Below are 449432 nucleotides of genomic sequence, written 5' to 3' on the forward strand. Positions count from 1 at the left end.
TCGCTGAGCCCGAACAGCGCGGCGGCGTGGGTGGTGTCGCGGAAGGTGTAGGAGGTGGTCTGATAGATCGGCAACGCGCGCGCGTTGGTGGTGCCGTCGGGAATCTGCCCGGCGTGAATCTGTTTGGTGTCGAAGCTCCAATCGGCGGCGGGATCGGTGGGCAGGGCGGAGTCGGTCATCGGTGCGAAGGCTCCTCGGCGAGACCCGAGCGTCCGGGTCGGTGAGTAGTGCGTGGCTTCGAACGGTAGAAACCCCGGCGCCCAACCACGAGAGTTGCGCTCGTCCTGAGCGAATTACGGTCCGGAGACGCTGGTTTCGTCGGTGGAGACCGCCAGGATGCCGTCGATGTCGGCGAGGGAGGCGGTCAGCTCGCTCAGCGAGCCTGCGCCGTGGACCGACAGCCGCACCCGGACCGTGCGGGCGGGGTGGTCGGGGTCGGGGCCCTCGACCGCGAGTTCATCGACTGCGAAGTTGCGTTCGGTGCAGGTGGCGAGCGCTCGGCGCAGCACGCCGCGGCCGTCGAGGTAGCACAGCCGCAGCCGCGACGGTGCGTATTTGGAGCGGGGCAGGCGCGCGGCCAGCGGGGTGAAGGCGAACACGACCAGGAAATGCGCCGCGGTCACCAGCACCGCCAGCAGCCACAGTCCCGCTCCGGCGGCCATACCGACCGCGGCGGTCAGCCAGATGGTGGCGGCGGTGGTGAGCCCGCGTACGGCGTCGCGCCGCACGAAGATCAAGCCGCCGCCGATGAATCCGATCCCGGACACGATCTGGGCCGCGACGCGCGACGGGTCGAGCACCACGTGGCCGCCGAGGGTGTCGGTGAACCCGTATTTGGACACGAGCATGATCAATGCGGAGGCGACACCGACCAGGGTGTGGGTGCGCAGGCCCGCGCTCTTCTGCCGGATCTCGCGTTCCAGCCCGATGGCCGAGGACAGGACCACGGCCAGGGCCAGTTCGGTGATCTGGGTCGGGCCCTGGCCGGTCGGTTCGCCGAAATATGCCAGTACCACTCCGGCGAGGCTAGTCGATTCCGTTCGGTACCAACCAGATTCGGACAAAAACGACGCGGCGCCCCCGGGCGGGAGCGCCGCGACGATCAATCCTGGTGTCACACAAGCGGTATGGGCTGGTTCACAGCGCCCACTTGGCCGCCAGGGTGATCAGCCCGGCGATCACCGCCAGCGCGATGGCCGCACCGGCCCAGGTCAGGCCGTGGCGCTGCCAGGGGCGATTGTGGTCGAGGGAGTAGCGGCCGGGCCCGGTGAAGGCAAGAGCCGCCGCGGGGAGGGCGAACAGCACCGACATCTCCCACTGGGCGAAGCCGCCCGACCAGGTCGCGGTGAACGCGTTGAGCATCGTGCCCAGCGCGATGGCCGCACCCAGCGGGGTGAGCAGGCCCGCGGCCAGCAGCAGCCCGCCGCCGATCTCGGAGAGTCCGGCGAGGGTGCCGAAGAACTTGCCCGGGTTGTAACCCATGCCGTCGAAGGCCTGGGCGGTGGCGCTCCAGCCGAAGCCGCCGAACCAGCCGAACAGCTTCTGGGTGCCGTGCACCGCGAGCAGCAGGCCGAACCCGAGTCGCAGAACGAGCAGTCCGGCGTCGGTGGCGCGGGTGTCGAGGGTGGTGGGCGCAGTCGTGGTCGCCGTCGTGGCGGTGGTGGGTGCGGTGGTCATACTGTCCTCATCTGTCGGTCGATCGTGCACGGCCGGTCCAGCGACGCTGGCAAACGGACCGCGGTCCGATCGTGCCGCACGCGAACCTCAACCTCCAGTCGACGTGAGCTATTCCGCACTCGGCCCCAGCCGGATTCAGCGGCGCGGACCGACCCCGGTGCCGGGGACATTGATGCCGGGGATGTCCGCACCCAGGGCGATGACCTCGGCGAGCAGGTTGGGGTACTGGCGAATCCGGTCGATCTTGCCGCGCCGGAAACCGATCTCGCCGACGCTGGCCGAGTGCAGCACCCGCTGACTGTCGCGGGCGACGAGCTCACCTTCGACCTCGGTCAGCCACGTGTGCGGGGCGGCCAGGCGGCGCGCGGTGACCGTGTGCAGCAGGCCGGGCAGCCACAGCTCCGACCAGATGCCCAACCGCCGGCACACCTCCGCACGCCCGACGGTGTGCCCGGGCAGGCCGGGAATGTGCCAGGGCACATCGACGGTCACGTCCTCGGCGAGCATGTCCAGCGCCGATCCGAAGTCCTGGGCGAACAACAGGCCCAGCCAGCGTTCGATGGCGGCGCGTTCCCACGCCGCGTCGCCGGAGTCGTCGGCCAGTGCCATCTCGTAGGCCGCCCGCTGGACCAGCGGGTCGTGGTAGGCGGTGAGCTGGCTGATGAGGCCGTGCCCGAATTTGACGGTGACGGTGTAGCGATTGCGGTAGGGCCGCCCGGTGGCCCGCACGACCAGATGGCCCTCGACCTGCACCATCCATTCGCCGCGGTCGTCGCGGTGGCCGGCGCCGGTCACCCGCATCGTGAAGGGCGCGGATTCGTAGATGTCGAGCATCGCCAGCGCGTCGCGGATCTGGTCGCGGCCGAGCATGATCGTCGGGAACCCCGGCGGTTGAAACGGCATCGCCACCACGGCCTCGGTGGTGAACAGGGCGAGCACGCCGTCGCGGTCGCGGGCCGAGAGCCGGGCGAACAGGTCCTCGATCGCGGCTCGCTGCGCGCGCAGCGGCGCCGCGGCGCCGCGATCGCCGTTGGGCGCGGACATGGCCAGAGTCATCTCGCGCTCCTTCCTCGCGTACCGGTACAAGGACGGCCGTCGTCGATCACCCCATGATCTGTCAGCGACCTACCGGATCGACAGCGTCAGGAACGTCGGGATTCGGCCGGATCGCGACAGCGGCGCCGCGGCGTTCACGACGCCAGGTCGATGCCGTGGCCCGGGGCGTTGATGCCGGGAATGTCCGCGCCCAGGGCGATGATCTGGTCCAGCGGATTGTAGAACTGGGTGATCTGCGCGATTTTGCCTTGGTGGAAACGGATTTCGCCGCGCAGATAGGCGCGGTAGGTGCGCAGGCTGTGCTGGGCGGTGAAATCGCCCTGGGCATCGACGATCCAGGTGTGCGGGGTGTTGAGCGGGCGGATCCTGAGGTCGGCCAGGCCGCCCGGGCTCCACAGCGCGGCGATGCGGCTGAGCACCAGATCGTGCAGCTGGTCGCGGCCGCGGACGTGTTCGGGCAGGCCCGGCAGCTGCCAGGGGGTGTAGACCTCCACATCTTCGGCGACCATCTCCAGCAGCGAGTCGTGGTCCTGACAGAACAGCAGGCCGTAGTAGCGTTCGACGGCCGCGCGTTCCCAGGCGGTGTCGTCGACGGCCTGGGTGTGTGCCAGGTCGTAGGCCGCGAGCTGGACCAGCGGGTTGTGGTAGACGGTGAGCTGGCTGATCTTGCCGTTCTCGAACCGGAAATTGGCCATGTACCGGTTGCGGTAGGGGCGGCCGGTGGCGCGCACGACGAGGTGGCCCTCGATGTGGACCAGCCATTCGCCGGGAAATCGCAGCCGCTGCAGGCCCACCACCCGCATATCGAACGGGGCGGATTCGTAGATCTCGAGAACGGCCAGCCCGTCGCGGATCTGGTCGCGCCCGATCATGGCCGCGGGGAAGCCGGGCGGCTGGAACGGCATGGCCACGGCGGCGTTGTGGGTGAACAGGGCGACCAGGCCCTCGATGTCGCGGGTCGACAGTCGTGCGAACAGTTCCTCGATGGCTGCCGCATCGGGTGGGGTCGTGGCGGTCGCGTCGGTCATCACGGTCTCCTCGGGTCGTGCGTCCGACGATACGGACAGTGCAGAAATCCTGCGACAGCAAATCTCTGGCAAACAGTGGTATTTAGGCCGAATTCCGTGCAGAACGCGACAGTAGTGTGGGGGACTTCACTTTGATCAGGGCAAATGCGACGGCAGGGTGGGGAGGGCGTCGACCGGATGGCGGGCGGGCACCGAGGCAGCAATCGGATGGAACTGCCATCCGTCCGCGGTGCGGATCAGGGCGGCCACCACCATTCCGGTGTGCGGACACGCGCTCAGCGCGAGGCGGTGCAGTTCCGCGCCGGAACTGCCGTCGACCAGGCGGCAGGCAGCGGGAACCCGGTTCAGTGGCCGGCCGGTGTAGCTGGTGACGAGGAAGACCACCGTGGTGATCGAGTCCGACAGGCGGGTCAGGTCGACCGTGATCGCCTCGTCGTCACCGCCGCCCTCGCCGGTGAGATTGTCCCCGTGCAGGCGCACCGCGCCGTCGGCGGAGCCGAGTTGCTCGTGGTAGACCACCTCGACCGGCTCCCGCCCGCGACACAGCACCGCGGCCGCATTCAGATCGACCTCGGTGGTGCGGCGACCGAACCGGCGCCGCCGCTCGATTGGACTCCATCCCAGCCCGAACATCACATGGTCGAGCGCGCGACCGCTGGTGTCCCGCAACGGGATCGACACCGTATCCCCTTCCACCGGCTACCGCCGTTCCGACGCCGCCCCCACTGTATGCCCGAACGGGCCGGGTGGTGATCAGGCAGGGACGGTGACCGGGTCGGCGCAGCTGTCGGGGGCGTCGACCAGCGAGCAGGCCGCGGGGGCGCGGGTGGGGCGGTAGTCGGCGGGGACGCCGCCTGCGCGCGTGATGGCGGTGTAGGCGGCGACGGCGTCGGTGGGGCGGCGGGTCGAGGCGGGGTCGGTCGTCACGTCGACGGTGTAGAGGCCGAAACGGGGTGTGTAGCTTCCCCATTCGTAGTTGTCGGTGATGCTCCAATAGTTGTAGCCCATCACCGGCAGGCCGTCGGCGGCCGCGCGCTGGATCCAATAGATGCTGTCGCGCAGATCGTCGGCGCGGGTGTAGCCGTCGGCGCGGGGCTCTCCGTTGCGGGTGGGCATGCCGTTCTCCACGACGTACAGCGGCTTACCCGGCAGGCGGCGCGAATAGTGTTGCAGCGCATAGTAGAGGCCTTCGGGCTGCAGCGGCATCTTCCACAGCGCGCGCAGATCTGCGGGGGAGACCTGCAGCAGCGTCTGCGGGGTGAAACCGTAGTAGTAGTCGATGCCCACATAGTCCAGCCGGTCGGCGATCGCGGTGACCATGGGGCCGTTGACCACCGGTTCGGCGGTGCCCGCGACATAGGCGAGGTTGCTGGTGACCAGCGCGCGCGGCTGCACCCGGTGGATGTGGTCGTAGATCGCGTTGTGCGCGCGAATCAACCGGTCCTGCATGACCGGTACGGCCGCGGGGGACAGCCCGCCGTTGGCGGTCTCGTTCACCATGTAGAAGACGGGCTCGTTGAAGGTGACCCACAGCGGGTTGCCGGCGGCGTAGCGGTCGACCACCGTGCGGGCGTTGGCCAGCCAGTCGCCGAGCATGTCCGGATGCGCCCAGCCGCCGCGTTCGGCCGCCCATCCGGGATAGACCCAGTGGTCCAAGGTCAGCATCGGGCGCAGGCCGGCGGCGGCCATGGCATCGAGAACCGCGTCGTAGAAGGCGAATCCGGCCTCGTCCCACACTCCCGGCCGCGGCTGTACGCGCGCCCATTCGACGCTGATGCGGTAGACGCTCACCCCCAGGTTCGCGGCCAGGGCGATATCGTCGCCGTAGCGGCGGTAGAAATCGACCGCGTCGCCGTAGCGGTCGTAGGAGGAGTTCGCCGCCACGTAGCGGCTCCAATTGCTGTCGGGCGCATGGCCTTCGCACTGGAATCCGGCGCTGGCCACACCCCACAGGAACTGCGGGCCCAGCGGCGGCACGGTCGCCGGGGCCGGTGGCCGTGCCCCGGCGAGCGGGGGCAGCGCGAGCGTGGCCGCGGCACCGGCGGCGAGAGCGAGGGCCTGACGGCGGCTGAGCGGGCGCATCGAACTCCTCGGCATCGAGTGTGCGGTCATCGAGTGTGCGGTGTGGGACAACGATATCGGCGACGCGGGCGCCTGCGGGTCACCGTACCCGGGCAGTGGCCCGCTGCGTCGGATCTTGGTCACAGGTCCTTCGGGGCCGCCGATCTTGTCGGTGGGCGGGGCTAGGGTGAGATCATGACGACGCATCTGACGCACTGGGGAGCGTTCGAGGCTGTCAGCGACGGCCACCGGCTCACCGAGGTGCGGCCCTGGCGCGGCGATCCCGAGCCGATGCCGCTGATCGACAATGTCGCCTCCGCGCAACATCATTCGTCGCGCATCGGGCTGCCGCATGTGCGCAAGGGCTGGCTCGACCACGGTCCGGGTGCGCCGGGTCGCGGCGAGGATGCGTTCGCGCCGGTGTCGTGGGAGACGGCGCTGGATCTGCTGTCGGGGGAGTTGCGCCGCGTCTACGACGAGCACGGTGCCGAATCGGTGTACGGCGGCTCCTACGGCTGGGCCAGCGCCGGGCGTTTCCATCACGCCCAGAGTCAGGTGCATCGGTTCCTCAACTGCCTGGGCGGCTATGTCCGCCACGTCAACAGCTACAGTCTCGGCACCTCGACGGTGTTGCTGCCCTACATCCTCGGCGATGTGTATTGGATGCTGGGCAATTTCACCGCCAAGTCGGTACTGGCCGAGCACACCGAGCTGCTGGTGGCCTTCGGCGGGCTCTCACCGAAGAATGCGGCCGTCACCCCGGGCGGGGTGTCGCGCCACCACGTGCGCGGCTGGCTGGCCGCGGCGCGGGCGCGGGGCTGCCGGTTCGTGTCGGTGAGTCCGCTGCGCGACGACACCCCGCCCGAGGCGCAGGCCGAATGGCTCGCGCCGCGCCCGGGCAGCGATGCGGCGCTGATGCTGGCACTGGCCCAGGTGCTCGACGCCGAGGGCCTGGCCGACACCGCATTCCTGGACCGCTACACCGTCGGTTTCGACCGTTTCGCCCGTTACCTGCGCGGCGAGACCGACGGGGTGGTGAAGGATCCGGCGTGGGCCGAGGCCCGCACCGGGATCGCGGCCGAGCGCATTCGCGCGCTGGCGCGCGAGATGGCGGCCTCGCGGACCTTCCTCACCGTCAGCTGGTCGTTGCAGCGCGCCGAGCACGGTGAGCAGCCGCTGTGGCTGGGGGTGGTGCTGGCGGCGATGCTCGGCCAGATCGGTCTGCCCGGAGGCGGTTTCGGCCACGGCTACGGGTCCACCGTGAGCGTGGGCGAACCGACCCGGCAGCTGCGGGTGCCGTATTTCCCGCAGGGCCGCAACGGTGTGGACACCTTCATCCCGGTCGCCCGCATCGCCGATATGCTGCTGCACCCGGGCACCGAATACGACTACAACGGGCAGCGGCTGACCTACCCCGACATCCGGCTGATCTACTGGGCCGGAGGCAACCCGTTTCATCACCATCAGGATCTGGCCCGGCTGCGGCGCGCGTTCGACCGCCCCGACACCATCGTCGTGCACGACGCGTTCTGGACCGCGACGGCCCGCCACGCCGATATCGTGCTGCCCTCGACGATGACCATCGAGCGCGACGATTTCGGTGCGGGGGAGAACGACCGCATGTTCTTCCCGATGCCCGCGCTCACCCGCCCGCACGGCCAGGCCCGCGACGACTACGCCATCTTCGCCGAACTGTCCGAACGACTCGGTGTGGGAAAGGAATTCACCGAGGGCCGCACCGCCGAGCAGTGGCTGCGCCACCTGTACGAGCAGTGGCGCGACAAGCTGGGCGAGCAGGGCCCCGACGTGCCCGGCTTCGACGAATTCTGGGCCGGTGACGGGGTCGAGCTGCCGGTGGTCGACACCCCGCAGGTGATGTTCGCCGACTTCCGCGCCGACCCGGAGGCGCACCCGCTGAGCACCCCCACCGGGCGGATCGAGATCTTCTCGGCCACCATCGACACTTACGGCTACGCCGACTGCCCGGGCCATCCGGTGTGGCTGGAACCGCAGGAATGGCTGGGCAGTCCCGCCGCGGCCCGGTTCCCGCTGCAGCTGGTCGCCAACCAGCCGCGCACCAAACTGCACAGCCAGCTCGATGTCGGCGACCACAGCAGGTCGGTGAAAATCGGTGGCCGCGAACCGGTCCGGCTGCATCCGCAGGAGGCGTCGGCGCGCGGGCTGCGCGACGGCGACATCGTGCGCCTGTTCAACGACCGCGGCAGCTGCCTGGCCGGATTGGCCGTCGACGAGGCCGTGCGGCCCGGCGTCGCCCAGCTGTCCACCGGCGCCTGGTACGACCCCGACCCCGCCGACCCCACGTTCTGCCGTCACGGCAACCCGAATGTGCTCACCGCCGACCGGCCGTCGTCGACGCTGAGCCAGGGCAGCACCGGTCAGCTGGCGCTGGTGCAGATCGAGCGCTACACCGGAGACGTGCCCGAGCTGACCGTCCTGCACCCGCCGGCAACCGTAGAGCGGGGCTGATCGGGCGGGTCCGATCAGGCGGCGGGCACCGCCATCAGGGTCGCCTGCATCACCGCGATGGGGCGCGAGTCGTCGTCGCAGTGGACCTCCGCGGCGCAGACGGTCAGGGTGCGCCCCGCCCGCACGACCGTGGCCGTGGCTCGAAAGCGCTGCCCCACAGCGGGACTCATGAGGTTGACCTTGAACTCGACGGTGAGGATGTCGCGTTCGGGTGGCTGCAGCGACATGGCGGCGTACCCGCAGGCGGAGTCGGCGAGGGTGGTGAGGGCCCCGGCGTGGACGAAACCGTTCTGCTGGCACAGGTCCGCGCGGAACGGCAGCTCGAGCACGACGCGGCCCGGCCGCAGGCTCGCGACGCTGATCCCCAGCGTGGTCAGCCGATGCTCTCGCGCAGGCGGGCATCCTGCGCGGGGCTCAACGTCGTGTCCACCGTGACGTTCCTACCATGGACGCCAGAGATGACCTTGGAGATCGGAGAGGACAGCATGCCGGAACGGGGCACCGCCACCCATTTGACCGCGGTCGAGGCGCTGAACGAACTGGATAGCCGCTACGAGCAGGCTGTCGCGGCGCTGCGGGCGGCGGTGGCCGATTTCGTGGAGCGCGGGGTGGTGCCCGACCGGTTCACCCGGGAGTCGGGGGCGTTCGTCTATCCGGAGCTGCGGATCAGCTGGGACGGCAATGCGCAGCCGAAGAACCGCTCGCGCGCGTGGGGGCGGCTGACCAGGCCGGGCACCTACCGCACCACCATCACCCGCCCGTCGTTGTTCCGGGACTATCTCGCCGAACAGCTGGCGGTGATCGAGCACGACTACGACATCCGCATCGAGGTCGGGCCGTCGCAGCAGGAGATTCCGTTCCCGTATGTGATCGACGGCGCGGAACTGGGGCTGGACCGGTCGATGAGCGCGGATTTGGCGAAGTTCTTCCCGACCACCGAGCTGGCCGATATCGGTGACGAGATCGCCGACGGGCTGATCGACACGGCCGGTCCGCTGCCGCTGAGCCACTTCGACGGGCTGCGCACCGATTTCTCCCTGGCGCGGCTGCGTCACTACACCGGCACCCCGGTCGAGCATTTCCAGCCGTTCGTGATGTTCACCAACTACACCCGCTACGTGGACGAATTCGTGCGCTGGGCGGTGGAGCGCATCGCCGATCCCGACAGCGGTTACGACGGGCTGTCGTGTGCGGGCGGGGCGCTGATCACCGCCGAGACCCGTGACCGTGAGCAGATGGTGTCGGATCTGGCGTGGAAGAAGCATCAGATGCCCGCCTGGCATTTGATGTCGTCGACCGGGCCCGGCATCACCCTGGTCAATATCGGGGTGGGTCCGGCGAATGCGAAGAACATCTGCGATCACCTGGCGGTGCTGCGCCCGCACGCGTGGCTGATGATCGGCCACTGCGGCGGGCTGCGGGAGAGCCAGGCCATCGGCGACTATGTGCTCGCCCACGCCTACCTGCGCGATGATCACGTCCTCGACGATGTGCTGCCGCCCGATATCCCGATCCCCAGCATCGCCGAGGTGCAGCGCACCCTCTACGACGCCACCAAACTGGTCAGCGGCATGCCCGGCGAGGACGTCAAGCAGCGGTTGCGCACCGGCACCGTCGTCACCACCGACGACCGCAACTGGGAGCTGCGGTATTCGGCGTCGGCGCTGCGGTTCAACCTCAGCCGCGCGGTTGCCGTCGACATGGAAAGCGCCACCATCGCCGCGCAGGGCTACCGCTTCCGCGTCCCCTACGGCACCCTGCTGTGCGTGTCGGACAAGCCGCTGCACGGCGAGATCAAACTGCCCGGCCAGGCCAACCGCTTCTACGAAGGCACCGTGTCCGAACATCTGCAGATCGGGATCCGTGCCGTGGAACTGCTGCGCGCCGAAGGTGACAGCCTGCATTCCCGCAAGCTGCGCACGTTCAACGAGCCCCCGTTCCGCTGACCGGACCTAGTCCGACGCGTCGGCGAGCGGGGCGGCGCGGCCGCCCTCGACGAACAGCAGACGAACGTCGATGGCGCCCTCGCGTGCCTGTTTGGCCGCCTGGTATTCGGGGGAGTGGTACCACTGCTGGGCTTGTGCCATGTCCGGGAACTCGATCACGGTCATGACCCGGCCCTCGGGCCACTGTCCTTCCGCCGGTTGCGGTGTCGCGCCCTGGATGTGATAGCGGCCGCCGTATTGGTCGATGGTGGATTCGGCTAGACGGCGGTACTCCAGGACGCGCTCCTGGTCGAGGGCGAGCGCATCGACGACGACGTAGACAGACATTCGGTTTCCTTCTTTCTGCCCGGTCCGCAACCCGGCACCTTATGCAACCGTGCATCGGGTGCATTACAGTCCCAGTTTGGTGACGGCGTTGTCCTCCAAGGGATTTGCGGTGCGGATGTAGCCGTGCACGGTGCGGGGGTTCGACCAGCGGCCCTGGCGCATGATCTCGCGGTCGCTGGCGCCGCCGAGGGCGGCCTGGGTGGCGAAACCGGCGCGCAGGGAATGGCCGGAGAACAGGTCGGGGTCCAGGCCCGCCCGCGCGGCATAGCGTTTGACCAGTTCGGCGACCGCGCGACCGGACATGGCGGTCGCCGCGACGCTGCCGTGGCGGGAAATGGTCGGGAACAGCGGCAGATCCGGGTCGAGGCCGGAGGTGCCGGTGAACCCGTGGCAGCGGTGGATGTGCGGGTCGGTGGGGCCGGTGTCGTCCAGCCAGGCGCGCAGGCCCGCGGTGGCGTGCCGAATGTGTGCCTGGCGCAACCGGATCCAGTCGGCGTATGCGCACACCGGGCAGGTGGGCGGGCGGCTGCCGCGCGGCAGTGCCACCCGCTGAGCCGCCGCGCCGGTCGGGTCGGTTTTGGTGGCGGGCAGCTGCACCAGCAGCACCGGTTCCCCGCTGGCGTGGTCTATGTCCACGCGGGCATCGCCCAGGCGCAGGCCCGCGATCTCGCTGCGGCGCAATGCCCCCGCGAATCCGACCAACAGCACCAGCGCGTCGCGGCGGCGCGCCGGTTCGCTGGGCCAGCCGGGTTCCGGCAGGCCCGCCAGCAGCTGTTCGAGCGTGTGCAGCAGCACCGGGCGTTTGCGCTGCGGCTGGGTGCGGCGGGTGCGGCGGATACCGCGCAACGTCAGGCGCACCACATCGGTGCGCGTCGGCGAGGGCAGGCCGTTGGCCGCGTGCACCGCGGCGATTGCCGCGCTCTTGCGTTCCAGTGTGGCCGCCCCGAATGCCCATCCACCCGCGGGTTTACGGGCGTCGGCCGCCGCGGCCAGATACACCGCCACATCCAGCGGGTCGGCGGGCAACGCCTGGCGGCCCTCGGCCGCGCACCACGCCGACCATCCCACCCAATCGGAGCGGTAGGCGCGCACCGTATTCGGCGACTGCGACGCCTCCAGATACCGCCGCAGCGCACCGGCCTGATCGTCGTCGAAGCGCTCCCGCACCAGCCGCAACGCCGCCGCATCCACCAGCACACTGCGCACCCCGCGCCGCAACTGCGTCTGCACCACCTCCGGCACGGCGACCTCGCCCGGCACTTCGTCGGCTGCTGTGCTCATCGCCGGTCAGATTACCGCGACCGTCCCGCCGCCCCCGTCGACGCGGCCGTGCTCCACGAAAACGTTCCTCCCCAACCGGTTTCGCACCCGAGGGCCCTGCCCGTGCCGCCCGCGACGAGCGCCCTGGCACGTTGGTCCCCGTTTCCTGTCATCCTGGTCCGGCTCTCCCTCCTCGTGATCGCGGTTCGGTTCACCGTTCCCCGTCACCGTGGTCCGGTTCACCGCTCCTCGTGATCGCGGTTCGGTTCACCGTCCCTGTTATCCCTGGTTCCGGCACGCTTTTGGCCGGGACCAGGGATAACAGGGAGCCTCCCCGCAGGCAGCCGCCCGAACCCTCAGGCGGGGGAGGTCTCGGGCAGGGCGGTGTCGGTGCGGTCGGGGATCAGCAGGCCCGCGAGGCGTTGCGGGGACAGCAGTTCCTCGACGCGGTCGCGGGTGAGCAGGCCCTCCGCGACGGCGATGTCGCCGACCGATTCCCCGGTCGCCAGCGCGTGTTTGGCGATGCGGGCGCTGGCGGCGTAACCGATATAGGGCGACAGGGCGGTGACGATGCCGACCGAGCCGCGCACGCCCTGTTCGAGGCGTTCGCGGTTGGCGGTGATGCCGTCGACGCAGCGGGTAGCCAGGGTGTCGCAGGCGACGGTGAGATGGGTCGTGGTGCGCAGCAGGCTGTAGGCGATGATCGGTTCGAAGGCGTTGAGCTGCAGCTGGCCCGCCTCGGCGGCCATCGTCACGGTCAGATCGTTGCCGATCACCTCGAACGCGATCTGGTTCACCAGCTCCGGGATCACCGGGTTGACCTTGCCGGGCATGATCGACGAACCCGCCTGCACCGGCGGCAGATTGATCTCGCCCAGGCCGGTGCTCGGGCCCGAGGAGATCAGCCGCAGATCGTTGCAGGTCTTGGACAATTTGACCGCCACCCGCTTGAGCACCCCCGACACCTGCACGAACACCCCGCAGTCCTGGGTCGCCTCGATGAGGTTGCTGGCCGGGGTGACCGCCTCGCCGGTGATGCGGCGCAGGTATCCGCACGCCAGCGCCGAATAGCGGGGGTGGCCGTTGATGCCGGTGCCGATGGCGGTGCCGCCGAGATTGCATTCCAGCAGCAGCCCGGTGGTCTCGGTGAGCCGATCGCAGTCCTCGCGCAGCATCACCGCATAGGTGGAGAACTCCTGGCCGAGGGTCATCGGCACCGCGTCCTGCAGCTGGGTGCGGCCCATCTTCACCACATCGGCGAATTCGATGGCCTTGCGGTCGAAGGCGTCGGCGAGGCGCCGCATGCCCGCGATCAACGCCCGCAGGTGGGTCACCAGAGCCAATTTGACCGCGGTCGGGTACACGTCGTTGGTGGACTGGCCGAGGTTGACGTGCGCCAGCGGATCCAGTTCCCGGTAGCAGCCGCGGTCGAAGCCGAGGATTTCCAGCGCCCGGTTGGCGATGACCTCGTTGGCGTTCATATTCGTCGACGTGCCCGCCCCGCCCTGGACCGGATCGACCGGGAAGTGCGCGTCGAGGGTGCCGTGGCGGATATCGGTGCAGGCGGCGATGATGGCGTCGGCGCGGCGCTCGTCGAGGCGCCCCAGCTCCCGGTTGGCGCGGCAGGCGGCCTCCTTGACCGCCGCCAGCGCGGCGATCAGCGCCGGGAATTCGCCGATCGTGGAGCCGGTGACGGCGAAATTCATGACCGCGCGCGCGGTATGGATGCCGTAATAGGCGTCGGCGGGCACCTCCAACTCGCCCAGGGAGTCGCGTTCGATCCGAACACTGCTGTGCATCGAGCTACTTTCTGCATCGGTATGGACAAACAGTGACGCCACTCACCGCCCGGTAGTGTACGGGTGGGCGGCTCGGATCGGTTCGCTGGGTGGGGTGCGGTGAATGTCGCTGCGACGCAACGGGTCAGGCGTCGCGGCGTGCTCAACCGCCGCTGGGGTCCGGATATTCGGGCACGCCGTCGTCGCGCGGCGGCGGCGCGGCGGTGTTGTCGCAGAACATGATGCAGCCCGGCGGAAGCCCGCTACCAGGGCTGGGATAGTCCGGACCGCCCCCGACGCGCGCGGGCGGAGCAGCGGGCGATTCGCACAACAGCACACACCCCGGCGGCAACCCGCTCCCGGGATTCGGGTAGGCCGGGCCGTAGGTGCGCGGCACCGGGGCCACGGCGGCAGGCGCGGACTCACACAGCATGACGCATCCCGGCGGCAATCCTCCCCCGGGGCTCGGGTAATCCGGTCCCGGACGCACCGGCGAAGCAGGCGCCGCAGGCGCGAACTCCGGACCACACAACACCACGCACCCCGGCGGCAAACCGCTTCCGGGACTTGGATAGTCGGGGCCCGGACGCACCGGTGAAACAGGCGCGGCAGGTGCGAACTCCGGACCACACAACACGACACACCCCGGCGGCAAACCGCTTCCGGGACTTGGATAGTCGGGGCCCGGACGCACCGGTGAAACAGGCGCGGCAGGTGCGAACTCCGGACCACACAACACGACACATCCCGGCGGAAGACCACTGCCCGGGCTCGGGTAATCCGGGCCGTAGTCGGCGGTCAGGGTCGCGGCAGGAACCATGACCGTCGCCGCTACCCCGAATCCGATCGCGGCGAGCACAGCCATCGCGTCATCGTCCTTTCAGTGCCGGTCGCCTGCGCGCCCTCGGTGCTCGGCACGCCTGCACAGCGCAGGGGCTCTCCCACAGCAATCGCAGTAGCACCGGCAGAACCCGCTAAACCCCCGATCGTCTCTCACCTGCCACCCGCACGGCCACCGACCGCGCAGACCCGTTGACACGAGCGGACTCTCGCAAGGATGGCGACCATGCCGTAAGCGCATGTTCGGACCACCAGTGTCGCGACGCGATGCTGCCCGCGGGACCTCCTGTCAGTGCGGCGGTCCCGCGGGCAGCGCACGATCATCCGTGCAATTCCGCGGCGGAAACGTCCACGCCCACGCCGCTCTGTCCGGGCGGTGAGCCCGGTAGCGGTGAGTTGTCGAGGTATCGGATCTCGTAGACCCGTTCGGTGAACTTCCAGCCTTCGGCCGTTCGCCGGTAGCGGTCGTGGTAGATCGCGTAGTTCGAATGCGAGCTGCCGCTGCGCAATCGGCCGAATTCGCAGATGTGGGCGCGGCCGGAGGCGGTGTCGCCGTCGATGTCGATCGCGCCGGGATGGGTGTGCTGGACGAAGTAGTCCCAGGCGTCTTGCATGCGCCGCATGCCGGGCTCGAATTGGGCGCGCCCGGCCAGTTCGATACCGGCGTCGGGGATGCGCAGCACCCCGTCGTCGGTGAACAGTGCTGCCAGGCGGTCGAAGTCGTGCATCATCACCGCGTCGGTGAATTGGGCGCACAGCGTTTGGATCTCGATACGGTCGGCCAGTGAGCGAAAGTCGTTCGGTGTCACCATGATCGGCTCCTCAGGAATTGACGAGAGTGGTGTCGGCGCCGGCCTGCCTCAGCGGCGCGAGCGCGGCGCTCCACGAGACGACCTGATCCAGCAGCGTGTTCAGGGCTGTGGTGTGGTGCTCGCGCGGTGTGAAGGTGGTGTAGTTCGCGAAGTCGGTCAGCACCGAGATCGCGACCTGGTGGCTCACCACGGCCATGCGCAGGGCGCTGCAGATCACCCGCAGATGCTCCACCGCGCGGACCCCGCCGTGCGCGCCGTAGGAGACGAATCCCACCGCCTTGTCGGTCCACGGCGCGAACAGGTGGTCGATGGCGTTCTTCAGCACTCCCGGTGCCGAGTGGTTGTATTCGGGGGTCACCATCACGAATCCGTCGAACGGGGCGATCCGTTCGGCCCAGGCGCGGGTGTGCGCATGGACGGAGGGACCGAGCATCGGCGCCATCGGCTCGTCGAAATGCGGCAGCGGGTGCTCGCGCAGGTCGATCAGTGCGAACTCGGCGTCGCCGCGCCGCGCTGCCGTGTCCAGAACCCACTGCGCGACCTGCGGTCCGTTGCGGTTGGGCCGGGTACTGCCGAGGATGATGCCGATTCTGGTCATGGCCGGAACTCCTGGGTCGGGTGAATGTGTCACGACCTTCCGACGACGCAGCCGGCCGGAATGTCAGGCCGTCTCACAATTCGGGTCGCTGTGTCGTCGATGTCGGTGAGGGCCGCATCGACCGAAGGAACCGACACCATGACCGATCCGCACCTGCACCCGGTGATCGGCGAACGCCGGCAGCTGATCAATCTCGCCTACCGGCTGCTCGGCTCGCTGGCCGAAGCCGAGGATGTGGTGCAGGAGACCTACACCCGCTGGTATGCGCTGTCCGAGCGGCAGCGGCAGGAGGTAGTGGCACCGGGTGCGTGGCTGACGACGGTCGCCGGGCGCATCTGCCTGGATCTGCTCGGCTCGGCGCGCGCCAGGCGGGAACGCTATGTGGGCGAATGGATTCCGGAGCCGGTGCCCGACCGTGCCGAATGGCTCGCCGGTCCCGCCCCCGCCGATCCCGCCGACCGGGTCACCCTCGACGAGTCGATCAGTATGGCGTTTCTGGTCGTGCTGGATTCGCTGACCCCGGCCGAGCGGGTGGCGTTCGTCCTGCACGACGTCTTCCGCTACCCCTTCGCCGAGGTCGCCGACATCGTCGGGCGCACCCCCGCGGCCTGCCGCCAGCTCGCCTCCTCGGCCCGCCGCCGCATCCGCACCGCGCAGGGCCCGTCGAGCACCCGGCGCGCCGAGGTGGTCAGGGACTTCAAACGGGCCTGGGAGACACGAGATATCGCTGCGCTGATCGGCCTGCTCGATCCGGAAGCGACCGCGACCGCCGACAGCGGCGGCCTGGCTCCTGCCTTCCGCCGCCCGATCACCGGCGGCGAGCAGATCGCCCGCGCCTGGCTCGACATCGCCGCCCGAGCGCCCGAGGTGACCCTGCTCGAGCGCACTGTGAACGGGCAGCCCGGCCTGGTGGCCCAGATCGCGGGCACCATCGTGTCGGTCTATGCCTTCGACATCGCCGACGCCCGGATCACCCACATCTGGGCAATCCGAAACCCGGACAAACTGCGCCCCTGGACAGCGAACTGAACCCCGCGGCGGCTGTTGTGCGGTCGTCGACCGCGTGCTTGAATATAAGTAACAACTTATTCAAGGAGGATCGATGGCCATACTCATCGACCCGGTCGAGGTGGCCGGGCTCGTGACTCGGGAAGTTCGCAGTGGATCGCGCGATGGGGTGCCGACGGCGGTCGCGGTCGCTCGACGCACCTATCCCACCGACCGGGCCGATCTGTGGGATGCGTTGACCGATATCGAGCGGATCCCGCGCTGGTTCCTGCCCATCAGCGGCGACCTGCAGGTCGGGGGCCGCTACCAGCTGGAGGGCAATGCCGGTGGTGTTGTCGAGCGGTGCGAGGCGCCCGAACGGTTCACCGTCACCTGGGAGATGGGGCCGCAAGTGTCGTGGCTGGAGGTCGTCCTGACACCCGACGGGGACGGCACCCAACTGGAGCTGGTGCACGAGGCAAAGCTCGACCCCGAGGTGCCGTGGCCGTATGGACCCGGTGGCGTCGGCGTCGGGTGGGACCTGGCTCTGATGGCTCTGGGACTGCACGTGGCGAGCGGGCAAGCGGTGGACCCGGCCGAAGGGCTGGCGTTTCCGACCACCCCCGAGGGGAAGGCTTTCGTCCGGGCGGCCGCCCTCGGCTGGGCCGACGCGGCGATCGGCAACGGCGACGACCCGGCGGCCGCTCGCGAGGCGGCCGAACTGACGATCGGTTTCTACACGACCGAACCCGAAAACGGCCCGGCCTCTTGACAATCCCGGCACCGGACAGGATCTTCGAGGCGCTCGGTGACCCGGTCCGCCGCTACATCCTCCAACTGATTGCGACCGGGGAACAACCGGCCAGCACGATCGTCACCGCCGTGCAACGCCATACCCGGATCTCCCAGCCCGGCGTCTCCCAACATCTCAAGGTGCTGCGCGACGCCGGGCTGGTGACCGTGCGCGCCGAGGGCACACGCCGGATCTACAGCCTCGACCCCGAGGGCTTGCACGCGGCCCGAACGTGGCTGACCCGCCTGACCGACCCGCTGCAGCAGTTCGCCCAGCCGATGGACGCGCTGGCCACCGAGATCGCCCGCGGCAAGCGATCCCGCCGGGCCACCGGCCCCGACCTCGCGGCCGACCGGACACCGGACAGGGATGCCCGGCACGCTTGACCGGCCACCCCCGACGCCGAATCGACCGGATCGCCGGCGGCTTGCATGGCACAGTTTCACCATGTCGAGGGGCGAGCTGCCGGACTGGTTACCGGCCTGGTGCGTGGACCAATTGGGGGACGAGCCGGTCGGCGTGCTGTTCGAGCGGCGGTCGATTTCGGCGGTGTTCGGGCTGCGGTTGGCCGGTGGGCAGGACGTCGTGGTGAAGGCGCGGGAGGACGACGGCCGGGTCGCGTCGTGTCTCACCGCGCAGGCGGTGTTGGCCGAGCGCGGGTTTCCGTGTGCCCGGCCGCTCACGGCTGCGGTCGGTGTCGGTGCGCTGGCGGTGCATGCCGAGCGGTACCTGCCCGGCGGTGAGTTGTTACGCGGCGACTCGCCGGATGTCGCCGTGCGGTACGCGGCGGTTTTCGCGCGGCTGATGGCCGCATTGGTCGGCGTGACCGTCGCGCCGCCGTTGCCGAATCCGCGCTGGGTGCGTTGGGACCACACCGATGCCGGAGTGTGGCCGGCGATCGGGTTTCTCGACGAACGAGACCAGAGCGGTGTGCCCGCCGACATCGTCGAGACGGCCGAGCGGGCCCGCAGGCGGCTGCTGGCCGCCGACCTGCCGTGCGTGCTGGGCCACGCCGACTTCGAGGCGCAGAACCTGCGCTGGCTCGACGGGCACGTGTGGGCCGTGCACGACTGGGACAGCCTGGCGTGGCAGCCGGAGGCGGCACTGGCGGGCGCGGCGTGCGGGACGTTCGCCAGCGCCTCCCCGCCGACCCTGGCCCCGATCGACAGCTCCGCAGCGTTCCTGGCGGCTTATCAGGATCTGCGGGGCCGCCGATTCACCGCGGAGGAGCAGGAGATCGCGTGGGCGGCCAGCCTGTGGCCGGCCGCCCACAACGCCCGTTGGGAGGCCCTGCACGGCGACCCCCCGGTGTGCTGCGACGCCGTGCGTGCGCAGGCAGCCGAACGCCTCCGCCGAGCCAACGCTTGGCACGATCGCCGATAGCCGCCTGTTGTGCAGTCAAAAGCGCACAGGCAGAATCACTTTCGGCTCGGCCACCGCCTCCGACAGCCATATCCAGCTTTACCGAAACTGAACGAGCGCACACGCTGTCGGCACCGGGAGTGAACGAGGAGGGCCGGGCGACCGAGTAGCGTCGGCTCGTGTCCGGTATGCACGCTGCTCTGCTCACCGCCTTCGCCGACGGCACCTGGAAGCCCGTGACCACCGGCGAGTCCGGCGCCCTGGTCCTGCTCGCCGAGGACGGGTCGCGCTACGCGAAACTCGTTGCGGTCGAGCGGATCACCGAGCTCGAGCAGGAACGCGACAGGCTCGCGTGGGTGGGCGCGCACGGCATCGCGGTCCCGCAGGTGCTGGACTGGTCGGTGAACGATGCCGGTGCCCGCCTGATCACCAGCGCCGTGAGCGGAGTGCCCGCCGATACGGTACCCGCGGACGTGCTCGAACGGGCCTGGCCCGCGGTCGCCGACGCCCTGCGCCGAGTGCACGACCTGCCCGCCGACACCTGCCCGTTCACCCGCCACCTGACCGGCATGATCGCCCTCGCCCGCGACGTCGTCGCCCGCGGCGCGGTCAACCCGGACTTCCTGCCCGACGAATACCGCAACACCCCGCCGGACACCCTGCTGGCCCGCCTCCTCCCGCAACTACCGGCCAGACTCGCCCAGGAGGCCACCGAAACCGTTGTCTGCCACGGTGATCCGTGCCTGCCCAACATCATCCTCGACCCCGACACCGCAACCGTCGCAGGATTCATCGACCTCGGACGGCTCGGCACCGCAGACCCGTACGCCGACATCGCGCTACTGCTGGCCAACGCCCGCGAAACCTGGTCCGACGACGAGCGTGCCCGCGCGGCCGACGACCTCTTCGCGCGGATCTACGGCATCGACCTCGACGACGAGCGGCGCCGGTTCTACCTGGACCTCGACCCACTGACCTGGGGGTAGACACCGAATCTCGAATACTGAACATCGCCTTAATATCAGTCAGGCATGAACGTGGCGTTGACGGGTAATATGCCAAGCTTTAGCTTGGAGTCATGGATGATGGGGACGCATACACGACAGACGATCTGCTGTTGGCCGAATCGCTGCGGTGGGGAGTGTCGCGGCTGTCGTCGCGACTGCGCGCCGAACAACCCGGCAGCGGCCGCACACTCACCCGCCTGGCCGCCTCGGTGCTGGCGAACCTCGCACACAGCGGCCCGCTGACGGCCTCGGAACTGGCCGCCATCGAGGGATTGCAGGTGCAGTCGCTCACCCGCGTGCTCAACGAACTCGACGAGCACGGCCGCATCCGCCGCTCCCGCAGCGACACCGACGCCCGCCGCCAAGACATCACCATCACCGAGCCGGGCCGAGAAGCGTTGCGCCGGCACGTGCACGACGGCAATACCTGGCTGGCCGCCGCGCTGCGCCACACACTCACCGACGCCGAACGCGGCGTGCTCGGCATCGCCGCCGGACTGCTGCGCGAACTGGCCCACGCCGATACCACCGCCGCCGGAACGCACAGACCCCCACCGGCGCCGCCCCGCACCGACGGCGCGGCTCCCGCGCTATGACGGGGCAGCCCACCCTCACCACACCAATACCGGTAGGCACACGGATTCGGCTGCTGGTGATCCTCGCCGGGCTCAGCGGCGCGGCGCCGCTGGCCACCGACATGTATGTGCCGGGACTGCCGGATATGGCCACCTCACTGGGCACCGACGCCGCCGGTGCGCAACTGTCACTGACCGGCTTCCTGGCGGGAATCATTGTCGGCCAACTGGTTCTGGGCCCGCTCAGCGACGTGGCCGGTCGGCGTCCGGTCCTGTTGGCGGGCACCGTCGCGTTCGCCGCGCTGTCCGCGGTGTGCGCGCTGGCGCCCACGGTCGAGGTCCTCGATGCCGCCCGCGTGGGGCAGGGCGTCAGCGGCGCGGCGGGAATCGTCGTGGCCCGCGCCGTGGTCACCGACCTGTTCGACGACCACGACCTCGCCGCAATGTATTCCCGCCTCGGCGCGATCACCGCCGCCGCCCCGATCCTCGCGCCGATGGCGGGTGGCGCGCTGCTGCTGGTGTTCTCGTGGCGTGCGGTCTTCGCCGTGCTCGCCGCCCTCGGGCTGTTGCTGGTGCTGGGGGTGTGGCGCTGGATCCCGGAATCCCATCCCGCACAGGCACGTCCGGCCGGAGGCGTCACCGCCGGACTGTACGCCATCGCCCGGCTGGCGACCCGGCCCGAGGTGCTGAGCCCCGCGCTGGCGCTGTCGTTCGGCGGCGCAGCGGTTTTCGCCTACATCGCGGGCACCACCTTCGTCTTCCAGGACATCCACCACCTCACCCCCGCGGCCGCGAGCCTCGTCTACGGCGTCAACGCCATCGGCAATATGTCGGGCAGCCTCGTCTACGGGCGCCTGGCGAAACAGTGGTCGGCGCCAACGCTTCTCGTCGCTTCGTCGGCGCTGGCGCTGACGGGTCCGGCCGTGCTGCTGCTCGTCTCGGTCACCTTCGGCAGCCCCATGCCCGTCACCTGGTTGTGCCTGCTGCTGTCGATCACCGCCTTCGGCCTGTTCTTCCCCGCCGTGGTCACCATTGCCCAGCAACGCGGCCGCGCCGCGCCCGGCGCCACCTCCGCACTGCTCGGCGGCGGCCAATTCCTGTTCGGCGCAACAGCGTCACCCTTGGTCGGCCTGTTCGGAACCCACAGCCCCGCCCCCATGGCGGCCATCATGACCTGCTGCCTCGCCCTGGCCACCGTTGCCGCTGTGGTGACGAGTCGGCGCACCGGCTGAGGGCACGGGACCGCGTGCCGAGATCGGTGGCCTCCGCTCAGCACGGGAGGAGCGCTCGGGCCCGGCCGACTTCGGGGATGCCGATCGCCTTGGCGGCGAGGACGAAAACGACGGCGCCGACCGCTGTCCCGGCCGCGAGCGTGAGCATCTGCGCGATCGCCGATCCGGCCAGCGCGTGGTAGGTCAGTGTCATGACCGCCACGCACGACCAGCCGGCGACAGCGCTGGCCCACACCGCGCGGGTGAATGTCACGGCGACCGCGGAGAATCCGAGCAGCCCGTGACGGCGGCGCAGCAGCAGATGGCCCGCTATCGCCCCGACCACATAGCAGGCCGAACTCGCCACGCTGAGCATCACCACGACCGCATGGTCGGGAAGCAGCCCGGCCGAGACCGCGACGACGGTCACCTTCGTCGCGACCATGGCCAGGTTGATCAGCGTCGGTGTGCGGGTGTCGTTGTGGGCGTAGAACACCCGCAGCTGCAACATCACCAGCCCGAACGGTGCCAGCCCGAAGGCCGACGCCGCGACGGCCGCGCCGATCAGATGCGCCGCCTCCGCGTCCACGCGCCCGGTGAACACGACCGCCGCCAGGACCGGCCCGAGCAGCGCCATCGCCATACTCACCGGAATCAACGCCACCGTGAGATAGCGGGCGCCGCGCCCGAGATCGGCGATCACGGCGGCCCGGTCGCCGAGCGCGGCCGAGCGGGAGATCCGTGGCATCAGCACCGTCAGCATCGACACCGCCAAGATCCCGTAGGGGACCTGGAACAATAGATCCGCGCAGTTGGCGATGAGCACACCGCCGTGATCGAATGCCACCCGCATCGTCACCGCCACACCGACCTGGCTGATCGCGGCGTAGCCGAGTATCCAGCCGAGCACGGGCAGTCCGGCACGCACCGGGCGCCACGTGTAGGGGACCGGACGCGCCCGCCAACTCCACCGGAAACCGGTGCGGCGCAACGCCAGCAACACCCACGTCGCCTGCCCGACGATGCCCGCGGTGGTGCCCACCGCGAGGGTGAGGATCTGCGCGGGCGTCATCGAGGCGGGCGTGAGCGTGACAGGGCCGGGCACCAGCACGAAAACGGCGCACGTCAGCAACACGATCACGTTGTTGACCACCGGAGCCCACGCCGCCGCGGCGAAACTGTCGCGGACATTGAGCACGGCCGTCGCCACGACCGCCACCCCGTAGAAGAAGATCTGCGGCAGCAGCAGATACGCGAACACGGTGGTCAGCTGCCGCTGGTCCGGGCCGGCGACGAAAAGCCGCGCGATCAGTGGCGCACACAGCACGGCGGCCGCGGTGACCGCACCCAGGCCGAGCACCGCCGCCACCAGCACCCGCTGGGTGAACTCGCGCGAGCGGGTGCGCCCGTACCGGCGGGCCCGCGTCAGCAACGGCACTGCGACACTGGCGAACACGCTGCCCAGTACCAGTTCGTAGACCATGGTCGGCAGCGCGTTCGCACCGGTATAGGCATCGCCGACCGCGGCGGTGCCGAGCACCGCGGCGATGACGATCGTGCGCGCGAACCCGGTCGCACGGCTCACCATGCTGGCGATCGCGACGTGCCCGCCGGCCCGCGCGAGGCTGCTTTCGGGTGCGGGCGGATCGTCCGCGAGCCTGCTCGTCGGCCGGGGCCGATCCGACAGGACCGGAAGCGGCTGCGTCGGAAGACTGCCGTAATCGATCATGGACCCATTCTGGCCCCGCCCGGCACGGTCATCCGCCGAGCCGGGCGAGAAAGGCGTTGATGTTGGTGAGTACTCTGTCGGCCTTCTGTTCGCTGGTGAGGTCCTCGCGGTAGCGGGCTCCGAGGGCGGGCCGTTTCTTGTTGCGCGCGTAGAGTGAACAGGCCAGATCGGTGCACATGTAGGTGCCGATCGAGTTGCCCAGACGGCCCGATTCGCCGGCCTTGTGAGCGGTCATGAGCGATACGCCGTGACCGGTGTGGGTGGTCAGGCAGATGGTGCACATCTGCGCGCGGCCGGTCCCGCCGTTCTGATAGCGCAGGGCCACTCCGACGAGCCGATCATGCCGGGGGACAACGAGATAGCAGCGTCCCGGCAGTGATGGGTCGGCCCAGCCCAGGAAATCCAGATAGTCCCAGGGCTGGTCGCCCAGGTTCTGCGGGAGGTGTAGTCGTTTGGCGTCTCCTTTGGAGCAGTTGACGAACGATGACCTGATCTCACGCTCGGTAACGGGCTTCATGGCTGGGTTGTCGTTCCTTCCGTGAACGTGCGGCAGAGACGACTCGCCCGTCGACAGCCCGACGCGGGGCGACCCGCCGCCTCCTTTCCTACCGCTGTTAAGGTAAAACCTAATAGCAATAGGATCAACCCGTTTATCGGAGCGCCGGTCAGTCGAGGCAGAACTCGTTGCCCTCGGGATCGGTCATCACGATGTGTCCGGCGCCCAGCGGGGGAGCGGGCTCTTCTCGGTGCACGCGTGTCGCTCCCAGGGCGACGAGGCGGGCGCACTCGGCCTCCAGCGCCGCCATTCGTTGCTCGCCCTGCAGCCCGGGCGCCGCACGGACGTCGAGGTGGACGCGGTTCTTGGCGACCTTGTCCTCCGGTACCTGCTGGAAGAACAGCCGCGGGCCGCGCCCGTCCGGATCCTCGATGGCCGATCGCGTAGTGCGCTCGTGCTCGGGCACCCCGATCCGCGCGAGGAATTCGTCCCATGCGGCGAGCGGGTCGGCGCCCTCGGGCAGGTCCACCCCGGGCGGGCCGGGGTGGACGTAGCCGAGGGCCTCGCGCCAGAAGGTCGACAGCGCCCGCGGGTCGTGCGCGTCGAAGGTGATCTGGACGTGGCGGCTCATGGGGTTACTCCGTTCGTGGTGTGCAGGTAGAGGTCTCGCAACAGGCAGACCTCCGACAGGTGGTGGATCAGCTCCCGGTGGATGTGTAGCACCAGATCGGCCATCGCCAACTCGGGATAGGGCTCCTTGTCCCCGACCGGCACCCGCAACCCCGCCTCGCCCAGGCCGCGCACCCCGGCCAGCCAGACATCGAGCTGGGTCTCGAGCTGATCGAGGGCAGCGTCCGCGGTTCCGGCGTAGTCCCAGCTCTCGTACGATGCCGCCGGTGTGCCGAAGTGTGCCGCGCTGCGCGCGGCGAGCACGCCGACGATGACATGACCCAGGCGCCAGGCGATCGTGGTGAACGGCGCGGGATCCGGCACGGGGAACGCGTAATCGATCGTGAACTCCCCGGCACCGGCCTGCACCGGCGCCGTCGAACTGCCGCGTGGCCGCACGCTCCACGCGTCGGGCACCGGCGACCAGAAGTACTCGTCGTCGGTGAGGCCCTCGAGCCGGGCCCCGAGCTGATTCTTCCAATGGAACTCCCACTGCTGGCGCAGCGTGTTGTTCCAGTCGAATTCGTCCGCATCCATGCGATCAGACTGACATCCTTAGCGGACAGTACCGGTCCGCTATTGTCGGGCGGGGACGGTGATGCGGACGTGGACGAGCGGGATACGACCGAGCGGGTGCTCACCCTGCTCGGACTGTTACAGCAGCGCCGGGTGTGGACCGGCCCCGAACTCGCCGACCGGCTCGGGGTCACGCCACGCACGGTCCGCCGCGATGTCGAGCGGCTGCGCACGCTCGGCTACCAGGTGCACGCCTCCCAGGGTGTCGGCGGCGGCTACCAGCTCGGCCCGGGACCGGATCTGCCGCCGCTGCTGCTCGACGACGAGGAGGCGATCGCCACCGCGGTCTCGCTGCTCGTCGGTGCCGGTGGCGCGGTCGCCGGTGACGCCGCACTGCGCGCATTGGCCAAGCTGGACCGGGTGCTGCCCACCCGGTTGCGGCACGAGGTGCGCGCGCTGTCGGGCTCGGTGGAGTCCTTCGCCGGGAGCCGCGAACCGGTCGATCCGGAGGCGCTCATGACGCTGGCGCGCGCCTGCCGCGACGAGGTCGAGGCCGGCTTCGACTACCCGTCCGCAGACCGGCGGCGACGGCGGCGGGTCGAGCCCTATCGCCTGGTCGCTTCCGAACGGCGCTGGTATCTGCTCGCCTACGACCTCGATCGCGACGACTGGCGCAGCTTCCGCGTGGACCGGATGACCGAGGTGTTCGCGCGGACCTGGCGCTTCCGCCCGCGCCCGGCACCCGATGCGGCGAGCTATGTGCAGGAGGGCGTGGCGAGCCGGGTCTACCCGTATCAGGCCCGCTTCCTCGTGCACGCGGCGGCCGATACGGTGCGCACGCAGGTCCCGGCGTCGGCGGCCGTCGTACGAGCGCGGGGCAGCGAACAGTGCGAAATACTCAGCGGCGCCGACAATCTCGATGCGGTGATCGTGCACGTGCTCCTGCTGGGGCACCGGTTCGAGGTACTCGACCCGCCGGAACTGGCGGCACGCTGCCACGCCTTGGCGGAGAAGCTGCTCGATAGCTGCCGCGGGAGTCGAAATTGATTGGCGCACAGGTGCATAGGCCCGTTACAGTCGATCGGGTCAGGCAAACGGTGGTGTGGGCGGGCCGGATTCGGTCGGTTACCACTTCGGATGGAGGGGTTGCGGGTTCGAGTCCCGCCGGGAGCACGCTTCCGTAGCTCAATCGGCAGAGCACTTTGATTCGGTCGAAGCGACACGACCGCCCACCCCCGGTTGCCGACGGGAAAGGACGGGCCGGAGCCGATCGGTTACCGGTCCTTCGGGGTTCCACCTCGCGGGGGTCCGGTGCGATGCGTCGCGCCGGAATCCGGTCGGCACGCCACGCCCGTCCGTTCTCGTCGAATGTTTCGGGCAGGGGATGACGATATGGACGCACTGGCGGGAATCAATCTTCGCGCGACCGCGCAGTCGGCGCAGGCCGATCCGCGGCAGGTCCGCAACACCGCCGGCGGCTTCACCTTCGAGGTGACGCCGCAGCAGCGCCTGCGCCGATTCCTCGTGCTCGGCACCGACGGCGGAACGTATTACGTTGGGGCGCGCGATCTTACGAAGGACAACGCTCAGGTCGTCCTGGATTTCGCGCGCAACCACACCGCCGAACTCGTCGACGAGGTGGTCGCGATCTCCACCGCGGGCCGGGCGCCGCGGCAGAACCCGGCACTGTTCGCACTCGCCGCCGCCGCGTCCGTCGGTGACCAGGACGGGCGCCGCAGCGCGTTGGACGCGCTGCCCCTCGTCGCGCGCACGGGCACGCAGCTGTTTCTGTTCGCCCGCTACATCGAGCAGTTCCGTGGCTGGGGTCGTGGCCTGCGGCGCGCGGTCGGCCGGTGGTACACCGACAAGTCGATCGAGGACCTGTCCTACCAGCTGGTCAAGTACCGCCAGCGCGAGGGCTGGTCGCACCGCGACCTGCTGCGGCTGTCGCACACCCCGGGCTACACCGCCGACGACACCCGCCGTCGCCTGTACGACTGGGTATGTGGTCGCGGCGGCTCGCTGGACGGCCTGCGCCTGGTGGAGGGCTTCCAGCGTGCCCAGGCCGCCGCGGCCGGTGAGATCCCGCAGCTGGTGCGCGAGTACCGGCTGTCGTGGGAAATGCTGCCCGACGCCGCGCTCGACCAGGCCGCGACGTGGGAGGCGTTGCTGGACAACGGTATTCCCCAGACGGCGCTGCTGCGACAGTTGCCGCGCCTGACCCGGCTGGGGTTGCTGTCGCCGCTGGCCGCGCGCACCGCGGCCGTCGCCGCACAGCTGGCCGACGCCGACCGGCTGCGCACCGCGCGCGTGCACCCGGTGAACCTGCTCGTCGCGCTGCGCACCTATGCGGCCGGGCGGGCGGCCCGCGGGGACAGCGCGTGGGAGCCGTCGCGCCCGATCGTCGACGCCCTCGACGCGGCGTTCTACGCGGCGTTCGGGGCGGTCGAGCCGACCGGCAAGCGGTATCTGCTGGCGCTGGATGTGTCCGGGTCGATGACCGTGCCCATTTCGGGGCTGCCGTTGACGGCGCGGGAGGCCAGTGCCGCCCTGGCGTTGGTCACCGCCTCGACCGAATCCTCGTGCGAGATCGTCGGATTCACCTCGGGCGGCGGCGGCTGCCACCGGCACCCGGCCGCCGCGCTGACCCCGCTGTCGATCGGCCCGCGCCAGCGCCTCGCGGATGCCATCGGTGCGGTGAGCAACCTGCCCTTCGGCGGCACCGACTGCGCCCTGCCGATGCTGTACGCGCTGCAGCGCAAGCTGGACGTCGACGTCTTCGCCGTCTACACCGACAACGAGACGTGGGCGGGCTCGGTGCACCCGCATCAGGCGCTGCAGCAGTACCGCCGCGAGATCAACCCGGAGGCGAAGCTGAGCGTGGTCGCCATGACCGCCACCGACTTCACCATCGCCGACCCGGCCGACGCCGGGATGCTCGACGTCGCGGGCTTCGACTCCGCGGTACCGGCCCTGCTGGCCGACTTCGCCCGCGGTCTCTGACGACTTCGCCCGCCGCCGATCAGCGGCGGGCGATCGCGCCCGGTGTCATCCCCGCGAACGTCGACACGTCGCGGTGCTGGTGGGCGCGCGGGTTCCCACTCGCTGCTCAATACCTCGTCGGACACGATCGGCCGCACGCACCGAGGCTGAGTGCGTCGCATCGCACTCCGCAACTGCCGTGCGGCACCGAAGAATTCAGAATGCATCAAATCGGTTTGATGTATTGTGGGGAGGGTGAGGATGGATCGAGTGCCGGTTCCGCTGCTGATGCGCATGGCGGGCCACCCGCTGCGCTGGGCGCTGATGACCGAACTCGCCGCCGGCGATCGCCGAGTGCGGGAGCTGGTCGACGCCGTCGACGAGCCGCAGAACCTGGTGTCCTACCATCTGCGGCTGTTACGCACCGCCGGTCTGGTCGCGGCGCGGCGCAGCAGCTTCGACGGCCGCGACACCTACTACCGCCTCGACTTGGCCCGGTGCGCAACCGCATTCGGTGAGGCCGCCGCCGCCCTGCATCCCGCGCTGGCGCCGACCGGCCGCCGGTGGCCGAAAGGCAGCTCGGTGCTGTTTCTGTGCACCGGCAACAGCGCGCGTTCCCCGATGGCCGAGGCGATGCTGCGCCGCCGCATCGACGACGTCCGCGTCGCGAGCGCGGGCAGCCACCCCGCGCCGCGGATGCATCCGAATACGGTGCGGGTGCTGCGTGAGGACTACGGCATCGACCTCGAGCCCCGGCAACCGCGGTCGCTCGATGCCATTGCAGGGCAGCGCTTCGATTACGTGATCACGTTGTGCGACAAGATCCGCGAGGTCCCCCGCGACCACGGCTCGGCCGTCCGCACGCACTGGAGCCTGCCCAATCCGTCCGCCGCCGCGGACACCGATCGTGCGACCTATCCGGAATTCCGGCGTGTCGCCAAGGAAATCGATACCCGTCTCGGATTCCTGCCTCCATAACAACACTCAGAAAGATCCGCCATGACGACGACCGCACCCACCGAACTCGCCCGCGTCCGCTACCTCATCGACGATGTGCGCGCGGCGGTCGACTTCTACACCACCCATCTCGGATTCACCGTCGACTTCGATGCCGCGCCCGCCTTCGCCGCGGTCGTCCGTGGCCCGCTGCAACTGCTGCTGGCCGGGCCCGCCAGTTCCGCGGCACGACCGATGCCCGACGGCGCCACCCCGGTACCCGGCGGCTGGAATCGCATCCAGCTCATCGTCGACGACATCGCCGCCGAGGTGGCGCGGTTGCGCGATGCCGGTGTCGGCTTCCGCAACGACATCGTCAGCGGCCCTGGGGGACAACAGGTCCTGCTGCACGATCCCTCGGGCAACGTCGTCGAATTGTTCCAACCCGCACCCCGTCCTGTGACGCGCTGAAGGCACCCGTCATGCCGACTTCTCGCCCCGCCGGTGCGGGCGTGATCGGCCGCCGGATTGCGCGTCTGCGGGATCCGAGGCTCATCGCCGCGCCGGCGCTGCTCGCGGCCTTCGTGGTGATCGCGTTGTTCGCCCCGCACCCGGACCCCACACAGATTCGTGACTGGGCGCAGGCGGCCGGTCCGTGGTTGCCGCTGATGTTCTTCGCGACCCACGCGCTGGCGACCATCGCGCTGCCGCGGGTTCCGTTCACCCTCGGCGCCGGACTGCTGTTCGGGCCCGTCACCGGCATCGCGGTCGCGATCGGCGCCACCACGGTCAGCGCGGCACTGGCGTTCCTGCTCGTGCGTGCGATCGGCCGCGACGCCATCGCCGCGCGGCTGACCCACCCGGCGGCCTCGGCAGTCGATCGCCGCCTGGCCCGCCGCGGCTGGCTCGCCATCGGATCGCTGCGGCTGATCGGCCCGGTCCCGTTCGCGCTGATCAACTACTGCGCCGCCCTCTCCTCGATCCGCCTCGCCCCCTACCTGATCGCCACGGCCATCGGCATGCTGCCCACCACGATCGCTTTCGTTACACTCGGCGACGCGCTCACCGGCCGAACCGACCCCGCACTGGTCACCGTCACCGCAGCCTGTATCGCAGTGGGAGCGCTCGGTCTGCTGATCGATACCCGCTGGCGCCTCGACAAACCGGCCGCGGACGCTCCGCTCGCCTCGCGCACCCAGCCGTGACCGCCGTGGCCGCGGTCGATCACCCCTGCCGGTGACCGTTCGCGGCTTCGAAGGAGGCCGCGCGCGGACGGTGGGCGGTGGGCGGGACGTCCGGGCGGGTTTGCCAGGGGCGGGGGCCGTCGAGCGGGCGGTACTCGACACCGAGGGCGTCGAGACGGGGGAGATGGTGATCGCGCAGGCGGGGGAGGAATTCGCCGAAATCGTGCGGCGCGGGGCTCCAGGCGATCTCGGCGATCGCGCACAGCCGGGGGAATGTGGCGTAGTCGACCCGTCGCACTGAATCCAGGTGCTCGCTCCACACCTGGGCCTGGATGCCGAGGACCCGCGGGCCGTCGCAGGCGGGCTCGTAGCGGTAGACGTCCTCGAGGGTGCGCAGGTAACCCACCGGAATCGGCTCGTCGGGGTGATCGGACTGCCGATGATCCAGATACACATGGGATTCCGGGCACAGCACGACCTCGTGGCCGGCGGCGACGGCGCGTGCGGCGGCGGCCTCGTCGCGCCAGGCGCCGATGACCATCGCCGGCAGCGCGCCGATATCGAGCACCTCGTCCCAGCCCAGGGCGCGGCGACCGCGGGTGGTGAGATAGGCGGCCAGCTCTGCCACGAACCGGCCGTGGGCGGCGGTCACACCGGGAACCTCGTCACCACCGATCCCGATGACCGGCGACGGGAACACGCTCAGCACATGGTCGAAGACCCGGCGGAAAAACTCCATTGCATAGGCGGTCGGATTCACCAGCGCGGTGCTCACACCCCACGACGTCCACACCTCCCACGGCTCCTCGGAAACCGGTCCCAATTCGGGATAGGCGGCGATCGCGGCGCGCACATGGCCCGGCACATCGATCTCGGGCACCACCGTGATCGACCGCTCACCCGCATAGGCGACGATCTCGCGCAGATCGTCGGTGGTGTAGAAACCGCCGTGCGGGCGTCCGTCGCGTTCGGGACCGTCGTGGCGGCCGACCATCGACGCCCTTCGCCACGAACCGATCTCGGTCAGCCGCGGGAATTCCGGCACCTCGATGCGCCAGCCCTGATCGTCGGTCAGATGCAGGTGCAGCACATTGAGCTTGTGCACCGCCAGCAGATCCACGAACCGCAGCACCTCGGCCTTGGTGCGGAAATTGCGTGCCGTATCGAGCAGACATCCCCGCCAGCGGTAGCGCGGATAGTCCTCGACCACCCCGCACGGCACGGTGGGCGGACGGCGGTCGACGCTCGCGGCCCGAAAAGCAGTGGGCCCGGCCAGTTGTCGCAATGTCTGGTAGCCGTGGGCGCGACCGGCCTCGTCGGCGACGGACAGTGTGACACCGCTCGGACGGATCTCCAACCGGTATCCCTCGGGCGGCAGGTCCGGGTCCACCCGCACCTGCGGGTGGACGGGCCAGGGGCACACACCGGGGCGCGCCGTCGCAGCGACCGGCCGGGGCAGCAATGTGTCGAAACCCGGCATGTCAGCCCTTCATCGCCCCGTCCAACCCGGACACCAGCTTCCGCTGCACCAGCACGAACAGCACCAGCGCCGGAATCGTCATCAAGGTCGACGACGCCATGACCGCACCCCAGTCGGTGTCCTCCGGTTTGAAATACACCAGAATCGCCTGCGGCAGCGTCTGATTCTCGGTGTGGGAGATGATGAACGTCTTGGCGAACAGGAAGTCGTTCCAGGCGTGGATGAACGCGAGCACGCTCACCGACACCAGCCCCGGCAGCACGAGCGGGAACAGGATCTGCCAGGTGAACCGCAGCCGACTCGCCCCGTCCATGCGGGCGGCCTCCTCGAGTTCGACCGGCACCGCGGCCACGAACCCGCGCAGCAGCCAGATCGCCAGCGGCAGGCTGAACGCCAGATCCACCAGCATGATCGAACCCAATTCGTTGAGCCCGAACACCGGGACGGTGCCGCCGATCTCGCGCATCAAGAAAAACAGCGGAATCGTCAACGCCTCGACGGGGATCATCTGCGCCACCAGGATCATCACCAGCAGCACCGTGCGCCCGCGAAACCGGAACCGCGACAGCGCCACCGCCGACAGAAACGACAGCAGCAGCGAAAACGCCACCACCACAACCGCAACCAGCAAGCTGTTGAGGAAAAACCGGCCGAACCCGTTCATCGACAACACCCGGCCGAAGCTGTCCCAACTGGGCGACAGCGTCCACGGTTTCGGATCCGCGGACTGGATCTCACCCGCGGGTTTGACCGCCGAGAGCACCATCCAGTACAGCGGGAAGGCGACCAGCCCCGCGATCGCGATCGCGGCCGCATCGGTGGCCAGCCGCACCGTCCTGCGGCGCGCGAGTGTCATGCCCATGGTGTGCTCCGGCGCTGCGACCGGACGTAGAGCCCGGTGATCGACAACAACAGCAACGTCATGAGGACCCCGATCGCCGAGCCCAGGCCGTATTCCTGTCCGGCGAAAGCCTTCTGGTAGGCGTAGACGTTGAGCACCAGATTGTTTCCGGCCACACCACCCCCGTTGGTCATGACATAGATCTGGGTGAACACCTTGAAATCCCAGATGATCGACTGGACCGTCGCGATCAGCAGCAGCGGCCGCAGCATCGGCAGGATCACCGAGCCGGCCGTGCGCACGGTCGAGGCGCCGTCCAATGCGGCGGCCTCGAGCACCTCCCGCGGGATGGCCCGGATGCCCGCGTACATCGTCACCATCACGAACGGGAACGAGCACCAGATCACCTCGCCCGCCACCAGCCCGAAGGCGCTGAGGGTGCCGAAGGTCCACGAATGGCCCTGCATCGAGGTGAATCCGAGACCCGACAGCGCCTCGTTGACCACCCCGAAATCGGTGTCGAACAGAAACAGCCACACATAGGAACCCGCCACCGCGGGGGTCGCCCACGCGCCGAGCGCCGCGAGGAACAACAGCATCCGCGGCACCGCGCGGACCCGGGTCGCCAGCACGGCCAGTGCGGTGCCGACCGCCAGCGAACCGGCCACACAGGCCGCGCCGAAGCCGAACGTGTTGGCGAGCACCCGCCAGAACTGGCTGTCCGACAGCAGTTCTCGATAGTTGCCGAACCCGACGAATTGCAGCGGAGCCGTGCCCGCGGCCTGTGCCTGGCCGTAGTCGAAGAATGAGATCAGCACGATCTGGTAGATCGGATACGCCAGGACGGCGGCCAGCAGAATCCCGGCCGGGGCCAGGTAACACCAGGCGGCGAGCGTGTCGCGGCGCGGTCGGCGTGGCCGGGGCGGTGCCGGCGGTACCTGGGTGCGGACCGGAAGTTCTCGTAATGCCATGTGCCCCTACCTGAATGCCTTGTTCATCGCCGCGGCCGCGGCCGTCAGCGCGGCTGCGGGGTCCTTGGCTCCGGTGGCGATCTGCTGCACCGCGGTCGGCAGGATGTTCTGGCTGTCGATCTTCGACCACGCCGGGGTGATGGGAACGAATTTGGTTCCCGTCCCGATGGTGTCGACGAACGGCGCGAGGAACGGGTCATCTGCGGCCAGCTTCTGCTGCACACCCGCCAGGGTCGGCAGGTTGCCCATCGCCCGGTACATCTTCTCCTGATACTTTGCGCCGCCGAGCAATTCGATGAAATCGCGGCCGAGCCCGCGCTTGTTGCTGGCGCGGAACACTCCGAGCAGGTTGCCTCCGGCGAAAGCCGGTGCGACGGAACCGGATTGGGTGCCGGGTAGCGGCACGACCGCGTATTTGCCCTGCACCGCACCTTGGTCGACGGCCTTGCGGTTGAAGTCGCCACCGATGGTCATGGCCGCCTTCCCTCCGGCAAAGGCCTGCACACTCTGGGTGCCGGTGAGTCCGGCGCATTGCGCGGGCGGGCAGATGTCGTCGCGGATCAGGTCGGTGTATCGGGTGATCCCCTCGGTCGCCGCGGGCGAGTTCACCGTGGCGTTCCACATGGTTCCGTCGTATTCGGCCAGCTCACCGCCGTAGGCCCACAGGAACGGCAGCATGGCGTAGGTGTATTTGCCGCCGACGGAGATCCCGTACAGATCGGGTCGGGCCGCGCGGATGCGGCGGGCGGTGTCGGCCAGTTCGGCGAGAGTGGCCGGTGGCCGCAGACCCAGCTCGGCGAAGATGTCGGTGCGGTAGTAGAGCGCGCGCACGCCGGTGAACCAGGGCAGCCCGTAGATCTTGCCGCCGGATTTCGCGGTGTCGAGCACCGACGGGATGAGATCGGCGCCCTCGGGCCACGCCGCGAGGTCGGCACCGAGATCGGCGAACGCACCGGTGACGGCGTACCCGGCGAGATCGGTATTCCCGAACTCGGCCACATCGGGCGCACTGGCCGGATCGTTGAAGGCCCCGGCGAATCTGTCCGCCCGCCCGGCCACCGGAATCCACTGCACATCCACCTCGGTGCCCGGGTGCGCCGCGGTGAACTCCGCGATCGCCTCACCCACCACCGCCTCTTTGGGCCCGCGATTCGCCTCGTCGAACAACCAGACCCGCACGGTCCCGGTCCGCTCATCGCCACCGGGCCCCGCCGGATCCGACTGCACCGGAGCACATCCCACGAGCATGAACAGCACGGCCGCGACCGCGAGCGCACCTCGCGTGCCCCCGCCGAGCCGGGATCCACTGCGCGGCATGAAAACTCCCGAACTTGCATTGCATAATACGCAACGGATGTTGCGCTTTGTGCCACAAGTTTTAGCACCCCGGCCGATAGCAATCAATAGCCGGATGTGAGGCGCATCGCATCATCGTGCATCCGCATGCGGGAGTGTCTGTGGTGCACAAGGCATCTCGGCATGGAGTGAATACCCGAGACGCCTGCCGGGTCGAATCACCAGGTGGCGCAGGGGAGTTCTCAGGCGAGCCGCCAGCGGGTGGCGCCATGGGGTTCGGCAGTGGCAACACCCACGGCGGCGTGCGGCGTGATGAAGTAGAGATGCCACGGCGGCGGACCCGCACTCGGCGCACTGTAGGGGGCGGTGAAGGCGTCACCGTGAACCTCGGCGGGCCAACCGAGCTCGCGGTAGCGGGCCGCAATGCGTTCCAAGATCTCCGCGTCGGTCACGATCGCGGCCGTCCCCTCGAGGACGAGATCCAGGCCCTCCAAGGCGAAGGCAACCGTGCAGGACGGATTGGCGGCGAGATTGCGCGACTTGCGAGTGGACGGTCCACTGACCATATAGACGCCCTCGTCCAGCCACACCGCGCCGACCCCGGCCGTGTGGGGGCGGCCGTCGGGCCGACAGGTACTGAGGAAAACCGAGACCCCGGGCCCGGCGGCGAAATTCTCGAGGGCCTGTCGGGCCCGTGCCCACGGCAGCGGTTCGTTCCCGTAAATATCCAGGTTGATCGTCTCGATCGTCATGATGCTCCTCCAAGTCTCGGGATACATCTATAGACCGGCGAGGTCCTGGGAACTCATCGCACGCAGCCGCCCTGGTGGCCGGTTCATCCGAGGCAGGCGCGGACGGCCTTGGCCAGGTTGGACGCCCGCGGGTCGTCGGGCCGGAAGTTCCACAGATTCGTGACGTAGCCGAAGCCGACACCGGCCTCGGGGTCGGCGAAGGCGATCGATCCGCCGGAACCCGGGTGGCCGAACGACGCGGGTCCCGCCATCGGCACCGGTGGGCAGGCTCGCCAGAACCCGAGCGACATGTAGAAGGAGCGGTCGGCCGGGATGTTCAGCTCCGGTGGCAGCCCGTGCATCCGCGTCCTGTCGGTCTGGACGGCCGTCGCCCGTTCGACCGTCGCCGGACTCAGCAGCCGCACGCCGTCGACATCGCTGACCGTGGCGGCATACATCCGGGCCAGCGATCGGGCGTCGGCGTGCATGTTCCCGGACGGGAACTCTGCCGCGCGCCAGGCACGCGACGTGTGGTATTCGGTCGTGTGGTCCAAGGCGCCACCGAGCTCACCGGCGCGGGCTTGGACCGAGTCCGGACCCCACACGGCGGTGATCCATGCGGTGACCGTAGCCGCATCGAGCCCGGTGGACTCGATCATCCCGGCGGTCAGCTCCTCGAGGGTGAACGGAGCGGCGTACTCGAGCCGGGCCACCCGTCGCTCGTGTTCCTCGGGCAGCCCGATCCAGGCGCTCAGTCCGAGAGGGGCGGCCACCTCGTCGGCGAAGAACGTGCCGAGTGATTTGCCGGAGATCCGCCGCACGAGTTCCCCGACCAGAAACCCGAACGTCACGCTGTGGTAGACGTGCTCGGTGCCGGGCTCCCACAGCGGCTTCTGCGCCTCGAGGGCACCGATGACCGGATCCCAGGCGCACACCTGCTCGAAGGTCAGCGGTCCGTCGACGACCGGCAGACCGGCCTGGTGGGACAGCAACCAGCGCACCGGGATTCGGTCCTTGCCGTGGGCGCCGAACTCCGGCCAGTACTGGACCACCGGGGCGTCCAAATCCAGCTCGCCGCGCTGCGCCAGCAGGTGGGCGCAAATCGCGGTGGCGCCTTTCGTCGTCGAGGCAACCTGGACGATGGTGTCATCGCCCCACGGCCGGTTCGCCTCGCGATCGGCGAGGCCGTCCCACAGGTCGACCACACGACGGCCGCCCACGTAGACGCAGCACGCCGCGCCCACCTCGCCGGGGTTTGCCTCGAAGTTCGCGCGGAACGCGTCGGCGACCTTTCCCCAGCCGTCTTCGACACCGCCACCACCGCTCCGGGAGTCGTGTCCCTGCCCGGCTGTTCCGCTCGTCGTGCCCACCATGCTGCAATCCTTTTCTGGAGATCCGAACCTTCTGGAGAAGCCCTCGTTCGTGTTGTCCCCGAACGCATTCCGCGTCCCGGAAACCGCAATCACAGTGCTGCTCACCCGAATACCGTCGCCGGCCGGGCTGATACCGACCTGACACCGGCCTGACGCGCCCCCTGATATGTGCGCGAGGTGGCTGTCGGAGGCTGAGATAGGCTGGCACGACTCCAGTCCTGACGCGGTGCGGGCGACAGGAAATCGCTTGTGGGCGAAGATCGGATTGCGCAACGCTGCGGCTGTGACGATGCATGCCGGACAGCTGACCGTATCGCCGGAGACCGTGCGGGAATTGGTGGATGAGCAGTTCCCCGAATGGCGAGATCTGCCGATCCGAAGCGTCACCGGTGCGGGGACGGTCAACGCCATCTTTCGGATCGGGGACCGGTTCGTGGCTCGATTCCCGCTGCAAGCCGGGGATGTCGAGGCAGTGCGGCGAAGTCTGCGGGCCGAGGCGGCAGCGGCGCGAGAGCTGGCCGGCCGCACCCGCTTCCGCACACCTGAGCCGATCGCACTGGGAGAGCCGGGGGCAGGCTACCCGCTCCCGTGGTCGGTGCAGACGTGGCTGCCCGGGACGGTGGCCACAGACGAGGACCCCGGCAGATCCCTCGCGTTCGCGCATGACCTGGCCGAGTTCATCGGCGCCGTCCGGGCGATCGACACCCATGGCCGAACCTTCAGCGGCGATGGCCGAGGCGGCGAGCTGCGGTCCCACGACGCCTGGATGCAGACGTGCTTTCAGCGCAGCGAGGGACTGCTGGACGTCGCACCGCTGCGCCGGATGTGGAATGCCATGCGGGAACTGCCGCGCGGTGAGACCCGTGACCTGATGAACCACGGCGACCTGATCCCCGCCAACGTGTTGGTGTCGGATGGGCATCTCACCGGCGTGATCGATGTGGGTGGACTGGGCCCGGCCGATCCCGCCTTGGACCTGGTGAGCGCGTGGCATCTGCTCGACACCGCCCCGCGACGGGTGTTACGCGACCACCTCGAATGCGACGACCTGGAATGGGCCCGCGGCCGAGCATGGGCCTTCCAACAGGCAATGGGCATGGCCTGGTACTACACCACCACCAACCCGCCCATGAGCCGGACGGGAATACGCACCCTCGCCCGCATCACCACAGAGGAGATCCAGCAACGAGAATAGAAACGACCTTCTGCGCCCGCACTTCCCCAAGACACCCAACCTGTCCGTGCACGCTCCCAACGATCTTCGCGATGTCGAACCGTCTCACCGCGCTGTTACGCCGAACCAACGCACATGGATCCAGGCCCCCGTCCCACCAGCCCGCAGGGTGGCGCTCGGGTGAGCCAATATCCATACCGCCATTGACGGCAGCCCAGCAACGGATTCATCGAGGCTTGGCATGCCCACGGTGAGGCGCTCGAAAACCAGTGGAGCAGCACCGCTTTGCGCTATTGCGGGCCCGGCTCCGGTGGTCAGTGGGGCAGGGCAGGAACGGACTGTGGCTGTCGTGAGGCAGAATACGGGTGTGAGCGACGTGCCGGGGCCCGGTGGAGACAGGTTCGATGCGGTGGAACGGTTGCGCAGGACGCCGGACGGTGTGCGGGCGGACGAGACCGGTCGTTCCGAGGCGGGTGACGGCGCGTCGAAGCTGATCCGGTTGCCGCATCGCCCGCGGCGTATGACCGAGGATGCCGGTGAGCGTCGCCGTAAAACGTGGCGCTCGGAGGGGGGCTCGGTTTTCGATCCTGCGCCGACCAGGCCCGTGCTGCGATCAGAGCTGCAGTGTGAGACGGGGGCATGGCCGGTCGACCTCGGTCCGGCGTGGCAACACGTTCCCGACGAGGAGCCGGGCGGCGCCGAGCATGGCGGCAGTGTCATCGATCTCGGCGCATGGCGCAAACGAGCGGGTGACGCTGCCCCGGCCGTCGGCATTCGGCGCATGGCCAAGCCCCGCAGAATCGGACCCGACACCCCCTAAGTAGCCGCCTTCCGGACATATGTCCGTCGGTGCCGCGCGGCAGCTCACGGATCGGGAGCCATCGTCACGCTTCGGCACCGTCTGCTGGTGTGAAGGGCTCGCCGTCGAACCGCTCACGGGTGGCGATCTCGGCGACGCTGTTGCGCTTCAATTTCGTGAGTTGGCGGACCGGCTTGCCCAGCGGCAGCACCGCGGCGATCGCGAACGACTCCGGCACCCCCAGAAGTTGTTTGACCCGCGGCTCCTCGGCCACCACCAGCGTCGTGATGGTGCCTCCGTAGCCTTCGTTGCGCGCGCTCAGCAGGATATTCCAGACGAAGGGGTACACCGAGGCGCCGCTGATCACGCCGACCCGGTCGAGATCCTGGTCGGTGGCCGCAACGGCGTTGAGGTCCAGGCACACCACCAACACCAGCGGCGCTCGAAGATACAATGCCACGTCCTCGGGTGGCACCTGGATCTCCTGCATCTGTTCGCGCGGCACACCGCAGGGGCGCAATGGGTTCCATGGACTCTCGCCGTTGCACAATTGCGCGATGGCACGCTGTGCGCCCGGAATCGTGAGCTCGGCCAGCCTTTCCCGGGTCGCCCGGTCGCGAACCACCACGACTCTGACACCCTGCCTGTTGCCGCCGGTCGGCGCGAACCGCGCGGCGTCGAGAATCCGCTCCACCACGCCATCGGGTAATGGGTCGGCGGTGAATTCACGTACCGCCGCCGTCGTGCGCATGACTTCGAAGAGCTCCATAACACACCTCCGAGGCGAAGGCCCGGTTTCGAGTATCGGTGGGGCTCAACGTCGTGGTTCGACCGTCATGCCGCGGAAGTCGGCACTGCGGTTGCGAGCCAGGAACTCATGAGGGAAGCCGAGATCGATCGCGCTGGCCTCGCCCAGGCGGGCCAGATGAGCGGCATCGAATTCGACGTCCAAAGCGCCGAGGTTGTCCTCCAACTGCGCCGGAGTCCGGGCACCCATGATCGGCGCCGTCACACCGGGATTCTGCAGCGTCCAGGCGAGAGCGACCTGCGAGGGCGTCTTACCCAGCTCTGCCGCAACCCCTTTCACCACATCCGCGATCGCCAGGCCACGTTCGGAGAGCACACCGCCGGCGCGGGCGAGTTCCTTGCGGGTGCCCACAGGCGAGGCGGTTGCCTCCTCCTGTGCGGTCAGGTCGGCGCGGCTGTATTTGCCGGTGAGCACCCCGCCGGCCAGCGGTGACCAGGGCACGACGCCCAGCCCCATCTCCCGCGCCATCGGAATCAGATCGCGCTCGGCGGTGCGTTCGATCAGGTTGTATTCGATCTGCAACGCCACCAGCGGTGACCACCCACGCAGGTCGGCGATCGACTGCATGCGCGAGACCTGCCAAGCCGGAGTGTCGGAGATACCCAGATACAGCACCTTGCCTTGACGAACCAGATCGTCCATACCGCGCAGAACCTCCTCGACCGGCGTCAGAAAGTCCCACGCATGCAGATACAGCAGATCGATGTAATCGGTATTCAGCCGCCGCAGACTCGATTCCACCGAGGCGACCATGCTCTTGCGGTGGTTGCCACCGGAATTCGGGTCGCCCGGCCGCCGCACGCTGGTGTATTTCGTGGCCAGCACCAGGCTCTCTCGATTGTCGCGGGTGAATTCGCCCAGCAGCTGCTCGGAGTGGCCGTTGGTGTACATGCTGGCGGTGTCTATGAGGTTGCCGCCTCGCTCGACGTAGATGTCGAACAGTTTGCGGGCGTCGCCGGAGTCGGCGCCCCAGCCCCAGTCCGCGCCGAAGGTCATCGCGCCCAGCGCCAGCGGCGAGACCCGCAGCCCGGAGCGACCCAGCAGCCGGTAGGTGTCCAGTGTGAGAGGCATCGTATATCCTCCTGCGTTCGTGTTCCGCGGTGTCGGACACCAGTCTGCTGCGGCGCGCGACCGCCGGTAAGGGAGGGTTCTTCCTGGTAACGGCGGTACCACCCTCCCTGGCCGAAAAAGAACCTCCTTCGATAAAAATAGATCTACTATCCAAAAGATAGTAGTAGGCCCAACTGCAGCAACTCCGGAGTGAATGTTGTCCGAACCGTCTCGGAATCCGAACCGCCTCAACCCGGGCGCACTGTGGTTGGGCGCGGCCCTGCTGCTCGGCCGCAGGGAATGAAAGCGTGGTGGAACACGGCTAGCTGAGCGGTTGCGTGCACATCGTCGCGAATCATGGTTCGAGTGCGGTTATCTGATCGCTGTCGGTTGTTTCTCGTCGGGGGGTGACCTCGCCTCGGATCAGTTCGACGGTCTGGTCGGCGGTGGTCGCGGGGGAGTCGCCTACCGGCTCCGTGACGAGCTCGAAATCGCAGTCGTGTCGCTCCTCGCCCTGCACTACCGCGTCGTGGACGAGTTCTGCGCCGCGTTCTTCACGCAGGATGATCGGGTCCGAACGCACGTCCCTGTACAGCGACACGCACAGTAAACCCATCACCAGCACGAAAGGCAGCGACACCACCGTCGTCAGGGCCTGCAACCCGGTCAACGCACCGCCGAGATCACCCGGGTCGGCGATGACGAGCATGATGGCGGCGACGGCGCCGGTCGCCGCGCCCCAGAAGATGACGATCGCCTTCGACGGTTCGAGACTGCCCCGCTCCGACAGGGTCCCCATCACGATGGAGGCGGCGTCGGCACCGGAGACGAAGAAGATGCCGACGAGGATCATCACCAGGACGGCGGTCACCGAGGCGATCGGATAGTGATCGAGCAGGTGGAACAGCGCGAAGTTCGAGTTGACGGACCCGTTCGCCTCGGTCAGGTCACCGGTCCGGCCCTGCTGGAAGATTCCGGCTCCACCGAAGATCACGAACCACACCAGGCTGACGATGCTCGGAACCAGCAGGACACCGGTGACGAACTGACGGATCGTGCGCCCGCGACTGATCCGGGCGATGAACATTCCGACAAACGGCGTCCACGAGATCCACCAGGCCCAGTAGAAGACCGTCCAACTCGACAGCCATGCCTGCATCTCGTCGCCGCCTCTCGCACCCGTGCGCGAGGCCATCTCGGGCAACATGGCGACGTAATCCCCCAGCGAGGCCGGCAGGAGGTTGAGCATCAACAGGGTTGGCCCGGCGACGAAGACGAAAGCCGCCACGAGCAGGGCGAGGACCATGTTGATGTTCGACAGCCACTGGATACCGCGGTCGATTCCGGAGACGGCCGACACGATGAACGCGATGGTCAGGCCGGTGATAATGGCGACGAGGCCGACCTTGCCGATCGAGTCGACCCACCCGTTGAACTCCATGCCCGCGCCGATCTGCAGGGCGCCCAAGCCGAGCGACGCCGCCGACCCGAACAGCGTGGCGAAGATCGCCATCATGTCGATCGCACGTCCGCCGATGCCCTCGGAATGCCGTCCGAGTATCGGCCGGAACATCGACGAGATCAGCTGGGAACGTCCCTTGCGGAACGTGCCGTACGCGATGGCCAAGCCGACCACGGCATAGATCGCCCACGGGTGCAGAGTCCAATGAAACAACGTCGTCGCCATGGCGACTTCGGCGGCCTCGGAACTCTGGGGCGCGGCGGACCCGGGCGGCGGGCTCATGTAGTGCGACAACGGTTCCGCGACGCCCCAGAACATCAGGCCGATCCCCATTCCGGCACTGAACATCATCGCGATCCACGACGCGGTGCGGAATTCCGGCTTCTCGTCATCGGCGCCGAGCGGGATCTTGCCGTATCGGCTTGCCGCCAACCAGATCACATACACGACGAAAGCCGAAGCGATCAGCACGAACAGCCAGCCGGTATTGGTGATCACCCACGACTGTGCCTGGGCGGAGGCAGAGCCGAGGCCGGCGTGGTCGACGATGCCCCACGCCACGAAAGCCAAAGAGCCGATCGCTGTGACGCCGAAGACGAGCCGATCGAGCCCACGCCTGTTCGGCGACGTCCCGGCAGAATCCTCGGCGCTCTCGCCCGGTTCATCGGAGTAACGGTCGGTGTCGGTCGACATCAGATCCGAGTCCTTTCAGGCTCGCGGAAGCACACTTCCGAGAAGTCCCCTGTCACATCCGACGAACCGTACAGCGTATTACCCCGCGGCGCAGTGCAAATCACCCATCGCCCAGGCAGCCGAGGTCGGCCGGCGCACAATAGCGGACCACCAATTACCCACGGCAAATGGCGATTCCGGCGCGATCCGCAGCAGGATAGCCTGCGGCATCCGGGGGATCAGTGATACTCGACCAGACAGAATTCGTGCCCTTCGGGATCGGCCATCACGACGACCGTGCCTCCGTCGTGATCGTGCCGTTCGCCGGTGTACCGGCCGCCGAGGGCGATGACCTGGGCGACGCCCTGGTCGATATCGTCCACCGCGACGTCGAGGTGCAGGCGGACCTTGCCCTGCTTGGGGTCGGTTACGGGTTGAAAGACGAGACGAGGCTGCCGATCTCCGGGACAACCGAGATAGACCCAGCCAGGTTCGGAAGGTCCCTCCGGTCGGTCCAGCAGCGCACTCCAGAACTTCGCCATCCGTTTCACGTCGACGCAGTCGATCGTCACTCCGACCCAACGGTTCGTCATCTCGCCAGTATTCATGTCCCAGATACCGTCGACTCTCCCCGCCGTCACTGCAGCCGCCGCCGAGGCCGCCCGCTCGGTGTCGGAGGACGTCGAAAAATGAGTTGAACCCATAACCAGGCTTCGGCAGGGTGACCTGCGGACACCGCGCAGAAAAAGGGAGGTCGGACGTGCGGCTCGCGCGATATTGCTGTGCTCGACCGCTCGACCGCTCGACCGATCGCGCTGAACTGCGTTGCGCCGTCGAGCATTCGGGGCGGCGTCGACGCAGGAGAGTCGGGCTCGGCTGTAAACCGAGTGCCTCGTGCTGAGCGGGTTCGAATCCCGCCCGCCCCACTCCTGGCTATTGCATGGGGAACTCTCGTCCTTCGCGTCCTCGGCTATCCATGCGGTTCTCCTCGAACCCGGTTGTGAGGCGCTCCGGATCAGCGGAATACGCCGCTGGGTTCGTTGGTGGTGCGGACCTGGATCAGGTGCGGGCCGGGTGTGCCGAAGGCCTGTTTCAGCGCGTCGGCGAGCTCGCTGGGGGTGGTGACGGTGCGGGCCGGGATGCCGTAGCCGGTGGCGATGTCGACGAAGTCGATGCCGGGCAGGTCGAGTCCCGGGAGTTTGTCGGCGCCGAGCCAGGTTCCGTAGTCCTCGAGGACTCGGTAGGCGCCGTTGTGCAGGATCAGGTAGGTGATGTCGAGGTGGTGTCGGGCAGCGCTCCACAGGCCGGTGATGCTGTAGTTGGCCGAGCCGTCGCCGATCATGGCGATGACGGGCCGGTCCGGTTGGGCGAGCGCGACTCCCACCGCGGCGGGCAATCCGTAGCCCAGGGCGCTGGCCGCGGCGCAGAAGAAGCTGTTGGGCCGGGTGATGGGCAGGATGTCCCACCACGCGCCCAGTGACGGGCATTCGAAGACCCAGGCGGTGTCGTCGGGGTGGTGCTCGGCGAGGACCCGCAGGAACTGGGCTTCGGTGACCGTGCCGGTGCCCGCTGCCGAAAGGTCGACTGGCGCAGGCTGTTTCCTCGGCTCCGGCAGCGGCCTGGTGACGGTCACCAGACCGGTGAGCCGGGCCAGCGCCTCGGCGGGATCGCCGACGATGGCCGCGCCGAGCGGTGATCGTGCGGCCTGGTCGGGATCGGCGGTCACCAGGACCAGTTCGGTTCCCTCGCGCAGGTATCGGCCTGGTTGCCAGGCGTGGTAGGGCAGGACCGCGCCGCCGATCCAGGCGACGAAGTCGTAGGGCGCCAGCTGTTCTCGGACCTGGCCCACCATTGCGCCGAGAGTGCCTCGGTAGCAGGGGTGCTGGGTGGGAAACGAGATCCGCGGGTATTCGTAGGTGCCGAATTGGACGGGTAGACCGGCCTTTTCGGCGAGGGCGACCGCGGCGTTCCAGCCGCCGTAGGCGTCCACGTCGGGCCCGAGCACCAGCACCGGATTCTCGGCCGCATCCAGTCGCCGCGCCAGCTCCTGCAGTGCTTCGGGCTCAGCGACGGGCCGACCGGCCACCCGGCGGCCCAGCAGGTAGGGCAGGTTGTCGGTGTCGGCGGGTTCGTCCCAATCCGACAGCGGCACCGACAGATACACCGGTCCGGTCGGCGTGGTCGTCGCGCAGGCGATCGCTCGCGTCAGCGCGGCCGGCACCGCTTGCGGGGACGGTGCTTCGAAGCTCCATTTGACCAACGGTCGCGGCAGGGTCGTCGCGTCGTGGTTGGTGAGCATGCCCTGCAAGGTGATCAGCGGGCGGTACTGCTGACCGCTGAGCAGCACCAGTGGCGTTCCCGCTTGCCAGGAGTTCACTAGATTGCCCATCGCCTGCCCGACACCCGCCGCCGCGTGCAGGCTGACCAGCACCGGCTTCCGGGCGGCTTGGGCGTAGCCGTCGGCCATGGCCAGACCGGCACCCTCCTGCAGGGCGAGGATATAGCGGAAGTCGTCGGGAAATCCCTGCAGGAACGGCAATTCGTTGGATCCCGGATTGCCGAAGAACGTGGTGACCCCCTGCGACCGCAGAACCTCGTAGGAGGCGTCTCGTACCGTGGTCATCCGCACTCCCGTGTCCGTCGAGCCAGCGGGTCGACCCTGCTCCGGAGATGGAGTTACTCAATGATAGCCTCCCATGCCGCCGATCGATGCCGGAGCGCCGGTAACACCGAGAGAGGTAAACAATGCGTGTCCGCGCGGTCCCGGGGATCGGTTCGGGAGTTCGTATTCCTCTGCCCGGGCCGGCAAATTGCGATATGCCGACAGAAAGAATGTTGCTCACCGCGGTGGACATACCGTAGCTGCGAAAAACGGATTCGGTTTCTCCGGCGAGCCCGACCCAGACCATCTTCTTGCCCGCGATCTGCATCCTTCCATAGAGCGTGCATATATAACCCGTCGTTTCTGCGCGACGTCGGTGGTCATCCCCGCGCGATAATGGCCGACATGGAGTAGGTCGAGGTCGTCGTCGCCCATCACGACTGCGCGACCCTGCGCGTCGGCGACGTGTTCCTGAAGATCGACGCGGATCAGACGCGCACCGACGTCGAGGTCGAGGCGATGGCCATGGCGCCGATCCCGACTCCGGAGGTCCTGTGGCGGGAGCCGCCCGTGCTCGCGCTCGCCGCCCTCCCCGGGACGGCACTCGGCCGCCTCGGCGAGCCGTCGATCGCGTCGCCGGCGGCGTGGGCCGCGGCGGGTGCCGCCCGGATGCTGCACGACGCGCCGCCGCCACCATGGCCCGGTCGCAGCCCCGACGAGGTCGCCTCGCACCTCGACGGCGAATGCGAGTGGCTCGTCACCAATGGCGTCCTTCCTGCCGACGTGGTCACGCGCAACCGCCGGATTGCCGAAGCTGCGCTCCGGCCCTGGACGCCGGTGTTCACGCACGGTGACCTGCAGGTCACCCACGTGTTCGTCGACGGTGACGAGATCACCGGCGTGATCGACTGGTCCGAGGCGGCCCCGGGCGATGCCCTGTTCGACCTCGCCACCTTGACGCTCGGACACGCGGAGCACCTCCGCGACGTAGTCGCCGGCTACGGCACCGACGTCGACCTGGACGTGATCCGCGCGTGGTGGTCGTTGCGAAGCCTGCGGGCGATCCGCTGGCTGATCGAGCACGGCTTCGACCCGTGGCCCGAGATCGCCGTGCTGCGATCGCGGCTATGAGGCGGCACGAGCCCGACGGCTACGCGTGCCGTTCTGCCGAGCAAGCCCGCGCGGTCCGGGGCCGCTGGGGCTATACCGCTGATTACCACCGCCACTCGGGCCCGCCTCTTGTGAGCGCGCGGGGTAGTTGCACCGTGACGCAGAGCCCGCCGGCGGGGCGGGGGATGAGGGTGAGGATTCCCTCGTGTGCCTGGGCGATGCTCTTGACGATGGCCAGGCCGAGGCCGACACCTGCATGATCACTGCGGATGCGTTCGGTGCCACGCTGAAACGGCTCGACAAGCGTGGAAACCACATGGGGGGTGAGCTTTTCGCCGGTGTTCTCGACACAGAGCACCACAGTCTCGGGGTGAACGCTGGTCGTCACCCACACGGTCCCCTGTTCCGGAAGATTGTGGACGATGGCGTTGTGCACGAGGTTGGTCGTCATCTGCTGCAGGAGCGCGTGTGAGCCGAAGGTGGGCGCCATGTCGCCGGAGGTCTCGATGGTGAGGCAGCGTTTTTCCGCGAGGGGGAGGAGCGTTTCGGTGGCTTCTTCCGCTGTGAGGGACAGGTCGACGGGTTCTCGGGTGAAGGACCGTCGGTCGGCGCGGCTGAGCAGGAGCAATGCTTCGGTGAGGTTGATCGCTCGGGTATTGACGGTGTGGAGGAGGGCGATCAATTCGCCGGTGTCGCGGTTCGGATCATTGCGGGCCACGTCGAGAAGTGTCTGCGTGATCGCCAGTGGGGTGCGCAGTTCGTGGGAGGCGTTGGCTGCGAATCTCTGCTGTTCGGCGTTGTGTGCTTCGAGTCGCGCGAGCATGGTGTCGAAGGCGTCGGCGAGTTCGCGGAACTCGTCTTTGCGGCCTTCCAACTGGATTCGGTGGGACAGCGACCCGTTCGCGGCCATGCGTGTGGCGTTCGTGATGCGGATCAGCGGGGCGAGCATGCGCCCGGCGAGAATCCATCCTCCCACGAGACCGAACACCAGCAGGAAACCCAGCGCCCAGGCTGCCTTCGGGCCGAAGGCGCTCAGAAGTTCCGAGCGGTTGGGTCCGCTACCGGGGGCCCTGGGCCTGATCCCACGGTCGGGCACCTGGCGCAGCAGGAACACCCACACGACCGCGAGCAGCAAGGCACCTGCGAGCATGAGAAAGCCGGCGTAGCTGAGGGTGAGTTTGAGGCGAACGCTCAACCCGGGCGGCCTATCCACGAGACGCTCCCTCACGCCCGGCGCCGGGTGCAGTGTCGATGCGGTACCCGACGCCGGCCACGGTCGCGATGATCCAGGGTTCGCCGAGGCGTTTGCGTAGGGCCGAGACCGTGATGCGCACGGCGTTGGTGAACGGGTCGGCGTTCTCATCCCACGCCCGTTCCAGTAGTTCCTCGGCGCTGACGACACCGCCTTCGGCGGCGACGAGGACTTCGAGCACCGCGAATTGCTTCCGAGTCAGCGCGACGTAGCGGCCGTCGCGGTAGACCTCGCGGCGGAACGGATCCAGACGCAGGCCCGCGATCTCGCGCACGGGTGGCCTGCTGTGGGCGCGCCTGCGGTCGAGTGCTCTGAGCCTGAGTACGAGTTCTCGCAGTGCGAAGGGTTTGGTGAGGTAGTCGTCGGCGCCGAGCCCGAACCCGGTCGCCTTGTCGTCGAGATGGTCGGCGGCGGTGAGCATCAGGATCGGCATGCCGCTGCCGGAGGCGACGATGCGTTGGGCGATCTCGTCGCCGGAGGGACCCGGGATGTCGCGGTCGAGAACGGCGATGTCGTAGGCGTTGACGCTCAGCAGTTCCAGAGCGGTGTCGCCGTCACCGGCGATGTCGGCGGCGATCGCCTCCAGGCGCAGGCCATCGCGGATCGCTTCTGCCAGATAGGGTTCGTCCTCGACGATCAACACACGCATCGACTCTCGATTCTCCCAGCCGGGGGATATCGTGGGCATATCGAAAACCGGATACGTGCTGGCAACACCCCGCTGCCTTCACTGAGGGCATGAACCACAGCGAACCAGCACGAACAACGGCTCGCCGTATCCGATCGACCATCCTCGCAGCCCTTGCGGTCGTCAGCGTGCCGCTTATCGGTGTCCTCGTCTACCACTCGCTGGCGTCCCTATCCTCCTCGGCCGCATGGCCCTTCGACGCTCCGCACGGCGACCGCCATGGCCCACCTGGTGCGCCCGACCGCGAGACACGGTCCAGGGTCACCGTCGCCGACGGCGCCGTCCCTGACGGCGTGACGGTCTTCGATGACGAAATTCCGGCCGTGGCCAACCTCGACCCCGATCTGCTCGGCGCCCTGCGCCGAGCTGCCACGGACGCTGCCGACTATGGGGTCGAGTTCGTCGTCAACAGTGGCTGGCGTTCCCCCGAGTACCAGGAACAACTACTGCGTGAGGCGGTCTCGAAGTACGGCTCGAAAACCGAGGCTGCCCGATGGGTTGCCACTCCCGACACGTCTGTTCACGTGTCGGGAGCCGCGGTCGACATCGGGCCCTCCAGGGCCGCGGCGTGGCTGTCCAAGCACGGCGCCGAGTACGGGCTGTGCCAGATCTACAACAACGAACCCTGGCACTACGAACTGCGGCCCGAAGCCAGCGATTACGGCTGCCCGCCCCGGTATGCCGACCCCACCCAGGACCCGAGGATGCAGCAGTGACCGGCACGCTCGCCGCCGGAACCGTCACCACACGGGCCGGGTGGCATCCGCTGACGCGGATCGCGTTCCGATGCTGCGTCATCTATTTCGGCCTGTTCTGCCTGCTCCTCCCTTTCATCCCGTTCCCGCTGCTGGGCGTGCTCGGCCGCTGGATTCGCAGATACGGCAGCGGGCCGTGGATCGTGTCCCTGACGGACCCCGTCACCGGTTGGGTGGGGAGAACGTTCTTCGGGGTCGACGCGGTGCTGCACCAGGACTCCGGATCCGGAGACCAGACGGCCGTCTGGGTGCTGGTGTTCTGCATCCTGGTAGTCGCCGTGGTGGCCACCGCGGTGTGGACGGCCATCGACCGTCGTAGCTCCTACCCCCGCCTGCTGGCTTGGTTCACGCTGTTGCTGCGGCTGTGTCTGGGCGGGCAGATGCTGTCGTTCGGGTTCGCCAAGCTGATCCCCACCCAGATGCCCGGACCCACGCTGGCACAGCTGTTGCAGCCGTATGGCGATCTGAGCCCGGCCTCGGTGCTGTGGCTGCAGGTCGGCAGCTCCTATCCGTATGAGATGGCTCTGGGCGCGGTGGAAGTCGTGGCCGGGCTGCTGCTGTTCGTGCCCCGGACCGCGGTGCTGGGCGCCGCAGTGAGTCTGGCGAGCATGGCTCAAGTCCTCCTGATGAACATGACTTTCGATATACCGGTGAAGCTGCACGCCTTGCACCTGCTGCTGATCAGCCTGGTCCTGCTGGCCCCGTACCTGCGGCGACTGGCCAATGTGTTCGTGCTGCAACGCGCGTGCGAGCCACTGACGCAACCCTCGCTGTTCACCGACGACCGGAAGAACCGCATCGCGCTGTGGATTACGGTGGCCATCGGCATCTGGGTCGCGTTCGGTAGCGGCTATGACCGCTGGGTGGTCTGGCAAGATCAGTACGGCCCCGGCAGCCCCAAGTCCGAACTGTACGGAATCTGGGAGGTGCGGGACTTCACCCTCGACGGGCAACCGGTGCCGCCGCTGACGACCGACGAGAATCGTTGGCAGCGGCTTGTTTTCGACGACCCAGAGCAAGCAACCTACCAACGCATGAACGGTGAACTGGTCCCGGCGCGCGCCGACTTCCTCCCCAACGGACAGCTGGAACTCACCACGATGACGGACACGACCGGCGAAAAGGCCGGGCACCAGCCACCATTCGCGACGCTGTCTCCCGAGCGCCCCACCCCGGACCGGCTGTTATTACGCGGGAAACTGCATGACCGCCCGGTTGCGATCACCCTGGAACGGATGGATCCGAACAGCTTCACCTTGCGCAGCCGCGGATTCCACTGGGTGCAGGACTATCCGTACTTCCGCTAGCCCAGTGTGACCACCGGCAGCCAACCAGAACCGTGAACTGCATCCTGTCCTCCTCATAGGCATGTGCGTCACGCGCACACATCCATGAGCCCCGACACCGGACCGATGTGACCAATCGCGACAGGCGATTCGAACTGCCCGTAGAAGTTGGTGAGGGTTGGCGAGCACAGCCGTTGGCTGCCAGTCGATCTCGCGAATGTCCGCAGCCATGCGAAACAAGCTTGCCCGTCGAGGGGATGGGGATTACCGTTCTCAGCGTCCTCGCCCAAGGCGCACTGGCTCCGGATGAATGCGCCCACGCGGAGAGGGTGGCAGCCCGTTCAAGCCGGGCCGAGTCCGAGGGAGTCCACGCAGATGTGGACTCCCTGAGCCACTCCTGCTTCATTTCATGGTCTTGGACACAACTCGTCTTGCGACTGCTTACGCACGTGCGCCAGTGGCACCATGGTCATGTCCGAATCGGGCAGGGCATTCGGGGCAGTGAGGGTGTGGTGGCCGGGCGTGAGTGGTCGGGGACTGCGGTGTTGCGGCCGGGGTTGCTGGTGCTGACTGGAGTTCTCGGTGTTGCGGGGCTGCATGCGCATCACAGCTTCCAGGTCATCGCTGCGGACGAGGGGATCGAATTGGCCGACCGAGCCGGGGAACGGGTGGTCTGTCGGGTCGCGGTGATTCCGCCGAATGTCCCGCACGCGGTGGTCCGCGGTGCACATGAGGGGGTGCTGGCTCATTTCGAACCTGAATCGCTGGTCGGGGCCGAGCTCGGTGAAATGGTCGACCCGCCCGGCACGGTCAGCGGTTGGGCTCGGGCGGGTGCGGCGTTGGGGGGCCACGGGGTTGCGGGACTTCTACGGCGGGTGAACGATTCCCGCGCGTGCCCGGCTCGCCACCCGGCGGTGGTGGAGGTGTTGAATCTGCTTCCGGGGCGGTTGGACGAAGGCCGTGTGCGGCTGCGGGACCTGGCGCGGGAGGTGAATCTGTCGGAAAGCCGGCTGGGGCACCTGTTCACCGACGAGGTGGGGATACCGCTGCGTCCGTATGTGCGATGGCTGCGCATGCAGCGCGCCATCGAGCGACTGGCTTCGGGCGGGTCGCTCACCGACGCCGCCCACGATGCCGGTTTTGCCGATTCGGCGCATCTGAGTCGGGCGTGCCGCGGCATGTTCGGCCGTGCGCCTTCGGATTTCGCAGGCATTCGATGGATCGGAACCCTCCCGGATCCGTAGCCGGTTCGTTCAAGCCGGACCACCGACGGCCGGGGTGAGATCGAAGGGCAATCAGTTCGATCGATCCCGGGAGGACCCATGACACCGATGCCACCCACCGTCCGCGCCGCATTCGAGGCCGAGCTCGACCACGCCCGCACCGCCACCGATCTCGACGACCGATGGCGCGCGCTGGAACGCGCCCACATCCTGTCCCAGGCCTGGGCGTGGCCGCACACCCGCGCCCACTGGCACATGTTCCGTCTCGCGATCCGCTGCCACGACCGTCGTGAAGCCATCGGACAGGTCGTCCGTCTCGTGGTCGCGGGTCCGGGGTCCGCGCTGGGCCGCTCACCCGTCGGCAACACCGGTCGCAGCTCGGTCGGACTCATGACCCGCATGCCGGTACCCGACGACCTGGCGCGGCTCCTGGCCGACGGCCGAGACGAGATCACCACACGTTGACCGCCACTGCCGATTATCGGTCCCGCCCGGCCACCTTGTCGGTCAGGACGCGGTCGCGGCAATAGTCACCGGACAGGTCGCAATGCGTCGGGGGTGAGATCGGCCAGCGTGGGATATCCGTTGACCGCCATGATCAGGTCCGCCTCGGCGAGCAGGCAGCGCAGCACGTGGACGATGCCGTCGGTGCCGGCCAGTGCCGCGCCGTAGGCGTAGGGGCGGCCGATACCGACCGCGGTCGCGCCGAGAGCGAGGGCTTTGATGATGTCGGAGCCGCTGCGGATGCCGGAATCGAACAGCACCGGAAGACCATCCGCGGCGGCGACCACGTCGGGCAGAGCATCGAGGGCGGGGAATCCGCCGTCGGCTTGGCGGCCGCCGTGATTGGAGCAGTAGATGCCGTCGACGCCATGGTCTTTGGCGCGGCGGACGTCCTCGGGATGACAGATACCCTTCACGATCAGCGGCAGTTTGGTGAGCGACCGCAGCCAGGGCAGATCACTCCACGTGAGTGGGTTACCGAAGATCTGGGCCCAGCGCAGCACGGCGGCGCGGGGATCTTGTTCGGGCCCGCGGTCCAGGCTCGCGCGGAACACCGGGTCGCTGGTGTAGTTGGCCAGGCAGTGCCCGCGCAGCTGAGGAAAGTTGCTGGCGCTCAGGTCGCGGGGCCGCCATCCGGTGATCCAAGTATCGAGAGTGACGACGATGCCTTTGAAGCCGGCTTGTTCGGCGCGCTGCACCAAGCTGGCGGCCAAGTCCCGGTCGGTCGGAGTGTAGAGCTGGAAAAACCCTGGGGTGTCGCCGAATTCGGCAGCGACCTGCTCCATGGGGTCCACGGTCAAGGTGGAGGCGATCATCGGGACGTCGGTACGGGCGGCGGCACGCGCGGTGGCCAGATCGCCGTGACCGTCCTGCGTGCACAGCCCGATAACACCGATCGGTGCCAGAAAAACCGGCGAGGGCAGCCTCATACCGAACAATTCGATCGACATGTCGCGCTCGGTCGCGCCGACGAACATCCGCGGCACCAGTCCCCATCGCTCGAACGCGGTGACGTTGGCGCGCTGGGTACGCTCGCTGCCCGCACCGCCGGCGACATAGGACAGCAGCGACGGAGACAGCGCCTGCTGCGCCCGCGCCTTCCACCCGGCGTAGTTCATCGGCAACGCGGGCTGTTCCCCGATCAGACCTGCGAAGTAGATCTCGTTCTGATAATCGCCGAATGCCATCGGTCTCCTTCGCTCGGCGTGGGTCGATCGCTGCGTAACCTCCCGAGTTAGAGTGCATGCGGAAAGACATTCGTCGGCGAATGTGCAGTATTCGATGGCGAGGACGGTGTCGAATGCAGGATTCCGCCACACCGTTGACCGAGGCCGAACTCCAGCTCATCCACGCCCTGCAGCTGCGGCCGCGTGCCTCATGGACCGAACTGAGTCACGTTCTCGGCATCGACCCGGTCACCGCAGCCCGGCGCTGGGACCGACTCCGTACGAGCGGACGAGCCTGGGTCACCATCTCGCCCGGCCCGCGGGCCTACCACCAGGTCTGTTACTCATTCATCGAAATCGGCTGCGCCGCGGGAACCACGGGTGGGGTGGCCGACCGGTTGAGCGCCCATCCGCACATGGTGTCGATCGAACGCACCACCGACGCGCACCTGCTGCTGGGTACCGTGGCGACCGCCGACCTGGACATGATGGCGCGCTACACCCTCGATGTCCTGCCCGCCGTCCCGCACGTGACCGCCGTGCGCGCCCGCATCGTCACCCACATGTTCACCGAGGGCGGCCGCTGGCGCATCGACGTCCTCGACCCCGATCAGCGCACCCGGCTCGCCCGGTCGTCAACCTCGGTCTCCGCACCCCGCTCACATCCCGTCACTCCGCTCGACCAGGCCGTCCTCGCACACCTGGCGCGGGACGGCCGCGCCTCGCACCAAACAATCGCCGACGCCGTCGGAGTCAGCGCCCAAACCATCAAACGACGCATCGACACCGCCACCCGGACCGGAATGCTCCGGTTCCGCTGCGAGTTCGCACGGCCTCTGGGCGGCTGGCCGGTCGCGGTCACCTTCTGGGCCACCGCACCCACCAGCGACCTGCTCGACATCGGCCGCGCACTGGCCCAGCACCGTCAAACCCGCAACTGCGCTGCGCTCAGCGCCGACCACAACCTCATCCTGCAGGCCAACACGACCAACCTCCACGACGTCCTCGACTTCGAAACCCACCTCACCCGAGCACATCCCGGCCTGCGAATCACCGAGCGCGTCCTCACCCTGCGCCACCACAAACTCCACGGCCACCTCCTCGACGCCGACGGCCGCAGCATCGGCGCCGTCCCACCCGACATCTGGACCGAACCCGCCGTCTAGTGGCTGCGCAGGTCGATCGCCCTCCCGGGCGCAGTCATGCCGGGGGGGGAGAGATAGCCCTAGCCCGCCCTAGGTGCTATTCTGCAGATAGCAACTATTGCGAAGATAGCTGTATTGGGTCCACGCCCGAGAACGGGAGGTTGACGGCGATGTACGACCTGCAGACCATAAGAGTTCGAGTGTCCGACGGTGTCGCGTGGGCGACATTCGACAATCCGCCGATCAACCTGGTGACCCCGCAGCTCTACATCGACCTGGGCCACCTGCTGGACCAGGTCGACTCGGACGACAGGGTGCGGGTGATCGTGTTCGAGTCCGCCGCCTCGGATTTCTTTCTCGCGCACTGGGATATGACGGCCGTCGGCGCGGCCATGCCCTCCGATATGCCCCCGGCTGTCGAGCTGATGCCGCGCTTGGCGGCGTTGCCGAAGGTGACGATCGCCAAGATCGCCGGGCGGGCCCGCGGCGCGGGCAGCGAACTGGCCCTGGCCTGCGACATGCGGTTCGCCTCGACCGAACGGGCCATCCTGGGCCAACCGGAGATCACGGTCGGTCTGCTGCCCGGCGGAAACGGCACTCAGCGGCTGCCGGGTCTGCTCGGTCGCGGACGCGCCCTGGAGGCGATCCTGAGCGGCGACGACTTTCCCGCTCCGCTGGCCGAACGCTACGGCTGGATCAACCGCGCAGTGCCGGACGCCGAACTCGACGAGTTCGTCGATCGACTCGCCCGCAGAATCGCCTCGTTCCCGCCGCACGCGATCACGGCTGCCAAGGCCATGGTCGACCGAATCACCTTGCCCGACAGTGCCGGACTGGCCGAGGAGAGCAGGATCTTCCAGGAGTGGACTGCGCACCCAGAGGTCGCCGAGCGGGTCACTCGACTCATGAAACACGGCCTGCAGACCCACGGCCCGGTCGAACTCGACCTGGGCCGAATCGCGGTCGACATCGCCACGGGAAAGTGGCGACCATGACGGTGTAGGCCTGCTGGATCTCCTGGACGTGGCGTCCGGATCGAATGCCGTTTACTCGACCAGCTTTTCGCTCTTCAGCCAGTCGTAGGCGACATCGGCGGGATCCTCGCCATCGATGTCGACGCGACCGTTGAGCTCCTGCATCAGGTCGTTGGTGAGGTGTTCGGAGATCGTCCCGATCAGGGGGCGCAGCTGCGGGTAGCGGTCGATGATCGCGCCGCGCACCACGGCCGTGCCGCTATAGGGCAGGAAGAACTTCTTGTCATCGTCGAGCACGACGAGCTTCAGGTTCTTGACCCGGCCGTCGGTGGTGTAGATCATGCCGAAGTTACACGGCGCGCTTCGTGCCGTCGCGGTGTAGACGACCCCGGCGTCCATCCGTGTGACGTTGCCGGCCGGAACACCGTTGGGATCGTTGTAGGCGATCCCGTACTTCTGCAGCATGGGGATGAAACCGTCGGAGCGGCTGAAGAATTCGTCGTCGACGCAGAACGTCCGATCGGCGACGGGGAGCGCGGCCACGTCGGACAACGACTTCACCTGCAGGCGTTCGGCGGTCGGCGCCGCGGCGCCGAATGCGTAGGTGTCGTTGAAATTTGCCGGTGGAAGCCACTCCAGGTTGTGGTCGCGCTTCTCGATGTCATGCACACGCTGCCAGAGTTCGTGCGGGTCCGCGATCGTCTCGGTCTCGTTGTGGTAGTTGACCCACCCGGTGCCCGTGTACTCCCAGAGCACATCGGCGTCGCCGTTGAGCTGCGCCTGCCGAGACGAGGCCGAACCCGGCGCCCCGGTCAGGTCGGTGACCTTCGCGCCCGCCGCGGCCAGGTAGGTCGCGGTGATCTTGCCCAGCAGCACGCCCTCGGTGAAGCTCTTCGATGTGACGACCAGCTTCGCGCCGTCGAGCGGCCGCTCACCGTCGGGCAGATGCGCGTCGTGGAACGTTCCCGACGAACTCACCAGCCCGCACCCGGCGAGCATCGACATCGTCGCGACGAGTGCGCACAGCAGCCGGGCTCGTGGCGATCTCATGAGACACCTCGCGGGGTCGCGGCCAGTTCGACGAGTCTGCCGAGCCAGTCGATCGTCAACGCCAGCAGCCCGACGAGGATGGCGCCGGAGATGAGCAGCTTGGGCAGGAACAGGGTGACACCGGTCGTGATCAGCGTGCCGAGGCTGGTCGCGCCGATGAACGTGCTCAGCGTCGCGGTACCGACCAGAATGACCAGTGCGGTGCGCACACCGTTGAGGATCACCGGCACCGCGAGCGGCAACTCGACCTGGAACAGCGTGCGCGCACCCGAGAAGCCGATGCCGCGCGACGCCTCGATCGTGCGCTGATCCACCTGCCGCAGCCCGATGATCGTGTTCTGCAGGATCGGCAGGATCGCGTAGACGACCAGACCGACGACCGCCGTGCGGAATCCGGTGCCCAGCCAGAAGGTGAACAGGACGAGCAGACCGACCGCGGGCGCGGCCTGGCCGATATTGGCGATGTTGACGGCCACCGGCTCGAGCCGCTTCAACGCGGGGCGGGTCAGCGCGATACCCAGCGGAATCGCGACGACGACCACGATCAGCGTGGCCACCACGGTCAGCTTGATGTGGGCGAGGATCGTGCTCTGCAGGTTGGCCCAGCCGAGGGACGCCTGCTCGGTCGCGGTGAACGTCGTGGACCGATACCACAGGGCGTATCCGATTCCGATGACGAGAATGATGATCGGTTCGAACCACACGTCGATCGGAATGCGGCGCAGGCGGCTCATGAGTGCCCGGCCGATCCGGGTTCGTCGTCGGCGGCGACCACCGGGGTCGGCGCCGGATCGGTGCCGTCGACGTAGGTTTCGTAGGAGAGGTCCCGCTCCTCGGCGCGCACGTCGGCGAGTTTGGTGCGGATCGTGTCGGTCACCGAGTCGATGCTGAGCGAGCCGACCACCGCGCCGCGGCCGTCGGTGACGAGTGCGGCGCCCTGGCTGGCGGCGAGCATCGCGTCGAGCGCGTCGTTGAGGGTCGAGGACCGCGCGACGACGGGCAGGCGCCGATCGAGATAGTCGGAGATCTCCGGTTTGGTTGCCACCTCCTCGAGCGTGGGCCACGACCGCGGCCGCCCGGCCGCATCCACGACGACGATCCAGCTGTGCCCGGCGGCCTTCGCGCGGTCGATCACCGCCTGCGCCGGTTCGCCGATGCGGGCGGTGACCACCTCGTCGCAGTCGATGTCGCGCACCCGCTGCACGGTCAGATACGCCAGCTTCGCGCCGGATCCGACGAACTCCTCCACGAACGGCGTGGCCGGGTCGGTGAGGATTTCCTCCGGGCGCGCGTACTGCTCGACGTGACCGCCCTCGGACAGGATGAGCACCTTGTCGCCGAGCTTGGTGGCCTCCTCGAAATCATGGGTGACGATCACGATCGTCTTGCCGAGTTCGTGCTGGATCCCGATCAGGCTGTCCTGCAGCCGAACCCGGGTGATCGGATCGACCGCGCCGAACGGCTCGTCCATGAGCAGAACCGGCGGGTCCGCCGCAAGCGCACGCGCGACGCCGACGCGCTGCTGTTGACCGCCGGACATATCCTTGGGCAGCCGGTCGGCGAAGGTGCCCGGGTCCAGACCGACCAGATCGAGCAGGTAATCGGTGCGCTCGGCGATGCGCTTGCGGTCCCAGCCGAGCACCCGCGGGATGGCGCCGACATTCTTGGCCACCGTCCAGTGCGGGAACAGGCCGCCGGACTGGATGACGTATCCGATCGACTGCCGCAGCTTGTCGGGATCTTCCCTGGTGACGTCGCGACCGCCGATGAAGATTCGGCCCTCGCTCGGTTCGATCAGCCGGTTGATCATCTTGAGGGTGGTCGTCTTGCCGCAACCGGACGGGCCGACGAACGCCACGATATCGCCGGCCTCGATCTCGAGGTCGAGGCGTTCGACCGCCGGTTTCTCCTGGCCCTTGTAGCGTTTGACGACCGAGTCCAAGTGGATGGACGCGCCGGTCACGGTCCGTTCGCCGGTCATGAGAGTCCTTTTGCGATCGTGAGGCGTCCGAGGAGCACGAGCAGCGCGTCGAACACCAACGCGACGATGACGATGAGGATGGTGCCGGTCAAGGCCATCTCGAGGGAGTTCGCGCCACCGAGACGGGACAGGCCGTTGAAGATGAGCGAACCGAGGCCCGGTCCGAGGACATAGGCGACGATGGCGGCGACGCCGACGATCATCTGGGTCGAGACTCGGATGCCGGTGAGTATCACCGGCCAGGCGATCGGCAATTCGACGGTCAGCAGAATGCGCCATCGCGAAAAGCCGATGCCGCGTGCGGATTCGACGACCGAGGCCGGCACCGACCGCAGACCCACGATCGCGTTGCCGATCACCGGCAGCGCCGCGAAGAACGCCAGCATGAGGAACGACGGCACCACGCCCAGTCCGAACGGCACCAGCAGCAGTGCCAGCAGCGCCAACGAGGGTATCGTCAGCGCGACCCGGCTCGAGGTCAGCGACAGTGCCGACAACAGCGGCAGCCGATAGACCGCCACGGCGATGAGGACGGCGACGACGGTCCCGACCAGGACCGTCTGAAACGCCAGCGAGGCATGCTGATAGGTGAGGAACGCCAGGACTTCTCCCCGTCCTCGGAGGTAACTCCACAAATCCACGGGATTCCCATCGTCGGCGGGCACGTGTCTGCGCGCAGTCACCGGACGCGCAGCCGTCAAAGAGTAATCGATACCGCGCGTTCGGTTCCGGACGGCGCGCGGCGGGCGGTTCGCCGCAATCCCGTTCAACGCCTATGAAGTAGGTCCAGGGTGTCGAAATGGTGGGTGGACCAGATGCGGCGCGAGAGTTCCTCGGGGTAGGGCTGGGTGGTCGGCTCGGCGGTGTAGACACGGGTGGGTCGGGTGTCCGGATCGTAGGGCGCCCAGCCGGGGTCGCCGGTGGTCGCGAAGTTCAGCCAGTCGGTGCGCATATGGTGGGCGACGCGGATGAGTTCGTCTGCGGCGTGCGGGCGGGCCGCGGGATGGCTGCGTACCTCCTCGGCGCCGAGGGTGCCGAACACGAGCAGGAAGTCGAGGCAATGCGAGGAGCCTTCCTCCCGGTTGTAGCTCCAGCAGAGTTCGTAGGTCCAGGCCCGCCCGCCTCCGGCGCGCTGGGCGTGGGCGAGATGCAGGCTGGGCATTCGGAACAGCCAGTCGGAGTTGACGAGTTCATACAACTGTCCCGGCGTGGCCTCGGGGTAGACGGCGCGGTAACCACCGCTGCTGTCGGCCGCAGGCGCGAGATGATCGAGCGTGGCGGTCAGCTCCTCATCGGTCACCTCGCTGCCGAGCCGGTCGTTGAACATCCGGTATTCGTCACGGGTGTGCCCCACGAGCAGGTCGATGTCCCGCGCGGCGCCGTCGGCGAGTGCGCGCCACGGCGCGTGGGGGAGGACGTCACCGTCGACGATGGGGGAGAACGGTGTCGGGGTCAGCGCCATGGGTCCCCATGAGTCCACGAATCCCGGCATCTTCTGCACGATTGCGTCCATTGCGTCGATCAGCGCGCCGGGCGGGATATCGGCCAGCTCATGGGCGGTGGATTGCACACCGAGTTCCGCGGCGATCGTTGCCGAGACCGCCGCGGCGAGCCCGGGCGAGAAGTAGGTGCCCGGCACGCTCTGGGCGATCGCACGACGAAACAGACCCGCGGCCATCGGCATAGTCAGCAGCGCCGCAACGCAACCCGCACCGGCGGACTGGCCGAATACGGTGACAGCGCCCGGATCGCCGCCGAACGCGGCGACATTGTCCTGTACCCAGCGCAACGCGGCGATCTGGTCGAGAATGCCACGGTTGTCCGGAGCCCCGGCGACATGGGCGAAGCCTTCCACACCGACGCGATAGTTGATGCTGACCATCACGACACCGCACGCGGCGAGTGTCGCGCCGTCGTAGTGCGGGTTACGGGAGGTGCCCTCGAGGTACGCGCCGCCGTGGATCCACACCATCACCGGCAGCCCGGCGCCGCCGAGGTCGGGTGACCAGACGTTGAGGGTCAGGCAGTCACCGGGAATCGCGCAGTCCGCCTGGGGAACGGGCGGACCGAACTCCTGCGCGGCGCGGACGCCGTCCCACGGCTGTGCCGGGGCGGGGGCCGCGAAGCGTCGTGCGCCGAACGGCGGCTGGGCGTAGGGGATGCCTCGGAACACCGCGACGCCGCTCTCCCAGCTGCCGCGCACGACTCCGGCGGCCGTGTGGATCTCGGGCTCGATAGTCACGCTGATGAGAATGCGCCATCTCTCGCGAGATCGAAACTGGTACTGGCGTACCAGCGAGCCCAGTTTTCACCAGCTTTCGTCGCAGATTCGTTTCGTATGTCTCAACGAAACGAAACGAAAGAAAATCAGAGAATTGAGCGAGGGGAACCTCGCGCTGACCTCCGATAAGGTTCACTTATCGGAGGTCAGAAGGTTTGCGCCGCCTGGCATTTCGTTTCGTGTCGTTCCGTTTGATTTGACGAAACAAACGCTACGATTTTGGTCGTGTCGAACGTCTGCAACTATCCCGGCTGCTCGCGACTCATCACGCGCGGCGGCGGACCGGGCCGCCCCTCGGAGTACTGCGACCACCCCGACCACACCCGATGGCGGGCCTGGCGGGAGCGTCAACGACGGCAACAGGAGGAGGAGACCCCGGCCGCCAACGTCACTGTGACGCAACAGGGTCCGGTGACGACGGCACGGTTGCGGGCCGATGAGCTGCTCGGACAGTTCCGCACCCTGGCCGAACAGCTGGGCACCACCCTCACCGCGGCGGTGAGCGAACTGTCCACCCTGGCCGATCCGTCCGTCGCCGAGGCGCAGGTTCAAGCGGTGCAGGCGGATGCGGCGCGACGCATCGCCGAGGCCGAGATGGCCACGGTCGCCGCCGAACAGGCCCGCCGCGAGGCCGAGGAGGCGCGGGCGGCCGCCGAATCCGCGGCCGAGGACGCCGCCGCTGCCGCCGAAGCCGCCGAGGCCCGCATCGCCGAGGCGCTGGCCGCCCGCGACGACGCCCTCGCCGAGGTCGAACGGGTCACCAAACAGGCCGCCGACGACGTATTCGCCGCCCGCTCCGAGGCCGAGGCCGAAATCCGCACGATCCGCCGCGAGACCGCCGAGGACATCGAGCGCGCCCGCGAACAGGCCGGCGAGGAGATCGCCCTGGCCCGCCAGAAGGCCGCCGCCGACATCGAGCGCGCCAAACGCGAAGCCGCCCAGCAGATCACCGCTGCCGCCGCCGAACGCGACCTGGCCGTGCAGCGCGCCGCCGATGCCGAACGCGCCATCGACCGCGCCGAGGCCGCCGTCGCCGAACGCGCGCAGGCGCTGGCCGACACCCGAGCCGAACTCGACCGAATGCGCACCGACCTGACCGCCGCCCGCGCCGACGTCACCGAGGCCCGCCGCACCGCCGCCGCCGACCTCACCGCCCTGCGCGCCGAATTCACCGCAACGCTGGAAAAATCGCGCCAGGAAGCCGCCGAACGCCTAGCTGCCGTCGACGACGCCCGCGCTCAAACCCTGGCCCGCGCCGAACGCGCCGAACGCCTGCTCGACGAGCTACTGGCCGAATCCCGGCGGGGGAGTGAGGGCGATCAGCCCAGGTATTCCGACTCGAGGACCAAGTCCTTCACCAGGGACTGATATTCGAGATGGGTCGAATGTTCGATGGTGCGCCAGGTCTTGCCTTCACTGTCGCGCATGTAGCGGAGGTAGTCCGGGGCGCCCGGCACTTTGACATTGTCGGCGACGACGACCGAGCCGGGGTGTAGCCAGCCGGCATCGAGGATCGTGCGCAAGTCGGTGAGGTAGGCGGACTTGAGGTGGTCGATGAAGAGGAAATCGACAGAGCCCGGGGTGAAGCCGTGCTCGTCGGTGAGGGTGCGGACGGTTCGGCCGCCGTCGCCGATCTTGCCGACCACGACGGCGACCCGGTCGGCCAGGCCCGCGTGGGCGATGACGGCGCGGGCGATATCCGCATTGGCGGGATTGGCTTCCACCGAGACCAACCGCGCTCCCGGCGGCATCACACGGCCGGTGCGGACCGCGCTGTATCCGCAGTAGGCGCCGAGCTCGAGCAGCAGTTTCGGCTGGGTCCGGCCGATCGCGGCGTCGAGGATCTCACCCTTCTCGTCGCCGACATTCATCAGGATGCTGTGGTTGCGGGCAAAATCGTCGATGGCGGCGAGGACGCTGCCGGGATCACCGGCGGTCGCGTGGGCGAGCACGTGGTCGCGCAATGCGGCCTCGCGGCCGTCGCCCACCTGACCGGTCCGCTCGACCGTGCGCATACCGGCGGCCATGCGGAGGACCGACCAACGCAGAAACGGCAACCGGTCGCGCACTCGCGCCGCAATTCCACCGCCCGACACAGGCTCTCCTCCCGTAGGCAGACCCTCATAGTAGGAGCGAACGCCCGGCTACGCATCCCGCGCCGACCGCTCGCCTGGCCGGGCTGTATCCGGGGGCGGCTGGGTCCGTGCCCACCGGTGGGAGGCCACCGGTGGGCATCGAACGAGCTCAGTGACGGCCGGTGACTTCCTGGGCGATCGCCGCGAGCCGGGCCTGGGCGGCCGAGACGACACCGTGGCGGTTCTTGTTCGCTTCCTCGTAGGCGAGGATCGCGCGGACGTCGTCGGGCTTGTTCAGGTCCTTGATCGCGGCGACGGCCTGGCTGACGTTCAGGTCGTCGTAGTCACGGATGGGCAGCTCATGGCGCTCGAGGACGCCGGTGGCCGTGCGCACCGAATGTAAGGCGTCGGCGGCCGCCTCGGCGCCTTCGCGGCGGGTGACCCGCTCGGCGGTCTCGAGGGCGGCGTCGCGGGAGGCGGTGAGAGTCTTGACCGCGACATCGCCCACGTGCGCGCCCCGCTCGAGCAGTTCGCCGAGCGCGGGCCGGGTGGAGCGGAAGGTGTCCAGCGCCCGGTCGAGCCCGCGGGCGGACCAGGTGACCGGGACGTTGATCGCCCTCACCGCGGTCCCCGTGGCCGCCTGAAGTGGCGTGCGGCGCAGGGCGGCCGGTCCGCCGAGGGCCTCCTCGACCAGGACGGTGGTCAGCCAGTCCACGGTCGCCTCGTGCGCGGTGATCAACCGCTCCGCCAGGGCCACGACGTCGGGTCGCTGGGCGGTGGTCGCGAGGGCCTTGATGTAGCGGGCGCGGTCGAGCAGCTGGTGTTCGAGCGCGAGGTCGCCGAGCAGCGCTTCGTCGAACGGCTGGGCCTGTTCGACCATCGCCTTGACCACGGCGGTGACCCGCCCGAGGAAGGGGCCGATCAGCGCCGGGACGCCGCCGAGTTCACGGATGGCGGCCTCGATGGCCTCGGCGCGGGCGCGGGCGTTGTCGGCGTTCTCGGACAGTTCGCGGCGCACCGCCTCCGTCCGGGCCTGTGCGATACGGGTTTCCGCGATCTGGATTTCGGTATTGGTCAGATCGCGGACGGCACGCAGCTGCCCCAGCAGGGTAGTGATCTCGCGTGTGCTCATGGGAATCTCGTCCTTTGACGTTGACGCATCGGGTCGGCGCAACGCTGCACCGCTACTCGGACTACCCCGCACCGCCCTCCGATAACGGCCCCGCGAGTAATGACGGAAAGAAGTGGCTTGCGGTGGAGAACTTTTCGCGCCCGATCCGCACCGCACGTTTCTGAAAGCGCGACACCCTGCCCGCTTGCCAGGCTGATCGCAGTGCCGCGACCCGGTCGGGCGGTCGCGAGGCGCGAGCGAAGGAGGGTGGCCGGTGGCCGATCATCGAAAGACCATCGCGATCTACGGCGCGACCGGCTATTCCGGACGTTCGATCGCGAAAGAGCTCATCGCAATGGGACACGACGTACTGCTCACGGGCCGTTCGCCGTCGGCGCTGCGGCAGCTGTCGGCCGAACTCGGCGGCGTCGACCATCATGTGGTGGAACTGGACGACAGCCACGGCTTGGCGGCCTTGGCATCGCGGGTGGGCACCCTGGTCAACGCCGCGGGACCGTTCGCCCGTACCTGTGCCCCGGTGGCCGCCGCGGCGATCGCGGGAGGATGCCACTACGTCGACATCAGCGGCGAGCAGCAGGCCATCCGAGCATTGTTCGACACCTACGGATCCGCCGCCGCGGCAGCCGATGTGGCCTTGGTGCCGTCTGCCGCCTTCTACGCGGCACTGGCGGATCTGCTGGTGTCGTTGGCGGCCACGGGATTCGAGCGGGTCGACGATCTCGACCTCGCCTATCACATCACCGATTGGGTGCCCAGCGGCGCGGCCCTCGAGGCGCGGCTGCGCGGACTCGCGCTGCCGGTGATGGCGTTCGACGACGGCCTGGTCGAACTGCGCGGGCAGCCACCGACCCGATCGATGGACTTCCCGGCACCGATCGGCCGCCGCCGCGTCGTCGCCTATCCGCTGCCGGAGGTGCTCACGATTCCCCGGCACGTGCCGGTCCGGCGCATCCGGCCCGCGATGACGGCCTCGACGGTCGTTCCGGCCTTCGCCGAACGGTTCGCACCGCAACTGTCGCGAGTGTTCGCCTGGGGCCTGCGGTCGCCGCTGTCCGGGGCCTTCGAACGGGTCGCGGTGGCCGCCGGTGGAGGAGTGCGCACCCGAATCGCCAACGATCCCACGCACTTTCATATCGTCGCCCGGCTGTCGGGCGGCGGTATGCACCGCACCGCCGCGTTGTCGGGTCCGGGCATCTTCGACAGCACCGGCCCGATCGCGGCACGCATCGCGGGCCGCACGGTCGAGGACGACTTCACCGCGTCCGGCCCGCTCGCCGCGGCGGAGGTGGTGGACCCGGCGGAATTCCTGGATGCGTTGCGGGAGCGGGGGATTCGCTATCGGATCGACGACGCCGTCGTGGAACGGCACGACCCGGCGACCGTCAACGGCGAGTGGCGGTGATGAACAGATAGCCGATCTCTCGCGTCGCTGCCGAGCGGCGCATGAAACCGGTGAACGCGTCGATCTCCTGCTCGGTGGCATGCCTGAGGAATTCGGCACGCTTCTTTTCCACGACGGTGGCCATCACTAGTCCCGTGCGACTGACCTTGTCGGTGATGTCGGTGATCTCGACGTCGACGAAATCGTTCGCCGCCAACTGCTCACGATATTCGTCGGCGGTGCCGAGCGAGTGGATCTTGTAGGTGGCGCGCATGTGGTCGAGCACGGCTTTTCCCTCGGGGCTGACGGGCCCGCGCTCGACGACATCGGCGATCGCCAGCGGTGCGCCGGGGCGTAGCACTCGCGCGGCCTCGGCCAGCACCTGTCCGCGGTCGGGCATGTGCAGCATCGACTCCAGCGCCCAGGCGGCATCGAACGAGGAGTCGGGGAACGGCATCTTCATCGCGTCGGCCAACCGGAATTCGGCGCGCTCGGCCAGACCGAGCTCGGCGACCCGAGCCTGTGCCAGCTCGACCTGCACCCGGCTGACGGTGATACCGACGACGGACACATCCCTCGCGCGTGCCAGGCGCAGCGTCGGATTGCCGTTGCCGCAACCGATGTCGAGAATGCGCTGACCGGGCTGCGGGTCCAGGCCCGAGATCATGAGGTCGGTGAGCCGATCCGTGGCGGCCTCGCTGGGGCCGTCCTCGTCGGTGTCGTTGTCCCAGTAGCCGTAGTGCAGATTGGCACCCCACAGGTCCTCGATCCTGCCTGCCAGGCTGAACTTGTCGGTTCCGTCGTAGAATCCTGCGACATCATTCGTGCCGACTGTCATCAGTCTCTTCCGTCCCGTTGCGGATTTCTCTCGGGTCGTCTCGAAGTGTATTGCGGCAGCGGGCGGTCGCGGAGGAATCCGGAAGTCGCCTGTGGCCAAAGATCGAAATACGCCGACCGCACCCACCGCGGTGATCATGGTGGACGGCGACCACCTCGACTGGCCGACGATGCTGCGTGTCCTGCACGACGACTCGATCGACGTGCGACTGTCCGACCAGGCGCGGCAGACGATGACGGTCACCAGGCAGGGCGCGCTGGACACCGTGGCCGCGGGCCAACGAGTGTACGGCTGGAATCAGGCCCTCGGCCCGCTCAAGGATCGACCGCTCACCGTCGAGGAGCAGCAGGAGTTCCAGCGGCGAGTGCTGCGCTCTCATGCCGCAGGCGTCGGACCGGCCATGCCGCCGCGGGTGGCGCGGCTGGCGCTGGTCCTGCGCGCCAACGCGATGGCCCGCGGTGCGATGGGAGTACGCCCGGACGTGGTGGACCGCATGCTGTCGATGGTCGACGCCGGGGTGCTGCCGGTGATGCCGGAGATCGGCTCGCTCGGCACCGGCGACCTGCAGCCGATGGCCGCGGCCGGATCGAGCATGATCGGGGAGGGCAATCCGGTGTTCTTCCGCGGCAAACAGGTCGCGGCGGCGACGGGGTTGCGGGCCTGCCCGAGCAGTTCGTCCTCGAATCGGGGGAGGCGTTACCTCTCATCAGCGGCGGCAGCGCGCTGACGGCCCGCTTCGTCGACGCGCTCGACCGGGCCGAGCGCGATCTGGACGCCTTCACCGCCGGTTTCACCCTGTTTCTCGAGGCGACGCGGGCCGAGCAGGGCGCGTTCGACGAACGGACCCATCAGGAGCGCGGTATCGCAGAACAGGTAGACACGGCCGAGCAGATCCGAGCCCTCCATTGCGGCACCCAGTGGATGACCGAGGACGGTCGCACCCGGCTCGGCTATCACGGTCCGCGTGTGCAGGACGCCACCTCGGTGCGGTCCACACCGCATGTGCTGAGCGGACTGTGGAAGACGCTTGCCGACGCCCGGGACGCGGCGGTCAGCGAAGCGAACGCCTCCACCTCCAATCCCCTGATCTTCCCCCGCGATTCCGGCGGCTACGAGTTCGTCATCGGCGGCAACTGGGCCGCAACGCATCTCGGCGAACATATGGACAAGCTCAACGCCCAACTCACCAACCTCGCCGTGCTGTCGGAGGGGTTGTCCGGCAGACTGATGGACCCGGAGTGGAGTTACGGCCTGCCCGCGAATCTCGCCGGGGGATCGAGCCGCTCACCGACGACCGGTACCTGACCCCCGACGTCGAAGCGGCCACGGCCCTCGTCCGCGACGGAGCCTTCTCCCCGGTTGTCGACTCCGCTGATGAAGACCGTTGCGCCGCATGATCCGGCGGTCCGGGGCGCCCGGCGAACAGGCGGTATGCGCAACCGGCGTGTCGACGGTCTCTGGCCGGGTATCGAGAAGTCGTGACGTTCGACTTGACTCCCACGGCAGCGCAGCACGATCTGGCCCAGCGTGCGCACGAATTCGCGCAGGACTGCATGAGGCCCGTGGCCTCCCATTACGACCAGGCCCAGGAGTTTCCGTGGCCGGTGCTCGAAGAGGCCGCCGCGCGGGGGTTCTACAGCCCGCTGTTCTATCGCGACCTCATCGGCGACCCGACCGGGTTATCGCTTCCGATATTCATGGAAGAGCTGTTCTGGGGCTGTGCCGGTATCGGGTTGGCGATCGTGATGCCCGCCCTGGCCCTGTCGGCGATCGGCCGAGCCGCGACACCCGAGCAGATGCTGCGGTGGGCGCCCGAATGTTTCGGCACCCCCGGGGATTTGAAGCTCGCGGCGCTCGCGATATCCGAACCCGAAGGTGGCAGCGACGTGCGCCACCTGCGCACGCGCGCCGTGCGCGACGGCGACGACTGGATTATCGACGGCCACAAGATGTGGATCGGTAACGGCGGCATCGCCCACGTACACGTCGTGAACGCGGTGGTGGATGAGCAACTCGGACACCGCGGCCAGGCGCTGTTCGTGGTGCCGGGCGGCACCCCGGGATTGGAATTGGTGCGAAAGCTCGACAAGCTGGGGTGCCGGGCATCGCACACCGCCGAGTTGAAGTTCGACGGTGTGCGCGTGCCTGCGGACAATCTGCTCGGGGGAGTCGACCGGCTCGAGCACAAGCTGGCCAAGGCGCGCGAGGCAGCCCAGGACGGTGAACGCTCCGGTTCGGCCACGCTGGGTACTTTCGAGCAGACTCGCCCGCTGGTCGCCGCGCAGGCGCTCGGAATAGCCAGGGCGGCATTGGAATATATGACCGCCTACGCCAACCGGCGCGAGGCCTTCGGCGCGCCGATCATCGACCATCAGGGCATCGCCTTCCCGATCGCCGACCTGGCCACGCAGATCGACGCCGCGCGGCTGCTGACGTGGCGGGCGTCCTGGATGGCGGCCAACGGCGTGCCCTTCGAGCGCGGCGAGGGGTCGATGGCGAAGCTGGCGGCCAGCGAGGTGGCGGTGCGGGCCACCGAACGCGCGATACAGACGATGGGTGGATGGGGCTACATCACCGACCATCCGGTGGAGAAGTGGTACCGAGATGCCAAGTTGTACACCATCTTCGAAGGCACCAGCGAAATCCAGCGCATCGTGATCTCCAGTGCGCTGGGAGCGGCCGAAGGCAAGCCGCCGCTGCACATCGATCTCGAACCGTCGGGCGGCCCGCTGAACAAGATGTTCGGCCGCGGCACCGAGGTGCGAACCAGGGCCGCGGCCGCGGCATTGCTGTTGAAAGACCGTGTGCCGGAACCGATCGTGAAAGCCGCGATGAGGGTGCTCCGACCGCCCCGCTGATCCGTCAGGCCGGTGCGCCGACAGCCCGGCGGAGATGGCGGGCGAAGAGTCCGCCCGAGCTGTCGCCCATGTATGCCGGGACCTCGTGATGCCCGCCCGGGAAGGCGTGCAGCACCTTTTCTTTCGAGGCGAAGGCGTCGAACAACGCGAGGCCGGTGCGGCGGTCGATTTCCTCGTCGTCCCACGGGAGCAGGAATTCGATCGGAATGGTGATCCGTTTCGCCGCCTCGGTCAGGGCGTCGTAGACGAAGACGCCACCGAAGATCGCGGTGGTGATCCGGGGTTCGATCGCGGTCAGCGGCAGCCCGATCGCGCTGGCCAACGTCATGCCGCTGTAGCCGATCGGTGCTTCGGTGCCGATTTCGGGCAACGCCTGCAAGGCGTCGATGGTCGCCCGCCATTCCGGCACGGCACGCTCGGCCAGCGAGGTGTTGTAGTCGGTAATGATCGGGCCGAGCGGCTGGCGTGCTGCCCGAGCCTGTAAGAGGTCGGCGACCCAGTGTTGGTCCTGTGAGTTCCGCGGCCGGTCGCCGTGTCCGGGCGCGTCGATGGCGGCGACGGTGAAGCCATCGGTGGTCACGCAGCGGTGGGCGCGAGCCACGAGTCCGCGTGCCTTCTTGTGTAGGCCGCCACCGTGACCCATCAGGACCAGGGGAGCACCGTCGGAGCCGGATGCCGGTGACCACAGCACGCCGGTGACGTCGTCCAGGGTGAAGGTGCGTTCGACGACACCGTTCGACGATGTCTGCGAGGTGAAATGCATAGGTTGTTGCCTTCCGGGATTGCCTTCTCGCTCAGGCGCTCCCGGCGACCCCTATGTCGATCGCCCGACCGTGAACACGAGTGGGAGCACCCACTTGGTTACAACGTTCATGGGTCTCACCTCCTCGCGTGATGTCACGGTCTTCCGCACGCTATCAGCCCGATGCGCGGTCGGGCGATCGGGGGTGTCAATACGGCGGAGGTCGCGTTGTGGGGTGAGGCGTTCGTGCGGAAGAGGTAGGTGAGTGGAGTCGGGATGGGCCGAGTGGTGGACGCGGCGGGGGCGGAATGGGGCCTAATGTGCTGATATGTCCGGGTCTGTGTCCTCGGCCGCCGTGACCGGGCGGCGCATCACCGAGGTCGATATTCTGCGCGGGTTCGCGCTGTTCGGGATTCTCGTGACCAACGTGATCGTGATGACGACGTTGGTGACTCTCGGTGCGCCGGACCACGGTTCGGGGCCGTACTTCGACGGGCCGCTGGACCAGGTCACCACTGCCCTGGTGGATGGGCTGTTCCTCGGTCGGTTCTATCTGTTGTTCGCGTTCTTGTTCGGCTATTCGTTCACCCTGCAGATCGCGGCGGCCGAGCGGGCCGGGGTGTCGCCGCGGGCTCGGTTGCTGCGGCGCTGTGGTGCGCTGTTTCTGATCGGGCTGGCGCATGTGATGCTGCTGTGGTTCGGTGACATCCTCACCCTGTACGCGGGGATGTGCCTGATCCTGATCCTGCTGCGCAAGCTGCGACCGCGCACCGCACTGATCGTCGGCGCCGTGCTGTACGGCGTGTTCGCGCTGCTGAGTTTTCTGCCGCCGGGTAACGACGGGGTGGAAAGTCTCGGGCAGATCTTCGATCTGCGTCGCCTGTACGACGGATATACCGGCGGCTTCGCCGACACCTTCCACACGCAGGTGAGCGGGGCCCCGATGTGGATGCTGTTCATCTGGATCGGGCAGGGCGTGCCGAGCCTGGCGATGTTCCTCGTCGGCATGGCCGCGGGTAAGCGCCGCGTGCTGGCCGACGGCGCCTGGCTGCGCCGCTGGGCGCCGCGGCTGATGTGGGTGGGATTCGGTGTGGGAGTGCCGGTTTCGGCGGTCACCTTCGCCGACAGTGCCGGATATCTCGACATGCCGGGATTCTGGTTCGGGATGCAGGAGCTGGCCAACCCATGGATGACCTTCGCCTATATGGCGGTCATCGTGCGGCTCACCTGGTCGCGATGGGCGGGCGCGGTCGGGCGGCTCGCCCCGGCCGGTCGCATGGCGGCCAGCAACTACATCGGCCAATCGGTGGTGTTCATGCTCGTCTACACCGGGTACGGGCTCGGGCTCGCCGATGACCTCGCACCGCCCCTCATCGTCGTGATCGCACTGGTGACCTTCGCGGCGCAACTGTGGGTCAGCGACCGCTGGCTGCGCACCCACGCCTACGGCCCGGTGGAGTGGGTGTTGCGGGCGGCGACGTATCGGGCCAGGCCGCGGTGGCGGCGCGATCCGGCCCGATCGACCTAGCGGCCCAGACCGTCGATCACTTCGGCACCGGGCAGTCCCGCCAGCACCGAGCCGGAGATCAACAGTTTGCTACCGCGAATCCCGCTGCCGATCACCAGTTCCGGCGCGGCGGCCACCGCCGCATCGATCAGCAACGGCCAGTCGCCGGGCAGACCCACCGGCGTGATGCCCCCGTAGGCCATGCCGGTGAGCTCGACGGCCTGGTCCATCGGCGCGAACGACGCCTTGCGCACATCGAGACGGCGGCGCACGGTCCCGTTCACATCGGCCCGCGTCGTGGCCAGCACCAGACATGCCGCCAGCCGAGCCTCACCGCCGCGCTTGCCCGTCACCACGACACAGTTCGCCGACGCGGCGGTCGGCACTCCGTATGCCGCACAGAACGCGGCGGTATCGGCCAGTTCGGGATCGATCGCCGCCACGCCGATCCGTTCCCGATCCGGAATCTCCTGCAGTGCCTTCGCCACCGGCTCGGCCACCAGCTCCGGCCGGTCCACGGCTCGCTCGACCGACAAGGTCCCCGCAATGGTCCAGTTCACCCGACCCACGGTAGCGCCGGGGCCCAGCGTTCCCGCGAAGGGGCCGGTGGTGTCGATCGAGGCAACCATATGGACTGGGGAACAGGCGCCCCGATGCCCGGCCGTAGGCTGCAGTGCATGGTGATCGAGATATGAGTCGGGGTGTGTTGGTGACGGGTGCGTCGCGGGGGATCGGGCGGGCGATCGCAAGTGCGTTCGCCGAGAACGGGGATCGGGTTGCGGTGCACTACTCCTCGCGGCGAGAGGAGGCGGAGAAGACGCTGGCGGGGCTGGCGGGGGCCGGGCATGTGCTGGTCGGCGGGGATGTCGCGACCCCGGACGGGGCGGCCGCGGTCGTGGCGCAGGCCGTGGAGGCGTTGGACACCGTGCATGTGCTGGTCAACAATGCCGCGGTCAATCTGCCGCATCCGCTGCCGTCGACCGATTACGAACAGTGGCAGCAGGTTTGGCGCCAAACCGTCGATGTCAATCTGCTCGGTACCGCACACGTCTCCTACTGCGCGGCGCGGCACATGATCGAGCGCGGCGTGCCGGGGCGCATCGTGAACGTCGGCTCGCGCGGCGCCTTCCGCGGCGAGCCCGACCATCCCGCCTACGGCGCGACCAAGGCCGCGGCGCAGGCGATGGGCCAGTCGCTGGCGGTGTCATTGGCGCCCTACGGTATTGCGGTCGCCTCGGTCGCCCCCGGCTTCGTCGCCACCGAACGTGTCGCCGACCGTCTCACCGACGAAGTCCGCTCGCAGAGCCCCTTCGGCCGCGTCGCCGAGCCGGCCGAAATCGCCGCCGCCGTCCGCTATCTCGCCTCGGCCGAGGCCGTCTGGAGCTCCGGCGCCGTCCTCGACGTCAACGGCGCCTCGTATCTGCACTGACCCCTGGTCAGGGCCGAATCTCGTTGGCGGCGACCACCACTCGCGCGTCGTCGGCGGGAACGTGGGTGATGTTGCGCATGCGGCCATGGGTATCGCGCACCCCCGGCGGCAGGGACATCGTGTAGCGGGACAGGGCCTCGCGCAGCACGACGGTGCCCTCCATGAGGGCCAGGCTCGCGCCGATGCAGCGGCGCACCCCGCCGCCGAACGGGAACCAGGTGTTGGTGGCGACGCTGCCGTCGAGGAAGCGCTCCGGGCGGAAACGATCCGGATCCGGGTGGCGATCCGGATTGCGATGGGCCAGCACGATCGAGGTGGACACCACCGTGCCCGCCGGCAGATCCCAGCCGCACAGGGTCAGATCGCGGGTCAGCCGCCGCATGGTGCCGCCGATGACGGTGCGGCGGCGCATCGCCTCCTTGAGCACCGCCTCCACATATTTGTCGTCGCCCTCGCATGCGGCACGGCGAGCCCGCTCCTGCACCTCGGGTGCCGCCGCCAGTTCGCGGAACGCCCACGCCAGCGCCGAGGCGGTGGTTTCGTGCCCGGCCAGCAGCAGGGTGACCAGCTGATCGCGCAACTCCTCATCCGACAGCGGGGCGTCGTTCGGATTCTCCCCGGACCCGACCGCCAGCAGCCGCGACAGCACATCGGCGCGCTGATCCAGATCCGGATGCGCGCGGCGGCGGGCGATCTCGGCGAACAGCAGCTCGTCGAGCCGGGACTTGTCGTCGTAGAAGCGTTTCCACGGACCCATCCCGTGCAGCCACGACCAGGACAGACCGATGAAGACGATCGGGTCCAGCTGGATGGTGCGGCGCAGTAGCGGGGCCAGCTCGGCGCGGCGGTGCTCCTCGGTCACCCCGAAGACGACCTGCATGATCACGTCCAGGGTGAGATCGTTCATCCGGGCCAGTGCGGGCACGGTCGAACCGGGCGACCACTGGTCGATGTGCGCCTTGGCGATCGCCGCCACCAGTTCGCGGTACCCGTGTAGCGCCGAGCCGGTGAACGCCGGCATGAGCAGTCGCCGCGCGCGGGCGTGTTCGGCTTCGTCGGTCAGCAGCACCGAATGTTCGCCCATGAGCGCACCCAGCGCCCGATTGCCTTCTCCCGCGTGCAGATCCGCCGGATCGGCGGCGAAGATCTCGCGAATGTGCTCGGGCCGGGAGAACACCACCATCTGCTCGGAGAACGGCGGAGTGAATCGCAGGGTGAACACATCGCCGTAGCGGCGGCCCATGGCGGTCATGAATTGGTGACGCCGCTGCGAAAACGCGATCGTCTGGATCAGCCTCGGCAATCGAGGGCCGGGTGGATAGGTGGCTTTACCCATGGTGGTCCTCCCGAGACCGCGTCGGTGCGGCACTACGAATCGCGCGCGTGCCGTTTACGTTAGGCCGAATTCGGGGCAGGCCCAAGAGCCGAGCCGGATCAGCGCCGGGAACCATTGGGGACCACCAGGACTCGGGCACCGTCCGCGGGGACGGTGGTGATGTTGCGCAGGCGGCCGCGCTCGGGTGCGGCGCCGGGCGGCAGGGACAGGGTGTAGCGCGACAGGGCCTCGCGCAGCACGGCGGTGCCCTCCATGAGGGCGAATCCGGCGCCGATGCAGCGGCGCACCCCGCCGCCGAACGGCAGCCAGGTGTTGGCGGCGACGCTCCCGTCGAGGAAACGCTCCGGGCGGAAGGTGTCGGAATCGGGGTGGTGTGCCGGATCCTGGTGCGCCAGCACGATCGACGTGATGACGTAGGTGCCCTCCGGAAGTTCCCACCCGCCCAGGGTCATATCGCGGTTCACCCGGCGTATGGCCGCGCTGATCACGGTGCGGCGGCGCATCGCCTCCTTCAGCACCGCCTCCAGATATTTGTCGTCGCCCTCGCAGGCGGCGTGGCGGGCCCGCCGCTGCACCTCGGGGGCGGCGGCCAGTTCGTGGAACGCCCAGGCCAGCGCGGAGGAAGTGGTTTCGTGACCGGCCAGCAGCAGGGTGACCAGCTGATCGCGCAACTCCTCGTCCGACAGCGGCGCATCGGCCGGATTCTCGCCGCTGCCGACCGCCAGCAGCCGCGAGAGCACATCGGCGCGCGGATCCCGGTGCGCCTGGGCACGCCGGTGCGCGATCTCGGCATACAGCATCCGGTCCAGCTCGGCGACGGCGGCATAGAAGCGCTTCCACGGCCCGATACGGCGCAGCTGCGGTATCGCCAAGCCGTAGAACACGATCGGGTCGAGTTGAATGACGCGGCGCAACCGCGGCGCCAGCTCGGCGCGGCGGCGCTCCTCGGTCACCCCCAACACGACCTGCATGATCACGTCCAACGTGAGATCGTTCATCCGCGCCAGAGCCGGCAGCGTCGACTGCGACACCCACTCGTCGATGTGGTCCTTGGCGATCGCCGCCACCAGTTCGCGATAGCCGTGCAGCGCCGAGCCGGTGAACGCCGGCATCAGCAGCCGCCGCGCGCGGGCGTGTTCGGCCTCGTCGGTCACCAGCACCGAACGGTCACCCACGATCGGGCCGAACAGCCCATTGCCCTCCCCGGCGTGCAGATCCGCCGGATCGGCGGCGAAGATCTCGCGAATGTGCTCGGGCCGGGAGAACACCACCAGATGGCCGGCGAACGGTGGCACCAGCCGCAGCGTGAACGTATCGCCGTAGCGGCGGCGGACTCTCGCCTCGAACTGCTGTCGTCGTCGCGCGAACAACAGCGTCTGAACGAGCCTGGGCAGCCGGGGACCTGGTGGATAGCTGGCGGTCGCCATGTCGAACCTCCCACGGGCCGCGCCGCTGCGGCCAGCGATAGTGAGCGTACGTTCTAATACGATAGGCGAACCTCCGGCCGCGCGCCAGCCCCGCGCCGTTACTGGCACAAGGCGTGCGCGAGCATTGCCATCGAGTCGATTCCGCCGGAGGTGGCCGCACTTTCGGGCAGTCCGGTCACCGAGACGGTCACCGCGCGCCCCTCGGCCGTGGCGCCGGAAAACGTGAGATATCCGTAGATGCCGCCGTTGTGGCCGACATAGCGGGCACCGCAGGGCAATTGGGCGTAGCCGACACCCAGCCCGTAGGACAGCGTTGCGGCGTCATCGATGGGCACGCCGGTGAGCATCTGCCGAAGCTGTTCGGGTGCTACGACTTTCCCGTCCACCAGCGCCGCATAGAAGCGGTTCAGATCCGCGCCGGTCGACACCAGCGCCCCGGCGGCCCACGGAACCGACGGCTCGACGCGCGAGACGTCGGTACGCACGCCGTCGATGGCGGCGTACCCGTGCAGGTACGGCTCGCGTATCCCGAGCTCGCCCGGCCCCGGCATTATCGTGTCCGGCAGTCCCAAGGGCGCGAGTATGCGCTCGCGCAACTGTTCGGCATACGGGCGACCGGTGACCCGTTCGACCAGCATTCCCGCGACGATGTAATTGGTGTTGGTGTATTCGAACCGCGTTCCGGGTGCGAATTTCGCGGGAAGGCGCAATGCTGCAGCAATCTCTTCCTCGGGCGTGAATGTCCGCCCTGTCTGCGCGGCCCGGTACTCATCGATCTCCGGAACCTCGGTCAGCTCCGGCAGTCCGCTGCGATGCTGCAGGACCTGACGCACGGTGATCGCGCGGCCGTCCACCCCGTCTCCGGCGAGCACGCCGGGCAGGTAGGTCTCGACCGGCTCGTCCAGAGCGATCTTTCCCTCCGCGACGAGTTGCAGCACCATCGCGGCGGTGAATGTCTTGGTGATGCTGCCGACCCGCACGTGCTGTGGCACATCGGTGGGGATCGGGGCGCCGGCGGTATCGGCGGTGCCCGCACTCAGGGTCACCGTGCGGCCGTGATCGGTAAGCGTGGCGACCGCGCCCACACCACCGGCGCGGATCAGCCCGTCGAGGTCACCGCGGACGGCCTGGACCCGATCGGTAGGTGGCGGCGTGGAAGGGGGTGCCGTGGTGCTGCCGGAACATCCGGCCAGCACCAGGACCGCCGAGCCGAGCAGCAACGGTGTCAGGCGCATTCGTCGACACTAGAAAGGCCAACGCGCACAGCACATCCGGCACAACCCTGAGAACAACCCCTATTCGGGCATCGATCGGAGTCAGTACCCGCTGCGGCGCCCGATTTGGCATCATTTGTCCGCAAATGCTCAGCAATCGACCGTTTGGGTCATATCATTGTGCTATGCCCACACTTCGTGTTGCCGGGCGCACCGACATGTTCGCCGGTGACGCGTGGCAGGCGGCGTTCGCGATCGGCTGCGCCTCGGTGGTGCTCGGCGTGGTCATCACGGCCTGGCCGGATAAATCGGTGCGGGTCAGCGGGTTGTTGTTCGGCCTGTGCCTGTTGCTGACGGCGCTGTGGCAGCTGCTGGTCGCCTTCCGCGCCCCGATCCGGCGCGGGCTGCGAATCCTCGAAGTCGTCACCGCGATGCTGACCGTGCTGCTGGCACTGTGGTGCATGCAGAGCGGGGACTGGGTGCCGCTGCTGGCGCTGTGGGTCGGGATGGGCTGGGCGATCCACGGCATCGTGCAGGCCATCGTCGCGGTGTGGTCGGACGATCTCCCCGGCACCAGCCGTCTCGAGGTCGTCGGTCTGCTCACGCTGATCATCGGACTGGTGGTCATCGTGTGGCCGATCGAAACCATCGCCGCACTGTCGGTGCTGGTGGGTGTGTGCCTGATTCTGTTGGGCCTGCTCGACATTCGCACCGCGGCCCACATCGGCCGTCCCACCGTGGGGGAGCAGGTGGGCGTGCACGGGCTGCTGCGGTCGCAACCGGGGCGCAGCACCTGAGATCGCCCTAGGGTCGAGGCATGGCTGTCGTACACCACACCACCCTGCGCCGACCAAACTGGAACTGCTGAGCGAGTGGCTGCCCACCCGGCCCTGGTATCGCGGGCGAGAGGAAGCTCACCAGGCGCCACCGCGCCCGTTCGCGATCGAACAGGCGCATCGTGTCATGCAACTGCATGTCGCCTGCCGGGCAGCGAGATGCCCGTGCAAGGCCGCAGCGCTCCAAGCGCTGGTCGAGGCCGGCTGCGTCGTTCCCTCCACGACCAAGCCGCGGTGAGGATGGATTCGCATGCTCGATGAACGGCTGCTGTTTCCGAATGCCGAGCAGTTGCAGCGCGCTTTTCGGGGAGATACCGCGGTGTCGGCGTCTGCGGACCTGACGGGCGCTTCGTCCGCGATGATTCCGCTGCATCGCAAACGGAGTGCGGCAATCCAGCTGATGCGCCAGCCGGATCTGGTGTCCGGCAACCAATTTCGGGCTGCGGTCCGAGATTTGGTGGCCACCGAGGGCGAGCTTACGGCTCTTGCGGCGACGATCGATCGAACAGTGGCACGAATCCTCCAGGGACGTCGACGCGTCTCGGGTGTATGGCACGCCGAAACCGTCGGGATGGTCATCTCCAGGATGGCCGAGCTGTGGCTGAACTACCTCGACAGCAACCGGCATCAGGACGCGTTCTGGATCGCGCGTATCAGCGATGCCTACAACTGTCTGATCGCGGACCTGGCAACCGGCCCTAGATTACCGCCGGATATGTGAGCGGGCTTTGTCCGCACGATGGGCGCTTCCAAATCGGCTGCGCGCACGCGTTATTGGTGTGGTTCCTAACCAGAACGACCCTGCTGTTGCGGCCGGACGGCTACGTGGCGTGGGTCGGTGAAGATCAGCAGGAGCTGCTCGGCCGATTGCCCGAGTGGTTCGGCGCTGCCGTCGGCTGAGTCCGCGCGCGGGCGACGGTGGCGAACAATTCGGCGGCGCGGCGGGCGGCGGGGTTCTGCGCCATGGAATTTCGGATGGCGATGCCGATATGCCGGACGGGGGTCGGGTCGGTCAGTGCGACCGCGACCAGACCGGCGGGCAGGTGCGCGGCGGCGATCCGGGGTAAAACCGTGATTCCGATGCCCGTGGCGACGAGCGAGAGTGCGGTGTGATAGTCCGGTGCCTGGACCTGGAAGCGCGGGACGATGCCTGCCCGGGTGCAGGCATCGAGGGTGATCTGCCGGCACGACCCGTCGTGGTGCTCGTTGTCGATCCAGGCCCGGTCGCCGAGGGCGGCGAGGGGGATCTCGGTGCGCCGGGCGATCGGATCGTCGGCGCGGACCGCGACGACATAAGGGTCGGCGGCGAGCCGGTGCACCGATACGGTCGGCGATCGGCTCGCGGCGGGTTCCTCGGTGAAGATCTCGATATCGTGGCGTCCCTCGCCGACTTCGATGGTCCGCAATTCCAGTCGCAGATCGGGAAATTCGGTGCGCAGCGCGTCGACGATCGGCGGCAGCCACAGCGCGCCCACCGATGAGATATAGCCGAGGGACAGGCTGCCGACCCGGCCCGCGCGCAGGTCGTCGACGACCCCGTCGAGGCGGGCGAGCTCCTCGAACAGCGCCTCGGATGCGGCGGCGAGGGCGTGTCCGGCGGCGGTGGGGGCGATGCCTCGGCCGACCCGCTCGACCAGCTGCAGGCCGGTCTCGCGCTGCAGGGCCGCCAGCTGTTGGCTTGCCGCCGAAGGGGTGTAGCCGAGTGCCGAGGCGCTCGCTCGGATCGATCCGGTCGCGATGACTGTCCGAAGCAGTCGGAGCCGGGTGACATCGAGCATGCCGAAACTGTACAGCAGTGCTTAACGAATGTGCTTGATCGTTCGCTTGTTCTGTTCCTTCCGGATGCTCAGGATGGTCGGGTGGTCACCGAATCTCGTCCTGCAGAACTCGCCCGTTCGACGACACCGAGCGTCGACCTTCCTTCTGTCGCAGCGGTTGTGGTCGCGGTCGTGCTGTGGGCCTCGGCGTTCGTTGCGATTCGCGATATAGGACCGGCACTGTCGGCGGCGCCGATGGCACTGTTGCGGCTCGCGGTGGCAGCCGTGACGCTGACGATCCTGGTCGGTCTCAGACATCGCGGAGGGAGCCGAGTACCGCGGTCTCGCGTGCCGTGGCTGTTGATCATCGGCTATGCCGTGCTGTGGCTGGCCGGCTACACCGTCGCGCTGAACGCTGCCGAGCGGCACGTGGACGCCGGCACGGCCGCGCTGCTGGTCAATCTTGCTCCGCTGCTGGTCGCCATCGGGGCCGCGGCCCTGCTGCGCGAGGCACTGCCACCCGCATTGCTCGTCGGGGTGCTGGTGTCGCTGGCCGGTGTCGCCGCAATTGCGTTGGGCGCCACCGGACATCGTGACGGCATCGGAGTGGCCCTGTGCCTGCTGGCCGCCGTGCTGTACGCCGCCGGTGTGCTTATCCAGAAGGCCGCGCTGCGCCACGTCGATGCCCTCACCGCCATTTGGCTCGGCTGCGTCATTGCCACAGTCGTCCTGCTGCCGTGGACGCCCCAGCTGATCAGCGAACTCTCGGCCGCTCCGGCGCGCATCATCGCCGAGGGGGTCTATCTCGGAGTGTTCCCCACCGCAATAGGTTTCACCGCCTGGTCCTATGCGCTACGCCGCACCGACGCAGGCCGCCTCACCACCTCGAGCTACGCCGTGCCCGCGGTCTCGGTCCTACTGTCCTGGCTGCTGCTCGGCGAGATACCGACAGCCTGGGCACTCATCGGCGGCACAATTTGCCTTGTGGGAGTAGCAATCTCGCGCCGCCGCCCCTAGATCCTCCACCGTCACTGACGCACCCGTTCGATGGGCGGTGGCGCGCTGGATAGATGGGTGGCGGCCCAGGTTGCGATGTGGTCGATCAATTCGGCATCCACCGGGCGGCTGTATTGCGCACGGTAGGTACGCAGGGTCGCGGGGCCTGGCTCCCGGCGTAGAAGGTGGGTGAGATCGGGCATCCGGCAGATTTCGGTCGGGCCCGGGACGATCCGTGCGATGGTGTCGAGGTCGGCCGGATCGATCTGGCGGTCCTTGTCGCCGGTGATGGCGAGAACGGGCGAACGAATCGCGGCGAGGTCGGGTTTCGGGTCGTAGGCCAGGTACTCGCGCAGCCAGCCCGAGGGCCGTATCCCGTAGATCCGCCGGTTCGGGTGAGCCTTGTGCTGGGCGAACAGGCGCTCGATCTGCTCGCGGGGGGGTTCGATGGAACAGCCGGAGCGCAATGCGCACCGGCCAAGGGATTTCGTCGGGAGTCAGACCGGCTGCCCAATACGAGAAGGCACCCTCGCCCGTCTGCGCCGCACAACCGAGCAGGACTGCGACCGCGGCACCGGCGTGAGCCGCGAGCCAGGCCGCGTGCAGGGCGCCTTCGCTGTAGCCGACGACGCCGACAGGGCCGAATTCGGGCCGCCCGGAGAGCGTTTGCAGTACCACGGCCGCATCGTGGCGATGCTGGAAGAAACCGGCGTGCCAGGTGCCCGGGGTCTGCCCGGCGCCGCGGCGATCGTACCGGTAGCTGGCGATCCCTCGCGCCGCGAGAGCCGAGGCAAGCGCCTGGCCGAGCGCGATCCGGGCCGCACCGCGGTTGCCGTCGCGGTCGGTCCGGCCGGGGCAGAGCAGCATGACGGCCGGATGTGGCCCTTCGCCTTCTGGCAGCACGAGCGTTCCGGCGATGGGGATCCCATCGTCGGTCGTAATGGTGAGCGCTTGTGCGCGCGCTGGCGTCGCCATTTCGCCCCCCTAACTCCCCACTGAAGATCAAGGCGCACACAAGTATACGTATACACACTCAAGTCGACCAGGGGTACCAGTGACCGAACAGGCTGCTATCGGTAACCCCGTTTGAGCAGGTACTTGGCTCCTGCCTCGAAGCTCTCCGGGCTCAGCAGCTCGAAGCCGAATACGTCGGCGAGACGGTCGGTCGTGTTGAACGCGGTGCACACGGCCAGTGCGTCCTCGATCTGCTGGCGTGAGACGCCTGCCGACAGCACGTCCCGCATGTCCTCGGCGCCCACCTTTCCCTCGCGGGTCAGCTTGCCGAGCAGCCGTAGCGTTGCTCGCAGCCCGTCCTCGATGGGTGCCGATTCCAGGTCGGCCAGCACCGCTTGTACTTTCGTGCTGTCCTGGTAAGCCTGGCCCGCGGCGGCAGTGTGTGCACCGATGCAGAACGCGCACTCGTTCACCTTCGACACGAAGGCCGCCATCAGTTCTCGGTCGGCCACCGACCAGGCGGAAGGACCGCGCATCGCCTCGTGGGTGAACCTCTTCGCCCGAGTGCCGTAGAAGCCGGGGCGGTAGAAGACCAGCTTGGCGGCGTCCGGGACCGGCTGCCCGGAGAACATCCGAATGAGCGCGAACAGCAACTTGGTCCCGGGGCTGTAGCCGCGGTTGAGGATCTCGAGTCGCATTACACGTCCTCCGTGCCGGCGGTTGCCTCGGCCAGGGCCGCCAGTCCCGCGTCGTACAGCCGGGCGGACTCGCCGACCGCTGCGCATACCACCAGCTCGAAGATCTGGTCCTCGCTGAAGCCCGATGCCTTGGCCGCCGCGAAGTCCGCGTCGGTGACCTGCGTCGGCCGGGTGGCAACCTTGTCGATCAGCGTATCCAGGGGAGGGGGCAGACCGGCGTTGTCGAAGGCATGCGCTCGCTGCTCCCGAGATGTCTTGCCCCCACCGCTCAAAACGCGATCCACCAACGCTCGAAACGCTGCACGCTTGCTGTCCTCATCCGGCACGGCACCCTCCGCCCTCGCCAGCCCGGCTGTCTGCTCGGTCACGTACACAATAGGCGCGCGACCGAGCAGACCGTGCCGAACTCGGCGATACGGTGAAAACGCTTGCGCAATAGCCGATTACTCCGGACGAGCGAAGGTACCGGGACCGCCGGTGCGGTAGGGGTTTCCGGCTTGTTCGCAGGACGTTACCGTACGTCCATCTGGTTTTCGTTGTCGGCGTTTAACTTTGGCGTCCGACTGCTCGAGCCGATGGAGCGTGTATGCAACGGTTCCGGACCGCTGGCCGTGCTGTGGTGGTGTCTGCCTCTGTCGTGGCAGCCCTGATGTTGCCCGGGGCGGCGCGAGGCGAGCCGCCGGGGATTCCGACCGCCGAGGCCGCACGCGGCATGTTGCAGGCCCTCACGGTCTCCGGAGAAGGCACGATGAGCGGCTACTCGAGGGAGAAATTCCCTCACTGGAGCACGACATCCGGTGACTGCGACACCCGCGAAACCGTGCTGCAACGCGACGGCACCGGCGTGAAGGTCGATGCGCAATGCCGCCCCACCACCGGCACCTGGCACTCTCCCTACGACAACAAGACGGTGACCGATCCCTCCGGCGTCGACATCGATCATGTTGTCCCGCTTGCCGAGGCATGGCGGTCGGGTGCGCGCGAATGGGGCACCGCCCAGCGTGAGAAGTTCGCCAACGATCTGGCCGGTCCGCAGCTGATCGCGGTTACCGCGTCGTCCAATCGGCAGAAGGGCGATCAGGACCCGTCGCAATGGCTTCCGCCCAACCTCGCCTATCGGTGTACCTATGCGCAGATGTGGGTCGCGGTGAAGTCGGCGTGGCATCTCACCCTCCAGCGAACCGAGAAGGATGCCCTCTCGACGGTGCTGCGGAACTGCTGAGGGCTCAGCCGATGCCTTTGCCGGATCCGGCAACTAGCAATTTGCCAGTTATTTGAATTGAGAGCCCTATATCTTCGAAATGGGATCTCATGGCCGTAACATATCGCCGCCAATCCCCTCCATTTTGTTTGCTACAAGTTAGCCTGAGGTATGGCGAAGATTCTGGCATTCACCTCTCCCGCCGAAGGGCACCTTTATCCGATTACCCCCGTCCTGGCCGAGTTGGCGGCGCGTGGGCACCAGATCACGGCGGTGACCCTGCCGGGTGCCGAGGGCAGCCTGCCGCCCGGTATCGCCGTGCGACCCCTCCCGCCCGCGCTGGCGGAGGCCGAGCTCGACGATTGGGATGCGAGGGGTCGGGTCACACGTCTGCGGGCGGCCGTGCGGACACTCGTCGGACGGATGACCGACGAGGTCGAGGCCCTGCAGGCGGCAATTGCGGCGGAGGACCCGGACGCCCTGCTCATCGACGTGTCCGCCCCGGGCGCGCAGATCTATGCCGCCGCCAGCGGCCTGCCGTGGGCGTCGTGGGCGCCGATGTTGTTGCCGCTCCCGTCGCGCGGCGTGCCGCCCTACGGTCCCGGACTCGTTCCCATCCGGGGTCCGCTCGGCCGGCTCCGCGACAGCGCACTGCAGTGCGTGATCGACCACTACTGGGATGAGGTCCTGCCGGAGTTGAATCGGATGCGGGTCTGGTACGGGCTCTCTCCGCTCCGCCACACCGTCGACTACTTCCGGCAGCCGCCACTCCAGCTCAATTTCACCGCGCCGCCGTTCGATGACGTGCGCCGGGACTGGCCGGACTCGATACGGCAGATCGGCCCGGGCCTCTGGGCGCCGACGGCACCGCGACCGGACTGGCTGGACGCGATCGATCGGCCGCTCGCGCTCGTCACATGCTCGAACGAATTCCACAACGACGGCATGCTGGCCCAGGTCGCCATGGATGCGCTCGTCCGCAGCAAGCTCTACACGGTCGTCACCTCGGGGGCGATCGATCCGTCGACCTTCCGGGTGCCACCGAATGCACGCGTCGAACGGTTCCTCCCGCACCATCTGCTGCTGGACCGGGCCGCGGTCGTGGTCTCGCACGGCGGGATGGGCATTACGCAGAAGGCCTTGGCGGCCGGTGTTCCGGTGTGCGTGGTCCCGTTCGGGCGCGACCAGTACGAGGTGGCGCGCCGCGTGGTCGGCAACGAGGCCGGTGTATGGGTGTCGAAGAACAAACTGACACCGCAGCGGCTGCACGCCGGTGTGGAGGCGGCCATGGCCTGCCGTCCCGGCGCGGCTCGTGTGGCGGCCGGATTCGCCGCGGCCGGTGGGGTCACCCGCGGTGCGGATCTGCTGGAACAGCACCTGGTCCGGGTGCCGGTCGCCCGCCCGGCGCATGCGGGTTCGGGCACCGTGGGATTTCGGCCGCCCCGCAGCGCGCCGGTCATCACCGCGTCCGATAGCGAGGAATTCACGATGCCCGACGCGACCCGAGCGTCCGGCGGGGAGCTTCGGTAATCGGACGATGGTGCGTCACCATCTCCATCGGTGGTCGGATCGGCCCGGCGCGAAGCCACGCCCGGCGTGACCGATGCCACGGGGTGGGATGAATTGCGGTTACTGTCCCTGTGTCGATCTTCAACGCAGCCGCCGTTTCAGAGGGATGTCGATGTCGCTGACACGTCGAGGGTTCATCGCCGCAGCGGCGCTGGGTGCTGCGGCGGCGTCGGGGGGAAGTCCGGTCGCGCAGGCCGATGCACGGGTGGTGAATCCGGGGGAGTCGGACTATTCGATGCTGACGTTGCGCGGGTACAACCGGCGGTTCGTGGCGCAGCCGCGACGGGTGCACGTGCCCGGCGGTGCCGAGGAGGTGGGGGAGGCGGTCGCGCGGTCGGTGCGTGACAGGCTGCGGATCGCGGTGCGGTCGGGCGGGCACTGCTTCGATGATTTCGTCGACAGCGCACAGGTGATCGTGGATCTGGGGCGGATGAACGACGTCCGCTGGGACGAGCAGTATCGCGCGTTCTCCGTCGGCGCCGGAGCCGAACTCGGTGCCGTCTACACAGCGCTGGGGCGCTGGGGCGTGACCGTGCCCGCCGGAATCTGTAAAGGCGTCGGCGCGGGCGGGCACATCAGCGGCGGGGGATACGGCCCGCTGTCGCGGCGGCACGGTCTGGTGGCCGACCATCTGTACGGGGTCGAGATGGTCACCGTGGACGCCCGCGGCGACACGTCGGTGGTTGTCGCCACCGCAGACGGGCCGCATCGGGATCTGTGGTGGGCGCACACCGGCGGCGGTGGCGGGAACTTCGGTGTGGTGACCCGATTCCTGTTGCGCTCACCGGATTCCGATGGCGCCGATCCGGCCCGAGCCCTGCCCCGACCGCCCGCCACCATGCTCACCGCGCGGCTGTTCCTGCCCGTCACCACCGAGGAGTCGTTCGTCCGCTTCCTCGGCAACTACCTCGACTTCTTCTCCCGCCACCGCGATCCCGGCAACCCGTACGCGGGACTGTATGCGCCGCTGAACATCCGGCCCACCGGTACCGGGTTCGCGGAGATGCTGATCCTGCTCGACGCCGACCCGCCGGATGCACAAGCGCGCCTGGACTCCTTCATCGCCGCCGTGACCGACGGCGTGGTGCCCGGAGCGCTGATCGAGCCACCCACCCGGGCGTCCTACGCCGACACCGTCGACCAGGCCTACTACGCGAAGGCGCCGACACCGCCGCGCGTCAAGATCAAGGCGGCCTATCTGCGCCGGCCGTACACGCGCGAGCAACTGCGAATCTGCTACCGGCACATGGTCGATCCGAGCGTCATCGGCGAATCCCAGCTGGAGTTCCTGCCGTTCGGCGGTGCCATCAACGCGATCGCCCCCGGGGCCACCGCCATGCCCGCACGGGATTCGTTCATGAAGATGCTCATCCACGCCGCATGGCGGCTGCCCACCGACGACGACCACTTCATCGGCTGGGCGCGACGGATGTACCGCGAGATCTACGCCGACACCGGCGGGGTGCCGGTGCCCGACGATCGCAACAGCGGCAGCTACATCAATTACCCCGACCCCGACCTCGCCGACCCGTCATGGAACGCCTCCGCCGTGCCGTGGCATGCTTTCTATTACGGCTCCGGATATCCCCGCCTGCAGCAGGTGAAGGCGGCTTGGGACCCGAATGATGTATTCCGTCACCGGTTGTCGATCGAACTACCGTGAGGCGCCGGACTCAGGTCAGCGCCAGCACTCGGCAGGGGCCGCCGGTGCCACCGGAGTGTTTGGGTGCGCCGACCACGACGGTGGCTCCGGTCGCAGGCACCGCCGCGAGGTTGGCCAGCATCTCCACGCCGTAGCGGCCCGCGCCGAGAAATGCTGTGTGCGCACCGAAGTCGCGGCTCGACGAATGGTCCAGGCTCAGGGTGTCCACTCCGGCACCGACGATATTGCGCTGTGTCACAAGGAATTTCGCGGCATCCGCGGCGAACCCGGGAGCGTGCGGAGTGCCACCCGCGTCGAGGTTGAGGAATGCGGCCGGGGCGGCCAGCCGCCGCTCCCATCCCGAATACATCGCCACGAAGGCCCGTTCGGGGATGCGGCCGTGCCGGGCCTCGAAGGCGTCGATATCGGCCACGGTCACCATCGTGTCGGCGTCGGAGGCGGCGCGGGCGCTGATATCGAGCACGATCAGCGGGGCGACCAGATCCTGCGCGGGCAGCTTGTCCACGCTGATGCCGCCGGGATCACGGTGGATCGGCGCGTCCACATGGGTGCCGGTGTGCTCCCAGAGCGCCAGCGCCTGACGATTGAATCCGCCGACCGCGTGCCAGCCCACCGGAATCGTCGCGAACGGCGGATTGCCCGGCCACACCGGCAACTCCGGGCTCAGGGTATGGGTCAGATCCACCACCGATCCGCTGCGCGCGGACGCCGGTGCCGCCACCGGAACCGCCGCGGCGACCACACCGAGCGCACCGAACAGGCCACGCCGCGACAGCCGTGCCGCGTGGACGGCACTGTCGTGGGCCATACGGACGATGCGGGGTGCGCACATATCCGCTGCAGCATACGTCGTGATCACACCGAATCGGCCCGGCGACGCGCGAATCCGGCTAGCCTGCCCGCATGGGGAGTTCCGAGGCGGCACGGCTGTGCGAGGTCACCGGGGTGCGGCGAGAAGCCGTGGACGCGCTCGGCGCGCTCGACGACCGCCACTATGCGTTCCTGTGCGAAGCCTTCGAGAATGCGCGCGACACCCGCGAACGCGAACTGAGCCGAGCGATAGACAAGGGGCTGACCATGGTCCCGGGCCTGGTGCGCCCGATGGTGCGGCGCATCCTGTTCTCGTAGGGGGGATCCGACGATGACGAATCTCGAGGCGCGCGCCGAAGTGATCAAATTGGCGCGGGAACTGCTGGTGGAGCCCGGCGAGTTGAGGTTTCTGGAAGATGCTGCGCCCGAGGCGATCCGCACCTTCCGCAAGGACGTCCACCGCCGACTCGACGCACCGCACCGGCCGATGTTCCAGCGGCTGGCCCGGGTGAGCGCGCTGGTGCCCGGTCCCTTGGCGGTGCGCATCGCGATGCGCTTCTACGGGCCGATGTTCGTGGGCATGGTCGCCACCGAGGTGCCCCCCGAGCGGGCTGTCGGGCTCATCGGCCACGTGCCGACGCAGTTCCTCGCCGACGCGACACCGTATGTCGACCCCGATGCGGCCGGACCCATCCTGCACGGGCTCCCGACCGAGACCATGATCCCGACCATGCTGGAGCTGTTGCGCCGCAAGGACTATGTGACGCTGGCCCGGTTCGTCGCCGCCGCGTCCGACGAGCTGATCTTCGAGGTCCTGCCGCATATCGAATCGGGCGAGGATCTGCTGCTGATCGGCTTCAACGCCGAGGTCGCCGACGTCGCCGGACGATTCGACACCATCCTGGGTGCGTTGCCGCCCGACCGGCTGCGCAGCCTCGTCCAAGCCGCCGTGGACACCGACCGCTTCGTGGAGACCCTCACCATCCTGCAGTTCCTGCGCGCCCCGACCCTCACCCGCATCGCCGACACCACCGCCGACATGGGCCCGCAGGTGATGACCGCGCTCGTCGAAGCCGCGCATCGCGAGAACGCCTGGGCCGAACTGATTCCGGTCGCCGCGGCGATGTCGGGGGACCGGCTGGAGAAATTCGCGGCACTCGATGTCTGGACCGAGGAAGCGCTCACCGGCGTGGTCCGTGCGGCCGCGAGTCACGACCTGTGGGCCGAATTCGTTCCCCTGGCCGCGGCCACACCCGACGAGCGGTTGCGTATTCTCGCCGAACTCCCGGTCTGGCACGAGATCGATAGCGCACCATTGTTGTCGGCCATCGAGGCCGCCGACGCCCAGGCCGATCTCGCGGTCCTGGTGTCGGCGTTGCCTCGGTAGCCCGGGTTCTACCTATTTCAGCGAATGCCTCCATCAGTGTCGGAAGCGCATTGTTCGACTGTCAATGGGATGTGGCCGACGATAGCCGTACCGATCGGATCGCGTCGTCAAACGTGAAGAATCCGACAAGAGATCGAGTGTGGCGGCGCACTAGTGTGATCGGGGAAGCTCGACCGGAAGGAGCGCCGCCATGGGTAAGGTCCACCCGCACATCGACGATACGCTGCGCAGATTCATCGGGGAGCAGCCGATGTTCTTCGTGGCGACCGCACCCTCACACGGCGGGCGTGTCAACGTGTCGCCGAAGGGTTATCGGGATACCTTCGCCGTCCTCGACGATCACACGGTCGCCTATCTCGACCTGTTCGGCAGCGGTGTCGAGACGATTTCGCACCTGCGGGAGAATGGTCGCATCACCATTATGTTCTGCTCGTTCACCCGTAATTCGAAAATTCTGCGCCTGCAGGGCACCGGTCGCGTGGTGCGCCCCGACGATGCGGAATTCGCCGGACTGCGAAACCATTTCGGGACCGAACACCCGGGTGTGCGGGCGGTGATCGTCGTGGATGTCGAGCGGATCGCCGACTCCTGCGGTTACAGCGTCCCGTATATGGAACTCGTCGACGAGCGCCCGGTGTTGGACAAGTCGCACGCCCGGAAATCCGACGACGACTTCGCTCGCCGCATCGCCGGAGACAATGCGGCGAGCATCGACGCCCTGCCCGGCCTGGAACAGGATCATCCGCTGCCGTCCTCGGTAGTCCAGGCGCCGGAATCAGAAACCGTGTGAGCGCATCCAGTCGAGCAGCCGATCCAGCCACGTGCGGCAGGGCAGGTCCGGCTCGGCCTCCGCGAATCCGTGGCGGCCACGCTCGTAGACGTGCATTTCCACCGGCCGCCCCGCGGCCAGCCAACTGCGGTGCAGCGCAAGGTTGTCGGCGACGAGATTCTCACCCTCGTCGTCGGCGGCGAAGCACAAGAACAGCGGGGGAGCGTCGGCGGGAACCCGATAGTCCAACCACACGGGCGGGTAGACGGGAGCGGCGAAGTCGGGCCGGGAGGCGCTGTCGTAACCGGTGGCGGCGGCGAGGGCGAGTTGCCCACCGCCGGAGAAGCCCAGGATCCCGATGCGATGCGGGTCGATCCCGAACTCGTCGGCACGTTCTCGGACCACCCGCACGGCCCGCCGCGCGTCCGGGGCGGCGACAGGGGCGTGGGCCTTGATCTCGTCCATGGTGTGCAGTGCCGCCCACTTCCCCACGAAGTCCTCGTCGAGCACGGGGGTGGGCAGCAGCCGGTAGCGCAGTACGAAGACCGTGATGCCTCGGTCGACAAGCCGATCGGTGAGCTCGGTGGCGTCGACGAGGGTCATATAACTGCCGCCCGGGCACACGATCATCGCGGTGCCCGTCGCCCGGAACGGGTCGGGGCGGTGGACGCTGAGTGCGGGTTGGGTCACGTTGCGCAGCACCCGCAGATCGCGGTGCTGCCCGATCTCCGGGATCACCGTGACCTGACCGTAGGGTGCGGGATCGCGCAGCGGCGAGGGTGCATCGGCCGACAGCGGAATGAGGTCGTCGACAAGGGGTTTCATCGGAGGCTCCCGGAATGATCAAGCACGGTGACGGCCCCGGTGTCGCCGTCGACGGTGACGTGCTGGCCGGTCTGGATCCGCGCCGTCGCGTCGCCGGTGCCGAGGACCGCGGGAATGTGGTACTCGCGGGCAACGATCGAGCTGTGGCTGAGCGCGCCGCCGACATCGGTGACCACGGCCGAGGCGAGCGCGAACAACGGTGTCCACGCCGGGGTGGTCATCTTCGCGATCAGGACGTCACCCGGCCGCATGGTGTCGAATTCGCTGGGGTCGTGAATGATTCGCGCAGAGCCGGTGGCCTTACCGGGGCTTCCCGGAGTGCCGGTGATCGCCTCGTCCGCGTCACGCTCGGCGCTGCGGGCGAATTCGATGCCCAGAATCTTGTTGCCGCCCTTCACCGGGAGCACGTGGGGCACCGGCATGGCCCGCTGTGCCTGCCAGAGAGCGCGCCGCTCGGCGACGACGCTGTGCGAATCACCCGGTGTCGCACCGGTATCCAGCGCCTGGGCCGCCGACTCGAGTTCGGGCAGCCGCAACCAATACACGTCATCGGAGGACTCGATCGCCCCGGCACTCACCAGTCGCCGCCCGATCTCGCCCAGCATCCGCCGCACCGCGGGCCAGCCCGCACCCACATCGGCGAGGGCATCCTCGCGCCGCGGTGCCGCGGCCTGCGCCCAGGACAGCAGCCGTAGCGCCGCCGCCCGTCGCACACCCGGCCGTTTCCGCTCGAGGACCCGCACCGCCTTCTCCCGCGCCTTGGCCGCATTCTGTTGGCGCACACGTGGATCGGGGGCGTCGTCGGTGAGGAAGAAATTCAGGGTCTGCAGCAGCGCCGCCGGGTTTTCCCCGGGGAGAGGTTTGGCGAAGTCGAGGTCGTAAACCATATCCCCGAAGGCGGCCAGATGCTCGCGCAGCCGCCGCTGGAACTCCGTCCATCCGGTGTTGCTGTCGCGGACATCCAGCAGGTGCTCTCGCTCCTCGCCCGACAGGGCGGTGAGGCGTTCGGCCAAGCCCGGCTGGGTGCGCACCCAGCGCGCGAGATCGTAGAGCGACTGTTCGGCGCGGATCGGTTTGCTGTCGAAACCCAGCAGGAACACCGTCGCGGGCGGATCGTCGCCGTGGCGAAGGGTGTTGTAGGCCTTGGTGAACAGGGACTCGCTGGTGTAGGCGGCGGGCAGCACACCGCTCTGGATGGTCAGGTAGTACTCGGCGGCCTCGTCGACGAGGTGCCGCACGCCGCCCAGCAGCCGCTGGGCCGGTGTGTCGGTGACGTCGACGGCCTGCCAGTGCGAGGCCGTCCTGCGGTAGCTTTCCCGGGCCGCGCGCCAGCGCACGGGCGCGGTGCGGAACGACTGCGGCAGCGTCCGCACGACGAACGGTGGTGATGCGACCAGCATCCGGGCCAGCAGCGCAGGCGTGTAGTTCACGTTGTAATAGCCGTACCCGTTGATGACCGCCAGCGGATCGTCGAAGTAGGGCAGCCCGATCTCGCGATAGTGCTCGAGGGTGGCGCGCTCCCACGCCGGGATGCCGAGCGTGGCGAACAGCGGCGACAGCGGATCGGGCAGCAACTCCATGACGCTGCCGCGCACGTACTTGCCATGCGGGTCGGGCAGCTCCCACGACAGCTCGGGCACCGGGGGAGCGGCATCGGGCAGCGCGGTGACCGGGCGGGCCTGCACGATGAACACCTGCCCGTCGTGCAGCGCCCACTCGATATCCATCGGCCGCTCGTAGAGCTGCTCGATACGCAGTGCGAGACGGGCGAGTTCGAGGGCAGCGCCGGCGCTCAGGGCGGGCTCGCGCCGCCGATCGTCGGGCACGTCCTGTTCGCGAGTGCCGTCGGGGGTGCGCACGGTCATGGTTCGCTTGTCGGCGATGTCCTGGCGCACGATCGCGCCCTCGTCCTTGGCCACCACGATGGTGTCGGGGGTGACCTGGCCGCCCACGACCGCCTCGCCCAGCCCCCAGGCCGCATTGATCAGCACCCGGTCGCGGGCGCCGGTCACCGGGTCGGCGGTGAAGGCGATACCGGCCGCCTCGGCGGGCACGAGCTGCTGCACCACCACCGCCAGCGCGATCTCGTCGGCGGCGATGCGGTGGCGGGCGCGGTAGCCGATGGCGCGCGCGGTCCACAGCGACGCCCAGCAGCGCTTCACCGCCTGCAGAACCGCCTCGGCCCCACGAATATTGAGGTAGCTCTCCTGCTGGCCGGCGAACGAATTGTCCGGTAGATCCTCGGCGGTGGCCGAAGAGCGCACGGCGACGGCCACATCCCCCAGCTGTTGATAGGACTCCTCGACCGCCTCCGCGACATCCTGCGGAATCGGTTGTGCCGCAATCAGGTCCGCGATGGCCTCGGCGACCGAGTCCCAGGTCTCGGGACGGTCGGGCTCGGCCTGCCGGGCAGCGGCGAGGATCCGCTCGTGCAGGCCGTCATCGGCGACGAAGCGTCGATAGGCGGACGTCGTCACGTGAAATCCGGGAGGTACGGGCAGATCGGCGGCGGCCAGGCGGGCGAGCGAACTGCCCTTGCCGCCCGCGACCGCCAGCGTGGCCGCCGCATCGGCCAACGGTAGCGCATACGAATCATGCCGGGATGCAGTGCGTTTCATCAGGTTCTCGTTTCTGTCGCCGGTCGGATCAGGCGGAGAAGGCGGCGCGGACCTCGGCCAGTCCGGCCAGCAGCAAAGCCTTTCCGGCCGCGAGGTCGGCACCGTCGACCGGGCTCAGGCCCAGCTCGAGCAGTTCGGCCAGGGCGTCGACCACAGCCTCGGTGGTGGGCAGATCCGCCTCATCGGACCGATCGCGCTGAGTGGGGAAGGTGCGCCGTAGCGCGGGAGTGAGAGCGTCGAGGATGAAGGCGACCGCGCGGGCGTCGATCTCGGGGCGGACCGCACCCGCCTCCTGCATCGTTTGCAGGAACTGTTCGGTGCCAACGTGTTTGATGCGGGTCAGGTAGGTGCCCGGCTTGTGCAGGTATTTGCCGAGGATCGCTTCGTCGCGGGCGACGATGGCCGCCGCCAGGGGCAGCCGCTGCAAGGCCCGCGCCATCGCCCGGTAGATGCTGGCCACGCTGCCGCCGCGCGGATCCGCCTGCAGCTGTTCGGTCCACAGCTCGGCGTAGCGGTCCAGTTCCCGCCGCACCACGGCCTCGATCAGTTCGTCCTTGGACTTGAACTGCAGATACACCAGACCCCGGTGCAGGGCGACGGCATCGGCGACGTCGCCCATCGTCAGCTTGTTGTAGCCCAGCCGCAGCACCAGCTCTGCGGCCGCATCCAGGATCGCCTCGGCGCGTTCCCGTTCATCGACAACCATCGGCTCTTGACCTTTTGACGAAATTGGACAACGTGTCAAATCCGAAGCTACGCCGCCCTCGGAGGAGGTGTCAAGGGTGCGGGCGGATACTACGATTTCGGGATGCTGCAGGTCTGTCCGAACGGTCCCCGAAGTCGCGCCGACTGTGCGGGGTTACCGATATCGGCGAACGAACTCGCGACGTCGGCGCGGGCGGCGATCGAGGCCGGAGCGCAGGATATTCACCTGCACCCCAAGAGCTCGGGCGGGCGCGACACTCTCGAACCCGCGGTCGTGGCGGAGGTCGTGACCCGGGTGCGCGCGGCGGTGCCCGGCATCCCGGTCGGAGTGACCACGGGGGCATGGACCGAGCCGGACCCACGTCGCCGCGCGGAGCTGGTGTACTCCTGGACGGCGCTGCCCGATCACGCATCGGTGAACTGGCACGAGCCCGGCGCCGAACTGGTGGCAGCCGCGCTGTTGGAGAGGGGCGTCGACATCGAGGCCGGTATCTTCTCCGGAACGGATGCGGCCCAACGCTTCCGGAGTTCGCCGCTGGCCTCGAGGGTGCTGCGCGTCCTGGCCGAGGTGATGGACACCGACCCCACCACGGCCCCGGCCACGGCCGCCGCGCTACTCACCGAACTCGGGCCCGATGTCCCCGCACCGATCCTGCTGCACGGCGAGAACGGCGGCGCGTGGCCGGTCCTGCGCGTAGCCGTAGCCGCCGGACTCGACACGCGCATCGGGTTGGAGGATGTCCTACACGATCCTGACGGAAACCCGGTCGGCGACAACGCCGTTCTCGTCCGCGCCGCCGGCGAGATCATCAGAGAACGATGAATCGTGCGGCCGCAGGCCGCCGGGGCACCTTCACGCGAGCTGTGTTGTCAGGAGTCCGAGGAGTTGCTGGGCGAATTCCTCGGCGTGGGTGCGGGAGCCGTTGTGGCCGCCGGGGAATTCGGTGACCGGCAGGTCCAGGCGGGCGGCGATCTCGGCGGCGGGGCGGTAGGGGAGATGACCGCGGGAGTTGCGCCCGGCCGCGATGATCAACCGGTCCGATACCCGCTTCAAGACGTCGAAGTCGGGGGTGTACGAGGTGAATTCGCGCAGCTCGTACTCCATCATGATCGGTGCGTTGGCGGCCAGGCGGGTCCACATCTCGGCGGCGCGCGGGGATAACTCCGAGGCCGCCGGTGTCGCGCCCATGGCTCCGCCGATGGCACGCATGAATCGGGCCCCGGCCGCCTCCACACCCTGCGTGCGGACCAGCGTGGCGACCTCCTCGGTCATGGCTCGATGCTCGGCTGCGTCGGGCAGGAGACCGAAACACGGGGGCTCGTGGGCGATCAGCAGCCGCACCCGATCGGAGTGGCGGGCCAGGAGATCCAGTCCCACGATGGCGCCGTTGCTACCGCCGACCACGAAAGCCGGTTCGTCGGACAGATGGTCGATGAGCCGCAGCGCGTCCTCGCTCTGCACCGCGACGTGCTGGGGTTCGGGACGACCACCGTCGAGGCGGCTGCGGGAATATCCGCGGACGTCGTAGGCGACCACGGTGAAATGCTGCCGCAGCACCTCGGCCAGGCCGTCGGCGTTGGCGGCATCGCTGCCGCCGCCGGGAATCATCAGCACCAGCGGGCCCGTGCCTCGAACCTCGTAGTACAAGTTCGCGCCCGGCACGCGCAGGGTATCGGATCTCATCGCTGCCTCCTTTTCCTAATGCTATTAGGTTACACCTAATAGCATTAGGAGCAAATCGGCAGCGCGTGCCGCGACGTGGATCAGTCCAAGTCGTAGGCGGTTCGGTGGCGCGGCTGATACAGCCCGATCTCACCGGCACCCGGCACGACCAGGGTCGTGAGCAGACCCCACCCCGCCTCGGTGATGTCGCCGGTGACCTGCACGCCCTTGGCCTTCAACTCGTCGATCGTGGCGTGCAGGTCGTCGCACATCAGATACAGCTCGATCCGGCCGCTGTCGGGTCCGCCCGCGGGATGCACGGCCAGTTCGGACGGTGGCGATCTGAAAATGAGCCAGCCGTCTCCGGCATCGACGCTACGGTTTGCGGGCCAAAGCGCAGCAGATCAGCTGCTCCCAGACGGTCAGGTCGCGCTTGTCCACGCCGATCTTCTTGACGTCGTGGGGTTCGGGCGCCGGACGCCACAGTGAGCACAATTCGAGGCCCGGCTCGAGGATTTCCAGGTCACCGAACAGCGCCAGGATCTCCTCCTCGGTGCGCCAGCGCCCGCGCCCGAAGCTGGCCTGCAGCTTCTGCTCGGCGGCCCGGGTCTCCTCGTTGTGTCCGGACCGGAAGTGCGAGATGTAGACCTCGCTGCCCGGCGGCACCCGGTCCACCCACCAGCGCACCAGATCCCGCGGGCGCTCGTCCTCGTTGAGGTGGTGCAGGATCGCACTGAACACCAGTCCGATCGGTTCGTCGAAATCGATGAGGCGCTGCAACTCGGGGTTGTCGTAGATCCCCTCCGGGCTGCGCAGATCCGCCTGGATCACGGTGGTGTTGTCATCGGTTGCCAGCAGGGCCCGGCCGTGGGCCAGCACGATCGGATCGTTGTCGACATACACGACGTGCGCGTCCGGGACGAGCCGCTGCGCGACCTGATGCACATTGTCGGCGGTCGGCAGGCCACTGCCCATATCGATGAATTGGCGGATCCCGTCGCGGGCGATATCGCCGACGGCGCGGATCAGGGCCTGGCGGTTGGCGAATGCGATAGCCACCGAACCGGGTAGGTCCTTGATGAAGAAGTCGCCGATTTCCCGATCGACGGCGTAATTGTCCTTGCCGCCGAGCAGATAGTCGTAGACGCGGGCGATGCTCGGTTTCGACTGGTCCACCTGCGTGGTGCTGTCGGTCATTGGAACCATCCCCTGTCCGCTGGATGCGTTGACGGATCAATCGTAAGAGCCGAACCCCACTCGGATGAGCGCTTCGGTTATACCAGCAACCGGCGAGTGAGCGCAGTCGAAAGCGGCCATCGGAATGCGTTCGACCGCAATGCAATTGCTTATGAAGCAACTGCGGCGGCACAGCGCGTCCCGAGCGTGCGCACGGCTTCGACCAGTTCGGGCGGCTCGGTGACGGTGAAATCGGTGTCGATGGAGGTGATCATCCACACCAGCGCCCACGGCGAATCCGCGCCCAGGTGCAGCAGGCAACTGGCGTCGTCGACGGCCTCCAGCACACCCATCCCGGGCCAGATCCGCTCCGCCAGTTCGGCGGCGGACCGGTGTAGTACCACGGTCGCGCGCCACGACCATGCCTCGCTGGACAACCGGTTCGACAGATAGGCGACGACATCGCCGCCGGGCAGTTCGCGCGGTGTGAACCGCGGACCGGTCGGTCTGCGCGGGCGCAGGCGATCGACGCGGAAGGATCGCCAGTCGCCGCGATCGACGTCCCAGGCGACCAGATACCAGTGCCGGCTGAAATTGACCGCCGCGAACGGTTCGGTGTCGCGAATCGAGACGTGCCCACGGTGATCGGTGTAGTCGAAGCGCAGCCTCTCACGGCGGTGGCAGGAGTCGGCGATGGCAATGAGGACATCGGGGTCCACGCGCGGCGCGGTACCGCCCACTCGCACCATCGCGCGCTGCAACGCGGTGAGGCGATGCCGCAATCGCGACGGCAGCACCTGTTCGAGCTTGGCCAGCGCCCGCAGCGACGCCTCCTCGATACCGCTGACCGTGCCTCCGGTCACCGTGCGCAGGCCGACGGCGACCGCGAGCGCCTCCTCGTCGTCGAGCAGCAGCGGCGGCAGCGTCGCCCCGGCGGCCAGCCGATATCCGGCAGTGCCCTGCATCGCGTGCACCGGATAGCCCAGCTCCCGCAGCCTTTCGATATCGCGGCGCACGGTGCGGGCACTGACGCCGAGCCGGTCGGCCAGTTCGGCGCCGGACCACTCGCGCGGGGTCTGCAGCAGCGACAGCAGGCGCAACAGCCGGGCGGAGGATTCCAACATGGTATCCAGAATGCCAGCCGCTTAGGACACAATCTGGCCTAAGGGGGTCCTACCGTCGAGGCATGAGCAATTTCGAGCCCTTCCGCATCGACATCCCGCAGCACGACCTCGACGATCTGGCGGCACGGCTGGCCGCCACCCGCTGGCCCGCCGAATTGCCGGACGTGGGCTGGAGTTACGGCATCCCGACCGGTTATCTGCGCGGTCTGGCCGACTACTGGCGCACCGGCTACGACTGGCGCCGCCACGAACGTGCATTGAATGCATACCCGCAGTTCATGACCGAAGTGGACGGGCAGCGACTGCATTTCGCGCACATCCGGTCCGCCGAACCGCAGGCGCGGCCGCTGGTGCTGGTACACGGCTGGCCGTTCGCGGACTTCAGCGCCATGATCGGCCCGCTCACCGATCCGGTCGCCCACGGCGGCGACGCCGATGACGCCTTCCATCTGGTGATCCCGACCCTGCCCGGCTTCGGTTTCTCCGGACCCACCACCGCACCCGGCGAGGCCGCGACCGAACGGTCCGCCGCGCGACTCGCACAGCTGATGGCCCGGCTCGGTTACGACCGCTACGGCGCGGCGGGCGGTGACGCGGGCTCGTTCGTCGCCCCGGAAATGGGCCGCATCGACACCGAGCACGTGATCGGCGTGCATCTCAACGACCCGATCACCATCCCGTCCTGGGACGACGACGGCACCGGCTACAGCGAGAGCGACCGGGAAAAGCTGGCGGCGCTGCAGGATTGGAGCAGCAGCGACACCTCCGGCTATGCGGGCATCCACTCCACCCGCCCGCAGACCCTCGCACCGGCGGTCACCGATTCGCCCGCCGGGCTGCTGGCCTGGGTGGTGGATGTCGTGCACACCTATATGAATCCGGCCAAGGAACTGCCCGAGGACGCGATGGACAAGGACGCGTTGCTGACCGCGATCAGCATCCTCTGGTTCACCGGCACCGTCGGCTCCTCCATGCTGCTGTACAAGGAGTCCCAGTCCTGGGGTGCCGATCTGGCCAATTCCGGCGTGCCGACCGGGGTGGCGGTATTTCCCGGTAGCGGGACGGTGCGAGGGATCGCCGAGAAGCAGAACACCGTCGTGCACTGGTCGGAATTCGATCGCGGCGGGCACTTCGCCTCGATGGAGGCACCGGATCTGCTGATCGAGGATCTGCGCGCGTTCTTCGCGAAACTGCGCTGAGGCGGGACGGTGGTGGGTGAGCTGCGCTGAGGCGAGACGGTGGTGGCCGATGATTTTTTCGGGCTCGGGTGGTCTGATCAAATGACCGATTCGAGTTGACCCCTGGAGGATTCATGACCGTCACCACCGGCACGCTCGCGGCACCGGGTGTGCGCCTGTTCTACGAGGTCCGTGGCAGTGGCCCGCTGGTGGCCCTGGTCGGCTCACCGATGCACAGCGAACCGTTCGCACCGCTGGCCGATCTGCTGGCGGCCGACCACACCGTGCTCACCACCGATCCGCGCGGCCACTTCGGCAGTGTGCTCGACGATCCGGACACCGATTCGACGCCGGAGCTGCGTGCCGACGATCTGGCCCGGCTGATCCGCCACCTGGATGCCGGGCCCGCGACGGTATTCGGTTCCTCCGGGGGCGCGATCACGACGCTGGCGTTGCTGCAGGCGGATCCGGAGCTGGTGCGGACCGCGATCGCGCACGAGCCGCCGCTGGCCGAACTGCTCGACGAACGCGAACAGCAGCGTGCCCTGCGTGCCGACCTGAGCGCGACCTATCGGGCCGGTGACCGGCTGGGCGCGATTCGCAAGTTCATTGCCATGACCGAGATGGCCATGCCGGAGGAGCTGTTCGAGCAGATGTTCACCGGTGAGCGCAGCGCCGCGGAGGCCGACAGCGAGCGCTATTTCTATCTGCACGAATTGGAGGGCACCGCGGGCTGGGTGCCCGATCTCGCGGCGCTGCGGCGCGTCTCGGACCGGCTGGTCATCGGCATCGGCGACGAATCGGCGGGCCAGTTCTGCGACCGCACGTCGCGGGCACTGGGAGGTGCGCTGGGAATCGAGCCCACCCTGTTCCCCGGCGACCATGTCGGATTCATCGCCGAACCGGCGAAATTCGCCGCCCGCCTGCGCGAGGTCACCGCCTGACGCCGCTCACTCGGCGTTGCGGTAGGCGTTCCAGGCGGCCTCGACATGGCTACGCACGTCACGACCCGGTGGCGCTCGTCGCACCGGTCGTGAGTTCGCACCCTATTAACCTGGCGGCATGCTCCCTGCGCTGCCGTTACGGGATCGCGCCGTGGCCCTGTCGGGCGTGTTCTTCGGTGCGCCGGTGTGCGCGGAGTATCTCCAGTCGTATCTCGGGATCAACATCCTCGAAATGCTTGCGGCGCTGCTGTTTTTCGGTCCGCTCTACGGTGGCGCGGCGCTGCTGGTGCGCGAACTGGCGGTGCGGACCGGACGCGGGTGGCGGGGGATACTGCTGCTGTCGGCAGCCTTCGGCGTCGCGATGCCAGGATTGGTGGATCTGTCGCTGTTCGAAGCCAACCGCGACGATGTGGACTACTGGAACGAGCTGCGGCTGCCGACGCTTGTCGAGCCTCTGGGCATCAGCGTCTTTCCGTCCATCGCATGGGTCAGCGGGCATGTGCTGATGAGCGTCGGCGCCCCCTTGGCACTGCTGAACGGCCTGGCGCCCCGGCACCGGAATCGCCCGTTGCTGGGTCGGGTCGGCATCGTCGTGGTGGCGGCATTGTGCTTGTCGACGATGATCCTGGTGCACTCCCAAGCTCGTGGCACGGCCGCACCGACCACCACGCAGACGGCAGTCGTCCTTGCGATCATCGCGATAGTGATCGTGCTCGCCGCAACTCCTTTCGGGCGCCCCGTCGCGAATCCAGGCATGACACAGCCGGTCCCGAAATGGCTGGTGCTGTCGCTCGGGATCACCGGGATGCTGATCTACGACTTCACCCCGCCCACGTGGTTCGGGGTTGGCGCCGCGGTGGCCGTTCTCGCCGCAGCGGCAGGCGCCCTCCACCGGCTCCCACGCCACCGCGACTGGAACGACCACGACATCGCGACGCTCGCGTGCGGCGCCCTGGTCGGACGAACCCTCACAGGGTTTTTCGCACCGAACCCCGCGGGCGTGTCGGCGTTGACGAAGTACAGCTCGAACGCGCTCCTGCTCCTGCTGGTACTCGGACTGAGCTGGGCCGTGCTGGTCCGGAGCGACTCCTGATCCACGGGTTCGATCTGGGCCCGCCGGTCGGGTGCCCATCCACTAGAGGCTGGGGTGTGGGGACGTGATCGGCGGGTAGAGGTCGGGGTCGCGGTATGGAACGTTCTCGGCCGGTGGCAGTCCTTCTTTGAACCGTTCGAAAGCGGCCTGGGAAGCCTCTTCTGCCGCCGCATAGGTGTTGCAGGCATCGACCAGCGCCTGCCCGGCGAAGCGGAGATGTTCCTCGGCTCGCCGCAGCGCGGTGATCATCATGTCTGCCAGATAGCCGTATTCTCTGCGAGATCCCGGCAGCACCTGGGTCTGCACAGGGATGTAGCAGTCTTCTACGGTCCTGGTAGCCCATTGACAGTGATTGGCGGCGCTGACCATGTGCACCTGCCCCCAGCCGTAGATGGTTTCCAGGTGCGCGATCAACCTGGTCGGGGTCGCCGGGCGGGCACCGTCCTCGGGTCGAAACTTGGCGTCTTGGAACAACTGCTCGTCCTCGAGGAGCCGCTCACCGAGATCGCGGTCCAGGTCTTCCAGGTCCGATTCCACGGTATCGAGATGGTCGCAGCTCGCCCGAAGGATCACGTCGGTCCAGCTGCTCGACGATATGTGGAAACGCGGCTCACGCTCGGGGGTTTCATGGCTACGCGCCCACAAGTCGAGCGCGGTGGATATCCCGCCGATCCACTTGTCGACCGGCGGCGGCAGAGCAAAACTGAAAAGGTTCCCGGCCAACGCCACGTCGGAGATACTGGCCCGATCCCACTCCTCATCGTCCAGTGCGGCCGAGGTGGCGTTGGCAATGTCGAGCAACTTCCGCTGGGTGTCCTTCACGACATTGACGAAGATCTGCACAACATTCGCCAAGTACACGCCGCAGTATGCCAACAGCCCGACAGATCTCACGAGTGGATACAGGTAGCCGTCGTTGAATGCTTCGGCGGCTTCGCCCTCCCACACGGGTTCGACCACGGCTTCGGGAGGATTGCTGATACCCGCCAACCACGGATCCAGTGCTCGGCCGAGCGCTCCGACCACTGTGCCGTCCGCCGACGCGCTGCCAGGGACCGGGCCGAGACTTGCCGGCCACCGGTTGTCGGCGTCCAGACCGGTGGTTTCCTGCTGGCACAGGTCCAGTTCGATGTGCAGCAACTCTTGAACGTCGACATTGTAGTAGCGGCTGAAATTCGACTCCAGCCTGTCCAACAACACCCAGAGCTCATCGAGAAAGTCCTGCCTCTGCAACACATCCTGCTCGGTGATCGTGTGGCCTGTGCCGAGCCTCGGCACCACCCGAGTGCCGTCCTGGTCGAGGTCGAACAACTTGTCATTATCGATGCGACTGGTCAGCACCCATTTCTCGAAGTGCTCCAGCGCCTTTACCTGGATCTCGGCCACCTTGTGCGCGAGAACGTCACCGAACGACATCGAGCCCTCCCTCTGCACAAAGCGGGCCGCGTCCGTGTCCATCGTAGGGTCGAGGTCGATGGCTGTCGCGACCTCAAAAACGCTGGCTCATCACGAATGACAGCATGGTGCCCGGATGCGCGGGTTTCGTCTCGAGTGGTGCGGGTAGCTTCCGGATGAAACTCACCCGGCGGGTCGGCCGTGCCGGGTGTTCCGGGGTAAGGAGGGACGATGTCGTTGACGAAGCCTCCGGGGCCGCTGTCGGGGGATTCCGGTGGGCGGGTGAATTATCGGATCGAGGGTCCGCCGCATCGGTTGTACATGCACGAGTTCACTCGGCGGGTGCGCGCTCGGTTGGCGGACGAGGTCGTGCTGGACACCGTGCGGGGCACGCTGTTACACGAGACGGGCCTGAATCCGGTGTTGTATGCCCCGGTCGAGGATGTGCGCTCGGATCTGCTGGAACGAACCAACCACAGCACGCACTGCCCGTTCAAGGGCGATGCGTCGTACTGGTCGATCCGGGTGGGAGATCGGGTCGCGGACAACGCTGTCTGGGCGTATGAGAATCCACTGGCCGAGGCCGCCTGGTTGCGCGGTCTGGTGGCGTTGCAGTGGGAGGCGATGGATGCCTGGTACGACGAGGACGAGCAGGTGCACAAGCATCTGCGCGACCCGTTCCACCGAGTGGACGTCCGCGCCTCGTCCCGTCACATCAGGGTGCTGCTGGACGGACAGCTCGTGGCCGAGAGCAAGTCTCCGATGCTCCTGTCGGAGTTGGGCCGCCCCGACCGGCTCTATCTGCCGCCCGAGGACGTCCGTCGCGAGCTACTCAGTCTCAGCGCCACCGAATATGTCTGCCCCTACAAGGGCCACGGCTCGTACTGGTCGCTACGCCTCGACGCCCGCCTCATCGAGGACGTGGCCTGGTCCTTCCCGGAGCCGCTGCAAGACTCGGTCAGAATCAAGGACCATTTCTGCTTCGACCACCCGGAGCTGACCATCGAAACCGAAACCCCCAGCAACCGTTGACCCTGGGACGAATTCGACCGATGAGAGGCTCTCGAGCTCGATTCCGCCCGACGATCACCCAGGGCTCGGGAGCCATCTCTGTTCATGTGTCCGGTTCGGGCTCCAGGAGTTTGGTGAACGATGTCGGCTCGATCGAGCCGAGAGAATTCTCGGTACGTTGCGGCCACTGAGCCAGAACATTCTCACAAGCTCGTCACGGTGGGACGGTGATCGGTAGCCGAGAAATTCGGTGACCGTGTTGTGCAGCTGCCACAGTGCCTGCATCGAGTCGTCCCGCTCGTCCTTGTCTCCCAGCCCACCACGCATGAAACGTTCCAACGCCTGCAGGGTTTCACCCTCGACCAGAGCGCTGAGCCTGAATGCCGCGGTGTAGAACTGCGCCGCGCTGGTACGGAGCAACTCCTGATCCACGGGTTCTATCTGGGCACGCCGGTTGAGTGCCCATCCGCCGAGCAGGTCGAAGAACGCCGAGGCGACCAGTTCGGCCCGGTGCGTGTCCCGCGCCTGCTTGCGATTGCTTCGCACCTGGTACGCAACGGTGATGAGCGAGACCACGATCGCAGCAGCTGCGAGTATCACGGACACACATCCAGTTTGGCATCGGACGATGGGGCCGAGGCGCTCAATCGCGCCTGCAACCGAAAGCACTGTGCCCGGATGCATTCGATGCATCCGGGCACGAGCTGTAACCAAGTAATCAGCGCACGAAGGTCGTGGCCTTGTCTGCCGCGTCCAGCAGCGGTTGCGGGACGATGCCGAGGACCACGGTGGCGGCGGCGGTCATGGCGATCACCGTGGTGGTGACCATAGGGGTGACGACCTGGGGAGCGTCCTGGGGCGGGTCGGTGAAGAACATCAGCACGATGACTCGGATGTAGAAGAATGCGGCGATGGCGCTGGAGATTACGCCGACGATGACCAAGGAGCTGGCGCCGCCGGAGCTCGCTGCGGTGAAGACCGCGAACTTGCTGATGAAGCCGCTGGTGAGGGGGATGCCGGCCAACGACAGCAGGAACAGCGCGAATACCGTCGCCAGCCAGGGGGCGCGGCGGCCCAGGCCTGCCCAGGACGACAGGGTGGTGGCCTCGTCGCCGAGTTGATCGCGAACCAGAGTTACCACGGCAAAGGCGCCGATCGTGCCGATGCCGTAGGCGGCCAGATAGAACAGCACCGACGAGACGCCGTCGTCGTTGGCGGCCACGAGCGCGGTGAGGATGAAACCGGCATGCGCCACCGAGGAATAGGCCAGCATGCGCTTCACATCGGTCTGGGTGACCGCCATGACCGCACCCACCACCATGGTGGCGATCGCGATGGCGCCCAGGATCGGTCGCCAGTCGTCGCGCAGGCCCGGCACGCCGACCTGCAGGATGCGCAACAATGCACCGACTGCCGCGATCTTGGTACCCGCGGCCATGAATGCGGTCACCGGCGTCGGCGCGCCCTGGTACACATCGGGAACCCAGGACTGGAACGGCACCGCACCGATCTTGAACAGCATTCCCACCGCGAGCATCGCCAGTCCCAGCACGGCCAGCGTCTTGGAACCGGTGTCGCGGCTCAACGCCTCGGCGATGCCCGAAAAGCGCACGGTCCCGGCGTAGCCGTACAGCAGCGCCATCCCGTAGAGGAAGAACGCCGAGGAAAACGCGCCCAGCAGAAAGTATTTCAGCGCCGACTCCTGCGACAGCAGCCTTCGCCGCCGCGCCAGCCCGCACATCAGATACAGCGGCAGCGACAACACCTCCAGCGCCACGAACATGACCAGCAGGTCGTTGGAGGCGGGGAACAGCAGCAGCCCGCCGACGACGAACATGGCCAGCGGGAACACCTCGGTGGTGGTGACTCCCGCTCGGGTGGCGGCGATTTCGTCGGTACTGCCAGGCACCGCCGCGGCCTGCGGGGTGAAGGCGTCCACGGCGACGGCACCGGCGGCGGCCGCCCGGCTCCACGTGCCCGGTCCCTCGCGCCGCGGCAGGCTCAGCTGCGGTTCGAGCCCGCGTTCGGCCATCAGCAGCAGCGCGAGGGTCGAGACCACCAGAATGGTGCCCTGCAGGAACAGGGTCACATTGTCCACGGCGACCGCGTCGACCACGGCCGTGGTGTGGGTTCCGGCCAGGCCGATCACCGCGCCCAGGGCCACGCCCAGTCCGGCGAAGCCGAGCACCAGCTGCAGGTAGAACCGCCACGGACGCGGCGCGAAGGCCTCCACCAGAACACCCGCTACCGCGGCGCCGAACACGATGAGCATCGGGGACAGCTCCTGATACTCGATCGACGGAGCCGGAATCGTTGCGGCGAGAAGCTGACTCACTTGTGCGTACCTCCGCTCGTGCCGGTGGCCGCCTCCGGCTGCACCGTGGGTGCGGGATCGTGTTTACCGATGGTGCTCAGGGTGCTCGCCACCGCCGGATTGATGCGGTCGAGCACCGGCTTCGGGTAGGCGCCGAGGAACAGCAGCGCCGCCAGCAGCGGCGCCACCACGACCAGCTCCCGCGGCAGCAGGTCGTAGAGCCGCTCGTTGCCCTTCTTGACGGGACCGGTCATCATCCGCTGATACAGCCACAGCACATACACAGCGGCCAGCACCAGCGCGCCGCTCGCGGCGATCGCCGCCACCGGATAGCGGGTGAAGGTGCCCGCCAGCACCAGGAATTCGCTGACGAACGGCGCCAGCCCCGGCAGCGACAGCGTGGCCAGGCCCGCGATGAGGAAGGTGCCCGCCAGCACCGGCGCCACCTTCTGCACCCCGCCGAATTCGGCGATGACCCGAGTTCCCCTGCGCGACACCAGGAATCCGGCGATGAGGAACAGCGCCGCGGTGGAGATGCCGTGGTTGATCATGTAGAGGGTGGCACCCGCCCCGCCCTGGTTGGTCATGGCGAAGATGCCCAGAATGATGAACCCGAAATGCGAGATCGAGGTGTAGGCGATCAGCCGCATCACATCGGTCTGCCCGATGGCCAGCAGTGCGCCGTACAGAATTCCGATCACCGCCAGCACACTGATCAGCGGCGCATAGGTATCCGAGGCCGACGGGAACAGCAGCAGGCAGTAGCGCAGCATGCCGAAGGTGCCGACCTTGTCGACCACCGCCATCATCAGCACCGCGCTCGCGGGGGTCGCCGAGACCGCGGCCCCGGGCAGCCAGGTGTGCAGCGGCCACAGCGGTGCCTTCACGGCGAAGGCGAACATGAAGCCGAGGAACAACGCATTCAACACCGCCGGACCGGCGCCCAACTGTCCGGAGTTGGCCGCGGCCATCACCGCGCGGAAGTCGAAGGTCCCGCCTCCGGATTCACCCAGATTCTCGCGTGCGGTGAGCACATACAGCCCGATGACGGCCGCCAACATGATCAGCCCGCCGAACAGGTTGTACAGCAGGAACTTCACCGCGGCCCGCGACCGCTGCTGTCGATGCGCCGCATCGTCGGTGCGCGGCCCGAATCCGCCGATGAGGAAGTACATCGGGATCAGCATCACCTCGAAGAACACGTAGAACAGCAGAATGTCCAGCGAGGTGAACGAGATCAGGACCATCGATTCCACGATCAGCGTCAGCGCCACATAGATGTGCGCGACCCGCCGCCCGGTGCCGACCTCGCGTTCGTCGCGCCATCCGGCGACGATCAGCAGTGGCACCAGCGCCGCGGTGAGTAGCACCAGCACCAAGGCGATGCCGTCCACGCCGAGGGTGTATCCGGCCCCGAAAGCCGGTATCCACCGGTGCGATTCGACGAACTGGAACTGGGCGCCGCCCGGCTCGAACCGCACCGCGACGACGATCCCGACCGCCAGGGTGGCCACCGCCACCGCCAGGCCGAGCGAACGCGCCAGGACGCGCTGGGCCGCCGGTAGCACCAGCACCAGCGCGGCACCGGCCAGGGGCAGCACCCACAGCGTTGTCAGCCAAGGAAACTGGTTCACATCAGCCTCACCGCGAGCAGGGCGGCGACCACCAGGGCCGCGCCGGTGAACATGGACAGGGCGTACGAGCGGACGAATCCGGTTTGTACCCGCCGGATTCGGGCCGACAGACCGCCGATGAACGCGGCCGTGGTGTTGACGATGCCGTCGATGCCGCGGTTGTCGACGAAGACCAGCGACCGGGTCAGATGCGCACCGGGCCGCATGAACACCGCCTCGTTGAGCGCGTCCCCGTACAGGTCCCGGCGCGCGGCCACGGTCAGCGGGGTCACCGCGACGGGAGCGACCTCGGACACGTGCTGCATCTGGTACTGGCGGTAGGCGATCGCGACACCGATCGCGACGACCGCCAGCGTGGCCAGCGAGACCACCAGCGCCGACGGGGCTCCCTCGGCGTGGTGCCCGGTGCCGACCACCGGCTCGAGCCAGTTCTGCAGCGAGGAGCCGAAGACGAACATTCCGCCGGAGAACACCGAACCGACCGCCAGCAGGATCATCGGCCCGGTCATGATCGCGGGCGCTTCGTGCGGGTGGGCATCGGCATGCCAGCGGCGTTCACCGAAGAACGTCAGCAGCATGACCCGGGTCATGTAGAACGCGGTGATCCCGGCACCCAGCAGCGCGGCCATACCGAGGGTGAATCCCATTGCCCCGCCGTGCCCGAACGCCGTCTCGATGATGCGGTCCTTGGAGAAGAAGCCCGCGAACGGCGGCACCCCGATTATGGCGAGATAGCCGAGACCGAAGGTGGCGAAGGTGATCGGCATCAGGACGCGCAGTCCGCCGTAGCGGCGCATATCGGTTTCGTCGTTCATCGCGTGCATCACCGAGCCCGCGCCGAGGAACAGCCCGGCCTTGAAGAAGCCGTGGGTGAGCAGATGCATGATCGCCACCGCATATCCGGCCGGGCCCAGCCCCGCCGCCAACACCATGTATCCGATCTGGCTCATGGTCGAGGCGGCCAGTGCCTTCTTGATGTCGTCCTTGGCGCAGCCGACGATCGCACCGAACAGCAGCGTCACCGCGCCGACGATCACCACCCCGGTCCGCGCAGCCGGTGCGAGATCGAAGATCGGGCCGGAGCGGGCGATCAGGTACACGCCCGCGGTCACCATGGTGGCGGCGTGGATGAGCGCCGACACCGGGGTCGGGCCCTCCATCGCGTCCCCGAGCCAGGACTGCAGCGGCACCTGCGCGGATTTACCGCAGGCGCCCAGCAACAGCAGCAGGCCGAGCACGGTGAGAGTGGCCTCGCTGGTGTCCGGGGCCCCCGCGAACACCTGCCCGAAGTCGACCGAGCCGAAGGTGGCGAACATGACGAACAGCGCGATCGCCAACCCCATGTCGCCGACCCGGTTCACCACGAACGCCTTCTTCGCCGCCGTTGCGGCGGAGGGCTTCTCGTGCCAGAACCCGATCAGCAGATAGGAGGCGAGACCGACACCCTCCCAGCCCAGATACAGCACCAGGTAGTTGTCGGCCAGCACCAGCACCAGCATGGCGGCCAGGAACAGGTTGAGGTAGGCGAAGAAGCGCCGCCGCCCCGGATCGTGGCTCATATAGCCGACCGAATAGATGTGGATCAGCGAGCCGACACCGGTGATCAACAGGGCGAAACACATCGACAGCTGATCGAGCTGCAACGCGAAGTCGGCCTGCAGACCGGCCACCGGCACCCAGCTGAAGAAGCTGTGGTGCACGGCCCGATCGGCCTCCGCGCGGCCCAGCATGTCGGTGAACGCCCACACCGCCACACCGAACGACGCGACCGCCATCAGGCAGCCCAGCCAGTGCCCCCACCGGTCGCTCACCCGGCCCAGCAGCAACAACACCACCGCACCGGCCAACGGCAGGACCGGCAGCAACCAGAGCATGTCCGCGGTACCCACGTCAGTACTTCAGCAGGTTGGCGTCGTCGACCGAGGTCGAGCGGCGGGCACGGAAGATGGTCATGATGATGGCCAGGCCAACCACGACTTCGGCGGCGGCGACGACCATCGTGAAGAACGCGAAGACCTGTCCGTCGAGGTTGGCGTGCACGCGGGCGAAGGTGACGAATGCCAGATTCACCGCGTTGAGCATCAGCTCGATGCACATGAACACCACGATCGCGTTGCGCCGCACCAGCACACCGGCCGCGCCGATGGTGAACAGCAGCGCGGACAGATACAGGTAGTTGTCCGGATTCACCGCAGAGCCTTTCTCTCAGCCTTGCGTGGGGTTCCGGCCTTCGCCGGAAGGTTCGGTGGGATGGCCGTTGCCGTTCGTGCCGACTCCGATCGCCGCGGCCTCGGTGTGGGCCCGGTTGCGCCGGTGCCGCAGGATCGTGGACACCGACAGTTCGGCGAACGAGCCGTCGGGCAGCCGCGCCGGAACGTCCACGGCGTTGTGCCGCGCGTAGACGCCGGGCGTGGGCAGCGGTGTGGCCCGCCCTTCCCGAATCCGGCGCTTGGACATCTCCTTCTGATCGGAGTGCGGCCCGAAGCGTTCGCGGTGGGCCAGCACCATCGCGCCGATCGTGGCGACGATCAGCAGTGCGCCGGTCAGCTCGAAGGCCCACACGTAGCGGATGAAGAGCAACTCGGCCAGCGCATCGATCGTGTAGCCCCCGAACCCCGATCCCGTCAGGGCCGGCGCATCGCGCATGCCGCGGGCGATCGCCGCGATGAGCAGCAGCCCGAATCCGATACCGACGACGAGCACTGCCACCCGATGGCCGCGGATGGTCTCCCGCAGCGATTCCGCGGAGTCGACGCCGACGAGCATGAGCACGAACAGGAACAGCATCATGACCGCACCGGTGTAGACGACGATCTGCACCACGCCCAGGAACAGCGCGTCCTCGGCGATGTAGAACACCGACAGCACGATCATGGTGGCGGCCAGGCACAGCGCGGAATGCACGGCCTTGCGGGCACACACCATGCCCAGCGCCCCGGCGACCGAGACCACAGCCAGCACCCAGAACAGCACGGACTCTCCCGTGGAGGTGCGCATCATCGTCTCGGCGAGAAGAGGATTCATTTCGGCTCTCCTTCCGCACCGACCGCCGCCGGTTTCAGCCCGGCCGCGTCCGCCGCCGCTTGTCCGGCCTCGCTGTCACGGCGCAAACCGGTGTCCTGCTCGGTCCCGGGCGCCGCGGGCACGGTGCCGAGGTAGTAGTCCTCGTCGCTGGCACCGGGATACATCGCATGCGGTGGCGCGACCATCCCTGGCTGCATCGGCGCGAGCAGGTTGCCCTTGTCGTAGATCAGGTCGGCGCGGTTGTCGTCGGCCATCTCGTAGTCGTTGGTCATCGTCAGCGCCCGGGTCGGGCAGGCCTCCACGCACAGGCCGCAGCCGATGCAGCGCAGGTAGTTGATCTGATAGATCTGCCCGTACCGTTCGCCGGGGGAGTAGCGCTCGGTCTCGGTGTTGTCGGCGCCTTCGACGTAGATGGCGTCGGCGGGACAGGCCCACGCGCACAGTTCGCAGCCGATACATTTCTCCAGCCCGTCGGGATGCCGATTGAGCTGGTGGCGGCCGTGATAGCGGGGCGCGGTCGGCACCTTCTGCTCCGGATAGAACTCGGTGTTCTTCTCCTTGAACATGGTGAGGAAGGTGACGGCGAATCCGGCCAGCGGCGCCAACAGGCCCGGCTTGGCCGTCGGTTTCACTGGCTGCTCGGGCAGGGGCGGCACCGGGAATCCGGAGAAGTCCTGGGCCGCAACGGGTTCGGCGGCGCGGTCATTGACGCGCAGTCCGGCGCGCAACACCGCGCCGATCAGCAGCAGCGACACCACGATTCCGCCGATCACCAGCCCGGCGGTCTGCACCTCATAGCCGTTGTCCTGCAGCACCTTCAGCGTCGCCACCACCATCACCCACAGCAGCGACACCGGGATCAGCAGCTTCCAGCCGAGATTCATGAACTGGTCGTAGCGCAGGCGGGGCAGGGTGCCGCGCAGCCAGATGAAGACGAACAGGAAGATCCACACCTTCGCGGTGAACCACAGCACCGGCCACCACCCGGAGTTGGCGCCGTCCCACAGATTCAGCGGGAACGGCGCATGCCAGCCACCGAAGAACAGCGTGGTGGCCAGCGCCGACACGGTGCCCATATTGATGTACTCGGCCATCATGAACATGGCGAACTTCAGCGAGGAGTACTCGGTGTGGAAGCCGCCCACCAGCTCGCCCTCGGCCTCGGGCAGATCGAACGGCGCCCGGTTGGTCTCGCCGACCATCGACACCGCGTAGATCAGGAACGACGGCAGCAGCAGCCACACATTCCAGGTGCCCCACTGCGCGTCGACGATGCCGGAGGTGGACATGGTGCCGGTGAGCAGGAATACCGCGGCGAAGCAGGCGGCCATGGCGATCTCGTAGGAGATCACCTGCGCCGTCGAGCGCAGGCCGCCCAGCAGCGGATAGGTCGACCCGGACGCCCATCCGGCGAGCACGATGCCGTACACCCCGACCGAGGCCATGGCCAGGATGTAGAGCACCCCGACCGGCATATCGGTCAGCTGCAGCGGGGTGTGGACACCGAAGATCGACACCTCCGGCCCGAACGGGATCACCGCGAACGCCATGACCGCCGGGATCAGCGAAATCACCGGCGCCAGAATGTAAATCGGCTTGTCCACGATGGTCGGGACAATGTCCTCCTTGAGGAGCATCTTCACCCCGTCCGCGATGGACTGCAGGGTTCCGCGCGGCCCGACCCGGTTCGGCCCGACCCGCATCTGCATCCACGCCACGACCTTGCGCTCGATGAGCACACCCAGCATCGGGATGAGCAGCAGGAAGATGAAGATCAGCACCGATTTCAGGACGACCAGCCACCACGGGTCGTGGCCGAACAGGCTCAAATCACTCACGGTGGTCCTCCCGTCGGATACGCACGAGGTGGCCGGGGGTGGTGGCGAGCTGGTCGTACACCACCGACCCGGCGGAATTCAGCGGCAGCCACACGACGCGGGCGGGCATCTCGGTGACCACCAGGGGCAGGGTGACCGAGCCGTGGTCGGTGCTCACCCGCACCGGATCTCCGGTTGTGGCGCCGATTTCGGCGGCGGTGTCGCGGGACATCCGCACCACGGGGGGCCGCGCGGTGGCGGCCAGATTCGGTTCGCCGTCCTGCAGCCGCCCGCGATCGAGCAGCATCCGCCACCCGGCCAGGATCGCGGTCCCGGGAGCTGGCTGCGGGATCGGCTGGGCCGGATGGGCGGGTGCGGTGCCGGGTGGGCCGTCCCAGGCGCCGAGCTCGGCGAGTTCGGTTCGGGCCCTGGCGATATCGGGCAGGCCGAGCCGGATGCCCATCTCGTCGGCGATGGCATGCAGCACCCGGTGGTCGGCCAGCGGCGCCGCCTCACGGCGCACAGTGGCATCGCGCAGCGCGGCTTCGAAGGGGCGACTACGGCCTTCCCAGGTGAGGAAGGTTCCGGCCTTTTCCATGGCCGAGGCGACCGGCAGCACCACGTCGGCGCGGTCGGTGATCTCGCTGGCGCGCAATTCCAGGCTCACCACGAACCGTGCGGCGTCGATGGCGGCCAGCGCGGCTCGGGAATCGGGCAGATCGGCGACCTCGACACCGCCGACGACCAATGCGCCCAGCGTCGAAGCGGCCGCCAGGATGCCTGCGGTGTCCCGGCCCGCGGACGCGGGTAGATCGTCGACGTCCCACACGGTCCGAACCTGTTGGCGCGCACGTGGGTCCGCGACGGGGCGGCCACCGGGCAGCAGGCCGGGCAGCGCACCGGCTTCGAGCGCACCGCGCTCTCCGGCGCGCCGCGGCACCCAGGCCAGGGCAGCCCCCGTCGTATCGGCCAACCGCACCGCCGCCGACAGGGCGCCGGGAACTCCGGCCAGCCGCTCGCCGACCATGATGACGGCGCCGGGTTCGCGCAGCCGCCGGGCCAGTTCGGCGATCTGCGGCGCGCCGTCGCTCAGCAGGCCGTCGAGCACGTGGGCCTCCTCGCCGGGAACCGTCGGCAGCAGGCGGCCCGACATCCGTTCCAGGCCGCGGCTGGCGTAGGCGGCCAGCGAGTACACCGCCATGCCGTTTTTCCGGGCCGCTTTGCGCAGCCGCAGATAGACGATCGGGGATTCCTCTTCGGGCTCGAATCCGGCCAGCAGCACCACCGGCGCCGCCTCGAGCGCGGCGTAGTCGACCGTGATGCCCTGTCCGGCCACCCGGGCGGCGAGGAATTCGGCCTCCTCGGCCGAATGCGGGCGGGCCCGGAAGTCGACGTCGTTGGTGCCCAGGGCCATTCGGGCGAACTTGGCGTAGGCGTAGGCATCTTCGAGGGTGACGCGACCGCCCACCAGGACCCCGGCATTGCCGCGGGCGGCGGCGAGCCCCTCGGCGGCGCGGGCGAGCGCCTCCGACCAGGACGCCGGTGCCAGTGTGCCGTCCCAGCCGCGGACCAGCGGAGTAGTGAGCCGGTCGCGTTCGGTGGCGTAGGTGAACGCCCACCGGCCCTTGTCGCAGTTCCATTCCTCGTTGACCTGCGGATCGTCACCGGCCAGGCGGCGCATGACCTTTCCGCGCCGATGATCGGTGCGCTGCGCGCAGCCCGAGGCGCAGTGTTCGCACACCGCCGGACTCGAGACCAGGTCGAACGGGCGGGCCCGGAATCGGTAGGTGGTGCCGGTGAGCGCGCCGACCGGGCAGATCTGCACGGTGTTGCCGGAGAAGTAGGACTCCAGCGGCTCGCCCTCGGCGATGCCGACCTGCTCGAGCGCACCGCGTTCCATCAGCTCGATGAACGGGTCACCGGCGACCTGATAGGAGAAGCGGGTGCAGCGCGCGCACAGCACGCAGCGTTCCCGGTCGAGCAGCACCGCCGAGGACAGCGGAATCGGTTTGGGGTAGGTGCGTTTGACACCCTCGAACCGCGATTCGGCGCGCCCGCTGGACATGGCCTGGTTCTGCAGGGGGCATTCGCCGCCCTTGTCGCACACCGGGCAGTCCAGCGGGTGGTTGATCAGCAGCAGCTCCATCACGCCCTCCTGCGCCTTGGCGGCGGCCGGGGAGGTCAGCTGCGTGTGCACGACCATGCCGTCGGTGACGGCCATGGTGCAGGAGGCGACGGGTTTGCGCTGACCCTCCACCTCGACCAGGCACTGGCGGCAGGCGCCGACCGGGTCGAGCAGCGGGTGGTCGCAGAAGCGGGGGATCTGGATGCCGATCAGTTCCGCGGCCCGGATCAGCAGCGTGCCCGCGGGCACGCTGACGGTGGTGCCGTCGATGGTGACGCTCACCAGATCCTGGGGGACCACGTCGCTGCTGTTGGTGCTGACGGTCCTCGTCATCGCACGCTCCCTTGCACGGAGTCGGATGCGCCGGCCCACGCGGTGGACCGGGCGGGATCGAACGGGCAGCCGCCCAGGCGCAGATGCTCCTCGTATTCGTCGCGGAAATACTTCAGCGAGGAGAAGATCGGGCTGGCCGCGCCGTCGCCCAGGGCGCAGAACGATTTGCCGTTGATGTTGTCGGCGATATCGAGCAACTTGTCCATATCGTCCGCGCTGCCCTGCCCGGTCTCCAGCCGCTCCAGCAGCTGCACCATCCAGTAGGTGCCTTCGCGGCAGGGCGTGCACTTACCGCAGGATTCGTGGGCGTAGAACTCGGTCCAGCGCAGCACGGCCCGCACGACGCAGGTGGTGTCGTCGAAGATCTGTAATGCCTTGGTGCCCAACATGGAGCCGGCCGCGGCCACATTCTCGTAGTCCAGCGGCACATCGAGATGTTCGTCGGACAGAATCGGCGTGGACGAACCGCCCGGGGTCCAGAACTTCAGCGCGTGGCCCTTGCGCACACCGCCCGCATAGCCGAGCAGTTCGCGCAGGGTGATGCCCAGCGGCGCCTCGTACTGGCCGGGCCGGGTGACGTGACCCGACAGCGAATACAGCGTGAAGCCGGGCGATTTCTCCGAACCCATCGACCGGAACCAGTCGATGCCGTTGGCGATGATCGCGGGCACGCTGGCAATGGATTCCACGTTGTTGACCACGGTCGGACAGGCGTAGAGGCCCGCGACGGCCGGGAACGGCGGCCGCAGCCGGGGCTGACCGCGGCGGCCCTCCAGCGAATCCAGCAGGGCGGTCTCCTCACCGCAGATGTAGGCGCCCGCCCCGGCGTGCACGATCAGCTCGAGGTCGTAGCCGGAGCCGAGAATGTTGCGGCCCAGATAGCCCGCGGCATACGCCTCGGCGACCGCGGTCTGCAGCCGCCGCAGCACCGGCAGCACCTCGCCGCGCACGTAGATGAACGCGTGCGAGGCGCGGATGGCGTAGGCCGCGATGATGCTGCCCTCGATGAGCACGTGCGGGGTGGCCAGCATGAGCGGAATGTCCTTGCAGGTGCCCGGCTCCGACTCGTCGGCATTGACCACCAGGTAATGCGGCTTACCATCGCCCTGCGGGATGAACCCCCACTTCATACCGGTCGGGAATCCCGCCCCGCCGCGACCGCGCAGCCCCGCGTCCTTGACGGTGGCGATCACCTCGTCCGGATCGGTGCGCAGCGCCTGGGGCAGCGCCCGGTAACCGTCGTGGCGCAAATAGGTTTCCAACGTCCAGGACTGCGGCTCGTCCCAGTACCGCGTGAGAACGGGTGCGAGAGTCACTGCGCACCTCCCTCGCCACGCCCCTTGGACTCGCCAGGTCCCACGTCTCGAGGCTCGCCGCGTCCCACATCCCTGGACTCGCCACGCTTTTCGGCGAGTCCAGGGCGCAAAGGCTGTTCGGGCACCGCAGTACTGCGCGCGATGCGCAGCCCCGCCAAGGTTGCCTCGCCCGGCTCACCGTCGTTCGCGCCGGGACGTTCGTCGGGGAATCCCGCCAGGATGCGCGCGGTCTCGCGGAACGTGCACAGCGGTACTCCGCTGCGGCTGCCGGTGACCTGCTCGCCGCGACGCAGCGAATCCACCAGGGCGCGAGCCGATTCCGGCGTCTGGTTGTCGAAGAACTCCCAGTTCACCGTCAGCACCGGCGCATAGTCGCAGGCGGCATTGCATTCGATGTGTTCGAGCGTGATGGCGCCGTCGCCGGTGGTCTCGCCGTGCCCGATACCCAGATGCTCCTTCAGGGTGGCGAGGATCTGATCGCCACCCATCACCGCGCACAGCGTGTTCGTGCACACCCCGACGTGGTAGTCGCCGGTCGGGGTGCGGCGATACATCGAGTAGAAGGTCGCCACCGCGGCGACCTCCGCGTCGGTGAGCCCCAATTGTTCGGCGCAGAAGCCGATTCCGGTGCGGGACACGTAACCCTCCACCGCCTGCACCAAATGCAGCAGCGGCAGCAGCGCCGAGCGCGGATGCGGATAGCGCTCGATGATCTCCTTCGCTTCCAGCTGGAGCTTGTCGCGTACCTGCTGCGGATAGGGGATCGGGCGCTCGGACAGCTTCACCAGGATTTCCGTCATCGGTCGACACCACCCATCACCGGGTCGATGCTGGCGACCGCGGCGATCACGTCGGCGACCATGCCGCCCTCGCAGATCGCCGCCACCGCCTGCAGATTCGTGAACGAGGGGTCGCGATAGTGCACCCGATAGGGGCGGGTGCCGCCGTCGCTGACCATATGTACCCCCAACTCGCCGCGCGGCGACTCCACCGCCGAGTACACCTGCCCGGCCGGCACCCGCATCCCCTCGGTGACCAGCTTGAAGTGATGGATCAGCGCCTCCATGGACGTGCCCATGATCTTGCCGATGTGCTTGGGGGAGTTGCCCAATCCGTCCGGACCGACCTGCAGGTCGGCGGGCCAGGCGATCTTCTTGTCGTCGATCATCACCGGGCCGGGCCGCAGTCGGTCCAGGCACTGCTCGACGATCTTCAGCGATTCGTGCATCTCCTTGATGCGGATCAGATAGCGGCCGTAGGCATCACAGCCGATATCGGTCATCACGTCGAATTCGTAGCTCTCGTAGCCGCAGTACGGTTGCGCCTTGCGCAGATCGTGCGGCAGGCCGGTGGCGCGCAGGGTCGGGCCGGTGATACCGAGGGCCATGCACCCGGCCAGGTCGAGATAGCCGATGCCGCGGGTGCGGGCCTTGAAGATCGGGTTCTCGTTGAGCAGGTTCTCCATATCGCGCAGCCGCTTGGGCATGAGCTCGAGCAGCTCGCGCACCTTGGCGACGCCGTCGTCGGGCAGATCCTGCGAGACCCCGCCGGGCCGGATATAGGCGTGGTTCATGCGCAGGCCGGTGATGTGCTCGAAGACGTCCAGCACGAGTTCGCGCTCGCGGAAACCGAACAGCATCGGCGTGATCGCGCCCAGCTCCATGCCGCCGGTGGCCAGGCACACCATATGCGAGGAGATCCGGTTGAGCTCCATGAGCATCACCCGAATCACGTTGGCGCGCTCGGGAATATCGTCGGTGATGTCGAGCAGCTTCTCCACACCCAGGCAGTAGGCCGCCTCGTTGTAGAACGGCGACAGGTAGTCCATCCGGGTGACGAAGGTGACGCCCTGCACCCAGTTGCGGAATTCGAGATTCTTCTCGATCCCGGTGTGCAGGTAGCCGATTCCGCAGCGGGCCTCGGTGACGGTCTCGCCCTCGATCTCGAGGATCAGGCGCAGCACGCCGTGGGTGGACGGATGCTGCGGGCCCATATTGACGACGATGCGTTCCTCGGCCGCGCCGCTGAGCGCCTCCCGCACGTCCTCCCAGTCCTGCCCGACGACGGTAACCGCCGTTTCTGTCTCTTGCGTCATCAGCTGTATGCCCTCCGCTGGTCGGGCGGCGGGATGCGCGCGCCCTTGTATTCGACCGGGATTCCGCCGAGCGGGTAGTCCTTGCGCTGCGGATGCCCGCGCCAGTCGTCGGGCATCAGGATGCGGGTGAGCGCGGGATGACCGTCGAACCGAATGCCGAAGAAGTCGTAGGTTTCCCGCTCGTGCCAATCCGTGGTCGGATACACCGAATACAGCGAGGGGATATGCGGGTCGGCATCGGGCGCCGCCGCCTCCAGCCGCAGCCGCCGGCCGTGGGTGATGGAGCAGAGGTGGTAGACCGCATGTAGTTCCCGGCCGGAATCGTCGGGATAGTGCACCCCGCTCACGCCCAGGCAGAGTTCGAACCGCAGGGCCTCGTCGTCGCGCAGGGCGCGGGCGACCATCGGCAGCCGCTCGCGCGCCACGTGCAGGGTGAGTTCACCGCGGAACACCACGATCTTCTCGATCGCCTCGCCGAACGCATTGTCCAGCAGCACCTCTCGGAGCCGGGCGACGATGTCGTCGAAGTAACCACCGTAGGGTGGGGGCGTACTGCCGGGCAGGCTGACCGTGCGGACCAGACCGCCGTAGCCGGAGGTGTCGCCGGTTCCGGTCACGCCGAACATACCTCGGCGCACCCCGATGACCTCGTCGCCGGGCTGCGCCCGCTGGTCCTCTTCGGCCAATTGCGCCTCGTCGTGGCCGGTGTCGACGCGGGTCTCGTCCGCGGCCTCCGGCGGGCCCTCGGTGCTGTGCGGGGAGTCGAATGTCATCGCAGCAGTCCCGTCATCCGAATCGTCGGCGTGGCGGCGAGGGCGGCCTGCTCGGCAGCACGGACGGCCTCTTCCCGGTTCACGCCGAGCGGCATTTCCTGGATCTTCTCGTGCAGTTTCAGGATCGCGTGCAGCAGCATCTCCGGCCGCGGCGGACAGCCGGGCAGGTAGATGTCCACGGGCACCACATGATCCACGCCCTGCACGATGGCGTAGTTGTTGAACATGCCGCCGGAGGAGGCGCACACGCCCATGGCGAGCACCCATTTCGGCTCGGGCATCTGGTCGTAGACCTGGCGTAGCACCGGTGCCATCTTCTGGCTCACCCGCCCGGCGACGATCATCAGATCCGCCTGCCGCGGCGAGGCGCGGAACGTCTCCATCCCGAAGCGGGCCAGATCGAACCGTCCGGCCCCGGTGGCCATCATTTCGATTGCGCAGCAGGCCAATCCGAAGGTGGCCGGCCACAGTGAACCCTTACGCATATACCCGGCGAGCTGTTCGACCGTGGTCAGCAGGAACCCGCTGGGCAACTTCTCCTCGAGACCCATTTCTCACTTCCGTATGCGTTCCCGGCCTGCGGCCGGGAAGACGATGGCGGTGCGCCGGACGACGATGGCGGTGCGCCCGATGGCGGTGGCGTGTTCTCAGTCCCAGCTCAGTCCGCCGCGCCTCCACTCGTAGGCATAGGCCACCGAGACGTTGAAAATGAACAGCGCCATCGCGACGAGTCCGAACACGCCGAGCGCGTCGAAGTGAACCGCCCACGGGTAGAGGAACACGATCTCGATGTCGAAGATGATGAACAGCATCGCGGTGAGGTAATACTTCACCGGAAAGCGTTGTCCGGCAGCATTTCCCGGACCACCGGCCACGGCATGCGGGGTCGGTTCGATACCACATTCGTAGGCCTCGAGTTTGGCCCGGTTGTAGCGTTTCGGGCCGATGAGCGCCGTCAACGCGAGCGACATCAGCGCGAACGCCGCAGCGACCGCGCCGAGAACAAGAGTCGGCACCTCGGTATTCACAACTGCACTACCCCTCCTCGAGCCTGGACGTGGACGGCAGCTGCCGAGGCGGGGCTGACATCGTCGTCTGCCGGGCCAGTCTCGCCCCAGGCCCGCTCGCCGAGAGTGCGGGCGATGGGGAGGGACCTGACGGGGGCGCACTCATATCATCGCCCGCACTCGTGTGAGCTACGGCACAGCCTACAACTGTTCGTTCTGAATGCCAGGCGATTGGTAGCGGCTTTTGATCGAATTCAGTACTGCGATTTATGACCGAATCGGCGTAATCGCGATCTTCCGTCACATGACGGTTGCCGGGACCACCTTCGATGTCTCGGCGAGGATCCGGGCGAAATCGTGGACCCGCATGCTCTCGTGATCTCGCGCCCAGACCAGCGCGAGCCGGGAATCGGGCACGCCGTGGACCGGAACGAAGGTGACGTCCGGTCGGCGGTGGTACTCGGCGGTGGTGCAGCACAGCAGCAGACACCCGCGCCCGGCGGCCACCGCGGCGATCGCCTCCTGCATGGTCCGCACGGGCGGCCCCGCCGGAATGGCGCGCCCGTCGGGCGTCTGCCGCGGAATCTGCGCGTGGCGCCAGTAATCCGGTGCGGTGCAGGCGATTGCGATCAGCGGGCACTCGGCGAGCTCGGTGGCGGCGATGGCGTCACGGCGGGTGAAGCGGTGACCGGAGGGCACCGCCAGCACCTGCGGGCGCGGCGGCAGCAGCTGACCGACCACCAGATCGTCCTCGTGCACCGGCAACAGCACCAGGGCCGCATCGGTCTCCTGCCGGCGCACCGGGCCGAACGGGTCGGCATAGGGGATCTCGACCAGCTCGACGGTCACGTCGGGGTGCTCATCGTGAAAGGTGGTGACGGCGTTGAGGATCCCTTCATCGGCACTGCCCTGGAACCCGATGCGCAGCACCCCGCGCCGACCGCGGGCGGTGGCGCAGGCGGTGTCCACCGCCGCGCGCAGCTGTTGATAGGCCGCCTTCAGCTCCGGGTAGAGCTCCTGACCGAGCGGTGTCAGTCGCACCTTGCGACTGGTGCGCTCGACCAACCGGGCGCCGATGCGATGCTCGAGGGTGCGCAGCAGTTGCGAGATCCGGCTCTGCGAGACATACAGCCGGGCGCCCGCGCGGCCGAAATGCAACTCTTCGGCAACGGCGAGGAACGCCTCCAGTTCGCGCAGCTCCATCGCGCCCACGATCCCTTCCTCGGTCGATAAGTCCCACTCATAGAAGGATGAACACTTCGCCGTTGTTCCCGCGGGTGGCCACCGGTTGGCTGAAGGCATGACGAAAGTTGACGCAATCGCCGTCGAAACCCCTGTGCGGCCGGGGCTTTCGGGCGGTGGGTGGCCCGCGGTGGCGGTGGTGGCCCTGGGCACGTTCACGGTAGTGACCTCGGAGATGCTGCCGGTGGGCCTGCTCACGCCGATCGGGTCGGCGCTGCGGGTGTCCGAGGGTCTGGCCGGACTCGCGCTGACCATCACCGGACTGGTGGCGATGACCGCGCCGCTGCTGATGTCGGTGCTGGGCCGCCTGGACCGCCGGATGTTGCTGTGCGGGCTGCTGACCGTGCTCGCGGTCGGCAATGTGCTCTCGGCCGTGGCGCCCGCGTTCGCCGTGCTGGTGGTCGGTCGCGTACTGATCGGTCTCGGTATGGGTGGTGTCTGGGCGATTTCGGGGAGTCTCGGGGTGCGGCTGGTTGCGCCGCACGCGGTCGGCAAGGCGACCGCGGTGATCTTCAGCGGTGTCGCGGTCGCGTCGGTGCTGGGTGTTCCGGCGGGGACCTACCTGGGCTCGGCCCTGGGATGGCGGGCCGCCTTCGGTGCGGCGGCCGGTCTCGCGGTCCTGGTCGCCATTCTGCTCGCGGTCTTGCTTCCGCCGCTGCCCGCCGAGCGGGCGGTGTCGATCCGGGAACTGCCCGCGCTGCTGAGCAAACCCGCCCTGCGCACCGGCATGATCGTGGTGGCATTGCTGGTCAGTGGGCATTTCGCCGCATACACCTACATTCGGCCGTTCCTCGAACAGGTTTCCGGGGCCGGGGCCGCCACCGTCGGCACCTTCCTGCTCTGCTACGGAGTTGCCGGTGTGGCAGGCACTTTCGGATTCGGCGGCGTCGCCGCCCGCGCGCCCCGACGCGCGGTGGTGCTCATCGGCATCGGGCTCGCAGCCTCCGTGGCGCTGCTCGCGGGTCTCGGCGGGGCGCTGGTTGCGGCCGTGATACTGCTGCTGACCTGGGGTGTGTCCTATGGCGGCGTCTCGGTGAGCACGCAGAACTGGACGCTGGCCGCGGCGCCGGACGACCGGGAGGCCGCCTCTGCGATCCTGGTCGGGGTGTTCAACGGTGCGATCGCGCTGGGTGCGCTCGTCGGCGGCCGCGCCGTGGACGCGGTGGGGGTGCGGGCACCGCTCTGGCTGGGTGTCGTCCTGGCGGTGGCGGCGACGATCGTGGCAGCCGTCGGCCGCGCCCCGGCCGCCGCCGGACCGAAAGGCTAAGCGGCGCTGCGGCTGCGCAGCGCGGTGGTGACCGCCTCGGTCAGCTCGAACGGATCGATGGGATGCGAGACCGACGCCTCGGCGCGCGACCAGTTCGCCAGCCAGGCGTCGTCCGCGCGTCCGGTGAGCACGACGATCGGCGGGGGAGCGGCTACCTCGTCCTTCACCTGTTTGGCCAACCCCAGGCCGCCGGTGGGCGCGGCCTCGCCGTCGAGGATGGCCAGGTCGATACCGCCCGCGTCGAGCTGTTCGACGACGACCGGGGCGGTGGCCACCTCGAGATATTCGAACGGCGGCAGCTCCGGGTGCGGGTGTTTGCCCAGGGCCAGCATCACCTGGCGGCGGGTGTCGGAATCGCTGCTGTACACGAGAACCCGCACCACGGCGGGACGGTTCGCATCGGCCACGTTGCGCATGCTACGTCCGCGACGGCCGCCGCCGTGGCAGGTTCGCATACTCCGCTGTCCGCGTCGGCGGGTGACTTCACCGCCGCTTTGATCGTCCCCGCAGGAATCATTGCTGGTCACAATGGCAAAAACGCGAGATCCTGGTAACCATCGACGGGCTACGACGGGTAGGCGGCACAATGCGAATCTCGGAGATTTTGCGCAAGAAAGGGTCCGACGTGGTCACGATCGGGCCGGAGGCGAGCGTGCGTGAGCTGTTGGCGGTGCTGGCCGAGCACAATGTCGGCGCGGTGGTGGTCTCGGCCGACGGTGTCGGCATCGACGGCATCGTGTCCGAACGCGACATCGTGCGGCGGCTGCACAAGTTCGGGGCGGATCTGCTGGAGCGGCCGGTCTCGGACATCATGACCGCGGTGGTGCACACCTGCACACCCGATGCTCGGGTGGCGAGCCTGCGTGCCACGATGACCGAACACCGCATCCGCCATCTGCCGGTGGTGTCCGACGGCCGGATGGTGGGCATCGTCAGCATCGGTGACGTGGTCAAGAGCGCGATATCGGAACTGCAGACCGAACGCGAACACCTGGTGCAGTACTTGCACGGATGAGCCGGGTCGGACCGGTCATCTGACGACTCCTGCCGCACGGTCGCGCACGGCGCCGGGATGTGGCAAGGTTGGAGTCGCTGATACGTACTCCCGCAAAGGGTTTCGTAGATCGTTTTTCCGAGAGCGAGCATTCGGGCGATCGACGGTGCGGGCAGTTCGTAGGGACACAGGGGTGACACGGTTCGAGACATTGACCGAACAGTTCCTGGCGGCCTTGCAGGCCGGCGGGGGAGGTGTCGCGGGCGCGTGCCGGGCATGCGTGCGGGTACTGCCGGTGCATCGGGCCGCGATCGTCATCGATGAGTACGAGGCCGGGGTGCAGCCGTGGTGCACCAGCGACGAGGTCGCGGCGGGCGTGGAGGCCGTGCAGGCCACCGTCGGGGAGGGGCCCGCAGTGGATGCGGTCGCCACCGGGTTACCGGTGCCGGTGCCCGATCTGACGCACAACCGCGAGCGGTGGCCGGGCTTCACCGAAGCGCTGGCCGCGGCAAGGATCTCCGGCTCGATGATCGCAATGCCGTTGCAACTGGGCGCGATCCGGTACGGGGCGTTGGACCTGTACCGCGAGCGGCCCGGGCCGCTGGACCCCGCCACCACCTCGGCCGCTCTGCACATCGCCGACCTGATCACCGCACAGCTGGTCCTGGCCCGCTCCGGCAACCCCGGCCCGGCCCAGACGGTCCCGGCCGACCTCTGGCTGGAACAGCCGCTGTCCAGCCGCGCCATCCACCAGGCCGCCGGGATGGTCGTCGCCCAGCTGAACATCCCCGTCCCCGACGCCTACGCCGCCCTGCGCGCCTACGCCTTCGGCCACGGCACCTCCCTCGCCGAAACCGCCGAATCCGTAGTCACCCGCCGCATCCGCTTCGACACCGACTGAGGTCACGCGAGGATCTGGTCGGTGTCCGCGGTGCCGTCGACCACGGCGGCGGCCAGTTCGGCGAGGTGGCGGCCGGTCTTCTGGGCGTGCATGCGGAGGCGGCGGAAGGCCTCGGCCATGTCGAGGCCGCCGCGTTCGGCCAGGACGCCCTTGGCTTGTTCGATGACGATGCGGGCGTGCAGGGCGACCGGGAGGCGCGCGGGGAGGGCTTCCAGATGCGGGAGCATGATCTGCTGAATGATGCCGATACCGGCCAGGTCGGCGAGCAGTTGGCCCGCGCGCAGATCGGCGCCGTCGAGGGCGTCCGGGGCGGCGGCCAGGATGGTGAGGGCACCGATGCTGCGGTCGCGGCAGCGCAATGGCAGCGCCATGGCCGAGCGGTAGCCGAAATCCAGTGCGCGTTGGCAGAATTCGGGCCAGCGGTGGTTGGTGGCGCGCAGATCCGGGACGGTCGTCGGTAGGCCGGTGCGGTAGGTGTGGCGGCCGGGGCCGTCCAGGGCCTCGACCTGTAACAGTTCCAACAGGTCGGGTTCTTCGCTGGTGGAGGCCAACAGCTGCAGATCGCGCCGATGGTCGGCGAGGAACAGCCCGGCGTCGGCCCCGCCGGTCACTCCGGGGCAGGCGTCGACCAGTTGCTGGGACAGCTCGACGACATCCACATCGCGGGTGAGCAATTCGACGGCGGCGGCCAGCGCCGCCAGCAGCGGATGCTCGTCGTCGGGCGCAGGCCCCATAGCGCCTCCCGGGCTGGACTCGAAAGGGAGTCACGCGAACGCGAGGCCCACCGGCCACGTCGCCGGGCGCGGTGCTGCGGGACCTCGATATTCCATAGTGGCACCCCGCCCGCCGCTCTGTCGACCACCGTTGACACCGCAACTGTTCTGAAACTTCCTCGGAACCGGGGTGTTTCATGAACCGGAGCGCCGGTCATACCATCGATTGGTTCGGCTGATTGCGGTACCCGATCGACGCGGCGGACCTCGAGCCCGCCCGGACGGGGGTGAATTCGACGGATGGCTGACAGCGAGCAGTTGGTGTCGGCGGTGGCGCGACTGGTCCTTCTCCCCGACGCGTACGGCACGGCCGGAGTGCTGCTACAGCTGATGGGCACCGCCACCGAGGTGCTGGAGCTGACCGGGGCCGCGGTGACGCTGGTCGAGGACGGACAGTGCGAGGTGGCGGGCGCAACCCCCGACGTACTACGGGAAGTCGAAGCGGCACAGCGGGACTGCGCCCGCGGCCCGGGCATGGAGGCGCTGCGGAGCGGGGAATCGGTCGCCGTGGCCGACGTGCGCCGGCACTGGAACGAGTGGCCCGAATACACCGACGCCGCGGTGCGCCACGGCGTCTCGGCGGTGGCCGAGATTCCGATGCAACTGGGCCAGACACAGGTGGGTGCCCTGGGATTGTTCGCCCCCGCCCCGCGGGAATGGACCGCCGTGGAGTTGTCCGTCGGCGCGCTGCTGGCCGGTATGGCCGCGGGCCATCTGCTCACCGCCGACAAGTTGCGCCGCCAACAGCGCCTGACCGATCAGCTGCAACACGCGCTGACCTCGCGAATCGTGGTCGAACAGGCCAAAGGTGTGATCGCCGGGGCGCGGCGGATCACCCCCGAGGCGGCCTTCGAACTGATTCGCGGACATGCCCGCCGCCGGCGAGTCAACGTGCACGAGGTGGCCCGCGCGATCGTGGAACTGGGCCTGCGCCTGTGAGTCCGGGTCGTTTGTGAAGATGCACGAACAACGGCTGCGGCAGTGGGCAGCCCGGTAAACTTGCATCGGATCCTGAAACCCTTGCCCCCGGACAGGATCTCGTACCGGCATACGTCCCTGAACTCGACAGCTGGTTCCCCGACGTCGTCTCATGCCTGGGGGCAATCGTGGCCGTACTCGTTCCCGTTCGTGCCGCCCGGCGCCGATGCACCACCACCGGGCCCGGCACCGGAATTGCCGATCCTGATGCGGAGTTGGTGCGCCGCGTCGGACGCGGTGACCGCGAGGCGTTCGCGCAGCTGTACCGCCGCACCCGCGGCCTGGTGTTCCGCCGCGTGCTGGCGGTCGTGCGCGATCCCGGATATGCGGAGGAGACCTGCCAGGACGTGTATCTGCAGGTATGGCGCAGCGCCGCCGGATTCGACGAACGCCGCGGCTCGGCGGCGACCTGGTTGCGTACCTTGGCGCATCGGCAGGCGGTGGACCGGGTGCGCCACGAGCGCGCCAGTTCCGAGCACAACCATGCCTGGGGCGTCAGAGACTACCGCCCGCCGGTGGATTCGGTGGTGGAGGAGACGCTGCGGCGCTACGACCTACGCTGCGTGCGCAGCGGCCTGACGCTGTTGACCCCGCTGCAGCGCGAATCGGTGGTGCTGGCCTACTATCGCGGGCTCACCTATCCCCAGGTGGCGGCCCACCTGGGCGTGCAGGTCTCGACGGTGAAGTCCCGCATTCGCTCGGCCCTGGCCCGCCTGGAAACCGCCCTTGCCGAACTGGATTCGAACTGATCTATACCGGATTTTCATCAGCTTGTAACACCGAAAACTGCTCCCGGCCGGAATATTCTGGCGCACAATTTCGTCGGGCGATCGTTCGATTCCACTGGCTTGCGGTCGATGGCACCGCTGATCGGGTGGGGTCCGGGATGTGCTCGGGTTCCCCGGACCTCACCGCCCGTTATCAGCCGTCATGCCGATGCGGACGACCGCCGACCACGGAGTGCGCAACCGGGCCCGGCGGGTCCGGTTGCGTAGCAGAGGCGACCGGCCCCAAAGTCCGGAACCGAACGGAATTTCCGGGCAGTGGGCAAAATGTATTGCACATCTACCGGATTCCCACCCAATTCTTCGAAAAATGTCGGGCCCCGGCTGTACCGGAATCCTGGGGTGGGGTGGTGCCGGTGTCCGCTGTGAGATTCCTCCACCCGCATCCGCGTCCGGCTCGGTCGGATGGGAATATTCGATCATGCGCTCGCCGACCATGACCGCCGTCGTCGTCCTTGCCGTGTCGCTCGCCGCCTCCGCGTGCGGGAGCTCCGGCGGGACGCACGAGGCGGCGGCAACCTCGACGCCGGTGCCGCACAGTACGGTTGCCGCCCCGAAGAGTTCACCGACGACCGCGGCACCGTCGCCGTCCGACGCACCGGGTTCCACCACCGCCGAGCCCACGAGTTCGGTTGCGGCCGCGACCACTTCGGTTCAGATGGCCTCGCGCAAGTGCGCCACGCAGCAGTGGCCGCAAGCCCTGCCGGATCTGCGCGGCCAGCGACTGGCTCAGGTGGTGGTGGGCTCGGCCCTGTGCTTCGACATCGTGGCCGTGACCGCCACCGACGGCCACGATGTCATGCACGACCCGAAGAGCTTCCTGATCCCGTGGAAGGTGACCGACCAGTCGCCCGAACCCGGCACCTCGGTCACGGCGAGCACGCCGGTCTCCCTGACGGTGGCGCCGGGATAGGGCGGCTCCGGCGTCTCACTTGTTGACGCGACCGGCCAGTTCCTCCGGGTACCGCTCACCGGCAATCGCGTCGGCGGGGGCGGCGGCCTCGATGCGGGCCAGATCCTCTGAGGTCAGGGTGATCTCGGCGGCGGCCACGTTCTGCTCGAGGTAGGTGCGGCGCTTGGTGCCCGGGATCGGTACCACGTCCTCGCCGCGGCTGTGCACCCACGCCAGCGCCAATTGCCCTGCGGTGACGCCCTTTTCCTCGGCCAGCTTGCGCAGTTCGTCGACGATAGCCAGGTTGCGGTCGAAGTTGCCGTCGGCGAAGCGCGGCAGGCGCCGGCGCATATCATCGGCGGGCAGGTCGGCGGTGGAGGTGATCGCGCCGGTCAGGAAGCCCCGGCCGAGCGGCGAGAACGGCACGATCCCGATGCCCAATTCGCGGCAGGTGGGGGCCACCTCGGCCTCGATATCGCGGGTCCACAGCGACCATTCGCTCTGCAGCGCGGTCACCGGGTGCACCGCGTGGGCCCGGCGGATGGTCGCGGCGGCCGCCTCGGAGATGCCGAGGTAGCGCACCTTACCCGCGGTAACCAGCTCCGACAGCGCACCCCAGGTCTCCTCGATGGGGACCTCGGGATCCACCCGGTGCTGGTAGTAGAGGTCGATGTGGTCCACACCGAGCCGGGCCAGCGACTCGTCGCAGCACTGTTTCACGTAGGCGGCGTCGCCGCGGGTGCCCATCGTGCCGTTCTCGCCCCACACGATGCCGAACTTGGTGGCCAGCACCACCTCGTCGCGACGATCGCGAATGGCGCGGCCGACCAGTTCCTCGTTGGCGCCCGCACCGTAGACGTTGGCTGTGTCCAGCAGGGTGACGCCCAGATCCAACGCCCGGCGGATGGTGGCGATCGGCTCCTCGTCGTTGTCGCGCACGCCGTAGGCATCGCTCATGCCCATACAGCCCAGTCCCTGTGCGCCGACGGTCAGCTCGCCGAGTTTTCTGGTCGCGATCATGGAAAGGGTCCTCCTTGGTGGCGCTGATAGTGAGTGGTGAGCCGTGCTCACGAATCAGACGCTACGACCTGGAGCGCACTCCAAGTCAAATCACCGGGGGGACCGGGCGCTCGGCCGGGGTCTGCATGATCTGCTGCCACCACGACGACAGGGGGCTGGGGTCGGGCCAGACGACGGCATCGTCGGCGAGTTCGTCATCCTCGCGCGGCGGTACCGGGACGGCTTGCGAGTGGACAGTCATCATCACGAATCTCCTCCGGAACAGTGCCGAGCCCGAAAGCCGCACTGGGACCAGCGATTCGGTACTCGAGCCTCCGACTCACGACGCTGTGAGCAACCCAGATGTGTTCAGCGGTAGTAGATTCCGTATATCAGACTCGGCGGCTCGGCTCAAGGGGCACCCTAACACGCAGCGGCACTTCCCATGACGGTTCTGGAATATGACGCGCGTCTAGTGGATCATGCTGCGGCGGTTCCACATTCGTTGACTGCCTCGGATGCGCTGAGGCATCGATATCGTTGTCGTTCAGTCGCCGGACACCGAAACCGCTGTCAGTGTGTTGGCCCACTGCCTCAAGACCGAAACGAAAGTGGGTATGAGCGGTGAGGCGTTGGAGCGCCGCCACGCCAGCACGCTCCGGCAGGGAGGGCTGTCGGTGATCGTCCGATACGTGACACCCTCGATGCGGTTCCGGTCGGCCAGGGTGGCCGGGACCAGGGAGATCGCTTCGCCCCACCGCACCGCATAGAGCAGTTCTCCCATCGATCGCACTTCTGGTCCGTCTTTTCCGACATGCCAAAAGTTCTGCCAGTACGGGTCGGCGCACGCATAGACTCGGACACCGATCTTCTGCGACAGGTCGGCCATGGTGACTTGCGGGGCGGTCGCGAGTGGGTCGTCGGCAGGCACGACAACGTAGCACTGGTCCTCGAACACGATGGTGGCGTCCAGTCCAGCCATGCTGAATGGCGCCCAGCAGAGGGCCACGTCGACTCGATCGTGCAACAAACCCGCTGTGGGATCGGTAAAGTCACCTGGAACCAGTCGCACCTCGGTACCCGGGTGGTCCCGGCTGAACGTTTCGAGGGCCAGACCCATGAGCTCTGCCGTACATGGGCCCAGAGTGCCGACGCGGAACTGCCTCTCGGTCGCGGTTCCGTTGTTGCGGTCGACGTCCGGGATGATCATCTTCCGAGCCATCGTGGCCGCGCCCCGATGGTTTGCACTGGAACGCCGTGGATCTGCCAACCGCCATACACGCTGCCACTCCTGCAGATCGACCAGCTCAGGCGCTACTGGTGCGCCGGATCTCTTGGTCAATTGGATCAGCGTCATCAGGACGGGTAGCAGCGTGTCGAATCGCGCGGGCACGCTATATCCCCTCCGCCAATCGCTGATCCGCTGCACCGTCGCGCGGTACCGGGGCCTGTGTCCGCGTGCGGCCTTCATCCGGTCTTCAGCGGCCCGTGAAACCACGGTCATGGTCGGATTTCCCGCCACCTCGAACAGTGCCGTGAGCCTCTGCGCGAAAACCGACCTAGGGGTTGTGACTTCCGGATAGATATTCGAGAACTCCGCCCGAGGCTCCATAGCCACCATGATGGCGCGAAAACTCCATGCATCCAAGGGAGTAGGGGTTGACCCGACCGGCTACAGGGGTGCCTGCCGGAGAAGGGGAACCACCTCCTGGAGGTAACCGGCCACTTACTCGTCGAGCAGGTCGACCAGCCGGGTGAGGGCGCGGGAGAGGGCGCGCCGCTCGTCCGGGTCGATGTGATCCAGGGCGGCGGCGAAGCGTTGGATGCGCTCGGAGGTGAGACCGTTGACCAGGTCGCGGGCGGATTCGCTGGCGACCAGCAATTGCGCGCGCCCGTCGACCGGGTCGGCGGTGCGTTCGAGATAGCCGCTCTTCTCCAACCCGGTGACGATGCGCGACATGGTGGGCGCGGTGACCCGCTCGACGGCGGCCAGGTCGCCCAGTCGCATGGGACCGGAGCGGACCACGGTGGCCAGGGCCGACGCCGAGCCGGGGCTGAGCGACCCGAGATCGCCGGAGCGGCGCAGCAACCGGATGATTCGGCCGAGCGCCAGGTACAGGTCGGCGGCCTCGGCGAGTTCGTCGGCGCTGCGCGTGCGCTCCTGCGGGATCATGTGGTGGTGGCTCCTACGCGAGTCGAATCGGTTTCAGCCAGTATGCCTTCACGGTCGGCCTCGGCCAGTTCCTCGGCCTCGTCGACCACGTATTTTCCGCCCGCGTACCAGGAGGCGACGGCACCGATCAGCATCATGGCCGCCGCGGCGAGGAACACCACCACCAGACCGGAGTGGAACGGCCCGGAGATCAGGTGCGGGAAGAACTCCTGCCCGGTGAGCACGTCGGCGTGCACGCCCGGCTCGTCGAGGGTGCCGCGGGGTCCGAGCAACTCCTGGAACGGGTTGTAGCCGAGGAAGGTGGCGAACAGGCTGCCCACCGGCGGCATATCGGCGATCTGCCCGGCCACCTCGGCCGACACCCCCTGTTCGCGCAGTCCGGAGTTCATCGCGCCCGGCAGGGTGCCCGACAGCCCGACGATCATCAGCGAGAAGAACAGGCCGATCGACAGCGCCATCCCGCCGTTCATCAGGGTGGCGCGCATACCCGAGGCGACACCGCGCTGCGAGGCCGGCACCGCGGACATGATCTCGGCGGTGTTGGGCGAGGTGAAGATGCCGGTGCCCAGGCCGTTGAGCAGAATGATCAGCGCGAACAGCCAGTAGTTGAAATCGACGGGCAGCACGACCAGCAGGACGAAGGTGACCGCGGCCAGCGCCAGGCCACCGGTGGCGAACGGGCGGGGGCCGTAGCGGTCGCTCAACCATCCCGAAATGGGTCCGGCCACAAGGAATCCCACGGTCAGCGGCAGCATGTAGATACCGGCCCACAGCGGGGTCGATTCGAAGTCGTAGCCGTGCAGCGGCAGCCAGATGCCCTGCAGCCAGATGATCAGCATGAACTGCATGCCGCCCCGACCGACCGAGGCCATCAGACCGGCGAGGTTGCCCAGCCCGAACGCCCGATTGCGCAGCAGCGACATGTGGAACATCGGCTGGCGCACCTTGGTCTCGAGGTAGCAGAAGGCCGCCAGCAGCACGATGCCGCCGATGACGGCGGCCAGCACCCACGGATTGGTCCAGCCGGTCTTCGAATCCCCGTGCGGCTGAATGCCGTAGGTGATCCCGGTGAGCAGCGCGGTCAGGCCGAGGGCGAAGGTGATGGTGCCGGGCAGGTCGAGCGAACCGGGGCTGCGGGTGCCGAAGTCGCGCAGCGACCGGTAGGACCACACGGTGCCGAGGATGCCGAACGGCACGCTCACCCAGAAGACGGCCTTCCAGTCCCATTCGGCGAGCAGACCGCCGACGAGCAGGCCGAGGAACGAACCGGCCACGGCCGCAACCTGATTGATGCCCAGCGCCACACCGCGCTGATTGGCGGGGAAGGCGTCGGTGAGGATGGCCGCGGAGTTGGCCATGAGCATCGCGCCGCCGACACCCTGGACCACGCGCCAGACGATCAGCCACAGCGCGCCGCCGCCGTGTGAGAGCGGGTCCAGCGACAGCGCGATCGCCGACAGCGTGAAGACCACGAAGCCGAGGTTGTAGATGCGCACCCGCCCGTACATGTCACCGAGGCGGCCGAACAGCACCACCAGCACCGCGGAGGTGAGCAGGAATCCCATCAGCAGCCACAGCAGGTAGCTGACATTGCCGGGGGAGAGCGGGTTCAGGTCGATGCCGCGAAAGATCGCCGGCAGCGAGATGATCACGATCGAGGAGTTGATGGTGACCATCAACATGCCGAGCGTGGTGTTCGACAGGGCCACCCACTTGTAGCGGGGGTGGTCGCGGTCGACGCGCAGTCGGCGGCGAATCGTCTGGACATCGCCGACGTCGAGGTCGCCGGGGGAAGGTTCCGAAGGCAAGAGCGTCTCCCTGAGCAAAGCAAGCGGACAGGCCTCTACCCAATATAGTTGCCTGACGCTAACTAAAGGAATGGAGGTTTGCGTCACAGCTGCCGCACCTCCCGGAACCCCTATCGCCGGGCCCGTTGTGCGGACAGCTCCCGACCAATCGGACACCCCCACCTGGAAATTTCGGACATGCTGGACGCCATGCAGCGCGGGGAGGAGAGCGGTCCGGTCGCCTCGTCGGCGGACGGGCCTCAGCCGGATCGGGCCGATTCTCCCGCGGAGTACATCGCGGCGCTGCGCGCGTTGCGGACGTGGTCCGGGCTGACGTACCGGCAGCTGGCGGGGAAGGCCGAGGCGAGCGGAAATACGCTGCCGCCGAGCACGATTGCGACCACACTGGGGCGTGTCACGCTACCCCGGGAGCCGTTCGTCACCGTGTTCACCCGTGCCTGCGGACTCGACGACGACCAGGTGGCGCTGTGGCTTGCTGCCCGGCGGCGTATCGCCCTGGGCGGTGGATCGCAGAGCGCTACGCACGAGGCGGAAGAACCAACCCTCGAGACGCCGGAAGTTCGTCGAGAACGGCGCTCACCGCAGTGGTGCCACCCCGTCAGCCTGATCGCGGCCGTGGCCCTCGGCGTCGCCGGAACGTTGGGTGTGCAGGCCCTGCCGCCCCATGCCCACCGCCCGGCCGTCGCCGGCGCGGAACCGGTGGCGGGACTGCCGATTCTCGCCGTGGGCAGTTGGGCTCGAATTCGCCCCGCCCGCACCCCGGAGCTGTGCCTCACCGAAGGCCGGGACCGCACGCAGCGCTACCCGACCGCCATCGCGGTGCAGCGCCCCTGTACGCAGGCAGTGCTGCCACGCGTGTATCTCGAGCCCCTCGGCGAGCAGACAGTGCAGATCCAGTGGCATCACCCGGAATACGGCATCGGCTGTCTCACAGTCCTGCTCGACGGGCCCGGTCGAGACCTTCTCGAACCCCGCGATGACTGCGCCGACGACAATCCCACCCAGCGATTCCGGATCGATCCCGTCGGCCCACCGGCAGCGGCACACTTCCGCATCCGCCCGACCGCCACTGCCCAGTGCCTGGCACTGCGGGACCACGACACCGCCGACGGCACGGAGATCGTGCAAGGCCGCTGTTCGGGCGACCGGGACCAGGAATTCTTGATCAACCTGGTCCCGCCCCCATAGCTCTATCGGACCGATTCGGCCCTTTCGACGACGGCGTCGCGGTAATGGGCCAGGTCGTGCAGCGTCTTGCGGTCGGCCTCGGGCATGGTCGTGACCAGTTCTCGCCGTGCGGCCAGCGCGGCGGAGGGGAGGCGTGCGTGGGACGCGCACTCGCCATCGGCAATCGCTGTCGCAATTTCTCGCTGCCGGAACTCTTCTGTCGCTGTGGTGATTTCGGACTTCAGGGCTTGCCAGGCTTGCTCCGGTGTCTGATATCGGTAGCCCCGGGTCGCCATACATATCTGCCAGGTGGTGAGCGCGGCGCCGTAGCCGGGTGTGGTGCGGAGTTGGGTGGCCATTCGGTTGTAGAAATATTCGGGGATGTAGGTGAGGTGTGCCCAGCGCGTGATGTCGCCGGCGAGTTGGGTTCGGCTGTCGGCCTGACATCCTTGCTCCGGGATCGTGACCTGGCTGCCATCGGGGAGGTCGATCGTGCGTTCACTGTCGGGCGGTCCGAAAAGGGCGGTGCGGAATCGGTTTTGCTGCTCGGGCGACAGGGTGTCCACGTAGGCGTCCGCGGCCGGCGGCGGCTGATCGTCGCCGGAAATCGGGGCCTCGGCGAGGCCGTAGCCGTGGGATCTGCGGCCGGGAAGGTCGATGATAGCGTCGTCATCGGCCGGTGGCGGTGGTGGCGTCGGCCCGATCGGGTAATCGAATCCCTGTGCGGCAAGGCAGCGTTGGTTCAAGCGTTCGATGGCGGAATCCAGAATTCGCTGTGTGGTCGACCAGGTTCCGGAGAAGGTGACCAGATCGACCGCTGAGGAACCGAGGGTGCCCGAGAACGGTGGTGGCGGGGGCAACGGGTCCGGCGGCGGGGTGACACCGCACGCAGACAGCCCCGCGACCAAGAAAATGAGTGGTAAGAACCGCGCAAATTTCGAACGCGTCGATGGCATCAGTATCACCTCCGATAGCCGGGTAGCCGGCGGGAAAACCGACCCGCCGACTACCCGGACCGCGAATCCGACTACGGATTGCACCACTTGTTGGAGCTGATGTTGTTCGCGAAGCCGTCGCTCACCCACCTGCTGATGTTGGGCACACCGTCGCCTCTGCCCAAACTGTGCCTGATGCCCGTGTACCTGTACCCGCTGTACATGTACACCGTGCATTGACGACCGCTGTTCTTGATCGACTGAATGCAGTTGTCCCAGGTTCCGGAACTACATGCCGACTGACGGAATGCCCTGAAGTCCGGGTTGTCGCCTGCCACCTTTCCGCGAGGTCCTTGGTAGTTGTTGTAGGGCCAGAAACAGAAATAGGTCGAGGGGCACGACGAGTCGGGTGCGCTTGCTCCTGCGTCTACGTCCTGGCCGGGGGTCACCTCCGCGCTGGGGGCCGGCTCCCCGGGGGCTGGTTCGGGGGCCGCCTGCGCGGCGGGGGCCAGTACCGCGAATAGCGATAACACTCCGGCTGCCACAGCGATTCTCATCTTCATTTCTCTCTCCTTCGTCGGCCGGTTTTCCTGCCCAGCGTGTTTTCGAGATTCGTGCAAGCCTGTGGATCAGGGCAATGCCCGGTGACGTTCGGATGTGTTCGGAACAATTCGGGAACGTTCGCGAACACCCTCGATCGCTGGTCACGAAGTCTCAGTCCCTGTGCCGGCCTTCGGCCTGCCCCGATCGGGAATGCGGAGCGCGAGGCGCATGTTGTCTGCGGCATGCGCTTCGCGATCTCGATTCCGCAGTTCTATGCCGACGGCGAGTTCGACCCGGAGGGGTTCCGCGCCCATGTGCGCCGCATCGAGGAGCTGGGCTTCGATAGCGGCTGGACGCAGGAGCAGGTGCTGGCCGTGAAGGAGTTCTCACATCTGGGTGCGATCGAGACGATGACCTATGCCGCCGCGGTGACCGAGCGATTGCGGCTGGGCTGTTCGGTGTTCGTGACGCCGCTGCACAATCCGGTGCACCTGGCGCACTCGCTGGCCTCCCTCGACCAGCTCTCCCGCGGGCGCCTGGAGGTGGGTGTCGGCAGCGGGGGCCGCGATCGCCCGTTCGCCGCCTTCGGCGTGGATCCCGAGGGCCTGATCTCGCGGTTCACCGAGGGGCTGGAGATCATGCGGGCGCTGTGGTCGCAGCCGAGCGTGACGTTCGAGGGCCGCTTCTGGCAGCTGAAGGACGCCAAGTTGAAGCCCGGCGCATTCCAGAAGCCCGGCCCCCCGATCTGGTTCGGCGGGGCCCACCCCAAGGCCCTGCGCCGCGCGGCCCGCCTGGCCGACGGCTTCTTCGGCGCCGGTGCGAGCACCACCGCCGCCTTCGCCGACCAGGTCCGCACCCTGCGCACCGAACTGGCATCCGCTCACCGCGACCCCACCACATTCGCCATCGCCAAACGCGTCTACATCGCCATCGACGACGGAAACCCCGACCGCGCCCGCGAACGCATATCCACCGCCCTCGAAAATCTCTACGGCACCCCAACTTTGGCCTCCGTCGCCGTCGCAGGCACCACCACCGACTGCATCCGCGGCATCCAGGACGTCGCCGACGCGGGTGCGGAATTGATCCTGTTCACCCCGCTCCACGACGAGGCCGACCACATGGAACACATTGCCGCCGAGGTCATTCCGCAGCTGCGGTAAGGTCGCGCCGCTGCGACACCGGGGACTCGGGTTACGTTTGTCCGCTTTGTGCGCAAAATGGTTCTCTCGCATCCGGTTCGGATAGGGTTCATCCCCGATCTTGGTGCGAGGAGACGGGAGTACGGAGTGACGCACGTGGGGGAGTCCCAGCAGGGTTCGCCGACCTCGGCCGCCATCGGGGCCGCGGCGGCACAGGCCGGTCTCGGCCGACACCAGGCGTGCTATCCGGGGGCCGTTCCGCGGTGGGGGACTACGCAAAACTTCTTCCTCGTCCTCTGGTTCGCATTGGCCTGCTGGGGGTTCGCGGCTGGCAACCTCGACTACGCGGCATTTCCCGCTCTGTTCTTCGTCTTCATGGTCGGCGGTTTCGTTCGAGCGCGCATCATGGCCGTACGGCGTCGTGATATGCGGCTGGACTTGTACGAGGCCGGGTTGACCGTCACGCTGCAGGGGCAGGTGCGCGTGGTCCGTTTCGACTCGACTGAGGTACTCCAGAACCTGATTCGCCACTACCGCAACGGTATCGCCACCGGCACCTCATACGAGTACACGGTTACCGACCTGAGCGGGCAGCCGATGAAACTGACCCACAAGCTGTTCGTGAACGCTCCGGCATGGGGTGAGGCCATCCAGACGGCGGTCACCCGAGCCCAGCTCCCGCGTGCGCATGCCGCTCTCACGGCGGGCTCCCGTCTCCAATTCGGCGACATCTGGATGACCGCGCACGAAATCGGATCAGGCAACGATGCGGTCCCCTGGCGGGATGTGAGCAAGGCGGATGCCGCTCGGGGAAGGTTTGGGGTCGAGGTCGCCGGCCGGTTTCTTCCGGTGATAGCGAGAAAGGTCAGCGACATCCCCAACTACTTCGTCTTCATCTCCTTGGCCGACCACCTTCGGGCATCGCACCGGCCGCCTCAGCACTGACGCGAGAGGTCACTTCGGGCAGTCGGGGAAGGGGTCGCCCGGGCGGATGGTCATGGCGGTGACATCGTCGGCGCGGTCGGTGGGGTTGGGGCGCAGTGGGCACAGGCGGACGACGGCGGGGTCCGGCCCGGTACGGTTGCCGCTGTTGTCGAAGGTGATCGGGCCGCCTGCGCCGACCACCGCCTGGTCGGGTGAGGTGAAGCCGCTGATCACGGTGTTGATGTCGGCGCGGGCCACCGATTTGCCCTGCGGCATGCTGTGCAGGGCCGTGGTGATCGTGGTGACCGAATCGAAGGCATTGATCGCCCAGCCGTCGTACGCGTGCCGGGGGTCGAAGCCCGCGGCGGCGAAAGCCTGTCGGTAGGTGTCGAATTGGGACGCACCGGCGCCGCTGCGTTCGGCGCCGGAGACCAGGCTCGTGAGCAGCCGCACCCGACCGGACGTGAAGCTGGGGGAGCTGAGCGCCTTGACGCGCAGGTCCTCGAGCAGGGGATCGGATTCGGCGATCCGCAGCCGGTCACCGTCGGAGGTGCTGACCACCGTAATCGTCGTCGCCGCGCACTGGCCGTTACCGATCGCCTCGTCCAGGCTGTAGAGGAAACGACCGAGGTCGCGACCGCGGGCCAGGTAGGCGACGGTGACATCCTCGGCCGCGGCACACACCCGACGGGCGGTCTGGATGACCGTACTAGCCTCTGCCGCATCGAATTTCACCTCGGGCAGGTTCTCCCCGTACTGGCGTTGCATCAGTGGCAGCGCGGTACACGTGTAGGGGTCCGAACCGCCGGTCGGCACCATCACGAAATCCGGCCGCGCGGTCACCACCTGACCGATCCGGCGGATCTGGCTGAAGACCCGGAACCCGACGCGGTAGTAGTAATCTCGCCCCACCCCGGCGCTGTATGTGTTGTCCGGATCGCAGCTGCGGAAATCCGGGTGGTCGTCGCGGGAACCGGTCCGATCGAATCCTTCCGCCGTCACGATGTCCGACACCATCGGAACCTTGTGTGCGTCAAGGGTATTGATGACCGCAACGGTGTCCTCGGCGCTGAGTCCGACCCCGGCCACCGCCACCACGTCGTCGCGTTCGGCCATGGAACGGGCCACCGCCACGGGATCGCCGTTGCCGCCGTAATCGCCCAGCTGGCCCACCACCAGCCGCACCGGATGCAGGCATCCGGTGCCGTTGGCCAGGCGCTGCCCGACGGCCATCCCCTCGAGTTCGGGAACGGCGCGAGAACCGGCGAACCGGTCGGTCATCGTCAGCAGCACTCCGACCGTGACCGGCGTGCCCTGACAGGATTCACTCGCGGAGCGATTCTGCTGATCGATGACCCGCATCACCGGGGTGAACTCGTCGATCCCGAAGGCGTAGGGCCCCTCGCTCAATCCCACGCACCGCGCGCCCGCCTGCCACGCGGCGGTGCTCGGACGCCAGCCGTCGTTGCAGGTCACCCAGTGGTGAATGGTCTTCCGTTCGGCGACACCCACGGCGAGCACCGCCACCAGCACCACGACCAGCCCCAGCGGCACCCAGTCGGTCCACGGGTGCGGAAACGGCCGGTTCGGGTCGGGCACGATGCGGCGCACCCATCGTCGCAGGCTCATCGGCGCGGTCCTTTCTACCGGTATCGTTGTGCGAGGGCGAAATAGTGATTGGCGCGCACCAGGAACAGATCCCGGGTGAGGGCGTGTCCGGCCAGGAACAGGTAGCTGTGCCCGATGAGCAGGCACAGGTGCTTACGCGGATCCTGCTCGGGTTCGTCCGGATCACGCCGGTTCGGATCGGTGACACAGGGGTCGAGTTCGAAGACCGGAACCGCCGCGATCAGCACCGCGATATGGTTTTCGACGGAGTCGGGCGCGTACCCGCGGCAGATCTGCCTGACGCTGGGCTGCACGGGGTCCAGGGTGGAGACGATCTCGTCGTAGAGCCGCAGCCAGCTTTCCGACGGCATCTCCGGCAGTTTCCTGGTCAAACTGTCCACGACCGCGGCATACTCTCGGCGCAGTCGGCGGTAGTGCAGCTGTGTCGCCTCGTCCTTGGCGTCGGCGGCGGCGCGCAGCCTGCCGCACACCTCCATCCACCCGGCCTTCGCGTCGGTTCGCGCGGCCAGCGCCCGCAGCCCCAGATAGCGCGCCAGCGGGTGCATGCGACGAGTCTCCGCGCTCGTCCCGGTCCACAGCGATTCGGAGGTCAACACGGGTGCGTCCGGACTGAAGACATCCGGCAGCATCGGCGCCAAAAGCCGTGCCTCCGACAGACTCCGGGCCGCCGACACGGTGACCAGGGCCTCGACCAGTTCGGGATGCAGCCGCCGCTGTGGGGTGAGGCTGCGGGCGAACACCCGCAGCAGGAATTCCTCGACCGAGTAGGTGGATTCGGGCTCCGGGCTGCGCAGCAGGGCATTGATGTTCTTGCGTAGCTCCGGATAACGCCCTATGGCGCGCAGACAGTGTTCGGTGCCTGCCGGGTGGCCGCGCGTGAGCCGGGTTACCGCAATGGCGGTGGCCTCGGCCGGAAAGGCTTCGGTGTGTTCGGCCAGCAGTTTGACCTCGCTGCCGGTCAATCCCGGCAGCACGGCCCTGATCCACGGCTCGGCGATCCGTTCGGGATGCTCGTGCACCGCGGGATCCGACCATTCGGCGCGGGGCGTCCGGTCGAGAGTGGTGGTGAGGAATCCGGACGTGGTCGTCACCAGGGTGACCGGATCGGCGGTAGGGCCATTGTCGTCCCGGATCAGTTGGCGTACCCGCAGAAACGAGGTAGTGAAGGCCGTCGCCGCCGGCACGTCGCCGTCGTCGAGCAGGATCAGGATGTTCGGTGTGCGTTCGGATCTGCGCGCCACGCTCTCGCGCAGATCCGCCAGCAGCGCCCCGGTGAGCACATCGTCCACACCCCGCTCGATCTCCGGGTCGCGGCGGCGGGCACGGATGCTGAGGTTGATCAGCTCCCGCTCCGGATCCCGGGCGAAGCGGAGATCACGGTGCCCGAACCAGGCCACCGCCTGCCGGAACCGCCGCCGCAGCCGGGCGCGCACCACGACGGCCAGCAGCGCACCCAGCCAATTCAGCGCCCGCGTCGCGAAGATCCAGCCGAACGGCAGTTGCAGCCCGGCAGCCAGTTCGCCCAACCGCTGGCCCAGATCGTCGACCAAGGCGCGCAGGCGCCGAGGGTCGCAATACTTGTCGAGTTCGGTGTGCAGCAGCTCGATCTGGTCGTCGGGGGCGAGCTTGCGGAACTCGGACTTCAGGGCGATGTGGGCGACCAGGGTGCGGGCGAGGATGAGGCGATATCCCGGAATCCGTTGCCCCAACCGCAGACTCACGGCCGCGACCAGCGGCCGCACCGGATCGCGGTCCGCCTCGTCATCGGGTTCCTCGGGCTCGTAGTCCAGGGGCGACACCAGTGCCGAGTGGGTGCGTCCATCCCAGCGCCGCCCGTACTCCTGCAGCATCGCGGTGCGGCCGGAACCGCCGCAGCCCTCCAGCACCAGGACCGGCCGAGGACGCGGTGTGCCGTCCCGACGGGGTGCCTCGGTCAGCAGATCCCCCAGCGCGATGAGATCGGTGCGCCCCACGAACACGCCATTGCCTCCCTTACGTGTGGGCGGGACTCTAACAGGATTGCCGTTGTCGCGCAGCGTAATTCGCGACGAATGGCTATTTGCTGTAAGTTTACCGACTGCTGAGTTTACCTGTTTTCCGCCGTACCCGGACAGACGTGAAAAGCGTGGGCCCCGACTTGTCCGCAATCCACGATATGGGCGAGGAACAGCCGCGCCGCGGGCGTGGGAGTGCGGGTGGTCACCGCATGCCACGGCCGGTCCAGAGGGGTGCCCTCGACGGGCAGCACCTCCAACTGCCCTTCGGCCACGTCGGTTTCGATGGCATCGCTGTGAATCAGGGTGACGCCCAACCCTTCCCGGGCCGCGGCCAGCACCGCCCCGTGGGTGCCCAGCGTCAGTGTCGGCGGACGGATCTGCAGCCGATCCAGCAGCGCCAGCGTGGTTTCCAAGGTGCCGGAGCCCTGTCCGCGTAGCAACCAGGTCGCCGTGCGCGGGTCCTGGCAGCGCCCGGGCGAGCCGACCACCACCAACCGGCTGGGGCGGCGGGCTCGCACCACCAGGCCGGTGTCGCGGGGCGGGCGTCCGGCGATAACGAGATCTGTTTCGTGATGCTGCAATTCGATGAACAACAGATCGCGCGGATGGATCGACAACCCCACTTCGATCTCGGGATAACGATCCCGAAACGACGCCAGCAGCCGCAGCAGTACGTACTCCCCGGCGGTAGCCACCACCCCTATACGAAGCCGACCGGTCTCGGCGCGACGCACCGCGGCCTGTGCCTCCTTCATCAGACCCAGGATGCTGCGGCAGTATTCGGCATAGACGCGTCCCGCCTCGGTGAGGGTGATGCCCCGGCCGGATTTTGCGATCAGCTTTGCGCCCAACTGCTTTTCGATGTGCGCGACGGCGGCGGAGGCGGCGGCCTCGGTGATGTGCAACTGGGCGGCGGCGCGGCGGATGCTGCCGTGGCGGGCGACCGCGAGGAATGTTTCCATTCGTACCGCACTCACCGTGCCCATCTTCAGACGGTAGCAAACCCAACGTTTCGGTTGAGCGAGACGAGAAACAATCGAATTGTTTGTCGGCACACCCGCCCGCATTCTGGATGCCCACCCCAACCGCGAACGGGAGGAATGATGGCCGACGATACCCGGAACCGGTGGGATCCCGGTGTGCAGTCCTATGCGTCGATGGGATACTACGACGCCGATTACGAACCCAAGGACTCCGACGTCCTCGCGGTGTTCCGGGTGACACCGCAGCCGGGTGTGGATCCCATCGAGGCGGCCGCGGCCGTCGCGGGCGAATCCTCCACCGCCACTTGGACAGTGGTGTGGACCGACCGGCTCACCGCGCACGACCGGTACCGCGGCAAGTGCTATCGCGTGGACGAGGTACCGGCCCGGCCGGGGGAGTACTTCGCCTATGTCGCCTACGATCTCGATCTCTTCGAGGAGGGCTCGATCACGAATCTGACTTCCTCGGTGATCGGCAATGTGTTCGGTTTCAAACCGCTACAGGCATTGCGGCTCGAGGACATGCGCATTCCGGTGGCCTACGTGAAGACCTTTCAGGGGCCGCCGCACGGAACCGTGATGGAGCGGGAATATCTCAACAAGTACGGGCGGCCGCTGCTGGGCGCGACGGTGAAGCCCAAACTCGGGCTGTCCGCGCGCAACTACGGGCGGGTGGTGTACGAGGCCTGCAAGGGCGGCCTCGATTTCACCAAGGACGACGAGAACATCAACTCTCAGCCATTCATGCGCTGGCGCGATCGCTACCTGTTTGCCATGGAGGGCGTGAACAAGGCGATCGCCGAAACCGGCGAGCTGAAGGGACATTATCTCAATGTCACCGCGGCGACGATGGAGGATATGTACGAACGCGCGGAGTTCGCCAAGTCGCTCGGCAGCGTGATCATCATGATGGACCTCACCGTCGGCTACACCGCCATGCAGTCGATGTCGAAGTGGGCGCGGCGCAACGGCATGCTCCTGCATCTGCACCGGGCCGGGCACTCCACCTTCACCCGGCAGAAGACCCACGGGGTGAGCTTCCGGGTGCTGGCCAAGTGGTGCAGGCTCATCGGCGTCGATCACCTGCACGCCGGGACGGTCATCGGCAAGCTCGAGGGCGACCCACACACGGTGAAGGGCTTCTACGACACGTTGCGCGACAACCACATTCCCGCCAATCCGCGCAACGGGATCTTCTTCGATCAGGACTGGACGAGCCTGCCGGGAGTGATGCCGGTGGCCTCGGGCGGCATCCACGCCGGGCAGATGCACCAGCTGCTGGACCTGTTCGGCGACGATGTGGTGCTGCAGTTCGGCGGCGGGACCATCGGGCACCCGATGGGGATCGCCGCGGGCGCGCAGGCCAATCGGGTGGCGCTCGAGGCGGTGGTCAAGGCCCGCAACGAGGGCCGCGACCTGCTGAAGGAAGGGCCGGACGTGCTGCGCAAGGCGGCCGGGTACTGCCAGCCCCTGGAGGTGGCGCTGGCCACCTGGGGCGATGTCACCTTCGAATACACCTCCACCGACGCCCCCGACGCCGTGCCCACGGTGACACCCTGAAACCCGAGGAGCCGCAATGTATCTGCGCCAGGGCACCTTCTCACATCTGCCCGAGCTCACCGACACCGAGATCGCCGCACAGGTCCGCTACGCCCTGCTCAACAACTGGCCGGTGTCCGTCGAGTACACCGACGATCCGCATCCGCGCAATGTGTATTGGGACATGTGGGGACTGCCGCTGTTCGATCTCGACGAACCCGAGGGCGTGCTCGCCGAGATCAACGCCTGCCGGGCGACGTTCCCGCACCATTACATTCGCGTCAACGCCTACGACTCGAGTTACGGGCGGCAGACGACCGCACTGAGTTTTCTCGTGCAGCGTCCGGCCGACGAGCCGGGATTCCGGCTGACGCGCACCGAATCCGACGATCGGCGCCAGCGGTACGGCTTCCACGCCTACGCCACCGATGCCTGTGCCGGCGAACGCTACGGCGGCTGAACGGCTTTCGGGCGGGAGTGATCGTGGGACATCCAACCGCACCGAGTGATCCTGGGCGGCCTTCCGGATTCCGGATGTATCGCCCAGGGACACAAGAGGTACGGCCGCCTGGCACACAGGAGCCGCCGGACCGGGACGAGGCCGATCCGGGCGAGCGGATCCTCGCCGACGACACGCTGTTGGATCTGTCGACGGATGTGGCCGGTAAGGATGTCGAGGACACGCTGGCCCGGCTCGACGCCGAGCTGGTGGGCCTGGCCAATGTGAAGAGGCGGGTGCGGGAGATCGCGGCCCTGCTGCTGATCGAACGGGCCCGCCAGCGCTTCGGGCTGGAGTCGCCGCGCCCGACCATGCACATGAGCTTCACCGGTGGGCCCGGCACCGGCAAGACCACCGTGGCGTTGCGGATGGCGGAGATGCTGCACGCGCTCGGCTATATCCGTAAACCCAAGGTGCACACGGTCACCCGGGACGATCTGGTGGGCCAGTTCATCGGGCACACCGCGCCCAAGACCAAGGAGGCCCTGGCCAAGGCCGCCGGGGGAGTGCTGTTCATCGACGAGGCCTACTACCTGTTCCGGCCGGAGAACGAACGCGACTACGGGCAGGAGGTCATCGAAATCCTGTTGCAGGAGATGGAGACCGAGCGGACCAGCCTGGTGGTGATCTTCGCCGGATACCCGGATCGGATGGAGAGCTTCTTCTCCGCCAATCCCGGATTGTCGTCGCGGGTGGCCCATCACATCGAGTTCCCCGACTACACCCACGAGGAACTGATGGCGATCGCCCGGCTGATGATCGACAGGCAGGACTTCCGCTTCGATGCCGACGCCACCGCCGCATTCGCGCGGTACCTGGAACTGCGCATGGCCCGTCCGCGCTTCGCCAACGCACGCAGCGTCCGCAACGCCCTCGACCGGTGCCGCCTGCGGCAGGCCAAGCGGCTGGTGGAACTGCACCGCCCCTTGAGCAAGAGCGACCTGATGACGTTGACGGCCGAAGATATCTACGGCAGTAGCGTTTTCACCCCGGAGGGACCATGCCCGAGGGACTGAAGACGCTCACCCGGTACACCATCGAGCAGGAGCACCGCCATCCCGGCTCCTCCGGTGAATTCTCCGCGCTGCTGAATGTGCTCGCCACCGCGACGAAGATCATTTCCAACCAGGTCACCCGGGGCCGGATCGTCGGGTCCCTGGGTGCGCAGCCTGCCGAAAGCCTGCCGCCGACCGTGCACCGCCGGATGGACGCCATCGCCAACGACATCATGGTCGCCGAAACCCAGTGGACCGGTCTACTGGCGGCGTTGCTGTCCGAGCAGATGGACGGCTTCCATCCCGTGCCCGCCGACTACCGGCGCGGGAAGTATCTGCTGGCGTTCGATCCGCTGGACGGATCGTCGAATATCGACGTGAATCTGCCCGTCGGAACGATTTTCAGCGTGCTGCGCGCTCCGGAGGACGATCGCGAACCCGGCGCCGAGGACTTCCTGCAGCCGGGAATACGGCAGGTGTGCGCCGGATTCACCCTCTACGGCCCGGCCACCATGCTGGTGCTCACCACCGGCAGCGGCGTCGACGGATTCACCCTCGACCGCGAGACCGGCGCGTTCGTCCTGACCCACCCGCGCATGCGGATACCCGAGGACACGTCGGGCTTCGCCATCAACGCCGCCAACGAGCGGTTCTGGGAGCGGCCCGTGCGCCGGTATGTGCACGAGTGCCTGGAGGGCGTGGACGGCCCGCGCGGCCGCGACTTCAACATGCGCTGGGTGGCGTCGCTGGTCGCCGATGTCTTCCACATCCTGACCCGCGGCGGAGTGTATCTGTACCCCTACGACACCCGCTATCCCGCGCGGCCGGGGCGGGTGTCGCTGCTGTACGGAGCCAACCCGATCGCCTTCGTCGTCGAGCAGGCCGGGGGAGCCGCGACGACCGGGCACGAGCGCGTCCTCGAGGGACAGCCGAGCGAACTGCATCAGCGCGTGCCGCTGATCTTCGGTTCCCGCAACGAGGTCGAGCGGATCGAGCGGTATCACCGCGAACCCGATGAAGGACCGAGCTTCGACGCCTCGCTGTTCGGCACGCGGTCGCTGTTCCGCCCTGCGCGCCACTGAGTTTCACCCACAGCCGAGTGGAGGTGCCATGTCGCTCAGACATCCCGTGGTCGCGATCACCGGATCCTCCGGTGCCGGAACGACGAGTGTCACCCGGACCTTTCAGGAGATCTTCCGCCGCGAGGGGATCAATGCAGTCATCGTGGAAGGGGATTCGTTCCATCGATACGACCGCGAGCAGATGAAGCTGGCGATGGCCGAGGCCGAGCAGACCCGCAATCTGCACTTCTCCCACTTCGGGCCGGAGGCGAATCTGCTCGACGAGCTCGAGACGCTGTTCCGCGACTACGGCGAGACCGGTGTAGGAATGGTGCGCCGGTATCTGCACGACGAGATCGAGGCCAAACCCTATGGGCAGCAGCCGGGTACCTTCACCCCCTGGGAGGAGTTGCCGCCGGGCAGCGATCTGCTGTTCTACGAGGGGCTGCACGGGGCAGCGGTCACCGAGGCGGTCGATGTCGGGTGCTATGCCGACCTGCTGGTGGGCGTGGTGCCGATCATCAATCTCGAGTGGATCCAGAAGGTCATCCGGGACAAGACCGAACGCGGCTACTCCAGTGAGGCCGTCATCGACACGATTCTGCGGCGCATGCCCGACTACGTGAAGTACATCTGCCCGCAGTTCTCCCGCACCTATGTGAATTTCCAACGGGTTCCGACGGTGGACACCTCGAATCCGTTCATAGCGCGCACGATTCCGACCGCGGACGAGAGCTTCGTGGTGATCCGGTTCGCCGATCCGAAGGTGATCGACTTCCCGTATCTGCTGTCGATGCTGCACGATTCGTTCATGTCGCGGCCCAACAGCATCGTGGTGCCGGGCGGGAAGATGGAGCTGGCGATGCAGCTGATCTTCACCCCGCTCATCCTGCGGTTGATGGACAAGCGGCCGCAGCGGCGCAGATAGTTCAGATTCGCTCGGACTGGCGCTCGGGCCGGCGATCGGACCCGCGCACCCAGCGGGGGTCGGCGCGCCAGGTGTAGGCGGCGACGATGGTGGACACGGCCACGGCCGCGAAGAGCATGTCGCGGCCGTCGACGATCAGGCTGACCAGGCCGCCGAGGACGGCGCCGAGCACGAACGAGCTCCACTGCACGGCATAACCGATCCACTCGCGGTGGGTGCCGCCGGCCACGTGGCGTTCGATGCCCTGGGCGAGTTTGACCAGAGTTCCGGTGACGTAGGTGACCGGGATGGACACCTCGCCGTTCTTGACGAACGAGGTGTTCAGCGCGCCCATGCCGAAGGCGACGAACAGGATCGGGGTGAGGCCCAGGTTCCGGTCGTGCCAGTGCAGCACGACATCGGCCACCGCGGCGGCGATGAGTGCGCCGGTGGTGATCAAGGTGGCGCCGTGGGGATGGTTGCGCCAGCAGTGCCGTCGGCAGATCGAGGCGATGATCACACCTGCGAGGAACGAGACGATCAGTCCGGCGGCGCCGGCGGCGAGGGTGTAGTCACCGAGGAAGTTGCCGAGCACAGCGCGTTCGGTATTGCCGGTCATGAAGGTCACGAAATATCCGGCCGAATGCGTGTAGGCGGCGGCCCCGATGAATCCGGCCAGCATCAGCAGCACCGACGACAGCCGGGTCTCCAGATCCCAGAACGGCTCGGGGGAGTCGAGAGGCTTCGGAGTCACAGCGACAGGCTAGCAACATATGCACGATCGTGCATCTTTTATTAACTGAGGTGATCCTGAGGGTTTACTGAACGCAACGAGGTCGTTACAAGATCAATAGCTGAATGCTACTCGATTGCCATCGACAATGCCATATGGAAGTTACGACCGTGCGGTCTCACTGCGGTTGAGGTTGGGGCAGGTAGGCCGCCAGGGCGGTGATGGTCGCGGCGCGGCCGAGGTCGAGGGCGCGGAGGAGGATGGTGGAGTCGCGCGCTACGCGGCCGATGGCGGGGGCGCCTGCGGGTGGGCGGATTTGGAGAACGGTGGGGTGGTCGGCTCGGGACAGTGATTGGCACGCCCGCACAACAACCAGGCGCCGTTGAGCGCCCCCGCCGACGAACCATAGACCGCGTCGAAACAGGCCAGCAGCCCCAACTCCTCGAGGGCCATCACCATGCCGTGCGAGTACGCCCCCCCGGGATGAGCCGCCCTCGATCACCAAAGCCAGCCGCGCCCCGTCGGTCCGCCGCCCGGGCAGACTACCCTCGGCGCCGCGTCGCGCAATGAGCTCACCGACCGCCGAACGCTGCGAACTTTCCGGCACGGCACACCCTTCCACCACGAGACAACGAAACCTGTGTAGCACAAGGTGTGCTTGTCCAGCCGATCCTGCCGTTCTACTATTCATTGTAGTAATCATGGGAGCGGTTGGAGTGCAATGGAATACGCACGGTGCTGTGTGGTCGGTGGGGGACCGGCGGGCATGATGGCCGGGCTGTTGTTGGCCCGGGCCGGGGTCCGGGTGACCGTTCTCGAGAAGCACAAGGACTTCCTGCGCGACTTCCGTGGCGACACGGTGCACCCCTCCACGCTGCGCCTGCTCGATGAGCTGGGGTTGGGGCGCCGGTTCGCCGCGCTACCGCAGCGAAAGCTCGAGCGTATGCACATGCAGATCGGCGAGAAGACCGTGCTGGCAGCAGATTTCACCCGGTTGCGCGGTCCGCATCGCCATATCGCCATGGTGCCGCAGTGGGACTTCCTGGACCTGCTGGCCGACGCGGCCGCCGCCGAACCGGCCTTCACCCTACGGCTGGGCGCCGAATTCACCGGGCTCATCAGCGAATCCGGCCGCGTCACCGGTGTCGAGTACCGAACCGTGGACGGCACTACCGAGACCGTCTCCGCCGATCTCGTACTCGCCTGCGACGGACGTGATTCGGCTGCCCGTGCGGCGGCCGGACTGCGGCAGCGACCGTTCGCCGTGCCGATGGATGTGTGGTGGATCCGCATCCCGTCACGTGCCGACGACCGGCACGACCGCACCGTATTCGCCCGTTTCGAGGCGGGCCGCGCGGCGGTGACCATGGACCGCGGCGACTACTATCAGACCTCTTTCCTGATCCCGAAAGGATCCGACGCCCGCCTGCGTGCCAAGGGGATCGACTGGCTGCGAACGCAATTGGCCGAACTGTTCGGCTGGGATGCCGATCTGCTCGCCGCCATCCGCGGCTGGGACGACGTCAAACTGCTCGAGGTCACCATGGGGCGACTGCCGCGCTGGTTCGTCCCCGGGCTGCTGTGTCTGGGCGATGCCGCCCACACCATGTCGCCGGTGGGCGGCGTCGGCGTGAACCTGGCCGTGCAGGACGCCGTCGCCGCCGCCCGTCTCCTGGTCGACCCACTGCGGCGCGGCGGGCTCACGACCGCCGATCTCGCTCGGGTGCAACGCCGCCGATGGCTGCCGACGGCCCTCGTCCAGCGTGGCCAGCGCGGCGAGCACGCCGCCGTTGTGCGACCCGCGCTCGACGGAACACTGAGGCGTGCGCCCGCACCGCTGCGCCTGCTCGATCGGTTCCCGATCCTGGCCGGACTGTCCGCATACGTCGGCGGTGTCGGTATCAGGCCGGAGCATGCTCCTGGTTTCGCTCGTCGGTGAAATGCTGTCGGCAGGGTGTGAAGGTGGGGCGTCGATTCGGGGCGGTAGGCTGCCGCGGATGCGGATCGAACCTACTCAGCGGCTCGTCGATACCGTGGCCTGGGTGCTGATCGAGGATGGTCGGATTTTGTGTGCGCGGCCGCGTGGGAAGGACGTTTTCTACATTCCCGGGGGCAAGCGGGAAGGTGGGGAGAGCGATCTGCAGACGTTGGTGCGGGAGATCGATGAGGAGCTGGCCGTCGCGCTGGTTACGAATACGGTGGCGCACGTGGGGACGTACGAGGCCGAATTGCCTGGGGCGGACGGCATTGTCCGGATGAGCTGCTATACCGCCGACTACATCGGCACCATTACTGCGAGTAGCGAGATCGACGATATCGCCTGGTTCGGCTACGCAGATCGTGATCGGGTGCCGCCGGTCGACCAGTATCTGTTCGACGATCTGGTGGCCCGCGGCATGCTTCCGCGAGAGTGAACCTGTTTAGTCGGGTAGGAGCGGAACCGACAGTCCTTCACCGCGGCCCAGCAGCGCCGCCCGCGTGACGGTGCCCGCGCCGAAGCGGTCGCGGAGTTCGTCGAGGGTCGCATCGAGCGTGGAATTCGGGCGCGGCTCGAAGGGGAGGGTCAGCTGCCGGGGGTCGGCATCCTCGAGGTTGGTCAGGGACAGGCCGATGAGGGTGAGGCCGCGGGCGTGGATCGTCGGCATGGCCGAGGCCAGCAGGGTGCGGGCGATGCGCAGGATGACCGGGCCGTGGTCGGTGGCCTCGGGCAGGGTGTGGGAGCGGGTGGCGCGGGCGAAGTCGTCGAAACGCAAGCGCAGCACCACCGTTCGGCACATACGGTGGGCGGCGCGCAGCCGGTGGCCCAGCCGGTCGGCCAGACCGTGCAGATAGGCCTCGATCTCGTCCGCGGACCGCGGCCGTCGACCGAGCGCACGCTGTGCGCCGATCGAGCGTCGTCGACGACCGGTGTCGACGCGGCGCGGATCCCGCGCCCACGACAAGGCGTACAGATGGCGGGCCGCGGCCCGGCCGACTATCGGCGACAAGTTCTGCTCGCCGAGCTCGGCCAGCTGCCCGATCCGCATGATGCCGTGGTCGTGCAGCGTCCGGGCGGTCACCTCGCCCACGCCCCACAGCCTCTCGACCGGCAGCGGATGCAGGAAATCCAGCTCCTGATCCGGCGAAACCACCAGCAGACCATCGGGTTTGGCGACCGCGCTGGCCACCTTCGCCAGGAATTTGGTCCGCGCCACCCCGACCGAGATCGGCAACCCCACCCGCGTGCGCACCTCGGCCCGCAGCCCGGCAGCGATATGGGCCGGTTCACCCGAGATACGCCGCAGCCCACCGACATCGAGGAACGCCTCATCGATCGAGATCCCCTCCACCTCCGGAGTGGTGTGGCGAAAGATCTCGAAGACCGCCCTACTGGCCTGCGCATACGCATTCATCCGGGGCGGCACCACGATCGCATGCGGGCACAGCCGCAGCGCCTGACGCGCATTCATCGGCGTGCGCACCCCATACGCCTTGGCCTCGTAACTGGCGGCCAGCACCACACCCCCGCCCACGATCACCGGCTTCCCCCGCAAGGCGGGATCATCGCGCTGCTCGACGGAGGCATAGAACGAATCCAGATCCGCATGCAGGATCGATGCCTCGGCCCGCCCGGCCGGGAGCAGACCCCGCGGTGCAGCAGAAACGAGTCGAGACACGAACATATGTTCGCATACGGTCGCTCGGTCCGCGACAGCGATGACCACGCCACAAGGGGATTACTGCGGAAAGGTTGCCATCTCCTGGATATTAACTATCCTTCAGATAGGCGCCGGGCCGTGAATCTCAGAGCGAACATCGCATCTCGCCATAAGGAGTAGCCATGTCCTACCGCACCGGCGACCAGCCCTGGCTCCGCCCGACCCTCTTCGCGACACTCATCGCCGCATTCATCACGCAGAGATCGATTGCCCTGCCCTACGTGTGGCGCAACGGACCGAAGTCGGCGCTCGACTTCTTCGTCGGCGACATTTGGAAGACAGCGCCCGGCCGTTTCGCCATGGTCGACCTCGCCTTTGTGTGTATCGGCTTCCACGCGTGGGCCTTCGCCGAGGCCCGGCGGCTCGGCATCCTGCGCTGGTGGGCGGTCTCGTTCGCGCTCACCGCGGTAGGTATCGCATCGGCCATGCCGTTCTTCCTCCTGGTCCGTGACTTCACGGTGAGCAACCTTGCGAGCAAGGAATGAGTCTCGCCGGCCCGCGAATCAGACGAGTAGTTTTCAGTCCGCGGCAGGTGTCGCGGTCGAGGGTGGCGGGGAATGGCTCAGGTAAGCGTCCACGACCGGGCTCGTTCGGGTGTCCGAGGTGCGGCGGATCAGGTAGGTGCTCATGGTCATGTCGATATCGGTGACAGGCAGGATCGCAAACGCGTTGGGATCTACATTGCGGAGGAAATCCGAGGCCGGGGCCAGGGCGGCGAATCGTTTTTCGTTGGCCAGCAGCAAGAGCATGCCGCCACTGTCGGAGAAGCGGAGGTCGGGGTCGGTGAGGATGCCCCGGTCGGCGACGCTCTGGCGCGTGCGCGCGGACAGTTCCCAATGCTTCGGGCCGAGGAGATAGGTGAAACCCTGCAAATCCTTGACCTGCAGCGACTCCCGGCCGGGAAAATGCGTCGCGTCGAGTACAACCACCAGCGCCTCGGTGTAAAGCAGCGTGGTACCGAGCGTGACGTCGGCGGCAGGAACACGCGAGAACGCGATATCGATCCGTTTGTCGAGCAGTTCGGCTTCCATGGCCAGCGACGGCTTCTGCCGCACCGCGATGCGGTATTCACCGGCGAGATCGCGGTTGGTCGCGGCGATCTGCGTGCGGTGATATGGGTTCAACGAATCGGGAATGGCGACCCGAACCTCCATGGACACCGCGCGCCGCCGAACCAACGCCGGGAGCTCGTCGAATTCCGCCACCAACCGGGCCGCGACCGGCAACAGCGCCTCGCCGGCCGAGGTCAGCCGGGTGTGATGGGTCGAGCGGTCGAACAACGGTGCCCCGAGTTCCCGTTCGAGCGCCTTGATGCGCTGGCTCAGCGGCGGCAGCGACATCCGCAACACGTCCGCCGCCTTGGTGAAATTCAATTCCCGCGCGACCGCGAGGAAGTACCGCAGATGACGGATCTCCATATCCAGGATGGTAATCGACGCCCGGACCGGGTTGTCTTATCGCGCCGATGAACACCGATCAGAGATCGAACGGTCATTCCGTTGTTCACCCCCGACGCTTACCTTGATTACCGAGGGAACAACACGACAACCCCAGGACCGGGATGGCGCTTACTCCGTGCCGACAACTCAATTTTCCGGAACACGTCCGACGGGCATCGCGTCCGTTTCTATCTTCGGAGATCGTCCGCCGCATTAAGATCAACGACGGCTTCACTCCGCCTTCGGTGGAATCATTCCCGCGCGGTGCAGGCCGAATTCCAGGCACCGGGTTCCGGTAAACGGCAGACACGATCGACCGTCCGAAGAGGTCCGGGTTCCGACGAGAAGGGAAGTCCGATGGACATTCTGCACATCGACGATCAGCTCACCGACGAGGAGCGCACTATTCGTGACACCGTGCGCGACTACGTCGACAAGAACATCCAGCCCCGAGTGTCCGGCTGGTTCGAAGAAGACACCCTTCCGATTCGGGAGCTAGCGCCGGAGCTGGGCAAACTGGGCCTGTTCGGGATGCAACTGAAGGGCTACGGCCTGCCGGGCTCGAGCGCGGTGGCCTACGGTGTGGCCTGCCGCGAGCTGGAGGCCGCCGATTCCGGTCTGCGCACGCTGCTGTCGGTGCAGGGATCGCTGGCGATGAGCTCCATCTACAAGTTCGGCACCGAGGACCAGAAAACCGAATGGCTGGCACGCATGGCCGCCGGTGAGGCCCTCGGGTGCTTCGGCAGTACCGAACCGCGCGGCGGCTCGGAGGTCGCTGCCATGCAGACCTACGCGCGCCGCGACGGCTCGGACTGGATCCTCAACGGTCACAAGAAATGGATCGGCAACGCCGCCCTCGCCGATGTCGCCGTGATCTGGGCCCAGACCGACAACGGCGTCCGCGGCTTTTTGGTGCCGGGAGGCACGCCCGGGTTCAACACCAGCGTCATCAAGCACAAGTGGGGGCTGCGCGCCGCGGTCACCTGCGAGATCGTCCTGGACAACGTGCGCCTGCCGGCCGAGGCGATCCTGCCCGGGACGACCGGCATCGAGAGCCTGCTGGCCTGCACGCTGGAAGCCCAGTACGGGATCCTGTTCGGAGTGACCGGCGCCGCGCGGACCTGCTACGAGACCGCGGTGGACTACGCGAAGTCCCGCCGGCAGTTCGGCCTCCCGATCGGCGGATTCCAGATGACCCAGCAGAAATTGGCGCGGATGGAGATCGCCCTCGGGCAGGCCGCGCTGGTGGCCATGCAGATCGGGCGACTCAAGGACCAGGGCAAGGTCACGCAGCCGATGGTGTCGTTCGGCAAGCTCGCCAACGTCCGCACCGCGCTCGAGGTAGCCCGCCAAGCCCGCACGATCCTGGCCGCCAACGGAATCACTCTCGACTACCCGGTGATCCGGCATATGAACAACCTCGAAGCCGTGTTCACCTACGAGGGCACCGAGGAGATCCACACACTGGTGCTCGGTGAAACCATCACCGGCCTGCCCGCCTGGTCACCTGCCGTACCGTCCCCCCTGACCGGAGCCACGAGTTCCTGAAAGTCGCCGCGAGAACTCGAATCCCGACAGGTGGCCATGTCGATACACAGAATACGAGCGGCTGAGGACCCCTTGGGGGGACCTCAGCCGCTCCGACTTGTCGAATGACGAATGCAGTCGCGGATGTCCTGTGGCCTGTCGAACGCACAATATGCGGTGAGCGTAGATGCTGATCTAGGGTGCCGGAGGGTGCAGAGGGCAGTACTTCATCAGGTCTGGCACCCCCGCCAGCTACCGACTCGGCCCTGCGGCGTGGGACGCGACCGTGACAGCGGCTGTCGTTGCCCTGCATATGAGTTACGAGTCCTGGGTGGGGCAGCGGTGGGATCTCGGCGAAGCGCCGCCCTCTCTCTCCTAGGGGTCGTCGGGGCGGCACCACAAGCAAGCCTCGGGGTGAGTTCTCGATGACGGGCGATCAGGCCGTGCTGCCGGGAACGTTCACCGTGATCTCCCCGCCGAGGTGGTAGCCCTCCGCCAGTCGCAGGTTGTCTCCGCTCCAGAAGCGGCCTGGGTCATACCAATTCGGGCGTTTGGCGGGGAGTAGCCCCATGCCCTGATACGTCAGGGCGACGACTTCTGCGCAGTATGCGTTCTCCAGACCGGCGTTGTCGGAGTCGCGCTTGTTCGACCGCTTCGGTCGTGGCATCCGGCCCAGCAGCCATCGGCCCGCCAGGGCGCTGGTGGACGGGAAGGGCATGCCGTCCAGACGTGCCACTACACGCAGCGCCGCATCCTCCATCTCGTGGGTCACCGGTCGGTCCAACTGACGCATCCACGCCTGCTGGCCGTACTCCTGGGTCCATCGGAGGACCGCAGCCCGCAAATCGTGGAGCTGGGCTCCCCGATGATGGTTGCCCGACCAGATATCGGGCAGCGTCCGGCCGAGTTCGGCATGCCACATCAGTGGCGGCAGGTCATCGATGACCAATGCCATGCCGACGTGGTTGACCGGACTGTTGGTCAATCCTCTGATCGCGCGGTCGGCGGGGGAGTGGCCGCGGAACAACCACAGATCTCCCGTTCGCGTGAGCTCCACCGCTTCGTCGAAGCCGATACTCGAAGGCGATTCGCGTGGCACGGCGACTAGCCTAGGCGCATGCGCTGGTCGAAGATATTGGGTCTGGCGGGGGTCGCGGGTGTCGCGGCGACCGGTGTGATCATCGTGCGGGCCGAACGCAAACGCCGCGCCTACACTCCGGACCAGGTTCGGGAACGGCTGCACGCACGCCTCGGCGATCAACCCGACCGCCGAGGATCTTGATCATCTCGGCTTGGTGGCCCACAGGATGACGTTCGTGCCGAAGAATTTCTTGCTCCACCCGATGTTCCGAAAACCGATTCCGCGCAGCACATCGGCGACATGCCGGGGTGACGCGAAGGCGAGGGTGCTGGATTCGAGATAGGTGTAGGAGGACCGGTCCGGGCTCGAGAACCCGGTGCTGGTCGCGAAGCACCGCGGTCAGGTCTTCGACGTTCCGGAGCAGATAGCCCGCCGTGATCCCGAAGTCGACACCCGTCACAGTGACCGTCTTCGACGGCCTGGTCGCCCTCAGCACCGATCAGTGGACCCGCTTCGACGAGGCGGGCCTGCTCCGCACCGACATCGACCGCACCTGGCCCCGTCTGCTGCCTCTGACCCTCGTAATCGGGCACGGTCATCCTGCGAGACATGCTCCTGCGCACCGGCCTGTTTCGGCATTGGCAGGAACGTTGTTGCCTCGGCTCTACCTAGGCGATGTCGATATCGGCGTAGATCGCGGCGTGATCGGACGCGGCGTGCACCTTGCTCGTCATGGTGTCGAAGTGGGGGAACAGGGTGCCGTTGACACCGCCCCAGACACCCTTGCGGAAGATTCCGGCGCGGGTGGTCCGGGCGAACAGGGCGGGAGAGAGCAGCAGGTAGTCGATCTTGTTGCTCTTGGTGCCGTTGCCGAAGGTGCCGGGCCGTTCCTCGTCCGGATCGCCGTCGTCGAAGTCGGCGACGTGGGCGATATCGGTGAGATCGGTTCCGTCGAGCAACGGCTCGAGGGGATCGCTGTCGGGGGTGTCGTTGAAATCGCCCAGCACGATCACGTGCTCGGTGCCGCTGTCGCGGAGCCGCCGATAGATCTTGGCGACCTCCTCGGCCTGACGGCGCCGGCGCCTGTTGCTGGCGGATTGGTTACCGCCGAACTTGCTTTTCAGGTGGTTGACCATCACCACGAACGACTGGCCCGCCAACCCGCTGCCGGAGGGAAACAGGAACCGGTATTCGGGGCAGTCGCGGCTGAAGATCCGATTACCCAACGGGCCGTCGTCGATGTGGGAGCGGATGTCCTGGATCGGGTACTCGTCGGTGGCCAGGATGCCGACGTCGATGCCGCGGGTGTCGTTGCCGTCGATCAGCATGACGTGCGGATACCGCGGCTCGTCTCCGCCGTCGCGGAGGAAACTGTCGCTGAAGCGGCTCAGGGTGAGCCGATCTTCGGCTTCGACGACACCGACGATGTCGGCGCCGACTTCGGCGAGGACGCGGGCCGTGTGGGTGACCGCGAGCGCGGGAATGGGATCTTTGATCAGGTCGACGAAGCCGACGAAGTCGTCGCGGCCCTCGGCGACGACGACGATGTCGTCCTCCCCACCGCCGCGCGGGCGTTTCAGAAGTTGGCCGCGGATCTTCCGCATGACGGCGAAGGTGTTCTTGCGCGCCGGGTCGCCGTCGTCGCGCAGCAGACGCAAGGTCTTCAACAGTCGAAGGATCTCGGTTTTGTCTGCGGCACTGTAGGTTTCGCGCTCGATCAGCTCGTTGATCCGGGCATGTGCGTCGAGAACGGCGGCGGCGACATCGGCAGGGGCGTTCATCGCGCGGGGTCGGGAGAAGAGGTTCTCGACGTTGTAGGAGGCGATTCGGAAGCTGGCGGCGGGCATGGCAGTACTCCGGTCGAGAGGGTGTGCAGCCGACGCGGCGACGGGCCGGTACGGCTGCACTGTGACCATGTATCGCCGCTCGAGCGCGAGTAGTTATCCCCGCGGGTTAATTAGAACGCGTTGTCATGACGATTCGCCGCCCCCGATCAGTGAACCCCTGGCTCTGATGTGAAACGTGTTCTAGTGTTGGTGAGCGAAGCTTTCCAGCGCCGGAAGATATGAGGAGATCACCACGCCATGCGTACCGAGATCTGCGAACGACTGGGTATCGACGTTCCCATCTTCGCCTTCACCCACTGCCGCGACGTTGCTGCCGCGGTGAGCAATGCCGGCGGACTCGGGGTGCTCGGCGCTGTCGGATTCACCGCCGAGCAGCTGGAGGTCGAGCTGGCCTGGCTGGACGAGCACGTGCACGGGGTCTACGGCGTGGATCTGGTCATTCCGTCCAAGTACGAGGGCAAGGGGCTGGACGGCCTGAGCCCGCAGGAGCTGGAAGCCGAACTGGCCAAACTGGTTCCGCAGGGCCACCGGGAATTCGCCGAGAAGATCCTGGCCGACCACGGTGTGCCGCACCTGCCCGAGGGTGAACACCACAATCAGCTGCTGGGCTGGACCGCCACCACCGCCGCCCCACAGGTGGAGGTGATTCTGCGGCATCCCAAGGCGAAGCTGGTCGCCAATGCGCTGGGCACCCCGCCCGACGACGTGATCAAACAGGTGCAGGACTCCGGGCGGTTGATCGGGGCGCTGTGCGGATCGGTCAAGCATGCCCTCAACCACAAGCGCGCCGGGCTGGATTTCGTTGTCTGCCAAGGGACAGAGGGCGGCGGGCACTGCGGTGAGATCTCCTCGCTCGTGTTGTGGCCGCAGGTGATCGACGCCGTCGGCGATCTGCCGGTGCTGGCCGCCGGAGGTATCGGCAGCGGCCGCCAGATCGCCGCGGCCATGGCGATGGGGGCGGCGGGGGCCTGGACCGGGTCGATCTGGCTCACCGTCGAGGAGGCGAATGTGCCTCCGGCCCAGATGCAGACCTATATCGACGCCTCCAGCCACGACACCGTGCGCTCGCGCTCGTGGACGGGTAAGCCCTGCCGCATGCTGCGCAACGACTGGACCGACGCCTGGGAGCGCGGCGACACCCCCGACCCGCTGCCCATGCCGCTGCAGATGATGGTCGCCCTCGACGGCGTCAAACGCGGCCACCGCTACCCCGAGGCCGCCAAGGAGGTCAACTTCAACCCCGTCGGCCAGGTCGTCGGCATGATGAAGAAGGTCGACCGCACCGCCGACGTCATGCAGAGGTTGATCGAGGAGTATCTGGAAGCCTGCGAACGGTTGAACAAGCTGAACAATGGGTGATGACCCTGTGCCCGCGCCCTGGGGGCGCGGGCACAGGGAATGAAGATCGGCGTCGGCGCGGGCACAGGGTGATGATGTTGGCGGGGGCGAGCATCTGGGACGGTGGTCGGACGGTCCTTGTGCCGCAGCCGAGGACGTGACCGGGCGGATGCGCAGGAGGCAGTGCGGGAGTCGGGTGATCGGTCCCCGGATGTCTTGGCGCACCGTAGGATCTGGCGGTGGGTATTGCTCAGTTGGGGTTGATCACGCTCGATTGTGCCGATGAATCGGGGCTTGCTGCGTTCTGGGCTGAGCTGCTCGGGGGTGAAATCGTCTATCGGGCAGAGACTGTCGCGGTGGTGCACAGTGCGAGGGGTGTGCTGGCCGCGGTTCGGGTGGCCGATTACCGGCCGCCGACGTGGCCTGGTGGGGCGACTCCGAACCACATGCATCTCGATCTGGTGGTGGCCGACCTCGATCTCGGTGAGCAGGAGGCCCTTCGGCTGGGGGCGCGCCGGGCCGAGGTACAACCGGACCCGGACCGCTGGCGGGTGCTGCTCGATCCGGCGGGGCATCCGTTCTGCCTGACGACCCATCTTCCGTTGCTACCGCTGGGTGATCGAGACACCGCATCGGAGTGAACACAACCCCGACACACCGGATTTACCGGTGATATTGGATACAGTGTCAGATACCCGTCAGTCCACGGTGTGACTCCGGCAACTGAACGCCTTGTGTCGCTTGCCGTTTGCCAGCACCGGTTGCCAGTGTGGTTGCCCGAGATGAGAAGTGCATATGGCGAGTGGTCGCAGCGCGGCCGCAGAGTAATCCTGCCCGTGGCCGTCACGACCCTCCTGCTGGCGGTCGTCGTCGGCGTCGCGGTGTCCGTCCTGCGATCCGAACACAGCGGGACCGGCGGGGGACCGGCGGCGACATCGGTCCCGGCGGCATCGGGGCGAGAGGTGGCCGACGATCTGGCGAAACTGGTTGTCGCGCCGGAGGCCCCGATGACCGGCTACAGCCGGGAGCAATTCCCGCACTGGGACCACAACAAGCCCGAACACGGCTTCGGCCCGGATTTCGCGCAATACGGCCGGTGCACCACCCGCGAGGTCATGCTGCTGCGCGATGCCGTGGGCCCGGTGCGTCTGGACCCCAAGACCTGTGAGCTGACGGTCGGCAAGGACGGCGGCTGGCGCGATCAGTACGGCGTACTCGACCGCAAGACAGGCAAACTCGCGCCCTACAAGTTCATCACCGATCCGAAGAGCGTGGACGCCGAGCATATCGTCCCGCTGGCGGAGGCCTGGCGCTCGGGCGCGGGCTCCCTCGACGAGAACACCCGCCGCGATATCGCCAACGACGCCGCCAACCTCGTCGCCTCCGATCCGTCGGCCAACCGGTCCAAGGGCGATCAGGATCCGTCGGGCTATCTTCCGCCGGGGAATTTCCGGTGTGCCTACGTCGCCCACTACATCAAGGTCAAGATAAAATACGGGTTGACCGTGGATCCCGCCGAGCAGTCCGCGCTGCGCACCGCAGTCGACGACTGCACCCGCCGAGGAGGGTTCGCATAATCGACATCGTCGCGATCGACACCAAGGCCGCCGTCATGACCCAGGAGGAAGGGACGGTGTCCGGCGACCTCGATGTCGCCGTCGACGAGTCGGGCACCGGCCTGGTGCGCTACCGCGGCACCGATATCTGGTACACCATCGGCAATCTCGACGGCAACCCGCCGCTGCGCTGGTCGTCGGTCACCGAACTCGCCTCCGCCATCGAGGCCGAAGCCGGAACCCGCGACGCCGCCGGGAACATCATTCCCTTCGAGGCCTGAGGTCGTCAGGACAGTTGTTCTGCGCGTTCCTTGACCGCAGCGGTCATGGACGTGAAGCCGGTGCGCAAGGCGGAGCCGAGAGTGGTGGTCACCAGCGGGCGCAGCCACCCGTCGAGCTCGAAGTGCGAGGTGTAGCGGCACCGGTCGGCGTCGAGCGGGGTGAGGGTGTGCGAGCGCAAGCTGCGGAGGGCGCCCAGCGGAACGGGCTTCATGCCGTAGCTGAATCCGACGCCGGGGGTGTGCGAGAGGATCCACTCGCGCTGTGCCCGTTCACCCGAGCCCAGGCGCACCTTCATATCGATCGGCGATCCCACCTCGAGGGTGCTCTTGCACCCGACGCAGAACGGATTCCACTCTCCGTACCGCTCGAAGTCGGTGAGCACCTTCCACACTGCGTCGGCGGACGCGCCGATCTCCACGCTCTGGTCGATCACGAAACCCATGCGAGAACCATACTGAAACGAGTTCTCGTACCGCGACTGTGTGACCGGGCAGTCATAAAAAACGAACGGTCATTCTTGACAGCGGTGAACGCCCGGGTGAACACTGTAAAACGGTAAGCGGAGCGAAGACCTCCTCTTAGCCCGCCCGTCCGGACGAAACAACGACGTTTCCACCCGAAGGCAGTACGCGATGACCGTCACCACCACACAGCAGCCCGAGATCGTCTCCCTCCGCGATCCGCGAGCCCAGCATCCCCGACTCACCGGCGCCAAGGCCGCGGCACTCGCCCGCGCGGCCGCCCGTGGCCTGCCGGTCCTCGACGGATTCGTCCTGACCACCGCCTGGCGCGAACAGGGCCCGCCCGACCTCGAATGGCGACGACTGTCCGTCGGCGGACGGCGGCCGCTGGTGGTGCGATCGTCCTCGGTCATCGAGGACGGCTCCGCGAAATCCATGGCGGGCATGTTCACTTCCGTTCTCGGAGTTCGGGATCGGGCCGCGTTCGCCGCCGCCATCGATCAGGTGCGGGCCTCCGCCGCCGTGGTCGCCGCCGACGACGGCACTCCGGCGCCGATGGCGGTCCTGGTCCAGCCGTTCCTGGCGGCCCGCTGGGGCGGCGTGCTGTTCACCGGCGACCCGCTGAGCGGGCGACGCGACCGCATGGTGCTGACCGCCGTGCGCGGCGGCCCCAGCGAGGTGGTCGACGGCAGCGACGCCGGGTGGACCGTTTCGCTCAGCCGCCGCGGACGGGTACGCGAGGTGCTCACCTCCGACGGCCCGGAACTCCCGGCCTCGTATCGGCGCATGCTGATTCGGCTTGCGGCCCGGGCCGAATCGGTCTTCGGGGGACCCCTGGACATCGAATGGGCCATCGACGCGGGCGGACGCCCGGTGCTGCTGCAGGCCCGGCCCATCACCGCATTCCCGGGCACCGGCGCGGGACCGATTCTGGGTCCCGGCCCGCTGGCCGAGACCTTCCCCGATCCGCTGCGTCCGCTCGAGCAGGATCTCTGGCTCACGCCGCTGGCCGAGGGATTGCGGGTGGCCCTGGATCTGACCGGCACCGCTGCCTCGCGGCGGCTACGGAGCTCCCCGGTGGCGACCGCGGTCAACGGCGTCGCGGTCGCCGACCTCGAACTGCTCGGCGTGATCCGCCCCCGCACCGGGCTGCTGCACTGGCTCGATCCGCGCCCCGGCGCCCGCCGGCTCGGCGCCGCGGTGCGCGTCGGCAGGCTGGCTGCGGCGCTGCCGGATCTCGCCCAGCGCACCTGCGAGCAGATCGACCACGACCTGGCCGAGGTACCCCACCCGAGCGACCTCGACAACGCCACACTGCTGGATCTGTTGCGGCACACCCGAACCGCGCTGACCGCGGTGCACGGCTACGAGGCCCTGGCCGGAATGCTCGAACGCGACACCCGTCCGGCCCCGACCGGTGCTGCCATGGCCTTGGCGGCCGTGGCCGAGGCCCGCGCCACGGGGATGGCGGACGAGCACATCACCGAGCAGTATCCGGTCGTCCTGGCCCTGACTCCGCCGCGCATCGGCGCGACACCGCAGCTGCCGCATCTGCCTGTCGAATCCGGTGTTCCCCGTGGCGAATTCGGTGCGCTCGCGGTGGCGCGGGAGGCGCTGCGGCTGCGCGCCCGCTGGATCCAGGAACTGTCCGCCCGCGCGGCGGCCGAACTGGGGAACCGCATGGCCTGCACCGGACCGCTCGACACCGCCGAGGACATCGCACTGCTGCGTTTCGACGAGCTGGCCGACCTCGTCACCCGACGCACGGCACCCCGCGACCTCGCCGACCGCCGAGCCGTCACCCCTGTGGCCGTGCCCACCGAATTCCGGCTCGCCGGGGGAGTGCCGGTTCCGGTTGTCCGGGAAGCGAAGTCGGCCACCCACGGTGTCGGCGCGGGCGGTGGTGCCGGACGGGGTGTGGTGCACATGGGCGACCGGCCACCCGCCGGATCCGTGCTCGTGGTCCGGCATCTCGACCCACGGTTGGCCGCCGTGGTGCCCCACCTGGCCGGGCTGATCGCCGAAACCGGAAGCCCGCTCAGCCATCTGGCGATCCTCGCCCGCGAACACGGCATTCCGGTGGTCGTCGGATATCCGGATGCCACCAGGCGCCTGCCCGATGGCGCGCAGGTCGAACTCGACGGCCGTTCCGGCGCGGTGCGGATCGTCACGGAATCGGTGGAGGTGCGGTGATGCGCAAGCTCGGCCTGATCGTGGCGATCGGTACCGTCATCGCCACCGGCGCTTATGTTTTCGTCTACCTGTACCGGTGGGAATGGAACCGCGCCATCATGTCGGCGACGCTGTTCCTGGCCGCCGAGGTCGCGCTCGTGGCGATCCTGCTGACCAATCGCCTGCGCGCCCTCGAGGCACGCACCGCCCGTCCCGCGGTCGCGGAGCGCCGAGGCACCGCCCGCATCGTGCGCGAGGCCGCACCGCCGCCGCGGGTCGGCTTCGCCTGGCTGGCACGGCCCGACCGGATGAACGTTTTCGTCCCGGTCCTGCTCGCGGGCGGGGTGCTGCTCACCGGTATCGCCTGGGTGATCGAACGGCTGGCCCGGTTGACGGGCAAATCCGCCACCACGCGCAGCATCGTGCGCCGTTTGGACCGGTTGACATTGCCGCCCAACGGATTTCTCGAACCCGTCGACGACGGTACCCGGCTGCTGCGCGGCCCGCTGGTGAGGTAGACGACGATGAAATGGCAGACCGTGCCGGTGCTGGCCGCCCTCGCCGTCGGCGGCGCCGTCGGGGTCACCGCCCTGGCGGGTGCGATGCAGTTCCACACCGACCGCGGCGACGCCGGGACCCGATCAATCATCACCTTCGACGCCCAGGCCCGGCACGGATCCCCCGCCGAGGACCCCGCCGTGACCGTCTGGAAGCAGTGCCGCAGCATCGTGAACCACGTGCGTGTGGTCGACGGGCCCGCCGAACACGACGGCGCCTGGACCGTCACCCTGGAACCGGCGCTCGGTGAGCACACCGAACGACGTTTCGTCGGCTGCCTGCAGGATCTGGGCGTGGACGGCGTGACCGGTCGGCTGCTGGCCGTCCGCCGAGTCACCGACGGCAGCTAGCGAATCGACGGCGCGAGAACGCTGTTGATCAGCAGGCGGGCCGCCTTGGACACGCGGGTGTTGTCACCGGTGACGAGGCGGTCCTGCAGCAGCCCCCGAATGCCGGAGATCAGCAACGTCGCCGTCGATTCGGGATCCGGCAGCTGCGGGTCGAGCCGTCGCAACACCTGGGTCAGGGCGTCGACGAGCCCGTGCACCGCATCGTTGGCGTAGGCGGCGAACGGGCTGTCCGGCACGGAGGCCACGCCCAGCACCTGCAGCAGCACGCGGGTGCTGGCCACCCAATCGGTGGTGGTGTTCACGCAGAACGATTCGATCAAGCGCCGTCGCAGCGTGTCGATGTCGGGCACGTCGGCGAACAGGGACGCGATATCGGGGCGCTGGGTCTCGAGCGCGGCGATCAACATCTGCTCCTTGGTGCCGAAGTAGTGGATCAGCATGCGCGAACTGGTGCCCAGGTAGGCGGCGAGCGGGCGTAGCGACAGTTCGGTGAGTCCGTATTCGCCGATATAGGCGATGACTCCGGCGAGCAGTTCGGCGCGGCGGGCCTGGTCGAGAGGTCGGGGCACGAGTTGACTGTAGCGGTCGCTACAGGTATCCATGTCGCCATGGGTGTAACAACTGCTTCACTTTCGCCTGCCGCCTCGACGCGCGGTGTCGTCGTCACCGGAATGACCGCGACCACATCCCTCGCCGCGGACCTCGACGCCACCTGGGCCGGGCTGCTCGACGGCGAGAGTGGGATCGGCGCGCTGGACGACGATTTCGTGACCGAATACGACTTGCCGGTCCGCATCGGTGGCAAGTTGAAGGAGCATCCGGGCGCCCAGCTGACCCGTATCGAACAGCGCCGTCACTCCTATGTGCAGCAGATGGCGCTGGTGTTGGGCCGCCAGGTGTGGGAGGCGGCGGGCGCACCCGAGGTCGACGGCGAACGGCTCGGTGTCGCGGTCGGTACCGGCCTGGGCGGCGGCGATGCGTTCGTCACCGCGGTGGACGCCATGCGCGCGGGCGGCTACCGCAAGGTGCCGCCGCTGACCGTGCCGATGGTGATGCCGAACGGTTCGGCCGCCCGAGTGGGTCTCGAATTCGGGGCGAAGGCGGGGGTTTACGCACCCACCTCCGCATGTTCGTCGGGCGCGGAGGCCATTGCGCATGCGTGGCGATTGATAGCCACCGGTGAGGCGGATGTCGTGATCGCCGGTGGCGTGGAGGGCTATATCGAGGCGGTGCCGATCGCCAGCTTCGCGATGATGCGGGCGATGAGCACCCGCAACGACGAGCCGGCTCGCGCCTCGAGGCCCTTCGATCGCGACCGGGACGGGTTCGTCTTCGGCGAGGCCGGTGCCATGCTGGTCCTCGAATCGGAGGAATTCGCCCGCGCACGCGGCGCGAAGATCCACGGCCGCGTGCTGGGCGCGGGCATCACCTCCGACGGCTACCACATCACCGGCACCGAACCGGAGGGTGCGGGCGCGGCGCGGGCCATGCGCAAGGCGATCGAATCCGCGGGGCTCACCGGGGCCGACATCGATCACGTCAATGCCCATGCCACCTCGACGCCGGTCGGCGACGCCTCGGAGGCGAATGCCATTGCGGCGGTGGCGAGCCATGCCTCGGTGTACGCACCCAAGGGCGCGCTGGGGCATTCGATCGGCGCGGTCGGCGCGCTGGAGGCGATCCTCACCCTCTGCACGATCCGCGCCGGGATCGTTCCCCCCACATTGAATTTCGAGAATCCCGATCCGCAGGTCGACCTGGACATCGTGCACAACAAGCCGCGGCCCCAGTCGATCTCGTACGCCCTCAGCAATTCCTTCGGATTCGGCGGGCACAACGTCACCCTCGCCCTCGGCCGGGCCTGATTCTCGTAGTCCCCACCTTTGTCCCAAGTATGTGGAATTGAGGCTGTTCACGCTTACCCCTGTGGATGAAGCGATAACTGTGGATAAGCCACTACGTTTTTCGCCCGGCACAGAACGCATTTCAGCAGTGAGTGCAGGAAGTTCTAGACGTTAGCTAGGCTACCCACATCGTTGTAGCAGCTGCGGGCACATGAGATGTGCAGGCGCACAAGGGAATTGAGCTCGATGTGCGCAACATCGATTTCGCGCGACGGTCCCGCGTAGAAGGTCGGACCGGTCGGTCCGGACCGGTCGGTCGCGATCCTGCGCGATACCGATCCTGGCGAGGAGAAACCTGGTGAGGGGCGGTGGCCCGGAGTTGGGTAGTTTGGGACGGTAGGTGGTCGAGGTGAAGGTTGTACTGATGAGTGAGAGTTCGATCGCGTGGGTGGATGGGGCGTTGGTCACCATCGATCAGCGCGCGCTACCGCGTGACGTGCGGGAGCTGCGGATCACGACGGTCGATGAGGTCATCGAGGCGATCAAGACCCTGGCCATTCGCGGGGCGCCCGCGATCGGCGTCTCCGGGGCATTCGGGGTCGTGCTGGCCGCATTCGCCCATCCCGGCGACACGGCGAAGGTCGAAAGCGAGGCGGCCCGGATCGCCTCGGCGCGCCCGACCGCGGTGAATCTGGCCTGGGGTGTGCAGCGGGCGCTGGCCCAGCTGCCCGGCGGCCCGCAGGCCGTGCTGGACGAGGCCCTGGCGATGCTGGCCGAGGACGGCCGCGTCAATCGCGCGGCGGCCACCCATGCGGCGGATCTGATCCAGCGGCTGTGCCCGGACCGGCCGCTGCGCATTCTGACCCACTGCAATACCGGGCGGCTGGCCACCACCGCCTTCGGCACCGCGCTCGGCGCGCTGCGGGTGCTGCACGGACGCGGTGCCGTCGAGAATGTCCTGGTGGACGAGACCCGCCCGCTGCTGCAGGGCGCCCGCCTGACCGCGTGGGAACTGGCCGAGACCGAGATACCGCACCGGTTGACGATCGACTCGGCGGCCGCGTGGGCGATGTCGACCGGGCAGGTCGACTGCGTGATCGTCGGCGCGGACCGCATCACCGCCGACGGTTCGGTCGCCAACAAGATCGGCACCTACGGCCTGGCGCTCGCGGCCCATCACCACGGCATCCCGTTCATCGTCGTGGCGCCGGAATCCACCCGCGATCCGAACACCGCGACCGGCGGCGAAATCGTCGTCGAGGAGCGGGCGGCCGCGGAGATCACCCACGTCGGCGGAGTCGCTACCGCACCGGAGGGGACCGCGGTGTTCAACCCGGCCTTCGACGTCACCCCGCCGGAACTGGTCACCGCGGTCGTCACCGAAAACGGCGTCGTCGCGCCGCCGCATGCGGTGTCCGGCGGCCCCGACGGCGATACGCATACGGGCGAGGACATCGTGCGCACGTTTGCGGAGCGTGCCGATCGGTACCTGGAGACCGCGGCGGAGAAGACGCGAAAGTTCCTCGCCGATCAGCTCTTCGCCCCGCGCGAGGACGAGCACACCGCGCAGAAACAGCAGATCGCCGAGATCGCGCGGGGGCTGTATGCGCGCGGGTGGATGCCCGGGACGGCGGGCAACATCTCGGTGCGGGCGGGGAAGAACGCAGTCGTCACCGGCAGTGGGCTGTCCAAGGGCGAACTCACCGCGGACGACATGGTGACGGTGAATATCGCCGATTCGCAGCCCCTCTCGGGCGCGCGGCGGCCGTCGGCGGAGACCACCATTCACACCGCCGTCTACCGGGCGACGGGCGCCGAGGCCGTGGTGCACATCCACCCCCCGCACGCGACCGCGCAGTCCATCGGTGCGCCCGAGACGCTGCGGTTCACCGGCTACGAGCTCATCAAGGGGCTCGGGGCGACGGAAACCATTGACATCCCGGTCTTTTCGAATCACGCTGACGTTCCACGCATCGGTGCCGACATCGAGCGCTACCTGATCGAGCATCCGGATGCGCCGCCGGTGTTGTTCATCGCCGGACACGGGGTCACCGCCTGGGGGAGCAGCCTCGCACAGGCTCGCGACCGGGCGGAGTGCCTGGAGGCGATGTGCGAGCTGGTGACGCTCACCGGCCGCCGTGAGATCGGAACCGACCACCGCAGTTCCGAGGAGGAACCGAAATGACCCTGCTGCAAATCATGGCCGACACCGACGCCGGTGAGGTGCGGCTGCGTACCTCCGATCCCGCCGTGATCGGCGCCGAACTGAATCGGCGGGGCATCGTCTTCGACCGCTGGCAGACCCCGTCGGATCCGGGCGCGGCCACCGACGACATCCTCGCCGAATACGCCGACCGCATCGGCGAATTGAACGCCGACGGCCGTTACCGGCACATCGACGTCGCGCGCATCCACCCCGACGACGACGATCCGGAATGGCCCGCCAAGGCCAAGGGCGCGCGGGAGAAGTTCCTGAGCGAGCATCGCCACGCCGAGGACGAGGTCCGGTTCTTCGCCGGTGGCCGGGGCTGCTTCTACCTGCACCTGAACGGTGAGGTGCTGGCGGTGGTCTGCGAGGGCGGCGATCTGGTGTCGGTGCCCGCGGGCACCCTGCACTGGTTCGATATGGGTTCGCGGCCCGATTTCATCGCGATCCGCTTCTTCGAGGAAGAGGACGGGTGGATCGGCGACTTCACCGGCAACACCATCGGCGAACGCTTCCCGACCCTCGATGAGCTGCTGACGGCCGCATGAGTATCAGCGCGATCGTCGTCGATATCGAGGGCACCACCAGCCCGACCAGTTCGGTGCGGGAGGATTTGTACGGCTACACCCGGGAGCGGCTGCCGCAGTGGCTGGCCGACAATCGCGGGGGTGCGGCCGATGCGGTGATCACTGGCACCCGCGAACTGGCCGGTCGGCCCGATGCCGACGAGGCGGAGGTGGTCGAGATCCTGCGCGGATGGCTGAATTCGGATGTGAAGGCTCAGCCGCTGAAGACCGCCCAGGGCCTCATCTGCGCCGAGGGATTCCGCAGCGGTGCCCTGCACGGGCAGTTCTTCCCGGATGCGCCGCCCGCGCTGCGGGCCTGGCACGGCGCCGGTCTTGCGCTGTATGTGTACTCGTCGGGTTCAGTGCGCAATCAGCAGGATTGGTTCGCCCACGCCCGCGACGGCGAGCTGGCGTCGCTCATCGGCGACTGGTTCGATCTCAACAACGCGGGCAGCAAACGCGAACGCGCCTCCTACGAGAAGATCGCCGGTGCCATCGGCGTGCCCGCCGAGCAGATCCTGTTCCTGTCCGACCATCCCGACGAGCTCGACGCCGCCGTCGCGGCGGGCTGGTCGGCCATCGGCGTCACCCGCCCGGGCGAGCCTAATTCCCCTCGCCCCCCGCATCGTTGGGTCGGGTCGTTCGCGGAGATCGACCTGGAGAACCTGTAACCCTGAAGGTCCCGGCGAAAAGCATGCCGGGACCTTCAGGGAAACAAGGGCGGCATGCCGGGACCTTCAGGGCCGTAGGGGGGCGGGCCCGGTAAGACGACGGCGCGCAGTGCAATCTTGCACTGCGCGCCGAATTGCGTTGTGTGGCGCTGCCTCTCAGGCCACCGACGACGTCGCTCGCATGATCAGGTGCTCCACCAAAGTCATCAGCACCGTCTTGCAGGACGAGCGGTCGCGGGCATCGCACAGCACCACCGGGGCGTGCGGGTCGAGATCCAAGGCCTCGCGGACCTCGTCGGTGGTGTAGACCGGTGCGCCGTCGAAACAGTTCACCGCCACCGCGAACGACAGTCCGCGGCGCTCGAAGAAGTCGATGGCGGCGAAGGAGTTCTCCAGTCGCCGCGTATCGGCGATGACCACCGCACCCAGGGCACCGCGCGCGAGCTCGTCCCACAGGAACCAGAACCGGTCCTGTCCGGGCGTGCCGAACAGGTACAGCACCAGGTTCTCATCGATGGTGATCCGGCCGAAATCCAACGCCACCGTGGTGGTCGTCTTCCCCTCCACACCCGACAGATCATCGATCCCGGTGGACAGTTCGGTGATCAGCTCCTCGGTGCGCAGCGGCGCGATCTCACTGATCGAGGACACCATCGTGGTCTTGCCGACGCCGAAGCCGCCGGCAATGAGAATCTTGACCGAGGCGGCCAGTGCGGCCGCTGACGTCGTATCGCTCACGGGTGTTCTACAGCTTTCGGATTCCGTCGAGCACTGCTCGCAACAGGGTCAGGTCGCCGGGGCCGGCATCGGTTCGGATGGGCGCCCGGAAGATCAGGTGCCCCTCACTGATCAAATCACCCACGAGGATCTTCGTCACAGCGAGGGGCAGTTTCAGGGTGGCCGACACCTCGGCCACCGATTGCGGAACCCGGCACAGGTGAACGATTTCCGCGTACTCCGGCTCCACGCGCCGCAGCACCGGAGCCGGGTGGGAGGTCACCACAAGGGTGAGCATGTCCAGGTCGTGTCCCGCACCCATCGTGCGGCCCCCCGTCACGGCGTACGGGCGGACCAGCGGACCCGCCTGATCGTCGAACCACGGTTGACCGAAACGCGTCATGACAATCGGTGCTCCACGTGCGCTGCTAGACCGTGCCGCGGATCGGTCGACAGATAGCTGCCCACCCGCTGCACCGTCAGATTCATTTCGTAGGCAACCATACCGAGGTTTGCGTTCTCGTTGGCCTGCAATGCGATACACGCATTGTCACCGGCGGCTGTGACGAACAGCACGGCGCGATCCAGTTCGATCACGGCCTGCCGCACGCCGCCGCCGTCGAAGCGGCTGCCGGCGCTGCGCGCCAGTCCGTACAGCGTGGCCGACATGGCGCCGAAGTGTTCGGCGTCCTCACGGGTCATGGTGGTGGACCTGCCCAGCAGCAGCCCGTCGGTCGAGTGCACCACCGCGTAGCGCACGCCCGCCAAGCGGTCGACGAGATCGTCGAGCAGCCAGTTGAGATCACCTGCGTTGGAAGAGGTCACCTTCGCCTTCCTGTTCATCCGGAGTAGTGGCGTTGCGGGGCTCGGGAGTGGCCCGGCGCCCTTGCCGGGTGCCATTCTCTATGGCGGACATCAGATCTCGCGCTTGTTCGGCCGAACGTGGCCGCTGCGGCGCAGCTTCGGTATTCGGCTGCTCCGCCAGTTCCGGGGCCAGACTGGCCTGCCGGCGCCGCTTCGGCAGCGGCGGGCGGGAGTCCTGCCCGGTATAGAACGACCGGGCCTGCGAATCGGGGTGAGCCGACCGGGCCTGCGAATCGGGATGAGCCGACCGGGCCTGCGAATCGGAGTGCGACGGCCGAGCCTGCGAATCGGGATGAGCCGACCGGGCCTGCGAATCGGAGTGCGACGGCCGAGCCTGCGGATCGAGGTGGGACGGCTGGGCCTGCGGGTCCGCATAGGACGGGCGGGACAGCGGGTCCGGGTATGCCGTGCGCTCCGGGGCGCGGTGGCGCGGCTGCGGCTCCTCGCGTTCCGGTTCCGGCGGCGGCAGCGTGGCCAGAGCCGTTGGGGCGGGCGATGTTTCGACGGCCGGGACCACCGGAATCTGACCGCTGCTCGGCGGTTCGGGGCGCCGCGCGGACACCCGCTCCGGCAGATGGTCGGCCATCGACACATCGGTGGTGATGAGCGCGGTCGGAATCAGCACGATGGCGCGCACGCCGCCGTAATCGGATTCGGCCAGCCGCACCGAGATGCCGTGCCGCACGCCCAGCTGGGCGACCACGAACAGGCCCATGCGCGAATCCTCCGACAGCGTGGCGACGCCGAAATCCGGTGGATTGCGCAGCATTTCGTTGGCGCGTTCGAGTTCGGCGGTGGGCATGCCCATGCCCTGGTCGCTGATCTCCACCACGACGCCCTTGCCGACGATGGTGCCGGTGACCTCCACCCGCGATTGCGGCGGGGAGAAGGTGGTGGCGTTGTCGACCAGTTCGGCGAGCAGGTGGATGAGGTCGGCCACGACGGCGCCGACGACGAACACCTGCGGCATCCGCGCGGTACGGACCCGGGCGTAGTCGAGGGTCTCACCGATGGCGCTGCGCACCAGCTCCACCAGCGGCACCGGCCGCCGCCACTGCCGGCCCGGCTGACCGCCGCCGAGAATGATCAGGTTCTCGGCGTTGCGGCGCTCGCGGGTGGCCAGGTGATCGAGCTTGAAGAAGATCTCCAGCAGCGCCGGATCTTCCTGCTTCTGTTCGGCGTCGTCGAGGACCTCGAGCTGGCGGTGCACCACCATCTGGCTGCGGTGGGCGATATTGAGGAATACCGCGCGCACACCCTCGCGGGTGCGGGACTCGGTGACCGCGGCCGCCACGGCGGCGGTATGGGCCTGGTTGAACGCCTTGGCCACCGAGCCGATCTCGTCGTGGCCGAAATCCAGATGTGCCGCTTCGGTTTCGGGGTCGACATCCTCGCCCTCGGACAGCTTGCGCATCGTCTCCGGCAGCCGGACCTCGGCCAGCGCCAGGGTTTCGGTGCGCAGCCGCTTGAGGCGGCCGATGAGCCGGTTGGCCAGCCACAGCGAGCCGAGGAACGCCACCACGGCCAGGGCCAGGATGCCGATACCGGCCCACAGGGCGCGAGTGGCGGTGCGGTCACCGTCGACAACGGCGACGTGGTTGGCGTGGTCGTTCTGGACCTGCCACACCTCGAGCATCTGCCGGTTCACCTGGTCGGCGGCGGCCCGCCATTCCGGAATGCTGATCGGCAGCGAGGGTTCGGCGCCGGCCTTGCTCGGGCCGGGCGGATGGATGATGTAGTCCTCCATGGTCGCCAGCTGCTGCCAGGCCGGGGAGTCGACCACCGTCTTGACGCGCTCGCCCTGGTCGCCGCCGAGATCGGTGGCCAGCAGCGGCAATTCGGTGCGGTAGTAGCCGACCAGGTTGCGATATTCGGCCTGCATCGGCGCGGGCAGGCCCGAGCCGTTGACCGCGGCCGCGGTGAGCGCGGCGACGCGGGAGTTGGCGTCCATGGCGCGCAGCACGCGCAGCGAGTGCGCCAGTTCGGTGGCGACGGCCGCGTCGGGGGCGTCCTTGGCGGTGATCTCGGTGCCCAGTTCGACGCCGGTGAGGATCTTGGTGTAGGCGCCGTAGGTGTCCGGGACCGGAATCAGCCCGGCGTCGACGGCACCGCGCAACTGGGGCAGCTGCTTCCTCAGCGTGTCGAAACCGCCGAGGTCGGGCCCCATCTTGTCGGCGTCGGTCTCGAGGATCTGGCCCTCGATACTGGCCATATCGCGAAGCGCGTTGTCGAGCCGCTGCCGCGCCGCGCCCAGTCCCACGGGATCGGGTGCGCCGGACAGCTGCCACAGCGAGAGCAGGCGTTCCTGCTCCACCGACGCGATCAGTTCGCGGGTGTGTTTGTTGGCGCCTTCCAGGATGGCCGCCCAGTCCCTGGCATGCTGTCCTTCCCGTACCAAGTAACCCGCCGCGCCCACACCGATCACGAGCAGGGCCAAGCTCGGGACGAGTGCGATCGCGAGAATTCGGGCCCTAATACCTAGCCTCGCTCTCAGCATCGGCACAAAATATCTGCTGACGGTACGGTTTGCCACTCGGTCTCGTTGAGCGAGACCGGATTTGACACCTGTCCTGCAGTTATGCATCAACCACGTTCCGGGTCACGTTGTTTCGTAACCCTATGTCGCCGCTGGCCGCTTCCAGGCCGATCGACTACCGACCTTGTCGGCCACCGCCTTTCCCTGTGGTGAAGTTGGCAGGCGCGGCACACCGGCTATTTCTCGGATTTCCGGCATTACCGACGCCCTGTATCCCGGCGCTGGGGCGCCGGGATACAGGGAACCAAAGCAAGCACGCACCCGGCGGGAGGTAGCCCGAAGGAAGCGGCCCCCAACCTCCATCCCCGTCCCCCTGTGGATCGGCCCCTCATTCCCTACACCTCGATGGGTCGGCCCTTCATTCCCTGCGTACCGGCGGGTCGCTCCTTCATTCCCTGCGTCCCGGTGGGTCGCTCCTTCATTCCCTGCATCCACGGCGCCCTGGCGCCGTGGATGCAGGGTCTAGTCGGCACGGCATTGCCCCAACCGGTGATAGGCGTAGATTATGTGTATCGCACGGTTACTCACAAGTAGGAGGCGACGATGCCGGTGCCGGAAGCCGCAGTGTTCGAGCGTCTGCGGGGGTTCGCGGCGGTCGACACCGCCCAGGAGCATGCGAGCCGGACGATCAGCGAGGTGTTCACCGGGCGTCCGCTGGGGGAGGTCCCGGTCGGCACGGTCGCCGATGTGAGCGCAGCCTTCGCGAAAGCCCGTGTCGCTCAGCAGGAATGGGCGGCGCGTTCGCCCAAGGAGCGGGCCGAGGTCTTCGAGCGCTACCGGGCCTTGGTGGTGGACAATCGCGAATTCCTGATGGATGTCATCCAGGCGGAGACCGGCAAGGCGCGCTGGGCGGCCCAGGAAGAGATCATGGGCCTGATCTTCGCCGCCCGCTATTTCGCCCGCGTCACGCCCGAGTTGCTGGCCTCGCACAAGGTGGCGGGCGCGTTTCCGATTTTGAACCGGGCCGCCGTGCGCGCTCAGCCCAAGGGCGTGGTCGGGGTGATCGCGCCGTGGAACTATCCGATGCTGCTGTCGGTCGGCGATTCCATTCCGGCGCTGCTGGCCGGTAATGCGGTGATCGTGAAGCCCGACAGCCAGACGCCGTACTCGTCGCTGGCGAATGTGGAACTGTTCCGGCGGGCGGGACTGCCGCGGGACCTGCTGCAGGTGGTACCCGGTCCCGGCGGAGTGGTCGGCACGGCCATCGTGGATGCCTGCGACTATCTGATGTTCACCGGCTCCTCGGCCACCGGGCGGACGCTGGCCCAGCAGTGCGGCCGGCGGCTGATCGGTTTTTCCGCCGAACTGGGCGGCAAGAATCCGATGATCGTGACCCGTGGCGCCGATCTGGACAAGGCCGCGAAGGCCGCCGTGCGTGCCTGTTTCTCGAATGCCGGGCAGCTGTGCATCTCGATCGAGCGGCTCTATGTCGAACGGGCGGTCGCCGCGGCGTTCACCGAGAAATTCGTGGCGGCGGTCAAGGGCGCGAAACTCGGTGCCGCCTACGACTATTCGGCCGACATCGGCAGCCTGATCTCCGAGGCGCAGCTCGAGACCGTCACCAAACATGTTGCCGACGCGACCTCCAAGGGTGCCAAGGTGCTGGTCGGCGGCAACGCCCGCCCCGATATCGGGCCGCTGTTCTTCGAACCGACCGTCCTGGCCGAGGTCACCGACGAGATGGAGTGCGGTCGCAACGAAACCTTCGGCCCGCTCGTGTCGATCTATCCCGTGGCCGACGTGGAGGAGGCCATCGTCCGCGCCAACGACACCGAATACGGTCTCAATGCCAGCGTCTGGGCGGCCACCAAGGCCGAGGGCGAGCGCATCGCCGAACGCCTGCACGCCGGCACGGTCTGCGTCGACGAGGGCTACGCACCCGCGTGGGGCACCACGGGCGCCCCGATGGGCGGTATGGGCATTTCCGGAGTGGGCCGCCGCCACGGCCCCGACGGCCTGCTGAAGTTCACCGAACCGCAGACGGTCGTCGTCACCCGCTTCCTGAATCTCGATGCGCCCTGGGGCATTCCGCAGGACAAGTGGCAGCCGTTCCTGATGACGATCGCCCGCGTGATCCGCTTCCTACCCGGCCGCTGACCACAGAGCGGGTCAGCGGCAAGCGGGCGGGAACCGGGTCAGCGGTAGTGCAGGCCGGGCCGGGTCAACGGCGATGCAGGCGGGGAGCGGGGTAGCAGGAATGCGGGCGGAGAGCGGTCAGCGGGCGAAGCGAGCGTCGACCCAGGTGAGGGCGTCGTTGTAGGAATCCTCCAGGACTTCGCGGTGGTCGGCGCCCCGGTAGGTGCGGTACTCGACAGGCTGGCCGGTGAGGCGCTGCTGGGCGACCATGGCGTCGGTCGCGAGCGGGGACACGATCGTGTCGCTGCGGCCCTGCAGGACCAGCAGCGGCGCGGTGAAGGTCAGGCCGCTGGGCTCGTTTTCATCGAGAACCCTGGTCAGGGCCTTGGCGTCGGCGTCACGGGCGAAAACCTCGTCGGGCCGCAACCCACCCCAGGAATCGCGGGCGCGCAGCTGGCCGATGCAGCGATCGTCGGCCTGGGGGAGCAGGCCCAGGGCTTTCGGCGTCAAGAACGCGCCGGGGTCGATGTCGGCGGCGGTCTGGGCGCCGCGGATCAACAGCGGGAGGAAGGACGCGCCGCCGGTGGCGATCGAGCCGAGCCGCTCGCTGGTGCCGGTGGCGGTGGCGATGGAATCGAGCGCCTCGGCAGCGCCGAGGCGGGTGGCCACCGCCGCGGCATGGACGGTGAGACCGATATGGGAGGCGGGCGCCAAGGCCACCGAACCCAGCAACTGCAGCTGCGGCGCCCACTGCTGGGCTCGCGCGTCGGTGAAGATCGCCGCCTGCCCACCCTGCGAGTGCCCCATCGCGACCCAGCGCGTGCCGATCTGGGGGTCGACCTCGCGCGCGGCGAGGGCCATATCGGCGACCGCGCGCTGCTCGGCCTCGCCGATGAGATAGCCGTGCCCGCCCGCGGTGCCCAGCCCCTGATAATCGGTCTGCGCCACCGCATATCCGGCGGCCACCCACCGGGCCTGCACGCTGCGCACCAGCGCGGTGTAGTCGTGGGCGGGGTAGTCGGGGCCGCTGTCGCGCGAGGGTGCGCAGATATCGGCGACGCCGGTGGTGCCGTGCGCCCAGGAGATCAGCGGCCAACCGCCCTCCGGAGCCTGTCCAGGCGGCACCGCGAGAGTGCCCGAGACCGCGACCGAGTGCCCCTGCGCATCCACCGATCGGTACAGCACCAGATAGTTCCGTGCCCCGGGGACTCCCGGTTCGCCGGTCAGCGGACGCATCCAGATCACCGACCCGTGTGCTCCCGCGACGAGTTCGGCTGGGGGCGAATAGAATTCGAGTCCAGCCGGAGCAGCGGGCACCCCGTCGGCTGCCGCCGGACCCGCGGCCACCGCGACGGCCAGCGCCACCGCTACCCCCGCCACCGTCCCTCGGACGCGCCGCCCGAAAGTCCCCTTATCGCCCACTGCCGCACCTCCACATTGCTCCGGCACGGCAACCAGGGCCGGGCCCACTCCGACGGTACAAGAGCATCAGCGGGAGTAGGTACCGACCAGTCGGCCCTCGGCGATGGCGGCCTGTTCGATCGCGGCCCGCGCGCGGTCGGGCGGGGTGTCCGGGGACAGTGAGAGCCTGTTCGGCAGGGCGTACATGGTGAAGCGGTAGTGGTGTACGCCCGTTCCGGGCGGCGGGCAGGGGGCCACGTAGTCGGTTCGACCGGCGCTGTTGCGCAGGACGGTGCCGGGCGCGGGTGTCTGCCCTTGCTCGACCGAGGTGGTGGTGGCGGGAATGTCGATGACGACCCAGTGGGTGAACGGACCGTTCGGCGCGTCCGGGTCATCGACGATCAAGGCCATCCGAGCCGTTTCCGGCGGTGTCGTCCAGAGCAGCGGCGGCGGCTCGTTCGTTCCGGTGCAGGTGTATTCGGTCGGAATGGTCGATCCGTCGCTGAAAGCGCTACTGGTGACCCGAATCTCGTGCGTCGGGGGAGTGCTGGTCTGCGAAGGTGCGGTCGTGGCCGTTTCCGTCGCAGACGTGCCGCGCTCGGCGCAGGCCGCCAGTGCCAGCGCCGAGGCGGCAACGGATGCCAGGCGAATCCGTTTGGCGGTCATGGTCCGACACTAGACCCGCCCATATCGGCTCCGGTGCGAATCGGCTGTGCCGCCAACGCTTTCACCTCCTCATCGGTGAACAACCGAGAGCGAATGAGGAAACGCACCCCCTCCGGCGCTTCCAAGGAGAAACCGCTGCCGCGGCCGGGCACCACATCCACGGTCAGGTGGGTGTGGCGCCAGTACTCGAACTGGTCGGCACTCATCCAGAACGGGATATCGCCCTTCAGATGTCCGAGCAGGACATCGGCCGCCCCGACCCGGAATTCACCCTGCGGATAGCACATGGGCGAACTCCCGTCACAGCATCCGCCGGACTGATGGAACATCACCGGCCCGTGCCGCTCGACCAATTGGCCGAGCAGCCGGGCCGCGGCCTCGGTGATGTCGATGCGCGAGACCGCCATCAGAAGAATCCGAGTTTCTGTGCCGAATAGCTGACCAGCAGATTCTTGGTCTGCTGGTAGTGATCGAGCATCATGGCGTGGTTCTCGCGCCCGATGCCGGACTTCTTGTAGCCGCCGAACGCCGCATGCGCAGGGTAGGCGTGGTAGCAGTTGGTCCACACCCGTCCCGCCTTGATGGCGCGGCCCATCCGATAGGCGGTATTCATATCGCGGGTCCACACACCCGCGCCGAGTCCGTAGAGGGTGTCGTTGGCAATGGTCAGCGCCTCGTCCACGGTCTCGAAGCGGGTCACCGACACCACCGGCCCGAAGATCTCCTCCTGGAAGATCCGCATATCGTTGCGTCCCTCGAAGATCGTCGGCTCGATGTAGAAGCCGTTGGGGAATTCCTCGACCTTGCGCATACCGCCGCCGGTGAGAATCTTCGCCCCTTCTTTACGGCCGATATCGATATAGGACATGATCTTCTCGTATTGATCGTTGCTGGCCTGCGCGCCGATCATGGTGGCCTCGTCGAGCGGGTTACCGCCGGTGATATTGCGGGTGCGCTCGATACAGCGGGCGAGGAAATCGTCGTAGATCGCGGAGTGCACCAATGCCCGCGACGGGCACGTGCACACCTCGCCCTGGTTCAGAGCGAACATCACGAAGCCCTCCACCGCCTTGTCGAGGAATTCGTCGTCGGCGGCCGTGACATCGGGCAGGAAGATATTGGGGCTCTTACCACCCAGCTCCAGCGTGACCGGAATGATGTTCTCGCTGGCGTACTGCATGATCAGTCGCCCGGTGGTGGTCTCTCCGGTGAACGCCACCTTGGCCACCCGCGAGCTCGAGGCGAGGGGTTTACCCGCCTCGACGCCGAATCCGTTGACCACGTTCACAACACCGGGCGGCAGCAGATCCGCGATCAACTCCATCACCAGCAGCAGCGACGCCGGGGTCTGCTCGGCCGGTTTGATGACCGCGCAGTTCCCCGCCGCCAGCGCGGGTGCCAACTTCCAGGCGGCCATCAGAATCGGGAAGTTCCACGGGATGATCTGTCCGACCACACCCAGCGGCTCGTGGAAGTGATAGGCGATGGTATCGGCGTCGATCTCGGAGATCCGGCCCTCCTGTGCGCGAATCGCGCCCGCGAAGTAGCGGAAATGGTCGATGGCCAGTGGAATATCGGCGGCCAGGGTCTCGCGGACGGGTTTACCGTTCTCCCAGGTCTCGGCGACGGCCAGGCGTTCCAGATTGGCCTCGATCCGATCGGCGATCTTGTTGAGGAGATTGGCTCGCTCGGTGACCGAGGTGACGCCCCATGCCTCGGCGGCGGCGTGCGCGGCGTCGAGTGCCAGGTCGATGTCGGCGGCGGTGGAACGGGCTACCTCGCAAAAGGTTTCGCCATCGACGGGGGATGGGTTCTCGAAATACCGGCCCTCGACGGGAGCCCGCCACTCGCCGCCGATGAAATTGTCGTAGCGCCGGGCGAATTCGACGATACTGCCGTCGGTGCCGGGTTTGGCGTAGATCATGGTGCTCGCTCCATGTTCGATCCTTCGTGACGGCCGTCACTATGGACCGGGCAGGTTGGCGAGAGGTTGGTGCGGTTCCGAGCCCGTGCGTCCCTATTCGCGCAATGCGGTGTGCAGCCGCGCGGCAACCAGCGCGCGCCGCGGATCACCCGGTGGTAGCAGGCGCAGGGCACGCTCGTGGATGGCGGCATCGTCCGGGCAGCGCGCACCGAATTCGACCAGGTGACTGGGGGATCGGCTGTTCAACACCAGGGTGCGCAGTCCCACGGCCAGGTATTCGCGCCACTCCACGATGCCCGGCGTGTCCGACTCCGGCAGCAGCGGCCCCCGATACAGCCGCAGTGCGGTCGCAACATCTCCGGCGGCGATGGCGGACAGCAGATCAACCGCATCGCAGGATACGGGCCGGGTCAGCAGATAACGTCGGCTGGCGATCTCTCCGCCGGTGGCGCTGCGCAGATGCGAGACGTCGGCCTTGAGGGTGGCCGCCGACACCGGACGGTCACCGTAGACCGCGGCCTGCAGCCGTTGGGGGGAGTAGCCGTCGGGTTCGAGCGCGAGCAGGGTGAGAATCTCCAGTTGCCGGGGCCGCAATCGAATCGGGCACCCGCTCCGGGTGAGAGACGCACCGCCCAGACATTCCAGCCGCAACTCCGGTCCGGCGGCCGGAAGGCCTGCGGGCAGCCGCGATTCGATCGCCGACACCAGCGCCCGCACCGTGGACATGGCCAGTGGATGCGAGCGATCCCAGGTGGTCGACAGATCCAGCACGCCCAGTCGCCGTCCGTCGGGGGCATGGATGGGTGCGCAGTAGCAGACCCAGCTGTGCAGCGCGGCGACGAGATGTTCGGCCGAGAACACCGTGCTGGGTTCGCCGGTCCGCAATGCCAGCGACAATGCGTTGGTGCCCATATGGGTTTCGTCCCAGCGCCCGCCCGGGGCGAAGTTGACCGCCTCGGCGCGGCGGCGCATCACTCGGCCGCCGCACGACCAGAGGATGGTGCCCTGTTCGTCGGTGACCGCGGCGACGAATCCGGAATCGTCGGTGATGCTGCGCAATTCGTCGGCGAGCTCGATCACCGGCCCCCGCAGCGGGGAATGCGCCCAGCGGGCCGGAATTTCGGCGTCGTCGGCCGGGGCTGCGACACAGGCCGGATCGACGGTGGGCAGCGACCGCTGCCAGGACTGCACCACCTCGCTGCGCAGCAGGGTATCTCCCGGCACGGCGGCACGCGTGGCCGCCCAGCGGGCCCATTCCTGTTCCAGCGCAGCCCGTCGCTGGGACAGGGTGCGGATCTGTGGCATCGCAAACAACCTCGTCGTCCGGGAAGTCCCTGCGCCCTCCCATCATTGCCCAACGGCCGCGACCGCGGGGCCGATTGCCGCCACCACCGTTGTTCGCGCCCGGCGAACGGGCATATCCCCTGCGCGTGCGGGCTGATAGACAGGAGCCATGAGTGCTCCCTTCCGGTTCGGTGTGAATATGGCGACGTGCGATTCCCGGGCCGCGTGGATCGAAAAGTGCCGCAGGGCAGAGGGTCTCGGCTACGATGTGATCGGCGTCCCCGACCATCTCGGAGTCCCGTCGCCGCTGCCCGCGATGCTGCTGGCCGCCGAGGCGACCGAGCGGGTGCGGCTGAATTCCTTCGTGCTGAACGTGCCGTTCTACAACCCAGTACTACTGGCACGCGACGTGGCCACCGTCGACCAGTTGAGCGACGGCCGGGTGGAACTGGGCCTGGGAGCCGGGTACGTGCAGTCCGAATTCGAGACCGCGGGCATCCCGTTCCCGAGCGCCGGGCGCCGCGTGGAGCATGTCGCTGAGGCGGCCGCGACGCTGCGGCGACTGTTCGCCGATCCGGAGTATCGGCCGCGTCCGGCGCAGCCCGATGGTCCGCCGCTGCTTATCGCGGGATGGGGTGAACGGCTACTGCGGGTGGCGGCCGAACACGCGCAGGTGATCGGGTTCACCGGCGCAGTGACCGGAACCAGCGGCCATCTCACACTCGTCGGGCCGCATGCGTTCGCCGGGCGCATCGATTACGTGCGCGGGCTGCTCGGAAACCGCGCCGGGGAGGTGGAATTCAATATTCTCGTGCAGGCGCTGACCACGCCGGACGAAGTCCCCGAACTCGAGCAACGGTTTGCGAAACATCTGCCCGAGGGTGACCGCGAGCCGCTGGCGGAATTTCCGACGGTGCTCGTCGGCAGCCCCGAACAGATGGCCGCACAGCTGCGTGAGCGGCGCGAGAAGTACGGAATCACCTACATCACCGTGCACGAACCCGAGCTCGACAAGTTCGCGCCGGTCATCGAGCTGCTGCGCTGATCGACCCGCGCGCCGGGTCCCGACGACACGCCGGGGAAATTCGTCGCGGCCCCGAGCGGGGCGATCGAGTAACCTACTGCGCAGTCCCCCTGAATGAAATCCCGCGCACGCCCCGCGGTTTTCGAGGCACGTCCTCGTCAGTTCTGTCGATAAACGTGGACTTTTGACGCGAAAACGCGAAAAGAAATCGTTTCGATCGGAAGAACCAACGACCGAAGGAGATTGCCTTGACTCTCGCACGCCGAAATCTGGCGGGACTACTACTCGCGGCCGCGGTGGTGGGCGCAGGTAGTACGGTGCTCGCGCTCGGCCCGATCGTCGAGCCCGCCGCGGTGCGCGCAGGGGAGTCGACGGACGAACCGGACTGTCCCGGCAACGCCGAGCGGTCCGACGCGGAACCGCAGCACCGGCAAACCATCGATCACAGCACCGAAGTCACCCCGGAAGCCTCCGACCCGGATCTCGCGGAGCCGAAGCCGCAGGAGTGAACCGCGGCCGGGCAATGAAGAAGCGCGCCGCGGTTACTTGTTGAAGAAGATTCCCGCCACGTCGGCATTCTTGATCGGGGTATCGGCGTTGCGCTGATTGCCACACAGGAAGTCCACCGACACCATGGTCGCGTCGACGGCCGTGCCCGCGGGTTCGTGTTCGTCGTTCGTCTGCTGCTTGACGAATTTGGTGATCGTCATGCGCTTGGTGTCCTGGTCCTGCTTGACGTATTCGCTGCACGGCGTGTCCCCGCCCTTGTTCAGGGCGCGTTGGACATCGGTGCAGCCACCGAGAAGCGTTGCGGCGACAGCCAATCCGGCGGTGGTTGCGGCGGGCCATCGCAGGGACCTCATCGGAGCTACTCCTCGTCGATCGCGGCCGGGCCGGTCCCGGCGGTCGTGCAGACCAGCCTAGAGGGTCGAGAGGGTAGGGGAGCACAGACAGCACAGGGCGATAGCCATCATGCATTGCTGTGATCTGCATCACTCGCGTACGGACATTTCGTCGGTGTGCTCTGGCATGGTGATCGGTATGCCTGACTCCTTGGCCGATACCATTCGGGTGCGCGGTGCCCGCGAGCACAATCTGCGCAACATCTCCGTCGACATCCCCAAGAACAAAATCACGGTGTTCACCGGGGTGTCCGGATCCGGCAAGTCCTCGATCGTGTTCGACACCATCGCCGTGGAGTCGCAGCGCCAGCTGTACGCGACCCTGCCGGCGTTCGTGGTCAACTTCCTGCCCCGCTACGAGCGCCCGCATGCCGAGGCCATCGACAATCTCGCCGCCCCGGTGATCATCGACCAGCATCCAGTGGGCGGCGGCCCGCGCTCGACGGTCGGCACGATGACCGATATCTACTCCATGATCCGGGCCCTGTTCGCCCGCTTCGGGTCCCCGTCGACGGGCCTGGTGTACGACTATTCGTTCAACACGCCGCAGGGGATGTGTCCGGAATGCGACGGCCTGGGCGTGACGGTGCTGGTGGACCCGGACAAGCTCGTCGACCGCTCGAAATCGCTGAACGAAGGCGCGATCCTGCTGCCCGGTTACAACATCGGCAGCGGGGATTGGCAGATGTATGCCAACTCGGGGCGATTCGATCCGGACAAGAAGCTGGCCGACTACACCGATGCCGAATGGCACGATCTGCTGCACGGCACCGGCGGCAAAGTGGAACTCAGTTTCGCCAAGGGCACCTGGAAGGCCAATTACGAAGGCCTGGTGGACAAGTTCACCCGTTCCCGCGTCAAACGCGATACCAGTGGGCTGTCGGAGAAGACCCGCGAGCAGATTCAGCGCTTCCTCACCGAGGGGGTGTGCCCGGCCTGCGACGGTGCACGGCTCAAGCAGGAATCGCTGGCCACGCGCATCAACGGGCGCAATATCGCCGACTGGACGCGGATCGAGGTCACCGATCTGATCCCGGTGGTCGAAGAGATCGACGATCCGGCGGCCCGGGGACTGGCCGAGGCCACCCGGGTGGCATTGCAGCGGGTCGCCGATATCGGACTGGGGTATCTCAGCCTGGACCGGGCCACCTCGACGCTGTCCGGCGGTGAGGGCCAGCGGTTGAAGATGATCACGCATCTGGCCTCGACGCTGGTGGGGATGACCTATATCTTCGACGAGCCGAGCGTGGGGCTGCACCCGCGGGATGTGGGGCGGCTCAATCGGATGCTGATCGCCCTGCGGGACAAGGGCAATACGGTACTGGTCGTCGAGCACGATCCCGATGTCATTCAGATCGCCGATTACGTGGTCGATGTCGGGCCGCGGGCGGGTGTGCACGGGGGCGAGATCGTGTTCACCGGCAGCTTCGACGATTTGCGGCGGGCCGACACACCCACCGGTCAGGGGCTGCGCAGGCCGTTCGGGGTGAAGGACCGTTTCCGGGAGGCCACGGGCGAGATCGTGCTCGACAACGCCACCGCGCACAACCTGAAGAACGTCACCGTGTCGATTCCGGTCGGAGTTCTGACGGCCGTCACCGGTGTCGCCGGATCCGGTAAGTCGAGCTTGATCCGCGATGAATTCGTGCCGCGGCATCCCGAGGCCATCTTCGTCGATCAATCCGCGATCGCCGCCTCGTCCCGGTCGACGCCCGCCACCTATCTGGGGCTGATGGATACGATTCGCAAGCTGTTCGCGAAGGCCACCGGACAACCGGCGGGATTGTTCAGTTTCAATTCCGCGGGCGCCTGTCCGGTCTGCGAGGGCCGCGGGGTGATCATCACCGAGGTCGCCTACATGGATCCGGTGACGACGCACTGCGCGGCGTGTGACGGCCGCCGATTCTCCGACCAGGTGCTCTCGCACCGGTTGCGCGGCAAGTCGATTGCCGACGTGCTCGAAATGCCCGCCGAACAGGCGGTCGAGTTCTTCCCCGAAAAGGCATTGAATGCCAAGTTGCAGACGATGATCGAGGTCGGCCTGCCGTATCTGACGCTGGGCCAGGCGATGAGCACCCTGTCCGGCGGTGAGCGCCAGCGCATCAAGCTGGCCACACAATTGCAGCGCACCGGATCGGTGTATGTGCTCGACGAACCCACCACCGGCCTGCACATGTCCGATGTGGATACGCTGCTGGCGCTGCTGGATTCGCTGGTCGACCGCGGCAATACGGTGGTGGTGATCGAACACAACCTCGACGTGGTCGGCCACGCCGACTGGGTGATCGACCTGGGTCCGGACGGCGGCAAGAACGGCGGCGAGATCGTCTTCACCGGCACTCCCGGCCAACTGATGGACCATCCGACCTCGCTGACGGGGCAGTACCTGCGTAAGTACAAGGCGGCCTGAGGAATTCGGACTCCCCGCCCGGCTAGAGTTGCGCCATGCAGTACACGACACTCGGCGGCACGGGCCTGATCGTCTCCCGGCTCGCGTTCGGCGCCATGACCTTCACCGCGGGAAATCGGGACATCGGGGCGGTGTACAAAGTCGGCGCCGAGCTGGCGCGGTCGCTCGTCGGGCGGGCGCTCGAGGCGGGGGTGAACTTCTTCGACACCGCCGACGGGTACGCCGACGGCGAGTCCGAAACGCTGCTCGGGCAGGCCCTGCGGCCCCATCGCGACGATGTGGTGATCGCGACGAAGGTCGGCTTCCGCACCGGCACGCCGCTCACCCGGTCGGGGCTCTCGCGCCGCCACATCCTCTGGTCGATCGATCAGAGTCTGCGGCGGCTCGGCACCGACTGGGTGGACGTGTACATCGCGCATCGAGAAGACCCGTTCACGCCGTTGGAGGAGACCCTCGCCGCGCTCGACGAAGTGGTGCGCTCCGGCCGGGCCCGCTACCTCGGGTTCTCGAATTGGTCGGCCTGGAAAGTGGCCGCGGCCATGGAGATCCAGCGTGCCAACGGCTGGGCGCAGTTCACCCACGGCCAGATGAACTATTCGCTCGTCGGTCGGGATGTGGAACGCGACCTGATCCCCATGATGAGCCGATACGATCTCGGCCTGACGGTGTGGAGCCCGCTCGCGAGCGGCTTCCTGACCGGTAAATACACCCGCGAAACGCTGTCGGATCCGGACAACCGCCTGGCCGGTTTCGACATCCTGCCGTTCGACAAGGAACTGGCCTTCGGCCTGGTCGACCGCATGCGGGTCATCGCGGACAAGCACGATGCCTCCGTGGCGCAGGTGGGGTTGGCGTGGCTGCTGGCGAAACCGTCCGTCACCAGTGTCCTGCTCGGCGCGACCAAACTCGGCCAGCTCGACGACAATCTGGGCGCCGCCGATGTCCGCCTGACCCCGGAGGACGTCGCCGACCTCGACGCCGCCATGCCCCCGTCCCCTGCCTACCCGAATTGGTACATCGAGAACTTCCGCGACCAGCCCACCGCCGAGGCTCTCGCCCGCTGACTACCGAGATCGACGAGCACAGCCGCGGCGCACCCGGATAACCTACGGCCGTGGATGTGTCGCAGTGGGCGGAGTCGATGTCGTCGGTGGCGGACAAGTTGCGGCTGGTGTCGCCGCAGCCGCCGGCCTGGGTGGTGATCGCGACCGCGGCGGTGGCTGCGGTGCTGGTGATGTATCCGCCGGTGTGGCGGTGGTTGCGGACCGTGGTGACGATCGCGCACGAGATCGGCCATGCGGTGGTGGCGGTGCTGACCGGGCGCAGCCTCAGTGGCATCCGATTGCATTCGGACACCTCGGGAGTGACGCTGTCGCGCGGGAAGCCCCACGGGTTCGGCATGATTCTGACGACCATGGCCGGATATCCGGCGCCGTCGGCGTTGGGGCTCGGCTGCGCGGCGCTGCTGGGGGCGGGGCGGTTGACGCTGATGCTCTGGCTGGTGGTGGCCGGGCTGGTGGTGTTGTTGCTGGTGGTGCGCAATCTGTTCGGCTGGCTGGCGGTGATCTGCACCGGCGCGGTGGTGTTCGGGGTGTCCTGGTTCGGCACCGTCGTGCAGCAGGGTGTCTTCGGCTACGCGGTGGCGTGGTTTCTGCTGTTCGGCGGCTTGCGCGCGGTGGCAGAGTTGCAGCGCGTGCATATGCGCGGTGACGGCTCCGATGCCGATCAGCTGGCCTATCTCACCCGGTTGCCGGGACTGCTGTGGGTGTTGCTGTTCGGCGCGGCGTCGCTGGCGGCGCTCATCGTGGGCGGCCGGTTGCTGCTGGGTGCCTGGCCGTCGCTGGGCAGTTCCTGATCACGAGTGAGCCGTGCCATTGGCGCAGGCCCGCCACACCCGCGCCTCGCTCGGATTGCCCTGCCGGTCGAGCACCTCGGCCAATCCGGCCATCGCGCGCACATCACCGTGGTCGGCCGCGGCGCGCCACCACCGTTCGGCCTCGCGGAGTTCGCCGCAGCGGAAACGGACGACACCCAGGTCGTAGGCGGCGCCGGCATGCCCGAAATCGGCGGCCTGGCGCCACAGGGCGCACGCCTGCTCCAGATCGCCGCGGCCGTGCATCGCCACGCCCAGCTCGTAGAGCGCACCGCGATAACGACTTTGATCGGTGGGGGCGGCGGTGACGGTCATCTCCACCACCAGTTCACCGAAATCCGGCGGCCCGACCCCGGTGCTGCAGCGCAGCAGCGGCTTACCCTCGGGCGTGCGCTCGATGACCACCCCGTAGTTGCCCGTCCACGATTCGGTCGTGCCCCGCATATCCATCCAGACCGGAGTGAGGGTGAACGAGGCGTCCGGACCGGCCGCGCACACTTCGAGCTCGATGCCGTCGGCCATGGCATCGGTCCAGACGTCCACGCCGCGGAGCCTGCGGCCCTGCAGGGCGACATGCCCGCCCAGCACCGACAGCCCGACACCCAGTCCCAGCAAACCCTCCGGCGGCGCGGCCGCTCGCAACCACAGGGCGACCACGGTCGGATCCGGTCCCAGGGGCTCGCAGTACATCGGGTACACCGCGGTGCCGCACCAATCGACCGGGTCGGCGCTGACATACCGCTCGGCCAGCGGCCGTTGCGACTCGTCCTGCTCGACGTACGGGTACGGCCCGGTCATCGTGTCCGCCTTTCGCCGGAGCTGTCGAGGTGGATTCGGCCATACGCTAGTACTCGCGGCGCTGAAAAATCGCTGAACCATCGGGTGTTTGCCAGGAATTTCGAGCAGCAAACTCCCACCGGATAATTCGAACGACCGGTTTGCGTGCAATGCGCCTTTGCGGCCGCTGCCTTCGCGCCTGCCGTGCCATGGCGATGCAAGGCGGCTGCAAGGGCGGTGCAATCGGACGGGCCGACAGTCGAATTCATGACCGAGACATTCGATGTGGTGGTGGCCGGGGCCGGGCCAGTGGGCCTGATGTTGGCGTGCGAGCTGCGGCTGGCAGGGGTGGATGTGCTGGTGGTGGAGCGGCTGAGCGAGCCCGATCCGACGATGAAGGCCGGTGCGATCAATGTGCCGACGGCGATGGCATTCTATCGGCGCGGCCTGCTGCCGGAACTCGAGAAATTCCACCTGGCCCGGCTGTCCCAGTTCGCCGCCTATCGACCGGGCGCCCAGAACGCGCCGGCGCTGGGCAGCGGACGTGTCGTGGGCGGACATTTCGCCGGTATCTGGTTGAACGCCGAGTTGATCGACTACACCGATCCCGCCTTCGCCGAGGTCGGCCCGATCGAGAACGCCACCTTCGTGATCCAGCAGGAAATCGAGGCGATCCTGGCCGCGCGGGCGGCGGAGCTGGGGGTGCGCGTGCGCCGCGGTGTCGAACTCACCGGATTCACCGACGACGCCGACTGCGTCACGATCTGGTTGGGCGACACCATCGTTCGCGCCGGTTGGCTGGTCGGGTGCGACGGCGGCCGCAGCACGGTGCGCAAACTGGCAGGTTTCGACTTCCCGGGGGTGGACCCGCTGATCACCGGGCGTCAGGCGCTGGTGGAGATGTCGGGCGCGGAACAGCTGCGTATGGGCTGGAACACCACCGATACCGGCATCTATGCCTACGGCCCGATGCCCGGCCGCATCCTCACCGTGGAGGTCGACGGCCCACCCGCCGACCGGACGGCCCCGATCACCGCGGCCGAACTGCAGACCAGTCTGCGCAAGGTGTCCGGTGTCCCGGTGGAGATCACCGCCGTGCATTCGGCCACCCGGTTCACCGACAACACCCGGCAGGTCACCGACTATCGCAAGGGCCGGGTGCTGCTGGCGGGCGACTCCGCCCACGTGCACTCGCCGTTCGGCGGGCAGGGGTTGAACCTGGGCATGGGCGATGCGGTGAACCTGGGCTGGAAACTGGCCGCGGTCGTCGCGGGCTGGGCACCGCCCGGCTTGCTGGATACCTATACCGCCGAACGGCATCCGATCGGCGCCTGGGTCTTGGAATGGACCCGTGCCCAGGTGGCGATCATGCGACCGGACGCCCGCAGCCGGGCCATGCGCCGCGTCACCGCGGAACTGCTGGCCACCCGCGAGGGCGCCACCGCGGTGTTCAAGAAGATCTCCGGCGTGCTGCACCGCTACGACCTCGGCGGCGATCACCCGCTGGCCGGTGCGGCCGCGCCGGATATCGAACTGTCCGACGGCACCCGGCTGGGGGAGCACTGCCTCGACGGCCGGGCCCTGCTCCTGGACCTCGCCGACTCCGCCGCCCTGCGCGAGTCGGCCGCGCCCTGGTCCGATCGGGTCCGCGTGCTGACCGCCAAACCCGCCCAGACCCGCGATTTGTCGGCACTACTGATTCGGCCCGACGGCATGGTTGCGTGGGCGGCGGATACGGGGAACACCGCGGGTCTCGTAACGGCCCTGACGCACTGGTTCGGTCGGGGCCACTCGGAAGAATTCGGGCAAATCACCCTTGAATAAAATTGTCATTCCCCCCGCCACCCCTGAAACTGGCTCGAATCTCGGGTAGTTTCGACAGGGTGCACACTTCCTACCAGCGCGGTTGAGGCTACAACACAAATGTGAGTTGTAGCCTCAACCCTGCGGCTCGGGGATTATTATTCGCTCGAGCGATATCCTTGACCCGCGAGTGTCGGAAAAGTGGCGTTCACATTCCCTTTACATTTACGACAGACAGCTCTGTATGTACTTCTGTATGGAATTAGTGTGACGCGGCACACGCTTTTCACCCTGTGATGCGCTGTCGTACAGTGAAGCCACACGCACACCGGTGTAGAGGTTGACCCGACCAGCCCGTCGTCCGGATGCGTAACGCCGGTCAGCGCCGACTCGCAAACCCCCGACACATATTTCAAGCGCACAATTCTTGCGTGTTCGCGTCACCGCGCTGCGCAGGCATGTGGAAGTTTGATGAGGGAAAATGGAATACACAATCCTTTCGCATTTCGACATCCGGCCTGGAATCCTGACGCTGTGGAGCGCGACCCGCGCCCCCGGCACGGAATGGAAACCCGACCATCGCCCCCTCACCAGCGTCCACGCGAAATACCATCGCGATTTCGACGCCACCGATCCGCTACCCGGCCGCGGCCGCTGGATCGGGACGATCTTCGAAATGGACGCCCCCTACGACGCCCGCGCCGTCCGTGACCTGGTCTGGGTGTGGCACGCCCGCCACGAGGGACTGCGCACCACGGTCGCCCCCGCCGCGACCGCCGACACCGACCCGGCCCGCCTCACCCTCGACGCGCTGAACGTGGACATCGTCCACGAGCGCATCTCCGGTGTCACCGAACCCGCCGAGCTCAACGACTTTCTGCGCGAGACCATGGAGTCGCAGCTGTCGCCGCTGGTGTGGCCGCACTGCCTGATCGCCACGGTCGAGCATCGCGACACCGGCAATTTCACCGTGCTGGTCGGCGCCGACCACTCGGTGATGGACGCCTACAGCCAGGTGCTGATCGTCACCGAGCTGCGCGCCCTGTACCGCGCACTGCTGGACGGCACCAGCCTGCCCCCGTCCGACACCTTCGCCAGCCCCGCCGAGTTCGCCGTCGTGGAGCGGCAGGCGGCGGCCGCGCTGACCCCCGAATGCGCGGCCACCGAGGTGTGGCGGGAATTCCTGACCGCCTCCGACGGGATGTTCCCGCGTTTCCAGCCGCCGGTCGCCGCCGTCGACGACAACCCGGCGCAGCCGCAGACCAGCCTGTCGCGCTGGCTGCTCACCGACGAGGAAGCCCGGGCCGCCGAGGCCGCCGCCGCGGCCCTCGGCCACCGGTCCACCACAGCGGTTTTCGCCGCCCTGGCACTGGCGTCGGGCCGGTTGTCGGGCGGGCCGGAATTCCGCACGATCATGCCGGTGGCGACCCGCCCGGACAAGCGCTGGGCCGAGTCGATGGGCTGGTTCGTCAACATCGTGCCGCTGGCGATCCCGGTGACCGCCGACGCCGCCTTCCCGGACGTGCTGGCCTCGACCGATGGCGCGCTGCGTCGCTCGAAGGCGGCGACCATGGCCCCGGCCGAGCGCATCTTCGATCTGCTGCAGGTGCGCGACCGGCCGCGGTTCGCGGTGTCGTACGTGGATATCCGCCGCCTCCCCGAGAACGAGATCATCACCGGGCTGCGCGGGCGGGCGCTGCGGGCGGATTCCTATTCCGCCGACGAGGTGTATTTCTGGGTGGTCCGCGCCGCGGAGGGCCTCAATATCTCCGCCCGCTTCCCGGCCGCGTATTCCACGGCGGTCGTGCAGCGTTTCATCGATGAGTTCACCGCGATTCTGCGGGAGTGCGGCGAGGCCCTGGCGGCCGCCCCGGAGCTGACGGTGGCAGGTCAAGGAGCGGCGTGATGCGCACCGGAGGACTGGACGAGACGCTGCGGGCAACCGTCCGGCCGATCGTGATCCGGCCCACGGCCGCGGCGCGGGCTTCGGCCCGCACCGCGGCCGCCTCCCCGGTCCCGCCGGCGCTGCTGCAGCTGGATCATCTGCGCGCGGCCGTCGACAAGCCCGCCGACGCTCCGTATCTCGGTGTGACGACCCGAATTTCGGGGAGTCTGGACCGCACCGCCCTGGTATCGGCGGTCACCGAGTTCGTGGGCGCCCACGACGGTCTGCGCACGTGGTTCGAACCCACCGACGACGGCTTCGTCCGGCATGTGGTCGATCCCGACGCGATCGCCTTCGAGGCTGTCGAGTTGCCCGGCGACGCCCAGGGCGAGCAGTGGACCGACGTGCTGGCGCAGTATCTCCACACCGCCATCTCGCCGTTCGAATGGCCCGCGGCGGCGTTCGCCGCCGTCCCCGGCGAGGACGGCTTCCAGGTGGTTTTCGCGGCCGATCACGCCTTCAGCGACGGTATGTCGCAGGCGCTGGCGGCGCTCGAACTCACCGAGCGCTACCAGGCCGCGGTCGTCGACCGCGACGCACAAGTGCCCACGTGCAGCGGATCGAGCGCCGACTACGCCGCCGACGAACACGCCCGCTCCACCGACGCCCTCGCCGAGACGCTGTATCCGCACTGGGAACGGGCGCTGGCCGAGACCGACTTCCGGCTGCCGGTGTCGGTCCTGGATCTGGGCATCGAACCGGGGGAGCGGCACCGTCGCCGCATCCGCAGCCGGACCCTGCTCGACGGCGATCTGGCCCGGGCGTTCGATGCGGTGCTGAAGGATGCCGGGACAAGCCTGTCGGCGGCGCTGTTCAGCGTTCTGGCCCTCACCGATTACGAGCTGACCGGCCGTGACGGCTACTGGACGCTGAATGTGCTCTCGACGCGGTTCGGCGCCCGGTTCGCCACCGCCCAGGGCTGGTTCTGCAACTTCGTGCCGGTGTCGTTCGCACTGCCGTCCGCACCGGATTTCGGCCGCACGGTGCCGCAGGCCCGTGCCGCCCTGGACCGGGCCCGGCTGATGTCGCGGTTGCCCGCTCACGCCGCGATCGCGCGGCTGCTGCAATCCGGTCGCGGCGGCGAATTGATCACGCGGGAGCCGAGTTTCGTGACGCTGCTGGATCTGCGCGGGGCGGCCGGTCGCGCACCCGGGGCCGATACCCGCATCTTCACCGCGGACGGCACCACCTCCACGCTGTCGATCTGGTTGGGACGCAACGACTCCGAGTATTTCGTGAGCATCGGCGCCCCCGACGTCCCGGTCGCCTGGGACCGGTTGTCGGACTACGCGGACCGGCTGCGCGACACCCTCACCGAGATCGCCACCACCGGAAACTATCGCCCCGGCCGCGTTCTGGCCCGCGGGGTGGGCGTATGAAGGCCTTGCTGGCCTTCGGCGGTAGCCGCGGTGACGCCCAACCCGGCGTGCTGCTGGCCCGCGAACTGAACCGGCGCGGACACGACGTGACCCTGGCCGTGTCGCCGAACCTGGTCGGCTTCGCCGCCGACTGCGGCGTCACCGCCGCACCGTTCGGCCTCGACACCGACGCGCTGCTGCGTGCACAGCTGGACCGGCGCGGTCGCGGTGGGCCGGTGGCCCGGATGCGGGAGCTGCGGCGGGTCAATCGGCAGGGCTTCGGCGAGGCCGCCGAGGATCTGGCGCCGCTCGCCGCCGGAACCGATGTGGTGGTCGGCGCGATGGCCAACGAGGAGGTGGCCCGCGGCGTGGCCGCCCTCGCCGGGGCACCGTTCGCCGCGGTGCACTATTTCCCCATCCGGCCCAGCCGGTCGGTGCCGATCGTGCCCGCACCGCGCCTGCCCGGCGCGGTGAACCGGCTCGGCTGGCGCGCGCTCGGCCGCGCCCGGGCCTGGGCGGTTTCGCCGGATGTGGACCAGTTGCGCAGGCGGGCAGGCGGTTTCGGCCCGCCGGGGCAGATCGCGATCCAGGCCTACGACGAGCGCCTGTTCGACGGGCTGCGCGGCGAATGGGGGCCGGATCGGCCGTTCGTCGGATTCCTCGTCCCGCCGCCGATCACCACGCAGATCGACGCGCGGCTCTCGGATTGGCTGGCCGCGGGTACGGCCCCGGTCTACGCCGGATTCGGGTCGATGCCGGTCGGGGATGTCGGCGCCACCATCGAACTGCTGAGCGCGGCCTGCCGCCGGCTCGGCCGCCGCCTGCTGTTCGTCACCGGCTCGAATGCGATCGATCCGAGTTTCACCGACGAGCTGGCCGTCGTGCGCACCGTCGATCATGCGACGGTGCTGCCGCGCTGCGCGGTCGCGATCCATCACGGCGGCGCGGGCACCACCGCCGCGGCGCTGCGGGCCGGTGTGCCGTCGGTGGTGTGTTCGTTCGTGGCCGACCAGCCGTACTGGGGACAGCGGCTGCACAGCCTGGGATTCGGTGCGAGCGTGGCGTTTTCGCGGTTGACCGCGGCGCGCTTGGAACGGCTGCTCGATCTGGCCGTGAGCGAAGCGGTCGCCGAGCGCACCGCCGCCTTCGCCGGTGAATTCCGCCACGACGGGGTGCAGCGTGCCGCCGACGCCGTCGAGGCCCTCGCGAACGCGGTGCGTCCCGTGGTGCGCATCCCCGCCGAGAGGAGGTTCTCGTGACCACCGAGATGGCCATCGAGGCAAGCGGATTGGGTAAATCGTTCGGCGCCTTCACCGCCGTCGACGGCATCGATCTGCAGGTGCCGAGCGGGTCGGTGTTCGCCCTGCTGGGTCCCAACGGGGCGGGCAAGACCACCACCGTGCGCATGCTGGCCACACTGCTGCGGCCCTCTCGCGGCAGCGCCCGCATCTTCGGCTGGGATGTGGTGCGCGACGCCACGGCGGTGCGCTCGATGATCGGGCTGACCGGGCAGTACGCGTCGGTCGACGAAAACCTTTCCGCCGAGGAGAATTTGCGGATCTTCGGGCGTCTCCTGGGCCTGTCACGGCGCGCGGCCGTCCGCCGCGCCGAGGAATTGCTGGAACAGTTCGAACTGACCGCCGCCGCGCAGCGCCCGGCGGGTGCGCTGTCCGGTGGCATGCGCCGCCGCCTGGATCTGGCCGCGACCCTGATCACGTTGCCGCCGTTGATCTTTCTCGACGAACCCACCACGGGCCTGGACCCGCACACCCGCATGCAGATGTGGCAGACGGTCCGCTCGCTGGTCGCCGGTGGCGTGACGATCCTGCTCACCACCCAGTACCTCGAGGAGGCCGACGTGCTGGCCGACCGCATCGCGGTCGTCGACCACGGCACCATCGTCGCCGAGGGCAGCGCCGACGAATTGAAGGCCTCGGTCGGCGAGGAGGTGCTGCGGCTGGAACTGGCCGATCCGGCCCGACTGCCGACGGCGGTGTCGATCGCCGAACGCCTCTCCGGCGGAACGGCCCGCGTGGCACCCGAGGGCGGCTCGCTGTCGGTGCCGCTGCACGACGTCGACCGGGCCACCAAGATTCTCGTCGAATTGCGGCGGGCCGGGGTGGCGCTGCGCGGGTTCGGGGTGGACCGGCCCGATCTGAACGAGGTGTTTCTGGCCCTCACCGGCCGTATCGATCAGCAGGGGGTGGCGTGATGGCGACGCTGACCGTCGATTCGACCCTCGAACCGCCGCGCGCGCAGCGCATCGATCGGCGCCCCCGCGTCACCCGCATCGGGGTGCGCGCGGCAGTGCATCAGTCGCTGGTCATGGCGCTGCGGGGGCTGTTGACCTTCCGGCGCAGCCCGCAGCTGCTCTACGATGCGGCGCTGCTGCCGATCGTCGGGCCGGTGTTGTTCGGCAATATCTTCGGCACCGCCATCGCCGGGAGCGTGCACGCCTATCTGCCCACCCTCATTCCCGGGGTGCTGGTGCAGATCGTGCTGACCGCCTCGGTGGCCACCGGTGTGCAGTTGTGCGAGGACATCCGCTCCGGTGTGCAGGATCGGTTCGCGTCGATGCCGGTGGCCAGGGTGGCCCCGATCGTCGGCGCGCTGACCGCCGGGGTCACCCGGTATGCGATCGCGGCGACGACCGTGGTGATCGTCGGCTTCGTGATGGGGTATCGACCCGCGCATCCGCTGGGGCTGATCGCGAGCGCGGTGCTGGTGGTCTTCGTGACCGCGGCGCTGAGCTGGATCTTCGCCGCCGTCGGCGTGACCATGTCCAAACCCACTGCGGTGCAGGGGATGTCGGCGTTGATCCTGATGCTGTTCACCTTCGCCTCCAATGCGCTGGTGCCGACCGCCGCCATGCCGAACTGGCTGCGGCATGTCTCCGACGTCAATCCGGTGTCGCATCTGGTGTCGGCGGTGCGCACCCTGGCCGACGACGGCCGCTTCGGTTCCGATGCGGTCTGGTCGGTGGTGGGTGCGCTGGTGGTGCTGCTGGTGTTCGCACCGGTGACCGTGCGGGCCCTGCGGCCACGCTGAAGTCTTTGGAAAGGTAAGTAGGGCAATGGCTTTCAATCGGCTCACCGCCGACGATGATCTGTTCTGGAAGGTGCATCGGCTGTTCGGGTCGGTGCTGGTCAACCAGCTGGCCTGGCGGTTCGACCAACCCCTGGACCGGGCCGCGGTCGAGGCGTTCCACGCCCAGTTGACCCAGGGCTTCCTCGCCCGCCGCGTCGTGACCACCCGGGTGCCGCTGGCGCGGCCGTGGTGGGCGCCCGCGACCGCGGCGAATCCGCTGGACTGGCAGGACGACCCGGTGCCGCCGGAGGAGTTGCTGACGTGGTTCCAGGACAAGACCGAGGTGGCCCTCGATCCGGCCAGCGGACGGCTGTGGCAGCTGGCTGCGGCGCCGTGTCAGGGAGGAACGCTGCTGTCACTGGTCACCTCCCATGTCGGTGCCGACGGCGGTGCGGTGATCTTCGCGGTCCAGGACGCGCTCTCCCGGATTGCACAGGGACTGCCGGCCAGCCTCGCCGACAGTTCCGGGCGGCTCGTGGGTGACACACCGGTCAGCGGACGGTGGCGCGGGCATCTTGCCGACGCCGCCGGTCAGCTGCGCGCGATCGTCTCCGGGATCGGCAAGGCGTATCGGGCACGGCACGTGACCGAACCCGCCCGGCTGCCGCGGCCGACCGAACCGCGACTAGCGCTGCCCGAGACCTACGATCCCGCCAAGTTGGTCGTGACGGTTCCACTGGCGCAATGGAATTCGGTGGCCGCCGCCCATGCGGGCACGGCGAACGGGCTGATGCTCGGCACCGCCGTCGGCATCCTCGGCCGATGTGGGCGGGTCGAGGACGGCCAGCAGGTGCGCGTGGACATCCCGCGGTCGCTTCGGCAGCCGGACGATCCGCGCGGTAACGCGACCACCGGTGTTCCGATCAGCGTGCCTTACCGCAAGGGCGAGCTGGCCGACCTGGCGCACATCCGGGCGGCGACCAAGCAGGCCATTTCCTCCTATGGCGATCCGGCGACCACTCCGGCGCTGCAGCATCTGCAACCGCTGCAGATGGTGATCCCGGACGTTCTGGCGCGCCGATTCGTCCGGACCTCCAAGGCTCCGATCTGCCTGTGCACCAATCTCGGTGAGACCGCGCAGTCGGTGGCGGAACTGGCCGGTACGCGGGCGAGCGGGGTGCTGATGCGGCCGGTGATCCGGTCCGCGGATACCGAATTCTTCCGCACCACCGAGGTGGGGCTGAACATGTCGTGGTCCAGCGATGGGGAGACCGTCACCCTCGCGGTGACCGCCGGGGATCCGGACCGCTTCCCGACCCGGCAGGCGTTGCGCGGCTATGTCGAGGAAGAGTTCGAGGCGTGGGGGCTCACGCCGACGTTCTGGTGATCAGCCGCAGGTTGCCGGTGGGGGTGGGTTGCCCGCGAAGCGGTCGGCGATCCACGGCTTCCACCGGTCACCGCCCTCGGTAAATCCGCCGTGGTCGCCCGGAAGGATGTTGTCCTGCACCGGAATTCCCAGTCTGCACATATCGGCTACGGCGGCGGTGGACCAGGCGGTGTTCACGAGCACGTCTCGGTCGGCGCGCAGGACAAGGGTCGGGATGCGGGTCGGTGACTGCGGCAGGTTGGTTCGGGTCACGTAGTCGGTGAAGGTGCGCCGGGCCGCGTCGTCGACGAAGCGAACCTCATCGGGTTTCGCCGAGGCGCCGAGGGCGGTATCGGCCCGGGTCATCTGGCCCGTGCAGGTCGACGCCAGGCGCGGCGCCGCGGCGAGCAGATCGCCGTGCAGAATGCGGTCGTCGGTGTAGTCCGGGTGGTGGTAGCGGAGCCCGGCGAGCACGTAGGGCAGGATCAGATACTGATCGCGGCTGAGGGTGCCCGCCTGAATGTCGGAGGCCACCTCGACCCGCAGGGCGGGATTGACGAGGACGTTGCCGACGATATTCAGCTCGGGCGCGTAGGAGGCGGCGGTCTCCGCGGCCGATTGCGCGGCCCGACCGCCCTGCGAGACGCCGTAGAGCACGGTCCGATCCGACAGCGGCAGGCCCAGGCCGCGCGCTGCGCGGACCGAGTCGAGCACATCGAACCCCAACGCCGGGCCGTCCAGATACGGTGACGCACCCGGTCCGTCCAGTCCCTGATAATTGGTCATCACCACGGCGGTGCGCTGATCGAGTAACTCGGCGACGGTGTCGGCGCTGCCGAACAGATCGGGCGAGTTCGTCGGCGCACACTGCTGCGCCACCCCGGACGTCCCGTGCGCGAAAGCCACCACCGGCCAACCCTTTTCCGGCGCCTGCCCTCTAGGCAGATACACCGCCCCGGACACCTCGACGGTCGATTTGTCCGGGGCGGTGGAGATGTAGCGCATGTAGGTCGCCGAGGCGGCGGAAGCCGACAGCCCCGCATCCCGAATATCGAGCGGCTTCTGCGCGACCAGCTCCCCGGGTTTCTTCGGCGGCACCGCCCGCTCGGCAGAATCGGCGGACCGACCGCACCCGACCGCAACCAACGCCGCGACCACGACCCAGATCAGCTTCCTACGCATCCGCATCAGCCTCCTCGCACCAATCCCCGCCGATTCTTCCACCCGACAACGGCCCCGCGCCTTCGGCGCGGGGAACAAGATGGCGCCCACGCCGGGGATGAGGACGCGCCCGCACAGGTGTCAGGAAGCGCCAGCGAGGGAACCCGGCCGGGGCCACGGTTTGTCCCCGTGCGGGGCCCCGTCTTCCTGCGCGGGCCCTCTTTCGTTCCCCGGGCGGGCCCCTTTCGTTCCCGGGCAGGCCCCTTTCGTTCCCGGGCGGGCCCCTTTCGTTCCCGGGCGGGGCCCCCTTTGTTCCCGGGCGGGGCCCCCTTTCGTTCCCCGCGCCGGAGGCGCGGGGTCAGCGGAGGGCGGGGAGGATCTCGCGTTCGAACAGCTCCACTCCCGAGAGGTCGTAGGCGGATTCGGGGAAGTTGAAGATGGCGTAGGCCAGGCCGAGGGTGCGGACGCGGCTGAGGTTTTCGACGATCTGTTCGGGGGTGCCGACGGCCAGGCTGGTACGGAACATGTCGTCGACCCAGGTCTTGGCCTTGTCGGCGCCGATGACGGGAGTCAGGCGGGCCTCGAGGGCGGCCAGGCGGTCTTCGACCTCGGCCTCGGTGGGTGCGGTCAGCGCGTTGTAGTTGGCCGAGCGGACGATGGCGTCGAAATCGGTGCCGACGTCGGCGCAGTGGCCGCGCAGGATCTCCGATTTGCGGGCGAATCCCTCGGGGTCGCCGCTGAAGTTGGTGTAGTCGGCGTACCGGGCCGCGATGCGCAGCGTCTTCTGTTCGCCGCCACCCGCGATCCACAGCGGAATTCCGCCCTCCTGCAACGGAAGTGGCCGCACGATGGCTCCGTCGACCTGATAGCGCTTGCCGTCGAGGGTGGCCGAGCCGGTGGACCAGGCCTGTTTGAAGATCTGCACGCCCTCGTCGAGCCGCCCCAGCCGTTCGCCCGCCGACGGGAAACCGTACCCGTAGGCGCGCCACTCGTGCTCGTACCAGCCGCCGCCGATGCCCATCTCGACCCGGCCGCCGGAGATGTGATCGGTGGTCGCGGCCACCTTCGCCAGATAGGCGGGATTGCGGTAGCCCATGGCGGTACACATCTGGCCGAGCCGGACGCGCGAGGTGACGGCCGCGAATCCCGCCATCAGGGTCCACGCCTCGTGGGTGGCCTCCTCGGTCGGCACCGGCACGGTGTGGAAATGGTCGTACACCCACAGCGATTCCCACGCGTCGTTCGCATCGGCGCGCTGCGCCAGATCCCGCATCACCCCCCACTGCTGCGCGGGGTCGATTCCGACCAGATCCAGCCGCCAACCCTGCGGAATGAAAATGCCGAAGCGCACGAACCTCTCCTTCACCATGTCATCGGACCGGTCCCGCACAGCGGCACGGCACCGGCACCCACTGTCGCGACTTCGCCGCCGGTGGGCAACCGGTCGGACCGGCAAGATCATCATGCTCCGCCGGCGGCCGCGGGTCGGCAACTCGGGCAAATCGCCCGCATACCTGTCGCCTCACGCCCCTCCTGCGGTCGCGACCTCGATTTTCTTCGCGGTGTGTCGGACCACGCGCACGGCTTCGGTGATGTTCAATCGTGCCGTTGAGGTTCCAGCGAACGAGTGAAAGGTTGTAGACATGGCACTTCCCACCATGACCGCCGAGCAACGCTCAGCAGCGCTGGCCAAGGCGGCCGCGGTCCGCAAGGCCCGGTCGGAACTGATCGAGCAGGTCCGCAAGGGCAAGGTCAGCATGGCCGAGGTGCTCAAGCGCGCCGACAAGGAGGACCTGGTCAAGAAGACGAAGGTCGCCGCCGTCATCAAGGCGCTGCCGGGTATCGGCCCGGTGAAGGCGGCCAAGCTGATGGACGAGGCCGACATCCCTGCCGACCGCCGCATCGGCGGCCTGGGTTCCCGGCAGCGGGCCGCGCTGCTCGAGGCCCTGAAGAACTGAGCTCACCTGGCGGCGCTCAGCAACGAACACGCCCGTAGAGCAGCACGGAGACCCGTGATTTGGACCTCGCGGACGGATCCGATAACCTTGCTGAGCACCACCGGTCCGGGTGGCGGAATGGCAGACGCGCTAGCTTGAGGTGCTAGTGCCCGATTAAGGGCGTGGGGGTTCAAGTCCCCCTCCGGACACTGTATGTATCCGCGAGTTACAGTAACCCTCCGATTCGAATCGGAGGGTTTTTCTATTCCCGAGCATGCGATCACACCTAGTTCGAAGTGAAACTTCCGGTCACATGCCGCAAGCGGTGAGCGCGTATCGCCACCTGAAATCGGGGGTCCCAAATCCATTGCGGTTCTGTACGATTGAACAATCTTATTGCTGGGGCGAGCTCGTCCCCGCCCGGGGGGTTTGCTTCGTCCTCCGATCTGGCAGGTGTGCGGTGAAATCCAAAGCTTCGATCCCCGTGGCCCGGGGGCGGCTGCCGCTGGTGGGGCATCTACTGCCGCTGGTGCGCGATCCGCTCGGGTTTCTGTCCTCGCTCCCCGCGCAGGGTGAGCTGGTCCGTATCGAGCTGGGACCGCTCGATACGATCCTGGTCTGCGACAGGGAGCTGGTGCAGCATGTCCTGCGCCACGACCGAATCTTCGACAAGGCCGGCGGAACGCTGTTCGAACAAGGTGTGCGTGCGCTCGGCGACGGGCTTGTCACGTGCCCACACAGCCGGCACAGACGGCAGCGCCGCATGCTGCAACCGGCCTTCCACAAGAGCCGGCTGCCCGCCTATGCGGAGTCGATCTCGGCGCAGATCGATGCCATCACCAGCGCCTGGCAACCGGGGCAGGATCTCGACATCCTCATGGAGACGAGAAAGTTCGCCGCGAACGCGACCGCGACGGTCGTATTCTCCGGAGCGGTGCCCGAATCCACGGCGGCACAGACGATCCAGGATATCGACGCCATATTCGCCGGGGTCCTCCGCCGCAGCATGGTCCCGCAGCTACTGACCCGGTTGCCCACCCCGGGCAACCGCGCCTATCAGCGGTCCATCGCGCGGATGCGCAGCACCCTGGGCGATATCGTCGCCGCCCGCCGCGCCGAGGACGTGGACCACGGAGATCTGCTCTCCGCCCTGCTCGATGCCCGCGACACCGACGGAAAAGGTCTGTCCGACACCGAGGTCTGCGATCAAATGGTCACGTTCCTCAATGCGGGCACCCACACCACCGCCGATGCGCTCACCTGGGCGCTGTACGAGCTGGACCGGCACCCCGACATCACCCGGCGCCTGCACGCCGAGGTCGACGGTGTGCTGGCCGGGCGCGCGGCCACCTACGACGATCTGCCCCACCTGCCGCTGACCGGCCACTTCATCACCGAGACACTGCGACTACGCGGACCCGCGTGGCTGCTCACCCGGCACGTCACCGAGGACACCGAGCTGGGCGGCTACCGCTTACCGAAGGGCACCGTCGTCGCCTACAGCAGCTACCTCGTCGGCCACGCTCCCGACGTCTATGCCGAACCCGACCGATTCGACCCCGACCGCTGGGACACCACCACGCCGCCACCGCAGAGCGCACTGATCCCCTTCGGGGGCGGCCCCCGCAAGTGCATCGGTGACCTGCTGGCCCTCGACGAGGCCGCGATCGCGCTGGCCACCATCGCCGCACGCTGGCGCCTGCGTGCGCTCCCCGGCAACGATATGAGACCCGCCCTTGCCGTGACACTGCACCCACGACGCCTGCACATGCGCGCCGAGATCCGCACTCCCGCACCATCACCGACCTACGCGACGAAAGGTCCTGCCTCACACGCCTGATGCGAAACGACTATGCGGCAGTAGGTGTTTCCGCCGCGAGGTCGGCCGAGAGGAGCAGCCGCTTCGCGGGCTGCCACAAACGAAGCAGTATCTGTTGATCGGGTACGTCCGCCCTGCATACGGTCGGCTCGTCCGCCGGTTCGCCACCGTTGCCGGCGAGCCGCTCGGCCGCCATGACCAGCTCGGCGACCATTCGCATGTCTTCTTGGTCGATGTCGGGGACGGCGGTCTCGATCAATTCGTCGACGACGGCCGGAAGGGGAAGCACATATCGGGCGACGATCTGTGCCGCATCATGGATTTCGATCCGTCGGCGGTACAGGCGCTCCTGCGATGAAGCGTTCCAATCGTCGGCCCACTTCGGCCGGAATACGACCTGCGGTGCGGCGGCGGTCAGATCCCGCCACAGCGGATACAGCCGGCGTGCAGTGCGCGAGTCGCGATCCAATCGCAGCAGCTGCGCGACGGCCTGGGCGGCGGACCGGGCCAACACCACAACCAGCGCGGTGAAGACGAACAGTCCGGGCTCGCCCGAGGCGAGCCCATCGGAGACGAAGTCGTAGATGCGGTGGGTCAATTCGCTGCCGACCCCCGCCGCGGCCAAGGCGGCGGACACAACGAGCAAGCACACGGGTAGGAAGTGGGCAACGCCGAAACACACCACGGCGGCCACCATGATCCGCTCCCACAGCGTGGTCGTCCGCCAACCCGTAGCCCGATGTTTCAGTACGACCAAGTAGCACGAAACCACTACCGGCAGAGTCGAATACAACCCGATGTAGACGCCGTACCGCCAACCCCCGTAGTCCGCGATGGACGCCATCCCGTGCGCCCGCGCCGGACTGCTCAGCGCCAAGAACACGACGCCCACGGCCACCGACAGTGCGATCACGATCTTGAACCGGATCCGGAAATGCACCCGGCCGTACTCGTGGAATATCACCATCCCGAGTCCGCACGCCCAGGCCGTCACGGTCAGCCAGTGCCAGGTATCGAACACCGTGGGTAGGCCGCCGGGTACGACTCGGGCCACCTGGAGGGCGATGACCGGCTCACGCAGGATGGCTGCTACTGCATCCAATCCCAGCGCGGTGTTGATCAGGCTGCCGAAAATGGAGGTGCGCGGCGTCAGGGCGGGCCGAATGATCGCAATGCCAATGATGAACACCGTCGCCGGCATCGTGGCCCAGGTCGGCAGGTGGTCGTACGGCCACATGCACTACAGCTCTTTCAATATCGGGTCGCGACGGGGTCCGACGCTTCGGGCGCGGAATCCGATCAGCGTTGCCAACAGCTCGGCTTCGTACTCTTCGCTCGAGGCGTAGCTCGACAGCCCACGGGCGGCGCGGACGGCGGAGGGGTCGATCTCGTGGTCCAGCGCCAACCCACTGGTCAGTCCCGTCCATGCCACAGCGGGGATGGACGTGTCCCGCCCGTGGCCGAGCAGCATATGACTGACCTCGTGCAGAGCCACGTGCAGTTCTATTGCGGGATCGGACGACTGCCGAAGAAGGACCACGTCGCAGTCCCTGCACGCCAGCCACAGCCCGCACAACCCCACCGGGGCGCTCGGCGGGAGCAGCAATCTCACGATGGGGCGCCCGCGTGTCTGCTCGACCGACGAGATGAACTCCTCGACCGTCCAGTCCACCGGGAGCTCGAGACGGTCGACAAGTGAATGCAGCCGGGAACGCGTAGAAATCTGACCTCGGATGAGTTTCCGCCCGAGCGCGGAGACGCGGGTGGATGCAAATCGGGGTTCAATCACTATTCCCCCCTCACACCTTGCAAATCGGATCCCAATAGTCCTCGAGGCTAGCAGGTCGACCGGGCTCGGTCGTGCCCCCAGTAGTCACGGCCGACCGACCTAGCGGCCGCTCGAGCCCGAGCTATACGTTCACTGAATCCCTTGCCGCGCAGGGACTCTCGTCATCGAACGGGTGCGCTCATTCGGTGCGCCTCTCGTCGGGGCCGGTATTTTCCGGTCCGGATTCGCGCCTCGTGTGTGTAGGTTCAGCGACATGTTGCAGTGCCTGCAGCAACTGGTCGATCGCCGTCTTGGGAAAGATCAGCTGATAGCCCTCCGTGTGGCTGCGTGCCCGCTTCAATTCGATGCCGAGCCGGTCGAACTCGGTCACGAGATCCACCACAGACCTGTGCTTGCGAGCCAGGTTCTGCAACGCGCTCACTCCGCTCTCGACGTCGTCGTGCCCTGCCGCCGCGGTGGAGTGCTCGACGGCGGGCGATCCGAGCGTGCCGCCGTGATACAGCGCGGCGGTCGCGCTCCCGGGCGGCAGTCCCAGCGCCTCGAGTGCCCGGTTGTATTTGGCCTCGGTGGTAGCGCTGATGGTGTCGACCTGTCCGCTCTCGATCCGGGACTGGACATTCCGGGTAGGACCACCCAGGTCGTGGATGCGCTGGTGGGTTATCAGCTCATCGGGAAGATTGCGCTGCCGGAACGCCTTCAGCTGTCGGCCGAACCGCTGTCCGTCCGATTCCCCGCTATGAGGCTTCACGGTCTCTTCGACGCCCATGGCGAGCACGATACCACTTGGCTGTGCAGAGCTACCCGCCGTGCACTATTCCGTCGTCACACCGTGTTTCACGGTGGCGCAACGACCCCGGAACTGTGGGCATGAGTCGAGTGCCGACGCACAGTGGTGCACATCGATGCGTTGACATGAGCATCCCTGGCTCGTTACGCTCGTCCGCGAGCACAGGTCCTGGCACCAGACATGAAGTGGACATCACTATGTGGCCACAGACGGCTTCCCTCCCGGGATGGATGGACGCTTCTCGCGGGTGCACCGATTTCTACGACTTCTACGACGTGTTGCGGTCGACTCCGTGCGCCGGTGGCGACAAATTGGCCGCATTTTTGGCGCATTGATGTGTGGATAACAAACGAAGGTCATGCGATGAGTTCTATTCAAAGGTCCACGATCGAGGACGTGCCGACCGCGCACGAGGGCATTGCCGTAGTGGGGATCGGTTGCCGGTTCCCGGGACAAATCGACAATGTCGACGACTTTTGGCAGCTCCTGCTCGAGGAGCGGGATGCCATTCGAGACGTCCCGGCGGAACGGTGGACGGCCGAGGCCTTTTACGATCGCGACGCGAATCGGCCCGGGCATCTGCGCACGCGATCGGGCGGATACCTCGACGACGTCGCGTCATTCGATGCACACTTCTTCGGCATCACGCCGACCGAGGCCGCCAGGATAGATCCGCAGCAGCGCCTCTTTCTCGAGACGACCTGGGAAGCGCTGCAGGACGCCGGAATTGTTCCCGAACGCCTCGCCGGTACCAGGACCGCCGTCTACGCCGGAGTCTCCGGCCACGACTACGGGATCATTCAGCTCAATCCCGAGAACCGTTATCTACTCGGTGGCCACACGATGGCCGGTATCACGAACTGTATTGTGGCCAACCGCGTCTCGTATTTGCTCGACCTTCGCGGTCCCAGCATGATCGTGGACACGGCATGCTCGTCCTCCCTGGTCGCAATTCACCTGGCGTGCCGCAGTATTCGCTCCGGCGAGGCGACGATGGCGATCGCGGGTGGCGTGGGTGCGAATATCTTGCCCGAGACCACGATTGCGTTCAGCCAGGGGACATTTCTGTCGCCCGACGGCCGATCCAAGTCGTTCAGCCGATCGGCCGATGGTTACGTCCGCAGCGAGGGCTCGGGCACGGTCATCCTGAAGTCGCTGTCGGCGGCCATCGCCGACGGTGACCGCATCTACGCGGTGATCCGCGGTAGCGCGACGAATTCGGATGGTCGCACGAATGGCATCTCCGTGCCGGGCGAGGAATCTCAGGCGCAGATGATTGTGGATGCCTGTCGCGACGCGGGAATTGCTCCGGCCGACATCGGTTATGTCGAAGCGCATGGAACGGGAACGCCGGTCGGTGACCCGATCGAGGCGCGGGCGCTCGGAAAGGCGCTGTCGGCCGGACGGAACGGGCACGGACCGTGCATCGTCGGCGCGGTGAAGTCGAATTTGGGCCACCTCGAGCCGGCGGCCGGAATCGCCGGAATGATCAAGGCGTGCCTGGTCGTCAACAAGGGTGAGATCCCCGCGAACATTCACGCGGAGGAGCCGAACCCGGCGATCCCGTTCGACGAGTTGGGACTGCGGCTGGCTACGGCCCGTCAACCGTGGCCCGAGGGTCGGCCTCGCCTGGCGGGTGTGAATTCGTTCGGATTCGGCGGATCCAATGCCCACGTGATCCTGGAGGCCCCTCCGGAGGACGCGCCGAAAGCGAACCGGGACAGGGTAACCGAATCCACGGCGCACGAACCGGTGCTGTTCGGTCTCAGCGCGAAGTCGAAGGACGCGCTACGCGCGTACGCCGACGTATACGCCGACTTCCTCGACGAGCCCACCGCAGCGGCGGCGCTGCCCGCCATCGCCTCCACGCAGGCACGGACGCGATCCCATTACGACCATCGCCTTGCCATGGTCTGCTCGTCCGCCGATGAACTGTGCACCGCCCTGCGCGACGTGGCGGGTGGCTCGTCGCCCGAGGCGGTGCGCAGTGGTGTGAAAACACCCGCTGCCGCCCGCGTGGCCTTCGTTTTCTCGGGTCAAGGCCCGCAGTGGTGGGGCATGGCGCGTGAGCTGCTCGATCGGAGTCCGGTGTTCCGGCAGACCGTCGAGCGTGTCGATGCCGAGCTTCGCAAGCATGCCGACTGGAGCGTGATCGAGGAGCTGCGCCGCGACGAGGCCGACAGCCGGATCGGCGAGACCTTCATCGCCCAGCCCGCGGTGTTCGCCCTGCAGCTCGGATTGGCGGCGTTGTGGCAGAGCTGGGGCATAGTCCCCGCGGCCGTCGTCGGCCACAGCATCGGTGAGGTTGCCGCCGCCTGTGTATCGGGAGCGCTGTCGTTCGAGGATGCGGTGCGGGTCATCTTCCATCGGAGCCGGGTGCAGCAGAAGGCTTCCGGCAAGGGGAAGATGCTCGCGGTCGGCCTGCCGCTGGATGAGGTGGAACCCCGGATCGCCGAATACCGCGGGCGGGTGGCGGTCGCGGCGCTCAACGGTCCGGAATCGGTTGCCCTCGCGGGGGATCCCGATGCACTCGAGGAGATCGAGAGCGCACTGAGCGAGGACAAGATCTTCTGCCGCATGCTGCAGGTCAGTGTGGCCTTCCACAGCCACCATATGGATCCGCTGCACGACGAGCTGCTGTCCTCGCTGTCCGGACTCACCTCGGGTGAGGCTGCGGTGCCGATGTATTCGACCGTCACCGCGGACGTCGTGCCCACCGGCGGGCTCGACGCCGAATACTGGTGGCGAAACGTGCGCGAGCCGGTGCGCTTCGCGCCCACCATCGATCGCCTCATCGAGGACCAGCATCTGGCGTTCGTCGAGTTGGGGCCCCACCCGATCCACGCGACCGCCATCGGGGAACTGCTCGGAAAACGGCAGGCCAAGGGGGTTGTCGTCGGATCACTGCATCGTAAGCAAGGCGACTGCATCACCCTGTTGAACTCGCTGGCTTCGCTGTATGTGGCAGGGTTCGACCCGGATTGGGACACCGTGTTCGACGGGATCTCCGAACGCGTGCCGGTGCCCTTCTATCCGTGGCAGCGCGAAACCTACTGGCTGGAATCGGCACGGTCACGCGGCCACCGGTTCCCGTCGCTGCGGCATCCGCTCGTCGGGGACGAGAGCCGCATCGCAGTCGCCGACGAGCCGGGTAAACACGTGTGGGAACTGCGACTCGACCCGGTCCGGTACCCGTGGCTCGACGATCACCGTGTCCAAGGGCCCATTGTCTTTCCGGCGGCGGGACACCTGGACATGGTGATCGGCTGTGCGGAAGACGCGTTCGGTGCGGGCGCGTACTCGCTCGAGGATGTCGAGTTCCGTCGAGCCCTTTTCGTTTTCGACGACCGCCCGGCTCCGGTGGTGCAGGTGGTGCTGACCGAGGCGCTGCACTTCTCTGTGTACAGCCGTCAGGACGGCGACAAGGACTGGAGTCTGCACTCGTTCGGGACGCTGCGCCGCGGTGCTCCCACCGTCGAACTCCCCACATCGCTCGCGGAACTCCAGGCCGCGTGCACCTCCGAGGTCGATCCTGCGGAGTTCTACGCCGAACTCCGACACAACGGCCTGTCCTTGGGCCCGACATTCAAGGCGGCCGTCGAGTTTACGCACGCCCCTGGCCGATCTCTGGCTCGGCTCGAGACGCCCGCGCCCTCCGCGGACGATGCGCCGCGCCATGCCATCCATCCCGGACTGCTCGACTCGTGCATCACCTCGCTCGCCATGGTGTACGACGACGTCCTGGTGAGTGATGATCCGAGCGGCGCGGCCAAAACGCTCTTCCTTCCGGTCGAGGTCACACGGTTCAGCTTTTACCGGAGGCCGAGCAGTACCGTGTACTGCTACGGGCGCGCACGCCTGCACGGGGACCCGAATTATCGCGAGGGCGATTTCTTCATCCTCGCCGACGACGGAACGGTCGTGGCCAAGTTCGAAGGCCTGAGGCTCAAGTCCATCACCCGAAACACCGATTCGGACGACGACCTCCTGCAGTCGTTCTACGACTTCCATTGGCACCCGGCACCCCTACACACGAAGACGCGCATCCCGGCCGATTTCCTGCCGTCGGAACAGGACTTGCACACAGCCGTCGATCCCTTGGTCGACGAGCTGCGGGAATGGTCGGTCAACAGCCACTACCACGCGGTAACCGAAGTGGAGATGAATCGGCTGTGCCTCGAGTACGTGACCGAGGGCTTCCACCAGCTGGGCATGGACCTGTCGAAGGGCCGGCGCTTCACGCTCGACGAGGCCGCGGCCGAGATGGGAGTTCACGACAAGCACCGGCGCTACCTCGGCCGCCTGCTGGAACTGCTTGCGCTGCACGGGATCGTCGACGACGACGCCGGCACCTGGGAGGTGCTGACCGCGCCCGAGCGTGTCGATACCGCCTCGGATCTCGCCCGGCTGCGCAGGCAGTTCGCCGAATGCGAGAGCGAGTTCGCGGTGCTGGAGCGCTGCGGAAAGGAACTGGCCGCGGTTCTTCGCGACGATGTCAATCCGGTCGAGCTCATCTTCCCGGAGGACGAGTTCGAATCGGTCGCCGATCTCTACGGGACCTCGTTCTCGTTCGAGAAGACCAATCGCATCGTCCGCCGAATCGTCGCGGAGGCGCTGCGGGCTCTACCGAGCGACCGCCCGGTGCGCGTGCTCGAGATCGGTGCGGGCACGGGCGGCACGACTCGCCATGTTCTCACCGAGCTGCCTGCCGACCGTTCGGAATACGTGTACTCGGATCTCTCCGAGCTGTTCCTGGCCAAGGCGCGCGAGCGGTTCGCCGAGCACGATTTCATGGACTATCGAATCCTCGACATCGAGTCCGACATCGAGGCGCAGGGCTTCGATCCGCACTACTTCGACATCGTCGTGGCGTCGAATGTCCTGCACGCCACCGCGAGTCTGCGGGACACCCTCGACAACGTCAAACGTCTGATGACGTCGCAGGGGCTGCTCCTGATCGTCGAGGGGGCGGTGTCGCCGCACTGGGTCGACCTGACCTTCGGTATGACCGAAGGGTGGTGGAAGTTCGCCGACCACGACCTGCGGCCGAGCTATCCGCTGTTGTCCGACGCGGCATGGCGCGAGTTCCTGCCCACCGCGGGCTTCGAGCACGTCCAGGTCTTCTCCGAGAGAGCCACTTCGGAACAGTCCGGCAACTCGGTGGTTCTGGCGCGCGGCCAGGCGTTGGACCTCGAGCCCTATCAGCCGCGCGTCGAGCAGGGGGCCTGGGTCGTCCTGGCGGATGCGGACGGCGTCGCCGAAAGCTACCTGGAGCTGCTCGGGGAGGCTGCCGCCGGCAGTGCCCTGGTCACACGTGGCGAGGCCTTCGAGCAGGTCGACGCGCGGACGTTCCGGGTGCACCCGACGAGCAGCACGGACCTCGAGCGCGTCTTGGAGCACGTACGCGAACAGGCCGGAGCCGTGGCGGGCGTGCTGCATCTGTGGAATCTGGATTTCGCCGGGCGCGATCTCACCACCGAGCTGTTGCCCGCGGTGGAACTCCATGGCGCCTACAGCGTGATCGCGCTGGCGCAGGCGGTTCAGCGGTTGGAATGGTCCAAGGCTCCGCGGTTCTGGGTGGCGACATCCGGGGCGCAGATCATCGATCGGACCGAGCGCGCCGCGCCCGCACAGCTTCCGAGCTGGGGGATTCTCCGGGTGCTGTTGAACGAGCAGATCAGTCTGCCGGCGAAGATCATCGACCTCGACCCCGCGACGCCGGATGCCGGGCAGCGGGCGTCTCAGCTCTTCGATGAACTGCTGCATGTGCAGACCGCAGACGAGGAAGTTGCGTTCCGGGGCGACACGCGGTTCATCGACCGTCTCGAGCACGTCTCGCTCGCCGAGTTCGAGGCGTCTGTCGCGACACCTGTCCGGGTGTCGGACGACACCCCGTTCGCGCTGACCGTCCCCACCGAGCCCGGTATCGACGAGCTTCGGTACGAGGAGCAGGCCCTGCCCGCCCTCGGCCCGAGCGATGTCGCCATCCGGCCGTCGGCGACCGGTCTGAACTTCCGCGACATCATGCTGACGCTCGGGGTGCTGTCGGAGGGTGCGACCTTCGGCGGGTTCTACGAGAAGAACCTCGGCGTGGAGTGCGCCGGCGTCGTCACCGAGGTCGGGCCCGAGGTCGACGGGCTTGCCCCGGGTGATCACGTGATCGCCTTCGCCCGTGGATGTTTCGGCTCCCGGGTGATCACCGACGCCCGGCACGTCCACAAGATGCCGTCGAACCTGTCGGCAGTCGAGGCGGCGACGCTGCCGATGGCGTATTTGACCGCCTGGTATGGGCTGGTCGAGGTGGGCCGGTTGCGTACGGGCGAGCGGGTGCTGGTGCACGCGGCCGCCGGTGGTGTCGGACTTGCCGCGGTCCACATCGCGCACCGGCTCGGCGCGACAGTCCTCGCCACCGCAGGCAGCCAGGAGAAGCGGGACTACCTGCGCTCCCTGGGTGTGGAAGCGGTCTTCGATTCCCGGTCGCTGGCGTTCGCCGACGAGATCCGGCAGCGCTACGACGGTATCGATATCGTGCTGAATTCCCTTCAGGGCGAGACGATTCCGAAGAGCCTCGAGCTGCTTCGCCCGCGCGGACGGTTCGTGGAGATCGGCAAGAAGGACATCTACGAGGACTACAAGCTGGGCCTGAAGCCGTTCGGCAACAATCTGATCTACGCCGCGGTCGATATCGACCGCATGCTGCTCGAAGATCCGGCGCTGTGCCGCGAGGCCATGACGGAAGTTCTCGAACACGTGGCGAAGGGCACGCTGCCGCCGTTGCCGCACACCGATTTCGGTGCCGCGGACGTGGCCTCGGCGTTCCGGTATATGGCGGGTGCCAAACAGATCGGCAAGGTCGTCGTCGAGTTCGATTCGGACACAGAGGTTTTGGTCTATCCGACCGCGACCGGTGACGCGTCGTTCGAAGCCGAGGGCACCTACCTGGTCACGGGCGGGTACACGGGCTTCGGTCTGCGGACCGCGCAGTGGCTGGCCGACAAGGGCGCCGGCACCGTGGTGCTGGCCGGGCGTCGGGCGCAGGTCGATGCCGAGAACGAGTCGATGATCGCGGCGATGCGGGAGGCCGGCGCCACTGTGGTGCTCGAACGTGCCGATGTGTCGAGCGAGGCCGAGGTCGTGGGGCTGCTCGAGCGGATGGCGGAGCTGCCGCCGCTGCGGGGCGTCTTCCATTGCGCGATGGTGCTCGACGACGTGGCGCTGACACAGATGACGGAGGAGCAGTTCCTGCGCGCCGTGCGGCCGAAGGTCGACGGCGCATGGCACCTGCACAACCACACGCGTGAGCTCGACCTGGACGCCTTCGTCATGTACTCGTCGATGAGCTGGTACATCGGCACGCCCGGTCAGGCCAACTACACGGCGGCGAACGGATTCCTGGAAGCGCTGGCCGTGCATCGCCGCGAGCTCGGACTGCCTGCCCTGACGATCAACTGGGGTGCCATCGGGGAGGTCGGGTTCATTGTGCGCAACAAACTCGACACGCTCGCTCGGATGGGCTGGAAGGCGATCGCACCGGACAAAGCGCTCGGTTTCGTCGGGCGGTGTCTGGCCCAAGGCGTCGACCGCGCCAGCGTATTCGGAGTGGACTTCGTGACGATGAGCCAGGTGATGCCGTCGTTCCGCAGCTCGCTACGGCTGGCGCATCTCGCCGTGGACGGCACCTCGGGCTCCGCTGCCACGTTCGGTACCGAGAGCCTGCGTGCCGAGCTCCTCGAGCTTCCGGAGGACGAGCGAGAATCGCGACTGGTCGCGGCACTGTCCGAGCAGATCGCGCGGATCTTCGACATGCCGGTCGATCGCCTGGCCCATGACGTTGCACTGACCGACCTCGGCATGGACTCGCTCATGGCCGGCCAGATCCGCAACGTGCTGGCCAAGCAGCTCGATATCGACTTCCCGACAATGGGTCTCATGCGCGGACCCACCCTGGTCGAGCTCGCCACCGAGGTCCTCGCCCACGTCTTCGACACCGCGTCCGGCGCGATGCCCGCGGCCGGGGTGGACGCGGGCGGCCCGGAACGCTGGATCCGCTCGATCACGGGCCGATCCGATACGGCGACGCTGCGCGTGTTCGCGCTGCCCTTCCTCGGCGGCGGCGCATCGGTCTTCACCCCGTGGCCCAACCACCTGCCCGACAACGTCGACGTGGTGGGAATTCAATACCCGGGCCGCGAGAACCGCATCGATGAGGTTCCGATCGACTCGATGCCGGAGTTCGTCGCGGAGCTGGCCGATGCCATGCTGCCCTATCTCGACAGGTCGTTCGTGGTCTACGGGCACAGCATGGGCGGACTGCTCGCCTACGAGCTCACCAAATACCTCGAGCAGCAGTTCGCCGAGGTGCCGATGAAACTCGTCATCGGGGGATGGCCTGCACCCCCGCTGGTCGAACGTTACGTGCGGAGCCTGAAGAACATCGACAACCTCCTCGACATGGACCGCGAACCGGATAGCAGGGTGCTCGAAGTGTTGCGGGACAACGGTCTGTTCTCCCAGCACTTCGATGACGAATCGGCGGTGAAGTCGCTGATGCCGGCGGTCCGGGCGGATCTGAAGATGCTCGGGATGTATCGCTTCGACGATGGTGTCGCGTTGCGTGCCCCCATCACGGTCCTGCACGGTTCGGAGGATCCGTTGTTCACGGTGGATCAGCTCCAAGGCTGGGAGCAGCTGACGGTCGGCCGGTTCTCGCTCACGACCGTTCCCGGCGGTCACCTGTTCATCCAGAACGCAAGCGCGCAGGTGATGCGGACCATCGCCCAGGAGCTGTCCGCCGAGAACGCCTACCCGATGTTCACCAAGCTGTGACGCGCGCCGAGTAACTCGAACGGAGAGGAACAATGAAACCGATCGACCGTTACGAAGTCGTCGTGTGCGGCGGCGGCCTGGCCGGACTGACGTTGGCGCGGCAGCTCCGGCGTGCCATGCCCGACCTCACGGTGCTGGTACTGGAACGGACCGCGAGCGATATCGCCGACGGCGCCCACAAGGTCGGCGAGGCGACGGTCGAAGGCGGTGCGCATTACCTCACCGAGCAGCTCGGTCTCACCGGCTACTTCAACAAGCGGCACCTGCACAAGCTCGGGCTGCGCCTGTTCTTCGGCGACCCGCAGGGACCGTTCGAGGCGCGGCCCGAACTCGGTGCGCGGCGGTTCCCGCGGGTGCCGTCGTATCAGATCGACCGCGGCATCCTCGAACGGGATCTGCGCCTGGGCGCCCGCGAGCTCGGCGTCGATCTCGTCGAGCGAGCCAGGGTGCTCGATATCGAGCTGTCCTCGGACGGGGATGATCACGTCGTCCACTTCGAGGTGGGGGAGGAGGGTTCCGAACGCTCGGTCCGGGCGCGCTTCGTCGTCGACGCGTCCGGCCGGCAGCGGCTGATACAGCGCAAGCTCGGCCTGGGGGCCCCGAGTCCGCACAAGATCAATGCGGCGTGGTGGCGCTTCCGCGGTGAATACGACGTCGAGAAGATGGCGGGGGCCACCAGCCCGACGTGGACGCCGAAAACGCAAGAGCGCCGGTGGTTTTCCACCAATCACCTGATGGGCCCCGGGTATTGGGTGTGGATGATCCCGCTGTCGTCGGGGAATACGAGCATCGGCATCGTCACCGACGAGAATGTCCACCGTTTCACCACGTACTCGACGGAAACGAAGGCGCGCAATTGGCTCGCCGAGCACGAGCCGACACTCGCGTCGTTCATCGAGAAGGCCGAACCGCTCGACTTCTTGACGGTGCGCAACGCCAGTTACGCGTCCAAGCAAGCCTTTTCGCACCATCGATGGGCCTGCGTCGGTGAGGCGGCGGTCTTCCTGGACGCCTTCTACAGTCCGGGGACCGATTACATCGCCTACACCAACACCATCACCACGCGCCTGGTCGAACTCGACCGCAAGGGCAAGCTGACCGCCGAGGTCGCCGACACCTACAACCGGCTGCTGCTCGAGGATCTCTGGCCGAACTGGCTGCCGGTCTACCTCGACAACTATCCCATCTTCGGTAGTGCGCCGGCCATGTTCACCAAGGTCCTGTGGGATACGTCGTTCTACTGGGCGCTGCCTTCGCAGCTGCTGTTTCGCCGCCTACTCGCCAACGAGGACGCGGCCGCGGAGTTCCATCCCATTGCGACGAGGTTCCGTGGCATTCAGTTGCGTATGCAGGAGAGTCTGCGGACGTGCGCCGCGCAGGCCGCTCAGCCGGAGAAGTACCTGTTCCTCGAGTACAGCAAGGCACCGTTACTCGCCGAGCTGCACCTGGATCTGCTCACCGACAAGACCGCCGATCAGTGCTTTCGCGATATGCGGCGCAATGTCGACCGCTTGGAATCGTGGGCGGGGGCGTTCGAGCAGGAACTCGCCAAGGGGTATGACCTTCCCCAGCCGGAGCCGGGCGCGGTCACCGTCCGGTAACGGCACCGAATACGGTCGCACGGAAGCCTCGCTCGGGTACGCTCCTCACTGGAAACGACAGCGACACTGAGACTTTCGAAGTCGACGTGCCCCGGATTCGACACGATGCTGGAAAACATTTCTGACAGCGGCGCAACGCAGCCGCGGTGATGGAGGAAGCCACTCATGAGCGATGACGCAATTCACGGGCACGAACAGGTCCTGGAGCACACATTCGGGCTGCTGCGCAGCTTTCCGATCCCACCCGGAGCCAACCTCCAGCTTCCTCCGCCGTCGACGAAGACTTTGGACATGCAGTTCGAAGAGTATGTCCCTGCCAAATCGTTGACAGCGACGGTGACGGTGCCGCAGCAGTACGCGAACGCCGTGGGCCTGCTGCAGGGCGGATTCCTCTCGGCGATGGTCGATGACCTCTTCGGGGCGCTCAGTTACCTGACCGCGCGCGGTCCGACGACGAGTTTGGAGATGACGACCCAGTACATGCGCCCGGTATTTCCCGGAGAACGGCTGAGGTTGCACGCCGTGGTTCGCAAAGCCGGACGCGCGGCCATTTTCCTCGCCGCGGAAGCACGCAACGAGTCCGACAAGCTGGTGGCGACGGCGACGTGCACGCTGCAAGTGCTGCCGGTGCCGACTCCGTAGCCGCCGGTCCACCGACGAGGCAGAGGAACCCGATGACCATGAGTCAGCCGTTCGACTACTCGGATCGCAGTGTTTTCGTCGCGGGCGGTACGAGCGGTATCAATCTCGGCATCGCACACGCCTACGCGAAGGCGGGAGCCGACGTCGCCGTGCTGTCCCGTAGTCAGGAGAAGGTCGATGCGGCCGTCGCCGCCCTGCGCGAGCACGGTGGCTCGGTGCTGGGATTCGCCGCCGACGTGCGTGAATACGACGCCGTTGCCGGGGCGTTGACGTCGGCGCGGAACGAATTCGGTGAACTGGACGTGCTCGTGTCCGGTGCGGCGGGCAATTTCCCCGCGCCGGTCACCGCCATCTCGTCGAACGCGTTCAACGCCGTCATCGGCATCGATCTCGTCGGCACGTTCAACGTGCTGCGCGCGGGGTACGAGCACCTCCGCAAACCCGGCGCGTCGGTGATCACCATCTCCGCACCGCAATCCTCCATTCCCATGCCGATGCAGGTGCACGCATGCTCGGCGAAGGCCGGGGTCGACATGCTGACCCGAGCGTGCGCGGTCGAGTGGGGCGCGGCCGGTGTCCGGGTGAATGCGATCATTCCCGGTCCGATCACCGGCACGGAGGGGATGGCGCGGCTGGCTCCGACTCCGGAGATCGAGCAGCTCGTCACCGAGTCGGTGCCGCTGGCCCGGTACGGGACCAGCCAGGAGATCGCCGATTGCTGCCTCTGGTTGAGTTCGCCGATGGCGAGTTACGTCACCGGAGCACTCATACCCGTCGACGGTGGCTGGTCTCTCGGCGGCGCGGCACAGATGTTCATCGAGATGCGCAGACTCCTCGGCAACCCTGACCTCGCGGGCACCGGTTCGCGAGGTTAGGTCCTCGGACGGATTCCGGCGGCGACGGTCCTGCTACCGTCGACGCCGGAATTTGCCCATTGAGACAAACCGCAGCTAACGTGCCGCGTTGGCCCTCACCTGGCAGTGACGAGGGCTCGGCATGCGGTAATCCCGCATGCCGACAGTCGTGAGTGCCTGGAGGCCGGAATGCTGAGCATCCTCGCGCCCGCACCCCACCGGGAGCGGTTGCCCGAGAACCAGATCGATCCGCTGTACAAGCGGTTGCGGTGGCAGATCTTCATCGGCATCTTCTTCGGCTACGCGGCCTACTATCTCGTCCGCAAGAACTTCGCCCTCGCGATCCCGTACCTCACCGACGGGGAGCACGGCGACTTCTCCAAAGGCCAGATGGGCCTTGTGCTTTCGGCGATCTCGCTCGCGTACGGCGTCTCCAAGTTCGTCATGGGCCTGGTCTCGGACCGCGCCAACCCGCGCGTGTTCCTGCCGCTGGGCCTGGTGCTGTCGGCATCGGTCATGATCCTCATGGGCTTCATGGAGTGGACGACCTCCAGCGTGCTCGTCATGTTCGTGCTGCTGTTCGTCTGTGGCTGGTTCCAGGGCATGGGCTGGCCGCCCGCCGGGCGCACCATGGTGCACTGGTGGTCGCAGAGCGAGCGCGGCCGCATCGTGTCGGTGTGGAATACCGCCCACAATGTCGGCGGTGGCCTGCCGCCGCTGCTGTTCCTGCTGGGGATGGCCTGGTTCCACGACTGGCGGTCGGCGTTCTACATGCCCGCGTTCATGGCGATCATCGTCGCGGCCATCGCCTACATCCTCATGCGCGACACCCCACAGTCGGTGGGCCTGCCGCCGATCGAGGAGTACAAGAACGACTACCCGAAGGACTACTCGGCCTCCGACGAGGTGGAGCTCACCACCAAGGAGATCTTCACCCGCTACATCCTGCCGAACAAGCTGCTCTGGTACATCGCCTTCGCGAACGTGTTCATCTACCTGCTGCGCTACGGCGTCCTGGACTGGTCTCCGACCTACCTCAAAGAGGTCAAACACTTCACCCTCGACAAGTCGTCGTGGGCCTACTTCCTCTACGAATACGCGGGCATTCCCGGAACCCTGCTCGCAGGATGGATGTCGGACAAGGTGTTTCGCGGCAACCGCGGCGCCACCGGCGTATTGTTCATGGGCCTGGTCACCGCGGCGACCATGATGTTCTGGATCGCCCCGGCCGATATGCCCGGGGTCAGCATGGCCTGCATGATCGTCATCGGCTTCCTCATCTACGGCCCGGTCATGCTCATCGGCCTGCACGCCCTGGAGCTGGTGTCGAAGAAGGCTGCCGGTTCGGCGGCGGGTTTCACCGGCCTGTTCGGCTACCTCGGCGGCTCGGTCGCAGCCAGCGCCGTCATCGGCTACACGGTGGACCATCTCGGCTGGAACGGTGGCTTCACCATCCTCATCGGCGGCGGCGTCGCCGCGGTCCTGCTGCTGATCCTCACCATGATCAGCGAGAAGAAGCAGCAGGAGGATGCGGGGCCGGTCGACACCGCTGCGACCCGGTCGTAGCGCGGAAACCCCTATTGCAGGCAAACATCCGGCTTGCATAAACACCCCCTGGGGGTATGCTACGGAGTCGAGGAGTACGTCGAACCGCACGAAACCACGGGGATCGGAGGGTCGGGCCAGCGATGACGGTCATCGGTCGGTTGTGGCGCGGCGGCTCACTGCTGGCCCTGTCGGCAGCGGCGACGATGATCCTGGCCGTCCTCCACTGTGGCTTCGTCGGGCACGACGACACGCATCCGGCCGCCGCCCAGGCCCCCTCGGCGGCCGCCGTCGCTGGGCACGGTGCCGCACATGCCGAGGTCGACCATGTCATCGGGCACTGCCCCTCGCATGCCGCGCACTGCCTGCAGGCCGTCCTGCCCGGAGGCGGCAAACTCGGTGTGCTGCAACTGATCTCTTTCCTGCTGGCCGTGGCACTCGGTGGCGCAGCGATGGTGATCGCCGCGGCCGGTGGGGTGCGGGGGCCGCCGGCCGGAGCCGTTCCCGCGGTGGGGGGCCGCGACATTCTCACGCGAATCTGTATCGCTCGGCGCTGACAGGTCAGCGGCAGGCCGATGGTGTTGTTCGTCCCATCGGCCGGTGTGCGCTGCCCTGCTCACGTCCGCTCCGCCGCACGGCGGATTCGATACAGGAAGCGACAGTCATGAACAAGCTTGTGCTAGACGGCCCGGCCGAGATCCCGGCCGCACTGGTCGCCGCGCCCGTCGCCGCGCGACGGCCGCACGCACTGGTCGGCAATACCCCGGTCCTGTGGATCGGCGCCCCGATCGCCCCGCGGGGGCGAGGGTTCTGGGCGAAGCTGGAAGGATTCAATCCCGGCGGGATGAAGGATCGCCCGGCCCTGCACATGGTGCGCTGCGCCGAGCAGCGCGGAGATCTCGCACCCGGTGCGCGGATCATCGAATCATCCAGTGGCACACTCGGTCTGGGCCTCGCCCTGGCCGGGCTGGTCACCGGTCACCCGGTCACGGTGGTCACCGATCCGGGCCTGGAACCGATCGTCGCGCGGATGCTCGCGGCCTACGGCGTCGAGGTGGATCTGGTCGGCGAACCACATCCGACGGGCGGCTGGCAGCAGGCCCGCCGCGACCGCGTCGCCGAGCTGCTGGACCGGGAACCCGGCGCGTGGTGCCCCGATCAGTACAACAACCCCGACAACGTCGCCGGATACGAATCGCTGGCACTCGAGTTGGCCGGGCAGCTCGGCCGAGTGGATGTGCTGGTGTGCGCGGTGGGCACCGGCGGTCATTCCGCCGGGGTGGCGCGGGTGCTGCGGCAGTTCAGTCCCGAGATGAAGCTGATCGGCGTCGACACCGTGGCCTCTACGATCTTCGGCCAGCCCGCGGGCCCGCGTTTGATGCGCGGTCTGGGATCCAGCATCCACCCCCGCAACGTCGACTACGGCGCCTTCGACGAAATCCATTGGGTCGCACCGTCGGAGGCGGTGTGGGCGTGCCGCACCCTGGCCGCCACCCACTATGCCTCCGGCGGCTGGAGTGTCGGCGCGGCCGCGCTCGTCGCGGGCTGGGCCGCGCGGGTGCACGAGCCGGATGTCCGGATCGCGACGATCTTTCCCGATGGGCCGCACCGCTACTTCGACACGATCTACAACGACGCCTACTGCCGCGAACACGGCCTGCTGGATGCCGACCCGCCCGTCGAACCCGACCTCCTCACCCATCCCGGTGAGCGCGAGGTGACCTCGTGGACCCGCTGCACCACGGTTGTCGATCCCCACCGGCGGGACCTGGCCGCGGAGCTGCTGTCGTGACCGCGCTGACGAAGTTCCGCAGCTTCGACCCGGCCGCCCGGCTGCTGATGATCAATCAGTTCGGCATCAACCTCGGCTTCTACATGCTGATGCCGTACCTGGCCGGATACCTCTCCGGCCCCCTGGGACTGGCGGCGTGGGCGGTCGGACTGGTGCTGGGGGTGCGCAACTTCTCCCAGCAGGGCATGTTCCTGGTCGGCGGCACCCTGGCCGACCGCCTCGGGTACAAGCCGCTGATCGTGGCCGGATGTCTGCTGCGCACAGCGGGTTTCGGGTTGCTGATCTTCGCGACATCGCTGCCAGGATTGCTGTTCGCCTCGGCGGCAACCGGTTTCGCGGGCGCCCTGTTCAACCCTGCGGTGCGGGCGTACCTGGCCGCCGACGCGGGGGAGCGCCGGGTGGAGGCGTTCGCGGTGTTCAACATCTTCTATCAGGCGGGGATCCTGGCCGGACCGCTGGTCGGATTGGCCCTGACGGCGTTCGACTTTCGCGTGAGCGCCGCCGTGGCGGCGGTGGTTTTCGCCGCTCTGACGGTGGCGCAACTGTTCGCGTTGCCGCCGCGGCGATCGGTGGCGGCGACCGAGCAGACCTCGGTGCTGCAGGACTGGCGCACGGTGGTGTCCAACCGCCGATTCGTCGCCTTCGCGGCGGCGATGATCGGCTCGTATGTGCTGTCGTTCCAGGTGTATCTGGCACTGCCGCTGCAGGCCGAGTACGTCGCGGGTGCGCGGGCGCAGGCGGTGACCTCCGCCGTATTCGTAATCTCGGGCGTGGTCGCCGTCGCGGGTCAGTTGCGGATCACGGCATGGTTGCGCGGCCGGTGGGGGAGCGGACGCAGTCTCGTCGTCGGCATGGGGCTGCTCGCGGTGTCGTTCCTGCCGGTGGCGCTGGTCCCGGAACCGCAGCGGTTCGGGTCGGCCATCGCCGTTGCGGCGCTGCTGATTTCCGCGGCCGTGCTCGCGGTCGGGACCGCGGCGGTGTTTCCGTTCGAGATGGACACCGTCGTGGCCCTGGCCGGAGGCAGGCTGGTCGCCACCCATTACGGGTTCTACAACACCGTGGTCGGAGTGGGAATTCTGGTCGGAAATCTCGCCACCGGCGCGGTGGTCGGGGCGGCGCGTGCGGCCGATGCCGACTGGGCGGTCTGGGTCGGGCTGATGGTCATCGGCGCGGTCTCGGCCGTCGCGCTGTCTCGCCTGGATAGAGCCGATCGACCGGAAACCGTTCCGGCACAGTCCGGTTGACCGTAACGGCGCAAACGCGGTGAACGGCGAGGTGTAGTGGCCGGCGAGCCGGGTATGACCGGGGGCAGGATTCGCCGAACGTGGAAGTTGTCCGATGAAGTTGTTCCCCCTACCCACCGCACCGGTCGACGCGGTGGTCGACTGGGTCAGACGACAGGTGGCGCAGCACGTGCCCGAGGCGGATATGAGCGAACGCGATCCCGCGTTCATCTCCCGCATGCTCGAACCCACGTGGCAGCTGGCGCGCCTGTACTTCCGCCCGGAGGTGCGCGGCCTGGACCGGATCCCGCGGCACGGCCCGGTGCTGGTGGTGGGCAACCATTCCGGCGGCAACACCTCTCCCGAGGTCGTCGTGACCACCCTCGCCTTCACCCGCCATTTCGGCGTCGACCGCCCGTTCTATCAGCTCGCCCACAACCTGGTGATGCTGTTCCCGCTGCTCGGCCCGGTCCTGGGCAAGTGGGGCACGATGGCGGCGAACCCGGACAACGCCCGCGCCGCCCTGCGCAGCGGGGCCGTGGTGCTGGTCTATCCCGGCGGTGACTGGGAGGTCCATCGCCCCGCCTGGGAGGGCGACCGCATCGATATGGCCCACCGCACCGGCTTTCTCCGGCTCGCATGGCAGGAGAACGTGCCCATCGTGCCGATGGTCAATTACGGTGCGCACCAGAATCATCTGATCCTCACCCGCGGCGACCGGCTGGCCCGGATGCTGCGGCTGGACCGGATGCTGCGCTTGAAGGTGTTCCCGATCTCGCTGGCCGTGCCGTGGGGCGTCAACATCAGCGACCTCGCGGGCCACATCCCGCTACCCACCAAGGTCACCATCGAATTCCTCGAGCCGATCGATCTCCACGAAACCTTCGGCCCCGACCTCGATGTCGACCGAGCCTACGACCACGTCACCGGCCTCATGCAGCAGGCCCTGTCCCGCCTGGCCGACGAGAGCGCCCTGCCGATCGTCGGGTGAGACCGTCGACAACGATCCCGGCCGGGGGCTGGATGCAATGATGGATTTCGCCGAACTGTTCGATCCAGGCCACGACATCCGGGAGCTGGGCGACGGGATCTTCTCGGCGCTCGAGCCGGATTCCGGCCCGGCCTCCCGCACGGACCGGTTCGCCGGGCTCTACGACGCGATCATCGGCAACCCGATCTACAACCGAGCCGTGTGGGGCGCGTCGTCGCGGGAGTACACCGACTTCGCCACGGCCGCAGTTGGTTCGGGCGATGGCCCGCTGCTCGACGCCGGCTGCGGCACGGCCGTGTTCACCGCCGCCGCCTACCGTCGTACCGGCCGTCCGCTCGTCCTCGTCGACCGGTCGCTGGCCATGCTGCGGCGGGCCGCGGCACGAATCGGGACCCGGCACGCCGTGTTCCTCCAGGCCGACCTGTTCGCCCTGGACCGAGCCGGACTCCGGCCGCATGTCTTCGAAACCATCGCCTGCTACGGGGTGCTACACCTGCTGAGCGATCCGGCCGACGCGCTGCGGCGGCTGTCCGGGCAACTCGCTCCCCGCGGCAGCCTGTACGCGACCTCGTTGGTCGCCGAAACGGCCCGCGCCCGACGCATGCTCGCCGCCCTGCACCGCAGCGGCGAGGCTGCCACCGCGCCACGCACCACCACGGAACTGATCGAACAGATCCGACCGGCGGTGCGTGATCTCCAGGTGGCGACCAGGGGAGCGATGGCCTTCCTGACGGCGCGGGCGGCGACCTGAGCTTTCTTCCGCTTACCGTCCGTACGGTTGGTGTTCAACCCCTGTTTACGATGTCCGGGTGCTTGTGGACGACGTACACGGGGGCTCGGCCTCGACGACCGGATCGGTGGGTGTCGAGGAGGATCGAGGGCGTCGGCATCCATGGGTCGTGTGGAGCGGTGTCGCGGCGGCGGTGTCGGTGTTGGTGGGCGGGGAGCTCATGGCCGCGCACATCTCGGCGCTAGGGCCGCTGACCAGTTTGTTTCGCGATTATGCCGGGACTCCCAAGTCGGCGACGACGCCGTGGGCCGGATTCTTGCTGGCATTGGTCGGGATCACCACGCGCGCCCGGGTCGGCGCGCTGGCCGCGGCCGTCGCCCTCGACCTGATCTTCGTGGCCGCCCGGGCGATGGAGGGGCGGCCGTTCACCGTCGGTAACGGCCCGACCATTGTGCTCACCGCCCTGGTGGTGATCGCGGTCGTGCGATGGGACGGGCAGCGCCGTCGAACGGCCTTGCGCACCATCGCCTTCGGGGCGCTGCTGATCTTCGCCACGAAGGTGGGGGAGATCTGGCTGGATATCACCGCGTGGGCGTGCCCGACGGTTCTCGATCCGTATGTGCAGTTGGCCGATCATGCGCTCGGCAACCCCTCGTGGCTGGCCGGGCAGGCGCTCGACGCGGCGGGGCCGGTGGCGCTGGGCGTGGTGCGCTGGGTGTACTTCGAGCTCCCGGTCGCGGCCATCGTCGTCGCGTGCTGGCAGCTGCGCGGCGTGACCACCGGGGCATGGCCGCGGCATTCGCTGGTGCGAACGTTCTTGACGCTGGGTCTGGTCGGACCTATCTGGTATGTGGTCTTTCCCGTGGTCGGGCCGGTGCTCGCGTACGGTTCGCAGGGACAGGGTTTCGAGATCGCCGACGTGTGGCCCAGCATCGTTCCGGCGGCGCCGTCGGTGCTCGAACCGCTGCCCTTCGATGCGATCACCCCGCGCAACTGCATGCCGTCCCTGCACACCGCCTGGGCGTTGTCGCTGTTCATCCATTCCCGTCGCGGACCGCTGTGGCTGCGGTGGGGCGGCGCGTTCTGGCTGGTCTGCACCCTCATCGCCACCCTCGGGCTCGGCGCCCACTACGGCATCGACCTGGTCGTCGGCGCCATCCTGTGCCTGACCGTCGAATCCGCACTACGCGACCCGGACCGCGGCTGGGACCGCGCCCGGATCCGACTCGTGGCCACCGGCATCGCCCTGTTCATCGCGATCCTGCTGAGCATCCGCTTCCTCGCCCCCACCATGGCAGCCCACCCGATCCCGTTCGGGTTCACGATCCTGGCCGCGCTCGCGACGATGGGCCTGATGTTCTACAACACCTGGTTCGCGGCGAAGGACCACAGCCCCGTACCCGTCGCCGGTTGATCCGGTGGGCATGCGCCCCCGACATGATAGGCGGCAACCGGCCGGTGTGGCCGAAACCACCCCTTGGGCAACCGATTTCACTTCCGGCCCCATCATCGGCTAACCTTTTCGAGCACATCCGGTCCGGGTGGCGGAATGGCAGACGCGCTAGCTTGAGGTGCTAGTGCCCGACTAAGGGCGTGGGGGTTCAAGTCCCCCTCCGGACACAATCTTTCTTCACTGCGCCGTGGGTTCACAAGATCACGAAGCCAGGGTGGGGAAGTGTCGGTGGAAATCGGGGCGTGTGAATCCGCGGGGCGCGGTGCATAGTGGGGGTTGGGGTTCACTCCGGTAGCCGGGGCTGGAGTGGGCGGGAGACTGTGGTTGTCCCGCTTGGGTGGCTCGAGAATCACCTATCACACGGATGGAAACGTGATGACTCGTACTGTGTGCGGTTACAGCGGCCTTCGGCGGGTCGGCTCCGGACGGGCGGCCGATCGGGGGAACCCGTGCAGGCAAGTGATCTGATCGGGTGCTGGCGCCTGCTGTCGTACGTCGAGCTCGATGACGGCGACGTCGAACGGGTGGGTCCGCTCGGACCCGCGCCGACGGGACTTCTGATCTACGAACCGTCGGGATTCATGTCCGTGTCCATGGCGCGCACGCCGCTCGCCGGACACGTCGACGGCGGTGTCGGCCAGGAGACCTTCATGGGTTACGCCGGCACGTGGCGGTTGGACGGTAGTCGGGTCTTTCACCAGGTCTGGGTCAGCGCTCACCCGTTCCAGGTCGGCAGGGAACTCGTGCGGGACGCATCTCGCGACGACTCGGGCGAGATGCTGACGCTCCACGGCGAAGCAGTCATCGAGGGAAACCTTCAGCGCCGACGACTCGTCTGGACCCGCCAACATCGACCGACCTCGAATCGGCCGCCGAATCGACCAGAGAGGCACAACGTGCGATGAAAGCACTGATGGCACTGTCGTACGGACCGGTGGATGCGTTGACCATCGGTGACATCGAGACTCCGGTGCCGGGCCCTGGGGAGGTTCTCGTGAAGGTCGAGGCAGCGGCGATCAATCCGTTGGATATCGTCCTGATCACCGGCCTGGTCCGCGATGCGATGCCGGTCGCGCACCCGTTCGTTCCGGGACTCGATGCGGCCGGCACCGTCGAGTCCGTCGGAGAGGGCGTCACCGAATTCCGCCCCGGTGACCCGATCGTTGCATTCACCTTCGGATCCGGCGGTTCGCTCGCACAGTACGTACCCGCGACCGTGGGTCCGGGCCTCGTCCATCGGCCCGCCGACCTGGACCCGGCATCCGGCGCGGCGATCCCGGTGGCCGGAATGACTGCGGCAGCGGCGGTTTCGGCGAGCCGTCTCGGGCCGACGTCCACGGTCCTGATCGTCGGAGCGACCGGTGGCGTCGGCTCGTTCGCTGTCCAACTCGCGAAATCCGCAGGCGCTCACGTGATTGCGACCGGAACGCCGCACAGGGCCGCCGGCCTTCGACGTCTCGGCGCCGACGAGGTCATCGATCACACGAGCGCGGATGTCCTGGAGCGGACACGCGAACTCGTTCCCGCCGGTGTCGACGTAGTCATCGATCTCGTATCCCGCGGCGACGCGGTCGCCGCGAGCGCGGCGGCAGTGAAGGACGGCGGCAGGCTGGTGTCGACGAATGCGCATCCGGGCGAGCTCGCTCGCGGCGTTGCCGCCGAACATGTCGGGGTCGAGCACGGCGCAGACCAACTCGACGACCTGGTCCGACGGGCGGCCTCGGGCGAACTCGTGGCCACGATCGACTCCACCTACGGGTTCGTTGACGCCGTTCGAGCGGTCACGGACTTCGTCGGGAACTCGCACTTCGGCAAAGTCGTAGTCACGTTCTGAGAATCGAATCGACAGGGAACAGGGGGCGGCCGTGACATATGCGTTCGATGCCGAGCTGGCGCCGTGGGTCCCGACGATCCCCGCCTTGGACTACCACGACCTGCCGACCACCAGGGCGATACTCGCCCACATCTCGGCAAGTCAGCCGGCGGACACGTCCGGCGTACACGTCGGGACACATCGGGTGGCCGGGACAGTCGGCCAACCCGACACTGTCGTCCGCGTATACCGGCCGGTCACCACCCAGGGGAATCGCGCTGCCGCGCTGCTCTATCTGCACTGGGGTGGATATGTCACCGGAAACCTCGACACAGTGCACGCCACCGCGCTCCGGCTCAGTTGTGAGCTCGATGCCGTGGTGGTCAACGTCGACTACCGGTTGGCGCCCGAGCACCGATTTCCGGCAGCTCTGCTGGACTGCTACGCCGCGCTGCTGTGGGTCCGCGAATACGCACCCGACTTGGGCGTCGATCCGAATCGGATAGGAGTAGCCGGCGAAAGCGCCGGCGGCGGTCTGGCGGCGGCGCTGACTCTGCTCGCTCGCGATCGGGGCGGTCCGCCGATCGGCTTCCAGTCCCTCGTCTATCCGCAGCTCGACGACGGACTCGACACTGTCTCGGCTCGACAATTCGTCGACACACCCAAATGGGACAGGTCGACTGCGCAGCTGAGCTGGCACTACTATCTCGGCCCCTCGCTCGACGGCGACGTTTCGCCCTACGCCGCGCCCGCACGAGCCGACGACCTCTCGAATCTGCCTCCCGCCTTCGTGAGCGTCTGCGAATTCGACCCGCTCCGAGACGAAGGCCTCATCTACGCACACCGGCTCATCCAAGCGGGTGTGCCTACCGAGCTACACCACTATCCGGGGACATTCCACGGATCACTGTCGATCACCGATGCCGCCATCACCCGACGAATGCTGAACGACCAGACGGAATCGCTACGCAGGGCAATGCGGACCACGATTGGAGAGCTTCGATGATGAAAGACACTCTCCGCGTCGCGATCCTCGCGATCGCGAGCACCATGGTCTTTGCGCTGCAGATGTCGGCACGGGCCAGCGGTTCACCACCACACGTGTGGGACGACTTCAGGAACGGGTTCACCACAACCGGGCCCGACGCGAAGTGGGCCGTTCCGAGCGCCGGCTCCTGGTCGGCCTCCGACGGCGTGGCAACAACGCGGCCGAACCATCTGCAGGTCGCGCCGAGCGCGAAGAATCCACGGACCGGCGAGCCCGCCTTCAGCCTCACCGTCCCGCAGGAACCGCCGAACGGACAAGGGCTACCCGGCAGCCTCGACCATGTCAAATGGCTTGCCTTCATGAACCACACCGCGACCAGTGGTTACCAGGGCTTCGACGCGGTCGACGGCGAGGAGCTGGCCTGCGAGACCAAGAAGTTGTCCGGCCGGACCTTCGGTACCGCCGCCCATCCGTTCGGGGCGCACGTTGCCGACCCCGACGACGATCTGCGGTTGGCCTCGGTGGGGATGCCCGTCCTCGATCCGGAAACGTCGATGATCTTCGACTTCTTCGTCACCAACAAGCGGGTGTACGCCTTCTACGAGCGGGTGCCCGACTCGCGCCCCAGACTGGGAAACTACGCGGCCTTCACCTACGCGATACCGGTCGGCGACACGAAACCCGGTGCCCCCCATGACTTCCGGATCGCCTACACACCCGCTCAGCACACGGTGCGATGGATTCTCGACGGGCGGGAGGTCTTTCGCGTCGATAGGATCGGCGAACTCCTGCCGACCCGGGACAACCTCATGCTCGACAACGGAGGCGAACCGACCATCGTCAAGCCACGCCAATTGAGCTGCGGCATAGGGCTTTTCACGATTCTGGACGGTGCGCAACCGGGCGCTCGCATGGACTCCGGTCTGGTGCGGCTGTCCAGCGCACCCAACCACTACTTCAGGCCGAGTACCGGCGCGCCGAACCCGCAGTCATTTTTCGACGATTACAGTGCGGCCTCGAATCGGCTCTTCGGTCAAGGCGCCTCCCTGTCACTCCAGTGGTACAGCGTTTCGAGCCGAACGGTCGGATAAAGGTTTCGCCAACCTGCCTTGCTCGCGGGTTGCGAGGAAAATATTCCGCAATAGACGCCCCGAATTATCGGGGCAGCCCGCTTTTTTATAATTGTACCAAGTTTATTATTGTACCAAGTTCTCGACAATTAAGTAAACTCACAGGTTGAGTGCTCGACTTACGGAACCTGCCATTGTAAACTATGAATTGACGATGTAGAAGTCGTCTGTACCAAATCAATTCTAGCGTAGTTTCGTTCGAAATGTAGCGTTTCGGACGATGTGAACACTGAATTATCTGAGACCTGCGGGGGGCACGTGAAATACAAACTTCTTGGGTCGGTCGAGATTCTCGACGGCAGCGGGGTGCCATTCCGTCCGACCGCCGCGAAGATATGCCAGGTGCTCGGACTGTTGCTCATTCGTGATGAGGTGACAAGCGTCGACCTGATCATCCGAGAACTGTGGGGTGATGATCCACCCCGCAGCGCGATGACGACGCTGCAGACCTACATCTACCATGCCCGTAAGATGTTCGAGCAGAAGGGAATGGCCGACTCCGAAAACGAGCTACTGGTAACTCAACCACCCGGCTACGCGCTCCGCGTGAAGACTGAGGATATCGATGCGAAAGTCTTCGAAGGACTCGTCGCCGACGCTCGCTCGCTGTTGCTGAAGAATCGTCCCGAGGAAGCATCCAGGAGACTGACGCAGGCGCTCGATCTTTGGCGCGGTCCAGCGTTGGCCAACATTACACCGGGCGATGTCCTGCGCGGGCATATCACCTATCTCGACGAGCTCAAGATAATGGCTTTGGAACTCAGGATCGAAGCCGAGAAGGCCCGGGGCCGCGCGCGTGAACTCATTCCTGAATTACGGAGTCTGGTCGCCGCCTACCCTTTGAACGAGTGGTTTCATCGCGAGCTCATCCAGGGATTGTTCGCGGCCGGGCGACGCGCGGAATCGCTGGCGGCCTATCAGAATTTGACGGCCGTCCTGCGGGAGGAACTCGGTGTCGAGCCTGCGCCCGAATTGCAGCGTCTGCGTCACCAGATCATCACGAGCAACCAGGTCGTTGCGAGCACGATGCCGGCCGGCCTCGATTGCCGGTCGGCATAGGAACGCGGTGTCAGGGCAGCGTTGCCCTGACACCGCCTGTCCATGCCTCCTCGACGACCGGGCTGCGGGTGAGCAGCGGCTGCCACCACGACCTGTTGTCGGCATACCACCGGACGGTGTCGCGGATGCCGTCGCGGAAGCCGATCTCGGGTTGCCACCCCAACTGCTGACGAATCTTGGTGGAGTCCAGCAGGTATCGGCGGTCGTGTCCGGGCCGGTCGGGAACGGTCGTCTTCAACGACGACGGTCGGCCGAGTTCGTCGAGGATCAAATCGGCGATCTGCTCGACGCTGGCCTCCTCTCCCGTCCCGACGTGATAAGTCTGTCCGACGGTGCCCTCGGCCAGCACCATGGCGATCGCCGTGCAATGGTCGTGGACGTGGATCCACTCACGGCGGTTGTGCCGGGAGGCGTAGATCGGCAGCGGCCCGTTGTCGATCGCTCGCGTGGTGAACAGCGGAATCAGTTTCTCCGGGAACTGATGCGATCCATAGTTGTTGGCGCAGTTGGTGATGGTGACGGGCAGCTGAAACGTCTCGTGGTAGGCGCGGACGGCATGATCGGCGCCGGCTTTGGACGCGTTGTACGGTGTCCGCGGCAGATAGGGGCTCGTCTCGGTGAACGCCTCTGTTGCATCCAGGGCGAGATCGCCGTAGACCTCGCACGTGGACACGTGGTGGAACCGGCCGACACCGACGACTCGGCACGCCTCCAATAACTGCTGGGTACCGAGGACGTTGGTGCGGAAGAATCGGCCGGGGTCGAGGATCGCGAGACTGTTGTGCGACTCGGCGGCGAAATTGACCACCGTGCCGATGGCGTACTGCTCCAACAGCCGCATGACGAGAGTGGCGTCACCGATGTCACCCGCGACGAATGTGATTCGGTCCCGAACCGATTCGAGGTTCGTCTCGGTCCCGGCGTAGGTCAGCGCGTCGAGTGCGACGACCGTGTCGTCCGGATGCGCGGCAACCCAGTGGCGGACGAAGTGTGATCCGATGAATCCCGCTGCGCCCGTGATCAGAACGGCGTTCATGGGCGGACGGTGACCTTTCTCGCGTACTCGACGGCATGGGTCATGGTGATGCTGCTGTTGCGACGCAGCTGCTCCCGGACATACTTCTTCGCGTCACCGACGCCACCCGATCCGAACGTCATCACCGCTGCATGGGGATCGAGGACCACCGTGTGCCTGGCCGTGATCCGCCCGGGACCGTGCTCCGCGTGGCGGAACGTCCATACTCCGCTGTGGCCTCGCAGCAGAGCGGGTGTGCGCAGTTGCTTGTATGCGATCCATTCGCCCGGTCGGCAGATTCGGAGGGATTCCGTCGTGTGGACGGTGCCGTCGTCCGTGCGACTGTCCATCGTCAGCCGTTGGACACCGGGCGACATCTCGGCACAGTCGGCAGACGCCACATGGGGCAGATGGGACGGCCACAGCTCTGCGCGGTCGATGAATTCGTACGCCGCGCCAACCTGCGAACCGTCGATATCGACGGAGTCGGAGAAGCTGAACACGACATCGGAGACGTGGTAGCCGTGGTCGGCGGCGGCCGCGAGTGCCGCAAGTTCGCGGCTACTGTTCGAATTCAGTGCGCGACGGATCGATTCCACGGTGCTCTGCCTGTCGTCGGCTGCCGTGAAGGTGTGCCCGAGCGTCACCTCCGTACGACCGGGTGCCAGTTCACGGCAGATCCATTCCCCCCGCATGGCTTCGACCGGGTGCTGGCTGCGCACCTGTGCGAACTCGATTCGCAAACGCGACGGATCCAACGAACGTCGAGACTCCCAGTGGGCTATGTCGCCGTTGACGATCGCCCATATCTCGAAATGCTGTGAACGCTCGGTGAGTTCGATCTGGCGCACGTACACGGCCGGTCCGAACAACGCAGGCCAGCGGGACACGTCTGCCACCAGCCCGTACACGACGGCAGGCGGGGCAGCGATGGTCAGGGTGTGGGCGGTCGAATGCTCGCGGGAAGTGGCCATCACAGCGTCCTCGCGGCGGCGGCTGCCTCGACCAGTTCCAGCAGTGCTTTCGGGGTCTCCACGTCGACGAGGTCCTCGTCGGGGATGGTGATCCCGTACTCCTGTTTGATGACGGCCGCACTTTCCATCAGCGCCAACGAGTCGTATCCCATTTCCTCGAACGAACGTTCGGCGAAGCCGACGCTCGTATCGATGTCTTCCTCGGAGCCCGCGCAGGCAACCAGAATGCGCTCGATGTCGGCCATGGTTATTTTCGTCATTGCAGTGTCCCTAGGTCTTTGATCTGATTACTGTTCTCGGTTCTCGGCTTCGGTGTGCGAGGCCCTGTGTCAGGGAGCGATCGCCGTGACGACGATCGCCGAGTTGAATCCCCAACGGCCGCGCGCAAGCACGAGGGCAGTTCGCACCCGCACGTCGCGGGGTTGCCCGACGACCAGGTCGAGTTGGTAGGAGTCGGGGACGGTCGTGGTGTTGCCGCTGTGCGGCACTACGCCGTCGCGGATCGCGAGCAGCGCGGTGACGACGTCGACCGGCCCGCCGCCGGCGTAGAGCCTGCCGAACATCGCTTTCGGAGCGGTCACCGGTACACCCCACGGCCCGAACACTGCGCTGATCGCGTCGGCTTCGATGCGGTCCAGCTCGGGAACGCCTGCGGCGTCGGCGAAGACCACGTCGACCTGCGCGGGCGTCACACCGGCGTCGGCTAGTGCCGTCTCGATCGCCCGGCGCAGGCCCGGTTCCCGCTGCGATCCCGGAGGTGGATCGAAAGTGGCTGCGTACCCGGCGATTTCGCCGAGCACCTGGCGGACGCCGCGTTCCCGGGCGGCACCGAGCTCCTCCATGATCAGGATCGCGCCGCCCTCGCCCGGTATATATCCGGACGCGGCCTCGTCGAACGGCAGGTAGGCGCGCTGCGGATCGGACGTGGTGCTCAAACGCCCGCCGGAGTGTTGTGCCGACCAACCCCACGGATCGAGAGCGGAATCGACGCCACCGGCCGTCATCAGGGTGGTGCCCGATCGTATCGTGCGTCGCGCGTGCCCGATGGCATCCAGCCCACCGGCTTGTTCGCCGACCAGTGCCATGCTGGGACCGCGCATTCCGTTGCGGATCGAGATCTGGCCGGTGTTCACCGCGTAGAACCACGCGAAGGACTCGTAGACACTGACGTACTCGGGCCCCCTGCTCCACAACTTCTGGAACTCGCGGTGGGTGAACTCGAAGCCGCCCAACGCATTCGCCGTGGCAACGCCCATGCTGTAGTCGTCGAATCCGGCCACGTCGATCCCCGCATCGGCCAACGCCCAGTCCGTGGTGATCAGGGCCAGTTGCGTGGAGACATCGGTCTGCGGCAACAGCCTGCTGTGCAGATGTTCGGCCGGATCGAGCTCGCGGACCTGTCCTGCCAACTTCGCCGGATACCGCGACACGTCGAAGCGAGTCAGTTCGGTGAAGCCTATTTCGCCGGCCAGGAGCGACTTCCAGTGCTCCGCCAGGCCCAGACCGCTCGCCGCCACGATCGAGGCGCCGGTCACTACGGTAGGCGAGCTCATGCCGCCACCCCTTCCATCCGCTGCAGCACCATTGCGCTTTGGAAGCCACCGAACCCGCTCCCCACCGTGAGCACGGTGTCAAGATGCCGCTCTCGCGCAACGAGTGGCACATAGTCCAGATCGCATTCCGGGTCCCGCTCGTGCAGATTGGCGGTCGGCGGGACGACGCCGTGTTCGATCGCCAACGCGCATGCGGCGATCTCGATCGACCCGATGGCCCCCAGTGAATGCCCGACCATCGATTTGATGGAGCTGATCGGGACCGAGTGCGCATGCGCGCCGAGGCTTCGCTTGAACGCCGCGGTCTCGTGGCGGTCGTTCTGCTTGGTTCCCGATCCGTGTGCGTTGACGTAGTCGACGTCGGTCCCGTCGACGCGAGCCTCGGAGAGGGCGACGCGGATCGCCTCCGCCAGCTCGCGACCGTCCTTCTTCAGACCGGTCATGTGGTACGCGTTGCTGCGCGCGGCGTAACCGCCGACTTCTGCGTAGATGTGCGCGCCACGGCGGCGGGCGTGTTCGTATTCCTCCACCACGAACATCGCCGCCCCCTCGGCCAGCACGAAGCCGCTGCGGGACGCGTCGAACGGCCGAGATGCACACTCCGGAGTGTCATTTCGTGGCGTCGTCGCCTTGATCGCATCGAAGCAGGCCACGACGATCGGGGTGATCGGAGTGTCCGCAGCGCCGGTGACGACGACGTCGACGGTGTTCTCCCGGATGAGCTGGACTGCGTATCCGACGGCATCGAGACCGGACGTGCATCCGTCGGAGACCATGGTCACCGGTCCCTCCGCACCGACGGCCCACGCGACCTCCGCCGGCATCACACCCGGGCTGAGATAGTCGAACATGTGCGGTGAGAGATAGTCCTGGTCGACCAGCCACTGATTGCCGGAGTCCGACATCACCAGATACTCCGTCTCGAGGCTCGTCGCCGCCGCGACGGCACTGCCCAGCGTGATGCCGAGCCGGTGTGGATCGGTGGCGGCTATCTCGAGGCCGCTGTCTGCTACCGCGTCACGCGCGCACACGACCGCGAACTGAGTGGCTCGGTCCATTCGCCGGATTTCGCGCGGCGACAGTCCTTCCGCAGCCGCATCGAATTCCACCTCACCGGCGACCTGGGAGCGGAACGGTGACGGATCGAACAGCGAAATCCGCCGTGTCGCAGTGCGTCCCGTGGTCAGTAGGTCCCAGAACCGGTCCGTGCCGGAACCGCCTGGGGCGCGCACCCCGATTCCGGTGATGACCGCGCGCCGGCTCATCGAGCGACCCCGCTGATGGGCCGCGTGACGGACCGGCCGCCTTCGGGTCGGCTGTGCAGAATGTTCTGGATCACGACGTGCTTCCTCCTATGGACAAGGTGTGACCGAGTGTGCGAGCCGCGGCTTGTGCGTAACTCGAGACGGAGTCGGAGGATGAACGACTTCCGCCTGGACGCAGTGATCGGGAATTCTTCGGCGCAACCGACAATGGCCAACTGAAACATCAGTTGGCCATTGATATGAGCACGCGCGTGGGCGGTTGTCAGTCCCTCACCCGAGCAATTCCCGGTCCTGCACGACCCGCCGCGAGCGAAGCAGCAACTCGCCGGTCTCCCCGCGGACCAGGGTGTCGTAGACGACGCAGCTCGGTGAGATGTCCGGCTTGCCGGTAGCGCGGGTCGTCACCACCAACGCGTAGAACGTCGCCTCGATCGTGCCGTCCTCGGCAGGGTCGAGAGTCAGCATGCTGAACCAGTGCCGACGCACCACCGGGTCGTCGTCGAACTTGCGGTGGAAATCACGCAGTTCGGTGGTGATGCCCGCTCTCGTGCGGGCCGGCGGACGACCGGGAGAATGCTCGAACTCTCCGTCCACGGTGAATGTCGCGGCATATCCCTCGAAATCACGCCCGTCGAGCAGGCGCACCTGCCGACCGTAGAACTGCTGCACCTCGCTGTAGAGCTCGGTGGAGACGAGAGAGATGTTGGTTGTCATCGCGGTTGACCTCCCGGCCGTAGGCATGGTCTCCGGACACGGAGCGCCGATGAGAGTTCTCCGAGGTAGTTGCGCACCGCTCGAACAACGCTCGACTCCGGGCGGCGCACCCCGGCGGTCCGACCTGGCCTCGAGCGCGCCGCGAGGAGCGTCGGCGACGGTGGACCGACAACCCCTGTGGAAAGGAAACACGGATGCCGACCGACGAGAACCGAGTCGCTGTCGTAACCGGAGCGACCAGCGGGATGGGCTTGTCCATCGCGACCAGACTCGCCCGCAAGGGACTGCGCGTCTACCTCTGCGCACGCAGCGGCGATGCCGTGGCGGCGACGGTGAAAGCATTGCAAGAAAAAGGATTCGAGGCCGACGGCGCCGTGTGCGACGTCGGGATCCCCGAACAGATCACCGCGTTCGTCGAATCGGCGGTGGACCGGTACGGGCCCGTCGACGTTCTGGTGAACAACGCCGGCCGAAGCGGCGGCGGCGTGACCGCCCAGATCAGCGACGAACTCTGGTTCGACGTCATCAACACGAACCTCAACGGCGTGTTCCTCATGACCAAGGCCGTGTTGACGGTGGGCGGCATGCTCGACAAGGAGACCGGGCGCATCGTGAATATCGCTTCGACCGGCGGCAAGCAGGGCGTCGTGCACGCGGCGCCCTACTCGGCCTCCAAGCACGGGGTCGTGGGATTCTCCAAGACCCTCGGTCTCGAGCTCGCCAAATCCGGCATCACCGTCAACGCGGTGTGCCCGGGGTTCGTCGAGACTCCGATGGCCGGGCGTGTCCGCGAGCATTACGCGGGCATCTGGGGTGTCAGCGAACAGGAGGCCTTCGAGCGGATCACCGCGAGGGTTCCGATCGGTCGCTACGTTGCGTCGGATGAGGTGGCGGCGATGGTCGAGTACCTCATCGGACCCGAGGCCGGTGCCGTCACCGCGCAAGCGTTGAACGTTTGTGGCGGTCTCGGCAATTACTGAGCGGTGACCCGGACCCCGACCGGCGGCAGCGAATCGAGAGATGACATGCGGCTCAACCCCCCGATAAAACCCCTCACTGCCGATGACGAAACCATTCGCGACCATGTCGCTGCCGCCGACCTGCCGTCACTGCTGATGACCTGCGCCCACCTGAACGGCGACACCTCGATACTGCGGGACAGCTACGTCGCGAACGGGTGGCTGACCAACCCGCACGGCGGATTGCCTGCCGCACAGCTGGAACAAGCACGACGAGATTGCCTGACTGCCCTCACCGTGTTCCGCGACAACGGATCTCATCCACCCCACCCCCCGGACGCAGAGCTACTGAAGTCGATCACCACCTGGGCGATGGGAACCGACACGACCCCACTGCTGGGAATGATCGCGGACCAGATCGGTCTGCCCGGCGCAGATCCGGCGCAACCCGAGTGGACGCTCGACGACCTCGCACCGGATGCCGATATCACCGTGGCCATCATCGGGGCAGGCTTCAGCGGGCTTGTCGCTGCGCATCGACTCGCCCAGGCACGGATACCGTTCACAATCTACGAGAAGAACCTCGAGGTGGGCGGAACCTGGTGGGAGAATACCTACCCCGGGTGCCGGGTCGACGTACCCAGCCACCTCTACGCCTACTCGTTCGCGGCCCGCAACGACTGGCCGCACCACTTCTCGACGCAGCCCGAGGTGCTCGACTACCTCCGCCGGTTCAGCATCGAGTTCGGTCTGCGGCAACACATCCGGTTCGGCACCGAGGTCGTCGCGGCCCGCTGGCACGACCGGGACAGCACATGGCAGATCCGCACCCGCTCGGCAGCGGGCGAGGATACGGTGCGGGCAACCATCCTCGTCAGTGCCGTAGGCCAGCTGAACAGGCCGTCCCTGCCGGCCATCCCCGGACGGGACAGCTTCGCAGGCAACGCATTTCACTCGGCACGCTGGGACCGCGGCGTCGACCTGTCCGGCAAGCGAGTCGGAATCATCGGGACGGGGGCGAGCGCATTTCAGATCGTTCCCGAAATCGCCGGGACGGCACAGGAACTCACGGTGTTCCAACGCACCCCACCGTGGTTGCGGCCCACGCCGCACTACCGTGACCCCGTCCCGCAGGCCATGCCCTGGCTGTTCGAACACGTGCCGTACTACTCGGCGTGGTATCGGTTCAGCCTGTTCGTACCAGGCCTGCAGGGAGCGCCATGGAGCGTCGACCCGGACTACCCGCCGAACGAGACCGCCATATCCGCGCTCAACGACGAATTTCGTGCGGCCCTGACCGCGGCGATGCGCGAACAACTCGTCGATGCGCCGGAGCTCTTGGACGTCGTCATTCCCCGGTATCCGGTCGGCGCCAAACGGGTGTTCCGCGATGACGGCTCCTGGTTCGCGGCGTTGAAGCGCCGCAATGTCCACCTGATCACCTCGGGCATCACCGAGATCACGCCGCGCGGAGTGTCGACCAGCGACGGCGCGGAGCACCCACTCGACGTCCTGGTCTACGCAACGGGTTTCCAGGCCTCGAGTTTCCTCGCCCCGATGACCGTGACCGGGCGTCGAGGTGTCGACCTGCACGACCGCTGGGACGGCGACGCCCGTGCCTACCTGGGGATGACCGTGCCCGACTTTCCCAATATGTTCTGCCTGTACGGACCGAACACGAACCTGGTCGGCCAGGGCGGCAGCATCGTCTACTTCTCCGAGTGCGCGGTCACCTACATGATGGACGCGATCCGCACGCTCCTCTCGGCGGGAAAGCACGCCATCGAGGTCAGGCGAGACGTTCACGACGGTTACAACCAGTGGGTCGACGCGGCGAGCGAGCAGCGCGCATGGATGTATGCGAAAGTTCCGAGCTGGTTCGTCAATGCGAAGGGGAGAAGCAGCCAGAATTGGCCCTTCTCCGCCCTGGAGTACTGGCAACGGACCCGACATCTCGTCAGGTCGGATTATGACTTCATTTGATTTCGAACCCACCCTCACCGAGGTCGCCGACGGCGTATTCGCCTACGTCCAACCCGATGGAGGGTGGTGCCTCAACAATGCCGGCATCCTCGTCTCCGAGGGCGAAGTCGCCCTCATCGACACTGCCGCAACACAAGCACGCGCCGCCCGGCTCCGGCAGGCCGCCGCCCGACTCGCACCGACGAGTCCCCGAATCGTGCTGAACACTCACTTCCATGGCGATCACACCTTCGGCAATCAGCTGTTTCCCGAAGCGGTGATCATCGGCCACGAGCAGACCCGCCTCGAAATGCTGACGGCGGGACTGCATCTCACCCAGCTGTGGCCCGATGTGTCGTGGGGAGCACTGACTTTGACACCACCGCAGCTCACCTACCGCGATCGGATGACACTGCACCTCGGCGAACTCACCGCGGAGATCATTCATGTCGGACCGGCACACACCACCGACGACACCGTCGTCTGGCTCGCCGACCAGCGCGTCCTGTTCACCGGCGATGTCGTCCTCTCCGGGGTGACGCCGTTCTGCCTCATGGGCTCGGTGTCGGGAACGCTCGACACTGTCGCCATGCTCCGCACGTTGGGCGCGGAAACGGTCGTCACCGGCCACGGCGCGGTCCGCGGGCCCGAAGTGTTCGATGAAACCGAACGCTACATGCGGTGGCTGCAGCACATAGCAAGCGACGCCATCGAATCGGGAATCACCCCGTTGGAGGCAGCGCGAACGATCGACCTCGGCGAGTTCTCGGACTTGATCGATCCGGAGCGGCTGGTGCCCAATCTCCACCGCGCCTACGCCGAGCACGCCGGTGCGGCCCCCGGTGACTATCTCGACATCGGAAAGCTGTTCGCCGAAATGATCGAACACCACGGCGGGCTACCCCTGTGCCATGCGTGAGCGCCGCCGTGACGCTAACTGTGCGAGGGTAATTCGGCTAGTTGGTCCCACACGGAGTAGACGCGGCGATGATGCAACAGGGGCCGGCGCCGATGAACGTGCGCGGCCTCCAGCCGACCGATGAACACGTGGTGATCACCGGAACGAATCTGGCGAACGACGACGCACTCCGCCGTACCGAGCACGTAATCTTCGAGCACCGGTGCTCCGAAGGCAACGCCGGACGGTGACCACTTCAGGCCGTCGAACTTGCGATCGCCTCGTCCGGCGAAGCGGTCCGAGATCTGCTCACCTCCCTCGGCGAGGAAATTGACCGCGAATCCGCCCGAGCGCTCCAACGCACACCGAGTCGACGACAGTTCGTCGATGCATACCAACAGGTGAGGCGGATCGGCGGAAACCGCCGCAATGGCAGTGCACGTCAAACCCTTCGGCGCTCCGTTCTCCCCGGCCGCCGTGACGACGGCGACCGCGGTAGGGAATGAACCGAACAATGCTCGAAAGCTCGCTGGTGTGATAGTCATTCGCGCCGACCGCCCATTCTGGTGCTCCTTTCCACCGGGTGGACGTTAACCGGAATCGGTCGAACACCGCTCGTAGCGGCCTTGATTGCCGTCGCGGAAGCCTGTCACGACCACGCGTCAAGAGACCTTCGAGCCCAGCGAGAGCGGATGCGACGAAGCTACCGAATCGAACCGGCGAAACTTCATGAGCGGAGGACTCTATCGATGAGCATTGCAGAGTGGGAGGTGAACGGGCACGTCACCGCGCTGCCCATCGATCCGTGCGATCTTCACCTGCGGGAGCGAACACGGCAACTGCGGGAGCTTCGGCGGCAGGTCGCCGACGGTCCCAGCCCGAAAGCGACGGCGGCGCAACGAGCACGGGGGAAACTCACCGCGCGGGAGCGACTCGATCTGCTGTTCGACGACGGCACCTTCACCGAGGTCGAGGCATTGCGCAGGCATCGCGCCACCGGCTTCGGCCTCGAATCCCGCCGCCCACATACCGACGGTGTCATCATCGGATGGGGGACGGTACACGGCCGGACCGTGTTCGCCTACGCGCACGACTTCCGCATCTTCGGCGGTGCGCTCGGTGAAGCTCACGCCGAGAAGATCCACAAGCTGATGGACCTCGCCGAAGCCGCGGGCGCCCCGATCGTCGGTTTGTGCGACGGCGCCGGAGCTCGGATCCAAGAAGGCGTGACCGCACTCGCCGGGTACGGCGGCATCTTCACCCGCAATGTGCGCAACTCCGGCGTGATCCCGCAAATCAGCGTCATTCTGGGGCCATGCGCCGGAGGCGCGGCCTACTCGCCGGCACTCACGGACTTCGTCTTCATGGTTCGAGACATATCCCAGATGTTCATCACCGGCCCCGACGTCGTCCAAGCCGTGACCGGCGAAGCCGTCACCCACGACGAACTCGGCGGAGCAGACGCCCACGGCGCACTCACCGGCGTGGCCGCGTTCACCTACGACGACGAACAAAGCTGCCTCGCCGACGTCCGCCACCTCTTGTCGCTACTGCCCGCCAACAATCGCGAGCTGCCGCCCTACGAACCCACCGACGACCCCGTCTCCAGGCGGTCCGAGGAGCTGCTGGATCTCGTTCCCGTCAACGGCAACCGCCCGTACGACATGCGGGACGTCATCGGCGAAATCGTCGATGACGCAGACTATTTCGAGGTGCACGACCGGTGGGCCGGAAACGTCGTCTGCGTCTTCGCCCGAATCGGCGGCCACGTCGTCGGTATCGTCGCCAACCAACCCTCGGTGCTCGCCGGTGCGCTCGATATCGCCGCCTCCGAGAAGGCGGCGCACTTCGTCACCACCTGTGATGCCTTCAACATCCCGATCGTCACACTCGTCGACGTGCCCGGATTTCTGCCCGGCGTCACCCAGGAACACGGCGGCATCATTAGACACGGCGCGAAGCTGTTGTACGCGTACTGCAACGCAACGGTGCCCCGCATCCAGGTGATCCTGCGCAAGGCCTACGGTGGCGCATACATCGTGATGGACTCCAGGTCGATCGGGGCAGATCTGTCCTTGGCGTGGCCCTCGAACGAGATCGCCGTGATGGGCGCGGAAGGTGCGGTGAACGTCGTGTTCCGCCGCGAGATCGCCGCCGCACTCAACCCGGTCCAAGCCAGGCACGCGCACATGGAAAACTATCGCCGCGAGTTGATGCACCCGTACTACGCCGCAGAGCGCGGCCTCGTCGACGACGTCATCGATCCCGCCGACACACGCAGCCGGCTTGCGGCCGCACTGGCCATGTTGCGCGCCAAGCATGCGGCTCTGCCCAATCGCAAACACGGAAATCCGCCGCAGTGAGATCCGACCAGCCGCCCGATATCCGCGTTCTTCGAGGCAATCCGGACGATGAGACCTTGGCTGTGCTCGTCGCCGTGCTCGCCGCGTTCGCGCGCACACAGAATCTCGCCGCGGCAAGATCCGCGGCGAGATCCGCCGAGCCGCCTGTGCGCCCGAGCTGGTGCCGCCCCGCTGGTTCGGCACCGGCCGCCGATTGGACGACCCGTCACGCCCCCGGCTGGGCGGACGGGTGAGCGCCGGCGCGGTCAGGCGCCGGCGCCGAGGACCACCTCGAACCTGCGCAGCCCGATCCGGACCCCCTGCCCCCATGTCGGGGGGTACGGTTCGGCGCCGGTGACCAAGGGCCCGGCAGGGCCGCTCGCATCGAGCAGCGTGTACGAACACACGCCGACGAGCAGCTGCGCGGGGTCTGCCGGGGTCTCGATGCCGCCACGGTCGATCACGATGTCCAAGGCGGGATTTCGATAGCCGAGGCGATCGACGCGGAGTGCGACCGCCCCGTCGACCAGCCAATCGACCGTCCCCGACGCGCGGTCGTAGCTGATGCCCAGCCGGTGAACCCGCTCGGGTGTTCGTTCGCCGATCTTGGTGGACGAACTGAAGGAGTATCTGCCCGAGGCGGGCCCGGTTCCCGGTAGCCGCTCGTAGAGCGCGAACAGGCCTCGATTCGTCAGAGACAGGTTGAAGATCATGCCGGTGACCAGGTCTGCGGCAATCAACGCGGCCGCTGCGAGTCTCAGATCGTTGTCCGGATCGGCGACTGCCCGACCGAACGGATGCCGGTCGACTCCGAAGATGCGAGCAGTCATGTCCGCGGTCACGGACAGCGCGTCGCGGCGGCCGACATCGAATCCGGGAACTCCCGCCGAACTCGTCGCTGCCGGGATTGCCCGCCACTTGATGTGCTCGTCGCGAGCGTCGGGTTGAACGCTGAAACATGGTTCGCCCGTAACGGGTTCGACCCCGATCGAGTCGATGACGACGCCGTCTTCCGTGCGGTGGACAACTCCGTCGCCCTCCGGTAGCGAACCGACCGCCTGCAGCTGCCAACGCGCGCCGGGCCCCGCCACCGACAATCCGTCACTGAAGGTGTCGCTGAAAAGGACCCTGCGTGTCCGGGTGTCCGTCCCGGAATTCGTGGCGGTCATCGCTGCACCAATTTCTCGATGACGCCGACGACGTCGTGCGGGGCAGGCAGCGAGGCGATCTCCCGCGCAATATCTTTGGAACGCTCGGTGTAACTCGGCTTCTCCAACAACTCGCGACACGAATCCACGATGTTCTCGGGGGTGTCGTTTTTTCCATCGATGAGCATTTTCGCGGCGCCGTATTCCACCAGCGTGATCGTCATGTCCACCTGCTTCGGCATCGCGGGAACAACGAGCTGCGGAATACCGACCGTCATGGCCGTCAACATGGTGTTGCCGCCGGCACGATGCACGAGAAGATCGCTCGACCGCATCAAGACGTCGACAGGCACCCAACCGGCCCGGACGCCCGGCGGCAGCGGCTCCAGTGCCGAAGCAACCTCGTCGGGCACCGCGATGATCATTTCCAGATCCAGCGGAGCCACTTTCTGCACCAGGTCCGAGAGCGCACCCAGTTCGTAGTCGGGCGTGACACGACTGCCGGCCGACACCATCACCCGTGGTTTCTCGCCGTGCGCATACATCCACGGTTCGAGAGCTTTGTGCGTGTTGTAAGGGATGTATCGCATCGATTGCGACGGCAACGCGTCCTTGGGGCGGACACTGGGCGGGCAGATGTCGATGAACAGGTCCTCGCCGGGAATCGCGGACAGTCCCCGCTCGGCAAGCTCGTGTTCGAGTTCGTCGGCAGCGCCGATGTCGATGTTCGCCGGTTCACCCATGTTGAGTGCGTGCCGGACGAACGGAATGCCGAACTGGGCAGCGATGATCGGGGCGGCATAGGACAACGAACCGCCGACGATGAGGTCCGGCTTCCATTGGTTCACAACCTCTTCCAGAGCAGGCAGGCTCGCCGCGGCCAACCGGCCCATTCCCCGGCCATTGAACAGGTTCCATTCGTCCGGATCGGCGGGTTCGATCAGCGGTTCTCCGTCACGGTCGGAATACATGAACTGCGGCATCGTTCCGGCAGTCACGCCTATACCCGGCAGGCCCGCACTCGCGACTGTCGGCACTGTGTTGTCGGTGACACAGACGAACACCTCATGGCCCACGTTCCGCGCCGCTGTCGCCAATGGAATCAACGGGAAAACCGCACCTCGGCTACCGCCGGAAATAAACAGGATCTTCATGGCGAAGACGCTAGAAGCGAGAGGTCGACCCGCTCTCGAACGCGACTTGAATCAGCCGCACGGATTTGTCGCCCCTCATGGGTGAATCGCGAGATTCAGGCAGGCGAGCAGTGTGCGTCCCTGGACGTTGATGTAGTTGCTGTGCTGAAGCAGCGTCTGAGCCTGATGCACAGCGATCCAGCAGTATTCGGCCGGCACCTCGACCGGGAAGTCGGCGTCGGCCTCGACGATGATGTTTCGCGTGACCGAGTGAAAGAACCGACCGCCTTCCTCGGAGAGCAGAGCGTCGAAGCGAACACGGTCCGGATCGGCATCGACGACCGCGTCGTAGTACAGCGGCAACTGCTCGGCAGGCGCGTCACGGTAGTGCTCCGGCGTGCACTGCACGGTGGGCGCGAACTCGGCGACGTTCAGTTCGCCTGCCTCGATCCGGATGTGCATCAGGGCGTGCAGCACTCCGTCGATCCGCCTGACGATCAGGCCCGCGAGTCCACGCAGCGGCGCCAGCAGCGGTTGCGACCACTGCGAGACTTCCCGTTGATCGGCTCGCACATCGACACCGATGATCTCGAAGTGCTTTCCGTCGGGACGGCGGATCGCCCCGTCGTATCGTTGCCATTCGTCCCCGAGCACGTCCTTCAGGGGCAGACGCTGCTGCACCAGCTCATATCGGGCGCGCACGGAGGTCAGGCGGCTGAGGACCACGTTCATCGGATGTAGTGCACCGTGGGCCGGCGAGTGCGAAGGCAAGGGCACCGTCGACAGGACCGTGCGCGCATCCATGTTGACCAGGTTGTCGATGCGCAGGAGCCGGCCGAGCTGGCCGAGTGTCAACCAGCAGAAGCCGTCGAGCAGCGGCACATCATCGGTGGTCTCGACGATCATGTTCCTGTTGCGTTTGTGGAGGAACCACGCCGCCTGCTCCGAGTGCAGGACGTCCGCCACGACTCGGCCGGGGCGCTCGCCGGAGAAGTACTCCAGGTACGGCACCCGGCGCCCCCGGTGTACGCCCGAATAGTTGCTCCGTGTCGCCTGCACTGTCGGTGACAGTTGCAGGGTGTTGATGTTGCCGGGCTCCATCTTGGCCTGCATCAGACAGTGCAGCACCCCGTCGAACTGCTTGACCAGGATCCCGAGAACCCCGATCTCCGGCTGAATGATCACCGGCTGTCGCCACGACCCGACCCGGCCGAAATCGGTGGACACCCGCAGACCCGCAATACTGAAGAACCGGCCCGAGTCGTGCACGAGATCACCTGTGTCGTCGGCGAAATGCCAGCCTGCGAGCGTCTCCAACGGCACCCGCTCGACCGAGTAGGAATGCATCCGGTAGCGCTGTCCGAACCAGTCGTGGAAGCGCTCGAGGTCGTCGATGCCTGCTGTCGTCGTGGCCGAGACCCACATGCGCAACGCGGTGTCATCATGATGAATGCCGGTACCGGCTTGCCACAGGGCTGTCCTGCTCGCGATCGTCACCCGATACACCGTGCGGACCATCGCTCGACCCTCACTAGATGCGCGGTAGGGTGGTCGTGCATGGCAGTCGCGCTCTAGTCGGTGCCGACCACGCCTCGAGAACAGCGCCCCACGCTCCATCGCATGAAGGCGCTGATCCTCTCAGGGGGAACGGGCACACGGTTACGACCGTTCACCCATTCCAATCCCAAACAACTCTTGCCAGTCGCGAACAAGCCGGTCCTCGAACACTGCATCGAGGCCGTCAGCCGAATCGGTGTGTCGGAGATCGGCATCATCGTCGGTGATCGCCTCGATCAGATCGCACCGGTCATCGAGGCACGCGATCACCCGAACGCGCACATCACCTACATCGAGCAGAGCAAACCCCTCGGCCTTGCGCACTGTGTGTCGATCGCGCGCGACTTTCTCGGCGACGACGACTTCGTGATGTACCTCGGCGACAACATCCTCGGTGACGGCATCGCCGACGCCGCGGCAGCGTTCCGAGCGCGAAAACCGGATGCGCACATCATGGTTGCCGCAGTCGATGACCCCCGCTCCTACGGTGTGGCGGAGGTCGAACCCGACGGCCGGGTGCTGCGGCTGGTCGAGAAACCGGCCGATCCGAGGAGCAACCTCGCCATCATCGGCGTCTACTTCTTCAGCGCGGCCGTTCACGATGCGGTGCGCGAGATAACACCCAGCGCTCGTGGCGAACTCGAGATCACCGACGCAATCCAGCACATGTCCTCGGCGGGCCGGTTGGTCGTCGCCCAGGAATACGCCGGCTACTGGAAAGACACCGGCAAACCGGAAGATCTGCTCGAATGCAATCGGGTCATGCTCGAACGCCTCGACACCTCGATTGCAGGCGAAATCGACGCCGACACGGTCGTGCACGGCTCGGTGGTCATCGAGGCCGGCGCCAAGGTCACCCGATCCGTCCTCGCCGGCCCCCTCGCCATCGCGGCCGGAAGCGTCATCTCCGACAGCACGATCGGCCCCGGATCAGCCATCGGCCGAGACTGCCTCATCGAAGGATCCAGCATCCGCAACACGATCGTCCTCGATGCCGCCAGCATCAACCAGGTGTCCGGTCTGCACAACTCGATCATCGGCCGGCACGCCGACATCAGCGGCGTCTCCGGACCCGCGCCGTTTCGACTGTTCGTCGGCGACCACTCCTACGCAGCGGTCGGTCGATGACCGACCCCGTCCGGCTCGGAATTCTCGGCTGCGCCGACATCGCGCTGCGCAAGATCATCCCCGCGGCAACGACCTTGCCGCACATCGACATCGCCGCGGTCGCCAGCCGGCGGCCTCGAGTCGCACGAGAGGTAGCCGAACGATACGGCTGCCGTCCGATGCCCGACTACGACAAGTTGATCGCCGACGAGAGCATCGACGCGGTCTACATACCACTGCCCTCGGGCCTGCACGCACCATGGATCATGCGCGCTCTGGACGCCGGCAAACATGTTCTCGCCGAGAAGCCGCTGACCACCTCGCTCGACTCCAGCATCGCCGCCGTCGACGCCGCCGTGCGGGCCGACCTGGTGCTGCGGGAAAATTTCATGTTTCTGCACCACTCACAGCACCAGAGAGTGCGATCCTTCATCGTCGCCGGCGAGATCGGGGACCTGCGGGCCATGACGGCGGCCTTCACCATCCCGCGCCGACCGACCACCGACTTTCGCTACGACGCCACGCTGGGAGGCGGCGCACGCTTCGACACCGGCGTCTATCCGATGCGGGCGGCATCGTTCTTCCTGGGCGACCTGTCCGTCATCGCCGCCGCCGAAGTGATCGACGAAACTGTCGGCGTCGATATCGAAGGTGAAGCTCTGCTGCGCGCCGACGACGGCGTCGACGTCCACCTCACCTACGGTCTCGACCACACATACGCGTCCCGGTACGAGCTGTTCGGCACCACGGGCCGCATCACTGTCGACCGCGCCTTCACACCCCCCGCCGACTATCCGCCGACTGTCGTGATCAACGATCGGCACGGCTCGCGCACCGTCGCCCTCGAGCCCGACGACCAGTGCGCAAACAGCCTGTCCGCCTTCGCGACCGACATCCGCACCGGCAACATCGTGGACCCTGGAATCATCCGCCAGGCCCGCCTACTCGACGCAGTCGGCCGCTCCAGCGGTAGTCGAGGCACACCCGATCGGTGCGGGGCACGGTGACCGACATGATCCTCCGAATTCCGTGTGAGGCATATCCGGCAGGGAGCTCGTATCGATGACGAAAATGGTGTTGGCTCAACATGCTTCGCGCAGCCTCGACTTGGTCGGCGCGTCCCATGAGGTAGGGGCGTTGGCCTTCGAGCACTCGGCGGCGGCCGAACGGAACAGGCGACTCGACGCGGACGTCGTCTCCGCGATCGTCGACGCCGGATTCGCTCGCCACTTCGTTCCTCGGGCGTGCGGCGGCACGGGCGGCACCTTCGTCGAGTTGACGGAGGCCGTCTCGATCGTCGGGCGGGGCTGTGCCTCCAGCGCGTGGTGTGCCTCCCTGTTCGCCAACCTCTCGCGTATGGCCGGTTTTCTGCCCGTAGAGGGCTATCAGCGGATTTGGGCCGACGGACCCGACGCGATCGTCGTCGGCTCGCTGATCCCGGCGGGGAAGGCCGAATGGGTCGGTGACGGTTGGCGGTTGTCCGGTACTTGGCCGTACATCTCGGGGGTCGATTTCTCGGATTGGGCTCTGCTGTGCGGAAACACGGTCTCGAGTTCGGGTCCCGAGCCGCTCGTGTTCGCTGTGCCGCGCGCTTGTCTCCAGGTCGAGGACTCCTGGTTCAGCGTCGGCATGGCGGCAACCGGAAGCAACACCGTCACCGTCGACGATGTCGCCGTGCCGGTGAGCATGGCGTTCAAACGGTCGGACCTGTTCGCGGGCAGGGCCCTCGGCTCGAGCGAACCGTGCCACAACGTTCCACTGCTGGCCGCCAATGGGCTTTCGTTCGTGACACCGATGCTCGGCTCGGCGCAGGGAGCGCTGAGCCACTGGTCCGCATACGTCGGCGCGAAAATCCGCAACTACGCCGAGAAGCCGGTCGGACCGGCCCCGAATCGGTCCCGCTACGAATTGACGCTCGCGCGGTGCAGTGGGGAGATCGACGCCGCGGAGCTGCTGCTGCATCGTGCCTCGCAGCTCGCGGATCGAGGGAGTGCGACGACGACCGCCGACACGGCACAGAATTGTCGCGACACGGCGCTGGCGGTCGAGTTCCTCACCGCGGCGGTGAACCGGCTGTTCATCTCTGCCGGCACGAACGCGCAGACGACGGCCAACCCGCTGCAACGATCGTGGCGCGATGTCAACTCCGCGTCGACCCACATCGCGCTGTCGTTCGACACGGCCGCCGCCACCTACGCCGAGACCGCGCTGGATCCGGCCGCCGCTCCCGCCGGTCGTTGACGGCGGGTGTTCGCCGACCTCGTGCGAGTGCCGGTCGACCGAGACCCGAGTGATGCTCGAGTCGGTGGGTGTTGTCTGGTCGGGATCCGGTCTGTTCGCGCCGGAAAACCGGCGGAAGCCACGAGAAACAGGGAGAGCCCGACAGCATGTCCATCCGACCCGAGGCACCGACAGGAAGCGCCGCCGAAGAACCCGCGGTCGTCACGGTCGTCGAACCGACCGCTGATGACGTGCCGGTGACTCCGCCCCCGTTCCAGGTGGAGATGCCGATCCCGAATGTGCTCACACCGGTCCGGTCCACGGAGACGACCGACTACTACTGCATGGAGGTCAGCCACTCCGACGTCGAGATCCTGCCCGGCAAGAAGACCTCGGTCATGGCCTTCAACGGCGAGTTCCCCGGACCGACCATCCGCACCCGATCGAACCGCGAGACGGTGGTCACCCAGACCAACAGCGTGCATCATCCGATCTCGATCCATCTGCATGGCGCGGTCGTCGACCCTGCCAGCGACGGCACCCCCATGGACACCATCGATCCGGGCGACTCGCGCGACTACATCTACGGCAACAAGCAGGTCGCGGCGTCCCTCTGGTATCACGACCACGCACACCATATGGAGGCCGAGCACGTCTACCGCGGGATGGCGGGCATGTACCTCATCAGCGATGACCATGAGCGCTCACTCGGCTTGCCCGACAACGAGTTCGACGTTCCTCTCGTCATCCGTGATGTCGGGATCAACAAGGACGGCGTCCTCATCTACAAGAACGACTTCACCACACGCCCGACCATCTTGGTGAACGGTAAGCCACAGCCCTACTTCCGAGTGGCGGCCCGCAAGTACAGATTCCGCATTCTCAATGGCTCGAACCTGCGGCCCATGTCTTTTCGGCTGTCCAACGGCGCCCAGTTCACTCAGATCGCCACCGACCGCGGCCTGCTGCCCGCCCCGTTCCGGACGACCGATCTTCCGCTGTCGCCGGGCGAGCGCGCCGAGGTCGTCGTGGACTTCTCGCAGGAGCCCATCGGCTCGTCGGTGATCTTGGAGAACACGTTCCTCCCGACCGAAACCACCCGGCAGATCATGCGATTCGACGTCGTATGCACTGCGCCCGACCCGAGCAAGGTGCCCGACACTCTCGCCACACTCCCGCCGATGGGCACCTCGACGGTAACCCGCGACTTCCAGCTGTTCATGAACCATGATGAAGGTCTCCACCTGATCAACGGCCGCTCGTACGATCCCGAACGGGTTGACGCCGCCATTGTGTGGGGCTCCTCGGAGATCTGGCGCATCACGGCCGCCGGCGATCCCGTTCCGCACAACTTCCACCTCCATCTGGTCGATTTCCGCGTGCTCGACGTCAACGGTGTCCCACCCAACCCGGGACAGGCCGGGCTCAAGGACACGGTCCCCGTCATGCTCGGCGATACCGTCCGGATCCTGGTGAGGTTCGATTTCCCCTACTCGGGCATCTACCCCTACCACTGCCACCTGATCGAACACTCCGCCCTCGGCATGATGGCGCAGCTGGAGATCCTCTACCAAGACCAGGACCAGGGGAATCACGACCATCCGGCGGGAGCCTGAGGTTCGGATCGTCCGAATGATCGTTCGGGAATTCCCGCTGGTCCGCGGGCCGCGACCGCTCGGATACTCGTCGGGTGCTCACATCGACATACTCCGAATCATCGGATGGGCCGCTCGTTCTCGATCTGCATCGACCACCGGACGGCGCCGCCGCGGCATCGTGTCCAGTAGTGGTCTGGGTGCACGGGGGCGGTTGGTTCACCGGGGATCGCTTTCTCCGTCCCGACCCGACGGTTCTGCTGGAACGCGGTATTGCCGTGGCCGCCATCGAGTACCGGCTCAGCGGTACCGCCCTATTTCCGGCCCAGTTGCACGATGTGCGGGCCGCGATCCGGTTTCTGCGCCGTGAGGCGGGTGCGTGCGGCCTGGATCCGCGGCGCATCGGCGTCTGGGGCGCGTCGGCCGGCGGGCACCTCGCCGCACTCGCGGGACTGACGGGAGGCATCGACCGACTGCCCGGGGAGCGGGCGGCGGGTGATGCCTGCGTGCGTGCGGTGGCCGATGCATACGGTCCCGCCTCGCTGATCCCCGGGGTGGTCCCGCAGGCCGCCGCAGGGGAGGGGTGGCCGCCGGAATGGCGGTTGCTCGGCGGCGATCCGGCCCGCCACCCGGATCGTGCCCGTGCCGCCAGTCCGCTGTCGATATTGGCCGAAACCGCCGTGCGCGCAACGCAATTGCCGGATTTTCAGATCGTGCACGGCCGGGCCGACGCGATGGTTCCCGTCGAACACAGTCTTCGACTGCACGAGGCGCTCGTCTCGGCCGGAGCGCGTTCGGAGCTGTACGTCATCGACGACTATGGCCACGGATTCTTGAATCCGCCCGGCAGGCACGACGTTCCGGCCGGAATGGACGACGGTCGCCTGGCCCGGGACGGCTCCGCACCGGCCACGCGGTTCGGTGACGGTGAGCCGGTGACCACCATGTTCGGTCCGAGCACCGTCGCCGAGTTCTTTTCTCGCAGTTTCGCGCTCACGGGGGATCGCGCGTGACCATCCCCGATCTGGAGCCCATTCATCGGCTCGCGCCCGTCGTCGACGCCCTGCCCGGCGAGTCCGTCCCGTACTACCTGGCCGGTGGGGAGGGTCTGCGAATCGAGACCTTCGGGCAGTTGTGGACGGTCATCGCCCGTTCCTGCGATACCGGAGACCTGTTCGACGCCGCGACGATCCGGGGACCGCGGGGCGCCTCGGCGCCGTTTCATACGCTGGACAGGCAGCGGTCGTATCACGTCACCGATGGTGCGGTGCGGTTCTGGTTACCCGGCCGGAGCAGGTTGTTGGTGTCCGGCGATTCGGTGCACGTCCCGCCGGGTGTGGCGGTGGCGTACCGGTTCGAGGCGCACGGGGCGGCGATGCTGTTGTGGTCGGCACCGGGCGGGGCCCTCGACGAGTTGGTGGCCACGCAGCGACCGGTGGCGCGCCACATCTATCGCGCCGGAAGGGTCGCGGCGGGTGGCACCCCGATCGGTGTCGCGGTCACCGAGGATTTCACCGAGATCGACGACCGATGGGACGAGACGCTGCCGCCCGAGCAGTCCGGATATTTTCTGCGGGGCGGCACGGGCGAGCGGCTCGCATGGCCGGATGCGCTGAACGTCTTCACCGCACGCGGTTGCACCACCGGCGGTCACTACTTCGCCGTCGCGACCACCGGCGGGCGGCGGCCCTACATACCCCGGCACTTCCACCGGCTGCACACCGAGAACTTCTTCTGCACGGCGGGACGGGTGTGGTTGTGGGTGAACGGCCACGAGATGCTCTTGACCCCAGGCGATTTCGTGCACGCCCCGGCCGGGACCGTGCACAGCTTCGCTTTCGGCGCACACAACACCGGAATGCTCGGCATACTGTCCTCCGATGTGTTCGAGCCGTTCTTCGAGGTGACAGGCGAACCGACCGATGATCACGTCTACACCGAGGGCCTGATCGATCCCTCGGCCATGGAGGCCAGGCTGGCTCATGCCCTCGACGAGTTGGATCTGATGATGGTCGGCCCGCCACCGCGGCGCACGGTCGCCCCGGGCCTGTGAGTATTCAGCGGTGGACGCCGGGTAGATTGCTCCGGCGATGGACATCACGGTGCAGCAGGCGCGAAGCTTTCTCGCCGTGGCCGAGGAGCTGAACTTCACCCGCGCCGCACATCGTCTGCACGTGAGCCCCTCGTCGCTGAGCGAACTCGTCGCCACGCTGGAGCGGCGGGTGGATCGCCGGTTGTTCCACCGCACCTCACGACTGGTCGAGCTCACCGAGGCGGGTCGAGCACTGCGGCCGTTGGCGTTGCGTCTGGTCGCGGCGGCGGATGCGGTGAACGAGTGGGCGTCCGCGCTGCCGCCGGTCACGGTCCGGCTGGGACTCACCGTGTCCTCGCCGCAGTTTCGTGACCTGTTCACGGCCTTGACGCTGCAACGGCCGCAGGTGCGGTGGCGGGTGCGTTATCTGCCGTTCGGACAGGGCTATCCGGCGCTGTCGGAGGGAACGGTGGACTGCCTGTTCATCGCCGAGCCTCGGCGGCCACCGGCCTGGGCGGAGGCGATCCCGCTGTGGAGCGAGGACGTCGTGGTGGTGATGAGCGAGGCCCATCCGCTGGCGTCGCGACCGGAGCTGTCGCTCGACGATCTGGCCGGGGAAACGTTCGTCACCGCCGAGGACGTGCAGGATTCCGAGCACTGGCTGGCCGGGATCCGGCCCGGCGGTGACGAACCCAGGGTGCTGCCCGCGGCCGCCACTCTCGATGAGGTCCTCGACCTGTGCGGGGCCGGGCTCGGCGTCAACATCGCCGGGTCGGCCGCGCCGTACACCTATGCCCGCCAAGGAATTCGGTACGTTCCGCTGCGGGGCCTGGCGCCGCGCACCACCTACCTGTGCCTGCGGCGTGAACCGCGCAGCCCGGAACTGGCGCACCTGACCCGGATCTCGCGCCGAGCCGCGGCAGAGCTGCCATAGCGTCGGCTGTCCCGTCGACGGGACAGCCGACTTCGACTCCTACTGCTGTGCAGGAATGCCAGACCGCGGAAGCGGGGGCTTTCGGAACGGGCGTCCCACACTCCACTCTTTTCTCGACTGGAGGTGTCTTGTCGGAAAGGATCTCGAGTGACCAGCGCGCGTGCACGGCCCGAATCATCCGAAGGAAAGAGCGCTCCGAGGCCTGTTCCGCGGCTCAGCCTGGGGGAGAATCTCACCGGGCTCAGAAAAATGCGGCACGACCAGATCAGTTTTCTCGTCCGTTCCGTGAACGATCACGGCGACATTTTCCGCATGCGCCTCGGCGGGCTGCCCGCGGTGATGGTGAATCACCCGGACTATCTCCAGCGCGTCCTGGTCGACAATCATCAGAACTACGACAAGGGCAACTTCCTCTACGACGCGGCCCGTACGGTGATGCGGGACGGACTCCTCGCGAACACGGGAGGGGAGTCGTGGCGAGTGCACCGCAAGATCATGTCGCCGTCCTTCACCCGCTCGAGCGTTTCCAGATTCACCCACAACATCAGTGATCTGACGAGCGTCTTGCTGCGGCAGTGGGAGACGAACGCCCGCGAGGGCACGCTCGTCGAAGTCACCACCGACGTCGCCAATCTCGCCCTGCGCATCGTCCTGCGCACCCTGTTCGGCGTCGATGCGGACGACCGGGGGCGGCAGTTCGAGCGGGATTTCCTCGAGGTGAACGCCATCGTCGGGAAATTCTTCCGCTTTCCGTTCCCGCCGCTGTCGTGGAAGTCGCCCATGCGGAACCGGCTGCGCGTGCTGCTCGCGGACATGGATGCCTATATCGAGTACCTGATCGACGAGCGCATGGCGAAGCAGAGCGACGATCCGGATCTGTTCACACTGCTGCTGAACGCGGTGGACGAGGAGACCGGAACCGGTCTCACCCACCGCCAGCTGGCCAACGAGGTCCTCTCCACGATCATCGGCGGGTACGAGACGACCAGCAACACCATCGCCTGGATCTTCCACCAGCTCGCCGTGAATCCGGATATGCAGGCGCGCGTGCACGACGAGGTCGACGGCGTCCTCGGCGGACGGGTGCCCACCTTCGAGGATTTGCCGAAGCTCCCGTACACGCGCATGGTGATCGACGAGACGCTGCGGCTTTTCACGCCCGGCTGGCAGACCATGCGGCGCGCCGTCGAGGAAGATGTCATCGGCGATTACCGAATTCCCAAGGGCACCAACATCTATCTGAATCTATTCACCTTCCACCGGCATCCCGAATTCTGGCCCGATCCCTACCGATTCGATCCGGAACGGTTCACACCCGAGGAGATCGCCAAGCGCCCCCGCAATGTGTACCTGCCGTTCAGCAGCGGGCCGCGCCACTGCATCGGCAAACACTTCGCGCTGGCCGAACTCCACATCATCACGACCATGCTCGCCCAGACCTTTCACGTCACGCGGCCCGCGGAACTTCCGCCCGTCGGATTCGAGCCCCTGCTGACGCTGCATCCCAAGGGCGGAATCCAGCTGCTGCTGCAGCGCCGCTGACGCATTCCGAAAGAGGTCTCGAATGTCGCTGACATTGCACAACCGTTTTTCCGGGCCGAAAGAGATCCCCACCGTCACCTGGCGCGACGGCATCGGCGGAACCCTCGCCTTCAAACGCGACCAGATCACCTTCCTCGGCAAGGGACTCGAGCGGCACGGGGACATCTTCCGGTTCCGGCCGCTCGGCATTCCAATGGTTCTGGTCAACCATCCGGACTACATCCGGCACATCCTGGTCGACAAGGGCGAGCAGTACGACAAGGACGCGGTCCTGTTCAAGGTGGTGCGGCCCGTGCTGCGCCAGGGCCTGATCGCCAATGCCGACATGGAGCTGTGGCGGCGCCAACGGCGCATGATGGCACCGCATTTCACGCCGCGCACGGTCAGCGCGTTCGCCCGCAACATGACCGACGAGACCGTGCAGATGCTCGACCGCTGGGAGCGGCGCACCGACACCGACAGCCCGCTCGACATCACCGACGAAATAGGGCAGCTGGCGCTGCGTATCGTCAACAGATCGCTGTTCAGCGCGGACGTCGGCGCGTCCGCGCAGGCCTTCGAGCGGGCCTTCCAGGTGGCCAACGGCATCCTCGGTGCGTTCTTCCGTTTTCCGTTCCCGCCGCTGAGTGTGCCGACGCCGAGCCATCGGCGGCTGCGGCGCGCCATCGAGGACATGGACGCCTTCGTCTCGGGGTTCATCGAGAAGCGCCTGCGCGACGACGTCGCCGTGGGCGAGGAGACCGATCTGCTGACCCTCCTGCTGCACACCGTGGACGAGGAGGACGGCAAAGGGATGGACCTCGAGCAGCTGCACCACGAGGTCCTCAACATCTGCGTGGGCGCCTACGAGACGACCACCAACACCCTGTCGTGGACGTTCTATCTCCTTGCCCGCCATCCCGAGGTCGAACAGCGCCTGCACGCCGAGGTCGACCGGGTGCTCGGCGACCGGGTGCCGACCTTCGAGGATCTGCCGAAGCTGAAGTACACGCGCATGATCGTGGAGGAAACGCTGCGGATCTACTCCCCGGCATACCAATTCATGCGGCGGGCGCGCGACGAGGACGAGATCGACGGCTATCGGATGCCCGCCGGCACGAATGTTCTCATCAACAGCTACTTCCTGCACCGGCACCCCGAGTTCTGGGACGACCCGGAGCGTTTCGACCCCGGCCGGTTCACGCCCGAGGAGGTGGCCAAGCGGCCCAAGCACGTCTACGTGCCCTTCGGCAGTGGGCACCGCGTCTGCATCGGCAAGCACTTCGCGCTGACCGAACTGACCCTGGTGCTGGCCACGGTGGCGCGCCGCCACCGTCTCCTGCAGCCCGCCGGCGCCCCCGAGGTGTATCCGGAGGCCCTGATCACCCTGCACCCCAAGGGCGGGGTGCATCTGCGACTCGCACACCGCGGATGAAGGAGACACCTGTGCCGGAGATCTTCGCCCCCTTTCCCTTTCGCATCAATCCGCACGCCGAGCAGACGCGCGCGCATCTCGACGAGTGGACGCGCCGGATCGGGCTCGTGCACCGCGAAGCCGCGAGGAAGCGTTTCGAGAAGGCGGACTTCGGCTGGTTCGCGGCCGTCGTATATCCCACGGCCGACGCCGCGCACCTGGACCTGATGTCGGACTGGTTTGCCTGGCTGTTCCTCGTCGACGACCAGCTGGACGACGGGAAGGTGGGGCGCAGCCCCGAGCACGTGGGGACGGTGGTGTCCCGGATGCGCTCGGTCCTCGAGAGCCCCGACTTCGGGGCGGCCGCCGCGGCCGACCCGGACGCCCCGGTGGCCGTGTCCTCGCTCGCCGACCTGTGGCAGCGCACCGCGGCCGATGCCACGCCCGCCTGGCGCCGCCGCTACATCCGGCACCTGGACGAGTGCCTCACCACGGCCGCGACCTGGGAGGCGCGCAACAGGATCGAGGGCATCGTCCCGGACGAGGAGACCTACATCGAGAAGCGCCGCCACACCGGCGCCATCTACGTCTGCATGGACCTCATCGACATCGTAGAACGCATCGACGTACCCGAAAACGTCTATGCCAGTCCGCAGTTCGCCGCCGCGCTCGACGCGGCCTGCAACGTCGTGTGCTGGACGAACGACGTGTACTCGCTGGAGAAGGAGCGCTCCCTGGGCGAGGTCCACAACCTCGTCCTCGTCGTGGAGCACCACCGAGGGCTCGGCACCGACGAGGCGCTCGAGCGCGTGTGCGCGGCGATCTCGGCGCAGACGCGGCTGTTCCTGGACCTGGAGCGTGAACTTCTGGCCACATTCCCCGAGCACGCAGGCGTGCTCGACCCGTATCTCGCGGGCATGCGCACCTGGATGCGCGGCAACCTCGACTGGTCGAGCCGCAGCAAGCGATACCGGGCGGTTGCCGATGGGGTGCTGCCCGAGGAGTATCTGGAGCCCGCACTGATGGCGGTCGAGCCGTGACCGCGACGGATTTCCTGGGGCCCGCGAGCCACGCCGCCGATGCCTGGCAACTGCTCGAGCGTTCCCGAAAGTTGACGGAGCCGGAGCTGCGCAGGGCCGTGGACCGGCTCGCCGAACCGGTGCGTTCGGTGGTCGCATACCACTTCGGCTGGTCGGACGAGGCGGGCCTGCCCGCCGACGGCGACTGGGGCAAGGGCGTGCGCTCGGCTCTGGTCCTCGCGTCCGCGCAGGCTCTGGGGGCACGGCCCGAGCAGGCCGTGGCGCCCGCCGCGGCGGTGGAGCTCATCCACAACTTCTCGGTGGTGCACGACGATCTCATGGACGGCGACGTGCTGCGCAGGGGCCGCCGCACGGTGTGGTCGGTCTTCGGCGACGCCCAGGCGGTGCTGTCGGGGGACGCGCTGCTGGTGATCGCCCTGGACGTCATCGCGGAACGCTCACCGGAGCTGTGCCTCGACGCCGTGCGCGAGTTGTGCGGGGCCCTTCTCGAATTGGTCGCGGGGCAAAGCGCGGACCTGTCCTTCGAGACGCGCACCGACGTGAGCCTCGACGAGTGCCTGCGCATGGCGGCCGGGAAGACCGCGGCGCTGCTCGCCGGGTCCTGCGCGCTCGGCGCGCTCGCGGCGGATGCGGACGACCGGCAGGTGCGCTGCCTGCGCGAGTTCGGCCACCGCATCGGTATCGCCTTCCAACTGGTCGACGACCTCCTGGGCATCTGGGGCGACACCTCGGCCACCGGCAAGCCCGTGGGCGCAGATCTGCGGCGCCACAAGAAGTCCCTGCCGGTGGCGGCCGCACTGTCCACCGGAACCGCCCCCGCCAACCGTCTGGCCGCGCTCTACCGCCGCACAGACCCCTTGAGCGACAACGAGATCCGCGAGGCCGCCTACCTCATCGAGGAGGCCGGGGGCCGCCGCTGGGCGCAGGAGGAAGCGGACCGTCAAAGGTCGGCCGCCATCGACTGCCTGACCACGGCGGACCTGACCGCGGACGGATTCCGCGCCCTGACCTCTCTCGCGGACCTGATCACGGGGCGCCAGATGTAGCCGCCCCTACCTACGAGTCGCCCAGCTGATGCGCCTGCTCCTGCCAGGTGTGGTGCAGAATATCCATTTCCGGCAGTGCAGCGTCGCTGACGAACAGGACCGAAGAACGCTCCTGGTAGTTGTAGAGCACCGCTGCGGCCGGTGCCCCCAAGGGCAGCAGGACCAGCGGCTCGATGGTCTCGACCGGATCCTCCCGCCAGTGCAGGGGATTGCGAAAGGTCACGTGCGAGCAGAAGATTGCCCCTCGTTCCGGGGCGAGAAACGGCCGCATCGACCGGTGCACCAGCCCCCGCGGGATACGTTGGATCAACCGGCGCACGGCCTCGCGGTGCGCCGCAGACTTCAGCGGGGCGGTGGCTCGGATGGCCGCCCCGAGGGAGCCCGCCCTGGGCGCGGCATGGCCGGGCAGCATGACGCGCAGAGCGACCGACCTGTTGCCGGGGACGGCGGCATCGGCGGGCGGACGGAAATTGACGGCCACGTTCAACGGCAGAACCGCGCCCGAGGCGTGCGCCGCATGCGCGGCCAACCAGTGGTTGAAGGTGCGGGCAACGCATGCGACGTAGGCGTCATTGGTTGTGCCGCCATGCCGACGAGCCGCCTCACGTAGGACGGCCGTGGGAACGTCGGCCCAGTGCAGCGACTGCTCCTGGGAGTAGCCGTATTCGGGGTGGGGCCACAGGTCGGTCTTCGCATTGGAACGAGCCAGCAGTGAGGCGACCGCCGCCGTCTGCCGCAGGGTCGGGGAGGGCGGGTCGAGCAGCACCCTGGCCACGCCGGACGATTGCGCATGCTCGATGGCACGGCCGCTGAAGAGGGTCTCCAATGTGTATGCCAGCGCACCGCCGTCCTGGAGCCCGTGCTGGGCCCGGTATACGATCGCGTACCTGCCGGACACGTATCCGTGCAGGATGGTGAGATCCCATCGCGGGCCTCCGGAGGGGAAGGGTGCCCGGCTGAGCTCCCGCATCACCGCCTGCACCGTCTCGTCGGCGGATACCTGCCGCTCGTGAACATGGTGCTCGAGCCGCGGCGGCCGCGCGGCCCAACGGGCGTGCAGCCCTTGCCCTTCCATCACCGTCGACAGCGCGGGCACGGCATCCAGCCGCCCTGCCACGTGGGAACGAAGGTCATCGAGCCGCGGCGGGGTCCCGCGCAGGTGCAGAACGGCACCGGCCGTCAGCCCGGGATACTCGTATATCAGTACATCCAGCGGTGACGGTCGACCGTCCGCTCCTGCCGCGGGCGGCGCCACGGAGCGGGCTGAAACCGGTTGCGATGGGCGAGAAATCATCTGAGGCCCTTCCCCCTCGTTGCTACAACAGCTGATGCTCCAGACGACGCAGCGACCGGTACGAGCGCTCGATCTCGGCGGCGTCCTCGTGCACCAGGAACACGACGCCCGGGGAGGAGTTGAGGTCGACCGTCGGGGTGGTCATTGCCTGGTCGGCGATGCGGAAGCGTACGCTTTCGAAAGCTGGAAGTTGTTGTAGCGCAAGCCGAAGCGTGTGGGCGGGTAGCGGTGTACGGCGGTGGGCGATCAGATTGACGCACCGTTCCGGCTGGCGCCGCGCATAGACCGGGGGCTGGGCCGCGAGGGCGCGACCGTCGCCGAGGAAGCAATCCATGGTGAGGTCCACCTGGTTCACGCCGGTGCCGCGATCGAGTGCCTGCGGGTTGGCCAGGCCCGACAGCCGGGCTCCGGTCTCCAGCAGCACCGGGCCGTCCGCCGTGTAGATCAGTTCGGTGTGCGCGGGCCCGTTCGCGATGCCGAGCGCGTCCAGCACGCCCGTGACGTATCGGCGAATCTCGGTGAAGCGCGGCTCATCCGGCGACAGCAGGTCCTCGTAGTCGTAGATCCTGCGGTCACGCACCGTCACCTTGCGGCTGATCCACGCATCGGTGAACCAGTGCCTGCCGTCCCTGCTCACCGAATTGACGATGTACTCGTCGCCGACCAGATACTCCTGGGCCAGCGCCGCCTCGTTGGTCCGCAGCATCAGATTCGTCTTACCGATGATCGCCCGAACCGCGGCGCGGATCTCGGCCTCCGTCGAGCTGATGAACACGTCGTCGGATCCCGCACTGTCCAGCGGTTTGATCACCGTGCGCCCGATGCCCGCCTCGCGGCGCCACTGCAGCAGCGCCTCCGCCGTACTGCCGCGTCGCTGCCTGACCGTGCGCAGCCCCGCGCCCGCCACCGCCTCCATCATGTGGAACTTGTCGCGCCGGGCGTGTGAAAGCGCCGGATCATTACCGCGCAGGCCCAGTTTGGCGGCGATCTCGTCGGCGGCCTCGACCCCGAACTCGCTGGCCGCGATGACCGCGACCGGCTCCAGCTCGCCCAGCCGGCGCAGCACGTCGTCGGCGCGGTCCGGGTAGGTGAGATCCTCCGCGAACAGCTCGGTCGGCAGGCTCGCGGAGAAGGTGGCGGGCAGTTCCGAACGCGACCGGACGTGGACCACCCGATATCGGTGCTGTGCCCGGCGCGCCAGCAGCGCTCCCGTGGACAGCGCGTCCACCAGCACCACCGTGGGCAGGTCGGAGTGATCTTCGGTCATCGTGTATCCCATCGGTCGATCAGGGGACCAGTCGGCTGTCGTACCGGTTCGCGACGTGGCCGAGCATCGCGTAGAGCCGGTCGGAGGCGAGCCTGTCGTGGTCCTCGCGCCCGGAGCACCCGGGCAGCGGAAGCCGCCCGGGTGACCCCCACCGCAACGCACCCGCGTCGTCGATGACGCAGGTTGTCGCGCCCAGGTTGTCGCTGTGCAGGCAGTACGGGATGTCGAGCAGCCCGGTCTCGAACGCCTCGATCAGCCCCGCTCCGATATCGGGGTCGAGATCGAGCACGGTGTCTATGAGAATCCGTGCCTCGTGGAGGACCTCGTCGAAATAGCCGTCCTCGGCAGGCCCCGGCGGATCGGGCGGCCCGGCCGCCTCCTGCGCCGCAAGGCGAAGCGCCGCAACGTTTTCGGCGACCGACGGAATCTGCCAGGCCTCCGACACGGTTTTCACGATCAGCCGTTCGCAGCCCGAATCGCGGGCCAGGCGGGCGCTGTCGCGAATGAGCCGGGTCGCGCCGTCCGGCGTCTTCGGGAAAAGGCCCATATAGGTGTAGAGCACCACGTGCCAGGTCACATCGCCCAGGTATGCGGCGGCCAGGGACCGCAGTGCCCGCAGCGCACCGCGGTCCTGCTCGGCCAGCGTCCCCTGCGCATAGCTGAGCGACATGTGCCGCAGCCCGTGCTGACGGAAGAAGCAGCCCTCCAGCACCGTCATCGCGACCAACAGCGACGGCGGGCAGAGCTGACCGAGCAGGCAGCCGCCGAAGCTCTCCACATGGCCGGACTCGGTTTCGTCGGCCAGTAGTCGGCAGCTGTCGGCCCAGTCCGAAACCGCTCGGCGCAGAGGCACTCTGCTGTAGGGCAGGCAGTAGGAGACCGGGCCGCCCTCGGTGGCATCCAGGCCGACCTCGATCAGCTTCTGGAAGACCCGCAACGGCAGTGCGGTCCCGTGACGCACCTGGACCGGAAATTGCGGCCCGTACAGTCCGGTGAGCAGTGCCCTGGTGTCCTCGACCGGATGCGAGATGAGCGGATATCCGTTCAATTCCTCTCCGGCGGCGAGACTTTCCAGCGGAGTGACGTAATCGCCGACGCGGGTGTAGCTGTCGAGCGTCAGCGTGCCGATCACCGGAAGGTCCAGGGCGGCAACCCGGGCGAGACCATTCCGCATGGCCTGCGGGCTGCCGAACCCCATGCGCGGCTGGACGACCAGCCGTCCCTCGCGGGCCCGGTCCGCCACGAAACGGTCGAGGTAACCGCTCACTTCATCGACCCGAGATCAGTTCGACGGTCGGGCGGCCCGATCGCGCATCGACGGTGTCCACCTGAGATTTGTGCGGATCGCCCGCGCGCACCCGGGCCATGACCGTGTCGTCGGCCGCGAAGTCCACCAGCGAGCTGCCGTAGAGCGTCCGCAGATGGGTGATGGTCAGCCCCGCAATGTCTTCCAGCCAGGCGGCAGCCTCGTCGCTGCCCGGTTCGCCGCGCAGCGCGGCGTGCAGTGCCGGGATCTCGTCGATGCGCTCGGGATGGCAGCGTTTCATGTAGTCCGCCAGCCGCGCACCCCGATCGGTGAACGGCGAGAAGACCATGGCAACCAGCGCCCGCTCCGGCAGCCCGAAGGCCTGCTCGGCGAATTCGCTTGCCAGCCTGCGCCGTTCGGCGATCCGCTCCGGCGACCGGTAGCGATCGAGGGCGAGCCGGATGAGTTCGTCGGGCATCTCCTTCTTGCGCATCATCGTCTCGGCGAACTGCAGATATTCGCCGATACCCGCCGCATAGGTGCGCCCCTCCACGTACTCGGCCCGCAGACCCCGCAGGTGCGCCATCAAAGTCGGGTTGGCACAGTCGGATTCGGTGAAACTGAAGGCCAGGTCGTCGAAGCGGAAGCCGAGGAAATCCACCACCAGGTCCCAGTGGTCGTGCACCCGATAGCTGACCAGGTCGTAGATGGAGACGAAGGTGGGCTGCACCGACCGGTCGCCGACGGCCACCTCGCGCTGGGCCAGCTCGTGCGCACCGTCGGCACCGAACAGTTCCCGGAAGTAGGCGTCGCCGATGCCGCGCAGCGCGGTCAGCAGATCCTGGAAGGTCATGCCGCGGCGCTGCACATCGATGCCGATTCCCTTGGCCAGGCGCAGAATCCACGCGGCGTAGAGCGCTTGTTCGCGCCGGGAATCACCGGTCATGATGGCGTCGACACCGCCGCGCCACCAGGCGGCGCGGCCGTAGAAATCGGCCACGGCGAGGTTGCAGCTGTTGCAGAAGGTGGGGCGTCCGTCGCCGGCCGCCCGGTGCCCGTTCATCAGCACGTCCAACCGGTTGATCGCCACCAGCTGGTCCGGCAGCGGCAGATCGACACGGAAGCGGCGGATTTCGGTGTGATCGACGGTGAGCAGTTCGGCCCGCTCGTCCTCGAGCAGCCCCAGCGCCGAATACACCCGATCGATGTTCTCCATCACCGCCCGGGGCACACCGGCGTGGCGCATATTCGCCACCCGCATGAGGAAGGTGCGGCCGTGGGTGAGCTGCAGATGCAGCTGCACCGCGCGGACGAACGCCACCACATAGGTGCTGTCCTTACCGCCGCCGTAGGCGACGAGGACCCGGTAGCCGGAGATCCGGTCGAGGCCACCGGCGGCCTCGATCAGCTTGTCGCCGACCGCCGCCACCCCGTGCCGCTCGGCGTCGGTGAAGAATCCGATCAGCCGGTCGTAGCGCGCCCGATCGTCGTGCCCGCTCACAACGCTTCCGCCTCGCACTCGAAGTTCTCCATGATCTTCCGGATTCCCGCCTCGACGACGTGCTCGTCGTCGTGCAGCAGGATGAAGCGCCCGTGATGCAGCGCGTCGTAGATGACCCCCGGGGGCAGCACCTCGCCCGGTGCGGGCAGCAACTCCCGCCAGACGATCGGCACCTGTTCGCGCATGGAGGTCACCCGCACCACCCGCTCGGCGTGTTCGGCGGATTTCGGCATGATCAGCCAACCCCCCGAGGTGTCAACGGTTTTCGTCGGCACCGCGACGGGACCGCCCGACAGTGCCCGCAGCCACAACTCGTAGAGGTTGACCCCGAAGGCCTTGTTGAGCAGATGCGGGACATCCGCGCCGCCCACCCGGCCACCGATCTCCAGGAAGACCGTCTCGCCGCCCGGTGTCACGAAGACCTCGAGGTGGAACGGCAGGCGGCGCAACCGCAGCGTCGCGACGACCTCCCGCGAGAACTCCTCGAGCCGTGTGCGCAGCGGCGAACGCCCCAGCAGCACCGAGCCGAGCGGGGTGCCGTGCGCGAAGGACAGGCAGTCGTTGATGTAGCGGGAGACCGCCTGGAAGACGACGTGGGAGTCGTCGTCCACGAATCCGTCGATGTGATAGATGTCCCCGGCGACGAATTCCTCGATCTCGTAACCGTTCAGGTCGACCTCGGCCAGCGCGGCCTCCAGCTCCGCCGCCGTGTGCACCTTCAGCACCCCGATACTGGCCGCGGAGCCGACCGGTTTCAGGATCAGCGGATATCCGCACGATGCCGCGAAGGCTCGCACCTGCTCGGCGCCGGTGCAGGCGGCGAAGCGGGGCACCCGCACGCCCGCCTCGGCCAGCAGTTGCTTCATCCGCACCTTGTCCCGGTAGACCGCGACCTCGGCGACGGTCGGGCCGGGAATTCCGACGGCCTCGCGCACCCGGGCCGCGATCTCCAGCGTGAACTCCGACAGGGCGATCAGCTCGTCCACCGGTCCGGCGCGCGCGACGATCTCGCGGACGGCCGCCTCGAGCTCGACCGGGTCGTTGACATCCTCGACCCGCACCCGACAGGCGATCTTCGCCGGATCCGCCAGCACACCCTCCGCGCCCGGACCGTCCACCACGTAGCTCACCCGGTTGGCGTCGTGATCGATGAACTCCTCGTAGCGGGTGAGCTCGTTGTCCCAGCGGTTCCCGTCGAAGTACCGCGGCCAGCGGTTGACGACGACGATATGCATCAGATCACCTCCGGTGTGACGTTCTGGCTGTCCCACGGAGCGATCGGCGCCGGATCCGCGCGCCAGGCCGAAAAGCCCTGCGCCATACCGAAACGCAGGAAGCCGCGGAAGCGGTCGATGGCGTCCTCACCGGTGAAGACGTCGGTATAGCCCAGCTCGAGCAGTTCGCGGCGGACCCGGTCGTCGTCGGAGACCGCAGTGGTCAGCTTGCCGCCGATGACGCAGGGGATCTCGAGTCCGCGTTCGCGCAGCGTGGACAGCAGCACCTGCCCGCCGTGGAAACCGTGTCCGTTGACGCTCGATACGACGAGCAGCTCGGGCCGGTCCTGCCGGACGGCGGCCGCCACGTCGTCGATCGGAGTGCAGGTGCCGAGGTTGCGCACCCACGCGCCCTGCTCCTCGAGCAGCTTCTGCAGGTACACCAGATTCCACAGGTGCGCATCGGATTCGACGGTGCTCAGCACGCACCTGAAGCTCATATTCATGCCACGACCTCAACTGTTGCGTTTTCGCGAGCCGACAGTGCCTTGCGAAAGCTGGCCATTGTCAACGGCAGGAATACCGCGCCGAACAGGCAGAGCAGGCAGCCCATCCACAGCGCCAGCCGCTGGGGGCCGATGGTGGTACTCAGACCACCGATCATCAGTCCCGCGATCGGATAGGAAATCAGGTTGAGCAGATAGAACGGCCCCATGACCTTGCCGAGGTGCTCGCCGGGAATCACCTTCAACCGCTGGGTGCGGTTGTAGACGTTGTAGAGCGCGACGCCCGCGAGCACCAGGACGAACGCCGGGGCATAGATCGGGTAGGACGGGGCGGCGGCGGCCGCCATGAACGCCACGCACATCAGGCAGAAGCCGGTCACCCCGATGAGCCCGATGCCGAAGCGCCGCAACACCAGCGGAATCAGGAGCAGATTGAGCAGGCCGGTCACACCGACCGCCGCATTGAGCAGCCCGTACGCGGCGTCGGGCGCGTCGAAGACATCGGTGATCAGCGCGGGGTTCACCGCGAGCAGCACGGCGACCACCAGGTTGATGGTGAAGTTGAGGATGCCGAGCAGCAGTACCGGGCGGATGCTCACCAGCAGCCGCCAGCCGATCGCCAGCTCCGCGAGCACCTCACGGGTGGTCTGGCGGACGGCGGGGCCACGCTCCGGCCGGGGGAGCGGCAGCCAGGTCAGCGCGCTGATGCCGAAGGCGGCGGCCGCGATGAGCAGCAGCCACAGCTTGCCGAGCAGCAGCGCGGCCGCGGTCGCCAGGGCGGGCCCGAGCGCCATGGCCAGCAACTCCATGTTCTGCACCAGCGACTGCATGGTCGCGACCTGAGTGCCCTGGGCCAGCTGCGGCACCATCTTCTCGATCGACATCCGGATCGGCGCCACGCAGACCGACAGGAAGGCGCCACCGGTCATCAATATGGCTGCGGTCCAACCGGGTTGGGCAAGGCACACCAGGACGACGGTGATCAGGATGAGCGCCCGCATCACCGCGACGCGGCTGAACAGCCGTGCGCCGCCGTCGCGGTCGGCGAGCAGTCCGGCGAACGGATAAGCGATCAATCCGGGCAACCATTCCAGCGCGAAGGCGAAGCCGAGGCTCGACACCTCCTTGGTGTCCTGGAAGATCAACAACGGCACCGCGAACAGCACAACCTGTTCGGCGATCAGCCCGAGCAGTACACCGGTGCCGAACAGTGCGCGATGCCGCGACATCGCCTGCCGCATCATGCCGGCTGTCCGCCGCGTTCATGTTCCCGGATGAGCGGCAGCACATGGGTGTAGAAGATCCGCATCTCGCTGCGCGTGGGCCAGCCGGAGAAGATGAACTCGCTGACGCCCGCCGCCTTGTAGCTGTAGAGGTAGTCGGCCACCTCCTGATAGCTGCCGACCACGCACAGCGCGGGCCCGCCGCGGTAGGGCACGAAGCCGGAGTAGATCATCGGCGACAGCCAGTCGTTGTCGGCCTGCGCGGCGAGCCGGAAGGAGGTCTTCACGGCCTCGGAGTCGGCGGCCGCCACGAACTGCTCGACCCACGCCCGGTGCGCTTCGTCCGGATTCTCTTGCATCGCGGCGAGATCCGCGAGAGCCTGCGCGCGAGTCTCCCTGGCCAGCACATGCATCCGAATGCCGACCCGGGTTCCCTTGTCCAGCACCGGCCGGGCCGCGGTCGCGATGCCCTCCGGTGTGTCGCCGTAGCGCAGCCAGCAGTCGCTGTACATGGTGGCCGTCTCCTGGGCGATGCCGGAGGCGCCGCTGAGATAGATCGTCGGCCTGCCGCCGCCCAGATAACCCAGTCCGAGGTCGGCCTCCTTGATCACATAATGGTCGCCTTCGTAGGACAGCGGTTTCTCCCCGCGCCAGAACCGATGGCAGATATCGAGGAATTCCTGGGTGCGGGCGTAGCGTCCGTCGTGGGCCACGTAATCGCCGTAGTAGGCCTGCTCCGCCGGGGAGATGCCGGCCACCAGGTTCAGCGCGATCCGTCCATTGGACATCCACGAGATCGTGTTCACCACCTGCGTGAACAGGGTCGGCGAGAGCAGGCCGGGCCGGTAGGCGAGGATGAAGGTGACGCGCTCGGTCTCCCGGACCAGTGCGCCGATCATCGGCAGCGGGTCGGGCATGTAGTGGGCGATCCCCATCAGCAGGGAGGGGACGCCGAGTTCGTCGGCCTCCTGGGCGAAGTCCACGATCCCGTCGAAGTCGAGCGCGCCGACCTGATACTTCTCGGTGGCCTTCTGCTGCCCGCTGTCCAACGGCGAACACCAATGGAAACTCAACTGTCCCGAGTCGGCGTTTGCTGAATCGGACAGTGGAGCGAAGTTCGGGCGGGCGGTGTTCATTGTGTTTGGCGTTCACTTCCGGTTTCGAAACGGAGGCGGGAAGGTAATCAACATCGATGTTGGTAGTAGCTGATCGAATGCCACCTGCGCGCAATTCACGCATGAGGGATATGGAATAACCCCCGACGCTCTCGGCGGAATTCGAACACCGTCTCTGGCCCCCGACCCTGCGATGAAAGGTACACCGATAGTTACCCGCGGTGGAACCCCCCGGTTGGGGGATGGACGGTCGCGGCCGAGTACGGAAGCGTCCATCCCCCGATCGGGGGGTTGGATACTTCCGTTCGGGCACGAGACAATTTGGCCGCGGTGGGGACCGGTGACGGCAGCGCTATAACATGATGGCGTCACGGGGTCCGGGGTACGACGAAGGTTCGCTCATTTCTCGATAACCTGAGGGGGAGGATAACTCGAATACTCGGTACCCGATACTGTCGTTACTACTATTCGAAACGGACCGGACTTGACTGCTGGATCGACTGAATCGACCGGATCTGCGCTCCCACCGCCGCGTGCGCATCTCACGTCGGAACGAACGATTGCGGCCCTGGCCGTGCAGGGGCGATTCCTGGCCGCCGCACGGGAATTCCTCACCGCGGAGGGATTCACCGAGCTCCTGCCGCCGATCATCGGTCCGGTGACCGATCCGGGGGCACGGGGCGCAAAGCAGGTCGACATCGACTACTACGGTCATCGGTACAAGCTGATGACCAGCGGAATCCTCTACAAGCAGGCGTCGTTACTGGCCTTCGACAAGATCTTCCACGTGGCCCCCAATGTGCGCCTGGAGCCACTGGAGACCGCGGTGACCCATCGGCACCTGGCCGAATTCCACCAGCTCGACGTGGAGATCGCGGGCGGAACCCGCGCGGACGCCATGGATGTGGCCGAGCGCCTGACGAAGTACGCGGTGGAATACGTGCTGAGCAGCGCGCTGCACGAGCTGCAGATCCTGAACCGCGATCCGGAGCAGCTGAAGCAGGTTCTCTCCGGCCCGTACGACCGCATGCGTCACTCCACCGCGGTGACGGAGGTCCGCAAGCTGGGATATGACCAGCGCGAACACACCGAGATCGAGTGGGAGGGCGAAGAACTGCTCTCCGAGGCCGCCACCCGCCCCTTCTTCATCTGCGACTACCCGAAGGGCTCTCGCGGCTTCTACGACAAGGAGAATCCCGACCAGCCCGGCGTGCTGCACAACTTCGACCTGATCTTCCCGGGCGGGTTCGGCGAGATGATGAGCGGCAGCGAGCGGGAGTCGGACTATCGCACATTGCTGACTCGGATACGCGAAACCGGTGAGAACCCAGCCAAATACGAGTGGTATCTCACGGTGGCCCGCGAGGGTCTGCCATCGAGTGCGGGCTTCGGCCTCGGAGTCGAACGGTTCACCCGCTTCCTGTGCGGTTCGGACGCGGTCTGGCAGGTCACCGCGTATCCGAAGCTGCCGGGGGAGCGGCGTCCATGAGCTTTCTGACGGCACCCGGATTCCCGGAACGGGAAGTGCGGGCGCGGGCGCGAGCGGCGGCGGGGTCGGCATTTCCCGAGTACGAACGCTACAGCTGGACACTGTTCGGACAGGGGTACGACGCGGTGGCGCCGAACCCTCACGCGCCGGACGCGATCGACCGTGCTCGGCTGGTACCACCGGTGTTCGTGCCGTTGCGCGAGGAGAAGATGTTCGATCTGGGCCGGGAGCCACTCGCGGGAGATGTCGATCCGACCACCACCATCGGTGGTCTGCGTTCGACCCTGCCGGTGTATGTGTCCGCGTTCGGATCCACCGCGGTGGCCGACGGCGATCTCGGGGATGTGGTGGCCCGGCAGGCCGGCGCGGCGGGCGTGCCGATGGTGATCGGCGAAAACATCGTGCCCGTCTCCGGATACGGCCGAATGGAGCAGGAACGGCCGAGCTCACTGCTGCGGCGGCTCACCGAATACACCAAGAATGCGCCCGAGGACGTCGGGGGCGTGATCGTCCAGCAGAGTACCGAGGACGCCGACGCCGAGGTCTGGAACTTGGTGTACAGCGACCCGGCGAGCGAGCCGCTGCTGGTCACCGGTCGTCTGGGCTTCGAGCTGAAAGTGGGACAGGGCGCGAAGCCAGGCCTCGGCGGCATGACACTCATACCCCGGGAACGAGCCGCCGACCTGTCGGCGCAGTACGACATCGTCGACATCTACGACGGTCCCGCCGCCCCGGTGCTGCGCTCGGCCACCCCCGGCACATTCACCAACGAGATTCTGCGCCAGCAGATTCGGCTGATGCGCAACAACTATCCGCGCTGCCGCATCTGGGTGAAGCTGCCACCGGCCCGGGACGTGGCCGACGCGGCCGAGGTCGCGTGGGCCGCCGGCGCCGATGCGGTCACCGTCGACGGGGCCGAGGGCGGCGCGGGCTGGGCCCCGCGGGCATTTCTCGACCACGTCGGCCTGCCGCTGGCCGAATGCCTGCGCCGCGTGGCCGATCGCGAACGGCACGGCCACAGCCTGCTGGTCTCGGGACGGTGCTGGGAGGGGGCCCGAGTCGTAAAGTGCTTGGCACTGGGCGCCTCTGCCGTCGGGCTGGGCAGGGCGGCGCTGGTCGCCGCCGACGAGGACGCCGATCAGGGGCTGACCAACCTGCTGGCATGTCTGAATCTGGAGCTGCGGCTTCTCGTCAGCGCGCTCGGCAAGTACCGGATCGAGGACTTGAACGTCGAGGATGTCTGGCTTTCTCCGGGCACCTAGGAACGGGAGGACTGGAATGAGCACGATGCAACCGTCGCGTGTGGCGGTACTCGGTCCCGGCGGTGTCGGGGGACTGGTGGGTGCACTGCTGGCGCGGGCCGGGCACCGAGTGATCTTCCTGGGCGGCCCGGATACGGCGCAGGCGCTGCGGGAACACGGGGTGCGCGTGCGCAGCGGGACGTTCGGGGATTTCGCCGTGCAGGTCGAGGCGGATACCGAATTGCGAGAACCGGTCGATGCGTGCCTGGTCACCGTCAAACAGCACGCCCTGGGCACGGCACTCGACCGCGTCCCAGCCGCCGCGCTGGGGGACGGCCTGATCGTGCCGCTGCTCAACGGAATCGAGCATCCGGCCGTCCTGCGTGAGCGGTACCGGCCGGATCGCGTCGCGCCCGGCGTGATCAGGGTCGAGTCGACCCGGACGGCGCCCGGATCCATCGTGCACGGCAGTCCGTTCGCCGAGATCGACCTCGCCAGTTCCACCGCGCCCCGGGAACGGCTCGACGCGCTGGCGGCGGTGCTCGACGGCGCGGGAGTGCGCGCCCAGGTACGAGATGACGAAACCGCCATGCTCTGGGGCAAATTGTTCTTCCTTGCCCCGTTCGCCCTGACGACCACGCGCTATCGGTGTCCCGTCGGCGATATCCGCACCAGGCACCGCGCGGAGCTGCTCGCCCTCCTCACCGAGATCGCCGAAGTGAGCCGCGCCTGTGGCGTACCCGCCGACATCGATGCCGCCCTGCGCTTCTACGACGGATTCCCGGCGGAGGCCAAATCGTCGATGCAGCGCGATGCCGAGGCCGGACGCCCGCTGGAGTTGGATGCGATCGGCGGCGCGTTGCTGCGTATGGCACAGCAGCATTCGGTGCCGGTGCGGCTGACCGAGCGACTCGTCGAAGAGGTGGGTCGGCTGAGCACGGGTTCGACTCCGGCGACGGCCGAACCGTAGTCGTCGCGCGAGCCTATTCCTCCTCTCGTTCTGCCAGGATCTGCTTCGCCGCGTTGTCGAGCGTCACCAGCACCCACTGCTCGAGGTCGAATCCCGTCTGCTGCGCTGCCCTGTGCCACGACCGGATATGACTGTCGGGCACCGAGAGCCGCCGCTTCGGCTCGAACCGCCGACCTTCGCGTTGCTGCTCGCGCGCGGCGCCGATCGCCTCGCGGAGTTGCTTGGTGGTCCATCGCATCCGCTCTGCACGATCGAGCCACAATTCCTGCTCGTCGACCGGAAGGGAGGCGACATCGGCGTGATGCTGGAAACTCAGTGACGCCCGCCGCCGATGGAACTCGAACCGCCGGGAGACCCACGCATAGTTGCGGAGCGTCTGATATTGCAATCCGGCAGAGCGAATTCCACGCTGATATCGGTCGGTGTAGTGCTGCTTGCCGTATACGAGCCAGTCGCCGAGCCACCACGACGAAGAATTGACAATCCCGCTGAGTTGGCGTCCGGCCCGCTCCCAGTCCTCGAAAGACAGACCGGTCGGCATTTCCAGGCTTATCTTGGTCGTCAGCACCTGCCCGCGACGCGATTCCTCACGACCGGACCGTTGCTGTCGGGATGCTATCTCCCGATTTCTGCGATGCGCGGGCGTCCTTGCGACTCCTAGGTCGCATGCCTCATCCGTCATTGTGCCTCCACGCCACAGCCCATCGAACCAATGGAGGACCTAGCAAATCTTATACGCTCTGCCACGGCTTTGGCCACCCTGCAAATATCTCTCCCGGAAATAAAAGCCTCACGAAATGAGGAAGGTACGCAATGCGGTGATCAGCGCGGCCGGATTGTCCTCCTGCACATTGTGTCCCGCATCCGGTACCACCGCGAGTTCGCCGCGCGGGATGCGCTCGACCAAGCGTTCGGCGGTGGCCTGGGAGAGCACCTTGCTGCGTTCGCCGCGCACCAACAGCACCGGCACCCCGGCCAGCCGCTCGGGCAGGCGATCGACGGCCGCGAGAATCGCCGGGAAGTCGGGTGGGCCCGGATCGGCCTTCGGCACCCAATTGCCCTCGGGCGCACGGCGAAACAGTGTGCTCATGCGGTAGCCGACGACCGCGCGGTTGGCGCGGGGATTGACCCGCATCGCGGCCTCCACGACCGTCTCGAGTTCCCGCACCGGACCGAGCCCGAGAATGAACTTCCGCATTCGCGCGGTGCTGTCGAAGTCCGAGCCGGGTGCGACATCGATGAGCGCCAGCCCCTCCACCAGGTCGGGACGCGACTCGGCGACCTGGGCCGCGACCACGCCGCCGAGCGACATGCCGACCATCCGGACCCGATCGAAGCCGAGGTGCTCGGCCGCCGCGACGACGTCGGCCGCCATGGTGTCGATGCGGTAGTCGTCGGACCAGTCGCTGTCGCCGTGACCACGCAGATCCAGGGCGACCAGCCGGGCATCGCCGCGCAGGCCGAGGCAGACGAAATCCCATGTGTGCGCGGTCAATTTGCCGCCGTGCAGCAGAAGTACGGGGGATCCTGTTCCGCCCCAGTCCAATCCGTGCAACCGGCAGCCCGCACGGGAGTAGTGGAACTCGCGGGGCGGCGTCGGATCGTCGATCGCGACGCCCAGCGTCGCCGCGAGCTCGGTCATCGCCGGAATCGTGGATTGTGCGTGCACGGCGCCGCCTCCCTTACCTCGATCCTCCAAGGTAGGGGAGTTTACCTTGACTGGTCAAGGTAAACTCGGCGAATGTCCACTCGTGTGCGGCGCAAACCCGATGACGCCAAGCGGATGATCCTCGAGGCGGCGAGCAAACTGCTCGCCGCGGGCGGTCCGGCCGCCGTGCAGGTGCGTGCCGTCGCCGCCGCGATCGGGGTATCCGACGCCGCGGTCAATCACCACTTCGGCACGCGTGACCAACTGCTCGAGGCGCTGCTGCGCTTCGGCGGGTCCACCCTGAAGGCCGAACTTCACACCGTGCTGGGCGCGTGGACCGACGGCCCGATCGACCCGGCTGAGCTGGTGCGCACGCTGTCTGCGGTGTACGCCGACGGTTACGCCGAACTCGCGCTCGCGCTGCACCGGTCCGGCTGGCGGGATACCGGCAGCGGAATGCTCGATGAGGTGGTGGACCGGCTGCACGCCCAGGCGCGGCAACACTGCGCGGCCACCGGACGGACACCGCCCTCGCGCGAGGCGATCCAGCTGACGGTGGCCGCATTGCACCAGGCCGTCGCGATGGAGCCGTTGTTCGGCGGTGAATTCCGCAGGAGCGCCGGACTGGACGCGGCCGCGCGCGATCGCATGCTCGACTGGTGGATCGAGACCCTGAGCGCGACACTTGCCGGAGAGCCTGGCCGGACGGATTCCACCGATCGGGCCTGATCGAAACACGAAGCGGTCCAAGGGTCTTACCCGATCGGGGGACCCGAGAAGTGTGGGCTGTCCGGTCGAAGATCGGAAGTGGAGCATGAGGTTCGAGCGCGCCCCGACAGGTACTCGAATCGCTTGCTGTGAGGAACAATTGAGACAATCGAACAGCGGCATCGTCGCGGCGGGTTATCGGACCGGCGTGATCGCGCTCGACGTGGATGGCGGGCCCGGCGATCCGGTCGTGGTGGCGCTGGCGGTGCATGTCCTCCTCGACCGCGTCTTCACCATCCGCACCGATATCGTGATCGCCGCCGGGCCGGATACGCGGCCGTTCCGGGTCGATGTGTCCGCGGTGGACCCCGACACCCACACCCCGGCCGATCTGCACCGGCTCCACCTCGCGGCTTCCGAATCTCCGGCGGCACCGACAGTCGGCGGACACCTCATCTCGATCGGTGGTGCCACCGACGAGTTGATCGACCGACTGCGACCGGCGACGGCTCTCGGATTCGATCCGGCCACCGGCACACTGACGCTGAGCACGGCCGACCGGCTCGGCATCGATGAGCACGATGTCCTCACCAGCATCGCACGACTGTGGTCACCGTCGGCCTGGGCCACCGACGGCCTGCCCATCCAGCAGATCGCCGCCACGCTGGCCGCCGACCTCTGCACCGGCGCCGGGCATCTCGCGCCGATCGAGGGACAGCCGCAACAGTTCGTGACGCGGTTCGTCGCCGTCGCGCGTGCCCACCCTGATCGGGTCGCCATCGAAACCGCCACGCGCACCATCACTTATGCCGAGCTGAACGCCACGGCGAATGCGATCGCCGCCGATCTGAGCGACCGCGGCCTGCGACGCGGGGATGTGCTGCTGCTGGTCCCGCGCCGCGACGAGCAGCTGGTCGCGATCGTGGTGGCCGCGATGAAACTCGGTGTCGCCCTAGCCATTGCCAACCCCGCGGCCCCGCCGGCCTATCTGCGTGTGTGCGCCGAGGCCGCGAACGCCGCGGCGGTTGTCGACATGGCCGGTCTCGAGTTGCCCGACGCCTGGCGTGACCTGCCCGCCGCGCCCACCGGCACCGAGGATGAACGGTACGACCAGGAGCGGCTCGGCCCGGACGAGTGCGCGGTGGTCACCTTCACCTCCGGCACCTCGGGCACACCGAAGGCCGTGCGTGGCCGCTACAGCTCGCTGACCTACTTCTTCGACTGGATGGATCGCCATCTGGGACCGCTGCGGGACGCCCGTTTCGGCATGTGTTCGGCGCTGGGACACGATCCGCTGCAACGCGACATCATCACCCCGCTCTACCTCGGCGCCACCATCGTCGTCCCACCCGCCGAGGAGATGGTGTCGGCGGCGTTCGGGCAGTGGCTCGACGAATCCGGGGTGCAGGTGGTGTGCGTCAATCCGTCGGCGATCACTCTGCTCGCCATCGCCGCCCGAACCCTGACGCAGCTGCGGATGGTGTTTCTGGTCGGCTCCACTCTCACGCGTGAGCACGTCGAGACACTCGTGGCCCTTGCTCCGCGCGCCCGCATCGTGAATCTGTACGGCGCGACCGAAACACAAAGGGCCGTAGCCTTTTTCGAAGTCGATCGCCAGGACTCCGAGCTGCCCGCAATCGTGCCGGTGGGGCACGGGATGGCCGATGTCGACGTCCTGGTGCTCACCGCGGCAGGCCGGGTCTGCGTGCCGTGGCAGACCGGTCAGATCGCGGTGCGCTCGCCCCAGATCGCGCTCGGCTACATCGGCGACCCGGCCCTGACCGAGGCCCGATTCCGCACCGGCCTGCCCGCCGGAACACCGCCCGCGGACGATACGCCGACCTATCTGACCGGGGACCTCGGCTACCGAACGATCCGCTACGGCGTCCACTACGCCGGACGCGCCGACAGCCAGGTGAAGATCAACGGCTACCGGGTGGAGCTGCACGACCTCACGGCCCGATGCCTGGCCATGCCCGCGGTGCGCGACGCCGCCGCCATCAGCTTCGACCTCGACGACGCGCCCGCGCTCGCGGTCTTCCTCGTACCGGAGTCGCCGACGATCCGATTCGAGCCCAACGCTTTTCGCGCCGCACTGGCCGAACGGCTCCCGTCCTATATGCTGCCGCACCGGGTGATCACGATCCCCGGCCTGCCGATGACTCACAACCGGAAGATCGACACCGACGCGCTCGGCAGATATCTCGAGGATCCGGATGCGCCCGCGCCCACCGCATCACACGGCTCGGCGGGAGTGGTGCACGACTATCTGCGCCGCCTCACCGGCGTCGACGACCCGGATCTGTCCGTCCCGCTGGCCGACCTGGGCGTGGATTCGTTGCGGTTCGCCGCCCTGCTCGGCCGCCTGCCCGCCTCCGCCCGGGCCGACGCCACCACCGCGCTCAGTGCTACCGAACTGCTGACCGGACTCGACGGGGCCGCTCCCCGGACCCGGCCCGCCGCGACCACCGGCAACGGTGCGGCCGAACCCCTCGATGTGCGAAAACTGCTCGGGCCCATCACCCGGGTCACCGAGACGGCCATCGAGGCGGCGGGGCGGCGACTGGATCATCTGTGTTCCAACAGCTACCTCGGCCTGTCGAGCGACCCCCGCATCCGTGCCGGGCTGGTGGAGTTCGTCCGGACGACGCCGTCGCTGGGGTCGCACGGCTCGCCCGAGGTCAACGGGTACACCCTCACCCACGAACGCCTGGCCGGAAATCTGCGCGCGCTGCTCGATCGTGACACGGTCATCCTCTACAGCTCCGCCTACCTGGCCAATATCTCCGCGATCCCGGCCCTCGCCGGGCCCGGGGACCAGCTGTTCGTCGACGAACGATGCCATCGCTCGGTGCGCGACGGCTGTCTGATGTCCGAGGCCACCCTGCATCCCTTCCGGCACAACGACTCCGACGACCTCGACGCGGCGTTGCGGCGCACGCGGACCGGTGGGCGGCGGGTCATCGTGAGCGAGGCGATCTTCAGCGTCGGCGGCGACATTGTCGATCTTCCGGGACTGGCCACCTGCGCCCGCGAGCACGATGCCCTCCTGATTCTCGACGAGGCCTCCTCGATCGGTCAGCTCGGCGACGGCCGCGGCATCGAAGCGCATTACGAGTTGCCGGGGTGTGTGGATGTTCGCATAGGGTCCCTGGGTAAGGCGCTGGCGGCGGGCGGCGGGTTCGTCGCCTGCTCCGGCGAGTTCGCCACGCGCCTGCGACGACATCGCGGCGCCACGTTCTCCACGGCCCTCTCACCACTGGCGGCGCATCTGGCCGCCGACGCCGTCGGCCTCGTGCTCGACGACGGCCCCGCGCTCACCGCGCGTCTGCACACCAACCGCACGATCTGGGCCGAGGCGTTGCAAGCGGCCGGATTCGACATCGGATCCTCGCAGAGCTCGATCGTTCCGCTGTATCTGCCCGGGGCGGACGACACCGCACGCTGGTTCCACGCCGCCCTCGATGCCGGAATCTTTGCCCTCCCGCTGTCGGGGAATTGGACCGGGCGGCCCGGGGGCGGATTGCGCACCACCGTCACGGCCGTTCACGACCCCGACGCGCTGGGCGAGATCGCCGACCGGCTCGTTCGCAGCCTCACCGTCACCGCCGCACGATAGGTACCGATCCGATGACGACATCAGCCCCTGCCGACCCGGTCTTCGCCGTGGTGGGTGCGACCCGGGGCATCGGGGCCGCCACCGTCGAGGTGCTCGCCGCCGATCCCGCCCGCCGCGTCGTCTTCTGCGGTCGCGACCGGGAGGCCGGTGCCGCGCTGGCCGAGAAGCTCGGTGACACGGTCGATTTCGTGGCCGCCGACGTCACCCGTCCCGACGAGGTCGAGCAGTTCTTCGCCGCTGTGGCCACGCGTGGACGCCTGGTGGGCGCGTTCAACTGCGCGGGGGTGATCGGCACCGACACGATTCTGCGCGGCACCCACTTCCACGACGCCGATCCCGCGCAATTCGACGCCGTTCTCGCGGTCAACGTCACCGCCCTGGCCCGCTGCCTGCGCCACGAACTACGCCTGATGGTGGACCACGGTGGCGCGGTGGTGAACTGCTCGTCCGTGGCCGGGCTGCGCGCCGCCGACAGCCTGTCGGTGTCCTACACCGCCGCCAAACATGCCGTCGTCGGCATGACCAGAGCCCTGGCCGTCGAATACGCCCGGCACGGGATCCGTGTCAACGCCGTCTGCCCCGGCGTCATCGACACCGATATGCTCGCCGGACTGCACGACCAACTACTGGAACACCTGCGCGCGAAAAACCCTGCGGCCCGCATCGGTACGCCCGCCGAGGTCGCCGACACGGTGGAGTTCCTGCTGTCCGACCGCGCCGCCTACATTTCGGGCACCACAGTGACCATCGACGCGGGCGGTCTCTACGGCGCTCTATAAGTCAGGCCGCGAGCAGATAGCGATCGGCGGCGGTGGTGATCGCCGGGTCGCGGCCGTACACCCCGTGCCCGACACCGTCGCGGGTGAGCAGTGTGCTGCCGAGCAGCAGTTGCTGCGCCCGCACGGCTGCGGGGTACGGGGTGATGGGGTCGGTGGTGGTGGCCAGGACGAGGACCGGATGGGCGGTGCGTGCGGGTGTGGCGGTCGGAGGATTGCCCACCGGCAGCGGGCCAGCCGAACTCCGGGCGAGACGATCACGGGTAGGGGTGCGGGCGATACGGGCCCGGCCTACCGATCGTGGCCTGACCGGGCAACGGCAGCCGCGCGCACGCTTCGCGAACCTCCATATGCGGCAGGCGGGTTGCCAGCACGCGCGCCACGGCCGGTCCCTCACCTCCCGCACCGGCCAATTCGACGGCGGCCACCTGGGATCCGGCGTCGACCAGTCGCGCTACCACCTGCATATCGTTTTCTCCGCGCCGATCGATCACCTCGTCGGTCGGCGGGCCGACCAGCGTGTCGAGCAGAGAGAACCGGTCCGGGTGGCAGTAGTAGATGACGTGGTCTTCGAAGCTGTCGAGGGTGTCGGTGGACCGGCCACGGTGCAGGCTGGCCAGCAACCGGATCTGCACCATCTCGGCGAGCGCATGCCCGATCCGCTCGGCCGGGAGCGGATGTGCGCTCAAACCCACTCCGAAGGCAGGCATTTCGAGGTGCCGGGACAGCGCGACCACGACTCCCGTTCCGACGGGACTGCGGGCCTGCAGCAGCTGGGTGTGCCACCCCAGAGCCCGCTCTTCGGCCAGGAATTCGGCGTGGTCTGCCAGTGCCCAGCCGGTGAGCAGTTCCATCGGCGTACCGGTCTGCCAGTAGCCCATGACGGTGGCCCGCTCCAGCAGTTCGTACAGACCGTGCGCAGCCGCCTGCCGGGCGGTTGCGCCGGACGCGAGCCCGACGGTGGTGACCTCGGTGAGCCGTTCGGCCGCGGGGGAGGGGCGCAAGCCCACCAGCGCTTCGGGCACCCATATCGTGTCACCATCCGGATAGCGACGGCCCCGGGTCCACGTCAGGAGCCGATCGGCGGTGTACCGAGGATAGGGCCAGCGATCCGGGAAGACCGGTGTGCCGAGGTAATCCGTGATCGCGAAGGCGGATCCGTCCTCGAAATCGGCCGACTTCGCCTGTCGGGAACCGGGGTTGGCCCATGCCCGGCTGCACTGCCGCTCCACCAGCTCGCCGACACACGAGTTCGCCGCCGCCTCGGGATCGAGGTCGCATCCGGCGACCGCCACGGGCGCGGAGTCGGTCTCGCATTCACCGAGAATCAGGACGTGCCCGTGCAGTTCGGGCCGGGGGCGAAAGTAGCGGATGTCGACCGTGGCCGGTGACTGCCAGATCGGAGCCCAGCGCGCGAAGGCGGCGGTCAGCGCGGGCTCGATTCCGGCGAGCTGGTCCGGACTTCCGAAGGCACGCAACCGCAACACCCGGGGTTCGGTCTCGGCGGTGCCGGACCGGGGTGCGGGCGTTGCCGGTGCGGCGTTCACTTCGAACCTGCTGTCTTCTCGGCTGTTTCGGGCGCCGAACCGGCGGTGCGCACGAGCCCGCGCTCGCTCCACTCGTTCATCGTGTCGGCGATATCGATGCGAATCTGCTCGGGAACGCCGTCGTATCGGCGGGCGCATTCGTCGGCGAGTTCGTCCACCGAACGCGGTTGGTCCAGCAGCCGCCACAGCGTCGCGGCGGTGCCTTCCAGCACGAGATAGGCGCCGCCCAGCGGAGTGAGCAGGATGCGATCGCCGAGATCCTGGGCGGTGACCGTCGGGGCGGGCCGGTACCGGATGTGACTGGCTGTCATGATTGTCGGGTTCCCCTTTCGAGTCGATGAGACGGCGCACCGACCAGGCGCAGCACTACGTTCGTGATACGGAAGGCGATTCGCTGGGTGAGCACGGCCGCGAGAACCACCGCCAGTGGCAGGCGCCGTCGCTGTGCCGCGACGACCCAGCGGTCGGCCGCGGCGACGATGCGGCCCGATCGCCGGGCCACCGGGCCGATCAGATGCACGGTGGTGGTCTTTGCGCGCCGGGTTGTCCTGGCCGCGATCACGGTGCCGAGCACCGAATCCAGTGGTACCCAGAATGCGGAGTACGGGTTGTTCCGGTCGTAGTTGTCGGCGCACTGCAGGATTTCCGTACCGTCCTCGCCGGTGCGCCAGGCAGCGATGCGGTGGGCGGCGAGAATGTCCTGCGGAAGTTCCACCAGCGCGATGCTGCCCACCGCGGCGGCCGGATCCGGTGTACCCCAGGCGATCCGCACGCGGGTCGCCGTGCCGAACAGCGGAGACATGCTGCGCGATGCGTCGAGGATCGAGATCTCCGTGGTGGTTCCGGCGGCACGATACCGTTCACGCAGCAGTCGACGGGCAAGGCTGCGGGATGAGGACGGCCCGGCACTCGTCGGGCCGGGCACCGCATGCACCGCGCGAATGCGGTGCGGCATGGTCGCGGTGGCGCCCTCGCGGTAGGGGTGGCGTGCCGCGACCGACAGGACACGCCCCTGCGGGCATGCCAGATCGGTGAGCGGTCCCGCCAGGGGACGGATATCGACTTCGAGTGCGGCATTTTCGGTTCGCAGCGCCGCGGCCACGCGCTCGGCGTCATCGCGGCGATCCACATGCATCACCGCGGTCTCCTCGTCGCGATGTTCGAGGACGAAGCCGTGCTCGGTGACCGCGGAGGCGGCGGTGAGCAGGCGGTGCACCGGAACCTGTGCGATCATCCGGTCGCCGTCGGGGAGGCGGCCGAGCACCTCCACCAGCGGCAGCACCCGCCCGCATCCGCAGTCCGACGGTGGCCGCAGAATCGCCGCATCGCCGATCAGATAGCGCAGCAACGGCATTGCCGTATCGACCAGATCCGTCACCGCCAGCCGCCCGGCCCGGCCGTAATCCTGGGGTCTCCCGTCGTCGTCGACCACCTCCAGGTGCAGGTAGTCCGCATTGACGTGCATGCCGGTGCATTCCGGGAACGAGAATGCCAGTGGCACGGAAATTTCCGCGGCACAGTACATCTGGACCAGGGGAGGGAATTCCGGCCGCCAACCGCGAGCGTGCTCGGGCCGCAGCACCTCGAACGAGGAGGCGACCGCGACGACACCGTCCCAGCGGGTGACTCGTGCGGCCAAGGCGGGCACCATATCCGGTCCCACCAGGAGCAGCTCACTGCCGATTCTGTTGCGGCCCAACCGCTCGAGGACGGTATCCACACCCTCTTCGCGGTATCCGACCCGGGAGTCACGGACGACGGCATTGTCGCGTCCGGAACCCGGCCACGGTGTGGCGCAGGTGATGTCGAAGACCCAGGGGAGTCCGAGCCCGCGATACCAGCGGCGTTCGCAGATCGCTCGGTGACGCAGGGACGACCGGCTGCGCAGGACATGACTGGCCGCGCCCTGGGTGCCGGAGGTGAAGGTGACGTCCACCTCCTCGGGAGACAGCGCGGTATTGGCGAGAGCGGCTGTCCGCGAGCGCAGTTCGGCACGGGGCAGTACGGGCAGGCGGGCAAGTTCGTCCACATTCGTGATCGCACCCACGGCGGCATCACCCACGGCCGCCGGGTAATACGCGGTCGCGCCGGCCGCTGCCAGCACGTTTCCCAGCAGGGCGTCGCGGTGAGCCGCTACGGCGGCCTCATCCCACTGCCTGCGCAATGCCTGCTCGACCTCTCGCCCGCCGACGGCCCGGGTACGCGGACCTGCCAGCCGGCGCAGCGCGTAGCGGCCGTAGCGGCGCTCCCAGGACGGCACCGCTCACTCCCTCGTGCCGAGAAGCTCGCTCAGCGGATCTCGATACCGCTCGTCGCGTGGCCAACCGAGCAGGAAGCCGCCGACATGGCCCTCGATCAGCGGATCCAGTCCGAGCATCCGCGCATTGACCAGTTCGTTGCCGCCGTTGAGAACGCATCCGCCCAGACCGAGCGCCGTGGCGACCAGATACCACGTCTGATAGAGCGCGCCGAGATCCTGGTAGACGATGCTCAGGCCGTTGTTCTCGTACTTCCACATGGTGCGCCCGAAGACCGCGGTGACCAGCAGTACCACCGCCGGATCACCCTCGAGCAGTTCGGTTTGCTCGCGCAGTTGTTCCGGCATCCGCGCGAACCACTCGTCCAGGTCGCCGTGTCGGCACAGCACCGAGGCGAATGGATCGAAGCGGTAGATCGCCGGTGCCAGATCGGGCATCTGCACCGGCCACAGATAGATCTCCAGGGGATGGCGGCCACCGCCCGAGGGAACCGGCCGCCAGCTGACGCCGCTGCCATAGGCCTCGGCACTGTGCTGGACCTCGGACGTTGCCCGCAGGAATCGACCCAGAGTCGGTAGATCGAGGGGCCGATCGGCGAATCGGCGGCAGGTCCGGCGGCGCGACAGCACCTCGGTGAAGAACGCGGGATCCGCGGGCAGATCGAGATCGCCATCCGGCAGGGCCACGACCTCGCCGCCCAAGGGTTTACGCGGCGAAGGCATATCCTCCGGATGCAGCACCGGGCGTTTGTGTCCCGTGGCGCGCATCCGCTGAATCACGAGTTCATGGGGATCCCACCAGGCTCCGGCCGACAGCCTGCGCGGTTCTATCAGCAGCTCCGCAGCGACCAGGCCGAGCACCACGTCCGGGCTCGCCCCGCTCACCTCCGCCAATTTGTCGACGGTGGCGGGCACGTCGGCGGCGGTGAGGACCTGCCACGCCGGGTCGGTCAGCCGATAGCGCCGGCCGCTGGTGCCGGCCGTGGCGATCATGCCGGAGTTCGACCAACACACCGTGACGTACGGCGAACGCACCACCTGCCGTGGTGAACTCCCGGCCACAGACGCATTCAACAGATCCCCCGACCGTCGACGGACAACAGAAGGCAACACAGAAGACAGGGCCCCGGCGGTCCATGGCCGGCCGGGACCCGCCTATCGCACGGTTCAGACGAAGTCCGTGCAGACCGTGATGACCGCAAAGGCGACATCCAGTTCGGCCATGCTCTCCAGCTCGGCCACCGGAAGCTCCCGCACCTGCGGCTTCTCCCACTTGACCATGTTCGCAACCCTCCCTTCACCTGGCGAACGAACCGACCGGTGACCACGAACCCCCGAACATGCAGAACCCGAATACAATCGGCGGCCCTACCAGGGCCCGCTTGGGTCGGCAGCCTTATCGTACTGTGATGGGATCATTGTGACAATGATCGAAAAATGTTGCGACACAGCAGATAACGTTCAGCGAACCGACTGGGTGCGAGACGCGGGTGACGACAGGGAGGCGAGGGAGTATGGCTCGACAGGCATCGGTGGCCGAAACCGCCCGGGCGCGCATGGTGACCGAACTAGCGGCGGCGATGCCGGGGTTGTCCGATCGCGTGCGCGCGGCCATGTCCACGGTGCCGCGCGAAGACTTTCTGCCCGAAGGCATCTCGATCGAGCAGGCCTACACCGATGCGCCGGTGACCTTGGCCGTCGAGGACGGCTTCCCGACCAGCACCGCCAGCCAGCCGTCCGTGGTCGCGCAGATGCTCGAGCAGCTGTCCGTCCGGTCCGGCGACAAGGTTCTCGAGATCGGTACCGCCAGTGGTTACAACGCCGCCCTGCTGCAACACCTGGTCGGCCCGAGCGGGCAGGTGCACTCCGTGGAGATCGATCCGGAGCTGGCCGCGGCCGCTCGCGAGCGACTGCGCCGCTCGGCCGGATCGGTCACGGTGCACACCGTGGACGGGTGGGCCGGTGTTCCCGACGCGGCCCCCTTCGACCGGATCATCGCCACGGTCGGCGTGTACGACCTGTCGCCGCACTGGCTCGCGCAACTGCGCGAGGGCGGCATCGTGGTGGTACCGCTGTGGCTGCGCCCCGGTGTCGAACTGTCGGTCGCATTCCACAACGAGGGCGGGGTGCTCACGGGCCGGTCCGCCCTCCACTGCGCATTCCTGCGGCTGCGCGGCGACCACGCCGGACCGGACAGCTACCGCATGGTCTCCGATACCCGGTTCGCGATCGGCGAGTCGCTGTCCGACGACCGCCTCGGCACCCTGCAGGCCCTCCTGTCCGCCGCCCCGGCGAGCACGGCGGCACCCACGCTGCCCGCACACTGGTACGCCACCGTCGCACTCCGGGACCACCGGGCCATCCAAATCTTCTCGCTCACCGACCCGCCCGATATCTCCTACGGCCTGTTCGACCCCGACCGCCACGGCCTGGCCCTCATCACCGGCGACCACCTGCAGACCTACGGAAACCCTGACGTAGGCGCAGAACTACACGCAGCAATCAGCCACACGCACCCGGTCGACCCGTCCCACTGGACCATCCACGCCGTCCCGGCCGACCGACCCGGACCGCCGACAACCCGTCCGAACGCAGCGGTAACCATCACCCGCCGCAACTTCCGCTACACGATCGAGACCGATCATTGACAGCCGCTCGCACACCGCGGCAGCACCCGATGTGCCGGTAGGGCGATCGTCGCCTATGCTGTGCGACACAATCACATATCGGGCCGCGACGAATTGGAGCGGGAGAGTCCCCGGTGACGGGGCGCCGAAGGAGCAACCTCCCCGGAATCTCTCAGGTCCAGGTACCGCTTCGATCAGGCCACTCTGGAAAGCAGGCGTACCGAGCGCCTCACCCACGGTGCAAACCGCCCCTCGGCGGTGAAGCTCTCAGGTCCCATGACAGAGGGGGAGTTCCGTAACCGGGCGACAGCCCGGTCGACCCGAGGACTTCCCATGACTGTCGTTTTCGACGTTGTGCCCGCCCGCCTCCTCGTCGAAGGGGGTCGCCGGTGAGCACGCTGTCGCCGCTGGATGCCGTGCACTCCGCATCGGGCGCCTCGTTCATCGACTTCGGCGGGTGGCGCATGCCGGTGCGCTACAGCAGCGAACTCGCCGAGCATCGGGCGGTGCGGGAGGCCGCCGGGATCTTCGATCTGTCCCATATGGGCGAGATCGAGGTGTCCGGGCCGGAAGCCGCCCGCATGCTGGACTTCGCGCTGGTCGGTCACCTGTCCGCGGTGCCGGTCGGCCGCGCCCGCTACACGATGCTGTGCCACGACAACGGTGGTGTGCTCGACGACCTGGTGGTGTACCGGCTCGCCCCGGACCGTTTCCTGGTAGTGGCCAATGCCGCCAATGCCCATGTGATCTACGTGCTGCTGCGCGACCGCGCCCACGGGTTCGTCGCCGAGGTGACCGACCGCTCCGCGGAGTTCGCGTTGATCGCGGTGCAGGGGCCGCGCTCGGCCGCCATCGTCGGTGCCGTGACCGACGCCGATCTCGCGGCGCTGAAGTATTACGCGAGTACCGCCACCCGCCTGGCCGGGGTCGACGTGCTGCTGGCCCGGACCGGGTACACCGGCGAGGACGGTTTCGAGGTGTACTGCCCGCCGCAACGCTCCGCCGACGTCTGGCGGGCCCTCGTCGACGCGGGCCGTCCCCACGGCCTGCAACCGGCCGGTCTGGCCTGCCGGGACACGCTGCGGCTCGAGGCCGGAATGCCGTTGTACGGCAACGAACTCCACGTGGGCATCACACCGTTCGAGGTCGGTCTGGGCCGGGTCGTGAAGTTCGACAAGCCGGGCAGGTTCGTCGGTCGCGAGGCGCTGGCCGCTCGGCGGCAGGCCGGGAGCGATCGGATTCTGGTCGGATTGGCCGGTGATGGCCGCCGCGCGGGGCGGCACGGCTATTCCGTGTTCGACGGTGACAACGAGGTCGGTGTCGTCACCAGTGGCGCACTGTCGCCCACGCTCGCAAAGCCGATTGCGATGGCGATGGTGGCCACCAAGTACGCCGAGGCGGGCACCGCATTGACCGTCGACATCCGTGGCCGCCGCGAGCCGGTCGAGGTCACCTCCCTTCCCTTCTACTCCCGTTCCTGAAAGGCCTGTCCGCCATGAGCTTTCCCGAGCATCTGCGTTACACCGAAGAGCACGAGTGGCTCGACACCGCCGATGATGTCGCCACCATCGGCGTGACCGAATACGCCGCGTCCTCGCTCGGTGACATCGTGTTCGTCCAGCTGCCCGCCGTCGGCGACCGCGTCGTTCGTGGCGAGACGTGCGGTGAGATCGAATCCACCAAGTCCGTCAGCGATCTGTACTCACCGGTGTCGGGCGAGGTCGTCGAGGTGAACGACGCCGTCGTGGAGGGTCCCGAGATCGTGAATACCGACCCCTACGGCAAGGGCTGGCTGTTCCGCGTCCGGGTCGAGGAGGTCGGCGAACTGCTGGACGCCTCGGCCTATGCCGCGCTGACCGCCTGAGGAACGACCATGACCCTGAGCGTGTTCGACATGTTCAGCATCGGCGTCGGGCCGTCGAGCTCGCACACCGTCGGGCCGATGCGCGCGGCATTGATGTTCGTCGAATCCCTTGCCGCCGAAGGACATCTGGACCGCACGACACGGGTCCGCGCCGAGCTGTACGGATCGCTGGGCGCGACCGGGCGCGGGCACGGCAGTGACCACGCGGTGATCCTCGGGCTGTGTGGCGAGCGCCCGGAGACCGTCGACACCGATGCCGCGCCGGGGATCGTCGACGCCGTACGGTCACAGCGCCGCCTGCGGTTGCCGGGCGGACCCGAGATCGACTTCGACGAGACCGACCTCGTCCTGCACCTGCGCGAGTCGCTGCCCGGCCATCCCAACGGCATGCGGTTCCGGGCCGTCGACGGCACGAATACCCCACTGTCGGAACGTGTTTACTACTCCGTGGGCGGCGGCTTCGTGCATGACGAGTCCGCCGTGTCGGCACCGGTGTCGACCACCGAGCCCGCCGTCCCGCATCCGTTCCGTACCGCCGACGACCTGCTCGCCCGGTGCCGCGCCCACGATCTCCCGGTGAGTGCGGTCATGCGTGCCAACGAGCGCGTGCGGCGCACCGATGCCGAGATCGATGCGGGACTACTGCGGATCTGGCAGGTGATGGCCGACTGCGTGCGCCGCGGCTGCGAACGCGACGGCGTCCTGCCCGGCGGGCTGTTCGTGCCTCGTCGCGCGAAAACCCTGTACGACAAGCTGATTGCGGAAAAGGCGGGCGATCCGCTGGCCGCCATGGATTGGGTCAGCCTGTACGCGATGGCGGTCAACGAGGAGAACGCCGCCGGCGGCCGGGTCGTCACCGCCCCCACCAACGGTGCCGCCGGCATCGTTCCCGCCGTCCTGCACTACTACCGCCGGTTCGTTCCCGGCGCCGACGACGCGGGCACCGTCCGGTTCCTGCTCACCGCGGGCGCGATCGGCGTGGTGCTCAAGGAGACCGGTTCGATCTCCGGCGCCGAGGTCGGCTGCCAGGGTGAGGTCGGCTCGGCATCCGCCATGGCGGCCGCGGGACTCACCGAGGTCCTCGGCGGCAGCCCCGAACAGGTGGAGAACGCCGCCGAGATCGGACTCGAACACCACCTCGGACTCACCTGTGACCCGATCGGCGGCCTGGTGCAGATCCCGTGCATCGAACGCAACGCCGTGGCGGCCGTCCAGGCAATCAACGCCGCCCGAATAGCCCTGCGCGGCAACGGTGTCCACGTGGTCTCCCTCGACAAGGCGATCAAGACCATGCGCGCAACCGGTGCCGACATGAGCGACAAATACAAGGAAACCAGCCGCGGCGGCCTCGCCGTCAACGTCATCGAGTGCTGAGACCGCGGCCCGCGAAGGGCGGGCCCTACGACAGCGCCTGCTGGGAGCCCCGGTGCAGCGGGACGGGCTCGGTGTTCTTCGCGGTCTCGCGGGATATGCCCTTGGCGGCCGAATTCGCCTGCTCCAGTTGGGTTTTGCGGTCGAAGAGGACCTTGGTCAGGACGCAGGCCAGGTTGGCGTCGATATCGTCGCGGACCAGCAGGACATTGGGAACGACGACGGTTTGCACGTCGGCGGGCTGGCCGTAGGTCGCGGCCGGGATGGGGGAGAGCTCATAGACCGTGCTGATATCGCGCAGGCCCGGCAGGGCGGCGGAGATGTCCAGCAGGCGGACCCGGTCGCGGGCCGAGGTGAACAGGTCGGTGATGCCGGGGGTGGGCAGGCCGCCGGAGAAGAACATGGCGTCGATCGAGCCGTCCTTCATGCCGTCGACTGTTTTGGTGAGGTCCAGACGCTGCGCCGAGATGTCGCGGTCCGGGTCGAGCCCGGCGGCCCGCAGCACGCGCTGCGCGATCACCTCGGTGCCGGACTTCGGCGAACCGGTGGAGACGCGCTTACCGCGCAGGTCGGCGAGCGAGCCGATGTTGGCTCCGTTGCGCACGACCACCTGCGTGTAGTTCGGGTAGAGCCGCGAAAGGGCCTGCACCGGCTGCTTTTTGCCGTCGAAGCTCTCCTTGCCGAGCACCGCGTCGGCGGCGGTATCGGCCAAGGAGAACGCCACCTGATAGGTGCCCGCGACCAGCTGCTGGATGTTCTGCACGGACGCACCGGTTTCCGCGGCCGTCGCCTTCACCTTGCCCCCGGTGGCCTGGGAGATCTGGTCGGCGTAGGAGTTGCCCAGCGCGAAGTAGACACCGGTGGCGTTGCCGGTCGCGATGCCGATCCTGGTGTCCTGCTTCACCTCACAGGTCACCGGTCCGGTGGCATCGGAGCTCGGCGCGTCACGGCGGCCACCGCAACCGGCGATCAGCCCGGCTGTCACGACGACGGCGCACACCAGTGCGGCTGTTCTCATGCGGTTCTCCTTCGATCGAGCAGGCCGATTCCGACGGCCGCGACCACCGCGGCCGAGCCCACCAGCAGCGACATCGGTTCCAGATACAGCAGCGCCAGCCCGCCCACCGCCGCGAGCACCCGGCCGGGCAGTCGGATCGGGCCGACACCCAGCAGCCAGCCGCCGGTCGCGACGGCCAGCGCCGCCACCGCCACACAGGACACCGCGGTCGTCCACAACACGCCCAGGACCGGGCCGCGGCCGAGCAACTGCTCGCCAGGGCCGCTGAGCACGAACACCAGCGGCACCAGGAAGGCGGGCAGCGCATATTTCAGCGCCTGCCACATCGTCGGCACCGTGCGGGCGCCGGTGATCGCGGCCGCGCCGACCGCGGCCAGCGCGGTCGGCGGTGTCACCTCCGAGAGCACCGAGTAGTAGAAGACGAACATCGCCGCGGCGGGTGCGGGCACGTCCAGGGCGAGCAGGGCGGGGCCGATGATCGCCCAGCCGATGATGAACGACGCGGTGACCGGAACCGCGAGCCCCAGCAGCGACAGCGCGATCGCCGCGAAAACGACTGTGCACGCCAGTATTACGGTGTGGTTGTCCGACAGTGCGCTCGCCCCGCGCACCAGCAGCGCCGCCACCTGCGCGCCGAGCCCGGTCTTGGTGGTGGTCGCGGTGATCACTCCGGCGGCGGTGCACACCGCGACCACCGGCAGTGCCGAGCGCACGCCGCTGCCCAGCGCCTGGAACAGCCGGCGCGGCGACAGCGCGGCCGCGCGGGTCCGACGGTCGAAGAAGGTCAGCACGAACGCCAACGCGGTCGCATAGACGACGGCCTTGGTGGCCGACACCCCGATCAGCAACAGCACCACGATCGCGATGAGCGAGGAGAAGTGATAGCCGAACCGGCCGAGCAGCCGCCACATCGACGGCCCGGCGATCTCGACCGGTCGCGTGCCGAAGCGCCGCGCGTCGATCTCCACGGCGAGCAGGATCCCGAGGTAGTAGAGCAGCGTCGGAATCAGCGCCCAGCCCAGCACCGTCACATACGACACCTCGAGGTATTCGGCGACGATGAAGGCGGCCACGCCGAGCGTGGGCGGCGACAGAATCGCGCCGACACCCGCCGCGGCGAGCATGCCGCCCGCCTGTTCGGGCGGATATCCGGCGCGCCGCAGAATCGGCCAGGTCACCGCGCCGACGCTCACCGCGGTGGCGGTGCCCGAACCGGAGACCGTGCCGAGCAGAAAGCCCGAGGCCACCGTGGTCCGCCCGGCCGCGCTGCGCGACCGCCGGAACACCGACACCGACAGGTCGACGAAAAACTGTGCCGCGCCGGAGAATTCGAGCACCGCGCCGTAGAGGGTGAACAGCACGATATAGCTGGCGGCGACATCGAGTGGAGTGCCGTAGAACCCGCTACCGGAGTTGTAGAGCGCATCGACGATCTGCCCGAAGTCCAGGCCCGCGTGCGCCACGCTCCACTGCTGCGGCAGCAGCCCGCCGTAGTAGCCGTAGGCCAGAAAGACCAAACACACCACCGGAAGCACCCAGCCGGTGGTGCGCCGGCATGCCTCCAGCACCAGCACGAGCAGCACCGCGCCCATGGTGACGTCGACCGGATCCAGCAGCCCCTGCCGATTCAGGAAGGCGTCGTATCCGCCTGCGCCCGAACCGATCTGCCACGGCAGCACCGGATACAGGCAGACCGCCACGGCCAGCGCCGCCAATCCCCAGTCCACGATTGCGGGTCGGTCCGCCGCGCGATCGAGCCACCGCACCCCGGATCGGTAGGCGAGAAAGACCAGCGGCAGTGTCCCGGCGAGGAAGACCACCAGGTAGTACTGGCTGCCCTGCGGCAACGGCCGGAACACCTGCCACAGCGCCAGCAGCGCCACCGCGAACGACGCCGTCGCGACCACCCGCTCGGGCCAACCGCTCAGCAGGCGTGCGGGCCGCTCCTCGTCGTCGACCTCCACGGCCGCGATCCGCGCATCGCCGGGCACCGCGATCGTCGGCTCATCCGCTGAATCCCCCGGTGCGACTGTGCCATTGGCCTCCGGAACCGCCGACCCGCCCCGCGGCACGGCGGCTACCCGTTCGTCATCCGGCGCCACATCTTGCCCTTTCCCTCGGCCACCCGGCGTCGACCTACCGCCGTCGGTGCCCGATATGGGCGAAACAATAGCAACGCCACCGCTGCCCTCGGAGCCGTTCGGCAACGATTCCTGCGGCTCAATACGCGACGAAGATCCTGCGGGACGGGCCGTCCACCCGGATGCGGCCACCGTAGGGGATGACCAGTTGGGGGTCGGTATGGCCGAAGTCGAGGTCGAAGACGGCCATGGTGTCGGGGGCGTACTCGGCGAGGGCTCGGAGGACGGCGGCGCGCTGGTCGTTTCGGTAGGCGGCCTGTTCGTCCGGAGTGGTGTGGCGGTTCAGGGACCAGGTTTTGGGCTTGGCGAACAGCACGGCGGGGAATTGGGCCAGCAGGCCGCGCTCGCCCATATTGCGCAGGATGCGGTAGACCTCGGTGGCCGAGGGCAGCTCTTCGGAGGTCTCCAGGAACAGCACGCTTCCGGCGTACTGCGCGGCGGGCCCGATCGCACGATCGGCCATGAGCAGCCACGACAGGATCTCGAGGTTGCCGCCCCAACCGGGCCCGGTGACAATGCCGTCGGCGTTGTGCCAGGCCCAGGGCTCGCAGGGCCGCATGACGGGTTCGGAGGTGAAGGTGTCCGGATCTGTCCAGTCACGATCGATGTCGCCGTAGGACTGCGCGGGGCGCAACTCGTACTCACCGGAGGTGAACAGGGCGGCTCGCAGTGAATCGGCCGTCATCGGATGCATCGTGCCCGGTCTGCCGAATTGCGCCATCACGGTGGCACCGTGATATCCGACGATGCCCAGGCTGTCCAGGTAGGCCAGCAGGTTCGTTTTGTCGCTGTATCCGAAGAACGGTTTGGGGTTGGCGGACAGCAGCTCCGGGTCCAGATGGGGGAGCACGGCGATCTGGTCGTCCCCGCCGATGCTGGCGATCACCGCGGCGATCGACGGGTCGGCGAAGGCGGCGTGGATATCGGCGGCGCGCTCGGCGGGAGTGCAGCCCATCCGGCGGGTCGTCGGGTACTCCACCGGCTCGAGACCGAAATCCTCACGCAGCCTGCGCAGGCCGAGTTCATAGGGCAGCGGGAAGAGCGCGGGCAAGCCGCTGGACGGCGACACGATGGCGACACGGTCTCCCGGTCGGGGCTTCTCCGGTGGGTAGGCGGACGCTCGCATGGCACGAACCTAGCTCGCGAAAGCCGATGCGCGTCAAACGGTTATGCGCCGGTTCGGAATGCGGCCGGTGTCGTTCCGGTGCGCTGGCGGAAGAATCGGTTGAACGCGGTCGGGTCGGGGAGGCCGACGCGGGCGCCGATGGCCGCGGCCGGCAGGTCGGTGTGCACGAGCAGTCTCTTGGCCTCGAGCAGGACGCGGTCGTCGATGTAGGTTTTGGCGCCGTGGCCGGTGGCGGCCAGGGCCGCGCGGGTGAGGGTACGGGTGCTGTAGCCCAATTCGCGGGCATAGTCGGCGACGCGATGTGTGTGCATGTAGTTCTGTTCCACCGCTCGACGGAAGCGGTGGAAGGCATCCCCACCTGCTCGAACCGGGTGGTCGACGTCCTGCAGGTGCGCCAGGCGCAGCACGATCGTGGTCAGTAGGTGGCGTGCCAGCTCGACGCGCACGGCGTCCGGCAGCGCGGTCTTGCGCTGGTATTCGGCGCGCAGCAGGTCCGATGTCGCGTGCAGCGCGAGGCGGTCCGACGAGGCCGGGCGCACCGGGCGCTGATGGATCGGTTCGTCGGCCAGCGCAGCGGCCACGGTCGCGGTGTCCAGGTAACTGGCGGAGAAGTACAGGATCAGACCGTCGGCCCGGTACAGGTCGGGGGTGAACTGGTGGACCTGGCCGGGGCGCACCCACAGCCAGTCGTCGGGGCCGAGAGTGTGGTCGACGACGTCGACGATGTGCCGCAATCGGCCCGATCGCACGGTGATCAAGGTGTGGAAGGTCAGCCGGGCCGGCTCGAACGGGTTCACCCCGTGATTGCGCGCCCGGATCGGCAGTTCGGCGAAATCGCAGACCTCGATACCGGCGGGCGTGCCGAGCACCGGCCGGAACGAGACATCAGGGATGCGCCGTTGTCCGTTTTTGTCCATAGCCTGTCACCAGAGTAACCACGCAAAGGACCCCTCAGCTAATAGTCTGAAATCAACAAATCCGCGGGACATGTCCACCACGGCGCATCTTGATGCATTATCCGACAATAAGGAGCAAACAGTGACTGCTCTCGGTGGGACCGCAATTGTGGTCGGCAGGACCGAAGACATCCCTGAACTGGGCAGGCTGGTGGTCGACGTGGGGGATCGCACGATCGGCATCTTCCGCGTGCAGGGCCGGCTCTACGCCTACGACAACACGTGTGCTCATCAAGGCGGGCCGGTCTGTCAGGGCAGGATTCTGCCGAAGGTGCGCGAGAACCTCGATGCGGACAAGCGGGCGCACGGGATGGTCTACGACCGTTCGGAAATGCACATCGTCTGCCCGTGGCACGGCGCCGAATACGTCATCACCACCGGCGTGCACGCCGCGGCGCCCGATCTCCGGCTGAATCCGGTCGATGTCGAGGAACGAGGCGGTGAGATCTATGTCGTCGTCTAGTCCGGCAACCGCTTCCGAAGCGGAGATCTCCAGCACCGAACTGCTCGAGGTGACCGCCCGGCTGCGCGAGTGCGTGGAGCGGCTGCGCGAGGGCGAACCGACGGATCTGACGTCCACGGCGCTGTCGGGGCTGGTCGCCGACACCGCCCGCCTGTACACCGCCGCCTGCGCGGCCGCCGGGCGTCCGGTGGACGTCGATCCCGGTCCGATGTCGGCGACCGACGCGGTGATGCTGATTTCGGCGCTGATGCGGGCGCAGAACCTCAACACCTTCGACCTGGCGCTGTGGATGTCCCACGTCGACCGCACGAAAGGACTGTCATGACAACGGCTCCCGAGCGTCCGCGCGTGCGGATCAATCCGGTCCAGGAGTTCAACGTTCATTCCGACACCCGTGCCATCCTCGCCAACGCCGCACGCGATGTCGACACTTTCGGCCTGCACCACCGCCTGATCGTCGACGTCGATTCCCACCACGAGGAATCCCTGGAATGGTCCGACGTGCTCGACAATATCGACGACGACGTGCTGCGCGACTACGGCAAAGGTATCGCCGAATCGGTGTCCAACGGCGGCCAGTACGCGCTGACCGGGCATTCGCCGGGCCTGCGCTTCCAAGAGATCGGCGGGCGTATCCCGCATTCGGCCGAACGCAACGAACCGGTGCCCGGCGGGGCCGAGCACGCATTCACCGTCACCGAACGCGCGATCGAGGCACTCGGGCTGGACTATCAGGTGGTGTTTCCCCAGACGATGCTCGACCTGGGGCTGCACCCCAACGAACGCATCGCCACGGCGCTGATCATGGCCTACAACAAATGGTTCGTCGCGACCGTGCTCGGCCGGGATCCGCGCATCAAATCCATGCTGTCGCTGCCGATCACCGATCCCGACGCCGCGCTGGAGACGATCCGCCTCTACCACGACAACCCGAATGTGCTCGGGTTCCTGATCACCAGCCAGCGATTCTTCAGCGTCCACGACAACCAGTACATGCGCGTCTACGCCGAACTCGAAAAACTCGGTATGCCACTCGGATTCCACGCCGGCCCGAACTGGGGCGACTCGTGGACGAAGGTCATGAACCGGTTCACCGCCGTCCATGCGATGTCGTTCGTCACCTGCAATATGACCCATCTCAGCAACTGGTTGTTCAACGGTATGCCGGAACGGTTTCCGAGGCTGAAGGTGATCTGGATCGAGAGCGGCCTGGCGTGGATTCCGTTCATGATGCAGCGCCTGGATCACGAGTTCCTGCTGCGCATTTCCGATGCACCGCTGCTGACCAAACGCCCCAGCGAATACATGCGGCAGATGTACTACACCTCCCAGCCCCTCGAGGTCTCCCACCCCGAGGCACTGGCTCAGACCCTGAAGATGATGGACGCCGAGAACACCCTGCTGTATTCCTCGGATTGGCCGCACTGGGATTTCGATCCCCCGGCCCGGATCATGACCATCGACGGACTGTCGGAGACCGCCCGCAACAATATCCTCGGCCGAAACGCTCAGCGCCTCTACGGCAAGACCAAGCTGCCCGACCCCGCGCATCTCCAATCAGTGAATGCGACCGGGCAAGGTTAGGCCCCGGCCAGGCCGACTGGAACTGTCAACGCTGGCGAACGGCCCGGAACGAGTGTTCCGGGCCGTTCACTTCATGCGTTGAGAGCGGGCCGCTAGCCGATCGCGGCGTCGAGGGCGGCTTGGCCGCCGACCACCGGGAAGGTGACCCGGGTGTCGGCGAGGTTCACCGCGAAGCCGGGTCCCGGCCTGGGGCGCAAGGTGAATTCGTTGTCACTGGACAACACCACCACGCCCAGCCGATGTCCCTGCGGCAGCACATAGTCGTGCGGCTGCATGGCCAGCTTGATCTCGTACTCCTCGCCCGGGGTGATCGGGGTTGTCTTGCCGATGTCGTTGCGGTTCTGCGGGTCCACCCAGCCCCTGGTCACGATCCGGGAGCTGCCGTCGGGTGCCCGATCCACCAGCAGCGCAGTGATATTGGCGGCCGGGCGCTGGAACGACATCCGGAAGGTGACGCCGACGGTGCCGCTCATCCGGAGGGACGTTTTGGCGGGCTTGGCGAAGTAGGCCAGCCGGTTCGGCGAGCTGGGCGCGGCGACGAGGTCGGCGGCGAGCTTGGTGGCATCGTCGTCGAGGGACTCACTGACACGACCGGCGCCGGTGGGAGCGAGGCCGCCGATGTTGCGTCCGCCGGGCTGGAATACCGCGGCCGCGGGAGAGGTGCCGGGGGCGGGCCAGTCCGCCTCGTCGACCCAGGACTTGTCCTCCCGCTGGATGGTGGCCTTGGGCTCTTTGTCGATTCCGTTGTCCTTACCCAGCAGATACTTGCCGAACCAGCGGTTCACCGTGCGCAGCCATTCCTGCCTGCGCAGGCCGAGGGGGTCGACGTGACCGGATTGATGCAGCCAGATCTTGTGCGGCACACCGGCTTCGGCGAGCGCGCTGTACCACTGGGCGACGTGCTCGGTCTTGACGTTGAAGTCGTTGAGCCCGTGCACGGCCAGCACGGCGGCACGCACCTTGTCGATGTGATTCAGGTAGTTGCGCGCGTCCCAGAATGGGCTGTAATCGCCGGTGACCCGGTCCTGGTCCCGCTCGAGCCGCTCGATGACCGGCTTGCAGATCTGCCGGTCGGCGCGGGTGTAGACGTATTCGGCGAGTACGTCGGCGTCCTCACCCTGGTAACCGCCGGGGGCGACCACAGCGCCGTCGCCCCGATAGTAGTCGTACCAGTTGCTGATGGCGGCGATGGGCACGATGGCCTCCAGGCCCGGCACTCCGGTGGCGGCGACCGCATTGGGCAGGGTGCCGTTGTAGGACACGCCCATCATGCCGACCTTGCCACTGGCCCAACGGGCTACGACCGGTTTGCCCTGCGCGTCACGCGCCTTGGCCCGGCCGTTGAGCCAGTCGATCGGGGCCCGTGCGCCGACGGTCTCGTTGTCCGCGCCCGTGGTCGGGCAGCCGGTGGACTTCCCGGTTCCCAGCGATTCGCCGTACATCACGGCGTAGCCGCGGGCCAGGAAGAATTCCTCGTACTGCCAGGTGATCCGGCCGTCGGCGAGGGTGATTCCGGCCGCCCCGAGTTCCTCGGCCACCCGATTGCGCATCGGCCCGGGTGCCGGTGCGAGCCGCGCCTCGGGACCACCGGGCACATAGAGTTCGACGTCCACATTGTGGTTGGCCACGTCGTTTCCCCCGGCGAAGTACGGACTCGCCTGGTACACCACCGGGAGCTTGCCGGTGGCCTGTGCCGGTCGGACGACCTGGACGTGCACCTCGTCGTCCTTGCCGTCGCCGTCGCTGTCCACCGGGGCGCGCACCCACAGGTCCTCCCGGACCGAGGCGGCCGGATCGAACGCCGGCTGGGCCTCCCCGTCGGCGATGACCGGCTCTCCCGGCGGGTCCGCCAGCGCGGGCGCACCGGACAGCAGCAGCGCCACGGCCGAGGCGGACAGCACGATCCCGCGGGTACGACGCCGATGACGCCGCTGGTGTAGTCGAGTGGATGTCATGATTCCCTCCTTTGTCACCCCTCATCGCGAGGCAGCTCCGGGCGAGCTTCGAAACCCCCACGGGCTCAAGGGAATTGCCTCGTACTTCATGCTAGAGGGGCGGGGGACCGGATGGTCCGGATCGAGGGAACGCGATGAGTTCACCCCGATGGACAAACCGCTTCCGCCACCAACACCGTTCGAAAACCCCTATACGAGAAGGGGACTCACCGAAGTAGGCACCCCCTACCCCTGACGGACGGAGGCTGCGTCGACTACGATGATGGCGCGTACCGCATAGGGAATGCCCTGGCCAGCAACGGCTTTCGTCGGCATGGCATTCCCGGCGCCTCTGCACCGCCGTCCGGTACGAATTCGCGAACCACCACCACCCCTGGAGCTTCGCCATGTCTTTGTCACGACGCCTGTTCACCATCGTTCTCGGCACAGCCACCATCGCCGGACTGTCCGCGGCCACCGGATCGGCCGCCCCGACCGAAGAGCGGGAAGTGTTCTCGCCCGACGGCACCATCAGCCGCGTTGTCATACCCGTCCCCGATCAACCCCCGGCACCGCGCTCGGCCGTGCAGGCCGACGTCATACCGATCCAGCAAACCGGGCCCTCCGACAAGCGATTCGATCTCGTCTTCGTCGGTGACGGCTACACCCAGGGTCAGCTGGGCACCTACAAGGAGCATGCGATCAACCGGTGGAACGAGATCGTCCAGATCGAACCGTTCAAATCGAAGAAGAACTCCTTCAATGTCTGGGCGGTCAACGTGGTGTCGCGGGAGTCCGGTGTCGACAACGATCCGCGCGGCACGTATCGGGACACCGCCCTGGACATGACGTTCTGGTGTGGCGGCACCGAGCGCCTGTTGTGTGTCAACGAGACCAAGGCGATCCAGTACGCCGGGCTCGCCCCCGAGGCCGACCAGGTCGTCGCGCTGGCCAACACCACGAAGTACGGCGGCGCGGGCGGGCGGGTCGCGACATCGTCCGGCGGCAACGCCCAGGCCGGACAGATCGTGCTGCACGAACTCGGGCACTCCGTCGCAGGCCTGGCCGACGAATACGACTACCCCAACGACCGCTACACCGGGCGTGAGCCGCGCGAGGTCAACGCGTCGACCTACACCGCCGCACAGATGCGACAAAACCAGGCCAAGTGGTACAAGTATCTGGGCAAACAGTCCCCGGACGGCGGTGTGGTCGACACCTACGAGGGCGCGGTCTACCACAAGCGCGGCGTATACCGTCCCACCCAGAACTCGCTGATGCGCTCACTGGGCCGCCAGTTCAACCTGATCGGACTGGACCAGATGACGGCCGCGATCGATCGCAAGGCCCCGCCCACTCAGCCCTGATTCGTGGCGTCGACCAATTTTCGAACCGTTCTATCGGTCGACCGCACAACCAAATGAACTCTGCTGGAAAAACTTTCGATGCCCCGGCGTTTCGCGCATGATGCCGTCGCGCCGGGGTAGTGCGCAAACGGGGTTCGCGGCGAGACGGCAAGGAGAGGGATATGCGGTCCTTACAACGTGGTGCGCTCGCGGCAGCGGCGGCGATTGCGCTGACGACTGCGATAGGTAGTTCGGCGTCGGCGGAGCCCGCGGCTCTGTCGAACCAGGATCGGACGTATCTGGTCGTCTCCCATCAGGGTCACCTGTCGGAGATGTTGTCGGGTACGCGCGCGGCGCTGTCCCCGCAGGGGGTGTGCCAAGACGTCCGGCAGATCGGCCAGATGCTCGTGGTGGACCATGCCCGGCTCGACGCGATGGGCGGTGCCGTCGCGGTGATGAACGGTGTGGTGCCGCCGTTGACGCCCAATCCGGACCAGATCCAGCAGCTGCTCAGCACCGGGATGAAGACCGGACGCGATTTCGACAGGTCCTGGCTGCAGATGCAGCAGCGCTTCCACTCCGAGGCGTTGGCGGCCGGTCGGCAGCAGATCGCCGCGGGCAGCTCCGAACAGGTGAAGATGCTGGCTCGCGACGCCGAGCCCATCATCACCCACCACTTGGAGATGGTGAACAACGCACTGACCCGCTGCTGAAGCGACGAGCGAAACCCGTTGCGCCCGTCAGCTGTTCGCCGGAGTGGTGGTGCAGCTCGGGCGCACGGCGTCGTCCGGGTCCAGCGCGTCGAGGACGAGCTGGGCGGCGACGGGGTCGTAGGTCAGCAGGATGTGGTCGGACAGGTCGCCGGGGCAGTAGTCCTGGACCAGGAGGTTGACGGCGTTCGGTGCCTGCAGGTATCCGCTGGTGTAGGGGAGTACGACCTCGTCGTGGCGGGTCATGATGTTCGTATAGGCGACACCGGGAACGGCCGCGCCACCGTCGGTCAGGGTGCCGAGGAACTGTGATCCGTGCTGGATCTGCAGGCAGGCGGCGCAGATCGGGTCGACGAGGGCGTTCAGCGTCGGCGTCAGCCCCAGTTCCGCGGCCAGCCGCGTCACCCCGGCCGCGATCCCGAGGGAGTTGGTGCCCGCCCACCCGGGTCCGAGCGAGACGAGACGAGAGACCTTGTCCGCGCCGCCGAGGAACTTGACGTAATACCCGGCCACCAGATTCCCCTCCGAATGGTCGACGATATCGGCCTCGCGGGCACCGGTCGCGGTCAGCACCCGGTCCACGAAGGTCCCCAGCTCGTGCGCGCTCTGCTCGATCGGGGTCAGCCCACCGACAGCGTGCAGGGGGGCGGGCAGACCCGCGAGCGTGCCGTAGTTGAGCGCGAACACGCAGTAGTCGTTGTTGGCCAGCAGCGGGGCCAGCGCCTGCCAATCCAGCTGTGGGGTCTCGGGCCCGCCGTGCACCAGCACCACGGGATTCGGGTGGCGGGGCCCGGGCGTGCAGGTCCAGTCGTTGGCGCCGATCGGCGCGGCGCCGGGGTGCTGCAGTTCGGCGGCCACCGCATCGGCCAAGCGGTACGAGACCGGGTAGTGCGGCCGGTTCGGTTGAGCGCTCGCGGGCGACACGGTGAATGCAGCACCGAGCAGTACGGCGAGGGCCACCGTGACGACGCGAGCGAGGCGCATCGTCCCAGCATGAGCCCTTCTAAACCGACCGTCCAGTCAACTGCTTGTCGTCTTGCTCACGCCGTCGGCGACCTCAGGTGGCGAAAACCTGGGAGTCGTCGGCGAATGCCTTGAATTCCAGCGCGTTACCCGCGGGATCGAGCAGGAACATCGTCCACTGCTCACCGGCCTGCCCCTCGAACCGCACATACGGCTCGATCACGAACCGCGTGCCCGCGGCCCGCAGCCGCTCGGCGAGCTCATGGAACCGCGGGATCGTCAGGATCAGGCCGAAGTGCGGAACCGGGACGTCATGGCCGTCGACGGGGTTGTGGATCCGCTGCGGCCGTTCCGGCGCCAGATGGGTGACGAATTGGTGGCCGTGCAGATTCCAGTCCACCCAGGTGTCCGCGCTGCGTCCCTGGGTCAAGCCGAGCACCTCGCCGTAGAAATGACGGGCGGCGTCCAGATCGTCGACCGGCATGGCCAGGTGGAATCGCGGAATCGGGGAGTCGAGAACGGTCATGGTGACAACCTATTGCCCGGCGGCCCCGATAGGGGTATGGCGCGCCCATGCGATCGGATTTCCCAGCTGCACAATGCTTCTCGCGACTGCGCCCGGTGTTCTCTTCCGCGTGGAAATTTGTTCACCACGGTTCTCGCCCACCGCTGTGCGGCTGGTGGGATCGTTATAGGGGCCACGGTGCGTTCGTCGCCGAGTTGGCTTGTAGCGCAGGCGGTTCCGGAGACGGCTGGGAGATGACGTGCCGTGCACGATTGCGCTCGCGCTCGAATATCCAACCAAGGGGGCTGTGTCCCATGCGTATCTCTCGAAGAAATTCTCCGAGTATCCCTTCCAATGCTGCAGCGAGGTCGCGGCGGCGTCGAATGATGCTGCCCGCTTTGGCTCTTGCGGCGTCCCTGGCGGCGACACCGGCGGCCGTCGCGGACGAAGAGCCGCCACCCGGCCCGGACAACGGTTCGTCCTCCGGCTCCATCGCACCGCCCTCGCCCGGCTCCGACGGGCTCGGTGATCCGTACTATCCGAAGGACGGCAACGGCGGCTACGACGCCCTCAACTACGACGTCGCCATCGACTACGACCCGCCGAGCCACCGCCTGTCGGGGAAGACCACCGTCACGGCGAACGCCACCCAGAATCTCTCGTCGTTCAATCTCGACTTCGCCGGTCCTCCGGTGCAATCGGTCTCCGTCAACGGTCAACCCGCCCGCTTCCAGAAGGCCGGTGAGCACGAGCTCGTCGTGACCCCGGCGGCGCCACTGCCGCTCGGACAACCCTTCACGGCGATCGTCGAATACAACGGCATCGCAGCCGACACCAAGGGTAACGGGTGGACCTATTCGACGAGCGGGGGAGCCTTCGCCCTGGGCGAACCGCATTCGGCATCGACGTGGTACCCGCTCAACGACACACCGCTGGACAAGGTCACCTTCACCCTGCGCGCGACCGTGCCCACGGGCTGGGGTGTGGTGTCCAACGGGATCCAAACCTCCGACCAGCCCGCCGGATCCGGTAAGCACACCGTGACCTGGGAGACGAAGAGCCCGATCATCGGCTATCTGACCACGGTCGCCATCGACAAGTTCACCCAACTGAGCCAGAAGCGGCCCAACGGAACACCTTTGGAGAGCTACTTCGCGCCGGACGCCGAACAGAAGAAGTCCCTCGAGAAGCGGCTCCCGCAGATCCTCGACTTCGCCGAAAAGCTGTACGGCCCGTATCCGTTCGAGTCCGGCGGTGGCATCTATGTCACCACCGACCTGCCGTTCTCGCTCGAGATCCAGACGCGCCCGATCTATGCGCCGTGGACGGATCTGAACACGGTGATCCACGAGAACGCCCATCAGTGGTGGGGCGATTCGATGTCGATCAAGCAGTGGAAGGACATCTGCCTCAACGAATGCTTCGCCAGCTACACCGCCGACTTCCTGTGGCCCGAGCGGATCGGCAACCAGAACGCCGATCGCATCTATTACCGGGCGCTCGCCCGCGCCGACCAGCGCAACGTGTGGGCGACACCGCTGTACGACCCCGGCCGGGGCAACGAGTTCACCACCGTCTACTCCCGGGGCCCGCTGTTCCTGCATGCCCTGCGCCGCAACATCGGCGATGAGGCATTCTTCACCGCCATCCGCGATTTCGTGCAGGGTCACAAGAACGGCAACGCCTCGATCCCGGAGTTCCGCCAGTTCGTCCAGTCCCGCACCACCAAGGATCTGACCGGGTTCTTCGACGCCTGGCTCAACGGAAAGAAGCGTCCGGCCGACGAATACCTGTACCCGGGCCCGCTGGCGGGGCTCACCCTGCTGCCCGAGATGCGGACTCCGGAGTCCGACGAGTGGGCGAATTGGCCACTCGGGCAAGGTGATAGGCGATGACATAGGGAGCTTGGCGCCCTCCGGATCGCCGGAGGGCGCCTATCCCGGATTGTGCTGTCAGTGCTCCGGGGAGGTCACGGCGACGACCATGCGCGCGGCGCCGTACACCTTCTCGGTGTTCTCATCGACGGTGACGATGTCGAATGCGACCATATCGCCGGGCTTTTCGCCCTCGATCGGTTCGACCGTGATGGTCAGCCACACCTGTTCGCCGGGCTGCAGGCACACGCCCACCTCGTGGCTGGGGTCGCCATTGTCGTCGATGCTGACATTGTCGAGCGGATCGGTCGGGCAGTGGCACTCGGACAGGCCGAGCGCGGCCGCGAAACGCACGGTCTCCTCCGAGCCCGGTTCCAGTCGCACCGGCCGCAGCGCCACCTCCGCCTCCAACGGGCAGCGGTCGGTCGCGGGGACCTCGAGCAGCACCTTGCGGACCAGCGTCTGGCCCGGGTTGCGATTGGTGATCATCAGGTTGCGCTGCCCGTGGTGGGTGTCGACGGTCGGCGAGATGTAGATGGCGGCAGGCCGATCGCTCAGCGGTTTGCCGTCTTTCGGATAGGTGGCTGCCGTATCCACCAGATGGATCACCCCGCCTCCGCCGCCGATCACACCACCACCCTCGGAGTACACGTTGGCCCCGAGGCAGACGTGTCCGTTGTTGTACTGCGAGATATCGTCGGCATGCGGCACCCAGAAATCGTCGCTTTGCACCACGATCCAGCCGCCCTGCTGGACAACTGCCCTGTTGGAGCCCTCGAAGGTGGGATTTCCATAGTTCAGTACTCCGCCCGGATCCGTGCGTCTCGCGATGGCGCTGTCGGGACCCACCCCACCCACCGAATAGTTCGCCACCCAGCCCTCCAGACGCAGGCCACGCACCGGCAGAGCATCACCCTTCGGCTCGGCCACGTAATCACCGCGGTTCCATACCCTGACCATGAGGTAGTAGGGATTGGTGAAGATGGTCGGGTCGCTGACGTCGACGCTGCCGTCCCACTGTCGCTTCTGGTCATCCCAGGTCTCGGGCAGCATGAAGTCCGCGGTTTCCTCGTTTCGTACCAACCGGATGTTCGGGCTGGACCAGAAGTCGATCCCGGTGCCCAGCGGTCGCCCGGTTCCCTGATCGCCCGCAACGTACGGGATGACCAATCTGCCGTCGGTGCGATTGACATCTGCCATTTTCTGTCCCTCTTTCTCTAGGTGCGCGCCGACGGAATCAGCCGGTCACACAGACGATCTGGAAGCCGTTGATCTGCACGATGTCGGTTCCGGCGGCACTGCTCAGCCGGGCGGAGATGAAATAGGTGAAGGCCGGATCCAGCACCTCGGTGCCGGCGGCGGGTCCCGCTGACAGGTCGAATACGCCGCCCGGTTCGGTGTGCACTCCGAAGATCTGTGCCACCGCATCACGACTGGAGCCGTCCAGGTTCTGCCGGAACAGTTCCATCTGCAGGGTGCCTTGCCCGGTGTTGGATCCGATCACGCGAAACTTTCTGATCTGACCGGTATTCGGCAGTGGGGCGGTCATGAGCCCGCTGGCGCCGCCTGCGCCGCTGCGTTTCTGGGCGTAGCCCAGCTTGTGATCCCATCCATCGTTCCCGGATTGGGTCAACTGCGGTGCCAAGTTGATCGTCCGCTCCTTGGGCACCCCCGACGCAACAGCATTCAGCGCCGCGGCAATGGCGTCGAGGTCGACCTGCAGCGCCTGGAAGCGCACATTGAAACCGTTGTCACCGCCGGCGGTGACCCGGTCGACGGAGTCGACCCAGTTCTTGTGGTTGAAGGTGCGGGTGAAAAGGCCCATGGCTCAGTCCTTCCGGTTGGGGCGCGCGAGCTGGCGCCCACGCAGGCGGTAGCTGGGGTAGGTGTAGGCGGGGAACACGTCGAGCTGACCGGTGTCTCGTTTCAGCTCGAGCACGTGATCGCGAATCACGCTGGTGTCGAATTCGACACCGATCGGGTGTAATTCGTTGAGGACGTTCATGATTCGCTCGTACTGTGCGCGGCGGATCACGACCGGGCGGCCCTGCTGCTCACCCTCGAGCAGGATCGGTGCCAGGCCGATCCGCACGGTGTAGGGCGGATTGCCCTCCGCGCGGGCACGCACCCGAACCTGGACGACGCCGGCCCGCTCGGCGGTGAGCTCGGCCAGTTCGCCGGTGGAGCCGTCCAGATGGGCCGCGGCCTCGTCGTAGGGGGCCACCGACCAGGACAGGGTCCGCCCGCCCGCCGGTGCCAGTGGCCACAGCGCGTCGACCTCGCGCCACCGATCGGTGCGCAGCACGGCGACCGCGTCGCTCTGATCGCGCCCGATCTCGCCGAGCAGGACCGTGAGCACCACCGCTCCGGCGGGCACGACGGCGACCGGTATCCCGGGCACGGTGACGTAACTGTCCGGACCGAGCACCGCTCCCGAGAGGGTCCGGCGCTGGACGAATTTCGAATACCAGGCACCCAGGTAGACGACGCCGGCCGTCTCGTCGACCCGGATCCGCATCACGGCGAGGTCGATGTCGTCGAAGGTTCCGGTCACGGTGCGCTGGGCCGCGTCGAGCACCCACAGCCGCGCCTCGGCGGCGGTGGCGGCGTAGACGCTGGTGCTGCTCACCGCGAGCGCGGTCGGGGTCCCGGGCAGGGTGGGCGCGGCGGCAAACGTGCCGGTGGCGAGATCCACCGCGCGTAGTGTCTTGTCCGTGCAGGCGACCCACGCAGTCGCTCCGGTGGGGTTGAGCGCCAACAGTTTCCCGGTGCTGCCGTTGGGGATCGTCCATCGGGTCACCACGGCACCCGTGGTGGCGTCGACGGTGACGACCTGGGTGGGCAGCAACAGCACCAGCAGCGGTTTGGTGGGATGGCATGCCAGGGCGATCGGGGCTGCGGGCAGCGCGGGCAGGGTGGTGACCACCGGGCTGATGCCGACGGTGACGGCGCTGATGGTCCGGTCGGTGGCGCTGGCCGTGTAGACCGTGCGGCGGTCCGGGCTCACCGCGATGCCGATCGGTGCGGGCCCAACCGTCGCGGTCGCGAGCAGTGTGCCGTCGGTGCTGTCGGAGAACACCACCGTCGAGCTGCCGCTGTTGGCCGTGCAGAGCACCGTGCCCGCCAGGACCGCGTCGATCGGGCTGTCGTGGTGGGGCACCGCGATCGGGACAACGCCTCCCTCGCCCGCCTCGGCCGGCCCGGTGATGGCTATATGGTCGCCCGCCCGCTGCGCGACTCGCACCACCGTGCCGGTGTTGACGACATAGTCGAATCCGGCGCCGTAGGCGGCCAGCGCCAGCGTCGACAGCGACAGGTCCGCGACGGCGGGGGCCAGGGTGAGTGCGCGCCCGACCCGATCCAATCCGGTTCCGTTGGGCTGCCATCCGGAAACCAGGCGGATCTGCGGTGGCCGAGGATAGGTCGCGCGGTAGGAGTTGATGAGCAACCGGCCCAGCAGGACCGCGACATTCGCCTGCATCCGGTTCGAACCGGGTGTATCGATCCGCAGCAGCGGATCGGTGACGGTGACCAGATAATCCGGCACATAGGCGCCATCGTCGGCGGTGCCCGCGACGTCTTCGCTCACCCCGATGGTGCCGTCCGTGCCGATCGACGTCCCGGCCGGAATACCTTGCGGCGCAATGGTGAATCGCCGGGTAGACGTGAAGCTCTTACCCGACCGGCGCACCTCCAGTTGCACGGTGACCTCGCCGGGATGCAGGGCACGCAGCCTGATCCGATGCTCGCTCGGCGAGCCGTCGAATGCCGCCCGACCGGGTCCGGCCTGCAGCAATGTCCACCGCACGATGCTGTCCTGTGCCGGATCGGGGTTGATCGACAACTCGACCGGCGCGTTGTCGACCGCGAGGTCCTTGCCGAACCAGCTGCTGTAGCCGACGATCTCGCACACCCCGGTGTCGGCGACCGACAGGTAGATCTCGCCCGACCGGTAGTGCACCCAGTCGAAACCGGCCCGGTGCGCGAGCGCGGCGACACGGCCGGGTGCGCTCGCATGGCGGACGATCAATGCCCGGCCGGTGGCGCGCAGATCCCGTGCGGCAGGGTCGAATCCGCCGGACACGGTCAAACCGGCGGCCAGCCTCGAGCCCATCAGTTCGACGAGCTTGCGCAGGCGCCGCAGGGTGGGCAGTCGCATTCGCCGGTCCGCCGCGGGAAACAGCGGGGGGCCACCGGCGGGATAGGTGACCAGCCAACCCGGATCGAACAGGTCGTCGGCGACGGTGCCGCACACCTCGGCTTCGGTGCTCCGGCGGCGTCCGCACGCATCGATCGATTCGCCGGGACGCAACTCGACCGGCCGAATCGTGACGGTGTGCGAACCGACCGGCGACCGGACGAAGGCATCGGACACGGTGATCGGGTTCTCGACGTTGTCGATCGGGCCGACGATGGCGTTGAGCGCGCGCTCGATATTCGGCGGTGTGGGCAGGTTCCAGCGGCGGAACAGGGCCAGCCGCTGCCGGTAGCTGCCGTCGTCCTCGCCGAGCACCGGCGCGAACGAAGGACGCGCGACGCCGGAGATGCGGACCTCGTCGATTGTGCCGTAGAAGCCGAGCTCGGTGCCGTCGGCGGTGGTGCCGCCGATACCGAATCCGATGCGCAGCGGGGCCGTGTTGGTCATGGCGCCTAGTTCGGCCGGTCCGGTAGCCACGAGCGTGCCGTCGACATACAGTCGGGCCACCGCGAAATCGCCGTCGACGACGGCCGCGACGTGCTGGAACCGGTCGGTGGCCAACGAGATGTCGGCATACAGTTCGACCGCGGGCGCTGCGCCCGCGCCGTCGGACAGCACCAGTTTCACGTTGCGGTCGAGTCCGTGGAACCGGCCGATGTGCACTCCCCAGCCCGGCTCGGCGAGATCGGCGGGGTCGGCGTGCTTGGAGACGACCGCGCCCGTCCACTTGCCGGGTGCGGGGCGGACGAAGCATTCGGCGGTGAATCCCTGGCCCTCGGGGAGTGCGAAATCCGGGTGGTCGGGGACCGCGATCTCGGCGCGATCGGCCACGAACCCCACGCCGAATCCGAACCGACCGTCCACGCGCACAGCCACATTGGTTCCCGCACCGGGGTGACCGAGCTTGGTGTACAGCGTCATCTCGTCGGCGATCACCCTCGGGTCGGCATCCTCGAGGTGGTAGAGCGCGATCGTGTCGTCGGCGAAGCCGTAGGGCAGCGGCGGGAATCGCGGGATACCCAGATCCGAGCCGATCAGGTCCAGCGACAACCCGCTCGCGCGGGCGACCGAGCGTTCGCCGCGCACCCGATTCGCGTGAGCGGTGAGCTCATCCCGCTCTCCACCCAGCACCCACAGCAGCGCGGCGAGATCACCCAGCAGGACGGTGAACCGGAAGCTGCGCACGACATCGAGTCCGGGCCTGCCCGGCGGGCGATCGACGGTGACGGTGTCCAAAACGGCCTCGGCGGCGTCGGGTCCCAGCGGGATCAGCAACGACGTACCCGCTACGGTCCCTTCGGGAATGGGAAAGGTGAGGGTGCGCGTCTGTGTTCCCGGCAGGTGGTATCCGATGCGCAGGCTGATGTCGGGCGGGATCTCGACCAGGGCGGTGACGAGGAAGCGCGGACGGGGATCGGTGCCGAATCGGGCGCGGTGCTCGCCGAGGTCGTAGGGCTCGAAGGTGCCCCGCGACAGGACCTCGCCGCGGCGCACCGACAGCCGCAGCCGGTCGGCCCCGGCGGCGAACGGGCTGGTGAGCGCGCCGGCCATGCGGTCGAACGCCGTGGGATAGGTGCTCATCGGGCCACCACCCGCACGTCGATCAGGCCGCTGTCCTGCCGGAACTGCGCGATCTCGGTCGGTCCGAGGGTGAGATTCTCACCGACCCCCACTTCGATCGGGTCGGCTTGGAACAGCTCCGCGCCGAAGGTGATTCGCCCCAGCAGCGGCGGAAAGCGGCGCAGCCGCAGATCTTGCACATCCAGGACGCCGGGCTGATCCACCAGCGCGCACATCACCTGCGAATACAGCACGTCGCCGCCGAGCCGCAGGGTGGAGATACTGCGCGAGAGGCGGTCCAGCAGTGCCGCCCGCAGCGAGTTCGCATCCTGTCCCGGATCGATGACGACCGTTGCGCGCAAACCGATCTCGATGTGGTTGGCCTCGATGATGTTGGGGTGGATGCCGACCGGGCGCACCCGGTCGACCTCGGCGCGCACCTGCTCGTAGATGCCGGTGACCGCGCCGGTCGTGCGCCAGGGCCGGGCGAATTCGTGCGCGACCACGACGTCGAAGAAATAGGGTTCGCCGAATTTCCGCTCGCCGCTGAAGGTGCGTTCGCCGAACTTGAACCGGTGGAAGATGCTCTGGGTGACGTCGACACCGCCGAGCGTGTCCGACAGCAGCACATCCAGGACCCCGCGCACGCGCAGCACTGCCGCGCGCACGGCTTGCAGGGTCCACATGTCGCGGGGGAAGCCCAGCTGCCGTGCACGATACGCGGTGTCGTTCTCGAAAAGTTCACCGCCGGTGAATCGCCCGGGGTTGTTGGCCTCGAAGGTCACCGAGTCGGGGAAGTGCAGCTGGGTGCGCAGGTAGTCCGGATCGAGGATCAGCGTCTGTGGCTCGATATTCGACCGCGGCCCGGCCTCGAAGGCGCGGGCGCGCGCGGTCACCGTCGGCGCCTGCGCGGTGAGGGTCACCGGGGCGGTGAGGTGGAAGGTGTTCGGCGGCTGTTGCTCATCCAGCAGCACCGTGCCCTCGGGCAGCAGGTAGCTGCGGCCGGGCAGCGCGCCCTGGATGGTCACCCGGACCTCGCCCTCGGCGAACAGGTAGTTGCGTTCGAGCCCGATGTCCTGGCCGAGCAGGTCCAGGTCGGATCCGGAGGCGGTGGAGGCGAATTGGCTGTAGTAGAGGTCCTCGAGCCGCTGCCACAGCATGGCGTCCTCGTCGGAGGTCACCTGCAGCAGCTTCGTCAGCACGCTGGTGTCGGCCAGATCGGTGTCCGGGCCGAAGGCGGCGATGGCCCGCTGTCGCGCGGATTGCAGGATTTCGGTGAAACCCTTCAGGACGAATCCGTCCTCGGTCACGCCGTATTGCGTCATGCCGGTGCTCCTACGGTGGTCGTCAGCGTGGCCGGTACGCCGTCGCTGGTGATGATCGACACCACGACCTGCCACACCCGGTGGTGGGCATCGAGGCGCGGATCGGTGATCTCGATGTCACGGATCTCCTGCACGCGCGGGTCGGTGCCGAGGGTTCGAACGATGTTGAGGCGCAGCAGGTCCCGCATCTCGCGCGCGCTCACCGGCGTGGTGAACACGGATCGGTAGTCCAGTCCGTACCGGGTGTCGTAGCGGTCCTCGCCGAGCGGCGTCAGCAGCCGCAGTTGCAGGTCCTGGGCCAGGGCGGGTATCCCGGTCACGAGCGCGATGCGCCCGTTCTCGACAACGAGATCGCCTGCGGTGAAACGGATTCCGGTGCTGGTTATGGTCATGGCCTGGTCTCACTTCGCGTCGAGTACGGTTTGGCCCGGCTGTGTGACGAGCAGCTTTCCGCCGGGTGTGATCGCCGCGTCGGCCGTGGCAAGGACGACGCGTTCTCCGCCGACCTGCAGCACCGTCGACAGACCCGCGGTGAACGGCCCGAACTTCGTGCACTTGCCCGGCGGAGTCGACGCGGCGCACGCCTTGAAATCGGCCTGGGCAAAGTCCGATTCGCGCAGCACCGGATGGCCCCCGACCCTCAGCACCGCACTGGAGTTCACCGTGATCGGCCCGTGCCCGCACTGGAGTTGCGCGCCGGTCACCAGCACCGTCGCCATCACCCCACCTCCACCGACGACGCCGCGAGCTTGATGGTGTCGGCGCTCAGGGTGATTTCGCCGCCGCGCAGGGTGATCGACGCCTGGCCGTTGCCGAGGGTGACATCCTTGCCGTCGGTGGTCACGGCCACCGACCCGTCCTCGGCGATGGTGATCGTCGTTGCCTGGGCGTGTGTGATGGTCAGCGCCTGGCCCGTCGGCGGCCGGGGACGCTTGCCGACCTCGGGCAGGATGTCCGTGCCGATCTCGATGCCCAGTCCGACCGCCTGGATCACCCGATGCCCGCCGGCGTCGGTGAGGTCGTTGACGCCCTTGCCGACCGGGCGCGCATCGGCCACCTCGGTAGGCAGGCACAGCCAGTAGTCGCCCGACTCGTTCTCGGGCGGTTGCTGATTCGCCTGGCGCGACCACAGGAATCCCGTCGTGAGCGCATCGTTGACCTCGCCCCCGTTGTGCAGCAGCACCGCGCGCATGCCCGGATACACCGGAACCATCAATCCCGTTCGGTCCCAGGCGAAGACCGAGGCCATCGGCTTGTCGTGCAGGACGACCGTGTCGTCCACCGGATCGTCGACGCTGGACCCGGTGCGGCGCTGCCCGTAGTTCACGGTCGCTCGGTGCCCGCCGTTGTCGCCCGCGCCGGTCGCGTTGTAGGAGGCGATGTCACCGATGTCGACGGCAGGGCGGTCGGCGAGCAGCGAGCGGGTCATCGACACCATGTCGTCGGCGACGGCGTGCACGCCGTCCACCGCGCGCGGCCGGTTCGCCGCGGCGGTGTCGAGCAGCGTCACCTCGCAGGTGTAGCCGTCGTGCAGGCTGAACAGGTGCCGGACCGATTCGGTACGCAGATCGCGGGAGTCGCTGTCCTCCAGCTCGACTCTCGCGCCTATCTGCAGGGTGGGATCGCCGAGTACGGTCAGCCGATAGCGGGTCGTGGTGCCCGGCGGGGCCTGCGGATCCGCGGCGACGCTGTCCCAGCGGCGCTTGGCGACGATGTTGTGCTCGGCGCGGAAACGGGCTGTGATCGCGGCATCGACGGTGCCGAGGACGGCGGCACCGGCACGCACGGCCAGCGGCACATGCGCACGTCTCGCCAGCTCCCCGAGCGCGCTGAGCGCCGTGCCCGCGGCGATGGTGAGATCGGTGTCTTCGCCCTCGACGCCCTGGTGGGAGATGGGCACCGTCGTCTTCTGCTGCAGGTCCTGCAGGATCTCCTCGAAGCTGGATGCGCCCGGCTTGTGATACCGATAGTCCTGTCGCCGCAGCAGATACCCCGCCCGTTCGAACCCTTTGACGCGGGTCAGCAGGCTGCCGTCGGCCGCGACGTCGTTGTGGGTTTCGGTGATCGCGCCGAGCAGCACCGGGTTGCGCTGGGTCGCGGGCTGATCGAAGTAGCCCAGTCGGATCTCGACCAGGATCGGCTGTGCCGATCCGGCCTGGCGGCGGGCGCGTTCGGCGAGGTCCTTGGCGTCGTCCACCGGCAGATCCCACAGCGTGATCTCGAAGGTCGACGGGTGCGGTCCCAGGGTGGCCTCGGTGGTGACGGCCGCATCCATGAGCAGACCACCGGCCAGCACGTCGTTGCTCACCCGCAGGAACGGCGCACCGTCGACGCCGGTGCGGAATGCGAGCTGATACCAGATCACGAAGCCCATCGCAGCGCCACCCCTCCCACCACGGACGAGCCGTGCGCACCGGAACCATTGAGGTTCAGCGGGTGCACGGACAGTTCGGTGAAGACCAGCGCCAGCTCGTGGGCGTGGTACTGCAGATGCGGAACCACCTTGCGGCGGAACAGGATCCGGGTGCCGTCGGACTCGTCGGTGGACACCTCGAGCACCAGGAATGCCCCCGGCGACGGCAGCGGCAGCGGCCGGTCGTGGCGCAGCAGCTGCTCGTCGGTCACGTTGACGTGGGCCGAGAGTGCATAGATGCGTTCGCCCAGTGAGATCCGCACGGCTTGCGGGAATCCCCGGTCGGCGTCGATCGGCAGTGTCAGGTAGGGGTAGCGCAGGGCGGTGGTCATAGGCGTTGCCTCGCAAGCGGTTCGGTGGTTCACAGCGGGACCGAGGGGACGACGGGTACCGCGGACGGGGCGGCGGGGCCTGCGAACACCGCGGTGCCCGCGGCCAGTGCCAGATCGGCGATCTCGCCCGCCAGCGCCGTGGGCGTGCTGCGCGGCACGTGTTCGAGGCTGATCGAGACGTCGAGGGCGTCGCGTTTCTGCACGCTCTGGGTGAATCGCAGATCGGTGATCTGCATATCCAGGCTGATGGTGAACCCGCACACCACCGGAATTCCGGTCAGCGCCAGGGTTTTCGCGGTCGCGGCGACCAGCAGCCGGGAATTGAGCGCCAGCACCTCGAGCGCCTTCTTCAGCACCAGGCGGTCGGGTCCGAGCAGCATGGCCTCCACGGCGATGGCCTTGCGGGTGGGCGCGAGGGCCTGGGAGAACTTGCTGTCGGCGATGCGCTGGATCCGATACCCCTCGGTCATCGAGATGCTCTGCACGTACAGCAGCGGGACGGGGCCGATCAGTACTGGTTGTGCCGTCACGTGTCCGGCTCCTTTCACTCGGGCTGGTATCGCACGAAGGGGGCACGGTCGACCACGGCCGGATCGAGATGGCCCTTGGCCACCCAGTCCAGCGCGGTCTGTGGGTCGACCGGGATCCCCTCGATATCGAGCGCGAACTCGTTGACCATGTATCCGCCCTTGGCGGGGTGTTCGATGACGCTGGCGGCCAACCGGTTCCGGTATCGGGACATCACCACGAACCGATCCGCGCCGGTCGCACCGAGCGATTTCCCGCTCGCCAGATGACCGGCCTCGGTGATGTCGGGGTGCTCGAGCCAATGCGCGAAATCGCCCATGTCCGACCGCAGCACACCCTTGTCGTTCAGCAGGAACCGCAGCGGATGGCCGGGGTTCTCGCGCAGGATCGCCGTCACGGCGCGGCGGAATTTCGCTCTGCTCGAGATGGCCGCGATGTCGCCGAGCGCGCTGGCGGGGATGAGCGGACGGGCGCCCGGCCGCAGCTTCTTTTCCAGCTCACCGGCGACCTCCGACAACCATTCGGCGTCGTCGAATCCCGCCCGGTCCCCGGCCGCGAGCCGTTCGAGCAGTTCGTAGTACTGCTGCGGCCCCAGGCGTCGCTTCGCCGCTGCGACCTGGGCGAGGAAATGCTTGTACCGGGTGGCGTGGGAACCGAACAGCCGCACCGTCGGTGCCAACGCATGCCCGCCCGCCTCGGTGACGAACCGCAGGGCACCCTGCGCCCCGGCCGCCCCGGCGAATTCGGCAGGTCCGAGAGCGCCCACCTGGTCAGCGGTGAGACGGCCCGCGACCCGCAGCAGATCGGCCAGCTCGGCATCGGAGGTCCTGGCCAACACCGCACGCACGGCCGAGCCGGACCAATTCGGTCGCGAGCGCACCAGTTCGAGGACTCGCCGCGTCCCGGCGACCACATCCTCGGCCAATTCGGTTGCCGGGCCGAGGGTTTCCTGCACCGTGCGGGCGATCCGCAGGGCGGCCAGCAGTCGCTCACCGGACTCGCCCGCCTGCTCGTTCGCGGCGAGGAACCGCGCGAGGGTGCGGGCGCGGGGAGGTGCTTGCCGCAGCAGGCGCAGGACGTCCTCGGCGGCGGACTCCGGCAGCAGCCGCATGAGCCGACCCACTTCACCCGCATCCTGCAGCCGCAGCGCCGCCGCCAGCGCCTCGAACAGCCTGGCCTGGGCGGAAATTCGCTGTGCCGCGGCCGCCGCCTGCCGGGGAGCGGTGAGGTATGCGGCCAGGATCTCCAGCAGTATCACCTGCGCGACTCGGCGCAACAGGGCGCTCCCGACCGCACCGGCCGCGCCCGCGAGCTCCTCGATGTGCTGCAGGCCCTGCAGCGCTTGCCGTCCGGCCGTGCCCGCGCTCGCCAGCAATGTCCGCAGCTGCGCCAGCGCTTCCGGATCGGGCGGGCCGGTCACGGTCACTACGCCGGGGATCGGCACGGGCACGGTGCCGAGCGCCCGGCACAGCACCATGTAGAGCTCGTAGAGCTCGGGCAGGCTGCCGCCGAGTTCGACCGGCAGCAGCGGCAGGTCGGCCAGGCTGCTCACGGTGGCGCGCAACCAGTCGTAGGCGGTGCCCACGAACTCGACGACGTCCAGGGTCGACAGCGGGTGTCGGAGTTGGTAGACGACGATGTCCATCAGCTGACCCGGTTCCAGCGGGGTGAGCGGCACATGTGCACCGACGGCGTGCAGCAGGCGAAACGTCGGCTTGTCGAATCGGGCGAACAGCCGCAGCAGCGAGCCGTCGGTGGCCAGCGGCGCGAGCAGGGCATCCAGTTCGGCCGTCGAGCGGCAGGAGGCGATCAGGTCGACCAGGGCGGCGCCGAGCTGGTCGGAATCCACGCCGCTGATCGCCTTCTCCGACAGGCGCATCAGAGCCAGCAGATAGCGCCGGCGGTCCTCGAGGCTCATCGCCGCGAAGAGCGAACGATCCAGCGTGGCGAGAACGTGCGCGACGGCGAGGTCGTCGGAATGTTCCAGCGTGAGTGCGTGCACCACCTCCCCGACGTCCGAGGCGCGCAGCCTGCCCGGGTCAGTGGGATCGGCCAGTCGGCGGTCGATGTTCTGTCCGGACCAGTCGGTGGGCGACTGGGCACGGTATGTGCGGTAGAGCCGTATCCCTTCGGCTGTGGTGATCGTCAGTGGCTGCAGGCTCGCATCGGTGAGGAAGGTGGCCCCGGTGGCCGGAGCCGACGTCACGGTGCCCTCGCCGCCCGGTTCACGACTGACGGCGGGGGCGAAGCCGCCGAAGTCCGCGGCGCGCAGGGGTGTCGCGAGCGGACGCACGAGCAGCCGTCCGGGCCGCTGCGCGGAGGTCAGTACCGCGAAGCCGCGCGCACCGAAAAGATAGGTGCCCCATTCCACGGCGCGTACCGGGTCGTCGGCCTCGACCTCGAGGTTCCCGCCCGCCCGCACCCACTGCGGGATATCCCGCCCGAAGCCGAGCACCGGGCTCGACGGGGTCTGCCCGATGCGCAGGAGGTCGCCGAGGACATGGAATTCCCGTTCCGCCGCATGCACATCGGTGCGCTCGCGACGAGGGAGGGGCTTCGGGTCCACCGTGTCGTGGTGTTCTCGCACGGCCTGCGCGATGCCGCGCCGGATCGCCTCTTCCACGCCGCGCGGGTTCTCCGATGCCGCGGTTCCGGTGTATTGCACCGAAATCGCCGGGGCCGCGGTAGCTTCCGTTCCGGTCATCAGGCCCCTCCGTGCGACAGCATCGACTCGACGGTGCTGTCGCCGACGGCCGGGTCGAGCACGAGGTTGAGATCGGGTGGGGTGAAACCCTTCGGCGCGTCGTCCACCGACTCGACGGACCAGTGGCCGTCGGGCCCTTTGCGATAGGTCACGGGAATGCTCAGGGTGCGTGGGATGGGGCTCGAGCGGTCGGGGGCCTGCCAGAGGAAATCCAGCGATTCGCCGGGCCTCTTGGCGTCCGCCTTGCGGCGAACTTCGGTGCGCCACACCGGAATATCGGCCGGGCCCGGCTCCCGCACGCCGGACTCGAACCAGTCCAGGCGAAAGAAGCTGCCCAGCTGGACATACCAGGGTTCCTCGGCGTAGGCGGCCGCACCGACCGGCGCGTAGCCCTGCTGCCGCTGCTGATCCGCACGCCTGAATTCGCGTCCGAGGACGCCTGCCGCGCCGAGAGCCAGTCCGGTGGCGCCCGGTAGCGCCGCCGAGGGCCGTTTGGGCGAGTTGACCACGACCTCGATGTTGTTCAGTTCGCCGGCCGCGCGAACCTGCTCCAGTTCGGCGGCCTGCGCGGCGGTCGGTTCGTATTGCATTTCGACGTGCAGGATTTTTCGGTCGGCGGTGCCGCTGTGCTCGACGCGGAATGCCTCGCCGCCACGGGTTTCGCTGCGAGCGGTCCCCTGGTCGGCTTCGACCAGCTTGCGCAGCCCCGTGCTCAGCTCGGCGCGCAGATCCCCGGGTTCGCCGAAGCGGCCGGGACCGTTGTCGACGGTCTTGACCTGGATCAGGGTGCCGCCCTCCACGCGAATGCTGCCGGGGGACAACGGCAATCGCCGCGCTCCGACACGGACCGTGCCGGTCAGCGGAGTGCGCGTGCCGCCCTCGAGGAAATCGGCGGCGGGATAGTTGCGCGGCAGCGGGGTCGCCCCGGGGTAGTACCGCTCGCCGACCAGCCTTTCTCCGCTCAACCCGCGGGCCTGGTGACCGGCGAACCAGTCGATCGGAAGATTCTCCGGCGGGGGCAAGGTTCCGGCCGCCTGTTGGGCCAGCAGTTGTGCCGCGGCCAATTCACCGGCGATGCGGCGCTCGTCCTCTTCCAGGCGCGCGAACGCCTCGGGGGAACGGACGCCGATGCCGATCGTCTGCTGTTTCTTGTTCTCGGCCAGTCGCTCGGCGAGAGCGGCGGCGAGAGCGTCGAGCAGATGCTGCCGCTCGGCCTGCAGCTCAGCGATCGCGGCGGGGGATCGGACGCCGATGCCGGTGGCCAGCTCGCGGTCGACTCGCGCGAGCCGCTGTCGAATGTCCTGATCCGGCGCGCCGGACGCAGGATCGGCGGCTTCGGCCTTGGCGCGCGCTGCTTTCCGTGCATCCGTGGCGGTTTTCGAGGCGCGCAGCCGATTGCCGACCGCACGCGCCACCGATCGAGTCAACCGGTCCAGGTCGGTGGCGGAAGGAGTACCGACCACCCGCACCTTCACGGGTATGGCGGTTGTGCCCGCGCCCCTGGCGGCCATCGGCAGGGGGTTCTCGGGTCGTGTCTGCGTTGACATGGTGTCCTCCTTTCCTTTTCACCGACCTGGACGCGGTCAGCCGCGGCTGCGCAACGTCGTGTGCAATTGGTCGAAGACGTATTTCGCGACCTGCCGCAGGTGTTGTTCACCCAGTTCGCCGACGACCTCCACCTCCACGGGAAAGTGGTAGACCGGCTCATCGCCCGGCTCTGTTCCGTCGGCGGACGGGTCGAATTCGTCGTTCATCGTTCACTCGATTCCGGGCTGCAGGCACATGCAGGTGAACGTGGCCTGCGGAACGCCGTCGATGACGACGTTGCTCGGGTTGGCCGAGGTGATGATGCAGCGGCCGAACTTCAGCGCCTTGAAAGACCAATCGGTGCCGGTCTTCTCGGCGACGGCGATCTCGAATTCCTTGCCGGTCACCGCGAGCTGGGTGAGTTCGGCGACCACCGAGGCGAACGCCTGCACCGTCATGGTGAAGGTGAAGGTCTGCGGTTGCCGGACATAGCCGAGGTTGTCGGCCTCCACGCTGTGCACCACGGTGTGGGGCACATTGAAGGTGGGCGTGAACTGGGAGATCGGGCTGACGACGGTGCTGCCGAGGCGCACTTCGAGTCGGGTGTTCCAGGTGGGCATGTTGGTGTCCTCGCCATTCGCGGAGCTGCCGCTAGTTGAATTTCAGGTTGATGTTGATGCGGTGCATGGCGCCGGCGTACTCGACGCCGACCAGGACCTGCGCGATCCGCCTGCTGTGGGCGTCCCGGACCGCCTGCACCTGCGCCGGGGTGAGCGTGGCCGGATCCGCGTCGAGCAGATTGAGCACCGGAACGGTGACGGTGAATCCCTCCAGCACACCGGCCTCGACCAGTGGGTTGAGCACCGCCTCCATCTGAACGACCAACGCGCGCAACCCGGATCGGCTGATCCGCAGATTGCCGATCGCACCGATCATGCGGGCCTTGAGCCGGAAGGTGACGTCGTCGATGGTGCGCTGGACGTCGATGAACTTCAGGCCTCTGGAGTTGCCGGTATAGCCTTCGCCGAGGTAGACACCGCCGCCCGGAATGAGCGTCGGGGAGGTCAGCCAGATCACGCCGTTACCGGCGATGCCGGGCGGCACCGGATTGCTCTCGTCCTCACTGCCGTTGAGGGTGTCGATCTGGGCGCTGGTGAACGGGGGACTGACGATCGCCACCTGTTTGAGCACCATCGAGGTGTAGGGCGGATAGCCCGCGATGGTGCCGGCCACCGCGGCGGCCGCGTCGTCGTCGCTGCGATGGGCGACATAGACCATGCGGTCGTGGGCCAGCACGCCGGTCACGAGCGCGGCATCGGCGACGTCCTTGGACAGCATCGCCACACCCATCCGTTCCTTGCCGTCCACGCGGTCGGAGACGGTGACCACGTGGTCGCGCAGGGCGGCGATGGCGCCACCGGCCCTGCCGCTGTCGGCGGTCAGCGGCGTGGCGGCCAAGACCACGAACTGAACGTTCAAAGCCTCCGCGGCGACAAGGGATTTGGTGATGTCGGTGTCCTGGCGGATGCCCCAGAACTGAGTCGCGGTCGGGCTCTGCCGCATCGCGGTGATCAGCGAGGTGGTCAGGGGCGACGCGGCGGCGTTCGGCGCGCTGAATTTCGCCCGCGCCTCGTCCGGAGAGGTGACCTGGACGGGGACGTTGACGCTACTGGCCGTGGCGGCCCCGATCACGACCAGATTCCCGGTCGGGCGCACCGCGGGCGGGTAATAGTCGAACGAAGGAAAGACACGTACATATCGAAGTGCCATGAGGGTGTTCTCCTAGCTGGGAGTGAGCTGATTCGGTGGCGCCGCATCGTCACGGCTCGTGGTACTTGGCACGCAATTTCGCGCGATATTCCTCGATTTCCTCGTGCGACATGGTGATCGGTGTTTCCGGATCGGTCGGCGGCTGCTCGACGGGGTCGTTGTCCGGATCGTCGGTTCGCGCTCGGCGACTGGTCATTTCTGCTCCTTGGATGTTCAGAGGAAAACGGCGAGTATCTGCTGGGTGGCGAAGAAGGCGGTGATCTGCTCGCGGGTGAATCCGGTGCCCGCCTCGCTCCCGGCCGGGAACACCACGACAGGCGCCAGCTGCGCGGTGATTTCGGCGAAATCCCGGTCGCGGTGTTCGTCGACGACCGGCCCCTGCGCGGCCAGAATCTGCCGCACGTCCCGCAGCGCGCCGGTGATATCGACGGCGTCGCGGATCAGGATCGCGATCCGCAGACCCAGCCGGCGGGTGGCGGCCGGGTCGGCGGGATCGAAGGGAGGCGCCGGTTTGAGTTTCACCTCGGCGAGCAGATAGTGAAACGCGCCCCGCAGCTCCTCGACCGTGCTCAGCCCGTGTTCGCGCATGAACGCGTCGAGATCGAGATAGTGGAACTTCGCCCGGAATTCGTCGAGGGTGGCGAACGCACCGAGATCCCCGATACCGAACGACTCCAGCTCACCCGGATCGATCTCGAGGACCACGGTGGCCGACGCGTCGGCCACGATGTCGATCCACTGCGGGTCGGCGCCGTCGCTGCCGACGATGTCGACATCGGTGCGGACATGCCCCGGCATGGTCTGGGTCCAGTTCCCGGCGCGGCGGACCACCGGATACAGCGGCCGCGCGCAGGCGGTGGCCACCACGTCGACCGCCGTGACATCGCGCAGCACGGCGAACGGCAGCTGATACATCGCCGCGATCAGCGTCCGAATCCGCGTGCGTCCGGGGTCCCCGGCCGGGAATACGAGGTCGTGGACCCCGGCCCGGTCGGCGAGGCGGAGCAGCAGCGTGTCGACCGACTGGCTCATGGGCGCGTCACTGCTTGCTCTGCTGAATGTTCTTCTGCCGCACGGCCTGTTCGACCACCGCGAGCGCATCCACCGGCGTCAGATTCTGGCCCTGCTCGTTCTGACCCAGTTGCGGCCAGCCGGCGCCGTCCGGGCCGCGCAGCTGAATCCAGATGTCGCGGGTCTTCTCCAGCAGTTCACGCTGTTCGTGCTCGTTCAACGCGGTCATGAATTCCTCCTCGATTCCGATGCCGCACTGCGCGGCGAATTCCTCGGGCGACAGGCCGTTCGCGGCGTTCATGTCGCAGTTGCCGAAGGGCGGACAGCCCTCGGGCAGGCCGCCGCCGTAACCGTTGCCGTCGGTGTATTGGTGGGCGATCTGGCCGGGCAGGTGGGGATTTCGCCCGTAGCCCGCGCCGATCAGGCGCAGGCCGTCGGGGCGCTCACCCCACATGCCGAACAGATCGCCGGTGTTGGCATAGCCGATGACCCTGCGCCGATCGCCGAGCCAATCCGCGAGATTCCAATAGGCGCGGTTGATTCCGTCGGACTGATCACCACCGGGATTGCCGCCCGATTCGACGTCGATCATGGAGATCATCCGAGGGTGCGGACCACCGGCCCGAGAAATCATGTCCCGGTGGGTGTTCACGGTGTCGAGCCAATTGGGCCGCCAATAGAAGTAGACGATGAAGCACGCCAGCACCCCGGCATCGGCGGCCCGGGAGGCCCAGGCGTAGTTGTGCCAGAAGTTGGGGTCGGCAAAGGTGCCGTCATTCGAACGGAAGCTCAATATCCGATACGGATACGAGTCGTCGACCGGCGCCTGGTAATAGGACACATCGGCAAAAAGGCTGTCAACCATGCGAACTCCTCTCGATGGGAGCCAGTCTTCAGCCGGTGCGTCTCACCGGCGTCTCGAGCGCATTTCACGCCGACTTGTTGTCATCGGCACGGAGTCGTTGCGAGGTCACCAGCACCGTCAGGTCCGGCATCCGGCTCACCAGTGCGTCGAGGACCGCCCGGACCTCCTCGGTCACCTCGGCGGCGTCGTCGAGAATCAGCACGGGACCGGAGCGCGCCGAGCGCTGCGGTGCGGCCGCCGACGCCCCGGACGGGCGCAGCGTCGGATCGTGGCGCAGTATCCGCAGTTCCAGATCGGCCGTCTCGGGCGCGGGATCCACGCCGAGATCCTCCGACAGGGTCCGCCGCAGCCGGCGCAGCCGATCCAGCGCCTCGACGTGGCTTCCGGTCTGATACAGCGCCAGCACGTACAGCCGCACCAGTGGCTCGTGCAGAGGGTGTTCGGCCGCCGAAGCGGCCAGCTGCGTGCGTATTTCGGCGGCGGCGCCGAGGCGGAGCGCGGCATCGGCCCCGGCCACGACCAACCCCAGCCGCCATTCCTCCAGGCGAGCCGCCTCGGCCCGGGCGAACGGCGCCGCGGTGAGATCGGCCAGCGCCGGACCGCGCCACAGCCGCAAGGCCGCATCGGCCGCCGCGCGCACGGCCTCGTGGTCTCCGGCGCGCTGCGCGGCATGCATCAGATCCGCGGCGGCCTGCGCCGCGGCCAGATCGGCGATCGTGACGCTGGTCCGGTATCCCGCCGGGGAGCGCAGCACGACGTGACCGCAACTCCCCACTGCCGCCCGCAGCCGCGACATCAGCACGCGCAGCCGCTCCACCGGGCGGTTGAGCTGCTGCTCACCCCACAGATCGGCGGCCAGTCGCGTATCCGGCACCGGCATTCCGCGCGCGAGCGCGAGCCGCACCAGCGCGGCCCGTTCGAGGGGCCTTCCCACGCCCAGATCGCGGTCACCGTCGGTGACCACGACCGGGCCCAAGATGTTCAGTTGTATCGAGCAACCCCCGGACGCGTCGGCTCCCGAGCGTCGCGCATTCCTTCTCCGCAGTGTGGTGACCAGGTCACTCCCCACCCCGTGCCCTCCGATCGTGCTGGCTGTTTCGCACCCGCGCGCGGGCGTGCCCGCGGGCAATTCGTGAAAAGTCCGAGCACCCCAACCCCTGTGCGCCTCGACGCTAGACCGACCCGGCGGTCTGCAATATCCCTAGAATTCGGGATGCCGGGTTCGTCCGCCTCCGCTCTCGACCGCCGCCGCCCGGGTCGGGTTGCCCGACAGGGACAGCGCACGCAGGGCGCACACCCAGCCGATTGCGCCGAGGATCATGCGGGGGTAGTTCAGAGTGGTCCAGGTGTCGATGAACGAGTCCACTCGTGCGGGGGACCAGTCGGCGCCGTGGGATTGGAACAGGAGCATGCGAGTGGCGAAGTAGCCGTAGGTCGATGCCGAGTAGCAGGCCATGATCGCGGCGGCGGCCAGCCACCAACGGCGGAACGGGACCGGGGTTCGCCACGCCAGGTAGAGATTGATCAGGGAGAGCAGTGCGACGACGGGAGAAACGAACGGCCAGAACGCCCGGCCCGCCCGCCGGAAACCGGATTGCTCCATCGCGGTCAGCGCCTGCTCGGGAGGAACGTCGGCCCACATCGGGATGACGCCCAGCTTCTCGTACCAGCCCGCCCCGAACTGGATCCCGACGAATATCACCAGCACCCAAAGTGCAATCGCGCGTGTGGTTGTCATCATGTTCGGCCTCCTCGACCCTGCCATTACTCTCTACTCGAGAGCTTCTCTATTGCAGAGAGATTAGGAAGGATCGACCAGCGATGACATCGGGGAAGGCCCGGAACGAAACCCTGAACTCGCTTCAGCTCGCGCTGCGCGAGCAGGCGACCCGGACGGTGCTGTTCCATTCGGCCGTGGCGAGCCGGCTCGGCCTCACCGTCACCGACCTGAGCTGTCTGAACCTGCTCAGTATGGACGGCCCGCAGACTCCCGGTCAGCTCGCGCGTCGCATCGGCATCACCCGCGGCGGGGCCGTGACGGCCATGGTCGACAGGCTCGAGAAGGCCGGTTACGTGCGCCGCGACCGCGACCCGGCGGATCGGCGCCGCGTCCTCATCGCTCTCACCGACACCGTCGTCCAGCGCGTGACACCGCTGTTCGCAGATCTGGGCCGGGCGATCGCCGAGCAACTCGCCGACTACCACGACCACGACCTGACAGCGCTTCTCGGCTTCGTCACCGACACCACCGACGCGCTGACCCGAACGACCCGCGACCTGCGCGAGCGCCCTTCCTTCTAGGGTCTGTGGATGTTCCGTGCAGGCCACTACAGTGCGGGATTGCTTGGAATGCAAAGGTTTCCCTCGAACTGGCAGGCGGTGCCGCTGGTCTCGAGGGCATGGGGCACATTCGCAGGGGGTTCGCAATGTCGGGGGTAGTCACGGTCGACGTGGACCGGTTGCGCGATGCGGCGTGCTTCATCGGTCGGCAGGCACAGGTTATCGATCAGCGCGAGGCGCGAACAACGCGCCGGCGGCGGTGAGGGTGGCTACAGTCCTGGAGGACGGGTACATATAGGGCTCGCGCGGGGGAGTAGCCGCGCCCCGGGGAGAGGAGTCGGCGTGGTCGAGACCGCGGCGGAGAGCGATCGGACAGCGGAGCCGTCACTGCAGCGGGTGATGGGCCCGGGACTGCTGTTGTTGTTCATCGTCGGCGACATTCTGGGGACGGGGATCTATGCCCTCACCGGAAGGGTCGCCGGGTATGTCGGTGGGGCGGTGTGGGTGCCGTTCGTGGTGGCGTTCCTGGTCGCGCTCGTGACGGGGCTGAGCTATCTGGAGCTGGTCACCAAATATCCGCATGCCGCCGGAGCCGCGTTGTATACGCACAAGGCGTTCGGCATCCAATTCTTCACGTTCATGGTCGCTTTCGCGGTGATGAGTTCCGGGCTCACCTCGGCCTCGACCGCGGCGCGGGCCTTCGCCGCCAATTTCGCCGAGGCATTCCATCTGCGCCTCAGCGCAGGTGTCGGCATCACCCTCGTGGCCTTGGCGTTCATCGTGACCGCCGCGGTGATCAATCTGCGCGGGGTCAGCGAGAGCGTGTGGGCGAATGTGGTCCTCACCTGTGTGGAGCTGAGCGGCCTGCTGATCGTCGTCGGAATCGGTTTGTGGGCACTGGGCGTCGGTGACGGCGACTTCGGCCGCGTCACCGAGTTCACCACCGGCGACCGGACCGCGCTGGGCGGGGTCATCGTCGCCACCACGCTGGCCTTCTATTCGATGGTCGGTTTCGAGGATTCGGTGAATATGGCCGAGGAGTGCAAGGACCCGAGCCGGATCTTCCCGAAGGTCCTGCTCGCCGGGCTCTGCATCACCGGGTTGATCTACGTGCTGGTGTCGATCACCGCCGTCGCGCTGGTGCCGTTGAAGGAACTGGGCGAGGGCGACACACCGCTGCTGAAGGTGGTCGAGATCGGGGCGCCGGGCTTTCCGACTCGAATCTTCGCCTTCATCACCCTGTTCGCGGTCGCCAACTCGGCGCTGATCAACATGATGATGGCCAGCCGCCTGCTCTACGGCATGGCCCGGCAAGGGGTGATCCCGCGGGTCCTCGGGCGGGTTCAACCCACTCGCCGCACCCCCTGGGTCGCGATCACCTTCACCACCGCGTTGGCCATCGGCCTGATCACCTTCGTCGGCGAGGTGCCCGAACTGGGCGGCACCACCTCGCTGCTGCTGCTGGCGGTCTTCACCGTCGTCAATGTCGCCGTCCTGGTCCTGCGCCGAGACCCAGTGCCGCACAAGCATTTCCGTACCCCGACCTTCCTTCCGGTCGTCGGCGCGCTGTGCTGCGCCTTCCTGGTCACCCCGTTCACCGGCCGCAGCCCCATGCAATATGCGATCGCTGGGATCATGCTCGCCATCGGCGTGGTGCTGTGGGCCCTCACGCACCCGGTGCTGCTGCGCCGCCTGCGCCGGGTCCGCGAATGACGATCACCGAGACGTCGCCATGACCGCGACGGTGGTGTAACGACAGAGCAGGCTGCCACCGGCCGCGTCGATCGCCGCGCCCAGACCCGAAAGCACCCTGTCCAGAACGTCTTTCGGAAGCCGAGTGGTGGCGCCGGTGGTGGCCGAGAATTCGAGCCACTCGTCGCGGGTGTAGGCCCGGTCCCACTCGGCGGTCCACAGCTGCGGCTCATCGAACGTGCCGGACCGCCGGATTCCGTCGGATGCCTTGTCGCACATGATCGAATACGCCCCGATACCGACGGCGGAGGCGGACAGTTGCGCCATGGGGGAGTCCGGGATGACGCGACGGTAGACCTCGAGGAATGCCTCGTTCAGATCGTCCGGTGGTCGGCTCACGTTCCAGAACACCGCCAGTGCGCCGCCGGGCCGCAGCGCCCGGCCCGCCCGGGCCGCGCCCACGACCGGATCGACCCAGTGCCACGCCTGGCCCGACACCACCGCATCGAACCGGCGCCCGCGCGGATCCCAGGTCTCGAATGTGCTCACCTCCACCGGTATTCCGTCCCGGCGGGCGAATTCGGCCATCCGCACATCCGGTTCGACACCGAGCACACTGCACCCCGCCGCCCGCAACTGCCGGGCCACGATCCCCGTACCGATCCCGACATCGAGGATCTCCCGGCCCGGCGCCCCGGCAACAATCCTGTCCACCAGGGCTTTCGGATAGCTGGGCCGCGACCGGTCGTAGCGGCCGGCATCGACACCGAAGGATTCGGCCACGGCTCGGAGCCGATGCGACTCCTGTCCGGAAAACGGTGTGTGCTCCGGCGGGTTCGTGGTCATGCGCCGACGCTAGCCGGGACGCATCCATCCCGTCAACCTCTGGTTGACGACTCGATGATCGGATGAACGCACGAGAAAGGGGACCGCCGGGCGGCGGTCCCCTTCACCGTCGGGGCCGATATCAGCGACGGAAGGCGTCCTTGACCTTCTCGCCCGCATCCTTCAGGTCGGATTTGACCTGATCGGCCTTGCCCTCGTTCTGCTTGTCCGGATCGTCGGTGGCCTCGCCGTACTTCTCCTTGGCCCGACCGGTCAGATCGTCGATCTTGTTCTTGGCCTTGTCGGTGGCACTCATCTCGTCGGTTCTCCTTTCCGATCAGCTACCGGGGCGCGGAACGTCACCGCGCCAGGCGCCGGTTTCACGGGGCTGTTCCTCGATGAACTTCTTGAATCGTTCGAGGTCGCCCTTCACCCGCCGGTCGAGCAGGCCGAGCTTGTCGCCGACATTCTCGACGAAGCCCTCCGGATCGACGTCCATCTGGGTGATGACGCGGGTGGTGTCGTCGTCGATGCGGTGAAAGGTCACCACGCCGGCGTGTTCGGGCCCGCTGTCGGAGCGCCACGCCACCCGCTCGTCGGGATGTTGTTCGGTGATGGTGGCGTCGAACTCCCGCTCCACGGGGCCGACCTTGATCTTCCAGTGCGTATGGGTGTCGTCGAGCTGTTCGACGCGCTCGACGCCCTCCATGAATCGCGGAAACGACTCGAACTGGGTCCACTGGTTGTAGGCGGTGCGGATCGGTACCTGTACCTCGGTCGAAGCGGTCACGGTGCTCATGCTGAGCGGCTACCCGGGACCGGACGGTGCAAACGAGCGCCAGGACGCGGTCAGCGCAGCGGCACCGACCAGAACAGGCGGGTGCCGCGCCGGTGGCCGCCGCCAGGCTCACCGGCGGTCACCGTGCAGCTACCCCCGGCGGATTCGGCGCGTCGGCGCAGGTTGACCAGGCCGCTGGGGGTGATCGAGTCGGGGATGCCGCACCCGTCGTCGGTGACCGTCACCGTGAGGTCGTCGGCGACCGCGAGCTCGACTTCGACGGTGTCGGCGCCGGAATGCCGCACGGCATTGCTGACCGCCTCGCGCACAACGGCTTCGGCGTGGTCGGCCAGTTCGGGGTCGACCACCGACAGCGGCCCGGTCGCCCGCAGGGAGGTGCGGATGGGGTGGTCGCCGACTTGCTGCCGGATGACCTGATCGATGCGCTGCCGCAGCCGGGTGCTGGGCGCGTGGCCGCCGTGCAGGTCGAAGATCGAGGTGCGGATCTCCTGCACCACGTCCTGCAATTCGTTGATGGCGTCGTTCAGGCGGGCCTTCACGTCCGGCTTGTGGGTGCGCGGCACGGTGCCCTGCAGGGCCAGGCCGATCGCGAACAGCCGTTGGATGACGTGGTCGTGCAGATCGCGGGCGATGCGGTCACGGTCGGCGAGCACGTCGAGTTCGCGCATCCGCTGCTGGGTCTCGGCGAGCTGGCGGGCCAGGGCGGCCTGGTCGGTGAATGCCGCGGCCAATTCCAGGATTTCGTCGTCGTAGGGCGCGGCGTCGCCGGGGCGCACGGTGATCAGCACGCCGAAGGCCGAGCCGGGGGTGTGCAGCGGCAGGACCAGGACGGGCCCGGCGCCGGGGAACAGATCGGCCAGATCGGTGTCGCGGGCGTCGTCGATGCGCAGCGGGGTGCGGGCGGTGAATGCCCGGCCGAGGGTGGTGCCCGCCGGTGCCAGGCTGCGGCCGATCTCGCCGGATGCTCCGGAGCTGTGACTGATGCGCAGCTCGGCGACCTGGTCGGGCGGCAGGTCGGTGTCGCCGGTGACGGCCAGCAACACCTGTTCGGAGTGGGTCAGCTGCCGGGCCTGGTCGACCAGGTGTGCCAGCACCTCCTCGGAGTCGGTGCCGGCGAGGAATTCGGTGGTCAGGTCGCGGGTGGCCGCGATCCAGGCCTGCCGCTTGCGGGCGGAGTCGTAGAGGCGGGCGTTGTCGACGGCGATACCGGCGGCCGCGGCGAGGGCCTGCACGATCAGCTCGTCGTCGTCGGTGAACGGCTGCCCGCCGCGCTTCTCGGTCAGGTACAGATTGCCGAAGATGTCGTCGCGCACCCGCACCGGCACACCGAGGAAGCTGCGCATCGGCGGATGGTTGGGCGGGAATCCGACCGAGGCCGGATGGTCGGCGAGGTTGTCCAACCGGATCGGCTTGGGCTGGCTGAACAGCAGTCCGAGCACGCCGCGGCCCTGCGGCAGGTCGCCGATCAGCCGCCGCGTCGGATCGTCGATGCCCTCGTAGATGAACTGGCTGAGCTGGCTGTCGTGCCCGCGCACGCCCAACGCGCCGTACTCGGCGTCGACGAGGGTGATCGCGGTGTGCACGATGGTGCTCAACGTTCGGCCCAGGTCCAGGCCCGCGGTGATGGTCAGCATCGCCTCGACGAGTCCGTCCATCCGGTCGCGGGCGTCGATGATCTGCTCGACGCGGTCCTTGACCTCGGTGAGCAGCTCCCGCAGGCGCAGCTGCCCCAGGGTGTCGCGCACCGAATAGGAGCCCACCCCCGAGTCATCGGTGGTCGCGGCGGTCCTGATCTCTCGGGAGTGCGGGTCCATACCAGCTGCATTGTATCGAGGCCGCGCGGGTGGTCAGGGCGACGGTGGTTGTCCGGAGCGCAGTTTGGAGGCGTAGATCGCGGCCTGGGTGCGGCGTTCCATGCCGAGTTTGGCCAGCAGCCGTGAGACATAGTTCTTGACGGTCTTCTCCGCCAGGAACATGCGTTCGGCGATCTGCCGGTTGGTCAGGCCCTCGCCGAGCAGATCGAGCAGTTTGCGTTCCTGCTCGCTCAGTCCGGCCAGCGGGCCGTCGGGTGCGGTGCTGCGGCGCAGCCGGTCCATCAGCGCGGCCGCGGCGCGGTTGTCCAGCAGCGAGCGGCCGGAGCCGACGGCCTTGATGGCCTGGGCCAGTTCCATGCCCTTGATGTCCTTGACGACGTACCCGCTGGCGCCGGCGAGGATGGCGTCGAGCATGGCCTGTTCGTCGGTGAAGGAGGTCAGGATCAGGCAACGCAGGTCGTCGAGTGAGGTCAGCAGGTCGCGGCACAGTTCGATGCCGTTGCCGTCGGGCAGGCGGACATCGAGAACCGCGACGTCGGGGCGCAGGGCCGGTATGCGGGCCAGGGCCTGGGCCACGTCACCGGCCTCGCCGACGACGGTCAGGTCCGGGTCGCCCTCGAGCAGATCGGCCAGGCCTCGCCGGACGATCTCGTGGTCGTCGACCAGGAACACCTTGATCATGGTGGGTGTCCTATCCGGTAGCGGCTGATGCAAACCACCATAGGTGGTGCGAGCAGGATCTCGGCTTCCCGGCGGCCGCGCCGGTGGTGGTTCCCGGTGCCGACCGTGCGCGGTGCGGTCGGCACCGGGAGTTTCACAGCGCCAGCAGGGCGCGGTGGCCGATGCGGGAATCGGCCAAGGGGCGCAACGCTATTCGCATGAGCGCGAGAGCGTTGTCGTCGCCGGCGATGCGGTTCAGTTTCAGTGCCCCGCAGGCCAGGCATTGGTGCACCAGCAACCATTCACCGTCGTCGCGTGCGGTCAGGCTGAGCGCCTGCATGCGGCCGCGGCAGGATTCGGCGCGGTCGCCTGGGGTGTGGCGGTCGACGTGACGGCTGGTCAGGCAGTGCGGGCAGTGGTTGCGGTGCGCGGTGCCCGGGGCGCTGGTGGGCACGTCGAGCCGACAGCCCACGCACCGGAAGGTGTCGCCGGGGCCGCCGCGGGCGTGCAGGACGGTCTTGCCGCGCTGCGTGCGGTCGGTGGCCGCGTGGTTTCTTCGTGGCACAGCCCGCCCCCTACAGGTCGCCGAACACTTCGAGCGGGAAGGGTGGTTCGGCCAGTGGGCGGACCGCCAGCCGCATGAGGATCAGCTGGTTGTCGTCGCCGCAGGCCGGGTGCAGCGCCAGTTCGCGGCAGCGGGTGCAGCGGTGGACCAGGGCCCAATCGCCGGTGCGGAGCACGGCGATCGACAGCGGTGCCATGCGGGCCTGGCAGTCGGACGGTCCGCCGTCGACGTGGTCGACGGTGTGGCGCGAGTGCAGGCAACTGGGGCAGTGGTTGCGCCGGTTGCCGTCCGGTGCGAGCGTGCTCACGGTGAGCCCGCAGCGCATGCAGGTGAAGGTGGCGGTCCGCAGTGCGGGGCCGGGGTTGTGAGAGGTGTTGTCGGACACCCGGTTTACTCCTTTGCCGAGAGCGTCGTGCAGGCAGCAGGAGCAGGCCGAGCGGGCCTCGGTGGGTCAGCGACGGTCGTCGGTCGGGGCGTGGAGGTGTTGGGGGTCCACGCGGTGAGGCGCGCTCGGCGCGTTCCGGGTCATAAATCATCCTTCCCACAGGCAATGTCGGTGCGCGGGGTCGCGCGGCGGCAACCGTAGCAACGGCCGGCTCCGGGCCGCCACCGGTTTTCGCCGCCGGGCCTTCCGGTGCCTCCGGCTTTTCGGTGCCCGCGCAGCGAGTCTCGAAGCGTGACGCGGTCGGTCCGGAGCAGCGGTGGCAGCGCGAGGTGTCGGTTCACACCCTGACGACCAGGGTCGACGGGTATCGCGCCGCGGAGCACGGGTTGTGTTTCGGGCGGTTGGATCGAACCGGTGAGCGGCCGGAGTATATCGGCCGGATCGGATTGTTCGACGAGGACGACGATTTCGAGCCGTTGCTGCTGGATTGGCGTGCGCCCGCCGCGCGGCCGTTCTATACCGCGACACCCGCCCGCCCCGAGGGAGTGGTGCGGCGACGGCATTTCCGCAACCGCGGCCGGGTGGTCACCGGATTTCACGACGATGTCCTGGATTTGTCGTCGGCCGGGGACGGTGGTGACGCCGATGCGGCATTGTTGGCGGCGCTGGACGCACCGCGCGAGCAGACGATGCGCGATATCGTCGCCACCATCCGTGCCGAGCAGGACGAGATCATCCGGCTGCCGCATACCGGCATCGTGGTGATCGAGGGCGGGCCCGGCACGGGGAAGACGGCGGTGGCGCTGCACCGGGTCGCCTATCTGCTGTACGTCGTCGTCGTGGTCGAACCCCAGGCCATCCTCTCCCGCAACCCTGCCGACCTCTACGTCGCGCTCACCCGTGCCACCCAGCGCCTCCACCTCGTCCACACTCGCCCCCTCCCACCACTGTTCGACGGTCACACCACACCCCTCGCCGGGACCTGACCGGTGCCCGGTCCCGGTGGGTGGAACCGGCGGCAGCTCAGTGCCGGGGAAGGATGGTTTCGTAGCGGGGGACGTGAAGGATGGGTGTGGGATGCGGGTCGATATTCAGTTGGACGGGCGGCCGGATGAGGTGATCGGGCGGGCGCGGGAGTTGGCCGGGCTGGGGGTGGACGGGGTGTTCACCTTCGAGGGGCCGCACGATGTGTTCGTGTCGTTGGCCGCTGTGGCGCCCGCGGTGCCGCTCGACATCATGACCAATGTGGCGATCGCGTTTCCGCGCAGTCCGATGCATGTCGCCCACACCGCCTACGATCTGCAGTTGCTCAGCGGGGGCCGGTTCCGGCTCGGGCTCGGTTCGCAGATCCGGCCGCATATCGAAAACCGTTACGGGGCAACCTGGTCACGGCCCGCGGCCCGGATGGGGGAGTTCGTGTCGGCGGTCAAGGCCATTCTGTCGGCGTGGCAGACCGGTGCCCCGTTGAACTTCCGGGGCGAGTTCACCCGCCACACTCTCATGCCTCCCACCTTCAACCCCGGCCCCAATCCGGCGGGCATTCCGCCGGTGCTGATGGGCGGGCTGGGCCCGCTCATGATCCGCACCGCCGCCGAGGTCGCCGACGGACTGCTGGTGCTGCCGTTCAACACCGCCCGCCACTTCCGCGAGCACACGATGCCGGCGGTCGGGCGGGGACTGGAGCGCAGCCGCCGCGACCTCGCCGAGTTCGCCGTCATCCCCGAGGTGATAGCCGCGATCGCTCGCACCCCCGCCGAACGCGCACAGGCCGACGCCGGGGTGCGCCGCCTGCTCGCCTTCTACGGCTCCACCCCGGCCTACGCGCGCGTGCTGGACACCGAGGGCCGTCCCGACCTGCAGCCCCGGCTCAACGAACTGTCCAAACGCGGTGCCGTAGACCGGATGACCGACCTGATCGACGACACACTGCTGTCGACGATCGCCGTGCGCGGCACGCCCGAACAGTGCGCTGTCCAGATTCACCAGCGCTTCGGCGCCGTGGCCGATCGAGTCTGCGTGTATTTTCCGGGATACTCACCCCCGCCCCAGCAGGTCGGCGATCTCGTTGCGGCCCTGCACGACTCGCCACCACACACCCACCCCTGATCGTCGAACGCCATCGTCGGCCAGCGATGCTCACCACTCGATTCAGGCCGGGTAGCGCACCGACAGCAGGGCATCGACGTCGGTCGAGACGGCCTCGTAGAGGTGGGGGATGTCGGCGGGGCAGCGGGCGTGCATTCCCGGGCCGAGCAGCCGGGGGGCGGTGAGGTTGCCGAATCGGGCTGTGCCGCTGAGGACGAGCACGTATTCGACGGTGCCGGGGGCGTGGGCGGTGGATTCCTGGCGGGCTCCGGCCCGGATGCGGATGCGGTAGGTCTCGGTGACCGCGTCGCTGCCGTCGAACCGGTCGAGCAGAACCGCGTCCACGGCCTGTCCCGAGATACCCGGATGTGCCGCCGCGGCGGTCAGTACCGTGCTCAGCGGCACGTGCAATGCGGTGGTGAGGGCGTAGAGCGTTTCCAGAGTCGGGTTGCGCCTACCGCTTTCGAGTTCGGAGAGCGTGCCCTTGCCGATTTCGGAGGTGCGGGCCAGTTCGGACAACGACATCCCCCGAGCCTCGCGCAGCGCACGGAGCCGCGCGCCGACCTGGGCCGTCAGTTCCACACCACTTCTCCTCGACCTCGAATTCGTTTGCGTCGATGCCTCGACCGCACCTATTGTTCCATAAACAGAACGTTCCGTATACAGAACACCGGTGAGAGGGGTTTCGATGACCGTGACAGACGACAAGCGCCTGCCCGAGCGCAGCCGACAGGTGGCGGCCGCGCTGGAATCGGCACATGTTTCGGGCCGGGTGCGGAAGCTGTCGGAGTCGACACGGACGGCGGCCGAGGCGGCCGCCGCGCTGGGCTGCGAGATCGGAGCCATCGCCAACAGTCTCGTGTTCATCGCCGACGGTGCACCGGTGCTGGTCATGACCAGCGGCCGCCACCGGGTCGACACCACCGCCCTGGCCGCTCGCCGGGGCTATCGCGAGTTGCGGCGGGCCACCGCGGATGAAGTGCGGGCGGCCACCGGACAGCCGATCGGCGGCGTGGCCCCGCTCGGCCACCCGCGGGCGCTGCCCACGATCGTCGACACGGCCCTGGCCGACTATCCGCAGGTGTGGGCGGCCGCGGGCACTCCGCACACCGTATTCCCCACCACCGCCGACGAACTCGTCCGGATCACCGACGGCGCACCGATGCCGGTCGACCGCTAGGACGCGGGCACGCCGTCGTCGTCGGGCAGGGCGGTGACCAGGTGGGGGCGGCCGGTGAGAGGGTGGGGCACGATGGTGCTGCGCATGCCGAAGACCGTGGACATGTGGGCGGGGGTGAGGACTCGCTCCGGTGCGCCGGTGGCGACGACGCGGCCGTCGTGCAGCAGGATCAGGTGGTCGCAGTGGGCCAGGGCGTGATCGAGGTCGTGCAGGGCGGCGACGGTGGTCAGGCCCAAGTGTTTGACCAGGGCCAGCAATTCGAGTTGGGCGCCGGGGTCGAGATGGTTGGTCAGCTCGTCCAGCAGCAGGACCGGGGTCTGCTGAGCGAGGGCCCGCGCCAGCAGCACGCGCTGGCGTTCCCCGCCGGACAGCGAGGCGAAGGTGCGGTCGGCGGCCCAGGCCAGTCCCACCCGGTCGAGCGCCTCGCGCACGACCGCGCGATCGTGCTCGCGTTCGCGCCCGAACCGGTCCTGATGCGGAATCCGGCCCATGGCAACGGTTTCCAGCACCGAGAAACCGTGGTCGAGGCCGTGGTCCTGGGCCACCACCGCGGTGCGCCGCCCGGCCTGGCGAACGCTGGTGCGCCACACCTCGTCCGGACCGATGCGCACCACTCCCGCCGAGGGCCGCACCGCCCGGTACAGACACCGCAGCAGGGTGCTCTTGCCCGACCCGTTGGGCCCGGCCAATCCGGTGAACGAGCCGGGCTCGATGGTCAGGTCCACGCCGGTCAGCACCGGATTCCCGCTCAACGTCACCGCGACGCCGTCGACGACGATCCTCACGGCATCGCTCCTCGCCGCCGCCGCAGCAGGATCAGGAATGCGGGGGCGCCCAGGGCCGCGGTGATGATGCCGATCGGAATCTCGTTGGGGCGGTCCACCGTTCGGCTGGCCAGGTCGACCAGCACCAGGAACAGCGCACCGCCCAGCACCACCACCGGCAGGCTGCGGCGGTGGTCCGGCCCGACCAGCAGCCGCGCGGCATTGGGCACGATCAACCCGACGAACCCGATCCCCCCGGCGACCGCGACCGCCGCGGCGGTCAACAGCGCCGACACCCCCAACAGCAACAGCCGCAACCGATTCGGATGCACCCCGAGTCCGGCGGCGGTGTCGTCGCCGAGGGTCAGGGCGTTCATCGCTCGCGCCCGCACCGGCAGCACCACCACGGCCACCGCCAGCGCGAGCGCCGGGGCGGCCAGCTGGTTCCAGGTCGCCGAGGACAGCGAACCGAGCAGCCAGAACATCACACCCCGCAATTCCGCAGGGCGGGCACGCAATTGGAGGTAGCTGGTGACCGCGGTGCCGAGATAGGAGACCGCGATCGCGGCCAGCACCAGATCCGAACCGCGCAACCGACCCCCGCGCTGCGCGAGCGCGAACACCAGTACCAGGCTCGCCATCGCCCCCGCGAACGCACAGCCGGTCACCCCGAACGTGCCCGCCAGCCACACGCTGCCGGTCATGGCCAGCACCGCGCCCAGGGAGGCACCGGAGGTGACGCCGAACAGGTACGGATCGGCGAGCTGATTGCGGACCAGGGTCTGCAGGCAGGCACCGGCCAGCCCGAGCGCGGCGCCGACCAGGGCCGCGAGCACGATCCGCGGGGCCCGGAACTGCCAGACGATCTGATCGGCGACCGGATCGGCGAGCGCGCCGCCGCCGAGTACATGGGTGGTGACCACCCGCACCACGGTGACCGGTGACACCGCGACGGTTCCGACACCGATCGCCACCACCATCGCCGCCGCCAGCGCGACGGCCAGCCCGATCGGCAACAGCACCCGGCCCACGGCCGACGAGCGGGGCGCGGTGGCGGTGTCAGCGGCCACTGCGGAGGGCATCGGCGATCTTCTCGACAGCGATGGCGTTCAACGGCCCCAGATACGGGCTGTCGGACAGGCTGATGTAGCACCCGGTGCGCGCGGCCGCCCAGCCCGGGAAGCGGCGGAACAGATCCGCGGCCATCCGCGCGGCATCCTCGTCGGGCCGAAAGCGCCCGATCACCACCAGATCCACCGGCGCCGACGCCAACGCCTCCGCGTTCAGTTCGGCGAGTTGCCCGGGGCTCTTGCCCGCGAACGGGTTTCGCCCACCCGCCCGGTCGATGATGTCGTCGTAGATGCCGCCGCCGAACACCGCGGGCAGCCCGTTGTTGTTCATCGCCGACATGCCCGGATAGACCAGCAGCACGTTCGGCCGGGTGCCGCCGCCGCGGTGGTCGACGGCGGCGATGCGGGCCCGCTGGGCGTTGACGTAGTCGGCGGCCTTCTGCTGGACGTCGAAGATGCGCCCGAGGGTCAGCAGCAGCTCGAAGGAGGATTCGACCGACTGTTTCGCCAGCGCCTGCTGGGCGGGTTCGGCGGCGGCCGGGTCACCGAGCGCACAGTTGGACGGGGTGACGAAGGCGGGAATTCCCGCGGCCGCCAAGGCTTCTCGGCTGATCGGGCCGGTCCGGTCGGCGAAGCCGCCCGCCCAGGTCGAGATCACCAGGTCCGGATGCAGCGCCAGAATCTGTTCGCGGGAGAATTCGCCGCTGTCGTCGCGGCGCAGCCCGGCGCTGGGTAGCGCGGCCACCGATTCGGCCATCCCGGGCTGATCGGACACCCCGTAGGACTGGCTGCTCGCCACGATGCGGTCGGCGAGGCCGAGGGTGACGAAACTTTCCGCCTCGGCCACCGAGGCACCGTTGAGCAGCACCACCCGCTGCGGCGGCCGGTCGAATCGCAGGGTGTGCCCACAGTTTTCGATAGTGAGCGGATACCCCGTCGGCGCGGCGGTCGCGGGTGCGGCGGAATCGGACGGTGCGGCGGGCCGGCCGCATCCGGCGATCGCCGCCACCGCGACGATGGCGAGCACCGCCGCCGCGGCTCGCCGGCGCAGGGTTGGGACGAGTGACACGTACACAGACGTCGGCCGCCCGGCCGTCACGGTTCCCGGCTGTCGGCCATCTCACAGTTCGCCCGGCGCCGGGAACCGGCGGCGGTCGCCGTCCGACCGATTCGATACCGGCGCAGAATCTGCCTTCCTCGGCGAGAGCGCCATCCCCCGTGCACGAAGGAAGCGATTGTGAGGACGAGCCCGCAGCCCGGTCTGGGTGTCATCGTGGAGGATTTCGATCCGAGATCCGGCGAGGACGTGCAGCTGCTGAAGAAGACGGTGTACCGCCACAAGATCGTGGTGCTCAAGGATCAGCACCACGACGCGGCGAGCTTTCTGGCGCTCGGGCGCTCGCTGGGCACGCCGGAGGCCTATTACGAGCCGGTGTATCACCACCCGGAGGTGCCCGAGGTGTTCGTCTCGGCGACCGCCGAACAGGACGGGCGCCAGATCGGCGTGCCCCGCACCGGGCGGTTCTGGCATTCGGACTATCAGTTCATGCCGCGCCCGTTCGATCTGACCCTCACCTACCCGCGGGCGGTGCCCTCGACCAACCGCGGCACCCTGTTCATCGATCTGGCCGCCGCCTATTCGCGCCTGGATCCGCAGTTGCGGGCCGCGGCCGAGGACACCACCGCGGTGCACACGGTGCGGCGCTGTTTCAAGATCCGCCCGACCGACGTGTATCGGCCGATCGGGGAGATCCTCGCCGAGATCGACTCCCGCACACCGCCGGTGCACCGGCCCACGGTGCTGACTCATCCGCATACCGGTGAGCGCGTGGTGCATGTGAGCGAAGGGTTCACCGACACCGTCGTCGACGCGCAGGGCCGTGAGCGGCGGGAGCTGTTGACCGAATTGCTCGCCGCCACCGGGCAACTCGGCGACACCCCCGATCATCCGGCGGTGCACCTGCAGCGGTTCGAGGTCGGTGATCTGCTGATCTGGGACAACCTGAGCCTGGTGCATCGCGCGGTGCACAGCGACTCCACCGAGCCCGCCGTGTCCTGGCGGGTCACCGTCTACGACCCTGCGGATCACTGATATGACCATGGCCCCTACCGTTTTCGAGGTCGAACCGGATTTCCTGGCCGATGTACAGCAGTGCTACAAACCGCACTGCCGCTACCTGCGTTCGGCATCGGTCACCGCCGCCGGCGAAACCATCGTCGGCACCGGGCATTTCGCCATCGCCGAACCCTGCTACATCGATGACACCGGCCATCTCAATGCGGTCGAGGTGATCATCTGCTTCAACCAGCTGATGTATCAGACGGTGGCGACCATCGTGCGCCACGGCCTGCACCCGGCCTTCGGTGACTGGACCGTCGCCGATTTCCGCCGCCGCTATCTGCCCGACATCCTGATCGCCGAGGTGCACACCGAGTTCGAGCGGCCCATCGGGGCGGCCGCGTTCACCGGGGAGTTCCGCATCGACGCCATCGACACCTATACGGCCGAAGGCGGCTCGCGGATCAAGCTGGCCACCCGCTTCCGGTTCGGTGACGAGCGCGGCGGCAGCTGTCACGGCGCTATCCCGCTGGTGGTCGTGGACACCGGAGCGGGCCGATGAGCGCACCGGACACCGTCGCCACGCTGGCCCGCGGCCACGCCCCCGACCGCCCGGCCGTCGTCTGCGGCGACCGCGCCCTGACCTACGGTGAGCTCGACCGGGCCGCCGAGCGCATTGCCCGGGCCTTACATGCGGCCGGGCTGCGGCCCGGGGCGCGGGTGGCGTTCCTCGGGGTGGAGTCGGTCGACTACTACGCGACCTTCCTCGGCTGCGCCAAGAGCGCAACGGTGCTGGTGCCCATCAACTTTCGCCTGACCCCCGCCGAGATCGAGCACATCCTCGCCGATTCCGGCGCGGCGGTGCTGATCGCCGATGCGGAACTGCGGGAGCGGCTGGGAGAGCTGCCGGGTGTGCTGAGCGTGGGCACCGGCGAATTCGCAGCCTGGTACCGGCAGCATCCCGCCGAGGCCCCCGAGGTGGCAGTCGATGCGGAGACACCGCTGATCCAGCTCTACACCAGCGGAACCACGGGCCTGCCCAAAGGGGTGGTGCTGGCGCACCGCAGCTTCTTCGCCGTGCGGCGGGCACTGGCCGCGGCGGGGCAGCGGTGGATCGATTGGCGGCCCGGCGATATCGGACTCATCGGGATCCCGGGTTTCCATGTGGGTGGAATCTGGTGGGCGGCACAGGGTTTGGCCGCCGGAGCCACGATGGTCGCGATGCCGCGTTTCGATGCGACCACGGCGGTGCGGCTGATCCGCGAGCGCGGCATCACCACGGTGTGTGTGGTTCCGGCGATGCTGCGGCTCATGCTGGCCGAACCGGGCGCCGACCGCGACGCCTTCGCCACGGTGCGCAAACTGGTATACGGCGGATCGCCGATCTCCGAAAGCCTACTGGCAGCGGCGATGTCGGCGATGGGGTGTGAATTCGCGCAGATCTACGGGCTCACCGAGACCGGCAATACCGCGGTGTGCCTGCCGCCGGGTGAGCACTATCCGGGCAGTCCGCGGCTGCAGGCCGCCGGGCGGGCCTATCCCGGTTTCGCGGTGCGGGTCACCGACGAGCGCGGTGACCCGTTGCCGCCGGGGCGGGTGGGGGAGGTCTGGTTGCGCACACCCGGCCACATGCTCGAGTACTGGCGGCGTCCCGACGCCACCGCGGCCACCCTGGTCGACGGCTGGATCCGCACCGGCGACGCCGGTTACCTCGACGACGAGGGGTATCTGTTCCTGTGTGACCGGTTGCAGGACATGATCATCGTGGCGGGGGAGAACATCTATCCGGCCGAGGTGGAGAATGCGATAGCCGGGCATCCCGCGGTCGCCGACGTGGCGGTGGTGGGCGCACCCGACGACCGGTTCGGTGAGCGGGTGCACGCCTTCGTCGCGGTGCGGCCCGAGCAGAGTGTCAGCGCGCGCGAGCTGTTCGTGCACTGCACCGGTCGGCTGGCCGGGTACAAGATCCCGGCCCGATTCGAGTTCGTCGACCGGATCCCGCGCAATCCGAGCGGCAAGATTCTGCGGCGCGAATTGCGTGAGCCGTTGTGGCCGAGCGGTGTTCGCCGCATCGGCTGAAAGGAGGGCCGGGTGGCCGAGTTGACCTTCGAGGACGTGCGCGCCGCGGTCGCGGACGAGCTGTATCTGCGACCGGAGGAGCTGGATCCCGACGCGGATCTGCTTGCCGCGGGCCTGGATTCGGTGCGGGTGCTGGCATTGGTGGAACGCTGGCGGGCCGCGGGCGCACAGGTCGGGTTCATGGATCTGATCGAGCGCACCACGGTGCGGGCCTGGTGGGAACGTCTCGATGCCGAGCGCTGAGCAGCGGCCGACCGCCGCGCAGGAGGAGTTCTGGCACTACCAGCAGGACGGTCCCGACCCGGTCACCGCCATGTTCAACGTCGCCGAGTACGCCGAGCTGCACGGCCCGATCTCCGAACCCGCTCTGGCCCGGGCGATCCGGCGGGTCGTGGCCGAGACCGAGGTGCTGAATCTGCGCTTCCACCCGACCCCCGACGGGCTGCGCCTGGCGCCGGAGACCCCGGACTGGGACGTGCAGATCGTGGACCTGTCCGACCACGACGATCCGGTGGCGGCGGCCCGGGAGTGGATGTCGGCCGATCTGGACACCGCGGTGAGCCTGGACAAGGATGTGCTGTTCACCCACGCGATCCTGCGGCTGGGGCCCGACCATGTGCGCTGGTATCACCGCGTGCACCACATCCTGCTCGACGGATACGGGCTGGCGCTGGTCGCCCGCCGGGCCGCCGAGGTGTACACCGCCGCGGTCGAGGGCCGCGAACCTGCGGCGCCACGGTTCGATTCGCTGGCCGCGGTCGTGGATCACGAACTGACCGAACGAGCCGCTCCCGGCTACGCCGCGGCCCGCGACTACTGGCTGCGCTATCACCGTGACCGGCCGACGCCGCCGATCGTGGGTGCCCGCACCGCGCCGATGACGGGCCGGATGGCTCGCACCGCAACCGAACTCGACCCCGCCCTGCCTGCCCGGCTGCGTGGTCGTCGCGGTGGGTCGGCCCCGGCGCTCATCGCCGCCGTGGCCGCCTACGTGCACCGCGTCACCGGGGAGTCGCAGGTGCGGTTGTGCCTGCCGGTTCTCGCGCGCGCCGGGACACCGGCGGTGCGGGTGCCGTGCACGGTGATCAACGTCGCCTACTATTGGGCCGAATTCGACTCGCACACCACCTTTTCCACCGCCGCCGAGCAGGTGGGGCAGTTCCTGCGAGACAGCGCTGCGCACCTGCGCTACCGCTGTGTCGACCTGTGGCGCGAGTTGGGTCCGTGCTTCGACGAGGACCGCGCCTACGGCCCCTTGGCCAATGTCATGCCCTTCGATTTCGGCCTGCGGTTCGCCGGGACACCGGCCACGGTGCACAACGTCACCGCGGGTGTCGAGGAGGACGTCGGCTTCTATTTCTACGACCGCGCCGACGGCGTCACGGATCTGGTTGTCGGCGGCAATCCCGCGCTGTTCACCGTCGCCGACCTCGACCTCCACGCCGCCGGGTTCCAACGGCTGCTCACCGCCGCCCTCGACACTCCCGACCGCGCACTGCACACCCTGCCGTTCGGCTGACGATCCCGCTGACCCGGGCCGTGCGGTCAGGCGGGTTTCGTGGCTTTCAGCGAGTACATCAGCGGCACGCGCGGCTGGCCCGAGGGCAGGCGGTAGATGCCGTCGGTTTCGGTGAGGGTGCGGAAGCGGGGGAACAGCGTGAAGTCGTGTTCGTGCAGGAACTCGAGTCGCAGCCCGGCCGCGGTCAGGGCGGTGATCGTGTCGCCGAGGCCGTGCTGCCACTGCACGGTGACGTTGGCGGTGGTCGGTGCGTCGAGGTCGGCGTAGGTGCCCGCCTCGTCCCAGACCTGCGGCCGGGTGTCGAAGTAGTCGTAGGCGACCGTGCGGCCGTCGTCGTCGCTGAGGGTGTCGCCGAAGGGATGGAACTCCGCCAGGTACACGAACCCGCCGGGGGCGACCAGCGAGGCCGCGATCTGCGCCCAGCGGGTGATGTCGGGCAGCCAGCACAGTGCCCCGACGCCGGTGTAGACGATGTCGTAGGTCTGCCCGCCGAGGGCTTCGGGCGCGTCGTAGACATTGGCCGCGACGAACCGCGCGTCGCGGACGCCGATGCGCGTGGCCAATTCGGCCGCTCTGTCCACCGCCGCGGGAGAGAAGTCCAGACCGGTCACGGTGGCGCCGTGGCGAGCCCACGCCAGGGTGTCGGTGCCGAGATGACACTGCAGGTGCACCAGCCGCTTGCCGCGCACCTCACCGACTTCGGCGAGCTCGAAATCGCGCAGCTGTTCGGCACCGTCGATGAAGGCGGGCAGATCGTAGAACTGCCCGGCCGCGTGGATGGGCGCCCGCTCGTCCCAGTTGGCCCGGTTCAGCGCAAGCCAGTCCTCGGCATTCACGTTCGAGGTCATGCGGGGTGACGTTAGCGGGACACCGCAGCACGCCTCAAACGATTTAGCACGGGCCAATCCGGCTCCTGCTGTTCACGTTCCGGTCGACCGGGTGTCGCCTGGGCGCGATAGACAGCGGTCGTGACAGATCATCGTCGTCGAATCGCCGTCCTCGCAGCCGTGATGTGTGCGGCCGCCGCCTGTTCGCCGGGTGCGAGCGAGGCGCAGTTCCGCACCCCGGCCGGTCAGCCACTGGTCCTCGCGCCGGATGATCTGCTCGCCCGTGCCGGCGGCAGCGCGGTGGTGGGGGTCGCGAACCCGCAGCACGGTCGCATCGAACGCCGCAGCGACGGTGCGGTCGTCTACACCCCGCAGCCCGGCTACATCGGCGACGACGCCCTCACCGTCACCACCACCGACGCCGTGCGGCTCTACACCACCGATATCCCCGCGCTCGGGCGATTCGGCGGAATCACGGTGCAGGGCAGCGGGTTCGGCTCGGCCATCGCCCCGGTTCCCGGTTCGCCCGGCGAATTCTACGGGCTCACCGACCGCGGCCCGAATGCCGATGGCCCGAACAAGAACGAAAAGCTCGTCCCGACACCGTATTTCACGCCCACGATCGGTCGATTCGCACTCACCGGCAGTCGGGCCGTGCTGAAATCGACCCTGGAGCTGAAGAACCCCGCGGGCATCCCGTTCAATGGCCTGGTCGATTCCTCGGCCTCGACGGGGGAGACGATGCGCGGCCTCGACGGCGGTCTGCTCCCGCCCACCGACCACGGCCTGGATTCCGAAGGCCTGGTCGCGCTGACGGACGGAACCTTCTGGGTCAGCGACGAATACGGCCCGTCGCTGGTCCACTTCGACGCCACCGGCACCGAGATCGAGCGACTGTCGCCGGGACACGGCCTGCCCGAGGAGCTGTCGCTGCGCACCCCGAATCAGGGCATGGAGGGCCTCACCGTCACCCCGGACGGCCGGTCGCTGGTCGGGGTGATGCAGAGCGGTCTGCAGGCGCCCGGTGCGGGTTCGGCGCGGGAGGTGCCGATGACGCGCATCGTCACCGTCGATCTCGCCACCGAGGCGGTGCGGGAGTTCGTGTATCCGCTCGAGGACCCCAAGAGCAAACTCGGCGTCTCCGAGATCACCGCGACCGGCAACACCAGCTTCGTCGTGGACGAACGGGACGGAAAGCTCGCCCCCGCCGCGAACAAGAAGCTGTGGACGATCGACCTGTCCGGCGCCACCGACGTCGGCCCGCACTCGACTGTGCCCGGCGCACACTATGATCCGGCGCTCGGCCTGCTGATCGACGGGAAGCCGCTGGAGGCCTTTCTCGGCGCGGTGCCCACCGCCGACGGGATCGCCGCCCTGCAGCGCGCGGGGATCACGCCGGTGAGCAAACGGTCGAATCTGGATCTGGCCGGGCTGCTCGACGGCCTCGCCCCCGACGGCACCTTCTTCGGCCACGACAAGATCGAGGGTGTCGCCACCCCCGACGCGGGCAAGACCCTCTACATCGCCAACGACAGCGATTTCGGCTTGGACGGCAGCACCGGCGAGCACCCGCCGTTCGCCCTGAAGGCCAAAACCCTTCCCACCGGCACCCAGGACACCGGCGAGATCCTCATGATCGACACCACCAAGCTTCCGGCCCGAACCCGGTCCACCACGGTGACGCTCGCCGTGGGCTGAGGCCGTCGGGTCGGGCGCTTCGGAATCGGCTGAGTCCTAGGGGTTTTGATCCTGATTGCCCGACTTTCGGGTCGATCTTGCCGATGTCCAGCAGGGTTGAACCAATCGGCCCGGACGCCTCCCGAATCTGGTTCCTTTGTCCATTTCCGGCTCGGTTGCCGGCCTTTTTTCTTCTCACTCACTGCATTTCGGCGGCGCCGCAATTCAATGAGCGATATTTCCCTTCAGACAGCGCTGTAGGATTTGAAAGATCTTGTGGCAGAACAGGAATGGTACACCGATGTAACCAAGGACCTGGGTATGCTTCCCTTCAGAAGTATGAACGCCACACACAGAAGGACGGCACGGTCCGCCCTCACGGTAATCGCCTTCGTCTCAATGGTTTTCGCGACCAGTACCGGAGTATACGGTGATCCACCGACTCCGCCACCGCAACCGGGCAGCTCGGATCTGTCGGCCGCGCCGAAGGAAGTGCTGAAGGATCCTCAGGGCGAGGTTCTGCTGGCCGTGCCCGAGCAGCCGCTTCCGGCTCCGCCGGGAGTGCCGTCGGAGGCCCCGGCTGCCGCGCAGGCGCATGCCGAAGGCGTCAAGAAGGTCTTCACTCCGGCCGACTCGGTCGGCGTGCTCGTCGTGGACTCGACCTTCGAGGTCGGTGAGGGGTCCACGGTGCGGCTGCGCCAGGAGATCGACTCGGTACCGGTCTTCGGCGCCTCGGTGGCGCAGTCGCTGGCCGGCGACGGCTCGCTGCTGGCGGCGACCGGTTCGCTGACCCAGAAGTCGGAAGGCAAGTACAAGACGACGACCCCGCCCGCCGAGGTGGGGGCCACCGCGCTCAAGGCGATCGCCGAGGAGAGCAAGGCGCCCGCCGAGCAGCTGGCGGTCACCGAGACCAAGGCCTACTGGTACGACCCGAAGCTGACCGCCAAGGGCGCCGAGCAGAGCGTGGCGGTCCCGGCATTCAAGGTCGAAATCAAGGGCGACGGCAAGGACGGCGACCCCGGTCATTGGACCGTGTTCGTCGATGCCAACAGCACCGGCAAGGTGCTCGACAGCTGGAGTGAGACCAAGCATCTCAACCGTGTCGTGTGCGACAACGCGAACCGGCAGATCAACCCCAACCAGGCCGGCTGTGGCACCAGCGTCCGACCCACCCGCTGGGAGGGCCGCCCGCCTGTCGGTGTCCAGGATGTCGATCAGGCCTACGACTACATGGGTAACACCGACAGGTTCTACGCCACCTACACCCAGCTCAAGGACCTGACCGGGCTCATCGGCACCACCGCCAACGATGGCCACGGCAAAGCGCTGCGCGCCACCGTCCGGCTGTGCGCTCCCGGCCAGTGCCCCTACCGCAACGCCTTCTGGACCGGCAGTTACGCGGCCTTCGGCGCGGGTGTGGCCACCGAAGACATTGTCGGACATGAGTTCACCCACGGCGTGACACAGCACACCAGCGGGCTGGTCTACCGCAACGAGCCCGGTGCGATCAACGAGTCCATGTCGGATGTCTTCGGCGAGTTCGTCTTCCTGAAAGACACTGCCAACGCGTGCAACACACCGGCCAACCGGTGGAAGCTCGGCGCCTGCAGTGCCTTGGGTGTGATCCGCAATATGCAGAATCCGAACGCCCATCAGGATCCCGACACCTACCGGGGCCAGTACTGGTACACCGGGACCGGGGACAACGGCGGTGTCCACATCAACAGCGGTGTGAACAACAAGGCCGCCTATCTCATGGTCGACGGCGGCACCCACAACGGCGTGACCGTCTCCCCGATCGGCATCGACAAGGCCGCGGCGGTGTACTGGACCACGCAGACGATGCTGACGTCCAACTCCGGCTACGCCCGGTTGGGCACCACCCTGTCGGCCGCGTGCGACGCGAACGTGCGCAACAACGTGGGCGGCCTCACCCCTGCGGATTGCGACCAGGTCCGCAACGCCGTCCGGGCCACCAGGATGCCGGTTCCGGCAACCGCGCCCTGATATCCATCCCTAGTTGATCGACCCGAACGCCGCACCGGCTCGTCGAGCCGGTGCGGCGTTCGGCCGCGCGCCACGCTCAATCGGGGAAGGCGAAACGCGTACCAGCCCTCGGCGCGGTGTCAGCTTCCCGCGGCTTCGCCCGCGCGCACCTCGCCGATGAGGTCTTCGCGGGCGCGGGCGACGCGGGAGCGGATGGTGCCGACGGGGCAACCGCAGACCTCGGCGGCCTCCTCGTAGGACAGGCCCAGCAGCTGGGTGAGGACCAGGGCCTCGCGGCGGTCGTCGGGCAGGGCGGCCAGCATGATCCGTAGTTCGGCGAATTCGATGGCGGCGGTGCCACTTCCGGCGCGGCGGCGGTCGGCGGCGGCCTCCCAGTCGGCGTCGGCGGCGACGCGGGGGCGGGCCATGGCCGCGCGGACCTCGTCGGCGCAGACGTAGCGGGCGATCGACAGCAGCCACGCCCGCGCGGAGGCGCGGGCCTCGAAGCGGCGCAGGCTGCCCAGCGCCCGCAGATACGTTTCCTGGGTGAGATCGTCGGCGCGGGCGGGGCTGGCGCGGTGGGCGATGAACCGCCACACATCCGATTGGGTGGACCGGATGAACTGTTCCAGCGCGCGCTGGTCCCCGCGTCCCGCGGCCAGGGCGAGCGCAGTGATGTGATCGTCGCTGGACTCCGCTGCCATGCCGGACACCCTAGCCAACCCGCCGCGGAGCGCCGTTATCGGAGGGGAAGTGTTTCATCCCACAGCCGCGCCCGGGAACTTCGCCCGCCGAGCATCCGACTCCTCCACCGTGAACTGCGATGTCTGCCGGGAGGCGCTGTCGGCCCGGATCGACAACGAACCCGAGCCGGTCCCGTCGGCGCAGGTGGACCGGCATCTCGAGGAGTGCTGTGCCTGCAGCGACTGGTACGGCGCGGCGATCACCGCGACCCGGACGCTGCGCATGCGGGCCGCGCCTGCCACCCCGGACCTGACCGAGGCGATCATGGCGCGGGCGGAGTTCGTCGGCGTCACCCCGCGCCGGCCGGGCCCGTCGCTGTCGACGCTGCGCATGCTGCTGGCCGGGATCGGGGCGGTGCAGTGCGCGCTGGGGGTGGCGCAGCTGACCGGCAGCGGTGTCGGCGTGCACGCCGGGCACCAGATCGGCAGCCATCTGTTCAACGAGAGTACGGCCTGGAGTTTCGCGCTCGGGGTCGGCATGGTGTGGGGCGCGCTGTCGGTGCGGGCGGTGAGCGGACTGATCGCGGTGTTCGGCAGCTTCGCCGCGGTGGTCACGGCCTTCGTGATCCACGATCTGATCGTCGGTGAGATGACCGTGACCCGCGCGGGATCGCATGTGGTGCTGCTGGCCGGGCTGGTGGTGCTGCTGCTGATCCATCGCCGCGGCACCGGGGAGCCGCCCGAGGTCACCGCCGCCCCGGGCCCGCTGGTGGTGCCGCCGGGTGCGCGCACGGGCCGACGCACCGACCATCTGCGGTCCACGCAGGATCCGGCCGCCTGACCTACGCGAGAGCCATGACTGAATCTGTTGCCACACTGGACAATTCCACCGACGACCGGGTGCGGGTGCGCCTGGCGGTGACCGGCATGAGCTGCGCGGCCTGCTCGTCGCGGGTGGAACGCAAACTCAACCGTCTCGACGGGGTGACCGCGAGCGTGAACTTCGCCACCGGCGTCGCCACCGTCGACGCGCCGCCGGACACCGATCCGGAGCGGTTGTGCGAGACGGTGATCGCGGCCGGATTCGGGGCGTCCCCGTTGCGGGGGTCGGCCACGGTCGTCGACACCGGGCCCGAGGATCGCCTCGCCGCGGATCTGTTCCGGCGGCTGGTGGTGGCGCTGCTGCTGTTTTTCCCGCTGGCGGATCTGTCGATCATGTTCGCCACCGTGCCGAGCACGAGAATCCCGGGCTGGCAGGCGATTCTGCTGGCGCTGGCGTTGCCGATCGTGGTGTGGTCGGCGGCGCCGCTGCACCGTAAGGCCCTGGCGGGGCTGCGCACGGGCGCGACCAGCATGGAAACGCTGGTGTCCATCGGGATCACCGCGGCCACGGTGTGGTCGGTGATCAGCCTGTTCGCCCGGCCCGCGCCGACGCGCGAGGGGCACGGAGTGTGGTCGGCGATCCTGGGCGCGGATTCGATCTATCTCGAAGTGGCCGGTGGTGTCACGGTTTTCGTGCTGGCGGGCCGCTATTTCGAGGCCAAGGCGCGCCGGCGCGCCGGTGGTGCGCTGCGGGCGCTGGCCGCACTGGGCGCCAAGGATGTCACGGTGTTCTCGAGCGACGGACGCGAAATCACCGTTCCCGTCGAGGAACTCACCGAGGGGCGGCGGTTTCTGGTGCGGCCCGGGGAGACCATCGCCACCGATGGCCTGGTGACCGAGGGGCATTCCAGTGTCGATGCCAGCGCCATGACCGGGGAGTCGGTGCCGGTGGAGGTCGGGCCGGGTATGGCCGTGACCGGTGGCACGATCTCGCTGACCGGGCGGCTGATCGTGGAGGCGGGCGCGGTGGGCGCCGACACCCGGCTGGCGGCGATGATCCGGCTGGTGGAGGAGGCGCAGGCCGGTAAGGCGTCGCTGCAGCGGCTGGCCGACCGCATCGCCGGGGTGTTCGTGCCGGTGGTGCTCGGCATCGCCGCGGTGACGCTGGGCGGCTGGCTGTTCTCCGGTGCGGGACTGGACAAGGCGGTGGGTGCGGCGCTGGCGGTGCTGGTGATCGCGTGCCCGTGTGCGCTCGGGCTGGCGACACCGGCGGCGTTGATGGTGGCCGCGGGGCGGGGCGCGCAGTTGGGCATCTTCATCAAGGGACAGCAGGCGCTCGAAACCAGCCGCAGCATCGACACGGTGGTGTTCGACAAGACCGGAACCCTCACCGAGGGCAGCATGACGGTGGTGGGCGTGCATCCGGCCCCCGGCGTGGACGAGGCCGAGATCGTGCGGCTGGCAGGGGGTTTGGAGTCCGGTTCCGAACATGCCGTCGCGGCCGCGATCACCGGTTACGCCCGCCGCGACGGGGCCGAGTTGCCCGCGGTGACCGATTTCGCGGCGCTGCCCGGGCTCGGGGCCCGCGGCACCGTCGACGGGCATGCGGCGCTGATCGGGCGGTCGGTGCTGATCGAGTCCGAACGCGTCGAGGTGCCCGAGGAGCTGCGCCGGGCGCTGGCGCGCGAACAACGCCACGGCCGCACCGCGGTGTTGTTCTGCGTGGACGGGCGGGCGGTCGCGGTGTTCGCCGTCGCCGACACCGTGCGTCCCAGCGCCGCCGACGCGGTGGCGCGCCTGCACCGGCTGGGCCTGCGCATCCTGCTGCTGACCGGCGACAATGCCCGCGCCGCGCAGACCATCGCCGACGAGGTCGGCATCGACGAGGTGATCGCGGAGGTGCTGCCCGAAGGCAAGGTCGACCTCGTGCGGCAGCTGCAGAGCCAGGGCCACCGCGTGGCCATGGTCGGCGACGGCATCAACGACGGCCCCGCCCTGGTCGCCGCGGACCTCGGCCTGGCCATCGGCCGCGGCACCGACGTGGCCATCGGCGCCGCCGACATCATCCTGGTCCGCGACGACCTGGCCGCGGTCCCCGACGCCGTCGACCTCGCCCACGCCACCCTGCGCACCATCCGCGGCAACATGGTCTGGGCCTTCGGCTACAACGTCGCCGCCATCCCGATCGCGGTCGCGGGCCTGCTCAACCCCCTCATCGCGGGCGCGGCGATGGCGTTCTCGTCGTTCTTCGTGGTGTGGAACAGCTTGCGCCTGCGCGAGTTCCGGGGATAGGCGACCAGCGCCGCATATTCTTCTGGCGTGGAGGCATTGGTCCTGCGGCTGTCGCAGTTGGATTCGGAAGCCGAAGGGGCACTTCGGGTTGTGATGTTCTATGACACGTTGATGCGGCGGCGGGTGGATCTTGCGGCGCTGGCTCGCGCTTCGGCGGGGCTGGCCGAGTGTGTGGCCGGGATTCGGCTGCACGGCAACGGGCAGGCGATTCGTCGCGCACCCGACGGCGAGCAGGCCTCCGCGGCGCCGAGTGCCGCGTCCACCACGGCGCCGATCACCCTCGACGACGAGGAGATCGGCACGGTGTGGCTGGAGCGGACCGGTCCGGTGCGCTCGCTGGACGACGTGCTGCTGGATCGGCTCGCCATCGCCGTCGCGGCGGTCGTGGAGCGCTACGGCCCGGCCCGCACCACGATGGCCGACCCGGCCCTGGTGGAACTGGTGATCAGCGCCGAGGGCGACGACGCGGCCAGGGAGCGGGCGCTGCGGCTGCTGGGTTTCGCCGCCGATCTGCCGGTGCGCGTCGTCGCGGTCCGCTCGCAGCCGGCGCTGGACCGGATCGGCGCGCTGATCTGCCCGAACCGTCCGGTGAAAGCGGCACCGGTCGCCGATGTGGGCGTCATCCTGGCGACCACCGTGGACGCGGACCGATTTCCGGCCGGTGTCCACGCAGGTATCGGCGCCGCCGACAACCCCGGCCGTTCCTGGCGCCAGGCCCGCACGGCCCTGCGCTTCACCACCGCGCACCAGCCGATCGTCCACTACGACAACCTGGGTGCGTTGGCGCTGCTGGCCCACGTGCCCCGAGACGCGGCGCGCGACAACGCCGATGTCGGCGGGATCGCCCGAATCGCCGCCGACCCAGAGGATCTCGACACTCTGGACGCCTACTGCACCACCGGCTCCCTGCGCCGCGCCGCCGAGATCCTCCACCTGCACCACAGCAGCGTCGCCCGCCGCTTGGACCATCTCGGAAAAACCTTGGGCCTCGACCTCACCGAGCCCGCCGGCCTGATCCGGGCCAGGCTGGCCCTCACCACCTGGCGGCTCCTCGAGGCCTGATCCGTCAGCGGCGGCTGCGGCCCAGTTCGGCGAGCATGGCGTTGTAGGCGGTCAGTTCGTCGTCGTCGGGGTAGGTGTCCTGGTGACGGTCGCTGCGGGCAGCGACGCGGCGGTCCTGGCGGGCCCACTGCGACAGCAGGGCGCCGACCACCAGCAGGACCGGGATTTCCCCGGAGATCCAGGCGAGGCTGCCGCCGACCTTCTGGTCGGAGAACAGATCGTGCATCCAGCCCAGTTGCAGCTGCGGGTAGTAGTCGCCGCCGACGAGGGTTTCCATCGACATGACCGCGACGCCGAAGAAGGCGTGGAAGGGCATGATCGCGAACAGCATTCCGAGCCGGCCCAGATGCGGCAGGCGCCGCGGGCCCGGGTCGATGCCGATGATCGCCCAGTAATACAGGTAGCCGGTGATGAGGAAGTGCACGTTCATCAGCAGGTGGCCCCAGTGGAAGCGGATCAGTTGATCGAACAGCGGGGTGAAATACAGCCCGTAGAGCGAGATCACGAAAACGGCCAGCGCCACAATGGGATTGCTGAGAATGCGGGTGAACCGTGAATGCATCAGCGACTGCGCCCATTCCCGCGGCCCGGGCGGGCGGCCGCGACCGGCGGGGGAGACCGCCCGCAGCAGCAGGGTCACCGGGCCGCCCAGCACCAGCAGCACCGGAATGAACATGTTCAACGCCATGTGGACGCCCATATGCGCGCTGAACATGCCATAGCTGTAGGCGCCGACCCCCGACGAGGTCACCAGCAGCAGCGCCAGGCACCCGGCCAGCCACGACAGGGTCCGCCACCGCGACCAGTCGTCGCCGCGGCGGCGCAACCGCAGCACCCCGGCCGCATACAGCAACGCCGCGGCGATCGCGGCCGACCCGAGCACCACATCGAAGCGCCACAGCGTCACCAACCGCCACACGTCCGGCGGCTGCGGCAGATCGAAGCCGAGGAACACCTGCTGGGCGGTGAAGGTGCGGCGCGCGAACGCCGGTGCCGGCTGCACCGCCATCGCCACCGACAGTGCCAGCCAGACGATTTCGCTCGCCACCGCCCCCACCAGCAGCCCGCGCCGCGTCCGCGCGGGTATGCGGCCGAGCGCCCACGCCAGCACCGCGTGCCCGGCCAGCACCAGCGCCGCACCGGCGCCGAGCCAGCCGTACACGCCGCCGAAGGTCGAGGGCGGTGTGAGGATCGCGACGAGGATGGCCACGGTGGGAATCAGCACCGCCACCGCCAGCGCGACGATGATCCGGTAGCGGCGCAGCACCGTGGCGAGCGCGACCGGATCGGTGGTGCGCCGACAGTGTGCGGCCACGCACCAGCTGAGCCCGGCCAGCGGCGCGAGGGCCAGCACGAACGGGATCACCGCGCCGGTGGCGTAGTCGTGGTTGGGGCCCTCGCCGGCGTTGCCGGTGACCGCGGGCGCGACGATCGCGACCGCACCGACCGCGGCCAGCCCGAACAGGCTGTTCCACGACAACGCCACGCGCACCAGCACCGCCACGATCAGCACCGCCAGCGTCACCACGATCCAGGTCTTGGGTTTCTCCGCGGCACCGATCAGCGGGCCGACCGCCCCCACCCGCAGCGCCCGGGTCACCGACATGCCCGCCGAATCGGCCGCCGACACCGGGATCAGCGCCAGCGCGGCCGCCAGCCACACCAGCGCCGCCCGTTCGGCGATGCGTACCCCGGTGTATCCGTCGACGTCGATGCGGCCCTGGGCGGTGGGCACGGTGCAGAACAGCGCATACATAAGGGGGCCGACGGTGAAGGCTCCGGCCAGCGCGGCGATCAACCGCAGCAGGGCATAGGTGAGCGCGGCCGCGAATCCGGGATAGGGCAGACCCTGCTGGTCGTAGGGCTGGTGGCCGAGCGCGGCGGTGACCGCCACCACGAGCAGCGCCCCGGCGAGGGCCGCGCACGCCGCGGCGCCACCCCTCCCGCGGGTCGACGTGGCAGCCGGGGAGGCCGGGTGATCGGTCATTCAGCAAGCTCCTGTGCAGGCCTGAACCGTCACCGGCCGATCCGAGACGGATCTCTCTACTACACACCCTAGTAGTAGCGGTGGGGTTGCGGGAAGATGACCTCGCTCACAACGAGCGGGGTGCCGGTGCGCCGGATCAGGCGATCGCGCGGTCGTCCTTGTCGCGCGATTCGTGCGGTATCGACACCGAGGACCCCTCGATGGGGGTGAGCCGTTGGCGGCGCGCGGCAGCGGTTGATCTCGGTTCGGTCGCGGCCGTGATCTTTTCGGCACCGGCGTGTTCGTCGCGGCGGCGGCGTTCGGCGGGGCGGGTGCGTTTCTCGGCGGGGGTCCGTTTCTCCGCGGCATTGAGCCCGATCGCGCACGCGACGATCAGCGCGCCACCGACGATGCCGTTGACCGTCGGCACCTGCTGAAAGAACGCCAGCCCGAACAGCAGTCCCCACACGCATTCGACGGTGAGCAGGTTGCCCGCGAGCACCGGGTCGACGCGCTCGAACCCGTAGTTGATGAGAAAGACGTTCGCGACGCTGAGCGCCCCGGCCACCGCGACCGCACCCCACAGCAGCACCGGCGCGATGGGCGTGGCCAGTTGCGGCAGCCCCTGGCCCTGCGCCAGGGAGATCAGTACCGTGCCCACCGTGCCGACACCGAGGGTCAGCGCGCTGATCTCCTGATTGTTCAAAGTGCCGCAATGCCATTCGCGGCCCAGATAGCTCCACGCCATGGCCACCATCGCCACCAGCGCGAGCAGATCCCCCTCGTTCCAGTCCAGCCACGAACCGCCGGGACCGGGCCGGAACCCGGACAGGATGGCGACTCCGAGCGCCGACCCGGTCACGAACCCGACGCGGGCGACGGTGGCGCGTACCCGGCACAGCAGCAACCCCAGCGCCGAGGCCAAAGGCAGTGCGGCGATGAACGAGACGTTGGCGACCGAGGTCATCGTCGCCGCCTTCGCGAACAGCACCGTGCCGATCACATACAGCAGCACGGTGCGCACCACGATGACACCCCACTCGCGCGCCCCGGCATGCGCGACGACGCGCCAGCGGATGCGGCGACCGAACAGGATCACCGCGAGCACAAACGCCACCGCGGTGCGCAGATACACCTGCTGGGCGATGGTGAAGCCATGATCGAGATAACGAGTGAACACCGTCAACATGGCAAACGACGCGGTCAGTAGCACCAGAGCCGCGACACCTCGCAGGTCGGTGATCTTGCTCCCACGTACGATTGCCGTGCTGTTGATACCGCCAGCGTACCCACAGTCGCCAGTTACCGGCTGGGAAATTCCAACCGGTATGAACTATATGGGTTTTCAGCCGCGATTCGCCGTGGTCACCGACCGCGATCCAGTACTAGAAGGGATACCTGCGCGCCAGGATCCGCCGCAGCCGCCCCTCATCGACGACCACACTGCGATCCTCGCGATGCTCGCGGTGGCGGGTATGCCGCTCGCGCGCCAGCCATCCCGCGAACACGCACGCGGCCGCCAGCACCGAGACGGTCAGGATGTTCATCGCCGATGCGCATGCGATGAACGCCGCGAAGCCGGTGATCACGGTGGCCACGGTGGACATCACCTGCACCAGATGAATCGCGAACGGCCCATGGCCGCAACGCTGTTGATATTGTTCATGTGCCGGAGCTCTGCCGGCGAGGACGATTCTTCTCATGTCCCTCAGCCTGGAACCGGCACGGCCGCGCGAGCCACACCGGATGCAATCTTGCACGCGGCGCGCGCAGAACCGCTCGGATTGCGAACGCAACCAGGCGATCCGGGACTAGTGTGAAACACGGACGACGCAGAGCCCCATGCTCGTCCGACCAGCGAAATTCCGGTCGGGAACCGGCCGGAACGACGACGCCACTTGGAGATGTTGTGAACAGCCCACACAGCATCGCATGCGCGCGCCGGATCGTGCGCGATATCGAGGCCTCCGGGGGGACGACATGGGAGGCGGTGCAAGCGATCCGCGCGCACTGCGGAGCTTCATTACTTCGAGCTCATCGCATTGCGCACGGTTTCACCCTCGTCGAGGTCGCCCAGCGGTTACAACAGCTGATCGTCGACGCCGGATCGTCGTGCCAGGGCCTGTCGCATCAGAGCGTGTCTCGTTGGGAGACCGGTCTGGACATGCCGTCCTACCAATTCCTCGACGCATTGTGCCGACTGTATCGGACCCGGCCGGACCGGCTGGGCTTCGGCCATGACTACACCGCCGAGGATTGCCCACCGAACGCCGTCGCGCACAACGGCTTTCGGCTCCTGCCCGCGGGCCCGCGCACGGGTGACATCTGGAAGACCGTGCGGGCGCTGGAGGAAAGCGTCGAATTGTGCGGATATCTGGTGTATGTGCAGCCGCCCTCGGAATACATTCCGGCGCGCATGCGCGATCTGGCCCAGATTCAGCATGTGATGCTGGCCGACCATTCCGACGAATTGCATCAGCGGCTGTTGCGGGTGGAGGCCATTCTCGCGGGCCTGATCGCATTCCGGCTCAACGATGTCGCCGATATCCACGACACGTTCATGTGGTTTTCCAAGGCGCGCCGCGCCGCCCGGCAGGCCGGTGACACCGCGGTGGAGGCGTGGCTGCGCGGGCATTGGGCGCACGGGCACGAGTGTTACCGGCATGCGCTGGATCAGGGGCTGGCCGCCGCGCATTCGGCCCAGACCGCCGGGGCGCGGTCGGCGTGCGTGTTCGGATTGCTGGCCGAGGCCGACATTCAGGCCCGCATCGGGCATCGGCGCGAGGCGGTGGGCGCGCTCACCGCGGCCGAGCGGTTGTTCGCGGTGCTGCCGGCCACGGCCACCACCGACGACAACCTGGGCACCTCGGAATACATCCTGCGCTGGCATCAGTCGCATGCGTTGATGGCGCTGGGGGATCGGCGCACGGCCGAGGAGATGCGCGGGCGGGTGCTGGAGTTGCCGATGGCCGACAAGGACCACGTGGGACGCTCGCTGCTGGATCTGGATCTGGCGGCGCTGCTGCAGCGGCAGGGTGAGCTGGAGCAGGCGTGCGCGCTGATCCGCCACGTGTGGCAGACGCTGCCGCCGGAGCTGCGGGTCGGGCAGGTGCAGCGGTATGTGACCCAACTGGTGGCCGGGCTGCCACCGGCGCTGCGCGACAGCATCTTTCAGCGATGATCACCCGATCTCCGTGCCCGCGCTGATCACCCGATGTCTGCGCCCGCGGTGATCACCCGATTTCCGTGCCCGCTTTTCCCAGGGCCAGGGGCGGGACGTAGTCGCCGACGAGGGTGCGGTGCCACCAGGCGTGGGTGCGCCGCAGTTCCTGGGCGGTGGTGAAGCGGTAGCGGTAGAGCTGGGCGCGCAGGTAGTGCGGCGGGGCGTCGGGGAACGGGTTGTGGCGCAGCAGGCGCAGGGTGTCCTTGTCGTTCTGCAGCAGCCGCAGCAGAAACGGGCCCAGCCAGGTCCGCGCGTACTGCGGGGAGATGGCGGCGAACCACATCAGCCAGTCCAGGCGCAGATGGTAGGGCGCCCATTGGCGTGGTAGCCGGTGCAGGGCGCCGGGTTTGCCTTTGAATTCGTATTCCTTCCACACCGTCTGCTCGGTGAGCTGCGTGTCGTCGGTGCCTTCGATGATCACCTCGTAGCGGGTGCGCCCGACGGTGCCGAAGGCGCCGTAGGTGTTGACCAGGTGGTAGGGGTTGAAGGAGCTGTTCATGCGCTGCTGCGCCGAGGCCAGGTTGCGCACCGGCCAGTAGCTCAGCGCCACCACCAGCGCCGTGACCGCGATGACCGTGCCCGCGAACCAGGCCGGCGGCGCCGCCAGGGCGGGCGGGTCGGGCACCGGCAGCACCGCCGCGGCCGAGGACTGGTCGATCGCACCGGCGGCCAGCACGATGGTGATCCAGTTGAGCCAGGCGAAATTGCCCGACAGCACCAGCCACAGTTGGGTGACGATCAGGATCGCCGCGGCGATGCTCGCGATCGGTTGCGGCGCGAACAGCCCGAACGGGACGGCGAGTTGGGCAACATGATTGGCGGCCACCTCGATGCGATGCAGCGGTTTGGGCAGATGGTGGAAAAACCAGCTCAACGGTCCCGGCATCGGCTGGGTTTCGTGGTGGTAGTACAGGCAGGTCAGATCCCGCCAGCACGGGTCGCCGCGCAGTTTGATCAGTCCGGCGCCGAATTCCACCCGGAACACCAGCCAGCGCACCAGCCACAGGATCAACAGCGGTGGCGCGATGCTGTCGTTGCCGAGGAATATGGCGAGAAATCCGGCTTCCAGCAGCAGCGATTCCCAGCCGAAGGAATACCACCGCTGCCCGACGTTGACGATCGACAGATATCCCACCCACAGCAGCGCCCACGCCAGCATCGCCGCCCACAGCGGCATCCGGTCGGCAGCCCCGGCGACCAGCGCCGCCGACAATGCCGCACCGCACCAGGACACGACGGCGAAGAACCGATCCGAATAGTGCAGATGAAAGATGCTCGGCGCCTCGGCGAACGAGCGCGCGGCCAGAAATCGCGGCACCGGCAGCATGCCGTGCGCACCGATCAACGCCCGGAATTGCCGCGCGGCCGTGAGGAAAGCGATCAGATAAAGCGCCGCGATGCCGCGTTCCAGTATCTGCCTGGCCAGCCAGTATTCGGGTCCGCTCAACCATTCCATGCCCGCCACTCCTCGGCCGACGGACGTGCATACCCTGAACCCCGAATTCTATCCGCCCACCGACCGGTCGCCCGAAGCCCACCACCAACCGCACCCTTTCTTATTCTTCGCACCCGCTACGGCCGGTCATACGGGGTGCAGGAAGCCACAACGGGTGCGGCGGGCACAAGGCGGGCGGTCCCGCAGGCGACCCACCCTGGCAGTGCCAGGAGCAGCCGCACCCCGTGTTGCCCTTCGCACCCGCTACACAGGGTGCCAAGCGCGAGAAGGGGTGCGGCTGAGTGCGGGGCTCAGCGCGCCGGGCCCAGCAGGTGGTCGAAGAATGTGCGGTAGGTACGCAGGGCTCGGCGGCGGGTTTCGGTGTCGCACTCGTCGGCCGACCACCGGTTCTGCAGGGCCTTGCGGCGGTCGGCGTAGCTGTCGGCCAGCTGGTCGAGGGTGGCGGTGACCAGTTCGTCGGCGCGCGCGACGGCCTCGCGGGGGTTGTCGACGAACATGGCCTGGGCCTCGCGCCACCGGATGCGCAGGCGCTCGAGCTCGCCCGGATCCAGCAGGGGCGCGTCGTCCTCGGCGACGCCGCCGGCGTGCAGGGACGCCTCGGTGTCGAAGCTGTGTGCCGTGCCGGGATCCTGGCCGGGTGCGGGCACGGGGACCGATGCGGCGCCCGGATGGCCCGCGCCTGTCTCGGTGTCGGTCGTGGGCGCAGTATGCGGGTCCTGTGTGGACTCGGAGACCGAGGTGGCACCCACATGGCTCGGCGCCGACCTGGTGTCGGGGGTGCGCGCGGCGTCGGCGTCGCGGCCCGGGGCGCCGAGGACCGACTCGGCCTGTGCGGGGCGCACCGGGTCGGGGGCGACGTCCTCGTCGGGAGTGGGCGGGGAGGTGCGTTGCGACGGGTTGGTGGGTTGCTGGGTGTGCTCGCCGGTGCGGGAGGCGCCGCCGTAGGTCGGCTCCGAATCGGCAACGGGGCCTGGGGGATCGGGGTTGTGGTCGGTGGTCATCGGTCTCTCACTGGTAGTGGGTGGTTCTGGGCGAGGTGGAGCCGTCGAGCAGGTCGTGGAACAGTTCGCGGTAGTGCACGATGGCGGTGCGCATGTCCTCGGTGGAGGCGCTGCCCTCGGCGGCGCGCACGGCGATATCGTGGGCGACGCGGTAGCCGCTGAGCGGTTGGGCGTGTTCCACCGACAGGTCGGCGATCTGCTGGTCGTAGCTTTCGGTGGGGTAGCCGCGGTCGGCCATGATCGCGGTCACCAGCCGGTCGGCCGAGCCCAGCGCCCGCGGCGGATCGTCGACGAACTGTTCCTGCATCCGCGCCCACTCCATCTGATAGCGGTGTTTCTGCTCCTCGGTGAGCGCACGCAGATTCAGCTCGTCGTGGCGGCGTTCGCGCTGGGCCAATTCCTGTTCGGCGTCGCGGCGGTCCTCGCTCTGCTGCATGATGCGGTCGTACTCGGGCCCGAATTTGCTGCGCAGCCGCCGCCTTCGCAGACTCGGCCGCATCGCCACCGCGGCCACACCGATCACCGCGATCACCACCAGCACGATCACCACAGCCCACACTGCACCCGACACCTGAACCTCCTCGCCGAGCCTGTCGTATTGCTGCGGTAATGCCTCACCCCGGCCACCTCAAACGCCAACGGGTTCAGCGCCGTTGACGCCCCCGATCATCGCCTCGATCGCCGCGGCGGCTGGCTACCCTGACTGCCATGACCGATCAGATCACCGAGCACACGCCGTCACCGCGGGCCCATTCGCACCCGTTCGTGCCGTATCGACCGACCCGTCTGGATCGGGCCGAGGCGATCGCACGGGGCAGGCAGTTCTACGCGTTGGTCGACTCCCGGCGCAGCGTGCGGTTCTTCGCCCCGGATCCGGTGCCGCGGGAGATGATCGAGATCGCGGTGGCCGCCGCCAATACCGCGCCCTCGGGGGCACATCATCAGCCGTGGAAGTTCGTGGCGGTGGCCGATGCCGACATCAAGCATCGGATCCGGGAGGCGGCCGAGCACGAGGAGCGGATCAACTACGAGGGCGGGCGGCTGCCCGAGCCGTGGCGAGAAGCGTTGGCGCCGTTGGAAACCACCTCCGACAAGTCGTATCTGGAGGTGGTGCCGTGGGTGGTGGTGGTGTTCGCGGAAAAGAGCACACCGCGCGCGGACGGGTCGCTGCGCAAGAACTACTACGTCAACGAAAGCGTCGGCATCGCCTGCGGGTTGTTCATCACCGCCTTGCACACGATGGGGTTGGCGACCTTGACCCACACCCCCAATCCGATGGGATTTCTCACCGAGATCCTCGAACGTCCCGCCACCGAACGACCCTACATCCTGTTCCCGATCGGCTATCCGGCACCGGACTGTGAGGTCCCCGATCTGCGCCGCAAACCTCTCACCGAGGCCCTCGAATACTTCCCGCCGCGCCCACCGGCCTGACCACCACAGCGTCGGGGGCACCGGAACCCCGGTCTTGAGACACCCGCGTGCGGACGGAAATCTTCGCTGCGGCTGCGTGTGTCGGGCGACCACGCAGCCTTGCTGTGCTGGTTGATCCTGGAGAGGGATGTGATGGGTGTCGCTGTGGCGCAGGTAGATCCGCGCACCGAGCAGATCGACCCGACGCCGCGGCCACGGTGGAATGCCGTCACACGCGTCGGGTTTCGGTTCTGTGTGCTGTATTTCGGGCTGTTCTGCCTGCTGGACCCGCAGATCACCTTCACCTTCACCGGGTGGGTGCGCTCGCTGCTGCCCGCCGAGGCCAGCCTGTGGCTGGTGCGTCCGCTCTCGCCGCTGGTGCAGTGGGTGGGTCGCACAGTATTCGGCACCGAGGCGGTGCTGCACACCGATTCGGTCAGCGGTGATCAACGATTCCACTGGGTGCTGGTGTGCTGTGTGCTGGTGGTGTCGCTGGCCGCGACGCTGGTGTGGTCGGTGCTGGACCGCCGCCGCGGCGACTACCGCCGCCTGGCCGGCTGGTTCTGGCTGCTGCTGCGGCTGTGCCTGGCCGGGCAGATGCTGTATTACGGTGTGGTCAAGGCGATTCCGACGCAGATGCCCGCACCGTCGCTGACCACGCTGCTGCAGCCCTACGGCAGTTTCACCCCGATGGGCGTGCTGTGGAATCAGGTCGGGGCGTCGCGGCCGTATGAAATCCTGCTCGGCTGTGCCGAACTCACGGCCGGGATCCTGCTGCTGATTCCCCGCACGGCGGTACTGGGCCTGTTGCTGAGCCTGGTCAGCCTGGGGCAGGTGTTCGTGTTGAACATGACCTTCGATGTGCCGGTGAAGATTCTGTCCGGCCATCTGCTGCTGATCTGCCTGGTGCTGCTGGCCCCGCAGGCCGGACGGCTGCTCGAGGTGCTGGTGCTCGAACGCACGCCGGGCCCGATCGCGCTGCCGCACCCGTTCACGACCGCGCGCGGGCGCCGAATCGGCACGGCCGCACAGGTAGTGGTGGGCGTGTGGGTGCTCAGCGCCCTGGTGCACCACGGCTGGAATACCTGGACCCAGGTCGGTGGCGGGCGAGACCGGCCGCCGCTGTACGGGATCTGGACGGTGTCACAGTTCGCGCGTGACGGCCAGGAGGTGCCGCCGCTGACGACCGATCGAACCCGCTGGCGGCGTGTGGTATTCGAGACGCCGGGCAGGCTCACCTATCAGCGGATGGACGACACCATGGTGACGGCGATGGCGCAGGTCGACACCGCCAAACATCGCCTGGACATCTTCGCGCTGCCCACCGCGGCGGGGACGGCACCGCACCGGCTGGGCATGGCCCGGCTCGGCTTCACCCAGCCCGGCCCCGACCGGCTGCACCTGCAGGGCGTGATCGACGGGCACCGGGTGGACATCGCGCTGGACCGCATCGACCCGGCCACACTCCCGTTGCAGGGCACGGGATTTCACTGGGTGCAGGACTACCAGAACCTCTGATACCGCATCAGCGCCGCGACACCGGCCCGTGCTGGTGGGCCGTCTCCTCGCCCACGCCCAGGGCGGCGGCGATCTCGCTGCCGGTTACCGGTTCGGCCCGCCGGGCTTCAGTGAGCACCGGCGAGCCGAGCGGGCGGGCGGGGACCTGTCGGTCACGGTGTGAGACGACGGTCAGTCGTTGTCCTGCTCGATCGACAGCACGGTGCCGGTCGCCGCGTCCACGTGGGCCTCGTAGCCGGCGCCGTCGCGGGTGCGCAGATCGATCTCCCACTTGGGGGAGCCCTCGGAGGTGTCGAGTTCGACCGACTCCACCGTCGCGCCCATCAGGGCCGCGCGCGCGGCGTCGAGGGTTTGCTGCTGGTCGAGCGGTTGCTCGGCCGAGGCCAGCGCGCTGCCGCCGCCGGCCAGGGCCGCGGCCAGGGCCGCGGTGAACGACAGCCGGCGCCACGCGCCGGTGCGAGCAATGGTGTGGGCCATGATGAACCTCCTGTGTCGTGACTGCTCCGGACGGTGAATCCGGGGCGCGACCTAGAGCCGACGGCCCGCTGCGCCCCTCGCCCAGGAACTACCACCTGAAACCGCTGGTATGCGTGTCACGCCGGGCCGGAAATCGGGAATCCCGCGCGGCCGGGTGTCGGATTCGGCATTCTCGATGCGTGTACTCGGTGCACGCCACACCGAAGGAGAGCCCATGTCCACCCGCCCCCGCACCCTGATCAGCGACCTCGTCGTCGGCGAGTCCCCGCGCTGGCACGCCGACCGGCTGTGGTTCGCCAACTGGGGGCTCGCGCAGGAGATCGTCGCCGCCGACCCCGACGGCAAGACCGAGGTGGTGGCGCGCGGCCCGAAATTCGCCGGGTACTGCTTGGACTGGCTGCCCGACGGGACCATGCTGGTGACCGGCGAGCACGATCTGCTGCGGCTGGAATCCGACGGCTCCTACCGCACGCACGCCCCGCTGAGCGAGGTGGGGTCGGGCCCCAACGACCTGGTCGTCGACGGGCGCGGCAACACCTATGTGGGGCTGATCGGGTTCGCCTTCGGAGAGCAGCAGTTCCGGCCGGGCACCATCGCGCTGGTGACCCCGGCGGGGGCGGTTCGCCTTGTCGCCGAGGACATCTGGTTCCCCAACGGGATGGTCGTCACCCCCGACAACGCCACCCTGATCGTCGCCGAGAGCTGGGCGAATCGGTTGACCGCCTTCGATATCGGGCCCGACGGCGAGCTGAGCGGGCGCCGGGTGTGGGCGCAGCTGGGAGGTGACGGGATCTGCCTGGACGCCTCCGGCGCGATCTGGACCTCCGGCGTCTCGGAGAACACGCCGTTCGTGCAGCGGGTGCGCGAGGGCGGGGAGGTCCTGGACCGCTTCGAGGTCGACGGCGCCTGTTTCGCGTGCATGCTCGGCGGCGCCGCGGGAACCACGTTGTTCCTCATGGTCGCCGACTGGCTGGGGGAGGACCGGATGGGGGAGATGTTCACCGCCCACACCGGCCGCGTGCTCACCACCGAGGTCGACATCCCCCACGCCGGGCGCCCCTGACCGCCGCGACAGACCGGTCAGGCGCGCAGGCCTTCGAAGATCCGCACGAACGCCTGGGCGCCGTGGCCGTCGGCGACCTGGGCGTCGATGAGGGCCTTGACCGGGGCCAGCACGGTCAGCGGGACACCCGCGTCGCGGCTGGCGCGCACGATGGCATCGACGGCGGATTTGTTGAAATCCAGGCTCTGCACCTCGGTGGTGTAGTCGCCGCCGTCGATCATCGCCGCGTGCGCGGGCAGCCCGGTGGCCATCGCCTGCAGCCACGGCACCGCCCGGGCGGCGAAGTCCTGGGCGCTCACCCCGGCGGTGCGCATCAGCGCCGCGCCGTGCTGGAATCCGGCGAACATGATGTACATCCCGGCCAGCAGCGCGAAGTCGTACTGCGCGGCCAGGCCCGCGTCGGTGCCGAAATACTCTGCGGTGCCGAACAATTCGAACACCTCACGATGCTCGGCGAACACCGCCTCGCTGCCGCTGTAGAGGATCGACGAACCGGGCTGCCCGATCATGTCGGGGATGGCCATGATGCCGCCGTCGAGGTAGTCGATGCCGTGGCGGGCGGCCCACTCGGCCAGCTCGCGGGCCTCGGCGGGGCTGGTGGAGGTGAGGTTGATCAACGCCCGCCCGCGCAGTCGTTCGGCGACGGGGTCGAGGGCCTCGTGCACGGAGGGATGCCCGAGCAGGCAGGCGATCACCGGGCCGGTGCCCGACAGCGCCCGGGCGAGGGTGGGTGCGCCGATGGCGCCCGCGGCGACCAGGTCGGTGTCGCGGCCGGGGGTGCGGTTCCACACCGTCGTGCGGTGACCACCCTTCACCAGCGCGGCGGCCAATGCGCGGCCCATGGCGCCGAGGCCGAGAACGGTGACGGGGGTGTGCTGAGGATCGGCCATAGCGGTTGAACTCCTTGGGTTTTCGAATCGGTCTGCGGCGCCGGGACCCAGCGTCCCCCGTACCGGACATCCCGACAAGTACCTACTATTCGGTGAGGTACTTACCGTCAGGTGTGTGAACAGGTAGCGAGGGCGACGATGGGCGCGAAGAGATCCGGACCATATTTCTGCGGCATCGATGCGGCGATGGACGTGATCGGCGGCAAGTGGAAGGCGCTGATCCTGTGGGAGCTCGAGAACTCACGAGTGCGCCGGTTCGGCCAGCTGCGCCGCAATCTGCCCGGGGTGTCGGAGAAGATGCTGATCCAGCAGCTGCGCGAGCTCGAGGAGGACGGCATCGTGGAGCGCGTGGTCTACCGGGAGGTGCCGCCGCGGGTGGAGTATTCGCTGACCGAGCTCGGCACCCGGCTCAATCGCGCGCTGGAACCGTTGGGCGCGTGGGGCCGCGAACGGATCGCCCGCATCGGCGCGGACAAGATCGTGGTGGGCGGCTGAGGACCGGCCGCCGGTGATTGCGCGCAGGCTGCGGGCAAGACATGGCACACCCGTGCGGCAATGGTAGGAAGGGGAACGTGTCAGCAACTGGTCGAGAAACGGAAGCAACAGGGTCGCGCGCGGTGTCGGAGGTGGTGGAGCTGGTCAGCACGCTGATCCGCTTCGACACCTCCAACACCGGCGAGCTGGCCACCACCAAGGGCGAACGCGAATGCGCGCAATGGGTCGCCGACCAGTTGCACCAGGCCGGATACACCACCGAATACGTCGAATCCGGCGCGCCCGGGCGCGGCAACGTCTTCGCGCGCCTGCCCGGCGCCGATCCCAGCCGCGGCGCGCTGATGATCCACGGACATCTGGACGTGGTGCCCGCCGAGGCCGCCGACTGGAGCGTGCACCCGTTCTCCGGCGCGGTGCGCGACGGGTACGTGTGGGGCCGCGGCGCGATCGATATGAAGGATATGGTCGGCATGATGCTGGCCGTGGCCCGCCAGTTCAAGATCGAGGGCACGGTGCCGCCGCGCGATCTGGTGTTCGCGTTCCTGGCCGATGAGGAGAACGGCGGCCGCTGGGGGTCGCACTGGCTGGTGGACAACCGCCCCGACCTGTTCGAGGGGATCACCGAGGCGGTGGGGGAGGTCGGGGGTTTCTCGCTGACCGTGCCGCGCCGCGACGGCACCGAGCGGCGGCTGTATCTGGTGGAGACCGCGGAGAAGGGGCTGTCGTGGATGCGCTTGCGCGCCAAGGCGCGTGCCGGGCACGGCTCGTTCGTGCACGAGGACAATGCGGTCACCATCCTCGCCGAGGCGGTGGCGCGGCTGGGCAAACACACCTTCCCGCTGGTGATCTCGGATTCGGTGGCCGAATTCCTGGCCGCGGTCGGCGAGGAGACCGGGATCGACTTCGACCCGACCGGACCCGATATCGAGGGCCAGCTGGCCAAGCTGGGCACCATCTCGCGCATCATCGGCGCCACCCTGCGCGACACCGCCAATCCGACCATGCTGCAGGCCGGGTACAAGGCCAACGTGATTCCGCAGACCGCCGAGGCGGTGGTGGACTGCCGGGTGGTGCCCGGGCGCCAGGCCGCGTTCGAACGCGAGGTGGACGAGCTCATCGGCCCGGATGTGGAGCGGGAGTGGATCACCAACCTCGACTCGTATGAAACGACGTTCGACGGGCATCTGGTCGACGCGATGAACGACGCGATCACGGCCCACGACCCGGACGGGCGTACGGTGCCCTACATGCTGTCCGGTGGTACGGACGCGAAGGCGTTCGCCCGCTTGGGGATTCGCTGCTTCGGTTTCGCACCGCTGCGGCTGCCACCGGAATTGGACTTCTCGGCGCTGTTCCACGGTGTGGACGAACGGGTTCCGGTCGACGCACTGGAATTCGGCACCAGGGTCATGGAGCATTTCCTACTGCACAGCTGACGATTCGAAAGGACGGCTCTTCTCGTGCCCGACTACTCCTACAATCCGTACGCGGCGCTGCCGCAGCTGCCGCGCTTCACCCTCACCTCCTCCGATGTCACCGACGGCCGCCCCTTCGGCAACGATCAGGCCAGCGGGAAGTTCGGCGCCGGCGGCAAGGACATCTCGCCGCAGCTGTCGTGGTCGGGATTCCCGGCCGAGACCAAGAGTTTCGTGGTCACCGTCTACGACCCGGATGCGCCGACGGCCTCGGGGTTCTGGCATTGGGCCGTGGCCGATATCCCGGCCGCGACCACGTCGCTGCCCAGCGGTGCGGGCAGCGACGGCGGCAGCCTGCCCGCGGGTGCGCTCACGCTGCGCAACGACGGCGGTTTCGCCGGATTCGTCGGCGCGGCCCCGCCGCCGGGCCACGGCTACCACCGCTACTTCATCGCCGTGCACGCGGTGGATGTGGAATCGCTGGGCATCGGCGCCGACGCCACCCCGGCGTTCCTGGGGTTCAACCTGTTCTCCCACGCCATCGCCCGCGCGGTCATCGTGGCGACCTACGAGCAGAAGTAGGTCCCGGCCGAAAACCAGGCCGGGAACACACTATTGGGCACGCCGGGATCGGGTCTTCCGTCGATCCCGGCGTGCTGTCGGCCGGGGCTATTTCAGGCTGATCACGCCGTCGGGTAGCGGGTCGGCGTAGAGCTCGGCGATTTCGGCGGCGTATTTGGCGGCGATGGGGTTGCGCTTGAGTTTGAGGGTGGGGGTGATCTCCTCGCCGCCGGGCTCCCACGCCTGGGGCAGGATGCGGAAGCGTTTGATCTGCTCGACGCGCGACAGTTTGGTGTTGCCGGATTCGATGGCGGCGCGGACCTCGTCGACGATCTCCGGGCGGGTGGACAGGGCGGCGATATCGGCGTCGGGGGTGCCCAGCGCCTTGGCGCGCACGGCGGCGGTGTCGGGGTCGAGCACGATGAGCGCGGTGATGTAGGGCTTGGCGTCGCCGATGGCCACCACCTGCCCGACCAGCGAGGACACGGCCTTGACCGCGTTCTCGATATTGGTGGGGGAGATGTTCTTGCCGGCCTCGTTGATGATCAGTTCCTTCTTGCGGTCCACGATCGTCACGTAGCCGTCGCCGTCGATGGTGGCGACGTCGCCGGTGTGCAGCCAGCCCTCGGCGTCGAGGGCCTCGGCGGTCTTGTCGGGCATGCCGCGGTAGCCGCGGCTCACGATGGGGCCGCGGATGAGCAGTTCGCCGTCGGTGTCCAGGCGGATCTCGCATCCCTCGACCACGCGCCCGACCGAGCCGGGGCGGGGCTTGTCGAGTTCGGTGTAGGTGCCCACGCCGGTGATTTCGGACATGCCCCACACCTCGGAGACGGTGAAGCCCAGGCCGAGGATGTATTCCAGGGTTTCCGGGGGGATCGCGGCCGCGCCGGAGGAGGCGATCCGCAACTCGTCCAGGCCCAGGGCGGCGCGCAGTTTCGACAGCACCAGCGCATCGGCCAGTTTGTGCTGCACCTCGAGCAGCGGCCCGCCGCCGCTGCCGCGCAGCCGGGCCTGTGCCGCCCGCACCCCGACCCCGATCGCCCAGGTGGCCAGCGCCTTCTTCACCGGGCTGGCCTCGGTGGCCAGTTTGGCGTCGATGCCGGACTTGATCTTCTGCCACACCCGCGGCACCCCGAAGAAGGTGGTGGGCCGCGCGTCGGGCAGGGCGGCGGCGATCTCGCGCGGGTCGGGCACGCAGGTGAGGGTGATCCCGGTGAACAGATTCATGCAGTGCGCGGAGATGCGGTCGGCGACGTGCGCGGCGGGCAGATACGACACCGCGCGGTCATCGATCCCGACATCGTGCAGCGCGCCGCTGGTCAGGCACTTGATCTGGGCGACCACGTTGGCGTGGGTGATCTCCACACCCTTGGCGGGCCCGGTGGTGCCGGAGGTGTAGATCAGCGTGGCCAGGTCGTCGGGTTGCACGGCTCGCCAGGCCGCGTCGAAGTCGAAGCCGTCGGCCGGGTTTGCTTCCACCTCGGCCAACGACACCGTGTCGGCGGCCGGGCCGTCCACGACGACGGTGTGGTCGAGCGCCACCCCTGCGCCCTGCACCGCGCCCAAGAACGCCTGCTCGGTGATCACTATCTTGTTGCCCGCATTGCCGAACACGTGCGCGATCTGCTCGGGCGAGCTGGTGTTGTACACCGAGAACGGCGTGGCGCCCAGATGCAGGGCCGCGGTGTCGACCAGGTTGAACTCCGGCCGGTTGGTCAACATGATGCCGACCGTATCGCCGTGGCGCACACCGAGTTTCGCCAGGCCGGCGGCGATGGCGCGCACTCTGCGATCGTATTCGGCCCAGGTGATCTGCTGGGTGCCGCCCACGGTGCGCAGGGCAACCTGATGCGGGCGCAGCGTCAAGGTTTGCTGGAAGGCCTGCGTCGCGGTGTGCACCGTGGCGCCGGACGGATGTGTGTAACCGATGTCTGTCATATCCCTTGTTCCCGATAGATCTGCCGAGTGACGCGGCTCACCCATGGTATCGACCGATCGGGACGAATGTGATGCGTCTTACGCAGCGGGCGGGGAATCGGGGCACGGACGGGGGCGCCGGATCTCGGGCGCGCCGGTTTATCGACCATGGATTTCGGCTATTACCAGTCCATTTCGGCGCTCGTTTCGGCCGGGGTGGCGAGTGCCGCACTGCCGTCGGCGGACCGTGCGCCGGGGCATCGGGGAGGTTGGGATGACGGGAACGATCGTCGCGCGCCACCGGAGTCGGCGAGGGTGCGGTCGCAAACGCCTCGGTGATGAGGCGGGCCAGGTCATGGCCTGCGATCGGAAAGTTCGCAACCATTTGGCAATCCGCGCCGATAGAGCGGGTAGCGGCTCGGGCGCCGGGCATCGGTCGCCGGGGACCGCACGCGAGAGGAGACCGTCGTGACCATCGAGGCGACCGACTGGCGGATGACCAGCGACCTGACGCCCGAGCACGCCTTCCGGGTGGCCTACGCCGGGACGGCGGTGTGGCGGCTGAGCTGGCTGCCCGAGCAGGCGCTGACCCGCGCGCAGGCGTGGGCGGGCATGGAGCTCGACGAGTTGCTCAGCGATCCCGCGCGCGTGCACGACGAGGCGGCGCGGCTGCTGGTGGTCTCGCGTGCGGCGATGCTCGGCATCGGCTACGAGGACGCGGTGGTGCGGCTGGCGCGGCGCATGCTCGACCGGCTACGCGGCGACGACGGCGAGCCCGAGGACCCGCCCTGCGACGACGATCCGGTGTTGTCGGGCCCGATCCGCCGCATCACCGACCTGTGAGCGGGCGGGCCCGCGCCGCGCCATCCGGCTCGGCAGCGTGTGCACGATGGCACGCGCTGCCGAGCGGGAGTGCTGGTGTCAGGTGCGGGCCTTGTGGGAGGCGCCGACGGCGTCGGCGATGGTGGTGTAGCCCGCGGCGCGCAGGCGGGCGGCCAGGCCGCGGTGGATGCGGCGGGTCCACAGCAGGCCGCCGTAGATGAAACCGGTGTAGCCCTGCAGCAGGGTGGCGCCGGCGAGGATGCGTTCGAAGGCCTGGTCGGCGGTTTCGATGCCGCCGACCGAGATCAGCACCAGCCGGTCGCCGACGCGGGCGTAGAGCCGGCGCAGCACCTCGAGCGACCGGTCGGCCACCGGCGGGCCCGACAGCCCGCCCGCGCCCATGGCCGCGACCTGGTCGGCGGGGGTGGCCAGGCCGTCGCGGCGGATGGTGGTGTTGGTGGCCACGATGCCCGCCAGCCCGAGTTCCACGGCCAGGTCGGCCACGGCGTCGATATCGTCGTCGGACAGGTCGGGGGCGATCTTCACCAGCACCGGCAGCTGTGTTCGGTGGCGGTCGCCGCGGGGCCCTGCGTGGTTGCGCTCCGCTGCCTCCTCCGGGCCCGTCGCTATGTCGGCAACGCTGTCGAGCACCGCGCGCAGCAGCGGCCGCAGCGATTGCACCGCCTGCAGGTCCCGCAGGCCCGGGGTGTTGGGGGAGCTGACGTTGACGACGACGAAATCGGCCAGCGGCCCGAGTAATCGGGCGCTGGTGGCGTAGTCGGCGGCGGCCTGCTCGGCGGGAACGATCTTGGTTTTGCCGATGTTGGCGCCGATCGGCACGCCGCCGGGACGGCGGGTGCGCAACCGGTCGGCCGCGCGGGCGGCACCGTGGTTGTTGAATCCCATCCGGTTGATCAGCGCGTGGTCGGCGGGCAGCCGGAACAGCCGCGGCGCCGGGTTGCCCGGCTGCGCCTGCGCGGTCACGGTGCCGATCTCGGCGAAACCGAAACCCAAAGGCCCCCAGGTGTTCACGCCCGCGGCGTCCTTGTCGAATCCGGCGGCCAGCCCCAGCGGTGCGGGGAATTCGACACCGAAGGCGGTGGTGCGCAGGATCGGATCGTCGGCGGCGGTGAGTTTGCTCAGCAGCCAGCGCAGCGGCGCGATGGCGGCGGCCAGCCGCAGGGTGGTGAAGACGAGGTGGTGGATGCGTTCGGGCGGCAGGAGGAACATCACCCGCAGCAGGAGCCGATACATGCGCCCGCTCACATCCCCGGTCCGGGGGTGGGCAGCCCGGTCTTGCGCCGCCGCAGCAACACCCGGCGGCTGCCGTCGGTGTAGGCGCGCACCCGCGACAGTTCCCAGCCGCCGAATTCGGCCTGGATCGCCAGCCGCATGGAGGCTGTCACCCGGTTGACGTCGGGGGGCAGCCGTAGCGGCACGTATTCGTATTCTCCCTCCTCGCTGGTCTCCTCCCAGCTGGCCGGGAGCGCGGGCCGGCGTTGCGAACGGTGCGCCGAGGCCTGAGTCATCACTGCCCTCTCTTCCTCTGGTCCGCGCCGATCCGCTGCAGACCGGCACCGGTCGCGGACCCCACGAACATCTCGCCGGTGCGGTCATCGATCGTCACCGAATTCGGCTGTCGTACCGTCGCGAAGCGTCCCACTTCCTCCGGTATACCTCTCGACAGGTCGTAGCCGACGACTTCGTTGCTGCCGGTCAGCGTCACCCACACGGTGTCGGATCGCTGATCGTAGGCGAGTGCGTAGGGTGACGAGCCTACCGGGAAGCGCTGGCGCAGCACGAGCGGATCGGCGGTGTAGACCAGCAGCGCACCGCCGGCGGTATCGGTGACGAGCAGGCGGCCGAAGTGGTCGGCGACGAGGTTGGTCGCGCCCTGGCCCGCGCGCAGCGCCAGCCCGGGGCGGTCGCGATCGAGGGCGAGCTGGGTCAGGGAGGTCTGGTCGCGATCGAGCACGGCGACCGCGTCACCGGCGGCGGCCACGGCGTCGCTGCCGCTGAGCCCGGTCACGGTGTCACGGACCCGGCCGTCGGCGTCGAGGATCAGCGCGCGCCCGTCGGCCAGGGCCGCGGCCAGGCTGCCGTCGCCGCGGCGGGCCACCGCGCGCACCTCGCCGTCGACCGGGGTCGATGAGACCGCGGCGGTGACCAGGTCCAGGTGCAGCAGCTGCCGGTCGGCCGCGATCAGCAGCTCGCCGGGCGCGCCCGCCGCCCAGCCGTGGGCGCGGGCGGGCAGGGTCAGGGTGCGCGCGGGCAGCGCCGAATCACCGTCGCGCCCAGCGGTGCCGGGGGCGCCCGGGTCGAGGATGCGCACGGTCAGGCCGTCGGGGTCCAGCAGCGCGATCCGGCCGCTGGCCGGTTCGCTCAGCACCGCGGCGATGGAACCGGCGGCGGTGACGGTGCCCGCGGGCGGGCGGGCGGTGTCGGGGGCGACGGCGGCGCTCGCGGGCGCGGCGGCCGGGCGCGGGTCGTCACCGCCGCTCTCCGAGCAGCCGGTCAGGACCGGGATCGCCACCCCCGCCGCGAGCAGCGCAGACGGCCATCGCCGGCGCCTTCGCCGGTTCCCGTCGGGACCGCGCATGCCTGGAACTCCTTCTCACCCGCCACTCATGCGTACCTCTTCATCTGACCATGGTCGCGGAAGTGGCCCGCTCACCGGGGTGGTTCCGGCGCGGAAGAATCCATCCGATCCCCGGACGTGGCACCGATCGCGGCGCTCAGGTGTCGGTCCCGAGGGTTACCGTGGGAAGTGAACCGCAGCCGATTCAGGGAGACCCGGTTGAAAACAGACCATACGTCTGGATTCGTCGTCGAAGACATTACCGTCGGTCCGTTCGCGCACGGATTCGGCACCACCGATGACGGTCACCCCTATGCCTTCCGCACCGTGCGCGCGACGCTCACCCTCGAGATCTACCGCTCCGACACCGACACCGCGGTGCCCGGCCCCGACGACGTGGTCGCCGTCGCCGAGGCCCGCGTCACCGATATCGACCTCGACGACGAACGCAGCATCACCGCCCTGGTGCGCGACCTCATCCCCGCCGCCGCCCCCATCCCCGCCATCGACCGCGGCCCCACCACCGTGCGGGCCCTGCTCGGGCGCCTGGGCGCGGTCATCGACGGAATGTGAGCAAAACCGCTGGGCAGCAACGGTTTCCGCGCGTGTCGTGGCGATGCTGGGTGATCTTGGCCGGCCGTGACAGACTGTAGGAGAACTACCGGTAACTTCGACACGCTCCGAGGATGTAGATGGCATTGCGACGGTGGACCCGCACGGCAGCACGACATCGAGCGTGCCTCGCGCTGGTGTCCGCGACGCTCGCGGCGGTGGCGGCGGGCTGCGCCGGTGGGCCCGACGAGGATTCGGTGGCCGCGGCGCGCTCGTCGGCCTATGCCGCGCTGAGCTCCTCCTCGCAGGCCGCCGCATCCAGTCGCGCCGCGCGCCCGCCCATTCCGAGCGCCGCACAACTGGATGCGCAGATCAAACGCGCCCTGGATCCGTCGCTGCCCGACAGCGAGCGCACCGCGCTGATCGAGGACGGCGAGGCGTTCAAAGACGCCATCCCCGACATGTACAAGGCGATGCAGGACAATCCGCGCGCGGTCTACGGGGTGGTCGATCCGGTGTTCGACAACCACGACGGCACGCTGACCGCGACCATGCGCCTGGACAAGGACGGCACCGGCACCAACGTGCGCACCACGATCGTGCATTTCGTCGACGTCGAGGGCAGGTGGAAGATTTCGCGCACCGATCTGTGCGGCATCCTGCGCTCGGCCGACTACAAGACCGCGGCCTGCGGCTAGCCTGCCCATGATGCAGTCGCAGACCCTGCGGTGGGGCCGGTTCGTCCACCGCCACCGCTACCTGGTGTTTCTGGTGTTCCTTGTGGTCGTGGCCTGTTCGGGTCTCTACGGGCGCGATCTGGGATCGCGGCTGACCCAGGGCGGCTGGTTCGACGAGCACAGCGAATCGGTGGTGGCCTCGAAACTGGCCGACGCCACCTTCGGACGCGACCGCGACGCCGACGTCATCGTCCTCTACACCGCCGCGCCCGGCACCACCGTCGACGACCCGCCGGTGCGTGCGGCGGTGACCGCGGCGCTGGCGCGGCTGCGCGCCCGCTACCCCGACCGGATCCAGAAGGTCGACAGCTATTTCGACGGCCCGATGATGGGCCAGTTCGCCGACGCCTCGCGCACCCACGCCTTCGCCAGCATCGGGTTGCGCGGCGCCGACACCGAGACGGTGAACAACTATCTGGCGATCAAGGACGAGCTGGGCGCGGGGGCGCCGGGACGCGGACCGGGCGGCACCACCGTGCAATTGGCGGGGCTGCAGCCGGTGGTGGAGGGCATCAATATCGGCATGCAGCACGATATCCACCGCGCCGAGCTGATCGCGTTGCCGATCGTGGCGGTGCTGCTGTATTTCGTGTTCGGCGGGGTGGTGGGGGCGCTGTTGCCGGTGCTGATCGGCGGCATGACGATCCTGGGCAGCCAGGGCATCATGCGGCTGCTCAGCGACCACATCGAGGTCAACGTGTTCGCCAGCGCGGTGGTGACCTTGGTGAGCCTCGGGCTGGCCATCGACTACGGGTTGTTCGCGGTGACCCGGTTCCGGGAGGAGCTGGCGGGCGGGGTCAGCGTGGAAGAGGCGACCGCACGCACGGTCGCCACCGCGGGACGCACGGTGTTGTTCTCGGCGGCGATCATCGCTGTCAGCCTGGGGGCGTTGTTCATCTACCCCAACGGGGTGCTGCGGTCGGTACCCTACGGCGGGATCAGTTCGGTGCTGCTGGCGGCGCTGCTGTCGGTGACCGCGCTGCCGGCGGCGTTGTCGATCGTGGGGCGGCGCATCGATCTGTGGGGCTGGCACCGCTTCGCCAGTATCCGCACCGCCGAGCAGATCGACCGCGGATTCTTCTCCAAGCTGGCGATCTTCGCGATGCGCCGGCCCGCGCGGGTGATCGTGCCGGTGGTGCTGGGGCTGCTGGCGTTGCTGATTCCGTTCCGCCACATCGAATTCGGCGGATTGAGCGAACGGTACCTGGCCGCCGACAATCCGGCGCGGGTGGCGCAGGAACGCTTCGACGAGCTGTTCCCGTCCTTCCGCACCGAACCGCTGAAACTGGTGGTGGTGGGCGCGAATGCCCAGCAGTTGTCCGACATCCGGTTCCAGGCCAATTTCGCCCCCGGGCTGACCGGGCCGTTCGAGGCGGCTGCGCCGACCACCGACGGCATCAACGTGCTCTCCACGGGGCTGGTGGACAAACGCCGTGCCGACGACGCGATCGCGGCGCTGCGGGCGATCCCCGAACCGGACGGGGTGCAGGTGATGGTGGCGGGGGTTCCGGCGCTGGAGCGGGACGCCATCCACGGGCTCATCGCAGGGCTGCCGCTGCTGGCGGCGATCCTGGTGACCGCGGCGATCGCGTTGATGTATGCGGCGTTTCGGTCGCTGGTGCTGGCGGTGAAGGCGGTGGTGATGAGCACGCTGTCACTGGGCGCCACGCTGGGCATCCTGACCTGGATCTTCGTGCAGGGACACGGGGCGGGACTGTTTCATTTCACCCCGCAGCCGTTGATGTTCGCGGTGCTGGTGCTGATCGTGACGGTGCTGTTCGGGCTGTCCACCGACTACGAGGTGTTTCTGCAGTCCCGCATGGCCGAGGCCCGCGCGGGCGGGGCGGCACCGGCCGAGGCGATCCGCTACGGCATCGCCCACACCGGCGGCGTCATCACCTCGGCGGCGGCGATTCTCATCGTGGTCACCGGCGCGTTCGGATTCTCGGATCTGGTGTTGATGAAATACATCGCCTACGGCATGATCGCCGCACTGGTGCTGGACGCCACCGTGATTCGCATGCTGCTCACCCCGGCGGTGCTGAAACTGGTGTGGCGTGATCAGCCGGCGCGGCGGGGTTCGGGGGCGGCGAAGGCGGCGATCGCGCCGAGCGTCAGATAGATCAGGCCGGTGGCGTAGCGCTGGCGGCGGCGAAACACCGGGCGGGCCCGCAGCCAGCCGCCGACGGTCCCGGCCGCCAGCACATACCCCAGGTCGGAGACGACACCGATCAGGGCGGTCACCGCGCCCATGACCGCGATCTGCAGCGGCACCCGGCCCGCCTGCTGGTCGACGAACTGCGGCAGGAACGCCAGGAAGAACAGCACCACCTTCGGGTTGAACAGGTTGATCAGCACCCCGTCCACATACACCCGCCGCAGCGGGCGCGGCGAGCGCACCGGCCCGTCGTCGCCGTCGCCGCCGCGCAGGGTGCGGTAGGCCAGATACAGCAGATACGCCGCACCCAGGTAGCGCAGCACCCCGAAGGCGGTGGCCGAGGCCGCGATCAGCGCCGACAGGCCCGCGGCCGCGGCGACGACATGCACCAGGGTGGCGGTCTCCACGCCCAGCGCCGATGCGACACCCGCGCGGCGGCCCTCGGCGATGCTGCGGGCGGTGATGTAGAGGTGATTGGGGCCCGGAATCGCGATCAGGGTGGCGGCGGCCAGCAGGAACAACAGCGGGTGGGTCATGTGCCGAACATAGTCCGCGCCACGGTGATTCGGCAGATCCGCGGATCCGCGACCGGTGTCGGCCGCGCGGTTTCGGCCGTGGCAGTGCGGCTTCGGGAGGGATCGGTCGCCCCGGCACGCGACGCAGGTCGGTATCGCGATGCGGATGCGGGTCGGGCAGCGAATGTGATGTGTCGAACAGTCGGTTCGTGACCACCGGCGGCGCCGTGCGGTCTGCGGGTCGACCGAAGCGGCGAATGATGTTGCCGCGCAGGACGATCGGAACGGCTGGCGACGGGTCGGCGGGCGCGGCGGGCGAGCGGCCGGAGCTGGTGTGCCCGGGCGTGGTTCGGCGGCGACGGTGCCAAGCCCCGTTAACCTAAGGGCCGTGACGAATCCCGGAGAACCTCAGCAGACGACCGGCCAGGGCAAGCATGCGGCGCCCGAGGGGGCCGGGGTGCATCCCCTGATCGACCTGAACCGTGACCCGACGCCCGGTAAACCCGACCACGCCCGTCCGGACGAGGACGACGAGTAGGGCACCTGCCGCATCGGCCGTCCCCGTCGACCCGACGCCGAGTCGTCCGGCGCGTGCTCAGCCGCGCACCGGCAGGACCAGTTGGGCGCCGGTGACGGGGTGGTCGAGGACCTCCACGGGGTGCTGGTAGACGCGGGTCAGCAGCTCGGTGGTGAGGACCTGCCGCGGTGGGCCCGCGGCGACCAGGCGCCCGGATTGCAGGACCGCGATGCGGTCGGCGTAGGCGGCGGCCACACCGAGGTCGTGCAGGACCACCACGACCGCGGCCCCCTCGGCGGCGCGGCGGCGGGTCAGGGCCAGCACCTGTTCCTGGTGGCCGAGGTCCAGGGCGGCGGTCGGTTCGTCCAGCAGCAGCGTCGGAGTGTCCTGGGCCAGCACGCGCGCGAGCGCGACGCGGGCACGCTCACCTCCCGACAGCACCGGAAACGGCCGGGCCGCAAGGTGTTCCACGTCGGTGGCGGCCATGGCCGCGGCGACGGCGGCCTCGTCGTGGTCCTGGCGCTCGGTGCGGGCCCAGGGGGCGCGGCCCATGGTGACGACCTCGCGGGCGGTGAAGGGAAACCCGACCACATGGTTCTGCGGCAGCACCGCCCGCCGCCGCGCCATATCCACCGGCGCCCACTGCTCGATCGAGCGCCCGTCGAGTTCCACGGTGCCGGCGGCGAGTTCGAGTTCTCCCGCCAGCGCGGCCAGCAGCGTGGACTTGCCCGCACCGTTGGGCCCGACCAGCGCCAGAATCTGCCCGGCCACCACGTCGATATCGACCCCGTCGAGCACGCGCCGCGCACTGCCGCGATCGACACCGACACCGCGCGCCCGCAACGTCACCGCCCCGGCCCGCGGCCGCTGCGGAATCCCGTGATCGCGCGCGAACACCCGCGTCAATCCCCGCCTCAGACTGCTCACCACCCACCTCCGACCCACGGCATTCGCGTCCGGCCCGGCACTGTCGCCAGTGCGGGACCACCGCGCCGAACTGCCGCTTCGACGTACCGCAACCCTGTGGCCGCACCGGGACACTGATACCCCGTCGAGCGGGCACCGCCCGCATGCCTTTCGGCGGACGGGCGGAAACATGGGCGCCACGCCACGCTCCGGGCTGCAGGAACGGACGGACGATATGCGGGGCGCGGCGAGTGTGCGAGGGGTTCGGCGTCAGCCGGAGTGGTGGGGTTCATGCCCAGCCTCCCGAGCGGGCGCGGGTGCGACGCAGGAGCCAGAAGAAGAAGGGGCCGCCGACGAGGGAGGTGAGCATGCCCAGGGGGAGGTCGGCGTTGGCGACCAGGGTGCGGGCGCCGACGTCGGCGGCCAACAGCACGATGGCCCCGACGATCGCCGACAGCGGGATGAGCACCCGGTGGGCGGGGCCGACCAGCATGCGCACCACGTGCGGCACGATCAGCCCCACGAACAGGATGACACCGGTGAAGGCGACCCCGGCGGTGGTCAGCACCGCGACCACCAGAATCACATTGCGCCGCAATCGTTCCACGTCCACACCCAGATGCCGGGCCGCCGAATCGCCGAGGGCCAGCAGATCCAGCCGCCACGCCAGCAGCACCGCCGCGGCCACACCCAGCGCGGTCAGCGGCGCCACCACGCCCACCGCCTGCCAGGTGGCGCCGTTGAGGCTGCCCAGCTGCCAGAACACGATCTGATCGCGCGCCGCCGGTGAGGCGACGAACAGCAGATACGACAGCACCCCACCGGCGAAGGCGTTGACCGCGACACCGGTCAGCACCAGCGTCACCGTCTCGGTGCGGCCGCCCGACCGCGACAGCACATACACCAGCAGCGTGGTGCCCAGCCCCGCCACGAACGCGCCCCCGGCCACCGACCACACCGCCGCGAACGCACCGCCCATCACGATGACCGCCCCCGCACCCACGGCCGCCCCCGCAGACACCCCGATCACACCGGGTTCGGCCAGCGGATTGGCGAACACCCCCTGCAGCAATGCGCCCGCGGTGGCCAGTGCGGCCCCCACCAGCATGGCCAGCACCACCCGCGGAAACCGCACCTGCCACAACGTCACATCCCCGGCGGGGTGGTGCGGCATCGGCCCCCAATCGAGCCCGATCCTGTGAAACACACTGCCGGCCACCTCGAGCGGCGTCGTCGGCACCTGCCCCACCGCCGCCGAATACACCGCCAACCCCACCAACACCACCACCGACACCGCGACCACAACCGCCACCCGCGACCACCGCCGGCGCGCCAGGACCGCCTCGCGCCGACCGTCCGGGCCGGGTCCGTCACCCACCCGCGGAACACCCGCCGCTGCCGTCTCCGGTACCGAGTTCGACTGCGGGCGGGCCACACCCGGCGTCGTTCGGCCGCTCGTCCCGAGAGGATCGATGGCGTGTGTGGCGTCCGCCGCTGCTGCCGCATCGAGGTGCTCCGACGAATCGCCCTCGCGCGCAACGGCTCCCGCGTTACGCGAGGCCGGATGCGCGTGCGAGTCGCTGGTAGTCGGCGAACCATCCTCGGGGGCTGCGGGTTTCGCGGCGTCCGGGGCGGGCGGATCGGGGGTGTCCGCGGGTGGGTGGGGGGTGCTGGTGGCGCGGGTGGGGTCGGTCATGCGGGCTGGCCGTAGAAGGCCTTGGTGAGGGCGGTCAGGACGCGGCCGGTGTTGGGGCCGAAGCTGAGCAGGACCGCATCGGACATGTCGACGACGCGCTTGTTGCGGCCCGCGGGGGTCTGGGCGACGCCGGGGATCTTGGCCAGGCCGTCGGTGCCGCCGACGGATTGCAGGCCGTCGGTCATCACCAGGAAGGCGTCGGGGGCGGCGCTGATCATGGCTTCGCTGGTGATGGGGACGAACGGTTCGTGCAGTCCGGCCGCGGTGCCGGCGTCGACACCGCCCAGGGCGGTGATCAGCGAGTCCGCACCCGAGCCGGGTCCGCCGATGAAGGTGATGGCGGTGGAGCGCAGATACACGAAGGCGATCTTCAGCGGCGGATTCTGCTTGGGCACCGCGGCGGAGGCGGCGGCGATCTCCTCGCGGGTGCGCTGGGCCAGTTTGCGGCCCTGGTCTGCGACGCCGAGCGCGGCGGCGACGGCCTCGATCTGCGGGACCACCCCGTCCATGGTGCGCTGCGGGTCGAAGTAGACGACGGGGATGCCCAGCGCCCGCAGCTGGTCACGCATCGCGGGGGTGGCGCTGACGGTGTCGGTGAGGAACAGGGTGGGCCGTTGCGCGGCAACGGCTTCCACGCTGATGCTGCCGTTGCCGCCGGCAACGTTGGTGACGTGCTGCACGGCCGGGAACGCCGCCGAGGAGGAGCGTCCGACCAGCTTCGCCCCCAGGCCCAGCGCCCACACCGTCTGGGCGAGGGTGCCGTAGCGGTCGACGGCGATGATGCGGCTGGTGTCGGTGACGGTCACGTCGGAGCCGTCGAACGAGTGCACGGTCACCGGCAGCACCGGGGTGGGTTCGGGCCCGATCGGCACCGGATTCAGGTCGGTGAGCGTCGCGGTGGCGGGCCCGCGCTGCCCGGAACCGCCGGTGTCGCCGGAGGGCCCGCACGCGGTCACGCCCGCGACCAGCGTCAACCCCAGCACCGCGACAAGAACTCGGACCGCCGACCGAGTGCGGGGAACGCGGTTCGATCGGACAGGGTCGACACAGCTCATGCAGGCAAGCCTAAGAGGTGCCGCACGACCGGTGTCGCCGACCCGCCCGGTCGTCGCGAACACCACACCCGCACGCGCATACCAGCCAAAACTCCCGACACGACCGGTGATCGACGTGACCCGCGCCTCGCGGGTACAGTTGGCTTGTCACGCAAGTGATGCCGAGCGGCGGGACGCCGGATAGTGGCCGACGCCCCGCCTTGGTGGTCTACCTAGCCCGCCACACTCGGCGGACCACGTAGAAGATGACCCCGGCGACTACGGCGGCACTGCACAGGGTGCCGTAGTTGACCGGGGTTTTCTCATCCCGGCGATGTTTCGCCATTCCCACCACCTCCCTCCTGGGCGCGATGTCCGGACCACAAGATCCACCGCCCCTCGGCTGGAGGTAGGCACACCCTACGCCGTCATGGCGACACAAACCCCTTGCGGCGCAGCGTGTTCCGCCGCCCTCCGGCGTGTCGGGTGCGGCTGTGCGTCACACGCGGCTGACGTCGTCGAGGGCGGCGGCGATGGCGCGGGGCAGTTCGAGGGTTTCGGCGGCCAGCACGCCGGTGAGCTGACCCATGTCGCGGGCGCCGACGATCAGGCTGGCTACGCTGGGGCGGTCGCGGATCCAGGCCAGCGCCACTGCCAGCGGGGAGGTGCCCAGGCCGTCGGCGGCGGTGACGAGGGCGTCGACGACGCGGGTGGCGTGGTCGTCGAGGCGGGCGCGGATCTCGGCGGCGGTGGCCTCGTCGGCGCCACGCGAGTCGGCGGGCACGCCGTCGCGGTATTTGCCGGTGAGGATGCCACCGGCCAGGGCGGTGGTTGCGATCAGGCCGACCCCGTGGTGGGCGGCGGCGGGCACGATATCGCGTTCGGCGCCGCGCGCCAGCAGCGAATAGGGGGTTTGCGCGGCGGTCACGGGCGCGGCCGAGGCCAAGGTGGCCAGCTGCCAGGCGTTGAGCCCGCGCACCCCGGCGTAGCGGACCCGGCCCGAGCGCACCGCATGCTCGAGGGTGGCGGCGATCTCGGCGAGCGGGGTGTGCGGATCCCAGGCCGCCACACTCCAGATGTCGAGGTAGTCGGTGCCCAATTCGGCCAGGGTGCGGTCGAGTTGGCGCATCAGGGTGCGCCGCGACGCGTCCACGGTCCAGTGGATGTCGGTGGCCGGGGTCCCGGCCGGGTCGGTGACCGCGGGCACCGGCACCAGCCCGGCGCAGCCGCTGAGCACCAGGTCGTCGCGGGGCACCAGTTCGTCGATCAGCCCGCCGAGGATGCGCTGGGCGGCCCCGCCGTGATAGGCGGGCGAGGTGTCGACCAGGGTGCCCCCGGCCTCCACGAACGCCACCAACTGCACCGCCGCGGCCTCGGCGTCGGTTTCCTTACCCCAGGTGTGGGTGGCCAGCCCTATCCGCGACACCCGTAGGCCGCTGCGCCCGACCGCTCGTTGTTCCATCACCGTGCCCACACTTCCGTCACAGGTAAAGAGCCTAGGGCCCCAACTGCTTCGGAACCGGCCAAGCCCCGCCGAACCGCCGGACCGGTCGGTTGCCGCAGCGGAGAAAGCGGTGCGGGGCAGGGCACATCGGCCGCGGCGGCGCCGAGGCCTCGGGCGTGTCCCGGCAAATGCGGTGCGGGGCGGGGTGATCGGGACCAGCCGAGCGCGCGGCGGTGGGGGTGCGGTAGCGAGGCGGTGGCGCGGGGGCCATGATCGCCTACGCTGGGGGCATGACGGTGATCCTGCTGCGGCACGGGGTGTCGGCCTCCAACACCGCCCACACCCTGGCCGGCCGCAGTCCGGGGGTCGATCTCACCGACCGCGGGCGCGAGCAGGCCCAGGCACTGGCACAGCGGTTGGGCGCGTTGCCGATCGAGCACATCGTGCATTCCCCCCTGCAGCGCTGCGCCTGCACCATCGCCCCGCTGGCCGACAAGCTGGGCCTGGGCCCCGAACCCGACCAGGCGCTGATCGAGGTCGACTACGGCGACTGGACCGGTCGCCCGCTGTCGGAGCTGGTCGCCGAGCCGCTGTGGAAGGTGGTGCAGCGCCACGCCTCGGGTGCGGTGTTCCCCGCCGGGGAGGGCCTGGCGCAGGTGCAGCACCGGGCCGTGGCCGCCATCCGCGCCCACGACGCCCGCTTTGCCCAGCAACACGGCCGCGATGTGCTGTGGGTGGCGTGCACACACGGCGATGTGATCAAGTCGATACTGGCCGACGCATTCGGTATCCATCTGGACGGTTTCCAGCGCATCGTGGTGGAACCGGCCTCGATCAGCGTGGTCCGGTACACCCCGACCGCCCCGTATGTCTGGCGGGTAAACGACACCGGGGCCGATCTGTCCGCCCTGGCGGCAACTATTGAGCAACGATCGGAGCAGCGGGCGGGCCCCGTGCCCGGCGGCGAGGTGGGTGCGGCCGCGGATACGGATAATGGGAATGCGCAACACCCCGATTCGGGTAGTGAATAGTGCAGTCGGTTTCAGGAGGTGCAGATGGCCCGAGCAATCCATGTTTTTCGCACCCCCGATCGTTTCGTCGCCGGAACCGTCGGTGAACCAGGCGATCGCGCCTTCTATCTGCAGGCTGTGCAGGAGCCGCGGGTGGTGAGCGTGCTGCTGGAAAAGCAGCAGGTGAAGGTGCTGGCCGACCGGATGGGTCTGCTACTGGACGAGGTGGCGCGCCGGTTCGGGGCCGAGGTGCCCCCGCAGCCGGCCGAGGTCAACGACACCGGACCGCTGCAGACCCCCATCGACGCCGAATTCCGGGTCGGCACAATGGGTCTGGGCTGGGACGCCGACGCCGGCGCGGTGGTGGTGGAACTGCTGGCGATCACCGAAACCGAGGTCGACGAGTCGGTGGTGCTCGACGACACCGAGGAGGGCCCCGACGCGGTGCGCGTGTTCCTGACCCCCTCGCAGGCGCGGGAGTTCGCGCTGCGGTCGGCGCGGGTGATCGCGGCCGGGCGCCCGCCGTGCCCGCTGTGCGGGGAACCGCTCTCACCCAAGGGGCACATGTGTGTGCGCACCAACGGCTACAAGCGCGGCGACATCTTCGGCGCGGCCGGGCTCGAGGACTGACCCGGTGACCGCGACCGGCGACGACACCCCCGACGGGTTCTACACCGGTGAGCTGTCGATCATCGGCCGCGTGAGCACCGCCAGCAACCTCACCCTGGTCTGCGAGATCGACACCGACGGCCGGGTGCGCGAACCGGCCGCCGAGACCGGGGTGCGCGTGGTGTACAAACCGATCCGCGGGGAACGGCCGCTGTGGGATTTTCCCGACGGCACCCTGGCCGGGCGTGAGGTGGCCTCGTATCTGATCTCGCAGGCGCTGGGCTGGGCGGTGATTCCGGAAACCATCCTGCGCGAGGGCCCGCTGGGGCCGGGCATGGTGCAGCGGTGGGTGGAATCGGCCGACCACCACAGCGTGCGCGGTGACCGGCTCGACCTGGTGGATCTGGTGCCCGCGGGCGCGGTGCCCGACGGGTTCCGGGAGGTGCTGCGCGCGCTGGACGGCAACGGTGCGGAGGTGTCGCTGGTGCATGCCGACGATCCGCGCCTGCAGCGCATGGCGGTGCTGGATGTGCTGCTCAACAACGCCGACCGCAAGGGCGGGCATGCCCTCGAGGGCGTCGACGGCGGCGTGTACGGGGTCGATCACGGGATCTGCCTGCACGCCGAACCGAAGCTGCGCACCGTGCTGTGGGGGTGGGCGGGCGAACCGGTGGCCGACCATCTGCTCGGCGATATCGCCGCCTTGGTCAAGGCGCTGCCCGGCGAGGTCGGCGACGCGCTGGCCGACCATCTGACCGACGCGGAGATCGAGGCGCTGGGCCGGCGGGGGCGGCGGCTGCTCGACGACCCGGTGATGCCGCTGCCGGTGACCGCGCGCCCGATCCCGTGGCCGGCGTTCTGACCGCACACCCGCCTATTGCGCGCTGTGAGATTGCAACTGTTGACTTTGCCCATGCGCTGCGTCGATGCAGGTGGCACCCGGTGGGAGAACGTGTCGTAAACCACCGGTGAGCGGGGGCGGCGCGGGTGTGGCTCGATCACACCTTTACCCTCGAATCATGCAGTCCTGGTCCGAAATCGCCGTCCCGACCCTCCCCGGATCCGGACCGCCGTTGCGGTTGTTCGACACCGCCGACCGGCAGGTGCGTCCGGTGGCCGCGGGCGCCACCGCCACCATGTACGTGTGCGGCATCACCCCCTACGACGCCACCCATCTCGGGCATGCCGCCACCTATCTGACCTTCGATCTGGTCAATCGGGTGCTGCGCGACGGCGGGCATCGGGTGCATTACGTGCAGAACGTCACCGACGTCGACGATCCGCTGTTCGAACGCGCCAGCCGCGACGGGGTGGACTGGCGGGAGCTGGGGTCACGCGAGATCGCGCTGTATCGCGAGGATATGGCCGCGCTGCGGGTGCTGCCGCCGCGCGACTACGTGGGCGCGATCGAATCGGTCGGCGAGGTCGTGGAATTGGTGGACAAGCTGCTGGCCTCGGGCGCGGCGTATGTGGTCGACGACGCGCAGTTCCCCGACATCTACTTCCGCCACGACGCCACCGAGCAGTTCGGCTACGAATCGGGCTACGACCGGTCCACGATGGAGCAGTTGTTCGCCGAGCGCGGCGGTGATCCGGACCGGCCGGGCAAGCGGGATCCGATCGATGCGCTGCTGTGGCGTGCGGCGCGCCCGGGTGAGCCGTCGTGGCCGGCGCCGTTCGGGGCGGGTCGGCCGGGCTGGCACATCGAGTGCGCGGCGATCGCGTTGAACCGCATCGGGCCCGAATTCGACATTCAGGGCGGCGGCAGCGATCTGATCTACCCGCATCACGAATATTCGGCCGCGCACGCCGAGGCGGTGGTGGCGCACCGCCGCTTCGCCCGCCACTACGTGCATGCCGGGTTGATCGCGCTGGACGGGGAGAAGATGTCCAAATCGCGCGGCAATCTGGTGTTCGTGTCGAAACTGCGTGCGGCCCAGGTGGATCCGGCCGCGATCCGGCTGGGCCTGTTCGCCGGGCACTACCGCCGGGATCGGGAGTGGTCGGACACCGTCCTCGAGCAGGCCCTCGCGCGGCTGTCGCGCTGGCGCCGGGCCACGGCCCTGGCGTCGGGCCCGGCCGCCGAGGACACCCTGGCCCGACTGCGCCAGCACCTGGCCGACGACCTCGACACCCCCAAAGCCCTTGCCGCCCTCGACAACTGGGCCCAGCAGGCCCTCGACTACGGCGGCCCGGACCCCTCGGCCCCCACCCTGATCACCGAGGCGATCGACGCCCTCCTGGGCATCCGCCTCTGACCTCCGCCCGCCGGGCGGATCAGTCGCCGGTGGGGACGCCGGTGAGGATGGGGGCGATGGCGACTCGGGCGAGGTGGGACAGGGCGGTGGGGTCGGTGAGGTCGACGGCGAGGCTGGGGGCCAGCAGGTAGCCGAGGGTGACGTGGACCAGGGCGTCGGCTTGGGCGTCGGGGTCGCCGGGGGGAAGCCGGCCGGTGGACTGGGCGTGGGCGATGTGGGCGCGGACACCGGTGTGCGCCAAGGCGATCGGGGACGGGTCGCCGTGGGTGAGAGCGTCGAACAGTTCGCTGCGGTGGGCGGGGTCGGCCTCGCGCAGCAGCGGGTGACGGTGCAGGCCCAGGCAGATCGCGAATCCGGTGGCGACCTGTTCGGCGGGGTCGTCGATGCTGCGCAGGGCCGCGGCGAGGGTGTCGAGCAGGGCGGTGATCTCGCGGGTCAGCGCGCGTTCGAACAGCTCGTCCTTGCCGGCGAAGCGGCGGAACACGGTGGCGCGCCCGACTCCGGCCGCGGCGGCGACCTCGGCCATGGTGGCCGCGCGGGTGCCGCGCCGGGCGAGCACGACCACCGCGGCGTCGAGGATGCGGGCGTCGGTGGCGTCGGCGGGCTGCGCACCGTCGAAGGCGCGTCCGGCGGCGCGGTGCAGCAGGTTCGGCAACGGCGCACCCGGTCGGGTCATCGGCTCACCTCCTCGGACGACGCCCCGCCCTTGACGGGCGAGACTATTGGCCATCTAATGGTCTCATACTCGTGGAGGAGGTGGGCCGTGTCGCCTGTGCCCGGTGGTGATCGGATTCGCGCGATAGGCAAACAGATTCGCGCCGGTAGCACCCTGCTGCAGGCGGTGGGCAAGGATCCGCGCCTCGCGCGGGACCTGGTGGCCGGGCTGCTGGGCGACACCGGACCACACCTGCCGCACGCCGCCCAGACCGCCGACCGCGTGCTGCCCGCCGGGTTGCGCGACTACACCAAGACCGCGCACGCCAGCCAGCCGGTGGACCAGCCGCGCGAGACGGTGTGGGCGTATCTGTGCGATCTGGACCGGCTCGGAGAATGGTTCACCGTGCACACCGGTTTCCGCGGCACCCCACCCGGCCCGGTGCGGACCGGCGCGAGCTTCACCCAGCAGGCGCAGGTCATGGGCCTGCCGGTGGACATCGACTGGACGGTGACCGAGGTCGGCGCCACCGGATTCGCCCTGCGCGGGCAGGCACCGCAGCAGGTGCGGCTGGGGTATTGGATCACGGTGTCGGGCACCGGATCCCACACCACCGTCAGCTTCGACGCCGGAGTGTCGGGCCCGCCCATCGAAGGCCCGCTGGGTGGTTCGGTGGCGCGCAGCCTGGGCGAGGCGATGCGCGAGTCGCTGGCACGGCTGCCCGGCGCGATCGCGGCGGCCGGGCCGATCCGCACCCGCACCGCACGCACCCCGGTGCGCCACCACGGCACCGGACGCGACCTCGACCCCCGCACCCCGGTGCTGGTCGGGGTGGGGCAGATCGTGCAGCGCACCCCCGACCCGGCCGCCGACCCCGCCGAACTCGCCGCGCGGGCACTGCGGCGCGCCGCCGACGACGCCGGGCCCGGCCGATCGCTGCTGCGCCACGCCGAGGCGGTGTTCGCGGTGGCGTGCACGTCGTGGCAGTACCGCGACCTGGGGGCCGCGGTCGCCGAACGCGTGGGCGCGGGCACCGTGGACACGGTGCAGTCGAGCCCGTTCGGCGGCGACGGCGGCCAACTGGTGATCAACGAGGCCGCCGCGGCGATCGCGGCCGGAGACTACGAGGTGGTACTGGTGACCGGCGCCGAGGCGGGCGCCACCCAGGCCGCCGCCCAACGCGACGGCCGCACCCCGGCATGGCCCGAGCAGCCCCCGCAGACCGCACCGACACGCACCGTGGGCATCGACAAACCGGCCAACAACGCCGCCGAGACCGCCGCCGGGCTGATCGCGCCGATCAACATGTATGCGCTGCTGGAGTCGGCGAACCGGCACCGGCTGCACCGCGGCATCGACGAGCACGCCAAAGCGGTCGCCGCACTGTGGTCGCGGCTCTCGGCGGTCGCGGCCACCAACGAATACGCCTGGCAACCCCAGCAATTCGATGCCGACGAGATCGCGACGGCCACACCGGACAACCGGATGGTGTCGACCCCCTACACCAAACTCGAATGCGCGAATCTGGCCGTGGACATGGCCAGCGGCCTCGTGCTGTGCAGCGCCGCGGCCGCCGACGCGGCAGGGATCGCCCAGGACCGGTGGGTGTTCATCCACGCCGGAGCCTCCGGGCACGACGAATGGTTCACCAGCGAACGCGCCGAACTGGCCGCGTCCCCGGCGATCCGCACCCTGGGCGCGGCCGCGCTCGCGCACACCGGCATCGGCGCCGAAGACCTGACGCATGTGGACCTGTATGCGTGTTTCCCGGTGGCGGTGCAGATCGCGGCCCACGAACTGGGTTTGCCCCTCGACGATCCGGCGCGGCCGCTGTCGGTGACCGGCGGGCTCACCTTCGGCGGCGGGCCGGGCAACAACTACGGCGGGCACGCGGTGGCGAGCCTGGTGCAACGGCTACGGGCCGACCCGGGCAGCTACGGGCTGGCCACCTCACTGGGCTGGTATGTCACCAAACACGCCCTGGGCGTGTATTCCACTGTCCCGCCGCAGCACCCGTACCGGCATCTGACCCCGATCATCGAGCATCCGCCCGCCCGCCCGGCGCGCAGCAGCTACGACGGACCCGCGGTGGTGGAGGCCTACACCGTCCCCTACACCCGCGACGGACGGCCCGAGGCAGCGGTGCTGAGCCTGATCGCCCCGGCCGGTGACCGAATCCTGCTGCGCAGCACCGATTCCGGCACCCTCACCGCCTGCCTGGAACGCGATCTGCTGGGCCTGCCGGTCACCGTCACCGGCACCGCGATCCGCCTCGAGGGCAGCGAACCGGTCGCCCTGCCCGCACCGCCGCCACCGCCGGTGCTGGTGCAGCGGCGCGGACCGGTCACGATCATCACCGTGAACCGGCCGCAGGTGCGCAACGCCCTGAACCTGGCCGCGGCGGTAGGCATCGAACGCGCGTTGGACGCCTTCGACGCCGATCCGGCCGCGCAGGTGGCGATCCTCACCGGCGCGGGCGGATATTTCAGTGCCGGAATGGATTTGAAGGCCGCCGCGCGCGGGGAGGTGCCGATCACCGAGGGCCGCGGCCCGCTGGGCATCGCCGCGAAACCGCCGGGCAAACCGTTGATCGCGGCGGTGGAGGGCCCGGCGCTGGCCGGGGGATGCGAGCTGGCGCTGTCGGCGGATCTGGTGGTCGCCGCCCAGGATTCGACCTTCGGGATCCCGGAGGTCAAACGCGGGCTGGTCGCCGTCGGCGGCGGTGTGCTGCGGCTGGCGCAGCGGCTGCCGCGCGCCGTCGCGATGGAGCTGGCGCTGACCGGCGACCCGATCACCGCCACCCGCGCCGCCGAACTGGGTCTGGTCAACCAGGTCGTCGCACCCGGCCACGCCCTCGACGCCGCCCTGGAACTGGCCGCCCGCATCGCGGCCAACGCCCCGTTGAGCATCCTCGCCAGCAAACGCATCATCGACCGATCCCCGGACTGGTCGACCGCCGAAGCCTTCACCCGCCAGGGCGAACTGGCCGCGACAGCGCTGTCCTCCCAGGACGCCGCCGAAGGCATGCTGGCCTTCGCACAGAAACGCCCCCCGATCTGGAAGGGCCGCTGATACCGCACCCGCACACCGGTCCTCGGCTCGCGCCCAGCCGAGGCAAGGGTCGTGTGCCGCCGCGTGCGAGCAGCGCCGCCACCGCCTCACCGGGCACCATCGGCACCGTCATAGCCCGTACGGTCCCGTTCGCGGCGCGCTTCGATCGGTGTGTGAGAGTAGCGACGTCGGCCCGGGCCGGCACGCGACAGGGGTGGTGGGCCCGGGATTTCGGGCGGCATCCGGGCGCGGTGGCGGGATCGGTAGGGTGAGGGCTATGTGTGCTGCGGTGTCGCCCAAACGTTTTCGGACCGCGTTGGTGCTGGGCGGGGGTGGGGCGGTCGGGTTGTCGTGGTTGGCGGGGCTGGTGAGCGGACTGGATGCGGCCGGGGTGGATCTGCGGGTGGCCGACCGGTTCGTCGGCACCTCCGCCGGGGCCGTGGTGGCGGCGGTGCTGGCCGGGGACGGGGATCTCGGGCGGCTACTGCGACCGGCCTCGGATCGGGCGCCGGCGGTGTCGCCGCGGGTGTCGTTCGCGCAGATGTTCGCTCCGCTGCGGGAGCCGGCGCTGGATCTGGCGCAGGCGCGGCGCAAGGTGGGGGAGTTGGCGCTGGCGGCCGAGGCGGGCGACCCCGGCGACCATGTCGCGCGCATGGCCGCGCTGATCGGGACCTCGCAGTGGCCGCCGCGGGATCTGGTGGTCACCGCCGTCGACATCACCACCGGGGCCCGGCAGGGATGGACCCGTGACGGGGCGGCGTCGCTGGCGCAGGCGCTGGCGTCGAGCACCTCGGTGCCCGGCGTGTTCCCGCCGATCCCGATTCAGGGCCGCCACTACATCGACGGCGGCATCGGCTCCCCGATCAACGCCGACCTGGCCGCGGGCGCGGAGGTGATCGTCATCGTGGAACCGCTGGCGCACATGTTCTCTCACCTGCCCGCCGACAGCGAGCTGGGCGAGGCCACCACGGTGTCGCTGGTCCCGGACACCGAAGCCATCGCCGCCATCGGCGCCGACGTCTTCAACCCCGCCGCCCTGGCCCCCGCCTACGCGGCCGGTGTCCGCCAATCCGCCGACGCCGCAACCCTATTGAAGTCCCACGGCTGGCCCGCCCGCTGAGACCCCTTCTCGCCCACCGCTACTGATAGCGCACCGAACCGGCCGCCACCGAAGCGAGCACCGTGATCAAGCACACCCCCGCCACCAGATTGATGGCGGCGGTGGCGATCTGGGCGCTGGTGTCGGCGGTGACGGTGAACGGCAGAATCACCGCCGCGGCTGTCAGCAGGGCGGTGATCCAGCGGAAGAAGGTCAGCGGGCTGGGCAGCAGCGCCAGCAGCAGATGCAAGAGGCCGGTGGCCAGCAGGGTGAGCGCGGCCGCACCCAGCGCGTAGGTGGTGGTGTTGGCGGTGCCGTAGGCGCCTTCGCGTTCGGGCGCCAGCACCGGGATGCCGAATACGCCGCGCACCAACAGGATCGCGACCACGATCAGCAGCGCCATCACGATCGCGGTACCCGCGCCACCGGCCCACAGCCGCCCCACCCGGATGCGCGGCGGCCCGGCCTGCGGCGGCACGTATCGAGGGTCGGGTTGCGGCAGGTACGGCCGGTCGCGACCGGGCTCGTAGTAGTCGCTCATATCACCGAGGTACCCCGGCACCGGCACCCGCACTCCTGGGGCCGGGGGCGCGCGGGGTCAGTTGTCGACGTGCACGTGCGGGCGCTGATGCGGGTCGGGCACGGCGCGGCGCAGGATCTCCCGCGTCACCGGCGCCACCTCACCCTCACCGACGAACAGGAACTTCAGCAGGTTCACGATCGGATTGCCTTCGGTCCATTCGAAATACACGTGCGGGTTGAGCCCGGTGCGGTCGCGGATGGCCAGCAGGATCGCCGCGATCGAATTGGGCACCGCCGCCGCCTGCACCGCCAGGATCTTGTAGCAGTCCAGCTCGACACCGGTGACGTGCAGGTCGGTGGAGAACTCCGAGGCGTCGGTGACGATCACTTCCAGAAACAGGATCGGATCCTGGGCGGGCAGGTGGCTTTCCTGCCGCTGCTCGGCTTCTTTCTCCCGATAGTCGTCGGGGCGGCGGTGTTCGCCGGCCTCACGATCGTGGGTGACGACGCGGACCGAGCCGCCGGCGGCGACCTTATCGATCAGCCACGCCGCCTTGTCGTCGAAATCGACCTCGATCGCCCGCAACTCGAAGGCGCGCCGGGCCCGCGACAGCAACGACACCACGATGATGGTGAGGACGAACAGCGACGCCAGCTGCACCCCCTCGGGGCGTTCGACGACGTTGGCGAGGGTGGTGTAGACGAACACCGCACTCACCATCGCGAACCCGATCATGGTGCGGCGCTGGTGCCGACGCGCCGCCGACAAGGTGACCGCCACCGCCGCGGAGGTGATCAACACCAGCACCCCGGTGGCGTAGGCGCCGCCCTGCGCATCGACATCGGCGTCGAAATACCAGGTGATGACGAACGCGATGACCGCGAACACCAGCACCAGCGGCCGGGTGGCGCGCGCCCATTCCGGCGCCATCCCGTAGCGCGGCAGATACCGCGGCACCAGATTCAGCAGCCCCGCCATCGCCGAGGCCCCGGCGAACCACAGGATCGCGATCGTGGACAGGTCGTAGACGGTGCCGAACCCGTTGCCGAGATAGGTGTGCGCCAGATATGCCAGCGCCCGCCCGTCGGCCGACCCGCCGGGGCGGAACTCCTGTTCGGGGATGAGCACGACGGTGATGACGCTGGACACGATCAGAAAGCCGCTCATGATCAGCGCCGCGGTGGTCAGCAGCTTGCGGGTGCCCACGATGCGGGTGCGCGGACGGTCCTCCGATTCGCCGGGGGCGCCTGCGATGTGCGGCATCACCGCCACCCCGGTTTCGAATCCCGACAGCCCCAGCGCCAGTTTCGGAAACACCAGCAGCGAAATCCCCACCATCGCCGCGATACTGCCGTGCTGGGCGGTCATGGCGTGGGTCCAGTCGAGCACCAGATCCCGCGCGGTGCACACCTGATACAGCCCCACCACCTCCACCACCAGGTTCACCGCCAGATAGGTGCCGACCACCACGACCGCCACCCCGATCGCCTCGGCGAACCCCTTGAGGAACACCGCCGCCAGCAACGCCAGCAGCACCAGCGTGATCGCCAGCGCATGTCCGCGCAGCGGATCGGGCACATACGGGTTCTCCACGATGTGGGCGGCGCCGTCGGCGGCCGACAGCGTCATCGTGATCACGAAATCGGTGGCCGCGAACCCGAGCAGCACCAGGATGAACAGCTTGCCGGTCCAGCGCGGCAGGATCTCGGCGAACATCGCCAGCGACCCGCCGCCGTGCGGAGATTCCGCGGCCACCCGCCGATACACCGGCAGCGCCCCCACCAGCGTCAACGTCACCAGCACCAGGGTGGCCAGCGGGGAGAGCACCCCCACGGCCAGCGCCGCGATCCCCGGCTGATAGCCCAGGGTGGAGAAATAGTCGACACCGGTCAGGCACATCACCTGCCACCACGACCGCTGCCGATGGGTGTCGGCCGCGCGCACCATCGGGCCGGGATGGCGGGAGTAGCGGCTGTCGTCGGCGCCCTGCAGCCATGCCGCAACACCGCCGCGGCGCCGTTCGACAGTCCTGCTCACGGATCCCCCTTCGGGGCTTCGCGTCCGGGCGGCCCGGACGTGCGGCATCGTCGGGGTCAATGTACGCGCCGCAGGCGAGCAGCCCGGCGAACGACCCGTGCCAACCCACCCCGGCCGCCTGTCCGATATTTCCGGATGAGACCGCCACACCAGTTCCCCCCAGCCCCACCGGCCACACTGTGTCAGCGATCACAGTCGAGGGTATCGGTGCACGTCGCCCCGCACGCCACCCACCCCGGCGCCGCACCCGTCTTGTTTGCCCGGTGTACCGCTCGGGTACACGGCAATTCCGTGTCGGTCTCACGTGAGAACCGGCCGACCGCAACAACACTATGAAGGTGAGAGGAGCGCGCGTGGAAGACCACGAGCAACCGATACCGCAGAGGCGTTCGGTCGCTGCCGCCGCCATGGGCAACGCCACCGAATGGTTCGACTACGGGGTCTACGCCGCGACCGCCGGATATCTCACCGACGCCTTCTTCCCCGGCAGCCTCGGCACCCTGGGCACCCTGCTCGGTTTCGCGATCTCGTTTCTGCTGCGCCCGCTCGGCGGCATGGTGTGGGGACCGATCGGCGACCGCGTCGGCCGCAAAGCCGTGCTGGCCACCACCATCCTGCTGATGGCCTCGGCCACCGGCCTGATCGGCCTGCTCCCCACCCACACCTCGGTCGGGGTGCTGGCCCCGATCCTGCTGATCGCGCTGCGCGTGGTGCAGGGCTTCTCCACCGGCGGCGAATACGGCGGCGCCGCCACCTATATCGCCGAATCCGCCGACGAACGCCGCCGCGGATTCCTGGGCAGCTTCCTGGAATTCGGCACCGTCGGCGGATTCGTCGGCGGCTCGGCGGTGGTGCTGGCCTGTCAGCTGGTGCTGTCCGAAGACGCCATGCACAGCTGGGGGTGGCGCATCCCGTTCCTGCTGGCGGTCCCGCTGGGACTGATCGGCTGGTACCTGCGCACCCGGCTGTCCGAATCGCCGGTGTTCACCGAGGTCGCCGAGTCCCAGGCCGAACAGCCGCGCGGCGGGCTGCTCATCCTGATCCGCGACTACCGCCGCGAACTGCTCACCCTGGGCGGGCTGGTGGTCGCGTTGAACGTGGTCAACTACACGCTGCTGGCCTATCAGCCCACCTACCTGAACAAAACCATCGGCCTGGGCGAATCCCAGACCACCGCGATGATGCTGGCCGGGCAGCTGGCGATCATGGTGATGCTGCCGCTGTCGGGAGCGATCTCGGACCGGGTGGGGCGGCGGCCCATGTGGCTGGTGTCGCTGATCGGGCTGGGGGTGCTGGCGGTGCCGATGTACATGCTGATGGGTCAGGGAACCGGCTGGGCCATCCTCGGATTCGTGGTGCTGGGCCTGCTGTATGTGCCGCAGCTGTCGACCATTTCGGCGACCTTCCCCGCGATCTTCCCCACCCACGTGCGCTACGCCGGATTCGCGTTGGCCTACAACGTGTCCACCGCCGCCTTCGGCGGCACCGCGCCGCTGGTCAACCAGGCCGTCATCGATCGTTTCAGCGGCGGCGATCCCGACAGCATCTGGATCCTGTTCCCCGCCTTCTACACCGTCGGCGCCTGCCTGGTCGGCCTGGTGGCGTGGGCGTTCCTGCGAGAAACCGCGGGCGCCTCGCTGCGCGGCACCGAGGTCCCCGTCACCGGCGAGCAACCGGTCGTCCCGGCGAAGTAGCCGCCCCCGGGCGGCGCCTGGTACCCGCACCGAGCGCCGCCCGGTGCGGGCCGAGCACCGCGGCCCACGGGCGTTTTGGCTCGACCGCCGCGGCGGGGCGATAGCATCCGGTTCCGGACGACAGCACGATGAGTGGAGATAGTTGCGGTGCGCTTGGCAGTGGTGGAGGACGACGACGGGGTGGGAGATGCGTTGGTGGAGGCGTTGTCGGTGCGCGGCCACCACGCCCACCGCATGCGCCGCGGCGCGGATCTGCTCATCGCCCACCGCGGCTATGACGCGGTGATCCTGGATCTCGGGTTGCCCGACGCCGACGGCCTGCAGATCCTGCGCCAGTTGCGGGAGGTCAGCCCGGTGCCGGTGGTGATCCTCACCGCCCGCAGCGACGAACGCTCGATCGTGCGCGGATTACGCGGCGGCGCCGACGATTACGTCGTCAAACCACCCCGGATCGCCGAACTGGTGGCGCGGCTCGAGAACGTCACCCGCCGCGCGGCCGCCGCCACCCAGCCCGCGCCGCGGATCGTGGAAACCGGGGATGTGCGGGTGGATCTGGCCGCGCGCCGCGTGCAGGTCGCCGGGCGCCCGATCGCCTTGACCGCCAAGGAATTCGAACTGGTGCAGGCGCTGGTGGAACGGCCCGGCGCCGCGGTGAGCCGCCAGCAGCTGATGGACCGCATCTGGGGTGACGCGTTCGTGGCCGTCTCGCGCAGCCTGGACGTGCACATGGCCGGGCTGCGCCAGAAACTGGCGCGACCGGGCCTGATCACCACGATCCGTGGCTACGGCTACCGCTGGGGCGAATGAGGCGACGGCTGCTGGCGGTGCTGACCGTGTTTGCCACCCTCGCGGTGCTGTCGTTCGCCGCCCCGCTGTGCTCGATCGCGGCCACCAGCCGCACCCAGCAGCTGGTGCTGGGCCGCACCGCCGACGCCGACTGGTTCGCCACCATCGCCGCGACCGCCGCCACCACCGGCGACGCGCACGCCCTGGCCGTGGAAGTCGGCCGCTACCACGAACTCTACGGCGACGACGTGCTGATCGTGGACGCCCGCGGCACCCCGCTGGCCGGGGCCGGCGCCGACCCCCAGGATCCGGTGGTGCAGCAGGCGCTGGCCGACGCGCGCCGCAACCAGCGCGCCGCGCCGGTGACCCAGTTGCTGCCGTGGGGCCCGGACACGGTGCTCATCGCCCGCCCCATCGGCACCGGCGTGCAGGTCAACGGGGCCGTGGTGATCGAGGCCGCCACCGCCCGCGCCCGCACCGACATCCTGCGCACCTGGGGCATCGTGGCCGCCGGGGCGCTGGCGGCGATGGCGTTGTTCACCGTGCTGGCGCTGGCATTGAGCCGCTGGGTGCTGCGCCCGCTGGCCCAATTGTCCGGCGCGGTCGCCGAATTGACCGCCACCCTGCCCAAACCCCGCGACGAAACAATCGAACACGCCACCATGACCCGCCGCTACGGCGGCCCACCGGAGATCCGGGCGGTCGCCGAATCCTTCGACGCGATGGCACTGGCGGTGCTCGACTCCGCTGCCGCGCAACGCCAGCTGGTCGCCGACACCGCCCACGCCATGCGCAACCCGCTGGCGGCGTTGACGATTCGCCTCGACTCGCTGCAACCGGCGATCCCGCCGCCGGCCGCGGCCACCTTCCGCGGCGCGGTCGCGGAGGTCGAACGGCTCACCGGACTGCTGGACGGGCTGCTGAGCCTGGCTGTCGCCGAAGCCACCAGCGACTTCGATCCCGCCGACGCCGAGAGCGACACCGGCTGCGACGCCGTGCGCGTGGCCGAGGACCGCGTCGACGCCTGGCACACCGCCTTCGAACACGCCGGGCTCACCCTCGAACTCGCCACCGCCGCCGAGCGTCTCGACGTCGCCGTCCCGGCCGCGGTGCTGGCCCAGATCCTGGATGTGGCGCTGAGCAATTCCTGCCGCTACGCCGGTGACGGCGCCCACACCCGCCTGCACCTCGACCGCACCCCCGACCGCGTCACCCTCACCGTCTCCGACAACGGCGTCGGCGTCCCCGACACCGAAATCGACAAACTCACCACCCGCTTCTTCCGCGGCTCCACCGCCGCCACCACCGGCTCCGGGCTGGGCCTGCCGATCGCCGCAGCCCTGACCACCGCCCGCCAAGGCACCCTGACCGTGCAACCGGTCCACCCCCACGGCCTCGCCGTCGTGATCGAACTGCCCGCGGGGGTCCCGCAATGAACCACCGCAACTCCCTCCCCAGGGACGGCGTCGGCGCTGCAGGCATGCTCGGGGAGGCACCCGGGCCGGCTGACGGTCATGGTCGAAGTGCTGGTGTGACCCGGCGCGAGTTCCTTGCTGGTGTAGCAGTTTTCGGGGCGGCCGCACTGGCGGGGTGTGGGCGTGGGGGAGTGCCGACCGTGCGGCTGGCCGCGGGGGAGGTGGGCGGTTTCTATCACGCGTTCACTCAACTGCTGGCCGCCGCTGCTGCCGAGGCGGGCACGGTGCGGATCGAACCGGTGACGACCGGAGGCTCGCTGGCGAATCTGGAGCTGCTGGCGCGCGGACACGCCGATGCGGCGCTGGCGCTGGCCGATTCGGTGGCCCTGGTCGGCGGCCAGCTGACGGCGATCGGGCGCGTGTACGAGAACTATCTGCAGATGGCGGTGCGGGCGGACGGGCCGATCACCACGGTGGCCGGACTGCGGGGCGCCCGAATCAGCGTGGGCGCACCGGGGTCGGGCGCCACCCACACCGGGGAGCGGCTGCTGCGGGCCGCCGGTCTGGATCCCGGGATCGACGTGGCGGTCACGCATCTGGCGTTACGCGACGCGGTGGCCGCCATCGCCGACGGCAGCGCCGACGCGCTGCTGTGGGCGGGCGGGGTTCCCACCGGCGTACTGGACGTGCCGCGCACGCTGCGGCTGATCGATCTGGGCGGGCTGGCCCAGCCGATGCGCGACCGCTTCGGCTACCTCTACGACCGCGTCGTCATCCCCGCCGACACCTACCCCCACTCGCCCGCCGTCCCCACCATCGGCGTCGCCAACCTCCTGGTCACCACCCCTGCACTGCCCGCCGACACCGCCGACGCACTGACCGATCTGCTGCTCACCCGCGCTGACGATCTCGTGCCCGACGCCGCGGCCGGTACCCAATTCCTCGACGCCCGCTCCCTGATCAGCACCAACAACATTCCCCTGCACCCGGGCGCGGCCCGCGTCTACCGCCGCTACCACGGCTGACCCGGCCACTGCGTTGACACTCACACCCAGCACTGAGAGACTTTGAAGGAAAACATCTCACCATCTCTGCCGGATGGGTCGCAGCACGCAAGTCCCGCAGCGTTGGTGCTCACAGTGGAGGAACACTGATGCCTTCGGTCACCGATGCCCGAAACCCCCTCACCCGCGCATTCGAACCCGCCGCCGAAACCCCCGAGGAGGTCGTGCTCGACGTCTCGGGCACCATCCCCCAACAATTGCGCGGCACCCTGTACCGCAACGGCCCGGCCCGGTGGGAAGCCGGGGGATTCCGCGCCAACCACCCCTTCGACGGCGACGGACTGGTCTCGAAATTCACCATCGACGCCGGCACGGTACGCTACCGGTCCCGCTACGTACGCACCCCGAAATACCATGCCGAACACCGCAACAGCGGCGCCCGCGTGCGCGGCCTGTACAGTCCGGCGTCCGGTATCGGCGCCAATATCGGCCGACTGCCCGCCGACAACGCCAACACCCACGCCGTGGCCCACGCACAGCGGCTGCTCGCCCTCAGCGACGTCGGCCGCCCCTGGCAGATCGACCCCCACGACCTGCACACGATCGGCCCCTGCGATTTCGACGGCACCCTCCCGCGACTGACCCGGTTCTCACCCCACCCCAAAATCGACCCGATGACCGGCGACCTGTTCAACTTCGGCCTGGATCTGGCCCTGGGACACAAGATCCCGGTCGGCCTGCGCTGCTACCGCGTCGATCCGGCGGGCCGCCTGCACACCATCGGACTGGTCACCCTGGACGACGTCATCGTGCAACACGATTTCGCCATCACCGAACACTATCTGGTGTTCGCACTGGCACCGATCACCGTCGACCCGATCCGCGCGGGCCTGGCCATGCTGGGCCGGGGCACCCTCGGCGACGCCGCCGACTACCGGCCCGAACGCGGCATGCGCATCGTGCTCGTCCCCCGCGACGGCGGCAGACACCGTGTCATCGAATGCGAACCGTTCATCTACGTCCACGTCGACAACGCCTACGAAGACGGCACCGACGTGGTAGTCGATGTGGTGCGCCACGACTCGTTCGACTTCCTGACCACCGCCCTGAAAACCTTCCGCGACGGGCTACCCGCGGTCGGGCGGGCCACCCGGCTGCGCGTCACCGGCACCGGCCGTGTCCTGCGCGAGGACATCGGCGAGTCCGAATCGGTGGAATTCCCCATGCACGACGACCGCCGCACCGGGCGGGCACACCGCTTCAGCTACTTCGCCGCCTACCATCCCGACACAGACGGCGCCCTCGTCAAACTCGACCACCACACCGGCCGCGAACGCCGCCACCCCTTCCCGCACGGCGAATTCCCCGGCGAACCGGTGTTCGTGCCGCGCACCGCCACCGCCGCCGAAGACGACGGATGGATCCTGGCCGTCACCTACCTGGCCGCCGAACACCGCACCGCCCTGATCATCCTCGACGCCACCGACATCGAACGCGACCCCCTCGCCATCGCCCGCCTGCACGGACCCCTGTTCCCAGGCTTCCACGGCAGCTTCACCGCCCACTGACCACACCCGCCGCGGCAGTCACACGCTCGAGCGGGCACGGAACAGGCCCCGCCGGAGTGGTCATCTCGATGATCACCGGCAACGGCACCACCGGCGCATAATCGGGCCCCACCTCCTGCTGCCGCCACAGCGCCAGCACACCCCCGATCAGCAGCGCCAGCGCCGCCACCGCACCCAGCAGCGGCCGCCGCCACCGGACCCGGCCCCACCACCGCCGGCGTCCCAGGTGATCACCCGCGTCGGTCGCCATGCAACCCCCTGCTCAACAAAGGCCATCGTCAGCCGAATCGCCCTGCGCCGCCGAACGTTACGCCCACCGAACGCCCCACACCGTAGGTTGGGGGAATGAGCATGCGGGGCAGGAAAATTCGCGCGACGGCCGCCGCCGTGGCGATCGCGGCCGCCACCGGTGCCGCGGCAGGATCAGCGCACACGGCACCCACCCGGTGCGGCGGCTGGCAGATCGACACCGTGGCGACCATCGACGACCAGCTGGAGAACCTCGAACCGGACGGACAGGGCGGGTTCTACCTGTCCGGAGACTCCCGCATCCACCACCTCGACGCCGCCGGGCAACTGCGCACCGTGCTCACCGACCTCACCGTTCCCCGCGGCCTGCAACGGAGCGGGCCGACGCTGCTGTTCGCCTCCGGCGACAGCATCCAGCAGTGGGACACCACCACCGGCGAGCGCAGCACCGTGGCGCAGGCCGCCTCCCCCAACGGACTGCTGCGCCTGCCCAACGGTGACCTGCTCACCAGCTGGGTCGGCACCGACATCGGCGTCGCGTCGCCCGGAGTGACCCGCTACCACCACGACACCGGCACCGTCCAACCCCACTGGTCGACGGTCCCGCGTTCGGAAGGCCTCACCCTGAGCCCCGACCACCGCGCCGTCTACACCGACGACCTGTTCACCGGACAGATCATCCGCATCCCCCTCGACACCCCGAACCGGTGGCAGGTGGTCGCCACCATCGCCAACCCGCTCGCCGGGGTCGACGACCTGACCATGTCCCGCACCGGTGACCTCTACGTCGCCGCCCACCTCGAAGGCGTGATCTACCGCCTCGACCCCGCCACCGGCGCCACCTGCCTCGCCGCATCGGGCTTGCCGAGCGGATGGACCGGACCGAGTTCGGTGCGCATCGCCCCCGACGGCGACCGCTGGGCGCTCTACGCCACCGCCTTCGACGGCACCCTGCGCCGCCTCCGCCCACCACCCGATGTCGACCTGCAACCCGTATGAGGAACCAACCGGCCTGTCCCCGAAGAAAAAACGGGCCCGCACCACCGGCGGGACTGCCTTTTTACTGCCACAGCGCCCAAGGGCACCACAACAGTGTCCCAAAACCCTTCCTATTCCGGGAATAACACGTCACATTGAACAGGGAGGGACGGGCGTAACATGCCCGTCGACTCGCTGCGATCGGAGGCGGTCATGAACAGGCTGGAACGGCAACTACTTTCGTTCCTCGACACACTGCGGGAAAATCCCGCCCCCGACAACGTCGCCGAAGTGCGCCGCGCGGTACTCGCCCTACACGACCAGGCCGCCGCCCTCGACCCCACCGACCTCTACGAGCAGGGCATCCGCCACCTCTATGACTACGTCGACGCCTCCACGCGCACCGCCGTCGACGACCCCACCGGCTGGCTGGGCGGCCGCCGCACCGAAATCGAAAACTCCCTCGCGTCGATACTGGCAGCCGTGCGCCGCGGCGGCTCGGTCTACGCCCTGTCCTGCGTCCGCGACGACCTGGGCCGACTCGAACACCACATCGAAACCCTGCACCCCACCGAACGCGAACCCCTGCGCTGCCTACTGGCCTACGTCCAAATGAAAACCCGCCAAGCCCTGGAACTGGCCGTGCGCACCGACTGGGGCGTCCCCACCGGCCAGCGCCGCCTCGAACGCGACCGCCCCGCACCCGTCGGCGCCGCCCCCAGCACCCACCCCCGCCCCTGGCGCTGACCCCCATCACACCCCATCCCGCCGAGCGGCGGCCACTGCGCCCCGAACACCCTGCGCCGCACCACTATTCACTATCGGCAGCCGAATGCGGTTCACAGCGGCGCGCCAGATCGGCCACCCGCGCACGATATTCGACCGGCGTGATCTGCCCCGCCATCCGCGCCGCCAGCAACGCATTCTCCGCATTCAACGCCGGCCACACCTGCGCCGGATCGGCCCACTCCAACGTCATCTGCGCATCGAGCACCAGCGCCGGCTCCTCCGCCGACGGAACACTCGCCGCACGAACATGATCACCACGAGGGCGATGTCGACCCGAACCACGTCGACCCGAACCACGCCACGCCGTCGGGCGGACCCGCAGATGCAGGCACACCGCCAAGGCCCACCACAACGCGATCGTGGCGGCCACGCACACCAACAGCAGCACGAACCCCATGCTCATCAGCGGGTCTCCTCACGCTTGCTCGAGCCCACTTTTACTATTCCCCGTCCGAGCGGCCCGAATCAGTACAGATGGATCATCGGCCGTCACCGCCGTCGGCCGTCACCGCTGTCGGCCCGGGTATGCGAATTAGGGTACTCCGCGGGAACACCTGTCCGAGAACACAATCCGATCACCGAAACCGAAACGATCGACCCCCGGCCCTGGCGCAGCGGCCGCCGACGGCGCATCGTCGAAGGTGGGGGGACACCCAACCGGCCCACGGGAAACGGACCCACACCATGAACGGCGACGCCATCAGAGCCGATGCGGCAGCTGCACCCGACGACAGAGACTTCGACCCACGCTGGACCATCCGCCAAACCCCCACCCGGCACCCGGTCTCCGACGCGGCCGTATTCACCGTCGGCTCCGGCGGATTCGCCACCCGCGGCATCCCCGAAGACGACAGCGACCCCTCAGCAGCAGTGCTCGCGGCCGGGGTGTACGCGGGCACCGGACCCGAACAACACCTACTCCAAGGCCCCATCTGGACCCGCCTGGACATCCAACCCCCACCCCGCGCCACCGAACAAATCCTCGACCTCTACACCGGCACCCTGCACCGCCGAGAAACCCACGGCGACACCGGCTTCCACAGCTTGCGCTTCGCCTGCGCCCACCGCCCCGGCGTGGCCGCCATGCGCGTGCGCGCCCACACCGCCCGACTCCACCCCGGACCACCCCTGCGCGCACCCACCGCCGAACCCGGCATCCACGTCGACCACGACCAAGTCCTGTCCATCGGCACCGGCGACACCCACTGCGTGCGCGTCGACTCCACCATCGGCGCCATCGCCGCCGCCGCCACCCAACACCAATCCGGCCCCTGCCTGGACCGCGTCGCCGCCTTCGCCGTCGACACCGCCGCACGCACCGGCACCGGCCACGCCGTCCGCACCCTGCGCCACGCCGCCGGCCACGGACTCGACGCCCTCCTGACCGCCCACCGCGCCACCTGGGCCCGCCGCTGGACCGACACCGGCATCGACCTCCCCGACGACCCCGACACCGAAGTCGCCATCCGCTTCGCCCTGTTCCAACTGTGGTGCAACGCCGACACCCACGGCGAATCCGCCGTCGGCGCCCGCGGCATCTCCGGCACCGGCTACCGCGGCCACGTGTTCTGGGACGCCGACGTGTTCGTCCTGCCCGCCATGGTCAGCCTCGACCCCGCCGCCGCCGCAGCCATGCTCACCTACCGCCACAACCGCCTACCCGCCGCCCGCGCCCGCGCCGCCGCCGAAGGCCACCGCGGCGCCCGCTTCCCCTGGGAATCCGCCGCCGACGGCACCGACGTCACCCCCGCAGCGGATTCCTCGGCGGCACCCCCGTCCCCATCCTCACCGGCACCCGCGAAGAACACATCACCGCCGACATCGCCTGGGCCGCACACCATTACGCCGAATGGACCGGAACCACCGACTACCTCGACGGTCCCGGCCGCGACCTGCTCACCGACACCGCCCGCTACTGGGCCTCACGCCTGCGCGTCGACGAACACGGCCACGCCCACCTCGACGGCGTCATCGGCCCCGACGAATACCACGAACTGGTCGACGACAACGCCTACACCAACCTCATGGCCCGCTGGAACCTGCGCCGCGCCGCCGCCCTCACCCCCCGGGACAGGGGAGAGGAGGGCGAATTCGCCACCTGGCGCACCCTCGCCGACCGCATCGTCGACGGACTGCACCCCGACGGCCGCTACGAACAATTCACCGGCTACTTCGACCTGGAACCCCTCACCGCCGACACCGTCACCCGCCGCCCACCCGTCGCCGCCGACGTCCTGCTCGGCCAGGCCCGCGTCGCCGGATCCCAACTGATCAAACAACCCGACGTCCTCATGGCACACCACCTCATCCCCGAGGAACTCGCCCCCGGAACCCTCCCGATCAACCTCGACTACTACGGCCCCCGCACCACCCACGGATCCTCGCTGTCCCCAGCGATCATGGCCACCCTGCTCGCCCGCGCGGGACGCCCCGACCACGCCCTCACCATGCTGCAACCGGCACTGCGCATGGACCTCGACGACCACACCGCCACCACCGCCGGCGGCCTGCACCTGGCCACCCTCGGCGGCGTCTGGCAGGCCGTACTCACCGGATTCGCCGGAATCCGCGTCCGCGACGGCATCCTCACCATCCGGCCACACCTGCCCGCCCGCTGGCCACGCCTCGGCGTCGCCTTCCACTGCCTGGGCCGCCGCGTCCGCCTCGACATCACCGACCGCGGACTCACCGTCCACACCGACGGACCCCTCACCGTCGCCGCCGCAGACACCGCACCCACCCGGATCGCACACCGAAGGTCCTGGCACACAACCCACAAGGAAACCCGATGAACCACATCCTGGTCCGTCCCACCGAGCCCGCGATGGCCGCCGCACAGGCCATCGCCGACATCATCGACGGCCAGGTCCGCGCCGGGCCACCCGACCTCGACGACGACAGCTTCCTGCACGCCCTGTCCGACCCCGATATCACCCTCGGCGTGGTCGGACTCGACGGCCGCGGCTGGCGCATCGTGCAACACTCCGACAAACCGATCGTGCTGGTCCCCGCCCACGCCCGGCCCTCCGTCACGGTCAAACGCATCCTCGTACCCCTCGACGGCACCGACGAATCCGCCAACGCCGTCGCCGAAACCGTGCGCCTGTTCCGCGCCGCCGGAACCGAACTGGTCGTCCTGCACGTCTTCCACACCGACACCGCACCCGCCTACTGGGACCAGGCCGCCCACCACCGCGCAGTCTGGGAACAAGAATTCCTCGCCCGCTATTGCGCCCCCCACTTCCCGGGCCCCGCACCCGCGCTGACCCTGCGCACCGGCGCCCCCGGCGAGCACGTGTGCGACGTCGCCGCCGACCGCGCCGACCTGATCATCCTCGGCTGGTCCCAACGCCTGGAACCCGGCCGCGCCCAAACCGTGCGCCGCACCGTCCGCGACGCCGACGTACCGGTGATGCTCGTGCCCACCGGATGACCAACGGCCTTGCCGCGCCGTCGATTCGGGATCACGCTGGATGGTGTGCAGGACAGGCCAGTGATCGACGCCCGCCACCACGACGCGGTGATCTTCGACATGGACGGGGTCGTCACCGACAGCGCCTCGATACACGCCGCCGCCTGGACCGAACTGTTCGACGCCTTCCTCACCAGTCGCGACCCGAGGCCGGGGGAGAGGCCGACCCCGTTCACCCCCGCCGACTACGCCCGCTACGTCGACGGCAAACCCCGCTACGACGGCGTCGCCGATTTCCTTGCCTCCCGCGGCATTTCGCTGCCCTACGGCGACCCCACCGACCCTGCCGGCACACCCACGGTCTGCGGACTGGGCAACCGCAAGGACCACCTGTTCCTGCAGCGCATCACCCGCTTCGGCGTGCCCGCCTTCGACACGACGGTCACCCTGGTGCATCGGCTCCACCGCTGCGGCATCGCCACCGCGGTCTTCTCCGCCAGCCGCAACGCCGCCCAGGTCCTCACCGCCGCCGGAGTCGCCGACCTGTTCACCGTCCGCGTCGACGGCCTGGTCGCCGAAAAACTCCACCTGCCGGGTAAACCCGATCCGGCCATGCTCCGCGAGACCGCCCGCCGCCTGAACGCCACACCCGCCCGCACGGTCGTCGTCGAAGACGCCGAAGCGGGCGTCGCCGCCGCCCACCGCGGCCACTTCGTCCTCATCATCGGCGTCGACCGCCTAGGCGGCGACCACGCCACCCGCCTCCGCGCCCACGGCGCCGACATCACGGTCACCGACCTGTCGCAAGTCGAAGTCCGCGGCTGATTGCGGACCCCACCTCATTTCGTCACAGTGACGTATTGATCGAATGAACCGGGGCATGGGGGACCGGGAGTAGCGAACCATCCCGGAACGAGCCCCAACCCAGCGAATCGGAAAATTTCCTGCAGAACCCAGAATCACCAGAAATCATCCAGCGCAAGGATTTTGCCAACCCTCAACAATCACCGAGCCTTGCACCTGACAGCCCATAACAAGACCGAGGGGCACAGCAGACCCGAAGAGGGACCGCGCCGCCGCCGAAGGATTACCGAAAACCGATGCAGCACAAGATCATTACCATCATTGGCCAGCACCTTTGTTACGCCGATAATCTACATTATGTTAAGTAACCGGCATCCTACTCCCTGTTGTGACGGGCTCCCCCTTTGCCGAGTTTCATCCTCAGATAGGGCAACCAGACGGTCGGACGGGTAGCGATCGCCAATATCAGCGGACTGGGATCAAAGTAGGCGATTCGCTCGACTACTTTCCCATCACGCAGGGTAATCCGGTCCAGCACACGCAGATCGAATCGTTTACCGGCGATGGTTCCGGACAGCGTGTGCTCGATACAGCGTGTGCTCGATGACGACACCGTCATGCACTTGCGCCCACCAGAGCAGGTGACCGGCCAGATCAGGACACAACCGGAGCAGCCGTTCGAGCTCCTCGGCATCGGCGGCCGAGCTGTGCATCTCGGGGCGAAGCGGTTGTATGAGGTGAGCGTCCGGATGGAGCAGTCCGCCGAGCGCAGTCGGGTCCGGACTCGCCCAGAAGGCCCCGAAACGCGCCACGAACTCGGCGGCAATTGTCGCGGTGGTCGTAGCGTCGGTCGTCGCTGGCTTATCCGTCATACCGACGATCCAATCGAACAGATCGCCGCTCGTGCCGTCCGGCATTACCCCGCCGGGCGAATACGACGAAAGCGAATACGCAGGGTTATCAGTAGAGCTGGTGCGGCGATCGGAACCCGCAGGCGCCACGGCTCGTTGGGGACGACATGGGAACGCCCTCCCCTCGCGTCCTCGCCGCCTGGTCACATCTCACCGTGCGGGTCACCCTGTCGCTGCTGATGATCGGGTTCGGCATGGTGAAGGTTGTTCCGGCGCAGTTCGTCACGTTCACCTTGCCGGGACGGATGCTGGTCACGGTCGGCGAATCGACGAGCGCGGGCATGCTGTGGAAGTTCATGGCCGCCTCGACGGCCTACACGATCATCTCGAGCGCTGTCGAGGTGCTCGGCGGGATACTGCTGATCTTCCGCCGGACCGTACTGCTCGGTGCGCTGGTGTCGATGGCGGCAGTGGTTCAGGTCAGTGTTCTCAACATCTCCTACGGCGTGCCGGTGGTGCTGGTGCCGCTGCTGATGTTGGTGATGGCGCTCGTCGTGTCGGCACCCTGGTGGAAACGGTTGGCAGAGGTACTCATTCGCGAGACCGACTCACCGCGTCGCCGCCCCGTAGAACTGGTGACCGATCGCCGGATCCGACTCCTCGGATCGGCAAGCCACCTGGTCTGCGCGGTGCTGGTGACCGTGGCCATCGGCGCCACCGCCATGAACAGCTACCACGACAACACCCGTCGCCTGTCTTCCTGGGACGGCGTATGGGCCGTCACCGTTTTCGACGGGCCCGGCCCGCTGTGGACGCACCTGGCCATCGACGATCGCCCCGCCTCTACGCGCCTGGTCCTGCGCCGCGGCACCGAACTGCTCGAACGCGACCTGAGGATCGACCACGGCTCGGCACTCCTCCTCGCCGCCGGAGCCACACTCACCGTCACGCAGAACGCCCCCGATGCCCTGCGGCTGTCGGGCGAATTCGACGGTGCCGCGGTCCGCGCCGAATTACACCGACTCCCCGCTCTCCCCCGATCCGCGGACTTCCGCTGACGCATAAGCGGCTCCCCATCGGTTCAACCACGCCACAGCGGGCGCGAGCGACTCCCCCAGTTCGGTCAGCGAATATTCGACCCGCGGCGGCACCTCCGGGTAGACCGTGCGGGTGATGAGGCCGTCGGCCTCGAGTTCGCGTAACTGGCGGGTCAGCACGCGCGGGTTGACGGGGCCGACCAAGCGGCCGAGTTCGCCGAATCGGCGGCGGCCGTCGAGCAGGTTCTTGATAATCGTCAGCTTCCATGCGCCACCGAGCACCGCGACGGCTACCTCTACGGGACATACGGCCAACGCCGTCTGTACCGGCTTCCGCATTGGGGCTCCTACCTCTTCGCTTACCTTTCGGTCACTATGCGCCTCGAATGTCAGTACTTGGCACATCCGGGACTAGGAACGAAAGTATCCCTGTGACTTCCTCCGGATCAATCCTCTGGATCTTCGCCCACCCCGACCCCGACTCGCTGAGCCACTCGCTGTATCGGCACGGCGTGGAGCACCTGCGGCGCTCCGGACACCAGGTCACCGCGGTCGACCTGTACGCGGAGCGCTGGAACCCCATCCTGAGCGACGACGACACGGCCGGCGCCACCGGCGCGACCCTGTCCGATCGGCAACGCCACGCAACACGCGAGCATCAAACCTGTAGGTCCGGCACCGACCACGATCACCTCGGTGGTCATGAGATCACTCCTGTTCCCTCGCATTGTGATTCGAGCGCCGCTCCCCCGTCTGTCAGTTTCATTTGACAAACCGGCTCTGTCAAGTAAAACTGACATGGTGGAGATGGAAGAACTCTCGCGGCATGTGCGTTCGACCGATCCCACCGTCGGATTCCGCGCGGTGAGCGCGTTGCACCGGTTGGCCGAGCAGGTGGAGGCAGCCGCCGTGGCGCATGCCCGTGCGCAAGGGTGGACATGGGAGCAGATCGGCGATGCGCTCGGCGTGACCCGCCAATCCGCACACACGAAATACGGAAAGTGAGACCACCATGTGGGATCGGATCACCAAGTCGAACCCATTCGCAGCCGTACTCACGGCAGCCCTCGACGAGGCCGGTCGGCGTGGCGCGCGACGGCTCGGCACCGACCACCTGCTCCTCGGCCTCTTGCACGACCCCGAATCCGCGGCGGCGCGCGCACTCAATGTCACGCTCGACGACGCCCATTCCGCGCTCGACGACCTCGACCGCACCGCCCTGGCCACGATCGGACTGGACGTACAGGCACTCGAACTGCCCGGCCCCCGCCCCTACAAACCACTCCCCCTGAGCCGCAACAACTCCACCTCGAATGCCCGAGCCGTCCTCCGCGACGCGGTAGGTGCGACCAGCCTGAAGACCCGGCGTCTCGCACCGAATCATCTGCTCCGCTCCCTACTCACCCTGACTCCCCCAGACCCGGCCGTAGAACTCTTCACCCACCTCGGCATCGACCCCCACACAACCCGCGAACGCCTCGCCGCCCTGGAACCCTGAGGAATTGCGCTGGCAAACCCGTATTCCAACGCGGGCAATACTCAGCCTTATCGCCGAACAGCACGGGTCCGATCCACTGAGACCGAGCCTCTGTCTCGGCCGCGCAATAGCCGTCCCGCTACTCGCCTACTGACGCGCGTAGGGGTTGATGGTGCAGTGCTTGACTGTCATCGAGACGTGCAGGCGCAGGCAGCAGATGTGCTGGTTGGTAGCCGGCATCGGTCACAACGGACCGAACATCCTCCACAGCCAGCGGTTCGCCGGGATTGGACTCAGCCACCGCGGGGCTCCACCCGGAGGCTGATGCGGTTGAGGGCCGGGTGGCCCGCTGTCGCCACTCACCACCGGGAGCGCTACGCTGATGTTAGATCGCAGTTCCCGCCACGCGATCAAGCTGCGTCCCGTTCCAACTCACGGATCAACACATCGAAGCGCGGCGCGTCCGGCCAATGAGGCTTCATTGTGCCGACTTTTCGCCAGCCCCAGCTGCGGTAGCGGCGATACGCTCTCTCGTTATCCGGCTCGACGAGCAATGTCGCCCGCTTCTCGGGTCGGCGGATCAGTAGCTCATCGTGCAAAGCTCGCGCCACGCCGTGCCCAGCGTAATCGGCGCAAACCATGATCTCGCTCAGTGCGAACGTGCGCACCCCGTCCTCGACTGTGAATGCCTCCCGGTCTGCGTCTGGGTCATCCAACTTCAACGCTTCCCACCAGCGGCCATCCGGTGGCAGTGGCCATCCCCATGTTTGCCCGACTGGCTTGCCATCAGCGCGTGCGATCACGAGTTCGAACCCGTTGTAGCCGCGGGTGTAGGCGTCGAATCGGTTCATGAACTCCGCGGGCGAGTCGAAGGGGTCGCCGGATGCGATGGCGTCCACGTAGGAGCGGCGGTAGATGTCCTCTACAACTTCGCGCAGTTCCCGTGCTGATTGTGTGGTGTGATGCTCGAATTCAAGACCCGCGAGAGCATCAGTCATGCCGTGATCGCCTTGTGCTCGAGGATGTCGAACTTTTCGCAGAATTCCTCACCCGGAGACAGTTGGTCGGCGGCGCGGCGAACCGGATCCAGCACGCGGAGCGTACGGATGGAGGACAGCTTCGCGAGATCGCCGAGCACGGATTGCGCCTCGGTCAGTGCGCCACTAAGGTCGCCGATCTGCGCTCTTGTTGCGGCTGTCCAGGCCCTGAGATTTGTCGCGTTGCGGGTACCGACACCCTGATTCGCCGCTGCGGCCTCGTACAGATCCAAGGATCTGGTCAGCAAGCCGAGATCGCCGTAGCCGCGCGCCTCGAGCGCGGCTATCTCCGAATGGGTCACGAACCGCAGCCACTGCGGGCATTCGTTGATCGGCTCGTACTGGGCTGCGTGGTCGATCTCTCGCCAGGCGGTCGCAATTGCACGTCCGAACGCCGCCCGGTCGCCCAGCACGGCGTGCACTTGGGCTTCGCGCACCGCGATCAGGGCGTGGATGCGGCCGGGAGGCCGGCCGCGCATGAGATCACGGGCGCGATTGACCAACTTGAGAGCGCGATACGGACTACCTTCGCCTGCTCGGCTCAGTGCGATGGACTGGTTCGCTGCATTCATGCAGGTATGGGCGAGGAGATCGTTGTCGTCGGCTTGCGTTCCCAGCGCCATTGCCTCGTCGTAGCAGCGTCGTGTGAGGTCGTGCCGGTCGGCATCGTAAGCCAGCCAACCAGTTTGCGCTGCTAGTAGCCCCACGGCGCTCATGAAAGCGTCACCGGTTGCCGAGTCGTACACGCACATGTCGAGCGCGCGTTTCGCGCGTGCCAGTTCCTCCACCGCGAAATCTATGACCTTTGCCCCGCCTACCCGCTGGTCTTCCTGCTCGAGGGCGTCCACGCCGTCCAGCAGATCTCGAACGTCGCCCATGCCTACACGGCCATAGCCGCCAGAGGCGAGAAGTGCAGCTATGCCGGTGGCAGTCAGCTTCCCGAGTTCACGTCGCTTCACATCGTCTTCGACTTCCCACGTGCACGACCCGAGCCCTGGTGAGTCGAGCCTGTCACGTATCGCAGCGGTGGATGATGGCCCTTCGAGGACAGGATGCCCTCCTAGGGGCGGTCTCGCACCGGCGAGCGCAGACCAGAACCGCTCTCGCTGTACAGAGTTCAGCCGTGCGTACACAGTGTCCAGCACTTCGGCCGACCGGCCGCGCACCGGTCGCTCGTCGGTCGCTCGGTACTCCCACTTCTGGACTGTTGCAGTCCGGTATCCAACTTCTTCGGCGAATTCGTCCTGCGTCATCCGCAGGGCGATGTCTCGTAGCGCCCGGACTTCTCTCCCTGTCCAGGTGATGACGATCATCGCCGCCCCTTGCCCGCGCATCCAACGGTCCGTACGGGAAGCGTACGACCTCCGTACGAGGTTTGTGTCTGGGTTGAGTAGCTCAGCTCGGCGACGCTGTGAATATGCCCCGCTGCCGGGTTGATGCCAGAGCTCCGGCGGCGGGTGCCCTCGAGCCGTTCTACCGACGCGGAGTGCAGGCACATGAAGGCAATCGGATTTGTGGATAAGGAACTCTCCGGAACCGACCAGGGCAACGATGAGCGCCAGATACGGGAGTACGCCCGCAATAACGGGTTCGATCTGGCCCGGACACTCGCCGCTGGGTCGTCGCGAACGAAAGATCACATAGTCGACCTCCTGAACCTGGTTCGGAAGCTCGGCGCGGACGCGGTCCTCGTCCCGCGACTGCAGCACTTCGATGGCCGGGCAAACGCCGTTCTCACCTTCTGCAGAGTGGTCGACACCGCCAGCGGAACCGTTTGGGAGCGTGGTCAATTCGTATGGGAACGGGAGCACGCATGAGCACCCCTGCGGCGACGATCGCGTTCGTCGCTTCTTCGACCCTCGCCCTGGCTGGGTATCGGTTCCTTAGTGGCTTGCACAGGACAGCCATGCATCGGGTTGGCGGACGGCCGGTGACCGTGGCCGAACTGCGGACGAGGTGTGGCGGGACAAGCGCGCGGAAGGCTGGCGCGCATGGCGCACCGCGGGGCGCGGAAGTAGTCCATTCATGACCACGAACGTGCCGTTTGGGCCGATTCGGCCGGAGCACGCGGTCGACGGTTGGAGCCTGGCCGGCGGTCCCGATGAATGGTGGCTGACAAAGGACTTCGGCGAGTACCGGATGCGCGTCAAGGCCACGACGGCGACCACCGTCGCGTGGCGAATCGGCTACCTCGACGGCCGACTACGGCGAGAAGCATCCGCAGTCGACGTCGATGAGGCGAAGACCCAAGCCGAGAAGTGGGTTTCGTCGCACCACGCCGACCGGCCCGAGGACGCCCAGGACTGAATCACCGGAATAACCCGTCTTTGACCGAAATCTGTTGTTTTGCAGTGTGATTGAAAGGTTCGACAATGACCGATTTGACCAGAGTGCCACAGTTCCTCGCAGTGTGCGTGGACGAGGACTTGGACCCTGAGATGGCAGCGGAAGCCGTACGAGACGGGCGCTTGGTGTTCCTGTGTAGCAGCGCAAGTCGTTCGATGCCCGGCTTTGCTCCGTTGTTGGTTGGGCCGGGTACCCGCCGCAAGATCGCTGCGTTGGTAGGACTCGGGCCTCGAGACATTGACCGTGAGGCGATCGTGGGAACGATGAGCGTCATCCTGGCTGCGCGACCAGACGCGGTGATGGATCTGACCACCAACCCTGAAGGCGTTGCACTTCGCGCCGACCTCAAGGAGGTGATGGGCATCCCCCTCGGCGCCTGTCTGACCTATGACCTGTTCACCGATCCGCGAAGACGGTTGAGCCGCACCGAGTTTCTGGAGCGCTTCGAGATGGGCCTCGCAACCGGCGTGGATTTTGTCCTGGTGCACATGGGGATGACCCCTGCGCTCGCTGAGCAGATGGAGAAATCGCCGCGTGTCATGCCGACAACGTCCCGGGGTGGTGGTCTGGTTGCCCGGTACATGAAGATGCACAACGCCGAGAACCCGCTGATCGAATACCTCGACGGCATCATCGAGATCTGCCGCCGACGCGAGGTGGTGCTCGACCTCGGCGACATCTTCCGCCCCGGCTGCGCCGCCGACGCCGGTGACGAGCTGAAATGGCAGGAGATTCAGCTGCTGGCCGCGCTGCGTAAGGAAATCCTCGCAGAAGGCGTGCAGGTGCTCTGCGAGACCGGCGGCCACATGCCGTTGCACCGCATCCCCGAATTGATCCCGACCTACAAGAAAGCGCTCGGCGGTGCTCCGCTGTGGCTGGCCGGGCCGATGGTGATCGATAACGGCGTCACCCTCGACGACACCGTGAACACCTTGGGCATCGCCGCCGCGGGGACATGTGGAGGGGATATGTTCGCGTCCATCACCCACAACGAGCACTACGCCATGCCGACCGCACCCGACACCGCCACCTCGGTCCGTATGGCCCGCGTCGCAATCACCGCCCTCGAAGTCGCACGCGACAACCACGCCGAGGTAACACGGCAGCGCGCGATCAGCGTGGCCCGCCGCGCGAACAACTGGGAGATCCAGGCCGGACACGCGCTGTATCGAGATCTGGCGAATCAGGTGTTCATCCAGCACGGCCTGAAAACGGGCGCGCCCTGCACGATCTGCGGAAAGTACTGCCCGCACATCGTCGCCAAGAAAGAGCACGAGGAACAACCACGGGTCGCGGAAGCCACACCACTGCCGATGCCTCGGGTGGCGGGAGACTGATCATGGATGCCCCGAAGCTGGCTCAGCAGATCATCCGTCGCCTTCCTCCCGCACCCGGCCTAGCTGAGGCCGCGTACGCCACCGCCGAGGATCTGCTCGCGCTCGGACAGAGCGTTCCAGTTCACCACTGGCTGATCGTCGGCGGGTCGTTCGCACGTGGTGAACCGACCTACATTCCCCGCAACGGCGGACATCAGCTGCTCAGTGATGTCGACTTCCTGTACGTATACACGGCCCTCCCGGCGCTACCGGAGGTCGAGTTCATGAACCTCGCCGGAAAGTCGTTCCCGACGGTTGAACTGATGACGCTGTCGCTGCGCGACTACAAGGCCCTTCAGACCTCGCTCGGCTACGACTTCAAGAACCTGGGGTTGTCCCTGAACGACCACGGCTTGCCTGGGCACGACCCGGTCGAACTGGACGCCCGCGACGCCTACGAGATCCTGCTGTTCTACACACAGGCGTATTTCTGGTACGCCGTACACGACCAATGGCAGGCCGGGATCGGCTCGATGCAGTTCCACCTCACCGTCAACCGGTTGTGCATGAAGATCCTGCGCGCCACCGCCATGCTCAACGGCGCCTATGCGAACCACGACTTCGACCGCATGCCGCCACACGTGGCCGAACAGATGCGCACCGAACTGGCATGGCGAGCGAATCCGACACGACCGCCGCTGCATCCCGGCCGGTTCTGGACCTACCTGCACCAGGCGCTGACCGAATTCGATCAGCACTTCGGCCACGTCCGCGTGGACGCAGTCACCGGCACGCGCTACTCAGCAACGAGCAGCGGCCGGATCGTCGCGCACCACCACGAGACCGTGCACGAACTCGTACGCCCGATGACGGCAGTGTGGAACAACACCGCGGACTTCCGGGCGTTGACTACGGTGAAGCGGCAAACCTGGGAACGGATCACGGGCTGGACCGGTACGCGGGTGCCGTCGACCCCGGAGACCTATTTCCAGCAGCACAAACAGGAAATCCACGACCATCTCCTCGCAATGAAAGTGCAGGCTGTATGAAACTGCTGGTCACCGGGGGCGCAGGCTATGTCGGCGCGACCGTCGCGCACATGCTGATCAACGCCGGGCACCAAGTCGTCATCGCCGACGACCTCTCCCGCAACGACGACCACCAGGTCCCCGTCGGGGCGGTCTTCGTCCGCTGCCGCGTCCACGACATCGCCGACATCCTCACCCCCGGCGCCGGCTTCGATGCCGTGCTCCACTTCGCCGGACTTATCGCCGCCGGCGAATCCATGAACCACCCGGAATGGCACTGGGACAACAACACTCGCGCCTCGCTGGCTCTGCTCGACGCGATGCGCACCGCCAGTGTCGAACGGCTGGTGTTCTCCTCCACCGCTGCCGTCTACGGCGAACCGACCGAACTGCCACTCATGGAGACCGCCCCCACCGCACCGGTCAACACTTACGGCGATACCAAACTTGCGATCGACCGCGCTATCGAATCCTACTGCCGCGCCGGACAACTCGGTGCGATCAGCTTGCGGTACTTCAATGTCGCAGGCGCCCACCGCTGTGACGACGGCGCCATGATCGGGGAACGCCATGATCCCGAAACCCACCTCATCCCCTTGGCCCTCGATGCCGCACTCGGTCGCCGAGATAAGCTCCAGCTGTTCGGGGACGACTACGACACCAGTGACGGCACCTGTATCCGCGATTACATCCACATCACCGACCTGGCCCACGCCCACCTGCTCGCCCTCGGCGCCATAACCCCGAACGAACATCGCATCTACAACCTCGGCAACGGAATCGGGTTCTCGAACCTGCAAGTGATACAAGCCGTCCGAGACGTCACCGGCTGCTCCCTCGGGGTCGAGATCGCGCCACGCCGACCCGGTGACCCCGCAGTGCTGTACGCGTCGTCAGCAAAGGCACACAACGAACTCGGCTGGACACCAACCAAACCCAACATCCACGACATCGTCAGCGACGCATGGGAATTCCACCGCACCCTGCACTGACCGACACCGGAAAGAGGAACGCGATGGCCACCGAACCATCCCTGGTTACCGAATACGCCACGCTCACCCCGCTGCAGATCCGCATCACTACCCACGAACGGTTCTCCGAACGACCCGACGACCCGAGCACCGCCGTTCTTGATGCACTCGCGCTAGCTGGTAGTGAGGATCTGGCAGACATCGGCAGCGGCGATGGGCGATTCCTCGCCCGACTTGCCTTGGCCGGGCACACCGGGCGACTAGTCGGCGTCGACTCCTCGGAGACGATGGTGGCCGCGGCCGAATCCATTCCCGGTGTCCAGGGCGTTCACGGCGACGCTCAGCAATTACCGTTCGGCGACAACGAATTCGACGTCTGCACCGCCCGGCACATGCTCTACCACGTACCGGATCCCGCCGCTGCGCTGTCGGAGTTCCGCCGCATCACCCGACAGGGCGGCACCGTCGCCGTCGTCGTCAACCACGCCCGGACCTGCCACCGCACATACGAACTCGTCACCACACACGCCCGCAACCACGGCGTACCGCCCGCTACCGGCATGATCAACAACGCCGTCAACAGCGAAACCCTGCCCGACATGATGCGCGACGCCTTCGGCAACACCTGCATCGAAACCTTCGACAACGCCCTCAGCTTCGACCATCCGCAGCCGTTGATCGCGTTCGCCGAGTCCCTGTTCTCGTTCTGCGGAATCGCACCCGAAAACCCGCACCGCGCCGAGATCCGTGCTGGCGTCGCCGCCGACATTGAATGTTGGTTCGCCACCCACCCCGGCGAACGATCGCGTGACCCGAAAGGCTACACCGTCGCGCTCGCATCCGTCACCACCTAACAGCCCCCCGCCCCACCAAACCTGAGGCCGCACCTATCGGCCACAGGAGTGCCGGTCGCGGAATACCCAGCACCCGGGGCATGGCGGAACAGAGCGGCGAACTCAGTTTCGAGATGTTTTGAAAGACAGCACTGCCTAGCCGACCATTCAGCCGACCTATTCAGCTTGCTTCTCCAGGAATTCCTTCACTTCCGAGATGTCCGCGTAAAGTCGGATCTTGGCGGCAAGGGCATCGAGCTTCCGCTGCAAGCGGGCCGAGGCGACTCTCTGGATCGCGTCGAAGTTCTTGCTCAGGAGCGAGCATGCTCGGGCGGGATCGCCGGCGTCGATGTAGTTCTGCGCTTGGTACAGCTGCCAAGCGGCTTTTTCGCGGGGCCAGTCGCCTGCGGTGTCATGAGCAGCCTGGAGATAGGAGCCAGCCTGCTTATTCATGCCTGCACCGAGATAGGCGATGCCCATCAAGGCGTTGAACTCCGCTTCCGGCAACCACACCCACTCGGGGTCGTAGCCACGGCCGGACTCATAGGCTCGATGTGCTCGACCGATCGCCTTCTCCATCGAAGTCGAGTCGATCACGCCTTGGGCCTGCGCCTCGCGAAGCTCGGCGAGGGCACGAACCTTCGGACCACCCTGTCCTCTGGCAGCGGACTGGGCGGCCCGCGACAGATTGACCGCCGTTTGTGGACGAGGTCGATATGCCTCCCCGTCGAACGGCGCGAGCCCAATCGTGGGAAGGTCGATGATGCTGGCGTTCATCAGAGCGTGCGCCGCCGCGATCCCGTCACCGCTCTCGTTGGCGGTTTGAACTGCGTCAGCGTAGAACTCGCGCGCGGCCTGCCGCTCATTGGCGTCGAAATGCACCCACCCGGCGGCCGTCATGAGCTCAGCCGTGGCGGAGGCGAGCGCCTTGCCGACTTCCTCGGTGTAGCTGGCATTGTCGAGCAGCCACTGGGCGCGGTGCACCTGTCCGGCCGCGAGGAGGCAGAGCCGATCTCCCCCGACCAGCAGATCGAGCTCGTGGACTTCGTTGACGCTGCCTCGGATCTCGACCACGTCGCTCACACCGACCTGGATGCCCGAAGCCACCGCATGACCTGCACCGGCTGCCGCCGCCCCCACCCCTAACGCTCCGACTCTGAAGAACTGACGACGATCCACCTGCGCCTCCTCGTCCGACTCCACCACCAGTATCGCCAAAGGCACCTGAAATGCTCTTGCTACGAGACGCAGGACGCGGATGTCGAAGGAAGCGGGACCATTACGCTCCAGGAGCGAGACCGCAGGCTGGGAAAAATTGATAAGGGCACCCAGCTCTGTTTGCGTCATGCCGATCGACCTTCTGAGCCGTCGGATGACATCGCCGGTTGTCATAAGCATGTCCAACGCCCCCAATTGTCGACGCGGAAAGCTGGGCTGTCTAGCAGAAAACCGTTGTCCCGGCAGAGTATACGGATTTTCGTATATCCAGAACGGTCCTGACAATTTCAACGCTCACCAGGGCTTTTTCGGCCATACGGTCGACCTGGTACCCGATGTCGAGTGACGCCGCTTCCTTCGGCGGCGTATCGGTCTTCGGTGAGCCGGGGCGGGTAGCGAAAGCCCCGGTATCGGGTACCGCGTGACCGTTTCCGGATCCGGAGGTACCGATCGTCATGCACACCCTTGCCATGCATCACACGGTCGCGATGGCTGAACAAGCAAGTCATCAGGCACCGCGGGCGCCGTTCACCGCCGACCAAGCCCACACCATGATGCAACTCCATGTCGCCTGTCGCGCGACTGACTGCCCGCACAGGGCCGCCGCGCCACAGGCACTCGTGGCGACCGGGCGAGTGAAGCTGTCCGAACCCCACCCCGGTGATCGCCGTGGTTACGACTACACCTGGTGACGATCCGGGCGAACGCCCTGAGGACGCCAACAGTTCGAATTCAGATTCGCCGATGCCGGAGTGGGCGCCGGTCGAGCCGCTGCCGTCCAGCGAGATGTTCCTGGCGGCCTTTGCCGGCCGCACTCCTGTGGCGGCGACGGACATCTTGGACCCGGCAGCGGAGCTGGTCCAGTGCCTGCGGCAGTACCGGTTGGCGTTCGAGGCACTCAGCCATACGAGCACGTCGACAGATCAGATCAAACAGGCTGCAGCCGAATTAGTTTCAGCCCACGCCGATATCGAGATGCTCATCCTGGTCATCGACGACGCAGTGGCGGACCGTCTGCTGCGGCGACACAAGCGACGGCAACTGAACACTCCATCGACGCTGCGCGACCAGGGTGTGCCGGAGGTAGCGGTGCATACGCAGTCGATCGGTGAAATCGCGGCGCGGATGGCCGATCTCTGGGAAACAGTGTCCGCCAAGGCGATGGATCCGGAGGAGCTGCCGGAAGCCCACCAGCTGTGCGAGCTGTGCGCCGCCTACGACGGACTGGCTGCGGAAATCGAAGCAGGCCAGCGAATCCCGCCAGGGCTGTGATACGCGATGCACCCCTCGGCTCTCCCTAGACCCATCCGGCACATTCACATCGAATCCGGGGCGCTGCAACTGGACTACCAGGCCAGCGACGAGCAGGCCCGGGATGTCGCAGAGGAACTCGCAAGCGCACGCAGTGCACTTGAGCTGCGTGTGACTATCGACGACGAGGTGCGCCCCGACCTGCCGCCCCTGCCTTGCGGCGACCTCTGGAACTGACCGGTGGTCGGGCCCCTGGGGCCGGTGGGCGGTCGCACTCTACACCGGCGGCGGCGTGGTCACGCCGCGGAAAAGCGTGCGGCGTGACCACGCACCCGCGCCGCCGGTGTCTCTGGAGTGCGCCCACCGGCCCCAGGGCCGGACGCCCCTGTCCTTTCAGTTGAACGGGGGTGTTGACGGGCCGCGCGGGCTTCGTCCTCGCGCTGAGCTTCCGTTCCTGTTCACAGCGAAGGGGTTTGCCGCATGTTCGACTCAGATTTCACCGCCGACGATCCTGGGGAGATTCTCGCTGCTGTTCCAGCTCTGCTCGGGTTCTATCCTGCCGATTCGGTTGTCCTCATCATGCTGGAGCCCGCCAGCGATCCCGAGAAGGTGCGACTCGGCACCGCCGCACGCCGCGCCCTCCCCATTCCCGAGGGCAGACTCACGACTGTTGCCCGTGAGGCGGCCAGATTATGTGCCCAACATGACGCCAAAGGCGTTCTGGTCATTCTGGTCGACAGCGAACCATCCTGTCCGACAAATAAACCCACCGTACAGCGACGGATCGGAGAAGCGTTCTCCGACGCTCTCGAGGCCGAGGGCATCCCGTTGCCGCATGTCTGGGCCACACCAACGATCTCGGCGGGCTCCCCGTGGTGGAGCGTGTTCGATCCCACCTTCACAGGGGTGGTCTCCGATCCCGAGGCGTCGCCGCTGATGGTCGCGCGGGTCATGACCGGCCGGAGGGTATTTCGTTCGTGGGCTGAGTTCGAGAAGGTCGTCGAACCGGATCACGAGTTGGCGAACCTCGTCCACCGGCTGATCTCAGCGAAATACGTTGACGGTTCGCCGTACTCGACATCGGCTGTCTCGGACATCGGGCTCGTCGAGCGTCGTCGTGAGGCGGTCCGCCTGCTGATCGAGCAGGTTGACGCGCTGGCTTCTGGTACCGCACCCACTGTCCACGGAATGGCCGACAACGCAATTGCCTTGTGCGACAAAGTGGTCCGTGACTGCATGCTCGGTCTGGCGACGACCGGCCGGGCGGGAGCAGCGCGTGATTTGTGGGCCTTGCTCACCCAAAGTCTGCCGGACCCGTATCGTGCTGAGGCTGCCGCCCTGCTCGGCTACAGCGCGTACATGGCGGGCGACGGTCCCGCAGCTGGTATCGCGTTGAAAGCCGCTCTGCGTTCGAACCGCCGTCACGAAATGGCCGCGATGCTGGACCTCGCCCTGCGCACTGGCTTTCCGCCGAGTCAACTCCGCCGACTCGCCGAACGCGGCCATGAGACCGCATCCCAACTAGGACTGTCCCTTCAGCCCTGAACCTGGTCCGCCCTCAGGCGTCCAAACCATTGTGCGCCCGAGAAGTTCTCCGCTGGTGCATTTTCGGGTGCACGTTCGGGACCACTGTCCTGTACGAGCCGTGTCCGGTGGTGCGGCGGGCTAGCGCACTCTACACCGGCGGCCCGCGCTGGTGGATGCCTCTGCCCGCCAGAGCTGGTTCGCACCTATAGCGCAGGCCGGCGTGGTGGTCCGCTAGCGGAATTCATCGATCTCCAGTTGACCATCACCGATACCCACGCCACCGCGACGCCAGTTGATGCTCTCGACCAGGCGCGGCAACGGATCAACCGCGCCCGCCAGGCTGCGCGGAAACGTTGGGGCACAGTCGATTTCGATGGAGATGCGGAAAGTGCCGCCCGAGATCGTGCGGGACAAGGTGCGAACCGACCGCGCTGTGAACACACTTCTGGATCGGCTCGTGACCAGGGGCGTGGTAACCGAACGTGGCGCGGCGCGTGTTCTGGCGGTGGCCTGGTCACTGTGTGACCTACGCGACGACCCGGCGCCCACCCTCGCTGATATCGACCTAGCCGTCCACCTGCGCCGAAACAGCATGTAGCCAAGGCATCGTGTCCGAGAACCTGGCGTTCCGCCGGGGGTTGGTGGGGTTGCGGGTGGTTGGTGGGCGGTCGCACGCTACACCGGCGGCGGGGCTGTCGAGCCGCGAAAAGCGTGCGGCTCGACAGTCCCCCTGAACGCCGCCGGTGTCCACGCGTCGCGCCCACCAACCACCCGCAACCACGCATCGCGCCCGGATTCGCTTCTATCGACAGCGATTTCGATTCACCGGCGCTCACGCACTCATGCCTGAGGCATGAGTCATCAATCGAGCGGCCACTTCCGAGCCCCCCGTTTCCGGTGCGGCGCATCTGTTTTCGAAAGGAGTTGACTATCTCATGTCGAAGTTGAGCAGGCGAGCTGTAGCGGCCCATCGTGAAGCGTCGCGGCTGGTCGAGTTGCGACGCGATCTGGACGAGGACGAGAAACAATTCGTCCTCACACACTGGCAGGAATCAGCGAATCTGGAACACGCTTCCCACGGGGCGTTCTTCACACCGCTGCCCTTGGCGCGCGCGATGACGCTGCATGTGTTCGGCACTCGGATCATCGACCTGGCCGCCGGAATCGGTCATCTCGCCTTCGCGTGTCGAAACCTGTTCGGCCAGCGCCATAACGGTGAGCCCGCACCGGAATTGGTTTGCGTGGAACGCAATCCCGACCTGGTGCGAGTGGGAATGAAGGTGCTGCCGGAAGCGGTGTGGGTCTGCGATGACCTGCTCAACATTCCCGCACGGCGAATGCGCGGATTCGACACCGCAATCGCGAACCCGCCGTACGGTCGCATCGCTCGGTCGGCGAATGCGTTCGGCTACAACGGGTTCCGGTTTGAGTATCACACTATCGCAGTCGCGGCGCAGATCGCCCGGCACGGGGTGTTCCTCATCCCTCAAGCCGCCGCCCCGTTCCGCTATAGCGGCGAACGCCACATCGTCACGGGCACCGGCGACGACGAATACGAACGTTTCTCCACGAGCACCGGGATCACGCTGGAGCCCTCGAACGGCATCGACACCACCTTCTTTCGCAGCGCATGGCACCAGCGACCACCCGATATCGAAGTCGTCGTCTGTGACTTCACCGATCCCACCGTCCTCGGCGCACGCCGTTGGCCTGCCAGGGATACCGGCTTCGATTCCCCACGGTGTCCCCTGTTCACTCTCGAGTCTCGAACGTCACCGAGGAGGTTGCCGTGACCGGCGACGCTGTGATCCGGGCGATGGTCGATGTGGAGCGTTTCCGGGCGGCGTTGACCGTGGATCCCGAGGTTCTGCACGCGTATCTGCGCGCGGAGGGATACGCCTGGGGCTATCAGGATGCACGGGGTCCGACCGCGTTCGATACAGACCAGGCCACCGCGTTCGCCCGCACCTACGCGATCGCCGCCGCCGAATTCCACACCGGCACCCGCAGCTCCTACCCACCGCTATTGCGAGCCTGGCTCGACCACGGTGACATCGAGCCCACAGCGCCAGGCGGTACGTCATGACCACGACTCCCGGACCGTCGTTCGAGCAGTGGCTGCACGCGATCAGGACCAATCCCGAGGCCGAGCGGATGTGCTGGGAGGCCCTGGGCTACGCGCGCGGCTATTGCGACGCCGCCGGGCGCGGCTCCGGCGACGCGATCGATTTCGCGCGCGCGTTCACAATGCTCGTCGCCTCCGGTGGCTCCCGGCCCTCCATCGACGGGGCCTGGCGCAACTGGCTGGCCGGCACCGATATCGCCGCATTCACCACACCCGCCGACACACCCTGAACCCCGCTGCCGCTCGATCCCCGCGGCGGTTCGTTCTCGTTGTCGTTGCTCACCAACGCTTTTCTGTAATCCATTCTGACGAAAGGGATTTCGCTGTGTCTGTTTCCACGTGTCTTCGTCATGCCGAGTTGGCCGATATGGTGGCGCTGCTCGAGCGTCAGCAGGCCGCCAAGGTCGACGTGGTCGCCCCTGCTACCGCGATCCGCGCCCGGGACGGGTTGATCGAACTGGCCGGGGTCGCTCCGGTCGCCGATGAGCGCGGTGTCACCGCCGTCGACGGCTCCTATCGGCCCACCGTGGCGGCGGATTCGCAAATCTCGGCCAAGCTCGATATTCCCGGCCGGTTCCTGCGCCGTCTGCGAGAGGAGGACCGGCTCGACCTCTACGACGCCAATGTCAACGGCCTGCTGCACGGCGTCGTCGATCCCGACCGCGTCCCCGAACCGGATTCGCGGTCGTTTCTGTTGCGGCTGTTCACCTCCGGCGTTCCCGGTGAACCCGGGGTGCTGCGGGCGTTGCTGTCGGATCGGTACGGGGTCATCGACAACCTCGATGTCCTGGCCGCGGTCCTGGACGGCATCCGGCTCGCCGACACCGACACCCGAATCCGATCCTGTGACCTGAGCGAATCGTCGATGCACTGCAAGGTGTACTCCCCGCGCATCAAGGCGCTGGCGCCACGGTTTCTGGCCAACTACCGGACACCGTTCGCCAACCCCGACCTCGAGGCCGAACGCCGCCGCGTCGCCGGGCAACTCGACCAGTGGCGCCCGATCGCGGCCCGCGAAGGCCGCGGCTATGCCCCGGGCGGTGAACCGATCGTGTTCGCGGGGTTCCGGTTCGCCAATTCCGAGACTGGACACCACGCGCTGACGTTGAAGCCCGAGTTGGTGATCCAGATCTGCGGCAACGGCCTAACCCTCCCGCTGTTCGCGCACACTCGCCGCCATCTCGGCGAGCGTCTGGACGCCGGGGCCGTCGGCTGGTCGCAGGACACCTACCACAAGAAGCTGTCGGTCATCACCGCCGAAACCCGCGACAAAGTCAGCGAATGGCTGTCGCCCGAGTTCCTCACCGCCCGCGTCGACGAGCTGGAACACCACGCCGGAACCCCTGTCCGCCAGCCGGAGCAGACGATCGAGGTGGTGTCGAAGAAGCTCGGATTCACCGACTCCGAACGCGCCGGGATCCTGTCGCACTTCATCGCCGGTGGCCAGCTGACCGCCGCGGGTGTCGCCAACGCGGTCACCAGCTACAGCCAAACCATCCCCGACCCCGCACGCGCCGACACCCTCGACGACCTGGCCCTGCACGCCATGACCCTCGTCTGACCGGCACCCCAGACATCCCGTCGTGCATACGTCACCACGGGATCACCGAACGTGTTGCACCGCAACACGTTCCCATCCAATCAGGAGGTTGAAGATCATGGTCGACGTCCTTACACGCACCGACTACGAGCACCAGCAGTATCTGGGCTCGGCAGGCCCGACCGCTGCGCTCGCGCCCGAGCTCCTCGCTCGCTGGCGCGGCGAGTATCCGGACTGGGCGGGCAAGTACTGGGCGTTCCGCCCCGGCGACACCGGCACCGGCCAGCCCCAGCATTTCTGGTTGCGTCCGGTCAATGTCTCCGCTCGCGCGAAGGAGACTAAATGAACCCCACACCACCTTTGGGTCTGATTACCCGTACCAGTGAATCCGCTGTGGTCGCAGTAAGTTTCGGCTTCCGGTCCTGGCGGGTCACGGTCGGCAGCGGTGTCGAATGGAGTCGCGATCGACAACCAGGCGAACCTGCTGTGGTCCGGCGGGTCCGTTCCCGTCGAACTCGATTCGCCGCCGCACCGGCGGTCCTTCCATCGGCCGCGGACATCGTCGCGGCCTGCGACCCGACAGCCGACCACCCGACCCAGGACCCGATCGTCGGCGCGGTCCGGTCGCTGGCCCGGCTGGCTGCCGAGGACCATGCGCACGCCACCGGTCACGACGATGACGCCGACGAGCTGGCCCTCACTCACGACGAGCTGCTCGAGACCATCGACCGGATCATCGGCCAGCGGCTGCCGCTGCCACTGCCCCGCGAACGATGGGACGCCGCAGTCCACACCGAAACCCTGGCACCGGTGATCAGCCGGCTCGTCACCCTCGCGGTCACCCGCGCGGCGATGACTCGCCAGGTTCCGGGACCGGACCGGGTTGCCGACGAACTGGACACCGCGCTGGCCGACCTGCGGACGGCCTACGACCAGCTCGTCACCGAGCTGCTCTCTGGGCGGCGGCGCCTACCCCGGTATCAGAGCACCCCCGCGGTGTGACCCACCGCTTTCCCATCCACTTCGCGAACGGGTCCCGGCCAGAGGCTACCTGGCCGGGACCCGTTCCTTGTCAATCGTAAGGAGCTCCGTTCATGACTTCCACCACCAACACCACGCAGACCGACACAAACCCGGCAGACGACGCGGCGCGCAGCGACATTTCCCAGGTCCAGGCTGTGTTCCTCAATCCGGCCGATCTGGAGATCGACGGGAACGTGCGGCAGAACTTCAACCTCGACGACCATCCCGCCGAACGCGAGTCCATCGAAACCTACGGCGTCAAAAATCCCATCAAAGCCGTTCGGGAGGCTGACGGTCAGATCACGGTGGTCGATGGCCAGATCCGCACCCTGATCGCACTGCTGGTCGGGCTCGATCGAGTTCCGGTGTGGATCGAACCCGCACCCGACACCAGCGCCAAACAGCGCAAGATCGCCCGAATCACCGAACAGATCAACCTCAACGACCGCCGCATCCCGCTCACCCGCGGTGACCGTGCCCGCGGCATCGCCCAACTCCTCCAGCTCGGGCTCTCGGTTACCCGGGTCGCCAAGGCCGTACAAGAGAACGATCTGGACAAAGTCCGCCAAGCCGGGCGCGCCGGTGCCTCGGCCACCGCGTGCCGGCTCGTCGATGACAACCAACTCGACTTCGACCAGGCCGCGATCCTGGCCGACTACGACAGCCACGGTGACACCGAGGCGGTCGAGCGGCTGCTGAAAGTCCCACGCCATTGCTTCGCCTACGAGGCGAATCTGATCGCACGCGAACGCGACGACACCCGCGCGCAATTCCAGGCATCACTCCCCTACGCCGCGCTCGGGTTCGCGATCCTGACCGCCGAACCCGACAGCATCGGCGCCAATTCCGCCCTCGTGCCCGTCGAGGCGTTGCGCACTGGCGACGACGCCGCGATCACGCCCGAGCAGCTCTACGCGGATGCGGCGCGCTGGATGGTGTACCTGGAGGTCGAGGAGGACGCTGTCGTCGACAGGGTAACCGGCGAAGCCGTCGATCCCAACGCGGTGGATTGGCGCACCGAGAGCAACCCTGACCTGGACGCCACGGACGGCCGTCGGCACGCCGACACCGTCGAGCGGCGAGACGTATGGACCCCGCACTACTTTCTGCCTGCCGCCGCACTCGACGCCAGCGGCTACAAGATCGCGGCCGAGCCCGACCCTGAGCCCGAACAACCCGTCGACGACACCGCCACTGTCGTCGAGGAACCCGCGAACGCTGGGACGATCGACGAGCCAGCTCCGGCGGAGGATCCCGAGGCGGCCCGGGTGGCGGCCGAGCGGGCCAGGGCCGAGCGGCAGGCGCGGGAGGATGCCGCACGGCAAGCTCGGGAAGAGGCCGAGCGGGAAGCCAAGCGGCTCAGTGATTTACGTAAGGAGCTGAACAAGCAGTTCGCCGCGGCCACGGCCGCACGGCGGAGCTTCGTGCAGACCTATCTCGAGCGCGGTTCCGTTCCGCCGCTAGCGATCCGGTTCATTCTCGAGGCGCTCGCAGCCAACCGCGGGCTGCTCGACGACTACGAGGCGACCAAGCTCGCTTTGCAGCTGCTCGGGATCGAGGGCTGGCGCGACCAGCTGGACCAGGCCATCGAGAAGGCACGGCCGGGACGCTGCGCAGTGATACTGCTGGGTTTGGTGTGCGGGGCTTGCGAGAGCCGCATCGCCAAGGAGGCGTGGATCCACAACGACCGTGGAACCCGCCACTACCTGCACTTCCTCGCCGACATAGGCCATCACCTCGTTCCCACCGAACAGGCCGCTGCCGGTGACATCGACCCGATGACCATCACCACCGACGCCTGAACCGGCGCAACACCTTCCAATAGCGACGCAGGGCTGAGTCACCTCTCGGCCCTGCGCCGCCTTCTTGTCTCCGTCGAAGTCGCGGCGACCTTTTCTTGGAGCGTCTCAGTCCGAACTCGCCCATTCCCCACCAAATGGTGTCGTTCTAATCCACCTGGCCCCCAAAGGTATCGGGCCAGCACGTCGCCTTCTCCTCTGGCGAACTCACCATCACGCCAACAATCGGCGATCCCAACGCGAACCCCAAGACCTCTCACTTTCCTCCTGAAATACGAAGGGAGATAACGAACATGCTCAAGGCCATGTCTTGGTTCTGCGGAGCCGGTGGCGATTCGCAGGCTCTGGACCTTGTTCCGTATGTCGAGCTGGTTTTCGGTGCCAATCATTGGGACCGGGCCATCGAGTCCCATTCGCGCAACTTCCCCGACGCCGATCATTTCCTCGGCGACATCCGCGACGAGCCGGTCGGCGGATGGCCGATGGTCGACCTGTTCTGGGCCTCGCCCGAATGCCCCCAATGGAGTTCGGCACGCGGCAAGAAGCGCGACTACGACGCCACCCTGCAGGGCGATCTGCTCGAGGAACAGATCGACCGCGACGTGGAGGCCGACCGATCGCGGGCACTGATGGAAGAGGTACCGGCGTACCTGCGCGGCGTGATCGCGCGCGGCGGCCGGGTGAGGGGCGGCGTCGTAGAGAACGTGGTCGAGGTCCGTGCGTGGGACAAGTGGTCATATTGGCTCAACGAAATTCGTGCGCTGGGTTACCAGACCCGGGTCATCGCGTTGAACAGCATGCACGCTCAGCCCTCACGGACCCCGGTCGCGCCGCAGAGCCGCGACCGGCTCTATGTCGCCTACTGGGACAACAAGCTCGGCCGCAGCCCCGATTGGTCGAAGTGGTTGCGGCCCTTGGCCTACTGCCTCACCTGCGATGAATGGGTGCAGGCCATGCAGGTGTTCAAGGCCGATGGCACGGATATGGGCCGCTACCGCCAGCAGTACATCTACCGCTGCCCGCACGTGCGCTGCCGCAATTGCATCCTCGACCCGCCTGCCTACCCTGCCGCCATGGTGATCGACTGGAATCTGCCCGGCCAGCGCATCGGCGACCGTGACCGGCCACTCGCGGAGAAGACCATGGCCCGCATCCGCGCTGGGTTGCAGCGCTACGCGATCCCGCTCATGGTCCCGCCCGGGGGCACCTGGCGGAATGCGGCCAGCCCGGTGACGGTGCCGATGAGTGCCCGCACCACCCGTGAGAACGACGCGCTGGCGATCCCGGCGCCATTCCTGTCTCTGCTGCGCTCTGACCGCGCTCGCACGGTCGGCCTGTCCGGCCCGCTGGCGACCAGCGTCGCCGACGGCAGCAACCACGCCCTGGTGGTGCCGATAGAAGGCCGCGAAGGCAAGGAGGCGGTCCCGGCCAGCTGGCCGCTTCGTACCCAGACCACCCGCGCGGAAACCGGTGTGGCGTTCGTGCCGTTCATCACCGAACTGCGCGGTGGGTCGTCCGACGCCCGGCCGACCACCGAGGCCCTCGCCACGGTGACCGCCAGCGGCAACCATCACGGCCTGGTCACCCCCACCGGCGAACTATCCGAGCGGGTCCGGCAGTCGCTGTTGATGCCCTACTACGGCAACGGCCAAGCGCGCCCAGTTGGCCAGCCGGTACCCGCAGTGCCCACCCGAGACCGGTTCGCGCTGGTCAACCCGGAACCCATGGCCGAGATCGACATCAACGACGTGCGGTTCCGGATGCTCGAGCCGCACGAGATCGGCGCAGCGATGGCGTTCCGCCGCGACTACATCGTCGTCGGCAACAAGCGCGAACAGGTGCGCCAATACGGCAATGCCGTCACCCCACCCGCTGCCGAAGTCATCGTCTCCGCGCTGGTCGAAGCGATCACCGGCGAAGAACTCGAACGCTGGCCGACTGCCGCGTGATCCCGAAGGAGAAACCTCCCGATGAGTACCAACCCCTTTCGCGACGCCGCGCTCGCCGCCGCCGACCACGGCTGGTTCGTCTTCCCGCTACGCCCCGGCCACAAAACCCCTGCCCCGCTGCAATTGCGGGCAGCTGACGGAACCACCTGCACATGGCCGCAGTACGCCACCACCGATCCCGACCGCATCCGCCGCTGGTGGTCCGGACGGCGCCGCTACAACACCGCCATCGCCACCGGCCCCAGCAACCTGCACGTCATCGACATCGACTCCAACCACCCGGGCGAGGGCTCCCTCGACCGGCTTACTCAGCTCGCGCCGCCACACACTCCGGTACCGCCAACCTTCACCGTGAAAACACCCCATGGTCGGCATCTCTACTTCCGCGCTCCTACTGAGCCGCCACTGCGTTGCACCGTCGGCCGCATCGCAGTCGGCATCGACTCCCGCGGGATCGGCGGCTATGTCGTTGCTGCAGGCTCGGCCACCCCACACGGGCTGTATCAGGTCATCGATCCGTCGCCCGTGGCATCGTTACCGGCCTGGCTGGTCGATCGGCTGCGCCCGCCGCCTTTTTCATCGCTACCGGCCCCGAGCCCGACCACTCCGAACGCCTATCTCACGGCTATCCTCACCCGCGAGACCGCGCGGGTCAAGGCCGCCCAATTCCACACACGCAACCGAACCCTATTCCGCGCCGCGTTCACCCTCGGAAGATTGGTTGCCGCTGGCGAACTCAGCGAACAAGACGCCCGCGCCGCGCTCACCGCAGCCGCCGCCCACCACGTCGGTCACCACGGCTTCACCCAGACCGAACTCGACCGCACCGTCACCAACGGCCTCGCTTACGGAACCCGCTACCCCCGCCGCCTTCGACGAACCACAGCGCCGGGCAACTGCTCTCGGTGAAAACGGCGTCGAGCAGATCCTCGAACGCCTCGAACTCACCGACGACCAGCGCGTCGCCGTGGAAGGCGACCGCGACGTCCTCACCGAGTTGTTTGCACGACTCAGCACAGTGCTCACACCTGCCGGGCCCCTACACCCGAACACCTCTACACCGACCGCCTTCATCGCGCTGACGGCCGCGCTAAAGCAGCCTGACCGGAGGTTCCGATCGATGACCACCACACCCAGACTCAGCCTCTGCCCAGTAACTTTCGCCGACGCATGCGACTTCGTCGCACTGCATCACCGCCACCACTCGCCACCCACCGGACACAAGTTCTCCATCGGTGTCGCCCTAGACGGAATCCTCGTCGGCGTCGCCATCGTCGGCCGACCGGTCGCCAGGTCTCTCGACGACGGCAGGACTCTCGAGGTCAACCGCACGGCAACCGACGGGACGCGCAACGCCTGCAGCATGCTGCTCGGCGCCGCTTGGAGGGCTGCGAAAGCCCTGGGTTACACCAGGCTCGTCACCTACACCCAGCACGGCGAATCGGGCAGTTCGCTACTCGCCGCCGGATATCGCGTTGTCGATCAACGCCGGGCTCGCCGCAGCTGGAGTAGCCCGACCCGGCCTCGGCTTGATCGGTCCACTGGAGCCATCCAACGCACACTCTGGGAGGCCTCATGACCCGCCGGGCATCCCCGACTGACCGCCCGACTACCCATCGGCGATTTGCGAAGGTTGCCCATCCCGGTTCGGCCCAGGGATGACTAGGTCCCCGGATTCGACATGAGCGGTTGCAGGTGACTCGATCGAAGGCTGGTGTCCGTGGGGTTGTCGATCAGCCCCCAAGGGGATCAGAGGCGGAGCCGGGTGAACCGGCGATGAACCTGCGCCAGCCCGCGGGCGGGGACAAGCCTCGCTGCGCTCGGTCGCCTACGGCGATCCCCGCCCCTGGCGCAGAACCCCCGCCGGCCCTGACGGGCCCGGCCCACCCCTGATGGCCACGGCCGCAGATCGACAACCCCACGGGCACCCAGCCCGATTCCACGGGGTTCGCAGTCGGTCCAGGTCGATTCCATCTACCCGTCAGGAGTTTCGTCATGTCCGGAGAGCTGTACATCACCGTGATCGGCAACCTCACCAACGATCCGGAGTTGCGGAAGACCCCGTCCGGGAAACGGGTCACCACCGTGACGATCGCGCAGAACCCGCGGTTCGTCGACCGCGACACCGGGGAGTGGAAGGACGGCGAGGCGGTGTTCATGCGCTGCAACGTCTGGGACGACATGGCCGAGAACGTGGCCAGCACCCTGGCCAAGGGGATGCGGGTTATCGCCTACGGCCAGCTCAAGCAGCACAGCTGGGAAACCGCCGAGGGCGAGCGGCGCTGGTCGACCGATCTGCTGGTCGCCGACATCGGTCCCGCTCTGCGCTTCGCGACCGCCGAGGTCACCAAGGTCGAGCGCCGCGCGGTCGACCCGCGCGACCCCGCCCCGGCCGCCGAGGACGCACAGCTGGCCGGAGCTCGCAGCGGCGACAAAGTCCCGTTCTGACCGGGTGGGGCCGAGTAACTCGCGGCCCCACCCCCGCCGGGGCCCGCTCGCAGTAACTGCCGAGCGGGCCCTTCCATCAGCTCTTGTTCTGTTTCGGAGGTGATCCTCGTGATCTCCGACGACACCGCGCCGTCCGCAGCTACCTCGACCAGCGGCAGCGACATCGTCCTACCCCCACTGCCCGCCGACATCGAGCAGCCCGCCACCCGGCCGCCCCTGCTCACAGTCCTAGCATCGCTGCCGGTCTCGCTCTCACCGCAGCTGACGCTGATCCTGTTGTTGCACGACCGGCTCGCCGCTCTGATCGCCGACAATGCTCGACTCCGGTCCCGCAATCGCCGTCTCCTCGTGGCTCTCGACGATTGCCTCGATCGGGAATCAGCACACGCGCTGTGCCCACTCAACGAACGCCTGGCCCCGCCCCGGGCCGCTTGGGGCATCGGTTCTGCCCAATCAACAATCTACCGATCGGTATCGAGCTGCAATAGAAGCACTCGACCGTTCTCGGCTCTCGCCTAGGAGGTCCGCTGTCATGGGTTTCATCTGGCTCGCCGCCGTTGCCGCGGTGCTGCTCGGCGTGGTCTGGTGGGCGTTTCCGACCGTGGCCCGCATCGCCGGATTCCTGATCGCGCTCGACTCACTGCTGTCGATCGCGCTGTTCCCCGCCCAAGCGCTCCCGCACCGCCTGTGGTGGCTGCTGCTCGGAATCCTGGTGTGGCTGGCCGGACATTGGGCGTGGGCCGCCAAGCACGGTGTGTGGGCCTCGTCCATCGCGCTGCGGATCTTCCGGATTCCCGGACTGCGCCGCGTCCTCCCCCGCTCCGCCCGTATCTCCCCGACCGGCTGAGCCGGGTGACCGTCCTGCGCGCTGCCGCCTCGGCCGGCGCCGATGGCCCTCTCCCGGCGGGCCACCAGCATTCTGCAGCAGGCGTCGAAGTTCACCGCTGCCCAATCCGGTCACCTCCTGGAGCCGGGTCTCTTCCATCCCCCGCTCCAGCAATCGCCGCAAGGCTGCGGCCCGTCCCACCGTCACCTGCACGACCACCCGCTCATACGCAGTCGCGGCGGCGGCAATCGCGGCGTCACGCCGCATCGTCGCCCGCTCCAGCCGATTCTCGAGTTTGCGAAACTCCAGCAGGTCGGCCTCGTTCGCCTTCGCTGCCCGATGCTGCTCGGCGAGCATCGCCGTCGCCACCGTCCGCGCCCACCGCCGCGCTGACACCGTCCGATCGCTCATCCGGGCCTCCCTTCCCGCCGCACCTCACCGCGGCGAACACGACCCGGCAGCGGCACGACTATCGGTCGTTTCTGTTTCTCATCAAATTCCTCTCCGATAACACGATCCCATTCCAGACCGCTCTCAGCAATAGCCTGAGTTCGGTTGTCTCACTTCCCATATGGGGTTTCCTTCTCTCCACCGACACACCTCTTGCATCGCCTGCAGCAAGCCGGGAGACCGTTTTATGGGATTTTGTTTTCGGCGTTATCTTCGGCGGTGTGATGACGGTTCACCGCTTGCACGCCGGAGACGGCTACCTGTACCTGACCAGGCAGGTAGCCAGCGGTGATCGCGCGCGGGACCGTACCCGGGACCTGACCGATTACTACACCGAAACCGGCACTCCGCCCGGTATGTGGATGGGGCGCGGCGCCCAAGTCTTGGGTTTGTCCGGCGAAGTATCCGAAGCCCAAATGCAGGCGTTGTTCGGTGAGGGTCTGCACCCGGACGCGAACGCGATCATCGCCAGGGAAATAGCGGCTGGTAAATCAGCGAAACAGGCTGTGGAGGCGGCGAAGCTCGGGGGGAGTTTCGCCGAGTTCGCCGCGAAATCAACGCCTATCAGCGAGCAGCTGGACCGTAGGATCGACGAGTTAACGCAGACTGAGCATCGTCGCCCGACCTGGGACGAGCGCACGATCCTGCGCACCGATGCCGCCCGCGAGTATCTGGCCGAGACGCTGGGACGAGCACCGTCTCGTGCCGAGATCGACGCCAAGCTGGCGCAGGAGAAGGCTGCCAGCCGCAAGGCGGTTGCCGGGTTCGACTGCGTGTTCACGCCGCCAAAGTCAGTGTCGATCCTGTGGGGGTTGGGCGATGAGGCGGTCCGCGCCGCGATCCTGCAGTGTCACCGGGAGGCGGTCCGGGAAGTGTTGGCGTGGGCCGAGTCTCAGTGTGCGGCTACCCGCCGTGGCCGTAACGGTGTGCAGCAGATCGACGCCGAAGGATTCGTGATCGCCGCGTTCGAGCACTTCGATAACCGGTGCGGGGATATGAATCTGCACACCCACTCGGTCATTTCCGGCAAGGTTCTCGGCTCCGACGGCAAATGGTCCGCGTTTGACGCCCGCCCGCTGTACGCCAGCGCTGTGTCACTGTCGTGCCGCTACAACGCCACCATCGTCGGTAAAATCCGGCGCCGGATCGGGTTCCGGTTCGAAGAACGTCATCGCGGGCGCGGAAAACAACCAGTGCTCGAGGTAGTCGGAGTCGATGACGACATGATCGCCGAATTCTCCCGCACCCCCGACATCATCGCCCGCACCGAACAACTCGTCGCCCAATACCGGGCTACCCACGGACACAACCCCTCTACCGTCACCCAATACCGGCTCGCACAGCAGGCCACCTTGGAAACCCGCGACGCCAAACCCCTTCCGCGATCGCTGCGCGCGATGCTCACCGAGTGGGCCGACCGTGCCCGCGATTTCCTCGGCGACGGCCGCACTGGCGTCGGATTCGTGCGCGATCTGCTGCACGACCACACCCACCCGCACGACCCGAAACCCTTCGACGCCACAGCGGTTGCGGTCGCCGTCGCTGTCGATCTCGGCGGTGTCACCGGTCTGGCGGCAAGCGACCCACCTACACGCGGCGCGCGAATCCGCGAGCACCTGAACATATGCCTGTTCGACGACCCGGGCGAGCTCCGTCGGGCCCACCAAGCGGTGGAGGTGCTGCTCCGCAGCGACCCAGCTCCCGCACTGCTGGACCGCATCCAGGCAGCCTATGCGGCACAGCAGCGCAGCATCTATGAACCGCAACCGATTTCGTTGGAGGTCATCGATACTGTCGCGCGGCGCCGCGCGACCTGGACTGAGGCCAACATCCGCTCCGCCGTGGAAGACCGCGTCGGCGTCTGCGACTTCCCCACCGACGACGCCCATCGCGCCGCCGTCGAGGAGGTCACCGCGCTGGTGCGCGACCACCTGTCCATCCGGCTCACCATTGACCCCGACCCCGTCCCGGCGGCGCTCGCACGCCGTAACGGCGAAAACGTCTTCACCGTCACCGGCGCTGTCCGCTACACCTCCCAGAGGGTCCTCGACGCCGAAACCCGCCTCCTCGACGCGGCGAAAACACCTACCCCCGAATCCATCCCACCTCACCTGGTCGACCACGCCATCGCCATCTTCGAACGTGACCGCGGCCTGCGACTCGACGACGGTCAGCGCGCCATCGCGCAGTATCTCTGCACGAACGGCATGCTGCTCTCCGTCGCCATCGGCCCCGCCGGTTCCGGCAAAACCACCGCCATGAGAGCCGTGTCGGCCGCATGGGAGGCAGCCGGTCGTGACGTCGTCGCGCTCGCACCGTCCGCGGCCGCGGCACGCGAACTCGGCACCGCGCTCGGTGTGCGGGCCAAGACGATCGCCAAGCTGCTCACTCAAGACCGGCACGGGCTACCGACTGGTGTGGCGCCGGGAGCGATGATCCTGGTGGACGAAGCAGCGATGGCTGCTACCGCTGATCTGGATGCGGTGCTGGCGGTTGCTTGTAAACACGGCGCGATCGTGCGGTGTATCGGTGATCCCGAACAGCTGTCCGCGGTCGAAGCCGGCGGCATCGTCCGCACTCTTGCGCGCGACACCAGGGCGCCTCATCTCCGGCGGCTCGTCCGCTTCTCCGACCCAGAGGAGGCGGCTGCCACCCTCGCGGTCCGAGCCGGAGACCTCGACAAAGCATGGGAGTTCTATCACGACCACGGTCGCGTCACCCACGGCATGAGCGATGAACTCCGGCAAGCGATCCTCGCTGCCCACCTCACCGACACCGCCCGCGGCATTTCCTCGCTGATGATCGCCAGCACCCTACGCAACGTATCCGCGCTCAACGCCGCCACCCAGGCCGCCCACGCCGCCACCGGCCGCATCGACACCACCGGGCCCCGAATCCGGCTCTCGGATGGCCACACCGGATACGTAGGCGATGTCATCCTCACCCGGCTCAACAACCCCGCCCTACGCATCGTCGGCGGCCTCCGCAACGGCACCCAGGTCGACAACGGCGACCTCTGGCGAATCCACCGCATCCACACCGACAACTCGCTCACCGCCACCGGCGTCGGGCACCGCGGCACCGTCCATCTGCCCGCCGACTACATCACCGACAACGTCGAACTCGGTTACGCGACAACCATCTACCGGGCCGAAGGCGCCACCGTCGACCACGCCTACGTACTGATGGACGACACCCTCGGCCGCGCCCTCGCCTACGTCGGACTCACCCGCGGCCGTCACCTCAACCGCATTTACCTCGCCACCGACACCCTGGTCGACCCCACTGGAGACCAACAACCCGACGACCCGATCGAACCGAAGCAAGTGTTCGCCCGCGTCCTCGCCCGCGACGACGACAACCTGTCAGCCACCGATGTCATGCGCGCCGAGCAAGCCGCCGCAGACCGACGCACACGCACGACCTACACCGAGATCTATAAGCAGCTTGCCGACGCCCGCGCCACCTACCTACTCGATCACGCACTCCCCGTTGTCTTCTTCCACGAAGTCAGCAGATCCGAGACCTTCCAGGAACTGCTCGACACCATCGCACGGGCCGATGCCCACGGACTCGACAGCGAGGAGCTGGTCGCTGTCATCGCCACCAACAACTATCAAGACCTGGGCGAATCCCTCGCCAACGCCCGAGACACCGCCGCCGTCCTCCGAGCCCGCGCCGACCGATGGATCCGCGACCAGCTACCGGTCACGCCACCGGCAACCATCCTCGCTCCCAGCGCAACGATGCCCGACCTCCTAGGGTCCAACGCGACCGAAGTTATCGCAGACGATCTGCCGTACACCGATCAGTTCCGCCCAAACCCCCAATACCCCGGCCGCGATAATCGCCTTGCTGACTACGCTGCCGAACTGCGCCAACGCATCGACCACGACCGATCCAAGCTCAATTCCGGAACTGCTCCCGCCTATCCGAAGCAACACGGCACGCCCGACGCTCCACCACAACGACCACGACGCAAGACCTCACCCCCGTCAGCCTCCATACGCCGACGCCGACGGTGATGTCCGGAAGCGTTGGTCGAGGACTCGCCGAAGAGTTTCGAAAACGATCACCGGCCGGTGGCGGTCTTGCCCCTGGCATCCAGGACAGGGCTGTGCGCCTGGTCCTGCTGAATGGTTGCCCTGGCCGTCCTGGCCGAGACATTGACCTGAACGACCGCAGCCCAGTCATCCCCGAGATCGACGAACCTCCTGGTCTCACCCGTCTCCGGTCTCATCCGTCTCTTGCTCCAGGTTCTGGCGTCTTTCGGCCGCATCGGTCAAGTCGTCGACCGAATCGATATCTGTGACCGCTTCAGTCTGTTCCGGATTTGGTTCTGATGACTGCGTTATGGATCGGTCCTTCCATTGGTCACTGCGAGGTCGATACCTTCGGAATGTTCGCTCTCTGCGGGGGGGTGCTACGACTCCCCTATTCGATCAAACTGCGAAGAGGCACCTCTTCCGCGCGTACCCGAGACGCTTCCACACGAAACCTTGTTCTGCTCAATGGGTGCGCCCATAGCAACGTCCTGTACCTCCACCGAGATCGTGGTCGGGCCGACGCGCCCCGCGCTGACAATAGCTGGGTAGAGTGAGCGATAGGCCCATTCCGCGCAGCCCCGGACGGCCGCTACCCACCGGAAGATCAACGTGCGGAGACCATCTCGATCTCTGCAACGTACGGAAATGCCGATTTTCGGGTGCGAGCACGGTAATCGACTCCGTGGGCAACGGTCTTCACCACAGCAGAAGGATCGCCTCCAGGCCCACGACGTAGCCGATGACCACCGCGGCCACACCACCGAGCACCACCACAAGCCAGGACTTGTCCCGCCACCGAAGTGTCACCACCACAAGGGTAGTGAGCATGAGAATTCCGATGAGCAAAGCTACAGCAGGTGCGTGATCAGAGTGCATGTCGGCGTAGCCAGGTGCGTGATTGGACTCCACGCTGGTCGAATCGGCTCATCGGGAGTCGATGTTTCACCAAGCTGAGCTGCCAGGAGATAGTTGCCAAACTGGCTATGCCCAGCCGAGGTATGGGCTCATGACGCTTACGGTCGCTGTCCCGTTATCGAACGTCCTGAAATGCCGCTGGTCGCGCGTTAGTCAATCGCCCAGATCGTGTGGCCGACAGCGCCTTCCAACGCGCGGTAATGCCGAGTTGAGTGTATGGCTGGATGCCGCACATCGTGCTGCCCGAACCGGCCACAGCGGGCCTGGCATTATCCCAGCGTGACCACTTTGGCTTGCCCGGAGATGACAGTGTCGTGGCGATCGACCAACGCGACCCGCACCTGCACTGTCTGCCCCGCCGACAGCGGCGTATCCGCGTCGCCGGCTCCGACCAGAGCGACTACGGCAGTATGGCGGGCGCCATCGCATTCGACGGTTTTCTCCGTGCCGGTAGCCGACGGACTGTCTGCCTCAGGTTCGCCCACCATCGCTTTGATGGCGACCACTCCGGCCGAGGCATCGCAGCTGTAGTCGATCCCCACGTTGGCCGGACCGACGCCACTGATGTCGATTGTGTTGGCGGCGAGAGCGGGACCAGCGGCTGCTACAACGGCCAACCCCATCGCCCCGAACACACTCGTGATGAGTGCAGGACGTCGGTACTTGCGAATGGTCACCATCGATCTTCGCCTCCCTACGTAGCGGACGTGCGGGTCAGTTGTAACACCCTGGCCTGCGAAGGATTTCGATCTTGCGTCTGACTGCTCAGATGATGCCAGCCGGAAGCGCTTCGACGGGCTGGTTTCACGAGATCGACATGATGTGTTGGCGTGAAGGGTCGGGGCGCTCCACCACCCCGCCCTGGCCGCGAGTTGACCTCGTGAACATCCGGTAATGGCTCCCCTCTGTTGTCAAGGCGTGGTGTGCAGGTCAGGGTTATGGTGGGTGGTGGTGAGTCCGGGTTGTGGCTTGTCCGAAGGGCCGGTGTCCGGGGTCAGGCCGGTCGCGCTGGAGTCAGTAGTCGCCCCGATTGCCCTCCCGGGCTTGCCGTTTCACGATTGCGCTGGTCGGCCAGCATGGCTGTGTAGACCACGTTCGACAGTCGCCGTTTCAACGCCCGCATCGCTTCCATCGATGTCTTGCCCGCGGCTTTGTTGCCGTCGTAATAGACGCGGCCGGCGGTGGGATTGCGTAGTTGGACAATCGCCATGGTGTGCAGGACTCGGTTGATCTTCCGGTTCCCGGCGCGGGAGAGCCGGTGTCGTTTCTGCTCACCGGAAGACGCGTCGATCGGTGCGGTGCCGTTCCAGGACGCGAACCGGCCCCGATCGGAAAACCGGTGAATATCGGCGACATCGGCCAGCAGTCGCGCCGCGCCGGCCGGTCCGATGCCGTTCAGCTCGATCAAGAGCGGGCCGCGCGCGCCGACCAGCTCGCGCAGCTCTTTGTCCGCGGCCTTGATCTTGCGGTCGATCCGTTCCAGATCCTCGATCGACTCCACCGCGAGACGACGGCGGATCTTGCCGGCGGGGTCCCGCGGCTTCACGATGGCGATCAGTTTCCGGGCTTGGGTCGCCGACAGGAACTTCTTCGCACCGCCGGGCAGCAATTCCAGCAGCAGCCGATGCAGCCGGTTGACGATATCGGTGCGGGCCCGGCCGAGCTCATCACGGCGGTCGGCGAGCATGCCGAGTGCGATCAGTTCCGGATCGGCGTGCACCCGGCGCAGATTCGGCGATCGCAGTGCCGCCAACGCGACCGAGTGCGCGTCGACCGGGTCGGTTTGCGGCCGTTGCCGGTGGCGAACACCCGCACCTGCGCCGACAGTTTCGCCGGGACATCGACCACGGTCTCACCGTCGTGCACCAAGCGGTGAGCCAAATGACGGCCGATACCATTGCAGCCCTCGATCGCCCAGATGCGGTCACCCAATCGCCGTGCCATGGTGAGCATTTCGGTATACCTCGCGGCGTCGGTGCGGTACTGGCCGGTGCGCAGCACCTTCCCGGTGCCGTCGATGGCCTCGATCGTGGCCGAGCGTTTGTGCGGGTCCATTCCGATGATGACCGTCACCAGCACATTCCTTCCCGATTCGACATCGATGGTGTCGTGCGGGAAGGCACCGCTACTTCGAGCTGGGCAGACCCTCTTCAGCCATTCCCGGCACGATGCCCGGTGAGAGGCAAGCCATTTGAGAGCCACACCAATACCGACGGTGGGCAGCCGCTGCGAGAGCATCTCACCGGGCACCTGGACCAGATCCTGGCCGGGAACCGGTCCTGCCTCAAGTCTTAAGTAGCCGCTGCGTGGGCGGTCTGTGTAGCGAGATCAACTGCGGCGCATAACGTCCTCTCCTGAGTCAAGATTTGTGGCAGGGCGGGGCAAGCGACCTGCATCTTCTGCCTGACAGGCCGACTTGCTTTCGTGGGCTTCGCCGGTCGCGATGATCTCACCGTTTCCAGCCTTCATCCGGAACCGGTACTTGCCAGCCTTGTCCTTGTACGACCGATGGCGCAGACGCCCTACAGCACGCATGAACGCAGGTAGCCGACACATTCATAGCTACCTGCGTTCGAGTTGTGCAAGGCGGGATGAGAAGGCCGTCCTGATCCCTGAGTCCTGGCGCCGTCTCTACTTTTGCGGCTCGTTGGTTTGCTGGCTGTTGATCTGATCCGATACCGGCATGGCCTGCGTGGTCAACCGGTCGACCGACGACGGTAACGGCTGGGTCGTGCAAGCCGTGCCTCGCGCGGAGCCCGAGGGCTCCGCCCCACCTGCAACGTCATCGCCTACGTCATATTCAGCCGCACGGCCTGGCACGTCTAGTGAATCGGCCGTCACACCTCCTTCAGCGCGGTCCACTCGTCAGAGATCGGTCCGCTCTTCTTCACAATGTTCTTGCCACTCTCGTCGGTGGCGATTGCCTTGTCACCGCGGAAGAACCACCAGTTTCCCGTCGCGTCGAGGCACACCGCATCCACCCCGTACTCGTATCCGGTCCCGCTTAGCGCAGGCCAAGCATCAGGGGCTGCAATCTCTCCAGGGCCTACGAGCGTGTTGCGTCCTGAAACGTCTGTCGAAACCGCTTTATCTCCATGGAAGAACCACCAAGCGGGATGGTTACTTCGCGCGACGGCATTCACGCCGTACATGAACTCCAAGTTCTCCAACGCGGGCCAGCCGTCCACCTTGAAAATAGCCCCGGGTCCGTGAAAAATTTCTTTCCCGTCGTAATTGGTGCCCAACACCTTGCCTCCCTTGAAGAACCACCAAGTATCAGCATCTCCAAGAGCCACTGTATCGAGATTACTTGAGAAGGCAGGATACCCCGCCAGTGTTGGCCACTGAGATTCTATTGGATCGGGGCCCACGCAGATACTCTTTCCATCTGGTTCTGTCGCCACCGCATGGCCTTCTTTGAAGAACCACCATGACCCGTTCCGGGTGCTACATACGGCGGCATCTACGCCGTACTCGAACCCGTGCCTGTCACTCTCTGGCCTGTGAGCCATCGGACTCCCACTCCTTCCGTCTAGTGAACGCGTAATCGAGGCATTTGCCCGGACACCGAATCTGGACTGTGTCACCTCCGTCCACATTTGCTCGGACTCTTGCTATTTCTGCGTGGTCTGGTGGTTTGGACTGTTCGTGAGCAACGTCTTGGACGGCGCGCCGAACTCGCCGTGCCGCTTGGCCGGTGACACCGCCCGGCGTTCTCACGCCGAAAGAACTTCAGTGCCGATCCGCCCGCCCGCAGCAGCCCGGTCTCCCGGAATCCCGACGGCTGTCGGCCCGCGTCGGAGCCGTATGCGGCTGCGGCGTCCTCGTCACTGTGTCAACGTTTGTCGCGGTACCGGCCACGCGATTGATGACATTGCGTTGTCGGCCTCGCTGCCGACAGGCAGGTAACGCAAGGGGAAGCGCCGAGCTGCATCGACGACATCGTTGTGGGTCGACGTAGTTCGACCTGGATGCATCCCAAACGTGTTGATACCCAACGATCTTGGGTGCAAAACCGAATTGGCGGAGCGTTCCAAATCGGTCCGACAGACCGTTCCAAACCCGTCCGGCAGAGTGTGTCCACTGTTCGTCACTCCGGGACTCGCCGTAGCTCGTCACCGACGGCCCGCCCAAGTGGTGGGGGGCGGCAGTACCACGTCGAGGTCGTCACCGCAGCGAGAGCTGCACTGCGTTGCCCTCGACGCGCGCCATTCGGCAGTAGCGGACGTTCCCGAGATCGACCGGCGGCCAACGACTACGCCTCGCTCAAACGACCGGAATGCGGCATGAGAGCGCACTTGCCCTGGTTATGGCCGGAGTATGTTCCATCGGTTCTGGCAAGACGATCTCGGCGCCCAACCTCCTCGCCACGTCCGATGTGAGGGCCAGTCGACTGCCCGGCTGGGCGCGGCCAGACTGTCCCGTTGTCGCCCGCGTGCTCCAGCCTGAACGCCGCCCGAATTGTTGGCTCGCTCACGGCTGGTTGACCTCGAGTGTGGTTGAGGTATGAGGCTCGGGAACGGCGGTTTGGTGCCGCCTGGTTGGTTCCGCGCTGACAGGAAGGTTGAGACATGACGGTGTTGGTTACCGGGAGTACGGGTACGGTCGGGTCCGAGGTGGTCAGGCAGTTGGTTGTCCGGGGGGTGCCGGTGCGGGCGTTGACCCGGTCCCCGGAGAAGGCTTCCTTTCCGGCCGGGGTCACCCCTGTTGCGGGGGAGCTGAGCGACCCTGACGCGATGCGGACCGCGCTTGACGGGGTGACCGGTGTGTTTCTGCTGAGCGCGGTCGCCCCGGACGAGCTGACCGGCACGGTGAACACGCTCAGCCTCGCTCGTGAGGCCGGGGTGCGCAATGTTGTGTACCTGTCGGTGATCCACGCCGATCGTTTCACCGACCCGCCGCATTTCGCCGCGAAGGCCGCCGCGGAACGGATGATCGCCGAGTTCGGCCTGCCGGCGACGATTTTGCGGCCGGGCTATTACATGCAAAACGACATCGTCGGTACGCATCGCCGCGCCCTAGACGAGGGCATCTATGCCCCACCGGTGGGCAACCAGGCGGTGCTGGCGACCGACACTCGCGATCTTGCCGAGGTCGCCGCGTTGTCGCTGCTGCGCCGAGAACACGCCCGTGAGGCGTTGCCGCCGGAGACAATCGACGTCGTAGCACCCGAGGTCCTCACCGGCACAGCGATCGCCGCGCTCTGGAGCGAAGTACTGGGCCGGTCGATTGCCTACGCCGGCGACGACCTGGATGTCTACGGACAGCAGGTGCGCGAGGTCATGCCCGGCTGGATGATCTACGACATGCTCCGGATGCTGCGCCGGTTCCAGACCGACGGTATGCGCGCCGCCCCCGGCACCGACGAGCGCCTGCGCGAGCTGCTGGGACGGCCGATGCGTTCCTACCACGACTTCGCCCGCGACACGGCAGTGGCCTGGACCAACTGACCAGCCCGTACCCGAGCCACTTCCGCAGGAAAGGAGCGTGCATGGCCACTGTCGCGATCATCGGCGTTTCCCGCGGTCTCGGTCGGGGATTGGTCGTAGAACACCTGCGCCGCGGCTGGGATGTCATCGGCACCGTCCGCAGACCCTCGGATCAGGACGACATGACCGAGGGATTGACGACCGAACTGCTCGATGTCACCGACCAGGCGGGAATCGACGTGCTTCGGCAGCGACTCCCACGCCCGATCGAACGGCTGTTCGTGGTGGCTGGCGTGACCGGCCCCACGACAGGACGGCGGCCGTGATGCGCGGCTCGACCACCGCGAGCCGGGTGCCGATGGAGATCACCCCGCCTGAATACCCCGACCGGGCCGCCGATCTCGGGCAGCGAAAGGAGGGCGTCTAGGGCGACCCGCCATTCCGGGACCGCCTTGTCGACCAGCGGGAGGACGAGCCGGTCGAGGATCTCGGGGAGCTCGATGGTGGCCGTGGCGTAGCCCTCCGCCGCGGAGTGCCGGGCCCGGGCCACCAGTCGGGGGTACATCTTGTGCAGTCCGCCGGAGTGGCCGAGCAGGATCAGCGGCACCGGTGTGGATGCGGATGCGGTGTCCACAGGATGCCGGGGATCGCGCCGAGGGTGAATTTGCGCTCGAGGATGTCGTCGTCGAGCGCTGTTCGGAAATGAATTGCACGATAGTGCCTTTCGGGGGTGCCGTCCCGGGCCGCGGTCGCCCATCACTCCCACGGAGACCTCAACGCGCCAACTACACCTGGACAATGCCACTCACGCGCCAACTGCCTCATTAATGGCTCCTTTCGCCGATGAGGGTCGAGTGCGTAGGACCTACTGGCTGGAGTCGTGAGGTGCCGCGCGACCGACTCCACCTCGGCGCCGGTTTGTCGAATGGGCCGGTGTGCCTCATTCCCGCGCGCGAGAAGGGACTTGCCGTGTGCTCGAGTCATGTGGTCGTGAGTGGGCCGTGTTTGTCGAGGTGAAAATGTGTGTACATAGTGACGGCCAGGCAGACTATGGCGGCGGTGATGAGCATGGTCCCGCCGGCGACGATTGTGGCGAGTGCACCGCCGAGTAGCGCGCCTAGGCAGAACGCGGTGTAGAGCAGGAAATAGCCGAGCCAGTCGGTGCAGGTGCCGCCGCTGATGTGGCGTTCGATGCCTTGGCCCAGCTTGACCAGTGTTCCGGTGACGTAGCTCAACGGCACCGACACCTCGCCGTCCTTCACGAACGTGGTGTTCAGGGCGCCGATACCGAACGCGACGACCAGGATGGGCAGAAGGTCGACCTGGGCCGATTCCGTTGCCTGGCTGAAGATTGTGTCAACGACCGACGCGACGACGAGGCTGGCAGTGGTGAGGATGGTTGGTCCGTGCAGGTGACGAGACCAGAGGTGCCTGCGGCACAAGGACGCAACCACAACACCGGAGAGGAAGGACATCAGCAACAGTGCCGCTGGGACGAAAACCTCGGTTTTGTCGCGAAAGGTTCCGAGGATTGCTCGTTCGGTATTACCGGTCATGAAGGTGACGAAGTAGCCGGCCGTGTGCATGAACGCAGCGGCTCCGATGAGACCCGACAGCCCCGCGAGGACCCATGACAGCCTGGCTTCGTTGTCGAAAAGTGTTCTGACACTGCTCTCCTCGGACTCCTCCATAGGTCGGCTCCTTCGAAGGTTGTGTGGTGTAGTAGCGAGGCCCGCTCTGTCTGAGAATGCCCCTTTGCCAGGCAGGGCTGTGTGTTGTCCGGTGAATTGAAATCGCTTCTCGCTACTCGAAATTTTATTCGATCAGTCGACAGTTCGGCATCGTCGTTGCTGCCGGATACTCCACAGCGGCGCTGGTGTTTCGATATGCCGTGGCGGGGTATCTGCTGGATGTTTCGTTCGATGTGGAACGTCGATGCCCGCACGACACTACCCGTATGGAGAAGGCGCCGTGGCCGACAGCTACCCTTCCAGGGCACCCTATGACAACTCGTCCTCCATCGCGGGTCGGTTCGCCCAGAACAGCATCTTCGAGCGATGTGCCCGCGCGGGTTTCGTCGTGAGTGGCATCGTCCACTTGATCATCGGCTACATCGCCATCCGGATCGCTCTCGGTGGTGCAGGCGGCACCGCGGATCAATCCGGTGCCATGAGTGAACTGGCCAGCAAGCCCGGCGGCATCGGCGCACTATGGGTGGGCGTGGTCGGGTTCGTGCTGATGGCACTGTGGCGGCTCGCCGAAGCGGCACTGGGCAGTTCGTCCAAACCTGACGCAGACAGCAACAAGTCCGAAGCGATCAATCGCGTCAAGGCATTCTCCCTGGCGGTGGTCTATTTCGTGTTCGCCTTCTCCGCGTTCGGATTCGCCCGCGGCAGCGGCAGATCCAGCGGCGACGAGAGTACGAGGCTCTCCGCACGGTTGATGCAATCCACCGCAGGCACGATCGCCCTCGCCGCGGCCGGGGTGATCATCATCGCGATCGGCGGCTACCACGTGTACAAGGGGGGCAGCCGGAACTTCCTCGACGACCTCGAGGGCAGCACCAGCAACCTCGTGCGGCGGCTGGGCACGATCGGATACATCGCGAAGGGACTGGCTATTGCCGCGGTCGGGTTGCTGGTGATCCTCGCCGCGAGCCAATCCGAGCCGGACAGGGCTGCCGGACTCGATGGCGTATTGAAAACCCTCGGGGCGCAACCATATGGCATGGCCCTGCTGGTCGTGGCCGGACTGGGCATCATCACCTACGGCCTCTACAGTTTCGCTATGGCCCGATACGCCAAGATGTAGTCGGGCGCAGCTCAGAACAGCAGCCCCGGGAGGCTGGTGTTCGGGGGAGGCCGAGGGGGTCCAGGACCACGGTCTCGCGGCAGTTGCGTGGTCAGCCGGCGGCGGCTCCGCCTTCGGAGTCCCACGTGTGTTGCGCGGCTTTGCTTTCGGCGTGGTCGCGATGTGCTCGTGCGGTGATCGTGAGCAGTTCGGTGACTGTGGAAGGATTCGCGGAGCGGGCCGTGGCGTTCATGGTTGCGTGCGCGACATCCGGGGTGGTGTCCGGTGGGACGACGAGCAGCGCGATTCGGTCCCCGCTGACACCGAGGACATCGAGAGTGTGTGCCGGTTCGAGTCGGTATCCGTCGAATCGGACGCTTCGAAATCCCACCCCTGCGCCCACCAAGGCAACATTATGCCGCCGGTTCCTCGCCCCCGGGTTCGCGGCGTAGAACTGGCGCACCATCTGCCGGTATCGATGGCGGCCTGAAGCCGCGGGATCTCCGTCAGCGTATTTTCTCGGGGATCGTATCGAGGGCGTGCAGCACCTGTACTGCGAGCTCGGTTGCGGCGTTGTCGTCGAGCTGGGAGTATTTCCGCACGACATCGCGAACGCGAGTCACTCGACGTTCGTAGGGCGTGGTTGCCATTTTTTTGCTTTCTATCGGTAGTAGGTCTTCTCGTGATCGGCCGGGCAGGTGCAGGCGCATTTTCGATCCAGCCCGCGCGTTGTGGTCGCGGAGCAGTACCTGATTCCTATCCGGTCGTGGGCTTCCCACGTGTGGGGGCATGCCGCACAAGAGAATTCGAGCGGTGCGGCGGGCATGGTGATGACGCCTTTGTCGGAAGTCAATTGCCTGACCCCTTCCGTAGGTCTACACCGTGGACATACGATGATGACAATTTCTACGCTACACCTTTCGCGCTCTTCAGGAGCGTGCCATCGGAAAGCGGGATCTCTGTCTCCTCGGGTCGTCGCGTGCACCAGCGGGCGAACCTCATTGCCCGCTGTCCAGGCCGAGCGCTCTCGTGCTGGCGATCGAGCTTGGTCGCCCGTTTGTCGCGCTCGGAGGTGCTGATCAGCCATGCCGCAATCTCACCCATGACCTCCGAGGAACCGGTCGATACGCCTCAGCTCGCAGGGGCGCGATCGCCCCGTTGCCGCGGTGGGCGACATCCGGCAATTCCGGCTGGCCCGAGCGCGTTCGGGGCCGCCGCGGTAGTGCGTTGCGGAGGGGTGTGAGCACGATGACGGCGCCGGTGACGGCCATCCAGGTCGGTAGCGGGTAGAAGACGAGTCGTTCGCTGATGCCGACTTGCAGGCCGATCGTGAGCAGGACTGTGCCGGTGAGTCCGGTGGAAGCGCACAAGGCCGACCATATCGCCGCGAGGCGGCGTTGTTTCCACAGCCAGATCGCCAGCAGGATCAGCACGATGTGCCGGGATACGAACGCCGGCATGACGGCTAGGCCGTGGATGATGATGCCGTCGTTGGAGGGGAACACCCCGGTGGCGGCGGTACTCGCGCCGATGACGACCGCGAGTGCCACGATCGACCATTGGCGGCGTCCGTGGGGGATGTAGTCGCGGAATCCGATGGCGCCGATGATGGTGAGCAGGCCGAGCGCGACGAATGCCGCGTTCATGAGCAGGTGCAGTGGTGAGCACATGTTCGGGGTGCATGCGGTGATGCCGAGGTCGCTGATGGTGTCGTGGCGGAAGCTGTAGTCGGTCTTCCAGGCGATCGCGGTCACGATCTCGATGACCAGGTACGCGAATACCAGTGTCCAGGCGATTCCGGCGATGATGTGGCGGAGTGGTCGAGACTTCATCCACGCGGTCTCACCGGTTCCCGATCGGTGGGTATCTGGGGGCGGTGGACCCGAGGCTGTGGCTCCCGGCGCGGCCTGGTCGACGGTGTGATCGAAGATGCTCACGAGGGCGCCGTTTCGTGGTTGTTGCCGATGGGGTGCGCGACCGCGCTATCGGCATCGTTGATCTGGGTCGGCGGGGCGGTCACGGTGGTTGCTGCTGAGCCGCTCCGCGGTGGCAGAGTTGGGTTTCGGGCCCGGGGGTCAGCTGGTGTGGGCGGACCGTGATCGGGTTTCGATGTCGAGGTCACCGTCCTGGGTGAGGGACGCGGTGCAGGTGATGCGGCGTTGGTGGGGGTCGTCGAGGGTGACCTGATCGTGCACGGTCAGGCAGGCCACGGCGCCGAAATTCACCAGCAGGTACCGGTTTGCGACCGCGCCGGACTCGTGGGTGAGCGCGACGGTGAAGATTCCCGTGTGCGACCCAGGCACGGGCGGCGGTGGCACCACCGAGGAGTCGGTGGCGGGGAATTGCAGGCGGAACGGCAAGTCGCGAGAGTCCAGGTATGTGGTCATGAGGGGGTCACGTCCGATCGTGGGGGCGTTGTTCGGTTGCCCGGTGGAGGCGCTGGAACCGTCGGTGGCGGGGCCGAATTGTTGCGGTCGACCAGGGGTTCGGCATCGCGGGTGGCCTCTTCCATCGGGGACAACCACTGTAGTTTATTATTGTAGACCTACAGTGTTGACATTGGGTGGTGGTCGGTGTGTACTGGAGGTATCAACAGATCCGAGGGATCGCCATGATCGTCATCATCGGGCTCGTCATCCTCATCGCCGCCGTCCTCATCGGCGTTGCGGGGGTATTTGCCAACAGCGGCCCCAACCACGTATTGACCGACAACTTCGCGGTCTTCGGCTACCACGTCACCGGCTCCACCGGCGTGCTGTTCCTCTACGGCATCGTCATCGGCGGTATCGGCATCGCGGGTTTGGGCCTGCTGCTGGCCGGTGCCCGCCGGTCGGCCCGCCGCGGGCGCAGCGCGCGCCGGGAACTCAAAGCCACCCACCACGAGACCCCCACCTATTACAGCCACACCGGTACCACCGATGTGGCATCCGATGCACCCGGCGACGTCGCCGGGCAGGGAACCGGCCACCGGCCCACCTTCCGCGAACGCGGCCTGGGCAAGCTGTTCGGTCGCGCCTCGGCCGGTCGGTGACCGCCGAGCCCCCACGCGGCGACCACCGTCGACCACCGCGCTCGCACCGGCCAGCCATCCCTGTGCCTCGTGACATCGCACGTCAATCCGAAGTCAGGTAACCCGTCATGATCATTGTTGGGGTCGTTCTGCTCGTCGCCGGATTCATCCTCGGCATGCCTCTGCTGGTCACCGCCGCAATCGTCCTGCTGGTCATCGGCCTGGCGCTGATGATCGCGGGCCGCACCGGCCACGCCGTCGGCGGCCGAAGCCACTACTACTGACCGGCACACCGGCGCAGCCGCTCGACATCGACTGCGCCGCAACCTCGCTCAGCACTCACCTCCAGCTTATGGAGCTGTCAAGCTCATCCTCACCGTCCTGATCGCTGGCATCGTGATCGGCGTCATCGGGTATGGCGGTACTGAACCGCCTCTCGGCCGACACTCGGCTACCCGACCTCGGCGAAGCGGCGCGACGGCTGCTGCGCCGGTCGCATCCGGAGGATAACGCGATCAGTCGAGATCTCAACGAAAACGCCGGCGGCTCAAGACATATCCGCACCAACCCAAGCCTACGAGACCGGCTCGAGTGACCGCACCACACTCGGCTACCCCTCGACTACCCGGAGACAGCAATGAGAACCTACGCCAACGACAGCAGGAGGATGCGCACCAGCCGCCGTTCCCGGATGACCAGCGTCGTCATGATCGTGGTGTTCGTGTGGCTGATTGCCGGTGTCATCGCCGGTGCCCAGCGGCACTACTACAACAGCGTGCCGACCACCTGCGCCAGCGCCGGAACCATCGCGGCGACCATTGTCGCCGGACCGCTCAACTACCTCGGCATGAACCCGACAGTCGGCAGCTGCCACGTCGACGTACCCCAGCCCAGTCAGTAATCGCGCAGTAATCGCGCGGGTCGAGCTCGACCAATTCGGGCGCGAGCTCGATCGGATTCGCCGCGACCGGCCTGAACCCGAGATCCTGGAAAGGAAACACCCATCATGACCACTCAACAGACCCTGCCCGACACCCGGCGAGATCCTCCCTCCGCGTCCGGTGCACGGTTGCGACTGCGCTCCGACACCGCGACGCCGGGCCACATCGACGGCGCGTGGTGGCCCCACAGCGACGACCTCGCCGCAGAGCTGCCCGATCTGCTGGCCCTGCTGCGGCCACGTCTGGGACCCATCCATCGCATCACCTACCACCTCACCGAATGGTCCCCAGTACCGGGGCGATTCGCCGACGCCGGGCGCCGAGTCCGACTCGACGGTTACCGGCTCAAACCGGCCCGCACCCTCGATGTCCTCGGGGTCAGCGGCGACCGAATCGCGCTGCTCATCGTCCCCCCGAACACCACCCCGGATGTCGCGGACGCAACCATGAACGCCACGACCCACTCCGCGAATCCTTCCACCGTCGCCGAACTACTCACCATCACCGCACAAGCACAATCAGACCACGCTGAAAGCAAAGCCGCGGAACACAATTGGGATTCCGAAGGCGGAGCCGCATCCGTCTGAGTTCTCGCCAGCGCCGCGAGACCGTGATCCTCGACCGCCCTGGTTTCTCCCTGAACGGTGCTGGCGACATGCCGCGGCGTTGGCCGTCGACGGTGCCAGGTTGTACCGGGCGCCTGCGCTGACACTACTGGCCGAGCGCTCGGACCGCCCATGCCTGGTGACGGCACGGGCGCGCTGGTGCTATTCGGTCGTGGAAGTTGCCGCGGGTCCGTGTCGTCGGAGTGGGGTGGCTACCGCGGTGGTGAGGTATTCGACGCCGGTGATGATCTCCGGATGGATGCGTATGAAGCGGTCACGGGGTCCGGGGAAGGCGGCGCGCAGCAGTCGGCGGTAGTGGGCGATGTCGTCGGGGTCGGTGATTTGCTCTGCGGTGCCGGTGATGATGACGCACCAACCGCGCAGGGTGTGGTGGTCGATGGTGTCGGCTTGGTAGGCGACGACCTGGCGGTCGGGGGTGAGGGTGATGCCGGGGCCTGCGTGGATGACGATCGTGTCATCGTCATCGAGGATGTGGCTGACCGGCCGGATGGTGGGCAGAGCGTAGCGGGAGAATACGACCCGCCCGAACCGGAACCTGGCCCGCAGCCGCATCTTGGGCGGCATGAAGATCGAAACCCGCTGAGCCGCACCGTTACTCGAAGCCCACGATCCGCAGCCTCGGGCCCCCCGCCCAACCCCACGGACACAGCCGCTCAATGCCTGACCCGCCCGGTGATCAACAACCCGAGGAGGAACACATGAGCAGCCTTCGTCAAGTCATGCTGTGCACCTGGAAACCGGACACCACACAGGAGCAGATCCAGCTCGTCGGCGAGCGACTGACCCAGATGCCCCAGCTCATCCCCGAGACCCAAAACATCGAATTCGGTCCCGATGCCGGTATCGACGCCCAACCGCAGTGGTCCACGCAGGCACCCCCACCGAACTACGACTTCGCCATCGTCCAAGACTTTGCCGACCAACAGTCCTACCTCGCCTACCGCGACCACCCAGCACACCAAGCCATCGCCGAGGAATGCTTCCTACCCATCCTCGCGCAGGCTGCCACGATCCAGTTCCAGCTGGAGTGACCGGTACGGGTGCCGCAGCTGGTGACAAATGCTGGCTTTGCAAGTCACATCCGTTCACCACGCAGAGCCCAGGGCGTGGGGCGCCAGCGACCAGTCCGACGACATGACCACC

The 449432-nt window shown here is 67.8% G+C and carries 427 protein-coding genes, 3 tRNA genes, 8 pseudogenes and 1 riboswitch (1 of these 439 running past the window's edge); of the genes and pseudogenes, 221 read left to right on the forward strand and 217 right to left on the reverse strand.

Annotated elements, in window-relative coordinates:
• The 7 genes from IU452_RS05855 to IU452_RS05885 all read right to left on the reverse strand — a co-directional run.
• Positions 1-179: the 5' portion of a bifunctional o-acetylhomoserine/o-acetylserine sulfhydrylase gene (locus tag IU452_RS05855; protein WP_195107854.1), read on the reverse strand. It extends 1150 nt beyond the left edge of the window; the window shows 179 of its 1329 coding nt (coding positions 1-179); its start codon is at positions 177-179; its stop codon lies off the left edge, out of view.
• Between the two features lie 114 nt (positions 180-293).
• Positions 294-1016 carry an MgtC/SapB family protein gene (locus IU452_RS05860; protein ID WP_324192457.1) on the reverse strand — a complete coding sequence of 241 codons (723 nt, stop codon included), beginning with the start codon at positions 1014-1016 and terminating at the stop codon, positions 294-296.
• A 121-nt stretch (positions 1017-1137) separates the two neighbouring features.
• Entirely contained in the window at positions 1138-1677 is a 540-nt protein-coding gene (locus IU452_RS05865) for a DoxX family protein (RefSeq protein WP_195107855.1), read from the reverse strand.
• Positions 1678-1812: 135 nt separating this feature from the next.
• Positions 1813-2733, reverse strand: coding sequence for a nuclear transport factor 2 family protein (locus IU452_RS05870; protein WP_195107856.1), 921 nt, complete (start codon positions 2731-2733; stop codon positions 1813-1815).
• A gap of 134 nt (positions 2734-2867) precedes the next feature.
• Positions 2868-3761 carry a nuclear transport factor 2 family protein gene (locus IU452_RS05875; RefSeq protein WP_195107857.1) on the reverse strand — a complete coding sequence of 298 codons (894 nt, stop codon included), beginning with the start codon at positions 3759-3761 and terminating at the stop codon, positions 2868-2870.
• Positions 3762-3896: 135 nt separating this feature from the next.
• Positions 3897-4442, reverse strand: a complete 546-nt coding sequence (locus IU452_RS05880) for a TerD family protein (RefSeq protein WP_195107858.1) — start codon at positions 4440-4442, stop codon at positions 3897-3899.
• A gap of 72 nt (positions 4443-4514) precedes the next feature.
• Positions 4515-5843, reverse strand: coding sequence for a family 1 glycosylhydrolase (locus tag IU452_RS05885; protein ID WP_195107859.1), 1329 nt, complete (start codon positions 5841-5843; stop codon positions 4515-4517).
• A 174-nt stretch (positions 5844-6017) separates the two neighbouring features.
• On the opposite strand from IU452_RS05885, the gene IU452_RS05890 reads away from it, so the two are divergent.
• Positions 6018-8309: a molybdopterin-dependent oxidoreductase gene (locus IU452_RS05890; RefSeq protein ID WP_195107860.1), complete on the forward strand. Its 2292-nt coding sequence runs from the start codon at positions 6018-6020 to the stop codon at positions 8307-8309.
• Positions 8310-8323: 14 nt separating this feature from the next.
• Here the strand turns inward: IU452_RS05890 and IU452_RS05895 are convergent, their stop codons facing one another.
• Complete coding sequence (locus IU452_RS05895) at positions 8324-8638, reverse strand: PaaI family thioesterase (protein ID WP_324192458.1); 315 nt, start codon at positions 8636-8638, stop codon at positions 8324-8326.
• A 129-nt stretch (positions 8639-8767) separates the two neighbouring features.
• Here IU452_RS05895 and IU452_RS05900 point away from each other — a divergent pair, with 129 nt between their 5' ends.
• Positions 8768-10255, forward strand: a complete 1488-nt coding sequence (locus tag IU452_RS05900; RefSeq protein WP_228816683.1) for an AMP nucleosidase — start codon at positions 8768-8770, stop codon at positions 10253-10255.
• Between the two features lie 6 nt (positions 10256-10261).
• Here IU452_RS05900 and IU452_RS05905 read toward each other — a convergent pair whose 3' ends face one another.
• From IU452_RS05905 to IU452_RS05930, 6 genes are all read right to left on the reverse strand, one after another.
• Entirely contained in the window at positions 10262-10582 is a 321-nt protein-coding gene (locus IU452_RS05905; protein ID WP_195107861.1) for a DUF1330 domain-containing protein, read from the reverse strand.
• A 63-nt stretch (positions 10583-10645) separates the two neighbouring features.
• A complete protein-coding gene (locus IU452_RS05910) occupies positions 10646-11863 on the reverse strand; it encodes a site-specific integrase (protein WP_195107862.1) in 1218 nt (405 codons plus the stop codon).
• Positions 11864-12198: 335 nt separating this feature from the next.
• Positions 12199-13641, reverse strand: a complete 1443-nt coding sequence (locus IU452_RS05915; protein ID WP_195107863.1) for an aspartate ammonia-lyase — start codon at positions 13639-13641, stop codon at positions 12199-12201.
• A 142-nt stretch (positions 13642-13783) separates the two neighbouring features.
• On the reverse strand, positions 13784-14053 hold the full coding sequence (locus IU452_RS05920; protein WP_195107864.1) for a hypothetical protein: 270 nt from the start codon (positions 14051-14053) through the stop codon (positions 13784-13786).
• A 727-nt stretch (positions 14054-14780) separates the two neighbouring features.
• Positions 14781-15272, reverse strand: a complete 492-nt coding sequence (locus tag IU452_RS05925; protein ID WP_195107865.1) for a nuclear transport factor 2 family protein — start codon at positions 15270-15272, stop codon at positions 14781-14783.
• A gap of 10 nt (positions 15273-15282) precedes the next feature.
• Positions 15283-15870 carry an NADPH-dependent FMN reductase gene (locus tag IU452_RS05930; RefSeq protein WP_195107866.1) on the reverse strand — a complete coding sequence of 196 codons (588 nt, stop codon included), beginning with the start codon at positions 15868-15870 and terminating at the stop codon, positions 15283-15285.
• A gap of 138 nt (positions 15871-16008) precedes the next feature.
• Here IU452_RS05930 and sigJ point away from each other — a divergent pair, with 138 nt between their 5' ends.
• The 7 genes from sigJ to IU452_RS05965 all read left to right on the forward strand — a co-directional run bounded on the left by sigJ (position 16009) and on the right by IU452_RS05965 (position 21826).
• Positions 16009-16899 carry an RNA polymerase sigma factor SigJ gene (gene sigJ / locus IU452_RS05935; protein ID WP_195107867.1) on the forward strand — a complete coding sequence of 297 codons (891 nt, stop codon included), beginning with the start codon at positions 16009-16011 and terminating at the stop codon, positions 16897-16899.
• Positions 16900-16972: 73 nt separating this feature from the next.
• A complete protein-coding gene (locus tag IU452_RS05940; RefSeq protein ID WP_195107868.1) occupies positions 16973-17629 on the forward strand; it encodes an SRPBCC family protein in 657 nt (218 codons plus the stop codon).
• Positions 17626-18036 (forward strand): ArsR/SmtB family transcription factor, encoded by a 411-nt coding sequence (locus tag IU452_RS05945; protein WP_228816685.1) that lies wholly within the window; start codon positions 17626-17628, stop codon positions 18034-18036. The genes IU452_RS05940 and IU452_RS05945 overlap by 4 nt, the downstream gene beginning before the upstream one ends.
• Positions 18037-18097: 61 nt before the next feature.
• Positions 18098-19033, forward strand: coding sequence for a phosphotransferase (locus IU452_RS05950; RefSeq protein WP_195107869.1), 936 nt, complete (start codon positions 18098-18100; stop codon positions 19031-19033).
• A 167-nt stretch (positions 19034-19200) separates the two neighbouring features.
• Entirely contained in the window at positions 19201-19998 is a 798-nt protein-coding gene (locus tag IU452_RS05955) for an APH(3'') family aminoglycoside O-phosphotransferase (protein WP_195108282.1), read from the forward strand.
• Between the two features lie 92 nt (positions 19999-20090).
• Complete coding sequence (locus IU452_RS05960; protein ID WP_195107870.1) at positions 20091-20615, forward strand: MarR family winged helix-turn-helix transcriptional regulator; 525 nt, start codon at positions 20091-20093, stop codon at positions 20613-20615.
• Entirely contained in the window at positions 20612-21826 is a 1215-nt protein-coding gene (locus IU452_RS05965; RefSeq protein ID WP_195107871.1) for a multidrug effflux MFS transporter, read from the forward strand. Before IU452_RS05960 ends, IU452_RS05965 begins: the two co-directional genes overlap by 4 nt.
• 37 nt (positions 21827-21863) lie before the next feature.
• On the opposite strand, the gene murJ is transcribed toward IU452_RS05965, so the two are convergent.
• The 4 genes from murJ to IU452_RS05985 all read right to left on the reverse strand — a co-directional run bounded on the left by murJ (position 21864) and on the right by IU452_RS05985 (position 25236).
• Positions 21864-23534 (reverse strand): murein biosynthesis integral membrane protein MurJ, encoded by a 1671-nt coding sequence (gene murJ / locus IU452_RS05970; protein ID WP_195107872.1) that lies wholly within the window; start codon positions 23532-23534, stop codon positions 21864-21866.
• A 28-nt stretch (positions 23535-23562) separates the two neighbouring features.
• On the reverse strand, positions 23563-24051 hold the full coding sequence (locus IU452_RS05975; protein ID WP_195107873.1) for an FBP domain-containing protein: 489 nt from the start codon (positions 24049-24051) through the stop codon (positions 23563-23565).
• 148 nt (positions 24052-24199) lie between these two features.
• Positions 24200-24661 (reverse strand): VOC family protein, encoded by a 462-nt coding sequence (locus IU452_RS05980; RefSeq protein ID WP_195107874.1) that lies wholly within the window; start codon positions 24659-24661, stop codon positions 24200-24202.
• Positions 24658-25236, reverse strand: a complete 579-nt coding sequence (locus tag IU452_RS05985; RefSeq protein WP_195107875.1) for a DinB family protein — start codon at positions 25234-25236, stop codon at positions 24658-24660. Before IU452_RS05985 ends, IU452_RS05980 begins: the two co-directional genes overlap by 4 nt.
• 69 nt (positions 25237-25305) lie before the next feature.
• On the opposite strand from IU452_RS05985, the gene IU452_RS05990 reads away from it, so the two are divergent.
• The 5 genes from IU452_RS05990 (at position 25306) to IU452_RS06010 (ending at position 30338) form a co-directional block, all read left to right on the forward strand.
• Positions 25306-26262: a helix-turn-helix transcriptional regulator gene (locus IU452_RS05990; protein WP_324192459.1), complete on the forward strand. Its 957-nt coding sequence runs from the start codon at positions 25306-25308 to the stop codon at positions 26260-26262.
• A 345-nt stretch (positions 26263-26607) separates the two neighbouring features.
• On the forward strand, positions 26608-28218 hold the full coding sequence (locus IU452_RS05995) for a TROVE domain-containing protein (RefSeq protein ID WP_195107877.1): 1611 nt from the start codon (positions 26608-26610) through the stop codon (positions 28216-28218).
• A 240-nt stretch (positions 28219-28458) separates the two neighbouring features.
• Positions 28459-29175, forward strand: a complete 717-nt coding sequence (locus IU452_RS06000; protein WP_228816896.1) for an ArsR family transcriptional regulator — start codon at positions 28459-28461, stop codon at positions 29173-29175.
• Between the two features lie 21 nt (positions 29176-29196).
• Positions 29197-29604, forward strand: a complete 408-nt coding sequence (locus IU452_RS06005) for a VOC family protein (protein ID WP_195107878.1) — start codon at positions 29197-29199, stop codon at positions 29602-29604.
• An 11-nt stretch (positions 29605-29615) separates the two neighbouring features.
• The gene (locus IU452_RS06010; RefSeq protein WP_195107879.1) at positions 29616-30338 is read left to right on the forward strand and encodes a TVP38/TMEM64 family protein; all 723 of its coding nucleotides are present in this window, start codon (positions 29616-29618) and stop codon (positions 30336-30338) included.
• Between the two features lie 19 nt (positions 30339-30357).
• Here IU452_RS06010 and IU452_RS06015 read toward each other — a convergent pair whose 3' ends face one another.
• The 6 genes from IU452_RS06015 to IU452_RS06040 all read right to left on the reverse strand — a co-directional run bounded on the left by IU452_RS06015 (position 30358) and on the right by IU452_RS06040 (position 37009).
• Positions 30358-31797 (reverse strand): beta-N-acetylhexosaminidase, encoded by a 1440-nt coding sequence (locus IU452_RS06015; RefSeq protein ID WP_195107880.1) that lies wholly within the window; start codon positions 31795-31797, stop codon positions 30358-30360.
• Between the two features lies 1 nt (position 31798).
• On the reverse strand, positions 31799-32659 hold the full coding sequence (locus IU452_RS06020) for a carbohydrate ABC transporter permease (RefSeq protein WP_195107881.1): 861 nt from the start codon (positions 32657-32659) through the stop codon (positions 31799-31801).
• Positions 32650-33609 carry a carbohydrate ABC transporter permease gene (locus IU452_RS06025; protein ID WP_195107882.1) on the reverse strand — a complete coding sequence of 320 codons (960 nt, stop codon included), beginning with the start codon at positions 33607-33609 and terminating at the stop codon, positions 32650-32652. The genes IU452_RS06020 and IU452_RS06025 overlap by 10 nt, the downstream gene beginning before the upstream one ends.
• Before the next feature lie 6 nt (positions 33610-33615).
• Positions 33616-34926 carry an extracellular solute-binding protein gene (locus tag IU452_RS06030; RefSeq protein WP_195107883.1) on the reverse strand — a complete coding sequence of 437 codons (1311 nt, stop codon included), beginning with the start codon at positions 34924-34926 and terminating at the stop codon, positions 33616-33618.
• Between the two features lie 221 nt (positions 34927-35147).
• On the reverse strand, positions 35148-35657 hold the full coding sequence (locus tag IU452_RS06035) for a pyridoxamine 5'-phosphate oxidase family protein (RefSeq protein ID WP_195107884.1): 510 nt from the start codon (positions 35655-35657) through the stop codon (positions 35148-35150).
• An 83-nt stretch (positions 35658-35740) separates the two neighbouring features.
• Positions 35741-37009 carry a serine hydrolase domain-containing protein gene (locus IU452_RS06040; RefSeq protein ID WP_195107885.1) on the reverse strand — a complete coding sequence of 423 codons (1269 nt, stop codon included), beginning with the start codon at positions 37007-37009 and terminating at the stop codon, positions 35741-35743.
• Between the two features lie 289 nt (positions 37010-37298).
• Between IU452_RS06040 and IU452_RS06045 the strand changes: the two genes are divergently transcribed.
• On the forward strand, positions 37299-38204 hold the full coding sequence (locus tag IU452_RS06045; protein WP_195108284.1) for an aminoglycoside phosphotransferase family protein: 906 nt from the start codon (positions 37299-37301) through the stop codon (positions 38202-38204).
• 346 nt (positions 38205-38550) lie between these two features.
• Entirely contained in the window at positions 38551-39003 is a 453-nt protein-coding gene (locus tag IU452_RS06050) for a hypothetical protein (RefSeq protein WP_195107886.1), read from the forward strand.
• Positions 39004-39067: 64 nt separating this feature from the next.
• Here the strand turns inward: IU452_RS06050 and IU452_RS06055 are convergent, their stop codons facing one another.
• The 4 genes from IU452_RS06055 to IU452_RS06070 form a co-directional block, all read right to left on the reverse strand.
• Positions 39068-39751, reverse strand: a complete 684-nt coding sequence (locus tag IU452_RS06055) for a nitroreductase family protein (protein ID WP_195107887.1) — start codon at positions 39749-39751, stop codon at positions 39068-39070.
• Positions 39752-39796: 45 nt separating this feature from the next.
• Positions 39797-40861 carry an aldo/keto reductase gene (locus tag IU452_RS06060; RefSeq protein ID WP_195107888.1) on the reverse strand — a complete coding sequence of 355 codons (1065 nt, stop codon included), beginning with the start codon at positions 40859-40861 and terminating at the stop codon, positions 39797-39799.
• Positions 40862-41195: 334 nt separating this feature from the next.
• Positions 41196-42995, reverse strand: a complete 1800-nt coding sequence (locus IU452_RS06065; RefSeq protein ID WP_195107889.1) for a BCCT family transporter — start codon at positions 42993-42995, stop codon at positions 41196-41198.
• Between the two features lie 218 nt (positions 42996-43213).
• Positions 43214-43567, reverse strand: a complete 354-nt coding sequence (locus IU452_RS06070; RefSeq protein ID WP_195107890.1) for a VOC family protein — start codon at positions 43565-43567, stop codon at positions 43214-43216.
• A gap of 250 nt (positions 43568-43817) precedes the next feature.
• On the opposite strand from IU452_RS06070, the gene IU452_RS06075 reads away from it, so the two are divergent.
• Positions 43818-43900, forward strand: a tRNA-Tyr gene (locus tag IU452_RS06075).
• An 89-nt stretch (positions 43901-43989) separates the two neighbouring features.
• Here the strand turns inward: IU452_RS06075 and mdlC are convergent.
• On the reverse strand, positions 43990-45597 hold the full coding sequence (gene mdlC / locus IU452_RS06080; protein WP_195107891.1) for a benzoylformate decarboxylase: 1608 nt from the start codon (positions 45595-45597) through the stop codon (positions 43990-43992).
• 444 nt (positions 45598-46041) lie between these two features.
• On the opposite strand from mdlC, the gene IU452_RS06085 reads away from it, so the two are divergent.
• The gene (locus IU452_RS06085; protein WP_324192462.1) at positions 46042-46707 is read left to right on the forward strand and encodes a phosphotransferase family protein; all 666 of its coding nucleotides are present in this window, start codon (positions 46042-46044) and stop codon (positions 46705-46707) included.
• A gap of 82 nt (positions 46708-46789) precedes the next feature.
• On the opposite strand, the gene IU452_RS06090 is transcribed toward IU452_RS06085, so the two are convergent.
• Positions 46790-47899, reverse strand: coding sequence for a sensor histidine kinase (locus tag IU452_RS06090; protein ID WP_195107892.1), 1110 nt, complete (start codon positions 47897-47899; stop codon positions 46790-46792).
• A complete protein-coding gene (locus IU452_RS06095) occupies positions 47892-48587 on the reverse strand; it encodes a response regulator transcription factor (protein WP_195107893.1) in 696 nt (231 codons plus the stop codon). Before IU452_RS06095 ends, IU452_RS06090 begins: the two co-directional genes overlap by 8 nt.
• Positions 48588-48676: 89 nt before the next feature.
• Between IU452_RS06095 and IU452_RS06100 the strand changes: the two genes are divergently transcribed.
• The 4 genes from IU452_RS06100 to IU452_RS06115 all read left to right on the forward strand — a co-directional run bounded on the left by IU452_RS06100 (position 48677) and on the right by IU452_RS06115 (position 52355).
• Positions 48677-49342: a M15 family metallopeptidase gene (locus tag IU452_RS06100; RefSeq protein ID WP_195107894.1), complete on the forward strand. Its 666-nt coding sequence runs from the start codon at positions 48677-48679 to the stop codon at positions 49340-49342.
• The gene (locus IU452_RS06105) at positions 49339-50688 is read left to right on the forward strand and encodes a DoxX family protein (RefSeq protein ID WP_195107895.1); all 1350 of its coding nucleotides are present in this window, start codon (positions 49339-49341) and stop codon (positions 50686-50688) included. The genes IU452_RS06100 and IU452_RS06105 overlap by 4 nt, the downstream gene beginning before the upstream one ends.
• Before the next feature lie 491 nt (positions 50689-51179).
• Complete coding sequence (locus IU452_RS39130) at positions 51180-51911, forward strand: helix-turn-helix domain-containing protein (protein ID WP_195107896.1); 732 nt, start codon at positions 51180-51182, stop codon at positions 51909-51911.
• Between the two features lie 78 nt (positions 51912-51989).
• Positions 51990-52355 (forward strand): DUF3703 domain-containing protein, encoded by a 366-nt coding sequence (locus IU452_RS06115; protein WP_195107897.1) that lies wholly within the window; start codon positions 51990-51992, stop codon positions 52353-52355.
• Between the two features lie 65 nt (positions 52356-52420).
• Here the strand turns inward: IU452_RS06115 and IU452_RS06120 are convergent, their stop codons facing one another.
• A complete protein-coding gene (locus IU452_RS06120; RefSeq protein ID WP_195107898.1) occupies positions 52421-53581 on the reverse strand; it encodes a lactate 2-monooxygenase in 1161 nt (386 codons plus the stop codon).
• 113 nt (positions 53582-53694) lie between these two features.
• Here IU452_RS06120 and IU452_RS06125 point away from each other — a divergent pair, with 113 nt between their 5' ends.
• The gene (locus IU452_RS06125) at positions 53695-54726 is read left to right on the forward strand and encodes an Lrp/AsnC family transcriptional regulator (protein ID WP_228816689.1); all 1032 of its coding nucleotides are present in this window, start codon (positions 53695-53697) and stop codon (positions 54724-54726) included.
• Between the two features lie 179 nt (positions 54727-54905).
• Complete coding sequence (locus IU452_RS06130; protein WP_195107900.1) at positions 54906-55700, forward strand: enoyl-CoA hydratase/isomerase family protein; 795 nt, start codon at positions 54906-54908, stop codon at positions 55698-55700.
• Positions 55701-55751: 51 nt separating this feature from the next.
• Here the strand turns inward: IU452_RS06130 and IU452_RS06135 are convergent, their stop codons facing one another.
• From IU452_RS06135 to IU452_RS06155, 5 genes are all read right to left on the reverse strand, one after another.
• Positions 55752-56729: a glycine betaine ABC transporter substrate-binding protein gene (locus IU452_RS06135; protein ID WP_195107901.1), complete on the reverse strand. Its 978-nt coding sequence runs from the start codon at positions 56727-56729 to the stop codon at positions 55752-55754.
• Positions 56726-57463, reverse strand: coding sequence for an ABC transporter permease (locus tag IU452_RS06140; RefSeq protein WP_195107902.1), 738 nt, complete (start codon positions 57461-57463; stop codon positions 56726-56728). Before IU452_RS06140 ends, IU452_RS06135 begins: the two co-directional genes overlap by 4 nt.
• On the reverse strand, positions 57460-58710 hold the full coding sequence (locus IU452_RS06145; RefSeq protein ID WP_195107903.1) for an ATP-binding cassette domain-containing protein: 1251 nt from the start codon (positions 58708-58710) through the stop codon (positions 57460-57462). The genes IU452_RS06140 and IU452_RS06145 overlap by 4 nt, the downstream gene beginning before the upstream one ends.
• The gene (locus IU452_RS06150) at positions 58707-59351 is read right to left on the reverse strand and encodes an ABC transporter permease (RefSeq protein WP_195107904.1); all 645 of its coding nucleotides are present in this window, start codon (positions 59349-59351) and stop codon (positions 58707-58709) included. The genes IU452_RS06145 and IU452_RS06150 overlap by 4 nt, the downstream gene beginning before the upstream one ends.
• Before the next feature lie 125 nt (positions 59352-59476).
• On the reverse strand, positions 59477-60952 hold the full coding sequence (locus IU452_RS06155) for a carboxylesterase/lipase family protein (RefSeq protein ID WP_324192463.1): 1476 nt from the start codon (positions 60950-60952) through the stop codon (positions 59477-59479).
• 264 nt (positions 60953-61216) lie between these two features.
• Between IU452_RS06155 and IU452_RS06160 the strand changes: the two genes are divergently transcribed.
• Positions 61217-62359, forward strand: a complete 1143-nt coding sequence (locus IU452_RS06160; protein ID WP_228816694.1) for a hypothetical protein — start codon at positions 61217-61219, stop codon at positions 62357-62359.
• Here IU452_RS06160 and IU452_RS06165 read toward each other — a convergent pair.
• Together IU452_RS06165 and IU452_RS06170 are read right to left on the reverse strand one after the other, a co-directional pair.
• The gene (locus IU452_RS06165) at positions 62311-63018 is read right to left on the reverse strand and encodes an O-methyltransferase (RefSeq protein ID WP_195108286.1); all 708 of its coding nucleotides are present in this window, start codon (positions 63016-63018) and stop codon (positions 62311-62313) included. The genes IU452_RS06160 and IU452_RS06165 overlap by 49 nt on opposite strands.
• A 217-nt stretch (positions 63019-63235) precedes the next feature.
• Positions 63236-64198 (reverse strand): ferritin-like domain-containing protein, encoded by a 963-nt coding sequence (locus IU452_RS06170; protein WP_195107905.1) that lies wholly within the window; start codon positions 64196-64198, stop codon positions 63236-63238.
• A 253-nt stretch (positions 64199-64451) separates the two neighbouring features.
• Between IU452_RS06170 and IU452_RS06175 the strand changes: the two genes are divergently transcribed.
• Positions 64452-65600 carry a saccharopine dehydrogenase NADP-binding domain-containing protein gene (locus IU452_RS06175; RefSeq protein ID WP_195107906.1) on the forward strand — a complete coding sequence of 383 codons (1149 nt, stop codon included), beginning with the start codon at positions 64452-64454 and terminating at the stop codon, positions 65598-65600.
• Here the strand turns inward: IU452_RS06175 and IU452_RS06180 are convergent.
• Positions 65581-66417 carry a methyltransferase domain-containing protein gene (locus tag IU452_RS06180; RefSeq protein ID WP_195107907.1) on the reverse strand — a complete coding sequence of 279 codons (837 nt, stop codon included), beginning with the start codon at positions 66415-66417 and terminating at the stop codon, positions 65581-65583. The genes IU452_RS06175 and IU452_RS06180 overlap by 20 nt on opposite strands.
• A 91-nt stretch (positions 66418-66508) precedes the next feature.
• Here IU452_RS06180 and IU452_RS38815 point away from each other — a divergent pair, with 91 nt between their 5' ends.
• The 3 genes from IU452_RS38815 (at position 66509) to IU452_RS06195 (ending at position 69275) form a co-directional block, all read left to right on the forward strand.
• Positions 66509-67144, forward strand: coding sequence for an aromatic amino acid lyase (locus IU452_RS38815; RefSeq protein ID WP_195107908.1), 636 nt, complete (start codon positions 66509-66511; stop codon positions 67142-67144).
• The gene (locus IU452_RS38820) at positions 67141-67722 is read left to right on the forward strand and encodes an aromatic amino acid lyase (protein WP_267467499.1); all 582 of its coding nucleotides are present in this window, start codon (positions 67141-67143) and stop codon (positions 67720-67722) included. Before IU452_RS38815 ends, IU452_RS38820 begins: the two co-directional genes overlap by 4 nt.
• A 173-nt stretch (positions 67723-67895) precedes the next feature.
• Positions 67896-69275 (forward strand): acyl-CoA dehydrogenase family protein, encoded by a 1380-nt coding sequence (locus IU452_RS06195; RefSeq protein WP_195107909.1) that lies wholly within the window; start codon positions 67896-67898, stop codon positions 69273-69275.
• 4 nt (positions 69276-69279) lie between these two features.
• Here IU452_RS06195 and IU452_RS06200 read toward each other — a convergent pair whose 3' ends face one another.
• Positions 69280-70038: an alpha/beta hydrolase gene (locus tag IU452_RS06200; protein WP_195107910.1), complete on the reverse strand. Its 759-nt coding sequence runs from the start codon at positions 70036-70038 to the stop codon at positions 69280-69282.
• Positions 70039-70345: 307 nt separating this feature from the next.
• Here IU452_RS06200 and IU452_RS06205 point away from each other — a divergent pair, with 307 nt between their 5' ends.
• Positions 70346-71545, forward strand: coding sequence for a DUF418 domain-containing protein (locus tag IU452_RS06205; protein ID WP_195107911.1), 1200 nt, complete (start codon positions 70346-70348; stop codon positions 71543-71545).
• On the opposite strand, the gene IU452_RS06210 is transcribed toward IU452_RS06205, so the two are convergent.
• The gene (locus IU452_RS06210) at positions 71542-72153 is read right to left on the reverse strand and encodes a YbaK/EbsC family protein (protein WP_195107912.1); all 612 of its coding nucleotides are present in this window, start codon (positions 72151-72153) and stop codon (positions 71542-71544) included. The two genes, IU452_RS06205 and IU452_RS06210, sit on opposite strands and share 4 nt — an antisense overlap.
• 62 nt (positions 72154-72215) lie before the next feature.
• On the opposite strand from IU452_RS06210, the gene IU452_RS06215 reads away from it, so the two are divergent.
• Complete coding sequence (locus IU452_RS06215; protein ID WP_195107913.1) at positions 72216-72953, forward strand: SDR family NAD(P)-dependent oxidoreductase; 738 nt, start codon at positions 72216-72218, stop codon at positions 72951-72953.
• A gap of 7 nt (positions 72954-72960) precedes the next feature.
• Here IU452_RS06215 and IU452_RS06220 read toward each other — a convergent pair whose 3' ends face one another.
• The 3 genes from IU452_RS06220 to IU452_RS06230 form a co-directional block, all read right to left on the reverse strand.
• The gene (locus IU452_RS06220) at positions 72961-74289 is read right to left on the reverse strand and encodes a cytochrome P450 (RefSeq protein WP_195107914.1); all 1329 of its coding nucleotides are present in this window, start codon (positions 74287-74289) and stop codon (positions 72961-72963) included.
• A gap of 98 nt (positions 74290-74387) precedes the next feature.
• Entirely contained in the window at positions 74388-75716 is a 1329-nt protein-coding gene (locus tag IU452_RS06225) for a cytochrome P450 (RefSeq protein ID WP_195107915.1), read from the reverse strand.
• A gap of 98 nt (positions 75717-75814) precedes the next feature.
• Positions 75815-76951, reverse strand: a complete 1137-nt coding sequence (locus tag IU452_RS06230) for a serine hydrolase domain-containing protein (protein WP_195107916.1) — start codon at positions 76949-76951, stop codon at positions 75815-75817.
• 164 nt (positions 76952-77115) lie between these two features.
• On the opposite strand from IU452_RS06230, the gene IU452_RS06235 reads away from it, so the two are divergent.
• From IU452_RS06235 to IU452_RS39135, 3 genes and pseudogenes are all read left to right on the forward strand, one after another.
• A complete protein-coding gene (locus IU452_RS06235; protein ID WP_195107917.1) occupies positions 77116-77727 on the forward strand; it encodes a DUF308 domain-containing protein in 612 nt (203 codons plus the stop codon).
• A 289-nt stretch (positions 77728-78016) separates the two neighbouring features.
• Positions 78017-78487 carry a hypothetical protein gene (locus tag IU452_RS06240; RefSeq protein ID WP_195107918.1) on the forward strand — a complete coding sequence of 157 codons (471 nt, stop codon included), beginning with the start codon at positions 78017-78019 and terminating at the stop codon, positions 78485-78487.
• Between the two features lie 80 nt (positions 78488-78567).
• Positions 78568-78666 (forward strand): annotated as a pseudogene (locus IU452_RS39135) (hypothetical protein); the annotation flags it as partial.
• 29 nt (positions 78667-78695) lie between these two features.
• Here IU452_RS39135 and IU452_RS06245 read toward each other — a convergent pair.
• Positions 78696-79544: pseudogene (locus IU452_RS06245) on the reverse strand (LysR family transcriptional regulator); the annotation flags it as partial.
• Between the two features lie 81 nt (positions 79545-79625).
• On the opposite strand from IU452_RS06245, the gene IU452_RS06250 reads away from it, so the two are divergent.
• Entirely contained in the window at positions 79626-80540 is a 915-nt protein-coding gene (locus IU452_RS06250; protein ID WP_324192465.1) for a DMT family transporter, read from the forward strand.
• A gap of 11 nt (positions 80541-80551) precedes the next feature.
• Here IU452_RS06250 and IU452_RS37945 read toward each other — a convergent pair whose 3' ends face one another.
• From IU452_RS37945 to IU452_RS06265, 4 genes and pseudogenes are all read right to left on the reverse strand, one after another.
• Positions 80552-80986, reverse strand: coding sequence for a hypothetical protein (locus tag IU452_RS37945; protein ID WP_228816696.1), 435 nt, complete (start codon positions 80984-80986; stop codon positions 80552-80554).
• Positions 80987-81011: 25 nt separating this feature from the next.
• A pseudogene (locus IU452_RS39425) lies at positions 81012-81494 on the reverse strand (alpha/beta hydrolase family protein); the annotation flags it as partial.
• A 95-nt stretch (positions 81495-81589) separates the two neighbouring features.
• Entirely contained in the window at positions 81590-82171 is a 582-nt protein-coding gene (locus IU452_RS06260; RefSeq protein ID WP_195107921.1) for a carboxymuconolactone decarboxylase family protein, read from the reverse strand.
• On the reverse strand, positions 82171-82539 hold the full coding sequence (locus IU452_RS06265) for a hypothetical protein (RefSeq protein ID WP_324192466.1): 369 nt from the start codon (positions 82537-82539) through the stop codon (positions 82171-82173). Before IU452_RS06265 ends, IU452_RS06260 begins: the two co-directional genes overlap by 1 nt.
• 254 nt (positions 82540-82793) lie before the next feature.
• On the opposite strand from IU452_RS06265, the gene IU452_RS06270 reads away from it, so the two are divergent.
• From IU452_RS06270 to IU452_RS06280, 3 genes are all read left to right on the forward strand, one after another.
• Entirely contained in the window at positions 82794-83393 is a 600-nt protein-coding gene (locus IU452_RS06270) for an HNH endonuclease family protein (protein WP_324192467.1), read from the forward strand.
• A gap of 150 nt (positions 83394-83543) precedes the next feature.
• Positions 83544-84902, forward strand: a complete 1359-nt coding sequence (locus IU452_RS06275; protein ID WP_195107922.1) for a glycosyltransferase — start codon at positions 83544-83546, stop codon at positions 84900-84902.
• 151 nt (positions 84903-85053) lie between these two features.
• Complete coding sequence (locus IU452_RS06280; protein ID WP_195107923.1) at positions 85054-86604, forward strand: FAD-binding oxidoreductase; 1551 nt, start codon at positions 85054-85056, stop codon at positions 86602-86604.
• A gap of 10 nt (positions 86605-86614) precedes the next feature.
• Here IU452_RS06280 and IU452_RS06285 read toward each other — a convergent pair whose 3' ends face one another.
• Positions 86615-87436, reverse strand: coding sequence for a cyclase family protein (locus tag IU452_RS06285; RefSeq protein ID WP_195107924.1), 822 nt, complete (start codon positions 87434-87436; stop codon positions 86615-86617).
• Positions 87437-87507: 71 nt separating this feature from the next.
• Here IU452_RS06285 and IU452_RS06290 point away from each other — a divergent pair, with 71 nt between their 5' ends.
• The 3 genes from IU452_RS06290 (at position 87508) to IU452_RS06300 (ending at position 89591) form a co-directional block, all read left to right on the forward strand.
• Entirely contained in the window at positions 87508-87732 is a 225-nt protein-coding gene (locus IU452_RS06290; protein WP_195107925.1) for a hypothetical protein, read from the forward strand.
• A 13-nt stretch (positions 87733-87745) separates the two neighbouring features.
• Entirely contained in the window at positions 87746-88801 is a 1056-nt protein-coding gene (locus tag IU452_RS06295; protein ID WP_195107926.1) for a hypothetical protein, read from the forward strand.
• A gap of 190 nt (positions 88802-88991) precedes the next feature.
• On the forward strand, positions 88992-89591 hold the full coding sequence (locus tag IU452_RS06300) for a pyridoxamine 5'-phosphate oxidase family protein (RefSeq protein WP_195107927.1): 600 nt from the start codon (positions 88992-88994) through the stop codon (positions 89589-89591).
• On the opposite strand, the gene IU452_RS06305 is transcribed toward IU452_RS06300, so the two are convergent.
• Genes IU452_RS06305 through IU452_RS06315 form a run of 3 tightly spaced genes read right to left on the reverse strand, consistent with a single transcriptional unit; the run spans position 89577 to position 93719 of the window.
• Positions 89577-90395, reverse strand: coding sequence for an alpha/beta hydrolase (locus IU452_RS06305; RefSeq protein WP_195107928.1), 819 nt, complete (start codon positions 90393-90395; stop codon positions 89577-89579). The genes IU452_RS06300 and IU452_RS06305 overlap by 15 nt on opposite strands.
• A complete protein-coding gene (locus IU452_RS06310; RefSeq protein WP_195107929.1) occupies positions 90392-93013 on the reverse strand; it encodes a PEP/pyruvate-binding domain-containing protein in 2622 nt (873 codons plus the stop codon). The genes IU452_RS06305 and IU452_RS06310 overlap by 4 nt, the downstream gene beginning before the upstream one ends.
• Before the next feature lie 28 nt (positions 93014-93041).
• The gene (locus IU452_RS06315) at positions 93042-93719 is read right to left on the reverse strand and encodes a TetR/AcrR family transcriptional regulator (protein WP_195107930.1); all 678 of its coding nucleotides are present in this window, start codon (positions 93717-93719) and stop codon (positions 93042-93044) included.
• Positions 93720-93821: 102 nt separating this feature from the next.
• On the opposite strand from IU452_RS06315, the gene IU452_RS06320 reads away from it, so the two are divergent.
• Positions 93822-94541: a 3-keto-5-aminohexanoate cleavage protein gene (locus IU452_RS06320; protein ID WP_195107931.1), complete on the forward strand. Its 720-nt coding sequence runs from the start codon at positions 93822-93824 to the stop codon at positions 94539-94541.
• Positions 94542-94571: 30 nt separating this feature from the next.
• Here IU452_RS06320 and IU452_RS06325 read toward each other — a convergent pair whose 3' ends face one another.
• From IU452_RS06325 to IU452_RS06340, 4 genes are all read right to left on the reverse strand, one after another.
• Entirely contained in the window at positions 94572-95402 is an 831-nt protein-coding gene (locus IU452_RS06325) for an alpha/beta hydrolase (RefSeq protein WP_195107932.1), read from the reverse strand.
• A gap of 80 nt (positions 95403-95482) precedes the next feature.
• On the reverse strand, positions 95483-95701 hold the full coding sequence (locus IU452_RS06330; RefSeq protein ID WP_195107933.1) for a VOC family protein: 219 nt from the start codon (positions 95699-95701) through the stop codon (positions 95483-95485).
• A 55-nt stretch (positions 95702-95756) separates the two neighbouring features.
• On the reverse strand, positions 95757-96578 hold the full coding sequence (locus IU452_RS06335; protein WP_195107934.1) for an SAM-dependent methyltransferase: 822 nt from the start codon (positions 96576-96578) through the stop codon (positions 95757-95759).
• Between the two features lie 149 nt (positions 96579-96727).
• The gene (locus IU452_RS06340) at positions 96728-97681 is read right to left on the reverse strand and encodes a helix-turn-helix transcriptional regulator (protein ID WP_195107935.1); all 954 of its coding nucleotides are present in this window, start codon (positions 97679-97681) and stop codon (positions 96728-96730) included.
• A gap of 62 nt (positions 97682-97743) precedes the next feature.
• Here IU452_RS06340 and IU452_RS06345 point away from each other — a divergent pair, with 62 nt between their 5' ends.
• The 3 genes from IU452_RS06345 (at position 97744) to IU452_RS06355 (ending at position 100896) form a co-directional block, all read left to right on the forward strand.
• Positions 97744-98880, forward strand: a complete 1137-nt coding sequence (locus IU452_RS06345; RefSeq protein WP_195107936.1) for an epoxide hydrolase family protein — start codon at positions 97744-97746, stop codon at positions 98878-98880.
• A 113-nt stretch (positions 98881-98993) separates the two neighbouring features.
• On the forward strand, positions 98994-99803 hold the full coding sequence (locus tag IU452_RS06350) for an alpha/beta fold hydrolase (RefSeq protein ID WP_195107937.1): 810 nt from the start codon (positions 98994-98996) through the stop codon (positions 99801-99803).
• Positions 99804-99921: 118 nt separating this feature from the next.
• Entirely contained in the window at positions 99922-100896 is a 975-nt protein-coding gene (locus tag IU452_RS06355; protein WP_195107938.1) for a hypothetical protein, read from the forward strand.
• Positions 100897-100938: 42 nt separating this feature from the next.
• Here the strand turns inward: IU452_RS06355 and IU452_RS06360 are convergent, their stop codons facing one another.
• Positions 100939-102312 carry a hypothetical protein gene (locus tag IU452_RS06360; protein WP_195107939.1) on the reverse strand — a complete coding sequence of 458 codons (1374 nt, stop codon included), beginning with the start codon at positions 102310-102312 and terminating at the stop codon, positions 100939-100941.
• Between the two features lie 210 nt (positions 102313-102522).
• Between IU452_RS06360 and IU452_RS06365 the strand changes: the two genes are divergently transcribed.
• Positions 102523-103323, forward strand: coding sequence for a DUF427 domain-containing protein (locus IU452_RS06365; protein ID WP_195107940.1), 801 nt, complete (start codon positions 102523-102525; stop codon positions 103321-103323).
• 54 nt (positions 103324-103377) lie between these two features.
• Here the strand turns inward: IU452_RS06365 and IU452_RS06370 are convergent, their stop codons facing one another.
• The 15 genes from IU452_RS06370 to IU452_RS06440 all read right to left on the reverse strand — a co-directional run bounded on the left by IU452_RS06370 (position 103378) and on the right by IU452_RS06440 (position 120943).
• Positions 103378-103878, reverse strand: a complete 501-nt coding sequence (locus IU452_RS06370) for a hypothetical protein (protein ID WP_195107941.1) — start codon at positions 103876-103878, stop codon at positions 103378-103380.
• 142 nt (positions 103879-104020) lie between these two features.
• Entirely contained in the window at positions 104021-105637 is a 1617-nt protein-coding gene (gene nuoN / locus IU452_RS06375) for an NADH-quinone oxidoreductase subunit NuoN (protein WP_195107942.1), read from the reverse strand.
• Positions 105634-107250, reverse strand: a complete 1617-nt coding sequence (locus IU452_RS06380; RefSeq protein ID WP_195107943.1) for an NADH-quinone oxidoreductase subunit M — start codon at positions 107248-107250, stop codon at positions 105634-105636. Before IU452_RS06380 ends, nuoN begins: the two co-directional genes overlap by 4 nt.
• Complete coding sequence (gene nuoL / locus IU452_RS06385) at positions 107247-109124, reverse strand: NADH-quinone oxidoreductase subunit L (protein ID WP_195108290.1); 1878 nt, start codon at positions 109122-109124, stop codon at positions 107247-107249. Before nuoL ends, IU452_RS06380 begins: the two co-directional genes overlap by 4 nt.
• Before the next feature lie 16 nt (positions 109125-109140).
• Positions 109141-109440: an NADH-quinone oxidoreductase subunit NuoK gene (nuoK, locus tag IU452_RS06390; protein WP_195107944.1), complete on the reverse strand. Its 300-nt coding sequence runs from the start codon at positions 109438-109440 to the stop codon at positions 109141-109143.
• 15 nt (positions 109441-109455) lie between these two features.
• The gene (locus tag IU452_RS06395) at positions 109456-110274 is read right to left on the reverse strand and encodes an NADH-quinone oxidoreductase subunit J (RefSeq protein WP_195107945.1); all 819 of its coding nucleotides are present in this window, start codon (positions 110272-110274) and stop codon (positions 109456-109458) included.
• Complete coding sequence (gene nuoH / locus IU452_RS06400; protein ID WP_195107946.1) at positions 110271-112112, reverse strand: NADH-quinone oxidoreductase subunit NuoH; 1842 nt, start codon at positions 112110-112112, stop codon at positions 110271-110273. The genes IU452_RS06395 and nuoH overlap by 4 nt, the downstream gene beginning before the upstream one ends.
• Positions 112105-114549: an NADH-quinone oxidoreductase subunit G gene (locus IU452_RS06405; RefSeq protein WP_195107947.1), complete on the reverse strand. Its 2445-nt coding sequence runs from the start codon at positions 114547-114549 to the stop codon at positions 112105-112107. The genes nuoH and IU452_RS06405 overlap by 8 nt, the downstream gene beginning before the upstream one ends.
• Complete coding sequence (gene nuoF, locus IU452_RS06410; protein WP_195107948.1) at positions 114546-115865, reverse strand: NADH-quinone oxidoreductase subunit NuoF; 1320 nt, start codon at positions 115863-115865, stop codon at positions 114546-114548. The genes IU452_RS06405 and nuoF overlap by 4 nt, the downstream gene beginning before the upstream one ends.
• A complete protein-coding gene (nuoE, locus tag IU452_RS06415) occupies positions 115862-116665 on the reverse strand; it encodes an NADH-quinone oxidoreductase subunit NuoE (RefSeq protein WP_195107949.1) in 804 nt (267 codons plus the stop codon). Before nuoE ends, nuoF begins: the two co-directional genes overlap by 4 nt.
• On the reverse strand, positions 116662-117960 hold the full coding sequence (nuoD, locus tag IU452_RS06420) for an NADH dehydrogenase (quinone) subunit D (protein WP_195107950.1): 1299 nt from the start codon (positions 117958-117960) through the stop codon (positions 116662-116664). The genes nuoE and nuoD overlap by 4 nt, the downstream gene beginning before the upstream one ends.
• The gene (locus tag IU452_RS06425) at positions 117960-118733 is read right to left on the reverse strand and encodes an NADH-quinone oxidoreductase subunit C (protein WP_195107951.1); all 774 of its coding nucleotides are present in this window, start codon (positions 118731-118733) and stop codon (positions 117960-117962) included. The genes nuoD and IU452_RS06425 overlap by 1 nt, the downstream gene beginning before the upstream one ends.
• A complete protein-coding gene (locus IU452_RS06430; RefSeq protein ID WP_195107952.1) occupies positions 118730-119284 on the reverse strand; it encodes a NuoB/complex I 20 kDa subunit family protein in 555 nt (184 codons plus the stop codon). Before IU452_RS06430 ends, IU452_RS06425 begins: the two co-directional genes overlap by 4 nt.
• Positions 119285-119380: 96 nt before the next feature.
• Positions 119381-119761, reverse strand: a complete 381-nt coding sequence (locus IU452_RS06435; RefSeq protein ID WP_195107953.1) for an NADH-quinone oxidoreductase subunit A — start codon at positions 119759-119761, stop codon at positions 119381-119383.
• Positions 119762-120040: 279 nt separating this feature from the next.
• On the reverse strand, positions 120041-120943 hold the full coding sequence (locus IU452_RS06440) for a LysR family transcriptional regulator (protein ID WP_228816933.1): 903 nt from the start codon (positions 120941-120943) through the stop codon (positions 120041-120043).
• Between the two features lie 97 nt (positions 120944-121040).
• Here IU452_RS06440 and IU452_RS06445 point away from each other — a divergent pair, with 97 nt between their 5' ends.
• The gene (locus IU452_RS06445) at positions 121041-122249 is read left to right on the forward strand and encodes an MFS transporter (protein ID WP_195107955.1); all 1209 of its coding nucleotides are present in this window, start codon (positions 121041-121043) and stop codon (positions 122247-122249) included.
• On the opposite strand, the gene IU452_RS06450 is transcribed toward IU452_RS06445, so the two are convergent.
• Positions 122246-122665, reverse strand: coding sequence for a response regulator transcription factor (locus tag IU452_RS06450; RefSeq protein ID WP_195107956.1), 420 nt, complete (start codon positions 122663-122665; stop codon positions 122246-122248). The two genes, IU452_RS06445 and IU452_RS06450, sit on opposite strands and share 4 nt — an antisense overlap.
• Before the next feature lie 170 nt (positions 122666-122835).
• On the opposite strand from IU452_RS06450, the gene IU452_RS06455 reads away from it, so the two are divergent.
• Positions 122836-123264: a CBS domain-containing protein gene (locus IU452_RS06455; protein WP_195107957.1), complete on the forward strand. Its 429-nt coding sequence runs from the start codon at positions 122836-122838 to the stop codon at positions 123262-123264.
• Between the two features lie 172 nt (positions 123265-123436).
• The gene (locus IU452_RS39140) at positions 123437-124144 is read left to right on the forward strand and encodes a GAF and ANTAR domain-containing protein (RefSeq protein ID WP_195107958.1); all 708 of its coding nucleotides are present in this window, start codon (positions 123437-123439) and stop codon (positions 124142-124144) included.
• Between the two features lie 2 nt (positions 124145-124146).
• Here the strand turns inward: IU452_RS39140 and IU452_RS06465 are convergent, their stop codons facing one another.
• Positions 124147-124878, reverse strand: coding sequence for a GAF and ANTAR domain-containing protein (locus tag IU452_RS06465; protein ID WP_195107959.1), 732 nt, complete (start codon positions 124876-124878; stop codon positions 124147-124149).
• A gap of 279 nt (positions 124879-125157) precedes the next feature.
• On the opposite strand from IU452_RS06465, the gene IU452_RS06470 reads away from it, so the two are divergent.
• The 3 genes from IU452_RS06470 (at position 125158) to IU452_RS06480 (ending at position 127593) form a co-directional block, all read left to right on the forward strand.
• Positions 125158-125856 carry a GAF and ANTAR domain-containing protein gene (locus tag IU452_RS06470; protein WP_195107960.1) on the forward strand — a complete coding sequence of 233 codons (699 nt, stop codon included), beginning with the start codon at positions 125158-125160 and terminating at the stop codon, positions 125854-125856.
• A 167-nt stretch (positions 125857-126023) separates the two neighbouring features.
• A complete protein-coding gene (locus tag IU452_RS06475; protein WP_324192468.1) occupies positions 126024-126644 on the forward strand; it encodes a sigma-70 family RNA polymerase sigma factor in 621 nt (206 codons plus the stop codon).
• A gap of 457 nt (positions 126645-127101) precedes the next feature.
• The gene (locus IU452_RS06480) at positions 127102-127593 is read left to right on the forward strand and encodes a hypothetical protein (protein ID WP_195107961.1); all 492 of its coding nucleotides are present in this window, start codon (positions 127102-127104) and stop codon (positions 127591-127593) included.
• A gap of 15 nt (positions 127594-127608) precedes the next feature.
• Here the strand turns inward: IU452_RS06480 and IU452_RS06485 are convergent, their stop codons facing one another.
• The 5 genes from IU452_RS06485 to IU452_RS06505 form a co-directional block, all read right to left on the reverse strand.
• On the reverse strand, positions 127609-128592 hold the full coding sequence (locus tag IU452_RS06485) for an aldo/keto reductase (protein WP_195107962.1): 984 nt from the start codon (positions 128590-128592) through the stop codon (positions 127609-127611).
• 85 nt (positions 128593-128677) lie between these two features.
• Positions 128678-128836, reverse strand: a complete 159-nt coding sequence (locus IU452_RS06490; protein WP_195107963.1) for a hypothetical protein — start codon at positions 128834-128836, stop codon at positions 128678-128680.
• A 282-nt stretch (positions 128837-129118) separates the two neighbouring features.
• Complete coding sequence (locus IU452_RS06495) at positions 129119-130219, reverse strand: LysR family substrate-binding domain-containing protein (protein WP_195107964.1); 1101 nt, start codon at positions 130217-130219, stop codon at positions 129119-129121.
• A gap of 78 nt (positions 130220-130297) precedes the next feature.
• Positions 130298-130744: a MarR family winged helix-turn-helix transcriptional regulator gene (locus tag IU452_RS06500; RefSeq protein ID WP_195107965.1), complete on the reverse strand. Its 447-nt coding sequence runs from the start codon at positions 130742-130744 to the stop codon at positions 130298-130300.
• Positions 130741-132552: an MFS transporter gene (locus tag IU452_RS06505; RefSeq protein ID WP_416382279.1), complete on the reverse strand. Its 1812-nt coding sequence runs from the start codon at positions 132550-132552 to the stop codon at positions 130741-130743. Before IU452_RS06505 ends, IU452_RS06500 begins: the two co-directional genes overlap by 4 nt.
• A 177-nt stretch (positions 132553-132729) precedes the next feature.
• On the opposite strand from IU452_RS06505, the gene IU452_RS06510 reads away from it, so the two are divergent.
• On the forward strand, positions 132730-133740 hold the full coding sequence (locus IU452_RS06510) for a helix-turn-helix domain-containing protein (RefSeq protein ID WP_195107966.1): 1011 nt from the start codon (positions 132730-132732) through the stop codon (positions 133738-133740).
• A gap of 2 nt (positions 133741-133742) precedes the next feature.
• Here IU452_RS06510 and IU452_RS06515 read toward each other — a convergent pair whose 3' ends face one another.
• Positions 133743-134627, reverse strand: coding sequence for a hypothetical protein (locus IU452_RS06515; protein ID WP_195107967.1), 885 nt, complete (start codon positions 134625-134627; stop codon positions 133743-133745).
• A gap of 135 nt (positions 134628-134762) precedes the next feature.
• On the opposite strand from IU452_RS06515, the gene IU452_RS38830 reads away from it, so the two are divergent.
• Positions 134763-134894: a hypothetical protein gene (locus IU452_RS38830; protein WP_267467469.1), complete on the forward strand. Its 132-nt coding sequence runs from the start codon at positions 134763-134765 to the stop codon at positions 134892-134894.
• Between the two features lie 14 nt (positions 134895-134908).
• On the opposite strand, the pseudogene IU452_RS39430 reads toward IU452_RS38830, so the two are convergent.
• Positions 134909-135217, reverse strand: a pseudogene (locus IU452_RS39430) (peptidase inhibitor family I36 protein); the annotation flags it as partial.
• A 222-nt stretch (positions 135218-135439) separates the two neighbouring features.
• On the opposite strand from IU452_RS39430, the gene IU452_RS06525 reads away from it, so the two are divergent.
• Together IU452_RS06525 and IU452_RS06530 are read left to right on the forward strand one after the other, a co-directional pair.
• Positions 135440-136360, forward strand: coding sequence for an LLM class flavin-dependent oxidoreductase (locus tag IU452_RS06525; RefSeq protein WP_195107969.1), 921 nt, complete (start codon positions 135440-135442; stop codon positions 136358-136360).
• 126 nt (positions 136361-136486) lie between these two features.
• Positions 136487-137284, forward strand: coding sequence for a DUF6585 family protein (locus tag IU452_RS06530; RefSeq protein WP_195107970.1), 798 nt, complete (start codon positions 136487-136489; stop codon positions 137282-137284).
• Between the two features lie 9 nt (positions 137285-137293).
• Here IU452_RS06530 and IU452_RS06535 read toward each other — a convergent pair whose 3' ends face one another.
• The 3 genes from IU452_RS06535 to IU452_RS06545 form a co-directional block, all read right to left on the reverse strand.
• Positions 137294-138892: an ABC transporter substrate-binding protein gene (locus tag IU452_RS06535; protein ID WP_195107971.1), complete on the reverse strand. Its 1599-nt coding sequence runs from the start codon at positions 138890-138892 to the stop codon at positions 137294-137296.
• 14 nt (positions 138893-138906) lie between these two features.
• On the reverse strand, positions 138907-140871 hold the full coding sequence (locus IU452_RS06540; RefSeq protein WP_195107972.1) for a hypothetical protein: 1965 nt from the start codon (positions 140869-140871) through the stop codon (positions 138907-138909).
• A gap of 107 nt (positions 140872-140978) precedes the next feature.
• Positions 140979-141875: a LysR family transcriptional regulator gene (locus IU452_RS06545; RefSeq protein WP_228816700.1), complete on the reverse strand. Its 897-nt coding sequence runs from the start codon at positions 141873-141875 to the stop codon at positions 140979-140981.
• A gap of 117 nt (positions 141876-141992) precedes the next feature.
• On the opposite strand from IU452_RS06545, the gene IU452_RS06550 reads away from it, so the two are divergent.
• From IU452_RS06550 to IU452_RS06570, 5 genes are all read left to right on the forward strand, one after another.
• A complete protein-coding gene (locus IU452_RS06550; protein ID WP_195107973.1) occupies positions 141993-143432 on the forward strand; it encodes a form I ribulose bisphosphate carboxylase large subunit in 1440 nt (479 codons plus the stop codon).
• A 16-nt stretch (positions 143433-143448) separates the two neighbouring features.
• Positions 143449-143871 (forward strand): ribulose bisphosphate carboxylase small subunit, encoded by a 423-nt coding sequence (locus tag IU452_RS06555; protein WP_195107974.1) that lies wholly within the window; start codon positions 143449-143451, stop codon positions 143869-143871.
• Between the two features lie 74 nt (positions 143872-143945).
• A complete protein-coding gene (locus tag IU452_RS06560) occupies positions 143946-144926 on the forward strand; it encodes an AAA family ATPase (protein WP_195107975.1) in 981 nt (326 codons plus the stop codon).
• Positions 144911-145987 (forward strand): class 1 fructose-bisphosphatase, encoded by a 1077-nt coding sequence (locus IU452_RS06565; RefSeq protein WP_195107976.1) that lies wholly within the window; start codon positions 144911-144913, stop codon positions 145985-145987. Before IU452_RS06560 ends, IU452_RS06565 begins: the two co-directional genes overlap by 16 nt.
• A 28-nt stretch (positions 145988-146015) precedes the next feature.
• Positions 146016-146894: a phosphoribulokinase gene (locus IU452_RS06570; RefSeq protein ID WP_195107977.1), complete on the forward strand. Its 879-nt coding sequence runs from the start codon at positions 146016-146018 to the stop codon at positions 146892-146894.
• A 1-nt stretch (position 146895) separates the two neighbouring features.
• Here IU452_RS06570 and IU452_RS06575 read toward each other — a convergent pair whose 3' ends face one another.
• Positions 146896-147627 carry a YoaK family protein gene (locus IU452_RS06575; protein WP_324192469.1) on the reverse strand — a complete coding sequence of 244 codons (732 nt, stop codon included), beginning with the start codon at positions 147625-147627 and terminating at the stop codon, positions 146896-146898.
• Positions 147628-147882: 255 nt separating this feature from the next.
• Entirely contained in the window at positions 147883-148065 is a 183-nt protein-coding gene (locus tag IU452_RS39435) for a hypothetical protein (RefSeq protein ID WP_416382280.1), read from the reverse strand.
• A gap of 262 nt (positions 148066-148327) precedes the next feature.
• Here IU452_RS39435 and IU452_RS06585 point away from each other — a divergent pair, with 262 nt between their 5' ends.
• On the forward strand, positions 148328-149545 hold the full coding sequence (locus IU452_RS06585) for an FAD-dependent oxidoreductase (RefSeq protein WP_195107978.1): 1218 nt from the start codon (positions 148328-148330) through the stop codon (positions 149543-149545).
• A 58-nt stretch (positions 149546-149603) separates the two neighbouring features.
• Positions 149604-150020, forward strand: coding sequence for an NUDIX hydrolase (locus tag IU452_RS06590; RefSeq protein WP_195107979.1), 417 nt, complete (start codon positions 149604-149606; stop codon positions 150018-150020).
• 6 nt (positions 150021-150026) lie between these two features.
• Here IU452_RS06590 and dinB read toward each other — a convergent pair whose 3' ends face one another.
• Positions 150027-151268 (reverse strand): DNA polymerase IV, encoded by a 1242-nt coding sequence (gene dinB, locus IU452_RS06595; protein ID WP_195107980.1) that lies wholly within the window; start codon positions 151266-151268, stop codon positions 150027-150029.
• 158 nt (positions 151269-151426) lie between these two features.
• Between dinB and IU452_RS06600 the strand changes: the two genes are divergently transcribed.
• On the forward strand, positions 151427-151789 hold the full coding sequence (locus tag IU452_RS06600; protein ID WP_195107981.1) for a DUF2834 domain-containing protein: 363 nt from the start codon (positions 151427-151429) through the stop codon (positions 151787-151789).
• A gap of 33 nt (positions 151790-151822) precedes the next feature.
• Here IU452_RS06600 and IU452_RS06605 read toward each other — a convergent pair whose 3' ends face one another.
• Positions 151823-152722, reverse strand: coding sequence for a LysR family transcriptional regulator (locus tag IU452_RS06605; RefSeq protein WP_195107982.1), 900 nt, complete (start codon positions 152720-152722; stop codon positions 151823-151825).
• 378 nt (positions 152723-153100) lie between these two features.
• Between IU452_RS06605 and IU452_RS06610 the strand changes: the two genes are divergently transcribed.
• The gene (locus IU452_RS06610; RefSeq protein WP_195107983.1) at positions 153101-154291 is read left to right on the forward strand and encodes an acyl-CoA dehydrogenase family protein; all 1191 of its coding nucleotides are present in this window, start codon (positions 153101-153103) and stop codon (positions 154289-154291) included.
• 415 nt (positions 154292-154706) lie between these two features.
• Here the strand turns inward: IU452_RS06610 and IU452_RS06615 are convergent, their stop codons facing one another.
• On the reverse strand, positions 154707-155369 hold the full coding sequence (locus IU452_RS06615) for a hypothetical protein (RefSeq protein ID WP_324192471.1): 663 nt from the start codon (positions 155367-155369) through the stop codon (positions 154707-154709).
• A gap of 18 nt (positions 155370-155387) precedes the next feature.
• Here IU452_RS06615 and IU452_RS06620 point away from each other — a divergent pair, with 18 nt between their 5' ends.
• A complete protein-coding gene (locus IU452_RS06620; protein ID WP_195107984.1) occupies positions 155388-155552 on the forward strand; it encodes a hypothetical protein in 165 nt (54 codons plus the stop codon).
• 467 nt (positions 155553-156019) lie between these two features.
• Here IU452_RS06620 and IU452_RS06625 read toward each other — a convergent pair whose 3' ends face one another.
• Complete coding sequence (locus IU452_RS06625; RefSeq protein ID WP_195107985.1) at positions 156020-157198, reverse strand: endonuclease/exonuclease/phosphatase family protein; 1179 nt, start codon at positions 157196-157198, stop codon at positions 156020-156022.
• Positions 157199-157435: 237 nt separating this feature from the next.
• Here IU452_RS06625 and IU452_RS06630 point away from each other — a divergent pair, with 237 nt between their 5' ends.
• The 4 genes from IU452_RS06630 to IU452_RS06645 all read left to right on the forward strand — a co-directional run bounded on the left by IU452_RS06630 (position 157436) and on the right by IU452_RS06645 (position 160373).
• Positions 157436-158557: an NAD(P)H-dependent flavin oxidoreductase gene (locus tag IU452_RS06630; protein ID WP_195107986.1), complete on the forward strand. Its 1122-nt coding sequence runs from the start codon at positions 157436-157438 to the stop codon at positions 158555-158557.
• 218 nt (positions 158558-158775) lie between these two features.
• A complete protein-coding gene (locus tag IU452_RS06635; protein WP_195107987.1) occupies positions 158776-159177 on the forward strand; it encodes a VOC family protein in 402 nt (133 codons plus the stop codon).
• Positions 159178-159318: 141 nt separating this feature from the next.
• Positions 159319-160113, forward strand: a complete 795-nt coding sequence (locus IU452_RS06640) for an HNH endonuclease family protein (RefSeq protein ID WP_195107988.1) — start codon at positions 159319-159321, stop codon at positions 160111-160113.
• A gap of 35 nt (positions 160114-160148) precedes the next feature.
• The gene (locus IU452_RS06645; RefSeq protein ID WP_195107989.1) at positions 160149-160373 is read left to right on the forward strand and encodes a hypothetical protein; all 225 of its coding nucleotides are present in this window, start codon (positions 160149-160151) and stop codon (positions 160371-160373) included.
• Between the two features lie 5 nt (positions 160374-160378).
• Here IU452_RS06645 and IU452_RS06650 read toward each other — a convergent pair whose 3' ends face one another.
• On the reverse strand, positions 160379-160816 hold the full coding sequence (locus IU452_RS06650; protein ID WP_195107990.1) for an SRPBCC domain-containing protein: 438 nt from the start codon (positions 160814-160816) through the stop codon (positions 160379-160381).
• Between the two features lie 190 nt (positions 160817-161006).
• Here IU452_RS06650 and IU452_RS06655 point away from each other — a divergent pair, with 190 nt between their 5' ends.
• From IU452_RS06655 to IU452_RS06665, 3 genes are read left to right on the forward strand one after another with little or no spacing between them, the layout of a single operon-like run.
• Positions 161007-163028, forward strand: a complete 2022-nt coding sequence (locus IU452_RS06655) for a PEP/pyruvate-binding domain-containing protein (RefSeq protein ID WP_195107991.1) — start codon at positions 161007-161009, stop codon at positions 163026-163028.
• Positions 163028-163525, forward strand: coding sequence for a hypothetical protein (locus IU452_RS06660; protein WP_195107992.1), 498 nt, complete (start codon positions 163028-163030; stop codon positions 163523-163525). Before IU452_RS06655 ends, IU452_RS06660 begins: the two co-directional genes overlap by 1 nt.
• 6 nt (positions 163526-163531) lie before the next feature.
• The gene (locus IU452_RS06665; protein ID WP_195107993.1) at positions 163532-163915 is read left to right on the forward strand and encodes a hypothetical protein; all 384 of its coding nucleotides are present in this window, start codon (positions 163532-163534) and stop codon (positions 163913-163915) included.
• On the opposite strand, the gene IU452_RS06670 is transcribed toward IU452_RS06665, so the two are convergent.
• Positions 163912-164484, reverse strand: coding sequence for a TetR/AcrR family transcriptional regulator (locus IU452_RS06670; RefSeq protein WP_195107994.1), 573 nt, complete (start codon positions 164482-164484; stop codon positions 163912-163914). The two genes, IU452_RS06665 and IU452_RS06670, sit on opposite strands and share 4 nt — an antisense overlap.
• 39 nt (positions 164485-164523) lie before the next feature.
• Between IU452_RS06670 and IU452_RS06675 the strand changes: the two genes are divergently transcribed.
• The 4 genes from IU452_RS06675 to mtnC all read left to right on the forward strand — a co-directional run bounded on the left by IU452_RS06675 (position 164524) and on the right by mtnC (position 169202).
• The gene (locus tag IU452_RS06675; protein WP_195107995.1) at positions 164524-165780 is read left to right on the forward strand and encodes a KasA/KasB family beta-ketoacyl-ACP synthase; all 1257 of its coding nucleotides are present in this window, start codon (positions 164524-164526) and stop codon (positions 165778-165780) included.
• Positions 165781-166183: 403 nt separating this feature from the next.
• Positions 166184-167944 (forward strand): S-methyl-5-thioribose-1-phosphate isomerase, encoded by a 1761-nt coding sequence (gene mtnA / locus IU452_RS06680; RefSeq protein WP_195107996.1) that lies wholly within the window; start codon positions 166184-166186, stop codon positions 167942-167944.
• Positions 167941-168513, forward strand: coding sequence for a 1,2-dihydroxy-3-keto-5-methylthiopentene dioxygenase (locus IU452_RS06685; RefSeq protein ID WP_195107997.1), 573 nt, complete (start codon positions 167941-167943; stop codon positions 168511-168513). The genes mtnA and IU452_RS06685 overlap by 4 nt, the downstream gene beginning before the upstream one ends.
• Positions 168510-169202, forward strand: coding sequence for an acireductone synthase (gene mtnC / locus IU452_RS06690; protein ID WP_195107998.1), 693 nt, complete (start codon positions 168510-168512; stop codon positions 169200-169202). Before IU452_RS06685 ends, mtnC begins: the two co-directional genes overlap by 4 nt.
• A gap of 156 nt (positions 169203-169358) precedes the next feature.
• Here mtnC and IU452_RS06695 read toward each other — a convergent pair whose 3' ends face one another.
• From IU452_RS06695 to IU452_RS06710, 4 genes are read right to left on the reverse strand one after another with little or no spacing between them, the layout of a single operon-like run.
• A complete protein-coding gene (locus IU452_RS06695; RefSeq protein WP_324192472.1) occupies positions 169359-169940 on the reverse strand; it encodes a GTP-binding protein in 582 nt (193 codons plus the stop codon).
• A gap of 7 nt (positions 169941-169947) precedes the next feature.
• The gene (locus tag IU452_RS06700) at positions 169948-170322 is read right to left on the reverse strand and encodes a DUF742 domain-containing protein (protein ID WP_195107999.1); all 375 of its coding nucleotides are present in this window, start codon (positions 170320-170322) and stop codon (positions 169948-169950) included.
• Positions 170319-170744 carry a roadblock/LC7 domain-containing protein gene (locus IU452_RS06705; RefSeq protein WP_195108000.1) on the reverse strand — a complete coding sequence of 142 codons (426 nt, stop codon included), beginning with the start codon at positions 170742-170744 and terminating at the stop codon, positions 170319-170321. The genes IU452_RS06700 and IU452_RS06705 overlap by 4 nt, the downstream gene beginning before the upstream one ends.
• The gene (locus IU452_RS06710; RefSeq protein WP_195108001.1) at positions 170722-173280 is read right to left on the reverse strand and encodes a nitrate- and nitrite sensing domain-containing protein; all 2559 of its coding nucleotides are present in this window, start codon (positions 173278-173280) and stop codon (positions 170722-170724) included. Before IU452_RS06710 ends, IU452_RS06705 begins: the two co-directional genes overlap by 23 nt.
• Positions 173281-173862: 582 nt before the next feature.
• Here IU452_RS06710 and IU452_RS06715 point away from each other — a divergent pair.
• Positions 173863-175416 carry a succinic semialdehyde dehydrogenase gene (locus IU452_RS06715; RefSeq protein ID WP_195108002.1) on the forward strand — a complete coding sequence of 518 codons (1554 nt, stop codon included), beginning with the start codon at positions 173863-173865 and terminating at the stop codon, positions 175414-175416.
• Between the two features lie 117 nt (positions 175417-175533).
• On the opposite strand, the gene IU452_RS06720 is transcribed toward IU452_RS06715, so the two are convergent.
• From IU452_RS06720 to IU452_RS06740, 5 genes are all read right to left on the reverse strand, one after another.
• Positions 175534-176817, reverse strand: coding sequence for an alpha/beta hydrolase (locus tag IU452_RS06720; protein WP_195108003.1), 1284 nt, complete (start codon positions 176815-176817; stop codon positions 175534-175536).
• A 66-nt stretch (positions 176818-176883) separates the two neighbouring features.
• Positions 176884-177462: a YbhB/YbcL family Raf kinase inhibitor-like protein gene (locus IU452_RS06725; RefSeq protein ID WP_195108004.1), complete on the reverse strand. Its 579-nt coding sequence runs from the start codon at positions 177460-177462 to the stop codon at positions 176884-176886.
• Entirely contained in the window at positions 177459-177869 is a 411-nt protein-coding gene (locus tag IU452_RS06730) for a DUF779 domain-containing protein (protein WP_195108005.1), read from the reverse strand. The genes IU452_RS06725 and IU452_RS06730 overlap by 4 nt, the downstream gene beginning before the upstream one ends.
• On the reverse strand, positions 177869-179386 hold the full coding sequence (locus IU452_RS06735; RefSeq protein WP_195108006.1) for an aldehyde dehydrogenase family protein: 1518 nt from the start codon (positions 179384-179386) through the stop codon (positions 177869-177871). Before IU452_RS06735 ends, IU452_RS06730 begins: the two co-directional genes overlap by 1 nt.
• Positions 179387-179479: 93 nt before the next feature.
• Positions 179480-180691, reverse strand: a complete 1212-nt coding sequence (locus IU452_RS06740) for a GAF domain-containing protein (protein ID WP_195108007.1) — start codon at positions 180689-180691, stop codon at positions 179480-179482.
• A gap of 148 nt (positions 180692-180839) precedes the next feature.
• Here IU452_RS06740 and IU452_RS06745 point away from each other — a divergent pair, with 148 nt between their 5' ends.
• Positions 180840-181715: an LLM class F420-dependent oxidoreductase gene (locus IU452_RS06745; protein ID WP_195108008.1), complete on the forward strand. Its 876-nt coding sequence runs from the start codon at positions 180840-180842 to the stop codon at positions 181713-181715.
• A gap of 227 nt (positions 181716-181942) precedes the next feature.
• On the forward strand, positions 181943-182203 hold the full coding sequence (locus tag IU452_RS06750; RefSeq protein WP_195108009.1) for a hypothetical protein: 261 nt from the start codon (positions 181943-181945) through the stop codon (positions 182201-182203).
• A 33-nt stretch (positions 182204-182236) separates the two neighbouring features.
• On the opposite strand, the gene IU452_RS06755 is transcribed toward IU452_RS06750, so the two are convergent.
• A complete protein-coding gene (locus IU452_RS06755; protein ID WP_195108010.1) occupies positions 182237-182557 on the reverse strand; it encodes a hypothetical protein in 321 nt (106 codons plus the stop codon).
• 178 nt (positions 182558-182735) lie between these two features.
• Between IU452_RS06755 and IU452_RS06760 the strand changes: the two genes are divergently transcribed.
• From IU452_RS06760 to IU452_RS06770, 3 genes are all read left to right on the forward strand, one after another.
• The gene (locus IU452_RS06760) at positions 182736-185006 is read left to right on the forward strand and encodes an ATP-binding cassette domain-containing protein (RefSeq protein WP_228816702.1); all 2271 of its coding nucleotides are present in this window, start codon (positions 182736-182738) and stop codon (positions 185004-185006) included.
• Positions 185007-185041: 35 nt separating this feature from the next.
• Complete coding sequence (locus IU452_RS06765) at positions 185042-186070, forward strand: aldo/keto reductase (protein WP_195108012.1); 1029 nt, start codon at positions 185042-185044, stop codon at positions 186068-186070.
• Positions 186071-186147: 77 nt separating this feature from the next.
• The gene (locus IU452_RS06770) at positions 186148-186861 is read left to right on the forward strand and encodes a M50 family metallopeptidase (RefSeq protein WP_195108297.1); all 714 of its coding nucleotides are present in this window, start codon (positions 186148-186150) and stop codon (positions 186859-186861) included.
• Here the strand turns inward: IU452_RS06770 and IU452_RS06775 are convergent, their stop codons facing one another.
• Complete coding sequence (locus IU452_RS06775) at positions 186862-187677, reverse strand: tetratricopeptide repeat protein (protein WP_195108013.1); 816 nt, start codon at positions 187675-187677, stop codon at positions 186862-186864.
• A gap of 246 nt (positions 187678-187923) precedes the next feature.
• On the opposite strand from IU452_RS06775, the gene IU452_RS06780 reads away from it, so the two are divergent.
• The 7 genes from IU452_RS06780 to IU452_RS06810 all read left to right on the forward strand — a co-directional run bounded on the left by IU452_RS06780 (position 187924) and on the right by IU452_RS06810 (position 197176).
• Entirely contained in the window at positions 187924-189480 is a 1557-nt protein-coding gene (locus tag IU452_RS06780) for an FAD-dependent monooxygenase (RefSeq protein ID WP_195108014.1), read from the forward strand.
• Positions 189481-189940: 460 nt separating this feature from the next.
• Positions 189941-191365, forward strand: coding sequence for a condensation domain-containing protein (locus IU452_RS06785; RefSeq protein ID WP_195108015.1), 1425 nt, complete (start codon positions 189941-189943; stop codon positions 191363-191365).
• The gene (locus IU452_RS06790; RefSeq protein WP_195108016.1) at positions 191365-192783 is read left to right on the forward strand and encodes a condensation domain-containing protein; all 1419 of its coding nucleotides are present in this window, start codon (positions 191365-191367) and stop codon (positions 192781-192783) included. Before IU452_RS06785 ends, IU452_RS06790 begins: the two co-directional genes overlap by 1 nt.
• Entirely contained in the window at positions 192780-194021 is a 1242-nt protein-coding gene (locus tag IU452_RS06795; protein WP_195108017.1) for a glycosyltransferase, read from the forward strand. Before IU452_RS06790 ends, IU452_RS06795 begins: the two co-directional genes overlap by 4 nt.
• 8 nt (positions 194022-194029) lie before the next feature.
• Positions 194030-194974, forward strand: a complete 945-nt coding sequence (locus tag IU452_RS06800) for an ATP-binding cassette domain-containing protein (RefSeq protein WP_195108298.1) — start codon at positions 194030-194032, stop codon at positions 194972-194974.
• Complete coding sequence (locus IU452_RS06805) at positions 194974-195810, forward strand: ABC transporter permease (RefSeq protein WP_195108018.1); 837 nt, start codon at positions 194974-194976, stop codon at positions 195808-195810. Before IU452_RS06800 ends, IU452_RS06805 begins: the two co-directional genes overlap by 1 nt.
• A 25-nt stretch (positions 195811-195835) precedes the next feature.
• Complete coding sequence (locus IU452_RS06810; protein ID WP_195108019.1) at positions 195836-197176, forward strand: hypothetical protein; 1341 nt, start codon at positions 195836-195838, stop codon at positions 197174-197176.
• Here the strand turns inward: IU452_RS06810 and IU452_RS06815 are convergent, their stop codons facing one another.
• Together IU452_RS06815 and IU452_RS06820 are read right to left on the reverse strand one after the other, a co-directional pair.
• Positions 197177-198343, reverse strand: a complete 1167-nt coding sequence (locus tag IU452_RS06815) for a lipase family protein (protein WP_195108020.1) — start codon at positions 198341-198343, stop codon at positions 197177-197179. It abuts the gene before it with no gap.
• 331 nt (positions 198344-198674) lie between these two features.
• A complete protein-coding gene (locus IU452_RS06820) occupies positions 198675-199667 on the reverse strand; it encodes an LLM class F420-dependent oxidoreductase (protein WP_195108021.1) in 993 nt (330 codons plus the stop codon).
• A 292-nt stretch (positions 199668-199959) separates the two neighbouring features.
• Between IU452_RS06820 and mihF the strand changes: the two genes are divergently transcribed.
• The 3 genes from mihF to IU452_RS06835 all read left to right on the forward strand — a co-directional run bounded on the left by mihF (position 199960) and on the right by IU452_RS06835 (position 202093).
• On the forward strand, positions 199960-200274 hold the full coding sequence (mihF, locus tag IU452_RS06825; RefSeq protein ID WP_062505765.1) for an integration host factor, actinobacterial type: 315 nt from the start codon (positions 199960-199962) through the stop codon (positions 200272-200274).
• 103 nt (positions 200275-200377) lie between these two features.
• A tRNA-Leu gene (locus IU452_RS06830) sits at positions 200378-200462 on the forward strand.
• A 251-nt stretch (positions 200463-200713) separates the two neighbouring features.
• Positions 200714-202093 carry a cytochrome P450 gene (locus IU452_RS06835; protein ID WP_324192474.1) on the forward strand — a complete coding sequence of 460 codons (1380 nt, stop codon included), beginning with the start codon at positions 200714-200716 and terminating at the stop codon, positions 202091-202093.
• Positions 202094-202103: 10 nt separating this feature from the next.
• Here the strand turns inward: IU452_RS06835 and IU452_RS06840 are convergent, their stop codons facing one another.
• The 3 genes from IU452_RS06840 to IU452_RS06850 form a co-directional block, all read right to left on the reverse strand.
• The gene (locus tag IU452_RS06840) at positions 202104-203309 is read right to left on the reverse strand and encodes a DUF6545 domain-containing protein (protein WP_195108023.1); all 1206 of its coding nucleotides are present in this window, start codon (positions 203307-203309) and stop codon (positions 202104-202106) included.
• A 3-nt stretch (positions 203310-203312) separates the two neighbouring features.
• The gene (locus IU452_RS06845; RefSeq protein ID WP_195108024.1) at positions 203313-203744 is read right to left on the reverse strand and encodes a regulator; all 432 of its coding nucleotides are present in this window, start codon (positions 203742-203744) and stop codon (positions 203313-203315) included.
• A gap of 295 nt (positions 203745-204039) precedes the next feature.
• Positions 204040-204627 carry a hypothetical protein gene (locus IU452_RS06850; RefSeq protein ID WP_195108025.1) on the reverse strand — a complete coding sequence of 196 codons (588 nt, stop codon included), beginning with the start codon at positions 204625-204627 and terminating at the stop codon, positions 204040-204042.
• A gap of 384 nt (positions 204628-205011) precedes the next feature.
• Here IU452_RS06850 and IU452_RS06855 point away from each other — a divergent pair, with 384 nt between their 5' ends.
• From IU452_RS06855 to IU452_RS06935, 17 genes are all read left to right on the forward strand, one after another.
• Complete coding sequence (locus IU452_RS06855; RefSeq protein ID WP_195108026.1) at positions 205012-213474, forward strand: type I polyketide synthase; 8463 nt, start codon at positions 205012-205014, stop codon at positions 213472-213474.
• A 32-nt stretch (positions 213475-213506) separates the two neighbouring features.
• The gene (locus IU452_RS06860; protein WP_195108027.1) at positions 213507-215075 is read left to right on the forward strand and encodes an NAD(P)/FAD-dependent oxidoreductase; all 1569 of its coding nucleotides are present in this window, start codon (positions 213507-213509) and stop codon (positions 215073-215075) included.
• A 165-nt stretch (positions 215076-215240) separates the two neighbouring features.
• Positions 215241-215717, forward strand: coding sequence for a PaaI family thioesterase (locus IU452_RS06865; RefSeq protein ID WP_195108028.1), 477 nt, complete (start codon positions 215241-215243; stop codon positions 215715-215717).
• A 32-nt stretch (positions 215718-215749) separates the two neighbouring features.
• Entirely contained in the window at positions 215750-216592 is an 843-nt protein-coding gene (locus tag IU452_RS06870) for an SDR family oxidoreductase (protein ID WP_228816704.1), read from the forward strand.
• 168 nt (positions 216593-216760) lie between these two features.
• Entirely contained in the window at positions 216761-218137 is a 1377-nt protein-coding gene (gene glpT, locus IU452_RS06875) for a glycerol-3-phosphate transporter (RefSeq protein WP_195108029.1), read from the forward strand.
• 122 nt (positions 218138-218259) lie between these two features.
• Positions 218260-218673, forward strand: a complete 414-nt coding sequence (locus IU452_RS06880; RefSeq protein WP_195108030.1) for a hypothetical protein — start codon at positions 218260-218262, stop codon at positions 218671-218673.
• A gap of 107 nt (positions 218674-218780) precedes the next feature.
• On the forward strand, positions 218781-219908 hold the full coding sequence (locus tag IU452_RS06885; RefSeq protein WP_195108031.1) for a PLP-dependent cysteine synthase family protein: 1128 nt from the start codon (positions 218781-218783) through the stop codon (positions 219906-219908).
• Positions 219905-221152, forward strand: coding sequence for an MFS transporter (locus IU452_RS06890; protein WP_324192475.1), 1248 nt, complete (start codon positions 219905-219907; stop codon positions 221150-221152). Before IU452_RS06885 ends, IU452_RS06890 begins: the two co-directional genes overlap by 4 nt.
• A gap of 94 nt (positions 221153-221246) precedes the next feature.
• On the forward strand, positions 221247-222122 hold the full coding sequence (locus tag IU452_RS06895) for a 1-acyl-sn-glycerol-3-phosphate acyltransferase (protein ID WP_195108032.1): 876 nt from the start codon (positions 221247-221249) through the stop codon (positions 222120-222122).
• Positions 222123-222162: 40 nt separating this feature from the next.
• The gene (locus tag IU452_RS06900; RefSeq protein ID WP_195108033.1) at positions 222163-222873 is read left to right on the forward strand and encodes a class I SAM-dependent methyltransferase; all 711 of its coding nucleotides are present in this window, start codon (positions 222163-222165) and stop codon (positions 222871-222873) included.
• A gap of 58 nt (positions 222874-222931) precedes the next feature.
• A complete protein-coding gene (locus IU452_RS06905) occupies positions 222932-224266 on the forward strand; it encodes a DUF5933 domain-containing protein (protein ID WP_324192476.1) in 1335 nt (444 codons plus the stop codon).
• Between the two features lie 121 nt (positions 224267-224387).
• Positions 224388-224472 (forward strand) — tRNA-Leu (locus IU452_RS06910).
• A gap of 282 nt (positions 224473-224754) precedes the next feature.
• Positions 224755-225210, forward strand: a complete 456-nt coding sequence (locus IU452_RS06915) for a lipocalin-like domain-containing protein (RefSeq protein WP_195108034.1) — start codon at positions 224755-224757, stop codon at positions 225208-225210.
• Between the two features lie 8 nt (positions 225211-225218).
• Positions 225219-226139, forward strand: a complete 921-nt coding sequence (locus tag IU452_RS06920; RefSeq protein ID WP_195108035.1) for an NADP-dependent oxidoreductase — start codon at positions 225219-225221, stop codon at positions 226137-226139.
• A gap of 31 nt (positions 226140-226170) precedes the next feature.
• On the forward strand, positions 226171-227124 hold the full coding sequence (locus IU452_RS06925) for an alpha/beta hydrolase (RefSeq protein ID WP_195108036.1): 954 nt from the start codon (positions 226171-226173) through the stop codon (positions 227122-227124).
• Positions 227121-228197, forward strand: a complete 1077-nt coding sequence (locus IU452_RS06930) for a DUF6081 family protein (RefSeq protein ID WP_195108037.1) — start codon at positions 227121-227123, stop codon at positions 228195-228197. Before IU452_RS06925 ends, IU452_RS06930 begins: the two co-directional genes overlap by 4 nt.
• 297 nt (positions 228198-228494) lie before the next feature.
• On the forward strand, positions 228495-229295 hold the full coding sequence (locus tag IU452_RS06935; protein WP_195108038.1) for an AfsR/SARP family transcriptional regulator: 801 nt from the start codon (positions 228495-228497) through the stop codon (positions 229293-229295).
• A gap of 10 nt (positions 229296-229305) precedes the next feature.
• On the opposite strand, the gene rfbB is transcribed toward IU452_RS06935, so the two are convergent.
• The 6 genes from rfbB to IU452_RS06965 form a co-directional block, all read right to left on the reverse strand.
• Positions 229306-230331, reverse strand: coding sequence for a dTDP-glucose 4,6-dehydratase (rfbB, locus tag IU452_RS06940; RefSeq protein ID WP_195108039.1), 1026 nt, complete (start codon positions 230329-230331; stop codon positions 229306-229308).
• Positions 230328-231284 carry an aromatase/cyclase gene (locus IU452_RS06945; protein WP_195108040.1) on the reverse strand — a complete coding sequence of 319 codons (957 nt, stop codon included), beginning with the start codon at positions 231282-231284 and terminating at the stop codon, positions 230328-230330. The genes rfbB and IU452_RS06945 overlap by 4 nt, the downstream gene beginning before the upstream one ends.
• Positions 231284-231544, reverse strand: coding sequence for an acyl carrier protein (locus IU452_RS06950; protein ID WP_195108041.1), 261 nt, complete (start codon positions 231542-231544; stop codon positions 231284-231286). The genes IU452_RS06945 and IU452_RS06950 overlap by 1 nt, the downstream gene beginning before the upstream one ends.
• Positions 231545-231613: 69 nt before the next feature.
• Positions 231614-232837, reverse strand: a complete 1224-nt coding sequence (locus IU452_RS06955) for a ketosynthase chain-length factor (RefSeq protein ID WP_195108042.1) — start codon at positions 232835-232837, stop codon at positions 231614-231616.
• A complete protein-coding gene (locus IU452_RS06960) occupies positions 232834-234102 on the reverse strand; it encodes a beta-ketoacyl-[acyl-carrier-protein] synthase family protein (RefSeq protein ID WP_195108043.1) in 1269 nt (422 codons plus the stop codon). Before IU452_RS06960 ends, IU452_RS06955 begins: the two co-directional genes overlap by 4 nt.
• A gap of 270 nt (positions 234103-234372) precedes the next feature.
• Positions 234373-234816, reverse strand: a complete 444-nt coding sequence (locus tag IU452_RS06965) for a nuclear transport factor 2 family protein (protein WP_195108044.1) — start codon at positions 234814-234816, stop codon at positions 234373-234375.
• Positions 234817-235010: 194 nt separating this feature from the next.
• Here IU452_RS06965 and IU452_RS06970 point away from each other — a divergent pair, with 194 nt between their 5' ends.
• Genes IU452_RS06970 through IU452_RS06980 form a run of 3 tightly spaced genes read left to right on the forward strand, consistent with a single transcriptional unit; the run spans position 235011 to position 238656 of the window.
• The gene (locus IU452_RS06970; RefSeq protein WP_195108045.1) at positions 235011-235796 is read left to right on the forward strand and encodes an SDR family NAD(P)-dependent oxidoreductase; all 786 of its coding nucleotides are present in this window, start codon (positions 235011-235013) and stop codon (positions 235794-235796) included.
• A 45-nt stretch (positions 235797-235841) separates the two neighbouring features.
• On the forward strand, positions 235842-237758 hold the full coding sequence (locus IU452_RS06975) for a flavin-containing monooxygenase (RefSeq protein WP_195108046.1): 1917 nt from the start codon (positions 235842-235844) through the stop codon (positions 237756-237758).
• Positions 237745-238656: an MBL fold metallo-hydrolase gene (locus tag IU452_RS06980; RefSeq protein WP_195108047.1), complete on the forward strand. Its 912-nt coding sequence runs from the start codon at positions 237745-237747 to the stop codon at positions 238654-238656. Before IU452_RS06975 ends, IU452_RS06980 begins: the two co-directional genes overlap by 14 nt.
• 14 nt (positions 238657-238670) lie before the next feature.
• Here IU452_RS06980 and IU452_RS06985 read toward each other — a convergent pair whose 3' ends face one another.
• On the reverse strand, positions 238671-239180 hold the full coding sequence (locus IU452_RS06985) for a flavin reductase family protein (protein WP_195108048.1): 510 nt from the start codon (positions 239178-239180) through the stop codon (positions 238671-238673).
• 204 nt (positions 239181-239384) lie between these two features.
• On the opposite strand from IU452_RS06985, the gene IU452_RS06990 reads away from it, so the two are divergent.
• Together IU452_RS06990 and IU452_RS06995 are read left to right on the forward strand one after the other, a co-directional pair.
• Positions 239385-240998 carry an acyl-CoA carboxylase subunit beta gene (locus IU452_RS06990; RefSeq protein WP_195108049.1) on the forward strand — a complete coding sequence of 538 codons (1614 nt, stop codon included), beginning with the start codon at positions 239385-239387 and terminating at the stop codon, positions 240996-240998.
• Positions 240995-241231, forward strand: a complete 237-nt coding sequence (locus IU452_RS06995) for an acyl-CoA carboxylase epsilon subunit (protein WP_195108050.1) — start codon at positions 240995-240997, stop codon at positions 241229-241231. Before IU452_RS06990 ends, IU452_RS06995 begins: the two co-directional genes overlap by 4 nt.
• Positions 241232-241243: 12 nt before the next feature.
• On the opposite strand, the gene IU452_RS07000 is transcribed toward IU452_RS06995, so the two are convergent.
• The 3 genes from IU452_RS07000 to IU452_RS07010 all read right to left on the reverse strand — a co-directional run bounded on the left by IU452_RS07000 (position 241244) and on the right by IU452_RS07010 (position 244776).
• Entirely contained in the window at positions 241244-242146 is a 903-nt protein-coding gene (locus tag IU452_RS07000) for a DUF6081 family protein (protein ID WP_195108051.1), read from the reverse strand.
• Positions 242143-243108, reverse strand: a complete 966-nt coding sequence (locus IU452_RS07005; protein ID WP_228816705.1) for a nucleotide disphospho-sugar-binding domain-containing protein — start codon at positions 243106-243108, stop codon at positions 242143-242145. Before IU452_RS07005 ends, IU452_RS07000 begins: the two co-directional genes overlap by 4 nt.
• A gap of 246 nt (positions 243109-243354) precedes the next feature.
• Complete coding sequence (locus tag IU452_RS07010; protein WP_228816707.1) at positions 243355-244776, reverse strand: NDP-hexose 2,3-dehydratase family protein; 1422 nt, start codon at positions 244774-244776, stop codon at positions 243355-243357.
• A 102-nt stretch (positions 244777-244878) separates the two neighbouring features.
• Between IU452_RS07010 and IU452_RS07015 the strand changes: the two genes are divergently transcribed.
• The 11 genes from IU452_RS07015 to IU452_RS07065 all read left to right on the forward strand — a co-directional run bounded on the left by IU452_RS07015 (position 244879) and on the right by IU452_RS07065 (position 257724).
• On the forward strand, positions 244879-245943 hold the full coding sequence (locus IU452_RS07015) for a glucose-1-phosphate thymidylyltransferase (protein WP_195108053.1): 1065 nt from the start codon (positions 244879-244881) through the stop codon (positions 245941-245943).
• On the forward strand, positions 245940-246929 hold the full coding sequence (locus tag IU452_RS07020) for a Gfo/Idh/MocA family protein (RefSeq protein WP_195108054.1): 990 nt from the start codon (positions 245940-245942) through the stop codon (positions 246927-246929). Before IU452_RS07015 ends, IU452_RS07020 begins: the two co-directional genes overlap by 4 nt.
• A gap of 55 nt (positions 246930-246984) precedes the next feature.
• Positions 246985-248163 (forward strand): hydrolase, encoded by a 1179-nt coding sequence (locus tag IU452_RS07025; protein WP_228816709.1) that lies wholly within the window; start codon positions 246985-246987, stop codon positions 248161-248163.
• A gap of 146 nt (positions 248164-248309) precedes the next feature.
• Positions 248310-249758, forward strand: coding sequence for a multicopper oxidase family protein (locus IU452_RS07030; RefSeq protein ID WP_195108055.1), 1449 nt, complete (start codon positions 248310-248312; stop codon positions 249756-249758).
• A gap of 74 nt (positions 249759-249832) precedes the next feature.
• Positions 249833-250750 carry an alpha/beta hydrolase fold domain-containing protein gene (locus tag IU452_RS07035; protein WP_195108056.1) on the forward strand — a complete coding sequence of 306 codons (918 nt, stop codon included), beginning with the start codon at positions 249833-249835 and terminating at the stop codon, positions 250748-250750.
• On the forward strand, positions 250747-251790 hold the full coding sequence (locus IU452_RS07040) for a quercetin 2,3-dioxygenase (protein ID WP_195108057.1): 1044 nt from the start codon (positions 250747-250749) through the stop codon (positions 251788-251790). Before IU452_RS07035 ends, IU452_RS07040 begins: the two co-directional genes overlap by 4 nt.
• A 37-nt stretch (positions 251791-251827) precedes the next feature.
• Positions 251828-252703 (forward strand): LysR family transcriptional regulator, encoded by an 876-nt coding sequence (locus tag IU452_RS07045; RefSeq protein WP_195108058.1) that lies wholly within the window; start codon positions 251828-251830, stop codon positions 252701-252703.
• 147 nt (positions 252704-252850) lie between these two features.
• Entirely contained in the window at positions 252851-254245 is a 1395-nt protein-coding gene (locus IU452_RS07050; protein WP_195108059.1) for a cytochrome P450, read from the forward strand.
• A gap of 22 nt (positions 254246-254267) precedes the next feature.
• Entirely contained in the window at positions 254268-255659 is a 1392-nt protein-coding gene (locus tag IU452_RS07055) for a cytochrome P450 (protein ID WP_195108060.1), read from the forward strand.
• An 11-nt stretch (positions 255660-255670) separates the two neighbouring features.
• Positions 255671-256678, forward strand: a complete 1008-nt coding sequence (locus tag IU452_RS07060; RefSeq protein ID WP_324192478.1) for a terpene synthase family protein — start codon at positions 255671-255673, stop codon at positions 256676-256678.
• The gene (locus IU452_RS07065; RefSeq protein WP_324192479.1) at positions 256675-257724 is read left to right on the forward strand and encodes a polyprenyl synthetase family protein; all 1050 of its coding nucleotides are present in this window, start codon (positions 256675-256677) and stop codon (positions 257722-257724) included. Before IU452_RS07060 ends, IU452_RS07065 begins: the two co-directional genes overlap by 4 nt.
• A 10-nt stretch (positions 257725-257734) precedes the next feature.
• On the opposite strand, the gene IU452_RS07070 is transcribed toward IU452_RS07065, so the two are convergent.
• From IU452_RS07070 to IU452_RS07105, 8 genes are all read right to left on the reverse strand, one after another.
• Entirely contained in the window at positions 257735-258841 is a 1107-nt protein-coding gene (locus IU452_RS07070; protein ID WP_195108062.1) for a hypothetical protein, read from the reverse strand.
• 199 nt (positions 258842-259040) lie between these two features.
• Positions 259041-260285, reverse strand: a complete 1245-nt coding sequence (locus tag IU452_RS07075; protein ID WP_195108063.1) for an ATP-grasp domain-containing protein — start codon at positions 260283-260285, stop codon at positions 259041-259043.
• A 19-nt stretch (positions 260286-260304) separates the two neighbouring features.
• Entirely contained in the window at positions 260305-261552 is a 1248-nt protein-coding gene (locus IU452_RS07080; protein WP_195108064.1) for a methylaspartate mutase, read from the reverse strand.
• Between the two features lies 1 nt (position 261553).
• Complete coding sequence (locus IU452_RS07085; RefSeq protein WP_195108065.1) at positions 261554-263032, reverse strand: hypothetical protein; 1479 nt, start codon at positions 263030-263032, stop codon at positions 261554-261556.
• Positions 263029-264267, reverse strand: a complete 1239-nt coding sequence (locus IU452_RS07090) for an ATP-grasp domain-containing protein (RefSeq protein ID WP_195108066.1) — start codon at positions 264265-264267, stop codon at positions 263029-263031. Before IU452_RS07090 ends, IU452_RS07085 begins: the two co-directional genes overlap by 4 nt.
• Positions 264267-264746: a cobalamin B12-binding domain-containing protein gene (locus tag IU452_RS07095; protein ID WP_228816711.1), complete on the reverse strand. Its 480-nt coding sequence runs from the start codon at positions 264744-264746 to the stop codon at positions 264267-264269. The genes IU452_RS07090 and IU452_RS07095 overlap by 1 nt, the downstream gene beginning before the upstream one ends.
• A 2-nt stretch (positions 264747-264748) precedes the next feature.
• Entirely contained in the window at positions 264749-265996 is a 1248-nt protein-coding gene (locus IU452_RS07100; protein ID WP_195108068.1) for an MFS transporter, read from the reverse strand.
• On the reverse strand, positions 265993-267111 hold the full coding sequence (locus tag IU452_RS07105) for an LLM class flavin-dependent oxidoreductase (protein WP_195108069.1): 1119 nt from the start codon (positions 267109-267111) through the stop codon (positions 265993-265995). Before IU452_RS07105 ends, IU452_RS07100 begins: the two co-directional genes overlap by 4 nt.
• Before the next feature lie 463 nt (positions 267112-267574).
• On the opposite strand from IU452_RS07105, the gene IU452_RS07110 reads away from it, so the two are divergent.
• The 3 genes from IU452_RS07110 to IU452_RS07120 are packed head-to-tail and all read left to right on the forward strand — an operon-like array spanning position 267575 to position 270790.
• Complete coding sequence (locus tag IU452_RS07110) at positions 267575-268579, forward strand: asparagine synthetase A (RefSeq protein WP_195108070.1); 1005 nt, start codon at positions 267575-267577, stop codon at positions 268577-268579.
• Positions 268576-269841, forward strand: a complete 1266-nt coding sequence (locus tag IU452_RS07115; protein ID WP_195108071.1) for a glutamate synthase-related protein — start codon at positions 268576-268578, stop codon at positions 269839-269841. Before IU452_RS07110 ends, IU452_RS07115 begins: the two co-directional genes overlap by 4 nt.
• Before the next feature lie 16 nt (positions 269842-269857).
• Positions 269858-270790: a ketopantoate reductase family protein gene (locus IU452_RS07120; protein WP_195108072.1), complete on the forward strand. Its 933-nt coding sequence runs from the start codon at positions 269858-269860 to the stop codon at positions 270788-270790.
• Between the two features lie 13 nt (positions 270791-270803).
• Here the strand turns inward: IU452_RS07120 and IU452_RS07125 are convergent, their stop codons facing one another.
• Together IU452_RS07125 and IU452_RS07130 are read right to left on the reverse strand one after the other, a co-directional pair.
• The gene (locus IU452_RS07125) at positions 270804-271358 is read right to left on the reverse strand and encodes an LmbU family transcriptional regulator (protein WP_324192480.1); all 555 of its coding nucleotides are present in this window, start codon (positions 271356-271358) and stop codon (positions 270804-270806) included.
• Positions 271359-271580: 222 nt separating this feature from the next.
• Positions 271581-272432 carry an alpha/beta fold hydrolase gene (locus tag IU452_RS07130; RefSeq protein WP_195108074.1) on the reverse strand — a complete coding sequence of 284 codons (852 nt, stop codon included), beginning with the start codon at positions 272430-272432 and terminating at the stop codon, positions 271581-271583.
• Between the two features lie 99 nt (positions 272433-272531).
• Between IU452_RS07130 and IU452_RS07135 the strand changes: the two genes are divergently transcribed.
• The 3 genes from IU452_RS07135 (at position 272532) to IU452_RS07145 (ending at position 277544) form a co-directional block, all read left to right on the forward strand.
• Positions 272532-273167: a TetR/AcrR family transcriptional regulator gene (locus IU452_RS07135; protein WP_195108075.1), complete on the forward strand. Its 636-nt coding sequence runs from the start codon at positions 272532-272534 to the stop codon at positions 273165-273167.
• A gap of 139 nt (positions 273168-273306) precedes the next feature.
• Positions 273307-276765: an aminotransferase class I/II-fold pyridoxal phosphate-dependent enzyme gene (locus IU452_RS07140; RefSeq protein ID WP_195108076.1), complete on the forward strand. Its 3459-nt coding sequence runs from the start codon at positions 273307-273309 to the stop codon at positions 276763-276765.
• Positions 276766-276776: 11 nt separating this feature from the next.
• Positions 276777-277544 (forward strand): SDR family NAD(P)-dependent oxidoreductase, encoded by a 768-nt coding sequence (locus IU452_RS07145; RefSeq protein WP_195108077.1) that lies wholly within the window; start codon positions 276777-276779, stop codon positions 277542-277544.
• A 1-nt stretch (position 277545) separates the two neighbouring features.
• Here the strand turns inward: IU452_RS07145 and IU452_RS07150 are convergent, their stop codons facing one another.
• From IU452_RS07150 to IU452_RS07170, 5 genes are read right to left on the reverse strand one after another with little or no spacing between them, the layout of a single operon-like run.
• The gene (locus IU452_RS07150) at positions 277546-277764 is read right to left on the reverse strand and encodes an alpha/beta hydrolase (protein ID WP_195108078.1); all 219 of its coding nucleotides are present in this window, start codon (positions 277762-277764) and stop codon (positions 277546-277548) included.
• A 34-nt stretch (positions 277765-277798) separates the two neighbouring features.
• Positions 277799-279088 carry a YcaO-like family protein gene (locus IU452_RS07155; RefSeq protein WP_195108079.1) on the reverse strand — a complete coding sequence of 430 codons (1290 nt, stop codon included), beginning with the start codon at positions 279086-279088 and terminating at the stop codon, positions 277799-277801.
• Positions 279085-279399 (reverse strand): PqqD family protein, encoded by a 315-nt coding sequence (locus IU452_RS07160; RefSeq protein WP_195108080.1) that lies wholly within the window; start codon positions 279397-279399, stop codon positions 279085-279087. Before IU452_RS07160 ends, IU452_RS07155 begins: the two co-directional genes overlap by 4 nt.
• On the reverse strand, positions 279396-281348 hold the full coding sequence (locus tag IU452_RS07165; protein WP_195108081.1) for a hypothetical protein: 1953 nt from the start codon (positions 281346-281348) through the stop codon (positions 279396-279398). Before IU452_RS07165 ends, IU452_RS07160 begins: the two co-directional genes overlap by 4 nt.
• A 3-nt stretch (positions 281349-281351) precedes the next feature.
• Positions 281352-282338 (reverse strand): SagB family peptide dehydrogenase, encoded by a 987-nt coding sequence (locus IU452_RS07170; RefSeq protein WP_195108082.1) that lies wholly within the window; start codon positions 282336-282338, stop codon positions 281352-281354.
• A 521-nt stretch (positions 282339-282859) separates the two neighbouring features.
• Here IU452_RS07170 and IU452_RS07175 point away from each other — a divergent pair.
• From IU452_RS07175 to IU452_RS07190, 4 genes are all read left to right on the forward strand, one after another.
• A complete protein-coding gene (locus tag IU452_RS07175; RefSeq protein ID WP_195108083.1) occupies positions 282860-283993 on the forward strand; it encodes a protein-L-isoaspartate O-methyltransferase family protein in 1134 nt (377 codons plus the stop codon).
• A gap of 89 nt (positions 283994-284082) precedes the next feature.
• Positions 284083-284170, forward strand: a riboswitch (glycine riboswitch).
• Between the two features lie 191 nt (positions 284171-284361).
• Positions 284362-285453, forward strand: coding sequence for a glycine cleavage system aminomethyltransferase GcvT (gene gcvT, locus IU452_RS07180; protein ID WP_195108084.1), 1092 nt, complete (start codon positions 284362-284364; stop codon positions 285451-285453).
• Positions 285454-285467: 14 nt separating this feature from the next.
• Complete coding sequence (gene gcvH / locus IU452_RS07185) at positions 285468-285836, forward strand: glycine cleavage system protein GcvH (RefSeq protein WP_195108085.1); 369 nt, start codon at positions 285468-285470, stop codon at positions 285834-285836.
• Positions 285837-285845: 9 nt separating this feature from the next.
• Complete coding sequence (locus IU452_RS07190; RefSeq protein WP_195108086.1) at positions 285846-287210, forward strand: L-serine ammonia-lyase; 1365 nt, start codon at positions 285846-285848, stop codon at positions 287208-287210.
• Between the two features lie 25 nt (positions 287211-287235).
• On the opposite strand, the gene IU452_RS07195 is transcribed toward IU452_RS07190, so the two are convergent.
• From IU452_RS07195 to IU452_RS07210, 4 genes are all read right to left on the reverse strand, one after another.
• On the reverse strand, positions 287236-288225 hold the full coding sequence (locus IU452_RS07195; RefSeq protein WP_195108087.1) for a TAXI family TRAP transporter solute-binding subunit: 990 nt from the start codon (positions 288223-288225) through the stop codon (positions 287236-287238).
• Positions 288222-290216, reverse strand: coding sequence for a TRAP transporter fused permease subunit (locus IU452_RS07200; protein WP_324192494.1), 1995 nt, complete (start codon positions 290214-290216; stop codon positions 288222-288224). Before IU452_RS07200 ends, IU452_RS07195 begins: the two co-directional genes overlap by 4 nt.
• 229 nt (positions 290217-290445) lie before the next feature.
• Complete coding sequence (locus IU452_RS07205) at positions 290446-291492, reverse strand: S66 family peptidase (protein ID WP_195108088.1); 1047 nt, start codon at positions 291490-291492, stop codon at positions 290446-290448.
• A gap of 41 nt (positions 291493-291533) precedes the next feature.
• On the reverse strand, positions 291534-292409 hold the full coding sequence (locus IU452_RS07210; protein WP_195108089.1) for a helix-turn-helix domain-containing protein: 876 nt from the start codon (positions 292407-292409) through the stop codon (positions 291534-291536).
• Between the two features lie 121 nt (positions 292410-292530).
• Between IU452_RS07210 and IU452_RS07215 the strand changes: the two genes are divergently transcribed.
• Genes IU452_RS07215 through IU452_RS07225 form a run of 3 tightly spaced genes read left to right on the forward strand, consistent with a single transcriptional unit; the run spans position 292531 to position 294495 of the window.
• Positions 292531-292911, forward strand: a complete 381-nt coding sequence (locus IU452_RS07215) for a Rieske (2Fe-2S) protein (RefSeq protein WP_324192481.1) — start codon at positions 292531-292533, stop codon at positions 292909-292911.
• On the forward strand, positions 292898-293236 hold the full coding sequence (locus tag IU452_RS07220; protein ID WP_195108091.1) for a hypothetical protein: 339 nt from the start codon (positions 292898-292900) through the stop codon (positions 293234-293236). Before IU452_RS07215 ends, IU452_RS07220 begins: the two co-directional genes overlap by 14 nt.
• Positions 293233-294495: an amidohydrolase family protein gene (locus IU452_RS07225; RefSeq protein ID WP_195108092.1), complete on the forward strand. Its 1263-nt coding sequence runs from the start codon at positions 293233-293235 to the stop codon at positions 294493-294495. Before IU452_RS07220 ends, IU452_RS07225 begins: the two co-directional genes overlap by 4 nt.
• A 92-nt stretch (positions 294496-294587) precedes the next feature.
• Here the strand turns inward: IU452_RS07225 and IU452_RS07230 are convergent, their stop codons facing one another.
• Positions 294588-296450: a Xaa-Pro dipeptidyl-peptidase gene (locus tag IU452_RS07230; RefSeq protein ID WP_195108093.1), complete on the reverse strand. Its 1863-nt coding sequence runs from the start codon at positions 296448-296450 to the stop codon at positions 294588-294590.
• A gap of 386 nt (positions 296451-296836) precedes the next feature.
• Here IU452_RS07230 and IU452_RS07235 point away from each other — a divergent pair, with 386 nt between their 5' ends.
• Both IU452_RS07235 and IU452_RS07240 read left to right on the forward strand, forming a co-directional pair.
• A complete protein-coding gene (locus IU452_RS07235; RefSeq protein ID WP_195108094.1) occupies positions 296837-297796 on the forward strand; it encodes a M64 family metallopeptidase in 960 nt (319 codons plus the stop codon).
• A gap of 161 nt (positions 297797-297957) precedes the next feature.
• Positions 297958-298488, forward strand: a complete 531-nt coding sequence (locus IU452_RS07240; protein ID WP_195108095.1) for a DUF4142 domain-containing protein — start codon at positions 297958-297960, stop codon at positions 298486-298488.
• 27 nt (positions 298489-298515) lie between these two features.
• Here IU452_RS07240 and IU452_RS07245 read toward each other — a convergent pair whose 3' ends face one another.
• The gene (locus IU452_RS07245; protein ID WP_195108096.1) at positions 298516-299469 is read right to left on the reverse strand and encodes a lipase family alpha/beta hydrolase; all 954 of its coding nucleotides are present in this window, start codon (positions 299467-299469) and stop codon (positions 298516-298518) included.
• A gap of 73 nt (positions 299470-299542) precedes the next feature.
• Positions 299543-299974 carry a VOC family protein gene (locus IU452_RS07250; RefSeq protein WP_195108097.1) on the reverse strand — a complete coding sequence of 144 codons (432 nt, stop codon included), beginning with the start codon at positions 299972-299974 and terminating at the stop codon, positions 299543-299545.
• A gap of 362 nt (positions 299975-300336) precedes the next feature.
• On the opposite strand from IU452_RS07250, the gene IU452_RS07255 reads away from it, so the two are divergent.
• Positions 300337-301848: a M1 family metallopeptidase gene (locus IU452_RS07255; protein ID WP_195108098.1), complete on the forward strand. Its 1512-nt coding sequence runs from the start codon at positions 300337-300339 to the stop codon at positions 301846-301848.
• Between the two features lie 57 nt (positions 301849-301905).
• Here the strand turns inward: IU452_RS07255 and IU452_RS07260 are convergent, their stop codons facing one another.
• The 19 genes from IU452_RS07260 to IU452_RS07350 form a co-directional block, all read right to left on the reverse strand.
• A complete protein-coding gene (locus IU452_RS07260) occupies positions 301906-303027 on the reverse strand; it encodes a hypothetical protein (protein WP_195108099.1) in 1122 nt (373 codons plus the stop codon).
• A 37-nt stretch (positions 303028-303064) separates the two neighbouring features.
• Positions 303065-303652, reverse strand: coding sequence for a hypothetical protein (locus IU452_RS07265; RefSeq protein WP_195108100.1), 588 nt, complete (start codon positions 303650-303652; stop codon positions 303065-303067).
• Between the two features lie 3 nt (positions 303653-303655).
• Entirely contained in the window at positions 303656-307606 is a 3951-nt protein-coding gene (locus IU452_RS07270; RefSeq protein ID WP_195108101.1) for a LamG-like jellyroll fold domain-containing protein, read from the reverse strand.
• Entirely contained in the window at positions 307603-308910 is a 1308-nt protein-coding gene (locus IU452_RS07275; protein ID WP_195108102.1) for a baseplate J/gp47 family protein, read from the reverse strand. Before IU452_RS07275 ends, IU452_RS07270 begins: the two co-directional genes overlap by 4 nt.
• On the reverse strand, positions 308907-309302 hold the full coding sequence (locus IU452_RS07280) for a DUF2634 domain-containing protein (protein ID WP_195108103.1): 396 nt from the start codon (positions 309300-309302) through the stop codon (positions 308907-308909). The genes IU452_RS07275 and IU452_RS07280 overlap by 4 nt, the downstream gene beginning before the upstream one ends.
• A 9-nt stretch (positions 309303-309311) precedes the next feature.
• Positions 309312-309629 (reverse strand): hypothetical protein, encoded by a 318-nt coding sequence (locus IU452_RS07285; RefSeq protein ID WP_195108104.1) that lies wholly within the window; start codon positions 309627-309629, stop codon positions 309312-309314.
• A complete protein-coding gene (locus IU452_RS07290; RefSeq protein WP_195108105.1) occupies positions 309629-311284 on the reverse strand; it encodes a hypothetical protein in 1656 nt (551 codons plus the stop codon). The genes IU452_RS07285 and IU452_RS07290 overlap by 1 nt, the downstream gene beginning before the upstream one ends.
• Positions 311272-311655: a hypothetical protein gene (locus IU452_RS07295; protein WP_195108106.1), complete on the reverse strand. Its 384-nt coding sequence runs from the start codon at positions 311653-311655 to the stop codon at positions 311272-311274. The genes IU452_RS07290 and IU452_RS07295 overlap by 13 nt, the downstream gene beginning before the upstream one ends.
• A 29-nt stretch (positions 311656-311684) precedes the next feature.
• Entirely contained in the window at positions 311685-312185 is a 501-nt protein-coding gene (locus IU452_RS07300; RefSeq protein WP_195108107.1) for a hypothetical protein, read from the reverse strand.
• Positions 312186-312199: 14 nt separating this feature from the next.
• The gene (locus tag IU452_RS07305) at positions 312200-314887 is read right to left on the reverse strand and encodes a polymorphic toxin type 5 domain-containing protein (RefSeq protein WP_195108108.1); all 2688 of its coding nucleotides are present in this window, start codon (positions 314885-314887) and stop codon (positions 312200-312202) included.
• Positions 314887-316434 carry a hypothetical protein gene (locus IU452_RS07310; protein ID WP_195108109.1) on the reverse strand — a complete coding sequence of 516 codons (1548 nt, stop codon included), beginning with the start codon at positions 316432-316434 and terminating at the stop codon, positions 314887-314889. Before IU452_RS07310 ends, IU452_RS07305 begins: the two co-directional genes overlap by 1 nt.
• A 36-nt stretch (positions 316435-316470) precedes the next feature.
• A complete protein-coding gene (locus IU452_RS07315) occupies positions 316471-316641 on the reverse strand; it encodes a hypothetical protein (protein ID WP_195108110.1) in 171 nt (56 codons plus the stop codon).
• Positions 316642-316644: 3 nt separating this feature from the next.
• On the reverse strand, positions 316645-317034 hold the full coding sequence (locus tag IU452_RS07320; RefSeq protein WP_195108111.1) for a hypothetical protein: 390 nt from the start codon (positions 317032-317034) through the stop codon (positions 316645-316647).
• Between the two features lie 31 nt (positions 317035-317065).
• Positions 317066-318184 carry a hypothetical protein gene (locus tag IU452_RS07325; RefSeq protein WP_195108112.1) on the reverse strand — a complete coding sequence of 373 codons (1119 nt, stop codon included), beginning with the start codon at positions 318182-318184 and terminating at the stop codon, positions 317066-317068.
• A 49-nt stretch (positions 318185-318233) separates the two neighbouring features.
• Positions 318234-318380, reverse strand: coding sequence for a hypothetical protein (locus tag IU452_RS07330; RefSeq protein WP_195108113.1), 147 nt, complete (start codon positions 318378-318380; stop codon positions 318234-318236).
• 17 nt (positions 318381-318397) lie between these two features.
• Complete coding sequence (locus IU452_RS07335) at positions 318398-319216, reverse strand: hypothetical protein (RefSeq protein ID WP_195108114.1); 819 nt, start codon at positions 319214-319216, stop codon at positions 318398-318400.
• 7 nt (positions 319217-319223) lie between these two features.
• The gene (locus tag IU452_RS07340; protein WP_195108115.1) at positions 319224-320060 is read right to left on the reverse strand and encodes a hypothetical protein; all 837 of its coding nucleotides are present in this window, start codon (positions 320058-320060) and stop codon (positions 319224-319226) included.
• A 64-nt stretch (positions 320061-320124) separates the two neighbouring features.
• The gene (locus IU452_RS07345) at positions 320125-321036 is read right to left on the reverse strand and encodes an AfsR/SARP family transcriptional regulator (RefSeq protein WP_195108116.1); all 912 of its coding nucleotides are present in this window, start codon (positions 321034-321036) and stop codon (positions 320125-320127) included.
• A gap of 225 nt (positions 321037-321261) precedes the next feature.
• Positions 321262-321801, reverse strand: a complete 540-nt coding sequence (locus IU452_RS07350; RefSeq protein WP_195108117.1) for a DUF1772 domain-containing protein — start codon at positions 321799-321801, stop codon at positions 321262-321264.
• 80 nt (positions 321802-321881) lie between these two features.
• On the opposite strand from IU452_RS07350, the gene IU452_RS07355 reads away from it, so the two are divergent.
• Together IU452_RS07355 and IU452_RS07360 are read left to right on the forward strand one after the other, a co-directional pair.
• Entirely contained in the window at positions 321882-322361 is a 480-nt protein-coding gene (locus tag IU452_RS07355; RefSeq protein WP_195108118.1) for a MarR family transcriptional regulator, read from the forward strand.
• Positions 322362-322739: 378 nt separating this feature from the next.
• Positions 322740-324053: an APC family permease gene (locus tag IU452_RS07360; protein ID WP_195108306.1), complete on the forward strand. Its 1314-nt coding sequence runs from the start codon at positions 322740-322742 to the stop codon at positions 324051-324053.
• Between the two features lie 3 nt (positions 324054-324056).
• Here IU452_RS07360 and IU452_RS07365 read toward each other — a convergent pair whose 3' ends face one another.
• The 7 genes from IU452_RS07365 to IU452_RS07395 all read right to left on the reverse strand — a co-directional run bounded on the left by IU452_RS07365 (position 324057) and on the right by IU452_RS07395 (position 329080).
• Positions 324057-324878 (reverse strand): class I SAM-dependent methyltransferase, encoded by an 822-nt coding sequence (locus tag IU452_RS07365; protein ID WP_195108119.1) that lies wholly within the window; start codon positions 324876-324878, stop codon positions 324057-324059.
• Between the two features lie 121 nt (positions 324879-324999).
• Positions 325000-325173 carry a CsbD family protein gene (locus IU452_RS07370; RefSeq protein WP_195108120.1) on the reverse strand — a complete coding sequence of 58 codons (174 nt, stop codon included), beginning with the start codon at positions 325171-325173 and terminating at the stop codon, positions 325000-325002.
• Between the two features lie 21 nt (positions 325174-325194).
• On the reverse strand, positions 325195-325656 hold the full coding sequence (locus IU452_RS07375) for an SRPBCC family protein (RefSeq protein ID WP_195108121.1): 462 nt from the start codon (positions 325654-325656) through the stop codon (positions 325195-325197).
• A gap of 50 nt (positions 325657-325706) precedes the next feature.
• A complete protein-coding gene (locus IU452_RS07380; protein WP_195108122.1) occupies positions 325707-327470 on the reverse strand; it encodes a GAF domain-containing sensor histidine kinase in 1764 nt (587 codons plus the stop codon).
• A 33-nt stretch (positions 327471-327503) separates the two neighbouring features.
• Complete coding sequence (locus tag IU452_RS07385; protein ID WP_195108123.1) at positions 327504-328151, reverse strand: response regulator; 648 nt, start codon at positions 328149-328151, stop codon at positions 327504-327506.
• A 133-nt stretch (positions 328152-328284) separates the two neighbouring features.
• Positions 328285-328695 (reverse strand): RNHCP domain-containing protein, encoded by a 411-nt coding sequence (locus IU452_RS07390; protein WP_195108124.1) that lies wholly within the window; start codon positions 328693-328695, stop codon positions 328285-328287.
• A gap of 10 nt (positions 328696-328705) precedes the next feature.
• A complete protein-coding gene (locus IU452_RS07395; RefSeq protein ID WP_324192483.1) occupies positions 328706-329080 on the reverse strand; it encodes an RNHCP domain-containing protein in 375 nt (124 codons plus the stop codon).
• A 320-nt stretch (positions 329081-329400) separates the two neighbouring features.
• On the opposite strand from IU452_RS07395, the pseudogene IU452_RS07400 reads away from it, so the two are divergent.
• Positions 329401-329937 (forward strand): annotated as a pseudogene (locus IU452_RS07400) (UvrD-helicase domain-containing protein); the annotation flags it as partial.
• Between the two features lie 220 nt (positions 329938-330157).
• Complete coding sequence (locus tag IU452_RS07405) at positions 330158-331186, forward strand: TIGR03617 family F420-dependent LLM class oxidoreductase (RefSeq protein WP_195108125.1); 1029 nt, start codon at positions 330158-330160, stop codon at positions 331184-331186.
• 42 nt (positions 331187-331228) lie between these two features.
• Here the strand turns inward: IU452_RS07405 and IU452_RS07410 are convergent, their stop codons facing one another.
• Positions 331229-331747, reverse strand: coding sequence for a helix-turn-helix domain-containing protein (locus tag IU452_RS07410; RefSeq protein WP_195108126.1), 519 nt, complete (start codon positions 331745-331747; stop codon positions 331229-331231).
• Between the two features lie 106 nt (positions 331748-331853).
• Between IU452_RS07410 and IU452_RS07415 the strand changes: the two genes are divergently transcribed.
• Positions 331854-332345 (forward strand): YbaK/EbsC family protein, encoded by a 492-nt coding sequence (locus IU452_RS07415; protein ID WP_195108127.1) that lies wholly within the window; start codon positions 331854-331856, stop codon positions 332343-332345.
• On the opposite strand, the gene IU452_RS07420 is transcribed toward IU452_RS07415, so the two are convergent.
• From IU452_RS07420 to IU452_RS07430, 3 genes are read right to left on the reverse strand one after another with little or no spacing between them, the layout of a single operon-like run.
• A complete protein-coding gene (locus IU452_RS07420; protein WP_195108128.1) occupies positions 332342-333130 on the reverse strand; it encodes an ABC transporter ATP-binding protein in 789 nt (262 codons plus the stop codon). The genes IU452_RS07415 and IU452_RS07420 overlap by 4 nt on opposite strands.
• Positions 333127-334191, reverse strand: a complete 1065-nt coding sequence (locus tag IU452_RS07425; RefSeq protein ID WP_195108129.1) for a FecCD family ABC transporter permease — start codon at positions 334189-334191, stop codon at positions 333127-333129. The genes IU452_RS07420 and IU452_RS07425 overlap by 4 nt, the downstream gene beginning before the upstream one ends.
• Positions 334169-335248 (reverse strand): ABC transporter substrate-binding protein, encoded by a 1080-nt coding sequence (locus tag IU452_RS07430; protein WP_324192484.1) that lies wholly within the window; start codon positions 335246-335248, stop codon positions 334169-334171. Before IU452_RS07430 ends, IU452_RS07425 begins: the two co-directional genes overlap by 23 nt.
• 168 nt (positions 335249-335416) lie before the next feature.
• Between IU452_RS07430 and IU452_RS07435 the strand changes: the two genes are divergently transcribed.
• The 5 genes from IU452_RS07435 to IU452_RS07455 are packed head-to-tail and all read left to right on the forward strand — an operon-like array spanning position 335417 to position 339836.
• Positions 335417-336271, forward strand: a complete 855-nt coding sequence (locus IU452_RS07435; protein ID WP_195108130.1) for a TauD/TfdA dioxygenase family protein — start codon at positions 335417-335419, stop codon at positions 336269-336271.
• Position 336272: 1 nt separating this feature from the next.
• Complete coding sequence (locus IU452_RS07440; RefSeq protein ID WP_228816716.1) at positions 336273-336800, forward strand: FcoT family thioesterase; 528 nt, start codon at positions 336273-336275, stop codon at positions 336798-336800.
• On the forward strand, positions 336797-338317 hold the full coding sequence (locus tag IU452_RS07445; protein ID WP_195108131.1) for a long-chain-fatty-acid--CoA ligase: 1521 nt from the start codon (positions 336797-336799) through the stop codon (positions 338315-338317). The genes IU452_RS07440 and IU452_RS07445 overlap by 4 nt, the downstream gene beginning before the upstream one ends.
• A 12-nt stretch (positions 338318-338329) precedes the next feature.
• Positions 338330-338560 (forward strand): phosphopantetheine-binding protein, encoded by a 231-nt coding sequence (locus tag IU452_RS07450; RefSeq protein ID WP_195108132.1) that lies wholly within the window; start codon positions 338330-338332, stop codon positions 338558-338560.
• Positions 338547-339836, forward strand: coding sequence for a condensation domain-containing protein (locus IU452_RS07455; protein ID WP_195108133.1), 1290 nt, complete (start codon positions 338547-338549; stop codon positions 339834-339836). The genes IU452_RS07450 and IU452_RS07455 overlap by 14 nt, the downstream gene beginning before the upstream one ends.
• Positions 339837-339862: 26 nt before the next feature.
• Here the strand turns inward: IU452_RS07455 and IU452_RS07460 are convergent, their stop codons facing one another.
• Positions 339863-340684, reverse strand: coding sequence for a class I SAM-dependent methyltransferase (locus IU452_RS07460; protein WP_195108134.1), 822 nt, complete (start codon positions 340682-340684; stop codon positions 339863-339865).
• 120 nt (positions 340685-340804) lie between these two features.
• Between IU452_RS07460 and IU452_RS07465 the strand changes: the two genes are divergently transcribed.
• Positions 340805-342361, forward strand: a complete 1557-nt coding sequence (locus tag IU452_RS07465; RefSeq protein ID WP_324192485.1) for an esterase-like activity of phytase family protein — start codon at positions 340805-340807, stop codon at positions 342359-342361.
• A 471-nt stretch (positions 342362-342832) separates the two neighbouring features.
• Complete coding sequence (locus tag IU452_RS07470) at positions 342833-344347, forward strand: M4 family metallopeptidase (protein WP_195108135.1); 1515 nt, start codon at positions 342833-342835, stop codon at positions 344345-344347.
• Positions 344348-344466: 119 nt separating this feature from the next.
• Here the strand turns inward: IU452_RS07470 and IU452_RS07475 are convergent, their stop codons facing one another.
• Complete coding sequence (locus tag IU452_RS07475) at positions 344467-345030, reverse strand: sigma-70 family RNA polymerase sigma factor (protein ID WP_195108136.1); 564 nt, start codon at positions 345028-345030, stop codon at positions 344467-344469.
• 49 nt (positions 345031-345079) lie between these two features.
• Here IU452_RS07475 and IU452_RS07480 point away from each other — a divergent pair, with 49 nt between their 5' ends.
• The 3 genes from IU452_RS07480 to IU452_RS07490 are packed head-to-tail and all read left to right on the forward strand — an operon-like array spanning position 345080 to position 349185.
• Positions 345080-345850 carry a zf-HC2 domain-containing protein gene (locus tag IU452_RS07480; RefSeq protein WP_195108137.1) on the forward strand — a complete coding sequence of 257 codons (771 nt, stop codon included), beginning with the start codon at positions 345080-345082 and terminating at the stop codon, positions 345848-345850.
• A 14-nt stretch (positions 345851-345864) separates the two neighbouring features.
• Positions 345865-348123: a heavy metal translocating P-type ATPase gene (locus IU452_RS07485; protein WP_195108138.1), complete on the forward strand. Its 2259-nt coding sequence runs from the start codon at positions 345865-345867 to the stop codon at positions 348121-348123.
• Positions 348124-348150: 27 nt separating this feature from the next.
• On the forward strand, positions 348151-349185 hold the full coding sequence (locus IU452_RS07490; protein ID WP_195108139.1) for a PucR family transcriptional regulator: 1035 nt from the start codon (positions 348151-348153) through the stop codon (positions 349183-349185).
• Between the two features lie 4 nt (positions 349186-349189).
• Here IU452_RS07490 and IU452_RS07495 read toward each other — a convergent pair whose 3' ends face one another.
• The 3 genes from IU452_RS07495 to IU452_RS07505 form a co-directional block, all read right to left on the reverse strand.
• Positions 349190-351172: a cytochrome c oxidase assembly protein gene (locus tag IU452_RS07495; protein ID WP_195108140.1), complete on the reverse strand. Its 1983-nt coding sequence runs from the start codon at positions 351170-351172 to the stop codon at positions 349190-349192.
• 136 nt (positions 351173-351308) lie between these two features.
• Positions 351309-352331, reverse strand: coding sequence for a DMT family transporter (locus tag IU452_RS37970; RefSeq protein WP_195108141.1), 1023 nt, complete (start codon positions 352329-352331; stop codon positions 351309-351311).
• A gap of 205 nt (positions 352332-352536) precedes the next feature.
• Positions 352537-352749 (reverse strand): hypothetical protein, encoded by a 213-nt coding sequence (locus tag IU452_RS07505; protein ID WP_195108142.1) that lies wholly within the window; start codon positions 352747-352749, stop codon positions 352537-352539.
• Between the two features lie 311 nt (positions 352750-353060).
• Here IU452_RS07505 and IU452_RS07510 point away from each other — a divergent pair, with 311 nt between their 5' ends.
• Positions 353061-354332 (forward strand): helix-turn-helix domain-containing protein, encoded by a 1272-nt coding sequence (locus tag IU452_RS07510; RefSeq protein ID WP_195108143.1) that lies wholly within the window; start codon positions 353061-353063, stop codon positions 354330-354332.
• 52 nt (positions 354333-354384) lie between these two features.
• Here IU452_RS07510 and IU452_RS07515 read toward each other — a convergent pair whose 3' ends face one another.
• From IU452_RS07515 to IU452_RS07525, 3 genes are all read right to left on the reverse strand, one after another.
• Positions 354385-355830 (reverse strand): lipase maturation factor family protein, encoded by a 1446-nt coding sequence (locus tag IU452_RS07515; protein ID WP_195108144.1) that lies wholly within the window; start codon positions 355828-355830, stop codon positions 354385-354387.
• A gap of 290 nt (positions 355831-356120) precedes the next feature.
• A complete protein-coding gene (locus IU452_RS07520; protein WP_195108145.1) occupies positions 356121-356831 on the reverse strand; it encodes a hypothetical protein in 711 nt (236 codons plus the stop codon).
• Between the two features lie 7 nt (positions 356832-356838).
• A complete protein-coding gene (locus IU452_RS07525; protein ID WP_324192486.1) occupies positions 356839-357402 on the reverse strand; it encodes a hypothetical protein in 564 nt (187 codons plus the stop codon).
• A 137-nt stretch (positions 357403-357539) separates the two neighbouring features.
• Here IU452_RS07525 and IU452_RS07530 point away from each other — a divergent pair, with 137 nt between their 5' ends.
• Together IU452_RS07530 and IU452_RS07535 are read left to right on the forward strand one after the other, a co-directional pair.
• A complete protein-coding gene (locus IU452_RS07530) occupies positions 357540-358265 on the forward strand; it encodes a nitroreductase family protein (RefSeq protein ID WP_195108146.1) in 726 nt (241 codons plus the stop codon).
• Positions 358266-358397: 132 nt separating this feature from the next.
• Positions 358398-359762, forward strand: a complete 1365-nt coding sequence (locus tag IU452_RS07535; RefSeq protein ID WP_228816720.1) for a DoxX family protein — start codon at positions 358398-358400, stop codon at positions 359760-359762.
• A 171-nt stretch (positions 359763-359933) separates the two neighbouring features.
• Here IU452_RS07535 and IU452_RS07540 read toward each other — a convergent pair whose 3' ends face one another.
• Complete coding sequence (locus IU452_RS07540) at positions 359934-360239, reverse strand: PepSY domain-containing protein (RefSeq protein WP_195108147.1); 306 nt, start codon at positions 360237-360239, stop codon at positions 359934-359936.
• A 214-nt stretch (positions 360240-360453) separates the two neighbouring features.
• Here IU452_RS07540 and IU452_RS07545 point away from each other — a divergent pair, with 214 nt between their 5' ends.
• Positions 360454-361302 (forward strand): SMP-30/gluconolactonase/LRE family protein, encoded by an 849-nt coding sequence (locus IU452_RS07545; protein WP_195108148.1) that lies wholly within the window; start codon positions 360454-360456, stop codon positions 361300-361302.
• Positions 361303-361319: 17 nt separating this feature from the next.
• Here the strand turns inward: IU452_RS07545 and IU452_RS07550 are convergent, their stop codons facing one another.
• Positions 361320-362192 (reverse strand): NAD(P)-dependent oxidoreductase, encoded by an 873-nt coding sequence (locus IU452_RS07550; RefSeq protein WP_195108149.1) that lies wholly within the window; start codon positions 362190-362192, stop codon positions 361320-361322.
• A gap of 138 nt (positions 362193-362330) precedes the next feature.
• Here IU452_RS07550 and IU452_RS07555 point away from each other — a divergent pair, with 138 nt between their 5' ends.
• From IU452_RS07555 to IU452_RS07565, 3 genes are read left to right on the forward strand one after another with little or no spacing between them, the layout of a single operon-like run.
• Positions 362331-362687: a winged helix-turn-helix transcriptional regulator gene (locus tag IU452_RS07555; protein ID WP_195108150.1), complete on the forward strand. Its 357-nt coding sequence runs from the start codon at positions 362331-362333 to the stop codon at positions 362685-362687.
• 41 nt (positions 362688-362728) lie between these two features.
• Positions 362729-364123, forward strand: a complete 1395-nt coding sequence (locus IU452_RS07560) for a M20/M25/M40 family metallo-hydrolase (protein WP_228816722.1) — start codon at positions 362729-362731, stop codon at positions 364121-364123.
• Between the two features lie 24 nt (positions 364124-364147).
• The gene (locus IU452_RS07565; RefSeq protein ID WP_195108152.1) at positions 364148-364684 is read left to right on the forward strand and encodes a YbhB/YbcL family Raf kinase inhibitor-like protein; all 537 of its coding nucleotides are present in this window, start codon (positions 364148-364150) and stop codon (positions 364682-364684) included.
• An 87-nt stretch (positions 364685-364771) separates the two neighbouring features.
• Here the strand turns inward: IU452_RS07565 and IU452_RS07570 are convergent, their stop codons facing one another.
• Positions 364772-366601: an AMP-dependent synthetase/ligase gene (locus tag IU452_RS07570; RefSeq protein WP_195108153.1), complete on the reverse strand. Its 1830-nt coding sequence runs from the start codon at positions 366599-366601 to the stop codon at positions 364772-364774.
• A gap of 447 nt (positions 366602-367048) precedes the next feature.
• Here IU452_RS07570 and IU452_RS07575 point away from each other — a divergent pair, with 447 nt between their 5' ends.
• Positions 367049-367423, forward strand: a complete 375-nt coding sequence (locus IU452_RS07575; RefSeq protein WP_195108154.1) for a hypothetical protein — start codon at positions 367049-367051, stop codon at positions 367421-367423.
• Between the two features lie 78 nt (positions 367424-367501).
• Here IU452_RS07575 and IU452_RS07580 read toward each other — a convergent pair whose 3' ends face one another.
• The 3 genes from IU452_RS07580 to IU452_RS07590 are packed head-to-tail and all read right to left on the reverse strand — an operon-like array spanning position 367502 to position 370001.
• Positions 367502-368656, reverse strand: a complete 1155-nt coding sequence (locus IU452_RS07580; RefSeq protein WP_195108313.1) for a quinone-dependent dihydroorotate dehydrogenase — start codon at positions 368654-368656, stop codon at positions 367502-367504.
• A gap of 8 nt (positions 368657-368664) precedes the next feature.
• Positions 368665-368931 carry a DUF5703 family protein gene (locus tag IU452_RS07585; protein WP_195108155.1) on the reverse strand — a complete coding sequence of 89 codons (267 nt, stop codon included), beginning with the start codon at positions 368929-368931 and terminating at the stop codon, positions 368665-368667.
• The gene (locus IU452_RS07590) at positions 368931-370001 is read right to left on the reverse strand and encodes a YncE family protein (RefSeq protein WP_195108156.1); all 1071 of its coding nucleotides are present in this window, start codon (positions 369999-370001) and stop codon (positions 368931-368933) included. Before IU452_RS07590 ends, IU452_RS07585 begins: the two co-directional genes overlap by 1 nt.
• Before the next feature lie 198 nt (positions 370002-370199).
• Between IU452_RS07590 and IU452_RS07595 the strand changes: the two genes are divergently transcribed.
• The 3 genes from IU452_RS07595 (at position 370200) to IU452_RS07605 (ending at position 373391) form a co-directional block, all read left to right on the forward strand.
• On the forward strand, positions 370200-370553 hold the full coding sequence (locus IU452_RS07595) for a hypothetical protein (RefSeq protein WP_195108157.1): 354 nt from the start codon (positions 370200-370202) through the stop codon (positions 370551-370553).
• 119 nt (positions 370554-370672) lie between these two features.
• Positions 370673-371230 (forward strand): hypothetical protein, encoded by a 558-nt coding sequence (locus IU452_RS07600; RefSeq protein ID WP_195108158.1) that lies wholly within the window; start codon positions 370673-370675, stop codon positions 371228-371230.
• A 10-nt stretch (positions 371231-371240) separates the two neighbouring features.
• Positions 371241-373391 (forward strand): MMPL family transporter, encoded by a 2151-nt coding sequence (locus IU452_RS07605; RefSeq protein WP_228816724.1) that lies wholly within the window; start codon positions 371241-371243, stop codon positions 373389-373391.
• On the opposite strand, the gene IU452_RS07610 is transcribed toward IU452_RS07605, so the two are convergent.
• Complete coding sequence (locus IU452_RS07610; protein ID WP_195108160.1) at positions 373331-373963, reverse strand: LysE family translocator; 633 nt, start codon at positions 373961-373963, stop codon at positions 373331-373333. The two genes, IU452_RS07605 and IU452_RS07610, sit on opposite strands and share 61 nt — an antisense overlap.
• A gap of 367 nt (positions 373964-374330) precedes the next feature.
• Here IU452_RS07610 and IU452_RS07615 point away from each other — a divergent pair, with 367 nt between their 5' ends.
• Positions 374331-374480, forward strand: coding sequence for a hypothetical protein (locus tag IU452_RS07615; protein ID WP_195108161.1), 150 nt, complete (start codon positions 374331-374333; stop codon positions 374478-374480).
• 57 nt (positions 374481-374537) lie between these two features.
• Here IU452_RS07615 and IU452_RS07620 read toward each other — a convergent pair whose 3' ends face one another.
• From IU452_RS07620 to IU452_RS07635, 4 genes are all read right to left on the reverse strand, one after another.
• Positions 374538-375386 carry a heme ABC transporter ATP-binding protein gene (locus IU452_RS07620; RefSeq protein ID WP_416382281.1) on the reverse strand — a complete coding sequence of 283 codons (849 nt, stop codon included), beginning with the start codon at positions 375384-375386 and terminating at the stop codon, positions 374538-374540.
• Between the two features lie 268 nt (positions 375387-375654).
• Entirely contained in the window at positions 375655-376701 is a 1047-nt protein-coding gene (locus IU452_RS07625) for a FecCD family ABC transporter permease (RefSeq protein WP_228817018.1), read from the reverse strand.
• 356 nt (positions 376702-377057) lie between these two features.
• The gene (locus IU452_RS07630; RefSeq protein WP_195108162.1) at positions 377058-378116 is read right to left on the reverse strand and encodes a heme/hemin ABC transporter substrate-binding protein; all 1059 of its coding nucleotides are present in this window, start codon (positions 378114-378116) and stop codon (positions 377058-377060) included.
• Between the two features lie 478 nt (positions 378117-378594).
• The gene (locus IU452_RS07635) at positions 378595-379557 is read right to left on the reverse strand and encodes an aldo/keto reductase (protein WP_195108316.1); all 963 of its coding nucleotides are present in this window, start codon (positions 379555-379557) and stop codon (positions 378595-378597) included.
• 272 nt (positions 379558-379829) lie between these two features.
• Here IU452_RS07635 and IU452_RS07640 point away from each other — a divergent pair, with 272 nt between their 5' ends.
• The 4 genes from IU452_RS07640 (at position 379830) to mshC (ending at position 383416) form a co-directional block, all read left to right on the forward strand.
• Positions 379830-380570, forward strand: a complete 741-nt coding sequence (locus tag IU452_RS07640) for a histidine phosphatase family protein (RefSeq protein WP_195108163.1) — start codon at positions 379830-379832, stop codon at positions 380568-380570.
• A gap of 24 nt (positions 380571-380594) precedes the next feature.
• Positions 380595-381179, forward strand: a complete 585-nt coding sequence (locus IU452_RS07645) for a DUF3090 domain-containing protein (protein WP_195108164.1) — start codon at positions 380595-380597, stop codon at positions 381177-381179.
• 4 nt (positions 381180-381183) lie between these two features.
• Positions 381184-382020, forward strand: coding sequence for an SCO1664 family protein (locus IU452_RS07650; protein ID WP_195108165.1), 837 nt, complete (start codon positions 381184-381186; stop codon positions 382018-382020).
• Between the two features lie 157 nt (positions 382021-382177).
• Entirely contained in the window at positions 382178-383416 is a 1239-nt protein-coding gene (gene mshC, locus IU452_RS07655) for a cysteine--1-D-myo-inosityl 2-amino-2-deoxy-alpha-D-glucopyranoside ligase (protein WP_195108166.1), read from the forward strand.
• Positions 383417-383435: 19 nt separating this feature from the next.
• Here mshC and IU452_RS07660 read toward each other — a convergent pair whose 3' ends face one another.
• Positions 383436-384092 carry a TetR family transcriptional regulator gene (locus IU452_RS07660; protein WP_195108167.1) on the reverse strand — a complete coding sequence of 219 codons (657 nt, stop codon included), beginning with the start codon at positions 384090-384092 and terminating at the stop codon, positions 383436-383438.
• Positions 384093-384179: 87 nt separating this feature from the next.
• On the opposite strand from IU452_RS07660, the gene IU452_RS07665 reads away from it, so the two are divergent.
• The gene (locus tag IU452_RS07665; protein ID WP_324192487.1) at positions 384180-387143 is read left to right on the forward strand and encodes a crotonase/enoyl-CoA hydratase family protein; all 2964 of its coding nucleotides are present in this window, start codon (positions 384180-384182) and stop codon (positions 387141-387143) included.
• A gap of 256 nt (positions 387144-387399) precedes the next feature.
• A complete protein-coding gene (locus IU452_RS07670) occupies positions 387400-388242 on the forward strand; it encodes a patatin-like phospholipase family protein (RefSeq protein WP_195108169.1) in 843 nt (280 codons plus the stop codon).
• A gap of 19 nt (positions 388243-388261) precedes the next feature.
• Here the strand turns inward: IU452_RS07670 and IU452_RS07675 are convergent, their stop codons facing one another.
• Complete coding sequence (locus tag IU452_RS07675; RefSeq protein WP_195108170.1) at positions 388262-388789, reverse strand: DUF6069 family protein; 528 nt, start codon at positions 388787-388789, stop codon at positions 388262-388264.
• 30 nt (positions 388790-388819) lie between these two features.
• The gene (locus IU452_RS07680) at positions 388820-390691 is read right to left on the reverse strand and encodes an amino acid transporter (RefSeq protein ID WP_228817025.1); all 1872 of its coding nucleotides are present in this window, start codon (positions 390689-390691) and stop codon (positions 388820-388822) included.
• Between the two features lie 422 nt (positions 390692-391113).
• Here IU452_RS07680 and IU452_RS07685 point away from each other — a divergent pair, with 422 nt between their 5' ends.
• The 5 genes from IU452_RS07685 (at position 391114) to IU452_RS07705 (ending at position 397248) form a co-directional block, all read left to right on the forward strand.
• Entirely contained in the window at positions 391114-392475 is a 1362-nt protein-coding gene (locus IU452_RS07685; protein ID WP_416382282.1) for an MFS transporter, read from the forward strand.
• Positions 392476-392622: 147 nt separating this feature from the next.
• A complete protein-coding gene (locus IU452_RS07690; RefSeq protein WP_195108172.1) occupies positions 392623-393282 on the forward strand; it encodes a response regulator transcription factor in 660 nt (219 codons plus the stop codon).
• Positions 393279-394697, forward strand: a complete 1419-nt coding sequence (locus tag IU452_RS07695) for a sensor histidine kinase (RefSeq protein WP_195108173.1) — start codon at positions 393279-393281, stop codon at positions 394695-394697. The genes IU452_RS07690 and IU452_RS07695 overlap by 4 nt, the downstream gene beginning before the upstream one ends.
• Positions 394698-394741: 44 nt before the next feature.
• Positions 394742-395701 carry a TAXI family TRAP transporter solute-binding subunit gene (locus IU452_RS07700; RefSeq protein WP_195108318.1) on the forward strand — a complete coding sequence of 320 codons (960 nt, stop codon included), beginning with the start codon at positions 394742-394744 and terminating at the stop codon, positions 395699-395701.
• Positions 395702-395829: 128 nt separating this feature from the next.
• Positions 395830-397248 (forward strand): carotenoid oxygenase family protein, encoded by a 1419-nt coding sequence (locus tag IU452_RS07705; RefSeq protein WP_195108174.1) that lies wholly within the window; start codon positions 395830-395832, stop codon positions 397246-397248.
• Here IU452_RS07705 and IU452_RS07710 read toward each other — a convergent pair.
• Positions 397235-397498: a hypothetical protein gene (locus IU452_RS07710; protein WP_195108175.1), complete on the reverse strand. Its 264-nt coding sequence runs from the start codon at positions 397496-397498 to the stop codon at positions 397235-397237. The two genes, IU452_RS07705 and IU452_RS07710, sit on opposite strands and share 14 nt — an antisense overlap.
• Positions 397499-397599: 101 nt before the next feature.
• Here IU452_RS07710 and IU452_RS07715 point away from each other — a divergent pair, with 101 nt between their 5' ends.
• The gene (locus IU452_RS07715) at positions 397600-398496 is read left to right on the forward strand and encodes an SMP-30/gluconolactonase/LRE family protein (protein ID WP_195108176.1); all 897 of its coding nucleotides are present in this window, start codon (positions 397600-397602) and stop codon (positions 398494-398496) included.
• A gap of 192 nt (positions 398497-398688) precedes the next feature.
• Complete coding sequence (locus IU452_RS07720) at positions 398689-399222, forward strand: hypothetical protein (protein WP_195108177.1); 534 nt, start codon at positions 398689-398691, stop codon at positions 399220-399222.
• 64 nt (positions 399223-399286) lie between these two features.
• On the opposite strand, the gene IU452_RS07725 is transcribed toward IU452_RS07720, so the two are convergent.
• Complete coding sequence (locus IU452_RS07725; protein WP_195108178.1) at positions 399287-399667, reverse strand: hypothetical protein; 381 nt, start codon at positions 399665-399667, stop codon at positions 399287-399289.
• A 512-nt stretch (positions 399668-400179) separates the two neighbouring features.
• Entirely contained in the window at positions 400180-400773 is a 594-nt protein-coding gene (locus IU452_RS07730; protein ID WP_195108179.1) for a hypothetical protein, read from the reverse strand.
• Here IU452_RS07730 and IU452_RS39440 point away from each other — a divergent pair.
• The 4 genes and pseudogenes from IU452_RS39440 to IU452_RS07745 form a co-directional block, all read left to right on the forward strand.
• A pseudogene (locus tag IU452_RS39440) lies at positions 400750-400956 on the forward strand (hypothetical protein); the annotation flags it as partial. The gene IU452_RS07730 and the pseudogene IU452_RS39440 sit on opposite strands and share 24 nt — an antisense overlap.
• Before the next feature lie 89 nt (positions 400957-401045).
• Complete coding sequence (locus IU452_RS07735; protein WP_416382287.1) at positions 401046-402056, forward strand: glycosyl hydrolase family 65 protein; 1011 nt, start codon at positions 401046-401048, stop codon at positions 402054-402056.
• Entirely contained in the window at positions 402053-402697 is a 645-nt protein-coding gene (locus IU452_RS07740) for a universal stress protein (RefSeq protein WP_195108181.1), read from the forward strand. The genes IU452_RS07735 and IU452_RS07740 overlap by 4 nt, the downstream gene beginning before the upstream one ends.
• 45 nt (positions 402698-402742) lie before the next feature.
• A complete protein-coding gene (locus IU452_RS07745) occupies positions 402743-403501 on the forward strand; it encodes an HAD-IA family hydrolase (RefSeq protein ID WP_324192488.1) in 759 nt (252 codons plus the stop codon).
• 533 nt (positions 403502-404034) lie between these two features.
• Here IU452_RS07745 and IU452_RS07750 read toward each other — a convergent pair.
• Positions 404035-404352, reverse strand: a complete 318-nt coding sequence (locus IU452_RS07750; protein ID WP_195108182.1) for a nuclear transport factor 2 family protein — start codon at positions 404350-404352, stop codon at positions 404035-404037.
• Positions 404353-404498: 146 nt separating this feature from the next.
• Between IU452_RS07750 and IU452_RS07755 the strand changes: the two genes are divergently transcribed.
• Positions 404499-405389 (forward strand): hypothetical protein, encoded by an 891-nt coding sequence (locus IU452_RS07755; protein WP_195108183.1) that lies wholly within the window; start codon positions 404499-404501, stop codon positions 405387-405389.
• Here the strand turns inward: IU452_RS07755 and IU452_RS07760 are convergent.
• A complete protein-coding gene (locus tag IU452_RS07760; RefSeq protein ID WP_195108184.1) occupies positions 405345-405707 on the reverse strand; it encodes a winged helix-turn-helix transcriptional regulator in 363 nt (120 codons plus the stop codon). The genes IU452_RS07755 and IU452_RS07760 overlap by 45 nt on opposite strands.
• A 92-nt stretch (positions 405708-405799) precedes the next feature.
• Between IU452_RS07760 and IU452_RS07765 the strand changes: the two genes are divergently transcribed.
• The 3 genes from IU452_RS07765 to IU452_RS07775 are packed head-to-tail and all read left to right on the forward strand — an operon-like array spanning position 405800 to position 406866.
• The gene (locus IU452_RS07765; RefSeq protein ID WP_195108185.1) at positions 405800-406138 is read left to right on the forward strand and encodes an NAD(P)H-dependent oxidoreductase; all 339 of its coding nucleotides are present in this window, start codon (positions 405800-405802) and stop codon (positions 406136-406138) included.
• A 28-nt stretch (positions 406139-406166) separates the two neighbouring features.
• A complete protein-coding gene (locus tag IU452_RS07770) occupies positions 406167-406373 on the forward strand; it encodes a helix-turn-helix domain-containing protein (protein WP_228816728.1) in 207 nt (68 codons plus the stop codon).
• A gap of 7 nt (positions 406374-406380) precedes the next feature.
• A complete protein-coding gene (locus tag IU452_RS07775; RefSeq protein ID WP_195108186.1) occupies positions 406381-406866 on the forward strand; it encodes a Clp protease N-terminal domain-containing protein in 486 nt (161 codons plus the stop codon).
• Between the two features lie 389 nt (positions 406867-407255).
• Here the strand turns inward: IU452_RS07775 and IU452_RS07780 are convergent, their stop codons facing one another.
• Both IU452_RS07780 and IU452_RS07785 read right to left on the reverse strand, forming a co-directional pair.
• Positions 407256-407843, reverse strand: coding sequence for a GNAT family N-acetyltransferase (locus IU452_RS07780; protein WP_195108187.1), 588 nt, complete (start codon positions 407841-407843; stop codon positions 407256-407258).
• Positions 407840-409195 carry a helix-turn-helix domain-containing protein gene (locus tag IU452_RS07785; protein ID WP_195108188.1) on the reverse strand — a complete coding sequence of 452 codons (1356 nt, stop codon included), beginning with the start codon at positions 409193-409195 and terminating at the stop codon, positions 407840-407842. The genes IU452_RS07780 and IU452_RS07785 overlap by 4 nt, the downstream gene beginning before the upstream one ends.
• 183 nt (positions 409196-409378) lie before the next feature.
• Between IU452_RS07785 and IU452_RS07790 the strand changes: the two genes are divergently transcribed.
• From IU452_RS07790 to IU452_RS07815, 6 genes are all read left to right on the forward strand, one after another.
• Positions 409379-409699: a hypothetical protein gene (locus tag IU452_RS07790; protein WP_195108189.1), complete on the forward strand. Its 321-nt coding sequence runs from the start codon at positions 409379-409381 to the stop codon at positions 409697-409699.
• Between the two features lie 208 nt (positions 409700-409907).
• On the forward strand, positions 409908-410189 hold the full coding sequence (locus tag IU452_RS07795) for a hypothetical protein (protein WP_195108190.1): 282 nt from the start codon (positions 409908-409910) through the stop codon (positions 410187-410189).
• A gap of 65 nt (positions 410190-410254) precedes the next feature.
• The gene (locus IU452_RS07800) at positions 410255-411565 is read left to right on the forward strand and encodes a phosphomethylpyrimidine synthase ThiC (RefSeq protein ID WP_195108191.1); all 1311 of its coding nucleotides are present in this window, start codon (positions 410255-410257) and stop codon (positions 411563-411565) included.
• A gap of 2 nt (positions 411566-411567) precedes the next feature.
• Positions 411568-412593, forward strand: coding sequence for a hypothetical protein (locus tag IU452_RS07805; protein WP_195108192.1), 1026 nt, complete (start codon positions 411568-411570; stop codon positions 412591-412593).
• On the forward strand, positions 412590-413564 hold the full coding sequence (gene galE, locus IU452_RS07810; protein ID WP_195108193.1) for a UDP-glucose 4-epimerase GalE: 975 nt from the start codon (positions 412590-412592) through the stop codon (positions 413562-413564). The genes IU452_RS07805 and galE overlap by 4 nt, the downstream gene beginning before the upstream one ends.
• A 23-nt stretch (positions 413565-413587) precedes the next feature.
• On the forward strand, positions 413588-414397 hold the full coding sequence (locus IU452_RS07815; RefSeq protein WP_195108194.1) for a class I SAM-dependent methyltransferase: 810 nt from the start codon (positions 413588-413590) through the stop codon (positions 414395-414397).
• Between the two features lie 156 nt (positions 414398-414553).
• Here the strand turns inward: IU452_RS07815 and IU452_RS07820 are convergent, their stop codons facing one another.
• The gene (locus IU452_RS07820; protein WP_324192489.1) at positions 414554-415774 is read right to left on the reverse strand and encodes a helix-turn-helix transcriptional regulator; all 1221 of its coding nucleotides are present in this window, start codon (positions 415772-415774) and stop codon (positions 414554-414556) included.
• A gap of 480 nt (positions 415775-416254) precedes the next feature.
• On the opposite strand from IU452_RS07820, the gene IU452_RS07825 reads away from it, so the two are divergent.
• On the forward strand, positions 416255-416866 hold the full coding sequence (locus tag IU452_RS07825) for a hypothetical protein (protein WP_195108196.1): 612 nt from the start codon (positions 416255-416257) through the stop codon (positions 416864-416866).
• Between the two features lie 459 nt (positions 416867-417325).
• A complete protein-coding gene (locus tag IU452_RS07830) occupies positions 417326-418390 on the forward strand; it encodes a DUF4192 domain-containing protein (RefSeq protein WP_195108197.1) in 1065 nt (354 codons plus the stop codon).
• Positions 418391-418603: 213 nt separating this feature from the next.
• Here IU452_RS07830 and IU452_RS07835 read toward each other — a convergent pair whose 3' ends face one another.
• Entirely contained in the window at positions 418604-418786 is a 183-nt protein-coding gene (locus tag IU452_RS07835) for a hypothetical protein (protein ID WP_195108324.1), read from the reverse strand.
• Between IU452_RS07835 and IU452_RS39445 the strand changes: the two genes are divergently transcribed.
• From IU452_RS39445 to mobF, 15 genes are all read left to right on the forward strand, one after another.
• Entirely contained in the window at positions 418752-418970 is a 219-nt protein-coding gene (locus IU452_RS39445) for a hypothetical protein (RefSeq protein WP_416382288.1), read from the forward strand. The genes IU452_RS07835 and IU452_RS39445 overlap by 35 nt on opposite strands.
• A 337-nt stretch (positions 418971-419307) precedes the next feature.
• A complete protein-coding gene (locus IU452_RS07845; protein WP_195108199.1) occupies positions 419308-420165 on the forward strand; it encodes a methyltransferase in 858 nt (285 codons plus the stop codon).
• Positions 420162-420458, forward strand: a complete 297-nt coding sequence (locus IU452_RS07850; RefSeq protein WP_195108200.1) for a hypothetical protein — start codon at positions 420162-420164, stop codon at positions 420456-420458. Before IU452_RS07845 ends, IU452_RS07850 begins: the two co-directional genes overlap by 4 nt.
• Positions 420455-420727: a hypothetical protein gene (locus IU452_RS07855; RefSeq protein WP_195108201.1), complete on the forward strand. Its 273-nt coding sequence runs from the start codon at positions 420455-420457 to the stop codon at positions 420725-420727. The genes IU452_RS07850 and IU452_RS07855 overlap by 4 nt, the downstream gene beginning before the upstream one ends.
• Before the next feature lie 95 nt (positions 420728-420822).
• A complete protein-coding gene (locus tag IU452_RS07860) occupies positions 420823-422058 on the forward strand; it encodes a hypothetical protein (protein WP_195108202.1) in 1236 nt (411 codons plus the stop codon).
• An 88-nt stretch (positions 422059-422146) separates the two neighbouring features.
• Entirely contained in the window at positions 422147-422383 is a 237-nt protein-coding gene (locus IU452_RS07865) for a hypothetical protein (RefSeq protein ID WP_195108203.1), read from the forward strand.
• Positions 422380-423039, forward strand: coding sequence for a DUF4254 domain-containing protein (locus tag IU452_RS07870; RefSeq protein WP_195108204.1), 660 nt, complete (start codon positions 422380-422382; stop codon positions 423037-423039). Before IU452_RS07865 ends, IU452_RS07870 begins: the two co-directional genes overlap by 4 nt.
• A gap of 92 nt (positions 423040-423131) precedes the next feature.
• The gene (locus tag IU452_RS07875; RefSeq protein WP_195108205.1) at positions 423132-424862 is read left to right on the forward strand and encodes a ParB/RepB/Spo0J family partition protein; all 1731 of its coding nucleotides are present in this window, start codon (positions 423132-423134) and stop codon (positions 424860-424862) included.
• 302 nt (positions 424863-425164) lie between these two features.
• Entirely contained in the window at positions 425165-426808 is a 1644-nt protein-coding gene (locus IU452_RS07880) for a DNA cytosine methyltransferase (protein WP_228816730.1), read from the forward strand.
• A 21-nt stretch (positions 426809-426829) separates the two neighbouring features.
• Positions 426830-427717 carry a bifunctional DNA primase/polymerase gene (locus tag IU452_RS07885; RefSeq protein WP_195108207.1) on the forward strand — a complete coding sequence of 296 codons (888 nt, stop codon included), beginning with the start codon at positions 426830-426832 and terminating at the stop codon, positions 427715-427717.
• 211 nt (positions 427718-427928) lie between these two features.
• Positions 427929-428387: an XF1762 family protein gene (locus IU452_RS07890; protein WP_195108208.1), complete on the forward strand. Its 459-nt coding sequence runs from the start codon at positions 427929-427931 to the stop codon at positions 428385-428387.
• 416 nt (positions 428388-428803) lie between these two features.
• Entirely contained in the window at positions 428804-429256 is a 453-nt protein-coding gene (ssb, locus tag IU452_RS07895) for a single-stranded DNA-binding protein (protein ID WP_195108209.1), read from the forward strand.
• Positions 429257-429364: 108 nt separating this feature from the next.
• On the forward strand, positions 429365-429775 hold the full coding sequence (locus IU452_RS07900) for a hypothetical protein (protein WP_195108210.1): 411 nt from the start codon (positions 429365-429367) through the stop codon (positions 429773-429775).
• A gap of 13 nt (positions 429776-429788) precedes the next feature.
• A complete protein-coding gene (locus IU452_RS07905; RefSeq protein ID WP_195108211.1) occupies positions 429789-430103 on the forward strand; it encodes a hypothetical protein in 315 nt (104 codons plus the stop codon).
• A gap of 5 nt (positions 430104-430108) precedes the next feature.
• A complete protein-coding gene (mobF, locus tag IU452_RS07910) occupies positions 430109-434557 on the forward strand; it encodes a MobF family relaxase (RefSeq protein ID WP_195108212.1) in 4449 nt (1482 codons plus the stop codon).
• Between the two features lie 717 nt (positions 434558-435274).
• On the opposite strand, the gene IU452_RS38835 is transcribed toward mobF, so the two are convergent.
• The 6 genes and pseudogenes from IU452_RS38835 to IU452_RS07930 all read right to left on the reverse strand — a co-directional run bounded on the left by IU452_RS38835 (position 435275) and on the right by IU452_RS07930 (position 439005).
• On the reverse strand, positions 435275-435406 hold the full coding sequence (locus IU452_RS38835) for a hypothetical protein (protein WP_267467473.1): 132 nt from the start codon (positions 435404-435406) through the stop codon (positions 435275-435277).
• 356 nt (positions 435407-435762) lie between these two features.
• Positions 435763-436173: a hypothetical protein gene (locus IU452_RS07915; RefSeq protein WP_195108213.1), complete on the reverse strand. Its 411-nt coding sequence runs from the start codon at positions 436171-436173 to the stop codon at positions 435763-435765.
• 314 nt (positions 436174-436487) lie between these two features.
• Positions 436488-437246, reverse strand: a complete 759-nt coding sequence (locus tag IU452_RS37975) for a transposase (RefSeq protein WP_228816732.1) — start codon at positions 437244-437246, stop codon at positions 436488-436490.
• A complete protein-coding gene (locus IU452_RS37980; RefSeq protein ID WP_228816734.1) occupies positions 437192-437566 on the reverse strand; it encodes an IS110 family transposase in 375 nt (124 codons plus the stop codon). Before IU452_RS37980 ends, IU452_RS37975 begins: the two co-directional genes overlap by 55 nt.
• A 336-nt stretch (positions 437567-437902) precedes the next feature.
• Positions 437903-438028, reverse strand: a pseudogene (locus tag IU452_RS37985) (YegP family protein); the annotation flags it as partial.
• A gap of 302 nt (positions 438029-438330) precedes the next feature.
• Positions 438331-439005: a hypothetical protein gene (locus tag IU452_RS07930; RefSeq protein ID WP_195108215.1), complete on the reverse strand. Its 675-nt coding sequence runs from the start codon at positions 439003-439005 to the stop codon at positions 438331-438333.
• 1059 nt (positions 439006-440064) lie between these two features.
• Here IU452_RS07930 and IU452_RS07935 point away from each other — a divergent pair.
• Positions 440065-440943, forward strand: coding sequence for an SDR family oxidoreductase (locus IU452_RS07935; RefSeq protein ID WP_195108216.1), 879 nt, complete (start codon positions 440065-440067; stop codon positions 440941-440943).
• A gap of 41 nt (positions 440944-440984) precedes the next feature.
• The gene (locus IU452_RS07940; protein ID WP_195108217.1) at positions 440985-441248 is read left to right on the forward strand and encodes a hypothetical protein; all 264 of its coding nucleotides are present in this window, start codon (positions 440985-440987) and stop codon (positions 441246-441248) included.
• Here IU452_RS07940 and IU452_RS37990 read toward each other — a convergent pair.
• Both IU452_RS37990 and IU452_RS07945 read right to left on the reverse strand, forming a co-directional pair.
• Positions 441223-441630 (reverse strand): annotated as a pseudogene (locus IU452_RS37990) (alpha/beta hydrolase); the annotation flags it as partial. The gene IU452_RS07940 and the pseudogene IU452_RS37990 overlap by 26 nt on opposite strands.
• 272 nt (positions 441631-441902) lie before the next feature.
• Positions 441903-442613, reverse strand: coding sequence for a YoaK family protein (locus tag IU452_RS07945; RefSeq protein ID WP_195108218.1), 711 nt, complete (start codon positions 442611-442613; stop codon positions 441903-441905).
• A gap of 280 nt (positions 442614-442893) precedes the next feature.
• On the opposite strand from IU452_RS07945, the gene IU452_RS07950 reads away from it, so the two are divergent.
• Positions 442894-443733: a DUF1206 domain-containing protein gene (locus IU452_RS07950; RefSeq protein ID WP_416382283.1), complete on the forward strand. Its 840-nt coding sequence runs from the start codon at positions 442894-442896 to the stop codon at positions 443731-443733.
• Positions 443734-443824: 91 nt separating this feature from the next.
• On the opposite strand, the gene IU452_RS07955 is transcribed toward IU452_RS07950, so the two are convergent.
• The 5 genes from IU452_RS07955 to IU452_RS07970 all read right to left on the reverse strand — a co-directional run bounded on the left by IU452_RS07955 (position 443825) and on the right by IU452_RS07970 (position 446099).
• Positions 443825-444115: a DUF5994 family protein gene (locus tag IU452_RS07955; RefSeq protein ID WP_195108220.1), complete on the reverse strand. Its 291-nt coding sequence runs from the start codon at positions 444113-444115 to the stop codon at positions 443825-443827.
• 103 nt (positions 444116-444218) lie between these two features.
• Positions 444219-444362: a DUF6307 family protein gene (locus tag IU452_RS37995; protein ID WP_228817033.1), complete on the reverse strand. Its 144-nt coding sequence runs from the start codon at positions 444360-444362 to the stop codon at positions 444219-444221.
• Positions 444363-444373: 11 nt separating this feature from the next.
• Positions 444374-444799 carry an RGCVC family protein gene (locus tag IU452_RS39450; RefSeq protein WP_416382284.1) on the reverse strand — a complete coding sequence of 142 codons (426 nt, stop codon included), beginning with the start codon at positions 444797-444799 and terminating at the stop codon, positions 444374-444376.
• Entirely contained in the window at positions 444792-445544 is a 753-nt protein-coding gene (locus IU452_RS07965; protein WP_195108221.1) for a DUF998 domain-containing protein, read from the reverse strand. The genes IU452_RS39450 and IU452_RS07965 overlap by 8 nt, the downstream gene beginning before the upstream one ends.
• A 243-nt stretch (positions 445545-445787) precedes the next feature.
• Positions 445788-446099 (reverse strand): hypothetical protein, encoded by a 312-nt coding sequence (locus IU452_RS07970; RefSeq protein WP_195108222.1) that lies wholly within the window; start codon positions 446097-446099, stop codon positions 445788-445790.
• Between the two features lie 224 nt (positions 446100-446323).
• Between IU452_RS07970 and IU452_RS38000 the strand changes: the two genes are divergently transcribed.
• The 4 genes from IU452_RS38000 (at position 446324) to IU452_RS07990 (ending at position 448250) form a co-directional block, all read left to right on the forward strand.
• Positions 446324-446743 (forward strand): hypothetical protein, encoded by a 420-nt coding sequence (locus tag IU452_RS38000; RefSeq protein ID WP_228816738.1) that lies wholly within the window; start codon positions 446324-446326, stop codon positions 446741-446743.
• Positions 446744-446850: 107 nt separating this feature from the next.
• Positions 446851-447006, forward strand: a complete 156-nt coding sequence (locus IU452_RS07980) for a DUF6131 family protein (protein WP_195108223.1) — start codon at positions 446851-446853, stop codon at positions 447004-447006.
• Between the two features lie 383 nt (positions 447007-447389).
• The gene (locus IU452_RS07985; RefSeq protein ID WP_324192496.1) at positions 447390-447623 is read left to right on the forward strand and encodes a hypothetical protein; all 234 of its coding nucleotides are present in this window, start codon (positions 447390-447392) and stop codon (positions 447621-447623) included.
• Between the two features lie 105 nt (positions 447624-447728).
• Complete coding sequence (locus IU452_RS07990) at positions 447729-448250, forward strand: DUF5994 family protein (protein ID WP_228816741.1); 522 nt, start codon at positions 447729-447731, stop codon at positions 448248-448250.
• Between the two features lie 180 nt (positions 448251-448430).
• On the opposite strand, the gene IU452_RS07995 is transcribed toward IU452_RS07990, so the two are convergent.
• Positions 448431-448853 carry a pyridoxamine 5'-phosphate oxidase family protein gene (locus tag IU452_RS07995; RefSeq protein WP_195108224.1) on the reverse strand — a complete coding sequence of 141 codons (423 nt, stop codon included), beginning with the start codon at positions 448851-448853 and terminating at the stop codon, positions 448431-448433.
• A 134-nt stretch (positions 448854-448987) separates the two neighbouring features.
• On the opposite strand from IU452_RS07995, the gene IU452_RS08000 reads away from it, so the two are divergent.
• The gene (locus IU452_RS08000; RefSeq protein WP_195108225.1) at positions 448988-449320 is read left to right on the forward strand and encodes a Dabb family protein; all 333 of its coding nucleotides are present in this window, start codon (positions 448988-448990) and stop codon (positions 449318-449320) included.
• Positions 449321-449432: the final 112 nt, after the last annotated feature.

Source organism: Nocardia transvalensis (assembly GCF_015477765.1).
GTDB classification, from domain to species: Bacteria; Actinomycetota; Actinomycetes; order Mycobacteriales; family Mycobacteriaceae; genus Nocardia; species Nocardia transvalensis_A.

Bases quoted from the DNA above. Each gene is read 5' to 3' on its own strand.
- IU452_RS05865 (WP_195107855.1), bottom strand. From the start codon at position 1,677: ATGACCACCGCACCCACCACCGCCACGACGGCGACCACGACTGCGCCC.
- IU452_RS05870 (WP_195107856.1), bottom strand. From the start codon at position 2,733: ATGACTCTGGCCATGTCCGCGCCCAACGGCGATCGCGGCGCCGCGGCG.
- IU452_RS05875 (WP_195107857.1), bottom strand. From the start codon at position 3,761: ATGACCGACGCGACCGCCACGACCCCACCCGATGCGGCAGCCATCGAG.
- IU452_RS05885 (WP_195107859.1), bottom strand. From the start codon at position 5,843: ATGCGCCCGCTCAGCCGCCGTCAGGCCCTCGCTCTCGCCGCCGGTGCC.
- IU452_RS05890 (WP_195107860.1), top strand. From the start codon at position 6,018: ATGACGACGCATCTGACGCACTGGGGAGCGTTCGAGGCTGTCAGCGAC.
- IU452_RS05900 (WP_228816683.1), top strand. From the start codon at position 8,768: ATGACCTTGGAGATCGGAGAGGACAGCATGCCGGAACGGGGCACCGCC.
- IU452_RS05905 (WP_195107861.1), bottom strand. From the start codon at position 10,582: ATGTCTGTCTACGTCGTCGTCGATGCGCTCGCCCTCGACCAGGAGCGC.
- IU452_RS05910 (WP_195107862.1), bottom strand. From the start codon at position 11,863: ATGAGCACAGCAGCCGACGAAGTGCCGGGCGAGGTCGCCGTGCCGGAG.
- IU452_RS05915 (WP_195107863.1), bottom strand. From the start codon at position 13,641: ATGCACAGCAGTGTTCGGATCGAACGCGACTCCCTGGGCGAGTTGGAG.
- IU452_RS05920 (WP_195107864.1), bottom strand. From the start codon at position 14,053: ATGCTGTGTGAGTCCGCGCCTGCCGCCGTGGCCCCGGTGCCGCGCACC.
- IU452_RS05925 (WP_195107865.1), bottom strand. From the start codon at position 15,272: ATGGTGACACCGAACGACTTTCGCTCACTGGCCGACCGTATCGAGATC.
- IU452_RS05930 (WP_195107866.1), bottom strand. From the start codon at position 15,870: ATGACCAGAATCGGCATCATCCTCGGCAGTACCCGGCCCAACCGCAAC.
- sigJ (WP_195107867.1), top strand. From the start codon at position 16,009: ATGACCGATCCGCACCTGCACCCGGTGATCGGCGAACGCCGGCAGCTG.
- IU452_RS05940 (WP_195107868.1), top strand. From the start codon at position 16,973: ATGGCCATACTCATCGACCCGGTCGAGGTGGCCGGGCTCGTGACTCGG.
- IU452_RS05950 (WP_195107869.1), top strand. From the start codon at position 18,098: ATGTCGAGGGGCGAGCTGCCGGACTGGTTACCGGCCTGGTGCGTGGAC.
- IU452_RS05955 (WP_195108282.1), top strand. From the start codon at position 19,201: ATGCACGCTGCTCTGCTCACCGCCTTCGCCGACGGCACCTGGAAGCCC.
- IU452_RS05960 (WP_195107870.1), top strand. From the start codon at position 20,091: ATGGATGATGGGGACGCATACACGACAGACGATCTGCTGTTGGCCGAA.
- IU452_RS05965 (WP_195107871.1), top strand. From the start codon at position 20,612: ATGACGGGGCAGCCCACCCTCACCACACCAATACCGGTAGGCACACGG.
- murJ (WP_195107872.1), bottom strand. From the start codon at position 23,534: ATGATCGATTACGGCAGTCTTCCGACGCAGCCGCTTCCGGTCCTGTCG.
- IU452_RS05975 (WP_195107873.1), bottom strand. From the start codon at position 24,051: ATGAAGCCCGTTACCGAGCGTGAGATCAGGTCATCGTTCGTCAACTGC.
- IU452_RS05980 (WP_195107874.1), bottom strand. From the start codon at position 24,661: ATGAGCCGCCACGTCCAGATCACCTTCGACGCGCACGACCCGCGGGCG.
- IU452_RS05985 (WP_195107875.1), bottom strand. From the start codon at position 25,236: ATGGATGCGGACGAATTCGACTGGAACAACACGCTGCGCCAGCAGTGG.
- IU452_RS05995 (WP_195107877.1), top strand. From the start codon at position 26,608: ATGGACGCACTGGCGGGAATCAATCTTCGCGCGACCGCGCAGTCGGCG.
- IU452_RS06000 (WP_228816896.1), top strand. From the start codon at position 28,459: ATGGATCGAGTGCCGGTTCCGCTGCTGATGCGCATGGCGGGCCACCCG.
- IU452_RS06005 (WP_195107878.1), top strand. From the start codon at position 29,197: ATGACGACGACCGCACCCACCGAACTCGCCCGCGTCCGCTACCTCATC.
- IU452_RS06010 (WP_195107879.1), top strand. From the start codon at position 29,616: ATGCCGACTTCTCGCCCCGCCGGTGCGGGCGTGATCGGCCGCCGGATT.
- IU452_RS06015 (WP_195107880.1), bottom strand. From the start codon at position 31,797: ATGCCGGGTTTCGACACATTGCTGCCCCGGCCGGTCGCTGCGACGGCG.
- IU452_RS06020 (WP_195107881.1), bottom strand. From the start codon at position 32,659: ATGGGCATGACACTCGCGCGCCGCAGGACGGTGCGGCTGGCCACCGAT.
- IU452_RS06025 (WP_195107882.1), bottom strand. From the start codon at position 33,609: ATGGCATTACGAGAACTTCCGGTCCGCACCCAGGTACCGCCGGCACCG.
- IU452_RS06030 (WP_195107883.1), bottom strand. From the start codon at position 34,926: ATGCCGCGCAGTGGATCCCGGCTCGGCGGGGGCACGCGAGGTGCGCTC.
- IU452_RS06035 (WP_195107884.1), bottom strand. From the start codon at position 35,657: ATGACGATCGAGACGATCAACCTGGATATTTACGGGAACGAACCGCTG.
- IU452_RS06040 (WP_195107885.1), bottom strand. From the start codon at position 37,009: ATGGTGGGCACGACGAGCGGAACAGCCGGGCAGGGACACGACTCCCGG.
- IU452_RS06045 (WP_195108284.1), top strand. From the start codon at position 37,299: ATGCATGCCGGACAGCTGACCGTATCGCCGGAGACCGTGCGGGAATTG.
- IU452_RS06055 (WP_195107887.1), bottom strand. From the start codon at position 39,751: ATGGAGCTCTTCGAAGTCATGCGCACGACGGCGGCGGTACGTGAATTC.
- IU452_RS06060 (WP_195107888.1), bottom strand. From the start codon at position 40,861: ATGCCTCTCACACTGGACACCTACCGGCTGCTGGGTCGCTCCGGGCTG.
- IU452_RS06065 (WP_195107889.1), bottom strand. From the start codon at position 42,995: ATGTCGACCGACACCGACCGTTACTCCGATGAACCGGGCGAGAGCGCC.
- IU452_RS06070 (WP_195107890.1), bottom strand. From the start codon at position 43,567: ATGACGAACCGTTGGGTCGGAGTGACGATCGACTGCGTCGACGTGAAA.
- mdlC (WP_195107891.1), bottom strand. From the start codon at position 45,597: ATGACCACGGTACGAGACGCCTCCTACGAGGTTCTGCGGTCGCAGGGG.
- IU452_RS06095 (WP_195107893.1), bottom strand. From the start codon at position 48,587: ATGCGTGTGTTGATCGTCGAGGACGAACCCTATCTGGCAGAAGCGATC.
- IU452_RS06100 (WP_195107894.1), top strand. From the start codon at position 48,677: ATGAACCACAGCGAACCAGCACGAACAACGGCTCGCCGTATCCGATCG.
- IU452_RS06115 (WP_195107897.1), top strand. From the start codon at position 51,990: ATGACACCGATGCCACCCACCGTCCGCGCCGCATTCGAGGCCGAGCTC.
- IU452_RS06120 (WP_195107898.1), bottom strand. From the start codon at position 53,581: ATGGCATTCGGCGATTATCAGAACGAGATCTACTTCGCAGGTCTGATC.
- IU452_RS06125 (WP_228816689.1), top strand. From the start codon at position 53,695: ATGCAGGATTCCGCCACACCGTTGACCGAGGCCGAACTCCAGCTCATC.
- IU452_RS06135 (WP_195107901.1), bottom strand. From the start codon at position 56,729: ATGAGATCGCCACGAGCCCGGCTGCTGTGCGCACTCGTCGCGACGATG.
- IU452_RS06140 (WP_195107902.1), bottom strand. From the start codon at position 57,463: ATGAGCCGCCTGCGCCGCATTCCGATCGACGTGTGGTTCGAACCGATC.
- IU452_RS06145 (WP_195107903.1), bottom strand. From the start codon at position 58,710: ATGACCGGCGAACGGACCGTGACCGGCGCGTCCATCCACTTGGACTCG.
- IU452_RS06165 (WP_195108286.1), bottom strand. From the start codon at position 63,018: ATGGCCGCCGGTATGCGCACGGTCGAGCGGACCGGTCAGGTGGGCGAC.
- IU452_RS06170 (WP_195107905.1), bottom strand. From the start codon at position 64,198: ATGAGCACACGCGAGATCACTACCCTGCTGGGGCAGCTGCGTGCCGTC.
- IU452_RS06180 (WP_195107907.1), bottom strand. From the start codon at position 66,417: ATGACAGTCGGCACGAATGATGTCGCAGGATTCTACGACGGAACCGAC.
- IU452_RS06200 (WP_195107910.1), bottom strand. From the start codon at position 70,038: ATGCATTTCACCTCGCAGACATCGTCGAACGGTGTCGTCGAACGCACC.
- IU452_RS06205 (WP_195107911.1), top strand. From the start codon at position 70,346: ATGTCCGGGTCTGTGTCCTCGGCCGCCGTGACCGGGCGGCGCATCACC.
- IU452_RS06210 (WP_195107912.1), bottom strand. From the start codon at position 72,153: ATGGTTGCCTCGATCGACACCACCGGCCCCTTCGCGGGAACGCTGGGC.
- IU452_RS06215 (WP_195107913.1), top strand. From the start codon at position 72,216: ATGAGTCGGGGTGTGTTGGTGACGGGTGCGTCGCGGGGGATCGGGCGG.
- IU452_RS06220 (WP_195107914.1), bottom strand. From the start codon at position 74,289: ATGGGTAAAGCCACCTATCCACCCGGCCCTCGATTGCCGAGGCTGATC.
- IU452_RS06225 (WP_195107915.1), bottom strand. From the start codon at position 75,716: ATGGCGACCGCCAGCTATCCACCAGGTCCCCGGCTGCCCAGGCTCGTT.
- IU452_RS06230 (WP_195107916.1), bottom strand. From the start codon at position 76,951: ATGCGCCTGACACCGTTGCTGCTCGGCTCGGCGGTCCTGGTGCTGGCC.
- IU452_RS06235 (WP_195107917.1), top strand. From the start codon at position 77,116: ATGCCCACACTTCGTGTTGCCGGGCGCACCGACATGTTCGCCGGTGAC.
- IU452_RS06240 (WP_195107918.1), top strand. From the start codon at position 78,017: ATGCTCGATGAACGGCTGCTGTTTCCGAATGCCGAGCAGTTGCAGCGC.
- IU452_RS06260 (WP_195107921.1), bottom strand. From the start codon at position 82,171: ATGCGACTCGAGATCCTCAACCGCGGCTACAGCCCCGGGACCAAGTTG.
- IU452_RS06275 (WP_195107922.1), top strand. From the start codon at position 83,544: ATGGCGAAGATTCTGGCATTCACCTCTCCCGCCGAAGGGCACCTTTAT.
- IU452_RS06280 (WP_195107923.1), top strand. From the start codon at position 85,054: ATGTCGCTGACACGTCGAGGGTTCATCGCCGCAGCGGCGCTGGGTGCT.
- IU452_RS06285 (WP_195107924.1), bottom strand. From the start codon at position 87,436: ATGTGCGCACCCCGCATCGTCCGTATGGCCCACGACAGTGCCGTCCAC.
- IU452_RS06290 (WP_195107925.1), top strand. From the start codon at position 87,508: ATGGGGAGTTCCGAGGCGGCACGGCTGTGCGAGGTCACCGGGGTGCGG.
- IU452_RS06295 (WP_195107926.1), top strand. From the start codon at position 87,746: ATGACGAATCTCGAGGCGCGCGCCGAAGTGATCAAATTGGCGCGGGAA.
- IU452_RS06300 (WP_195107927.1), top strand. From the start codon at position 88,992: ATGGGTAAGGTCCACCCGCACATCGACGATACGCTGCGCAGATTCATC.
- IU452_RS06305 (WP_195107928.1), bottom strand. From the start codon at position 90,395: ATGAAACCCCTTGTCGACGACCTCATTCCGCTGTCGGCCGATGCACCC.
- IU452_RS06310 (WP_195107929.1), bottom strand. From the start codon at position 93,013: ATGAAACGCACTGCATCCCGGCATGATTCGTATGCGCTACCGTTGGCC.
- IU452_RS06315 (WP_195107930.1), bottom strand. From the start codon at position 93,719: ATGGTTGTCGATGAACGGGAACGCGCCGAGGCGATCCTGGATGCGGCC.
- IU452_RS06320 (WP_195107931.1), top strand. From the start codon at position 93,822: ATGCTGCAGGTCTGTCCGAACGGTCCCCGAAGTCGCGCCGACTGTGCG.
- IU452_RS06325 (WP_195107932.1), bottom strand. From the start codon at position 95,402: ATGAGATCCGATACCCTGCGCGTGCCGGGCGCGAACTTGTACTACGAG.
- IU452_RS06335 (WP_195107934.1), bottom strand. From the start codon at position 96,578: ATGACCGACAGCACCACGCAGGTGGACCAGTCGAAACCGAGCATCGCC.
- IU452_RS06340 (WP_195107935.1), bottom strand. From the start codon at position 97,681: ATGTTGGAATCCTCCGCCCGGCTGTTGCGCCTGCTGTCGCTGCTGCAG.
- IU452_RS06345 (WP_195107936.1), top strand. From the start codon at position 97,744: ATGAGCAATTTCGAGCCCTTCCGCATCGACATCCCGCAGCACGACCTC.
- IU452_RS06350 (WP_195107937.1), top strand. From the start codon at position 98,994: ATGACCGTCACCACCGGCACGCTCGCGGCACCGGGTGTGCGCCTGTTC.
- IU452_RS06355 (WP_195107938.1), top strand. From the start codon at position 99,922: ATGCTCCCTGCGCTGCCGTTACGGGATCGCGCCGTGGCCCTGTCGGGC.
- IU452_RS06360 (WP_195107939.1), bottom strand. From the start codon at position 102,312: ATGTCGTTCGGTGACGTTCTCGCGCACAAGGTGGCCGAGATCCAGGTA.
- IU452_RS06365 (WP_195107940.1), top strand. From the start codon at position 102,523: ATGTCGTTGACGAAGCCTCCGGGGCCGCTGTCGGGGGATTCCGGTGGG.
- nuoL (WP_195108290.1), bottom strand. From the start codon at position 109,124: ATGCTCTGGTTGCTGCCGGTCCTGCCGTTGGCCGGTGCGGTGGTGTTG.
- IU452_RS06395 (WP_195107945.1), bottom strand. From the start codon at position 110,274: ATGAATCCTCTTCTCGCCGAGACGATGATGCGCACCTCCACGGGAGAG.
- IU452_RS06405 (WP_195107947.1), bottom strand. From the start codon at position 114,549: ATGACGAGGACCGTCAGCACCAACAGCAGCGACGTGGTCCCCCAGGAT.
- nuoE (WP_195107949.1), bottom strand. From the start codon at position 116,665: ATGACGGAAATCCTGGTGAAGCTGTCCGAGCGCCCGATCCCCTATCCG.
- nuoD (WP_195107950.1), bottom strand. From the start codon at position 117,960: ATGACGCAAGAGACAGAAACGGCGGTTACCGTCGTCGGGCAGGACTGG.
- IU452_RS06425 (WP_195107951.1), bottom strand. From the start codon at position 118,733: ATGACATTCGACTCCCCGCACAGCACCGAGGGCCCGCCGGAGGCCGCG.
- IU452_RS06430 (WP_195107952.1), bottom strand. From the start codon at position 119,284: ATGGGTCTCGAGGAGAAGTTGCCCAGCGGGTTCCTGCTGACCACGGTC.
- IU452_RS06440 (WP_228816933.1), bottom strand. From the start codon at position 120,943: ATGGAGCTGCGCGAACTGGAGGCGTTCCTCGCCGTTGCCGAAGAGTTG.
- IU452_RS06445 (WP_195107955.1), top strand. From the start codon at position 121,041: ATGACGAAAGTTGACGCAATCGCCGTCGAAACCCCTGTGCGGCCGGGG.
- IU452_RS06450 (WP_195107956.1), bottom strand. From the start codon at position 122,665: ATGCGCAACGTGGCCGATGCGAACCGTCCCGCCGTGGTGCGGGTTCTC.
- IU452_RS06455 (WP_195107957.1), top strand. From the start codon at position 122,836: ATGCGAATCTCGGAGATTTTGCGCAAGAAAGGGTCCGACGTGGTCACG.
- IU452_RS06465 (WP_195107959.1), bottom strand. From the start codon at position 124,878: ATGGGGCCTGCGCCCGACGACGAGCATCCGCTGCTGGCGGCGCTGGCC.
- IU452_RS06470 (WP_195107960.1), top strand. From the start codon at position 125,158: ATGGCTGACAGCGAGCAGTTGGTGTCGGCGGTGGCGCGACTGGTCCTT.
- IU452_RS06480 (WP_195107961.1), top strand. From the start codon at position 127,102: ATGCGCTCGCCGACCATGACCGCCGTCGTCGTCCTTGCCGTGTCGCTC.
- IU452_RS06485 (WP_195107962.1), bottom strand. From the start codon at position 128,592: ATGATCGCGACCAGAAAACTCGGCGAGCTGACCGTCGGCGCACAGGGA.
- IU452_RS06490 (WP_195107963.1), bottom strand. From the start codon at position 128,836: ATGATGACTGTCCACTCGCAAGCCGTCCCGGTACCGCCGCGCGAGGAT.
- IU452_RS06500 (WP_195107965.1), bottom strand. From the start codon at position 130,744: ATGATCCCGCAGGAGCGCACGCGCAGCGCCGACGAACTCGCCGAGGCC.
- IU452_RS06510 (WP_195107966.1), top strand. From the start codon at position 132,730: ATGCTGGACGCCATGCAGCGCGGGGAGGAGAGCGGTCCGGTCGCCTCG.
- IU452_RS06525 (WP_195107969.1), top strand. From the start codon at position 135,440: ATGCGCTTCGCGATCTCGATTCCGCAGTTCTATGCCGACGGCGAGTTC.
- IU452_RS06535 (WP_195107971.1), bottom strand. From the start codon at position 138,892: ATGAGCCTGCGACGATGGGTGCGCCGCATCGTGCCCGACCCGAACCGG.
- IU452_RS06545 (WP_228816700.1), bottom strand. From the start codon at position 141,875: ATGGGCACGGTGAGTGCGGTACGAATGGAAACATTCCTCGCGGTCGCC.
- IU452_RS06550 (WP_195107973.1), top strand. From the start codon at position 141,993: ATGGCCGACGATACCCGGAACCGGTGGGATCCCGGTGTGCAGTCCTAT.
- IU452_RS06555 (WP_195107974.1), top strand. From the start codon at position 143,449: ATGTATCTGCGCCAGGGCACCTTCTCACATCTGCCCGAGCTCACCGAC.
- IU452_RS06560 (WP_195107975.1), top strand. From the start codon at position 143,946: ATGTATCGCCCAGGGACACAAGAGGTACGGCCGCCTGGCACACAGGAG.
- IU452_RS06565 (WP_195107976.1), top strand. From the start codon at position 144,911: ATGCCCGAGGGACTGAAGACGCTCACCCGGTACACCATCGAGCAGGAG.
- IU452_RS06570 (WP_195107977.1), top strand. From the start codon at position 146,016: ATGTCGCTCAGACATCCCGTGGTCGCGATCACCGGATCCTCCGGTGCC.
- IU452_RS39435 (WP_416382280.1), bottom strand. From the start codon at position 148,065: ATGGTGATGGCCCTCGAGGAGTTGGGGCTGCTGGCCTGTTTCGACGCG.
- IU452_RS06585 (WP_195107978.1), top strand. From the start codon at position 148,328: ATGGAATACGCACGGTGCTGTGTGGTCGGTGGGGGACCGGCGGGCATG.
- IU452_RS06590 (WP_195107979.1), top strand. From the start codon at position 149,604: ATGCGGATCGAACCTACTCAGCGGCTCGTCGATACCGTGGCCTGGGTG.
- dinB (WP_195107980.1), bottom strand. From the start codon at position 151,268: ATGTTCGTGTCTCGACTCGTTTCTGCTGCACCGCGGGGTCTGCTCCCG.
- IU452_RS06600 (WP_195107981.1), top strand. From the start codon at position 151,427: ATGTCCTACCGCACCGGCGACCAGCCCTGGCTCCGCCCGACCCTCTTC.
- IU452_RS06605 (WP_195107982.1), bottom strand. From the start codon at position 152,722: ATGGAGATCCGTCATCTGCGGTACTTCCTCGCGGTCGCGCGGGAATTG.
- IU452_RS06610 (WP_195107983.1), top strand. From the start codon at position 153,101: ATGGACATTCTGCACATCGACGATCAGCTCACCGACGAGGAGCGCACT.
- IU452_RS06620 (WP_195107984.1), top strand. From the start codon at position 155,388: ATGCGCTGGTCGAAGATATTGGGTCTGGCGGGGGTCGCGGGTGTCGCG.
- IU452_RS06625 (WP_195107985.1), bottom strand. From the start codon at position 157,198: ATGCCCGCCGCCAGCTTCCGAATCGCCTCCTACAACGTCGAGAACCTC.
- IU452_RS06630 (WP_195107986.1), top strand. From the start codon at position 157,436: ATGCGTACCGAGATCTGCGAACGACTGGGTATCGACGTTCCCATCTTC.
- IU452_RS06640 (WP_195107988.1), top strand. From the start codon at position 159,319: ATGAGAAGTGCATATGGCGAGTGGTCGCAGCGCGGCCGCAGAGTAATC.
- IU452_RS06645 (WP_195107989.1), top strand. From the start codon at position 160,149: ATGACCCAGGAGGAAGGGACGGTGTCCGGCGACCTCGATGTCGCCGTC.
- IU452_RS06650 (WP_195107990.1), bottom strand. From the start codon at position 160,816: ATGGGTTTCGTGATCGACCAGAGCGTGGAGATCGGCGCGTCCGCCGAC.
- IU452_RS06655 (WP_195107991.1), top strand. From the start codon at position 161,007: ATGACCGTCACCACCACACAGCAGCCCGAGATCGTCTCCCTCCGCGAT.
- IU452_RS06660 (WP_195107992.1), top strand. From the start codon at position 163,028: ATGCGCAAGCTCGGCCTGATCGTGGCGATCGGTACCGTCATCGCCACC.
- IU452_RS06665 (WP_195107993.1), top strand. From the start codon at position 163,532: ATGAAATGGCAGACCGTGCCGGTGCTGGCCGCCCTCGCCGTCGGCGGC.
- IU452_RS06675 (WP_195107995.1), top strand. From the start codon at position 164,524: ATGGGTGTAACAACTGCTTCACTTTCGCCTGCCGCCTCGACGCGCGGT.
- mtnA (WP_195107996.1), top strand. From the start codon at position 166,184: ATGAGTGAGAGTTCGATCGCGTGGGTGGATGGGGCGTTGGTCACCATC.
- IU452_RS06685 (WP_195107997.1), top strand. From the start codon at position 167,941: ATGACCCTGCTGCAAATCATGGCCGACACCGACGCCGGTGAGGTGCGG.
- mtnC (WP_195107998.1), top strand. From the start codon at position 168,510: ATGAGTATCAGCGCGATCGTCGTCGATATCGAGGGCACCACCAGCCCG.
- IU452_RS06700 (WP_195107999.1), bottom strand. From the start codon at position 170,322: ATGACGCGTTTCGGTCAACCGTGGTTCGACGATCAGGCGGGTCCGCTG.
- IU452_RS06710 (WP_195108001.1), bottom strand. From the start codon at position 173,280: ATGCTGAGAGCGAGGCTAGGTATTAGGGCCCGAATTCTCGCGATCGCA.
- IU452_RS06715 (WP_195108002.1), top strand. From the start codon at position 173,863: ATGCCGGTGCCGGAAGCCGCAGTGTTCGAGCGTCTGCGGGGGTTCGCG.
- IU452_RS06725 (WP_195108004.1), bottom strand. From the start codon at position 177,462: ATGACCGCCAAACGGATTCGCCTGGCATCCGTTGCCGCCTCGGCGCTG.
- IU452_RS06730 (WP_195108005.1), bottom strand. From the start codon at position 177,869: ATGGCGGTCTCGCGCATCGACATCACCGAGGCCGCGGCCCGGCTGCTC.
- IU452_RS06735 (WP_195108006.1), bottom strand. From the start codon at position 179,386: ATGATCTACGCCAAACCCGGCACCGACGGCAGTATCGTCGAATTCGCC.
- IU452_RS06740 (WP_195108007.1), bottom strand. From the start codon at position 180,691: ATGCCACAGATCCGCACCCTGTCCCAGCGACGGGCTGCGCTGGAACAG.
- IU452_RS06745 (WP_195108008.1), top strand. From the start codon at position 180,840: ATGAGTGCTCCCTTCCGGTTCGGTGTGAATATGGCGACGTGCGATTCC.
- IU452_RS06755 (WP_195108010.1), bottom strand. From the start codon at position 182,557: ATGAGGTCCCTGCGATGGCCCGCCGCAACCACCGCCGGATTGGCTGTC.
- IU452_RS06760 (WP_228816702.1), top strand. From the start codon at position 182,736: ATGCCTGACTCCTTGGCCGATACCATTCGGGTGCGCGGTGCCCGCGAG.
- IU452_RS06765 (WP_195108012.1), top strand. From the start codon at position 185,042: ATGCAGTACACGACACTCGGCGGCACGGGCCTGATCGTCTCCCGGCTC.
- IU452_RS06770 (WP_195108297.1), top strand. From the start codon at position 186,148: ATGTCGTCGGTGGCGGACAAGTTGCGGCTGGTGTCGCCGCAGCCGCCG.
- IU452_RS06775 (WP_195108013.1), bottom strand. From the start codon at position 187,677: ATGACCGGGCCGTACCCGTACGTCGAGCAGGACGAGTCGCAACGGCCG.
- IU452_RS06780 (WP_195108014.1), top strand. From the start codon at position 187,924: ATGACCGAGACATTCGATGTGGTGGTGGCCGGGGCCGGGCCAGTGGGC.
- IU452_RS06785 (WP_195108015.1), top strand. From the start codon at position 189,941: ATGGAATACACAATCCTTTCGCATTTCGACATCCGGCCTGGAATCCTG.
- IU452_RS06790 (WP_195108016.1), top strand. From the start codon at position 191,365: ATGCGCACCGGAGGACTGGACGAGACGCTGCGGGCAACCGTCCGGCCG.
- IU452_RS06795 (WP_195108017.1), top strand. From the start codon at position 192,780: ATGAAGGCCTTGCTGGCCTTCGGCGGTAGCCGCGGTGACGCCCAACCC.
- IU452_RS06800 (WP_195108298.1), top strand. From the start codon at position 194,030: ATGGCCATCGAGGCAAGCGGATTGGGTAAATCGTTCGGCGCCTTCACC.
- IU452_RS06805 (WP_195108018.1), top strand. From the start codon at position 194,974: ATGGCGACGCTGACCGTCGATTCGACCCTCGAACCGCCGCGCGCGCAG.
- IU452_RS06810 (WP_195108019.1), top strand. From the start codon at position 195,836: ATGGCTTTCAATCGGCTCACCGCCGACGATGATCTGTTCTGGAAGGTG.
- IU452_RS06815 (WP_195108020.1), bottom strand. From the start codon at position 198,343: ATGCGGATGCGTAGGAAGCTGATCTGGGTCGTGGTCGCGGCGTTGGTT.
- mihF (WP_062505765.1), top strand. From the start codon at position 199,960: ATGGCACTTCCCACCATGACCGCCGAGCAACGCTCAGCAGCGCTGGCC.
- IU452_RS06840 (WP_195108023.1), bottom strand. From the start codon at position 203,309: ATGTGGCCGTACGACCACCTGCCGACCTGGGCCACGATGCCGGCGACG.
- IU452_RS06850 (WP_195108025.1), bottom strand. From the start codon at position 204,627: ATGGGCGTCGAAGAGACCGTGAAGCCTCATAGCGGGGAATCGGACGGA.
- IU452_RS06855 (WP_195108026.1), top strand. From the start codon at position 205,012: ATGAGTTCTATTCAAAGGTCCACGATCGAGGACGTGCCGACCGCGCAC.
- IU452_RS06860 (WP_195108027.1), top strand. From the start codon at position 213,507: ATGAAACCGATCGACCGTTACGAAGTCGTCGTGTGCGGCGGCGGCCTG.
- IU452_RS06865 (WP_195108028.1), top strand. From the start codon at position 215,241: ATGAGCGATGACGCAATTCACGGGCACGAACAGGTCCTGGAGCACACA.
- IU452_RS06870 (WP_228816704.1), top strand. From the start codon at position 215,750: ATGACCATGAGTCAGCCGTTCGACTACTCGGATCGCAGTGTTTTCGTC.
- glpT (WP_195108029.1), top strand. From the start codon at position 216,761: ATGCTGAGCATCCTCGCGCCCGCACCCCACCGGGAGCGGTTGCCCGAG.
- IU452_RS06880 (WP_195108030.1), top strand. From the start codon at position 218,260: ATGACGGTCATCGGTCGGTTGTGGCGCGGCGGCTCACTGCTGGCCCTG.
- IU452_RS06885 (WP_195108031.1), top strand. From the start codon at position 218,781: ATGAACAAGCTTGTGCTAGACGGCCCGGCCGAGATCCCGGCCGCACTG.
- IU452_RS06895 (WP_195108032.1), top strand. From the start codon at position 221,247: ATGAAGTTGTTCCCCCTACCCACCGCACCGGTCGACGCGGTGGTCGAC.
- IU452_RS06900 (WP_195108033.1), top strand. From the start codon at position 222,163: ATGGATTTCGCCGAACTGTTCGATCCAGGCCACGACATCCGGGAGCTG.
- IU452_RS06920 (WP_195108035.1), top strand. From the start codon at position 225,219: ATGGCACTGTCGTACGGACCGGTGGATGCGTTGACCATCGGTGACATC.
- IU452_RS06930 (WP_195108037.1), top strand. From the start codon at position 227,121: ATGATGAAAGACACTCTCCGCGTCGCGATCCTCGCGATCGCGAGCACC.
- rfbB (WP_195108039.1), bottom strand. From the start codon at position 230,331: ATGAACGCCGTTCTGATCACGGGCGCAGCGGGATTCATCGGATCACAC.
- IU452_RS06945 (WP_195108040.1), bottom strand. From the start codon at position 231,284: ATGGCCACTTCCCGCGAGCATTCGACCGCCCACACCCTGACCATCGCT.
- IU452_RS06950 (WP_195108041.1), bottom strand. From the start codon at position 231,544: ATGACGAAAATAACCATGGCCGACATCGAGCGCATTCTGGTTGCCTGC.
- IU452_RS06955 (WP_195108042.1), bottom strand. From the start codon at position 232,837: ATGAGCTCGCCTACCGTAGTGACCGGCGCCTCGATCGTGGCGGCGAGC.
- IU452_RS06960 (WP_195108043.1), bottom strand. From the start codon at position 234,102: ATGAGCCGGCGCGCGGTCATCACCGGAATCGGGGTGCGCGCCCCAGGC.
- IU452_RS06965 (WP_195108044.1), bottom strand. From the start codon at position 234,816: ATGACAACCAACATCTCTCTCGTCTCCACCGAGCTCTACAGCGAGGTG.
- IU452_RS06970 (WP_195108045.1), top strand. From the start codon at position 235,011: ATGCCGACCGACGAGAACCGAGTCGCTGTCGTAACCGGAGCGACCAGC.
- IU452_RS06975 (WP_195108046.1), top strand. From the start codon at position 235,842: ATGCGGCTCAACCCCCCGATAAAACCCCTCACTGCCGATGACGAAACC.
- IU452_RS06980 (WP_195108047.1), top strand. From the start codon at position 237,745: ATGACTTCATTTGATTTCGAACCCACCCTCACCGAGGTCGCCGACGGC.
- IU452_RS06985 (WP_195108048.1), bottom strand. From the start codon at position 239,180: ATGACTATCACACCAGCGAGCTTTCGAGCATTGTTCGGTTCATTCCCT.
- IU452_RS06990 (WP_195108049.1), top strand. From the start codon at position 239,385: ATGAGCATTGCAGAGTGGGAGGTGAACGGGCACGTCACCGCGCTGCCC.
- IU452_RS07000 (WP_195108051.1), bottom strand. From the start codon at position 242,146: ATGACCGCCACGAATTCCGGGACGGACACCCGGACACGCAGGGTCCTT.
- IU452_RS07005 (WP_228816705.1), bottom strand. From the start codon at position 243,108: ATGCCGCAGTTCATGTATTCCGACCGTGACGGAGAACCGCTGATCGAA.
- IU452_RS07010 (WP_228816707.1), bottom strand. From the start codon at position 244,776: ATGGTCCGCACGGTGTATCGGGTGACGATCGCGAGCAGGACAGCCCTG.
- IU452_RS07015 (WP_195108053.1), top strand. From the start codon at position 244,879: ATGAAGGCGCTGATCCTCTCAGGGGGAACGGGCACACGGTTACGACCG.
- IU452_RS07020 (WP_195108054.1), top strand. From the start codon at position 245,940: ATGACCGACCCCGTCCGGCTCGGAATTCTCGGCTGCGCCGACATCGCG.
- IU452_RS07025 (WP_228816709.1), top strand. From the start codon at position 246,985: ATGACGAAAATGGTGTTGGCTCAACATGCTTCGCGCAGCCTCGACTTG.
- IU452_RS07030 (WP_195108055.1), top strand. From the start codon at position 248,310: ATGTCCATCCGACCCGAGGCACCGACAGGAAGCGCCGCCGAAGAACCC.
- IU452_RS07045 (WP_195108058.1), top strand. From the start codon at position 251,828: ATGGACATCACGGTGCAGCAGGCGCGAAGCTTTCTCGCCGTGGCCGAG.
- IU452_RS07055 (WP_195108060.1), top strand. From the start codon at position 254,268: ATGTCGCTGACATTGCACAACCGTTTTTCCGGGCCGAAAGAGATCCCC.
- IU452_RS07075 (WP_195108063.1), bottom strand. From the start codon at position 260,285: ATGACCGAAGATCACTCCGACCTGCCCACGGTGGTGCTGGTGGACGCG.
- IU452_RS07090 (WP_195108066.1), bottom strand. From the start codon at position 264,267: ATGCATATCGTCGTCGTCAACCGCTGGCCGCGGTACTTCGACGGGAAC.
- IU452_RS07095 (WP_228816711.1), bottom strand. From the start codon at position 264,746: ATGAGCTTCAGGTGCGTGCTGAGCACCGTCGAATCCGATGCGCACCTG.
- IU452_RS07100 (WP_195108068.1), bottom strand. From the start codon at position 265,996: ATGATGCGGCAGGCGATGTCGCGGCATCGCGCACTGTTCGGCACCGGT.
- IU452_RS07105 (WP_195108069.1), bottom strand. From the start codon at position 267,111: ATGAACACCGCCCGCCCGAACTTCGCTCCACTGTCCGATTCAGCAAAC.
- IU452_RS07115 (WP_195108071.1), top strand. From the start codon at position 268,576: ATGAGCTTTCTGACGGCACCCGGATTCCCGGAACGGGAAGTGCGGGCG.
- IU452_RS07120 (WP_195108072.1), top strand. From the start codon at position 269,858: ATGAGCACGATGCAACCGTCGCGTGTGGCGGTACTCGGTCCCGGCGGT.
- IU452_RS07130 (WP_195108074.1), bottom strand. From the start codon at position 272,432: ATGACCGAGCTCGCGGCGACGCTGGGCGTCGCGATCGACGATCCGACG.
- IU452_RS07135 (WP_195108075.1), top strand. From the start codon at position 272,532: ATGTCCACTCGTGTGCGGCGCAAACCCGATGACGCCAAGCGGATGATC.
- IU452_RS07145 (WP_195108077.1), top strand. From the start codon at position 276,777: ATGACGACATCAGCCCCTGCCGACCCGGTCTTCGCCGTGGTGGGTGCG.
- IU452_RS07160 (WP_195108080.1), bottom strand. From the start codon at position 279,399: ATGACAGCCAGTCACATCCGGTACCGGCCCGCCCCGACGGTCACCGCC.
- IU452_RS07170 (WP_195108082.1), bottom strand. From the start codon at position 282,338: ATGATCGCCACGGCCGGCACCAGCGGCCGGCGCTATCGGCTGACCGAC.
- IU452_RS07175 (WP_195108083.1), top strand. From the start codon at position 282,860: ATGGCTCGACAGGCATCGGTGGCCGAAACCGCCCGGGCGCGCATGGTG.
- gcvH (WP_195108085.1), top strand. From the start codon at position 285,468: ATGAGCTTTCCCGAGCATCTGCGTTACACCGAAGAGCACGAGTGGCTC.
- IU452_RS07190 (WP_195108086.1), top strand. From the start codon at position 285,846: ATGACCCTGAGCGTGTTCGACATGTTCAGCATCGGCGTCGGGCCGTCG.
- IU452_RS07195 (WP_195108087.1), bottom strand. From the start codon at position 288,225: ATGAGAACAGCCGCACTGGTGTGCGCCGTCGTCGTGACAGCCGGGCTG.
- IU452_RS07205 (WP_195108088.1), bottom strand. From the start codon at position 291,492: ATGCGAGCGTCCGCCTACCCACCGGAGAAGCCCCGACCGGGAGACCGT.
- IU452_RS07210 (WP_195108089.1), bottom strand. From the start codon at position 292,409: ATGGACAAAAACGGACAACGGCGCATCCCTGATGTCTCGTTCCGGCCG.
- IU452_RS07220 (WP_195108091.1), top strand. From the start codon at position 292,898: ATGTCGTCGTCTAGTCCGGCAACCGCTTCCGAAGCGGAGATCTCCAGC.
- IU452_RS07225 (WP_195108092.1), top strand. From the start codon at position 293,233: ATGACAACGGCTCCCGAGCGTCCGCGCGTGCGGATCAATCCGGTCCAG.
- IU452_RS07230 (WP_195108093.1), bottom strand. From the start codon at position 296,450: ATGACATCCACTCGACTACACCAGCGGCGTCATCGGCGTCGTACCCGC.
- IU452_RS07235 (WP_195108094.1), top strand. From the start codon at position 296,837: ATGTCTTTGTCACGACGCCTGTTCACCATCGTTCTCGGCACAGCCACC.
- IU452_RS07240 (WP_195108095.1), top strand. From the start codon at position 297,958: ATGCGGTCCTTACAACGTGGTGCGCTCGCGGCAGCGGCGGCGATTGCG.
- IU452_RS07245 (WP_195108096.1), bottom strand. From the start codon at position 299,469: ATGCGCCTCGCTCGCGTCGTCACGGTGGCCCTCGCCGTACTGCTCGGT.
- IU452_RS07250 (WP_195108097.1), bottom strand. From the start codon at position 299,974: ATGACCGTTCTCGACTCCCCGATTCCGCGATTCCACCTGGCCATGCCG.
- IU452_RS07255 (WP_195108098.1), top strand. From the start codon at position 300,337: ATGATGCTGCCCGCTTTGGCTCTTGCGGCGTCCCTGGCGGCGACACCG.
- IU452_RS07260 (WP_195108099.1), bottom strand. From the start codon at position 303,027: ATGGCAGATGTCAATCGCACCGACGGCAGATTGGTCATCCCGTACGTT.
- IU452_RS07265 (WP_195108100.1), bottom strand. From the start codon at position 303,652: ATGGGCCTTTTCACCCGCACCTTCAACCACAAGAACTGGGTCGACTCC.
- IU452_RS07270 (WP_195108101.1), bottom strand. From the start codon at position 307,606: ATGAGCACCTATCCCACGGCGTTCGACCGCATGGCCGGCGCGCTCACC.
- IU452_RS07275 (WP_195108102.1), bottom strand. From the start codon at position 308,910: ATGACGCAATACGGCGTGACCGAGGACGGATTCGTCCTGAAGGGTTTC.
- IU452_RS07280 (WP_195108103.1), bottom strand. From the start codon at position 309,302: ATGACCATAACCAGCACCGGAATCCGTTTCACCGCAGGCGATCTCGTT.
- IU452_RS07285 (WP_195108104.1), bottom strand. From the start codon at position 309,629: ATGGCGACGGTGCTGGTGACCGGCGCGCAACTCCAGTGCGGGCACGGG.
- IU452_RS07290 (WP_195108105.1), bottom strand. From the start codon at position 311,284: ATGGGCTTCGTGATCTGGTATCAGCTCGCATTCCGCACCGGCGTCGAC.
- IU452_RS07295 (WP_195108106.1), bottom strand. From the start codon at position 311,655: ATGACCACCGCCCTGCGCTACCCCTACCTGACACTGCCGATCGACGCC.
- IU452_RS07305 (WP_195108108.1), bottom strand. From the start codon at position 314,887: ATGACCGGAACGGAAGCTACCGCGGCCCCGGCGATTTCGGTGCAATAC.
- IU452_RS07310 (WP_195108109.1), bottom strand. From the start codon at position 316,434: ATGTCAACGCAGACACGACCCGAGAACCCCCTGCCGATGGCCGCCAGG.
- IU452_RS07315 (WP_195108110.1), bottom strand. From the start codon at position 316,641: ATGAACGACGAATTCGACCCGTCCGCCGACGGAACAGAGCCGGGCGAT.
- IU452_RS07320 (WP_195108111.1), bottom strand. From the start codon at position 317,034: ATGCCCACCTGGAACACCCGACTCGAAGTGCGCCTCGGCAGCACCGTC.
- IU452_RS07325 (WP_195108112.1), bottom strand. From the start codon at position 318,184: ATGGCACTTCGATATGTACGTGTCTTTCCTTCGTTCGACTATTACCCG.
- IU452_RS07330 (WP_195108113.1), bottom strand. From the start codon at position 318,380: ATGACCAGTCGCCGAGCGCGAACCGACGATCCGGACAACGACCCCGTC.
- IU452_RS07335 (WP_195108114.1), bottom strand. From the start codon at position 319,216: ATGAGCCAGTCGGTCGACACGCTGCTGCTCCGCCTCGCCGACCGGGCC.
- IU452_RS07340 (WP_195108115.1), bottom strand. From the start codon at position 320,060: ATGGTTGACAGCCTTTTTGCCGATGTGTCCTATTACCAGGCGCCGGTC.
- IU452_RS07350 (WP_195108117.1), bottom strand. From the start codon at position 321,801: ATGATGACAACCACACGCGCGATTGCACTTTGGGTGCTGGTGATATTC.
- IU452_RS07355 (WP_195108118.1), top strand. From the start codon at position 321,882: ATGACATCGGGGAAGGCCCGGAACGAAACCCTGAACTCGCTTCAGCTC.
- IU452_RS07360 (WP_195108306.1), top strand. From the start codon at position 322,740: ATGGGCCCGGGACTGCTGTTGTTGTTCATCGTCGGCGACATTCTGGGG.
- IU452_RS07365 (WP_195108119.1), bottom strand. From the start codon at position 324,878: ATGACCACGAACCCGCCGGAGCACACACCGTTTTCCGGACAGGAGTCG.
- IU452_RS07370 (WP_195108120.1), bottom strand. From the start codon at position 325,173: ATGAGTGCCACCGACAAGGCCAAGAACAAGATCGACGATCTGACCGGT.
- IU452_RS07375 (WP_195108121.1), bottom strand. From the start codon at position 325,656: ATGAGCACCGTGACCGCTTCGACCGAGGTACAGGTACCGATCCGCACC.
- IU452_RS07380 (WP_195108122.1), bottom strand. From the start codon at position 327,470: ATGGACCCGCACTCCCGAGAGATCAGGACCGCCGCGACCACCGATGAC.
- IU452_RS07385 (WP_195108123.1), bottom strand. From the start codon at position 328,151: ATGATCAAGGTGTTCCTGGTCGACGACCACGAGATCGTCCGGCGAGGC.
- IU452_RS07405 (WP_195108125.1), top strand. From the start codon at position 330,158: ATGCGGGTCGATATTCAGTTGGACGGGCGGCCGGATGAGGTGATCGGG.
- IU452_RS07415 (WP_195108127.1), top strand. From the start codon at position 331,854: ATGACCGTGACAGACGACAAGCGCCTGCCCGAGCGCAGCCGACAGGTG.
- IU452_RS07425 (WP_195108129.1), bottom strand. From the start codon at position 334,191: ATGCCCTCCGCAGTGGCCGCTGACACCGCCACCGCGCCCCGCTCGTCG.
- IU452_RS07440 (WP_228816716.1), top strand. From the start codon at position 336,273: ATGACCATGGCCCCTACCGTTTTCGAGGTCGAACCGGATTTCCTGGCC.
- IU452_RS07445 (WP_195108131.1), top strand. From the start codon at position 336,797: ATGAGCGCACCGGACACCGTCGCCACGCTGGCCCGCGGCCACGCCCCC.
- IU452_RS07455 (WP_195108133.1), top strand. From the start codon at position 338,547: ATGCCGAGCGCTGAGCAGCGGCCGACCGCCGCGCAGGAGGAGTTCTGG.
- IU452_RS07460 (WP_195108134.1), bottom strand. From the start codon at position 340,684: ATGACCTCGAACGTGAATGCCGAGGACTGGCTTGCGCTGAACCGGGCC.
- IU452_RS07475 (WP_195108136.1), bottom strand. From the start codon at position 345,030: ATGGCAGCGGAGTCCAGCGACGATCACATCACTGCGCTCGCCCTGGCC.
- IU452_RS07485 (WP_195108138.1), top strand. From the start codon at position 345,865: ATGACTGAATCTGTTGCCACACTGGACAATTCCACCGACGACCGGGTG.
- IU452_RS07495 (WP_195108140.1), bottom strand. From the start codon at position 351,172: ATGACCGATCACCCGGCCTCCCCGGCTGCCACGTCGACCCGCGGGAGG.
- IU452_RS07515 (WP_195108144.1), bottom strand. From the start codon at position 355,830: ATGGAATGGTTGAGCGGACCCGAATACTGGCTGGCCAGGCAGATACTG.
- IU452_RS07520 (WP_195108145.1), bottom strand. From the start codon at position 356,831: ATGACCACCGACCACAACCCCGATCCCCCAGGCCCCGTTGCCGATTCG.
- IU452_RS07530 (WP_195108146.1), top strand. From the start codon at position 357,540: ATGACCGATCAGATCACCGAGCACACGCCGTCACCGCGGGCCCATTCG.
- IU452_RS07535 (WP_228816720.1), top strand. From the start codon at position 358,398: ATGGGTGTCGCTGTGGCGCAGGTAGATCCGCGCACCGAGCAGATCGAC.
- IU452_RS07540 (WP_195108147.1), bottom strand. From the start codon at position 360,239: ATGGCCCACACCATTGCTCGCACCGGCGCGTGGCGCCGGCTGTCGTTC.
- IU452_RS07545 (WP_195108148.1), top strand. From the start codon at position 360,454: ATGTCCACCCGCCCCCGCACCCTGATCAGCGACCTCGTCGTCGGCGAG.
- IU452_RS07550 (WP_195108149.1), bottom strand. From the start codon at position 362,192: ATGGCCGATCCTCAGCACACCCCCGTCACCGTTCTCGGCCTCGGCGCC.
- IU452_RS07555 (WP_195108150.1), top strand. From the start codon at position 362,331: ATGGGCGCGAAGAGATCCGGACCATATTTCTGCGGCATCGATGCGGCG.
- IU452_RS07560 (WP_228816722.1), top strand. From the start codon at position 362,729: ATGGCACACCCGTGCGGCAATGGTAGGAAGGGGAACGTGTCAGCAACT.
- IU452_RS07570 (WP_195108153.1), bottom strand. From the start codon at position 366,601: ATGACAGACATCGGTTACACACATCCGTCCGGCGCCACGGTGCACACC.
- IU452_RS07580 (WP_195108313.1), bottom strand. From the start codon at position 368,656: ATGTATCGGCTCCTGCTGCGGGTGATGTTCCTCCTGCCGCCCGAACGC.
- IU452_RS07585 (WP_195108155.1), bottom strand. From the start codon at position 368,931: ATGACTCAGGCCTCGGCGCACCGTTCGCAACGCCGGCCCGCGCTCCCG.
- IU452_RS07590 (WP_195108156.1), bottom strand. From the start codon at position 370,001: ATGCGCGGTCCCGACGGGAACCGGCGAAGGCGCCGGCGATGGCCGTCT.
- IU452_RS07600 (WP_195108158.1), top strand. From the start codon at position 370,673: ATGGCATTGCGACGGTGGACCCGCACGGCAGCACGACATCGAGCGTGC.
- IU452_RS07605 (WP_228816724.1), top strand. From the start codon at position 371,241: ATGCAGTCGCAGACCCTGCGGTGGGGCCGGTTCGTCCACCGCCACCGC.
- IU452_RS07610 (WP_195108160.1), bottom strand. From the start codon at position 373,963: ATGACCCACCCGCTGTTGTTCCTGCTGGCCGCCGCCACCCTGATCGCG.
- IU452_RS07630 (WP_195108162.1), bottom strand. From the start codon at position 378,116: ATGAGCTGTGTCGACCCTGTCCGATCGAACCGCGTTCCCCGCACTCGG.
- IU452_RS07635 (WP_195108316.1), bottom strand. From the start codon at position 379,557: ATGGAACAACGAGCGGTCGGGCGCAGCGGCCTACGGGTGTCGCGGATA.
- IU452_RS07640 (WP_195108163.1), top strand. From the start codon at position 379,830: ATGACGGTGATCCTGCTGCGGCACGGGGTGTCGGCCTCCAACACCGCC.
- IU452_RS07645 (WP_195108164.1), top strand. From the start codon at position 380,595: ATGGCCCGAGCAATCCATGTTTTTCGCACCCCCGATCGTTTCGTCGCC.
- mshC (WP_195108166.1), top strand. From the start codon at position 382,178: ATGCAGTCCTGGTCCGAAATCGCCGTCCCGACCCTCCCCGGATCCGGA.
- IU452_RS07660 (WP_195108167.1), bottom strand. From the start codon at position 384,092: ATGACCCGACCGGGTGCGCCGTTGCCGAACCTGCTGCACCGCGCCGCC.
- IU452_RS07670 (WP_195108169.1), top strand. From the start codon at position 387,400: ATGTGTGCTGCGGTGTCGCCCAAACGTTTTCGGACCGCGTTGGTGCTG.
- IU452_RS07680 (WP_228817025.1), bottom strand. From the start codon at position 390,691: ATGGTGCGCGCGGCCGACACCCATCGGCAGCGGTCGTGGTGGCAGGTG.
- IU452_RS07685 (WP_416382282.1), top strand. From the start codon at position 391,114: ATGAAGGTGAGAGGAGCGCGCGTGGAAGACCACGAGCAACCGATACCG.
- IU452_RS07695 (WP_195108173.1), top strand. From the start codon at position 393,279: ATGAGGCGACGGCTGCTGGCGGTGCTGACCGTGTTTGCCACCCTCGCG.
- IU452_RS07700 (WP_195108318.1), top strand. From the start codon at position 394,742: ATGCTCGGGGAGGCACCCGGGCCGGCTGACGGTCATGGTCGAAGTGCT.
- IU452_RS07705 (WP_195108174.1), top strand. From the start codon at position 395,830: ATGCCTTCGGTCACCGATGCCCGAAACCCCCTCACCCGCGCATTCGAA.
- IU452_RS07710 (WP_195108175.1), bottom strand. From the start codon at position 397,498: ATGGCGACCGACGCGGGTGATCACCTGGGACGCCGGCGGTGGTGGGGC.
- IU452_RS07715 (WP_195108176.1), top strand. From the start codon at position 397,600: ATGCGGGGCAGGAAAATTCGCGCGACGGCCGCCGCCGTGGCGATCGCG.
- IU452_RS07720 (WP_195108177.1), top strand. From the start codon at position 398,689: ATGAACAGGCTGGAACGGCAACTACTTTCGTTCCTCGACACACTGCGG.
- IU452_RS07725 (WP_195108178.1), bottom strand. From the start codon at position 399,667: ATGAGCATGGGGTTCGTGCTGCTGTTGGTGTGCGTGGCCGCCACGATC.
- IU452_RS07740 (WP_195108181.1), top strand. From the start codon at position 402,053: ATGAACCACATCCTGGTCCGTCCCACCGAGCCCGCGATGGCCGCCGCA.
- IU452_RS07750 (WP_195108182.1), bottom strand. From the start codon at position 404,352: ATGACGGATAAGCCAGCGACGACCGACGCTACGACCACCGCGACAATT.
- IU452_RS07755 (WP_195108183.1), top strand. From the start codon at position 404,499: ATGGGAACGCCCTCCCCTCGCGTCCTCGCCGCCTGGTCACATCTCACC.
- IU452_RS07760 (WP_195108184.1), bottom strand. From the start codon at position 405,707: ATGCGGAAGCCGGTACAGACGGCGTTGGCCGTATGTCCCGTAGAGGTA.
- IU452_RS07770 (WP_228816728.1), top strand. From the start codon at position 406,167: ATGGTGGAGATGGAAGAACTCTCGCGGCATGTGCGTTCGACCGATCCC.
- IU452_RS07775 (WP_195108186.1), top strand. From the start codon at position 406,381: ATGTGGGATCGGATCACCAAGTCGAACCCATTCGCAGCCGTACTCACG.
- IU452_RS07780 (WP_195108187.1), bottom strand. From the start codon at position 407,843: ATGACTGATGCTCTCGCGGGTCTTGAATTCGAGCATCACACCACACAA.
- IU452_RS07785 (WP_195108188.1), bottom strand. From the start codon at position 409,195: ATGATCGTCATCACCTGGACAGGGAGAGAAGTCCGGGCGCTACGAGAC.
- IU452_RS07790 (WP_195108189.1), top strand. From the start codon at position 409,379: ATGAAGGCAATCGGATTTGTGGATAAGGAACTCTCCGGAACCGACCAG.
- IU452_RS07795 (WP_195108190.1), top strand. From the start codon at position 409,908: ATGACCACGAACGTGCCGTTTGGGCCGATTCGGCCGGAGCACGCGGTC.
- IU452_RS07800 (WP_195108191.1), top strand. From the start codon at position 410,255: ATGACCGATTTGACCAGAGTGCCACAGTTCCTCGCAGTGTGCGTGGAC.
- IU452_RS07805 (WP_195108192.1), top strand. From the start codon at position 411,568: ATGGATGCCCCGAAGCTGGCTCAGCAGATCATCCGTCGCCTTCCTCCC.
- galE (WP_195108193.1), top strand. From the start codon at position 412,590: ATGAAACTGCTGGTCACCGGGGGCGCAGGCTATGTCGGCGCGACCGTC.
- IU452_RS07815 (WP_195108194.1), top strand. From the start codon at position 413,588: ATGGCCACCGAACCATCCCTGGTTACCGAATACGCCACGCTCACCCCG.
- IU452_RS07820 (WP_324192489.1), bottom strand. From the start codon at position 415,774: ATGCTTATGACAACCGGCGATGTCATCCGACGGCTCAGAAGGTCGATC.
- IU452_RS07830 (WP_195108197.1), top strand. From the start codon at position 417,326: ATGTTCGACTCAGATTTCACCGCCGACGATCCTGGGGAGATTCTCGCT.
- IU452_RS39445 (WP_416382288.1), top strand. From the start codon at position 418,752: ATGCGGAAAGTGCCGCCCGAGATCGTGCGGGACAAGGTGCGAACCGAC.
- IU452_RS07845 (WP_195108199.1), top strand. From the start codon at position 419,308: ATGTCGAAGTTGAGCAGGCGAGCTGTAGCGGCCCATCGTGAAGCGTCG.
- IU452_RS07855 (WP_195108201.1), top strand. From the start codon at position 420,455: ATGACCACGACTCCCGGACCGTCGTTCGAGCAGTGGCTGCACGCGATC.
- IU452_RS07870 (WP_195108204.1), top strand. From the start codon at position 422,380: ATGAACCCCACACCACCTTTGGGTCTGATTACCCGTACCAGTGAATCC.
- IU452_RS07875 (WP_195108205.1), top strand. From the start codon at position 423,132: ATGACTTCCACCACCAACACCACGCAGACCGACACAAACCCGGCAGAC.
- IU452_RS07880 (WP_228816730.1), top strand. From the start codon at position 425,165: ATGTCTTGGTTCTGCGGAGCCGGTGGCGATTCGCAGGCTCTGGACCTT.
- IU452_RS07885 (WP_195108207.1), top strand. From the start codon at position 426,830: ATGAGTACCAACCCCTTTCGCGACGCCGCGCTCGCCGCCGCCGACCAC.
- IU452_RS07890 (WP_195108208.1), top strand. From the start codon at position 427,929: ATGACCACCACACCCAGACTCAGCCTCTGCCCAGTAACTTTCGCCGAC.
- ssb (WP_195108209.1), top strand. From the start codon at position 428,804: ATGTCCGGAGAGCTGTACATCACCGTGATCGGCAACCTCACCAACGAT.
- IU452_RS07905 (WP_195108211.1), top strand. From the start codon at position 429,789: ATGGGTTTCATCTGGCTCGCCGCCGTTGCCGCGGTGCTGCTCGGCGTG.
- IU452_RS38835 (WP_267467473.1), bottom strand. From the start codon at position 435,406: ATGCTCACTACCCTTGTGGTGGTGACACTTCGGTGGCGGGACAAGTCC.
- IU452_RS07915 (WP_195108213.1), bottom strand. From the start codon at position 436,173: ATGGTGACCATTCGCAAGTACCGACGTCCTGCACTCATCACGAGTGTG.
- IU452_RS07930 (WP_195108215.1), bottom strand. From the start codon at position 439,005: ATGGCTCACAGGCCAGAGAGTGACAGGCACGGGTTCGAGTACGGCGTA.
- IU452_RS07935 (WP_195108216.1), top strand. From the start codon at position 440,065: ATGACGGTGTTGGTTACCGGGAGTACGGGTACGGTCGGGTCCGAGGTG.
- IU452_RS07940 (WP_195108217.1), top strand. From the start codon at position 440,985: ATGGCCACTGTCGCGATCATCGGCGTTTCCCGCGGTCTCGGTCGGGGA.
- IU452_RS07945 (WP_195108218.1), bottom strand. From the start codon at position 442,613: ATGGAGGAGTCCGAGGAGAGCAGTGTCAGAACACTTTTCGACAACGAA.
- IU452_RS37995 (WP_228817033.1), bottom strand. From the start codon at position 444,362: ATGGCAACCACGCCCTACGAACGTCGAGTGACTCGCGTTCGCGATGTC.
- IU452_RS39450 (WP_416382284.1), bottom strand. From the start codon at position 444,799: ATGGCTGATCAGCACCTCCGAGCGCGACAAACGGGCGACCAAGCTCGA.
- IU452_RS07965 (WP_195108221.1), bottom strand. From the start codon at position 445,544: ATGAAGTCTCGACCACTCCGCCACATCATCGCCGGAATCGCCTGGACA.
- IU452_RS07970 (WP_195108222.1), bottom strand. From the start codon at position 446,099: ATGACCACATACCTGGACTCTCGCGACTTGCCGTTCCGCCTGCAATTC.
- IU452_RS38000 (WP_228816738.1), top strand. From the start codon at position 446,324: ATGATCGTCATCATCGGGCTCGTCATCCTCATCGCCGCCGTCCTCATC.
- IU452_RS07980 (WP_195108223.1), top strand. From the start codon at position 446,851: ATGATCATTGTTGGGGTCGTTCTGCTCGTCGCCGGATTCATCCTCGGC.
- IU452_RS07985 (WP_324192496.1), top strand. From the start codon at position 447,390: ATGCGCACCAGCCGCCGTTCCCGGATGACCAGCGTCGTCATGATCGTG.
- IU452_RS07990 (WP_228816741.1), top strand. From the start codon at position 447,729: ATGACCACTCAACAGACCCTGCCCGACACCCGGCGAGATCCTCCCTCC.
- IU452_RS07995 (WP_195108224.1), bottom strand. From the start codon at position 448,853: ATGCCGCCCAAGATGCGGCTGCGGGCCAGGTTCCGGTTCGGGCGGGTC.
- IU452_RS08000 (WP_195108225.1), top strand. From the start codon at position 448,988: ATGAGCAGCCTTCGTCAAGTCATGCTGTGCACCTGGAAACCGGACACC.